Source organism: Nocardia sp. NBC_01377 (genome assembly GCF_045040005.1).
Lineage (GTDB): Bacteria > Actinomycetota > Actinomycetes > Mycobacteriales > Mycobacteriaceae > Nocardia > Nocardia noduli.
The window spans coordinates 6,841,949-7,303,321 of sequence record NZ_CP109566.1 but is presented as its reverse complement, the minus strand read 5'-3'; the positions used below and the strand labels follow the sequence as shown (position 1 = coordinate 7,303,321).

The 461,373-nt window shown below is 67.2% G+C and carries 426 protein-coding genes, 1 tRNA gene, 2 pseudogenes and 2 riboswitches (2 of these 431 only partly in view); of the genes and pseudogenes, 212 read left to right on the top strand and 217 right to left on the bottom strand.

The window, feature by feature from the left end; translation table 11 throughout:
• The 4 genes from OG225_RS33685 to OG225_RS33670 form a co-directional block, all read right to left on the bottom strand.
• On the bottom strand, positions 1–2,969 hold the 5' portion of the coding sequence (locus OG225_RS33685; RefSeq protein WP_405178849.1) for an SDR family NAD(P)-dependent oxidoreductase. Its footprint begins 2,656 nt before the window's first position; the window shows 2,969 of its 5,625 coding nt (coding positions 1–2,969); its start codon is at positions 2,967–2,969; its stop codon lies beyond the left edge, outside the window.
• Positions 2,966–3,250, bottom strand: coding sequence for an acyl carrier protein (locus OG225_RS33680; RefSeq protein WP_405178848.1), 285 nt, complete (start codon positions 3,248–3,250; stop codon positions 2,966–2,968). The genes OG225_RS33685 and OG225_RS33680 overlap by 4 nt, the downstream gene beginning before the upstream one ends.
• Before the next feature lie 135 nt (positions 3,251–3,385).
• On the bottom strand, positions 3,386–4,477 hold the full coding sequence (locus OG225_RS33675) for an RNA ligase (ATP) (protein ID WP_405178847.1): 1,092 nt from the start codon (positions 4,475–4,477) through the stop codon (positions 3,386–3,388).
• Positions 4,478–4,548: 71 nt separating this feature from the next.
• On the bottom strand, positions 4,549–4,764 hold the full coding sequence (locus OG225_RS33670; RefSeq protein ID WP_405178846.1) for a hypothetical protein: 216 nt from the start codon (positions 4,762–4,764) through the stop codon (positions 4,549–4,551).
• A gap of 118 nt (positions 4,765–4,882) precedes the next feature.
• On the opposite strand from OG225_RS33670, the gene OG225_RS33665 reads away from it, so the two are divergent.
• Complete coding sequence (locus OG225_RS33665; protein WP_405178845.1) at positions 4,883–5,500, top strand: TetR/AcrR family transcriptional regulator; 618 nt, start codon at positions 4,883–4,885, stop codon at positions 5,498–5,500.
• A 103-nt stretch (positions 5,501–5,603) separates the two neighbouring features.
• Here the strand turns inward: OG225_RS33665 and fadD5 are convergent, their stop codons facing one another.
• Positions 5,604–7,175: a fatty-acid--CoA ligase FadD5 gene (gene fadD5, locus OG225_RS33660; RefSeq protein ID WP_405178844.1), complete on the bottom strand. Its 1,572-nt coding sequence runs from the start codon at positions 7,173–7,175 to the stop codon at positions 5,604–5,606.
• 372 nt (positions 7,176–7,547) lie between these two features.
• Here fadD5 and OG225_RS33655 point away from each other — a divergent pair, with 372 nt between their 5' ends.
• Positions 7,548–8,522, top strand: a complete 975-nt coding sequence (locus tag OG225_RS33655; protein ID WP_405178843.1) for an NAD(P)H-dependent flavin oxidoreductase — start codon at positions 7,548–7,550, stop codon at positions 8,520–8,522.
• 46 nt (positions 8,523–8,568) lie between these two features.
• Here OG225_RS33655 and OG225_RS33650 read toward each other — a convergent pair whose 3' ends face one another.
• Positions 8,569–10,941 carry a flippase-like domain-containing protein gene (locus OG225_RS33650; protein WP_405178842.1) on the bottom strand — a complete coding sequence of 791 codons (2,373 nt, stop codon included), beginning with the start codon at positions 10,939–10,941 and terminating at the stop codon, positions 8,569–8,571.
• 139 nt (positions 10,942–11,080) lie between these two features.
• Here OG225_RS33650 and OG225_RS33645 point away from each other — a divergent pair, with 139 nt between their 5' ends.
• Positions 11,081–12,073, top strand: a complete 993-nt coding sequence (locus OG225_RS33645; RefSeq protein ID WP_405178841.1) for an SDR family NAD(P)-dependent oxidoreductase — start codon at positions 11,081–11,083, stop codon at positions 12,071–12,073.
• Positions 12,074–12,103: 30 nt separating this feature from the next.
• On the opposite strand, the gene OG225_RS33640 is transcribed toward OG225_RS33645, so the two are convergent.
• Positions 12,104–12,862: a 2OG-Fe(II) oxygenase gene (locus OG225_RS33640; RefSeq protein ID WP_405178840.1), complete on the bottom strand. Its 759-nt coding sequence runs from the start codon at positions 12,860–12,862 to the stop codon at positions 12,104–12,106.
• A gap of 104 nt (positions 12,863–12,966) precedes the next feature.
• On the opposite strand from OG225_RS33640, the gene OG225_RS33635 reads away from it, so the two are divergent.
• Entirely contained in the window at positions 12,967–13,596 is a 630-nt protein-coding gene (locus tag OG225_RS33635; RefSeq protein WP_405178839.1) for a GDSL-type esterase/lipase family protein, read from the top strand.
• Here the strand turns inward: OG225_RS33635 and OG225_RS33630 are convergent.
• On the bottom strand, positions 13,593–15,065 hold the full coding sequence (locus tag OG225_RS33630) for an ABC1 kinase family protein (protein ID WP_405178838.1): 1,473 nt from the start codon (positions 15,063–15,065) through the stop codon (positions 13,593–13,595). The two genes, OG225_RS33635 and OG225_RS33630, sit on opposite strands and share 4 nt — an antisense overlap.
• 104 nt (positions 15,066–15,169) lie before the next feature.
• Here OG225_RS33630 and OG225_RS33625 point away from each other — a divergent pair, with 104 nt between their 5' ends.
• Together OG225_RS33625 and OG225_RS33620 are read left to right on the top strand one after the other, a co-directional pair.
• A complete protein-coding gene (locus OG225_RS33625) occupies positions 15,170–15,940 on the top strand; it encodes a FadR/GntR family transcriptional regulator (RefSeq protein WP_405178837.1) in 771 nt (256 codons plus the stop codon).
• Between the two features lie 98 nt (positions 15,941–16,038).
• The gene (locus OG225_RS33620) at positions 16,039–17,022 is read left to right on the top strand and encodes a DUF5996 family protein (protein WP_405178836.1); all 984 of its coding nucleotides are present in this window, start codon (positions 16,039–16,041) and stop codon (positions 17,020–17,022) included.
• Here OG225_RS33620 and OG225_RS33615 read toward each other — a convergent pair.
• The 4 genes from OG225_RS33615 to OG225_RS33600 form a co-directional block, all read right to left on the bottom strand.
• Positions 17,009–18,130 (bottom strand): nitronate monooxygenase, encoded by a 1,122-nt coding sequence (locus OG225_RS33615; RefSeq protein WP_216913117.1) that lies wholly within the window; start codon positions 18,128–18,130, stop codon positions 17,009–17,011. The two genes, OG225_RS33620 and OG225_RS33615, sit on opposite strands and share 14 nt — an antisense overlap.
• A 286-nt stretch (positions 18,131–18,416) precedes the next feature.
• Positions 18,417–19,772, bottom strand: coding sequence for a WS/DGAT/MGAT family O-acyltransferase (locus tag OG225_RS33610; protein ID WP_405178835.1), 1,356 nt, complete (start codon positions 19,770–19,772; stop codon positions 18,417–18,419).
• Positions 19,773–19,904: 132 nt separating this feature from the next.
• Positions 19,905–20,537, bottom strand: a complete 633-nt coding sequence (locus OG225_RS33605) for a class I SAM-dependent DNA methyltransferase (protein WP_405178834.1) — start codon at positions 20,535–20,537, stop codon at positions 19,905–19,907.
• 144 nt (positions 20,538–20,681) lie between these two features.
• On the bottom strand, positions 20,682–22,535 hold the full coding sequence (locus OG225_RS33600) for a cutinase family protein (protein WP_405178833.1): 1,854 nt from the start codon (positions 22,533–22,535) through the stop codon (positions 20,682–20,684).
• Between the two features lie 297 nt (positions 22,536–22,832).
• Between OG225_RS33600 and OG225_RS33595 the strand changes: the two genes are divergently transcribed.
• On the top strand, positions 22,833–24,086 hold the full coding sequence (locus tag OG225_RS33595; protein ID WP_405178832.1) for a hypothetical protein: 1,254 nt from the start codon (positions 22,833–22,835) through the stop codon (positions 24,084–24,086).
• Positions 24,087–25,170: 1,084 nt separating this feature from the next.
• Positions 25,171–25,413, top strand: coding sequence for an SDR family NAD(P)-dependent oxidoreductase (locus tag OG225_RS33590; protein WP_405183457.1), 243 nt, complete (start codon positions 25,171–25,173; stop codon positions 25,411–25,413).
• Between the two features lie 631 nt (positions 25,414–26,044).
• Here the strand turns inward: OG225_RS33590 and OG225_RS33585 are convergent.
• The 7 genes from OG225_RS33585 to rpsF all read right to left on the bottom strand — a co-directional run bounded on the left by OG225_RS33585 (position 26,045) and on the right by rpsF (position 33,544).
• Positions 26,045–26,518 carry a hypothetical protein gene (locus tag OG225_RS33585; RefSeq protein WP_405178831.1) on the bottom strand — a complete coding sequence of 158 codons (474 nt, stop codon included), beginning with the start codon at positions 26,516–26,518 and terminating at the stop codon, positions 26,045–26,047.
• Positions 26,519–26,959: 441 nt separating this feature from the next.
• The gene (locus OG225_RS33580) at positions 26,960–27,496 is read right to left on the bottom strand and encodes a hypothetical protein (protein ID WP_405178830.1); all 537 of its coding nucleotides are present in this window, start codon (positions 27,494–27,496) and stop codon (positions 26,960–26,962) included.
• Between the two features lie 548 nt (positions 27,497–28,044).
• Positions 28,045–31,143, bottom strand: a complete 3,099-nt coding sequence (locus OG225_RS33575) for a replicative DNA helicase (RefSeq protein WP_405178829.1) — start codon at positions 31,141–31,143, stop codon at positions 28,045–28,047.
• 658 nt (positions 31,144–31,801) lie between these two features.
• Positions 31,802–32,254: a 50S ribosomal protein L9 gene (rplI, locus tag OG225_RS33570; RefSeq protein WP_405178828.1), complete on the bottom strand. Its 453-nt coding sequence runs from the start codon at positions 32,252–32,254 to the stop codon at positions 31,802–31,804.
• Between the two features lie 17 nt (positions 32,255–32,271).
• A complete protein-coding gene (rpsR, locus tag OG225_RS33565; protein ID WP_067786801.1) occupies positions 32,272–32,523 on the bottom strand; it encodes a 30S ribosomal protein S18 in 252 nt (83 codons plus the stop codon).
• 91 nt (positions 32,524–32,614) lie between these two features.
• Positions 32,615–33,163, bottom strand: coding sequence for a single-stranded DNA-binding protein (locus OG225_RS33560; protein WP_405178827.1), 549 nt, complete (start codon positions 33,161–33,163; stop codon positions 32,615–32,617).
• 93 nt (positions 33,164–33,256) lie between these two features.
• On the bottom strand, positions 33,257–33,544 hold the full coding sequence (gene rpsF / locus OG225_RS33555; RefSeq protein ID WP_109523030.1) for a 30S ribosomal protein S6: 288 nt from the start codon (positions 33,542–33,544) through the stop codon (positions 33,257–33,259).
• A 134-nt stretch (positions 33,545–33,678) separates the two neighbouring features.
• Here rpsF and OG225_RS33550 point away from each other — a divergent pair, with 134 nt between their 5' ends.
• The gene (locus OG225_RS33550; protein ID WP_405178826.1) at positions 33,679–35,061 is read left to right on the top strand and encodes a glycosyltransferase family 87 protein; all 1,383 of its coding nucleotides are present in this window, start codon (positions 33,679–33,681) and stop codon (positions 35,059–35,061) included.
• 65 nt (positions 35,062–35,126) lie between these two features.
• Here OG225_RS33550 and OG225_RS33545 read toward each other — a convergent pair whose 3' ends face one another.
• The 3 genes from OG225_RS33545 to OG225_RS33535 all read right to left on the bottom strand — a co-directional run bounded on the left by OG225_RS33545 (position 35,127) and on the right by OG225_RS33535 (position 37,706).
• Positions 35,127–35,753: a Tellurium resistance gene (locus OG225_RS33545; protein WP_405178825.1), complete on the bottom strand. Its 627-nt coding sequence runs from the start codon at positions 35,751–35,753 to the stop codon at positions 35,127–35,129.
• Positions 35,754–35,857: 104 nt separating this feature from the next.
• Positions 35,858–36,967 (bottom strand): DUF475 domain-containing protein, encoded by a 1,110-nt coding sequence (locus OG225_RS33540; RefSeq protein WP_405178824.1) that lies wholly within the window; start codon positions 36,965–36,967, stop codon positions 35,858–35,860.
• A 163-nt stretch (positions 36,968–37,130) separates the two neighbouring features.
• A complete protein-coding gene (locus OG225_RS33535) occupies positions 37,131–37,706 on the bottom strand; it encodes a TerD family protein (protein WP_109523033.1) in 576 nt (191 codons plus the stop codon).
• 204 nt (positions 37,707–37,910) lie between these two features.
• On the opposite strand from OG225_RS33535, the gene OG225_RS33530 reads away from it, so the two are divergent.
• The 5 genes from OG225_RS33530 (at position 37,911) to OG225_RS33510 (ending at position 43,867) form a co-directional block, all read left to right on the top strand.
• Positions 37,911–39,128, top strand: coding sequence for a hypothetical protein (locus tag OG225_RS33530; protein WP_405178823.1), 1,218 nt, complete (start codon positions 37,911–37,913; stop codon positions 39,126–39,128).
• Positions 39,129–39,141: 13 nt separating this feature from the next.
• Positions 39,142–40,356, top strand: coding sequence for an HpcH/HpaI aldolase/citrate lyase family protein (locus OG225_RS33525; RefSeq protein ID WP_405178822.1), 1,215 nt, complete (start codon positions 39,142–39,144; stop codon positions 40,354–40,356).
• A 65-nt stretch (positions 40,357–40,421) separates the two neighbouring features.
• The gene (locus OG225_RS33520) at positions 40,422–41,852 is read left to right on the top strand and encodes a phosphoribosyltransferase family protein (protein WP_405183456.1); all 1,431 of its coding nucleotides are present in this window, start codon (positions 40,422–40,424) and stop codon (positions 41,850–41,852) included.
• Complete coding sequence (locus OG225_RS33515; RefSeq protein WP_405178821.1) at positions 41,849–43,015, top strand: cysteine protease StiP family protein; 1,167 nt, start codon at positions 41,849–41,851, stop codon at positions 43,013–43,015. The genes OG225_RS33520 and OG225_RS33515 overlap by 4 nt, the downstream gene beginning before the upstream one ends.
• Before the next feature lie 3 nt (positions 43,016–43,018).
• Positions 43,019–43,867: an HAD family hydrolase gene (locus OG225_RS33510; protein ID WP_405178820.1), complete on the top strand. Its 849-nt coding sequence runs from the start codon at positions 43,019–43,021 to the stop codon at positions 43,865–43,867.
• 82 nt (positions 43,868–43,949) lie between these two features.
• Here the strand turns inward: OG225_RS33510 and OG225_RS33505 are convergent, their stop codons facing one another.
• From OG225_RS33505 to OG225_RS33485, 5 genes are all read right to left on the bottom strand, one after another.
• Complete coding sequence (locus OG225_RS33505) at positions 43,950–45,002, bottom strand: alpha/beta hydrolase (protein ID WP_405178819.1); 1,053 nt, start codon at positions 45,000–45,002, stop codon at positions 43,950–43,952.
• A gap of 154 nt (positions 45,003–45,156) precedes the next feature.
• The gene (locus OG225_RS33500; RefSeq protein WP_405178818.1) at positions 45,157–46,662 is read right to left on the bottom strand and encodes a hypothetical protein; all 1,506 of its coding nucleotides are present in this window, start codon (positions 46,660–46,662) and stop codon (positions 45,157–45,159) included.
• A 58-nt stretch (positions 46,663–46,720) separates the two neighbouring features.
• Entirely contained in the window at positions 46,721–47,482 is a 762-nt protein-coding gene (locus OG225_RS33495) for an AIM24 family protein (protein WP_405178817.1), read from the bottom strand.
• A 47-nt stretch (positions 47,483–47,529) separates the two neighbouring features.
• Positions 47,530–48,228 (bottom strand): AIM24 family protein, encoded by a 699-nt coding sequence (locus OG225_RS33490; protein ID WP_405178816.1) that lies wholly within the window; start codon positions 48,226–48,228, stop codon positions 47,530–47,532.
• A 10-nt stretch (positions 48,229–48,238) separates the two neighbouring features.
• Positions 48,239–48,862 carry an AIM24 family protein gene (locus OG225_RS33485; RefSeq protein WP_109523043.1) on the bottom strand — a complete coding sequence of 208 codons (624 nt, stop codon included), beginning with the start codon at positions 48,860–48,862 and terminating at the stop codon, positions 48,239–48,241.
• Positions 48,863–49,114: 252 nt separating this feature from the next.
• Between OG225_RS33485 and OG225_RS33480 the strand changes: the two genes are divergently transcribed.
• Together OG225_RS33480 and OG225_RS33475 are read left to right on the top strand one after the other, a co-directional pair.
• Complete coding sequence (locus tag OG225_RS33480) at positions 49,115–50,443, top strand: TerD family protein (protein WP_405178815.1); 1,329 nt, start codon at positions 49,115–49,117, stop codon at positions 50,441–50,443.
• 27 nt (positions 50,444–50,470) lie between these two features.
• On the top strand, positions 50,471–52,027 hold the full coding sequence (locus tag OG225_RS33475; RefSeq protein ID WP_405183455.1) for a TerD family protein: 1,557 nt from the start codon (positions 50,471–50,473) through the stop codon (positions 52,025–52,027).
• Positions 52,028–52,038: 11 nt separating this feature from the next.
• On the opposite strand, the gene OG225_RS33470 is transcribed toward OG225_RS33475, so the two are convergent.
• From OG225_RS33470 to OG225_RS33460, 3 genes are all read right to left on the bottom strand, one after another.
• Positions 52,039–53,796: a glycosyltransferase family 87 protein gene (locus OG225_RS33470; protein WP_405178814.1), complete on the bottom strand. Its 1,758-nt coding sequence runs from the start codon at positions 53,794–53,796 to the stop codon at positions 52,039–52,041.
• 82 nt (positions 53,797–53,878) lie between these two features.
• Positions 53,879–56,029 (bottom strand): transglycosylase domain-containing protein, encoded by a 2,151-nt coding sequence (locus tag OG225_RS33465; RefSeq protein ID WP_405183454.1) that lies wholly within the window; start codon positions 56,027–56,029, stop codon positions 53,879–53,881.
• An 876-nt stretch (positions 56,030–56,905) separates the two neighbouring features.
• The gene (locus OG225_RS33460) at positions 56,906–57,325 is read right to left on the bottom strand and encodes a DUF5318 domain-containing protein (protein ID WP_109523047.1); all 420 of its coding nucleotides are present in this window, start codon (positions 57,323–57,325) and stop codon (positions 56,906–56,908) included.
• Between the two features lie 158 nt (positions 57,326–57,483).
• On the opposite strand from OG225_RS33460, the gene OG225_RS33455 reads away from it, so the two are divergent.
• The 4 genes from OG225_RS33455 to OG225_RS33440 all read left to right on the top strand — a co-directional run bounded on the left by OG225_RS33455 (position 57,484) and on the right by OG225_RS33440 (position 61,191).
• A complete protein-coding gene (locus OG225_RS33455) occupies positions 57,484–58,599 on the top strand; it encodes a DUF1707 domain-containing protein (protein ID WP_405178813.1) in 1,116 nt (371 codons plus the stop codon).
• A complete protein-coding gene (locus OG225_RS33450) occupies positions 58,586–59,419 on the top strand; it encodes a DUF1707 domain-containing protein (protein ID WP_405178812.1) in 834 nt (277 codons plus the stop codon). Before OG225_RS33455 ends, OG225_RS33450 begins: the two co-directional genes overlap by 14 nt.
• Before the next feature lie 124 nt (positions 59,420–59,543).
• On the top strand, positions 59,544–60,101 hold the full coding sequence (locus tag OG225_RS33445; RefSeq protein ID WP_109523049.1) for a PadR family transcriptional regulator: 558 nt from the start codon (positions 59,544–59,546) through the stop codon (positions 60,099–60,101).
• A complete protein-coding gene (locus tag OG225_RS33440) occupies positions 60,094–61,191 on the top strand; it encodes an inositol-3-phosphate synthase (RefSeq protein ID WP_405178811.1) in 1,098 nt (365 codons plus the stop codon). Before OG225_RS33445 ends, OG225_RS33440 begins: the two co-directional genes overlap by 8 nt.
• Before the next feature lie 305 nt (positions 61,192–61,496).
• On the opposite strand, the gene OG225_RS33435 is transcribed toward OG225_RS33440, so the two are convergent.
• The 6 genes from OG225_RS33435 to OG225_RS33410 all read right to left on the bottom strand — a co-directional run bounded on the left by OG225_RS33435 (position 61,497) and on the right by OG225_RS33410 (position 68,572).
• Positions 61,497–61,922, bottom strand: coding sequence for a GyrI-like domain-containing protein (locus OG225_RS33435; protein WP_216918110.1), 426 nt, complete (start codon positions 61,920–61,922; stop codon positions 61,497–61,499).
• Between the two features lie 9 nt (positions 61,923–61,931).
• The gene (locus tag OG225_RS33430; RefSeq protein ID WP_405178810.1) at positions 61,932–62,390 is read right to left on the bottom strand and encodes a GyrI-like domain-containing protein; all 459 of its coding nucleotides are present in this window, start codon (positions 62,388–62,390) and stop codon (positions 61,932–61,934) included.
• A 338-nt stretch (positions 62,391–62,728) separates the two neighbouring features.
• Positions 62,729–64,984: a transglycosylase domain-containing protein gene (locus OG225_RS33425; RefSeq protein ID WP_405178809.1), complete on the bottom strand. Its 2,256-nt coding sequence runs from the start codon at positions 64,982–64,984 to the stop codon at positions 62,729–62,731.
• Positions 64,985–65,329: 345 nt separating this feature from the next.
• The gene (locus tag OG225_RS33420) at positions 65,330–66,199 is read right to left on the bottom strand and encodes a carbohydrate ABC transporter permease (protein WP_405178808.1); all 870 of its coding nucleotides are present in this window, start codon (positions 66,197–66,199) and stop codon (positions 65,330–65,332) included.
• Positions 66,199–67,221 (bottom strand): carbohydrate ABC transporter permease, encoded by a 1,023-nt coding sequence (locus tag OG225_RS33415; protein WP_405178807.1) that lies wholly within the window; start codon positions 67,219–67,221, stop codon positions 66,199–66,201. Before OG225_RS33415 ends, OG225_RS33420 begins: the two co-directional genes overlap by 1 nt.
• Positions 67,222–67,270: 49 nt before the next feature.
• Positions 67,271–68,572, bottom strand: coding sequence for an ABC transporter substrate-binding protein (locus OG225_RS33410; RefSeq protein WP_216918279.1), 1,302 nt, complete (start codon positions 68,570–68,572; stop codon positions 67,271–67,273).
• 183 nt (positions 68,573–68,755) lie between these two features.
• On the opposite strand from OG225_RS33410, the gene OG225_RS33405 reads away from it, so the two are divergent.
• Positions 68,756–69,598 (top strand): DUF2786 domain-containing protein, encoded by an 843-nt coding sequence (locus OG225_RS33405; RefSeq protein WP_405178806.1) that lies wholly within the window; start codon positions 68,756–68,758, stop codon positions 69,596–69,598.
• A gap of 43 nt (positions 69,599–69,641) precedes the next feature.
• On the top strand, positions 69,642–70,154 hold the full coding sequence (locus OG225_RS33400; RefSeq protein WP_405178805.1) for a TIGR04338 family metallohydrolase: 513 nt from the start codon (positions 69,642–69,644) through the stop codon (positions 70,152–70,154).
• A 102-nt stretch (positions 70,155–70,256) separates the two neighbouring features.
• Here the strand turns inward: OG225_RS33400 and OG225_RS33395 are convergent, their stop codons facing one another.
• The gene (locus tag OG225_RS33395) at positions 70,257–71,225 is read right to left on the bottom strand and encodes an o-succinylbenzoate synthase (RefSeq protein ID WP_405178804.1); all 969 of its coding nucleotides are present in this window, start codon (positions 71,223–71,225) and stop codon (positions 70,257–70,259) included.
• Between the two features lie 73 nt (positions 71,226–71,298).
• Here OG225_RS33395 and OG225_RS33390 point away from each other — a divergent pair, with 73 nt between their 5' ends.
• Positions 71,299–71,631: a hypothetical protein gene (locus OG225_RS33390; protein ID WP_405178803.1), complete on the top strand. Its 333-nt coding sequence runs from the start codon at positions 71,299–71,301 to the stop codon at positions 71,629–71,631.
• A gap of 39 nt (positions 71,632–71,670) precedes the next feature.
• Here OG225_RS33390 and OG225_RS33385 read toward each other — a convergent pair whose 3' ends face one another.
• A complete protein-coding gene (locus OG225_RS33385; RefSeq protein ID WP_109523059.1) occupies positions 71,671–72,840 on the bottom strand; it encodes an acetyl-CoA C-acyltransferase in 1,170 nt (389 codons plus the stop codon).
• A 266-nt stretch (positions 72,841–73,106) separates the two neighbouring features.
• Here OG225_RS33385 and OG225_RS33380 point away from each other — a divergent pair, with 266 nt between their 5' ends.
• Together OG225_RS33380 and OG225_RS33375 are read left to right on the top strand one after the other, a co-directional pair.
• Positions 73,107–74,324, top strand: coding sequence for an IS110 family transposase (locus tag OG225_RS33380; RefSeq protein ID WP_405183453.1), 1,218 nt, complete (start codon positions 73,107–73,109; stop codon positions 74,322–74,324).
• 114 nt (positions 74,325–74,438) lie between these two features.
• Positions 74,439–74,960, top strand: coding sequence for a winged helix-turn-helix transcriptional regulator (locus tag OG225_RS33375; protein WP_405178802.1), 522 nt, complete (start codon positions 74,439–74,441; stop codon positions 74,958–74,960).
• Between the two features lie 48 nt (positions 74,961–75,008).
• Here the strand turns inward: OG225_RS33375 and OG225_RS33370 are convergent, their stop codons facing one another.
• From OG225_RS33370 to OG225_RS33360, 3 genes are all read right to left on the bottom strand, one after another.
• A complete protein-coding gene (locus tag OG225_RS33370) occupies positions 75,009–76,100 on the bottom strand; it encodes an ABC transporter ATP-binding protein (protein WP_405178801.1) in 1,092 nt (363 codons plus the stop codon).
• A 154-nt stretch (positions 76,101–76,254) separates the two neighbouring features.
• Positions 76,255–77,379 (bottom strand): TIGR03364 family FAD-dependent oxidoreductase, encoded by a 1,125-nt coding sequence (locus OG225_RS33365; protein ID WP_405178800.1) that lies wholly within the window; start codon positions 77,377–77,379, stop codon positions 76,255–76,257.
• A 127-nt stretch (positions 77,380–77,506) separates the two neighbouring features.
• Complete coding sequence (locus tag OG225_RS33360; RefSeq protein ID WP_405178799.1) at positions 77,507–78,220, bottom strand: GntR family transcriptional regulator; 714 nt, start codon at positions 78,218–78,220, stop codon at positions 77,507–77,509.
• Between the two features lie 108 nt (positions 78,221–78,328).
• On the opposite strand from OG225_RS33360, the gene OG225_RS33355 reads away from it, so the two are divergent.
• Complete coding sequence (locus tag OG225_RS33355) at positions 78,329–79,021, top strand: phosphonatase-like hydrolase (RefSeq protein WP_405178798.1); 693 nt, start codon at positions 78,329–78,331, stop codon at positions 79,019–79,021.
• A 44-nt stretch (positions 79,022–79,065) separates the two neighbouring features.
• The gene (locus OG225_RS33350) at positions 79,066–80,031 is read left to right on the top strand and encodes a phosphate/phosphite/phosphonate ABC transporter substrate-binding protein (RefSeq protein ID WP_405178797.1); all 966 of its coding nucleotides are present in this window, start codon (positions 79,066–79,068) and stop codon (positions 80,029–80,031) included.
• An 86-nt stretch (positions 80,032–80,117) separates the two neighbouring features.
• Here the strand turns inward: OG225_RS33350 and OG225_RS33345 are convergent, their stop codons facing one another.
• The 6 genes and pseudogenes from OG225_RS33345 to OG225_RS33320 all read right to left on the bottom strand — a co-directional run bounded on the left by OG225_RS33345 (position 80,118) and on the right by OG225_RS33320 (position 85,968).
• A complete protein-coding gene (locus OG225_RS33345) occupies positions 80,118–80,516 on the bottom strand; it encodes a hypothetical protein (protein WP_405178796.1) in 399 nt (132 codons plus the stop codon).
• Positions 80,517–80,763: 247 nt separating this feature from the next.
• Positions 80,764–81,786 (bottom strand): zinc-binding dehydrogenase, encoded by a 1,023-nt coding sequence (locus OG225_RS33340; RefSeq protein WP_405178795.1) that lies wholly within the window; start codon positions 81,784–81,786, stop codon positions 80,764–80,766.
• Positions 81,762–83,285 carry a phosphonate ABC transporter, permease protein PhnE gene (gene phnE / locus OG225_RS33335; protein WP_405183452.1) on the bottom strand — a complete coding sequence of 508 codons (1,524 nt, stop codon included), beginning with the start codon at positions 83,283–83,285 and terminating at the stop codon, positions 81,762–81,764. The genes OG225_RS33340 and phnE overlap by 25 nt, the downstream gene beginning before the upstream one ends.
• A 56-nt stretch (positions 83,286–83,341) precedes the next feature.
• A pseudogene (gene phnC / locus OG225_RS33330) lies at positions 83,342–84,165 on the bottom strand (phosphonate ABC transporter ATP-binding protein).
• A gap of 316 nt (positions 84,166–84,481) precedes the next feature.
• The gene (locus OG225_RS33325) at positions 84,482–85,738 is read right to left on the bottom strand and encodes a serine hydrolase (RefSeq protein WP_405178794.1); all 1,257 of its coding nucleotides are present in this window, start codon (positions 85,736–85,738) and stop codon (positions 84,482–84,484) included.
• A gap of 47 nt (positions 85,739–85,785) precedes the next feature.
• Positions 85,786–85,968 (bottom strand): universal stress protein, encoded by a 183-nt coding sequence (locus OG225_RS33320; protein WP_405178793.1) that lies wholly within the window; start codon positions 85,966–85,968, stop codon positions 85,786–85,788.
• Positions 85,969–86,294: 326 nt separating this feature from the next.
• Here OG225_RS33320 and OG225_RS33315 point away from each other — a divergent pair, with 326 nt between their 5' ends.
• The 7 genes from OG225_RS33315 to OG225_RS33285 all read left to right on the top strand — a co-directional run bounded on the left by OG225_RS33315 (position 86,295) and on the right by OG225_RS33285 (position 91,848).
• A complete protein-coding gene (locus OG225_RS33315) occupies positions 86,295–87,089 on the top strand; it encodes an LLM class F420-dependent oxidoreductase (RefSeq protein ID WP_405178792.1) in 795 nt (264 codons plus the stop codon).
• 149 nt (positions 87,090–87,238) lie between these two features.
• Complete coding sequence (locus OG225_RS33310) at positions 87,239–89,029, top strand: ABC transporter substrate-binding protein/permease (protein ID WP_405178791.1); 1,791 nt, start codon at positions 87,239–87,241, stop codon at positions 89,027–89,029.
• Positions 89,030–89,032: 3 nt separating this feature from the next.
• Positions 89,033–89,773: an amino acid ABC transporter ATP-binding protein gene (locus OG225_RS33305; protein ID WP_405178790.1), complete on the top strand. Its 741-nt coding sequence runs from the start codon at positions 89,033–89,035 to the stop codon at positions 89,771–89,773.
• A gap of 101 nt (positions 89,774–89,874) precedes the next feature.
• Positions 89,875–90,171, top strand: a complete 297-nt coding sequence (locus OG225_RS33300) for a hypothetical protein (protein WP_405178789.1) — start codon at positions 89,875–89,877, stop codon at positions 90,169–90,171.
• A gap of 197 nt (positions 90,172–90,368) precedes the next feature.
• On the top strand, positions 90,369–91,208 hold the full coding sequence (locus OG225_RS33295; protein ID WP_405178788.1) for an alpha/beta fold hydrolase: 840 nt from the start codon (positions 90,369–90,371) through the stop codon (positions 91,206–91,208).
• Between the two features lie 122 nt (positions 91,209–91,330).
• Positions 91,331–91,603 carry a type II toxin-antitoxin system Phd/YefM family antitoxin gene (locus OG225_RS33290; protein ID WP_405178787.1) on the top strand — a complete coding sequence of 91 codons (273 nt, stop codon included), beginning with the start codon at positions 91,331–91,333 and terminating at the stop codon, positions 91,601–91,603.
• Complete coding sequence (locus OG225_RS33285; protein WP_405178786.1) at positions 91,600–91,848, top strand: type II toxin-antitoxin system RelE/ParE family toxin; 249 nt, start codon at positions 91,600–91,602, stop codon at positions 91,846–91,848. The genes OG225_RS33290 and OG225_RS33285 overlap by 4 nt, the downstream gene beginning before the upstream one ends.
• Before the next feature lies 1 nt (position 91,849).
• Here the strand turns inward: OG225_RS33285 and OG225_RS33280 are convergent, their stop codons facing one another.
• From OG225_RS33280 to OG225_RS33265, 4 genes are read right to left on the bottom strand one after another with little or no spacing between them, the layout of a single operon-like run.
• Positions 91,850–93,091, bottom strand: a complete 1,242-nt coding sequence (locus OG225_RS33280) for a CHAT domain-containing protein (RefSeq protein ID WP_405183451.1) — start codon at positions 93,089–93,091, stop codon at positions 91,850–91,852.
• Between the two features lie 29 nt (positions 93,092–93,120).
• Positions 93,121–94,782, bottom strand: a complete 1,662-nt coding sequence (locus tag OG225_RS33275; protein ID WP_405178785.1) for a tetratricopeptide repeat protein — start codon at positions 94,780–94,782, stop codon at positions 93,121–93,123.
• On the bottom strand, positions 94,782–95,837 hold the full coding sequence (locus OG225_RS33270) for a hypothetical protein (protein ID WP_405178784.1): 1,056 nt from the start codon (positions 95,835–95,837) through the stop codon (positions 94,782–94,784). The genes OG225_RS33275 and OG225_RS33270 overlap by 1 nt, the downstream gene beginning before the upstream one ends.
• Entirely contained in the window at positions 95,837–97,369 is a 1,533-nt protein-coding gene (locus OG225_RS33265; protein WP_405183450.1) for a hypothetical protein, read from the bottom strand. The genes OG225_RS33270 and OG225_RS33265 overlap by 1 nt, the downstream gene beginning before the upstream one ends.
• Before the next feature lie 150 nt (positions 97,370–97,519).
• On the opposite strand from OG225_RS33265, the gene OG225_RS33260 reads away from it, so the two are divergent.
• From OG225_RS33260 to OG225_RS33250, 3 genes are all read left to right on the top strand, one after another.
• Positions 97,520–98,059 (top strand): lipoprotein LpqH, encoded by a 540-nt coding sequence (locus OG225_RS33260; RefSeq protein ID WP_405178783.1) that lies wholly within the window; start codon positions 97,520–97,522, stop codon positions 98,057–98,059.
• Positions 98,060–98,163: 104 nt separating this feature from the next.
• A complete protein-coding gene (locus OG225_RS33255) occupies positions 98,164–98,958 on the top strand; it encodes a hypothetical protein (RefSeq protein WP_405178782.1) in 795 nt (264 codons plus the stop codon).
• Positions 98,959–99,165: 207 nt separating this feature from the next.
• A complete protein-coding gene (locus tag OG225_RS33250) occupies positions 99,166–101,241 on the top strand; it encodes a PhoX family protein (RefSeq protein WP_405178781.1) in 2,076 nt (691 codons plus the stop codon).
• Between the two features lie 51 nt (positions 101,242–101,292).
• Here the strand turns inward: OG225_RS33250 and OG225_RS33245 are convergent, their stop codons facing one another.
• Positions 101,293–102,036, bottom strand: coding sequence for a glycoside hydrolase family 25 protein (locus OG225_RS33245; protein WP_405178780.1), 744 nt, complete (start codon positions 102,034–102,036; stop codon positions 101,293–101,295).
• Positions 102,037–102,115: 79 nt separating this feature from the next.
• Positions 102,116–103,453, bottom strand: coding sequence for an amylo-alpha-1,6-glucosidase (locus tag OG225_RS33240; RefSeq protein WP_405178779.1), 1,338 nt, complete (start codon positions 103,451–103,453; stop codon positions 102,116–102,118).
• 164 nt (positions 103,454–103,617) lie between these two features.
• Between OG225_RS33240 and OG225_RS33235 the strand changes: the two genes are divergently transcribed.
• The 3 genes from OG225_RS33235 (at position 103,618) to OG225_RS33225 (ending at position 106,353) form a co-directional block, all read left to right on the top strand.
• Positions 103,618–104,310 (top strand): SDR family oxidoreductase, encoded by a 693-nt coding sequence (locus OG225_RS33235; RefSeq protein WP_216917646.1) that lies wholly within the window; start codon positions 103,618–103,620, stop codon positions 104,308–104,310.
• 186 nt (positions 104,311–104,496) lie between these two features.
• On the top strand, positions 104,497–105,300 hold the full coding sequence (locus OG225_RS33230) for a polysaccharide deacetylase family protein (RefSeq protein WP_405178778.1): 804 nt from the start codon (positions 104,497–104,499) through the stop codon (positions 105,298–105,300).
• 483 nt (positions 105,301–105,783) lie between these two features.
• Entirely contained in the window at positions 105,784–106,353 is a 570-nt protein-coding gene (locus tag OG225_RS33225) for a hypothetical protein (RefSeq protein ID WP_405178777.1), read from the top strand.
• Between the two features lie 151 nt (positions 106,354–106,504).
• On the opposite strand, the gene OG225_RS33220 is transcribed toward OG225_RS33225, so the two are convergent.
• Complete coding sequence (locus OG225_RS33220; RefSeq protein ID WP_405178776.1) at positions 106,505–106,957, bottom strand: hypothetical protein; 453 nt, start codon at positions 106,955–106,957, stop codon at positions 106,505–106,507.
• Between the two features lie 71 nt (positions 106,958–107,028).
• Between OG225_RS33220 and OG225_RS33215 the strand changes: the two genes are divergently transcribed.
• Positions 107,029–107,157: a hypothetical protein gene (locus tag OG225_RS33215; protein WP_405178775.1), complete on the top strand. Its 129-nt coding sequence runs from the start codon at positions 107,029–107,031 to the stop codon at positions 107,155–107,157.
• A 52-nt stretch (positions 107,158–107,209) separates the two neighbouring features.
• Here the strand turns inward: OG225_RS33215 and leuS are convergent, their stop codons facing one another.
• Complete coding sequence (gene leuS / locus OG225_RS33210) at positions 107,210–110,056, bottom strand: leucine--tRNA ligase (RefSeq protein WP_405178774.1); 2,847 nt, start codon at positions 110,054–110,056, stop codon at positions 107,210–107,212.
• 155 nt (positions 110,057–110,211) lie between these two features.
• Between leuS and OG225_RS33205 the strand changes: the two genes are divergently transcribed.
• Entirely contained in the window at positions 110,212–110,619 is a 408-nt protein-coding gene (locus OG225_RS33205; protein WP_216917650.1) for an SdpI family protein, read from the top strand.
• 682 nt (positions 110,620–111,301) lie between these two features.
• Positions 111,302–111,628: a hypothetical protein gene (locus tag OG225_RS33200; RefSeq protein ID WP_405178773.1), complete on the top strand. Its 327-nt coding sequence runs from the start codon at positions 111,302–111,304 to the stop codon at positions 111,626–111,628.
• 65 nt (positions 111,629–111,693) lie between these two features.
• Here OG225_RS33200 and OG225_RS33195 read toward each other — a convergent pair whose 3' ends face one another.
• From OG225_RS33195 to OG225_RS33180, 4 genes are read right to left on the bottom strand one after another with little or no spacing between them, the layout of a single operon-like run.
• Positions 111,694–112,728, bottom strand: a complete 1,035-nt coding sequence (locus OG225_RS33195; protein ID WP_405178772.1) for an aminotransferase class I/II-fold pyridoxal phosphate-dependent enzyme — start codon at positions 112,726–112,728, stop codon at positions 111,694–111,696.
• Between the two features lie 9 nt (positions 112,729–112,737).
• Positions 112,738–113,784: a 3-oxoacyl-ACP synthase III family protein gene (locus OG225_RS33190; RefSeq protein ID WP_109523082.1), complete on the bottom strand. Its 1,047-nt coding sequence runs from the start codon at positions 113,782–113,784 to the stop codon at positions 112,738–112,740.
• Between the two features lie 2 nt (positions 113,785–113,786).
• On the bottom strand, positions 113,787–114,446 hold the full coding sequence (locus OG225_RS33185; protein WP_405178771.1) for an SRPBCC family protein: 660 nt from the start codon (positions 114,444–114,446) through the stop codon (positions 113,787–113,789).
• Positions 114,443–116,125: a thiamine pyrophosphate-binding protein gene (locus OG225_RS33180; RefSeq protein WP_405178770.1), complete on the bottom strand. Its 1,683-nt coding sequence runs from the start codon at positions 116,123–116,125 to the stop codon at positions 114,443–114,445. The genes OG225_RS33185 and OG225_RS33180 overlap by 4 nt, the downstream gene beginning before the upstream one ends.
• A 199-nt stretch (positions 116,126–116,324) precedes the next feature.
• On the opposite strand from OG225_RS33180, the gene OG225_RS33175 reads away from it, so the two are divergent.
• The 3 genes from OG225_RS33175 to OG225_RS33165 all read left to right on the top strand — a co-directional run bounded on the left by OG225_RS33175 (position 116,325) and on the right by OG225_RS33165 (position 118,711).
• Positions 116,325–116,843 carry an EXLDI protein gene (locus OG225_RS33175; RefSeq protein WP_405178769.1) on the top strand — a complete coding sequence of 173 codons (519 nt, stop codon included), beginning with the start codon at positions 116,325–116,327 and terminating at the stop codon, positions 116,841–116,843.
• 129 nt (positions 116,844–116,972) lie between these two features.
• Positions 116,973–117,941: an ATP-binding cassette domain-containing protein gene (locus tag OG225_RS33170; RefSeq protein WP_405178768.1), complete on the top strand. Its 969-nt coding sequence runs from the start codon at positions 116,973–116,975 to the stop codon at positions 117,939–117,941.
• Positions 117,938–118,711: an ABC transporter permease gene (locus OG225_RS33165; protein ID WP_405178767.1), complete on the top strand. Its 774-nt coding sequence runs from the start codon at positions 117,938–117,940 to the stop codon at positions 118,709–118,711. Before OG225_RS33170 ends, OG225_RS33165 begins: the two co-directional genes overlap by 4 nt.
• A 59-nt stretch (positions 118,712–118,770) precedes the next feature.
• On the opposite strand, the gene OG225_RS33160 is transcribed toward OG225_RS33165, so the two are convergent.
• From OG225_RS33160 to OG225_RS33150, 3 genes are all read right to left on the bottom strand, one after another.
• A complete protein-coding gene (locus OG225_RS33160; RefSeq protein WP_405178766.1) occupies positions 118,771–119,517 on the bottom strand; it encodes an anti-sigma factor family protein in 747 nt (248 codons plus the stop codon).
• Positions 119,514–120,125 (bottom strand): sigma-70 family RNA polymerase sigma factor, encoded by a 612-nt coding sequence (locus tag OG225_RS33155; protein WP_216917881.1) that lies wholly within the window; start codon positions 120,123–120,125, stop codon positions 119,514–119,516. The genes OG225_RS33160 and OG225_RS33155 overlap by 4 nt, the downstream gene beginning before the upstream one ends.
• A gap of 90 nt (positions 120,126–120,215) precedes the next feature.
• Positions 120,216–120,860, bottom strand: coding sequence for a YqgE/AlgH family protein (locus OG225_RS33150; RefSeq protein ID WP_216917880.1), 645 nt, complete (start codon positions 120,858–120,860; stop codon positions 120,216–120,218).
• A gap of 86 nt (positions 120,861–120,946) precedes the next feature.
• On the opposite strand from OG225_RS33150, the gene OG225_RS33145 reads away from it, so the two are divergent.
• Positions 120,947–121,708 (top strand): lysophospholipid acyltransferase family protein, encoded by a 762-nt coding sequence (locus tag OG225_RS33145; protein ID WP_405178765.1) that lies wholly within the window; start codon positions 120,947–120,949, stop codon positions 121,706–121,708.
• Here the strand turns inward: OG225_RS33145 and OG225_RS33140 are convergent.
• A complete protein-coding gene (locus tag OG225_RS33140) occupies positions 121,702–122,013 on the bottom strand; it encodes a GNAT family N-acetyltransferase (RefSeq protein WP_405178764.1) in 312 nt (103 codons plus the stop codon). The two genes, OG225_RS33145 and OG225_RS33140, sit on opposite strands and share 7 nt — an antisense overlap.
• A 157-nt stretch (positions 122,014–122,170) precedes the next feature.
• Here OG225_RS33140 and OG225_RS33135 point away from each other — a divergent pair, with 157 nt between their 5' ends.
• Together OG225_RS33135 and OG225_RS33130 are read left to right on the top strand one after the other, a co-directional pair.
• Positions 122,171–123,763: an alpha/beta hydrolase gene (locus OG225_RS33135; RefSeq protein ID WP_405178763.1), complete on the top strand. Its 1,593-nt coding sequence runs from the start codon at positions 122,171–122,173 to the stop codon at positions 123,761–123,763.
• A gap of 226 nt (positions 123,764–123,989) precedes the next feature.
• Positions 123,990–125,111: a glycerate kinase gene (locus tag OG225_RS33130; protein ID WP_405178762.1), complete on the top strand. Its 1,122-nt coding sequence runs from the start codon at positions 123,990–123,992 to the stop codon at positions 125,109–125,111.
• Positions 125,112–125,175: 64 nt separating this feature from the next.
• Here the strand turns inward: OG225_RS33130 and OG225_RS33125 are convergent, their stop codons facing one another.
• Complete coding sequence (locus OG225_RS33125; protein ID WP_109523091.1) at positions 125,176–125,523, bottom strand: helix-turn-helix domain-containing protein; 348 nt, start codon at positions 125,521–125,523, stop codon at positions 125,176–125,178.
• Positions 125,524–125,667: 144 nt separating this feature from the next.
• Between OG225_RS33125 and OG225_RS33120 the strand changes: the two genes are divergently transcribed.
• Entirely contained in the window at positions 125,668–126,558 is an 891-nt protein-coding gene (locus OG225_RS33120) for an NAD(P)-dependent oxidoreductase (RefSeq protein WP_405178761.1), read from the top strand.
• A 117-nt stretch (positions 126,559–126,675) separates the two neighbouring features.
• Positions 126,676–127,122 (top strand): nitroreductase/quinone reductase family protein, encoded by a 447-nt coding sequence (locus tag OG225_RS33115; RefSeq protein ID WP_405178760.1) that lies wholly within the window; start codon positions 126,676–126,678, stop codon positions 127,120–127,122.
• Positions 127,123–127,126: 4 nt separating this feature from the next.
• On the opposite strand, the gene aroQ is transcribed toward OG225_RS33115, so the two are convergent.
• Positions 127,127–127,564, bottom strand: a complete 438-nt coding sequence (gene aroQ / locus OG225_RS33110) for a type II 3-dehydroquinate dehydratase (RefSeq protein ID WP_405178759.1) — start codon at positions 127,562–127,564, stop codon at positions 127,127–127,129.
• Between the two features lie 102 nt (positions 127,565–127,666).
• A complete protein-coding gene (locus OG225_RS33105; RefSeq protein ID WP_405178758.1) occupies positions 127,667–128,272 on the bottom strand; it encodes a hypothetical protein in 606 nt (201 codons plus the stop codon).
• A 420-nt stretch (positions 128,273–128,692) separates the two neighbouring features.
• Here OG225_RS33105 and OG225_RS33100 point away from each other — a divergent pair, with 420 nt between their 5' ends.
• The gene (locus OG225_RS33100) at positions 128,693–130,372 is read left to right on the top strand and encodes an NTF2-like N-terminal transpeptidase domain-containing protein (RefSeq protein WP_405178757.1); all 1,680 of its coding nucleotides are present in this window, start codon (positions 128,693–128,695) and stop codon (positions 130,370–130,372) included.
• A 54-nt stretch (positions 130,373–130,426) separates the two neighbouring features.
• Here OG225_RS33100 and OG225_RS33095 read toward each other — a convergent pair whose 3' ends face one another.
• Together OG225_RS33095 and OG225_RS33090 are read right to left on the bottom strand one after the other, a co-directional pair.
• The gene (locus tag OG225_RS33095) at positions 130,427–131,023 is read right to left on the bottom strand and encodes a Uma2 family endonuclease (RefSeq protein ID WP_355087787.1); all 597 of its coding nucleotides are present in this window, start codon (positions 131,021–131,023) and stop codon (positions 130,427–130,429) included.
• 49 nt (positions 131,024–131,072) lie between these two features.
• The gene (locus tag OG225_RS33090) at positions 131,073–131,729 is read right to left on the bottom strand and encodes a DUF1707 domain-containing protein (RefSeq protein WP_405183449.1); all 657 of its coding nucleotides are present in this window, start codon (positions 131,727–131,729) and stop codon (positions 131,073–131,075) included.
• Positions 131,730–131,794: 65 nt separating this feature from the next.
• On the opposite strand from OG225_RS33090, the gene OG225_RS33085 reads away from it, so the two are divergent.
• Positions 131,795–132,295, top strand: coding sequence for a TetR/AcrR family transcriptional regulator (locus OG225_RS33085; protein WP_405178756.1), 501 nt, complete (start codon positions 131,795–131,797; stop codon positions 132,293–132,295).
• Between the two features lies 1 nt (position 132,296).
• Here the strand turns inward: OG225_RS33085 and OG225_RS33080 are convergent, their stop codons facing one another.
• The 3 genes from OG225_RS33080 to OG225_RS33070 form a co-directional block, all read right to left on the bottom strand.
• Complete coding sequence (locus OG225_RS33080) at positions 132,297–132,965, bottom strand: response regulator (RefSeq protein WP_405178755.1); 669 nt, start codon at positions 132,963–132,965, stop codon at positions 132,297–132,299.
• Positions 132,966–133,121: 156 nt separating this feature from the next.
• Positions 133,122–134,342: a MacS family sensor histidine kinase gene (gene macS / locus OG225_RS33075; RefSeq protein WP_405178754.1), complete on the bottom strand. Its 1,221-nt coding sequence runs from the start codon at positions 134,340–134,342 to the stop codon at positions 133,122–133,124.
• Positions 134,329–135,579 (bottom strand): AI-2E family transporter, encoded by a 1,251-nt coding sequence (locus tag OG225_RS33070; RefSeq protein WP_405178753.1) that lies wholly within the window; start codon positions 135,577–135,579, stop codon positions 134,329–134,331. Before OG225_RS33070 ends, macS begins: the two co-directional genes overlap by 14 nt.
• Positions 135,580–135,748: 169 nt before the next feature.
• Between OG225_RS33070 and OG225_RS33065 the strand changes: the two genes are divergently transcribed.
• From OG225_RS33065 to OG225_RS33055, 3 genes are all read left to right on the top strand, one after another.
• The gene (locus OG225_RS33065) at positions 135,749–137,263 is read left to right on the top strand and encodes an adenylate/guanylate cyclase domain-containing protein (RefSeq protein ID WP_405183448.1); all 1,515 of its coding nucleotides are present in this window, start codon (positions 135,749–135,751) and stop codon (positions 137,261–137,263) included.
• A 9-nt stretch (positions 137,264–137,272) separates the two neighbouring features.
• On the top strand, positions 137,273–138,379 hold the full coding sequence (locus OG225_RS33060) for a YbhN family protein (protein ID WP_405178752.1): 1,107 nt from the start codon (positions 137,273–137,275) through the stop codon (positions 138,377–138,379).
• Between the two features lie 83 nt (positions 138,380–138,462).
• Complete coding sequence (locus OG225_RS33055) at positions 138,463–138,831, top strand: DUF3054 domain-containing protein (RefSeq protein ID WP_405178751.1); 369 nt, start codon at positions 138,463–138,465, stop codon at positions 138,829–138,831.
• A 23-nt stretch (positions 138,832–138,854) separates the two neighbouring features.
• On the opposite strand, the gene OG225_RS33050 is transcribed toward OG225_RS33055, so the two are convergent.
• Positions 138,855–140,045: a helix-turn-helix domain-containing protein gene (locus OG225_RS33050; RefSeq protein WP_405178750.1), complete on the bottom strand. Its 1,191-nt coding sequence runs from the start codon at positions 140,043–140,045 to the stop codon at positions 138,855–138,857.
• 331 nt (positions 140,046–140,376) lie between these two features.
• On the opposite strand from OG225_RS33050, the gene OG225_RS33045 reads away from it, so the two are divergent.
• Together OG225_RS33045 and OG225_RS33040 are read left to right on the top strand one after the other, a co-directional pair.
• Positions 140,377–140,835: a hypothetical protein gene (locus OG225_RS33045; RefSeq protein WP_216913843.1), complete on the top strand. Its 459-nt coding sequence runs from the start codon at positions 140,377–140,379 to the stop codon at positions 140,833–140,835.
• A gap of 123 nt (positions 140,836–140,958) precedes the next feature.
• The gene (locus OG225_RS33040) at positions 140,959–143,370 is read left to right on the top strand and encodes a DUF2339 domain-containing protein (RefSeq protein ID WP_405178749.1); all 2,412 of its coding nucleotides are present in this window, start codon (positions 140,959–140,961) and stop codon (positions 143,368–143,370) included.
• Here the strand turns inward: OG225_RS33040 and OG225_RS33035 are convergent.
• The 4 genes from OG225_RS33035 to OG225_RS33020 form a co-directional block, all read right to left on the bottom strand.
• Entirely contained in the window at positions 143,336–146,425 is a 3,090-nt protein-coding gene (locus OG225_RS33035) for an MMPL family transporter (RefSeq protein ID WP_405178748.1), read from the bottom strand. The two genes, OG225_RS33040 and OG225_RS33035, sit on opposite strands and share 35 nt — an antisense overlap.
• A complete protein-coding gene (locus OG225_RS33030; RefSeq protein ID WP_405178747.1) occupies positions 146,425–147,165 on the bottom strand; it encodes an NYN domain-containing protein in 741 nt (246 codons plus the stop codon). Before OG225_RS33030 ends, OG225_RS33035 begins: the two co-directional genes overlap by 1 nt.
• 79 nt (positions 147,166–147,244) lie before the next feature.
• The gene (gene trmB, locus OG225_RS33025; RefSeq protein ID WP_405178746.1) at positions 147,245–148,054 is read right to left on the bottom strand and encodes a tRNA (guanosine(46)-N7)-methyltransferase TrmB; all 810 of its coding nucleotides are present in this window, start codon (positions 148,052–148,054) and stop codon (positions 147,245–147,247) included.
• A gap of 94 nt (positions 148,055–148,148) precedes the next feature.
• Positions 148,149–149,507: a lipase family protein gene (locus OG225_RS33020; protein WP_405178745.1), complete on the bottom strand. Its 1,359-nt coding sequence runs from the start codon at positions 149,505–149,507 to the stop codon at positions 148,149–148,151.
• Positions 149,508–149,685: 178 nt separating this feature from the next.
• Here OG225_RS33020 and OG225_RS33015 point away from each other — a divergent pair, with 178 nt between their 5' ends.
• The 4 genes from OG225_RS33015 to OG225_RS33000 all read left to right on the top strand — a co-directional run bounded on the left by OG225_RS33015 (position 149,686) and on the right by OG225_RS33000 (position 155,517).
• Positions 149,686–150,474 carry an SDR family oxidoreductase gene (locus OG225_RS33015; protein WP_405178744.1) on the top strand — a complete coding sequence of 263 codons (789 nt, stop codon included), beginning with the start codon at positions 149,686–149,688 and terminating at the stop codon, positions 150,472–150,474.
• A gap of 94 nt (positions 150,475–150,568) precedes the next feature.
• A complete protein-coding gene (locus tag OG225_RS33010; RefSeq protein ID WP_405178743.1) occupies positions 150,569–151,708 on the top strand; it encodes a hypothetical protein in 1,140 nt (379 codons plus the stop codon).
• 241 nt (positions 151,709–151,949) lie between these two features.
• Complete coding sequence (locus OG225_RS33005) at positions 151,950–153,446, top strand: hypothetical protein (protein WP_405178742.1); 1,497 nt, start codon at positions 151,950–151,952, stop codon at positions 153,444–153,446.
• 238 nt (positions 153,447–153,684) lie between these two features.
• A complete protein-coding gene (locus OG225_RS33000) occupies positions 153,685–155,517 on the top strand; it encodes a phosphoenolpyruvate carboxykinase (GTP) (RefSeq protein WP_405178741.1) in 1,833 nt (610 codons plus the stop codon).
• 54 nt (positions 155,518–155,571) lie between these two features.
• Here the strand turns inward: OG225_RS33000 and OG225_RS32995 are convergent, their stop codons facing one another.
• Positions 155,572–156,324 (bottom strand): HD domain-containing protein, encoded by a 753-nt coding sequence (locus tag OG225_RS32995; protein ID WP_405178740.1) that lies wholly within the window; start codon positions 156,322–156,324, stop codon positions 155,572–155,574.
• Positions 156,325–156,512: 188 nt separating this feature from the next.
• On the bottom strand, positions 156,513–157,859 hold the full coding sequence (locus tag OG225_RS32990) for a lipase family protein (protein WP_405178739.1): 1,347 nt from the start codon (positions 157,857–157,859) through the stop codon (positions 156,513–156,515).
• Between the two features lie 399 nt (positions 157,860–158,258).
• Here OG225_RS32990 and OG225_RS32985 point away from each other — a divergent pair, with 399 nt between their 5' ends.
• Positions 158,259–159,209, top strand: a complete 951-nt coding sequence (locus OG225_RS32985; RefSeq protein WP_405178738.1) for a GlxA family transcriptional regulator — start codon at positions 158,259–158,261, stop codon at positions 159,207–159,209.
• A 209-nt stretch (positions 159,210–159,418) separates the two neighbouring features.
• On the top strand, positions 159,419–159,619 hold the full coding sequence (locus tag OG225_RS32980) for a hypothetical protein (RefSeq protein WP_405178737.1): 201 nt from the start codon (positions 159,419–159,421) through the stop codon (positions 159,617–159,619).
• 57 nt (positions 159,620–159,676) lie between these two features.
• Here OG225_RS32980 and OG225_RS32975 read toward each other — a convergent pair whose 3' ends face one another.
• Positions 159,677–161,122: an aldehyde dehydrogenase gene (locus OG225_RS32975; RefSeq protein WP_405178736.1), complete on the bottom strand. Its 1,446-nt coding sequence runs from the start codon at positions 161,120–161,122 to the stop codon at positions 159,677–159,679.
• 294 nt (positions 161,123–161,416) lie between these two features.
• Here OG225_RS32975 and OG225_RS32970 point away from each other — a divergent pair, with 294 nt between their 5' ends.
• Complete coding sequence (locus tag OG225_RS32970) at positions 161,417–161,719, top strand: hypothetical protein (protein ID WP_405178735.1); 303 nt, start codon at positions 161,417–161,419, stop codon at positions 161,717–161,719.
• A gap of 22 nt (positions 161,720–161,741) precedes the next feature.
• On the opposite strand, the gene OG225_RS32965 is transcribed toward OG225_RS32970, so the two are convergent.
• Positions 161,742–162,500: a class I SAM-dependent methyltransferase gene (locus OG225_RS32965; protein ID WP_405183447.1), complete on the bottom strand. Its 759-nt coding sequence runs from the start codon at positions 162,498–162,500 to the stop codon at positions 161,742–161,744.
• A 176-nt stretch (positions 162,501–162,676) separates the two neighbouring features.
• The gene (locus OG225_RS32960) at positions 162,677–162,820 is read right to left on the bottom strand and encodes a hypothetical protein (protein ID WP_157978252.1); all 144 of its coding nucleotides are present in this window, start codon (positions 162,818–162,820) and stop codon (positions 162,677–162,679) included.
• Positions 162,821–163,010: 190 nt separating this feature from the next.
• Between OG225_RS32960 and OG225_RS32955 the strand changes: the two genes are divergently transcribed.
• Positions 163,011–164,186: a glycosyltransferase family 4 protein gene (locus tag OG225_RS32955; RefSeq protein ID WP_405178734.1), complete on the top strand. Its 1,176-nt coding sequence runs from the start codon at positions 163,011–163,013 to the stop codon at positions 164,184–164,186.
• 111 nt (positions 164,187–164,297) lie between these two features.
• Here the strand turns inward: OG225_RS32955 and OG225_RS32950 are convergent, their stop codons facing one another.
• Together OG225_RS32950 and OG225_RS32945 are read right to left on the bottom strand one after the other, a co-directional pair.
• Entirely contained in the window at positions 164,298–166,256 is a 1,959-nt protein-coding gene (locus OG225_RS32950; RefSeq protein WP_405178733.1) for a hypothetical protein, read from the bottom strand.
• A 174-nt stretch (positions 166,257–166,430) separates the two neighbouring features.
• Positions 166,431–166,583 (bottom strand): hypothetical protein, encoded by a 153-nt coding sequence (locus OG225_RS32945; RefSeq protein WP_405178732.1) that lies wholly within the window; start codon positions 166,581–166,583, stop codon positions 166,431–166,433.
• Positions 166,584–166,647: 64 nt separating this feature from the next.
• Between OG225_RS32945 and OG225_RS32940 the strand changes: the two genes are divergently transcribed.
• Positions 166,648–167,085, top strand: a complete 438-nt coding sequence (locus OG225_RS32940; RefSeq protein ID WP_405178731.1) for a winged helix-turn-helix transcriptional regulator — start codon at positions 166,648–166,650, stop codon at positions 167,083–167,085.
• 242 nt (positions 167,086–167,327) lie between these two features.
• Positions 167,328–168,482, top strand: a complete 1,155-nt coding sequence (locus OG225_RS32935) for a polysaccharide biosynthesis protein (RefSeq protein WP_405178730.1) — start codon at positions 167,328–167,330, stop codon at positions 168,480–168,482.
• Positions 168,483–168,834: 352 nt separating this feature from the next.
• Here OG225_RS32935 and OG225_RS32930 read toward each other — a convergent pair whose 3' ends face one another.
• The gene (locus OG225_RS32930) at positions 168,835–169,998 is read right to left on the bottom strand and encodes a DUF3068 domain-containing protein (protein WP_405178729.1); all 1,164 of its coding nucleotides are present in this window, start codon (positions 169,996–169,998) and stop codon (positions 168,835–168,837) included.
• A 231-nt stretch (positions 169,999–170,229) separates the two neighbouring features.
• On the opposite strand from OG225_RS32930, the gene OG225_RS32925 reads away from it, so the two are divergent.
• Positions 170,230–171,405, top strand: coding sequence for an acyltransferase family protein (locus OG225_RS32925; protein WP_405178728.1), 1,176 nt, complete (start codon positions 170,230–170,232; stop codon positions 171,403–171,405).
• A 153-nt stretch (positions 171,406–171,558) separates the two neighbouring features.
• On the opposite strand, the gene OG225_RS32920 is transcribed toward OG225_RS32925, so the two are convergent.
• From OG225_RS32920 to OG225_RS32905, 4 genes are all read right to left on the bottom strand, one after another.
• Positions 171,559–175,746, bottom strand: coding sequence for an alpha-(1->3)-arabinofuranosyltransferase family protein (locus OG225_RS32920; protein ID WP_405178727.1), 4,188 nt, complete (start codon positions 175,744–175,746; stop codon positions 171,559–171,561).
• Between the two features lie 124 nt (positions 175,747–175,870).
• Entirely contained in the window at positions 175,871–176,038 is a 168-nt protein-coding gene (locus OG225_RS32915; protein ID WP_109523124.1) for a DUF2613 domain-containing protein, read from the bottom strand.
• A 136-nt stretch (positions 176,039–176,174) separates the two neighbouring features.
• Positions 176,175–177,269 carry an isochorismate synthase MenF gene (locus tag OG225_RS32910; RefSeq protein ID WP_405178726.1) on the bottom strand — a complete coding sequence of 365 codons (1,095 nt, stop codon included), beginning with the start codon at positions 177,267–177,269 and terminating at the stop codon, positions 176,175–176,177.
• 69 nt (positions 177,270–177,338) lie between these two features.
• Positions 177,339–177,818: a universal stress protein gene (locus OG225_RS32905; RefSeq protein ID WP_216911654.1), complete on the bottom strand. Its 480-nt coding sequence runs from the start codon at positions 177,816–177,818 to the stop codon at positions 177,339–177,341.
• Between the two features lie 148 nt (positions 177,819–177,966).
• On the opposite strand from OG225_RS32905, the gene OG225_RS32900 reads away from it, so the two are divergent.
• The 4 genes from OG225_RS32900 (at position 177,967) to OG225_RS32885 (ending at position 182,536) form a co-directional block, all read left to right on the top strand.
• Positions 177,967–179,133, top strand: coding sequence for a glycoside hydrolase family 3 N-terminal domain-containing protein (locus tag OG225_RS32900; RefSeq protein WP_405178725.1), 1,167 nt, complete (start codon positions 177,967–177,969; stop codon positions 179,131–179,133).
• A gap of 254 nt (positions 179,134–179,387) precedes the next feature.
• Positions 179,388–179,987, top strand: a complete 600-nt coding sequence (locus OG225_RS32895; protein WP_216911652.1) for a TetR/AcrR family transcriptional regulator — start codon at positions 179,388–179,390, stop codon at positions 179,985–179,987.
• Positions 179,988–180,097: 110 nt separating this feature from the next.
• Positions 180,098–181,210, top strand: coding sequence for a DUF5685 family protein (locus tag OG225_RS32890; protein WP_405178724.1), 1,113 nt, complete (start codon positions 180,098–180,100; stop codon positions 181,208–181,210).
• Positions 181,211–181,288: 78 nt separating this feature from the next.
• The gene (locus OG225_RS32885) at positions 181,289–182,536 is read left to right on the top strand and encodes a DUF5685 family protein (protein ID WP_405178723.1); all 1,248 of its coding nucleotides are present in this window, start codon (positions 181,289–181,291) and stop codon (positions 182,534–182,536) included.
• A gap of 74 nt (positions 182,537–182,610) precedes the next feature.
• Here OG225_RS32885 and OG225_RS32880 read toward each other — a convergent pair whose 3' ends face one another.
• The gene (locus OG225_RS32880) at positions 182,611–183,474 is read right to left on the bottom strand and encodes a MaoC family dehydratase (protein ID WP_405178722.1); all 864 of its coding nucleotides are present in this window, start codon (positions 183,472–183,474) and stop codon (positions 182,611–182,613) included.
• Positions 183,471–184,829 (bottom strand): 3-oxoacyl-ACP reductase, encoded by a 1,359-nt coding sequence (locus OG225_RS32875; RefSeq protein WP_405178721.1) that lies wholly within the window; start codon positions 184,827–184,829, stop codon positions 183,471–183,473. Before OG225_RS32875 ends, OG225_RS32880 begins: the two co-directional genes overlap by 4 nt.
• Before the next feature lie 235 nt (positions 184,830–185,064).
• Between OG225_RS32875 and OG225_RS32870 the strand changes: the two genes are divergently transcribed.
• On the top strand, positions 185,065–186,375 hold the full coding sequence (locus tag OG225_RS32870; protein ID WP_355089452.1) for an acetyl-CoA C-acetyltransferase: 1,311 nt from the start codon (positions 185,065–185,067) through the stop codon (positions 186,373–186,375).
• Between the two features lie 285 nt (positions 186,376–186,660).
• Here OG225_RS32870 and gnd read toward each other — a convergent pair whose 3' ends face one another.
• A complete protein-coding gene (gene gnd / locus OG225_RS32865; RefSeq protein WP_405178720.1) occupies positions 186,661–187,689 on the bottom strand; it encodes a phosphogluconate dehydrogenase (NAD(+)-dependent, decarboxylating) in 1,029 nt (342 codons plus the stop codon).
• Between the two features lie 309 nt (positions 187,690–187,998).
• Between gnd and OG225_RS32860 the strand changes: the two genes are divergently transcribed.
• Positions 187,999–189,942 (top strand): VanW family protein, encoded by a 1,944-nt coding sequence (locus OG225_RS32860; RefSeq protein ID WP_405178719.1) that lies wholly within the window; start codon positions 187,999–188,001, stop codon positions 189,940–189,942.
• Between the two features lie 908 nt (positions 189,943–190,850).
• Entirely contained in the window at positions 190,851–191,054 is a 204-nt protein-coding gene (locus OG225_RS32855; RefSeq protein WP_405178718.1) for a hypothetical protein, read from the top strand.
• Positions 191,055–191,198: 144 nt separating this feature from the next.
• Here the strand turns inward: OG225_RS32855 and OG225_RS32850 are convergent, their stop codons facing one another.
• Positions 191,199–192,284, bottom strand: a complete 1,086-nt coding sequence (locus tag OG225_RS32850) for a DUF4185 domain-containing protein (RefSeq protein ID WP_405178717.1) — start codon at positions 192,282–192,284, stop codon at positions 191,199–191,201.
• Between the two features lie 288 nt (positions 192,285–192,572).
• On the opposite strand from OG225_RS32850, the gene OG225_RS32845 reads away from it, so the two are divergent.
• Positions 192,573–193,691: a GGDEF domain-containing protein gene (locus tag OG225_RS32845; protein ID WP_405178716.1), complete on the top strand. Its 1,119-nt coding sequence runs from the start codon at positions 192,573–192,575 to the stop codon at positions 193,689–193,691.
• A 129-nt stretch (positions 193,692–193,820) separates the two neighbouring features.
• Here the strand turns inward: OG225_RS32845 and OG225_RS32840 are convergent, their stop codons facing one another.
• The gene (locus OG225_RS32840) at positions 193,821–195,656 is read right to left on the bottom strand and encodes an acyl-CoA dehydrogenase (RefSeq protein WP_405183446.1); all 1,836 of its coding nucleotides are present in this window, start codon (positions 195,654–195,656) and stop codon (positions 193,821–193,823) included.
• A gap of 296 nt (positions 195,657–195,952) precedes the next feature.
• Here OG225_RS32840 and OG225_RS32835 point away from each other — a divergent pair, with 296 nt between their 5' ends.
• Positions 195,953–196,546 carry an alpha/beta family hydrolase gene (locus OG225_RS32835; protein ID WP_405178715.1) on the top strand — a complete coding sequence of 198 codons (594 nt, stop codon included), beginning with the start codon at positions 195,953–195,955 and terminating at the stop codon, positions 196,544–196,546.
• A 113-nt stretch (positions 196,547–196,659) separates the two neighbouring features.
• On the opposite strand, the gene OG225_RS32830 is transcribed toward OG225_RS32835, so the two are convergent.
• From OG225_RS32830 to OG225_RS32815, 4 genes are all read right to left on the bottom strand, one after another.
• Positions 196,660–197,352 carry a class I SAM-dependent methyltransferase gene (locus tag OG225_RS32830; RefSeq protein WP_405178714.1) on the bottom strand — a complete coding sequence of 231 codons (693 nt, stop codon included), beginning with the start codon at positions 197,350–197,352 and terminating at the stop codon, positions 196,660–196,662.
• Positions 197,353–197,513: 161 nt separating this feature from the next.
• Positions 197,514–198,734, bottom strand: a complete 1,221-nt coding sequence (locus OG225_RS32825) for an erythromycin esterase family protein (RefSeq protein ID WP_405178713.1) — start codon at positions 198,732–198,734, stop codon at positions 197,514–197,516.
• A 135-nt stretch (positions 198,735–198,869) separates the two neighbouring features.
• Positions 198,870–199,979, bottom strand: coding sequence for a DUF4185 domain-containing protein (locus tag OG225_RS32820; protein WP_405183445.1), 1,110 nt, complete (start codon positions 199,977–199,979; stop codon positions 198,870–198,872).
• A 167-nt stretch (positions 199,980–200,146) separates the two neighbouring features.
• Positions 200,147–200,899 (bottom strand): crotonase/enoyl-CoA hydratase family protein, encoded by a 753-nt coding sequence (locus OG225_RS32815; RefSeq protein ID WP_405178712.1) that lies wholly within the window; start codon positions 200,897–200,899, stop codon positions 200,147–200,149.
• A 121-nt stretch (positions 200,900–201,020) separates the two neighbouring features.
• On the opposite strand from OG225_RS32815, the gene OG225_RS32810 reads away from it, so the two are divergent.
• From OG225_RS32810 to OG225_RS32800, 3 genes are read left to right on the top strand one after another with little or no spacing between them, the layout of a single operon-like run.
• Positions 201,021–202,532: an acetyl-CoA acetyltransferase gene (locus OG225_RS32810; protein ID WP_405178711.1), complete on the top strand. Its 1,512-nt coding sequence runs from the start codon at positions 201,021–201,023 to the stop codon at positions 202,530–202,532.
• A gap of 13 nt (positions 202,533–202,545) precedes the next feature.
• Entirely contained in the window at positions 202,546–203,310 is a 765-nt protein-coding gene (locus tag OG225_RS32805) for a crotonase/enoyl-CoA hydratase family protein (RefSeq protein ID WP_216911638.1), read from the top strand.
• Positions 203,311–203,314: 4 nt separating this feature from the next.
• Positions 203,315–203,950 carry a TetR/AcrR family transcriptional regulator gene (locus OG225_RS32800; RefSeq protein ID WP_405178710.1) on the top strand — a complete coding sequence of 212 codons (636 nt, stop codon included), beginning with the start codon at positions 203,315–203,317 and terminating at the stop codon, positions 203,948–203,950.
• Positions 203,951–204,011: 61 nt separating this feature from the next.
• On the opposite strand, the gene OG225_RS32795 is transcribed toward OG225_RS32800, so the two are convergent.
• Positions 204,012–204,815: an alpha/beta fold hydrolase gene (locus OG225_RS32795; RefSeq protein ID WP_405178709.1), complete on the bottom strand. Its 804-nt coding sequence runs from the start codon at positions 204,813–204,815 to the stop codon at positions 204,012–204,014.
• Positions 204,816–204,924: 109 nt separating this feature from the next.
• Here OG225_RS32795 and OG225_RS32790 point away from each other — a divergent pair, with 109 nt between their 5' ends.
• The 4 genes from OG225_RS32790 (at position 204,925) to OG225_RS32775 (ending at position 208,172) form a co-directional block, all read left to right on the top strand.
• Entirely contained in the window at positions 204,925–205,812 is an 888-nt protein-coding gene (locus OG225_RS32790) for an oxygenase MpaB family protein (RefSeq protein ID WP_405178708.1), read from the top strand.
• Positions 205,813–205,853: 41 nt separating this feature from the next.
• Positions 205,854–206,477 carry a TetR/AcrR family transcriptional regulator gene (locus tag OG225_RS32785; RefSeq protein WP_405178707.1) on the top strand — a complete coding sequence of 208 codons (624 nt, stop codon included), beginning with the start codon at positions 205,854–205,856 and terminating at the stop codon, positions 206,475–206,477.
• Between the two features lie 76 nt (positions 206,478–206,553).
• Entirely contained in the window at positions 206,554–206,883 is a 330-nt protein-coding gene (locus OG225_RS32780) for a hypothetical protein (RefSeq protein ID WP_405178706.1), read from the top strand.
• Positions 206,884–206,954: 71 nt separating this feature from the next.
• A complete protein-coding gene (locus OG225_RS32775; protein WP_405178705.1) occupies positions 206,955–208,172 on the top strand; it encodes an acyl-CoA dehydrogenase family protein in 1,218 nt (405 codons plus the stop codon).
• Between the two features lie 75 nt (positions 208,173–208,247).
• Here OG225_RS32775 and OG225_RS32770 read toward each other — a convergent pair whose 3' ends face one another.
• On the bottom strand, positions 208,248–208,730 hold the full coding sequence (locus OG225_RS32770) for a GAF domain-containing protein (RefSeq protein WP_405178704.1): 483 nt from the start codon (positions 208,728–208,730) through the stop codon (positions 208,248–208,250).
• Positions 208,731–208,826: 96 nt separating this feature from the next.
• On the opposite strand from OG225_RS32770, the gene OG225_RS32765 reads away from it, so the two are divergent.
• The 6 genes from OG225_RS32765 to OG225_RS32740 all read left to right on the top strand — a co-directional run bounded on the left by OG225_RS32765 (position 208,827) and on the right by OG225_RS32740 (position 214,518).
• Positions 208,827–210,212, top strand: coding sequence for a styrene monooxygenase/indole monooxygenase family protein (locus tag OG225_RS32765; RefSeq protein WP_405178703.1), 1,386 nt, complete (start codon positions 208,827–208,829; stop codon positions 210,210–210,212).
• Positions 210,213–210,320: 108 nt separating this feature from the next.
• Complete coding sequence (gene sfnG, locus OG225_RS32760; protein ID WP_109523148.1) at positions 210,321–211,436, top strand: dimethylsulfone monooxygenase SfnG; 1,116 nt, start codon at positions 210,321–210,323, stop codon at positions 211,434–211,436.
• Positions 211,436–212,959, top strand: coding sequence for an acyl-CoA dehydrogenase family protein (locus tag OG225_RS32755; RefSeq protein WP_405178702.1), 1,524 nt, complete (start codon positions 211,436–211,438; stop codon positions 212,957–212,959). Before sfnG ends, OG225_RS32755 begins: the two co-directional genes overlap by 1 nt.
• Positions 212,960–212,985: 26 nt before the next feature.
• The gene (locus OG225_RS32750) at positions 212,986–213,519 is read left to right on the top strand and encodes an NADPH-dependent FMN reductase (RefSeq protein WP_405178701.1); all 534 of its coding nucleotides are present in this window, start codon (positions 212,986–212,988) and stop codon (positions 213,517–213,519) included.
• Positions 213,512–214,009: a flavin reductase family protein gene (locus tag OG225_RS32745; protein WP_109523151.1), complete on the top strand. Its 498-nt coding sequence runs from the start codon at positions 213,512–213,514 to the stop codon at positions 214,007–214,009. Before OG225_RS32750 ends, OG225_RS32745 begins: the two co-directional genes overlap by 8 nt.
• 281 nt (positions 214,010–214,290) lie before the next feature.
• The gene (locus OG225_RS32740; protein ID WP_405178700.1) at positions 214,291–214,518 is read left to right on the top strand and encodes a hypothetical protein; all 228 of its coding nucleotides are present in this window, start codon (positions 214,291–214,293) and stop codon (positions 214,516–214,518) included.
• Positions 214,519–214,713: 195 nt separating this feature from the next.
• Here the strand turns inward: OG225_RS32740 and OG225_RS32735 are convergent.
• The 6 genes from OG225_RS32735 to OG225_RS32710 form a co-directional block, all read right to left on the bottom strand.
• Positions 214,714–214,784, bottom strand: a tRNA-Gly gene (locus OG225_RS32735).
• 116 nt (positions 214,785–214,900) lie between these two features.
• Positions 214,901–215,944: a tyrosine-type recombinase/integrase gene (locus OG225_RS32730; protein WP_405178699.1), complete on the bottom strand. Its 1,044-nt coding sequence runs from the start codon at positions 215,942–215,944 to the stop codon at positions 214,901–214,903.
• A gap of 291 nt (positions 215,945–216,235) precedes the next feature.
• On the bottom strand, positions 216,236–216,640 hold the full coding sequence (locus OG225_RS32725) for a hypothetical protein (protein WP_405178698.1): 405 nt from the start codon (positions 216,638–216,640) through the stop codon (positions 216,236–216,238).
• 173 nt (positions 216,641–216,813) lie between these two features.
• Positions 216,814–217,119, bottom strand: a complete 306-nt coding sequence (locus OG225_RS32720) for a hypothetical protein (protein ID WP_405178697.1) — start codon at positions 217,117–217,119, stop codon at positions 216,814–216,816.
• Positions 217,120–217,479, bottom strand: a complete 360-nt coding sequence (locus OG225_RS32715; RefSeq protein ID WP_405178696.1) for a hypothetical protein — start codon at positions 217,477–217,479, stop codon at positions 217,120–217,122.
• Between the two features lie 199 nt (positions 217,480–217,678).
• Complete coding sequence (locus OG225_RS32710; protein ID WP_405178695.1) at positions 217,679–218,068, bottom strand: helix-turn-helix domain-containing protein; 390 nt, start codon at positions 218,066–218,068, stop codon at positions 217,679–217,681.
• A gap of 245 nt (positions 218,069–218,313) precedes the next feature.
• On the opposite strand from OG225_RS32710, the gene OG225_RS32705 reads away from it, so the two are divergent.
• The 4 genes from OG225_RS32705 (at position 218,314) to OG225_RS32690 (ending at position 220,251) form a co-directional block, all read left to right on the top strand.
• The gene (locus OG225_RS32705; RefSeq protein WP_405178694.1) at positions 218,314–218,487 is read left to right on the top strand and encodes a hypothetical protein; all 174 of its coding nucleotides are present in this window, start codon (positions 218,314–218,316) and stop codon (positions 218,485–218,487) included.
• 181 nt (positions 218,488–218,668) lie between these two features.
• Positions 218,669–219,610, top strand: coding sequence for an AAA family ATPase (locus OG225_RS32700; protein ID WP_405178693.1), 942 nt, complete (start codon positions 218,669–218,671; stop codon positions 219,608–219,610).
• Positions 219,611–219,616: 6 nt separating this feature from the next.
• Complete coding sequence (locus tag OG225_RS32695; RefSeq protein WP_405178692.1) at positions 219,617–219,850, top strand: hypothetical protein; 234 nt, start codon at positions 219,617–219,619, stop codon at positions 219,848–219,850.
• Between the two features lie 32 nt (positions 219,851–219,882).
• The gene (locus tag OG225_RS32690) at positions 219,883–220,251 is read left to right on the top strand and encodes a hypothetical protein (RefSeq protein ID WP_405178691.1); all 369 of its coding nucleotides are present in this window, start codon (positions 219,883–219,885) and stop codon (positions 220,249–220,251) included.
• Positions 220,252–220,805: 554 nt separating this feature from the next.
• Here OG225_RS32690 and OG225_RS32685 read toward each other — a convergent pair.
• A complete protein-coding gene (locus OG225_RS32685) occupies positions 220,806–221,879 on the bottom strand; it encodes an NAD(P)H-dependent flavin oxidoreductase (RefSeq protein ID WP_405178690.1) in 1,074 nt (357 codons plus the stop codon).
• Positions 221,876–222,475: a flavodoxin family protein gene (locus OG225_RS32680; RefSeq protein ID WP_405178689.1), complete on the bottom strand. Its 600-nt coding sequence runs from the start codon at positions 222,473–222,475 to the stop codon at positions 221,876–221,878. The genes OG225_RS32685 and OG225_RS32680 overlap by 4 nt, the downstream gene beginning before the upstream one ends.
• A 69-nt stretch (positions 222,476–222,544) precedes the next feature.
• On the opposite strand from OG225_RS32680, the gene OG225_RS32675 reads away from it, so the two are divergent.
• Together OG225_RS32675 and OG225_RS32670 are read left to right on the top strand one after the other, a co-directional pair.
• Positions 222,545–223,144, top strand: coding sequence for a TetR/AcrR family transcriptional regulator (locus OG225_RS32675; RefSeq protein WP_405178688.1), 600 nt, complete (start codon positions 222,545–222,547; stop codon positions 223,142–223,144).
• 460 nt (positions 223,145–223,604) lie between these two features.
• The gene (locus OG225_RS32670; RefSeq protein ID WP_405178687.1) at positions 223,605–223,964 is read left to right on the top strand and encodes a YciI family protein; all 360 of its coding nucleotides are present in this window, start codon (positions 223,605–223,607) and stop codon (positions 223,962–223,964) included.
• A gap of 52 nt (positions 223,965–224,016) precedes the next feature.
• Here OG225_RS32670 and OG225_RS32665 read toward each other — a convergent pair whose 3' ends face one another.
• The 4 genes from OG225_RS32665 to OG225_RS32650 form a co-directional block, all read right to left on the bottom strand.
• Complete coding sequence (locus tag OG225_RS32665; RefSeq protein ID WP_405178686.1) at positions 224,017–224,907, bottom strand: sigma-70 family RNA polymerase sigma factor; 891 nt, start codon at positions 224,905–224,907, stop codon at positions 224,017–224,019.
• Between the two features lie 162 nt (positions 224,908–225,069).
• The gene (locus tag OG225_RS32660; protein ID WP_405178685.1) at positions 225,070–225,615 is read right to left on the bottom strand and encodes a recombinase family protein; all 546 of its coding nucleotides are present in this window, start codon (positions 225,613–225,615) and stop codon (positions 225,070–225,072) included.
• A 200-nt stretch (positions 225,616–225,815) separates the two neighbouring features.
• On the bottom strand, positions 225,816–226,355 hold the full coding sequence (locus OG225_RS32655) for an LppA family lipoprotein (RefSeq protein WP_405178684.1): 540 nt from the start codon (positions 226,353–226,355) through the stop codon (positions 225,816–225,818).
• A 35-nt stretch (positions 226,356–226,390) separates the two neighbouring features.
• The gene (locus OG225_RS32650) at positions 226,391–228,112 is read right to left on the bottom strand and encodes an alpha/beta hydrolase (RefSeq protein ID WP_405178683.1); all 1,722 of its coding nucleotides are present in this window, start codon (positions 228,110–228,112) and stop codon (positions 226,391–226,393) included.
• A 699-nt stretch (positions 228,113–228,811) separates the two neighbouring features.
• Between OG225_RS32650 and OG225_RS32645 the strand changes: the two genes are divergently transcribed.
• The 7 genes and pseudogenes from OG225_RS32645 (at position 228,812) to OG225_RS32615 (ending at position 235,257) form a co-directional block, all read left to right on the top strand.
• Positions 228,812–230,293, top strand: a complete 1,482-nt coding sequence (locus OG225_RS32645; protein ID WP_405183444.1) for an FAD-dependent monooxygenase — start codon at positions 228,812–228,814, stop codon at positions 230,291–230,293.
• 188 nt (positions 230,294–230,481) lie between these two features.
• Positions 230,482–231,072, top strand: coding sequence for a recombinase family protein (locus OG225_RS32640; protein WP_405178682.1), 591 nt, complete (start codon positions 230,482–230,484; stop codon positions 231,070–231,072).
• Positions 231,069–231,560: a DUF5946 family protein gene (locus OG225_RS32635; protein WP_405178681.1), complete on the top strand. Its 492-nt coding sequence runs from the start codon at positions 231,069–231,071 to the stop codon at positions 231,558–231,560. Before OG225_RS32640 ends, OG225_RS32635 begins: the two co-directional genes overlap by 4 nt.
• Before the next feature lie 20 nt (positions 231,561–231,580).
• Positions 231,581–231,784, top strand: a pseudogene (locus tag OG225_RS32630) (ATP-binding protein); the annotation flags it as partial.
• An 88-nt stretch (positions 231,785–231,872) separates the two neighbouring features.
• Positions 231,873–232,685 (top strand): G1 family glutamic endopeptidase, encoded by an 813-nt coding sequence (locus OG225_RS32625; RefSeq protein ID WP_405178680.1) that lies wholly within the window; start codon positions 231,873–231,875, stop codon positions 232,683–232,685.
• 1,433 nt (positions 232,686–234,118) lie between these two features.
• Entirely contained in the window at positions 234,119–234,472 is a 354-nt protein-coding gene (locus OG225_RS32620) for a MerR family transcriptional regulator (RefSeq protein WP_405178679.1), read from the top strand.
• 299 nt (positions 234,473–234,771) lie between these two features.
• The gene (locus tag OG225_RS32615; RefSeq protein WP_405178678.1) at positions 234,772–235,257 is read left to right on the top strand and encodes a hypothetical protein; all 486 of its coding nucleotides are present in this window, start codon (positions 234,772–234,774) and stop codon (positions 235,255–235,257) included.
• A gap of 21 nt (positions 235,258–235,278) precedes the next feature.
• Here the strand turns inward: OG225_RS32615 and OG225_RS32610 are convergent, their stop codons facing one another.
• The gene (locus OG225_RS32610) at positions 235,279–235,434 is read right to left on the bottom strand and encodes a hypothetical protein (protein ID WP_405178677.1); all 156 of its coding nucleotides are present in this window, start codon (positions 235,432–235,434) and stop codon (positions 235,279–235,281) included.
• A gap of 447 nt (positions 235,435–235,881) precedes the next feature.
• Positions 235,882–236,832: a MerR family transcriptional regulator gene (locus OG225_RS32605; RefSeq protein ID WP_405178676.1), complete on the bottom strand. Its 951-nt coding sequence runs from the start codon at positions 236,830–236,832 to the stop codon at positions 235,882–235,884.
• Between the two features lie 140 nt (positions 236,833–236,972).
• On the opposite strand from OG225_RS32605, the gene acpM reads away from it, so the two are divergent.
• Together acpM and OG225_RS32595 are read left to right on the top strand one after the other, a co-directional pair.
• A complete protein-coding gene (acpM, locus tag OG225_RS32600) occupies positions 236,973–237,278 on the top strand; it encodes a meromycolate extension acyl carrier protein AcpM (RefSeq protein WP_405178675.1) in 306 nt (101 codons plus the stop codon).
• 42 nt (positions 237,279–237,320) lie between these two features.
• Positions 237,321–237,764, top strand: coding sequence for an SRPBCC domain-containing protein (locus OG225_RS32595; RefSeq protein WP_405178674.1), 444 nt, complete (start codon positions 237,321–237,323; stop codon positions 237,762–237,764).
• A gap of 136 nt (positions 237,765–237,900) precedes the next feature.
• Here the strand turns inward: OG225_RS32595 and OG225_RS32590 are convergent, their stop codons facing one another.
• Positions 237,901–238,041 (bottom strand): hypothetical protein, encoded by a 141-nt coding sequence (locus tag OG225_RS32590; protein ID WP_405178673.1) that lies wholly within the window; start codon positions 238,039–238,041, stop codon positions 237,901–237,903.
• A 146-nt stretch (positions 238,042–238,187) separates the two neighbouring features.
• Here OG225_RS32590 and OG225_RS32585 point away from each other — a divergent pair, with 146 nt between their 5' ends.
• Both OG225_RS32585 and OG225_RS32580 read left to right on the top strand, forming a co-directional pair.
• The gene (locus OG225_RS32585) at positions 238,188–238,415 is read left to right on the top strand and encodes a hypothetical protein (protein ID WP_405178672.1); all 228 of its coding nucleotides are present in this window, start codon (positions 238,188–238,190) and stop codon (positions 238,413–238,415) included.
• A gap of 70 nt (positions 238,416–238,485) precedes the next feature.
• Positions 238,486–239,630, top strand: a protein-coding gene (locus OG225_RS32580) for an IS3 family transposase (protein ID WP_405178671.1) whose coding sequence is annotated in 2 segments (ribosomal slippage) — positions 238,486–238,765 and positions 238,765–239,630 — 1,146 coding nt in all. Because the reading frame shifts where the segments join, the coding sequence is not laid out codon by codon here.
• 138 nt (positions 239,631–239,768) lie between these two features.
• Here OG225_RS32580 and OG225_RS32575 read toward each other — a convergent pair.
• Both OG225_RS32575 and OG225_RS32570 read right to left on the bottom strand, forming a co-directional pair.
• On the bottom strand, positions 239,769–240,170 hold the full coding sequence (locus tag OG225_RS32575) for a hypothetical protein (RefSeq protein WP_405178670.1): 402 nt from the start codon (positions 240,168–240,170) through the stop codon (positions 239,769–239,771).
• 143 nt (positions 240,171–240,313) lie between these two features.
• The gene (locus OG225_RS32570; RefSeq protein WP_405178669.1) at positions 240,314–240,844 is read right to left on the bottom strand and encodes a hypothetical protein; all 531 of its coding nucleotides are present in this window, start codon (positions 240,842–240,844) and stop codon (positions 240,314–240,316) included.
• A gap of 527 nt (positions 240,845–241,371) precedes the next feature.
• Here OG225_RS32570 and OG225_RS32565 point away from each other — a divergent pair.
• Positions 241,372–241,767: a hypothetical protein gene (locus OG225_RS32565; RefSeq protein WP_405178668.1), complete on the top strand. Its 396-nt coding sequence runs from the start codon at positions 241,372–241,374 to the stop codon at positions 241,765–241,767.
• Here OG225_RS32565 and OG225_RS32560 read toward each other — a convergent pair.
• On the bottom strand, positions 241,744–241,932 hold the full coding sequence (locus OG225_RS32560; protein ID WP_405178667.1) for a hypothetical protein: 189 nt from the start codon (positions 241,930–241,932) through the stop codon (positions 241,744–241,746). The genes OG225_RS32565 and OG225_RS32560 overlap by 24 nt on opposite strands.
• 59 nt (positions 241,933–241,991) lie before the next feature.
• Between OG225_RS32560 and OG225_RS32555 the strand changes: the two genes are divergently transcribed.
• A complete protein-coding gene (locus OG225_RS32555; protein ID WP_405178666.1) occupies positions 241,992–242,342 on the top strand; it encodes an alpha/beta hydrolase in 351 nt (116 codons plus the stop codon).
• Between the two features lie 317 nt (positions 242,343–242,659).
• The gene (locus OG225_RS32550) at positions 242,660–242,815 is read left to right on the top strand and encodes a hypothetical protein (protein ID WP_157978255.1); all 156 of its coding nucleotides are present in this window, start codon (positions 242,660–242,662) and stop codon (positions 242,813–242,815) included.
• A gap of 59 nt (positions 242,816–242,874) precedes the next feature.
• On the opposite strand, the gene OG225_RS32545 is transcribed toward OG225_RS32550, so the two are convergent.
• On the bottom strand, positions 242,875–243,627 hold the full coding sequence (locus OG225_RS32545; protein WP_405178664.1) for a phosphatase PAP2 family protein: 753 nt from the start codon (positions 243,625–243,627) through the stop codon (positions 242,875–242,877).
• A 96-nt stretch (positions 243,628–243,723) separates the two neighbouring features.
• Here OG225_RS32545 and dcd point away from each other — a divergent pair, with 96 nt between their 5' ends.
• Positions 243,724–244,323, top strand: a complete 600-nt coding sequence (dcd, locus tag OG225_RS32540; RefSeq protein ID WP_109523158.1) for a dCTP deaminase — start codon at positions 243,724–243,726, stop codon at positions 244,321–244,323.
• A 234-nt stretch (positions 244,324–244,557) separates the two neighbouring features.
• Here dcd and OG225_RS32535 read toward each other — a convergent pair whose 3' ends face one another.
• Entirely contained in the window at positions 244,558–245,001 is a 444-nt protein-coding gene (locus OG225_RS32535; protein WP_232839502.1) for a hypothetical protein, read from the bottom strand.
• A gap of 284 nt (positions 245,002–245,285) precedes the next feature.
• On the opposite strand from OG225_RS32535, the gene OG225_RS32530 reads away from it, so the two are divergent.
• The 3 genes from OG225_RS32530 to OG225_RS32520 all read left to right on the top strand — a co-directional run bounded on the left by OG225_RS32530 (position 245,286) and on the right by OG225_RS32520 (position 249,616).
• Entirely contained in the window at positions 245,286–246,626 is a 1,341-nt protein-coding gene (locus OG225_RS32530) for a helix-turn-helix domain-containing protein (protein WP_405178663.1), read from the top strand.
• 52 nt (positions 246,627–246,678) lie between these two features.
• Positions 246,679–247,932, top strand: coding sequence for a pyridoxal phosphate-dependent aminotransferase (locus tag OG225_RS32525; protein WP_405178662.1), 1,254 nt, complete (start codon positions 246,679–246,681; stop codon positions 247,930–247,932).
• A gap of 382 nt (positions 247,933–248,314) precedes the next feature.
• On the top strand, positions 248,315–249,616 hold the full coding sequence (locus OG225_RS32520) for a YibE/F family protein (RefSeq protein WP_405178661.1): 1,302 nt from the start codon (positions 248,315–248,317) through the stop codon (positions 249,614–249,616).
• Positions 249,617–249,649: 33 nt separating this feature from the next.
• On the opposite strand, the gene OG225_RS32515 is transcribed toward OG225_RS32520, so the two are convergent.
• Entirely contained in the window at positions 249,650–251,080 is a 1,431-nt protein-coding gene (locus tag OG225_RS32515) for an Hsp70 family protein (protein ID WP_405178660.1), read from the bottom strand.
• A 188-nt stretch (positions 251,081–251,268) separates the two neighbouring features.
• Positions 251,269–252,591, bottom strand: a complete 1,323-nt coding sequence (locus OG225_RS32510) for a UDP-glucose dehydrogenase family protein (protein WP_405178659.1) — start codon at positions 252,589–252,591, stop codon at positions 251,269–251,271.
• 138 nt (positions 252,592–252,729) lie between these two features.
• Here OG225_RS32510 and OG225_RS32505 point away from each other — a divergent pair, with 138 nt between their 5' ends.
• From OG225_RS32505 to OG225_RS32495, 3 genes are all read left to right on the top strand, one after another.
• Positions 252,730–253,266, top strand: a complete 537-nt coding sequence (locus OG225_RS32505; RefSeq protein WP_405178658.1) for a YdcF family protein — start codon at positions 252,730–252,732, stop codon at positions 253,264–253,266.
• Between the two features lie 281 nt (positions 253,267–253,547).
• Positions 253,548–254,102: a PASTA domain-containing protein gene (locus tag OG225_RS32500; RefSeq protein ID WP_405178657.1), complete on the top strand. Its 555-nt coding sequence runs from the start codon at positions 253,548–253,550 to the stop codon at positions 254,100–254,102.
• Positions 254,103–254,258: 156 nt separating this feature from the next.
• A complete protein-coding gene (locus OG225_RS32495; RefSeq protein ID WP_405178656.1) occupies positions 254,259–255,488 on the top strand; it encodes an acyl-CoA dehydrogenase family protein in 1,230 nt (409 codons plus the stop codon).
• Positions 255,489–255,609: 121 nt separating this feature from the next.
• Here OG225_RS32495 and OG225_RS32490 read toward each other — a convergent pair whose 3' ends face one another.
• The gene (locus OG225_RS32490) at positions 255,610–258,927 is read right to left on the bottom strand and encodes a (Fe-S)-binding protein (RefSeq protein ID WP_405178655.1); all 3,318 of its coding nucleotides are present in this window, start codon (positions 258,925–258,927) and stop codon (positions 255,610–255,612) included.
• Between the two features lie 398 nt (positions 258,928–259,325).
• Here OG225_RS32490 and OG225_RS32485 point away from each other — a divergent pair, with 398 nt between their 5' ends.
• Positions 259,326–260,147, top strand: coding sequence for a hypothetical protein (locus tag OG225_RS32485; RefSeq protein WP_254189981.1), 822 nt, complete (start codon positions 259,326–259,328; stop codon positions 260,145–260,147).
• 64 nt (positions 260,148–260,211) lie between these two features.
• Here the strand turns inward: OG225_RS32485 and OG225_RS32480 are convergent, their stop codons facing one another.
• The 6 genes from OG225_RS32480 to OG225_RS32455 form a co-directional block, all read right to left on the bottom strand.
• On the bottom strand, positions 260,212–261,102 hold the full coding sequence (locus OG225_RS32480) for an NRDE family protein (protein ID WP_405178654.1): 891 nt from the start codon (positions 261,100–261,102) through the stop codon (positions 260,212–260,214).
• 142 nt (positions 261,103–261,244) lie between these two features.
• Positions 261,245–262,537, bottom strand: a complete 1,293-nt coding sequence (locus OG225_RS32475) for a S1 family peptidase (protein WP_405178653.1) — start codon at positions 262,535–262,537, stop codon at positions 261,245–261,247.
• Between the two features lie 147 nt (positions 262,538–262,684).
• Complete coding sequence (locus OG225_RS32470; protein ID WP_405178652.1) at positions 262,685–264,043, bottom strand: S1 family peptidase; 1,359 nt, start codon at positions 264,041–264,043, stop codon at positions 262,685–262,687.
• Positions 264,044–264,219: 176 nt separating this feature from the next.
• Positions 264,220–265,365, bottom strand: a complete 1,146-nt coding sequence (locus OG225_RS32465) for a hypothetical protein (protein WP_405178651.1) — start codon at positions 265,363–265,365, stop codon at positions 264,220–264,222.
• Positions 265,366–265,405: 40 nt separating this feature from the next.
• Positions 265,406–267,994: a LuxR C-terminal-related transcriptional regulator gene (locus OG225_RS32460; protein ID WP_405178650.1), complete on the bottom strand. Its 2,589-nt coding sequence runs from the start codon at positions 267,992–267,994 to the stop codon at positions 265,406–265,408.
• Complete coding sequence (locus tag OG225_RS32455) at positions 267,987–269,873, bottom strand: Hsp70 family protein (protein WP_405178649.1); 1,887 nt, start codon at positions 269,871–269,873, stop codon at positions 267,987–267,989. Before OG225_RS32455 ends, OG225_RS32460 begins: the two co-directional genes overlap by 8 nt.
• 295 nt (positions 269,874–270,168) lie before the next feature.
• Between OG225_RS32455 and OG225_RS32450 the strand changes: the two genes are divergently transcribed.
• The 4 genes from OG225_RS32450 to OG225_RS32435 all read left to right on the top strand — a co-directional run bounded on the left by OG225_RS32450 (position 270,169) and on the right by OG225_RS32435 (position 276,792).
• Positions 270,169–272,442, top strand: a complete 2,274-nt coding sequence (locus tag OG225_RS32450; protein WP_405178648.1) for an IniB N-terminal domain-containing protein — start codon at positions 270,169–270,171, stop codon at positions 272,440–272,442.
• 17 nt (positions 272,443–272,459) lie between these two features.
• Complete coding sequence (locus tag OG225_RS32445; RefSeq protein ID WP_405178647.1) at positions 272,460–274,358, top strand: dynamin family protein; 1,899 nt, start codon at positions 272,460–272,462, stop codon at positions 274,356–274,358.
• A gap of 14 nt (positions 274,359–274,372) precedes the next feature.
• Complete coding sequence (locus OG225_RS32440) at positions 274,373–275,887, top strand: dynamin family protein (protein ID WP_405183443.1); 1,515 nt, start codon at positions 274,373–274,375, stop codon at positions 275,885–275,887.
• A 263-nt stretch (positions 275,888–276,150) separates the two neighbouring features.
• Positions 276,151–276,792, top strand: coding sequence for an endonuclease (locus OG225_RS32435; RefSeq protein WP_405178646.1), 642 nt, complete (start codon positions 276,151–276,153; stop codon positions 276,790–276,792).
• A gap of 326 nt (positions 276,793–277,118) precedes the next feature.
• Here the strand turns inward: OG225_RS32435 and OG225_RS32430 are convergent, their stop codons facing one another.
• Together OG225_RS32430 and OG225_RS32425 are read right to left on the bottom strand one after the other, a co-directional pair.
• A complete protein-coding gene (locus OG225_RS32430; RefSeq protein WP_405178645.1) occupies positions 277,119–277,421 on the bottom strand; it encodes a hypothetical protein in 303 nt (100 codons plus the stop codon).
• Positions 277,418–279,124 (bottom strand): MFS transporter, encoded by a 1,707-nt coding sequence (locus OG225_RS32425; RefSeq protein WP_405178644.1) that lies wholly within the window; start codon positions 279,122–279,124, stop codon positions 277,418–277,420. The genes OG225_RS32430 and OG225_RS32425 overlap by 4 nt, the downstream gene beginning before the upstream one ends.
• A 114-nt stretch (positions 279,125–279,238) precedes the next feature.
• On the opposite strand from OG225_RS32425, the gene OG225_RS32420 reads away from it, so the two are divergent.
• From OG225_RS32420 to OG225_RS32395, 6 genes are all read left to right on the top strand, one after another.
• Entirely contained in the window at positions 279,239–279,742 is a 504-nt protein-coding gene (locus OG225_RS32420) for a MarR family winged helix-turn-helix transcriptional regulator (RefSeq protein WP_216917726.1), read from the top strand.
• A 405-nt stretch (positions 279,743–280,147) separates the two neighbouring features.
• Complete coding sequence (gene dnaK, locus OG225_RS32415; RefSeq protein WP_216917727.1) at positions 280,148–281,995, top strand: molecular chaperone DnaK; 1,848 nt, start codon at positions 280,148–280,150, stop codon at positions 281,993–281,995.
• On the top strand, positions 281,992–282,594 hold the full coding sequence (grpE, locus tag OG225_RS32410) for a nucleotide exchange factor GrpE (RefSeq protein WP_405178643.1): 603 nt from the start codon (positions 281,992–281,994) through the stop codon (positions 282,592–282,594). The genes dnaK and grpE overlap by 4 nt, the downstream gene beginning before the upstream one ends.
• A gap of 57 nt (positions 282,595–282,651) precedes the next feature.
• Positions 282,652–283,809: a molecular chaperone DnaJ gene (gene dnaJ, locus OG225_RS32405; RefSeq protein ID WP_109523182.1), complete on the top strand. Its 1,158-nt coding sequence runs from the start codon at positions 282,652–282,654 to the stop codon at positions 283,807–283,809.
• A complete protein-coding gene (locus OG225_RS32400) occupies positions 283,809–284,210 on the top strand; it encodes a heat shock protein transcriptional repressor HspR (protein WP_405178642.1) in 402 nt (133 codons plus the stop codon). Before dnaJ ends, OG225_RS32400 begins: the two co-directional genes overlap by 1 nt.
• Positions 284,211–284,959: 749 nt before the next feature.
• Positions 284,960–286,129, top strand: a complete 1,170-nt coding sequence (locus tag OG225_RS32395) for a globin domain-containing protein (RefSeq protein WP_405178641.1) — start codon at positions 284,960–284,962, stop codon at positions 286,127–286,129.
• Between the two features lie 126 nt (positions 286,130–286,255).
• Here OG225_RS32395 and OG225_RS32390 read toward each other — a convergent pair whose 3' ends face one another.
• From OG225_RS32390 to OG225_RS32375, 4 genes are all read right to left on the bottom strand, one after another.
• Positions 286,256–287,044, bottom strand: a complete 789-nt coding sequence (locus tag OG225_RS32390; protein ID WP_405178640.1) for an FAD-binding oxidoreductase — start codon at positions 287,042–287,044, stop codon at positions 286,256–286,258.
• Between the two features lie 166 nt (positions 287,045–287,210).
• The gene (locus OG225_RS32385; RefSeq protein WP_109523185.1) at positions 287,211–288,368 is read right to left on the bottom strand and encodes an FAD-binding oxidoreductase; all 1,158 of its coding nucleotides are present in this window, start codon (positions 288,366–288,368) and stop codon (positions 287,211–287,213) included.
• 248 nt (positions 288,369–288,616) lie between these two features.
• Complete coding sequence (locus OG225_RS32380) at positions 288,617–289,528, bottom strand: LLM class flavin-dependent oxidoreductase (RefSeq protein ID WP_405178639.1); 912 nt, start codon at positions 289,526–289,528, stop codon at positions 288,617–288,619.
• Positions 289,529–289,539: 11 nt separating this feature from the next.
• Entirely contained in the window at positions 289,540–290,475 is a 936-nt protein-coding gene (locus OG225_RS32375; protein ID WP_405178638.1) for an NADP-dependent oxidoreductase, read from the bottom strand.
• A gap of 373 nt (positions 290,476–290,848) precedes the next feature.
• Between OG225_RS32375 and clpB the strand changes: the two genes are divergently transcribed.
• From clpB to OG225_RS32340, 7 genes are all read left to right on the top strand, one after another.
• Positions 290,849–293,404, top strand: a complete 2,556-nt coding sequence (gene clpB, locus OG225_RS32370; RefSeq protein WP_405178637.1) for an ATP-dependent chaperone ClpB — start codon at positions 290,849–290,851, stop codon at positions 293,402–293,404.
• 112 nt (positions 293,405–293,516) lie between these two features.
• Positions 293,517–294,416: a DUF5666 domain-containing protein gene (locus OG225_RS32365; RefSeq protein ID WP_405178636.1), complete on the top strand. Its 900-nt coding sequence runs from the start codon at positions 293,517–293,519 to the stop codon at positions 294,414–294,416.
• Positions 294,417–294,490: 74 nt separating this feature from the next.
• The gene (locus OG225_RS32360; protein ID WP_405178635.1) at positions 294,491–295,543 is read left to right on the top strand and encodes a hypothetical protein; all 1,053 of its coding nucleotides are present in this window, start codon (positions 294,491–294,493) and stop codon (positions 295,541–295,543) included.
• 43 nt (positions 295,544–295,586) lie between these two features.
• Positions 295,587–296,399: an SDR family NAD(P)-dependent oxidoreductase gene (locus OG225_RS32355; protein ID WP_405178634.1), complete on the top strand. Its 813-nt coding sequence runs from the start codon at positions 295,587–295,589 to the stop codon at positions 296,397–296,399.
• A 2-nt stretch (positions 296,400–296,401) separates the two neighbouring features.
• Complete coding sequence (pyrE, locus tag OG225_RS32350) at positions 296,402–296,995, top strand: orotate phosphoribosyltransferase (protein WP_405178633.1); 594 nt, start codon at positions 296,402–296,404, stop codon at positions 296,993–296,995.
• 50 nt (positions 296,996–297,045) lie between these two features.
• Complete coding sequence (locus OG225_RS32345; protein WP_405178632.1) at positions 297,046–298,110, top strand: beta-ketoacyl-ACP synthase 3; 1,065 nt, start codon at positions 297,046–297,048, stop codon at positions 298,108–298,110.
• Positions 298,103–298,810, top strand: coding sequence for a lysoplasmalogenase (locus tag OG225_RS32340; RefSeq protein WP_405178631.1), 708 nt, complete (start codon positions 298,103–298,105; stop codon positions 298,808–298,810). Before OG225_RS32345 ends, OG225_RS32340 begins: the two co-directional genes overlap by 8 nt.
• Positions 298,811–298,818: 8 nt before the next feature.
• On the opposite strand, the gene OG225_RS32335 is transcribed toward OG225_RS32340, so the two are convergent.
• Complete coding sequence (locus tag OG225_RS32335) at positions 298,819–299,265, bottom strand: hypothetical protein (protein ID WP_405178630.1); 447 nt, start codon at positions 299,263–299,265, stop codon at positions 298,819–298,821.
• A 138-nt stretch (positions 299,266–299,403) separates the two neighbouring features.
• Between OG225_RS32335 and OG225_RS32330 the strand changes: the two genes are divergently transcribed.
• The 3 genes from OG225_RS32330 to OG225_RS32320 all read left to right on the top strand — a co-directional run bounded on the left by OG225_RS32330 (position 299,404) and on the right by OG225_RS32320 (position 302,027).
• The gene (locus OG225_RS32330; RefSeq protein WP_405178629.1) at positions 299,404–299,886 is read left to right on the top strand and encodes a hypothetical protein; all 483 of its coding nucleotides are present in this window, start codon (positions 299,404–299,406) and stop codon (positions 299,884–299,886) included.
• Between the two features lie 254 nt (positions 299,887–300,140).
• Positions 300,141–300,821, top strand: coding sequence for a TrmH family RNA methyltransferase (locus OG225_RS32325; RefSeq protein ID WP_405183442.1), 681 nt, complete (start codon positions 300,141–300,143; stop codon positions 300,819–300,821).
• Between the two features lie 117 nt (positions 300,822–300,938).
• Positions 300,939–302,027 carry a glycoside hydrolase family 76 protein gene (locus OG225_RS32320; protein ID WP_405183441.1) on the top strand — a complete coding sequence of 363 codons (1,089 nt, stop codon included), beginning with the start codon at positions 300,939–300,941 and terminating at the stop codon, positions 302,025–302,027.
• A 30-nt stretch (positions 302,028–302,057) separates the two neighbouring features.
• Here the strand turns inward: OG225_RS32320 and OG225_RS32315 are convergent, their stop codons facing one another.
• Positions 302,058–302,735, bottom strand: coding sequence for a DedA family protein (locus tag OG225_RS32315; RefSeq protein ID WP_405183440.1), 678 nt, complete (start codon positions 302,733–302,735; stop codon positions 302,058–302,060).
• A 19-nt stretch (positions 302,736–302,754) separates the two neighbouring features.
• On the bottom strand, positions 302,755–303,414 hold the full coding sequence (locus OG225_RS32310; protein ID WP_405183439.1) for a DedA family protein: 660 nt from the start codon (positions 303,412–303,414) through the stop codon (positions 302,755–302,757).
• A gap of 339 nt (positions 303,415–303,753) precedes the next feature.
• Between OG225_RS32310 and fbaA the strand changes: the two genes are divergently transcribed.
• Both fbaA and OG225_RS32300 read left to right on the top strand, forming a co-directional pair.
• A complete protein-coding gene (gene fbaA / locus OG225_RS32305) occupies positions 303,754–304,788 on the top strand; it encodes a class II fructose-bisphosphate aldolase (RefSeq protein WP_216916418.1) in 1,035 nt (344 codons plus the stop codon).
• Between the two features lie 31 nt (positions 304,789–304,819).
• Positions 304,820–305,938, top strand: coding sequence for a BTAD domain-containing putative transcriptional regulator (locus tag OG225_RS32300; RefSeq protein ID WP_405178628.1), 1,119 nt, complete (start codon positions 304,820–304,822; stop codon positions 305,936–305,938).
• Positions 305,939–305,947: 9 nt separating this feature from the next.
• Here the strand turns inward: OG225_RS32300 and OG225_RS32295 are convergent, their stop codons facing one another.
• On the bottom strand, positions 305,948–306,274 hold the full coding sequence (locus tag OG225_RS32295; RefSeq protein WP_405178627.1) for an excalibur calcium-binding domain-containing protein: 327 nt from the start codon (positions 306,272–306,274) through the stop codon (positions 305,948–305,950).
• A gap of 39 nt (positions 306,275–306,313) precedes the next feature.
• A complete protein-coding gene (locus OG225_RS32290) occupies positions 306,314–306,448 on the bottom strand; it encodes an excalibur calcium-binding domain-containing protein (RefSeq protein WP_216916414.1) in 135 nt (44 codons plus the stop codon).
• Positions 306,449–306,767: 319 nt separating this feature from the next.
• Between OG225_RS32290 and OG225_RS32285 the strand changes: the two genes are divergently transcribed.
• On the top strand, positions 306,768–308,234 hold the full coding sequence (locus tag OG225_RS32285) for a DUF4185 domain-containing protein (protein WP_405178626.1): 1,467 nt from the start codon (positions 306,768–306,770) through the stop codon (positions 308,232–308,234).
• A 25-nt stretch (positions 308,235–308,259) separates the two neighbouring features.
• Here OG225_RS32285 and OG225_RS32280 read toward each other — a convergent pair whose 3' ends face one another.
• On the bottom strand, positions 308,260–309,321 hold the full coding sequence (locus OG225_RS32280) for a fused (3R)-hydroxyacyl-ACP dehydratase subunits HadA/HadB (RefSeq protein WP_405178625.1): 1,062 nt from the start codon (positions 309,319–309,321) through the stop codon (positions 308,260–308,262).
• Between the two features lie 447 nt (positions 309,322–309,768).
• On the bottom strand, positions 309,769–311,064 hold the full coding sequence (locus OG225_RS32275; protein WP_405178624.1) for a hypothetical protein: 1,296 nt from the start codon (positions 311,062–311,064) through the stop codon (positions 309,769–309,771).
• Position 311,065: 1 nt separating this feature from the next.
• On the opposite strand from OG225_RS32275, the gene OG225_RS32270 reads away from it, so the two are divergent.
• The 5 genes from OG225_RS32270 to OG225_RS32250 all read left to right on the top strand — a co-directional run bounded on the left by OG225_RS32270 (position 311,066) and on the right by OG225_RS32250 (position 315,131).
• Positions 311,066–311,797: a hypothetical protein gene (locus OG225_RS32270; protein WP_405178623.1), complete on the top strand. Its 732-nt coding sequence runs from the start codon at positions 311,066–311,068 to the stop codon at positions 311,795–311,797.
• A gap of 708 nt (positions 311,798–312,505) precedes the next feature.
• Positions 312,506–312,940, top strand: a complete 435-nt coding sequence (locus OG225_RS32265; protein WP_405178622.1) for a hypothetical protein — start codon at positions 312,506–312,508, stop codon at positions 312,938–312,940.
• Between the two features lie 72 nt (positions 312,941–313,012).
• Complete coding sequence (locus OG225_RS32260; protein ID WP_405178621.1) at positions 313,013–313,324, top strand: hypothetical protein; 312 nt, start codon at positions 313,013–313,015, stop codon at positions 313,322–313,324.
• Positions 313,325–313,488: 164 nt separating this feature from the next.
• Positions 313,489–313,938, top strand: coding sequence for a DUF3151 domain-containing protein (locus OG225_RS32255; RefSeq protein ID WP_405178620.1), 450 nt, complete (start codon positions 313,489–313,491; stop codon positions 313,936–313,938).
• A gap of 23 nt (positions 313,939–313,961) precedes the next feature.
• Complete coding sequence (locus tag OG225_RS32250; protein ID WP_405178619.1) at positions 313,962–315,131, top strand: FUSC family protein; 1,170 nt, start codon at positions 313,962–313,964, stop codon at positions 315,129–315,131.
• Positions 315,132–315,383: 252 nt separating this feature from the next.
• On the opposite strand, the gene OG225_RS32245 is transcribed toward OG225_RS32250, so the two are convergent.
• Together OG225_RS32245 and OG225_RS32240 are read right to left on the bottom strand one after the other, a co-directional pair.
• Positions 315,384–316,169: a site-2 protease family protein gene (locus tag OG225_RS32245; RefSeq protein WP_405178618.1), complete on the bottom strand. Its 786-nt coding sequence runs from the start codon at positions 316,167–316,169 to the stop codon at positions 315,384–315,386.
• Positions 316,166–316,825 (bottom strand): hypothetical protein, encoded by a 660-nt coding sequence (locus tag OG225_RS32240; RefSeq protein WP_254190621.1) that lies wholly within the window; start codon positions 316,823–316,825, stop codon positions 316,166–316,168. Before OG225_RS32240 ends, OG225_RS32245 begins: the two co-directional genes overlap by 4 nt.
• A 253-nt stretch (positions 316,826–317,078) precedes the next feature.
• Between OG225_RS32240 and OG225_RS32235 the strand changes: the two genes are divergently transcribed.
• From OG225_RS32235 to OG225_RS32225, 3 genes are all read left to right on the top strand, one after another.
• The gene (locus OG225_RS32235) at positions 317,079–318,368 is read left to right on the top strand and encodes an adenylosuccinate synthase (protein ID WP_405178617.1); all 1,290 of its coding nucleotides are present in this window, start codon (positions 317,079–317,081) and stop codon (positions 318,366–318,368) included.
• A 210-nt stretch (positions 318,369–318,578) separates the two neighbouring features.
• On the top strand, positions 318,579–321,188 hold the full coding sequence (locus OG225_RS32230) for a LuxR C-terminal-related transcriptional regulator (protein ID WP_405178616.1): 2,610 nt from the start codon (positions 318,579–318,581) through the stop codon (positions 321,186–321,188).
• A gap of 98 nt (positions 321,189–321,286) precedes the next feature.
• Complete coding sequence (locus OG225_RS32225; protein WP_216916396.1) at positions 321,287–321,571, top strand: hypothetical protein; 285 nt, start codon at positions 321,287–321,289, stop codon at positions 321,569–321,571.
• 23 nt (positions 321,572–321,594) lie between these two features.
• Here the strand turns inward: OG225_RS32225 and OG225_RS32220 are convergent, their stop codons facing one another.
• Together OG225_RS32220 and OG225_RS32215 are read right to left on the bottom strand one after the other, a co-directional pair.
• Positions 321,595–322,155: a methylated-DNA--[protein]-cysteine S-methyltransferase gene (locus tag OG225_RS32220; protein WP_405178615.1), complete on the bottom strand. Its 561-nt coding sequence runs from the start codon at positions 322,153–322,155 to the stop codon at positions 321,595–321,597.
• A gap of 172 nt (positions 322,156–322,327) precedes the next feature.
• On the bottom strand, positions 322,328–322,627 hold the full coding sequence (locus OG225_RS32215) for a hypothetical protein (RefSeq protein ID WP_405178614.1): 300 nt from the start codon (positions 322,625–322,627) through the stop codon (positions 322,328–322,330).
• Positions 322,628–322,688: 61 nt separating this feature from the next.
• On the opposite strand from OG225_RS32215, the gene OG225_RS32210 reads away from it, so the two are divergent.
• The gene (locus OG225_RS32210) at positions 322,689–324,200 is read left to right on the top strand and encodes a PLP-dependent aminotransferase family protein (RefSeq protein WP_405178613.1); all 1,512 of its coding nucleotides are present in this window, start codon (positions 322,689–322,691) and stop codon (positions 324,198–324,200) included.
• An 86-nt stretch (positions 324,201–324,286) separates the two neighbouring features.
• Positions 324,287–324,991, top strand: a complete 705-nt coding sequence (locus tag OG225_RS32205; RefSeq protein ID WP_405178612.1) for an NUDIX hydrolase — start codon at positions 324,287–324,289, stop codon at positions 324,989–324,991.
• Positions 324,992–325,066: 75 nt separating this feature from the next.
• Here the strand turns inward: OG225_RS32205 and OG225_RS32200 are convergent, their stop codons facing one another.
• Together OG225_RS32200 and OG225_RS32195 are read right to left on the bottom strand one after the other, a co-directional pair.
• Positions 325,067–326,473, bottom strand: coding sequence for an ABC transporter substrate-binding protein (locus OG225_RS32200; RefSeq protein WP_405178611.1), 1,407 nt, complete (start codon positions 326,471–326,473; stop codon positions 325,067–325,069).
• A complete protein-coding gene (locus OG225_RS32195) occupies positions 326,470–327,189 on the bottom strand; it encodes an alpha/beta hydrolase (RefSeq protein ID WP_405178610.1) in 720 nt (239 codons plus the stop codon). Before OG225_RS32195 ends, OG225_RS32200 begins: the two co-directional genes overlap by 4 nt.
• A gap of 139 nt (positions 327,190–327,328) precedes the next feature.
• On the opposite strand from OG225_RS32195, the gene OG225_RS32190 reads away from it, so the two are divergent.
• Positions 327,329–327,892: a TetR family transcriptional regulator gene (locus OG225_RS32190; RefSeq protein WP_405178609.1), complete on the top strand. Its 564-nt coding sequence runs from the start codon at positions 327,329–327,331 to the stop codon at positions 327,890–327,892.
• Between the two features lie 53 nt (positions 327,893–327,945).
• On the opposite strand, the gene OG225_RS32185 is transcribed toward OG225_RS32190, so the two are convergent.
• On the bottom strand, positions 327,946–329,079 hold the full coding sequence (locus OG225_RS32185; protein ID WP_405178608.1) for a CaiB/BaiF CoA transferase family protein: 1,134 nt from the start codon (positions 329,077–329,079) through the stop codon (positions 327,946–327,948).
• 214 nt (positions 329,080–329,293) lie between these two features.
• Between OG225_RS32185 and OG225_RS32180 the strand changes: the two genes are divergently transcribed.
• On the top strand, positions 329,294–331,645 hold the full coding sequence (locus OG225_RS32180; protein ID WP_405178607.1) for an arylsulfatase: 2,352 nt from the start codon (positions 329,294–329,296) through the stop codon (positions 331,643–331,645).
• Positions 331,646–331,768: 123 nt separating this feature from the next.
• Positions 331,769–332,458: a hypothetical protein gene (locus tag OG225_RS32175; RefSeq protein ID WP_405178606.1), complete on the top strand. Its 690-nt coding sequence runs from the start codon at positions 331,769–331,771 to the stop codon at positions 332,456–332,458.
• Between the two features lie 5 nt (positions 332,459–332,463).
• Here OG225_RS32175 and OG225_RS32170 read toward each other — a convergent pair whose 3' ends face one another.
• Both OG225_RS32170 and OG225_RS32165 read right to left on the bottom strand, forming a co-directional pair.
• Positions 332,464–333,495: a cupin domain-containing protein gene (locus tag OG225_RS32170; protein ID WP_405178605.1), complete on the bottom strand. Its 1,032-nt coding sequence runs from the start codon at positions 333,493–333,495 to the stop codon at positions 332,464–332,466.
• 235 nt (positions 333,496–333,730) lie between these two features.
• Positions 333,731–334,387, bottom strand: a complete 657-nt coding sequence (locus OG225_RS32165; RefSeq protein ID WP_405178604.1) for a hypothetical protein — start codon at positions 334,385–334,387, stop codon at positions 333,731–333,733.
• A 2,426-nt stretch (positions 334,388–336,813) separates the two neighbouring features.
• On the opposite strand from OG225_RS32165, the gene OG225_RS32160 reads away from it, so the two are divergent.
• Both OG225_RS32160 and OG225_RS32155 read left to right on the top strand, forming a co-directional pair.
• Positions 336,814–337,437: a hypothetical protein gene (locus OG225_RS32160; RefSeq protein WP_405178603.1), complete on the top strand. Its 624-nt coding sequence runs from the start codon at positions 336,814–336,816 to the stop codon at positions 337,435–337,437.
• 123 nt (positions 337,438–337,560) lie between these two features.
• Entirely contained in the window at positions 337,561–338,043 is a 483-nt protein-coding gene (locus tag OG225_RS32155) for a DUF456 domain-containing protein (RefSeq protein WP_216917980.1), read from the top strand.
• 10 nt (positions 338,044–338,053) lie between these two features.
• Here OG225_RS32155 and OG225_RS32150 read toward each other — a convergent pair whose 3' ends face one another.
• A complete protein-coding gene (locus OG225_RS32150) occupies positions 338,054–338,917 on the bottom strand; it encodes an amidohydrolase family protein (protein ID WP_405178602.1) in 864 nt (287 codons plus the stop codon).
• 80 nt (positions 338,918–338,997) lie between these two features.
• Positions 338,998–340,410 (bottom strand): FAD-dependent oxidoreductase, encoded by a 1,413-nt coding sequence (locus tag OG225_RS32145; RefSeq protein WP_216917506.1) that lies wholly within the window; start codon positions 340,408–340,410, stop codon positions 338,998–339,000.
• A gap of 374 nt (positions 340,411–340,784) precedes the next feature.
• On the opposite strand from OG225_RS32145, the gene OG225_RS32140 reads away from it, so the two are divergent.
• The 3 genes from OG225_RS32140 (at position 340,785) to OG225_RS32130 (ending at position 343,081) form a co-directional block, all read left to right on the top strand.
• Complete coding sequence (locus OG225_RS32140) at positions 340,785–341,246, top strand: hypothetical protein (RefSeq protein ID WP_405178601.1); 462 nt, start codon at positions 340,785–340,787, stop codon at positions 341,244–341,246.
• A 76-nt stretch (positions 341,247–341,322) separates the two neighbouring features.
• Positions 341,323–341,438, top strand: a riboswitch (SAM riboswitch).
• A 15-nt stretch (positions 341,439–341,453) separates the two neighbouring features.
• Positions 341,454–341,870, top strand: coding sequence for a rhodanese-like domain-containing protein (locus tag OG225_RS32135; protein WP_405178600.1), 417 nt, complete (start codon positions 341,454–341,456; stop codon positions 341,868–341,870).
• Positions 341,867–343,081 carry an O-succinylhomoserine sulfhydrylase gene (locus OG225_RS32130; RefSeq protein ID WP_216917503.1) on the top strand — a complete coding sequence of 405 codons (1,215 nt, stop codon included), beginning with the start codon at positions 341,867–341,869 and terminating at the stop codon, positions 343,079–343,081. Before OG225_RS32135 ends, OG225_RS32130 begins: the two co-directional genes overlap by 4 nt.
• 67 nt (positions 343,082–343,148) lie before the next feature.
• Here OG225_RS32130 and fgd read toward each other — a convergent pair whose 3' ends face one another.
• Positions 343,149–344,159, bottom strand: a complete 1,011-nt coding sequence (gene fgd, locus OG225_RS32125; protein WP_405178599.1) for a glucose-6-phosphate dehydrogenase (coenzyme-F420) — start codon at positions 344,157–344,159, stop codon at positions 343,149–343,151.
• A 256-nt stretch (positions 344,160–344,415) separates the two neighbouring features.
• Here fgd and OG225_RS32120 point away from each other — a divergent pair, with 256 nt between their 5' ends.
• Positions 344,416–345,174: an HAD-IIA family hydrolase gene (locus OG225_RS32120; RefSeq protein WP_109529173.1), complete on the top strand. Its 759-nt coding sequence runs from the start codon at positions 344,416–344,418 to the stop codon at positions 345,172–345,174.
• An 80-nt stretch (positions 345,175–345,254) separates the two neighbouring features.
• Positions 345,255–345,941, top strand: coding sequence for a hypothetical protein (locus OG225_RS32115; RefSeq protein ID WP_405178598.1), 687 nt, complete (start codon positions 345,255–345,257; stop codon positions 345,939–345,941).
• Positions 345,942–346,042: 101 nt separating this feature from the next.
• Here the strand turns inward: OG225_RS32115 and OG225_RS32110 are convergent, their stop codons facing one another.
• The 4 genes from OG225_RS32110 to OG225_RS32095 all read right to left on the bottom strand — a co-directional run bounded on the left by OG225_RS32110 (position 346,043) and on the right by OG225_RS32095 (position 348,376).
• Entirely contained in the window at positions 346,043–346,489 is a 447-nt protein-coding gene (locus tag OG225_RS32110; protein ID WP_405178597.1) for an RpiB/LacA/LacB family sugar-phosphate isomerase, read from the bottom strand.
• Positions 346,490–346,678: 189 nt separating this feature from the next.
• Positions 346,679–347,131, bottom strand: a complete 453-nt coding sequence (locus OG225_RS32105; protein ID WP_405178596.1) for a MarR family winged helix-turn-helix transcriptional regulator — start codon at positions 347,129–347,131, stop codon at positions 346,679–346,681.
• A gap of 33 nt (positions 347,132–347,164) precedes the next feature.
• Positions 347,165–347,806, bottom strand: a complete 642-nt coding sequence (locus OG225_RS32100; RefSeq protein WP_405178595.1) for a type 1 glutamine amidotransferase family protein — start codon at positions 347,804–347,806, stop codon at positions 347,165–347,167.
• A gap of 57 nt (positions 347,807–347,863) precedes the next feature.
• Positions 347,864–348,376: a nitroreductase family deazaflavin-dependent oxidoreductase gene (locus tag OG225_RS32095; RefSeq protein WP_216917497.1), complete on the bottom strand. Its 513-nt coding sequence runs from the start codon at positions 348,374–348,376 to the stop codon at positions 347,864–347,866.
• A 141-nt stretch (positions 348,377–348,517) separates the two neighbouring features.
• On the opposite strand from OG225_RS32095, the gene pta reads away from it, so the two are divergent.
• Positions 348,518–350,590, top strand: a complete 2,073-nt coding sequence (gene pta / locus OG225_RS32090) for a phosphate acetyltransferase (RefSeq protein ID WP_405178594.1) — start codon at positions 348,518–348,520, stop codon at positions 350,588–350,590.
• 94 nt (positions 350,591–350,684) lie between these two features.
• Positions 350,685–351,929, top strand: a complete 1,245-nt coding sequence (locus OG225_RS32085) for an acetate kinase (RefSeq protein ID WP_405183438.1) — start codon at positions 350,685–350,687, stop codon at positions 351,927–351,929.
• A 26-nt stretch (positions 351,930–351,955) separates the two neighbouring features.
• On the opposite strand, the gene OG225_RS32080 is transcribed toward OG225_RS32085, so the two are convergent.
• From OG225_RS32080 to thiO, 3 genes are read right to left on the bottom strand one after another with little or no spacing between them, the layout of a single operon-like run.
• Positions 351,956–352,726 carry a thiazole synthase gene (locus OG225_RS32080; protein WP_405178593.1) on the bottom strand — a complete coding sequence of 257 codons (771 nt, stop codon included), beginning with the start codon at positions 352,724–352,726 and terminating at the stop codon, positions 351,956–351,958.
• Complete coding sequence (gene thiS / locus OG225_RS32075; protein WP_109529031.1) at positions 352,719–352,937, bottom strand: sulfur carrier protein ThiS; 219 nt, start codon at positions 352,935–352,937, stop codon at positions 352,719–352,721. Before thiS ends, OG225_RS32080 begins: the two co-directional genes overlap by 8 nt.
• The gene (thiO, locus tag OG225_RS32070; RefSeq protein ID WP_405183437.1) at positions 352,934–354,031 is read right to left on the bottom strand and encodes a glycine oxidase ThiO; all 1,098 of its coding nucleotides are present in this window, start codon (positions 354,029–354,031) and stop codon (positions 352,934–352,936) included. The genes thiS and thiO overlap by 4 nt, the downstream gene beginning before the upstream one ends.
• 62 nt (positions 354,032–354,093) lie before the next feature.
• Here thiO and thiE point away from each other — a divergent pair, with 62 nt between their 5' ends.
• Complete coding sequence (gene thiE / locus OG225_RS32065; protein ID WP_405178592.1) at positions 354,094–354,792, top strand: thiamine phosphate synthase; 699 nt, start codon at positions 354,094–354,096, stop codon at positions 354,790–354,792.
• A gap of 80 nt (positions 354,793–354,872) precedes the next feature.
• Here the strand turns inward: thiE and OG225_RS32060 are convergent, their stop codons facing one another.
• Positions 354,873–355,574 carry an NUDIX domain-containing protein gene (locus OG225_RS32060; RefSeq protein WP_405178591.1) on the bottom strand — a complete coding sequence of 234 codons (702 nt, stop codon included), beginning with the start codon at positions 355,572–355,574 and terminating at the stop codon, positions 354,873–354,875.
• 138 nt (positions 355,575–355,712) lie between these two features.
• Here OG225_RS32060 and OG225_RS32055 point away from each other — a divergent pair, with 138 nt between their 5' ends.
• From OG225_RS32055 to OG225_RS32045, 3 genes are read left to right on the top strand one after another with little or no spacing between them, the layout of a single operon-like run.
• Positions 355,713–357,092: a hypothetical protein gene (locus tag OG225_RS32055; RefSeq protein ID WP_405178590.1), complete on the top strand. Its 1,380-nt coding sequence runs from the start codon at positions 355,713–355,715 to the stop codon at positions 357,090–357,092.
• Positions 357,089–358,054, top strand: a complete 966-nt coding sequence (locus OG225_RS32050) for a glutamate ABC transporter substrate-binding protein (protein ID WP_405178589.1) — start codon at positions 357,089–357,091, stop codon at positions 358,052–358,054. Before OG225_RS32055 ends, OG225_RS32050 begins: the two co-directional genes overlap by 4 nt.
• Positions 358,055–358,060: 6 nt before the next feature.
• A complete protein-coding gene (locus OG225_RS32045; protein WP_405178588.1) occupies positions 358,061–360,784 on the top strand; it encodes a tetratricopeptide repeat protein in 2,724 nt (907 codons plus the stop codon).
• A gap of 25 nt (positions 360,785–360,809) precedes the next feature.
• Here the strand turns inward: OG225_RS32045 and OG225_RS32040 are convergent, their stop codons facing one another.
• The 3 genes from OG225_RS32040 to OG225_RS32030 form a co-directional block, all read right to left on the bottom strand.
• Positions 360,810–361,247, bottom strand: coding sequence for a PIN domain nuclease (locus tag OG225_RS32040; RefSeq protein WP_405178587.1), 438 nt, complete (start codon positions 361,245–361,247; stop codon positions 360,810–360,812).
• Positions 361,238–361,438, bottom strand: a complete 201-nt coding sequence (locus OG225_RS32035) for a type II toxin-antitoxin system VapB family antitoxin (RefSeq protein WP_405178586.1) — start codon at positions 361,436–361,438, stop codon at positions 361,238–361,240. Before OG225_RS32035 ends, OG225_RS32040 begins: the two co-directional genes overlap by 10 nt.
• A gap of 287 nt (positions 361,439–361,725) precedes the next feature.
• A complete protein-coding gene (locus tag OG225_RS32030) occupies positions 361,726–362,658 on the bottom strand; it encodes a helix-turn-helix domain-containing protein (RefSeq protein ID WP_405178585.1) in 933 nt (310 codons plus the stop codon).
• Between the two features lie 82 nt (positions 362,659–362,740).
• Here OG225_RS32030 and OG225_RS32025 point away from each other — a divergent pair, with 82 nt between their 5' ends.
• From OG225_RS32025 to OG225_RS32005, 5 genes are all read left to right on the top strand, one after another.
• Positions 362,741–363,148: a hypothetical protein gene (locus OG225_RS32025; protein WP_405178584.1), complete on the top strand. Its 408-nt coding sequence runs from the start codon at positions 362,741–362,743 to the stop codon at positions 363,146–363,148.
• Positions 363,145–363,321: a hypothetical protein gene (locus OG225_RS32020; protein ID WP_405178583.1), complete on the top strand. Its 177-nt coding sequence runs from the start codon at positions 363,145–363,147 to the stop codon at positions 363,319–363,321. Before OG225_RS32025 ends, OG225_RS32020 begins: the two co-directional genes overlap by 4 nt.
• Positions 363,322–363,588: 267 nt before the next feature.
• On the top strand, positions 363,589–364,533 hold the full coding sequence (locus tag OG225_RS32015) for an ATP-binding cassette domain-containing protein (RefSeq protein ID WP_405178582.1): 945 nt from the start codon (positions 363,589–363,591) through the stop codon (positions 364,531–364,533).
• The gene (locus tag OG225_RS32010) at positions 364,533–365,348 is read left to right on the top strand and encodes an ABC transporter permease (RefSeq protein WP_405178581.1); all 816 of its coding nucleotides are present in this window, start codon (positions 364,533–364,535) and stop codon (positions 365,346–365,348) included. Before OG225_RS32015 ends, OG225_RS32010 begins: the two co-directional genes overlap by 1 nt.
• A gap of 528 nt (positions 365,349–365,876) precedes the next feature.
• Entirely contained in the window at positions 365,877–366,644 is a 768-nt protein-coding gene (locus tag OG225_RS32005; RefSeq protein ID WP_405183436.1) for an adenylate/guanylate cyclase domain-containing protein, read from the top strand.
• A gap of 3 nt (positions 366,645–366,647) precedes the next feature.
• Here OG225_RS32005 and OG225_RS32000 read toward each other — a convergent pair whose 3' ends face one another.
• Positions 366,648–366,803, bottom strand: a complete 156-nt coding sequence (locus OG225_RS32000) for a hypothetical protein (RefSeq protein ID WP_405178580.1) — start codon at positions 366,801–366,803, stop codon at positions 366,648–366,650.
• 201 nt (positions 366,804–367,004) lie between these two features.
• On the opposite strand from OG225_RS32000, the gene OG225_RS31995 reads away from it, so the two are divergent.
• The 7 genes from OG225_RS31995 to OG225_RS31965 all read left to right on the top strand — a co-directional run bounded on the left by OG225_RS31995 (position 367,005) and on the right by OG225_RS31965 (position 376,260).
• Positions 367,005–368,720 (top strand): acyclic terpene utilization AtuA family protein, encoded by a 1,716-nt coding sequence (locus OG225_RS31995; protein ID WP_405178579.1) that lies wholly within the window; start codon positions 367,005–367,007, stop codon positions 368,718–368,720.
• Positions 368,721–368,772: 52 nt separating this feature from the next.
• The gene (locus OG225_RS31990; RefSeq protein WP_405183435.1) at positions 368,773–369,921 is read left to right on the top strand and encodes an acyl-CoA dehydrogenase family protein; all 1,149 of its coding nucleotides are present in this window, start codon (positions 368,773–368,775) and stop codon (positions 369,919–369,921) included.
• The gene (locus OG225_RS31985) at positions 369,918–371,516 is read left to right on the top strand and encodes an acyl-CoA carboxylase subunit beta (RefSeq protein WP_405178578.1); all 1,599 of its coding nucleotides are present in this window, start codon (positions 369,918–369,920) and stop codon (positions 371,514–371,516) included. The genes OG225_RS31990 and OG225_RS31985 overlap by 4 nt, the downstream gene beginning before the upstream one ends.
• An 8-nt stretch (positions 371,517–371,524) precedes the next feature.
• Positions 371,525–373,591, top strand: coding sequence for an acetyl/propionyl/methylcrotonyl-CoA carboxylase subunit alpha (locus tag OG225_RS31980; RefSeq protein WP_405178577.1), 2,067 nt, complete (start codon positions 371,525–371,527; stop codon positions 373,589–373,591).
• A gap of 3 nt (positions 373,592–373,594) precedes the next feature.
• Complete coding sequence (locus OG225_RS31975) at positions 373,595–374,755, top strand: acyl-CoA dehydrogenase family protein (protein WP_405178576.1); 1,161 nt, start codon at positions 373,595–373,597, stop codon at positions 374,753–374,755.
• 103 nt (positions 374,756–374,858) lie between these two features.
• Positions 374,859–375,641, top strand: a complete 783-nt coding sequence (locus tag OG225_RS31970) for an enoyl-CoA hydratase family protein (RefSeq protein ID WP_405178575.1) — start codon at positions 374,859–374,861, stop codon at positions 375,639–375,641.
• A gap of 4 nt (positions 375,642–375,645) precedes the next feature.
• Positions 375,646–376,260 (top strand): TetR/AcrR family transcriptional regulator, encoded by a 615-nt coding sequence (locus OG225_RS31965; RefSeq protein WP_405178574.1) that lies wholly within the window; start codon positions 375,646–375,648, stop codon positions 376,258–376,260.
• A gap of 3 nt (positions 376,261–376,263) precedes the next feature.
• Here the strand turns inward: OG225_RS31965 and OG225_RS31960 are convergent, their stop codons facing one another.
• The 4 genes from OG225_RS31960 to OG225_RS31945 all read right to left on the bottom strand — a co-directional run bounded on the left by OG225_RS31960 (position 376,264) and on the right by OG225_RS31945 (position 381,674).
• Complete coding sequence (locus tag OG225_RS31960) at positions 376,264–377,289, bottom strand: hypothetical protein (protein ID WP_405178573.1); 1,026 nt, start codon at positions 377,287–377,289, stop codon at positions 376,264–376,266.
• A gap of 162 nt (positions 377,290–377,451) precedes the next feature.
• The gene (locus OG225_RS31955) at positions 377,452–379,668 is read right to left on the bottom strand and encodes a glycosyltransferase family 39 protein (RefSeq protein ID WP_405178572.1); all 2,217 of its coding nucleotides are present in this window, start codon (positions 379,666–379,668) and stop codon (positions 377,452–377,454) included.
• Positions 379,665–380,951, bottom strand: a complete 1,287-nt coding sequence (locus tag OG225_RS31950; RefSeq protein ID WP_405178571.1) for a glycosyltransferase — start codon at positions 380,949–380,951, stop codon at positions 379,665–379,667. The genes OG225_RS31955 and OG225_RS31950 overlap by 4 nt, the downstream gene beginning before the upstream one ends.
• 78 nt (positions 380,952–381,029) lie before the next feature.
• Positions 381,030–381,674, bottom strand: a complete 645-nt coding sequence (locus OG225_RS31945) for an SAM-dependent methyltransferase (protein WP_405178570.1) — start codon at positions 381,672–381,674, stop codon at positions 381,030–381,032.
• Positions 381,675–381,829: 155 nt separating this feature from the next.
• Here OG225_RS31945 and OG225_RS31940 point away from each other — a divergent pair, with 155 nt between their 5' ends.
• Positions 381,830–382,549 (top strand): TetR/AcrR family transcriptional regulator, encoded by a 720-nt coding sequence (locus OG225_RS31940; protein ID WP_405178569.1) that lies wholly within the window; start codon positions 381,830–381,832, stop codon positions 382,547–382,549.
• Positions 382,550–382,579: 30 nt separating this feature from the next.
• Here OG225_RS31940 and thiD read toward each other — a convergent pair whose 3' ends face one another.
• On the bottom strand, positions 382,580–383,425 hold the full coding sequence (gene thiD / locus OG225_RS31935) for a bifunctional hydroxymethylpyrimidine kinase/phosphomethylpyrimidine kinase (protein ID WP_405178568.1): 846 nt from the start codon (positions 383,423–383,425) through the stop codon (positions 382,580–382,582).
• A gap of 98 nt (positions 383,426–383,523) precedes the next feature.
• Between thiD and OG225_RS31930 the strand changes: the two genes are divergently transcribed.
• Positions 383,524–384,672, top strand: coding sequence for a GTP-binding protein (locus OG225_RS31930; protein WP_405178567.1), 1,149 nt, complete (start codon positions 383,524–383,526; stop codon positions 384,670–384,672).
• A gap of 69 nt (positions 384,673–384,741) precedes the next feature.
• Here OG225_RS31930 and OG225_RS31925 read toward each other — a convergent pair whose 3' ends face one another.
• The 4 genes from OG225_RS31925 to OG225_RS31910 all read right to left on the bottom strand — a co-directional run bounded on the left by OG225_RS31925 (position 384,742) and on the right by OG225_RS31910 (position 387,995).
• Positions 384,742–385,005 carry a hypothetical protein gene (locus OG225_RS31925; RefSeq protein WP_405178566.1) on the bottom strand — a complete coding sequence of 88 codons (264 nt, stop codon included), beginning with the start codon at positions 385,003–385,005 and terminating at the stop codon, positions 384,742–384,744.
• A 33-nt stretch (positions 385,006–385,038) separates the two neighbouring features.
• Positions 385,039–385,953: a hypothetical protein gene (locus OG225_RS31920; RefSeq protein WP_405178565.1), complete on the bottom strand. Its 915-nt coding sequence runs from the start codon at positions 385,951–385,953 to the stop codon at positions 385,039–385,041.
• An 85-nt stretch (positions 385,954–386,038) separates the two neighbouring features.
• Positions 386,039–386,662, bottom strand: coding sequence for an NAD(P)-dependent oxidoreductase (locus tag OG225_RS31915; protein ID WP_216917039.1), 624 nt, complete (start codon positions 386,660–386,662; stop codon positions 386,039–386,041).
• A gap of 130 nt (positions 386,663–386,792) precedes the next feature.
• Positions 386,793–387,995, bottom strand: coding sequence for an epoxide hydrolase family protein (locus OG225_RS31910; RefSeq protein WP_405178564.1), 1,203 nt, complete (start codon positions 387,993–387,995; stop codon positions 386,793–386,795).
• A gap of 88 nt (positions 387,996–388,083) precedes the next feature.
• Between OG225_RS31910 and OG225_RS31905 the strand changes: the two genes are divergently transcribed.
• The gene (locus OG225_RS31905; protein ID WP_405178563.1) at positions 388,084–388,740 is read left to right on the top strand and encodes a TetR/AcrR family transcriptional regulator; all 657 of its coding nucleotides are present in this window, start codon (positions 388,084–388,086) and stop codon (positions 388,738–388,740) included.
• A 215-nt stretch (positions 388,741–388,955) separates the two neighbouring features.
• A complete protein-coding gene (locus OG225_RS31900; protein WP_216917036.1) occupies positions 388,956–389,363 on the top strand; it encodes a VOC family protein in 408 nt (135 codons plus the stop codon).
• Positions 389,364–389,371: 8 nt separating this feature from the next.
• Here OG225_RS31900 and OG225_RS31895 read toward each other — a convergent pair whose 3' ends face one another.
• Entirely contained in the window at positions 389,372–390,175 is an 804-nt protein-coding gene (locus tag OG225_RS31895) for a thioesterase family protein (protein ID WP_405178562.1), read from the bottom strand.
• Between the two features lie 278 nt (positions 390,176–390,453).
• Positions 390,454–391,698, bottom strand: coding sequence for a KasA/KasB family beta-ketoacyl-ACP synthase (locus OG225_RS31890; protein ID WP_405178561.1), 1,245 nt, complete (start codon positions 391,696–391,698; stop codon positions 390,454–390,456).
• Between the two features lie 39 nt (positions 391,699–391,737).
• Between OG225_RS31890 and OG225_RS31885 the strand changes: the two genes are divergently transcribed.
• Positions 391,738–392,295 carry a TetR family transcriptional regulator gene (locus tag OG225_RS31885; protein ID WP_405178560.1) on the top strand — a complete coding sequence of 186 codons (558 nt, stop codon included), beginning with the start codon at positions 391,738–391,740 and terminating at the stop codon, positions 392,293–392,295.
• A 221-nt stretch (positions 392,296–392,516) separates the two neighbouring features.
• Here OG225_RS31885 and thiC read toward each other — a convergent pair whose 3' ends face one another.
• Positions 392,517–394,145, bottom strand: coding sequence for a phosphomethylpyrimidine synthase ThiC (gene thiC / locus OG225_RS31880; protein ID WP_405178559.1), 1,629 nt, complete (start codon positions 394,143–394,145; stop codon positions 392,517–392,519).
• Positions 394,133–394,258: riboswitch (TPP riboswitch) on the bottom strand. Its footprint overlaps the gene before it by 13 nt.
• A gap of 127 nt (positions 394,259–394,385) precedes the next feature.
• On the opposite strand from thiC, the gene OG225_RS31875 reads away from it, so the two are divergent.
• Complete coding sequence (locus OG225_RS31875) at positions 394,386–395,498, top strand: hypothetical protein (RefSeq protein ID WP_405178558.1); 1,113 nt, start codon at positions 394,386–394,388, stop codon at positions 395,496–395,498.
• A 27-nt stretch (positions 395,499–395,525) separates the two neighbouring features.
• Here the strand turns inward: OG225_RS31875 and OG225_RS31870 are convergent, their stop codons facing one another.
• The 3 genes from OG225_RS31870 to OG225_RS31860 form a co-directional block, all read right to left on the bottom strand.
• Positions 395,526–396,341 carry an exodeoxyribonuclease III gene (locus OG225_RS31870; protein ID WP_405178557.1) on the bottom strand — a complete coding sequence of 272 codons (816 nt, stop codon included), beginning with the start codon at positions 396,339–396,341 and terminating at the stop codon, positions 395,526–395,528.
• A gap of 76 nt (positions 396,342–396,417) precedes the next feature.
• The gene (locus tag OG225_RS31865) at positions 396,418–397,338 is read right to left on the bottom strand and encodes a GNAT family N-acetyltransferase (protein WP_405183434.1); all 921 of its coding nucleotides are present in this window, start codon (positions 397,336–397,338) and stop codon (positions 396,418–396,420) included.
• 64 nt (positions 397,339–397,402) lie between these two features.
• Positions 397,403–397,993, bottom strand: coding sequence for a peptide deformylase (locus OG225_RS31860; protein WP_405178556.1), 591 nt, complete (start codon positions 397,991–397,993; stop codon positions 397,403–397,405).
• 183 nt (positions 397,994–398,176) lie between these two features.
• Between OG225_RS31860 and OG225_RS31855 the strand changes: the two genes are divergently transcribed.
• The 5 genes from OG225_RS31855 (at position 398,177) to OG225_RS31835 (ending at position 402,629) form a co-directional block, all read left to right on the top strand.
• Entirely contained in the window at positions 398,177–398,533 is a 357-nt protein-coding gene (locus OG225_RS31855; RefSeq protein WP_216917338.1) for a DUF3263 domain-containing protein, read from the top strand.
• Between the two features lie 58 nt (positions 398,534–398,591).
• Entirely contained in the window at positions 398,592–399,221 is a 630-nt protein-coding gene (locus OG225_RS31850; protein WP_405178555.1) for a LytR C-terminal domain-containing protein, read from the top strand.
• 130 nt (positions 399,222–399,351) lie between these two features.
• Complete coding sequence (gene sodC, locus OG225_RS31845; protein ID WP_405178554.1) at positions 399,352–400,038, top strand: superoxide dismutase[Cu-Zn]; 687 nt, start codon at positions 399,352–399,354, stop codon at positions 400,036–400,038.
• Positions 400,039–400,050: 12 nt separating this feature from the next.
• Positions 400,051–401,196, top strand: a complete 1,146-nt coding sequence (locus OG225_RS31840; RefSeq protein WP_405178553.1) for a glutamate--cysteine ligase — start codon at positions 400,051–400,053, stop codon at positions 401,194–401,196.
• A 146-nt stretch (positions 401,197–401,342) separates the two neighbouring features.
• A complete protein-coding gene (locus OG225_RS31835; protein ID WP_405183433.1) occupies positions 401,343–402,629 on the top strand; it encodes a DUF5933 domain-containing protein in 1,287 nt (428 codons plus the stop codon).
• An 87-nt stretch (positions 402,630–402,716) separates the two neighbouring features.
• On the opposite strand, the gene mnhG is transcribed toward OG225_RS31835, so the two are convergent.
• The 13 genes from mnhG to OG225_RS31770 all read right to left on the bottom strand — a co-directional run bounded on the left by mnhG (position 402,717) and on the right by OG225_RS31770 (position 416,814).
• Positions 402,717–403,049 carry a monovalent cation/H(+) antiporter subunit G gene (mnhG, locus tag OG225_RS31830; protein WP_405178552.1) on the bottom strand — a complete coding sequence of 111 codons (333 nt, stop codon included), beginning with the start codon at positions 403,047–403,049 and terminating at the stop codon, positions 402,717–402,719.
• Positions 403,046–403,306 (bottom strand): monovalent cation/H+ antiporter complex subunit F, encoded by a 261-nt coding sequence (locus OG225_RS31825; protein WP_216917344.1) that lies wholly within the window; start codon positions 403,304–403,306, stop codon positions 403,046–403,048. The genes mnhG and OG225_RS31825 overlap by 4 nt, the downstream gene beginning before the upstream one ends.
• Positions 403,303–403,860: a Na+/H+ antiporter subunit E gene (locus OG225_RS31820; protein ID WP_405178551.1), complete on the bottom strand. Its 558-nt coding sequence runs from the start codon at positions 403,858–403,860 to the stop codon at positions 403,303–403,305. The genes OG225_RS31825 and OG225_RS31820 overlap by 4 nt, the downstream gene beginning before the upstream one ends.
• On the bottom strand, positions 403,857–405,458 hold the full coding sequence (locus tag OG225_RS31815) for a Na+/H+ antiporter subunit D (RefSeq protein ID WP_405178550.1): 1,602 nt from the start codon (positions 405,456–405,458) through the stop codon (positions 403,857–403,859). Before OG225_RS31815 ends, OG225_RS31820 begins: the two co-directional genes overlap by 4 nt.
• The gene (locus tag OG225_RS31810; RefSeq protein WP_216917347.1) at positions 405,455–405,838 is read right to left on the bottom strand and encodes a Na(+)/H(+) antiporter subunit C; all 384 of its coding nucleotides are present in this window, start codon (positions 405,836–405,838) and stop codon (positions 405,455–405,457) included. Before OG225_RS31810 ends, OG225_RS31815 begins: the two co-directional genes overlap by 4 nt.
• A complete protein-coding gene (locus OG225_RS31805) occupies positions 405,835–408,693 on the bottom strand; it encodes a Na+/H+ antiporter subunit A (RefSeq protein ID WP_405178549.1) in 2,859 nt (952 codons plus the stop codon). The genes OG225_RS31810 and OG225_RS31805 overlap by 4 nt, the downstream gene beginning before the upstream one ends.
• A gap of 111 nt (positions 408,694–408,804) precedes the next feature.
• A complete protein-coding gene (locus OG225_RS31800; protein WP_405178548.1) occupies positions 408,805–410,103 on the bottom strand; it encodes a hypothetical protein in 1,299 nt (432 codons plus the stop codon).
• A 129-nt stretch (positions 410,104–410,232) separates the two neighbouring features.
• Positions 410,233–412,419, bottom strand: a complete 2,187-nt coding sequence (locus OG225_RS31795; RefSeq protein ID WP_405178547.1) for an AAA family ATPase — start codon at positions 412,417–412,419, stop codon at positions 410,233–410,235.
• 31 nt (positions 412,420–412,450) lie between these two features.
• Entirely contained in the window at positions 412,451–412,909 is a 459-nt protein-coding gene (locus OG225_RS31790; protein WP_405178546.1) for a hypothetical protein, read from the bottom strand.
• Positions 412,910–413,002: 93 nt separating this feature from the next.
• Positions 413,003–413,359, bottom strand: a complete 357-nt coding sequence (locus OG225_RS31785; protein WP_405178545.1) for a UBP-type zinc finger domain-containing protein — start codon at positions 413,357–413,359, stop codon at positions 413,003–413,005.
• A gap of 20 nt (positions 413,360–413,379) precedes the next feature.
• Complete coding sequence (locus OG225_RS31780) at positions 413,380–414,858, bottom strand: ATP-binding protein (protein ID WP_405178544.1); 1,479 nt, start codon at positions 414,856–414,858, stop codon at positions 413,380–413,382.
• A gap of 15 nt (positions 414,859–414,873) precedes the next feature.
• Positions 414,874–416,544: an FAD-dependent oxidoreductase gene (locus OG225_RS31775; protein WP_405178543.1), complete on the bottom strand. Its 1,671-nt coding sequence runs from the start codon at positions 416,542–416,544 to the stop codon at positions 414,874–414,876.
• 78 nt (positions 416,545–416,622) lie between these two features.
• Entirely contained in the window at positions 416,623–416,814 is a 192-nt protein-coding gene (locus tag OG225_RS31770; protein WP_216914433.1) for a hypothetical protein, read from the bottom strand.
• 193 nt (positions 416,815–417,007) lie between these two features.
• On the opposite strand from OG225_RS31770, the gene OG225_RS31765 reads away from it, so the two are divergent.
• A complete protein-coding gene (locus tag OG225_RS31765; protein ID WP_405178542.1) occupies positions 417,008–417,463 on the top strand; it encodes an SRPBCC family protein in 456 nt (151 codons plus the stop codon).
• 34 nt (positions 417,464–417,497) lie between these two features.
• On the opposite strand, the gene OG225_RS31760 is transcribed toward OG225_RS31765, so the two are convergent.
• On the bottom strand, positions 417,498–418,526 hold the full coding sequence (locus OG225_RS31760) for a beta-ketoacyl-ACP synthase III (protein ID WP_405178541.1): 1,029 nt from the start codon (positions 418,524–418,526) through the stop codon (positions 417,498–417,500).
• Between the two features lie 257 nt (positions 418,527–418,783).
• Here OG225_RS31760 and OG225_RS31755 point away from each other — a divergent pair, with 257 nt between their 5' ends.
• The 6 genes from OG225_RS31755 to OG225_RS31730 all read left to right on the top strand — a co-directional run bounded on the left by OG225_RS31755 (position 418,784) and on the right by OG225_RS31730 (position 423,897).
• Positions 418,784–419,053, top strand: a complete 270-nt coding sequence (locus tag OG225_RS31755; protein ID WP_109528987.1) for a GlsB/YeaQ/YmgE family stress response membrane protein — start codon at positions 418,784–418,786, stop codon at positions 419,051–419,053.
• A gap of 104 nt (positions 419,054–419,157) precedes the next feature.
• A complete protein-coding gene (locus OG225_RS31750) occupies positions 419,158–419,898 on the top strand; it encodes a phosphatidylserine decarboxylase (protein WP_109528986.1) in 741 nt (246 codons plus the stop codon).
• A complete protein-coding gene (locus OG225_RS31745) occupies positions 419,895–420,833 on the top strand; it encodes a CDP-alcohol phosphatidyltransferase family protein (RefSeq protein WP_405178540.1) in 939 nt (312 codons plus the stop codon). Before OG225_RS31750 ends, OG225_RS31745 begins: the two co-directional genes overlap by 4 nt.
• Before the next feature lie 108 nt (positions 420,834–420,941).
• Positions 420,942–421,865 (top strand): RNA polymerase sigma-70 factor, encoded by a 924-nt coding sequence (locus tag OG225_RS31740; protein WP_405178539.1) that lies wholly within the window; start codon positions 420,942–420,944, stop codon positions 421,863–421,865.
• Positions 421,866–421,957: 92 nt separating this feature from the next.
• A complete protein-coding gene (locus OG225_RS31735; protein WP_405178538.1) occupies positions 421,958–423,070 on the top strand; it encodes an NAD(P)/FAD-dependent oxidoreductase in 1,113 nt (370 codons plus the stop codon).
• 110 nt (positions 423,071–423,180) lie between these two features.
• Positions 423,181–423,897 (top strand): Clp protease N-terminal domain-containing protein, encoded by a 717-nt coding sequence (locus OG225_RS31730; protein ID WP_405178537.1) that lies wholly within the window; start codon positions 423,181–423,183, stop codon positions 423,895–423,897.
• 37 nt (positions 423,898–423,934) lie between these two features.
• Here OG225_RS31730 and OG225_RS31725 read toward each other — a convergent pair whose 3' ends face one another.
• Together OG225_RS31725 and OG225_RS31720 are read right to left on the bottom strand one after the other, a co-directional pair.
• The gene (locus tag OG225_RS31725; RefSeq protein ID WP_405178536.1) at positions 423,935–425,992 is read right to left on the bottom strand and encodes an NAD(+) synthase; all 2,058 of its coding nucleotides are present in this window, start codon (positions 425,990–425,992) and stop codon (positions 423,935–423,937) included.
• Positions 425,993–426,038: 46 nt separating this feature from the next.
• On the bottom strand, positions 426,039–426,713 hold the full coding sequence (locus OG225_RS31720; RefSeq protein WP_405178535.1) for a suppressor of fused domain protein: 675 nt from the start codon (positions 426,711–426,713) through the stop codon (positions 426,039–426,041).
• A gap of 144 nt (positions 426,714–426,857) precedes the next feature.
• Between OG225_RS31720 and OG225_RS31715 the strand changes: the two genes are divergently transcribed.
• Together OG225_RS31715 and groL are read left to right on the top strand one after the other, a co-directional pair.
• Positions 426,858–427,160 (top strand): hypothetical protein, encoded by a 303-nt coding sequence (locus tag OG225_RS31715; protein WP_109528980.1) that lies wholly within the window; start codon positions 426,858–426,860, stop codon positions 427,158–427,160.
• A gap of 217 nt (positions 427,161–427,377) precedes the next feature.
• Positions 427,378–429,003, top strand: coding sequence for a chaperonin GroEL (gene groL, locus OG225_RS31710; RefSeq protein ID WP_405178534.1), 1,626 nt, complete (start codon positions 427,378–427,380; stop codon positions 429,001–429,003).
• A gap of 101 nt (positions 429,004–429,104) precedes the next feature.
• Here the strand turns inward: groL and OG225_RS31705 are convergent, their stop codons facing one another.
• The 7 genes from OG225_RS31705 to OG225_RS31675 form a co-directional block, all read right to left on the bottom strand.
• Complete coding sequence (locus OG225_RS31705; RefSeq protein ID WP_405178533.1) at positions 429,105–429,890, bottom strand: ESX secretion-associated protein EspG; 786 nt, start codon at positions 429,888–429,890, stop codon at positions 429,105–429,107.
• Between the two features lie 42 nt (positions 429,891–429,932).
• Positions 429,933–431,084: a hypothetical protein gene (locus OG225_RS31700; protein WP_405178532.1), complete on the bottom strand. Its 1,152-nt coding sequence runs from the start codon at positions 431,082–431,084 to the stop codon at positions 429,933–429,935.
• Complete coding sequence (locus tag OG225_RS31695; protein ID WP_405178531.1) at positions 431,081–431,521, bottom strand: hypothetical protein; 441 nt, start codon at positions 431,519–431,521, stop codon at positions 431,081–431,083. The genes OG225_RS31700 and OG225_RS31695 overlap by 4 nt, the downstream gene beginning before the upstream one ends.
• Positions 431,522–431,560: 39 nt before the next feature.
• Positions 431,561–432,148, bottom strand: a complete 588-nt coding sequence (locus OG225_RS31690) for a DUF3558 domain-containing protein (RefSeq protein WP_405178530.1) — start codon at positions 432,146–432,148, stop codon at positions 431,561–431,563.
• Between the two features lie 123 nt (positions 432,149–432,271).
• The gene (locus tag OG225_RS31685; protein WP_405178529.1) at positions 432,272–432,868 is read right to left on the bottom strand and encodes a GrpB family protein; all 597 of its coding nucleotides are present in this window, start codon (positions 432,866–432,868) and stop codon (positions 432,272–432,274) included.
• Positions 432,869–432,900: 32 nt separating this feature from the next.
• Positions 432,901–433,590 carry a ZIP family metal transporter gene (locus OG225_RS31680; RefSeq protein WP_405178528.1) on the bottom strand — a complete coding sequence of 230 codons (690 nt, stop codon included), beginning with the start codon at positions 433,588–433,590 and terminating at the stop codon, positions 432,901–432,903.
• Between the two features lie 62 nt (positions 433,591–433,652).
• Complete coding sequence (locus OG225_RS31675) at positions 433,653–434,435, bottom strand: DUF6585 family protein (protein WP_405178527.1); 783 nt, start codon at positions 434,433–434,435, stop codon at positions 433,653–433,655.
• A gap of 374 nt (positions 434,436–434,809) precedes the next feature.
• On the opposite strand from OG225_RS31675, the gene OG225_RS31670 reads away from it, so the two are divergent.
• The 5 genes from OG225_RS31670 to OG225_RS31650 all read left to right on the top strand — a co-directional run bounded on the left by OG225_RS31670 (position 434,810) and on the right by OG225_RS31650 (position 439,031).
• Positions 434,810–435,124 (top strand): hypothetical protein, encoded by a 315-nt coding sequence (locus tag OG225_RS31670; protein ID WP_405178526.1) that lies wholly within the window; start codon positions 434,810–434,812, stop codon positions 435,122–435,124.
• Positions 435,125–435,223: 99 nt separating this feature from the next.
• Positions 435,224–436,060, top strand: coding sequence for a hypothetical protein (locus OG225_RS31665; protein WP_405178525.1), 837 nt, complete (start codon positions 435,224–435,226; stop codon positions 436,058–436,060).
• Positions 436,061–436,255: 195 nt separating this feature from the next.
• Positions 436,256–437,134: a DMT family transporter gene (locus tag OG225_RS31660; RefSeq protein ID WP_405178524.1), complete on the top strand. Its 879-nt coding sequence runs from the start codon at positions 436,256–436,258 to the stop codon at positions 437,132–437,134.
• A 373-nt stretch (positions 437,135–437,507) separates the two neighbouring features.
• A complete protein-coding gene (locus tag OG225_RS31655; protein ID WP_232840166.1) occupies positions 437,508–438,140 on the top strand; it encodes a TetR/AcrR family transcriptional regulator in 633 nt (210 codons plus the stop codon).
• A 30-nt stretch (positions 438,141–438,170) separates the two neighbouring features.
• On the top strand, positions 438,171–439,031 hold the full coding sequence (locus tag OG225_RS31650) for an alpha/beta fold hydrolase (RefSeq protein WP_216914397.1): 861 nt from the start codon (positions 438,171–438,173) through the stop codon (positions 439,029–439,031).
• Positions 439,032–439,053: 22 nt separating this feature from the next.
• On the opposite strand, the gene OG225_RS31645 is transcribed toward OG225_RS31650, so the two are convergent.
• On the bottom strand, positions 439,054–441,102 hold the full coding sequence (locus OG225_RS31645; RefSeq protein ID WP_405178523.1) for a prolyl oligopeptidase family protein: 2,049 nt from the start codon (positions 441,100–441,102) through the stop codon (positions 439,054–439,056).
• 87 nt (positions 441,103–441,189) lie between these two features.
• Here OG225_RS31645 and OG225_RS31640 point away from each other — a divergent pair, with 87 nt between their 5' ends.
• The 4 genes from OG225_RS31640 (at position 441,190) to OG225_RS31625 (ending at position 446,642) form a co-directional block, all read left to right on the top strand.
• The gene (locus OG225_RS31640) at positions 441,190–442,167 is read left to right on the top strand and encodes a dipeptidase (protein WP_405178522.1); all 978 of its coding nucleotides are present in this window, start codon (positions 441,190–441,192) and stop codon (positions 442,165–442,167) included.
• 77 nt (positions 442,168–442,244) lie between these two features.
• Positions 442,245–443,648 (top strand): dihydrolipoyl dehydrogenase, encoded by a 1,404-nt coding sequence (gene lpdA, locus OG225_RS31635; RefSeq protein ID WP_216914393.1) that lies wholly within the window; start codon positions 442,245–442,247, stop codon positions 443,646–443,648.
• 100 nt (positions 443,649–443,748) lie between these two features.
• Complete coding sequence (locus OG225_RS31630; RefSeq protein ID WP_405178521.1) at positions 443,749–444,066, top strand: hypothetical protein; 318 nt, start codon at positions 443,749–443,751, stop codon at positions 444,064–444,066.
• An 854-nt stretch (positions 444,067–444,920) separates the two neighbouring features.
• Positions 444,921–446,642: a cutinase family protein gene (locus OG225_RS31625; protein WP_405178520.1), complete on the top strand. Its 1,722-nt coding sequence runs from the start codon at positions 444,921–444,923 to the stop codon at positions 446,640–446,642.
• 3 nt (positions 446,643–446,645) lie between these two features.
• Here OG225_RS31625 and OG225_RS31620 read toward each other — a convergent pair whose 3' ends face one another.
• A complete protein-coding gene (locus OG225_RS31620) occupies positions 446,646–447,062 on the bottom strand; it encodes a PPOX class F420-dependent oxidoreductase (protein WP_405178519.1) in 417 nt (138 codons plus the stop codon).
• Positions 447,063–447,116: 54 nt separating this feature from the next.
• Entirely contained in the window at positions 447,117–447,515 is a 399-nt protein-coding gene (locus OG225_RS31615) for a winged helix-turn-helix transcriptional regulator (protein ID WP_405178518.1), read from the bottom strand.
• A 96-nt stretch (positions 447,516–447,611) separates the two neighbouring features.
• Between OG225_RS31615 and OG225_RS31610 the strand changes: the two genes are divergently transcribed.
• On the top strand, positions 447,612–448,460 hold the full coding sequence (locus OG225_RS31610; protein ID WP_405178517.1) for an SDR family oxidoreductase: 849 nt from the start codon (positions 447,612–447,614) through the stop codon (positions 448,458–448,460).
• Positions 448,461–448,485: 25 nt separating this feature from the next.
• On the opposite strand, the gene OG225_RS31605 is transcribed toward OG225_RS31610, so the two are convergent.
• Positions 448,486–449,031: a carboxymuconolactone decarboxylase family protein gene (locus OG225_RS31605; protein ID WP_405178516.1), complete on the bottom strand. Its 546-nt coding sequence runs from the start codon at positions 449,029–449,031 to the stop codon at positions 448,486–448,488.
• Positions 449,032–449,253: 222 nt separating this feature from the next.
• On the opposite strand from OG225_RS31605, the gene OG225_RS31600 reads away from it, so the two are divergent.
• A complete protein-coding gene (locus OG225_RS31600) occupies positions 449,254–450,135 on the top strand; it encodes a nuclease-related domain-containing protein (RefSeq protein WP_405178515.1) in 882 nt (293 codons plus the stop codon).
• Positions 450,136–450,201: 66 nt separating this feature from the next.
• Here the strand turns inward: OG225_RS31600 and OG225_RS31595 are convergent, their stop codons facing one another.
• The 8 genes from OG225_RS31595 to OG225_RS31560 form a co-directional block, all read right to left on the bottom strand.
• Complete coding sequence (locus tag OG225_RS31595; RefSeq protein ID WP_405178514.1) at positions 450,202–450,939, bottom strand: GntR family transcriptional regulator; 738 nt, start codon at positions 450,937–450,939, stop codon at positions 450,202–450,204.
• 11 nt (positions 450,940–450,950) lie between these two features.
• A complete protein-coding gene (gene urtE, locus OG225_RS31590) occupies positions 450,951–451,643 on the bottom strand; it encodes an urea ABC transporter ATP-binding subunit UrtE (protein WP_109528959.1) in 693 nt (230 codons plus the stop codon).
• The gene (urtD, locus tag OG225_RS31585; protein ID WP_405178513.1) at positions 451,636–452,475 is read right to left on the bottom strand and encodes an urea ABC transporter ATP-binding protein UrtD; all 840 of its coding nucleotides are present in this window, start codon (positions 452,473–452,475) and stop codon (positions 451,636–451,638) included. The genes urtE and urtD overlap by 8 nt, the downstream gene beginning before the upstream one ends.
• Entirely contained in the window at positions 452,472–453,674 is a 1,203-nt protein-coding gene (gene urtC, locus OG225_RS31580; protein WP_405178512.1) for an urea ABC transporter permease subunit UrtC, read from the bottom strand. The genes urtD and urtC overlap by 4 nt, the downstream gene beginning before the upstream one ends.
• A complete protein-coding gene (gene urtB, locus OG225_RS31575) occupies positions 453,671–454,555 on the bottom strand; it encodes an urea ABC transporter permease subunit UrtB (RefSeq protein ID WP_109528957.1) in 885 nt (294 codons plus the stop codon). The genes urtC and urtB overlap by 4 nt, the downstream gene beginning before the upstream one ends.
• Positions 454,556–454,871: 316 nt before the next feature.
• Entirely contained in the window at positions 454,872–456,110 is a 1,239-nt protein-coding gene (urtA, locus tag OG225_RS31570) for an urea ABC transporter substrate-binding protein (protein WP_405178511.1), read from the bottom strand.
• Between the two features lie 405 nt (positions 456,111–456,515).
• Positions 456,516–457,241, bottom strand: a complete 726-nt coding sequence (locus tag OG225_RS31565) for a hypothetical protein (RefSeq protein WP_405178510.1) — start codon at positions 457,239–457,241, stop codon at positions 456,516–456,518.
• A gap of 9 nt (positions 457,242–457,250) precedes the next feature.
• Positions 457,251–457,622 (bottom strand): helix-turn-helix domain-containing protein, encoded by a 372-nt coding sequence (locus OG225_RS31560; RefSeq protein ID WP_405178509.1) that lies wholly within the window; start codon positions 457,620–457,622, stop codon positions 457,251–457,253.
• A 247-nt stretch (positions 457,623–457,869) separates the two neighbouring features.
• Here OG225_RS31560 and OG225_RS31555 point away from each other — a divergent pair, with 247 nt between their 5' ends.
• Entirely contained in the window at positions 457,870–459,699 is a 1,830-nt protein-coding gene (locus tag OG225_RS31555; protein WP_405178508.1) for an acyl-CoA dehydrogenase, read from the top strand.
• A gap of 15 nt (positions 459,700–459,714) precedes the next feature.
• Here the strand turns inward: OG225_RS31555 and OG225_RS31550 are convergent, their stop codons facing one another.
• Together OG225_RS31550 and OG225_RS31545 are read right to left on the bottom strand one after the other, a co-directional pair.
• Positions 459,715–460,446 carry an HNH endonuclease gene (locus tag OG225_RS31550; protein ID WP_405178507.1) on the bottom strand — a complete coding sequence of 244 codons (732 nt, stop codon included), beginning with the start codon at positions 460,444–460,446 and terminating at the stop codon, positions 459,715–459,717.
• Positions 460,447–460,454: 8 nt separating this feature from the next.
• Positions 460,455–461,373, bottom strand: partial view of an AAA family ATPase gene (locus tag OG225_RS31545; RefSeq protein WP_405178506.1) — the 3' portion only. Its footprint extends 356 nt past the window's final position; 919 of the gene's 1,275 nt are visible here — the last part of the coding sequence; its start codon lies beyond the right edge, outside the window; its stop codon occupies positions 460,455–460,457.

The following is a 461,373-nucleotide window of genomic DNA, read 5'->3' as shown; positions in this document are numbered from 1 at the left end:
AGGACCGGATGGGGCGAGATCTCCACCACGCTCGTGAACCCGTCGGCCGCCGCCCGTTCCAGTGCCGAGCCGAGTTCAACTGTCCCGCTGACATTGTCGGCCCAGTAGTCGGCGGTCAGCGTCGCTGAGTCGACCACCGTGCCGCGCCGCGCGGTCGAATAGAGCCTGGTGTGCGGTGCGCGCGACGCGAGTCCGGCGAGCGCCTCGACGAATTCGGCCAGTACCGGCGCGACCTGGGGACTGTGCGCGGCGAAATCGACGGCGATGCGCTGGGCGAAAATATCGCGACGTTTGGCCCGGCGCACCACGGTGTCGACGTAGCGCGGCACCCCGGAGATCACCACCGAACGTGGACCGTTGATCGCGGCGATACCCACCGACGCCCGCACGGGTTCCACCAACTGCGCAGCCTCCTCCGGCGCGGCTTCGAGCAGGGCCATCGCGCCCTGACCGTCGAGCGCACCGAGGGCCCTGCTGCGTCGCACCGCGAGATACGCGCCGTCCGTCAGCGATAACGCGCCACCGCTGACCGCACCGGCGATCTCACCGAGACTGTGCCCGACCACCCCGTCCGGCCGGACACCCCAGGAGGCGAACAGTTCCGCCAACGCGACCTGGTAGGCGAAGAGCGTGGGCTGAACGAATTCCGTCGCCTCGTCACCGAGCGCGAATCCGTGCCGCGGGGTCCACACCCGAGGCCCGCCCGCCGCCACAACCGCATCCGTCGCCGCCGTCACCGCCCGCGCGAAAACCGGCCAGCGCGCCGCCAGCGACCTACCCATCCTCGGATGCTGCCCACCCTGACCGGAGAACAGGAACAGCACACCACCGCGCCGCCGCGCCGAACTCGGCCCGATGACGCCTGGACTCGAATCGCCTGCCGCCAAGGCGCGCAGCCGCTCACGCGCCTGGTCGATATCGTGTGCCGTGACCACAGCCCGGGTGGTCTCCGGCAGTGCCCGCGCCGCGGACACGGCGACCCGGTGCAGGGTCGACCACGTGCCGGTGACGGCGTCGGGGCCACCATCGGAACCGCCCCCGCCCCCACCGATGCTGCCTGTTCCCCCGGTACCGCCAGCTTCGCTGGAACGGCCCGCGTCGTCGGAGCCGACTGTGCGACCGGCGCTGCCTCTGCCCGAGCCGCCTGCTCTATGGGTACCATCCGTGCGGCCTGTTCCGCTGGAACGGTCTGTGCCATCGGTGCTGTCTGCGCGACTCGAGCTGTCTGGGGGACCGGCACCGCCACTGCGACCGGCACTGCCATCGGCGGTGCGACTGCCTTCGTCGCTGTCACCGCCCGCGTAGGCGGCGCTGTTCGTACCTCGCGCGCTATCGGCACCACCCGTTCCACTGGCACCGGCGGATGGACCGGCACCAGCGGAGGCAACGGCACCGACGTGGGCACCCGCCGCAGCGGAGGAAGCGGCGATGCTGTTCGCGGCGTTCGTGTCGGTGGCAGCGGTAGCGGCGGCGCGGGTAGTCCTGGTGGTGCCGATGGATTTTGCGGCGACGTTGGAGGCGTTGGTAGCGGTCAATGCGGCGGCAGCAGCCTTGATGACGTCGGCACCGTCGACGGTCGATCCGTCCTGACCCACCTCGAGACGAGCGATCAGATCCTCCGCCCGCGAACGAATTTCGGCGATATCCCGTCCGGTCACCGGAATGACCAACGGCCCGCCGCTGTCCCGGCGGCCGGGAGTCTGCGCGACCCCGCGCAGGACCACGTGCGCGTTCGTTCCGCCGAATCCGAACGAACTCACGCCGGCGTGACGTTCGGCGCGTGGCGTCGCACTCCAGTCGACCGGTTCGGTCGGCACCTCCAGCCCGCGTTCGCCCAGTTTCAACAGCGCGTTCTCGTTGGTGAAGTGGACGGTCGGCGCGATCGTCGCGTGGTGGATGGACAGCGCGGTCTTGATCAGGCCGGTCACCCCGGCGGCGGCCTCCAGGTGGCCGAGATTCGATTTCAGCGAGCCGATGCGGATCGGTGCCGGGTCGGGCTCGTCGGTGGCGAGGACCGCGGCGAGCGCTCCGACCTCCACCGCGTCGCCGAGCGCGGTGCCGGTGCCGTGGCATTCGATGTAGCCCGCGGAGCGCGGATCGAGTCCGGCCCGCGACCACGCGGTGCGGATGGTGTCCTGCTGTGCCCGGCCGTTGGGTGCGTACAGACCGTTGGAGCGACCGTCGGAACCGACGGCGGCACCGGCGATCTCGGCGTAGATCCGATCGCCCGCGCGCCGCGCGTCGGCGGTGCGCCGCAGCACGATCACCCCGCAGCCGTCGCTGCGGGTGTAGCCGTCGGCCGCCGCGTCGAACGGTTTGCACCGGCCGTCCTCGGCCAGGAATCCGCTCTCGGCGAGGTAGTCCGAGGTGTAGGGCAGCAATGTCAGATTGACCCCGCCGACGATCGCGAACGGCACCGACTCGTCGGCGAGCAGTCGCAGCGCGATATCCACCGCGGCCAGCGAGGACGAACAGGCGCTGTCCACCACCAGGCTCGGTCCGCGCAGGTCGAGCACGTAGGACAGCCGGTTGGCGATGATGCTGAGCGCCGAGCCGGTGACCGCGTACGGCGCGTCGTGTCCGGCGGAGCCGAGCACCGTGACGCCGTGGTCGAATCCGCAGGCGCCGAACACCACCGCGGCACCGCGACCGCGCGTGCGATAGCCGATGCCCGCGTCGTCGATCGCCTCGATCGCGACTTCCAGCGCCAGCCGCTGCTGCGGATCCATCACCGCGGCTTCCCTGGCCGATATCGCGAACCAGTCGTTGTCGAACCGGTCGATATCGCTGAGATAGCCGGCGTGCCGGGTGACCGATCGGCCCCCGGGCGGTTCGCCGGTGGCGTCGCGTCCGGTGCGCAACAGTTCCCAGAACTCGTCGAGACCGTCCGCGCCGGGCACTCGGCATCCCATCCCGACGATGGAGACCGGAGGGTGCGGCGGCGGGAGGGGAGTGTCGGCGGCCGTCATGGCGTCGCGAGATGCTCGACAAGCTGCTCGATGTCTGGGTGGTCGTAGAGGGCGGTCAGCGACACCTCGACACCCATGGCGTCCTCCAGCGCGGCCGTCAGCCGGGCGAGCTGGGTGGAACTCAGCCCGAGGTCGCTGAACGGCATACCGGTGGCGACCGCCTCGGGAGCGACCCCGAGTAGGTCGGCCACGGCGGCGACGGCGGCCGATAGCAGAGTCGTGTGCCGACCCTGCTCTCGACCGTTGCCACCATCGCGCCCATCCGGCAGACCGGACCCCATCGTGTCCTCCCTCTCCGCCTCGCTCGGGCCGAGAAGCCCGGGAGCGGTACCCCCGCGATTATGCCGTAATCGCGGGGTGGAAGAGGAATGCGTTTCAGGCTGTCCGCCTGCCCCTTTCGCGGCGGCGCGGGCGGTTCACTCGTATTCGGTGCCCCCGTCGCGCAGCAGGTAGCCGTCGGAGACGATCTTGCCGATGGCACGACCGCCGAGGACGTCCGAGCGTCGTTCGGTCGCCGGGCGTACCACCAGCCCCTCGCGGATACCGGTTTCCGATCCGGAGACCGTCTCCCTGCCCTCCGCCAGTTCCATGAGCCGCGCGGCGTCGTAGGGGCCTTCGTACAGCACCGGCACCCGTGGCACCGACAGACCGAGATCGGTCCAGACCGTGCCGATTTCGGCGTGACCGAGCCAGCGCACCGGTTCCGGCTCGGGATCGACCGCCACGTCGAACAGCGCGTAGCCCAGGGTCTCGTCGCGGTCGGCGGCCGCGCCGTAGTGCAGGTCCTGAACGCCCGCGCCGTACACCTCACCGAAGAATCCGACCCGTGCCAGGCTGAACTCGTCGGCGATCGCGCGCGCCGCCTCGACGAGTCCGTAGCGGTGGACCGCGCGCCAGTACAGGTTGCCCTCGGCCGGTGTCAGCGCCAACGACTGCCCGCCGATACCCTTGGACGACACGTAGGTCCGCTCGCCGTCACGCACGTAGGTGAACAGGCACGCGGTGCCGTGGATCTTCTCGGTCGCGACGACGGGTTCGCCCGCCTCGAAGATATCCGGGTACCGCTTGATGTTCTCGACATCGATCCACCGCAGTAGATCCGGCGCGGCCTCGACCTGCCCCGACATCGAGACCGGCACCGTCGGGACCCATTTGGTGATGCCGAGTGTCTCGGCGAATTCGGTCCCGGCCAGCGCGGCCGACGCGAGGTCGACCTCGCCCAGGGCCGCCGGTACGCAGACGATGCCCTGCGAGACCTCCCCGCGCAGGCGCACGGTCTTCACCCGGTTGCGTTGCGCGCCCGCCAGCTTCCCGCTCAACCCGATCTCCTCGATCAGCGGATCGGGTAGCACCGCTTGTTCGGGAATGTAGAGCGCGTGGTCGCCGGAGACGAACGCTCCCTTGGCGACGACGGCGCGGTACAGACCGACCTGCGCCAACTCGAGTCGATCCGCGTTCGGATGCGGATGGACGACCAATTCTTCGACGGTGACTCGTAATGTCGACATGTTGACGACCCCCTCCTGCTGATCCGGTCAGCGTAGAAGGGCGGACCTGTGCCGGTCGACCGAATTTCGGTCTACTTGGTGGCCAGCAACATCGCGGTGGACGAGCCGACCGTGGTGAACTCGGCCGTGCGAAAACCCGTGTCCCGCAGATCTTCTCGGTACCGGCGTATGTCGATGGCGGCCACCGGATCCTCGGCGTGGTCGTGGGCGCGCGCGGCGGCGAGGCGGCCGATTTCGTTCGCTGTCCGCGAAGTCACGCTGTCGAACTGTTGTCTGTTTCCGGTCATGTGTTCATGATCGGGGGTGTATCAGCGGCTCGACCAGGAGCAAAGTGGCGGGAACCGTGCCGTTCGGGACGGTTTCGCGTGCTTTGTCCGGAGGACTCATGTACTCGGAATCAGCGCGATGAACAAAGGTAACGACCGCCGTGTCCGGCGGACCAGAAACGCTCTGCACCAGGCCCTGATCGAGCTCATGATCGAGCGCGGCTACGAGCGGATCTCGGTCAGCGACATCCTGGACCGCGCCGATGTCGGCCGCTCCACCTTCTACACACATTTCCGCGACAAGGACGATCTGCTGCTGGTCAGCAGTACCGAATATCTGCGCGCGACCATCATGGCGGCGCGCCCCGACCCGGATGACCCTTTCGCGCCACCGCTTTCGGCTCCGCTCGCTCCCGTCTACACGCTGTTCCAGCTGGCCGCCGAGAACCCCGAGGTGTACCGGGCCCTGCTCGGCCGCAAGGCCAACGCGGTTCTGCTGCGCGCCACTCGCGGCATGGTCGCCAAGATTCTCATCGAGCGTTTGACCGACACCTTCGATGTCGAGGAGCAGGCCCTGTCCGCGCCGGTCAACTTCCTGTCCTGGGGCATCGTCGGGCTACTCGGGATGATCGCCGATTCGGACCCGCCGCTGGCGGCCCCCGACGCCTATCGCCAGGTGGAGGCTCTCGTCGCGCCCGGCCTGGAGGATCTGGTCCGCGGGGGCGCCACGGCCGGGGCCGATCGCTCGACCGGCTGAGCACGACGGCGCGGACGCCTCGGTCCACCTTCCGGTGATACCGACGCGTCCGCGCCGTCCGCGTGCCCGATCCCGTGTCCCAGTCACGGAATCGGGCGTGTGGTCAGGACGAATAGTCCTTGCGCAGCTGAACTTTCAGGACCTTGCCGCTGGCATTGCGGGGCAGTTCGGCGACCACGACGAGTTCTTTGGGGTGCTTGTAGCGCGCCAGGTTCTCGTTGAGGAACGGTTCGAGGTCGGCGATGGTCAGTTCGGCGTCCGGATCGACGAGCGCGACCACCGCGACCGGCACCTCGCCCCATTTCTCGTGCGCCCGGCCGACCACGGCCGCCTCGCGGATCAGCGGGTGGGCGAAGAGCACGTTCTCCACCTCGGCGCAGTAGATGTTCTCGCCGCCGGAGATGATCATGTCCTTCTTGCGGTCGACGACGTAGATGAACCCTTCCTCGTCCTGGCGCACCAGGTCGCCGGAATGGAACCAGCCGCCCGCGAACGCCTCCGCCGTGGCTTCGGGCTTGTTCCAATAGCCCTGCATGAGAGTCGGTCCGCGGTAGACGATCTCGCCGATCTCACCGGGGGCGACATCGTTCATCTCGTCGTCGACGATGCGGGCCTGGATGGTCGGGATGGGTTTGCCGACCGAGCCGAGTTTGCGGATCGCGTCCTTGCCCTCGAGGACACAGGTGATCGGCGACATCTCGGTCTGGCCGAAGACCGCGACATTGAACGCGGTCGGGAAGGCTTCGGCCATGGCACGCAGCACCGTGTCGGAGGCGGGCGCGGCGCCCCAGCTCAGCGCCTCCAGGGCCAGTTTGCGATCCTTGACGGTCGGATCGGCGCAGATCAGCTGCCATTGCGCGGGCACGCAGAAGGCCGTCGTCGCCTGCTCGGCTTCCAGCGCGTCCAGGAATTCGGTGGCGTCGAACGCGCCGAGCGGGTGCAGGACGGTTTTCGCGCCGAGCATGAAATACGGTGCGAGACTGCCGAGTCCGGCGATGTGGAACAGCGGGGAGGTGCAGAACCCCACCGATTCCGGTTCGATGGCGAGTGCGCGGATACAGGTGAGCGCCTGGGCGTTCATATTCGCGTACGAGAGCACCGCGCCCTTGGGGCTGCCCGTGGTGCCCGAGGTGTACATGATCAGGCTCGGGGTGTCCTCGGGGATGTCGAGCGGGGTGTGCGGCTCGCCCTCCTCGGCCAGCGCGTCGTCGAATCCGACGACACCGTCACCGGATGTGCCACCGATGACCACGCGGGTCTCCAACGCGGGGGACTGCGCCGCGACGGCGGCGGCCAGTGGCGCCAACACCGTATCGGTGACGATCGCCTTCGCCCCGCTGTCGCTGACGATATAGGCCACCTCGGGCGGGGTGAGCCGGAAGTTGACCGGCACCGCGATGGCGCCGAGCGCGTTGATGCCGAAGACGGTTTCCAGGTATTCCGGGTAGTTCAGCGCCAGGATCAGCACCCGGTCGCCGAAGCCGACACCGCGCCGGGCGAGGGCGTCGGCGAATTCGAGCGAGCGCTCGTGCAGCTGTTTCCAGGTGGTGTCCACACCGCGGAACCGCACGGCGACCTCTTCGGGACGCATCTGCGCGTGCGCCGCGAGCTGGTTGTTCCAGTGGTTGCGCCGCGAACGGATCGGTTCGTCGAGTGCTTGTGCACCAGTGGTCATGCCGCGAACTCCTTGGCTGTGCGGTGTCGCGAACTGCGAGCAGTCGCGGAGGGGACCGTGACCCACGCCGGTGGGACCGACGGCATCGACGGGCTGAACTGAGACGAGAATAGTAACTAACTTACAGCAGCGGCAAGCGATCGAGAGAAGAATGATCGTTAATCGTCTCGCGATCCCATCGAGCTCGATAAATATGCTTCGATCTGCTGATTTACATATCTCCGAACCCGATATACATGGAGGAGAACCCTGCACCGGGAGATCATGTGTGCGAATCCCGGCTCACTTGTGGGTTGTCTGCCGGTCGACCCCGTGTCACGATCGACCCGGCAGGGCGGGAACGACGCCCACCCGGAATAGAGGAGTAGCGCGATGCTGCGGACCAGGTTCACCGAGACCTTCGGGGTGGAGCACCCCATCGTGCAGGGCGGCATGATGTGGGTCGGCCGGGCCGAACTCGTCGCGGCCGTCGCGAACGCGGGCGGACTCGGCTTCATCACCGCTCTCACCCAGCCCACCCCCGACGAACTGCGCAACGAGATCGCCAGGACCAGGGAGCTGACCGACAAACCGTTCGGCGTCAACATCACCATCCTGCCGTCGATCAATCCGCCGCCGTACGCCGAATACGTTCAGGCGATCATCGACAGCGGCGTGAAGATCGTGGAGACCGCCGGTTCCAACCCCGAGCCGTACCTGCCGTACTACCACGACGCCGGTATCAAGGTGCTGCACAAATGCACCAGCGTGCGGCACGCGCTCAAGGCCCAGCACGTCGGCGTCGACGGTGTCAGCATCGACGGATTCGAATGCGCGGGTCACCCGGGTGAGGACGATATCCCCGGCCTGATCCTCATCCCCGCCGCCGCGCGCGTCCTCGACATCCCGATGATCGCCTCGGGCGGTATCGCCGACGCCCGCGGGCTGGTCGCGGCGCTCGCGCTCGGCGCGGACGGGGTCAATATGGGCACCCGTTTCCTGTGCACCCGCGAATCGGCCATCGACCAGAAGGTCAAGGAACAGATCGTCGCCAACAGCGAACTCGACACCCAGCTGATCTTCCGCACCATGCGCAATACCGCTCGCGTCGCGGATAACGAGATCAGCCGCAAGGTCGTCGAAATCGAGAAGGCCGGAGGGAAATTCGAGGACGTCCGCGAACTCGTCGCCGGTGCGCGCGGCCGCCGCGTCTTCGAGGAAGGCGATCTCGACGCGGGAATCTGGTCGGCGGGCTTGGCCCAGGGCCTGATCCACGACATCCCCAGCTGCGCCGAACTCATCGAACGCATGGTGTCGGAGGCCGAGGAGTTGATCACCGCCCGGCTCGCCGACATCGTCACCGCCTGACCGAGTTCGGGACGCGTCGCGGTCCGGGGTCGTTCGTATATCCGGCTCAGATCATGTTCTTCGAGGTCATCCACCGCATGGTGAACCACCCGCAGAACACCGGGAGCCAGCAGGTCAGCACCCGGTAGAGCAGGACCGAGGGGACCGCGATCGTCGCGGGCACCCCGAAGGCGGCCAGCCCGCCGATGAGGGCGGCCTCCACCGCGCCGACACCGCCCGGTGTCGGCGCGGCCGAAGCCAGCGTGCCGCCGATCATGGTGACGATAGTGACCGTCACGAAATTCGTGCCGCCGCCGAAGGCTTCGATACTGGCCCACAGCGCACCCGCCTGACCGAGGGTGATCGCGGCGCAGCCGAGCACGATGATGAAGAAGCGTTGGGGATCCCGGGCCAGGTGACCGAGTTCGCCGAGTACCTCCTGCAATTGCGGCCGCACCGAATTGTTGAGCCAGTGCCGCAGTTTCGGCACGAACATGAACGTGCCGATGATGCCGACCGCGACACCCGCCGCCAGGTAGATCACCATCACGTCCGGCACGAAATGCGACAGGTTCGCCGAAGTTCCCGCCACGACGCTGAACAGCACGAGCAGGCTCAGGTGGGTGATGATCTGCACCGCCTGCTGCAACGCCACCGCGGCCGTCGCCCGCACCGCCCCGAGGCCGCCCTTCTGTAGGAAACGCACGCTCAGCGCGAGACCGCCCACCCTGGCCGGTGTGGTGGTCGCGGCGAAAGTGTTGGCGATCTGCATGATCACCAGATTCGTGAATTTGACCAGTCCGGAGGCGCACGCCCACAGCGCCGCCGCCGCGCCGATATAGGTCAGCGCGGACACGCCGAGCCCGAGCAGCGCCCACCACCAGTTCGCGGTCTTGAGCTGGGTGAAGAAGGTGGGCACCGCGCTGATGAACGGGTAGGCGACGTAGACCAGGCCGATCAACAGCACCAGCTGGATGATCTGGTTACGGGAGAACCGGGTGATCTGATCGGCCTCGATCTTGTCCTGCCCGGTCTGCTTGCGGACCTCCTCGCGGGCCTTGGCGACCACCGAGCCGCCGCCGGAGACCGATTTGCGGATACCCGACGGCATGGCGTTCTTGGTCAGCCGACGCGAGGCCAGCAGGATGGTCTGTTCGCCGAGCGCCTCGATCGCGGCCCGCACGGCCGGTTCCTTACCGTAGATCGCGGTCGTCGAGACCAGCAGTTGCGCGATATCGGACTGCATCTGGGTGTCGGAGGCGCCGAATTCGGCACTGCCGAATCCGCTGAACAGCGTGGCGCCGTCATCGATCCTGACCTCGGCCGGACGCAGATCGCCGTGTGAGATCTGGCCCTTGTGCAGCAGATCCAACGACGTCCACACCCCTGGCAGCACCGATTCGGGCAGTTCGGCGATGGTCGTGCCGCGCGGGGTCGTGTGCGCGTACAGCATCCAGCCTCGGTCGAGCGCGGCGACGCCGACGGCGGTCTGACTCGACAGGCCCAGGTCGTCGGCGGCGATGGTCATCAGGGCGCGGTGTTCGACCGCCCGGTGCATCGATCCGTGCAGCGCCGCGGTCTCGCTGCTGCGGAACGTCAGCCAGCGCCACAGCATGCGCAGCGCGCTCCAGCTGCGCTGGTTCTTGCCGTACAACTCGATCATCAGTTCCCGCTCGGGCCCCGTCACGGCGGCGGCCAGCGTCAACGGGCCCGGGCCCGCCGGGCGCACCACGGTGAAACCGTTCACCGTGTGCCCGCGCCGGGCCAGCACCCGCACGGCCGCGTCGAGCGGAACCTCCAGCGCGGGCGTGCCGACCACCCAGACGATGAGCGCGCCGACCAGCCAGCCGACCGAGAGCCCGAGCATCGCGCGCGCGGGAACCACGGTGCTGACCACCAGGTGCATCGGCGCGAACGCGAGCAGCAGGAACCACAGCCAGCGCCGCGGTTTGGTCGGCAGCCAGGGGCTGGAGACGGTGAGCACGGCCGCGAGCATCGCGATCCAGCGCGGATCATCGAGGAATTGGGAGAGGAAGGTGTCGAGGCGGTCCGGCACCTGGAGATGCCATTTCGGCGCGGACAGACCGGTTCCGGTGATGGAGAGCAGCAGACCCGCGGTCAATCCGGCCGCCGCGTATCCGGCGAGGAGTTTCCACTGCCTGCCGATGACGAGTTCGATCAGGATCGCGAAGGGCAGGATCAGGATCAGGACGCCGTAGACCAGGTAGACGAGGTTGGACTGGTCGGGGGTGAGGAAGCCGACGATATCGGAGACCGAGCGCTCCAGTGCCAGCCATTCCGGCCGGGTGATGACGGACGCGGCGATGACGACGGCCAGCCACAGCGCCGCGATGACGACACGGACGATGTCAGTGGTCCGCCGGATCAGCGGTTGTAGCAGGCTGCCCGTGACCGGGATGTCCCGCCCGTCGACTCGCATGTCGTATCGGCACTTTCGGATCGAGTTGGAGCTTCACCGGCCACCCGCGTCGCGCGTTCGGTGAGTATGCAGCAGGTCACCGTGCCCGATCGGCCCAACACGCCGCCGTGGTGCGACGCCGCGAGTGCCGTTTCGGGCGGTGATCAGCCTGCCAGAGACAACGGCGGCGGGGCAGGGCGGGCCGGTCGGCAACTATCCGGCGACCCACGGCCTTGCCGAAATCGTCGGCGCCGATAACGATCTATGGCAGACCGGACGAGCGAGGGAGACCATGGCAGAGCACGAGCGGGATCTGGCAGGCAGCACCATCGTGGTGACCGGCGCGAGTTCCGGTATCGGCGCCGAGGCCGCCGCGAAACTGGCGGCGCGCGGTGCGGCGGTCGCGGTGGTCGGCCGCTCGCCCGAACGCACTCGGGAGGTGGCCGCGGCGGTGGGCGCGGAGGCCTTTCTCGCCGATTTCGGCCGACTCGACGACGTACGTTCCCTCGCCGAGCGGTTGCTGAGCCGATACCCGCGCATCGACGTCCTCGCCAACAACGCGGGCGGCTCGTGGCCGAAACGCACCGCGACCGCCGACGGCAACGAACTGACCTTCCAGGTCAACCATCTCGCCCCGTTCCTGCTGACCGGTCTGCTGTTCGAGCGACTGTCTCTGGCGCCGAAGCCGCGGGTGATCAACACCTCGAGCATGACCTACCGCTCGGCGAAACTGGATCCGGAAACCGCCAACGCCACGACCGGATCGTTCGGCATGCTCGGCGCCTACAGCGCGTCCAAACTCGCGAACATCCTGTTCACCCGCGAATTGGCGCGTCGCACGGAGGGCACCGGACTGGTCACCGCCGCGTTCCATCCTGGCGCCGTCGCCACCAATGTGTACGACAACATCCCGTTCGGTGTCGGCGCGTTCGTGCGTTCGCCGCTGGCCCGCCCGTTCTTCATCCGCCCGGAGAAGGGCGCGGGCCCGCTGGTGCACCTGGTGACAACGACGGACACCGACGCCATCAACGGCCGCTATTTCCACCGTTTCAAGGAGGAGGCCCCGCGCAACGAACAGGCCCTCGACACCGATCTCGCGCGACGTCTCTGGGCGATGTCGGAGCGGCTCACCGGTGTCGCGATACCGGGCTGAACCGCGACCGACGGAACACCTCGCCGGTCGTCAGCGTTGACCCACGCGCGCCGCTCCCCATCGCGACTCCGCCTCGTGTCTCGGTCGGTGTAACCACATCACCACGCTGCCGCGATCCGCGGTGTTACCGCCCGCGTACTCGTGCCACGAGCGCGGCGTGCATTCGAAGATCACCATCGAATTGTCCAGCGGCGGAATCGTGAGCGCGGATGCGGCGGAATCGCCGCCGCTATCGGCCCGGAGCGTGATCTCGCCGCCGTCACCGGTGCGCCAGTCCGGATTACCCAGGTGGAACAGCACCGCCACGGCCCGCACGGTCTCCCGCGTGCCCGTGCCCGTCTCGCCGGGCAGGCGGACCTCGGCGGGGCCGGGCGCGGGTTCGGCGAACAGCGCGGGAGCGAGTCCGTTGTCCGGTGTCCCGGCCGGACTGCCCGGCGCGTGGTGGCGTACCGAACCGTCGATATCGCCGGTCGCCGCCACCCCGGTCACCCCGGCGATCAGGTCGTGCCATTCCCTCGTGGCGAAAAGGGCGAGCGGGCCGTCCCGCAATTCGGATAGTCCGAGCGCGGTGGGGTCACCGTGGCCGATCACGCGATGGAATCGGTCGATTCGCTCGGCCCGCACGCGCGCGTAATCGTCGACGAGCCGCTGGTAGAAGTCGGCGACGAAGATATCGCGGGCGTAGATATGCGGAAAGGGCCCGGTTCGGCGGATCCAACGCCGGTGCGCGAACAAGTCCGTGAACCACGCGGGCGGCGTCTGCACCCGGCTCGTCAATACCCCTGTCACAGCAAACTCCCTCCCGGACGAACACGGTGATCCTATTGAATTCGGTTGTCCGGTATCGACCCCGTCGACCGTTCGTCGCCGGCGCGGACTGACAGGATCACGGTGTGCTTCGTGATCTTCGTATCTGCTGTGTCGGTGATTCCTTCGTCGCCGGGGTGGGCGACCCCCGCTGCCTCGGTTGGGTCGGCCGCCTCGGCGCCTCGGCCCATGCCGACGGTTTCGCGCCGACGCTCTACAACCTCGGCGTCCGCCGCCAGACCTCGGTCGAGATCGCCGAACGCTGGCTGGGGGAGTGCGAACAGCGTCTGCCGTCGGGGACCGACGCCGGAGTCGTGCTGTCGTTCGGGGTCAACGACACCTCGTGGGAAGGCGGTGGCCCGCGCGTTGATCCCGCGAGGTCCGCGGAGTCGTTGGCGCGGATGCTGCGCCAGGCCGCGGCACGTGGCTGGCGGGTACTCGCCGTCGCGCCGCCGCCGATCGCCGACCAGGACCACAACGCGCGCAGTGCCGCACTCGACGAGCGTTTCGCCGAGATCTGCGCGTCGGCCGCCGTGCCCTACGTGCGGATTCGTCACGCTCTGCGCGAAAACCCGGTGTGGATGCGCGAGGTGCGCGCGGGAGATGGCGCACATCCGGGGGCGGGCGGATACGACGTGCTCGCCGAACTGGTCGAGCCGCGGTGGCGCGAGTGGCTGTCCGGCTGGAATTCGCCCGAATCTGTCTCAGACGTTTAGCTCGCCGTGATCCGTCGCGCCCGTCGTTCACGGGCCGCGGCGAGATCGACGGGCCGGGGATCCTGCTGGTCCAGCCGGTCGAAGACCTCGGCCAGCACGGGAAGCGACCGCACGATCTCCTCGCGGTAGGCGCCTTCGGTGCCGAGTTGTGCCAGCGCGCCGATGATCGTCAGCGAGGATCGCGCGAACGGGGTGAAAGGCACCGGGATCGTGCACTGTCTGGCCACATTCGACAGCCGGGGCCGGGTCGCGCGCACCACCTGCCTGCGCAACCAGGGTGAAGTCAGCTGAAAGGTCTTGTGCCGCAGCGGTTCACTGCACGGCAGGACCGCCGCGAACAGCGCGTCCACATCGAAACTGCGATCGTCGGTGACGAATCCGTGCCGCCTACTCGCCGCCTCCAGATCCGTCGGCCCGCCTTCGAACACGGCGCGGCAGTAGTCCAGCGCCAGACCGTCGAAACCGGCGGGTGGCCATCGGCAGCACGCGCCGAAATCCACGACGCCGAGTCTGCCGTCGGGCAGCACCCGGAAATTGCCGGGATGCGGGTCGCAGTAGAGCAGATCGGTGCGCGTGCAACCGTCGAGCACGAATCGCACCATCGCCATGCCGACTCGATCGCGTTCGGCCTGCGAACCCGAGGCGATGATGTGCGGCACCGGGGTGCCGTCGAGCCATTCGGAGATGACGACGTCGCCCTGCTGGGCCACCACGTCCGGGACCCGGAATTCCGGATCGTCACGGTAGGCGTCCGCGAACGCGCGCTGACTGGCGGCTTCGGCGGCGTAGTCGAGTTCGCGGAGAATGCCCGCGCGCACCGAATCGGTGAGCGCCGCGACATCGGCGCCGGGTACGAACACCCCGAGCAGAGCCGACATGCGGCGCAACTGGTCGAGATCGCCGAGCACCGATTCGCGGGCGCCGGGATACATGATCTTGACCGCGACTTCCCTGCCGTCGTGCCACACGGCCCGGTGCACCTGCCCGATGGACGCGGCGGCGGCCCGACGCTCGTCGAACTCGAGGAAATTCGTTCGCCAGTCCCGGCCCAACTGTTCGGCCAGCACCTCGCGCACCGTCGACGGCAGCATCGCCGGTGCGGAGTCCTGGAGCCTGCCCAGCGCGATCCGGTACGGCTCGGCCAGCTCCGACGGCAGCGCGAGTTCGTAGATGGCGAGGAGCTGACCGAATTTCGTCGCGCAGCCTTTGAGTTCGCCGAGAACTTCGAAGATATGCTGCGCGGTCCGCGACCTGATGTCGCGATTCACTTCCGCGGCCGAACGGCCGAGCGCGCGCTTTCCGTAGCCGATCGCCCTTCTACCTGCCAAGGCCACCGGAATCGATGCGATTCTGGCATTGCGGACCACCCGGCCGACCGGGAGCGCGGCGGCCGTTTCCGTCGTGGAAACGCGGGTGTCGGTACCGGTCGATATCTCGCCCGGTCGATCGATTCCCCGTCCAATGGTCATGAATCACCTCACATCGTGCGCGGATCAGTGTTACATAGATGCGGTCCGACCTCGCGCGTCCTAGACTGTCTGGGACGTGCAGCCAGAGCCGAAAGGTGGCATTGATGGGTTCCCGAACGGTAGTCGCCGACGTTGCCGATGAATTGGCACGCCGGGTTACCGCGGGGGAATACCAACCCGGTGAACTGATGCCGTCGGTCCGTCAGGTGGCCGAGGAATTCGATATGAACCGGGCAACCGCGCAACTGACGCTCGGCAGACTGGAATCGTACGGTTTCGTCGAAGCCCGCCGTGGCAAGGGTTTCACCATTCGTGACGTCCGCGAAGCGGGCGGAATCGACGTGTACCGGCATCTGTTCCGCTTCTCGGTCCCGATGCCCGACGTCGCCATCGATATGTTCCGCGACATCGTCGAGGTCGAGCGCGGCATCGTGATGGACGCCCTGCTCGCCTACACCGCGAGCGCGCAGGACATAGATCCGGCCGAGTTGAAATCCGCCATCGATCAACTGGAATCGCTGGCCCGGCGCGAGGTCCCCGATTACCAGCAGATTCTGGCCATCGAGGTGGTGCTGGTCCGTACATTGCTGACCTCGCTCGGCATGAGCATGCAACGGGCCATCCTCAACTCCATCGGCGAGATGGTGCTCGAGGTGCCGGAGGCGGTCCAGGCATTCTTCGCGGGCGCCGCCGATCTGCACGTGCTGGTCTGGCGCGCGCTGGTCGCCGTGTGGGAATCCGGTTCGGGCCCGTCGGACGCGCAATTGGCGCTGTTCGAGGATCTGTTCGGGATGTACCACGAGAAGGTCGTCGCGAAATTCGAGGATCTGCTCGTGGCGGAACCGGTCGAGCAAACGCACGCGGCGACGGCCTGAGGCCCCTTCGAGGCCACTGTCAGAGCCCCGCATTCCGCGTGCGCGACACATCCGGCTAACCCCTGGCACACCCGCTCGGCCGAACGTACCGTTGCGGTATGACCGACTCCGCCGAGCTGCTGCCCGCCCTGCCCTACGAGTCGTGGCGCCCCGCCAAGGAGACGCTGCACCGGTTCACGCAGATCGTCGGCAAGGTCGCTCTCGCGACGGGTATCCGCCGCAACCACTGGTGGCATATCACCTACCGGCTGACCGCACGCGGGTTGAGCACCGTCCCGCTCGGTGACGCCCGCGGCGGTCCCGTGTTCACCTGCGCGTTCGATTTCTTCGATCATGTGCTGCGGATCGCCGACGACAGGGGCACCGAGGTGGAGATCGAACTCCCCGACCGGTCCGTCGCGAGTCTCTACACCGCCGTCATGGACGGCCTCGCCGAACTGGGCGTGGAAGTGGTTCTGCCCCATCCGCATCCGTTCGACCTCCCCGATGTCGGGCGGCCCTTCGCCGAGGACACCGAGCACGCCCACTACGACCCCGACCAGGTGCGACGCGCGCATACGGTCCTGGTCCGGGTCGGGCGGATACTGGAGGAGTTCAGCGCCACCTATTCCGGCAAGATCAGCCCGGTCCAATTCTTCTGGCACAGTTTCGATCTCGCGGTCCAGCGGTTCTCGGACCGGCATATCGACCTGCCCGAGACCCTGGATTCGGTGACCCGCGAGGCCTATTCGCGCGAGGAGATCAGCGCGGGATTCTGGTTCGGCGACGCGAAAGTGCGCGCCCCGACGCTGTATTCGTATGTCGCGCCGGAACCCGAAGGGCTGGCCGATCGTCCGCTGCCGCCCGGGGCGCGCTGGGTCGCCGCCGGGTCGAGCCATTCGGCCTACTTCGACTACGACGACCTCCGCCGCGCCGACGATCCGGTCGGCGCGGCGCTGGAGTTCCTCCAGTCGGTCTACGTGTCGGGCTCGGAGTTGGCGGGCTGGGATACCGCGCGACTGGCCTGCTGGGGCGGTATCACCGATCCGATCCTCGAACGCGAGCATCCGAGGTGGCCGGAATGGCCGCTCAAGCCCCGTTGAGTTTGTTCAGACGCTCGCAGGATTCGACGTATTCCTCGATCAGCCGCGCGACGACGTCGGCGGAACGTTCGACCTTGTTCAGCATGCCGACCACCTGACCGACCGGATTGAAGTTCACATCCTTGGCGGCCTCGGGGTAGCGGTGTCCGCGCTTGACGCCGTCGAGGGCCACCATCATCTGTAAGGGCATCGGCAGCGGGCTCGGGTTCTCCGGCTGTTCCCAGGCCTCGGTCCAGTCGTTCTTGAGCATGCGGGCCGGTTTGCCGGTCCACGCGCGTGAGCGCACGGTGTCGTTGCTGGTGGCGTCGATGTAGCTCTGCATCTGCGCGGGCGGCACATTGGCCTCCTCCACGGTCAGCCACACCGAGCCGGTCCACGCGCCCGCCGCGCCCATCGCCAGGGCCGCGGCGATCTGGCGGCCGTTGCCGATACCGCCCGCCGCGAGTACCGGCAGGTCGCCGACGGCGTCGATCACCTGGGGCCAGAGCACCAGCGAGGAGACCTCACCGGTGTGTCCGCCGCCCTCGGTGCCCTGGCAGACGACGAAGTCCAGACCCGCGTTCTTGTGGTTGAGCGCGTGTTTCACCGATCCGCACAGTGCGCCGATGAGTCGGCCGGAGTCCTGGATCTGCGAGATCACCTCGGTCGGCGGGGTGCCGAGGGCGTTGGCGACCAGTTTGGCCTTCGGGTGGCGAAGGATCACCTCGATCTGCGGGGCGACCGTGGTGGCGGTCCAGCCGAGCAGTTGGTTGTGGTGTTCTTCGGCGGGCAGTTTCGGCACACCGTGATCGGCGAGAATCTTCTCGGCGAAATCGCGGTGGCCCTGCGGAACCAGTTCGGCCAGTTTGGCTTCCAGCTCCTCGGGGTTGAGCCCGTCGATGCCCTTGCCCTCGTACTTCGACGGGATGACCAGGTCGACGCCGTAGACGCCGTGCACGTGCTCATCGAGCCAGCTCAGCTCGACTTCCAGCTGCTCGGCGGTGAATCCGACCGCGCCGAGTACGCCGATTCCGCCGGCATTGCTGACCGCGGCCGCGACGTCGCGGCAGTGGGTGAAGGCGAAGATGGGGAACTCGATCCCCAGCCGGTCGCAGATTTCGGTACGCATGGGTGCTGGCTCCCTTACTGGCTCCGCAGCCGCTGGCCGCGGACCGATGACGCTATAGAACGAGTTACATAGATGCCCCGCCGTGTTCCGGCACGACGACACACGTGGTCGACCGGCACAGTCGAATGGCCCGGGTGCCGCGGGTATCGCCATGGCGCGGCAGCGGTCCATTCGACTGGGTGGTGCACCATAAATTGACAGTAACACGTTCTAGTTTTACCGGAAAAGAACTTCTTCCCCACGGGGCGAGTCGGCTCGTTCCGGTAGCGTCCGCGTGTCGTCGCGGCTAGTGCGACTCCTCCAGTTCGGTCAGCGCGTTGTCCAGGTGGAGCAGGATCCGGTCCAGATGCGGCACGCTGCGACGGCAACCGACGATGCCGAAGTCCAGATTCGCGCCGTTGGTGGTGAGCGTGATGTTGGCGGCCTGTCCGTCCAGCGGAATCGACATCGGGTAGCCAGCGTCGAGTCGGGCGCCGTTCCAATAGAGGGGTTCGCGCGCGCCGGACACATTGGAGATGACGATATTGAACGCGGGGTTGGCCACCGAGTTGAGCGCGGGCAGCAGTGACATCGCGAACGGACTCAACGTCAACGCCGACAGGGCCATCGCCTGGGTGTTCGACAAGGCCCGATACACCTCCTTGTTGCGGTGCATCGAATCCTTGATCGCCTCCAGTCGGGCGAACGGATCGGCGAGATCGGTGGCCAGATTGCACAGAATGGCGCAGATCTTGTTACCGCCGGGTTCGTTGTCGGCCTCGTCGCGCAGCGATACCGGGACCATCGCGATCATCGGTTTGTCCGGCAACGCCTCTCGTTCCCTGAGGAATCCGCGCAGCGCGCCCGCCGACATCGCGAGCACGACATCGTTGACGGTCGAGCCGGTGGATTTGGCCACCTGCTTGACCCGTTCCAGCGGCCACGACCTGACCACGACCCGCCGCGCCCCGCCGATGGGGACGTTGAACATGGTGCGCGGCGCCGAGAACGGCATGGTCAGCTGCTGACGCAGCAGCGCGTCCCGCGCGGTGCGGGCCAGCGCCGGAACCGCTCCCGCCGCGGACAGGAGATTGCGCGCGGCCGAGCCGAACGCCGAACCGGAAGGCTCGTCGGCGTTCCTCGGATGGGTGCGCGGCAGATTCCACGGGACCAAGAGGTCACGGGCGGTCGCGTCCTCGGTCATGATGCGCCGCATCAGACGCTGCCCGGAGACGCCGTCGATCAGGGCGTGATGCATCTTCGTGTAGAGGGCGAAACGGCCGTCGCCGAAACCCTCGATCACGTGCATCTCCCAGAGCGGGCGATGACGGTCGAGCAATGTGCTGTGCAACCGTGACGCCAGGTCGAGCAACTGTTGTTGCCCACCCGGCCGGGGTAGCGCGGCGCGGCGCACGTGATAGCCCAGCTCGATGTCGGATTCCTGCGTCCATCCGATCTGGGGCGCGCCGAGCCAGGTGGCGGGGCGTTTGCGGAAGGTCGGATGGAACGAGGTCTCCCGCAGGATCCGCTCGTGGGTTCGCCGGACGTAATCGGGTCCGGCGTCCTCCGGTGGCTCGAACAACATGAGCCCGCCCACGTGCATGGGGTGCTCGCGAGACTCGGCGAGAAGGAACAATGCATCGATCGGCGAAACGAACTCCATATGTGGACGCCCCCTGACGACAGCGGTGAGCTTCGAATGATGGATCGACCACATTGTCGGGTGGGTACGCACAACCCCGAATCGGTGTGACAGACCAAACGTACCCGCAGTTGGGTGCGGGTGCCGGTCGAATCAGTGATCCCTCGTGACCAGCAGGTATCCCTGCGCGCCACGTTCGTCCGGTTCCGGTTGTCGCACCATTCGGCACACCTCGGTGAATCCGATGTCGCGCAACACCTCGGCAAGTCGCGAAGGCGACCAGCGATAGGAGAGCGCCACCCGGTGGTCGAAGGCCTCCACCGCGACCGAGGTCTCGATCGTCTGGAAGGCCAGCAGCGCGTGCCCTTTCGGACGGAGTACCCGATAGAACTCCGATAACACGTCGGGCACCCGATCCGGCGGCAGGTGGATGATCGAATACCAGGCGACCAGGCCCGCGAGCGCCCCGTCGCCGAAGTCGAGCCGTTCCATGGAACCCTCGTCGAATCGCAGGCCCGGGTAGCGACTTCTGGCATAGGCGATCATCCGGGCGGACACGTCGATTCCGCTGATGTCCAGCCCGCGCCCCGACAGATAGTCGGTGATCCGTCCCGGCCCGCAACCGACTTCGAGCACGGGCCCGGATTCGTTGGCGCGCAACAACTCCGAGAAGGTGTCGAGCATCGCCCGATCGAGGGGTTGTGCCGCGAGCTGACCTTCGACCACTTCGACGTACAGGTCGGCGATGTCGTCGTAGGCGGCGCCGATCTCGACGCTGTTGCTCATGGGCACTCCGTTGCGCGCTCGGTGGTTCCGTTGTCGTTGTCGTCATCGAATTCTATGCGTGGCAACGGTATCGGAACCCCGCCGACATGCGGATGGCCCGGAAACCTCTGGCGGGAGGTATCCGGGGCACCCGGGTCGAACTCGCTACCGCGAACCCGTGGTGGTCGGAGTCGTGGATTCGGTTGTCGTGCTGGTCGTGCTGGTCGTGCTGGTGCCGGTTCCGGTCGCGGACGGCTCCGTCGCGGCGGGTGCGGCGCGCGCGGGCGCCGGTGCGGGAGTCTCGACCGGAGCCATCGCCGCGGGCGGTGCCGCGACGGAATTCCTGGCCTGCGGTGCGGCCTCCTGCTGGGTCGTCGTCGACGTCTCCGCCGGCGCGGCGGGCGGGTCGGTGGTCGTCTGCGGATTCGTGGTCGTCGGCGCGGTGGTTGTGGTCGTGGTGGTCGACGGCGACGTGGTCGACGGCGTCGTCGTGCTGGGCGACGTGGTGGTCGTCGACGTGGTGGTCTTCGACTCACCGCCGGTCTTCGACTTCGCCGCCTCGGCGCCCGTTGTCTTGGTAGTGGTCGTCGGCTTGGACGTGGTGGTACTCGTCGGCTTCGCCTTCGTCTCCTCCACCGCCTTGTACACGGCGGCCACATCGGCTTCCTGCGGCTTGGCCTTCGTATCGACCGGCTCGCCCGCCTGCGCCTGCTTGGCCAGATGCGTCAGCCAGGCTGCCGCGTACTCGGCGGAGGTCAGCGGCTTGCCCGCGGCGGCGTCGGCGTCGTCCCAGTAGTCGAAGTGATGGCCGGTGTGATTCGGTCCGAGCGTCAGCTGATACGGGTCGCTCATGATGACCGGAATGGTGTTCTGGTTCGTCACGATGAGACCGATGATCTCGTTGAGCACCTTCTGCGGCAGGTAGGCCAGCGGCGACATCTGATCGGAGGCGATCGTGTCCGCCTTCGCCGGGGTCTTCGGCGCCGTACCGGGCTTGTACTCCGGATCCGACACCCGCAGCAGGACGTCGAGGAAGGTCTCGTCGCTCTGCATCCAGTTCTTCTGCGACTGGATATCGGCGAACGCGGCCAGGGCGATCTTGCCCAGCGTCACCGCGACGTCCTGTCCGGTCGCCGGGGTCAGCCCCTCGCGCTCGAGTGCGTCGACATTGATCTGGCGGCCCACATTGACCACCAATTGCAGCAGGGAGATGTTCTCCGGCGCGGCGCAGGTGAGGTCGCCTTCGGAGCAGAAGGACGCGATCTTGCCGTTCAGGGCACCGAAGTCACCGCTCGTCCCCGGCAGCGCCCCCTTTCCGGGAGCCGTGTTCTTGCCGTTCTGGTACTTCTGGTCGAAGCCGTCGGGGTTGGCGTACGGGTCCTCGGCGCCGGGGAACGGTCCGTCTCCGGCCGAACGACCCGCGTCGGCCAGGATGACGACACCGACCACATCGGCCGGATCGACGATTCCGTACTCGCCGTCCGCGCCGGGGTCCTGATGCCCGATCTCCATCGCCACCCGGCGCACGACATCGGCGCCCTCGCTGTAGCCGACGATGGAGAACCGCGTGTCGGGGCAGGCCTGCGCGATCTCCCGCATGACCTGCTGGGTATTGGCGACACCGGTGTTCACGGCGTCCTCGTAGCTGTCCATATTCGCCGGATACGCGATGTAGACGGCGGCGTAGGCGTCGGGATCGACGTCGTCGGCGGGCGCGTTGACCACCGGATCGACCCACTCGCTGTTGTGGTCACCGGCCATCGCGGCGGGCAGCGCGTTCCCGTTCGCGTCGACCAGCATCCGCGTCGTCCCCTCGACGGGAGTGTCGTTGCGTCCGGCCACCGAGATGGTCACCATGTCGCGACATTCGGTGACCGATGTGGTGAGCCGGGTATCCGCCGTGCGCGGCGGTGACGTCAGCGCCAACGACCCCGCGACGAGCGCCGCGATGCCGAGGACGGCGGGCGCGGCTACCGCCGAAGCGATCCGGTGCCGCGCGAAGAATTCACGAAGAGACATGCCCTCATCCCCATTCCACGATGATCGACAGGTGAACGGACAGGCCCCCCCGAAGGGCCATGTGTCACCAGGGACGTCGTGGTGGGAGCCGCGAGCGTTACTGAAGCGGAATCCGGGTCACAGCAAAATGTCACCGCCCGCCGCCCGCCGGATCCCGGAACGCCACTTCGTGATCTCACGCCGCACCACCCCGGGGCAGCTAACTCCTGGTGACATATGGCTCGATCCGCCTCCCGCCCGAGCCGGTCGGATGTATGGTCCGGACGCTGCCGATACACGGGGGAAGGTTCACGTCGAATGACCAGTGCCGTAGAAAGTTCCGGTGCGGACGAGAGCGCCGCTCCCGACATCGCGGTGATCGCCGACGAGTTCGGTGCCGTGGTGGTCGGCGACGAGGCATTGATCGCCGAGTTCGTCGACCAGTGGTCGAGCGACGATCCGGATACCGCCATCTCGATACCCGACGCCCCGGTGTCGAACGTCGCGGGCAAGGTCGCCTCCTCCGTGATGAAGACCACAGCCCCCGCCACCCGTTACATCCAGGGATCCAGGATCTGGGAGAACGCGTCGCGTCCGAAGCCGGGCACCGTGGTCACGTTCCACAAGACGACCAGGGCGGCGACGACGGGGAAAATCCTGTCGAATCCGCAGGTGGCGCTCGCTCCCGTCCCGGGGATCGGGCAGGCCGTGCTGGCGCATATGGCCGTGACGGCCGCGCTCGAACAGTTGGCGGACCGGATCGAAGCGCACCTGGACCGAATCGAGGACAAGGTCGACGACGTGTTACGTCTGGCGTCGGCGCAGCGCCTCGGCGATGTATACGGGCATCGACGGATTCTGCGGCGGCGCGTGGCCGAGATCAGTGCGGGCGCGGTCCTCACCGAGACCGATTGGTCCAGTGTCGCCGCACTCGGGGCCGACCTGGAAGTCGGCGTGGAACGACTCCGTCAGCACGCGGCCGACCTCATCGCCCAGTTGCGTCCCGACGACTCCGCCGACAAACGAGCCGAACAACTCAGGTCCGCGGTCGATAAGGGCATGCTCGGGGAAACGCTGAACCTGCTGCTGGTCGCCCAGCAGTCGTTGTATCTGTGGCAGCGCCTGCGGCTGGAGCGCACCCGGCTCGAGGAACCCGACTACCTGGAGCAGACGGTCGGCAGCGCCAGGGCCACCCTGCGCGAGCACATCGAGGCCGACGCGGAACTGGCGGGTCACCTGCGAACGGTGCTCGACCGGCACGCCGCGCTGCGCGTTTCCGAAGTACATCGGCCACTGGCGGGCCGAACACTGGCCAGATACCGCGTCCCCTTGGCACGGACCCTCGACGCGTTCATCGAGGCCCGCGCGTTGCAGGTCGAATCATGGAACGGAGTCGAGAACGCCTCGATCCGCGACGCCCTCTGGGTCGCGCGCGGCCGAACGATCGATGCGGCCAACACTGGTCGACGGCAGATATCCGCGGGAGCGAGCGCGGTGGCGCGGTGGGTGGAACCGAAGGCCGACGGTTCCGAGTCCGGCGAGACCGAGCAGGCGGATACGCCCCCGTCCTAGGGTGCGACGCGGTGATAGCCGCACCCGAATCGGCCGTGACAATTGTCCGGAAAGTCGGCCGTATACCCGAATATCGGAATACTGTCCTGTAGTTCGTCGAGATAGTGCCCTATGCGGCCGCTCCTCGGAACGGCTCGGGTGATTTGTCCTGTCCGAAATTCCGACGGGTCGATGCCGAATTTTTATCTGAAGTGCCGCACATTCGGATTGCGATTACGGACTGTCGTCTATTTCGGCGGGTTGAAGGGGTGAAACCCCGTTGACCGCCATTCGAACGATAAGGCCACGGCGCGTATACGTCGCCGCGTGATCGTATCGATCGTGCGCGTCGACGAGAAGTGTCGGAATCGACGGTACGGATCGGCGGAAAGTGCCAATTGCCTTCTGGCCATACATGATTAGGTTCTATTCGCCCGATCTCACTCTCGTCCGATCAGCCACCGAATACTGGGGATTCGCGTTGTGATCCACGGGTTACATGGGACGTGTGGCACCGATCCGCAGCGGTGAAACAGCCCTTGACGCTACCGATTCGGAGTGTAAGCGTAGGGACGTGGACATGCCCGAAAAAGGGCGTCCAAGCTGGGCGACAGTAACCTCGGACTCGGTCGGTGATTCGCCGATCGATGACAGAGGGGTCGTCGTACTTTCGGGTTCTCAGACCCACGAACTATTTCAACTTTTCATCGAAGTACGAGGAGGAAGCCATGAGTGCAATTATCGGACTCGGCTCCGCGGCCGCGGGCGCTGCAGTCAGTCTGGTGTGGGCGCTGCTGGGCCTGATCATCATCTGAGTACGGCCGCCGGATCTCGATCGAAAGGATCACCGAGATCACGGCGGCAGTTCAGCTTTCGCCCATAGGGCGAAGCAAGGAGTGCACACGCGGCCGATGCCACAGGCGACCCGGCTGTCTCGTCTCGTGGATAGAAGTTCGTGAGATATGAGGCAGCGCAGGAGCCGTCATCGCTGAGCAGGCCGTGTACCAAGAGTTCGCCCTGGTCACCGGGGCCGACAAGCGGATCGGTAGATGAACGGCGAGGCGCGAGACAGCGGCGATATCGCAGGCTGCGGGAGTGACATGCGCTGCCCCTGAACATCACTGATCCGGCGACCCTGTCGGCGGCCGCCGAGCCGATCGAGGAGCGTTTCGGCCACCTCGACCTCTTGATCAACAACGCGGGCATCACCGATTCCGGACAGGTCTCGCCCGCCTGCGCTCACGATCAGGTGCCGAGCACCGTCGATGTGAATATGGTCAGGGCGGTTTGCGAGGCCGATGTCTTCGGGGCGATCGCGAGGACCAATGCCATGCTGGCGCTGCTGTGACGCGCACGGGCGGCGCGCATCGTCACCGTGCGCAGTCATGCGCCTCGCTGGCTCTCACCAGCCACCCGGACCGGCCCTTCACCGCGTTGCCCTCCCCGTACTCACCGTCCGAGTCCGCGCTGACGTGTAATACGCCAACGAGTTACGCAGGGACGGCATCGTCGTCAACGCGGTCGCCCCGGTTCCGTCGACCTCGGCGGGCCGATCGGGACGGCGCGTTCGTCGAACTGGTCACTCGACATCCTCGACGGCCGCACACTGACGATCCGCTCGGTGAACAACACCGACAAACTCGAGCACCTGGGCTGGGCCCGGTAGCTGATGCGTGGGCATCCCACGCGAAGGGAACATCCCCCATCTGTTCTGCCGGATGATGGCCGCAGTCGTCTCCGGAGTTGGAGCGGCCAAGAATGATGCCCGTAATTCACGGGGCACGACGAGGCGTAACGGACCCACCGCGCCGTACCCGGTGCACAGGGTGACAACCGTCCGTCGTTCGCGAGGAACCACCATGGTCGATTTCATCGCCATACCGAGCAACCCGATCGAGACGGTGCTGCGCCTGCTGGCTCAGGTGTCGTGCGGCCTCTCCTCGACGCAGGGCTGCGCGGTCATCCAGTAGGGCGCCGACTCAGCCGCTCGGGCTCGGCAGGAAGTTCTGCGGACCGGTCCCACCGTTCGGCGGGAACTGGTTGTCCAGGTTGTTCGGGTTGGCCGGATTTTCCGGATTGTTGAGGTTTTCCGGACTGTTCGGATTCTCCGGGTTGTTCGGGTTGTTCGGGTTCGACGGATTATCGGGGTTCTCCGGGTTCGCCGGATTTTCCGGACTCAGTGGGTTCTCGGGATTTTCCGGGTTCTCCGGACTCAGTGGGTTTCCCGGATTCATCGGGCTGAGCGGCTGTTGCGGGATCTCGGGTTCCATGATCGACGGAGGTGCGCCGGGCACCGCTATCGGCGCCGGTACGGCCGCACCGGGCTGCGATGAAGCCGGGGTGCCGATGTCGGCATTCGCAGAGGCGATTGCCGAGGGCGCGACGGCGAGTGCTCCGGAGAATACGGTCGCGGCGATCAGGCGACGGGTCCCGGATGAGGTGGCTCTCGACACGGCGGTCCTCCTGCAACATAGGGCCACCACCCATCGAGCCCGACGGCGTCGAGCGGCAGGACTTCACGTGGAAAGCGTTGTGGGTCAACGCCTGCCGCACCTGCCACTCGACGCGGATCCGGCCCTGCCGCCGCCCACCGGCATATGCCGATGGCCGGATTTCCGATCGAGATCCCGGCACGGGATCCCGACGGCGGTGGGGTGAGGTGACCACAATCGGTAGCTGAGAGTTTACTCCGGGGCGATGACGCAGCACGCTGAATCTCGAAATCGTGGCCGACCGGCAGAACACGCATCGGCAACCGCCAACCGCCAATCGGCTCGGCGTCCTGGCCGAACGCGGGACCACGCGGCAACCGCCGCTGTCCGCGAGGAGTTCGAAGTCCAGTCATCCGAAGTTTTCGCCGCCGCCGACCGGCGTGGCCTCGGGTTGGTGCCGGTTCACGACCCGTCGGTCGTCTCCAGCTCTCCCGAGTAGGGGCGGTTCCCTGTCGCGCGCTCGAACTTCCACAACTGTGTTTCGAACGCCGGGTGACCCGGATCAGCAGCAGTTCGCACACCGGCCGCGGCCGAGTTGTCGCCGCCGCGATAGGTGAGGACGTCGGCGGGCGGACCGTCGAGGTCGAGTACCCGGATCAGGAAGACATCCTCGCCGAATCCGCCGACCGCGACGACTTCCCATTCCGCGAGGAGTTCGGTCCAGCCGGTGCGACCGTCGCGGTGGTAGCCGAGGTATTCGTCGGTGCGCTGGTTGAGCAGGTTGTACATGCCGCGCACCGGGCGGACCCGGATCGTCTGTTCCGGATCGTCGTCGTCGCCCTCACAGACCGCTTCTTTCGAGACCGGGTCCGCGGTCAGGACCTGATCGAGGTGGGCGAGCGGGCGGATCGTGAAGAGACCGGGTCCGGGTCCGGGGGGAGCGGGCTGGGCATTGGTCGGCGCGGACAGACCGACACCGATCAGCAACGCCGCGGCCACCACCGAGATCCACGGACCACGTCGCCGAGCGACCCGCGCCCGTAGCGCCCCCGGACAGCGCGTCCCCCGATCCGGGTTCGCTGGTCCAGGCGGGTGAACTCGCAGCGCGCCAGCTCGCACGACCATGCCTTTCTCGAGTCGAAGGGGACATCGAGTCTTCGGCGTCGGGAGCTTCGCGGATGGGTGCGGACTCGCGACAGCCCGATCGACGTCGATCCGACAGCGCCGGTGCGGTGCGACGCACCGGGAAAACTCGGCTACCAGGCGATTTCGTTTCCCGAGGCGGCGACCTGTCGGCTATATTCCTGCGCGCCGCCCGATGCGGTGAGATCTCGGTGAACCCCATGACTACGAGAGGATGGAGCTGAACTCCGCTGTTCTGGATATCGGACGACAATCGCTTGGTCGTTGTTGACCGGCCAACGTGTCGGCATGCCGTTCCCCGGCCCTTTCAGCTGATCTCGCCCGCCGACCGGTCCGTACTCGCGACGATGCCCGATGCCGACGTCCTCCAGTGCCGACCGGCTCGGAAAGAAGAAGAACAACGCCTATCCGCGCGCCATGTCGACGAAGCGCGACAAATGCAATTGGTGGGCGACGGTGATCGTGGCGGTCGGACCGTTACGGTGTTTGCCGACAATGAGATCCGCCTCGCCGCCGCGGGGGTCGTCGCGCTCGAACGCGTCGGGCCGGTGCAGCAGGATGACCATATCGGCATCCTGTTCCAGCGAATTGTGGACCGCGACGCCCTGCGCGATGAAGTTGTGCGTTCCCGGAACCGTTCCGTCGTAGACGTCCTGTTCGCCCAGACCGGTGATCTCCACGATCCGATCCCAGAAGACGTCGTTGGTGGCCAACATCTCGATATCGGCGTCATCGAGGACTGTCGCGACCCGCGCCAGTCGGGCGCGGCTGGGAGAGTGCTTCCACATGGTGGAGCCGCAGAAACGCGAGCCCATAGCGGCCGAGAATTGACGATGCGTCATATTCTTGTCGGCGAGCAAACTGCGAACACTCGACCAGACCTCTTTGGGGACGGTGTCGACATTGGTGTTGGACGCCATCGATTCCAACTCGGCGAGTGCCACCGCGGCCGACTTGCCTCGCGCGCCGTTCACCCCGATATCGCGGAGGAAGACGGTCTGATTCTCGGTGCCGTCGATGGTGAGATGCCAGCAATCACGGTAACCGGCCTTCGGAACCCGCTTGATACGGCTGTGCACACCGAGTCGTAAGAGCAATTGGGCGACGTCATCGATGAGTCGGCGGCTGGTCGACGCGTAGTAGATCCGGGCCTGATTACCCTTCGTATCCCATCGGACAGAACCATCGGTCGCCCAGAGATGTTTCAGGAACAACGCGACCTGAGTATTCGGAAGTGCGAATACCGCCTGCGGAACGAACTTCTCGTAACTGCGGAGCCCGAACAGCCCGAGCCCGTCCAGCCATTCGGCAATGCGATTGCGTCTACCGCGAGCGAGTCGATACGGCGCGGGCAACCGCAATGTGGTGACACGCGCGGCCGCGTACTCATCTCGTATCGCCGTGATACCGAAATGCTGTGCCGCCGTGGTTACCACCGCGAGATTCTCTTCATCGATGCTGGCGTAGCGTACGGGTTGGCGCTCGACGCACGAACCGTCGCCGATCATATGCGCCAACATGATGATCTCCGAGGACGCCATGCGTTTCGTCTGTGACGGTTCCGGTACGTGACGAGGTATGGCGAGCCGGTCGTCGACAGCCAGTTTCGCCAGCGGAATCCAGCCGTCGACGGTCAGGAACGGATGGTTGCCGGTGGCTTCGACTACCCGGCCCGAAGCCAGTCTCAGCCGGAACACTTCCTTACGGCCACTGGGGAAAACCTTCACCATCGGACGCGCGACCATGCGCATGCGTTCGTCCAGCGACCACACCAGTGGTTGCTCGCCGCTGCTCATCAGTTCGCCGAGCGTCGTCTCGCCCCCGTTATCGGCGCGCAGAATCCGCGTCGACGCCGGAAGGCAACCCGACTCACGCAGGTCGGAGACCATGGGCCGCTTGTCGGTGCGCTGTTCGGGACCACGATTCAGCTGACTGATCGCGATGACGGGAACCTCGAGTTCCTTGGCGAGCAGTTTCAGATTTCGCGAGAAGTCCGAGACTTCCTGCTGACGTGATTCGACTTTCTTACCCGAGGTCATCAGCTGGAGGTAGTCCACCACGACGAGTTTCAGGTCGTGGCGCTGTTTGAGCCGCCGCGCCTTGGCGCGAATCTCCATCATGGTGAGGTTCGGTGAGTCGTCGACGAACAGCGGCGCCTCGCTGATCTCGCTCATCCGCCGCGCCAGCTTCGTCCAGTCGTCGTCGCTCATCCGCCCCGAACGCATATCGCCGAGTTTGATCTTCGCCTCCGCCGACAGCAGTCGCATGACGATTTCGGTGCGACTCATCTCCAGCGAGAAGATGACACTCGGCAAACCGTGTTTTATCGAGCAACTCCGCATGAAATCCATGCCGAGCGTGGAGTTGTGGGTGGGGATCATGGACGATCCGGCGAGATACAGGTGGTCGGCGTTGTCGACTTCCACACAGCGGACCGGCACGCTCTCGATCTTGCGAACGTCCATGATGTGGCGTGGTCCCGAGTGCGGCGTCGCTCCGATGACATGGTTGGGGGCATCGTCGAGATCACGCAGCGTGTGGGCGATTTCGCCGGTCGTGCGTATCCCGACCTGTGCGGGCTTGTCGAGTGTGGTCTCGGTCAGCCACTGGTGCTGTTCGTCGGCGACGAGGATCGTGCCGTCGGAGAATTCGACTTCGTAGCACGGGCGGCCGGTCATCACCTCGGTGACGGCTACCACGCGGGTGGGGTTTCCGTCGGCGTCGATCAGTTCGTCGCCGACCTGTACCTCGCCCATCGTCGTCCAGCCGGTCGGGGTGGGGAGTGCGGTGTCGAGGGCAAGGGCCTTTCCGACTCCGGGGCGGGCGGCGACGATGATCATCTGGCCGGGGTGCAGGCCATTGGTGAGTTCGTCGAGCTCGGTGAAGCCGGTGGGGACGCCGAGGGAGATGCCGCCGCGGGAGGCGATGGAATCGATCTCGTCCATCGTCGGCTGGAGAAGATCTTCCAGTGGCATGAAATCTTCGGTGGTGCGGCGTTCGGTGACCTCGTAGACCTCGGCCTGGGCGCGGTCGACGACTTCGGCGATGTCCTGGCCGTCGGCGCCCGCGTAGCCGTATTGGACGATGCGGGTGCCCGCTTCGACGAGGCGGCGCAGGATGGCCTTCTCGGCGACGATCTCGGCGTAGTAGCCGGCGTTGGCGGCGGTGGGGACGGTCTGGGTCAGGGTGACCAGGTAGGACGGGCCGCCGATGCGTTTGAGTTCGCCTTTGCGGTCCAGGCCCGCGGAGACGGTGACGGGGTCGGCGGGTTCGCCGCGTCCGTACAGATCGAGGATCGTGTCGTAGACGGCCTGGTGCGCGGGGCGGTAGAAATCGCCGGGGCGCAGCACTTCGATGACGTCGGCGATGGCGTCCTTGCTGAGCAGCATTCCGCCGAGTACCGACTGTTCGGCGGCCATGTCGTGAGGTGGCTGCCGCCCGAAGTCCTCGCCGGGAGGTTCGGGCGGGTAATTCGTGTGCCCTCGATCGTCGGTGGCTGTCACGAGACTCGACCGTCCTCTCTGCCCCACGATCGGGTGCCACGCTATCGGTACTCGTTCTACTCCCGGGTACCGACAAGTTCGTCGTCGGGGGTCGCCGTATCGGTGCCGACAGCGGTTCTACCTGCGGTCCAGCAAACTGATCCGATGGTGGCCTCGCGGCGACTCGTTCACGACGATGCGATGAACCTAGGCCACGCGCGAGCGCCTGCCAAGCGGGGTTGTGTACACATCTGTGGATAACTTGGGGACTGTTAACCCAGCGTTGTGCACCTCCTGTGGACAACGTGGGGAAAACCCAGGCCACCCCGCCTAAAGGTGCTGATAGGTATTGGTTTCGCAGTTCATCCGGGTGTGGATCAATGACGCTGCGGCGTGTCGGTGAAGTTGAACAGCCGGGCGTGTTGAGTTAACGGCTTGTGTACAAGTTATGAGCTGTATCACATTACGATCGGTTGGTTTCTCCAGTAATCCACAGGCTGAATAACCGGTGGTAGAGCCGGTCCCGAAATCGATGCCCTGTGGTACAGCGCACAGCGGGTCGCGAATGGCAAATATCCCGCTAATAATTCGATGCGCAGACCGAAGACCACCCCCGTGCGAACACGGGAGTGGTCTTTCACCGAATATGGTGCGAATCACCCGAAGGTGACACCGGAGATCAGTTGGCCGCGACCTGAAGGTCGAACTTGGCCGCGACATCGGGGTGCAGGTGCACCACGATGCCGTGCTTGCCGGTGCTCTTGATATGCGACTTCGGCAGCTCGATGCTGCGCTTGTCGACGACCGGACCACCGGCGGACTTGATGGCCGCGGCCACGTCGGCCTGGGTCACCGAGCCGAACAGCTTGCCGGTGCCCGCGGTCTTCACGTTCAGCGAGACCGACTCCAGGCCCTCGATGGCCTGCTTCAGCTCGTTGGCGTGATCCAGGTCGCGCACCTTGCGCGCGTCCTGGGCACGGCGGATGCCCTCGACCTGCTTCTGGGCGCCACGGCTGGCGACGATGGCCAGACCGCGGGGCAGCAGGAAGTTACGGCCGTAGCCGTCCTTCACCTCGACGCTGTCGCCGGGTGCGCCGAGGTTGTCGACATCAGCAGTCAGAATCAGCTTCATTTTGCGTGTCTCCCTTCTCAGCGAGCCGTCGACACGTAAGGCAGCAGGGCCACCTCACGGGAGTTCTTCACGGCAACGGCGATATCGCGCTGGTGCTGAACGCAATTGCCGGTGACACGGCGGGCGCGGATCTTGCCCCGGTCGCTGACGTACTTGCGCAGCAGCGTCGTGTCCTTGTAATCGATCGAAACGGTACCGGACTTGGCTTCCTTGCAGAAAGCGCAGGCCTTCTTCTTCAGTACCTTTTCGCGCGCGGGCGCTTTAGGCATGGTCTATTACTCCGTAATCATTGATGGCCCGTCTCGGTCGCGCGTACCTTCGCAGGTCGTCGCGGCCGAGCCGGTCCGATGAGAGCCGTTGTCAGAACGGCGGTTCGTCGTCTACGCGGCCGCCCCCGAAGGAGGAGCCTGCTGTGGGCGCGTTGCTCCACGGGTCGTCCTCGGCACCGCCGGAACGACCGCCACCACCGCCGGAGGAGGAGGCGTTGAAATTACCGCCGCCACCGCCGCCGCTGCCGGAACCGAATCCACCGCCGCCGCCACCGCGATTGGCCTTGTTGACCTTCGCGGTCGCGTAGCGCAGCGAGGGACCGACCTCGTCGACCTCGAGTTCCACGACCGTGCGCTTCTCACCCTCGCGGGTTTCGTAGGAGCGCTGCTTGAGCCGTCCGCTCACGATGACGCGAGCGCCTCGGGTCAAGCTCTCGGCGACATTTTCCGCAGCTTCGCGCCAGATGTTGCAGCGCAAGAAGAGCGCTTCGCCGTCTTTCCATTCATTCGAATTACGGTCGAACACACGGGGAGTCGATGCGACGGTGAAATTCGCCACCGCCGCGCCCGCGGGCGTGAATCGAAGCTCGGGGTCAGCCGTCAGATTTCCGATGACGGTGATGACCGTGTCGCCTGCCATGTGGTTCCTCCTGCTCGGTGTGCAGTTCGCCCTACACTCGCTTGTCGCGCTAGAGCCTAGAGATAGGCACCGACGCTGACGAGTGCTGGAGAACTACTTGTCGTGGCGCAGGACCTTGGTACGCAGCACCGACTCGTTCAGACCCAGCTGGCGGTCGAGTTCGTTCACCGTGGCGGGGGTCGCTGTCAGATCGACCACCGCGTAGATGCCCTCGGCCTGCTTGCGGATCTCGTAGGCGAGCCGGCGGCGGCCCCAGATGTCGACCTTGTCGACTTTGCCGCCTTCGGTCTTGACGACGCTCAGCATGTTGTCCAGCGACGGACCAACAGTGCGCTCGTCCAGGCTCGGGTCGAGGATAACCATCACTTCGTAATGACGCACGGACCAATCACCTCCTGTGGACTAGGAAACGGCCACGGACGGTCCGTGGCAGGAGGGTCGTTGCGTCAGCAACCCGACAAGGCTACATGACCAGGCCGTGACCTCTGAAATTCGCCCTCATCTAGGGTGGATTCATGTCGACCGGACCCGCCGCCAGCGATCTGTTCGCCGGCCGGGTGGCACGCCGCACCGCCTTGGCGATCGCGGTCCTGCTGCTGTGCGGGCTCACTCTGGCGCTGGGTTACGCGAACAAGGCGCGCTGCGCAACGGGGCCGATCGACGAATCCGGACGCAGCACGATCTTCGACACGATCAAGGATTCGGATGTCTGCTATTCCGATATCCAGTTGCTGTGGCTCGGCCGCGATATCGACCTGCACGTCTTCCCGTATATCGACGGCGGGATCACCGACGACGGCACCCTGGTCGGCGGCGCGGTCGAATATCCGGTGCTCAGCGGCACGATGATGTGGCTCGGCGCGCTCGGGGCCGATGACGACGCGGAATTCCTGCGGTACACGGCGCTGATCCTCGTGCCGTTCGCCCTGCTCACCGCGTGGCTGCTGTTCCGGCTGGCAGGCCGGGCCGCGCTGCTGTGGGCGGCCGGTCCGCCGCTGGTGCTCTACGCCTTCCACAACTGGGAACTGCCCGTGGTGTGCACCGCGGTCGGCGCGGTCTACGTGATGATCTGCCTCCAGCGGATATCGCTGCGGACCAGGGCGGTGCTGGCGGCGGTGCTGCTCGGGCTCGGTTTCTGCCTCAAGCTGTATCCGGGCATCTTCGTGCTGCCGCTGATGGCCTACGTCATGACCCACGGTGACGAGCGGTACGAGGGACGCGGTCTCGACGTGCGCGGCGCTCTGCTGACCGCGGCCGCGGCCGTCGGCACCGTGGTCGCGGTCAATCTGCCGTTCGCGCTGGCGGGATACGAGGGCTGGCGCGCCTCGATCACCTTCCAGCAGATGCGTCAGGCCGATATCACCACCAACTCGCTCTGGTACTGGGGACTGCGCCGGTTGTACGGCGACAACGCCGACAGCGAATCCTCGTTCCAGCACACGGTGTCGATCGCCTCGCCCGCCCTGGTGGTCGGATCGTTCGCGCTGGCCATGTGGCTCGGCAAGCGGCGGTACGCGGCGATCGGGGTGTTCCCGTGGGTGGGGGTCAGCGGCGCGATGCTGTGCGGATTCCTGCTCTTCCACAAGGTGCACTCACCGCAGTACACGCTGTGGCTGATCCCGTTCCTGGTGCTGCTCGAAGTGCCGTGGTCGTTGATCGGCTGCTATCTGGTCGCCGACGCGGCGATCGGCGTCGGCGTGTTCCGGTACTTCTACGCGATCACCTCGGGCGGTTCGGTCGAGATGACCGAGAACGTCGTGCAGTTCGGGGTGTGGGGTCGCGCGGTCCTGCTGGTGCCGTTGTATTTCCTGTTCGTCCGGGCGGGTATGCGCGGTATCCGGCCCGCGCCGAGCGCGTTGCCGCGCAGCGCGTCCGGTGAACTGGTGCCGGCCGGGTAGTCGAACCCCACGCCGCGCGTCGGCGTGGGATCGATTGTGGCGGAGGTGATCCGGGTGCGCGACGCCTACTTGGTCGTGCTGTGCCAGCGCATACCCCAGCCGTACACCTCGTCGATATGACGCTGGGTCCCGTTGATGTAGTTCACTTCCCGATTCACGACGATTCCCGATCCCCGGTTCTCCAGCAGCGCGACGGCACAGCAGCGCGCTCCCCTCGACGGCGAATCGAGTGACATCTCCACCCGCGGTCCCTCGGTCGGGAACAGCGTCACCACCGCGTCGGCGGCGGCCCAGTTCGGCACGCCGTCGTAGATGAAGGCGAAGATCAGGATGCGCCGGAACAATTCGGGCCGGGTGAGATCGATGTGCAGGGTTTCGCCGCCACCATTGCCGACGCCGTCGCCGCCGGTGCGATCGTCGCCGTCGAGCCGGATATACGGTGCGTCGTCGATGGATCCGAAGTTGTTCCCGACTGCCTGCACGACACCTTTGTCACCGTCGGACAACTCGTAGAGGCACCCTAGGTCGAGATCGACCGGCTTGGCGCGGCGTAACAACCCGCGCGGGCGACTCGACCATCTCAGATGCGCTCGCATCACGCCTTGTCGCGCACCGGGTTCGGTGAGATTGACACTCGGTGTCGCCTTGGACAGTGTCACAGTCGCCATGTCGACGTCGCCGGGATGGGTCATCGGCGGGTGTGCCCCCTCGTGAATGCGGCAGAAAGAAAAGTGGCAGCGGATCCGTCGTGAGACGGGCCGCTGCCACCGGAAATTCGTCGGCTGCTTGCCGGGGGTCAGCCTACCGGCGTCACCGAACGTTCTTTCTCGACTTCGTCCGGATCGCCTGCACGACGGTTGCGGATGATGCTGGTGATGAACGCCGCGCCGATGAACGCGACACCGACCAGGCCGGTGATGATCTCGTCGATGTGCACGCCGATCGAGACCAACAGGATCACCGCGAGCGCGCCGATCGCCCAGTGCGCGCCGTGCTCGAGGTAGACGTACTCCGAGAGCGTGCCCTTGCGGACCAGGTACACCGTGATCGATCGGACGAACATCGCACCGATCAGACCCAGGCCCAACGCGATGATGATCGGGTCGGAGGTGATGGCGAAGGCGCCGATCACGCCGTCGAAGGAGAACGACGCGTCCAGGACTTCCAAGTAGAGGAACAGGAAGAAGCCCGCTTTACCGGTGGCCTTGACCAATTCGGAAGGACCGCCGCTGGGGTTCTCCAGATCTTCGGTGTGGAACATCGAGCCCAGTCCGTCCACCGCGATGTAGGTGATCATGCCGAGCAGGCCCGACAGCAGGACGGTGGCTCGATCCTCGTCGTGGGCGACGAGTTCCGCGATCAGCACCAGGCCGATGCCCGCGACGACGACGGAGGCCATATCCAGCTTGCCCGCCTTGGCCAGTGGCTTCTCGAGCCAGCTCAGCCAGGTGATGTCGCGCTCCTCGAAGATGAAGTTGAGGAACAGCAGGGCCAGGAACATGCCGCCGAACGCCGCGATCTGCGGATGCGCGTCGGTCAGCAGGGTTTCGTAGCTGGGGCTGCCGTCGGCGAAGGTGGCAGCGTCATCGGGCGGCGGGTTGAGTGCCAGGTCGAAGGCCTCGACCGGGTTGAGTCCGGCGGTGATCCACACGATCGCCAGCGGAAACACCAGGCGCATACCGAAAACGGCGATGATGACGCCGATGGTGAGGAAGATCTTCTGCCAGAACTCGCTCATCCGTTCCAGGACGGTGGCGTTGATGACAGCGTTGTCGAACGATAGCGACACTTCGAGGATGCCGAGGATCGCACAGAGCACCAGGGCCTCTGGGCCGCCGTACAGCAGCGCCACGACGAGCGACACCACCGTGACGACGCCGGAGAGGCCGAAAATACGCAGGACCACGCGGGGACCTTTCATTGCTTCGGGAACAGATTCGGCGAGATTGATACCAGCGTGGCCGTTGAACCGCCGTATGTCCAACGATGCGTCCAGGCAGTTCACGGGGGCTGGACGCGCACGGAGGGGGCTCGTCACCGAGCCCCCTCCGCACAGAGATGCGTGTTACTTAGACGTTGACGCCGTAATCCTTGGCGATACCCGACAGGCCGGAGGCGTAGCCCTGGCCGATGGCGCGGAATTTCCACTCGGCGCCGTTGCGGTACAGCTCACCGAAGACCATGGCGGTTTCGGTGGAGGCGTCCTCGGACAGGTCGTAGCGGGCGAGCTCGGTGCCGTTGGAGCGATCGACCACGCGAATGTAGGCGTTGCGCACCTGGCCGAACGACTGCTGCCGGGTCTCCGCGTCGTAGATCGAGACGGGGAAGAAGATGCTCTCGATCGTGGGCGGGGTGCCCGCGAGGTTGACATTGATCACCTCGTCGTCGCCCTCGCCCTCGCCGGTGGTGTTGTCACCCGCGTGCTCGATGGCGCCCTCGGGCGACTTCAGGTTGTTGAAGAACACGAAGTGCTGATCCGACACCACCTTCTTGTCCGCTCCGGTCGCGATGGCGCTGGCGTCCAGATCGAAGTCGGTTCCGGTGGTGGTCCGAACGTCCCACCCCAGCCCGACGGCAACAGCAGTAAGGTTAGGCGCCGCCTTGGTCAGCGAGACATTGCCGCCCTTGGACAAACTGACACCCATGCGGGATTCCCTTTCAATAGTCCGTCTGTGGTTCCCAGCATGTCCGAATCGCCGGGTACGAGTTACGACAGTAGTAGGTTTCGGCGAACTTGCGTAGGAACTGGGGGAACCCTCGGCGAACAGGACCATCTCCTATGGTGCTGCGCCGGACATCGGCGCGACATTGTCCGCTCGATAGTCACCTTCAGCACCTACCATCGGGGCGTGGCAGGCCGTAGGCGTGGCTGGTTCCGGTCATCCGGTAACAGCGAATGGATTCAGCAGGCCCGGTCGCAGCTCGCGGACGCGTTCCTCGACATGGACCGGCGACAGAGTGCGGCCGACGCGGCGGTACTCGCCTCCGACGAGGTGTTCCCCGAACGTCGATTCGGCGCGGCGTGGGAGCCGGTGCGCAGCCGTTGCTACGACGCCTCCGGCGCGTACTTGGCGCTGGCAGACGAGCTGGAAACCGCGGAGCGGGACAACTCCCCGCTACCGCAGGGACAGGAGCGCACGGCGACCGTCACGCGGCGTCTCGCCGATGCCGCGCGCGCGGTGGACGAGTTCTATCAGGCCAACCGGTCGCGACTGGAAGAGGCGGTCGCGATACATCGAACGGTGCCGCAACTGGCCCATCAGGTGAAGGTGACGGCGGCGGGAGTGCGGGCGCAGGCGGCGAATTCCGAGTACGCCGACTATCCGTCGGTGCGTTCGTGGTCACGCACGGTCGATGAGGCTCTCGTCACATTGGAGGCCGCGGGTGGTCCCGGCGCCGCGGGCGCGGTGCGCGAGGCCGCGAACCGCTTGGAGTACGCGACGCGGGAACTGGCGGACGCGCTGGCGCAAGCGCCATCTCGCAACGCCGCAGCGAATACCGCGATATCCTCGGTGAATACCAGGTTGGCCGCGGTTCGCAACCGCTCGGCGGGGTTGGCGCCCGCCTATTCGGCACTGCTGCGTGAGTTCAACGCTGCGAGTTCGGCCGATCTGGCGAACAATGAGCGAGAAAGCCAGCGAGCCATCGGTGCCGCCGCCGAAGCCCTCGACGGGGCACGGGCGGCATCGGCGCAGAACAACCCGGAGTCCGCACTTGAATTGACCACTACCGCGCGCGGGAATCTCGCCGAGGCCGAACGACAGGTCGACGCCGTCACCAAACGGCTCGCTCTGCTGCGTGAAGTCCGGGCAAATCCGCGAGAACGGGCCGAGGCCGTACGATTCCGGCTGCGGGATGCGCAGATGCTCGCGGTGAGCCGCGGGCTCGTCGGCGAATGGGGATCTGTGCTCGACGCACAGGTCGACCGCATCGATCGAATTTCCGAACCACTGTCGGGGCGACACCCCGACTACTTGGCCTATGTGACGGAACTGGATGCCGTCACCGAGTTCATAGCCGGGGTAGTGGATCGCATGAGGAAACACACAGGACCACGACGAGAATGAGGATGGGCCCTCGATGACCGCAGGCATCGCCGTCCAGCAGGAGATTTCCCTGCGGAAGCGACTGCCGCTGCGCCATTTTCGGCAGCTGCAAGGGCCGGATATCCGGCATCTGTTCCATCGGCAACCGGAACCGTTCGGCGATCACGCCGACCGGGAGCTACTGGCGTACGCGCTCGGCGCGACGCTCTACGCGCCCGCGACCAGAGCGGATCTGGCCGAGACGATTCGCCGACGCGCCGCGCACGGCGTGTGCTCGATGGTGATCGATCTGGAGGACGCCGTCGCCGACCACGAGGTCGAGATGGCGAAACTCCAGGCCGTGGAAACCCTCGACCTGTTGGCGACCAGTCACGATCCCAATCCGCTGCTGTTCATCCGGGTGCGCGACGCGGACACGATCGGCGAGATCGTCGAACGGCTCGGGCCGGGCGCGGCCGCGCTCACAGGTTTCGTCTTCCCCAAATTCGACTGCGCCACCGGGCAGAAGTATCTGGACGCGCTCGATTATGCGGCGACCAGGATGGGGCGGCCGGTGTACGGGATGCCGGTGCTGGAATCGGCGTCGCTGGTGCATCGCCAAACCCGTGACCAGGAGTTGAGCGGGATCGCGGCGATGCTGGCCGAACATCGGGAGCGGGTGCTCGCGGTGCGGATCGGGGCGACGGATATGTGCTCGACCTTCGGTATCCGCCGTGACCGTGATCTCACCATCTACGACGTGCGGGTGGTCGCCGATGTGATCGCCGACATCGTGAACTACCTCGGGCGCATGGACGGCACCGGTTACGTCATCACCGGGCCGGTGTGGGAGTACTTCGCCGACCACGAACGTATGTTCCGGCCGCTGCTGCGCACCGCGCCGTTCGAGGAGTCCGACGCGGTGCCGTTCCGCAGGTATCTGGTGTCGAGGGATCTGGACGGGCTGCTGCGCGAGATCAGCCTGGACCGGGCCAACGGTATCCAGGGCAAGACGGTGATCCATCCCTCGCACGTGGCCGCCGTGCACGCGCTGTCGGTGGTCACCCACGAGGAGTACTCCGACGCCCTCGACATCCTTCAGGTCGATGTCGGTGGCGTGGCGGCCTCGGAGTACCGGAACAAGATGAACGAGATGCGACCTCACCGCAGTTGGGCCAGCCAGACGCTGCTGCGCTCGCGGGTGTTCGGGGTCGCCAACAAGGGAGTGTCCTTCGTGGATCTGCTGTCGGCGTTGGTGCAGGTCCGGTGAGCGAACGCGGTAACAGCGGTACGCACGTCGAGTCCGGCTCGCCGTGGGTGACCCACACGCCGATCATCGGCGAAGGCGGCCATCCTTCAGTTGAATTACCTTGGGCTACAAGAGAATTAGGTATCGAATTACGTCACCACGCGTCCTACGGCGCCGGTGACGGCAGTACGTTGCCCGGCGAATTGCGGATCGGCGAACTGGTTCGGCCGGGGTTGCGGCGCAATCCGCGCCGGGCGCATCTGCTGGTGTCGACCGTGCTCGGCAAGCATCTGCCGACCGATCCCCGCGTCGTGCTCGACGCGGGAAACCGGCTCGGTGATCTGGTGACCGCCGCGCTGACCGCGCGTCACGAGGTCGACCGGCTTCCCGTCGCGTCGTCGGGCGTCGCCGCCGTCGTCCTCGGGTTCGCCGAGACCGCGACCGGGCTCGGACATACGGTCGCCGCGCGCATCGGCGCGCGGTGCTATCTGCATTCCACCCGTCGCCATGTCCCCGAGGCGCACACCCTCACCGGGTTCGAGGAGGGGCATTCGCACGCCACCTCGCATCTGCTGCAACCCGCGCCGGCGGAGATCTTCGTCAACGATCTGCCGTTGGTGCTGGTCGACGACGAGATCTCGACCGGTGCCACGGCCATCGACGCGGTGCGCGCGCTGCACGCGTTCGCACCGAGGTCGCATTACGTGCTCGCCTCGCTGGTCGATATGCGCACCGGCGAGGATCGCGCCCGCTTCGACGACGCCGCCGCCGAACTCGGGGCCGTCATCGACACGGTGTGCCTGGCGTCGGGGCACACCCTGCTGCCGGAAGGGCTGGTCGACGCCGTGACCGCGCTGCCGGAGGCCGAACTCAATCCGGCCGCGTCGCATCGCGGCACCTGCATTCGGGTGCGTCTGCCGTGGCCGGATCACGTGCCGGAGGGCGGCAGGCACGGAATTCTCCAGGCCGACGCCGACACGTTCGAGGCGGCGCTCGCCGAGGCGACCGCGGTGCTGCGGACGAATCTGGATCCAGCACGTCCGGCCATCGTGATCGGGCACGAAGAACTCATGTACCTGCCGCTGCGATTGGCGGCCGAACTCGCCGAATCCGGCGTGCCGACCCGGTTCCAGACGACCACCCGCTCACCCGCCTACGTACTCGACGCGCCGGGGTATCCGCTGCGGCGCGGATTCCGTTTCGCCGCACCGGAATCGGACGTGGACGCACCGCGCTATCTGTACAACGCGCAGTGGGAAGACGATGTCGACGCACCCGCCGCCCCGGTTCTGGTCGTGGTGATCGACGCGCCCGCCGACACCGCCGAACTCGTGGCCGAGGGCGGGCTGCTCGACGTGCTCACCGCATCGGGCAGCGACATCGTCGTCGCGGTGCTGTCGGGAGCCGACCCGCGCAAATTACATGCCGAGCGCAGCGAAACGTCGCACGGCGCCGTACTCGATCCCGTCGGCGTCGCCGGGGCCCCGATATCGAAAATCCCGGTGGAGTCCACGTGAACGCAGCATCGAACAGTTCGCCGGGTTCGGCGCTCGACCTTCCCGATCCGCTCTACGGCCCGGAATTCGGATCGTACGCGGCGCACGAGGTGTCCTGGCTGTTGAAGGATCTCTCCGGCGCCGACCTCGAAGCCGATGTGGCCGAACGGGAGCGCCGTATCCAGGCCGGTGACGCGCACTACGCGGAATCGCTTCCCATCGAATTCCAGCCCGACGCCGCCTATCGCGAACTGTTCGACCGGGTGCTGACCGAGAGCGCGCACCGGCTCGCGCTCGCGGTCGCGACCGTGTCGGAACTGGTCGTCGCCGAGCGCGGCGAGAACATCGTGCTGGTCTCGCTGGCCAGGGCGGGCACCCCGATCGGCATCCTGATGAAGCGCTGGCTGGGCTCGGATCGCGGTGTGGGCAAGGCCGCCCTCGACGTGCCGCATTACGCGGTCTCCATCGTGCGTGATCGCGGCATCGACACCGTCGCGCTGGATTATATTGCGCGCCACCATGATCCGGCCTCGGCGGTCTTCGTAGACGGATGGACCGGCAAGGGCGCGATCACCAGGGAACTCACCGAAGCGCTCGACGCCTACCACGCGGCGGGCGGCGCGCGATTCGACGGCGAACTCGCCGTTCTCGCCGATCCCGGCCACTGCGTGCGCACCTACGGCACCCGTGACGACTTCCTGATCGCCTCGGCCTGCCTGAATTCGACCGTGTCGGGCCTGATCTCACGCACGGTCCTCAACGACACGCTCATCGGCCCCGGTGAATTCCACGGTGCCAAGTTCTATCGCGACCTCGCCGACGCCGATGTGTCGGGCGGACTCCTCGACACCGTGAGCGCGGCGTTCGACACCGTCCGTGACCGCGCGCCCGCCGAACTCGCCGCCATCCTGGCGAGTGACCGGACTCCCACCTGGTCGGGCTGGGCCTCGGTCGAGAAGGTGCGCGAGGAATACGGCATCGCCAGCGTGAATTTCGTGAAACCCGGTGTCGGCGAGACGACCAGGGTGCTGTTGCGCCGGGTGCCGTGGCGAGTGCTGGTCCGCGAGGCGGACGCGCCCGAGCACGCGCACCTGCGGCTGCTCGCGGCGGCGCGCGGAGTTCCGGTGGAAGTCGTTCCCGACCTGGCCTATTCGTGCATGGGATTGATCAAGGAAGTGCAGTAGCGAATGCTCCTACGTAATACACGAAGACAGGCCCTGATCGCGACGGACCTGGACCGGACGATGATCTACTCGCGCAACGCCTTCAGCACGACCTCGGAAGTGCCGATGGTCTGCGTGGAACATCTGGAAGGCGCGCCGCTGTCGTTCATGACGACCGCCGCGGCGTTACGGATGCAGTCGCTCACCGAACCCGCCGCGGTCATCCCGACCACCACCCGCACCATCAAACAGTTCAACAGGATCAAGCTGCCGGGCGCGCCCTGGCGCTACGCCATCACAAGCAACGGCGGGAATATCCTGGTCGACGGCGTACCGGATATGCGCTGGCGCATCGACATCGACGACCAGGTGCGCGCGGGCGGTACTACGCTGTCGGAGGTGAGCGCCGAACTGCGCTCCCGTATCGATGATTCGTGGGTTTCCAAATTCCGCATCGCCGACCACCTGTTCTGCTACCTGGTCGTCAAACCCAAGGAAGTTCCCGAAGGTTTTCTCGCCGAATGGGATTCGTGGTGCGGTGCGCGCGGGTGGTCCGCCTCGCAACAGGGGCGCAAGATCTACACGATGCCGAACGCGGTATGCAAGAGTCTCGCCGTCGCCGAGGTGCGCAAGCGACTACTCGAGTCGGGTGAACTCGCCTCCGCGGCGAAGACTTTCGCGGCGGGCGACGGTGCACTCGACGCAGAGATGTTGCGCGCCGCCGATTCGGCCATCCGCCCGCGGCACGGAGAACTCGAACAACTCAACTGGACCAGCCCGAACCTGACGATCACCGAGGCGACCGGGATCATGGCCGGGGAAGAGATCGTGAACTGGTTCATCGACGCGGCCCCAGCGGCCCCTGCCGCGTAGGGCACAGCGGCGCCCGCCGCGTAGGGCACAGCGGCGCCCGCCGCGTAGGCCGCCGACGTGCGACGGCCTACGGTCGATCCGACTACGGTGTGCTGAACAGACCTTCGGCCAGCACCGGCCACGACGACTTCAGATCGTCCTGCCAGTAGCCCCACGAATGGGTGCCGCTGTCGCGGTAGACGAATTTGGCCGGAATGCCCAGCTGGTTCAACCGGGTGTTCATGTTGTGGTTCGACCAGTTGACGCCACTTTCGATGACCGAACCGATCGCCACCACCTGCGGGGTCTCCGCGGGGGATTCCATCCGGAATTTGCCGCCCGCCTGGTCGAATTCACCAGGAATGCCGTTGCCGGTGGAGAAGAACAGGTTGGTGCCGCGCAGCTTCTCGGCGTTCACCATCGGGTCGTTGGCCCGCCACAGCGGGCTGTCGGTCGGACCCCACATGTTGCGGGTATCGCCGCCGCCCCACGTCTCCACGGTCAGCTTGACCATCTGCTGCCCGATCGGGTCGCTGACCTGGGCGATACCGCTATAGGTCGCGACACTGCGGAACAGGCCCGGCTTCGCGATCGCGAAGTTGAGCACCGAGGTGCCCGTCATCGAGAGCGCGGCCACGGCATTGACGCCGTTGGTGCCGAGCGCCGCGTCGACCAGCGGCGGCAATTCCTCGGTGGTGAAGGTCTGCCATTTGTTCACACCGAGCACCGGATCGGGATTGATCCAGTCGGTGTAGAAACTCCACGCGCCGCCGACGACCTGCACCACATTGATGTTCTTGCCGCCGAGGAATTCCAGCGCGTCGGTATTGCGCTTCCACGACGCGTCATCGAGACCGCCGCCCGCACCGTTGAACAGGTACAGCGAAGGCCGGGCCTCGGAGGTGTCGCTCGGACGCAGTACGTCGACGGCGACCGTATTGTTCATGGCCGCGGAGAACACGTGCAGCCGCACGTTGCGACTGTCCTTGACCTCGATCTTCTGGATATACGAACCATCCGGGGATTTCACCGATGTCTCGACGACACCGGGACTGTTCACCGGTTCGGCAGTCGCGGGAGACATTCCGATCCCGAGCGCGACCGCGCTCGCGACCGCCGCGAGTGCGACGCGTCTCCTGGTGCGGTGGTGCGACATCCGCTTCCCCTCTGTCTTCTTCTCGTGCGATCGACACACTTGTCCACGAGGCTGATCGGAATTCCTCCCGCCCGTGTTACTCGCCGATATTTCGGACCGAGTATCAGGGCGTCGGGAGGGTGTCCTGCGGTGGCTCGGACTCGTCCGCGCGAGTTCAGCGTCCGTCGCGCAGGGAGATCAAGCCGCCGAGGGTGCCGACGTACACGGTGCCGTCGGGGCCCAGGGCGATGCCCGCGTAGTTGTTGTTGAAGCCGAAACCCACTCCGGACAGGCGTTTCCACACGACTTCGCCGGTGCGGTAGTCCAAGGCGGTCCAGTACCACGGGTCGGTCGGCTGGGTGCCTTTGGTGTAGGTGTAGACGAGGCCGGTGGCGAGGGAGAGTTTCGGGACGACGCTCGGGGCGGCTTCGGTGTCGTTGGTCCAGGCCAGGGTGCAACCGTTGCCGTCCGGGTCGATGTCGACGCGGGCGAAGCCGGGGGTCGTCGTGGCGCCGAGCATGGTCGAGCGCGGATTCGCGTAGCCGTGGTTGTTCTCGACGATGAGGGTGCGGCCCGCGCCGATGAGGGAATTCTCGGTGGCGCTCGCGCCGGGTGCGAAAACCGGGACGGCGCAGACCTCGCGGTCGGCGGCGGTGGCCGCGGTGCGGTAGACGACGACGTTCATCGGGTCGGCGTTGTCGGTGATGGCGACGTAGCCGTCGGGCAGCACGGTCGGCGTGGTGCCGGTGCCGTCGTCGACCTGGCCGGGTTTGCGCTGACCGCTGTTGGTGTAGGTGACGCGCCAGGTGATCCGGGGGGAATCGTCGAGGCCCGCGTCGAAACGCAGCAGCTCGCGATTGGTCGCGATGTAGACCTCGCCCGCATCGCCGACCGCGAACGAATTCTCGATCTGGCCGTCCTCACCGGAACCGAGTCGGATCGCCCGCACCGCACCGGTGTCCGGGTCGACGGTGCCGACGACGCCATTGGTCTTCGCGACGAACCAGATCAGTCCGTTCGAATCGGGTAGCGCCGAGTTGAGGGTTTCCCCGGGTTGCAGGACGGCGGTCAGGTCGTAGTCGCGGACCAGCGAGAAGCCGTCGGCGGCCGGGGTTTGCTGGAATACCTGGAGGTGGCCGGTTCCGGTGCCGATGACAGCGCGGTCCCCGTTGTCCAGGTAGAAGTAGCCGCCGCCACCGAAGTTGCTGAAAGCGCCCGGTTTCAACAGATCGAGCGGGCCGCGGCCGGGCAGCGGATGTTTGCCGAGCACCGCGAGAGTGTTCGGATCGATGAGGTAGAGGCCGGGGGCGACGCCGAGACAGGTGGTGACGATCCGACCGGCCCGATCGAAGGCGACCGAGCCGCATTCGCTGGCCAGCAGCATCGAATTCACCCGGGTGTCGTGGCCGAGCGGGCCGGGGCGGGTGTAGCTGTCGCTCATCCAGCCGTCGTTGTGGATACCGGAGTCGCCGTTGGGCGCGAGGTAGGGGTGTCGCGGGATCGGCGCAATCCCGGGGATCGGCGCGGCGACGGCGGGCGCGCCGAGGAATTCGGGGATGCCGGGGCCGGCGGGCACCGACGGTATGGGTACGGCGCTCAGCGGTCCCGCACCACCGATCAAGGCGGCGGTGCAGGTGAGGGCGGTGATCCACATCAACCGTGCGGCTCTGGAGCCGAGCATGCGCGACACGGTGCACACGGTAGCCGAGTACACCGTGTCGCCGTGCTCGGTGCGGCGGTCAGTACTGCTGTTGCCCCGCGAGCTGCTGGGCGATCACGGACTGGATCCGCTGGAGACCGCCGACGGTCATCCCGCTCTGCAACTGGCCCTCGATCGTGCGGACCAGCACGGAATCGCTCATCACCTTCTCGCTGGACTGGATGAGCACCGTGCCCGCGCCGGTGAAATCGAATTGCCGTTCCTCACCGGAGTTGACGCCCATGCGCGCCGCGCCCGCCGCGAGGAAATCGGTGACCCAGCGCTGGTCGTAGTGATGACTCGGAGACGGGCAGTCGGCCCAGCCGACCAGTGATTCCGGGTCGACTCGCAGCGGCGGTTCGGCGAACATCACCGGGCCGTTGGAGGAGGCGAGGAATTTTCCGGTGCCGATCAGGGTGAGGAAGCCGGGCACGATCGACTGGTTGAGCGACAGACCCGGTTCGAACGCCAACAGATTGGACGCGCGAATCGTGAGGTTGCCTTCTTCGAGATCGTAGGAATTGATGTTGTAGCCGCGGTCGCCGATGATCAGCTTCCCGTGGCCCTCGGCCACGACGTAGTCACCGGTGAACAGCGGCGCGGAGAATTGCTGCGACACCATCTGCAGCAGTCCGCCGTGCAGGCCGTGGGTGAGCATCTGGAAATTGATCTGCCCGTAGTAGGCGATCATCGCGCCCTTGCGCATGAACCACGGCCGGGTCAGGTCGATGCAGTAGGCGTAGTCGTTGCCAGGGACGTTGTCGCTCTCACCGAGATTCGCCGGGCTGAAAACCTGTGCCATCACCGCACCTCGCCGATTCGCCGGATCCTGATTCGCTCAGACATATCTCACAACTTCTCTTCGGAGGCCTGCACGTAGACGACGCCCTGTCCGACGCAATGCAACTGCATCGCCTCGCCGGAGCCCTTGCCGACCGCGTCGCGCCAGCTGAGTGCCGATTTCAGTTCGGTCTGCACATTGCCGTACGCGGCGACGAACGCCTGCGGATCGACCACGATCGGATGCGGGCCGCCCACCTGCAATTCCAGGAAACCGCCGTGGGCGAGCAGGACCGCCGACCCCTGGCCCGCGAGCTGGGTGGTGAACATGCCCTGACCGGTCAGGGTGCCAGCCGCGGCGCCGCGCAGCGCGCCCATGATGCCGCCGCCACCTCCGCCACCACCGCCGGAACTCATCACCGAGACGATCGAACTCTGCAATTGCGCGCTGTTGGCGAGCAGTCGCGACGCCTCGACCCGCAGGGTCGCGCCGGGCTGCATCTGCACCACGTGCACCTCGAGTCCGGCCAGGCCGTAATGCACTTCGCCGTTGCCCTGGGCGAGCATGGTGCGCTCGTGCTCACCGGCCATCATCCGGCCCGCCATCCCCATGATGCCGCCGCCGCCCATCCCCTGCGCGCCCGGAATCTGGTGCGGTGAGAAGGAGATATCGCCGGTGTAGAACAGCATCGCGCCGTTGCGCGCGACGACGCCGCCCGCCATGCCGACGTTGACCTTGACGACTTTTCCGTTGACTTTCTCGAACATGGACCTGCCCCTACCGTTCCGCCGGCTGGATCAACACGACGCCCTGGCCATCCCAGCGCAGCGAGAAAGCCTCGCCCGCGTCCTGGCCGACCACCGTCCGCCACGACACATCGGTGACGAAGGACTGCTGCAGGTTGCCCTGCGCCGCCACGAACGCGTCCGGGTCGACGATCAGCGGGTACTGCGGCGACACTTCGAGGTGGATCAGCGGACCGCCCGCCGACAGCAGCGCGACCTGGCCCTGACCCGACACCGTCGTGGTGAACAGGCCCGCTCCGGTCGACGCGCCGCGCACACCGGCGAAACGCACATCCGTGCGCAGGTTTCCGGCGAAGGCGAGCAGCTGCTGCGATTCGACCTGGAGGGTGTCGCCGTTGATGTTGATCACGGTGACGTCCTGGCCGTTGACGGCGAAGAAGACACGGCCGTTACCGCCGCATTCCATCAGCGACAGTTTCTCGCCGGTCGCGCGCCGCTTCATGCCCGCGAGTACACCGTCGCCGCCGCCGAATCCGGCGCTCTTGAACTGGACGTTTCCTTCATAGGCGATCATCGAGCCGGAGATCGCGCGGATACTTGTTCCGGCGAGGTGCGCCTCGATCACCTTTTTCGACTGTTCGAACAGTTGCGCCATGGGGGAGTCTGCCTGCTGTCTTGTCCGGGAATGTGGGAGTTCTCGCCACTTCCAACTGTTTTCCGCGGGAGGTTCCCGCACCCCGTAGATCGCGCGGGACCGCGCAAATGTGTCCCATCGATCTCTCGTGTGCCGACACACTAACCGATCTCGGCCCGGGAGTCGGGGTCGTGTACGACGCTTACCCGGGTCGCACCGAGTCCGTTTCTCGTAGAGTGGCTACCGAACGCACCGACAAGCGAAGGGTCGACCTTGTCCGCAACACTCGCCAAGGGCCAGAACGGGCCGCTGGCCTCCAATGATGTGGTGATCTCCATCCAGCTGACGGCTCCGGCGGATCTGTCCGCGCTCCTGGTGACCGAGCGGGGCAAGGTCAGAACCGACGCGGATTTCGTGTTCTTCAACCAGCCGAGCGGCCCGGGCGTGGACCTGCAACCCGCACCCGCCGGGCAGTCCGCCTCGCTGGCGGTGTCGCTGAACGCCGTGCCGCAGGACATCGACCAGATCCGCGCGGTGATCACCCTCGACGACCCGTCGAGCAGTTTCGGGCAGTTCGCGCCGCCCACCGCCATCGTCTCCGACGCGGCGGGCAACCGGTTGTACGAGTACCAGATCGGCGGACTCGCGACCGAGTCGATCGTCATCGCGCTCGAGCTGTACCGCCGTCAGGGCACCTGGAAGGTGCGCGCGGTCGGTCAGGGTTACGCGGGGGGATTCGCGGCCCTGGTCACCGACCACGGTGTGAGCGTCGAGGACTCGCCCCAGCCCGCGCAACAACCCGCCGCCCAGCAACCGGTCGCGCCACCGCCCGTCCCGCCGCAGCCGATGGCGCCGCCCACCCAGCAGGCCCCGCAGTACGCGGCGACCGGCGCGTACCCGCCTCCCACCCAGGGCTTCCCGCCGCCGACCCAGGGTTACCCGCCCCCGCCCACTCAGGGTTACCCGCCCCCGCAGCAGGCGGCGCCGCAGCCGACCGGCGAGGTGAGCCTGAGCAAGGACCGGCCGGTCAGCTTGCAGAAGGGGCAGAAGGTCACCCTCCGCAAGGAGGGCGGCACCGCGCTCACCTTCGTCAAGATGGGTCTCGGCTGGGATCCGGTGCAGACCCGCGGCATGTTCGGCAACCGCACCGTCGATATCGATCTCGACGCCTCGGTCATCATGTTCGCCGATATGAACCCCGCCGATTACGCCTACTACGGCCAACTCTCGTCCAAGGACGGGTCGGTCCGGCACCAGGGCGACAATCTCACCGGTGAGGGCGAGGGCGACGACGAGGTGATCCTGGTCGACCTCACCAGGATCCCGGCTCACATCACCACCCTGATATTCATCGTCACCTCCTACAAGGGACATACCTTCGAACAGGTGCAGAACGCGTTCTGCCGCTTGGTCGACGGCGCCAACAACGCCGAGCTGGCCCGATACACCCTCGCGGGCGGTATGCGGTTCACCGCGATGGCGATGGCGAAGGTCTACCGGTCCGGGGGCGACTGGAAGATGCAGGCGCTCGGCGAGGGGTTCCAGGCAAAACATCCCGGCGAGGCGATTCCGCAATTGGGCCGGTTCCTTTCGGCGAACTGAGGCGCGCACGGCAGGGTAGAACAGGTGATGCAGCTCAAGGCGGGCCAGAATTTCGCGCTGTCCGGCGATACCGTTCGATTCAGCGCGGAAGCCGAGGTGGCCCTCGATATCTCGGCGCTGGTGGTGGCGGACAACCTGCGGGTCATCGAGCCCGAGGACTTCGTCTTCTACAACCAGCCGGGCACCTCCGGCGTGAGCCTGTCCGAGGGCGGGGTCACGATCAGCCTCGCCCAGGTGCGTCCGGAGGCCAAGGCGGTGCTGCTCGTGGTCAGCGCCGACCCGGCCGCGCCCGCCGCGCCGGGGCTCGGTCCCGTGGTCGCCACGCTGGCCGAGAACAGCACGGTGACGGCGGAATTCGCGATCACGCCGACGGCGGGGGAGACCGCGCTGATCTGCCTCGAGGTGTATCGGCGCGGCGCGGACTGGAAGGCGCGCGCGGTCGGACAGGGCTATGCGGGCGGGCTGGAGGTCCTGCTCCCCGCGCACGGAGTCGACGTGGACGCCCCCGCCGACGCCCCGCCGACGCCCGCCCGCGACACGCTCTCCGCTCCGCAGGCGGGCGCGCATCCCACCGGGCCCGCGCCGGTCGAAGTGGCGCACGGTTTGGAACGGCTGTGGATGATCTTCGAGGACGCCGCCCGCTCGGCCGCCGCCTTGATCTCGGCCCGCGATTACGCCGCGACCAGGCTCGACAGCGAATTATCCGCCGCGGTGGCCGATCCCGCGACGCGCAACGGACCGGACGCGGTCACCGCCCGCCGGGAGGCGCAGCGCCGCGCCGACGAACTGATCGCGACGGCCGAGAGCAATCATCGGCGCGACGCCGAACATCTCATCCGTGAACTGGCCGAGGCCGACCGCAAACTGCCGCCCGCCCTGGCCTCGTGGACCTCGCCCGCTTGGGACGGTCTACCCGCCCCGAGCGACGGTATCCGTCTCGGCGAGTTGTACGCGATCGAACGCGGACCGTTGCGTGTGCCCTACTGCGTTCCGGTGCCGCTCACCCGGCCGCTGTGGATCGATACCGAGAGTTCGGCGGCGGTCGTTCCCGTCGTCGGCGCACTGCTGGCCCGGCTACTCGTCGCCGATCCCGGCAGGCGAACCAGTATGGATGTCATCGATCTGACCGGCGCTTTCGCGGGACTGCTCACCCCGCTGTCTTCGGTGCTCAACGGGCCGGTCGTCACCGACCACACCGATATCTCACCGCGGCTACAGGCCCTCGCGGATGCCGCAGAACTCGCCGAGATGGCGTACACCAGCGGCAATTTCGTGCCGCCGCAGGTGCATCGGGTGCTGCTCGCCGCCGACTTCCCGCACGGTTACCAGGCCTCCGACGCGGTACGTATCGGTTCCCTGATCACCAGGGGCGATCTGATCGGGCTGTCCATCGTGATCGTCGGCAGCGACGAATCCGAATCCGGCGAGAGCGCGGTCTCCCTCCTGTCGCAATCCTGTCGGCACCTGCCGACGATCGACGACACGCCCCTGTTCGATCCGTGGACGTCGAGCGCCTGGCAACTCGAACTCGACCTGCTGCCACGCGATCCCGCGCACCGGGCCCGCCTGCTGCGCGCCGACTGACCGGAACGAGTTCAGCGGCGGACGCGCGAATCCTCGTATCGGTCACCGATCCGGCTCGGCCGCAGCAGCGCCGGAAGCCACGGGCGCGGCGGATCGGGCAGCCGATCCAGGATTCCGCCCACCGGGTCGTCGACACCGTCGCGGCGGACGAGATCCTCGTCGGGCCGGTAGATCTGGCGGACGATGACCGCGCACACGGCGATGACGGCCAGGTCGCGCAGGATCACCGTGCCGGTGAACCACTGCTCCGGCACGCCTTTCCGGTCCAGGCCCAGGTAGTAGAACATGCGCGGAACCCAGACCAGCGCGTCGATCGTCATCCAGGCCAGCAGGATGCGCCGGTGCGGCAGGGCGAGCACGGCCACCGGGACCAGCCACAGCGAATACTGCGGGCTCCACACCTTGTTCGTCAGCAGGAACGCGGCGATCACCAGGAAGCACAGTTGGGCCAGGCGGGGACGTCGCGGCGCGGTGAGCGCGATATAGCCGATGATCAGGCAGGCCACCACGAACAGCAGCAGTGAGACCAGATTGAGGATCGTCGGCGCGACACCGTGGGGCAGATAGCCGTCGAAACCCTGCCACCCCGTGAACGAGGTGATGACGTTGTAGATCGAATCCGGATCGGCGTGCCTGGTGGTGTTGAGCCGGAAGAATTCGCGCCAGCCGTCCGGGAAGAGCACGGCGATGGGCAGATTCACCGCGATCCAGGTGCCCGCCGCGGCCGCGATCGTCGTCGCCGCCGCGCCGAGCGGACGCAGGGCGAGCAGTTCGATGCGCGTCGGGATCCGGCGTATCCAGTCCATCAGCGCCGAGGGGCTGTCGATATCGCGGATCCGCGGCAGACCCGAACCGTAGCCGGGCACCCGGTACATCGGGTCCGTGCGCAGGGCCAGCACGAGGATCGGGCCGAGCAGCAGCAGCGGATAGAGTTTCGCGGCGCCCCCGAGGCCGAGCAGTACCCCGGCCAGCACCGGCCGTCTGCGCGCCCAGGCCAGCAGGCCGGTCGCGGCGAGCGCCGTCGCGATCGCGTCGAAATTGGTGAAGGCGTGCACGAGGACCAGCGGTGAACAGGCGATGAGCGCGGCGTCCCAGATCCGGCGTCCGGCGAGCATGGCCGAGGCCCACACCGTGACCAGCCACGCCAGCGCCAGCCCGACGGCGATCACGTTGAAGTAGATGACCACCTGGAGCGCGCCGGGCAGCGGCGTGCTGTCCCACGCCTTGGCGATCTGCATGCCGACATACTGGTAGAGCCCCGAAAGCACCGGATACTCCATGTATCTGGTCTCGGTGCCGCCGTCGGGGGTGTCCTCGGTCCACTGTTTCTTGTAGGGGAAGGCGCCCTCGTCCAGGCGCTCCGCGCCGTAGAGCGGGACGGTGTCGGAGTAGCACATGGCGACGTACTGTCTGCCGTTGTGCCAGTCCAGGGTGGGTTTACCGTCGGGACCGTCGGTCTGCTGGATACAGCCCGCCTTACTCGCCCAGCCGAGCGCGAGGAAGATCAGCGTGAACACGAACAGCACCCGCAACGGCGTCCAGATCCTGACCCGCCCGATGAGCGCGTGGTCACCGACCGGACCGCCGACCACCGTCGACAGTTGCGAGGTCAGGGAATCGTTGCGGCTCGGTTTGTCCCTGTCATCCGCCGAGCGCAGGTCCGGCGCGAGCGGCGCGGGTGAAACCGAACGTGTCCCGCCGCCGGGCCCCCCGCTGGACAGCGGCGCGATCGCGCTGCTCCGCTCATCCACCACTTGCTGATCGGTCACGGTATTCGAGGGTAGTTGGCCCTGTGCGAAAGGGCCGAAGCCGACTCGTTCGTCGGCTCCGGCCCTTTCCGTGATTCGGAGGCTAGCGGCTCCTGGTCGGCACGGGTTTCGGGGACTCGTCCTCGTTGTCGCTGTTACCGGGTCTGGATCCCGTGGTGGGTTGGGCTCCACTGCTCGGTGCGACCGGCTGGCCCGGCAGCGGGCCGGGATCATCCTGTTTCGGCTGTTGCTGCTGGCTCTGCGGATTCGGCTGGACGCCCGGTACCGGAATCGTGATGCCGGGCAGGATCTCGACCTGGGTCGGCGCGACCACTACCGGCGGCACGAAGGAGGGCACCGTCGTCGACGGCGGCGTGTAGGCCGCACTCCACTCCGGCACACCGGACTGGCCCTTGATCGGAGCGGGTTTGGGAAAGGACTCGTTCGCGGTGCCAGCGAGCGCCCCGTCCATGGTGGCCTTCCAGATATCCGACGGAAGGCTCGAACCGTAGATCATCGCGCCGCCGTAGTTGCGCAACGGTGAGTTGTCGACGCTGCCGACCCAGACGGCGGTGGACAGCGACGGGGTGTACCCGACCATCCAGGCGTCCTTGTTCTCGCCGGTGTCGAGCAGCTGCGCGGTACCGGTCTTGGAGGCCGACTCGCGTCCGCCCGCGAGCCCGTGATTGCGCGAATAGCCCGCGATGGGCTTCATCGCGGCGGTCGCGTTGTCCGCGACGGCCGCGGCGACCCGCTGCTCACCGGCCACGTCGCCGCGGTCGAAGAGAACCTGGCCGTCGGCGGTCACCACCTTCTGCACGAAATGGGGTGCGTGGTACATGCCGGACGCCGCCAGAGTGGCGTACGCCGAGGCCATGTCGAGCGGCCTGGCCTGGTACTGACCGAGCACGATGCCGTTGTTCGGTCCGGAACCGTCGGGTTCGGTGAGGGTCTTGCCGACGCCGGGAAGAGTCTCCGGGATCCCGAGCTTGTGGCCCATGTCGGCGATTTTCTGCGGACCGTTGCCCATATCGAGCTGCATCCGGTAGAAGCTGGTGTTCAGCGACCGCTTCAGCGCCTCGGCGATGGTGCAGGTGCCGCACTGTTCGCCCTCGACATTGGTGATCTTGATGCCGTTGACCGTGACCGGCGAGCTGTCGTACATCTGCGACAACGGAACGCCCTGTTCCAGATTCGCCGCGAGACCGATCACCTTGAACGACGATCCGGTCTGCAATGCGGCATTGGCGAAGTCGTAGCCCTGGCCGTCGTTGCCCCCGTAGTAGGCGCGCACGGCGCCCGTCTTCGGATCGATCGACACCGCCGCGGCGCGCAGCTGCTCCGGCTCGCCCTCCATGGTCGAGGTCGCCGCCTCGACGGCGGCCTGCTGGGCCTTGGGGTCGATGGTGGTGGTGATCTGCAAGCCCTCGGTATTGAGCGCCTTCTCGCTGATACCCGCCGCGGCGAGTTCCTCGAGCACCTGGTTCTTGATCAGGCCCTCGGGGCCGGAGTCGAGGGTTTTGTCCTGGGTGGCGGCGACCGGAAGCACAGCCGGGTACTGCATGCTCTGCCGTTCGGCGGCCGCCAGATTGCCGCCGTCGACCATGCCGTCGAGCACATAGCTCCAGCGCGTCTTGGCGCCTTCCGGGTTCTTCTCCGGATCCAGCAGCGACGGCAGCTGAATGGTCGCGGCGAGGACGGCGCCCTCGGCCGGGTTCAATTCCTGCACCGGCTTACCGAAGTAGGCCTTGGCCGCCGCATCGATGCCGTAGGCGCCGCGACCGAAATAGATGGTGTTGAGATAGGCCGTGAGGATCTCGTCCTTACTCCACTGCCTGGCCATCTTCGCCGAGACGACCAACTCGTGCAGTTTTCGGCTGAGCGAGCGCTCGTCGCCGACCAGAGCGTTCTTCACGTACTGCTGGGTGATGGTCGAACCACCGCCCGCGCTCTCCTTGCCGAGCAGGTTGTCGCGCGCGGCGCGGGCGAAGCCGGTGGCCGAGAAGCCGGGGTTGGTGTAGAAATCACGGTCCTCGGCGGCGATCACCGCGTTGCGCACATGCGGCGGGATCTGCTCGATGGTGACGTCGGTGCGGTTGCCCTGCGGCGGCACCACCTTGCTGAGCACGGTCGAGCCGTCGCTGGCGTAGATCAGCGCGACCTGGTTGGTCTTCAGATCGCCGGGTTTCGGTACCGAGACCGTGGTGTAGGCGACGATCGCGACCGTGCTCACCGACAGGATGACGACCGCCATCAGCGCGTAGATGGTGCGGCGAATCGTCTTCCACGGGATCTTGCGCTTCTGTCCGGGGGCACGGCCGTCGGTGTCGTCACCGCCGCCGCGCCGAGGCGGCGGACCCGAAGGCGGTCCGCCCGCGGTAGCGCGCCGTTCTCCGGTGGTGCCGCCGGTGCCGTTGGGCCGCCTCGCGCCGGGACGGCCGTCGACGGCGGGCCTGGAGCCGGTGGCGGGACGAGCGCCGGGGGCGGGGCGCTCGGCGGAGGTCGGCCGGGGACCGGTGACCGGTCCGCCGCGCCGCTCGCGTTCGGCGACCGCTTCGCTCAGCGACGCGGGCCGAGGACCACCCTGACGGGGGCTCGCGGGGTCGCCGGGGTGCTGGGCGCGTCCCGGCGCGGGCTGACCGGGCCGGACGATCTTCTGGGTCGCCTGCGGATTGCCCTGACCGGGTTGCGGCCGGGGCTGGGGCCGCTGGTTCGGCGGGGGAACCGGCCGCTGCGGGGGCTGCTGACCACGGGGTGGCGGCGTGCCGTGCGGCGGCGGTGAGCCCCGGGGCGGGGGTGGCGGTGCGCCGTTGGGGCCGCCACGGGGCGCGCCACCGGGGCGCGGACCGCCGGGAGGCGGCGGCGGGCGGTACCCGGGCGGCGGCGTCGCACGCTGCGGGTCGGGACGCTGCGGGTCGGGGGATCCGGGATGTGAACTTCGCTGAGCACGGCCGCCGTGCGGTTCATCGCCGTAGGGGGAAGTCTCGTAGGGCGAATTCACTGACAAGATCTCCATAACTCGTATCGGACTGCGGGACAGGGCGCGGTCGTTGACATCGCGGGGACGGAGACACGGGGGCTCCGCATGTCATCCAGGTGGCAGATGACCATGCACACTATTCGGCGCACACTATTCGGCGACAGTACGCCGGTTGGTCCGGGTACCGGTACGCCGCCGTGTCGGCGTCGGGGCTGTTCCGAGTACATAGGACTGCACGAGATGATTCCAGCTGCAGCTCCGGCACACCTCGACGACGTGCACGGAGAACTCCTCGCGGCTCTCGGCCAGGCGAACCAGTTCCTCGGGCGTACGGGCCGAGCCCGCCATCTGACCGAGGCCGTCGCCGTAGACCCAGGAAACCAGCGTGAGCTGTTCTTTCCTGCAGATTGGGCACGTGACCTCGCTCCCCCGACCGTGGAACTTCGCCGCACGCAACAGGTAGGGATTCGCATCACATACCTCGGCGACGTCGACCCGGCCCGCATAGACGTCAGCCAGCAGCGACCGACGCCGAAGCGCGTAGTCGACGACCTGCCGCTGAATTCGCACGAGAACCAGAGTAGCCGTGTCTGATTGGCGGCGCTGGCGCGCGGCGGTTCCCGAGCGCCGCTCGCGAGGACCGCCGGTGATACCGCGCGCGGGCGATGCTCCGACGAGAACATACTCATCGCCGCGCTGACCGGGCCACCGCCGTTTACGATGCACCCGTGTCCACCACCGCTTCAGGGCGCATGCGAGCGCGTGACCTCGACCGCTCCACGGTGTCCAGCGTGCTGGACGCCGCCTACGCGGAAGGGCAACTCGGCGCGGGCGAGTATCACGACCGCACGGCGCGCGCCGCGTCGGCCAAGACACTCGGTGAACTCGACGCCCTGGTCGCCGACCTGCAATCGCCAACGGCGGTAACCGATCTCACGTCGCGGCGGGCGGGCGCCTCGCGTGACACCCGAACGACGAGTTGGCGCAACGCGCTGATCGGCAGACGGTCGTCCAGTGGTTACCCCGGCCACACCCGGGCCCGTGAGATCGATCGCGCCGCGACGGTGCGCGCCCTTGACGACGCGCGCGCCGAAGGACAGCTCACCGCGGACGAACACTCGGCGCTCACCGAACTCGCCGCCGAGGCGAGAACGCTCGGTGATCTGGCCGAACTGGTAGACGATCTCCAGCGCCGCGCCGACGCCCCGCTCCCGCCGAGTCCGCCGCGCTCATATCGGAGCACCGTGTTGAACGCCACCCTCGGGGTACTCGCGGTGTTGGCCGCGATAGCGGGTTTCGCGGTCACCGGAGGCGAGGATCGCCCGCCCGTCGCGCAGGCGAGCGTGCCTCTCGACCTGTCGGCGGTGGAACCGCTGGTCATAGCCACGCCCAAGCTCACGACCGCCGAGGGGATGACGCTGTTCCGTGAGCGCTATCGCGCCAAGTTCGGCGACACGATCGTCGATGAGGTGTGGTTCCACGAGGATTACGCCTCGGTGAAGCGCGTGGCTCCCGACGGCGCGCAGTGGGCGGTCGGCTACGACTATCGCGGCGGATTCCAACCGGCGCCGGGGCCCGTCCTTTCCACCCGCGAACGCGACAGGGTGCCCGTCGATCTGGCCACCGTCGATTTCGAGGCCATCGGCAAGGTGGCGGCCACCGCGCCGGTGACGACGAAAGTCCCACAGGGCGTCGTCTCGACTGTTTCCATCGATGTCCCCGACTCGGGTTCGTTCGGCGGCAGGCCGGTCGCGGAGGTCAATGTGCGCAACGAGCGCTCGCAATACGGCGACGTGCAGGTTTCGATTACCGGTGAAGTACTGAAGGTGCGTGAGGTCCGATGAATTCGCCGGTGACGAACGAAGCGGTGCGGTGATGGCGTCGACGACCTCCCGGGTGCGGGCGCGCGACGACGACCGCGCCGATGTCTGCGGCCTGATCGACGCCGCCCTGGCCGACGGCCAGTTGAGTTCGGACGAACACGCCGCGCGCACCGCGGCCGCGATGAAGGCCGAATATTTCGGTGAACTGGACAAACTCACCTGGGATCTCCAGATTCCCGGCGCGTTCGCCGACACACCGGTGGTGCGCGGCGGTGTGCGCAGGCGCGCGCGCTGGTGGATTCCGGTCGGGGTCCTGCTCGTCGCCGCGCTGCTCGGTATGGCCGCGGGCTGTGTCGGCTCCGCGGCCGACAAGGTCTCCGGGCCGCCGCTGCCGGATCTGACGACCGGGGCGGGCCAGGCCTATTTCCTCGATCGATATCGGGCGGAATTCGGCGACACCGTCGCCGACGACTTCACGATCTACCCCGGCTACGCGCTGTTCCACAGAAGTACCGACAACCCGCTGAAATCGCAGTACTACCATTTCGACGGCGATTTCGACGAGTTCGGTTCCGAATCCGCGCGCAAGCCGACCACCCCGACCGTCGACTTCGGCACCGTGAACCTGCCCGTTCTGGCTCGGCTGCTGGCCGGTGCCGTCGACACGCTGAAGGTCCCGAATGGGCGTATCAGCCATATGAGTCTCCAGTTGCCATCCGGCTCGGAACCGGACGCGGCGCCCCTGGTGTCGATCTACGTCCGGAACGAGGCGCAGGACTCCGGTTCCATGGAGATCACCTTCGACGGCGAAGTGCTCGAAGTCAGCCCACTCCGCAAATAGACGGCCGTAACCAGCGGAAACGCTACTTATATCGGACACGACTGTGCATAGATGTATCGGCGCGATATAGTTTGTCATCGCATCCATTGGTTAGGTCTGGACACACGTCAGGGGGTGAAGCCCGATGCTCGAGTTGGCAATCCTCGGGCTGCTCCTCGAATCGCCCATGCACGGATACGAGCTGCGCAAGCGGCTGACCGGTCTGCTCGGGGCATTTCGGGCCTTCTCGTACGGTTCGCTCTATCCCACCCTGCGTCGCATGCAGGCGGACGGGCTCATCGCCGAGGAACTTCCCGCGGGCGCGGTCACCCGCCGCGCCAGGCGGGTGTACGACCTGACCCCGGTTGGCCGGGAGCGGTTCCAGGAACTGCTCGCCGACACCGGACCGCAGAACTACACCGACGACGGCTTCGGCGTTCATCTCGCCTTCTTCGGCCGCACCCCCGCCGAGGCGCGGATGCGGATTCTCGAAGGCAGACGCAGGCAGGTCGAGGAACGCCGAGAGGGATTGCGTGAGGCGATCAAGCGGGCCAGCGGCTCGCTCGACCGCTACACACGCCAGCTCCACCAGCTCGGTCTGGAATCAAGCGAGCGCGAAGTGCGCTGGCTCAACGAGTTGATTGCGGCGGAGCAGTCAACGAAGGCGGCACCACAGAAAGAGGGAAACATCGGCCATGACTGACACCAATACGGCTGGTAACGCCACCGAAGTACGCGTGGCCATCGTAGGCGTTGGCAACTGCGCCTCCTCCCTGGTCCAGGGCGTGAAGTACTACCACGACGCGGACGAGACCGCGGCCGTGCCCGGTCTGATGCACGTGAAATTCGGCCGGTACCACGTCCGCGACGTCAAATTCGTCGCCGCGTTCGACGTGGACGCCAAGAAGGTCGGCTTCGACCTCGCCGAAGCGATCTTCGCGAGCGAGAACAACACCATCAAGATCTCCGACGTGCCGCCCACCGACGTCGTCGTGCAGCGCGGTCCGACCCTCGACGGCATCGGCAAGTACTACGCCGAGACCATCGAACTGTCCGAGGCCGAGCCGGTCGACGTCGTCAAGATCCTGAAGGACGCGAAGGTCGACGTCCTGGTCTCCTACCTGCCGGTGGGTTCGGAAGAAGCCGACAAGTTCTACGCGCAGTGCGCCATCGACGCGGGCGTCGCCTTCGTCAACGCGCTGCCCGTCTTCATCGCCTCCGACCCGGTCTGGGCGCAGAAATTCGTCGACGCGGGCATCCCGATCGTCGGCGACGACATCAAGAGCCAGGTCGGCGCTACCATCACCCACCGCGTGATGGCCAAACTGTTCGAAGACCGCGGCGTGCAGCTCGACCGCACCATGCAGCTCAACGTCGGCGGCAACATGGACTTCAAGAACATGCTCGAGCGCGAGCGCCTGGAGTCGAAGAAGATCTCCAAGACCCAGGCCGTCACCAGCAACCTGAAGAAGGAACTGGGCGCCAACGACGTGCACATCGGCCCGTCCGACCACGTGGGCTGGCTCGACGACCGCAAATGGGCCTACGTGCGCCTGGAAGGCCGCGCCTTCGGCGACGTGCCGCTGAGCCTGGAATACAAGCTCGAGGTGTGGGACTCGCCGAACTCTGCGGGCATCATCATCGACGCCGTGCGCGCGGCGAAGATCGCCCTCGACCGCGGCATCGGCGGACCGGTCATCCCGGCATCGGCGTACCTGATGAAGTCCCCGCCGAAGCAGCTGGCCGACGACGTGGCCCGCGAACAGCTCGAGGCCTTCATAATCGGCGCTTGATTTTTGGCGGCCCGGGGGCCGCGGGAGCTGTGATTTTGGCGGCCCGGGGGCCGCGGGTTCGCGGCCCTTCTTGTCTCGCGTCCGAGCGGTCGATACTCGCGACTTCGTCGCATTGTCTCGACCGCTCGGACGCGAGACGGCCGCGAACGGGGCGCTCGTAGGGCTCGCGCCGTGGGGGTGGGGTGGGTGTGAATGGGTTCTTGTGGGTTGGGCCTCGCGTCGGGGTCTGCTCGCTTGCGAATACGGAAACGGCCGGAGGATATGTCCTCCGGCCGTTTCCGTATTCTTTTGTGTCGTGGGGCTTTTCAGTCCAGGGAGACGTATACCTCGACCGAGGTGGGGCCGGTGTAGCGCTCCAACTCGGCGGTGTGGGAGCGGGTGATGATGCCCGCGCTCTCGGCTTTCGCGACCTGGGCCCAGGCGGTGCGGAGCAGGTCGTAGGGCTTGTCGGAGACAACGAATTTCGCGTAGCGGCCCTGGGGGATGCGGGTCATGACGTCGCCGGCGTCCATTTCGTCGATATCGGCGATCTCGTAGCCGAGTACGGCGACGGCGTGGTCGTTCTGGGCGATGTAGGCGGCCACCCGTGAGACGTCTTTCTCCCTGGCCAGGTAGCGATCCCAGGTGAAGTTCACCAGGTCCAGATCGCGCGCGGCCACCTCGCGGCCGGACAGCGGGATGGTGAGTCCGGCGACCAGGCTCTCGTCCAACGTGACGATCTCGAAATCCACAGTCCGTTCCTACCCGTCACTCGGTTCGACTGCCACCGCGACGAAAACCTCCGCGGTGCGGGCATCGGGATAATGTTCCCAATCGCCGGTATAGGTGCGGACGATGCGGCCTGCCGCTTCCGCGTCCCACACCGCCCGCCAGATGCTGACGATGGTGTCGCCGAGATTGTCGCCGCTGGCGACGAAACGGGCGAAACGTCCCGCGGGCACCCGCGCGAGAACGTCACCGGGCAGCAGGTCGGCCACGCTGTGACAGCGGTAGCCGACGATATGCGTCAGATACGAATTGATCTCCGGCGCATGGTCGACGTACGCGCTGGTCGGTGGTCCCGGTAGGCGACCCGCCAGAACGCGCTTCCATGCTTCCTCGACCTTCGCGCGGCGCGGGCCTTCGACCGCGAGCGCCGGGCTGCGCAGCACCACGCCCGCCACCAGCGTCTCGGGTTGGTCAACGACATTGAAATCCACCGGCGTAGCCCCTATTTCTAGTCTGTCTTCACTATGCGGCGCTGCCGGGCCCATCGTGGCCGCGCAGGCAGATCGCCTCCGGCCCGTCGCTCGCGCCTGATATTCAATTCGCGGCAGTCGGCGGGCCGAATCGCGTTCGCCGCGTTGTCGTCGCTCGAGCGCATATCTTCCCGCATCGGTCTCTCGGTCTCGCCATCGGGCCGAATTCCGTTCGGCGCCGATACGCCCACTCTGACAAACGATGCTGCCATGTCCCGCGTTCCCGGTGGGCGTCGTAGGTCACAAGATCGACACTAGATGGCACGGTCGAGTGATTATCGCGCCGGGGCGGCGTGTATTTATCGCCCTCCGGGCACGTTCAGCCCGGGGAAGATCTCCGTTGGGCGGGGTTGCTCGGCGCCGGGCGGGATGATCACCGGCGGTGCGGGCTTAGTGGTCTGCGGCGGATTCAGGATGTCGTACGGGCCGCCCGAGGGTTTGCCGGGATCGATGAGTCCGGGCGTCGCACCGCCTGGGACATCGAGTGTCGGAAATTGTTCTATCGGTGTTCCCTCCAATGCCGCGTCCATCATCTGTTTCCAGATATCGGCGGGTAATCCGGAACCGTAGATATCACCGCCACGAACCGTGCGAATTGCTTGTGATTGTTCCGAACCGACCCAGACGGCGGTGGACAACGACGGCGTGAAACCGATCATCCACGCGTCCTTGTTCGAATCGGATTCACCGAGTTGTGTGGTACCGGTCTTGGCGCCGGACGGGCGTCCCGCGGCCAGTCCGTGGCCGTTGGAGTAGGTGGCGATCGGGAGCATGGCCTGCGCGGTGTTGTCGGCGACCGCGCGGGGGATGCGCTGTTCACCCGGCGGCATCTGCTCGCCCACCCTGGTCTCCTCGGCGCCGCGATCGAGCAGCACGCGACCGTCCCCGGTGACGACGCGCTGGACGAAATAGGGCCGGTGATAGATGCCCGACGCCGCGATGGTGGCGTAGGCCGATGCCATGTCGATCGGACGAACCAGGTACTGCCCCAGCACTATTCCGTTGAGCGGGCGACCGCCGTCCTCGGTGAGGGTCTTACCGGCGACGCCGGGTATCTCCTCGGGGATGCCCGCTTGGTGCGCGGCGTCGGCGATCGCCTTCGGCCCGTCGAACATCATCATGGTCAGCCGGTAGAAACTGGTGTTGAGCGACCGTTTCAGTGCCTCCGCCACGGTGCATTTACCGCAGTACTCACCGTCGACGTTGGTGATCTGGGTGCCGCGGTCGGTGACCGGCGCGCTGTCGATGACCCGGCTCAACGGAATGCTCTGCTGCTGGGCCGCGATGGCCGCGAAAACCTTGAAGGCGGAACCGGTTTGCAGCGGAGCCTGCGCGAAGTCGTAGCCGAAGCCGTCCGGCCCACCGTAGTACGCGCGCACCGCGCCCGAACGCGGATCGATCGAGACCACCGCCCCGCGCAGGTGCGGCGGCTGGTTGTCGAGCCGATCGCTGATCGCGCCGAGCGCGGCCTGCTGGGCCTTGGGGTCGATGGTGGTGGTGATCTGGAGCGCGCCGGTGTTCAGTTCGCGCTCACTGATCCCGGACTCACGCAATTCGCGCACGACCTGGGTGCGGATCAGGCCTTCCGGACCGCGCGATTCGGTGTCGTTCGGCAGATCGGCGATCGGCACGATAGCCGGGAAGACCGTCGCGTCGCGATCACCCGGCGCGAGCACCCCCATCTCCACCATGCCGTCGACGACGTAGTGCCACCGCGTCTTCAGTTCCGGCAGATGGGTTTCCGGATCGAGTATCGACGGGGTACGCAGCACCGCGGCGAGCACCGCGCCCTCGGCCAGAGTCAGTTCCGCGGGCGGCTTGGCGAAATACGCCTGCGACGCGGCGGCGATCCCATAGGAGCCGCGACCGTAGTAGACGGTGTCGAGGTACGCGGCGAGGATGTCGTCCTTACTCCACTGCCGCGCCATCTTGGCCGCGATGATCAGTTCCCGCATCTTGCGGGTGAGCGTGCGTTCCGACCCGAGGAACGCGTTCTTCACATACTGCTGGGTGATGGTCGAACCGCCGCCCGCGTTGTCGTGCCCCGCGATGTTGTCGCGAACCGCCCGCAGGAATCCCGAGGTCGAGTATCCGGGATTGGTATAGAAATCCCTGTCCTCGGCCGACAGCACCGCGTCCCGCACCGGCTGCGGTACCTGCGCCAGCGGCACCGGAGTCCGATTCCCTTCCGGCGGAACCACCTTCGCGATCACCGTGGTCCCGTCCGCCGCGAGAACGGTGGCGATCTGGTTACTCTGCACCGCCTCCGGATCGGGAATCTCCGCACTCCAGTACACGAGGACGAACAGCAACGAAGGCGCCGCGACGAAGAGAATGAACAACGCCAGGCATAGTCGCCGAAACCGTTCCCCCCGCGTCCGCCGCTTCGGCGGAACATCCTCGGTCGCGACCCCACCCCCGGGCGACTCCGCCACGCCCCCAGCGTTTTCCGCCCGCCTCTCCCGAGTCCCCCTGAACCCCGCTATCGAGGTATAGGGAACCTCCCCGGGCTCCTCCGCATCACCACGTCCGCGCTTCTTCCCGAACGAGCTCACGATCCTCTCCTCCCGGAGCGCAGCAGAACCCACCTGCGGTCGATACGGACATCATCGATCGTCCACACAGAGCCTGCCCCGGACTCTACCCGCGCCACCCTCCCCCGCGAAGAACACGCCCCCACCGGTGTCCCCTACCGGATTCCTCCCCCCAGGCGGTCACAATCACAGCAAACTCCCCACTCCCACTCCCCACACCCCCCGCACGGCGCGAGCCTTACGAGCGCCCGTTCGCGGCCGTCTCGCGTCCGAGCGGTCGAGACAATGCGACGAAGTCGCGAGTATCGACCGCTCGGACGCGAGACAAAAAGGGCCGCGAACCCCGCGGCCCCGGCCGCCAATATCTCAGCTCTTGACGCCGCCCGCCGTCAGGCCGGAGATGATGCGGCGCTGGAAGATGAGGACCATGACGACCAGCGGGATGGTGACGATGGTGCCCGCGGCCATGATGGCGGCGTAGGGCTGAACCAGCGGGTTGTTTCCGGAGAATCGCGCGATGGCGACGGTGACCGGTTCGGTGCTGCCGCTGGAGAGGAGCCTGGCCAGCAGGTATTCGTTGACGGCGGCGATGAAGGCGAGGATCGCGGTGGTGAAGACGGCGGGGGCGGCCAGCGGCAGCATGACCAGGCGGAAGGCCTGTGCTTTGGTCGCGCCGTCGATGCGGGCGGCTTCTTCGAGTTCCCAGGGCAGTTCGGCGAAGAAGGAGGCGAGGATGTAGACCGTCATCGGCAGCACGAACGAGATGTTCGGGATGATCATGGCCTGGTACTGCCCGATCCAGCCGAGGTTGGTGAACAGCTGGAACAGGGGGGTGACCAGGACGACGACGGGGAACATCGAGGCGCTGAGGATCAGGCCCGAGACCACGTAGCGGCCTTTGAAGGTGAGTCGTGCCAGCGCGTAGGCGGCGAAGATGCCGATCACCAGTGCGATGGCGGTGGTGATGGAGCCGATGATCAGGCTGTTGATCAGGGCGCTGCCGAAGTCGTTGCCGCGGCTGGTGTCGAAGGCGTTGCGGAAGTTCTCCAGCGTGACGTGGGTGGGCCACGGCGTGTTGTCGAAGGTGTAGTCGGGGTCGCGGAACGCGGTGACGGCCATCCAGTAGAACGGGGCGAGGCCCCACACCAGCACGATCAGCACGCCGAGGTACAGGCGGACGGTGCCGAGTTTCTTGGTGAACGGCACCGGTCGAGCCGCGGGTTTCGTCGTTGTCATCAGTGTGCCTCCCGCTGGTCTTCCTGCGTGCGCACGGCGTTGGCGCCGAGCACTTTCACGAGCACGAAAGCGATCGCGAAGATGAGCAGGAAGGTGAGTGTCGACAGGGCGGCGGCGCTGTTGGGTCCTTGGCGTACCTGGTCGACGACCAGGATCGATACCGTGCGGGTGGAGGGGTTGCCGAGCGTCATGATCGCGGGCAGGTCGTACATGCGCAGCGCGTCCATGGTGCGGAACAGCACCGCGACCAGCAGCGCGGGTTTGAGCAGCGGCAGCGTGATCTGGGTGAATCGCTGCCACGCGGTGGCGCCGTCGACCTTGGCGGCTTCGTAGACGTCGGCGGGGATCACCTGGAGGCCCGCGAGCAGCAGCAGCGCCATGAACGGCGTCGTCTTCCACACATCGGCGGCGATGACGGCGAATCGGGACGGCCATTCGTCGGAGGTCCACAGGATGTGGGTGCCGAACACCCGGTTGACCACGCCGTCGTACTGGAACATGAATTCCCACAGCCGCGCGGTGACGGCGGTCGGAATGGCCCAGGGAATGAGCACGGCCGCGCGCAGCAGCGCCCGCCCGCGGAAGGTCTTGCCCATCACCATGGCCATGCTCAGCCCGATGCCTGCTTCCAGCGCGACGGTGACCACGGTGAAGAACAGGGTGACCCCGATGGCCGTCCAGAACTGCGAGCCGAGGTTGCCGGTCGGGCACGAGACCGTCTCGCCACCGGCTTGGCACTGCTGCAACAGCCAGTGCGTGTAGTTCGAGAAGCCGGCGTTGCCGCCTTCGACGAACATTCCGGTGGACGGGTCGAGGCCCTGATCCTTCTGGAAGGACATCCACAGCGCTCTGGCCACCGGATAGCCGATGACGACGACGAGCGCGATCAGTACCGGGGTCACCAAGAGCCAGGCTCTACCGGATTTGCGTAATTCCAGCGCCATGCTCTCGCCGAATCCGCGTTTACGCGGCAGGAATTCGTCGTTCGGCACGCGCGTGGCCGTTCCCGAAGGATCCGACACCGTTATCTCACTCCTACGGGCTGGTCGGGTCCGCTGCTCCGCGCACCGTTTACGATCCGGCCGTCTCGATACCCTGTTGCATTCCGGTGATCGCCTCGTCGACCGACTTGGATCCCTTCAGCGCAGCATAGGCGTTGTCCTGGATGGCCTTCGACACCGCGGGATAGAACGGCGTCACCGGGCGCGGCACCGCGCTGGCGATGGAATCCTTGAGCGCGGGCAGGTACGGCATCTTCGCGATCAGCGCCGGATCGTCGTACATGGAGGCGCGCACCGAGGGCAGCGCGCCCGAGGCGATGATGTGCTGGGCGTCCTCGCTGATCAGGAAGCGCAGAAAGTCGAGCGCGGTGGCCTTGTTCTTGGAGAACGCGCTGATGGCGGCGTTGTAACCGCCGAGGGTCGAGGCGCCGACGCCGTTCTCACCCGGCAGCGGCGCGACCCCGAATTTGTCCTTCACCTCGGAGGATTCCGCGCCGACGTCACCGAAGGTGGACGGCCACGAGCGCAGGAACATCAGCTTGCCGGTCGCGAAGGCGTTACTGGATTCGGGTTCCTTGAAGGTGATGGCCTCCGGCGGGATGTCGCCGTTCTTGAAGGCGTTCACCAGCGTGCTCAGACCGGCCTTGGCCTGCGGGGTGTTCACCGTCGCGGTCTTGCCGTCGGGGCCTACGAAGGTGCCGCCGAAGGCGTTGATGACCTCGGAGGTGTTCACCGTCAGGCCCTCGTAGGGCGCGAACTGGCCCGCGTAGCAGCCGATGTTGTTGTCGCGCGCGATCTGGCACTGGCCGAGCATTTCCGCCCAGGTCTTCGGCGGGTTCGGGACCAGATCCTTGCGGTAGAACAGCAGTCCGCCGTTGGTGTTGCGCGGCGCGGCGTAGAGGGTGTTGTTGTAGGTGGCGCTGGCGACCGGGGGCGACAGCAGCGTCGAGGTGTCGATCGCGAAGGAATCCTTCAGCGGCTGGATCCAGCCCTTGGCCGCGAATTCGGCGGTCCACGGCACGTCGAGTGCGACCACGTCGTAGCCGGACTGCTTGGAACGCATGTGCTCGACGAGGTCGTCGTACTGCTGCGAGGCGTCGTTCGACTGTTCCTTGAACGTCACCTGCTCGTCGGGATGCGAGGCGTTCCAGCGCTCGATGAGCTGCTTGACCACGCCGGTCTCGGTGGTGTCCTTACCTTCGACGTAGGTGATCGGGCCGCGCCCGGTGAGGTTCTGGCCGGTGTTGCTGCCGCCGCTGTCGCTGGAGCATGAACTGGTGAACGTCGCCGTCAGCAGCGCCACCGACACGGCCGCGAGCGCGGCCCTCGGAACGAGCGACGAACGTAGGGACGACACCTTCTTCAAAGCCATCTAGGACACACTCCATTGTCTACGACGTGAGCAGCGGCACACCGTCCGGTGCACAACGCAAGATACATCGTGTTCATCTCGGCTGCCCGACTCTCCTTCGTTTCTGTGGTCAGACATACCCGCACCCGGCCCGGGGTTGTGGGCGGTCGCGACGATTACGCCGTCACAATTACCCTGGGGGCGATGACTTCGCCGAATACGGGTGCCGACCGGATGCTCACGCGGATCGGCGGCCTGCTGCGCAAGGCCGAATCGACCGATAACGAACACGAGGCCGAGGCTTTCCTGGCCGCGGCGCAACGGCTGGCCACCCGTTCCTCCATCGATCTGACGGTGGCCCGCGCGCACGTGGCGGGGCGTGAGCGCAGGTCGACGCCCACCCAGCGGGTGATTCCGATCGGCGCGACGGGCAAGAAGGGACTGCGCACCTACGTGCAGTTGTTCGTGGCCATAGCGTCGGCCAATGATGTGCGCTGCGATGTCGCGCGCACCTCGACCCAGGTCTACGCCTTCGGTTTCGATTCCGATATCGACACCTGCGAGGCGCTGTACACGAGTCTGCTGGTGCAGATGGTGCGCGCGTCGGATCACTACATCAAATCCGGGCAGTACCGCACCGCGACGGTGGACAAGATCGTCGTGGAGAAGAAATGGGGACGGCAGGTCCAGCGGCGCGTGCAGGCCCCTGTCGCACCGGTGACAGCGCGCCTGAATTTCCAGATGGCCTTCGCCGCGAGGATCGGGCGCCGGTTGGCCGAGGTGCGATCGGAGGTCGAATCCGAGGCCGTCGCGCCGTCGGAGACGGCGGCGGGGACCGCGCTCGCGTTACGCGACAAGGAACTCGAACTCACCGATTTCTACGCTCGCTCTTCCGAGGCGCGCGGAACCTGGCGCGGGCCGCAGGTCTCGGCCGGACATTCGGTGGCGGCGCGGCAGGCCGGGGATCGGGCGGGACGGGCCGCGCGGCTCGGGACCTCCCCCGAATTGGGTGCCGCCCGTGGGCAATTGACCGAGGGCCAGGGGTGATCGCACCGGTTCCCCGTTCGCGTCGGCCCGCCGGACGCGGTCGGTGAGCGTGCGAGACACCCAGCGCGCCAAGGTCTACGACGCCGAGCGGTTGGTGCGCGCAATGTTCGACCGTGCCGACGAATCGGGCAGTCGCACCGTGGAGATCCACGGCTCCGGGATCACGCTTCCGATCGAGCGCCGTTTCGCGTCGGTGGAATCGGTTCAGGTCTATGCTGACAAGGTGCTCGCGCTCAATTGGATACGGGCGCAATGGGATAGAGCCTCGTTTCCCATTCGGGTGCGGTCGCGTGCCGGAGCGGCCGCCGCCCATTACGAGGCTGCCGGCGCGGTCCTGGCGGTGCCCCTGCACACCGGCGGGACCGCGTGGGCGTTGCGTGAACTGGTCGTGCTGCACGAACTCGCGCATCACCTGGAACCCGCCGCTGTTGCCCTCGCATCGCACGGTCCCGAATTCTGTACGCGCTACGTGGAGTTGGTCGACGGTGTGATCGGTCCGGAGGCCGCGCTCGTGCTGCGTACCGCGCTGCTCGGCTGCGGAGTCCGTTTCGGCTGACTGTCAGGGCCGACCGTTCGACCGCGACGCGATACACCCGCTTGTTCGAATCGTGGTGACGGCGACCGATCCCGACCGAGGTGAACGGTGTCGCGGATCGGATCAGGTGGTACCGAGCAGCGCGCTGACCCGCTCGAGTCTGTCGCGCCACCACACGACCCGTTCCGGATCGGGGTGCCGGAACCGCAGCAGCAGTTCGGGATCGGGCACCGCGGGTGTCCTCGGCACGGTCAGGAATCCGTCGACCGGTCGCAGCGATTCGGTGACGAGATCCCCCTCGAACAGCGAGGTCGTGCCGAGCCCGCACGCGTAGTCGAGTTCGGGCAGCGTGCCGGCCAGCGCCAATTGGGCACCGAGCCCGACGCTGGTCTCCAACGCCGAGGAGACCACGCAGGGCAGGCCCGCCGCCTCGGCGACCCGCAGCGCGCGCCGCACCCCGCCGAGCGGAGTGCATTTGAGCACCGCGATATCGGCCGCGCCCGCCACCGCGACCCGCAACGGATCCTCCGCGCGGCGGATCGATTCGTCGGCGGCGATACGCACGTCGACCTTGCGGCGCACCTCGGCCAATTCCTCGATGGTCCGGCACGGCTGCTCGACATATTCCAGGCCGCCCGCCGCCCGGTCGATCCGGGTGATGTGCGCGATCGCCGTCGCGACATCCCAGACCGCGTTGGCGTCGACACGCACCGCGCCACCGGGGCCGAGCGCGTCGCGGACCGCTTCCACCCTGGCCAGATCCTCCGACAGGGAATCCGGATGGTCGGCGATCTTCACCTTGGCGGTGCGGCAGCCGGAATTCGTGACGATCGCGTGGGCCCGCGCCGCGTCGACGGCGGGCACCGTGCAGTTGATCGCGATCCGCTCCCGGACCGGTTCCGGCCAGCCGGTTCCCGACTGCTCGAGCGCTGTCGCCAGCCAGCCCGCCGCCTCGCGGTCGTCGTATTCGGGGAAGGGGCAGAACTCGCCCCAGCCGAGCGGGCCGGGGATCAGCATCCCCTCCCGGACGGTGATGCCACGGAATCGGGTGCGCATCGGCATCGCGTACACGACGGGTTCGGTATCGCTCATCGTGGTCAGCCTACGTCGGCCGGAATATCCGGATCGGTGGTGCCGGAGCGCCCCGGCTTGTCATCCTTGGGTAATGCGGTCGGATCGTCGGGGTGGACTGAGCGATATCGCCAGGGTGGCAGCGGCTTCGGTACTCGTGTTCGTCGTCGGGGGACTCGTGCTGGTTGCCGTCTCGGTGTACGAGGTGGTCGAGCGCGAGAGCGGCGGCGGCGCACGCTATCTACCGCTGGCCTATGTCGTCGCGTGGGCGGGCATCGTGTTCTCGGCGGTGGTGGCCGTCGAGCGGGTGGTGGCCAGGATCAGGGCGCGCAGGCCGATCGGGTGGGCGCCGATCGTCGCGGTGCCGCTGCTGGTCGAATCCTGGCTGGCCGGATTGCTGGTCGCGATGGTCGTGGTCTCGATATGACGGTGGCACCCGCCACGGAGGACGGGTGCCACCGGGTTCTCACAAACGCTCGATGATGGTGGCGTTGGCGAGACCGCCTGCCTCACACATGGTTTGCAGGCCGTAGCGCGCGCCGCGTTCCTGCATGGCGTGGACCAGTGTCGTCATCAGCCGTGCGCCGGACGCGCCGAGCGGGTGGCCGATGGCGATCGCGCCGCCGTTCACATTGACCCGCGAGAGGTCGGCCCCGGTGTCCTGCGCCCAGGACAGCACGACGGGGGAGAACGCCTCGTTGATCTCGACCAGGTCGATATCGGAGATCTGGAGTCCGGCGCGCTGCAACACCTTCCTGGTCGCCGGGATGACGGCGGTCAGCATCAGCAGCGGGTCGTCGCCCGCGACCGCGAAGCTGTGCAGTCGGGCCAGCGGCTTCAGGCCGAGTTCACGGGCGCGTTCGCTCGTCATGATCAGCAGGGCGGCGCTACCGTCGCTCACCTGGCTCGCGCTGGCCGCGGTGATCGCCCAGCCGATTTCGGGGAAGCGGGCGGCCATGGCCTCGTCGTAGTAGGCGGGGCGTAACTTGCCGAGCGTTTCCAGGGTGCTGCCGACCCGGATGCCCTCGTCGGTCTCCAGGCCCGCGATCGGCGCGAGTTCGCGGGCGAAGGAACCGTTCTTCGTCGCGAGCGCGGCCTTCTCGTGGCTGCCGAGGGCGAATTCGTCGAGTTGCGTGCGGGTCAGACCCCAACGGGCCGCGATCAATTCGGCGCTGATGCCCTGCGACACCAGCCCTTCCGGGTACCGCTCGGCGAAACCGACGCCGGAGAAGTCGCCGCCGCCGATCATGCTCGCGCCCATGGGAATCCGGCCCATCGACTCCACACCCGCCGCGACCACGATGTCGTAGGCGCCGGAGATGACGCCCTGCGCCGCGAAGTGTATGGCCTGCTGGGAACTGCCGCACTGCCGGTCGACCGTGGTTGCGGGCACCGACTCGGGATAGCCCGCGGCCAATGCCGCGCGCCTGGTCATATTGGCGCCCTGTTCGCCGACCTGGGTGACGATGCCGCCGATCACGTCATCGATGAGTGCGGGATCGATGCCGCTGCGGTCGACCACTTCGCGCAGGCTGTGCGCGAGCAGGTCGACGGCGTGCACATCGTGCAGCGCGCCGTTCGGCTTGCCCCGTCCGATCGGGGTGCGTACCGCCTCGACGATTACCGCGTCTCTCATGGTGCTTCCTAATCAGTTCTGGGAGTAAGCCGTCCGGCAAACTCCTTGGTGGTAGCCGGCTGGTAGGTGAGCACTCGTGGTTCCTGGACATCGAGTCCTGATGAAAGACAGTGCCCCTGCCGGTGGGTCGGGAGAGTTGATCGCTGCTGGGATGTCGTGCCTGCCGCTTCGGCGGCGTGAGCATTGCTTGATTAGGTCGCTGATAGTTCTCCTGCGGGCTGCCGAAGAGGTGGTGATCGATATCGAGTACGGGAGAATCGTTGAGGTTGTTCGTTGGTGATGACTGGGCCGAGGCGCATCACGATGTGGAGGTGATGGACAATTCGGGCCGCCGCCTGGCCAAGGCCCGGCTGCCCGAGGGCGTGGCCGGGATGGCGAAGCTGCACGCGATCATCGGCGACCTGGTAGGCGAGGATGCCGATGAGGTCGAGGTGCTGATCGGGATCGAGACCGATCGCGGCCCGTGGGTGAGTGCCTTGGTCGCCGCCGGATACACGGTGCTGGCGGTGAATCCGTTGCAAGCGGCGAGGTTTCGTGACCGGCTCGGGGTGTCGAGGGCGAAAAGCGACGCCGCCGACGCGCACGTGCTGGCGGACATGGTCCGCACCCACGCCCACGAGCTGCGCCCGGTCGCCGGTGACTCCGACCGCGCCGAGGCGGTCGAAGTCGTGGCCCGAACCCACAAGAGCATGATCTGGGAACGAACCCGCCACACCCAGCGGCTGCGACACACCCTGCGCGACTACTTCCCCGCAGCGCTGGATGCGTTCGACGACCTCGACGCCGCCGACACCCTGGAACTGCTGGGCAAAGCACCCACCCCGGCCCGGGCCGCCCGGCTGACGATCGCCCAGATCAGTGCCGCGATGAAACGAGCACGCCGCAAGAACATCGCCGACAAGGCCCCGATCATCCAGGCCGCGCTGCGCGCCGATCACCTCGGACAACCCGAGATCGTCACACAAGCCTATGCCGCCTCTGTTCATTCGCTGCTGGCTGTCCCGGGCGTGCTGAACACCCAGATCAAGACCCTCGCCGAGCAGGTCGATGCCCATTTTGGGCAGCACCCGGCCGCTGAGATCATCCTGTCCCAGCCGGGACTGGGGACAATCCTCGGCGCCCGGGTGCTCGCAGAATTCGGTGACGACCCGACCCGCTACGCCAGCGCCAAGGCCCGCAAGAACTACGCGGGCACCTCCCCGATCACCCGCGCGTCGGGCAAGAAGAAAGTCGCCCTGGCGCGGTTCGTGCACAACGACCGCCTGATCGACGCCCTCACCGCCCAGGCCCAGACCGCGATGATGCGTTCCCCGGACGCCCGCGCCTACTACGACAAGCAGCGAGCCCGCGGCGTCAACCACTACCCCGCCCTGCGTCAACTCGCCAACCGACTCGTGGGAATCCTGCACGGCTGCCTCAAAACCGGAACCCCCTACGACGAGGCCACAGCCTGGCCGCTGTCGGCTCAGAAGGCTGCTGCTTGACATTCAACCCTCCTGGGATGTCTTTCGGAGCGGGAGTCCGGCCGCTTTACCTGACTCTACTGCCCTATAGTTAAGATAACATCTGGATATACTCAACTCAAGTCAGATTTCGCTATGATGTGCGTCATGGCAGCCGTGATGGAAGGGCCGTTGGCCGATTTGAGTTCGTGGAAACCCGATGGGTGCTCCATCGCGAAGGCGATGGATCTGATCGGCACCCGCTCCGCGATCCTGATCCTGCGCGAGGCCTACTACGGCACGCGCCGCTTCGAGGGCTTCGCGTCCCGCGTCGGGATCACCGATGCCGCGGCGGCCGCGCAACTGCGCAAACTCACCGACGCCGGACTGTTCGTCAAACGGCCGTATCGGGAAGAGGGCAAGCGCACCAGGCACGAATACGTGCTCACCCACATGGGCCGCGACCTGCTACCCGCGCTGCTCGCGCTGATGCAATGGGGCGACGCCTACCTGCAACCGGGTCCGGCTCCGCTGCTGCTTGTGGAGGAGGCGACCGGCGCGGCGGTGCGGGTGGAGGTGCGCAGCTCGACGGGTAAGGAGGTCGAGTTGGAGAAGTTGGGGGTGCGCCTCAACGAGGATTACGTGCGTGCGCTGCGGAGTGCTCGCGACCGGGCGTGAGCTCCGGAGCCGGGGAAGGCGGCACGCGGCCTCCCCCGGCGATCCGCCTCAGTTCAGGCGGCTGCCGTCGGTGGCGGAGAAGAAATAGATGTGCTCGGGAGTCGTCGCCAGGTGTATCCGCGCGCCCTTCGTCGGCGGGTTACGCCAATCCGCCCGCGCCACGATGGTTTCCCCCGCGCCGTTGAGCTGCCCGGAAGTGACGGTCCGGCCGTAGACGTAGGCGTCGGAGCCGAGTTCCTCGACCACGTCGACCTCCATCTCGATGCCTTCGGCGTCCGCGCCGCCGAATTCGAAATGTTCCGGCCTGATACCGGCGACCACCGAACCCTCGCAGATATCGGCGACCGAGCGGGGCACCGGCAGCGCGTATCCGCCCAGTGTCACCGTGCCGTCCTCGACGGCGAGGGTGAACATGTTCATGGCGGGCGAACCCATGAATCCGGCGACGAAAGCGTTGGCCGGATCGCGGTAGAGGTCACGGGGGCTCGCGCACTGCTGTAACAGCCCGTCCTTGAGCACCGCGACGCGATCACCCATGGTCATCGCCTCGACCTGGTCGTGGGTGACGTAGACGGTGGTCGTCCCGAGGCGACGCTGCAACTGCGCGATCTGGGTGCGGGTCTGCACGCGCAGTTTGGCGTCCAGATTCGACAGCGGCTCGTCCATGAGGAACACCTGCGGTGAGCGCACGATCGCCCGGCCCATCGCCACCCGCTGACGCTGTCCGCCGGACAACGCCTTGGGTTTGCGATCCAGATACGGCTCCAGATCCAGCAGTTTCGCCGCCTCCAGTACCCGCTGTTGCTTCTCCGCCTTGGCGACCTTGGCGAGTTTGAGCGCGAAACCCATATTCTCCGCGACCGTCATATGCGGGTAGAGCGCGTAGTTCTGGAACACCATCGCGATATCGCGATCCTTGGGTTCGGCGTCGGTCACGTCGTTCGCGCCGATCAGAATGCGTCCGCCGTTGACCTCCTCCAATCCCGCGAGCATCCGCAGCGAGGTCGACTTGCCGCATCCCGAAGGCCCGACGAGTACGAGGAATTCACCGTCGTCGATCTCCAGATCCAACTGGTCGACGGCCGGTGTGGTCGCACCGGGGTAGAGCCGGGTCGCCTTGTCGAAGGTCACCGTTGCCATGACGAATACACATCCCATCACCGGCAGGAACGTGCCGGACGATCCGAGTACAGGGTTGATCGCGAATGGTAACGGATGCGCGCCCGATCCGACCGCCGCACTTCGCGGATCGGACGGACTCGGCGCACGCGCGGCCCTCGCGCCCGGTCGGACGTCATCGGAGCAGATCGTCGACCACGGTGTTCGCGAGTCCGAAGGCGGTGGTCATGCCGATGCCGGAGGTCACCGAGACCACCCGCAGGCCGGGCGCGGGCTCGGCGACGAGGAATTCGGTGCGCGGTGACGTGGCGTAGATCCCGCGCCAGCGCCGCAGCACCCGCAGTGGGCGTCCGAACAATCGCGCGCCCTCACGCAGCAGGAGTTCGGCATCGTATTCGTCGTCGAACGGCGGGTGCGTCCGGGCGTAGTGGTGGGTGTCGCCGAGAACCAGTGCGCCGTCGGGCCGCTGGGTCGACATGAGATTCATGACGACGTCGAGCAGTTCCGGAGATTCGCGCGCGATGCGTTCGCGCACGCGCGCGGCCGACGGCATGGCCGACAGTCCGCCGTAGCGCAGCATCGACGTACCGGTGAGCAGCGCGGGCTCCAGGCGCAGGTCACCGGCGTCGACTTCGAGCATCTGGAGTCTGCATCGGTGGACCGACCATACCTCGGCCAGTTCGGGGAACAACCGGTCGATATCGTGTCCGGCGGCGTGCACGGCGCGGCGTCCACGCAGGTCGGCGCGTGAGGTGCGCACGACCACCTCGTCCGCGGTCGATTCGATCCGGCCGACGTGGGTGCCTCGATGGAACCGCACGCCGTTGTCCGCGAGCCAGGCGGCCAGCGCGGGCACGGCTTCGCGAGGGTCGACGCGCAGATCGAGGGGTAGCAGCGCCGCGCCGGTGACGGTCCCGGCGGCCACGGGGAGGGCGGCGATCGCGTCGTCGTCGAGCAGTGTCACCTGGTCACCGCCGCGTTCGTCGCGGAACTCCTCGAGCAGGGCGCGTTCGTCGTCGCCGCGTGCGAGGGCGACGGTGCCGCATTCGCGCACCGTGAATCCGGCCCGGCGTCCGAGCGTCAGCCAGCGCTCCCGTGCCGCGAGTGCGAAGGTCAGCGCCCGCCCGGTCTGCGCGGTGGCGCAGATATGACCGAAGTTGCGGACCGACGCGCCGATCGCGTGGTCGTCACGGTCGACGACGGCGACCGAGGCGCCCCGCTCGAGGGCCGCCGCGGCGTGTGCGAGACCGACGATGCCCGCCCCGACGATCACGAGATCGTATTGCGCGGTGGTGATCATGGCTCATGACGGTGGGTGGGGCACCCCGTCGCGGTCAAGGTCGGCGACCGAGTTGTTCGGACATGTTCACCCGGGATTTGCTCGATGCGGCGCGGTGGTCGACGGGAAACCCAGTCGAGTCGCGGTGTCACGCTTCCATGACCGCCGTGAAGGTCATCCGGTCCCCCCGGTAGAGCGAGCGGCGCTGCTCGATCGGCACGCCGTCGGCGTCGTAGGACACGCGATTGAGCAAGAACATCGGAGTGCGCGCGTCGACGGCGAGCAACGACGCCTCCCGCGCGTCGGGCAGCACCGTCTCGATACTGTCGATCACCCGGCCGAATCGTATGCCCCGCCTGTCCAATTCGGTGTACAGCGAGGCCCGGTGATCGAAGGTCTCGACCAGCCCCGGCACCCGGTAGCCGGGTATGCGTGTCCGTTCGAGACCGACGCGCACGCCATCGGTGGTGAACACACGTTCCAATTGCACTATCGGCGAGCCGGTTTCGATGTGCAGCAGGGTCGCGAGCTCGTCGTCGGCCGCGTCGAGTGTCCAACCGACCAGGATGCGGGTGGCGGTCATGCCCTTCTCGCGGGCGGCCTCGGTATAGGAGCCGATCGCCAGTGGCAGCACGACTTTGGGTTCCGCCACCACGGTGGCCCGGCCGCGCCGCTCGATCCGTCCCGCGACGAGTAGTTCCCGGATGGCCTGGCGCAGGGTCTCGCGGGCGACGTCGTATTTTCCGGCCAGATCCCGCTCGGAAGGGAACGGATCGCCGGGCGACATCTCGTCGAGCAGGGCATCGAGGTTCTTGCGCACGATCTGGTGCTTGAGCACCCGTGGTTCCGCGTCGGCGACCATGACCACAAGATACCATCCAGTGGTATAGACCAAATGCTCGTCCAGCGTTCACTGCCTGTTCATCGGGGCAATCCTTATTGGTCTATACCAAACGGCATCGTTCGGGCCATGCCGAACAGCACCGCCTCGCACACCGCCGTCGAACTCGTCGTCATGGATATGGCCGGGACGACCGTCACCGACGACGGACTCGTCATCGCCGCCTTCGACACGGCGGCGACCACCGTCGGCCTGGCCGAGACCGGGACGGAACGCGACGAAGCCCGGCGATACGTCCTCGACACGATGGGGCAGTCGAAGATCGAGGTCTTCCGCGCCCTGTTCGAGTCCGAAGACCGCGCGCAGCAGGCGAATCGCGCATTCGAGGCGGCCTACGGCGCGCTCATCGACGGCGGGGTCGCACCCGTGCCCGGCGCGGTCGACACCGTCACGCGACTGCGCGGCGCCGGGCTCAAAGTCGTACTGACGACTGGTTTCTCGCCGGCGACCCAGCAGCGCGTCATCGAATCGCTCGGGTGGCATGGCCTCGCCGACGCCTGGCTCGCGCCGGGTGCGGCGGGACGTGGTCGCCCGCATCCCGATCTCGTGCTCACCGCCGCGTTGCGCAGCGAGGTCAGCGATGTCGCCGCCGTCGCCGTCGTCGGTGACACGGCCAGCGACATGCTCTCGGGCCTGCGCGCGGGCGCTTCGCTGCGCGCGGGCGTGCTCACCGGCGCCCACCGCGCGCCCGCGCTGCGCGAGGCGGGCGCGACCCACGTCATCGACAGCGTCGCCGATCTGCCCGCCCTGCTTCTCCCCTGAACCGCGAATCCACTCCACTACTCGATCGAACGGACAGCGAAACAATGATCAATGTCAATCGGCGGGTCGGCGCGGCCGCCGCCCTCCTCTGTGCCACGGCCCTCGTCGCCGCCGGATGTTCCGGTTCGGACACCGGCGCGACCACCGCGCAGGGCTTCCCCGAAACCCTCACCCTCGCCGCCATTCCGGCCGAGAACTCGACCGACCTGAAGTCGAGTTACGGCCCGGTCATCGAGCGCCTGGAGCGCGAGACCGGTGCGAAGGTCGAATTCGTGCAGGCCTCCGACTACGCGGGCGTGGTCGAAGGACTCATCGCGGGCAATGTCGACCTGGCCTTCTTCGGCCCGTTCGCCTACGTCGTCGCGGGTATCAACGGCGCGAAGATGACCCCGCTCGGCGCGGTCGTCAAGAACGAGGGCACCCCGCCCGGCTACCAGTCCTACGGCATCGCGCGCGCCGACAACGCCGCCGTCAACGGACTCGCCGACTACAAGGGCAAGAAGGTCTGCTTCGTCGATCCGGGCTCGACCTCCGGATTCCTCTACCCCACAGCGGGACTCATCGAGAAGGGCGTCATCGCCTCGGGCAGCGAAGCCGATATCTCCGCCGCCATGACCCCCATCTACGCGGGCGGCCACGACGCGTCGGCACTCGCGGTCAAGAGCGGATCCTGCGACGCGGGTTTCGCCTTCGACACCATGGTCGACAAGACCATGGTCGACAAAGGCGATCTGAAGCCGGGCGAACTCAAGACGGTGTGGAAATCCGAAACCATCGCGGGCTCGGTCTTCGTCGCGAACAATAAACTCGGCACCGCCGCCATCGATACACTGCGGACGGTATTCACCGAAGGTATGAACGCCAAGGCTTTTCAGGCCGACGGCATCTGTTCGGACGAATGCCGGATCACCGACGAGCGGGCCTGGGGCGTGGTCCCCGCGCAGGATTCCGACTACAACGGCGTCCGCCATGTCTGCGAGGTCACCGGCTCGAAGAAGTGCAAGGGCTGAATCACCCGAACGCCACACGAGCGTGGTGACGGTGCGCTGCGGCGAACCGTCACCACGCTGTGGTCGTTGTTCGAGACTTCCGCACACTACGGGCCGTGATATCCGATCTCCGCCAGCTCCCACACGGCGAGGGGGACCAGCAACCACGCCGCCGTGCCGACGACGAGTCCCCAGCTCGGGGCGAGCCGACGACCGAAGGGACGCACGATCGCGAGCAGTCCGGCGCTGAGCAGCGAGCAGCCCAGTGCCGCAGCGAAACCGACTGCGGGGAGTATCGCGAACAGGGGATCGCCGCCGTGACAGAGATAGCCGGTCGAGCCCTGATGACAGCCGTCACTCGCCATACCGAACGGAAGTAGCAGGACATAGGTGCACGCGGCGCCGCCGACGAGCAGGATCGACCACCCGATCCAGAACATTCCCCAGCCGCGTGCGAAACCCGGCCGCCCGCTCACAGTGGGCTGTTGTCGGCGAGTTCGACCCATACCGCCATTATCGGCGTGCGGTGAGTCTGTCGCCGGGCCGAATCGGTGTGAGCGGCCCGGATCCGCACCGGTCCAGCGTCATCCGCACCGGGCAGAACACGTTTCGTGGAAACCATGGCCCACGAACTCGGGCGCGGGGAATCGCGAACTCATGGCGCGGGCGTGGCCGGGTTCGCAGGGCGGGACCTACGACGAGTGACTTTTCGTGCGCCGACCGCTCACACGGAAGAGGTTGAGCGGCAGTCGTTCACGGCGCGATGGATGCGCGCAGCACGCCCGGCGCTGTCGGGGCGAGGACCTCGTGCGCGGCGTCGAGGGCGACCGGTGCGGCGACAACGGATTCCCACGGGTACCTGGTGACGGTCCCGCTGAGGAATTCGACGGCTTCGCGCAGGTGGCGAGGTTCGTAGTTGTGCACGCCGGTCAGGGTGAGCCAACCGCGCACGACCGCTTCGGGATCAACGGCGACGGTGGGTCCGGGGGAGACCGAGCCCGCCAGGACCAGGGTGCCGCCGAGGTCCAGCCGTGACAGCGCGCCGGTGAGAGCGGTTGGGGCGCCGGAGAAGTCGAAGGCCACATCGATGAGACCGCCGACACCGGTGGAATCGGGCGTGCCGCCGAAAGCGGTGGCGAGGGATCGGCGGACCGGGTCCGGGTCGGCCACGGAAACGACGGCCCCGCGTTCCGCGCAGGCGGCGCTCGCGGTGAGCCCGAGCATGCCCGCGCCGAGTACGAGCACGCGCCGTCCGGTCAGCGGCCCCGTCGCCTCCAGTGCCGCCATGACGGTGGCGGTGGCGCAGGCGGCGGGGGCGGCGACCGCGTCGGGGATCCGATCGGGCACTTCGACCAGGGTGACGCCCGCGGGAAGCAGGATGTGCCGGGCGTAACCGCCCGACAGCGGCCAGTCGCTGTCGAAGGATTCGTGCCCGACCTTGCGCACCCGCGCGCATTTGGCGGTGAATCCGGCCAGGCAGCGCGCGCACTGTCCGCAGGCGGCGGTGACCGACCAGACGACGCGGGTGCCGACGGCGAGCGGTGCGCCCGGCCCGGCGGCCACGATATGGCCGACGGCCTCGTGTCCGAGCACCGAAGGACAGGCGGCGGGGCGATTGCCCAGCACCGTGTGCAGGTCGCTGCCGCAGACGGTGGCGAGGTCCACCCGCACCAGCGTCTGTCCACGATCGGGTCGGGGCAGCGGGATCTCGCGCACAGTGACGCCGTCGGCCGACCACACCGCGGCGCGGGTCAGACCAGGAGCGAGCGTATCCATCCGGACACCCTTTCGACGAGGTAGACGAGTACGAAAACCACGAGCACGATCGCTCCGGCGACCTCGAAATTCAGCGTGCGAATCGATTCGAAGAGCAGGAATCCGATGCCGCCCGCACCGACGATGCCGAGCACGGTCGAGGTGCGGATATTGACGTCGAGCAGATACAGGCCCGATCCGACGATGGACGGCATCGCCTGCGGAATCACCGCGGCGAACAACGTCTTCCACCATCCGCCGCCGACCGCGCGCACGGCCTCGACGGGGCCCGGATCGATCTCCTCGACGGCGTCGGCGACGAGTTTGCCGAGGAATCCGACCGACCCGATGGCCAGTGCGCAGGTGCCTGCGACCGGCCCGAGGCCGAGCGCCGCGACGAAGATCACCGCGACGATGAGTTCGGGGACCGCGCGTACGACCAGGATCCAGGCGCGGGCCGCCCAGAACACCGTCGGATGCGGCGCGATGTTGTTCGCCGCGAGAATTCCGACGGGTAGCGAGAGCACCACGCCGATCGCGGTGGCGACCAGCCCGATGGCGACGGTCTGCACCACCGCGTCGACGAGTTCACCGCCCAGCGCGCCGAAATCCGGTGGCAGCATTCGGCCGCACACCTCGGCGGCGGGTCCGACCCAGGTGATCAGCGACCACGGGTCGATCTCGAGCACGACCAGCGCCGCGATCGTGGCCGCCGCGACGACGGTGCCGAGGGTGACGCGCGCGACCCGCTCGCGGCGCGGATGCGGTGTCGTCGGGGCGAGCAGCAGTCCGCGGACCAGGATCGCCAGCAGTTCCATCGCGGCGATGACCAGCAGGATCACCCCGACGATGCCGAGCGCGCGCGGATAGGTGAGTCCACGCAGCGCGTCCTGCAACGCGAATCCGATACCGCCCGCGCCGACGAAACCGAGGACCACCGAGGTGCGCAGATTGATATCGACGCGATACACGAAGACGCCGATCCATGCCGGAACGACCTGCGGCACAACCGCGTTGATCATCTCCCTGAAGTATCCGACACCGGTGGCGCGCACCGCTTCGCGTGGTCCCGGATCGGTCTGTTCGATCGCGTCGGCGAAGAGTTTGCCGAGCATTCCGATGGAGTGCAGCGCCAACGCGAGCACGCCGGGCAGCACTCCGATGCCGAGACCGCGGACAAGCAGCGCCGCGATCAGCAGATCCGGCATCGCGCGGCAGAACGTGATCAGCGCGCGTGCCGCCGCGTGCACGACGGGGTGCGGTGTGGTGTTGCGCGCGGCGAGGAACGCCAGCGGCACCGACGCGATGGTGGCGAGCACCGTGCCGAGTACCGCCATCAGCAATGTCTCGATCGCCAGGACGCCGATACGACCCGGATCGTCCAGACGCGGCGGCAGCATGCGTTCCAGCAGCGCGGCGATCTCGTCGAGCCCGTCGACGAGGGTGGCGGGCGCGAATTCGAGATAGTCGGCGGCGGCGAAGACCGCGACCAGGCCCGCGATCGAAAGGATGCGCAGCATCCAGGGCCGGGGCGAACCTCGGCCGTCGACGCGGTCGCGCCGTCGGGTGAGTGTGCTCATCGTCGGTCGGTCCGCAGTCCGGCATCGGCCTGTTCGCCCGGGTCGACGCGCCGGTATATCTCCATCACCGATTCGCGTGACAATCCACGGCGGCCCGGTCGAGCACCTTCTGCCCGCCGCGCAGCCCGATCAACCGATGCGCCCAACCCAGCGCCAGATCGACCTGGTGCAGCGTGCACACGACGGTGAGCTGTTCCTCGATACAGACCCGGAACAGCAGATCCATCACCACGCCCGCGTTCTCCGGGTCGAGCGAGGCGACCGGTTCGTCGGCGAGTACCAGTCGCGGGCGCTGCATCAGCATCCGCGCGATGGCGACCCGCTGCTGCTGGCCGCCGGACAGACTGTCCGCGCGTCGATCGGCCAGATCGGCGAGGCCGACCCGATCGAGGTGCGCCAGCGCGTCGCGGCGCATCCGGGTCGGATAGGTCAGCGCGCCGTAGCGGGGCAGGCGCAAGCGGCCGAGGCCGCCGATGAGCACGTTCTCCAGGCAGCTGAGCCGTCCGACGAGATTGAACTGCTGGAACACGAATCCGACGTCGCGGCGCAGGGTGCGCAATCGCGCGGAGGAGGCCGTGTCGACGCCGGTGCCGCCGACCTCGACGGTTCCCGAGGTAATCGGATGCAATCCGTTGAGGCAGCGCAGCAGCGTGGACTTTCCTGATCCGGACAGGCCGAGCAGCACCACCAATTCGCTGCGGTGCACGTCGAAGGAGATATCCCGCAGCGCCGTCACCGACCCGAAGGTCTTGGTGACCGAACGGGCCGCGATGACGACGTCGTCGCCCGCGACCGGCGGCGGAAGCACGGGGGTGGACATCGGCCTCAGCCCTCGCGTCCGACGGTCGGCGTGATTGCGGACGCGACGAGCGCGGCGCGAGCTGTAATGGTCATCAGAGTCCCGGGGTCGAACCGACAGGGGCGCCGCGCCCGGACGAGATGCGAGGCGGTACGAGGACACTGTCACGATTGGTATAGACCAATCGACGTACGGTCGGCCAACGCCCGGTGAACTCTTGGTATAGACCAGCTGCGGAGGCGGGATGACGTGCGGAGCGGCGCGAAACGCTACGGCGTCGAAGTGCGGCTGCGGCGAGCGCGCACCGATAGCGGGGAACGGTCCATGTACCGCCCGATTACGCGGTGAACAGCCGCTCGGAGGCGGCCAGCGGCGGAAACATCTCGGAGATCTCGGCCACCAGATGCCACGGGCGGGTGGTGTCGGTGGTGGCTTTGCCGCTGGTGAGGACGGCGCCCGCGAGACCGCGTGCCGGGTCGGCCCAGCCGTACTGGGTGGTCAGGCCGCTGCGGCCGAAGTGGGGCGCGGTGTCGCGGCCGAATTTCGATCTGCGGCCGCCCAATTCGAATCCGGCTCGGCTGACCCGGCCCGCGAGGCCGGGCAGCCACGGGGCCGGGGCGACGGCGGTGCGCAGGGTGTCCGGCTCGAGAATTCGGACGCCGTCGAGTTCGCCGCCACGCGTGAGGATTTCATAGAAGCGGGACAGTTCGTAGGCGGTGGTGACGAGATTTCCCGAGGGAAGTTCGGCGGTGAGGAAGGACGCGGTCGCGGCGTCGGATCGGGAGGGTCCGCCCATGCCGCCGCCGAGTGCTTTGCGCGCCACGAACCGGGACAGTCGCGACGGGTCGGGTCCGGTCTTGACACTGGGCACCACGCGGTCGACATCGGCGGGATCGACGCCGAAGTTGTTCCAGCGGAAGCCCAACGGAGTCAGCACGCGCTCGCCGAGGTGTTCGCGCATCCGCTTGCCGGTAGCTCGTTGGACCAGTAGCCGCTGGATCAGTCCGCTGGTCAGCGCGTGGTAGATGCGGAAACGACCCGGTGGCCAGCTGGGAACCAGATCCGCGAGCCCGCGTACCGCCAATTCCTCGTCGACGATCAGCTGGAAACCCCGGTAGGGTTTGGTGACGAACGGCACGCCCGCCGAATGCGCGAGCACGTGGCCGATGGTGATCGCCGACTTGCCGTTGGCCGCGAATTCCGGAATGTATTCGGCCACCGCATCTTCCAGACGGAACGCGCCCTGTTCGACGAGCATGGACATCACCGTCGCCGCGACACCCTTGGCGGTGGAGAAACCGCAGAAGGGGGTTTCCGTGGTCACGAGCACCTTGTCCGCGTCGGGGGCGTCGCGTGGGCCGTTGCCCCAGCCGTGCCCGATCGCGCGGTTCAGCACGATCTGCCCCCGGTGACGCAGGCAGATCTGGATGGCGGGGGTGGTGCCGAGCCGGTACCACGACTGCACCGAGGACCACAGCGCTTCGATATCGGCGCGGGTCGGCCCGGTGTCGGTCGGGTCGTCTTCGTGGCCGACGGTCGTCACCGAGTTCAGGTCGGTGGGCACGGTCACCAGGGTGTCGGGAGCTGGCTTCACCCCGGTGAGCCTATCGACCGGACCTGATCGGCGGGCTGAGTGCCGCGCTAGCCGGGATGGACGACCATGACGGGGCACCGCGCCCGCTGGACCAGTGTCGCACTGGTCGAACCGAGCATGAACCGCGCGAATCGCCCGCGTCCCCGGCTGCCGACCACGAGCAGGCGGGGGAACCGGCCCGCGTACGGGTCGGCCCAGCTGTACACCGCGATCAGTGGAACCGAGGCCACGGCGGCTTCCCGGAAGGCCACACCGGTCGCGGCATCGCTGACCGGAATCGGAGCGGGTCACGAGCGGACCCGGAGGGGGAGATCGGTCACCGCGGCCTCCGTTCGGATGGGCTTCGATACGGCGAGTCCGGGCGCGGCCCACCGCGCGAGCGTCACGCACGGACCCCGCCGCCGCACTCCGAATACGCCAGAAGGTGATGTTGCCACGATATTGCCGATGGTGGGTCGTGTCGACCGTATCGGTATCGGGAACGATCACCGGGCCGGAAGACGATCACGGCGGTAGCCTCGACCGGGGAACCCACCCGAGTGACGAGGAGCGCCCGATGAGCCGTCCTGTTCGTATCGGAGTTCAGCTGCAACCACAGCACGCGCCCACCTACGGACTCATCCGCGACGCCGTGTTGCGCAGCGAGGACGCCGGTGTCGACATCGTGTTCAACTGGGACCATTTCTTCCCGCTGACCGGCGATCCGGCCGGTGCGCATTTCGAATGCTGGACCATGCTCGGCGCGTTCGCCGAACAGACCGAACGGGTGGAGATCGGCGCGCTGGTCACCGGCGGCGGCTACCGCAACCCCGATCTGCTCGCCGATATGGCCCGCACCGTCGACCACATCAGCGGCGGCCGCCTGATCCTCGGCCTCGGCGCGGGCTGGTTCGAACGCGACTACGACGAATACGGTTACGACTTCGGCACGCCGGGCACCCGCCTGGCCCTGTTGAAGGAGAGCCTGGAACGACTCACCGCCCGGTTGGCGAAGCTGAACCCGGCACCGACGCGCGAGATTCCGATCCTCATCGGCGGTGGCGGCGAGAAGAAGACCCTGCGGCTGGTCGCCCAGTACGCGCATATGTGGCACACCTTCGCCGATCTGGATGTCCTCGCGCACAAGAACAAGGTGCTCGCCGAACATTGCGAGGCCGTCGGCACCGATCAGTCGCGCATCGAGCGTTCGGTGCAGTGGCCGGGGGCCGAGCGGGCCGCCGAATTCGTCGCCGCGGGTGTCACGACGTTCACCGTCGGCGTCAGTGGACCGTCCTACGACCTGAGCGAAGTGATCGGCGCTATTCGTTGGCGCGACGAGGTGAACCCGGAGCCGGTCACCGGGATCGCCTGAGAACGACCCGGGCCCGCTCGGGGTCGCCCGGCCGGCCGTATGCCGGGTGACTTCCGCTCACCGTGAGCGAAAGTGGATCGGCAGGAAACGGGCGCGATCACGGTGGATTGCCACGGGGTAACCGGGACCCTGAGGCTAGGGTTTTTCACATGGCTGGTCTGCCCGCTGTGCGGTCTCGTGCGTTGATCGCCGTGCTGTTGCTCGCTGTCGCGTTCCTGGCGGCGGGCTGTGGTTCCGGTGACGATTCGACGACGGGACGTGATCTGTGTTCGCCGCCGGGGATGAGCGCGGCCTCCGCCGCCCCCACGAATCTGGCGTCCTCGGCGTCGGCGGGGCCGGACCGGTTCACCACCGCGAACTCGGTGCCGCCGCGGTCCATCGACATCGGCAAACTCGGCCTCATCACGCCGGGCACGCTCAGTGTCGGCACGCTGTCGGATGCCCCGCCGAGTATCTGCGTGAACGCGCAGGGTTCGTTCACCGGTTTCGACAATCAACTGCTCGAGGCGGTGGCCGCGAAAATCGGTCTGCGGGTGGAGTTCTCCGGCACCGAGTTCGCCGGGTTGCTGGCGCAGGTGGCGGGCAGGCGTTTCGACGTCGGCTCCTCCAACATCACCACCACCGACGCGCGCCGTCAGCTGGTCGGATTCACCAACGGTTACGACTTCGGCTATTTCGCGCTCGTCGTCCCCGCGGGCAGTCCGGTCAAGGGATTCGCCGACCTGAATTCCGGCAGCAGGATCGCGGTGGTGCAGGGCACGGTGCAGGACGATTACGTCGTCAACACCCTGAAGCTGGATCCGGTGAAATTCCCGGATTACAACACCGCCTACGCGAATCTGAAATCAGGTCAGGTCGACGCCTGGGTCGCGCCGTCGGCGCAGGCGGAGGGTGCGATCAAACCGGGCGACGGCACGTCGGTCGTCCAGAATGCCTTCAGTCTGGACAATTTCGCGGCCTGGGCGGTCGGCAAAGGTAATCAGCCGCTCATCGACGCGCTCAACAGCGGACTCGACGCGGTGATCGCCGACGGCACCTACGCGCGCCTCTACACCGACTGGGTGCCCCGCCAACTCCCGCCGGGCTGGAAACCCGGCTCCAAGGCCGCCCCGGTGCCGCAACTGCCGGATTTCGCGGCCGTCGCCGCCGAACAGCAATCCGACGACACCGCGCCGAACGCCCCGAAATCGACATTCCAGCAGTTGCGCGAGACCTTCTTCGACTGGTCGCTCTACCGCGAGGCCTTTCCGGATCTGTTGCGGACCGGCCTGCCCAATACCCTGATTCTCGCGGTGGTTTCGGGATTCCTCGGCACCGTCATCGGCATGCTCCTCGCGGTGGCCGGTATTTCGAGAACTCGCTGGTTGCGCTGGCCCGCACGGGTGTACACCGATATCTTCCGCGGCCTGCCCGCCGTGGTGATAATCCTGTTGATCGGCCTCGGCGTCGGGCCTGTGGTCAAGAATCTCACCGGCAACAATCCGTACTGGCTCGGCGCCGTCGCCCTCGCGCTGCTGGCCTCCGCCTATATCGGTGAGATATTCCGTTCCGGCATCCAGTCCGTCGAGCCGGGGCAATTGGAAGCGGCCCGTGCCATCGGATTCGGGTACACCCAGTCGATGGTGCTGGTGGTGATTCCGCAGGGCGTGCGGCGGGTGCTGCCCGCGTTGATGAATCAATTCATCGCGCTCATCAAGGATTCCTCGCTGATCTACTTCCTCGGTCTGCTCGCCAGTCAGCGTGAACTGTTCGCGGTCGGACGTGATCTCAACGCGCAGACCGGAAATCTGTCGCCGCTGGTCGCCGCCGGTCTGGTGTATCTGGCACTGACCATTCCGCTGACGCACCTGGTCAACTACATCGATCGGCGCATGCGCACCGGCAGGCCCGACCGGCCCATCGATGAACTCGAACAGGCAACCATCACGGAAGGACGCTGACCGATGAGCGAGACGACCACCGGCGCCGCCCTGACCGGGACCGACCTGCATCTGACCCTCGGCAACAATCATGTGCTGCGCGGTATCGACATCCAGGTCGAGGCGGGCCGCACGGCCACCGTCATCGGTCCGTCGGGTTCGGGCAAATCGACATTGCTGCGGGTGCTGAACCGCCTGTACGAACCCGATCGCGGCGATGTGCTGCTGGACGGGAAATCGGTGCTCACCGAAGATCCGGACCGGCTGCGTCAGCGCATCGGCATGGTCTTCCAGCAGTTCAATCTCTTCCCGCACATGACCGTCGTGCAGAACGTGGCACTCGGGCCGCGCAAATTACGCGGATTGTCCAAGGAGGCCGCGCGGGCCGCGGCCATCGAGCAGCTCGAGATCGTCGGGCTGGCTGGAAAGGCGAACGCGCGGCCCGCGAATCTGTCCGGTGGTCAGCAGCAGCGGGTGGCCATCGCGCGAGCGCTGGCCATGCGCCCGCAGATCATGTTCTTCGACGAGGCCACCTCGGCGCTCGACCCGGAATTGGTCAAGGGGGTACTCGCGCTCATGGCCGAGCTCGCCTCCGGCGGTATGTCCATGGTCGTGGTGACCCACGAGATGGGTTTCGCGCGCAGCGTCTCCGACAGCGTCGTCTTCATGGACGCCGGACAGGTCGTCGAGACGGGTACGCCTGACGCGCTCTTCGAGGACGCGCAGACCGACCGACTGCGCAGATTCCTGTCCCAGGTGCTCTGATCACGATCCGGCATACCAATGGTTACCTGCAATGATGCGCACCTGATAATGTGTTCACGTTCACAGATTCACCTGTCCGTCGGTATGGAGGAGGCATTCTGATGACCACAGCACATGTCGAGCACACCGAACACGCGCACGTCCACGGGCCCGACTGCGGGCACGTCGCGGTCCCGCACGGTGACCACGTCGACTACGTTCACGACGGACATCTGCACCGCGCCCACAACGGACATTTCGACGAGTGCGAGCCGGCGGGTCACACCGAACACACGACCCACGACCACGTGCACGGCGAGGGCTGCGGGCATGTCGCGGTCCCGCACGGTGACCACGTCGACTACGTCCACGACGGACATCGCCACGCCCCGCACAACGGGCATTACGACGAGCACTGACGGACAGCTCGGACGCTGATCAGGTAAACCGCGACACCGGGGGACAGGGAAGACTCCGGTAGCGCGCTTACCTGGTCGCGACATCGAGGAGAACGAACGCGGCCCGGTCCCGCTCGGGGGCGGGCCGCCACCCGCGACCCGGTGGTGTCACTCCCGCCGGGCCGATCGCGTCGGTGGGCAGGACTAGAGTCGGCACCGTGATCGAGGCGATCAAGATTCCGACCGAGGCAGGTACCTTCGACGCGCTGGCCTGCGGTGCTTCCGGCGGCAGGGAAGTGATGCTGCTGCACGGGTTTCCGGAGGCGGCGATCGAATGGGAATTCCAGCTCGGCGCGCTCGGTAACGGCGGCTGCCAGGTCGTCGCCCCCGATCTGCGCGGCTACTCGCCCGGGGTCCGGCCGGAGCGGGTCGATGCCTATCGCCTGGAGGAATTCGTCGGCGATGTGATCGCGATCGCCGACGAACTCGGTTGGCAGCGTTTCGATCTCGTCGGCCACGACTCAGGCGGCTACATCGGTTGGTCCGCCGCGGCGGCGTTTCCGCAGCGCGTCCGCACCCTCGCCGCCATCTCCACGCCGCATCCGGCCGCTTTCCTGCGCGCACTCACCGAGGACGAGGACCAAGCCCAGCGTTCCCAGTACTTCGAACTGCTACGCAGGCCGCGCGTCGCCGAACGGATTCTGCTCGCCGACGACGCCACCGCACTGCGCAAGATCTTCGACTGGAAGATCCCCGAGGAGCGCGTCGAGGACTACGTCCACCGGCTGACCCGGCCCGAGGCGCTCACCGCGGCACTGAACTGGTACCGCGCGATGCACCTCGCAGGCCCCACCCCACCCGTCGACATCCCCACCCTCTACGTCTGGAGCGCCGAGGACACCGCCATCGGCTCCACCGCCGCCCAGGCCACCGCCGACCACGTCACCGGCCCCTACCGCTTCGAAATGCTCGAAGACATCTCCCACTGGATCCCCGAACAGGCCCCCGAAGCCCTCACCATGCTCCTGATGGAACACCTTCTGGCCCATCGCGGCTGACGGTATCGGCAGCCACATCGCGGTGCACCCCGTGTTTTCGAGCAGGCCGCTCGGATCTCGAGAGGACTCGACTCGATAACCATCCGCGTCATCCCGCGCACCGAATGGCTAATATGTTGAACATGAGTACACACAGCCTGCGAGATCTTCGAGGGCAGCTCGGTGCCATCGTGCGTGGGGTGGCCGCCAGTGGTGAGGAGGCGATCATCACCGACAGCGGCAGTGAGGTGGCTGTCATCATCTCGATGGCGGATTACGAGCGACTGCACGAACACGCCGACCTCCTCGATGCGCTGCGATTGCGGCGGATGCGCGAAGACGGCTACGAGGTGATGTCGATGTCGGAGATGCTCGATGCGCTGGGTGTCGACCCCGCCTCGGTCCTGGCTTCGTGAAAGCTCGATTTCACTCCGATGTTCTGAAGCAACTCCAGAACCTGCCTCGAGAGGTGTTCGAGAGCGCGCTGCACGCGATTATCGAGTTGATCGAGAACCCGCGCCCGCGCGGCGCGAAGAAGCTGGTAGGGCGGACGGATTGGCGTATTCGTCTCGGACAGTACCGAATCGTGTACGAAATCGATGATGATGAGCAGGTGGTCACGATCATGACCGTGGCCAAGAGATCAGACGCCTATCGCTGAACTACGGGGTCGGGTCTGTGCTGACGGTGGCGAAGGCGGACCAGAGGATGGGGGAGTACTCGATCGCGCCCTTGTCGCGCCAGTGCGCGGATCGGGCGCGTTGCCAGTCGGCGAGGGCGGTGATCGGGGTGGGGAGTTCGTGGGCGGCGTCGATCGCGCAGATGGTGTCCTGGAGGGGGCGGGAATCGGGGGGCGCGCCCGCGATGCGCTGGAAGGCGAGGTCGGTCGGTAGCGGCCAGCGGCTCGCGGTGACGAGTTCGGCGCCGCCGTTGATCATGGCCGCGGTGAGGCCGAGTGCCTCGGAGAAACGGAGATCGCCGCCGCTCTCGCAGGCGATGAGTGCGACCCGGCTCGGCATCGGCCAGAGTTCGCTGCCCGCGCGCGGTGGCACGCCGAGGGTGTGGGTGCCCAACAGCAGGTCCTTGGCCGACAGTGGTCGGTGGGTTCGGGTGGGTTCGGCGAAACCGACGGTGTCGGCGGTGCACGCCAGGTGGAGTTCGGCGTTCTCGCTGCGCCCGGATTCGGGGGCGGCGGCGGTGACGTGGCCGACGTAGATCAGCCGCGCCGCCCCTTGGCGCAGGGTTTCGCCGAGCCACTCGCGGTCCACATCGGTGCGGCGGAAGATCTCCGAGGGCACCGTGACCGGTGGGACTATCCTGCCGCGTGCGGCGTACTCGGCGACACGTTCGGTCAGCGGGGTCGATTCGCTCATACGGCCGAGCACCGAGCCGAGTGCGGAATCGGCGCGGAATCCCGGAATGCGCGGATCGAGCACGGCCACGACGGGCAGATCGCGGTCGTGTTCCCACGACCGGGCGAGACGACCGGGCGCGTGCACGATGCCCGCGGGCGCGAGCAGGCTGATATCGGCGATATCGATCAGGCGCAGGGTCGGCGCGGGAGCGATGATCTCCCACGGCACCTGGGCCACCCGGGGCGACGGTTGCAATCGGATATGCGGACGCACGCCGTCGTGGTGCAGCACCGCGAGCTGTTCGGCGAGCCCCGACGGCAACAGGGCCCGGGAGAGCCGCTGGGCCAGTGTGTATTCGGCGTCCAGTGTGGCGAACGCGCCTCGGGTGAGGGCGTATTCGAGTCCGCCCGGATCGTTCGGATTCGGCAGTGCGGCGGCGAGCAGTCGCACTGCCTCGTCGATCGGCGCGGCGGGCAGCATGCTCGCGCCTCGCGGCGCGATACCGCCGACCCACCGCCACGACATGTACAGATCGCCCGCATCGGCCATCCGCACCAGAACGGTCGGCTGCGCGGTGTTCACGCGGTGACCACCCGTTCGTCGCGGACGCTGAGTCCGTACCGCCGCTCGGCCGCCGCGACGTACGCCGCGAGCGCGATATGCCCGTCCGGTCCGACGGAAACGCGCGGGGGTGGTGCGACCGGAAGTCCCGCGCTCGCGGCGACTTCGGCCAACGCGGCCCCGAGCTGAAGCGCGCTCTTCCCGGCTCGGCGATCGGCGGTGAACGGTGTGGTACCGGCCATCAGGGTCGGCGTCTCGGTGCCGTATTCGAGATCCTGGCCGACGACCTGGCTCGATGGTGCCGGGTCGTTTCCCGCCTCGCTGGTTTCGCTGACATCGTTGTGCTCGCCGAGGAGAGCGGTCGGCGGATCGAACAGTTCGAAAGGGAGTTGTGCGGGCTCGGGTACCCCCGACGCCGTGATATTCAGTGCCGTACCGGCGCAATGGGCTTCGATCAGATCGGTGAGCAGCGGTCCGTCGCCGGACAGGTAGGCGAAGCGGAACGCCATGCGCATGGCCGGGTCGGCGATCTGACGATTCCACTGTTCGCGCTGGTTACCGTTGCCGAACGTGTGGCGGACGGCGTCGATGGCGACGGCCGAGGTCACCGCGAGATTCGTGGCCGCGGTGAGGATTTCGGGTTCCGGGTCATCCATGGTGTCGAGAACGGCCTCGAGCAGTGTCGCGTGCCAGAAGTCGATCTGGGCGCAATGCAGGCCGAGGTCGCGTTCGGCGTAGGCGTGAAAGGCGGCGGCGATCAGTTGTTGCCCGTCCCGCGTGTGCCCGGTCTGGAACGCGACGGTCGCCAGCCGCACCTGCACGTCGGCGGCGTCGAGTACCGCGCCCGAGGCGTGGAAATACTCGTAACCGCGCAGGTAGCGGTCGTGGGCGCGGTCGAGATCGCCGCGGTTCTCGGCGAGGAATCCCATCGTCTTGAGCCCGATCCCGGCGCGGTGACCGAGTCCGGCGCGTTCGAAATACTCCTGGCTCGCCAGCAGCAGCGGCTCGGCTTCGTCGAGCCGATTCAGCCGCAGCAGCATGGTCGCGGTGTTCTGCTGGGTCTCGGCGACGCCGTTGCGGTCCTGCGCCGATTCGAACGCGGCGAGCGCCTGCGCGGCGAAATCGACGGCGAGCTCACGGTGACCGGTCTCGAAATACGCGCCCGCCAAGTTCATCAGCGGATGTCCCGCCAATTGCGGAGCGAAACGTACTGCGGCGTCGAGAGACTCGGTGGCGATCTCGATGGTGTCGTGCCACCTTCCGCGATGGAAGGCCACCGCGCACAGTGACAGCAGACAGGCCACACGAAGTGTGCCGAACTCGTCGTTGCCGGCCAGCAGGGCACGAGCCTGTTCCAACGCGGACTGGGCACCGTCCAATTCGCCGACATGCTGGAGCGCTTGGGAATAGTTGACCAGCGCCGACGCGCGTTTCTCGATCGCGTCCGCCGGAATCTCCGACAGCGCTTCGTGATACCAGCCGATGGCGGTCGCGTGGTCGCCGAGTTCGTCGGCCATACTTGCGGCGTTGATCAGCGCGCTCGCCCGCAACCCGCCCGTTGTGGTGCGGGCGGCCCGTTCGAAGATCCGCAATGCCTCGGCGACGTCGCCGCGCTGATAGGCGGCCGCGCCCTCGAAGAGCACTTCGCGACCGTCGTCGTGGGGTGGATCCTGGCTCATCAGAAATCGGAATCGCTTGCCGCGGCCGCGATCTCGGCCAGTAATGGCGCGTCGAAGGCGGCGTTGTCCGCGTCGGCCGCTCGGGCGAGTCTGGCGGTCGCCAGATCCCGTACGCGCCGCCGGATCTCCGTCTCGTCGGGCGCGGCGAATCCGGGCGGGCCGAAACCCGCGACGGAGATGCCGACGTCGGTGACCGGATCCGCGACGGTCGGCGAAGGTCCCACCGGGCCTCGCCCGACCCAGGTGTCGCCCACCAGCGACAATGCGATCTCGGCGAGTATCGCGTCGGCGTCGCCCGCCGTGCCGACGATCGCCCGTGGCCGCAGATGGTCCGGTACGCCGGGAACGAGGTCGGGTGCGGCGACCGCGCGCACCAGCACCCGCGTTGTTCCCGAATCCCGTGTCACCTCCCAGGACACGGCGCGTTCGGAGGCGTCGACCAGGCCGGGCGGGCAGCCCCGCCAGTCCCAGCCGCCGACACCGCGCGTCAGTGTGAGGCCGCCGTCCTCGCCGTCACCACCGGCGGCCAGCGCGTAATCATCCTGGCGCGCAGGGGCATCGGCGGTCCGTCCCGCGACGTCGGGCACCTCGGCGTCCGCGCCGTCGACGAGTGCGTCACAGGCCTCGGTCAGGGTCGCGATCTCTTCCTCCAGTAGCCGACGGTCCAGTGCGGCGATGCCGTCGATGGTCGACGCGGGCCACCAGCGGATCGCCCAGTGCGCGTACGCGAGCCGCCACGCCTTCGCCACCAGATCCGGCCGGGCGGGCAGCGCGGGCAGTTCGACCGCGCGTCGATCGGCTGCGCGTCGATCGGCGGCGGCCAGCGCGACCGCTTCGCCGTAGACGGCCCACAGCCATTCCTGCGCGTCGTCGGGATGGTCGATGACCGCCGCCGGTGTCGGTTGTCCGGCCAGTAGACTCCAGGTGAGGTGCCCGCCCACGACTTCGAGAGCGAGAGTGTCGGGATCCGGGGTTCCGTCGAGCACTGTGGGCGCGTCGGCGGGCGCGATGACCTGGAGTCCGTCATCGGTGCGGCGGATGCGCACGTCCGTCATCAGCTCGCCCTCGATTCGGTCTCGTCGGGATCCATAGCCAGGGTGAGGGCGCTGAGCGCGTTCTTCACCCTGGTCCGATGATCGAGGATCACCGATCGGGCCACGCCGTCGAGCAGATCCCACAGTTCGTCCGGCTCGAACACGCCCGCCTCGCGGACATCGCGACCGTGCAGACGGACCCACAGTCTGCGCAGGTACGGACGCCACGGCGTGCGCAGTTCGGCCGCGATCACGGCGAGGGGGTTGTCCGAGGCGAGCGTCGCCGTGGTGTCGAGCGTGAGTCTGCGTGCCTGTAACACATACGCCTCGCGTTGCCAGCGACTGTTTATGGCGCGCTGCGCGGCCGTCTCGTTGTGCTCGGAGCCGAAACCACCACCGCTGGAGCGACTTCCGTGCATGGTGCGGTCCTGTGGAGACTCGCGTCCCGCCGACTCGGCGTCCGGTGGGCTGCTGCCGGGGAGCGCGCCGGGTCCCGATGGCACGACCGCTTCGGTGCGCGACCGACGCGCTATCCGCCCCGAGGGATGGTCGGCGATATCGGAGACCACCGCCACCCGCCTCGGTCCCAGTGGCTGCGCGCTGTCGATCGGCGCGAGTCCTGTCGCCAGTACCCCCCCGGCGGCGGCTGTCACCCGAAGCGATTCGTCCAGCAGTGCCCACGGTGCGCAGCTGCGGGCGATCTCGTTGGTGACCAGTTCGGGAATGGGTGGTAGTTCGGCTCTTTCGCTGGATGCCTGGAGCACGGTGAACACCCGCTCGTAAACGGTCCGATCGAAGGGCAGGGCGAGTTTCGAGGTCGACGCGGACGCGCCGAGCGCGGGCCGAGGTGGCAGCGGGTGTTCGGTGAGGCCGAATTCCCGCGCGCTCGATCCGGATTCGCGCTGCCACAGGGACAACCCGGAATGGGTGCCCGCGTGCGCGTCGACGAGCCGGTCGAGCGACCGCTGCCCCGCGTCGCCGTCACCCTCCCAGCGTGCCTGGGCCGCGGCGTCGAGCAATTCGGAGAGTTCGGCGTCGTGGTCGGCCGGTGACGCGGTCGCCGGTCGGCGCCGCCACGCGAGTTCGATGAGTCCCACCAGTTCACGGGCTTTCGATTCCTCGGTGACGTGCTGTTTCAGCGCCTGGGTTGTCCGCCCCGCCGAGAATTCGTGGATATCGCGCAGCGTCTCCTCGGCGGCGGCGCGATCCCGCGCGGCGTCCGGCATCGCCTTCGTGGTCGCGAGTTCGAAACAGCGTTGGAAGTACAGATCCTGGGGATGGCCCTCGGTGATGCGCAGGGTCCGGCGCACCTGTTTGAGCAGCGTGAACCAGGCCGCTGTCGCCCGCAGGACATCCGCGCTCGCGTGAATCCTGGTGGCGAGCAGCGTCGCACCGTCCTCGCTGAGGATCGGTCCGGCGCAGTCGGGATTCTGCACGGGCCGGATCACGAGTGGATCCAGCACGAGTTTCACCGTGCGGCGCAGCGGCCCGCCGGAGGGACCGCTGAGCGGTTCGACGCCGTCGAGCCTGCGCCATACCTCGTCGAGCACCATGGCGCGCGGTCGTCGCATTCGACCAGGTTAACGGAGTTTCGGCGAATGCGGACCGCCCAAACCTGGGATCGGTAGGGCGCGCGGCCTTCATACCTTTTTGTCAACGGCGCCACCGAGGAGCCGAAGAAACAGACAGAGAAGGACAAAGAAATGAACACCAAGATCCGCTTCGCCGCCACCGCGATCGCCGCCTCCGCCACCCTGGCCCTGTTCGTCACCGGATGCAGCGACGACGCCTCCACCTCCACCCCGACCTCGAAGGCCCAGACCGCCACCTCGGCGGCCCCGGTCGCACCGGCGGGCGGCAAGTCGGCCGCGACGGTCGACGGCAAGGCGCTCGAGGCCAAGTTCGACACCACCTGCGCCAAGCAGGGCAGCACCCTGGCGCTGGCCCTCACCGATACCAACAGCTCGACCTACGGTCAGCTCAGCGTCAGTGCCAGCATCGAGGGTGACACGGTGCAGGCGGTCGGTATCGCGGGCAGCAAGGGCGGCTCCAACGGCCTGCCCTACGCGGTCGGCTACGGCAACGGCCAGCCGGGCGGTTCGGCCAAGCTGGTCAAGGATGGCAACACCTACAAGGTCACCGGCGAGGGCGTCGGCGTCCCGGATCTCACCAACCCGCTGGCCGGCCCCACCACCTCGAAATTCGAGATCACCTTCGCGTGCACGACCATCGTCGGCGCCTGATCCCCACCACGCCTCGAACTCCGCGCTCCCGCTGTGCATCGCGGGAGCGCGGATTCGAGTGCGATCCCGACCCATCCGAAATCCGACGCAGTAAAGGAAAACTCATGAAGAACAAGGCCCGCGCCCTGGCTCTCGCCCTCGGCGTTCTCGCGATCGGCTACTACCTCTGGCACGGAATCACCTTCGACAGCGACGATCCCTACGTACTCGCCTGGGTGGGTTGGCAGATGTCGCTGCCGATCATCGCCCTGACCATCGTCCCGGTCGTCTTCGCCTTCACCGCCGACGGCATCCTGCCCGCGCTGACCGGCCTCAACAGTTCCGAATTCCAGGGCGGACAGATGGGCCTGGGCACCGTGCGGTCGTTCCGCCACACCGGCGTGACCCTCAACGACCAGCCGCAGGTGCGCATCGAGTTCAGCGTCGAGGGCGTGGACGGCAAGGTCTTCCCGTCCACGGCGCGGATGATCGTGCCGCTGACCGAACTCGCGCTGCTTCGCCCCGGCGTGGTGCTGCCGGTGCGGTACCTGCCGGGCCGCACCGACAAGGTCGAGGTCGACATGTCGGGTAACGGCGCCGAGGCGCAGCGCGCGATGAACGCCTCGATGATGCGGAAGGGTTTCACGACCGAGGCCAAACTCGATATCGCCGAACGCGGTATCCGGGCGCAGGCTGTGGTGCAGTCGCTCTCGGTGCCCGGCGAGATCCGCGACGGACATTCCAAGATCGAGCTCGCGCTGCGCGTCACCCGGCCCGACGGTTCCACCTTCGGCACCCGCGTGGAGAAGTTCCTGCCGCCGACCGCCGTCGGATACGTCCAGGTCGGGCGGATCGTGCAGGTGTCCTACCTGCCCGAGAACGAGCTGGAGGTCGTGCTGACGCTGCCGGTCAATGCCTGATCCCCACCGCCCCGGGTCCGATGTCCACCACGACAGATCTCCGCCGATCCCGGCGTTCGCGACACACGCGGACGCCGGGATTTTCGCGTCGGCACCCTCTCGGCTAACTGAGGGTTACCTAATTGGTCAGGCGTTCACCTTTCGGTTTCCTCCGGATAGTCTGAGGCGTTTAGCGTGCGGCGCGTCGGATCAATCCAGGGAGTCATCGTGATCTCGAAACCCCTCGCCCTCTTCGTGAAGCATGACGGCCAGTCCGCGCGTGCGTCCGTGACGTGCGAATACAAATGCGCCAACGCCTGTTTCCACGAGGCGCCCAACACCTCGGCGGGGGCGTACTTCGGCGATATCGTCAGCTCCTTGAACCGGCGCGGCCTGATCAAGGGCGGTGCCGCCGCGGTCCTCGCGGTCGGGGCGGGCAGCGCGCTCGCCGCCTGTGGTGACGACGACGCCTCGGCGAATTCGGTCACCCCCACCTACACTCCCGCGGGATCCGCCGGTACCGGCACGAGTTTCACCGCTGTCGCGCCCAACAAGGAAGACGCGCTGGTGATCCCTGACGGCTATCAGCAGTCCGTCGTGATCCGCTGGGGTGATCCCCTTTTCGTCGACGCGCCCGCTTTCGATTTCGACAAGCAGACCCCGGCGGCCCAGGCCAAGCAGTTCGGCTACAACAACGATTTCGCGGCGCTGCTGCCGATCGAGGGCCAGCCGAATTCCTATCTGCTTGTGGTCAATCACGAATACACCACCGGTCCGCAGATGTTCCGCGGTTACAACAAGGACGCCCCGACCGACGAGCAGATCGCGATCACCAAAGCCGCGCACGGGCTCACCGTCGTCGAGGTGAAGGGTGAATCCGCCACCGGCAAACTGACGCCGGTCTTCGGCAAATACAACCGCCGGATCACCGCCGACACCGAATTCACGCTGACCGGCCCCGCCGCGGGCACCATCTTCACCAAGACCTCCGCCGACCCGAGCGGCACCAAGGTGCTCGGCACCTTCGCCAACTGCGCGGGTGGCGTCACCCCGTGGGGCACGGTGCTTTCCGGCGAGGAGAATTTCCACGGATACTTCGCCAACGGCGACAAGATCAGCGATCCGCTCGACAAGCCGCGCGCCAAGCGGTACGGATACCCGAAGGGCGCCACCACGCCGAACCAGTGGGAGCGCACCGACAAGCGTTTCGACCTGGCGCAGGAACCCAACGAAGGCAACCGATTCGGATATGTCATCGAGGTCGACCCGTGGGATCCCGCCTCGACGCCGGTGAAACATTCGGCGATGGGCAGGCTCAAGCACGAGGGCGCCAATATCTACGTGACCAAGGCGGGCGATGTCGTCTCCTACACCGGTGACGACGAACGCTTCGACTACATGTACAAATTCGTCTCCTCCCGCAAGATCCAGTCGGGCAGCGGAGCGGCCAGCACGCGGCACAACATGACGATCCTCGACGCGGGCACCCTCTATGTCGCCAAACTGAGCGGCGATCACCCGGACAAGGTCGACGGCTCCGGCACGGTGCCCTCGGACAAGGGTTTCACCGGAAAGGGTCAGTGGATTCCGCTGCTGGAGACCGGAACCGACGGTAAGGGCAAGTCGCTGGTCGATGGCCTGTCCGCCGCCGAGGTCGCGGTGTTCACCCGGCTCGCCGCCGACAAGGTCGGCGCGACCAAGATGGACCGCCCCGAGGATTTCGAAGCCAATCCCTACACCGGCAAGGTGTACGTCGCCCTGACCAACAACGACAATCGCGGCAAGGACGGCACCGTCGCGGGCCCCGACGAGGCCAATCCCCGCAAACTGAACAAGAACGGTCAGGTCCTCGAAATCGACGACGACCACACCGGAACCGAATTCACCTGGTCGCTGCTGCTGGTCTGCGGCGACCCGGCCGCCGCCGACACCTATTTCGCCGGATTCGACAAGACCAAGGTCAGCCCGATCTCCTGCCCGGACAATCTGGCCTTCGACGCCTACGGCAATCTGTGGATCTCCACCGACGGCAACGCCCTCAAAACCAATGACGGCCTGTTCTCGGTGGTCCTGGACGGACCTAATCGCGGTGAGACCAAACAGTTCCTGACGGTCCCGAAGGGTGCGGAGACCTGCGGCCCGATCGTCACCGAATCCCGGGTGATCGTCTGCGTGCAGCACCCGGGCGAAGCCGACGACGCCACCCCGGAGAACCCGCTGTCGCACTGGCCCGACGGCGGCACCGCCCAGCCGCGTCCCGCGGTCGCGGTGGTGTGGAAGAACAACGGCCGCATCGGCGTGTAACTGTTCGCGAGGCCGCTGCCCCGACGCATTCGGGTAGCGGCCCCGGTGGGATCAGCCGCTGCCGGTCAGACCGCCCATATGCGCGAAGCGGGCGAAATCGCCTTGGGCGCCGCTGTATACGTTGATGTCGGTGCGGCCCGAGATGCCGGGGATGCTGCCGCTGTCGGTGGTCTGCCAGAACGTCCAAGCGGGCCAGCCGCCGGGGACCTCGGGCTGGTCGTTGCCCCGGTAGTCGGCGATCCAGAGCGGGTAGGCGGTGAACACGTTCGTATTCGCCATCGCCGACTTCCAGAAATTCGGATACGTGTAGATGATCGGCATGCGGCCGGTCAGCGTGCGCACCGTGTTCAGGTAGCGGTGGGTCCAGTCGATGAGACCGGCCGGGTCGAGGCCGCCGGAATGTTCCATGTCGAGGACCGGCGGCAGGTCGAGCGGACCGTTCTGGCCGAGCACCACCGCCGCGTACAGCGCCGCCTGCGGTTCGGGCGGCAGGCCGGGCTGGGCGTAGTGGTAGGTCCCGCGAGCGACGCCCGCGGCGCGCATCAGCAGACTGTCGGGCACGAAATAGGGGTTCACGTAGCTGAGCCCCTCGGTCGCCTTCACCATGGCGAACTGATGCCCGGACCGCCGCACGGCGAACCAGTCGATCATCCTGCCGTCGATGTGTTGCCACGACGACACATCGGGACCGGTCGGCGTCGCCTGCGCGGTCTGCGTGGTCGCTGTAAGGATGCTGCCCAGTGCGATGCCGGACAATGCGATCACGCGAATCGATCTCCAACGAGTTCTGTGCATGACGTTCGACGATAGCCAATAGCTTTGACTGTCACCAGTGGGGTGGGTGATGTATTCGCCGACTGTTCGCCAGGGTCGATTATCCGAGCCAGTCCAGCACCGACGCCGCGGTCCACGACTGCTGCATGCTGCCGAGCGGTTCGCCGGTGAACGGTTCGTAGTACTCGGCGAAACTGCCGTCGCTGGCCTGGCGCAATCCCTCGGCGCGCAAGGTGTAGGAGCGCTCGGCCCAGCCGCGGCGGGCGAAAACCCACGAGAACAGCCAGCTCATGACCGGCCAGACCGGACCGCGCCAGTACTCGCGGGACCGGAAGTCCTTGGACACCGGGGAAGTCGACGGCGGCAGGTGGTAGCGCAGATCGGGATGACCGCAGTAGCGCGGCCCCTCGAACAGGCGCAGCAGGCTGCGCTCGGTATCGCGTGGCAGGCCGCCGCACAGCAGCGGGGCGAAGACGGACAGGGTTTCGGTATTGATCCACCGTTGCAGCCGGACATCGAAATCACGTGCCGCGCCGGTCCTGGCGTCGGCGGTGGCGACGACACCCGCGCGGAAGCGATCGGCCCAGGCGTAGAGGTCGCGCACGTCGGCGTTGGGCTGTTTGTACTCCTCGCCGATATTGGCGAGCACCTCGCAGGCCAGCGCGAAGATCGCGGTGACGAAAACGTCCTCCACGGCGAAACTCATACTCGACGCGAGCAGGTAGTCGTCGTATCCGGCGCGGCGCATCTGCTCGACCAGCCACAGGTAGCGGTCGTACTCGCGATCACTCGGGCGCTGCGTGGGATCGGAGACGATCACGGTGTCCTCGCGCCGGTACGGCGGCAGCGCGCCCGGGACCACATTCTCGTAGGCCCGGTCCCAGCGCGGTGAGTTGTCCATGCCGGATTCCCAGCCGTGGTACAGCGTGATGCGCCCGTTCTCCTTCGGATCGCGGGCGTGCGCGAGCCAGCGGTGCCAGCGCACCAGATCCGGCCACCGTCGATTGAGGAATTCCTCCGCGACCGCCCTGGTACTGCGGCCGTGCCTGCGCGAATGGTCCAGGATGCGCTGCACCGCGATGGCGTGCACGGGCGGCTGGGTGATGCCGGAGGTGTCGGGACCGTCCGGCGCGTTGGCGGCGAGTTTCCTGCACTCCCAGCGCGCGGGGCCGGGGAAGTATCCGTCGACGCCGTTGGCGAAGACGATGTGCGGGATCATCCCGTTCTTCCACTGCGCGGACAGCAGCGTGTCCAGTTCCATCACCGCGCGTTCGACGCTCAGCGGTGCCAGCCCGACCGACACGAATGCCGCGTCCCAGCTCCACATGTGCGGATAGAGCCGGGGCGCGGCACTGGTCATGGTGCCCAGATCATTTCCCCGCAGCAGATAGGCGGCGCGGGCCGCGAGCTGTGTTGGGGTGAACCCCGGATGTGCCATCCACCTATTCTCCGACGGCACCCGGGAATATGCCTGCTCAGTGGTGTGTTTCCGGACACCGCGTCGTCGCCGGCCGATTCACTCCTGTCCATCCTGCCGTCGACCGGCAGATGTACGGCGACACGCGGCGGCGGCCTTCGCGCGCTGCCACTACGGTGGGGCGCATGACCGCCGTGACCAGCCTGCCGAAGCCGACCGCCTTGATCACCGGTGCCAGCCGGGGATTGGGCGCCGCCATCGCCCGTGAACTGGCGCCGACACACGAATTACTGCTCGGTGCCCGATCCGGTGATTCGTTGCGCGGAATACTCGAGGATCTGCCGGAGGCGACCGGCTGGCCCGTCTCGCTCACCGACTACGACGCCGTCGCCGAGGCCGTCGCCCCGATCACACGGCTGGACGTGCTTGTGCACAACGCGGGTATCGCCGATCTCGGCACCATCGCCGAATCCTCGGTCGAGCAGTGGCGTAACACGTTGGAGGCCAACCTCATCGCGGTCGTCGAGTTGACGCGGCTGCTGCTGCCCGCCCTGCGCGTCGCGAGCGGTCACGTGGTGCTGGTCAATTCGGGCGCGGGCCTGCGCGCCCATCCGGGCTGGGCGTCCTACGCCGCGAGCAAATTCGGATTGCGCGCCTTCGGGGACGCGCTGCGCCAGGAGGAACCGCGGCTGCGGGTCACCTCGATCCACCCGGGGCGTATCGATACCGATATGCAGCGCGCGATCGTCGCGGGTGAGGGGCGCGAGTACAAGCCGGAGGAATTTCTCACCCCGGAGACCGTCGCGAGCGCGGTGCGCAATGCCGTCGAGACGCCGCGCGACGGTCATCCCACCGAGATCGTGCTGCGCCCGTACTGATCGGGGCTCTCGTGACATACCTCCCGACCGCTTGGACTCTTTAGTCCTAATTGTCTCGGTTTGCTTACAGCTGCGTGGTGTTCACCCGGCGGACAGATCGGGTGGATACAGTCCGGGCTGTTCGCCCCGGCCAGGGTCCGCCGACGGGTGCGTGCACCAGTCCGAGCAGACCCGAAGGTATGGATCATGGAACGTCGTCGTTTGTTGTCGATGCTCGCCGCCGGTACCGCCATGGCGTTGACCGGTTGTGCCGTGGCCGAAGGCGACCCGATCAACAGCGGATCGGCCGACGGCATGCCCGTCCTACCGCCCGCCACACCGGTGCCGCGCCCGCAGCTGCCGCCCCCGCCCGGTGGTCCCAAGACGCCCATCGCCGCGCAGACCATCACCGCGCTGCCCGGCCGTGGCTCCAGCATGGCGCTGACCGTCGACGACGGCGCGAGCCCCGAGGTGGTCGGCGCCTACATCCGCTTCGCCAAGGACACCGGCGCCCGCTTCACCTTCTTCGTCACCGCGTACTACGACTCGTGGACGATCCACCGCGACGAACTGCGCCCCCTGGTGGATTCGGGCCAGATCCAGCTGGCCAACCACACCTGGGACCACGCCGACCTCACCGCCATCTCCGCGAGCGCCGTCTCCTCACAGCTCTCGCGCGCGAAAACCTACTTGCACAACACCTTCGGCGTGGACGGCACCCCGTACTACCGCCCGCCCTTCGGTAGGCACAACGCCACCGTCGACCGGGTCGCCGCCGACCTCGGCTACACCGTCCCGGTGATGTGGTACGGCTCCCTCTCCGATTCCGGCGTGATCACCGAGGAATACCTCATCGAATGCGCCCACAAATACTTCAACCCGCAGACCATCGTCATCGGCCACGCCAACGCCCCCGCCGTCACCCACTGCTACGGCCAACTCGTCGACATCATCCGGGAACGCAACCTGTCCATGGTCACCCTCGACGACGTCCTCCTACCCCCGACGTGACCGCTCATAGCTTATATATGCGGTAAATATCAAACAACTGAAATCGAATTTCGCGGTATAGAGTTGTAGGACACTCGTCGCCCACCTGCGGAGCGGTCATGGACGTGCGACAGCACATAGTGAGGTTGTTACGGCGCGCCGGTGTCCGTGTATCCGGGGGCAACAACGAAGAGTTGGTGATCTTCGGGCCGCAGGGGCCGGTGACGCTGGAAGTGAAAGTGTCGCAGCGGCGACTGACCGTCAGCAGACTGGGGATTTCGGAACCCGCCGCGCCACGGACGTTGTACGTGGCGCCGAGTGCCGCGGCAGGTGTCGAAAAGGCCGCTCGGACGGGCGCTATCGACCTGCTCACCAGTGACCCCCCCGCTGGTGATCCTCGACGGAGAGGTTCTGCTCGGACCCGCGGATGCCGGACGAAGTCTCGGCCGGACCGCATGGGGTCGATGGGCAGTGCAGCGGATATTGGCGGTTGCACGTGATCCGATGACCCAGTCGGAGTTGGCGACGATCGTCGGGATCAGCCAGCAGGCGGTGTCGAACGCTCTGAGGCGGATTCCGGAGGCGGTACACGGTGTCGACGGGTGGTCGGCCCCGACCGATCTCCTGGATACATGGTTGCGCGCGTATCCGGGTCCGGGCGGTGCGGTCGCCGCGTGGTACGGGCTCGACGACCCGGCGAGTCAGGCCGAGGCCGCCCTCGGTTTGCTATCGGAACTCGCTCTGCCGTCGGCACTTTCGGGAGATCTTGCCGCCGATATGCTGTCACCCTGGCGAATCCCGTCCACGGTGCGGTTGTACGTCCCGGAGCATGTCGACTTCACGCCGATCGGTATGAGTCCCGCCGAGGAGTCGGACGCGACGATGGTCATCGTGGTTCCCGAGGATCCGACGGTCTTCCACGCCGCGTCACGTCGCGGTCCGCGTGCGGGAAAACTGCTTGCCGATCCGGCGATCGTGCTGTGGGATCTGCTCAACACCAGCACCGGGCCTGCCGTGGAGGAGGCTGCGGCGACATTGCGTTCGGCAATAGGCGAGGGGGCGGTGCATGTCTGACACGAAAAGGTTCGCGGTACAGATACTTTCGACATCGAATGCGTCCGACCTGGGATTTCGGGCTCTCGCGGATCTCGCGCGCGCCGCCGAGGGAATCGATGCCGACAGCGAGGATGGTGGATACCGGGTCATCGGCGGACACATGGTGCAATTACTGATCCACGCGTATCCGACGCCGACGCTGCGGATCCGGGGTACTGCCGATGCCGACGCCGGCGTGAGCCTGCCGATAGCGGCGGGCAAGTATCTCCACCACCGACTGGAGACTCTCGGATACGAGACGGTGAAAGGGAACCGGTACGGCAAGGATGCCGATTTCGGCCGGTTGGCAGTCGATCTGTTGGTCCCGTTCGGACGTGTCGGGGTGCCCAATGATGTCGGCGGTCGCGGATTCGACAGCGCGCCCGGACTCAGTATGGCGATCAGCGCGAAACCTGTCGCGATCGATGTACAGGTGACACTTCGCGATGGGAACCGGATCGAATTCACCGTGCTGACACCCGATGTCGAGGCCGCCGTGGTGCTGAAAGCTCTCGCGTGGAGCCATCGCTACGCGGACAAGGACATCGCCGACCTGAATTCGCTGTTCGAGATCGTAAATCACCACCGCACCGCGATCGGAGCCTGGAAACTCGACCGGGAGGGTCTCACCGCACCGCACCGCACCGTGATGCGGTGGTGGCGCTCGACCGGCTGGTGTCGGCAATCGAGCGACGCCGAGTCGATCAGGGGCTGTTCGGTTCGAGCCCGGCTCGTTTCACCGCGCTGGTTCGCCGCTACACCCGTTCGATGGACCGGGTGTAGCGGCTTTCGAGCTGATGCAGCCGGAGTGGGAGTGATTCTCCGGCGGACGGGATCAGGCGACGATGTTGATCAGGCGGCCGGGGACGACGATCAGTTTGCGTGGTGTGGCGCCGTTCAGGATGGCGGCGATCTTCTCCTCCGCCAGGGCGGCGGCTTCGATGGTGGCGGTGTCGGCGTCGGCGGGGACACGGATTCGGCCGCGCACCTTGCCGTTGACCTGGATCGGGTATTCCACCGATTCGTCCACCAGCAGGGCCGGGTCGGCGACCGGGAAGGGGCCGTGGGCCAGGGATTCGGGGTGGCCGAGGCGCTCCCACAGCTCCTCGGCGATATGCGGTGAGAGCGGGGCGAGCATCAGGACCAGGGATTCCACGACCAGACGCGGTGCGCCGCCGGGATAGGTCTTGGTGAGGTGGTTGGTGAGCTCGATGAGTTTCGCGCCCGCGGTGTTGTCGCGCAGCGCGGCCAGATCCTCGTCCACGCCCGCGATGGTCTTGTGCAGCAGACGCTGGGTCTCGTCGGAGGCGACGTCTTCGGTGACGCGCACCGCGCCGGTCTCCTCGTCGACGACCAGGCGCCAGATGCGCTGAAGGAAGCGGTGCGCGCCGACGACATCCTTGGTCGCCCACGGCCGCGAGGTGTCGAGCGGACCCATCGACATCTCGTAGAAGCGGAAGGTGTCGGCGCCGTAGAGATCGCACATCTCGTCGGGCGAGATGGCGTTCTTGAGCGATTTGCCGATCTTGCCGTACTCCTGGAAGACCCGGATCTCGGTGCCGGTCGCGTCGGTCCAGTAGAACGTGCCGTCACGTTCGACGACCTCGGCGGCGGGCACGTACGCGCCGCGCTCGTCGGTGTAGGCGTGGGCCTGGATGTAGCCCTGGTTGAACAGTCGCCGGTACGGTTCGCACCCGCTGACCTCGCCCAGGTCGAACAGCACCTTCTGCCAGAACCGCGCGTACAGCAGATGCAGCACCGCGTGCTCGACGCCGCCGACGTAGAGGTCGACGCCGCCGGGATCGGTGGGACCGTGTTCGGCCGTGCGCGGGCCGAGCCAGTACGTCTCGTTCTCCTTCGCGCAGAACTCGTCGGTATTGGTCGGATCCGCGTAACGCAGCTGGTACCAGGAACTTCCGGCCCAGTTCGGCATGACGTTGGTATCGCGCCGGTACTTCTTCGGCCCGTCGCCCAGGTCGAGTTCGACACTGACCCAGTCGGTGGCCTTGGCCAGCGGCGGCGAGGGTTCGGAATCCGCGTCGTTCGGGTCGAAGGTCACCGGCGCGAAATCGTCCAGCTCCGGAAGCAGTACCGGCAGCATGGATTCCGGCAGCGCGTGCGGTGCGCCGTCCTCGTCGTAGACGATCGGGAAGGGTTCACCCCAGTAGCGCTGACGGGCGAACAGCCAGTCGCGCAGTTTGTACTGGATGGTGCCCTTGCCGTGGCCGTCCTGTTCGAGCCTGGCGGTGATGGTCGCCTTGGCTTCCTCGACCGAGAGTCCGTCCAGGTAATCGGAATCGACCAGTGCGCCGTCGCCGTTGTACGCGGCTTCGGTGATGTCGCCGCCGGAGATGACCTGCCGGATGGGCAATCCCAGCGCGCTGGCGAAATCCCAGTCGCGCTGATCGTGACCGGGCACCGCCATGATCGCGCCGGTGCCGTAACCGCTGAGCACGTAATCGGCGATGAACACCGGGACCGCCGCGCCGCTCGCCGGGTTGACGGCGTGAACACCGAGGAAGACGCCGGTCTTCTCCTTGTTCTCCTGGCGTTCCAGATCGGTTTTCGCCGCGATCGACGCCCGGTAGGCGGCGACGGCTTCGACGGGGGTGGCCGCGCCGTCGTTGGTCCAGCGCGGATCGGTGCCTTCCGGCCATGCCGACGCGGTCAGTTCGTCGACCAGATCGTGTTCGGGTGCGAGCACCACGTAGGTCGCGCCGAACAGGGTGTCGGGGCGGGTGGTGAAGACCTCGATCCGCGCACCGTCGACGTCGAATTCCACCTGCGCGCCGCGCGAACGCCCGATCCAGTTGCGCTGCATGGACTTCACGTTGTCCGGCCAGTTCAGCAGTTCGAGATCGTCGACCAGGCGGTCGGAGTAGGCGGTGATGCGCATCATCCACTGCCACAGCCGCTTACGGAAGACCGGGAAGTTGCCGCGTTCGCTGCGCCCGTCGGCGGTGACCTCTTCGTTCGACAGCACGGTGCCCAGACCCGGACACCAGTTGACCACCGAATCGGTCTGGTACACCAGACGATAGGAGTCGATCACGGCCCGACGCTCGGACGGCTGCAACGTCGCCCAGTCCCGGTCCTCGGGCGCGGGCCTGGCGCCGGAGGCGAACTGATCCTCCAGTTCCGCGATCGGACGGGCCCGTCCCAGTTCCAGGTCGTACCACGCGTTGTAGATGCGCAGGAAGATCCACTGCGTCCAGCGGTAGTACTCCGGATCGGTGGTCGCGAAGGACCGGCGGCGGTCGTGGCCGAGTCCGAGCCGGTCCAGCTGACGCTGCATGGTGGCGATATTGGCTTCGGTGGTGTCACGCGGATGCGCGCCGGTCTGCACCGCGTACTGCTCGGCGGGCAGCCCGAAGGCGTCGTAGCCGAGCGCGTGCAGCACATTGCGGCCGTTCATCCGGTGGTACCGGGCGAAGACGTCGGTGGCGATATATCCGAGCGGATGTCCGACGTGCAGGCCCGCGCCCGACGGGTACGGGAACATGTCCTGCACGAACAGCTTGTCCGGCGGGGTGTCACCGGCCAGCGGACCGGTCGGGTTGGGCGCGTGGAAGGTGCCGCGCTCCTCCCATAGCCGCTGCCACCGGCTCTCGAGGCGGCCCGCGAGGTCGGCGTTGTACCTGTGCTCGGGTACATCGCTTTCGGTTGCACGAGTGTCCTGCACGGTCCTGCCTTCTTGTTCTCGCGAATTTCCGGACAAAGTATCCGGGACATTTTTCCTGGGACGAACTACGTGATACAGGGTAGAACGTCCGGGTCGTCGGACCGAAAACCGGAGCGCCCCGCGATCCGCGCGCGTCGGTGCGATACCCTGCCTGGGTGTTCGTCGTCGCTCTCGCCCTGTTCGTACTGGCCTTGGTCGCCATCGCGACCGGTGTGCTCGGACTGACCGGCAAACTTCCGCGCAACAGGTTCGTCGGAGTTCACACCGAGGACGCGCTGTCCACCGAGGAGACCTTCCGCATCGCGAACCACGTCGCGGCGCCGACCTCGGTCGCGGCGGGCCTGCTGCTCTTCGCGGGCGGTCTGATCGCCTCCGCCGCGAGCTGGGGCATCGCCCTCGGTGTCGCCGCCGCCACCATGGTCGTCGCGCTGTTCACCCTCGGCGCGGGCGTCAACGCGGCGGGCCGCGCCATCGCCGGGCTCGTACCCGTGCGCGAGGAGGGCGGCTGCGGCCAGTCCTGCGGTGCGTGCTCGTTGCGCGACACCTGCGCTCCCGCGAACTGAATCGCTCCCACCGAATCCCCCGCTCCCGACCGGAGCTTCTCCGAACGATCGATCCTCCCGTCCCGTAATTGTGCTGGCGGCCGGTCGGCGATCGGACGTACCCTTGTGACACGGCTTCTCGGGGGAGGGCTGTCGGGGGGAGATTCTCATGGGGGTACGTATCGTATCCGTGTCGTTGTTCGTGTTCGGTCTTCTGGTGCTCTGGCCGAATCTCTGGCTGGGCCTCGGCCTCATCGTGGTGTCCGTGATGCTCGGCTACATGGTCTTCTCGGACCGCCGGGAACGGGATTCGCGACGTGAACGCGACCGCTGGGCCGCCGCGAGCCATCGGTCGCGCACCCGGTACAGCGGCGCTTCCGGCTGTGGAGGTGGAAGCGGCGGCGGTGGCGGATATTACGGCGGGGGCGACAGCGGTAGTAGCAGTAGCAGCAGCAGTAGTTGCGGTGGCGGCGGCTGCGGAGGCGGAGGAGGCTGCGGTGGTGGAGGCGGTGGCGGGGGTGGCTGAATCGGCCGATCCTCGGACCGACCCATCGATTCCGTTGCGTAGTGTGCCTCGGACGCGATATCCGGGGTGCGGCGGCTCGAGCGGTCGCTACGGGAGATGTCGCGGCCGCGGCCGAACACCACTCGGTGACGAAATCCGCGCGGACCGAGATCCGCGTGAGCGAACGGGGAGGAACCGATGATCGCATTCGGAGTGGCGGCGATATTGTTCGTCGGCCTGCTGGTGGTCTGGTCGAACACCTGGCTCGGTATCGGGCTGATCGTCCTGGCGATCGGCATCGTTTACGTGGCCTCGGTCCGCGAGAACCGGAATCCACGGCGCAATCGCAGGCGCTGGGCCGCCGCGAGCGGTGGCGCCGAGGCCGGGAGCTGGGACAGCGGCAGCAGCTGTGGCGGCGGCACTAGCTGTAGCGGCGGGAGCAGCAGCGGGAGCAGTTGTAGCGGCGGTAGCAGTTGTGGCGGCGGCAGTAGCTGTGGCGGTGGTGGATGTGGCGGCGGTAGCTGACCTCGGCAGAGGTAAACCCGTAGGCCCCACCCGGTGTGGCGGTGGAGAACCACCGCCACATTCGCTCACCTCAGCGTCGCCAACGCGGAGAGCACCGCCAGATCCGCCGTGGGATCACCGACGGCGACGCGCGCACTGCCGTCCGGATAGCATTTCGCGCTGATCCCGGCCCGGCGCAGCGCGGTGGCCACACCGGGGCCCGGCAGGTACAGGAAATTCGCGTGGCTGCGCGGCACGTCGATACCGCAGGACCGCAACGAGTTCCGTAGGTTCTCGCGCGCGGTGGTGATGCGATGGATCCGCAGCCGCAGCTCCGGCGCCGCCGCATAGGACGCCGCGACGGCGGCAGTCGCGCACGCGCTCATCCCGAACGGCAGTTGCAGCCTGCGCACCCGCCCGATCAGCTCGCGTCCGCCGTACACGTACCCGATCCGCATTCCCGCCAGCCCGTAGGCCTTCGAGAAGGTACGCAGGATCAACAGGTTCGGGTGTCTGCGCAACAGCGCCGCGTTGTCGAGCCGGTCGGCCTCGGCGAGGAATTCGACATAGGCCTCGTCCAGGACCACGGGCACCCGGCTCGGCACCGAGGCGAGGAAGGTTTTCAGCTCCCCCGCCGGGATCACCGTGCCGGTCGGATTGTGCGGGCGGCAGACGACGATCAGCGAGGTCCGCTTCTCGATCGCCCGCCGCATCGCCCGCAGATCCTGTTCGCCGGTCCGGTCCAGCGGCACCGGGACCAGATTCAGCCCGGCCATATCGGCCATGATCGGATATCCGTCGAAGGTCGGCGAACCGACGACGAGTTCCGATCCGGGTGTGGTCAGCGACTGGATGATCTGCAAGGCCACCCCGGTGGCGCCCGACCCGACGACCACCTGATCCGGATCGACGCCGAGGTGACGCGCGATCAGCGTCGGTAGCCGCTGCGGATAGAACTCCGGATACCGATTCGACCGCGCCAGTTCCAGATTCACCGCGTGCAGCACCGATGGCAGCGGCGGGAACGGATTCTCGCTCAGGCTCAGGTCGAATTCCGCTGACGCGCGCTTGGCGGGGTGCCGCCGTGACGAGGGGGCCTCATCGATCAGGCGCATACTCATCGTCGCACCTCATCCATTGGCCGCACCCCAACGCACCGCCGCCGCCGCCGCGAAATCGCCCGCGTGCGCGAAGGCCGACAACAGCACCACCGATCCGTTGCGCAGCCCGCCCGCCCTGTTCGTGACATCGAGGGTGACGGGAATGCCCGCGGCGAAAAGGTTTCCGCAGGTGTCGAAGGTGTCGGGATGACGTTCGGCGGGCAGTTCGAGCGCGTCGTGCCAGTTGCGCAGGAACAGCCGGTTGGGCTGGTTGGTGACGAAGGTATCGATATCGCGGCCCTTCACCCCGATCCGATCGCACACCGCGAGCGCCACCTCCGGGACCAGCCGGTTGCCGCGCGCGAACACCTTGGTGACCTTGGATTCGGTGAAGCTGACGCAGCCCTGTCCTTCGCCGGGCTCCCAGTATTTGCGGTCGCTGTTGGTCGAGAAATCCATATCGCCCGCGAATTCGGGATAGGTGCGGGATTCGATATCGAGAATGGGCGCGCTGTCGTCCTTGACGAGCAGTCCGACCCCGCACCCGTCGCCCGGCACCGGGGCCTGGGCGAGTTTGCGTATATCGCTCTGCGTGAACACCGGTCCCGCGCAGTTCTGGGTCGCCACGATCAGCGCGGTGCGCGCGTCGGTGGTCTGCAACACCATGCGCGCGATCGACATCATGTGTACGAAGGCCGCGCACCCGCCGTTGTGCACGTCGTAGACGAAACTCGGTCGGGCACCGAGCCGCCGGGCGATCTCCGGCCCGGCGCCGAGTACCGGATTGTCCGGCAGCTGGGTGTGGGTGATCAGCACATCGATATTCGACGCGAAATCGGACCCGTGCCGGTCGATCAGCGGTGCTACGGCGCGTTCGGCCATATCCACCGCGGTCTCGTCGCGCGCCACGTGGTGGCGTCCCGACGGCGATCGGAACATGACGTTCTTCGCCATCCGGTCCGAACGCGAGAACTGGGTGAAGTATTCGGTGCCGACCGGTTCGCCGGGCAGATAGCTCGACACGTCGACGAGACTGACGGTGGGCAGCCCGAAGGTGTCGGGATTGCGGGGATCCATGGTCACTTCATCCAATCGGGTGTGAGCGGCAGGCCGTGGGCGGCGCGGTACTCGCAGATCGCCTTGAGGTTGTCCATCTCGAGTTGGTGTCCGGCGGAGAACATGTCCCAGAAGTCGCCGACCCAGACCGGCCGTTTCGGCGGGGCGGTTTCCGGATAGGGGTTCTCGTCGTAGAAGGGGTGCTTGCAGTTGTTCCAGAGCACCACCGACCCGGGCTTGTTGAACACCACCTGTGCGTCGATGACGCGCATCAGGTAGATCATCCACAGGTGTTTGCCCTGGTCCCAGGCACAGTGGTAGTCCACGGTCATGGCGTCGGGATTGGCGACGGTCCTGGTGTAGATCTCGGTGGCGTCGCCGAGCCGGTCGTAGGCCAGCCAGAGATCGGGTTCGTCGGTCTCGACGAATCCGCGCAGGCTGTAGGTCCATTCCTCGAGCGACCTGGTGTCGGAGAGATATTCGTAGACCTCACGCGGCGGCGCCGCGATATACGCCTGGACCGGGCAGTACTCGCCGAAGACCTGGTCGTGCGGATACACCGACCGGAGCATGTCCACGATGATCGGCGTGGTCGCGTCCTTGTCGGAGTTCTCGATACGTAGCACCCCGGGCACCACGTCTTCGGGGATGTCGCTGAGGGCGGGCAGCGCGCTGATGGTCACGGGTTCCTCCTGAGGGATTCGAGGGATGTCAGGAACGGGACGAAAGGCGGGATCTCGTCGGGATCGCAATCGATCGAGAGGAACGAGGGTCCCTGGGTGTCGAGGCAGCGGCCGAGCGCTTCGGTGAGTTCGGCGGAATCGCGGACGGAATAGGCGGGCAGTTCCGGGAACATCGCGCCGACCCCTTCACCCAACTGCGATGGGCGAAAACGGTTGAAGCTGTAGCGATCCCGGTAGTAGAGCTGTTCTCGGGTGAGACACATGGCGTGCGCGTTGTTGTTGAGCACGACGAAGGTGACGGGCAGTTGGTGTTCGACGGCGGTGTGCACTTCCATGCCGTGCATGAAGAACGCGCCGTCGCCCGCGATGACCACGGTGCGTCGCGGGCCGTTCGGGCCGCGTCCGCGCGCGAACGCCGACCCGATCCCCGCGCCGAAGGCGTAACCCATCCCGCCCATGCCGAGCGCGACCACGAACCGGCCGCCGCGTGGCACCCGCAGGTGGTGCACCACGGCCGAACCGGTATTGCCCGCGTCGGCGAAGACATCGGTGCCCGCGGGCAGCGCGGCGTCGATGGCTTCGACCACTTCCCGATAGCGCAGCCCCGGCCCCTGTGCGGCCGGCACGTCCAGAACTGTCAGCGGGGCGGCCGGTCGATCGTCGACAGGTGTTGCCGCACTGGCGAATTCGGTGGCGATGGCCTCGAGTGTGGCGGCGAGGTCGGTGCTGTAGGCGTGGGTCGCGGGTAGGTGCGGCGGCTGAATCCCGATGCTGGCCACCGGGGTGTCCGCGAGCAGTCCGGCCAGGCCCGCACCCGCCATCATCGGCATGGGGGTGCCGACGAGCAGGCACAGCGCCGCCGAGCGCAGCGCCGCGGCGAGTTCGGGATGTCCCATACTGCCCGCGACGCCGCAGAAACCGGGGTCGGTGTTGTCGTAGGCATCCTTGGCATCGGGAGTCACACCGACCGGTGCGTCCAATATCGCTGCCAGCGTCGCCAATTCGGCTCGCGCGTCATCGCGGGCCACCTGGTCTCCCGCGATGATGACGACTTTGCCGGTGCGTTTGGCTTCGGCGAGTGCCGCGCGTACCCGGGCGGACCCGGGTCGGTCCTCGCGGTGGGTGCGCGGCGGCATCCGGAAGGCTGGGCTCGCGATCTCGGACTGCTGTACGTCTTTGGGCAGCAGGAGCACGGCGGGTCCACCGCGCTCGGCCGCGTCGACCGCCTTGGTCAACAGGTCGGGCAGTTCGGTGGCGTGCTCGACGCGCGCGCAGAATCGGGTGATCTCGCCGAAGAGCCGGGTGGCGTCGATGGTGCCCGCGAGTCCGCTGGAGTCCTGGAAGGCTCCTTTGCCTTCCAGTGTGGTCGGCGGCTGTCCGATCAGGGCCAAGACCGGTACTCGCGAAGCATACGATTCGGCGAGTCCGGCAACGAGATTCATCGCACCGCCGCCCGATGTCGCGGCCACGACGCCGAGTCGTGCTGTGCTGCGGGCATATCCGTCGGCCATGGTGGCCGCCGAGAACTCGTGTTTGGCGATCACCCCGGTCACGGCGTCGGGCGCGTCGAAGACGGCGTCGTACAGATCCTCGATGTTGGCTCCGTCGACACCGAAGATATGACGCGCTCCCGCGGTCGATACTGCCTGAACCAGGTAATCCACGACTCTGCTCGGCATGGGCGCTCCTTCCAGCAGCGACACTCCTGACGGCGTTGTGCGCTCGTCGGACCAATTGCCTTGTACACGAGGGATACGGTGCAGCTCGGCGAGTGGTTCAACGTTGACGGAACTTTTCATCGAAGACTTCTCGGTGGGTTGCCGACGGCCGGAAAAATCCCTCTTGCAATGTACGTATACATCTACGTATAGTGAGTTCATGCCGAACAAGACGATCTACGTTTCCGACGACGATCTCCCTCTGTTCCAGCGGGCGCAGGAGCTGGTTGGCGGCAACCTCTCCGGCGCGGTGACCACGGCGCTGCGCCGTCTCATCGAAGTCGAGGAGGGGCGCCAGGAGGGTTTCGAGGAGACCATCCTTCGGGTCGGGCACAACGGGGTCAGGCAGGTGCGGTTCTCCGGCGCGCTGCTCGGCGAGTGGAGTGATCAGAACGAGACCCGGATGGAACATGTCCGGGTGTACCGCACCCGCAAGGGCAAGATCGCGATGCACGCCCAATACTCGAACTGGGTGGACTACCCGACCGATGCCAAGAACTGGCTCAACGATCTCAAGAACTGGCGTCGCATGCTCGGCGTGGGTGAACAGGACTGGGGCGACTTCTTTTTCGAGGTGGTCGACACGGTGGCGGATCTGAAAGGCAAGATCCCGGACAAGCTCTACGAACGGGTCGTGAGCATCGCCGACCGGCCTCCGGTGGAGGATCTCGACATCTGACCCGTCAGGCCGAAAGGGCCACTCGGGCAACGTAACAACGCGTATTCGACCTCACCGCGACGCCCCCCGGGGGCGTTGTCGATCAAACATGTCCTTATATGCATCAATTTATGTATTGGAAGGAAGGCCATGGTCAACGGGCATCAAGCACCCGCGATCTCGGCGCTCGGCCTGCGCAAGGCCTACGGCGACCACACGGTGCTCGACGGCATCGATCTCACGGTTCCGCAGGGCAGCATCTTCTCGCTGCTCGGCCCCAACGGCGCGGGCAAGACCACCACCGTGCAGATTCTGTCCACCCTGATCAGGGCGGACGGCGGCGAAATCCGCGTCGGCGGACACGATCTCGCCTCCGATCCGCGTTCGGTGCGCGGCGTCATCGGGGTGACGGGGCAGTTCGCCGCGGTCGACGAACTGCTGACCGGACGGGAGAACCTGCTCCTGATGGGCGATCTGCACCACCTGCCGCGCCGCGAGAGCAAGCGGCTGGCCGCCGATCTGCTTGCCCGCTTCGACCTGGTCGATGCCGGGGACAAGGCGGCGAGCACCTACTCCGGCGGTATGACCAGGCGGCTCGACCTGGCGATGACCCTGGTCGGCGATCCGCGGATCATCTTCCTCGACGAGCCGACCACCGGGCTCGATCCGCGCAGCAGGCGCACCATGTGGGAGATCATCCGGGGCCTGGTCGACGACTACGGCGTCACCGTCTTCCTCACCACCCAGTACCTCGAGGAAGCCGACCAACTCGCCGACCGGATCGCGGTGCTCGACAACGGCCGCCTCGTCGCCGAGGGCACGGCCGCCGAGCTGAAACGGCTGGTCCCCGGCGGCCATATCCGCCTGCGATTCGCCGATCGCGCCGGACTCGAGGCCGCCGCGCGGTCCCTGGGCGACGGCGCCCGGGAGGACGGGAGCGAGGAGTTCACCCTGGCTGTCCCGAGCGACGGCGGGGTCGCGGCCCTGCGTGCCGTACTCGACCGTCTCGACGCCGATCAGATCGCCGTCGAAGGGTTGGCCGTGCACACCCCGAATCTCGACGACGTATTCCTCACCCTCACCGGACATTCCACGACCGACAAGGAGACCGCGGCATGAGCGCCTCGACCTACGTACTGGCCGATTCGGTCACCATGCTGCGGCGGAATCTGCTGCACGCCAAGCGTTATCCGAGTATGACCTTCAGCGTCGTGTTGATGCCGGTCGTCCTGCTGCTGATCTTCAACTACGTCTTCGGCGGCGCGCTGGAGAAATCCTCCGGCGGCAACTACATCGACTATCTCGCCCCCGGCATGCTGCTGATGATTCCGGCGTATCTGACGGTGTCGGTGGCGGTCTCGATCGCCACCGACACCAGCAAGGGCATCGTCAACAGGTTCCGGACGATGGATATCGCGCCGTCGTCCATGCTGACCGGACATGTCATCGGCACCCTGATCCAGGGCATCCTCGGCAGCGCGATCATGCTGCTCGTCGCACTGGCGATCGGGTTCAGGCCGGACGCGAACCCGATGGAATGGGTCGCTGTGCTCGGACTCATCGCACTGGTCGTACTGTCGTTCAGCTGGTTGTCGGTGGCCCTCGGCCTGCTGTCGCCGAATCCCGAGGGCGCGAGCAATATGTTGTTCCCCGTCGTCCTGTTGCCTTTCCTCGGCAGCGGACTCGTCGCCACCGAGACCATGCCGGTCGGCCTGCGCCAGTTCGCCGAATATCAGCCGTTCACCCCGTTCACCGAGACGATTCGGGGACTGCTGATGGGAACCGAGATCGGCAACAACGGCTACCTCTCGATCGCGTGGGGCGTCGTCATCGGAGTCGGCGGTTACCTGTGGTCGAGATCCGTCTTCGCCGAGCAGACCTCGCGCTGATCACGTGACGAAACGATCCCCGGCGAATAATCGCCGGGGATCGTCGTCGTGCACCGGGATCAGACCGCCGCGGAGAGAACGACCCGGCCCGAACTCAGCGACTTGATCTGCACACTGCTGATCTGGTCCGCAGGCAGGTCGATCGTGCTGTCCACGGTCAGGACGGTGTCCGGCCCGGCGGGCCACTGGCTCACGTCGAACGCCCGGCCGTCCTTGCTGTTGACGATCAGACCGAAATTCCAGCTGTAGTTGTAGCCGCCCGGCGCGTAAGTGCAGGTCATCACGACGCGGGTGCGTCCGGCGTCGGTCACGATCTTCACATCCGCCGATACCGGGGTCGGTTCGAGCGGTTCCATCGCGCGTTCGGCGAACACCACCTGATCGGTGGTCGCGGGCTCGTCGGTCGACACCAGCGAGGTCGCGAGGGGAATGCTGATGACCGCCGCCGCGGCAGCCGCGAGGAGCGCGCCGCCCGCCGCCGTCCACCGTCCGCGTCTGCGCCTGCGTTCGGCCGCGTCGGCCAGACGCGGCAGCAGTTCGGGAACCGGCGGGATATCCGATTCGATCGACGGCTGTTCGGGCGAATCCAGCATCGCCATCGCCGTCTCGGTGTCGACGAGGGAGAGCATTCCCGGCAAGCCCGCCAATTCGGCCACGGCCGCCTGGCATTCGGGGCAGTGCGCGAGGTGCTCCTCGTATTCCTGGCGCTCGGTTCGGCTGAGGGAGCCGAGCACGTACGGCGCATCCCACGTGGCGTAGCCGTCGGTCTTCGATCCCGACATACTCCCGCCTGCGATCTCCGTCATTTGTTCGTCACCCCCATCTCCTGTAGAGCCAGTCGTAGCGCCCGCATGCCGTAGTGCATGCGGGATTTCACCGTTCCCGGTGGAATATCGAGTTCTTCGGCGATCTGATGCGTGGAAAGTCCTCGATAGTAGGCCCGCACGATCACCTCGCGGTGATCGGCGCTCAGTTTGCCGAGCGCGTCCGCGACGAGCCAGCCGTCGAGGGCGCGGTCGGACTGGTCCGGCGTCGCCTGCTCGGGCGGGCTGTCGGTGCGGAACTCGCGCCTGCTGCGGGCGCTGCGATGCTCATCCACGGCGAGATTGCGCGCCACCGTGAACAGCCACGCCCTGGCCGATGTCGTGGACTGGTCGAGTACGTTCGGCCGTTGCCACGCGCGCAGCAATGTTTCCTGCACGATGTCCTCGGCCCGTCCCGGATCCCGTACCAGCCCGACCGTGTACCGCCAGAGCACCGCCGCGTGTTCGCGATACAGCGCCTGCATCAGCTCGGAGTTGTCGTCCGGGCGCGGCGTGCGCTGTCCGCGTTGTGTCAGTGCCCGCAGGCGTCCGGTCCGCGCCGGTGGTTCCGCGCCGGGCCGGTTCTCCAGCGGTCCCGATCTGTTCCCCATCGAACCGCCTGATCAGTCGTCGCGTTTCATACTGTGTCTCCTTGTTCGTGGAGTACACGAGGCCGGGCCCGGGCCGGTTCAACGGGGATGTCAATTGCGTTCGAGTTCGATCGGGTGGGTGGCGAGCAGCGAGAGCGGCAGCGGCTGCCTGCGCAACACATCGGCCCACAGATCCGCGCGATCGGCGCTGATCGGGTCCGAAGGCAGCGCGGACACCACGATCCAGTCGTTGTTCTGCAACTCGCCTTCCAGCTGCCCGAAGGTCCAGCCCGCGTAGCCCGCGAAAACACGAAGGCCCTCCAGCAGCGGGGCGATCCGCTCGGGATCGGCGTCGAGATCGACCAGCACCACCCGGCCGTCGATCCGGCGCAGACCGGGCACGCCCTGGATCGACACGCCGACGCGCAGCGTCCCGAGGCACAGTGCCGCCTCGCGTTTGACCGGACCGCCGATGAACAGCGTGGCGGGCGTCGCGGCGAGTTCGGACCAGCGGGGCAGCACATCTTCGACGGTGGCCTCGCTCGGCCGGTTCAGCACCACACCGAGACTTCCGCCCTCGTTGTGTTCGATGATGTACACGACGGTCCGCCGGAAAGTGGCTTCGACCAGTTCGGTCGAGGAGACCAGCAGAGATCCCGCACGGACAACCTGTTCGCCCTGCCTGGCGTCTCGGCGGCGACGATCACCGTGCCCGCCGTGAGTTTGCCGTTCATCCGGTTCATCTCCGCGTGCCACTCCGACATCATCGCAGCTGGATCGGCATTCCGCACCGGTGGCTGTCCTGATCGTCCCGATAGAGCGGGCATCGTAGGCTCGGCGTTATGCAACCCCCCGAGGTGATCCTCGACAACGCCGACGCCGTGTACGACTTCTACCTGGACCATCGGCAGAACCGGTGGAAGGCCCTCGCGGCGTATGCCATGCTCGGCCGTCGTTACCACCCCCGGGTCAGTTACGCCGACGGTGCGCCGGAGCAGCTCCGGGCCCTGGTGCGATCCGGGCGGCCGACGATCTACTCGATCAACCACCTGTCCCAGAGCGACCCGTACACCGTCGCCGCGACGGCCTGGCGCAGCCCGCTGCGCTCGATCATCGGCAGGGTGCGCGTGCTCGCCAAGGACGAACTCTTCATCGAAGCGGGTCAGCGGCGCAACGTCGACATGATGGGCGGCATCCCGGTCTTCCGCGGCAAGGACCACGGCATCAGGGCGGTGAACGCGGCCGGTCAGCGCATGATGGACATCTGCGCGCAGCGGCTCGCGCGCGGCGACCACCTGGCGATATTCCCGGAGGGCACCTGTAACGAGGTCGATCCGACCCAGGTGCAGGCGGTGGGCAGCGGAATTGGGCATATCGCGTTCCGCGCGATGAAACTCGGCGTGAGTCCGGCACTGGTGAGCATCGGGCTCAGTTACGGGCCGAGGGCCGATCCGGCGATCGCGCCGACCAAGGAGGAGGCGAAATCCGCCAGTTTCTATTTCCGCCCGCCGATCGCCGAACTCCCCGCCAAACCCGGTGATATCGCCCGCTCGGCCCGCGACGATCTGCAACTGGCGTTGGACGGCGCGATCGCGAACTACTGAGGAAGGCCGAGCCGTTCACGCGCCCAGTGCGGTACCGACGCCACGTACTCACCGTGGGTTTCCACAAAGTGCTTGACCCTCGGGCACAGGGGCAGGATGCCGTACCCCTCGGCGCGGGAGCTGTCGAGCGCGGACCGCACCAGGTCGCGTCCGATGCCCTTGCCCTCGTACATCGAGTAGACCTCGGTGTGCACGAAACCCCGCTCGGAGGCGGTGTCCTGATACTCGGCGTAGCCGGCGATGTCACCGTCGACGTAGATCTCGAAGCGTTCAAGCGCGGTGTTGTTACGGACCTCGGTCGACATGGCTCGACGCTACTCCGCCGGGTGGGTTCGTCGCGCAGCGCAACGCAGCCTCGATTGTGAATTCATTGATTCGACTTGTCCCATGGTGCGCGGCCCACGCAGAATGCTCTTGGTCGTGTCGTATGCCGCACGGTACCGGCCCGGCGGAGGTGCGAGCATGATGAGGACATTCGGACGCGGGTCGCCGCGCCTGTCGCGCACGATCGGCGCGTTGGCGGTCACCGGCGCGCTCGGCGCCTCGCTGATCTCGGGATCGGCCGCCGCGGAGCCTTCCGTGGTGGCGTTCGGCGCCTGTCCGGAAGGTTCGGTGAGCGCGGACCGCGAGGTGCGATGCGCCGTCGTCAGCGTGCCGATGGACTACACGCGACCCGACGGCCCCCGCATCGACCTGACCGTCAGCCGGATCGCGGCCACCGGCGAACGCCGCGGCACGATCTTCGCGAATCCGGGCGGACCGGGCGCGGACGCACTCGACTACTGGGCCCGCCGCACCGACGCGCTGCCCGCCGAACTGGGCGCCGAATTCGACAGGGTCGCGGTACAGCCGCGCGGATTGCGTTGGGCAACATCGCTGACCTGCGCCACCGGCGCCGAAGGCGACGAGGTCTCGCTCGGCGGCGGCGATCGTGACGCGATCAAGAAGGCGTGCGACGCCAGCCAACCCGGCTACCTCGACACCATCACCACCGAGAACACCGCCCGCGATATGGACGCCGTCCGCGCGGCGCTCGGCCTGGAACGCATCGACTTCCTCGGCACCTCCTACGGCACCTACCTGGGGGCGGTGTACGCGTCGCTGTTCCCGGAGCGGGTCGACCGGATGGTGCTCGACTCCAATGTGCATCCGGGCTGGGTGTGGAACGAGGAATTCGCCCAGCAGCAGGTCGCGGGTAAACGTCGTCTCGACGATCTGTTCGCCTGGATCGCCGACCACGACGCCGAATACCACCTCGGCGACACCGCCTTGCAGGTGTATCGCAACTGGGTGCGACTGGTTTCCGATCAGGGCGGCGGCTGGTACGCCAACCTGACACCGCCGCCCGCGAAAGTCTCCGACCTGCCGGGGCAGTTGCCGGAACCGCTCGCGGAGATAGCGCGCGACGGCGTCAACGGGACCGTGGAGCAAGCGGGCAAGGTCCAGAATCTGGTGCGCACACTGCTGTCGGGCGGCGGGTCGGCCCGGGTGCCGCTGGTCGGCGCGACCGCCGTCGCCACCTACACCCGCTCGTACTGGCCGACCTTCGCCAAGGCGATGGCCGAGGCCAATACCGACCCGGCCAACGTGGCGCGACTGCTCGCCATCGAAGGCGCGACCGCGGGCGACCCCACCGGCCGTTTCGTCTTCTCGGCCATCACCTGCAACGAGAACGCGGTGGAGCCGCGCCCGGAACTGCTCGCCTCCGCCGTCGCCACCATCGCCTCCGGCGGCAACGCCATGGACGCCCGCGCCGACCTGGTCCGCTCGGGCATGAGTTGCGGATCCTGGCGTCCGGTCACCGAACCTGTCCCGATCTCGGGCGCGGGTCTGCGCACCCGACCACTCCTACTCCAGAGCCGCTACGACGCCCTGACCAAATACGAGGGCGGCCCCGCCCTGGCGCAGGCCGTCAACGGCTCCCTGATCACCGTCGACGGCGGTGATCACGGCACCTTCGGCCGCGCCAACCCCGCCGTCGACAATGCCGTCCTCACCTACCTGCGGACCGGTGAGGTCACCATCGATCGTGCGGATCAGGCACCCCTCGGCTGAGGGTGCTTCGTGCGGCGAGCCGTCGAATGGCCCCATTTGCGCGTCGGTGCGGCACCATCGATCGTGCGGACCAGGCCCTCTCGGCCGAAGTCGCTTCGCGCGGCAACCACCATCGGCGGATTCGTCGTCCTTCCGAAAGCGGGCAGCCGAGCCGGGGATGTTCGGCACGCGGCAACGCGGCGCGCCAGCGGTGGCGGCGGTGGGGGTGGCGGCACAGAATGTCGGGATGAACTCCGTGCGCCGGGTGGTGCTCGCCCCCGACAAATTCAAGGGTTCGTCGAGTGCGCCCGAAGTGGCCGGGGCAATCGCTTCGGGAATCGCGCGGGTTCGCCCGGATACGGAGTTGGTGCTGATGCCGGTCGCCGACGGCGGTGACGGGACGGTGGACGCGTTCGTCGCGGCGGGGTGGCAGCGGATCGAGGTGGACGCGCCGGGGCCGACCGGGGTGGTGGGTGTGGCGACCTACGCGATGCGCGGGGAGACGGCCGTCGTCGAGTTGGCGGCGGCGGTGGGGTTGGTGAAATTGCCTCGGGGTGTGCCCGATCCGCTCGGCGCGAGCACCTTCGGGTTGGGGGTGGTGGTCGCGGACGCACTCGACAGGGGGGCCGTCGAGATCGTGATCGGCCTTGGCGGCAGCGCGTCCAGCGACGGCGGGGCCGGAATGCTGCGGGCGCTCGGCGTGCGGGCACTGGACGGGCAGGGAGATGAAGTGCCGGGTGGGGGCGCGGCGCTGGCCGATGCGGTCGCGCTGGATCGCTCGGGAATCCATCCGGGGGTCGACTCGGCGCGGTTCGTCCTCGCCTGCGATGTGGACAACCCGTTGCTCGGGCCGCGCGGTGCGGTCGCGGTCTACGCCCCGCAGAAGGGGGCAGACACCGCGCAGCTGGCGATATTGGAAGCGGCACTGACGAATTGGGCCGCCGTCGCGGGTATCGGGTTCGCCGATCGGCCGGGCGCGGGTGCGGCGGGCGGCACCGGATTCGGCGCGATGGCGCTGCTCGGCGCCGAGGTGCGCAGCGGTATCGCGGTGATACTCGAACTGCTCGATTTCGCCGCCCTGCTCGACGGCGCCGACCTCGTCGTCACGGGCGAGGGTTCCCTCGACGAACAGAGCCTGCACGGCAAGGCGCCGATCGGTGTGTGCGAGGCGGCCCGCGCGGCCGGCGTGCCCGTCGTCGCGGCCGTCGGCCGTAATCTTCTGGCCCCGGACCGAATTCGCTCGGCCGGTTTCACCGCCTGCTACGCCCTCACGGACCTGGAATCCGATCCTCGACGGTGCATGGCGCAGGCGCGGTCGCTGCTCGAGGCCGTCGGCGTGACGATCGCCCGCGAGCACCTGGGGGCCTGAACGCCCGCTTCACGGCGGAGAGTCGACACCACCACTCGCCCCGCGCCGCGCGGAAACGTCGCGCTCAGCCCGCAGAGGCCAGATTGTCGAGCAGTCGGCGGCGGTGCCTGTCACCCCATTGTTCGAGCGGGCGCAGCGCGAGGCGTAATTCCTCGCCGAGTGGGGTGAGCGAATATTCGACCCGCGGCGGTATCTCCGCGAAAACCTCGCGGTGCACGACACCGCCCGCCTCCAACTGACGCAGATTCTCCGCGAGCACCTTCTCGCTCACGCCGGTCAGGAGTTTGCGCAACCTGCCGAAACGTTGCGGTCCGGCTTCGAGCGCCCACATCAGGTGCAGTTTCCATTTCCCTCCGACGACGTCGATCGCCACCGACATACCGCAGACCTCGTGATCTGTCTCACTACTCATGCGGGGCGCACCCTTTCCGACGGTATTTCGAACCTCACGGTAAGCAACCCGACCCCGACGTGCGGTCTTCCCGCTTTCGGCCGCGCGGACAACGATGAATTCGGCGCCGATCAGTTTCCGAATCGAGAATCGAAGGGACACAACATGTCCGAGCAGAGTATCCCCCGATCCGTCTCCGTGCTCGGCCTCGGTCCGATGGGGCAGGCCATGGTGCGGGCCTTCCTCGCCGCCGGTGTCGAGGTGACGGTGTGGAATCGCAGCGGGGCCAGAGCCGACGCGATGGCCGAACTCGGCGCGAAGCGGGCCGACACCGTCTCCGACGCGCTCGCGGCCAACGCGGTGATCGTCGTGAGCCTGACCCACTACGCCGCGATGTACGACGTCCTCGGCCAAGGGGTCGAGCGGTTGCCGGGCAAGGTGATCGTCAACCTCTCCTCCGATTCACCGCGTCGGGCCCGCGCGGGAGCGGCCTGGGTGCGTGAGCGCGGCGCCGAATTCCTTTCCGGCGGAGTGATGTCGGCGGGTGACGATATCTCGCACCCGGCCTCCTACATCTTCTACAGCGGACCGAGGGAGGTCTTCGACGCGCATTCGGCACTGTTGCGGCCATTGAGCCCCCAGGAATACCTCGGCGTCGACGACGGGCTCGCACAGATCTTCTACCAGGGCCTGCTCACCATCTTCCATCCGTGGCTGCTCGCTTTCGATCAGGCGACCGCGATGATCGAGCGTTCCGGTCACGACATCGCCCGGTTCCTGCCCTTCGCCATCCGGTCCAGCGCGGCCTTCCCCCATTTCATGACCGAGTTCTCGGCGGCGAACGCGGCGGGCGGATGGGCCGATATCGCCGGGCTGCGAATGATGGACGCGGGCGCGGAGCACATCATCGACGCGAGTGCGGACGTCGGCGTGGACGCGACGTTCTCCCGGACCGCGCGGACCTTCTGGCGCGCGGCGATCGTCGCGAGCGAAGGAGCGGGCCGCGCGGTGTCGACCTACGAGCTCATGCGCGGTGCGGCGGAACCGGTTTCGTGACCGGCGGGCCCGCGGCGTGCGAATTCCCTCGAAAAGAGAGCACTGCTCTTGACAGTGGCGGGCAAAACGTGGAACATTGATCTCAACAGAGAGCAGTGCTCACAATAAGGAGTTGAGATGAACGCCAGCACCCGCTACATCGCCCCCGCCGGATTCGAGCCCGTGATGAATCGCTTCTTCAACCTGCTGCCCAAACTCGGCATCAGCGTGATGGGGTCGCGACTGCTCGCGGTGAAGGGGCGCAAGAGCGGTGAATGGCGCACGACGATGGTCAATCTGATGATCGACGACGACGGCGCCCGCTACCTGGTCGCCCCGCGCGGCCGCACCCAGTGGGTGCGAAATCTGCGGGTGGCGGGCGGCGGCGAACTGCGCCTGGGCCGCAAGGCCGAGAACTTCACGGCCACCGAGGTCGCCGATGCCGACAAGGTCCCGCTGCTGCGTCTCTACCTGCGCAAATGGGGTTGGGAAGTCGGCAAATTCTTCGAAGGGGTCACCAAGGACGCCACCGACGAGCAGTTGGCCGAGATCGCACCCGGGTTCCCGGTCTTCCGGATCGCGTGAGACGTCACGACGTGCGCGTCGCCAGGAATTCCACGGCCGCCGCGTACCCCGCGACGCCCATCCCGGCGATCACCGCCGTCGCGATCCCGGAGATATAGGAGTGGTGCCGGAATCCCTCCCTGGCGTGCACATTGCTGATGTGCACCTCCACGATCGGCACCTCGGGGATGACCAGCGCGTCACGCAGGGCCACCGATGTATGGGTCAACCCGCCGGGATTGATGACGATCCCCGATTCCGCCCCCCGTGCCCGATGAATGCGATCGATCAGCGCGCCTTCGGAATTCGATTGGAACGCGACGATCTCCCGGCCGAACCGAGCCGCGGTCACTCGGCACAGTTCGACCACGTCGTCGAGGGTTTCCGAACCGTATACCTCCGGCTGTCGGATGCCGAGCGTGTTCAGGTTCGGGCCATTGAGGATCAGGATCGGGGCGGCCATGGGAGAGACTTTAGTGGCGTTCCGGCCTGATCGGACAAACTCTCACGAGCGATCGAGGATCCCGCGCGTGGAGCCCGGGATCGTCCGTTCAGGCCGGATCATCTAGAGCCCCTTCGGCCCCTCCGAGCGCAGATCGTCCACCTTGCTCATGGCGGTGCGCAGTTCCTCCAGCCACTCCTCCGCGTGCTTGCCCGCGAGTTTGACCGTCCAGGCCAACGCGTCGGAGCGGGAGCGGGCGACCCCGGAATCGACCAGGGTGTCGAGAACCTTGCGTTCGGGTTGACGCAGCCGGGTCATGACGGGCACCGCCTGGTGCGTGAACATGATCCGCTCGCCGTCGACCGTCACACCCCAGGCGACGCTGCGCCCATATCGGTGCTGGGCCTCGCCCGCGATCTGCATGCGCGCCGGGCGCGTGGATTCGCGGAAACGCGAGATCACCCCTTCCTTGGTGGCGCGGGGCAATTCATCGGTGGGGGCTTGCTCGTCGCTGTCGGTAGGGCCGGCCGGTCGCTCGGGTTTCGGTAGCGGCAGTTCGCCGATGACGACGATCTCGTCGCGGTCGATCTCGATCACCGGCGCTCCGACGAACCACTCGCTCGGCAATCTTCCGGCGAACCAGTCGGGCACATCGGCGGGGTCGGGCAGATCCGCCTGCTGCCAGCCGCCTGGCCTGCCGAAATTCCGTCCCCGGTGGTCATGTCTCATGGGGAGTCACCTTCTTCTCTGTTCCGCGCTTCGTGCAGAGTTTGCGCTGACGGCGGAGTGTTGATTACAAGATTACGTCGCAAAACCCCAGGGTGGTTCCGCTCTGCGTGAAACCGCTCTCATTGGGGTAGTCCACTATGGAAGGCGCCGATGACGGCGGTGGATGCGAGACGGGGGAGGTTCGAAATGGCGACGTTCACGGTAATTCCCCAAACGTGCCTTCCGCCCGGTACGGTAGCGGCGCCGGTTATCGCCTTGTGACTGGACAGCGTTCATGATCCGCCTTCTCGGTGACGGGATTTCGGGCACAATCGATACCGCTGAGCATGGGTAACGGCCCGGCTACAGGGCACCAACGAGCAGGTAATTTCAGGTACGGTGGTCTTGTTACTGGAGTGACAAGAGTGAAGAGTGGGCGATATGGATGGTCGGGGATCCCGCCGCTTCAGCGTCCGGGGCGCATTGGCACTCGCGGGGGTAGCGGCTGTAGCGATCGCACTGGGTTCGTGTGGATTCCAGGCGGAACCCAATGAGGCGGAAGGCATCGTCGAGCGGTTCACCGAATTGCTCGACAAACAGGATTACAAAGAGGCCGCGGAGCTGACTTCCTACCCCAACGGGGCTCAGGCAACCCTGAAGCAAATGTTCGAGGGTTTGCAGCCGGGGAAGGCCGACTACCAGAAGACCCAATTCATCGGCTTGGACTCGCAATCGGCGATCTTCAGCATGGACGTCGACTGGAATTTCGGCGAGAACAAGACCTGGGATTACAGCATCCAGGGCACCGTCCGCAAACTCGCGATCGGCTGGCGGATCTCCTGGGAGCCCGGCATCGTCATGCCGCAGCTGTCGAACAACCGCACGGCCAAACTGGTCCGCACCCTGCCCGCGCCCGCGCCACGGGTCGTCGACATCACCGGCGCACCGCTCATGCACGAGCAGGTCATCAATGTCATCAAGATCGATCCGACCAGGACGTCGGATCCGGTCGCCTCCACCGACGCGCTGGCCAAGGCCATCGAGCCGGTCGCGCCGCTGATCACCGGCCCTTCGCTGATGCAGCAGCTGGCGACATCGCAGGGTAAGCCGGTGATCGCGGTCAACCTGCGCGAAGGCGATTTCGGGATCCTCGAGCCCGCGATGGCGCCCATCCCCGGTGTGGTGATGGAAAAGCAGCCGCGCCTGATCTCCTCGGATCGCCGGGTCTGGTCCCCGCAGCTGGACGCGTTGCGCAAGGTCTGGCAGGACAGCCAGGAACAGCATTCCGGTTGGGGTGTGCAGATCTACGAGGCCGACGGCAAATTCGTCGGACAGGTCGCCGGATATCAGGGGCCGCCGGGAGCCGATATCGCCGGTGCGATGGATCAACGGCTGCAACGCGCGGCCGAGGACGCGGTGGTCAGTGTCGGCACCCCGGCCTCGATCGTCGCGATCCAGCCGTCCAGCGGCGCGGTCGTGGCAGTCGCACAGAACAGCCAGGCCAGCGCGCACGGTTCGGTGGCCTTCACCGGGCTGTACCCGGTCGGGCGCAATATCGAACTGTTCCGCAATATCGCCGCGGTCACCGAAGGTAAACAGCCGCAGGACATCTCGGTGCAGGAAGCGGCCGAAGCCGCGAGCAGACTCGGTGTCGGCGTCGACTTCCGGGTGCCCGGCCTCGACGAGGTCACCGGACGTCTCGCGATCGCCGGACGCAGCGCCGAACAGGTCCGTCAGGGCGGCGGTTCGGACGCGGTGCTGGCCAGCCCCTTCGGTATGGCCATCGCGGCGGCCGCGATCGCGCGCGGCGAGGTGCCGGCCCCGGCGATCGAGGTCGGTCGCCCCGGCGGCACCGACGCGAAACTCGAACCGCTGCCGGGCGATGTCGCCGACCGTCTGCGCACCATGCTGCGCGACGGCGCGGGCAGTCCGGAGTTCGCGGGCCTGCGCTCCTACCGCGACATCACCGGTTTCGCCGCGACGGCGGGCGCGGACGGCTGGCTGCTCGCCACGATGGGCGACCTCGCCTTCGCCATCCACATCAACGACATCGACAGCGGCGACGCCGCCACCCGAATGGCCGCCCGCATGCTCCAATCCCTGGCCAGCCCGGAACCCTGATCCAGGAGTGTCGCTGATCGCGACGGGCGGTGTACGCCGTAGCGCGCGGTCACGTCACCAAGTCACGTCGGGCAATTCGATGTCGATCGGGAATGGGCGGTCGACCTTCACTCGATTGCGGAAGATCCCGGTCGGCGCGTAGCCGCCCTCGGGAAGCAGTTCGAAGGTGTAGACGACGATGGCATCGGCTTCGTTCTCCACTCGCCAGAAACACTTGATCCCCGCTTCCGCGTACTGGGCGGGTCGGAGCACGCGATCCTTGGTCTTGGTCCTGGGTGACATCACCTCGATGACCAGGTGGACGACTTCCGGTGGGAAGGACAGGGATTCGGCGCTCACCGCGGTGCGCGTGACCGCGAGAATATCCGGTTCTGGAACCGTCGGACCGAGGTCGACTCCTTGCTCGGTGGCGATCACCGCCCATGAGGGTGCGATCCGGCGCAGGGCGAACTTCAGGATATCGATGACTTCGTTGTGCCAATGCGTCGACGGCGCCATCATCACAACGTCACCGTCCAGCAACTCGAATCGCGCATCGACGACCTCCATCAGGCGGGGCAGATCACGAGCTGTGAACCCGCCCTCCGGGGGCGTCGGCATCAGCACCATGTGGCCTTTGATGGGCTCTTCACGACGCTGAGCGGCGGTCATATCAGGAGGCTACCTGTCGGTGGCTTCCGCTGCTATATCCAGATTCGGTTCAGTGGCCGAGGAGTTTGCGCCAGTGGGCGCGTAGGGGGTGTTTGGCGGTGACCGAGCCGAATCGGATGCTGCCCTGGACGACGAGGTGGAGGGGGCCGAGTGGGGGGCCGGTGCGGACCTTGTTGTTGACGCTGGAACCGATGAGGTCGACGCCGTCGAGGTCGACGGTGGCCTCGGCGGGGACGAGGAGATTGAGCGAACTGCAATAGTCGTCGACGTGCAGTTCGACCACCTGGGTCGACATGATCGCCTCGGTGAAATCCAGGGTGACGCCGGAAAGCCAGCTGTTCAGCACCAGTGTCGGCGGTACCTGCCACGGGCCGCGGCGGTTGACGCCCGACATGCGCGATCGGATGACATTGCCCGGCGCGGCGACCGGTGGGCGTCGGTAGGACGGCATCGGGCGCGGCCGCTGGAACGAGGGCGCGGCGTTGACGAAATGTGTCTGCGGTGCGGCGGGTCTGCCGACGAGTTGGACGCCGGGCAGGTCTATCAGCACCGAGTTGAGTTCACCTCGGGTTTTGGCGGCGAGGGCGGTGTCCATCCGCTCGGTGAACTCACCGAGCGAGAGCATCCCCAGGCCGACCGCGCGCTGCAACAACTGACCGACATGCTCGCGCTCGGCGTCGGATACGCGCAGTTCACGATCGCCCACAGCGCCGCCGCCATTCGATACCGATTCGGGGCCGCCCATGGAATCGAGGTTACCGACGATCGCGGGTGCGCGGCATCAGGGCAATCCCGGATTCTCGGAATCCGGGGCGGGGAGCGCCGATCGGCATTCCACGACGGTCGCGACCCGCGTCTTCGACCGATCGAAGAGCTGTTTGGCGACGGCCGGGACAACCGACCAGGACCGAGACGCGACAACTCGTCGAGCGGCTGCGCGAAGCGGCGGTCGAGACCTTCCTCGCGTGCGGTTACGACGGCACGACCATGAAGGCGATCGCGCGGGCGGCGGGCATCACCAAACAGACGCTGTACGCCCGCTACCCGGACAAGCGGGCGGTTTTCGCCGAGGTGATCCCCTGGGCGATGTCGCGGCGTGACTCGCGGGCGGTGTCCGTGCCGCCCGAGGGCGGCGACCTGCGCGAATCACTCACGGTGATCGGCCGTGAGGCCCTGGCCAGGGTCGCCGATCCGCACCTGGTGAAACTGCAACGGATCGCCATCACGTTGTTCCTGCGGGGCGTCGGGCCGCGAACCAGCGAGTCCGGGTGAGCTATTCGAGGCCCTGCTCGATCGCGTACCTGGTCAGCTCGACCCGGTTGGCGAGCTGGAGTTTTCGCAGCGTGGCCTGCACGTGGTTCTCCACGGTCCGATGGCTCAGTCCCAGGCGCGTGGCTATCTGTTTCGCGGACAGACCTTTCGCCACCATCCGCAGCACCTCGGTCTCCCGGTCGGTCAGGGCGGGGCGGTGCGGTTCGTCCGGTTCGGCGGGCGCGGTCGCCATGCGGCGGTATTCGCCGAGGACCAGCCCCGCGAGCCCGGGCGTGAAAACCGGCTGGCCCGCCGCGGTCGCCCGGACCGCTTCGATCAATTCGGTGGCCGACGCGCTCTTGACCAGATAACCCGACGCGCCGGCCTTGATCGCGTCGAGCACATCGTCGCGTTCGGCGGAGGCGGAAAGGACCAGCACCCGGCTCTGCGGCGAAACCCGCAGGACCTCGGCGGTCGCCTGCGCGCCGTTGCCGTCGGGCAGCTGCATATCCATCAGCACGACCGCGGGTTGCACCGCCGCTGCCCGCCTGGTCGCCGCGCCGACCCCGTCCGCGGTGGCGGCCACCGCGAATCCCGCCTCGGTGAGGTCGCGGGAGACGCCGTCGCGCCACATCGGGTGATCGTCGACGACCATCACCGAAATGGCGCCGACGGTGGCGTCGTCGGTCATCGCGTACCTCCCGTGTCGTGTTCGACCCGATCGCTCGGCCGTGTCGCCGAGCCGATTCCGATCAATCGTGCCAGATCGAGTGGTACCGGGCGCAGACTCGAGCGGGCAGCGTCGGGGAGTGCGCGAGGCCGAACGACCGCAGGGGGAGCGAGCACCTCATCCACGCGGAACGCGGAACTCCCATTCGACGCCCTCGCCCGAACCCTCGGTGAGTAATTCCGCCGTCCCGCCGAGACTCGCGATACGCCCGACGATCGACCGCGACACCCCCATCCGGCCTTCGGCCTCGGCCTGTTCCAAACGCCCCGACTCGATGCCGACACCGTCGTCGCGCACGCTGACGATGAGTTCGTCGCCGGTATCCTCCAGCAGCACATAGGTTTTCGCGTCGGGTCCGGCGTGCAGTCCGACATTGGACAGCGCCGTGGACACCGCGGCAACGATCTCGGTCGCGGCCCAACGGCCGATCCGCACGGGTTCGCCCGGTGTCGAGACGGAAACGGTCGGCGTCGCGTGCGCGGTCAGCAGCGGGCGCAGATCCACCTCGGTGCCGCCCTCGTCGGCGCGTACGCCCTGTTCGGAGATCAGGACCCGGAGCGCGACCTCCTGCTCACCGGCCCGCTGCGCCAATTCCTCGGTCGGCCCGCCGATTTCGCCGCCACGGCGTTTGATGTAGCTGAGCACCTGGAGCACCCCGTCGTGCACCTCGCGTGCCAGACGTTCGCGTTCCTCGGCGGCGGCGGTGAGCCGGACGGCGCGCTGGAGTTGTTCCTGGGCTCTGCGGGCGGTGTTCGCGGCCAGGCCGAGCGCCAGCCCGACCGATACCAGCACCGGCATGGTGGCATCCGCCCACACGTCCTGGCCCCACTGGTCGCGAACGGTGATGATGACGATGGAGATCAGTACGCCCGAGGCGATTCCGAGGATCGGCCCGCGCAGGATCGCGGCCGAGATCACCGCGTTCGCGGCCCACATGGTGGTCGGCAGGGTCTGATGTCCGTGGTACCAGTCGTAATCGGCCACCAACCGGGTGGCGCAGATCAGGCCGATCACCACGATGTGGTCGCCGATCACCACCCACATGCGGACCCGCGCCACATTCGTCACGTGCCAATGCGAGAGCAGCAGCGCCGACGCACCGGACCACACCGCCATCAGGGCGATGAAAACCCAGCTCAGGCGCTGATTCTGGTAGTACTGCACCGAAGCGACCTGCTGACCGATCGCGTACAGCAGGGTGACCAGCCGGAATGCCTGCACCGCCCGCCACAGCGGCGCGGTAGCGGCATCGGACGGGCTGAGGTCTGCGGTCCGGCGGTCTGCCGTCCGGCGGTCAGCCGTCACGCGCTCGCCCGTCCAGCGATCACCCGTCCGCATCGCCGCGCTCGTTCCCGTCGTCGGGTTTTCGCAGCAGGACGGTCTCGTGACGCAATGTCGCGGCCACGTCGAACCGATCCGGGTCGGGATCTCGGTCCGGTTCGGCCGAGAACATTCGGCCCGGTTCCCCGGTCTGTAAATCCTCGAACGCCTCTTCCGGACTGTCGGCGAACAGCGACCGGATGGCCGTGTTCATCACCGCCACGAACGGCACCGCGAGCAGACCGCCCGCGATACCGCCGAGCACAACGCCCGCCGTGATCGCGAGCACGACCGCCAGCGGGTGGATGCTCACCGCCCGGCCGAGCAGCAAGGGTTGCAGCACATGACTTTCCAGCTGCATCACCGCGATGATGATGCCGAGCACGATCAGCGCGGTGACCGGTCCCTTGGTCACCAGGGCGATGAAGACCGCGATGAAACCGGCCAGGAACGCGCCGATGATCGGGATGAACGCGCTGATGAAGACCAGCGAGGCCAGCGGCAGCGCCAGCGGGACACCGAGTATCGCCAGACCGGCGCCGATGCCGATGGCGTCGACCGCCGCCACCGCGACGGTCGCGCGCACGAATCCGACCAGCGTTCCGAAGCCGAGTTGTCCGGCCAGGCGCACCCGCTCGCGATGGGGCGTCGGCACGATCCGGGTGACGAACGCCCAGATCTGATCGCCGCCGTAGAGGAAGAAGATCAGGATGAACAGGGTGAGGAAGGTGCCGGTGAGTATGTGGCCGATCGCCGTCGCGGTGGTCAGCGCGCCACTGGTCACGCTGTCCTGATTGGACTGGATCATCTTGACGATCGTGTCGCCGATATTGCGGATCTGCTCGTTGCTCATATGCGGCGGACCGTTGATCAGCCAGTCCTGGATCTTGTGGATGCTGTGGGTGATCTCGTCCGACAGTTGCGGAACACCGGCGACGAACTGTTCCACGACGAAGGTCATGATGCCCGCGACGATGCCGAGCGATCCGACCAGCGCGACGAAAACCCCCACCCAGCGCGGCACGCCGAGACGTTGCATCCAATCCACAAGCGGCGCCAGCAGTCCGGCGGCGAGCAGCGCGATGGCGAGCGGGATCACCACGGTCGCGAGTCGCTGCACCACCATGGCGAGTACGTACACCGCCGCGAAGATGACCAGCAGCCGCCACGACCACTCCGCCGACTGCCGGACCAGCGGGTGCACCGCGTCCGCTGCCCCGGCTCTGCGTGCGGGACTCTGCTTCTGGTCGCTCACCTCCGCGAGCCTAACCGGCGCGCGTGGGTGAGGTCGGTCCCCCCGTGATCGGGCGGGCGGGTGGCCGAGCCGTCGACGGGTCCGGCGCGCAACCACCACGACATGCCCGGATGATCGAAACGCTAGATTGGTGCACGTGTCGGCGCCCCTGGAAGCGGTCAAACAGACCATGCGAACGCGCTGGCCGCTGTACCTGACGTCGATGCTGTTGGCCAACGCCTTCGGCGCGGTGCTGGTGTGGGCGTTCATCCAATATGGACTCCCGGTTCCGGAAGGGGAGGCGGCCGGCGCGCGGCGCGTCGGGCTCCTCGTTCCCGCCCTCGTGTTCATCACCGGGGGCCTGTTGAGTCTGGCGGCGTCGGCGTTGATGCTGCGCCCGGTGATGCGCTGGCAGATGCGCGGCGGGCCGCCGAGCCGCCAGGAGCAGATGGCCGCCCTGCACGCGCCGCTGCGCCAGGCGTTCGTGCACCTGGTGCTGTGGCTGGTCGGCGGCGCGGTACTGGCCGCGCTGATCATCTCCGCCACGCCCGAACTCGCCGGGGCCGTCATCGTCACCGAATGCATGGCGGCGACGATCGTGTTCGGCTTCACCTACATGCTCGGCGAACGCATTCTGCGTCCGGTCGCCGCCGAGGCGCTGACCGCGGGCACCTTCGACCACACGCTGACCCCCGGCGTCGGCACGCGCATGGGCATGACCTGGGGGATGGGCACCTTCGCCCCGACCATCGCGATCGTGCTGCTGTGCGTCACCCAGATCACCTCGGACGTGAAATTCTCCGCCCAGTCGCTGGCGATCTCGATCCTGCTGCTCTCGGGGGTGGTGATCATGCAGGCGCTCGCGCTGTCGATGCTGACCGGTTCCAGCATCTCCGATCCGGTCCGCCAGCTCAGCCAGGCCATCGACCGGGTGCAGGAGGGTGCCCGCGACGTCCAGGTCGAAGTCTTCGACGGCAGCGAGATCGGTCTGCTCCAGGTCGGGTTCAACCGGATGATGGAGGAAGCGGCCAAACGTCGTCAGCTCCAGGAACTCTTCGGTCAGCACGTCGGCGAGGAGGTCGCCCAGCGAGCCCTCGACTACGGCACCGAACTCGGCGGCGAGACCAGATTCGTCGCGGTGCTGTTCGTCGACATGGTCGGGTCGACCGCGGCCGCCGCCGAACGTCCGCCGACCGAGGTCGTCGGTCTGCTCAACGAATTCTTCCGGATCGTCGTCGACGTCATCGACCGCCATCACGGATTCGTCAACAAATTCGTCGGCGACGCCGCGCTCGCGATCTTCGGCGCGCCGCTGGACCGGCCGGACGCGCCGACCGCCGCGCTGGCCGCCGGTCGCGACCTGCGCGAGGCATTGCGCGAGGTACCCGGACTCGATATCGGTATCGGCGTGTCGGCGGGCCTGGCCGTCGCGGGGAATATCGGTGCGGCGAACCGATTCGAGTACACGGTCATCGGCGACCCCGTCAACGAAGCCTCTCGTCTGACGGAACTGGCCAAGGACCAGCCGGGCCGGGTGCTCGCCTCCGGCAGCGCGCTGTATTTCGCCGACGAGAGCGAGCAGCAGTTGTGGATATCCGGCGAAGAGGTGCAGTTGCGCGGACGGCGGCGCAAGACCCGACTCGCGTGGCCGAAGGACAACGGTGGGCCGACCGCGGATGCAGACAGCGAAACGACGGGTCGTTAGGCTGACCGCGTGAGCGCCAACGGGGAGACAGTGGGTAAGCCCCCGCCCCCGCCCCCGCCCGGGCCGCCGTCGGCGACACGGCGTCGCGGCAGATTCTGGTGGGTCAAGTGGGTTCTCGGTGTCGCGCTCGCCGCACTGCTGATCGCCGAGGGTTTCTATCTCTGGCCGCGCCTGCACGAATCGTGGCAGAGCCTCACCGAGATCCACTGGGGTTGGCTCGCGGCCGGTGTCTGGTTCCAGGCGCTGTCCATGAGCGGATTCGGGCGGGTGCAGAAACAGCTGCTGCGGGCGGGCGGCGTCGACGTCAGCCAGCGGAAATCGGTCGCGGTGGTCTACGGCGCGACCGCGATGTCGGTGACCCTCCCCGCCGGGCAGGTCTTCTCCACCGCGTTCACCTACCGCCAGACCCGTCGCTGGGGCGCCAGCCCGATCGTCGCCTCCTGGCAGTTGGTGATCTCCGGGGTGATCGCCACCGTCGGGCTCGCACTGCTCGGGGTCGGCGGCGCGCTGCTGGTCGGCAATCGGGTCGGCCCGCTCAAACTCATCCTGTCGCTGGCCGGTGTCGTCGCGCTGGTGTGGGTCGGCAATTACATCTCGACCAATCCCGGTTCGCTGGAATCGGTGCTGCGGCGCGTTCTCTCCTGGGTCAACCGCCTGCGCAAACGCGAGGCCGACCGCGGCATGGACAAGGTCGAGGAAATCCTCGGCCAGCTCGAATCGGTCGATCTGGGCACCCGCGACGGCGTGCTCGTCGGATTCTGGGCCATCGTGCACCGCTTCGCCGATGTCGCCTGTCTGGGCGCCGCGTGTTACGCGGTCGGCGCCGACCCGAGACTCGCCGGACTGCTGCTCGCCTTCGCCGCCGGTAAGGCCGTCGGATCCATCCCCTTCGCGCCGGGCGGCATCGTCTACGTGGACGCGACCCTGATCTACGGTCTCACCGTGGGGGCGGGCCTGCCCGCCGCGCAGGCCGTCGCGGGCGCTTTCGTCTACCGGCTGATCAGTTTCATCCTCGTCGCGATCACCGGCTGGATCGTCTTCGCCTTCCTGTTCCGCACTCCGCAGGCCGACGACGCCGAATTCGAGAAGGAATTCGAGCAGCGCAGGACCGTGTAGTTCCCGGCCCCGCCCGATTCATGACTCGACAGTGCGAAGTGTCCGGGCCGGTGCCCGTTGGCCCTGGAACTACGCTGGCGGCCGTGAAAAAAGTTGCGCCGTGGCTGGTCGATCTGTTGCTGGTGATCCTGTTCTGCGTCATCGGGCGGCGCAGCCACGACGAGGCGATTCTCACCGGTCTGCTGAAGACCCTGTGGCCGTTCGCGATCGGCCTCGCCCTCGGCTGGATCGCGGCGCGCGTGCTGGCGAGCCGCAAGGCGGGCGACCGTCCGATCGACGGGATCGCGCTCTGGCCGACCGGCGTGCTGGTCTGGCTCGCCACGCTGTGCGGCGGCATGGTGCTGCGCGCGATCAGCGGCCAGGGCACCGCCGCGAGTTTCATCGCGGTCGCGGCGACGGTGCTCGCGCTGTTCCTGCTCGGCTGGCGCGCGGCGGTGACCGCCCTGCGATGAGCCCCGGGATCGGGCCCGATCGGTCAGTCGTTGACGCCGATGCGGCGGGCGAACGCGCGCAGCGGGACTCGACGGTCGTGGTCGAGCAGTTCGGACACGATATGGCGGGGCAGGGTCTGGTACTTCATCCAGTCGACGCCGCCGACGCGTTCGGCGTTGAGGAGCGCGTCCAGGGCGCGCTGGTATTGGCCGGTGCGGGTCCACGCCACGGCGGTGTCGGCGATGTGGCGGGCCCGCGAGGCCTGGGGGAGACCGCCGTTGCTCGGCATCCCCTTGGCGGCGGCCAATGCCTCGGCGTAACGCTCGCAGGAGACGTTCACGTCGACGGTCTGCATGACGACCTGGGAGGGACCGAAATAGGTTTCGTAGTCCTGCCGGTCGCCGCCGATGCGCAGCGCGACTTCACCCGCGGCCTCGACCAGCGACAATGCCTCGTGGATGTCCTGCCCCCGGCCCGCGGCCGTCGCGCCTTGCAGGACAAGCGATCCGTAAGCGGACAGGTGCGCGGGGCATTCGTCGCCGCTGGGTTCGAGTTCGGACGCGGCGCGTAAGGCGACCTTGCGCGATTCCTCGTAGCGGCCCTGCACGAGCAGCTGCCAGGCGATCGAGCCTCGAATCGTGGCGAGCAGCAGGGGATCGCCGCCGTGTTCGGCCGCGCCGAGCGCCTGCCGGACGGCGAGGAAGGCCGGATCGGTCTGGCCGAGGTGGACCAGGGTGCAGCCGGTGACCCAGTACATCCGCGCCAGCAGTTCGTTCGCGGGCGCGACCGTGCCGTTGCGCGCGGCGTGCACGGTGGCGCGCAGCTGGGTGAGCCCGGACGGCAGCAGGGTGGTCAGCAGTTCGTAGCGACCGGCCCAGTAGGCGCCCCACGCGTAATCGACCGAACGGCTGCCCTCTTCGAGGCTGACGGCCTGTTCGTCGGGAAATTCTCCGACGAGATCGTCAACGGGGGTTAACGCATGGCGGATCGCCACGATGCCCGCGTCGGGGTTGCTGGAAGGTATCCCGTGCCGCTTGCCGACGAGATCGGAGATATCGACATCCAGTGCGCGCGCGAGCTTTTGCAGGCTCGCGATGGACGCGGTCTGCCGTCCGCCCTGCTCGAGCTTGCGTACGAGATCGACACTCACCCCGGCTTGATCGGCAAGTTGACGTTGCGTCAGCGCTTTGCCGCGAAAGCGCCTGATCCGCACGCCGATCGACGAATCGTCCATGTACCCATGTCCTTTGTTACATCCGGGTTTCAGAGTACGACGCTAAGCGATCGCGGTCGAGCACAGTGGGACATTACGTACGACTCGTCGCCGCACGGTTGGAATACCGTTGCCTTTCTGCAACTTTGAGAACGCAAAGGGCGGCGGCAATGATCACGATGCCGAACACCACCGTGCGGGCTCCTCGCGCCGATCGCGCGACCGAGCCGGGTGCACATTCAGACCGAACGGCGCGCGACACCCAGCGCACCATCAGACTGCGCGATTTGCTCCTACCGACGCAGAACTCGTTACTCGTATTGTCCGGCGATCGCGGTGAGGGGTAAACGTCATGTTCGAACGCTGTCAGACACCACACGATATCGCGCGCCTGCTGCGACATCGATACGGACTTCCGGTGCAACTGCTCGCCGGTCGTCCGATGATCGTCACCGGCTCCGTACTCGGCGCGGTGGTCATGCCGCCGGAACTGGGCCGCTCGGTACTCGCCACGCTGGACCGGAATTTCACCGCACCGGTGGTGGCCGATCCCGGCGAACGCACCTGGACCTTCCTGGTCGCGCCGCCGAGTCCGGCGCCGCCGCTGGAGGTCGCGATCCGGCGATTCCTGTCCGGACATCAGGTCGTCGTGGTCCCGGGCGGACGTCAAGTCCTGCTGCCGACCACGGATACAGCACTGGGCTGGCACTGGGCGGGCGAACCGGCCCCCGGTGTGCTGCGCATGCCACCCCGCTCGGCCGTGTTGAACGCCGTGCACCAGGTGACGGGCATGCGGGCGCCGACCCCGTAGGCCAACCGGCGTCCCCGGCCTCCATCCGATCTCGGTCGGGTGGAGGCCGGTCGGGTACTTATCGGCCCACGCTCGGGTGTTTCTACTCATCCCGGTAACCCGTACGGGACCGACCATGAGTACATGACGACCTCTATCGACCCGGCGCTGATCACACGGCTCTCGGGTGAGTTCACCGCGCTGGGCACGCAGATGGGCGTACTCGGCCGCGATCTCGACCTCCTGCACGCCCAACTGCTGGGCGAAACCCACCGCGCCGCATCCGGCGTCTCACCGGTGCCCGCACCGCTCGCCGGTCCCGGTACTCGGCCGGAGCGGGGGCCGCGGTCTGCGGGTAGTCCGGGTGCCGCCGCTGACGTGCCCAATTCGACGGTCGGGTCGGCTGATTCCGGCACGTCGGCGGCATCCGGTACATCCGGCGTATCCGCCGAACGCGGTGCTTCTACGGGAACCGGTGGGATCGCGGCATCCGGCGCGCCGACCGGCCACGATGCGACCAGTGCACCCGGAGCGTCAGGGGACACCGCTCTGCCCGGCGGGGCGACGCGGCCCGGCCGTGATTCGACCACCACACCGGTTTCTCCCGTTGTGCCCGGAACCCCGAATGAACCTGGTGCTGCCGGTTCAGCCACTGTGCCCGGTGCCGCCTCTGTGCCCGCGGCGGCCGCTGCTCGAAACGTCGCGGCCGGCGCCTCCGTGGCGGCATCGTCGCAGACTCCACCGGCACCGGCACCGTGGCCGGGGCAGGGTGCCCAGGTGCAGGGTTACGGCGCGGTGCCTCCCGGCACTGCGGTCCCCACTCCGCACGGTGGAATGGCGACGCCCCCTTACGGTCCCGGTCAGTCGCCGCGTTGGGGTGCGCCGGTCGGGCCGCCGCCGGGGTGGCGTCCGCCGGTGCCGCCGGTGCGGAAGGCTGCCGTCGCGCGGACTCCGTGGTGGCAGCGGGAGGGGGTGATCAGTCGGGTGCTCGCGATCGCGGGTGTCGGCGTGACCCTGATCGGTGTGGTGATGCTGCTGGTGCTCGCAGCACAGGCGGGATACTTCGGGCCGGTGCTCAGAGTCGGTGCCGGAGCGGTGTTCTCGGCCGTGCTGGTCGGGGCGGGTATGCGGGTTTTCGGGCGCGCCGGTGGCCGGGTCGGTGGAATCGCGTTGGCGGCCACCGGTATCGCGGGCGCCTATCTCGACGTCGTCGCGGTGACGGCGATCTACGACTGGTTGCATCCGGTGCTCGGACTCGCGGTGGCGCTGGCCGTCGCTGCGGGCGGCGTGGCGTTGGCGATGGAATGGAAATCGCAGCCGTTGGCGGTGCTGGTCGTCGCCGGCGCGGCGGCGCTGTCGCCGGTGGTGACCTCGGAACTGATGTTGCTCGGATTTCTGATCGTGCTCCAATTGGCCTGCGCACCTGTGCAACTGGTTCGCAACTGGCCCGTCCTGCACGTGGTGCGCACACTGCCCGCCGTCCTCGCGACGCTGGGTTGTGTCGCGATCGCCACCTTCGATGATCCCGCACCCGATCGCGTGAACTGGTTGCTCACCGCGGCGATCGCGATCGCGGTGATCGGGCTGGTCACCTCGGTTCTCGTGGTGCGCGGACGCCCCTCCGACGTGATCGCGTCACTGGCCTTCGCGATGGCGACGACACCGCTGCTCGCGATGCCGGTCCTGTTCGAACGTCGCGCGGCGGCCCTCGTCGCCGCGATCTACGCGGCGGTGCTGCTCGCCCTCGCGGCGGCGTACCTGTCCCCGAAACTGCGTGCGGTGCTGCGCATTCCGGGCCACACCGCGACGGTGGCGGCGATCGCGGGGGCGTTCGCGCTACTCGAGGTGTGCTTCCGCGTGACCGATGTGCGGACAGCGCCGATCGCGCTGTTGCTGGTGGCGATCGGCTTCCTCGGCGTCGCGGGACAGGTGCGCTCGCGGGTGGCCGCGGCTATCGGCGGCGCGTTCGCGGCACTCGGCGCGTTCGGACTCCTGGTCGCCGCCTCGCCGAATATCCTCGCGACGCAACGACTCGCGCAGGAGAACCTGGATATCTCGACGGTGCTCGCCGCCGTTCTCGCACTGGCGGTCGTCGCGGTCGCGGTGTGGGGGATCAGGAAACTGCCGACGATGTCCTCGGGCGACACCGAGGAATCGATGCTGTGGATCGTGGCCGCCGCCGTCGCCCTCTACGCGGTGACGGTCACGACGGTGTCGATCGGGGTGGCGTCGGGTGCCGCCGACGGATTCGTCATCGGACACTGTGCCGCCACCATCCTGTGGATGGTCGGCGCGACGGCGGCGCTGCTGTACGGCCTGCGCAATCTGTCGCGCTCGGCGGCGGTGGCCAAGGTGGCGCTCGGCTCGGGACTGCTCGTCACCGCCGCCGCGCTCGTCAAACTGTTCCTGTTCGATCTGGCGACGCTCGACGGACTGTTCCGAGTCGCCGTGTTCCTGGTGGTCGGTGTGCTCCTGCTGGTCGTCGGCACCAGGTACGCCCGCGCCTTCGCGGAGGCGGGGGCTACTCGGGATCGCGACGGCGAAGAAGTTCGTTGACGCTGACGGTGCGGCCGTCACTCCCGTGGTGGCGGCCCTCGTCGGCGTTGCTCGCGACGCGACGACGTGACGACCGGAGTTCGGCCATCCAGTTCTCGATACTGCTGCGATTCTCCTCGGGAGTCTCAGCGGTATCGGCGTTCTCGGCCGACTCCGCATCGGGTCCGTGCGATTCGTGATGCGGACGGCCCGTCGTCTCCGCCTCGCCGACCGGTCGCGGCGCCGACACCTCGGGTACCTGCGGTGCCGACACCTCGGGCAGGTCGCCGCCCGATCGCGCGCCCCGGACCATATCCGAGGAGATGGCGCTGCGCGCCGAATCACCGGTTCGGAAAACGGCGGGTGCGGGTTCGGTGGGCGGCAGATCCGGCTCCGAGGACGAAGTCCTCGCGGACTCGATGAAGGACGGAGTCCTCGTGGACTCGACGGACGGCGTCCTCGCGGAGTCGGCAGCGGACGGCGTCCTCGTGGACTCGACCGGTGACGGTGGCCGCACCCCATCGGCCGAGGGGGAAGCCCAGCTGGGCTCGCCCGCCGGTCGCGCGGGTTCCCCTCCGTGCCGGCCCGGCTCCGGCGCGGATACCGCGGGCGGCACCGCACGCGGACGCGTGGGATCGGCCTGCGCGGGTGCGGAGCGGGGCCTGTTCGGATCGGGTCCCGTCGGACGCGGCGGCGTGGCTTCGCCCGGCTTGCGGACCTGCGCGCGCGGACCAGCGGCCCTCGGCACCGCCCCGATACGCGCGGTCGGCGCTTCGGCTTCGATCTCGGCGACGGTGCGCGGCCTGCGCGGCGAGCGGCGCAGCTTGCCACCCTCCACCGCGGGGATCTGCATGGTGACCGGATCGGTGATCGGGGTGGTCTTGACCAGGTCGACCACCTCGCCGCCACCGGGACGCTCGTCGTCGAGGATGGGTTCGCCCAGGCCGATCTTCTCCTGGATGCGTTTCATCCAGGCGGGAGCCCACCAGCAGTCGTCGCCGAGCAGTTTCATGGTGGCGGGCACGAGCAGCATGCGCAGAATGGTGGCGTCGATGAACAGCGCCGCGATCAGGCCGTAGGCGATGTATTGCATCATCACCAGATCGGAGAACGCGAACGCGCCGACGACCACGAGCAGGATAAGTGCCGCCGCGGTGATGATCCGGCCGGTCTGGGCGGTGCCGATACGCACCGCCTCGGTGGTAGACGCGCCCTGGGAGCGTGCCTCGACCATGCGTGAGAGCAGGAAGACCTCGTAGTCGGTCGACAACCCGTAGATCACCGCGATGATCAGCACCAGCACCGGCGACATGATCGGTTGCGGCGTGAAATTCAGCAGACCTGCCCCGTGCCCGTCGACGAAGATCCAGGTCAGGATGCCCAGGGTGGATCCGAGACCCAACGCGCTCATGAGCGCGGCCTTGATGGGCAGTACCAGCGACCCGAAGGTCAGGAACATCAGCAGCGTGGTCACGAACAGCACGAGCGCGATCATCAGCGGCATGCGATCGAGCAGCGCGTCGATGCTGTCCTTCTGGATCGTCGGCTGTCCGCCGACGTACATGGTGACGTCGTCGGGCAGTTCCAGCGAGCGCAGATAGTCGATCGTCGGGTCGGAGTTCTCCGAATCCTGGAGTGTGGCGCTGGTCCGATAGACATCGGTCTGGGTGGTCGACCGCTGCGGCACCTCGAAATTGCCGGTGAGGCCGGGCGCCTGGTTGGCTTCTTTCCAGACCTTGCCGACATCGGTGCTGTTGTCGGACACGAAGACCAGCTGGATCGGGTCGGTCTTCTTCAGCGGGAAGATCTGATAGAACTCCTGCAACGCCACGCGGGTCGGATTGTCCGGCGGCAGGTACCGCTCGTTGATACCGCCGAAGGCCAGATTCTTGACCGGAATGATCAACAGCAGCAGCAGGACGCAGATCGGCACCGCGATCTTGAGCGGATGCTTCATCACCCACTGGGTGGTCCTGCCCCAGAAGCCGTTCTCGATATCGTCCGCGGTCTTGGCCTTGCGGAAGCGTTTGAGGCCGAACGAGTCCACGCGCTGCCCGAGGACGGCGAGCATCGCGGGCAGGATGGTGATCGCCGACACCGCGGCCAGCGACACCGTGGCGATCGTGCCGTAGGCCACCGATTTCAGGAAGCCCTGGGGGAACAGGAGCATGCCGCCGAGACTCGCGATGATCATGGTTGCGGAGAACACGACGGTCCGACCGGCGGTCATCACGGTGCGGCGCACGGCCGCCCGTGTGTCGTAGCCCTCGGCCAGTTCTTCGCGGAACCGGCTGACCATGAACAGGCCGTAGTCGATCGCAAGGCCGAGACCGATCATGGAGACGACACCGGAGACGAACGAGTTCACCTCGGTGAATCGCGTCAGGAACATGATGATGCCGTTGGCGCCGATGACGGTCAGGCCGCCGATGATCAACGGAAGTCCAGCGGCGATCAGGCCGCCGAAGATGAAGAACAGCAGGATCGCCACGGCCGGGATGGCCAGCATCTCCATGCGCAACTGGTCGGCGGCCATCGTGTCGTTCAACGTGCCCGCGACCGCTTGCAGGCCGGTGACCTGCACGTCGACGCCCGGAATGTAGAAGACGTCCTTCACTTTCCGGTAATTGCGCACCATATCGGTGTCGTTGTCACCGACGATGGCGACCGAGGCGAAGGTGTACTTCTTGTCCTTGGACCCGAAGGTCAGCGGAACGCCCGGCCCGGTTTCGGTCTGCCAGTACGCGCCGTTGATCTTGGCGATCTCGTTCGGGTAGGTCTTGGGCAGCGAATTCAGGTTGTCGACGACCTGCTGACGGAACTGCGGGTCATCGATCGTCCTGCCCTCGGGCGCGGTGTACAGCACGATCACGTCGCTGGTGTGATCACGCCCGAACGCCTCGTCCGCGACCCGTGCCGCCTGCGCGGATTCCGAGGTGGGATCGTCCCACCCGCTGGAACTGAGATGGTCTTCGAGGCCGAAGCCGTAGCCGCCCAGGCCGAGCAGGGCGGCCACCACCACGCCGATGACGGCGTAGCGCAGCCGGTAGACCAGATCGCCCCAGCGTGTGAACACTAAGCGACTCCTTGAGCAGGGCGAGAGGTGAGCAGTGCCGTCAGCGGCCGGAACGGCTGCAGCCAGGCACCCTCGTCGGGCAGCGAGTCGAGGCTCACCCGGGGCAGTGGTTCACGGAACACACCCGGGATGTCCTCGAGGTCGATGAACTCGAGGGTATCGGATGTGACGGCCCAACTCGCATGCTCGCGGAAGCCCAATACCTGAACGGGGATTCCTTGCGCGGCGAGTTCTTCGAGAGGTTCGCGAAACGCCTGGCCGTCGGCCGAGGCAACCACGATTCCGGCCAGACCCGCGCCGCGCCTTCGTAGCTCGATATGTCCGAGCATGTCGGCGTCGACGTCGGAATCCTCGTCGATCTTCGGTTTGGCGAAGACCGCGTAGCCGACATTGCGCAGCGCCTCGACCCACGGCCGCACCACGTCCGCGGTGCCGGGGGCGATATTGGTGAAAACCGTCGCTTCCGGTTCGACGCGGCCCGCGCCGCCGACCGACAGTTCCGCGGTCCTGGCGAGCAGCCAGCGGCCGAGCGCGTCGAAACGCGGGCGGTAGGCGGCGGTCGGTCGGCCGCCGAGGATGGCGCCCAGACCCATGTCGAGGTTCGGGGCGTCCCACACCAGGAGCACCCTTCGCACGTCGGGACCCGCGGCGCCGACGACTTCCGCCGCCGGGCCCGCGACCTCCACCTCGACGTCGACGCCCCCGGTGGCCGTCTCGTGGGCAATCTGACCGACGCTCATAAATCCGCCTCGGCGGCGCTCGACACCCTCATGACCGTCATGACGGCTGAGCTAATTGATCGCTCGCTGCGCTCGCACATCATTCGATCTTGCCCCATATGAACTCGGTGACCGTGCTTCCGGCGCGTTGCGCCTTGCCCTCGAATTTCGTGACGGGTCGATCGAAGCCGATCGGGGCGGTGTCGCGCGGGTCGGCTCCCGCCCCGCCCGTGGTCTCGTTCAGGCCGGTGAACAGGGGTTCGGCGGCGCCCACTTCGGCGATGTGTTCGGCGTAACCCGCGTGGTCGGTCGCGACATGCAACACACCGCCGGTGCGCAGCCGCGAGGCGATCAGCGACAGCGTGGCGGGTTGCAGCAGCCTGCGCTTGTGGTGGCGGGCCTTGGGCCACGGATCGGGGAAGAAAACGCGGACACCGGTCAGCGACTTCTCGGCAATCATGTGCTCCAGCACGTCGACGGCGTCGCCGCGCAGAAGGCGGACGTTCTCGATCCGCTCCCGCTCGACCCGCTGCACCAGTTGGGCGAGGCCGGGCTGGTACACCTCGATGCCGATCAGGTTCACCTCGGGTTCGGCCTGGGCCATCACCGCCGTCGCGGTGCCGGTGCCACAGCCGATCTCGATGACGAGCGGAGCGTCGCGCCCGAACCAGGCCGCCGCGTCGAGCTGTTCGTCGCCGACGTCGCGGCCGATGGCGGGCCACATGCGGTCCCAGGAGGCCTGCTGATTCGGGGTCAGCGCGGCCCGGCGGGACCGGAAGCTGGTGACCCGGGGGTACAGGCGGGAGCCGGTGGTCGAGCGTCGTCCGGCTTCGAGGGGCGCCGAGGCTGTGGACGGCGGGCCCTGAACCGACTCGGCAGTGTGGTTGGCGGCGTCGTTCACGACATCCATTGTCCAGTATCGATTTCTCGGCCCGGCAATCGAACCCCGCGAGCGCGATCCGCGCATGGTCAGCGGGACCGAATATCTGTGACTGACGGTGACATCAAGCCGCGCGTTCCTCGGCCATCCGCGGCGCCGACGCGCTCTCCTGGCGCAACGGTCGCCCGAGCACCACTTTGGCGGTGGTCGTCGCCATCTCCAGCAGACCGCGCAGGCCGGACGCGGACGCGAGCACCGACCACACGGTGCTGTCGCGATCGGGTGTCACCGGCGCGCCCGCGAGACGGTCGCCGAGCCAGTCCAGGCTGATCGGGGTGGCCATCACCAGCATCGAGAAATGCTCGGAGAGCCGGTCGCGGACATAGGTGACGTGCGCACCGCCCTCGCGGTAACGCCGCACCTGACCGTCGACGCCGTCCATGTGGATGACCTGGTCGTGGATCGGCTGCACCACCAGCAGCGGGCAGGTCGGGATCGAGTTGCCCAGACGCAGGTCGTCGAACATCGCGGTGAATTCCGGCGCGGCCAGAATCTCTTCCAGCCTGCGTCCTGTCGTGTAATCGCCCATCTTCTGGTTGGCCAGCGACAGGATCGCCCACAGCGGGGTCGCGCGTTCGGCCCTGGCGACGAACCGGTGCCCGTCCATGGTGAGTTCGTCGCGGACCACCGCGCCCAGCACCGGGTACAGCTTGCGCAGCGCCGCGATGACGATGGCGGGCAGACCGGCGAACGGCGTGCCGTTCAGGCGGGTGAACACCTCGCCGGGATCGCCGACCGGCGAACCGAGTACCGCGCCGACGATGCGGAGTTCGGGCGCGTAGGTCGGCGCCATCTCGGCCACCCAGGAACTGGCCATCCCGCCGCCCGAGTAGCCCCAGACGCCCACCGGGGTGTCCGCGTGCAGGTCGAGCGGAGTGAAGGCGAGGGCGGCGCGAATACCGTCGAGCACCCGGTATCCGGGTTCGCGCGGAGCCCCGAAGTTGCCGTGCGGTCCTTCGTGATCGGCGATGGAGACCGCCCAGCCGCGCCGCAGCGCGTTCGCCACCAGCAGCCATTCGAACTGGGTTACCGCGCCGATGGCCTTGGCGCCGCGTTGCAGCGCGTAGGAGGGCGAACATTTCTCGGCGACGGCGTCCATCGCGCTCTGGAACGCGAGCAGCGGCCGGTCGACCTCGGGATCGGCGCCTTCGGGCAGCAGCACGGTGGTGACCGCCGCTTCCGGCGCGCCGTGCAGATCGGAGCTGCGGTAGAGCAGTTGCCACGCCGATACCCGCTGCGGTACCAGGCCGAACAGGGCGAGTTCGATCGCGCGGCTGCGCAGGATGGTGCCGGGGGATTTGGCCGCGAACCCGCGCGGGGGCCGGTAGAACGGGTCGGCGCTCGGTAGTGGCGGAATTCCCCGGTGACCCGATGCGGGCACGTCGCGGACAACGCCGATGGCGCCGATGGCGTCGATGCTCATCGCAACCTCCTCATCGAGGACCGGGCCGTGGCCTGGCTCGTCTCCGCCCGGTCGGCTCTGCACTGCGAAAAGCGAAGCTGCGTACCGACGCTCGCCGCGATGACGCCGGTGCGAGCGAAGGCGGATCTGTCTGTGAACCCCGGTTATAGGGCTGGACCTCCACATTAGACTCCCCCGCATGAATTCACCGACGGTGTTCATCACCGGCGCGGCAGCAGGAATCGGCCGCGCGACGGCAATGCTCTTCGCCGAGCGGGGGTATCACGTCGGTGCCTATGACGTCGATGAGCTGGGGCTGAGCAGACTGGCCGCCGATATCACGGCCGCGGGCGGCACATTGCGAACAGGTGTCCTCGATGTGACCAACAACACCGAGTGGGCGGAAAGTCTGGCAGATTTCCATACCGCGACCGGACGGTTGGACATCCTCGTCAACAACGCCGGAATCCTGCGGGCCGGTCCGTTCGAGGAACTCGAACTCGACGCCCAGCGCGCGATCATCGACGTCAATCTGACCGGAGTCGTCACCGGGACGCACGCCGCGTTCCGGTACCTGCGCGACACACCGGGAGCCCAGGTGGTGAATCTGTGCTCGGCCTCGGCGATCTACGGCCAGCCCGAACTCGCGACCTACGGCGCCACCAAATCGGCGGTGAAGAGTCTGACCGAGGCGCTCGACCTGGAATGGGAACGCCACGACATCCGCGTCATCGCGATCTGGCCGCTTTTCGTCGCCACCGCGATGGTGGCGGGCGTCGAGACGGCGTCGACCAGATCGCTCGGTGTGCGTCTCACCGCCGACGATGTCGCGGCCGGGATCTGGGACGCGACCCACAAACGCGCGCGCCTGCCGAAGGTGCACTACGAGATCGGTGTTCAGGCCAAGGCGCTCGCCGTGGCGGCCAAGTACGCGCCGGGCTGGGCGGTGCGCACCGCCAACAAATTCTTCAGCGGCCCGGCGAACTGAGCCGCTGTCGTCGATGCGCCCGTCCGGTCGTCGCGGACGGCGCGTGCGCCGGGGATGTCTGACAGAATCGCACAGCGACAAGGGGGTGTGAGCCATGCCGACGGCTACCGAGAACACCGGTCGGATGCGGGAACGCGGGGTGCCGACACGGGAACAGGATCAGCTCGACCGGCTGCTGGCCGATCTGCGCGGGGCGGCGGGCGCCGATACGCAGATCGGCTATCACGCCAGCGGGGCCGTCAACGCGTGGCGCAGGCCGCCGCGCATCCTGGTCACCGGGCGCGCGCACGTCGGCCGGACGACGGTGCTGCACGCGTTGGCGCTGATGTCGGCCGCGGAGACGGGGCCGGTGGACGAGCCGGACGCGCTCGATCCCGAACTCGACGCCGATATCGTCGTCTACGTGCTGTCCGGCGCGCCGCTGCCCGCCGACCGCAGGGTGCTCGCGAGCCTTCCGCCCGAACGCACGGTCGTCGTGCTCAACAAGGCCGACGCGATCGGCTCGCGCTGGGCCGACGCCGTGGCCGCCGCCGATCAGTACACCAGGGAACTCGGTGTGCTCACGCTGCCCGTCGTCGCCTCGCTCGCCCAGCGCACCCGCGCGGGCGCGCTGACCGACGACGATATGGGGACCCTGCGCAGACTGGCCGCCACCGCCGACCCAGCGCTGACGCTCTCACCCGATCTGTTCGTCTCCCCGGCGGCGGGCCCCGACGTCGCCGAACGCGAGGCGCTGCTACGCCGCTGGGACCTCTACGGCGTCTCCTGCGCGTTGAGCGCCCTGCGCGCCGATCCCGATCTCGCGCCGCACGCCGTGCTCCAACTACTGCACGCCGCGAGCGGTATCGATCCGCTGCACGGACTGCTGCACCGCCGCTACGAGCAGGTCTCGGCGCTGCGCGGTGGCACCCTGCTCGACGATCTGGCCCGGCTGGCGGCACGGTCGCTGCCCGGCGTCGCGGGTCACGCGCGCGACGTCATCGAGGACTACCTCTACGGCGACGACGCCATGTGGCTCGGACTGTGCGCCGGACTCGCCGACCCCTCGGTCGCGCACCTGGCCGCGGGCTATAGATCCCCCGCGCCCGCCGACGCCGACGACGCGCTCCAGCGCGCCGCGCGGTGGCGGGCGGTCGTATCCGGCGACATGCCCCCCACCGCCCGACGTGCCGCGCTGCGCGTGCACAACGGCTATATCCGACTGTGGGAGCGAATGAGCAGTGCCGGACTCTGATCCACCCGCACGGGATCCCGCCGCGCCCGGTGCGGCAGGCGGGGCACCGAGCCCCGACGCTCCCGCCGATTCGGCAACTCCGCCGTACTCGGCGGACCAGGGAAGCCCAACCGCGCAGGTCGGTGCGGTAACTCGGGCGGACCCGCCGGCGTCGGCGACCGCGGCGGACTCGCCGACTGGCACGGCAGCCCCGGAAACCGCCGTCGCGCCGACCCGAGCGGATTCGGAACTGCCCCCCGACGTGCTGGCGGTCGTCGCGCGATGGAATCCGCAGGGTGCGGCCCTGCTGAGGGCGGCGCGCGGTGCGGGTGCGGGGTCGGCGGTGGCGCTGATCGGTCCGGACGACGCGAACACCACCCTGTTGCGTACCGAACTCGCGCGTTTCGAGCCGAGGATCGATCTCACCGAACCGATGGGTGAGGTGGGGTCCTCGGTCGAATCGACACTGCCCGGCGCGACACCGGCGGCGGTCGCGCTGGTCCTGCTCGACGCGGGCAGTGTCGTGGGCGCGGACAGTCTCGGTCTGATCCGGCGGTTGCGCGCCGATGACACCAGGATCCTGCTCGCGATGAACGGCATCCACGCCTACGGGGACTGGCGGTCGGTCCGCGGCCGCGATCTCGAACTGCTGGCGGCGCAGGATCTCGCGGATCTCGACATCATCCCCGTGTCGGCGCGGCTCGCGGCGGCGGCGCGGGCGGGCGGTGACGCGGCGCTGATGGACCGGTCGGGACTCGGCGCACTGCACACGGAACTGACCGAAGCGTCCGCGAGCGCGTCCGCGCCCGGCGACGGCAGACTGGCCGCGCTCGACGAGCGGGTGCTCGCGGAGACCAGGGTGCGGGTGGAAGCCCAGCTGGAAACCCTGCGTTCCGGGGGCGAACCCACCCGGTGGCGGGCCGAGCGGGCGACGCTGATCGCGAGCCGCGACAGCGGGCGCGCCACGGCGATGTCGACATTGCGCGGGCAGTTGCATCTGGCCCGCGTCGATCTGATGACGGAGGTCGGAGGCCAGGTCAGGGCGCTGCACGTGGCCGCGCGCGCCGAACTCGACCGTCAGCGCCAGGCCGATCTCGCGCACTACCCCGACCGGTTGCAGCTGGTGGTCACCGAGTTGACCGGTGCCATCGATTTCGGCATCGATCGCAGGCTCGCCGAACTCGCCGCCAAGGTGGACGCGGAAGGCGTGTCCTCCGGGAACACGCCGTCGGGGAACGTGGCACCGCCACACCGAAGGCGCGATGCCGCGCCCCGGGTCGGACCCGATCCCGAGCCGAGACATCGGGGTGTCGAAGATCACCTCATGATCGCTCTCGGCGCGTCCGCCGGGGTCGGTCTCGGCAGGCTGCTCGTCTCGCCGCTGGCTCTGGTTTCCGCGCTGGACGTCGCCAGCATCCCGGTCACGCTGGCTCTGGGAGCGCTCGTTGCCTGGTGGGTGGTGCGGACTCGCAGGCAGGTCGCCGATCGGGCGCATGTGCGTCAGTGGGTCGCCGACGCGCTCGTGAACGTCAAGGCTGCGCTGGAACAGCGGGCGGCGACGGCTCTGGTCGAGGCCGAGACCGAGTTGGCCGACCGGGTGGTGCGCGCGAGCGCGGCCCGCATCATCGACACCGATCGGCGTGTCGCGGAATTGGAGACGCGGATCCGGCGAGCAGCGGCCGAGCAACCCGCCCAGCTAGCGGCCTGCGAACGTGATATCGCGACCTTGGATCGGCGGATCCGACTGTTGGATTGGTAACTAATCGGGTATTTCACCTGTACCCGATTCCGTACCGGTCGTCATATCGCGTTAACCTTTAAGGCAGGAACCTGGGCGTCCGCTTCGTCCTTGTACGCCGTCCAGCCGGGGCGAGCTTTCGACTGGTCGTAGCGGGTGCCTTCCCGCCAACGGTGGCGCTTGGTGTGTTCGCGCTGGTCATGGGCCTTGGGCCAGGCGGCGAAGCATCGTAGAGCCCGCCCATCTCAGGAGAGTTTTCATGACCTCAGCGACCATTCCTGGTCTTCGTGGATCCGACGGCACAGCGCCGACCGAGCACAGCGAACTACTCGCCTGGGTACAGGAAGTCGCAGAACTCACTCAGCCTGAGCGAGTCGTGTGGGCGGACGGTTCCGACGCGGAATGGGAGCGGCTTACAGACCAGTTGGTCGAGGCGGGCACCTTCAAGCGCCTCGATCCGAAGAAGAAGCCGAACTCATTCCTAGCCTTATCCGATCCGTCGGACGTGGCGCGCGTCGAGTCGCGCACCTACATCTGTTCCAAGTCCGAGGCGGACGCGGGCCCGACCAACAACTGGGTCGACCCGGCCGAGATGCGCGCCACCATGACCGAGCTGTACCGCGGCTCGATGAAGGGCCGCACCCTCTACGTGGTGCCCTTCTGTATGGGTCCGCTGGGCGCCGAGGATCCGAAACTGGGCGTCGAGATCACCGACTCGGAATACGTCGTGGTGTCGATGCGCGTGATGACCCGCATGGGCACCGCCGCGCTGGAGAAGCTGGGCACCGACCGCCCCTTCGTGAAGGCGCTGCATTCGGTCGGCGCGCCGCTGGCCGAGGGCGAGGCCGACGTGCCGTGGCCCTGCAACGACTCCAAGTACATCACCCACTTCCCCGAGGACCGCGAGATCTGGTCCTACGGTTCGGGCTACGGCGGTAACGCGCTGCTCGGCAAGAAGTGCTACTCGCTGCGTATCGCCTCGGCGATGGCCCACGACGAGGGCTGGCTGGCCGAGCACATGCTGATCCTCAAACTGATCTCCCCCGAGAACAAGGCCTACTACATCGCCGCCGCGTTCCCGAGCGCCTGCGGTAAGACCAACCTCGCGATGATCCAGCCGACCGTTCCCGGCTGGCGCGCCGAAACCCTCGGCGACGACATCGCCTGGATGCGTTTCGGCAAGGACGGCCAGCTGTACGCGGTCAACCCGGAATACGGTTTCTTCGGCGTCGCGCCCGGCACCAACAACAGCTCCAACCCGAACGCCATGGCGACCATGAACGCGGGCAATACCGTCTACACCAACGTCGCGCTGACCGATAACAACGACGTGTGGTGGGAGGGGCTGGAAGGCGAGCCCGATCACCTGACCGACTGGAAGGGCAACGATTGGTACCTGCGGGAGACCGAGACGCTGGCCGCCCACCCGAACTCGCGCTACTGCACCCCGATGTCGCAGTGCCCGATCCTGGCCCCCGAGTGGGACGACCCGCAGGGTGTGCCGATCTCGGCGATCCTGTTCGGCGGTCGCCGCAAGACCACCGTCCCGCTGGTGACGGAATCCTTCGACTGGCAGCACGGCGTGTTCATGGGCGCGACGCTGTCCTCGGAGCAGACCGCCGCCGCCGAGGGCAAGGTCGGCACCGTGCGTCGCGACCCGATGGCGATGATCCCGTTCATGGGCTACCACGTCGGTGACTACCTGAACCACTGGATCAATATCGGCAAGAACGCCGACGCGAACAAACTGCCGAAGATCTTCTACGTCAACTGGTTCCGTCGCGGCGACGACGGCCGCTTCCTGTGGCCCGGATTCGGCGAGAACTCCCGCGTGCTGGAGTGGATCGTCGGCCGGATCGAGGGCAAGGCCGAGGCCGTGTCGACAGCGATCGGTCACGTGCCCACCGCGTCGCAGATGGATCTCGACGGCCTCGACGTCGAAGCGAACGATGTCGACGAGGCGCTCGCGGTCGATGTCGACGAGTGGCGCAAGGAGATTCCGCTCATCGAGGAGTGGTTCGAATTCGTCGGCGACAAACTGCCTTCGGGCGTTCGCGACGAATTCGAGGCGCTCAAGCAGCGGCTCGCCTGATCCACGGCTCGCCCGACCGCCCCGCACCGTCTTCGGTGCGGGGCGGTCGGCGTCTCATTCGGTGAAGGGCGCGAACCGGATCATCTGGTTGAATCCGGCCGTGACCAGCAATTTCGACCGGCCTTCCGGCACGGCTTTCGCCTCGGCGTCGAACGCGGCGACCAGGTGACGTTTGAGTCCGCGGCGCGGGTGACGGGTCAGCAGGTCCGCGATCCACTCGCGGTCGCATTCGCCGATGCGGGCGCCGATCACGTCCACCGACGCGCCCGCGGAGACGAAACCACCCGGGTCGCTCAGGTCGGCGGCGACGCCGGGGGTGATGTGGGAGGCGATGGCGGCGCCGATCGCCTCGGCCCGGTCCGGTGCGGCGCCTTCGCGTAGCGCGAATTCGACCGCGGCCTCCGCGCCGGTCACCGCGAAACAGCGCCCCGGCGTCGGCTGTTCCAAGCGCAGATCGTGCAGCAGGCACGCGACGTAGACCAGTTCGTCGTCGAAACGCGCGCCATCGAGATCGGCGAGTACCCGGCCGAAGAAATAGGTCCGGTACGAATGTTCGAGCATGTGCGCCGAGAGCGATTCGCGCGCTTGCTGTTCCGTTGCCACGGCCAGCCCGGAATCCGGGACCCGCAATCCTTCGAATTCCAGCCGTCCGCTGCCGCGCCCGCCCAGCGCGCTCGCCGCCTTGGCCGCGAGTAGTCCCGGCACGGTTCGGGCCAGCGCGGCGGCCAGCTGTCTGCGTTGCGCGCCCGACAGCGCGCCCCCGGTCCGAGTCGCCCATTCCCAATCGAGTTCCGCTGGGGCTCCCACGCTGTTCTCCTCTGTTCGGCGTACCGATTCGAGTGAAACCCGCGCGCTCGTCCGGGGCGAGTGGCGTGAACGCCAGTAATACTCGGATTCTCGCCAGAGGGTGCGCGATGCTCCGCGAACCTATCTCGGACACGAACGAGCCCCGATCGGAGAACCGGATCGGGGCTCGTTCGGTATTGCGGGGAGTATCAGTCGATGGTGCAGCCGGAGATGGGCTTGTCGCCCAGGCGATCCAGCAGGTAGGTGACCGCGTTGTTCGGGCCGAAGCCGTCGATCAACTCCGGTCCGAAATGGCCGGGCAGCGTGGTGCCGGGCAGGATCGGCGGCAGGTCGTTGGTGCGGAAGGTGACCGTCGCGCCCTGCGCGCACCAGTCCTCGGCCAGCTGACGCGCCTGGCCGTAGGGGACGGTGTCGTCGTTGAGGCCGCTGGTGATCAGCACCGGTGTGGCGGGAGCCGAATTGCCCAGGCGCATCTCGGCCAGGGCGGGGATCGCTTCGGGGAGCTCGGCCAGGTGCTCGCTGAGCGATCTGCCGTCGACGGTCAGCGTATTGGTCCGCAGGAAGGGCTGATTGAAGATGACGTCGCCGACGCATTCGTTACTCAGCGTCGCCAGCATCGCGCGCCCCGCAGGCGTGGTCACCCGGTCGACGGCTTTGTTCAGCTCCGGGTAGCGCGCCAGCAGGCCGTTGATAGCGAATCCGATGGCGCCGCCGATCAGCGCGCCGTCGATGCGGGCGAGGATCGCGGCCAGATCGGCGGTCGGGCCGCCCGCCCAGGTGCCCTTGAGATTCAGTTCCGGCGCGTAGTCCGGCTGCATTTCCGCCGCGCCGCCGGTCGCGCCGCCGCCCTGGGAGTACCCCCAGAACACCACGGGGGTCTCGGGTCCGACACCGGCCAGATTATTCGCCGCGCGCGCGCCGTCGAGGATGGCGTGCGCGCCCTCGATCCGATTGGCGAAAGTGTGGATGCCAGGCGTTCCCAGGCCGATGTAGTCGGTGACGAGGACGCGGGCGCCGAGGGCGCTCCACACCGCGGAGGACGGCAGTTCCTGATTCGCCGAGGTCGAGAAGGCGGGCGAGAAGTTGAACGACAGTCCGGTCGAGAACGCCACCGACATGGCGCACTGATCGCCCTGCCCGGCGGTGCCGGGGCCGATCACCACGGTCGGGCGTTCACCAGGGCCCTGCCACGGGCCGGTGGCCTCGATGTAGGTGCCGGTCACCGCGACGGGGGAGCCGTCCTGCAACTGGGTGGTGTACATGACGTGCTGCGCGGAACCCGGCCAGCCGTTGATGGTGGGCGGGGCGACGAACAGCGGCATCGGCTGGGTTCTGATGATCGAGCCGGGCTCGGTCGGAATCTGCGCGGGTGGAATGTAGAAGGAGCTCACCGGCGGCGCGGCCTGCGCCGCTCCGGTATCGATCCCCGCTCCCGCGACCGCGGTGGCACAGGCCACGGCCGCCGCCGCGAGTATCCGTCCGGTCCGGGGTAGTGAACCCGACCGTGTGCGCCGCCGCCCAAATCTCTTCTGCATCGATATCTCTCCATATGCACCACTCGGGCACCGTCGCCCTAATGTCTCCCGAACCACATATAGCTGTATGACATGACGCTCGTCACACCTGCGATCTACTAGAGGGTAACATGGGTCGCAGAGTCTGTAGGCGGGTGCCTTCACTATGGATCGGGTCATGAAAGTTGTTGTGCACGGGGAATATTCGGCACAAGGGTGCGATAGGGTCGATCGCCATGGCTCGCTCGCGGCATTTCGCGATGGCGGGCTGGATTCGCACGCGGGAGAGGGGGAGGCCCTCGCTGAGTAACGATGTTACTTGATTCGGCGGCAAATGGGCGAGGAAGTCGGTAACCGACTTCCGGCCCGACGATTCGGCGCGGATCCGGGCAACCGATGGATTCGTGCCACACTCGTTCTGTGAAACGGGTAGTGGCGTTGGCGCTGGACGGCGTCATGACCTACGACCTGGCCTGTGTGGTCCAGGCGTTTCGGCACGGACCGGGGAGAACCGGCGAGCCGGTGGGATTCGACATGATCACCTGCGGGATTCGGCCAGGGCCGCTGTGGACGCCGAACGGTTTCGATCTGCGGGTCGAGCACGGGCTGGAGGCGCTGGAATCGGCCGATATCGTCGTCGTGCCAGGCATCGGGCTGCCGACGCTGCCGACCCCGCCGGAGGTACTCGACGCGCTGCGGGCGGCGTCCGGGCGCGGGGCGACGGTGATGAGCGTCTGCGTCGGCGCTTTCGTGCTGGCCAGGGCCGGATTGCTGGACGGTCGACCGGCGACAACCCACTGGGCCTACTGTGACGAATTCGCCGCCCTCTTCCCCGCGGTGAAACTGGATCCGGGCGCGCTGTACATCGATGACGGGGACGTGCTCACCTCGGCGGGACTGTCGGCGGCGCTCGATCTGTGCCTGCACGTGGTGCGACGCGAACTGGGCGTCGGCGCGGCGGCGGAACTCGCCCGATGGAATGTCACTTCCCCGCATCGCGAGGGCGGTCAGGCGCAATACATTCCGGATGCGCTGGGCGACAACAACTTTCCCGGAGCGCTCGCCGCCGCGCTGGCTCGGGTGGCCGCGGATCCCACTGCGGTGAGCGATATTTCGGCGCTGGCCGGTATGGCATTGATGAGCGAACGCACGCTGATCCGTCGTTTCAAGGCCGAGATGGGCACCACGCCTCGGCGCTGGCTGGAGGCGCAGCGGACCGCGCGGGCGCGAGAGTTGTTGGAAACCACCGAACTTCCGGTCGAGGTGGTCGCGACGCAGGCGGGATTCGGCAGCGTCACGGCCTTGCGATCGCACCTGCGCGCCGCGACCGGAACGACGCCAGCCGGATATCGACGTTCGCTGCGCCGCTAGTCCGCCCGTCCCGATCGGTGTCACGGCCCGATCCGCGGTGCCGCCTCGCGCGGGTTTCGGCCGAAGCCGCGCGAAGACGGACAGAGCGGTCCACTAAGCTTGTGCCGCGTTCAACGCTTCACGATCGTCCAGGCATGTTGCACCGGCTGAACTGCTCTGCTCTCCCTATTCGCACCGCGGCGGATCGACACGTGAGAGGTGGTTGAGGCATGACCGATCTTGGATTCGGCACCGTGGGGGAACCGCTACTGACCGGGCCGGAGTCGACGGCGAGTACGCCGCTCGCCCGGGCCGCGGGTCGGTTGCAGGCGGTGTTGCCGCCTGGCTGGCGAGTCGAGATCGCCGTCGCGCCCGACGAGCCCGGTGGACGTCCACGTCCGCTGTTGCGGGTGGTCATGCCGCAGGATTGACCGAGATCGGGGCGAGGATCGCGGTGGACCCGGTGGACCCTCACCCCCGATCCGGTGCTATCCGGTCCAGCCGAGCGGCATCAGCAGCGATTTCTGCTCGCAGTACGCGTCGAGACCTTCCGGGCCGTTCTCCCGTCCGAGTCCGGAGTTCTTGTAGCCGCCGAAGGGCGCCGTCGGGTCGAAGGCGTACCAGTTGATCGCGTAGGTGCCGGTACGGACCCTGGACGCGATCTCGGCGCCGTGTTCGATATCGGTCGTCCAGACCGAGCCCGCGAGTCCGTAGACCGAATCGTTGGCGATGGCGACGGCCTCGTCCTCGGTCTCGTAGGGGATCACCGACAGCACCGGGCCGAAGATCTCCTCCTGCGCGATGGTCGACTTGTTGTCGACATCGGCGAAGATCGTCGGTTCGATGAACCAGCCGCGGTCGAGCCCTTCGGGCCGCCCGCCGCCGAGTACCAGCCGCGCGCCCTCGGCCTTGCCGGTGGCGATATAGCCCTCGACGCGTTCGCGCTGACGTTCGGAGATCAGCGGGCCGAGTTGGACGGACGGATCGTCCGGAAGTCCGACCTTCATCGTCTTCACATGTTCGACCAGCGCGTCGAGGATCTCGTCGTAGCGACCGCGGTGGGCGAGGATGCGGGTCTGCGCGACGCAGCCCTGCCCGCTGTTCATCAGACCGGAGAAGGCGAGGACGGGAATGCTCGCCGCCAGATCCATATCCGGCAGCAGGATCGCCGCCGATTTGCCGCCCAGTTCCAGGGAGACGCTCTTGAGCTGTTCGGTGGCGATCGCGCCGATCCGGCGCCCGACCGCCGTGCTCCCGGTGAAGGTCACCTTGTCGACGCCCGGATGCGAGATCAGGTATTCGGAGGCCTCGGCCTCGGCGGGCAGTACCGACAGCACGCCCTCCGGCAGGCCCGCCTCGGTGAAGATGTCGGCGACGATATTCGCGGTGATCGGGGTCAGCGGAGCGGGTTTGAGCACCACCGTGCAACCGGCGAGCAGGGCGGGGGCGAGTTTGTTGCAGGCCAGGAACAGCGGCACATTCCACGCCGTCACCGCCGCGACGACGCCGCGCGGTTCCCGGGTGACCCGCGAGGTGCCGAAGGAGCCGGTGCGAGTCTCCTTCCAGGGGAAGGTCTTCGCGAGTTCGGCGAAGGCGTCGATGGTGGCCGTCGCCGGGATCAGGTTCAGCGTCATGCTGAACATCTGCGGCGCGCCCACTTCGGCGGTCAGCGCGGCGAGCAGTTCGGCCGAACGCTGCTCGAGCAGTCGGGCGGCGCGGGTGAGTACGGCGGCGCGCTCCAGCGGCGGGGTCGACGGCCAAGGCCCGTGGTCGAAGGCGTGACGCGCGGCGGCGACCGCGGCGTCGACATCGGCACGGACGACCACCGGGACGCTGCCGACCGGTTCGACCGTGGTGGGGGAGATGACCTGGAGGCGCTCGGATGAGGCAGGTTCGGTCCATCGGCCGCCGATGAACAAGCTGTCGTAGTGCATGAGAACACGTTACAGTTTTGCGGTCCCGTTGTCTGTAACCTGTTCCAGTTCTGATCTTCGCCGATCCTCTGACCTGGCCGAATTCCAACCTGTCGGTTCGCTTTTCCGCAAACGCACTATTGCGTTCCGGAGGTTGACAGTGGATGCTGTAGCTACCGATCAGCTGCTTGACTGAAGTGCGACTGTTCCGGGGCTCGACCAGTTCGAATTCGGCCGTCGTGACGTTCGTGTGCTGTGAAGTTCGGTTGTTCGATCCGTTCTGCATTGATCTGATACCGCAGGGGTGAACGAGTCATGGCGGTGCAAGTGATCGGTCGGTCGCTGATGACCAGTGATCAGACCGAGCATCAGGCGAAGAGTGTCGGCAGCGGCGGGTGGGTCGTGTCGTTCCTACCGGGGCGGACGCTGACGATCGAGCAGGCGACAGCCGCGATGCAGGCCGCGGAAGCGGTCGCGGTCGTGGGTGTGCTCGCCGATCAGGTCGGGCTGACCACCTTGGAAACCGTCGGTCTGGCCATGCAGGAATCTTCCTGGTACGAACCGGTTTCCGGTGCGTGCGGGCCGCGCGGCTGGCGTCGCGGCTGGCTGGAGAAATAGCTGGCCGGGGTAAGGCGGGCCGCTATTTGGTCGCGACCACGACCAGATTGCTGACCAGCAGTTCCCTGATCGCGGGCACGCGCACCAGCCACCAGGCCCATTTCGGGTGGTAGCGCGGGAAGATCGTCCGCACATTCGCGGGAGTCGTTGCCGCCCAACGCAGTCCGTCGGTGGCACGCACCGCGAACAGTGACTGCCCGAATCGGTTCTTGGGTTCCCTGCCGTTCTTGCGCCGGTAGCGCCGCGCCGCGTATTCGCCGCCGAGGTAATGCCACGGACCGGTCTCGTGCCCGCCGAAGGGGCCGTGCCACACCGTGTACGAGAGCACGACCAAGCCGCCGGGCCGGGTCACCCGCACCATCTCGTCGGCCATGAGCCACGGATCCGAGACATGTTCGGCGACATTGGAAGAGAAGCAGATGTCGACGGCGTCGTCGCGGAACGGCAGCGCCATACCGGATCCGCGGACCGCGCCCGCCGCGGGCAGACCTGCCGCGTGCAGTTCCGAGGGGTCGGGCTCGACGGGGATGTATCGCGCGCCGACGCGGGCGAACTCGTCGGCGAAGTAGCCGGGGCCGCCGCCGACGTCGAGCACGGTCGCGCCGTCGAGGTCGCGGCCGGTGAGATCGAGGTAGAAATCGCCGAGCATGGCCGCGCTGTCGGCGGCGATACCGCCGTAGAAGGTGGCGGGATCGGTCTGCTCGAAACGGAAGCTGCCGAGTAGTCGCAAGGACCGGCGCAGAGTCGCCCGGTGTGCGAACCGGGATTCCGCGCGGTGCACCCGGGGCGCGAGCGGGCGGTCGGCCGTCTCGGTGGTGGGCGGCAATGTCTTGGCACTTGGCACGGCGGAGAGTTTTCCACAGGCGGCCCGCGGTGGTGCCGCCCGCGTCGGACTAACCGACCGGACTCCGGACCGGCCCGGCTCCGTACCCGCCGGGCCGGTGGGAGTCCGGCGCGCTAGCCGATGCCGCTGCTCGCGCCGCTGCCGGTGGACAGCGACGAGGTGATCAGCGCCAGAAGTACGGCGAGCGCGCCGCCCAGGTCGCCGGTCGCGCCGCCACCCGTGCCGCCGCCGGTCCGAGTCCTCGGTGTCGCCTTCATGTATTTCTCCTCATCGTTCCGGTTGATCGAGTGGCGGCAGGCTATCCAAAGTGGGCTGTGAAATGTGAGCGTTTCAACATTTTCGTCAGATCGTTGCCGGTGAAGCGCTTGCCGCGGGGACGCGCGCGCTATGGTGTACCCCGATATCCACGTCCCCGGCCGGGGCCCGACGAGGCGAGAGAGCTCCACTGTGCGCGAAGTCCTGCTGCTCTGCTGGCGTGACACCGGGCACCCGCAGGGTGGCGGCAGCGAACGCTACCTGGAGCGGGTCGGCGCGCAGCTGGCCGCACGCGGGGTCAAGGTCACGTTGCGAACCGCCCGCTACCGCGGCGCGGCGCGGCGGGAACACGTCGACGGCATCTACATCAGCCGCGGCGGCGGGCGATACACCGTGTACCCGCGCGCCCTCGCCGCCCTCGCGCTCGGCAGGCTCGGATTCGGATCGCTGCGCGGCGTGCGTCCCGACGCCGTCATCGACACCCAGAACGGCATCCCCTTCTTCGCGGGCGTCGCCTGTGACGCGCCGTCTGTGGTGCTGGTGCACCACGGGCATCGCGAACAATGGCCGGTCGCGGGCAAGCTGGTCGGCCGCATCGGCTGGTGGATCGAATCGGTGCTCTCCCCGCGTGTGCACCGCGACAACCAGTACCTGACCGTCTCGCTACCCTCGGCCGAAGAACTCGCGACCCTCGGCGTCGACCGTTCCCGCATCGCCGTGGTGCGCAACGGCGCGGAACCGGTCCCCGCCGACATCCTCACCGGAGCCGCGCAGACCCGCACCGACGAACCGCGGATCGTGGTGCTCTCCCGGCTGGTGCCGCACAAGCAGATCGAGGACGCGCTCGCCGCGGTCGCCCGGCTGCGCGCGCGGATTCCCGGTCTGCGACTCGACGTCATCGGCGGCGGCTGGTGGGCCGACAACCTGCGCGAATACGCCGGGAACCTCGACATCGCCGACGCGGTCACCTTCCACGGCCACGTCGACGAACACCGCAAACACGAATTGCTCTCCCGCGCCTGGGTGCACGTGCTGCCCTCCCGCAAAGAGGGTTGGGGCCTCGCGGTCATCGAGGCGGCCCAGCACGGTGTGCCGACCATCGGATACCGCAGCTCCCGCGGCCTCACCGATTCCATCGTCGACGGCGTCACCGGCATGCTGGTCGACGACGTCGACCACCTCACCGAATCCGTCGGCGAACTGCTCGACGACCACGCCGCCCGCTCGGTCATGGGGGAGAAGGCCCGCGCCCGCGCCCGCGAATTCTCCTGGGAGCAAACCGGAAACGGAGTGTACGAGGTGCTCGCCGCCATCACGCGCGGTGCGCACACGAGCGGGCTGGTAGCCGCGCCCGACGTCAACACCTGATCGGCTGTCCGTGGCCGCCCGGAAGCGGCGACGTGCGTTCGCCGGTCGGCCGTGTCGGAAGGTTGACGCTGGATACGCTTTTCGCGCCGGATCGGCTGCCGCGTTCGCGATTCAGCGTCGGATCGGGCGGTAGATCGCCGCGATCAGTAGTCCACCGATCAGGAGTGTCGCCCACAGTAGGTGTGCCGTGATCGCGGTGATTCGGTGCGCGCCAGGGGTTTCGGTGGCTCGGGCCACGTCGCCGGGAACCCGGTAGAGCGCGAAATTCTCGTCCTCGTAACGCTTTTCGAGCTGTGGCAGGGTTTTCGCGGAATCGCCGAGTGGGCCGGGTGTCGACCGTTCCACCAGGACCCATCCGACTCCGAGGTCGGCCAGTCGCTGTGCCGAATCACCTTGCAGTAGAGCACTTTCCGCATCGACGGCGCGGGTGCCCTCGCCCGAGACGGTCAGGCCGCGCACCGGAAGTCTGCCGGTCTGGAGTACATCGCTGGGCAGCATGCGCGGTGCGGGATCGAGAACGGCGACCTTTCCGCTGTAGGGGAAACGTCGGAACATCCCCCCGGGCAGCACGGCGACGTCGCCCGGGGCATCGATTGTCTCGGCGACGCGCTGCCACCCGAGCGGGTAGTGCACCGGGCGTACGGAACCGCCGACGCCGAAGGCGAGGTCGAGCAGCGGGGCGACGAGCAGGGCGACGAACAAGACCGCGACCGGTATCGCCGCCGAACCGCCCCTCGATACCGCCTGGTGCTCAGCGGCATTCGTGGTGCGCGCCGCAATCCGCGCGGCGAGTGCTCGGCATCCGGCAGCCGCGCACAGAGCGAAGGCGGGCACGGCGAGCGCGACGTATTTCTGGGTGTCGCGAAGCAGACCGGTACCTGGGATCTCGACGACCAGCCACCGCATGACTTCCATCCCCCACCCGGTGCTCGCCAGCGCGGGAACGACGACGGCGGCGACGGCGAGGGCGAACAGCGTGCGGCGCACGCGAAGGCCGGCGCGATCTTCGGGAACGGAGGTGAGCACGGCTCGAATTCCGCTCGCCACCAACACCAGTAGCAGAGTCGTCGCGACCAGGGCGATCGGCGTGGTGCGCGAGTCCGGTACCGCGTCGGCATTCCAGATACCGCCGAGGCCCGCGAGGCTGCCCAACGTGCCGAGACCGGGTTCGGCACGCGCGGCGAACGCGGCGACCCCCGTGGGGTCGGAGGGTTCCGCCCCCGCCCCCGACAGCGCCGTCGCCGCAAGCCACGGGGCGGACGCGGCCACCAGCAGTACCAGCGTGCCCGGCAGATTGCGCCGCCCGACCGTCGACAGCGCGACGCACCCCGCGAGCAGCGAGCCGGTCGGCGTGAGTCCGGCCGCCGCGAGACATCCGGCGAGCGCACCCCACGCGGCGATCGCGGTGGACCGCTGCCCTGTCGATATCGCGCGGCGCCATCGCGGACCGCGACCCGTTGACCTCGTATGTCGCTCTCGCCAACCGTGCTGCGTGGAGGGCGCGGTCGGCGATCGCAGGCTGTCGTCCGTGGAGGTCGTACGCGCGTCCGCTTCCACAGCCCTGGGATTCGGGGAGGGACGAGATCCGGCGTCGGCCCCGGCGGATCGGAGGTGGTAGGCCGCGAGTGCGGTCCACGGGAGTGCGGCGTATCCGGCGAGCAGGCTCCAATGTCCTTGCAGCAGTCGCTCGGCCACGAACGGGTTCCAGAGGGTGAGTGTCGTCGCGACCAACTGCGGGCCGAGCGACACTCCGAGCAGTGTGCGGGCCAGCACGGCGGCGCCGTATCCGGCAGCCCACAGCGCGACGATCAGAATCGCCTTGACCAGCAGTCCGCCGTCCACGATCGGTGACAGCGCGGCGAGCAGCGCGTCCTGCGGGACGGCTCGGGGAGCGGCATCGCCGAGTCCGAGCGCCGAATCGGTGAGATAGGACCGGGGTGTGCTCACCGCGTCGCGTAGCAGCAGATAGCCGGAACCGAGCAGCGGTCCCGTGATGAGCGCCGTCAGCACGGCGCCGTACCCGGCCGGAATCAGCCCGGCCCACCGTGTACTCCGACCGCTCTCGCCCACGCCCCAGAACCCTACGGACCGTCGCATCCGTTCCGCACCGCCCACCCGGTGGTGCGCGCCCGAACTGCTCCCCGAAGTAGGTGGCGCTCGCTCGAGCGGTTGTGGACCGACGCGAGCACCCGACAAGCCGAGGGTGTGGCTCCCGGGGCAGCATGAGGACCGCGCCGGGTCATCTCAGCCGAGCACGCGCGTCCGCAGGTCCGCCGTCCATTCGACGTATTCGATCTCGTTCCCGTCGGGGTGGCGCGCGTAGAGGAATCGGCCGGTCGCGGACGACAGCGGCTCGCCGATCACGACGCCTCCGGTCGCGGCGAGGAAATCCGGCACCGCCCGGACGCTACGGCTCGGGCCCAACCTCGGTAGGTACGCGCTTTCAGGTGAGAGGTGGTCGATGACCGACAGCGCGGCCGAGCGGGAACTGGCGAGCGCCGTGGCCCGCCGGGTCTTCGCGACCCTGTCGACCAAATGGGCGCTGCCGATCATCGAGGCCATAGGTTCCGGCCGGCCGCGCTTCGCCGAGATCCACCGCGCGGTCGACGGGATCAGCTACAAGATGCTGACCGCCACCCTGCGCGCACTCGAAGCCGACGGCATCGTCGCCCGACACGACTACCGCACCCCCGGTCCACGCGTCGAATACACCCTGACCACCGCCGGAGCGGATCTCCTGCGCACCGTCCACGGATTGTGCGCGTGGTCGCGCGCGCATCTGGAGGAGTTGGTCGGGCAGATCGCTACGGCACCGTCGCCGGTGCCGCCGAGTCTGGGTCGACGGGAGCATGACGGGTTGGTCGAGCGCCCGGACGTATCGCCGTCGTCCCGACGCTGAGTAGCGGTCGCCGCCGAAAACCTGCGGATCCGGCCATCGCCGCGTGCGGTACGGAGCCGTCTACCGCTCACACCGCGTGGCTGTACGGTCCGGCCGGTACCGGCGGACATGTCGCGTCGAATCCGGCGGCACGCCGATGTGGGTCTGCGCGGGGCCGGATCGGGGAGGTGGGACGATGGGGTGTGCTCGCGGTCCGTCGTCTCCCTGTGGTCGCGGATTTGACGTTGGTGACAGCCGGGGCGATGACCGCGAATGTGGCCGGTTACCTGCTGCAACTGCTGGCCGGGCGTTGGCTCGGGGTGACCGGATACAGCGAATTCGCCAGCCTGCTCGCGGTGCAGTTGCTGTGCGCGGTGCCCGCGCTCGCGTTGCAGAACGTCGTCGCGCGGGAGTCCGTGCGCGGGGCGGGGATCGCGCGGTTGCGCGCGCTCCAGTGGCGGTGCGCGGTGATCGTCGCCGTGGTCGCCGCGGCGTTGATTCCCGCGGTGACGTTCGCGCTCGACGTGGGGGTCGCGGCCTGCGCGGCGGCGCTGGGAGCGGCGCCAGCGCTGGTGCTGCTGTCGGGTGAACAGGGGATTCTGCAAGGGGCCAACCGTTTCCGCGGTCTGGCCGTCGTACTCGGCGTCGCCGGGATCGCCAGGGTGACGCCCGCGCTTGTGGTACTCGCGGTCGGCGGCGGTGCGGCGGCGGCCCTGTGCGCGGCGGCGGGAGGACTGGTCGCCGCGGCGATCTTCGCCCGCTACGTCGCCGGTTCGGCGCGGACGGCCGAGGCCGGAACCGGCGAGCACATCGTCGGCGTGCTCCCGGTCTTGCGGGCCGCGCAGGTGCAGGCCGCGTTGATGGCGCTGTCCTCGGCGGATCTGATCGTGGTGCGCATCGTGCTCGACGAGGTCGACGCGAGCCGCTACGCCCTCGGCACCATCGCGACGAAGATCGCGTTCTGGCTGCCGCAGGCGGTCGGGGTGGTGCTGTATCCGAGGATGGCCGCGCAGACGCATTCGGCCCGCGCGATCAGGGACGCGCTGGGCGTGCTGTCCGCGATCGGCGTGGTCGCGGTCGCCTGCGCCGCGCTCGCGGCTCCGGTGGCACCCCTGTTCGCGGGTGAGGACTACGCGCCGATCCAGGGCCTGCTGTGGTTGTTCGCGCTGCACGGCGCGATCCTCGCGGTGTTGCAGGGCGCGGTCCTGTCGGCGATCGCGGTCGACCGAACGGCCCTTGCCGCCGTCACCTGGATCGGTCTGGCCGTCGAGGTCACGCTGATGGTGTCGTTCGCCCGCACGGTGCCCGCGCTGATCGCCACGGCGGTTTCGGTCGCGGCGGTCACGACCGCGGTCGTCGCGGTGATCGTCCTGCATACCGCCGAGCGTCCGGTAGCCGCCGCGACGCCACGGATCTGAGGCGGTCGGTCGTCTGCGGGCGTCGAATTCGGCGGGCCGGAATTTCAAGATCATCGAGTCGGCGACAATGTGGCTTACCGCCGAAGCGAACGCCGTGCTCGACACCGTATACCGGTGCGCGGACATCGGCCGTACGTCGAGTCCCGGTGCGCTGTCGATGAATTGAATGTTTTGGATATCCGAGGTTTGCCCCTCGCGTGAATTCCGGTACCGGGGCAGGTCCTTCGGTGGCACTCCGTCTCGGTCGGACAATTCCCGCACCGCTATTCCGCCCGGTGCGCAAACGAATTCGGCCCCCCGGCGAGGAGGCCGGGGGGCCGAATTCGAAGGTTGCTCGGAGTGAGCGGGTGGATCAGAGATTCTTACGGATATCGATCTGCTCGGTCGGAGCGTCATCGCCGCCGCGCGGACGACCTGCGGTCGGCGCCGGGCCCGTCGCGGCGGGTCCGCTCGGCCGTCCGTACGGGCCCGCTGAGCGCCCGGCCGGAGCCGAGGTGGAACCGCCGGTGAGGCCGAGGACGATGCCGCCGATGATCGCGAGCACGCCGAGAATGCCGAAGATGATCGGCATGGTGCGCCCGAACAGCGACAGCTTGTCGATGTTCTCCTCGGCCACCGAGATCTGCGATTCGATGGTGTTCTCGTCGAAGACCAGGTTCGACTTCAGCGCGGTGACATCCGGCTTGTTGGCGTTCTGGGCGTAGTAGAGGTGGATCTGCTCGCCGCCCTTGATCACGGTGCCGGTGTCCGGCTCCACCCACACGTCGCGGACGTTGGTGTAGTACCGGGTCATGGTGACGGGAGCGTCGCCCTCCATGCCCCACTTCGCGGCGGGCAGCGTCAGCTTGTTTGTCGGGGTCTGCACGACATCCCACATGCTGGTGGCGGGGATGGTCTGCTGGAAGTGGTAGACCTTCATGCTGTTGATCTCGGTCTCTTCGACGAAGTTGATGTCGAAGGTCGCGCGGGCGTTGATGTCGAAGTACGGGTAGGTCTTCTTCTCGGAACCGATCGGGAAGCGGTACTGGAGACCGGTGTGCTGGACCGGGTCGGCGATGCTCTCGCCTTCCTTGTTGGTCGTGACCGCGATGGAGCCGTTGGGCTCCTTGTCGACGGGCATGCCGTCGACGCGGTCGATGGTGACCCGGTCGACGGTCGCGGTGAGCAGGCCGGTGTCGCCCTGCTTGTCGATGCGGCGCAGGGTCTGGCCGGCCTGGATGGTCATCTCGTCGGCGTCGGACGGATCCTCGACCGTGAGGAAGCGCTGCGAGACGATCGGCACGTTGGTGTCGACCTTGGCCGCGCCTTCGGGAGCGGTGAGCGACTTCGAGTCGAGCACCAGACTGTCTTGACCCGGCTGGTTGACCGCGACCGTGGTGATCTCGAGGTCGAGAGGAGTCTTCGACAGTTTGCCGACGGTATAGGTCGGGATCAGCAACGCCATCACGACGAGCAACGCGCCCAGGCCCACGAGTAGGCAGGCCACCGTCCTTCTGGTACCGGCACTCAGTGCCATGCAAACTCTCCTCGTCTAGAACACAGGCGGATCCGGCAAAGTGCCGCGTAGCCCGCAGGGCTTATACCTCTGCGGGCGCACCACAGCACTCGTGAGCCCCGACACTAACAGTCCGATGTCGTACTATGCGGTGCCGAGGCCGAATCCGCCGAGAAATCGTCCGAGTTTAGCGTGAAATGTGAAACGTATTGTTCTCAACCCGGAAAACCGGTGAGAGAAGACCGGAGGACGATGACCGCGACCATCCCCGTGCCGTCGGAGACCACCGACGTGGCGCCGCCGCGCTCGCGCGGTTTCGTGCCCGCGCTGGAAGGTATGCGCGCGATGGCGGCGCTCGGGGTGATCGTCACCCACGTCGCCTTCCAGACCGGTGCGTCCTCGGTGTCGTTCGGCCGGATCCTGGAACGTTTCGACATGGCGGTCGCGGTGTTCTTCGCGCTGTCCGGATTCCTGCTGTGGCGACCGCACGCCAGTGCCGCGCGCGGATTCGGGCCGAAACCGTCCACCCTCCGCTATCTGCTCCACCGTGGCGCGCGCATCCTGCCCGCGTACTGGGCGGTGGTCGTCGCGGTCCTGATCCTGCTGCCCAACGCGGCCCACACGGCGGGGATTCGCGTGTGGCTGTCCAATCTCGGGCTGCTCCAGGTCTTCGTGCCGCTCACCCTGACCGACGGGCTCACCCAGATGTGGAGTCTCTCGGTGGAGGTGGCGTTCTATCTCGTGCTGCCGCTGTTCGCCTTCGCCCTCGTCCGCTTGCGCGGTGACGCGGCGCGGTACCGGGTGCCCGTCATCGCGGGTTTCGGGTTGCTGTTCCTCGGCTGGAATTTCCTGCCCGTCCCCACCCAGGACGCGATCCACGCCGACAACTGGCTGCCCGCCTACCTGCCGTGGTTCGCGGTGGGCATGCTGCTCGCCGAACTCGTCGACGATCCTGCCGCGCTGTCGAAGTGGCGTCGTTTCCTGGGAAACCAGCGGATCATGTGGTCCATCGCGTTGGTCGCGCTGATCTTCTCCGCGACCGATCTCGGCGGTCCCGCCGGACTCACCCACGCCGCACCCTGGCAGTACGTGGCGAAGATGGTACTCGGCACCGTCATCGGATTCGGACTGATCGCCCCGCTGGTCCTCGGCGACGGCAAACATCGCTGGCTGCAATCGCGTACGGCGGCGACCCTCGGCCGATGGTCCTATGGGATCTTCCTCTGGCACCTGGCCGTGCTGTCGATCATCTTCCCGGTCTTCGGCATACTGCCGTTCCAGCGCAACTTCGTCTTCGTCCTGCTGCTGACCGTCGCCCTCACGCTCCCGCTGGCCGCCGCCAGTTTCGCCCTCATCGAGGATCCGGCCCGCCGCTTGGCGCACCGGTTCGACGAGGCGAAACTGGCAGGGGAGAAGAACGCGGCGTAGTAGCGCGAGGCTGCAACGCTGACATCCTCGGGCTGTTCGGTCGGCGTATCCGGCGTGTTCGCCCCGTTCGTCGCGGGGGCGGCGATCGGAATCCGGACTCGTCGCGCGGTGAGCACGCGCTCCCGCTGGACGAGAAGGACCTCACCGACAGTGCTAGCCGTCTCGTGGGTCGCCGTCGTCGGCATCTGCCCCGCCCGGTCGGGTGCGGGCGCGCGGGAGCGCGGCGATACCGACCGCGATCACCGCGATGAGCGCGGGCACCTGCACCCAGACCGAGCCGCCCACGTATCCGCCAGGTGAGCGCCACGGCCCGGTGGACAGCGCCGCGAGCGACAGCGCGGTTCCCACCCCGGCGACGATCGCGAGGTGGTTCGCGGTGACACGGGCGTAGAAGCGAGCCGCCGCCACCCCGGCGACGGTGAGCGCGGCACCGACCGGACCGGCGATGATCGTCGCGGCGGCGGTCACCCCGACGATGCCGACGGTGCGCGTCCCCCAGGTACGCGGCACCGCGATCGCCTCGATGACCGGGGAACGCCGCCGCGGTATCGCCAGCGCGATCAAGGGGATCAAGAGCAGGAGGCCGCCGAAGATCCCGAGTCGATACCAGCGGTCGGCGGGAAAGGAGACGGTAATCGGTTCGTCGCGCGCCGACCAGTTGTCGGGCAGCCGCCAGCCCTGTTGCCAGCCGTCGATCACCACCGGCGCGAGTTCGGTGCCGTCGGCGGTGCGAGCCTGCCAGCCCACATTGGTGCTGAGCGGCAGGACGAGCAGTTGCTGCCCGTCCGGGGCGGGTGCCGGTGGGGTATCGGTGCGCGTCAGCCGCAGCCGATCGACGAAGAACAGTTCGGTCGGCCCGACACTGACGTCGGCGGGTCCCGGTCCGACCACGAGCGCCGGTGGACTGTCCGTGGACGCGGGTTCGTCGCCGTCGCAGGGCTGAGCGGAAACCGGTGCGCTGGAACGCAACTCGTCGGCGGTCGCGGTGACGCTGGTCCGCGCGGCGATTCCGTCGACGCTCACCGTCGGGCCGAGCGCGCACGGGATGGTCAGCGGTCGATCGGCGGGAGCGGGCGGCGGGTAGTCCGGGCCGAGGACCGAGATCTCGGCCAGGCCCGGCGGCTGTTCGGCGGCGAAGCCGAGCGCGGTCCGGTCCAGTACCGGCGTCCAGCTCTGGATGCTGAGCTCGATCCGGTCGGTGACGGTCGGGAACAGCGATATCCGCGCGGGTTCCCCGTCTGCCCGGTCCTTGTCGAGTTCACGGACCTGCGGACCGTTGCCGAGATTCACCGAGACCGAGGTGGGTGCGGCGGGCAGTCCGCCGAGCGAGGTAGTGAGATCGAGGCCCGTGACCAGCGCCGGTTCCGGCAGTTCGATCGTCAGTGTCGGTTTGGCGCCGGTCTTGGATCGCACCGAATCCTCGGGCGCGGTCCAACTGGTACGCGGGTCGCCGTCGGTCGCGGCGAAGGCGGCGCCGCGCAGGTCGCCGACATCGGCTTTGCCGCGGGCCACCGGACGGTCGGGGTCGGTGAGCATGGCTTCCAGCGCGGGCCCCTGCCTGGTGCGCAGGGTCAGTCGCGGGGTGACCGGCATCGGTTCCGGCGAGGTGAGGGTGCGCTGGAAAGTACCGGGTTCTTCCGGTGCCAGGGCGAGCCCTTTACTGCATCTGATGCGTTCGGGGGTATCGAAACACGCACTGCGCCCGGGGAATTCCTGTCCCAGGTCCCAGGTTTCGACCCGCGCGCCCGCCGGTGTCGGCGGCAGGACGGTGCGATGCCTGATATCGACGCGCACCGGTGCGTCGCGCACGGAGTAGTCGTCGAGGGTCAGTTCGCTGATGCCGAATTGTCCACCGCGACGGCCACCTTCGGTGCGGATCGCGGTGATGCTCACCCAGTCGGTCGAACCGACGGGCAGTGGGATCGACACCGGCGTACCGGGTTCGGTGATCCGTGCGGACACACTGCCGTTGACGGTGCGCACCTCGACCCATTTCACCGGATCGCCGATAGCGGCCGGGCTGGTGGTCAGGCGCAGCAATCCGGAGCGAAGTGGACGGTCGAGATCGAGCCGAAGCCACTGTCCCACCGAACTTTCCAGTCCGCTGCTGATCCAGGAGGTGGCCGGGTCGCCGTCGATCACGGCGGTCGTCGAACTGCCGGGGGCCGAACCGCCGATCTGGGTGGCGTCGGAGGCCGAACTCGACGCGGTGATCGTCGCGCCCGACCATTGCCCGCGCACCGGCTCCGCGCCTGCCACCGGATAGTCGGGCACCAGATTGTGGGTGCGCCGCGGATCGTCCGGGGCGCGCAGGGCCGAATTGTGGTTGTCGACGCGGCCGAAATCCGATTCCCGGTCCATCGGCGTATCGGTGACGGTCAGCGGTCCGATCGGCAGTCCGGCGGCGGCCGCGTCGCCCGCGAGCAGGACCGGCGCGTCCGGGTGCTCCGGATCGCGGCGCAGTCGTTCGAGTACTTCGGGACCGCCCTGCACGACCGGCACCGAGGCCAGCGGGACGGTGTACGCGCCGGGGAACGAATCCGGCGCGCCGACTCCCGGGGCGACCGCGTCCGGTATGCCGGGGGCGCGCGCGTCGACGCGATAGATCTCGACCGCAGGGTAGGCGGGACGCAGATCGCCGTCGGCCACCAGGTTGTCGGCGATGACGACCGGTTCGATCGGATTGCCGAATTCGGCGACCCTGGTCAGCCCCGGCGACCCCTCGATCGCCCGGTGCGCGAGCAGCGGTCGAGTCGAGCGCGAGGTCTCCGGATCGAGGTCGTTGCGCAGCACCAGATAGCCGATGCCCTGGTCGGTCAGGGTCGCCGCGAGTCCTTCCGAGGGGCGGCCGTCGGCGATCAGCCGCTGCACCGAATCCATCGCGCGGATGGTGCCGGGCGGGTTGAGCGGGACGGCGTCGCGGATCGCCCACGGGGTATCGGCCAGCGCCTGGAGCGGCTCGTCCCTGGTCAAGCCCCATACCTGGCTGCCGAAGGGCGCGCCGGGCACCACGAGCGCGCGGGTGTCGGCGGCATTGTCGGACAGCCACCGCGCGGTCTGTTCCCAGTAGGCGGGGACCTCGTCGTAAGCCCCGCGCGGGGCTAGTTTCCCGGTCCAGGCCAGCGACGTGGACAGTGTCAGCGCGGCGAGCACGAGGGCCGCGATCGCGACCATGCGGTCACGTTCGGGGTGCGCGAAGGCGCTGCGCCACACCGGCAGCGGTGACGAGACAGGTAGCGGCACCCGCGAGAGTAGATGTGCGAGACCGATGACGAGCGGAAGCCGGATCAGCGGTTCGAGTTTGTGGACATTGCGCAGCGGCGCACCACCGGAATCGAGGAAGACGCGTACCGATTCGGCGAACGGACCGCTGAGTTCCCCGACGTAACCGGCGCAGATCCCGACCAGGCCGACCAACAGGATCAACGCGAACCGGCCGCGGAACGGCATGGTCCGCATGGCGAGTCCGGCCAGTCCCGCCGCCGCGAGCAGGCCGGTCGCCAGTACCGCCGCGGGCTGGGTGACCAGCACCGCGCCCGCGATACGTTCCGGGGAGACGAACGGCGTCCAGCTGTCGGTGCCGCGCAGCACCTCGGCCAGGGAGGCCCACTGGGTGGTGACGCCGGAGGATTCGATGTAGTCGAGGAACGGCGGGCTGACCTTGCCGAGCAGCAACAGCGGCACCGCCCACCACAGGGTGGCCAGCACGAGCAGCGGAATCCACGACCTGGTGAAACGCCACCAGTCGCGATTGGGCCGATACGAGGCCCACCAGAGCAGGGCGGGCAGGAAGGCCGCGACGGTGGCGACCGCGTTGACCGAACCCATCAGCGCGAGAGCGAGCGCGCTGCCCGCGGGCGATACCGCGCCGCCGCGCGCGCGTCGGCGATAGGCGGTGCCGAGCGCGGCGGGAGCGAGCAGCACCCACGGCGCGAGCATCATCGGCAGCGTCTCCGAGGAGATCGAGCCGAGTGTCGTCAGCACCCGGGGGGAGAGGGCGAACGCGATCGCCGCGATGATCCTGGATCCGCGACTGCCGATGCCGAGCACTTCGCAGAGCCGGACGATGCCCCAGAACCCGGCGAGCAGCAGTAGCGCCCACCAGATCCGCTGGGTCACCCAGGCGGGCAGGCCGAGGATGTGCCCGGCCGAGAAGAACGCTCCGTGCGGGAAGAAATAGCCGTAGGCCTGGTTCTGCACCTGCCCCATCGGGGCCTGGCTGCTCCACAGGTGGGCGGCGCGTTCGAGGAATCCGAGCGGATTCTGCGCCAGGTCGTATTTCGTGTCGGCGACCGTGAGACCGGGCGCCTGGAGAAAGGTGAGCAGGAATGCCGCGACCACGGTCCCGGCAAACCAGCGTCTACCCAGCGGTGCGACTTCCGGACGAGCCTGAGCTTGTGCCCCTTCTCGAACCTCTGCCGCGCCGGAGCCGAGTGAGTCGGCGGATGAAGCGGAGGTCAGAGGCTCAGCGTGCGCCGTATTCAACGTTGTTGAGCAACGAGGAATCCGGGTCTCCCCGGTCGAGGTCGGGGCGCGAGTTCTGCTGCACAGCGGCTGTGATCACGAATACCGCGACCGCGCCGAGGACGGCACCGGCGACCGCACTCGCAATGCCAGGGACAGCAAACTTCATCGCGGGACTCCAATGCATCGACGCAGGCACATTCCGGGTCAACCTAGCAGGCCGATCGGTCTGCCGGTGTCAACAGTCCGTGTTTTCGCGTGCCGAATCCGGAAACTGCTGGTCGGTTGTCCGATTCTGCGCGGACTCAGTGCGCGGGGACGACGCAATCCAGTCCGCGCAACAGTGTGCGCAGTTTGGCCGTGGTCTCATCGAGTTCGACCTCGGGATTCGACGCGGCGACGATGCCGCCGCCGGCGCTCGCCCGCACCGCGCGGCCGTCGGCCGACAATTCGGCGCAGCGGATCGCGACGACCCATTCGCCGTCACCGGCCGCGTCGCACCAGCCGACCGCGCCACCGTAGAAACCTCGATCCTGCTCGCCCGCCGTGATGATCTCCAGGGCGAGCGCGGTCGGGGTGCCGCAGACCGCGGGGGTCGGATGCAACATGATCGCCAGATCGAGCGCGGTCGTCGCCCGGTCACGCAGGATGCCGGTGATCGGGGTGGCCAGGTGCCAGACTTCCGGCGTGCTGACCAGTTCCGGACCGTCGGGAATGGACAGTTCGGCGCAGACGGGTGCGAGGATCTCGCGGATCCAGTCGATCACGAACGCGTGCTCGTCGCGATTCTTGGTGCTGGACAACAGTTCCGCGGCCTGCGCGGCATCGGCCGCCGGATCCGAAGGCCTCGGCATCGTGCCCGCGAGCGGTCGCAGGGTCACGGTGTCGCCGTGGCGGGCGACGAGGACTTCGGGTGTCGCGCCGATCAGGGTCGCGCCGTCGCGGCCGGAGGGTGTCAGGTCGACGGCGAAGACATTCGCGTGCGGATGCCTGGTCAGCAGGTGCGCGGCGACGAGTTCGGCATCGAGCGGGCTGTCGGCCTCGGCCAGCACGGATCTGGCCGCGACGATCTTGCGCAGCGGCTGGCCGGGATCGTTGAGCAGTTCGACCAGCGCCCGCACCCGTTCCACATGTGCCGCGGGAGAGGGGATCTCGTCGACCACCCGGACCGGGGGCAGCGGGGGGAGCGCGGCGGGGCGCCACGGTCCCGCCGTGTGCAGTACCTCGCGTGGCGCGTTCAACGCGGCGGGCCCGCTCGGATCGAAGGGCAGCGCGCCGACGATCAGGTCCGCCGACCCGTCCCGCAGCGCGCGCCCCGCCGCCGCCGGTTCGGCGAAGACGCGATGACTACCGTGCGCGCGCAGCACACTGCCGGGTTGGGCGAGCAGGAATTCGTTCATGATCCTTCGACACTAACGCCGCAGGCCGCCGAGTCCGGATGCTGCGAGTGATGTCTCAGCGAGGATGTCTCAGCGTGCCGGTTCGCGGCCGGGCGGAACCATGAGCACCGGGCGATGGCAGTGTTTCAATACCGCGTCCGCGACACTGCTGTGCAGGAGCGCGCGGATCCCGGTGGCGCCGCGAGTGCCCGCGACGATGATGTCGACGTCGAGTTCGTCGGCGCAGTCGACGATGGCGTTCCATATGGTCGACGAGCATTCGGCGGTCCGCGCCTCGGCGTTGAGCCCGGCCAGTTTCGCCAGCCGCACACCCTCGATATTGACATTCCTGGCGTCGACGTAGGCGATGTCCTCGATCTCCTCGTCGGGCACCCATTCCGGCTGCATCACCCCGGAGAGTCCCGACAGTCTGGCCGCCTGGCGCACCATGGGCTCCCAGGCGGTGAGCACGACGGCCCGGTTCGCGGACAGGAACCGTCCGGCGTATTCGACAGCGCGCTTGGCGTTCTCGGAACCGTCGTAGGCGATGAGCATCAAGTCGCAGGGCATGATGACCTCCCGGTGAGGGCGCACGGCCATTTTACCGGATCGGGCCGTGTCGTTCCGGGTGTGACGGCGGCCGTCCGCGCGCCGCCGCCGACGCGCCGGAGCGCCCCGGGGACGGACTCGGGCCTGTCGCGCAGTAGCGTGGATGCCCATGCGGAAGACGCCTCTCGTTCTGCTCGCGATCATCACCGCGGTCGCCACCGCCTGCTCCGGCGGTGACAGCGACACCGAAACCGCCGCGACCTCGACCACGCCACCGTCGACGGGGCCGACCACCACCGGCGAATCGTCGATCACCCCGGCCCAGCGCGATTGCGGAGCGGCCTACCTGGCGCAGTTCACGCCGCGCCAGAAACTGGCCCAGCTGCTGACCGTCGGCGTCACCGGCGGCGCGGACGCGATGGAGACGGTGACATCCGAGCAGGTCGGCGGTGTTTTCGTGGGTGGGTGGACGGATAAGTCGCTGCTGACCAACGGCCAGTTGCCGCAGATCCAGCAGACCGCGATCGTGCCGCTCATGGTCACCATCGATGAGGAGGGTGGCCGGGTCTCGCGCGTCGCGGATCTGATCGGCTCGGCGCCCTCGGCCCGGGAGACCGCCCAGACAATGACCCCCGAGGAGTTCTACCAGGCGAGTCTGGTCCGCGGCCGGGCGCTGAAGAATCTGGGTGTGACGGTCGATTTCGCCCCCGATGTCGACGTCAGCAGTCAGCCCGACGATTCCGTCATCGGCGACCGCTCGTTTTCCGATGATCCCGATGTGGTCACCCGCTACGCCGACGCCTATATCCGCGCCATGAACGAGGTCGGCGTCGGGTCGGTCATGAAGCATTTCCCCGGCCACGGTTCCGGCTCGGGCGATTCGCATACCGGCGCGGTGCGGACACCGCCGCTGGATCAGTTGCAGACCAGTGATCTGGTGCCCTTCCGCAATCTCATCGGTTCCGGCGCCGCCGTCATGGTCGGTCATCTCGACGTGCCCGGCCTGACCGCACCGAATATCCCCGCCAGTATCAGCCCGGCGGCGATGTCGTTGTTGCGCAACGGTTCCGGTTACGGCGCCGCGCCGTTCGACGGCCCCATCTTCACCGACGATCTGAGCGGTATGGCCGCCATCACCAGCAGGCTGGGGATCGAGGCGGCGGTGGAGGCCGCGCTGGTGGCCGGTGCGGACAATGCCCTGTGGATCAGTACCGACGCGGTGTCGAGTGTGCTCGACCAGTTGGAGAACGCGGTGGCGAGCGGCAGGCTGCCCGCCGCGCAGGTCGACGCCTCGGTGCTGCGCAACGGCAAATACAAGGGCGCGGCTCGCTGCTGATCCCGTTTCCGGTCACATCCCCTCGGCCCGCGCCTCTGTGCGCGGGCCGTCGCGTCACCCCGTCATGTCGGTCGCGGAAGGTCTGGTCGTAACGTAGGCGGGCCGACCCGCCGCCGGATCGCACGTCTAGCCTCATCGAGTCCGGTCGGTGGTGACCGCGCACAGTCCGGGATGACGGCGACTGGTGAGCAAATCCAACCCGCCGAACTTACCTTGGAGTAATATAGGGACTTCACCCTGTGGTAGGAGAGTGGATGGCGGGCGGAACGAAGCGACTTCCTCGGGCGGTTCGTGAGCAGCAGATGCTCGATGCCGCCGTCGAGGTTTTCTCGCGCAACGGGTTCCACGACACATCGATGGACGCGATCGCCGCCGAGGCGAAGATCTCCAAACCGATGCTTTACCTGTACTACGGCTCGAAAGACGAACTGTTCCGCGCGTGCATCCAGCGTGAGGGCCTGCGTTTCATCGAATCCGTGACACCGGCGGGCAACCCGCTGCTGACCCCGCACGAACAGGTGCGCACCGCGCTGGAGGGTTTTCTCGGCTTCGTCGACCGCAACCGCAGGTCATGGCAGGTCCTCTACCGGCAGGCCATCGGCCAGCAGGCCTTCGCCTCGGAAATCGAGAACGCCCGTGAGCGCGTCATCGAACTGACCGCCAAACTACTCGAGTCCAGCGCCAAATATCCCGAACCCGGCACCAACTTCGATGTGGTGGCGGTGGCCGTCATCGGTGCGGGCGAGGCCATCGCCGATCGGGTCGCCAGCGGTCGCATCGAAGTCTCCGAAGCGGTCGACCTACTCGACGACCTGGCCTGGCGCGGTCTGGCCGGGCGCAAGAAGGCCGAGTAGCCCCGAACCTTCGCTCGCCTTGCCGTGCGCGGTGCGGGGTGTCAGAGTTTCCTATCCCGCGGCGAATCGATCCGCGGTGAACGAATCCGGATCGAAAGAATCGGGGCCGCATGTTCGGGCTGCTCACCCCCTGTGCGCACGGCGCGTACAAATACGGCATCGACCCGTCGCAGTGGCGCGCCCACATGTGCGGGCTGTGCGTCGGTCTGCGTGACGGACACGGTCAGCTCGCGCGCACCGCGACCAATACCGACGCGATGGTGCTCAGCATGCTCACCGAGACCCAGCTCGGCGGTCCGGTCGCTCGCACCGAGGCCGGGCCGTGCGCCTTGCGCGGGATGCGTCGCGCGAGTGTCGCCGCCGCCGATTCGCCCGGTGTCCGGTTGGCCTCGACCGCGTCATTGCTGTTGGGTGCGGCCAAGATTCGCGATCACGTCGACGATTGTGACGGTTCGCCGCTGTTGCGCCGTCCGATGGCGATGGTGTCGGGACGCTGGGCAGACGGCGCGCGGGCCCAGGCCGCGCTGATCGACCTCGACGTGGAACCGCTTGTCGCCGCGATCGATTCCCAGGGTTCGCTGGAAACACGCGCGGGTGCGTCGGATTCGCGCGTATCCCTCGATGAACTGACCGCCCCGACCCAGCTGTGCGCGGCCGAATTCTTCGCCCACACCGCCGTGCTCGCCGACCGCACCGAGAATGTCGAGTCGTTGCGCGAGGCAGGCCGCAATTTCGGGCGCATCGCCCACCTCGCGGATGCCGTCGAGGATCTGGAGGACGATCTCGCCCACGATCGGTTCAACCCGCTCGCCGCGACGGCGACCGCCGTCGATGACGCTTACGACCTGCTGCGCCGATCCGATACGGCCCTGCGGGAAGCCGTCACCGAAGTCGGACTCGATCGCGAGCCGACGGTGCGGTGGATGCTGCTCGATCCGCTCTCCAGCCTGCTCACCGGAATGGGTCGTGACCTCGGCATTCTCGCCCCCGCCGCGCACTATCCGCAGTACCCGGACCAGTATCCGCCGCAGTATCCCGACGATCCGAATCGGCGCAGACGCAAACCGAACCTGCTCGAGGGCATCGGCAAATTCCTCGTGCAGTATCCGACCGGTTACGCCTGCGTCGCCGACCACGACCGGCCGTGCAGCGGGCGCAGGAAGAAGGCCTGGATCAAGCGCATGGACTGCTGCGACTGCGGCGATTGCTGTTGCGACTGCTGAGTTACCGCTCGCCTCCGGTTCGCCTCGCGGGCGAACGGCTGCCAGGATGCTGTGGATCGACATGAAGGATCGGCCGTCGTGCGTCGGCCGGGGGAGGAATGGGGCGGAGTGTTCGGAATGCTGCGGCCGTGTTCGCACGGTGCGGAGAAATACGGAATCGACGCGTCGCAGTGGCGCGCGCACATGTGCGGGCTGTGCCTGGGTCTGCGTGACGGGCACGGTCAACTGGCGCGTACCGCGACCAATACCGACGCGATCGTGCTGAGCGTGCTGACCGAGGCCCAGCTCGCGGGTCCGATGGCGCGCACCACGGCGGGCCCCTGCGCGCTGCGCGGCATGCAGCGCGCGGAAGTGGCCCCCGCCGACGCGCCGGGCGTGCTGCTGGCCGCCACCGCCTCACTGCTGCTGGGTTCGGCCAAGATCCGCGATCACGTCGAGGACCGTGACGGTTCGGTGCTCACCCGTCGTCCGATGGCGAAGGTGTCGCACCGCTGGGCCGATCGCGCGCGCGGTCAGGCCGAGCGGATCGGGCTCGATATCGAACCGCTCGTCGGCGCGATCGCTGGGCAGACCGATCTCGAACACCGGGCGGCCGGTACCCACCGCGCGGTCGACGCGAGCCTGTCCGAGGCCGGGCGCGCAACGTCGATCTCGCTCGACGAACTCACCGGCCCGACCCAACTGTGCGCGGCCGAATTCTTCGCTCACACCGCCGTTCTCGCGGGTCGCACGGAGAATGTCGGCCCATTGCGCGAGGCGGGCAGGCATTTCGGGCGCATCGCCCACCTCGCCGACGCCGTCGAGGATTTCGACGACGATCGGGCACGCGGCCGGTTCAACCCGCTCGCCGCCACCGGCATGACGATGCCGCAGGCCTACGACCTGCTGCGTGAATCCGAATCGGCGCTGCGCGCGGCCGTCGCGGAGGCGCAATTGGCGGATCTGCCGACGGTGCGCTGGATCTTGCTCGATCCATTGCACTCGCTGCTGCGCCGATTGCGTCGCGGGATCGGGGAGCCGATCGCCCACGCGTGCAATGCTTCTTCGCGGCATGTGGCAGGCCGTGGGGACGCACCGCACGCGCATCGTGGAGGGACCGGCCATCGTCCCCCGACGCGCCCGAACATCGGCACCGGAATCGCGATAGTCCTCGGCGTCTATTGCACCGGCTGGGCATGCTGTGCCGAGCACACCGCCCCGTGCAGCGGCGAACGCAAAGACCCCCTGTGCAACGGCAGTGACTGCCCCGACTGTGGCTGCGGTGACTGCTGCGACTGTGGCAACTGCTGCGATTGCGGCGATTGCGGTTGCTGCTGCGACTGCTGATTCGGTCGGCGCGGTATAAGACGAGAAGCCCTCGAACCATTCAGGATTCGAGGGCTTCTCGGGGATACGGGCGATCAGCGCAGGGTCGCCGTCAGATGCGGGTACCCCTTCTTCGGATGTTTCAGTGCGAGATCCCAGCCGCCCGAGACCTGGTCCGCGTACATGTTCACCGTCGACGGCAGCAGGATCGGCTTCCCGAATTTCACCGTGTAGGTGGACTTCTCGGGGATCCTGCCCTCGATCGAGCCGAGTATCGCGGCGGCCGACCACATTCCGTGCGCGATCGGCTTCGGGAACCCGAAAGCCTTGGCGCCCAACGCCGAGGTGTGGATCGGATTGTGGTCACCGGAGGCCGCGGCGTACCGGTTGATCATCTTCTGATCCACCCGCAGCGCGCGCAGCGGTGGCGGTGGCACCTCGTCCGGTTTCGGTGCGGGTTTGGGTCCGCCCGACAGCGAGGTCTTCTGCTGGTGCAGGAACGTGGTCACCTGGCGCCACACCTGTTCCCGACCGACCTTCACCTCGGTGACGGCGTCGACCAGCAGGCCTTTGGGATGTTCGCGCAGGTTCTCGATATGGGTTTCGAAATCCAGCGGTTCGGCCACCGAGATCTCGCGTGCGCGCTCGATCGTGTTCTCCGCGTGCACCGCGCCCACCGCGACGAACGGGAAATCGCGGGCGACCACCAGTTGCATCGCCAGCGGGAAGCTCAGCACGAACGGGTAGGTCAGCGGCAGCGAATCACCGAAACGCAGCCCGGTGGCCCGGCAGTAGGCGGCCAGATGGTCCGGGGCGACCCGGAAACCTTCCAGTCGCACCACGCGATCCGGCAGCGACGCGCGGCGCTGGGACAGCAGCGGCACCGCGCCGAGTGCGGCCTTGACGAAGAGTTTGCTGTTCTTCGGCGGCTCGGTGAGCGAGATCCTCTGCGTCATCATGCCCCGATCAGGCTCTGCCCGCAGACCCGAACGACATTGCCGCTCACCGCGTTCGACGCCGGTCCGGCGAAGTAGGCGATGGTCTCGGCGACGTCGACGGTCTGGCCGCCCTGTAACAGCGAGCTCATCAGCCGTCCGGCCTCGCGGGTGGCGAGCGGGATGGCGGCGGTCATCGCGGTCTCGATGAAACCGGGCGCGACGGCGTTGATGGTGATGCCCTTCTCCGCCAGCTTCGGCGCCTCGGCGTCGACCATGCCGATGACGCCCGCCTTGGACGCGCCGTAGTTGGTCTGGCCGCGGTTGCCCGCGATACCCGCGATGGAGGACACGTCGATCACGCGCCCGCCTTCCTTGAGCACGCCGCGGGCGACCAGGCCTTCGGTGATGCGGTGCGGCGCGGCCAGATTCACGTTGATGACCGAATTCCAGCGGCCCTCGTCCATATTGGCCAGCAGTTTGTCGCGGGTGATGCCCGCATTATGCACGATGATGTCGATGCCGCCGAACCGCTCGGTGGCGAAATCGGCCAGTTTCTCGGCGGCGTCGGGGGCGGTGACGTCGAGCGCGAGCGCGGTGCCGCCGACCTTGTTCGCCGTCTGCGACAGCGCCTCGCCCGCGGCCGGGATATCGGCGACGATGACGGTGGCGCCGTCACGGGCGAAAACCTCGGCGATGGTCGCGCCGATACCGCGCGCCGCGCCGGTGACGACGGCGACCTTGCCCGCCAGCGGCTTGTCCCAGTCGGCGGGGGCGGTGGAATCGGCCGAGCCGACCCGGATCACCTGTCCGTCGACGAACGCCGATTTGGCCGAGAGCAGGAAGCGCAGTGTGGATTCCAGACCGCTGGCGTTCGGCGCGGCCTCCGGCGAGAGGTAGACCAGCTGCGTGGTGGAGCCGCGCAGCAGTTCCTTGCCGAGTGAACGGGTGAAACCCTCGAGCGCGCGCTGGGCGATCTGCTCGTCGACGCCGCCGGTCAGTTCCGGCGTGGTGCCGATGACGAGGACGCGGCCCGACGCGGTCAGGCTGCGCAGGGCGGGCTGGAAGAATTCGAAGAGCTGCGAGAGTTCTTCGATCGAGCCGATTCCGGTGGCGTCGAAGACGAGCGCGCCGTGCTTGGCGCCCTGCTCCAGCGAGTCGGCGAAGGTGTAGTCCGACAGGAGTGCGCGCGCCGGTTCGGCCACGCGGCCCTTGCCGCCGATCAGTACCGGGCCGGGCAGCGGCGCTTCACCTTTGGCGTAGCGGCGCAGGTTCTCCGGCTTCGGCAAGCCCAGTTTGCTCGCCAGGAACTGGCCGGGGGCGGAGTGTACGAACGATCCGTAGAGGTTGGGAGCACCCTTACTCTTGCTGGCTGCCACAGTTCCTACCTTTTCTGTGTCGTGGTGGTCTCGTGCACTGCATGCCCCAGGCGAACGTGTCGACACGTGCGGGGTACGGTGTCGACAATTAACTTACTCCAGAGTAAGTTTAATGTAAACCGATACCGCCGCCTGTCGGGTACGCGCGAGGAATTTCCGCGTCCCGCCCCCGGCGACGGTGTGCAGGCAGCTGTTCCCAGTGCATATGCCCACCCCACGAGACCTGGAGACTCGAGTGACAAGCAAAGCCCGTTCGGCCAAGACCCCGCGGCAGCCGCGCCCGATCGCGATCGTGGGCGGTAACCGGATTCCGTTCGCCCGCTCCGACAAGGCCTACGCGCACGCCTCCAACCAGGACATGTTCACCGCCGCGCTGGACGGCCTCGTCAGCCGCTTCAATTTGCAGGGTGAGCGCCTCGGAATGGTCGTCGGCGGCGCGGTGCTCAAGCGGGTCGGCGAGCACAGCCTGATCCGCGAGAGCGTCCTCGGCTCCACGCTGAGCCCCTACACCCCGGCCCACGATCTTCAGCTGGCCTGCGGCACCGGTCTGCAGTCCATCGTCACCGTGGGCGACGCCATCGCCGCGGGCCGTATCGACGCCGGAATCGGTGGCGGCACCGACACCACCTCCGACGCGCCGATCGGCGTCAGCGAGGGTATGCGCGAGTGGATGCTCGACGCCAACCGCGCCAAGTCCAACAAGGACCGGCTCAAGCTCGTCGGCCAGTTGCGGCCCGGCATGCTCGGTATCGAGATCCCGCGTAACGCCGAACCGCGCACCGGCCTGTCGATGGGCGAGCACGCCGCCATCACCGCCAAGGAATTCGGCATCGCCCGCGAGGCCCAGGACGAACTGGCCTACCTGTCGCACAAGAACATGGCCGCCGCCTACGACCGCGGTTTCTTCGACGACCAGATCACCCCGTTCCTCGGCCTCACCCGCGACGACAACCTGCGTCCCGGATCGACCGTCGAGAAGTTGTCCACGCTCAAACCGGTCTTCGGCGTCAAGGCGGGCGGCGCGACCATGACCGCGGGCAACTCGACCCCGCTGACCGACGGCGCGTCCGCGGTGCTGCTGTCCAGCGACGAATGGGCCGCCGAGCGCAAACTGCCGACCCTGGCCTACCTGGTCGATTCCGAGGTCGCCGCCGTCGACTACATCCACGGCCCCGACGGCCTGCTGATGGCACCGACCTACGCGGTACCGCGCATGCTGGCCCGCAACGGCCTGACCCTGCAGGATTTCGACTACTACGAGATCCACGAGGCCTTCGCCTCCGTCGTCCTCGCCACCCTCCAGGCCTGGGAATCCGACCAGTACTGCAAGGAACGCCTCGGCCTCGACGGCGCCCTCGGTGCGATCGACCGCGGCAAACTCAACGTCAACGGCTCCTCCCTCGCCGCGGGCCACCCCTTCGCCGCGACCGGCGGCCGCATCGTCGCCTCCACCGCGAAACTGCTCGCCGAAAAGGGTTCGGGCCGCGCCCTCATCTCCATCTGCGCCGCGGGCGGCCAGGGCGTCGTCGCCATCCTGGAGCGCTGAGACACGGAAAGGGGGGCATCCGATCCTTCCCCGGGATCGGATGCCACCCATCGCTGGATCCCGGTTCCGGCCGGATCGGATGACCGCGGCGGAAGCCGTGGTCGCCGAGGCGGATCGGAGCCGGGGCCAGCCGGTGAAAAACGTACTTCAGTCGGGCTTCCGTGGTGACCGGAACGGGCGGTTTGTTCCGCTGACCGGGGCGGACAGGGACGGGCGTACCGACCGAGGTGCGGTAGCGCCCGGCGCGTGGGGGGATTCGGTCAGGGGGCGTTTCGGTTGCGGTGCTTACTTTTTCGGCAGTTCGTGGTGTCCGCCGAACGCTTCGCGCATGGCGGAGAGCATCTTGTCCGCGTAGAGCGAATCGCCGCGCGAGGAGAAACGCTGGAACAGCGCGGCCGCGAGGATCGGCGCGGGGACACCGACGTCGATCGCGGCGTCCAGGGTCCAGCGTCCCTCGCCGGAATCGGAGACCCTTCCGTCGAAGGAGTCCAGGTTCGGGTCGGCGTAGAGCGCGCCCGCGGTGAGGTCGAGCAACCACGAGGCCACCACCGAGCCGCGTCGCCACACTTCGGTCACCTCGGGGATGTCGAGGTCGTAGCGGTAGAACTCCGGATGCTCGAGCGGGGTCTCCTCGGCGGAGAACTCCCCGGCGTGCTCCGCGCCGTAATCCGCCTTGTGCAGGATGTTGAGGCCTTCGGCATAGGCGGCCATGGCCCCGTACTCGATGCCGTTGTGCACCATCTTGACGAAATGTCCGGCCCCGGCGGGACCGCAGTGCAGATATCCCTGTTCGGCGGTCGACGGCTCCCCGTCGCGTCCAGGCGTCCGCTCGGCGGCCCCCACGCCCGGCGCGATGGATTTCAACAGCGGATCGAGGTGTTCGACGGGTCCGCTCTCGCCGCCGATCATCAGGCAGAAGCCGCGCTCCAGTCCGAAAACGCCACCCGAGGTGCCGATATCCACGTAGTGGATGCCCTTCGGGGAAAGTCGCGCCGCCCGGTGTATGTCCTCGTGATACCGGCTGTTGCCACCGTCGATGACGATATCGCCCGATTCGAGTAGTTCGCCGAGTTGGTCGATCACCGCGCCGGTGGCACCCGCGGGGATCATCACCCACACCACCCGGGGAGTTTCCAGCCTGCCGACGAAATCGGCCAGGTCCGCGGTGCCGTCGAAACTGTCGCCGAGTTCAGAGGTCAACTCGTCGATATTCTCGGTTCTGCGGTCACAGCCGACGGCCGTATGCCCGTCCCGGACGATCCTCCGCACGATATTGGCGCCCATTCGGCCGAGGCCGACCATTCCCAGCTGCATATCCGACCATCTCCCTGGTGTGTGCCGAGCGGATGTGGCGAGAGTCATGCTCATTGTCACGCTCAGATCGCCGCGCCGCCGTCCACGGTGTGTAACGCACCGTGCGCTGCGCCGATAAACAGATCGGCTCCGCGTAGTTGCCAGACCCCCGACCCGGCAACTGCGCGGGGCTTCTCCACGTTCCCAGACCGCTATTTGCTAGAGATTAGCTGAGGGTTCGTGCCGTGCGGACGACCACGATAGGGCTCTATCGTTGGAGAGACCCGCACGGTGCGGGTACCTGTTTACCTTCAGCGGGGAGGACGGTTCGTGACGAGCGAGTCGAGCACCGGAAGCCACGACCGAGGCCGACGCGACGGCGGCGAAGTCGGGCTACGCGAGCTCCTCGAATCGCATCGGACGGCGGATGGACAGGCCCCGGAGTGGACCTCGGCACCGACCCAGCCTCTACGTACCCAGCGCCCCACACCGCGAAACCACCCCCGCGACGCTCGGCGAGATCCCGCGAGATCCGGCCCTCCCGGCCCGCCGCGGCCGCGGCGGCCCGGTTCCGGCGGCAGACCCGCGGCGAGTCCGTGGTGGCAATCGCCGACGACCAAACGCGTCGGCATCGCGATCGGCGCTGTCCTCGGGCTCGCCGTCATCGGCTATATCGCCGACCTGGTGACGACCTCGGGTGAGGTTCCCCGCGGCGTCGTGGTCGCCGGTGTCGACATCGCGGGGATGGATCCCGCCGCGGCCGACGCCAAACTCCGTGCCGCACTGGGCAATCGGTCCAGCGAGGAACTGCCGCTGCGCATCGGTGACGCGGAGTCGCGGATCGTCCCCGCCGCGGCGGGCCTGCAAGTCGACTGGGACACGACCTGGGATCGCATCGGCGGCCAGCCGTATAACCCGTTCACCCGCCTCGGCTCGATGTTCGGCACCCGCCACGTGCCCGTCGCCAGCGACGTGGACGACGCCGCGTTGACCGCGCAGCTCACGTCGTTGCACGAACACGATCGCGCGACGGTCGACGGCACCATCCGATTCGAGAACGCCAAACCCGTCGCGATCCCGCCCGTGCCGGGACAGGTACTCGACACCACCGCCGCGCGCACCCTGATCATCGACAAGTGGATCCTCGGCGCCGCCATCGACCTGCCGGAGGTACCGGCGCCGCTGACCGTGCGCCCCGAGGCCGTCGACCAGGCGCTGCGCGATATCGCGGAACCCGCCGTGCGCGCCGAGGTGAGCTTCGCGGGTAAGGCGGGCGCGGCGAAACTCGATCCGGCGCAGATCGCGAGCGTCATCTCCTTCGCGCCGGACGGGCAGGGCGGTCTCGCGCTCAACGTCGACCAGAACGCCGCGACAGGTTTGCTCGCACCGCAGCTGGCGGCCACCGAAGTCGAACCGAAGGACGCGAGTTTCGCGGTGGGCGGCGGTTCGGCCAGGGTGGTGCCCGCCGTGACCGGTGACAAGATCAACTGGGCCAAGACCCTCGAACAGCTGCCCGTCCTCCTGGTGGCGCGGGAGCGCACCGCGCAGGCAGTCTACGAGAAGGTGGACCCCGCGCTGACCACCGCCGCCGCGGAAGCGCTCGGCATCGTCGAACCCATGGGCGTCTTCACCACCGGCGGCTTCAGCGGTCCGTCCGGGGTCAATATCCGCACCGTCGCGCAGAAGGTCAACGGGGCGGTCGTCAAACCGGGAGACACGTTCTCTCTCAACGACTTCACCGGTACACGCGGCGTCGCCGAGGGGTATGTCGAATCCGGCATCATCGATCACGGCCGCCCCAGCACCGCCGTCGGCGGCGGCATCAGCCAGTTCGCCACCACCCTCTACAACGCCGCCTATTTCGCGGGTATGGAGGACGCTGGGCACACCGAACACAGCTACTACATCTCGCGCTACCCCGCCGCCCGCGAAGCCACCGTCTTCGACGGCGCCATCGACCTCAGATTCCGCAACAACACCCAGTCGGGCGTCTACATCGAGACGACCACGTCGGCCTCGGAGATCACCGTCCGCCTGTGGGGCACCAAGACGGTGAATGTCGAATCCGTCACCGGCGACAAGTCCAAACCCACGGAGCCGAATACCGTCACCCTGCCGAAGGGCAAGGACTGCATCGCCTCCGAAGGCGCTCCTGGATTCACCATCTCCGACACCCGCATCATCACCGACCGCAAAACCGGTCGCGAGGTGTCCCGCCATACCCGGACGGTGAAGTACGACCCGATTCCGGTGGTGAAATGCGAGGAGAAGTGACCCCGAGGCTGTTCTGAGGGCGCGGCGCGCCTTCGGGTGCGAGCGTGATTTCTGGCGCCTCGTTCGGCGCGTAGTACGTCCCCTGCCGTTCGATCGAGGTCTGTTCCGGCCTCTCCTCAGCTCGTAGAGGGCCGGGGACCCGCCGTGTGAGAGTTCGGGTATCCGGCTGCCGTGGTCGCTGCTCGCGAGCCGGTGGCCGTATGCATGCCCGAGGCGTGAATCCGCTCAGTCCCTGAGGATGACGGCGGCGTCGATCGGTACCGCCGTCGCGTTCCTTCGCACCGACCCCGCTCGGTAGGGATCCGGCCGCCGCCGAGTTCGCGCGTCGGTCGTACAAGTACTCCGTTCGAGCCTGGGTGTATCTGTGTGCCGATGAAACCGGCGTAGGACTGCTATCCGATACTCACGGTATCGTTAATATGTTCCGCAAAATCGGTTCGAATCGGAATGCTTGCGGCTGTGTTACAGATAGTTTCCGGTGAGGTTCGTCTCGTATTTGCTATTGAATTGCTAACCTTTATTTCGGTGACCATAGAATTAAGGGCACGGGTTCATGGTTGCTTGTCTTGATGACGTGAATAATGCGGTCCGCAACCCGATATTTCTGGGGTTATGCCCTGAGAATTATGGGCATGTACGACCCGTGTCGGATCGATTGAATTCCGTGAAATCCCTGGTAGTCCGGGTGTCTATCGTCCTTACGTCGGAGCCGAGATGCGCGGTCGCATTCGTGAATCCTCGACCCCTCCGACTGCATATCGAAATATTCGTTGATCATCGGCAATGCGGGCCTGTGGGCGGCCGGTGCGGAAACTCTCTGAGGTCGCCGACATCGTAATAGGACTGGATCCGGCCATTAGCCGGTTCGCTGATGGCGTCAGAATTACTCGACAGGAATGAATCAAGCAATGAAGAAGCTTTCGATGTTCGTGCTCACCGGTGCCGCGGCTGCGGGAATCGTGCTGTCCGGCGCGGGTATGGCCGCCGCCGACGAGGGAACGACCCCGCCGCCCGCCGCGGGCACCGGCTCCTCGGAGCAACTGGTTAAGGTTCTGCAGGGCCTCTCGTCGGGTTCGTCGAAGCCGGGTCAGAACCCCGCCCCGACCGAGTAACAACGGTGCACCCCACCGCGGCGGGCGCCGTCGCGGTGGGGTCATTCGACCGGCCCCGGATCCGCGACCACGTGGCCGTTGCCGACATCGTGGCGAAAATGGAAACGGCCCGGATCGCTCCGGGCCGTTTCGTTGTATTCGCCACTACCCCAACGGTGTTCGCATGAGGATGACGTTGTACTGGCTGTGCACGGTGAGCAGGAAGTACAGGTCGCGCCCGGTCTGATACGGGAAGATCATCGGGGCGTAGGCGGTGGGCAGTGACGGTGCGTCGATGAGAACGCGCGGCGGCCCCCACGGACCTTCGGGTGCGGGGGCGGTGCGCATGACCACCGAATTCGCGGGATCGGTTGTCATCATGACGTATTGGCCGAGGTACTCGTTCCACATCACAGACAGTTCGGCGACATCACCGACGATGGGCGCGGCGACCTTGACGTCCGGTTTCCACTCCTTGCCGTCCCAATACTCGTAGGTGTCGAGATTGGCGATATCGGCTTCCTTCGTGCGGGAGACGAATCCGGGATTCGCGCGCCCGGCGGGTGTGCCGTACCGGTAGATGTAGCCGCCGGTTTTCAGGAACGCGCTCTGCTGGAAATTCTGCCAGCCGTCGACATTCGCGCGGCGGGTGTTGGGCAACTGTGCCCAGGTCTGACCGCCGTCACCGGAGACGGCCAGGGTGGAGAAGTTGGTGATCCATTTGCCGTGATCACCCCAGCCCTGCACCGACATCATGCTCATGTACTGCACGCCGCCGACCGAGATGCCCGCGGTGGGAATGAAACTGATCTCGATGCCGGGAATCTTGGGGCTCGGCAGCGGATTCGTCACGGCGCTGTCGAAGTAGATGCCGTTCGACGGATCCTTGGTGCTGCTGCGGAACAGCACATTCGACGACCAGGCCCAGACACTGCCCGCGAGCAGATTCGGGACGCCGAGTCCGGCGCTGTCGCCGAAGGCGGTCATCATGGTGCCGCGGCCGTCGTCCCACATGATGCCGAGGTCGGTGCCGAGCATATTGACGTTCTGGGTCCGGTTCGGACTGTCCATCCCGGTGACCTGGAAGACCGCCTGGGTCGGCCCCGGCAGCTGCGGTAGTCCGCGCCAGCCGTTCAGGCCGGGAATCGGATTCACGTTGTTCGGGTCGGCGGCGGCGGGGCCCGCGACCCCGACCACGAGTACCACGCCGATGGCACAGGCCCTGGCGAGTGCCGACAGCGATCGTTTCATTCGGACGAATCCCTCCTGTGGCGTGGTTGCCCGCAATATTGTGCCCGTTGATCGTCGATCGGTGTGGTGTACGGCACTGTGGGGCGGGACACGTTCACCGGATCGAGTCCGTCGGGGAATCAGCAAGATCGTTCCTGGGTACTGCCTATAGTGGGCTGGAGCACATATGCGCGTGTCGGGTGCGGGTCCGCCGGTCCTGGACTGCTCCGATGACCAGGTGAGATCCGGCATCCGTGATCTCGTGCTCGGCGACGATCGGCGCGCACGGTCACGATCACGGGTGAGCGGATGGATGACGACAAGACACTACGTGCCTGGTGGCACGATCCGGTCGACTACTACTGGCTGATCCGCACCCTCGCGGCGCGGTCGGCGCTGCTGCCGCTGAAATGGGCGATCGGTTTACCGGGTATCAGCCTGGTCGTCTTGTCCGTGGTGATCGCCGGTACCCCCTTCGGCCCCACCGGCGATCCGAGTCCGGCGACCGTCGTCGGCGTGGTCACCGGGGGGTTGTGGACCCTGCGTTGGTTGTTGTTCCCCTGGCCGGGCAAAACGGAGTCGCTGCTGCTGATGGCGTTCGTCGATGTGCTGTTCACGGTCGAGTTCCTACAGGTGACGGACCGTTTGTTCGGGGCGATGGGCGCGATTCTGTTCGTGGTTTCCGGCAGTTATCTGGCCTTCTTCCACAGCGCCAAGGTGTTGGCGGTGCACGCGGTGTGGGCGTTGTTCTCGGTGATCCTGCTGTCGACGCTGGTCGCGACCGACGGCGGCGATGTCGGATTGGCCGTGGCGACGGCTCTGCTCATGGTGGGCGCGGTCGCGGGCGCGCTGCCCGCGCTCCAGTTCATGTACTGGATTCTGCGCACCGAATCGCTGTCTGACCCGCTGACCGAACTGCTCAACAGGCGCGGTCTGGAGAATCGGCTGCCGAGGTTGATCGACGGCCACAGCTCGGTCTGCGTCATGACCTTCGATCTCGACCGGTTCAAGAGCGTCAACGACAACTTCGGGCACCGGGTCGGCGATACCGTGCTGATCCGGACGGCCAAGCGGTTGTACGCCGCCGCGGAGGCGGGTTCGGTGGTGGCGCGCACCGGCGGCGAGGAATTCGTCGTCGCCGCGCCGATCGCGACGGCCGATGTCAGGGCCGAGGCGGAGCGACTACGTCGCGCCGTCGCCGCGACCGCCGAATCAGAGGTCGAGGTGACGGCGAGCGTCGGCGTCGCGGTATTCGACGCGGGCGCCCACGCGGACAGTCCACGGCCCGCGCCGGAGATGCTGCTGCACCGCGCGGACGCCGCGATGTACCGGGCCAAGGAATCCGGGGGGAATCTGGTCGTGATCGATGAATTGACGCCACCGCTCGGCGACGAGTACCTGCCGCCGTTGTTCCCGGACGCGCGCTAGAAGTCCGTCGACCCCGCGCAGGCAACAGCCCCTCGCCCGCCGGTCACGCATTGCGGGCGGCCGCACCCGCAGGTGAAACGACCCGGAGGCAGCTGCCTCCGGGTCTTTTCGTTCGTACTCGGCGATTCATCAGAACGCGGCTTCGTCGAGCTCCATGATGTCGTTGTCCAGGTTCGCCAGGATGGCGCGGGTCGCGGTCAGCTCCGGCAGGATGTTGCGGGCGAAGAACTGCGCCACGCCGACCTTGCCGGTGTAGAACGCCACGTCCGAACCGGTCGCGCCGTTGTCGAGCGCCTTGATGGCGACGTCGGCCTGACGCAGCAGCTGCCAGCCGATGAACAGGTCACCGACCGCCATCAGGAAGCGCACCGAACCGAGTCCGACCTTGTACAGCTCGGACTGATCCTGCTGGGCGCCCATCAGGTGCCCGGTCAGGGTCGCGGTCATGGCCTGGACATCCTCGAGCGCGGTCGCGAGCAGCTTGCGCTCGGCCTTGAGGCGGCCGTTGCCCGCTTCGGACTCGATGAACTTCTGGATCTGCCCGGCCACGTGGGCCAGGGCGACACCGCGGTCGCGGCCGATCTTGCGGAAGAAGAAATCCTGCGCCTGGATCGCGGTGGTGCCCTCGTAGAGGGAGTCGATCTTGGCGTCGCGGATGTACTGCTCGATCGGGTAGTCCTGCAGGAAGCCCGAGCCGCCGAAGGTCTGCAACGATTCGGTCAGGTACTGGTAGGCCCGCTCGGAACCGACACCCTTGACGATCGGCAGCAGCAGATCGTTGACGCGGAAGGCGACATCCTCGTCGGCGCCGGATACCAGCTGCGCCACGTCGGCGTTCTGGTGGGCGGCGGTGTAGAGGTAGATGGCGCGCAGGCCCTCGGCGTAGGCCTTCTGGGTGGCCAGCGAACGACGCACGTCCGGGTGGTGGGTGATGGTGACGCGCGGCGCGGTCTTGTCGGTCATCTGGGTGAGGTCGGCGCCCTGCACGCGGATCTTGGCGTACTCCAGCGCGTTCAGGTAACCGGTCGACAGGGTCGCGATGGCCTTGGTGCCGACCATCATGCGCGCGTTCTCGATGACGTCGAACATCTGCGCGATGCCGTTGTGCACCTCGCCGACCAGCCAGCCCTTGGCGGGCACGCCGTGGCCGCCGAAGGTGACCTCACAGGTGGCCGAGACCTTGATGCCCATCTTGTGCTCGACATTGGTGACGAAGACGCCGTTGCGGTCGCCCTTGGTGTTGGTGTCGAAGTCGTAGTGCCACTTCGGTACGTAGAACAGCGACAGGCCCTTGGTGCCCGGTCCCGCGCCCTCGGGGCGAGCCAGCACCAGGTGCATGATGTTCTCGAACAGGTCGTCGGAATCGCCCGAGGTGATGAAGCGCTTGACGCCCTCGATATGCCAGGAGCCGTCTTCCTGCTTGACCGCCTTGGTGCGGCCCGCGCCGACGTCGGAGCCGGCGTCCGGCTCGGTCAGCACCATGGTGGCGCCCCAGTTGCGGTCGGCGATGACCTCGGCCCACTTCTTCTGCTCGTCGGTGCCGTTGTTGTAGAAGACCTGGGCGAAGCCCGCGCCCGCCGCGTACATCTGGGCGGGCGGGTTGGCGCCGAGGATCATCTCGCCGAGCGCCCAGCCGATGACGCTGGGGGCGCCGAGGCCGCCGAGCTCCTCGCGGACGGGAACCTTGGACCAGCCGCCGTCCTCGAGGGCGCGGTAGGACTTCTTGAAGGATTCCGGCAGAGTGACCGTGTGGGTCTCGGGGTCGAAGGTCGGCGGGTTGCGGTCGCCGTCGACGAACGAGTCGGCCAGCGGGCCCTCGGCCAGACGCCGGACCTCGCTGAGCATCTCCTTCACCGTTTCGGTGTCCAGGTCGCCGTAGGCGCCCGCGTCCAGCAGCGATCCCAGGCCCAGAACCTCGAAGAGGTTGAACTCGAGGTCGCGGACGTTGCTCTTGTAGTGACCCATTTCGGTACTCACTCTCCGTTGAGTTGGTGCGGTCGGTTGTCTGCCGTTCCCGCCCGTTCTTCGCTCCACCGGGTAGCCGGTTTTCCGCATGCTACTCGCGGGTAACTTACCGACCATATTACCGGCCGGTAATCGACTCGGCAAAGGCTGGAGCGGGGAATGTGACGTGGAAAACACCGCCACGCCGTTGCCGCGCCGAGTCTCACCTAGTAGGCCGAAGCCGTGTGAGCGCCCCGCGAACCCCCGACATCGGGATTGTGGCCGGTCACAAGACCCCGCTGGCGATACGGTGACGTATGCAGATCGAGACGAGTGCCGGGCCCGCCGAGATCGAACTCGTCAAGCCCCGTGGCGCGCGCTTCCTGTTACTGCTGACCCACGGATCCGGCGGCGGGGTCGACGCCGCGGACCTGCTCGCGGTACGCGATACCGCGCTGGAACTGGGCGGCGCCGTGGCGCTGATCATGCAGCCCTACCGGGTGGCCGGCCGTCGCGCGCCCGGTTCCGTGGTCGTCCAGGACGCGGCCTGGCTGGAGATCGTCGCCGCCCTGCGGAAAAAGGTGCGCAAACCGCTGATCCAGGGCGGTCGCAGCAACGGCGCGCGGGTCGCCTGCCGCACCGCCGTCGCCGCGAAGGCGCGCGGTGTGCTCGCCCTGTCGTTCCCGCTGCATCCGCCGGGTAAGCCGGAGAAGACCCGGCGCGAGGAATTGCTCGCGGCGGGCGATATCGAGGTGGTCGTGGTGAACGGCGCGAACGATCCCTTCGGCATCCCCGATCCCGCCGACGCGGCCGAAGTCCGCGTCGTACCCGGTCAGCCGCATTCCTTCCGCGGCGGTCTCGATGTCATCACCGCCGCGGTGAGCCCGTGGCTGGAGCGTTGGTCGCGCTAGCGAGTGCCCGATCCTCACCGGTCGCTGACCGGGAACCCGGGGCGTGGGTCTGCGATGCGGCGTGCCCCGGGTGGTCGGCGCGGTGGAGGCCCGCAGTGCGGCACTCGCCGGGGCTACGGTCGACCCGATTCCGTTGACGCCGAAGGGGTTCGGGGCCGGGTGGCGATCACCATGGCATCGATCGCGTCGCGGTGTTCGGTGGGCCGGTGGATCCGGTCGGCCAGGCGGATTTCGAGACGGGCGGGAGCGAGGTCGGTGGTGACGTCGTCGGGGGTGAAGTGGATGGCGGGGTCCTGGGGGCCGCCGTAGCCCTCGGTGAGGTTGAGGGTGTCGTGGCCCAGCACCAGCAGGGTGCCGCCGGGGGAGAGGCGGTCGGCCGCCGCGCGCAGTACGGTGCGGCGCCGGTCGGCGGGCAGGTGCAGGAACACCATCAGGATCAGTTCGAAGGGGCCGGTGATCTCGGCCGCGTCCAGGTCGGTGACATCGGCGCACTGCCAGGTGATGCGGCTGCGCACCGAACGGGACAACCGAGTCGCCACGGTCCTGCCCTTGTCCACCCCGACCTGGGAGTAGTCGACCGCGTGTACCTGCCAGCCGTGGGTCGCCAGCCAGAGGGAGTTGCGCCCTTCGCCGCACGCGAGGTCGAGGGCGCGCGGCAATTCGGGGGGCGCGCCGCCGGGGGTGTCCGGCAGTAGCGGGATAGTCCGTTCCAACCCGTACACGTGCTCGACCACGGTCGCGTTCGCGGGCGCGCCCCACACCAGATCGCCCTGCGCGTACCTTGCGTCCCAATCAGCGGCCTCCATGCTCGGAAGTCTATTGAGCGCCGGGTACGAACCAAGCGCGCGGTGCGCGCCGCGAACCCCGCGCGGTGCGCCGCCGCGCGAACCGGTGCGCGGTGCGCCACCGCGCGGGCGCCTCGCACGCACCGATCCGGGCGGGCCGGTTCACATCCGAGGAGGCGAACTCATTCGGGCAACCACGCGACCGGTGAGGTCTCCCGTATGTGAACGAGCACGTCGAAGGCGTCGAGCAGCGCGTCCACCGTCATATTGGCCTCGGAATCCTTCGACTCGTCGTAGATCCCGCTGATGACACGCATGGTGGCCGGTTCACGCCATCGACGTGCCACCTCGTCCGGCGCTTCGGCGTGCGGGTCGATGAAATACGCGTCCAGGTCGACCTGTCCGAGTTCGGCGTCGAGCAGGTCGGGCGCGGGGCCGGGAGCCCGCCCCGTCCCCAGATCGCCATGATGGAATCCCAGTGCGACCGCGACGTATTCGGCGCGGAGCCGAGTGCGCAGATGGCTGCCGGTGCTGACGAAGGCGTCCGGATCGGTGCGGCCGACGCCGACCGGGATCGCCGAGATATGCGCGATGCCGTCCCAGTAGACGATCCGGGACGCGGCGGCCCGCTCCAGAATCCTTCGTGCCGAACGGAGTTCGTCTCCGGCGAATCCGCCACGGCCCGCCACGCTGTTCTCGTGGAATTCCACGATCACCCGCGCGTGGTCGAGCGCCGCGTCCCGCGCTGGTGACGCGGGCAATCCGTCCAGCAGCGCGTACGCGTCACGGGCGTGTTCGGCGAACGGCCGTCCCGGATGGACGCGCCGGTGCCGCTGGACGTGTTCGTCCATTCGGTGGGCGGTGCGGATCGGCGTGAGATGGGCTTCGACGGCGGGTGCGAGTTCGGGCGCAGCGACGCGCAGGTGGTCGAGAACCGCGTCGTAGTCGGCGGATTCCGCGTCCGGTGGTCGCACACCGAAGATCGTGACCGGATCGTGCGGGTGCTCGATGTTGTAGGCGCGCAGCCATGCCATCGTCGCGATCGTCTCCGCGGTGCGCAGCGGACGCCAGGCCTGGGCGAGCACATCCTCCGGCGTTCCGGTCCCGCCGCGCACGTAGGCGTCGAACCGGTCGCCCGAACGCGCGCTGTCCTGGATCGCGAGCGCGCGGAATCCGTGCCGGAGCACCAGTGCTCGCAGGATCCGCTCGCGCACCCCGTAGGTCTGACGGGAGAAACGGGTGGATTCGCCGAGGCCGACGACGGTGGCGGCGGCGAGTCGGTCGATCAGCGGGTCGAGATCGGGGCCGGTGTGATCGGCCTCGGTCGCGGTGATCGCGGATGCGTTGGCGCGCAACCAGTGACGAACGGCCGCGGTGGTCTCGGGGGCGGACAGGGCGGTCACGGGTACCTCCGGGGGGCGACGAGTGGGTCTGCGTACCCAGTCGAATACATCAACCAACCTCGAGGTCAAGCCGTGCCGGAAAACAAAAGGACCGGCGCTCGCCCGTGGCGAACACCGGTCCGGTCTCTCGTCGTCTCAGAGCGTGCTGCGCATGAGCACCACGTTGTACTGGCTGTGCACGGTGGTCAGGAAGTACAGGTCGCGTCCGGTCTGGTACGGGAAGATCGACGGCGCGTACGCGGTCGGGAGCTCGCGGGTGTCGATGAGCACCTCGGGCGGGCCCCACGGGCCGACCGGGGAGGAAGCGCGGCGCATCACGACCGAATTGAACGCGTCGGTGGTGAGCGAGATGAACTGTCCGAGATAGGCGTTGTACATCACCGAGAGTTCGCCGACGCCGCCCATGATCGGCGCCGCGGCATTCACGTCACCCTTGCGCGACCATTTCTCGCCGTCCCAGTACTCGTATTCGCCCAGGTTCTGGATATCGTTCTCCGCGACCCTCCCGACGAACGCCGCGTTGTTCCGGCCGGAAGGGGTTCCGTATTCGTAGACGTATCCGCCGTCCTTCAGGAAAGCGTTCATCTGGAAGTTGGCGTTGCCGCCTTCGTCAGGGCGTCGGGTGTTGCCGAGATCGGCCCAGGTCTCACCGTTGTCCGCCGACGCGGCGAGCCCGGAGAAGTTGGTGGTCCACTCGCCGACGTTGTCCCAGGTCTTCACCGACATCAGGCTCATGTACTGGACGCCGTTCACGGCGATCCCCGCGGTCGGGATCCGGCTGATCTCGATGAACGGGATCTTGGGGCTGGGGATGAGATCGCGTGCCTGTCCGACGATGTCGCGGACGACGCTGTCGAAGTAGATGCCGCCGGAGGGGTCCTGGGTATGGCTGCGGACGAGGATATTGCTGCGCCACGCCCAGGTACTGCCCGCGAGCAGGTTCGGGACGCCGATGCCCGCGGTATCGCCGAAGGCGGTCAGCATCTCGCCCTGGCCGTTGTCCCACATGATGCCGAGGTCGGTGCCGAGGACGTTGTAGGACTGGGTGTTGTTCGGGCTCGCCATGCCGGTCACCTGGAACACGGCCTTCGTCCGTCCGCCGAGGTTCGGCAGGCCGGTCGTGCCGTTGAGCACCGGGATGGGGTTGATCGCGTTGGGGTTTGCCGCGGCAGGGGTAGTCGCCGTGAGGAGCAAAACCGTGGCACCCGCCAGAGTCGATAGCAGGATGGATGCGGTCTTGTTCAAGGTGTGCGGCCCTCCGGGGGTCTCGCCGAAGGTGGCACGATCCACAACCCCCGTTATGTGTTTCGAGCCACATTTCAGCTGGCTGGCAAATCGAGCAAATGCTAGCAGTAGAACCGACCGAATTGGTGACATGTATCCCGAATCAAACCAAAATGGCGGCTAATTCATCAACGATCGCCGCGTCTACCGGCAAGCCTCACAATCAACGGCAGTTGCGTGGCGCGCTCTATCGCGAGTGTCCGGCGAGTCGATGCCTGCCAGGACCGCTCGAACAGTCGCTTGGCGCCCGCGACGGCGTGCGGTGAGCGGGTCGCGATGCGGTCGGCGAGTTCTTCCGCCGCCGCGATCGGATCGTCGCTCACCTCGGTGACGAGCCCGATGCGCGCGGCGTAGGCGGCGTCGACCGTATCGGCGGTCATCGTCAGCAGTAACGCCTTGTCCATGCCGACGAGCCGGGAAAGCGTGGCGGCGCCGGTCATATCGGGCACGAGTCCGTGCCTGGCCTCCATCATCGAGAATTCGGCGTCGGGGGTGGCGAAACGGATGTCGGCGGCGAGGGCGATCTGGAGACCGCCGCCGAAGCAGCGGCCGTGCACCGCCGCGATCACCGGTACCGGAAGTCGGCGCCAGGCCCAGCAGGCTTCCTGGAAGGTGTTGGTGCCGCGCCAGGGCAGCGGGATGAAATTCCGCGCCATCGCGAGCGGATCGCCGGTGGCCTTCGCGACGTCGAGACCACTGCTGAAACTCGGCCCGTTGCCGGAGAGGATGACCGCGCGCACACCGTCGCGGCGTCCGACGGTGTGTGCCGCGTCGACGAGGCCTTCGAGCATGCCGATCGTCAGGCCGTTGTGTTTATCCGGCCGATCGAGGGTGACGTAGGCGCGGTCGTCGTCGAATCGCACGGCGATATGGGAACCCATTCCCGGATATTACCCGTGGGTCAGTTTTATCGACCGTGACTATTGCCTGTTCCCGACCCGCTCTGCTGTACTCGAACCCGAGTTACCGTCAATATTGACGGTAACTGAGCGAAGCGGAGGAATGATGCTGCCAGCCGGAATGGATCCGCGGACGCCGGTGATCGTCGGCGTCGGCCAGGTGGTCCACCGAAGCGGCGAACCCGGTCTGCCGGGACCGGTCGAACTCGCGGCCGAATCACTGCGCCGCGCTGGCGCGGACAGCGGCGCGGGTGCGCGCCTGTTGCGCGACGCGGATCTGATCGCCGCCGTCGCCCCGGTCAGCAGGCCCTACTCCGATCTGGGCGCGCTGGTCGCGGCCGAACTCGGTGCGGATCCGAAACGCACGCTGCAATCGGTGCGTTTCGGCGGTGACGCGCCCCAGCGGCTGCTGAACCTCGTCGCGCGATCCATCGCCGAAGGGCGGTCGGAGATCGCGCTGATCACCGGCGCGGAGGCCGTCGCGTCCTGGAATGCGGCGAGCCGGGGCGGTATCGCGGTCGATTGGCCGGAACAGCCGGAGACGGTGCTGCCGACCGAGATCATCGGCTCGGAACGCGCCCCCAATTCGGAGATGGAGACCGCGGCCGGGCTGTGGGGGCCGGTGTACTTCTACGCGCTGATGGAAACCGCGCTGCGCGCTCGGCTCGGACTGAGCGAGGCCGAACACCTGGACCGTATCGGCGGGTTGTGGTCGCGTCTGTCGGAGCTGGCGGTCGGCAATCCCTATGCCTGGATGCCGACGGAGCGCTCGGCCGCGGATCTGGTGACGCCGACGCCCGCCAACCGCGCGGTGTCGAGCCCCTACACCAAACTGCTGGTCGCCAATCTCACGGTGGATCAGGGCGCGGGACTGATCGTGTGCGGCGCCGCCGCCGCCGACGCGGCCGGGGTGCCGAAGGACCGCTGGATCTTCCCGCACGGCGGGGCCACCGCCACCGACGAATGGTTCGTCACCGAGCGGGCCGACATGGGCGCCTCGCCTGCCATCGCCGCCGCCGGAAGCGCCGCGCTCGCCGAGGCCGGTATCGGCATCGACGACGTCGCGCATCTCGATCTCTACTCCTGCTTCCCGATCGCGGTGCAGGTGGCGGCGGAGGCCTTCGGTCTGCCGATCGACGATCCCGGCAGGCCGCTGTCGGTCACGGGCGGACTCACCTTCGCCGGTGGACCGGGCAACAACTACGCCCTGCATTCGATCGCGACGATGGCGCGGCTGTTGCGCGCCGAACCCGAGACCTACGGTCTCACCACGGCTCTCGGCTGGTACATCACCAAACACGGTGTCGGGGTCTTCGGGGCCCGCCCGCCGCGCTCGCTGTTCCGCGCGGTCGAGGCCGAACCCGTCGCCGCCCGCCGCGAGATCGCCCCCGGTTACATCGGTCCGGCGACCGTCGAGGCGTACACCGTCCCCTACCGCAAGGCCCGCGACGGCGGCGACGAACCGGAGGCGGTGGTGATCAGCGCACTGAACGCCGACGGCGCCCGCATACTGGTCAGGGCCTCGGACGCCGACACGATCGCGGCGTTCACCGGCGGTGACCCACTCGGCGCCCCCGTCGAGATCGCCGCTGCCGATAAGCTCACTCTGCTCTGAGGAGAGGACACCGATGACCGACCTGATTCTGGTCGAACGGCGCGATGCCATCACCGTGCTGACCGTGAACCGTCCCGAGGCGCGTAACGCCATCAATCTGGCCACCGCCCAGGCCATCGAGGCTGCGGTGGACGATTTCGAGGCCGACGATTCCGCGCGCGTGCTCGTACTCACCGGTGCGGGCGGAACCTTCAGCGCCGGAATGGATCTCGTCGCCGCGTCGAAGGGCGAGATGCCCATCACGCAGCGTCGCGGGCCGCTCGGCATCAGCGCGCGTCCGCCGGTCAAGCCGATGATCTCGGCGGTGGAGGGTTTCGCGCTGGCGGGCGGTTTCGAACTCGCGCTGTCCGGCGACCTGATCGTGGCGGCGGACAACGCGCAGTTCGGCATACCGGAGGCGAAACGCGGACTCGTCGCCGCGGGCGGTGGTGTGCTGCGCCTGACCCAGCGGCTGCCGCGTCCGATCGTCGCGGAATTGGCGTTGACCGGCGGACGTATCAGCGCCGCGCGGCTCTACGATCTCGGTCTGGTCAACCGGGTCACCGAACCGGGCGGCGCGCTCGCCGTCGCGCTGGAACTCGCGGCGGAAATCGTCTCGGCGGCACCGCTTTCGGTCGCGGCCAGTAAGCGGATCATCGATGAGTCCCCGGATTGGTCGGTGGAGGAGGGTTTCGCGAAACAGGGCGAGATCGCGCTGCCGGTGCTGTTCTCAAAGGATGCCACCGAGGGCGCGCTCGCCTTCGCGCAGAAACGCGAACCCCGTTGGCAGGGGCAGTGATTCGATGACCGAACGCGTCCGGGAGACGCAGGAGCTGCGCCGGGCGCGCATGCGGACGCGGCTCCTGGACGCGGCGGTGCGATCGCTGGTGGAGGACGGTTACGCGGGCACCACCACCTTGGCCGTGCAGAAGCGGGCCGGGGTGGCGCGCGGCACGCTGCAACATCATTTCCCGACCAGGGCCGCGCTGCTCGCCGGTGCGGTCGAATATGTCGCCGCGCAGCGATTCGACCAGCTCGGCAGGGAATTCGAGGCGATTCCCGGCGGCACGGACCGCTTGGAATATGCCGTCGAGCTGACCATGCGGATGCTCGACGGACCGTCGTTCCTGGCGGCGCTGGAGATGTGGGTGGGCGCGCGGACCGATCCCGAACTGCTCGCGGCCTTCGTGCCGCTGGAGCATCGGCTGTTCGACCTGATGCACACCAGTATTCGCGATCTCTTCCGGGCGGAGTTCCCGGATGATCCACGGGTGCCGACCATTACGGAATTCACCCTGGAGATCATGACCGGCCGCGCCCTGCGCGTGCTGCTGACCGGCGACACGGACAGCAACCGGATCATCCAGCAGCGCTGGGGCAATGCCGTGCGCATCCTGCTCGGCACCGCGGATCCGGCGACGCTGACCGGTCGCGGCTGAATCGCCGTGTTCGCTTTTCCGGCCGGTCGACGCGTCCGCCCGTAGCGTGGGGTCGAATCGCTCAGGCGGTGCCCGCGGTGTCGAGCAGAACCTTCGCGCACGCGTCCGGATCGTCGTAGAAGGGCGTGTGCCCACTGCCGCGCAGGGTGATGTGCCCCGCGTCGGGTAGCGCCGACTTGGCACGCCGACTCTGGGTGGCGTAGGTGAGCAGGACGTCGCGGCTGCCCCAGGCGACAGTGACCGGAATGTCGGCCAGCGCGCCGATATCGCGCAGGCGCGCGGTGTCGAACGAGGCGAGTGCCTCGGTGAACCCGGGGGCGTCACCGGCTCCGTTGGCGGTGTCGACGGCGACCGCCGTATCCACCGACCACGGCTTTCCGAAGACCAGGTAGAGGAACGCGGTGCGGCCCACGGCGGTGCCGAGAAGTTTCGGCAGCACCGACCGCAACGGCCGGACCAAACCCCTTGCCCCGCCCAGTGATCGCTGGCACCAGACGCGACCCGCCCGGTCCCAGAACCCGATCGGGGAGTAGGCGGTGACCGAACGGGCGAGTCCGCGCGCGCCGAGTTCGAGACAGATGAGCCCGCCCATCGAATTGCCCGCGAGGTGCGGGCGTTCGATGCCCTGTGCGGTGAGGAATTCCGCGAGTGCGTCGGTGAGGGTGGCGACGGTGGTGTGTTCCAGCGGCGCGGACTCCCCGAATCCCGGGAGGTCGACCGCGATCACATCGAAATGCTCGGCGAGGGTGTCGATGATCGGTTCCCACACTTGCCGGCGACTGCCGATGCCGTGTACCAGGACCAGCGGTTCCCCGCTGCCCACCCGGTGATGGTTCAACGTCGTCATCTTCATCCGATCATTCATTGGCGCTATGCCAACAGTAGCAGCGCGCCCGAACCCGAAGGGCTGGACCATTGCATAGCGACAAAGAGTGATTTATTGTCGCTTTATTCTCCGAGTGAACGAGAGTGTGATGTCGATCGACGATGACACCGCCTATGAAGACACCGCGGCCGAGGAAGTGACGACGCTCGGCCCGGATTCCCTGCTGTGGAAATACTTCGGCGACTGGCGGGTCATGCTGATGGCGCCCGCCGCGGGCATCATGCAACTCATGCTGCCCGCGCTCGGCGCGGGCGTCACCCAGCATTCGGATTTCTTCAACGAGCCGTGGGAGCGCATCTTCCGGTCGATTCCGCAGATCGCCGGAACCGTCTACGACGGCCCGGAAGCCGTGGCCACCGCCGCGGCGGTCCGCGACTACCACCGCGGAATCAAGGGTTTCGACGCCGACGGACAGCGGTATCACGCGCTCGATCCGGAAACCTATTTCTGGGCGCACGCCACCTTCGTCTGGTCGGCGATCATGATGGCCGACATCTTCGATCACCGGCTCACCGACGCCGAGAAACAGCGCCTCTACCGCGAGAGCGCACAGTGGTACCGGCTCTACGGCATCAGTGAACGGCCGATGCCGCAGGACTGGTACGCCTTCCGCGCCTACTACGAGCGCATGTGCGCCGAGCGACTGGTCGTCACCGAATCGGCCGCCTGGGTGGTTCGCCAACTGGATCGCCCCGACGAGATGCGCCTGCCGTACGTGCCGGACGCGGTGTGGCGGCTGTTCGGTACCGCGTTCATGCATCAATACCGCCTGGTCGCGGCGGGCACCATGCCCGCGGTGCTGCGTGACCGTCTCGGACTGGCGTGGGGGCCGTGGCAGCGCAGGCAATTCCGGCTCCGCGTCGCGCTGATCCGCCGGGTCTGGCCGCTGCTGCCCGAACAGTTGCGCTACCAGCCGCGGGCGCTCGCGGGTATCGCGCGCGAACGTGCGGCGCGCGAACATGTCACTGCCGCATGAAGTCCCGGCCCGGGTCGGCGGCGGCATGGCAGCATGAACCCATGGCCGATGCCGAATTCCCTTCGCTCGCCACGCTGCTCGATATGCCCGGCGGCGAACCGGATCCGATCACCGAGCGAATCCTGGACGCGGCAGTGGCCGAATTCACCGAATTCGGGTTGCGGCGCGCCTCCGTCGACGACATCCGGCGTCGGGCAGGCGTCAACCGCGCGACCGTCTACCGTCGGTTCGCCACCAAGAACGACCTGGTAGCGGCCACTTTCCAGCGATGGATCCTCGGTCTGCTCGCCGAGACGGCCGCCGCGGTCTCCGATCGGGCGACCGTGCGCGAACGGCTGGTCGAGGGTTTCGTGCGCTCGGTGCTCATCGTGCGCACCGACGCCCTGGTCGCGCGATTGCTGACCAGCGAACCGGAGATGTTCGTGCCGTACCTGACCACCGACGGCGGTCCGGTCCTGCTGGCCTGCCGGGAATTCCTTGCCGCGCAATGCCGGGAGCTGCTCGCCGACGGCCAGACGATGACGGTCGACGCCGACGCGGCGGCGGAGATCGCCCTGCGCCTCGCCCAATCGGTGGTGCTCACCCCCGAGGGATACTTCGACCTGCACGACGAGACCGCCCTGCGCGCGTTCGCCGACCGGTTCGTGGGACCGCTGGCCGGATGATTCCTCCGCACTCGCTCGCCGCCTGACTACCCGGTGCGGCATTATCGGGGTCATCGAAGCGAGAAAGAGGACTCAGGTGCGGATCTTCCTGGTCACCGCGGCCGTCGTCGCGCTGCCGATCCTGTCGGCGTGCGGCTCGGACAGCGCGACCGAACCCCCGGCGTTGACAGCGGCCGACCTGTCACGGTCACTGCAGGACAAAGGTTTGCGCGACAAGGATCTCGCAGACTGCGCCGCCGCCCTCTATGTGTCCGAGGGCATCTCCCAGCAGGGGCTGCGCACCATGACCGGCGACGAATACGACAACAAGACGGCCGATCCGGCCACGCTCGGTATGAGCAAGGAGGACGGGGACCGCGCCCGCGCCGCCAACGCGAAGATCGCCACCGAATGCCTCGGTAAGTAGGGTCCGCCCGCATTCCGATCCCGCTGCGCGCAACCCGTGAACGCGCGCCGACGCGGGTCCATCGTGGGGTGATGACATCGATCGAGGCGACAACCACCGCGGACTCCGATCTGGATGAGATCTTCCGGCCGATCTTCGACCGGATCGCCGAAGGCGCGGTCGAGCGCGAGGTGGACAGACGGCTGGCCCACGAGGAAATCGGCTGGCTGCGCGCCGCCCGCTTCGGCGCCCTGCGGGTCCCCGTCGAATTCGGCGGGTACGGCGCGACGGTCCGTCAACTGTTCCGCCTGCTCATCGACCTGGCCGCCGCCGAATCCAACCTGCCGCAGGCACTGCGCGTGCACTACTCCTTCGTGGAAGATCAGCTGCTCGCCGAGCCCGGCCCCGCGCGCGAACACTGGCTGCGGGCGGTGAGCGAGGGCACGCTGGTCGGCAACGCCATCACCGAACCCGGCGTCGGCGCGGTCGACCGCTACCGCACCCGGCTGACCCGCGACGGCGCGACCTGGCTGCTGAACGGCACCAAGTACTACAGCACCGGATCGCTGTACGCCGACCACATCCTGGCCGCCGCCGACCGCGACGGCGAGCGGGTCGGCGTGCTGGTCGCCGCCGATGCAGAGGGGGTGCGTCAGCACGACGACTGGGATGGATTCGGGCAGCGGATCACCGCGAGCGGCACCACCGAATTCAGCGACGTCGCCGTCACTTCGGAACAGATCCTCGGACCGGGATATGGCGTGCCCGGTCCCACCTACGCCACCGCCTACCTGCAACTGGTGCAACTCGCGGTGCTCGCCGGTATCGCCGCGCGCGCCGAACTCGACGCCAGAACCTGGGTCGGCGCGCGCACCCGCGGCTACACCCATTCCGCCGCCGACCTCCCGCGCGAGGATCCGCTGGTGCAGCAGGTGATCGGACGGCTGTCCGCCGCCGCGTTCACCGCCCGTGCCGCGGTGCTCGCCGTCGCGGATCTGCTCGACGAGGTACTCGCGAACGGCGCGAAGGACGAAAGCGCGCTGGTCGCGGTCGAACTCGCGGCGGCCCAGGCACAACTCGGGGTGATCGACACGGTGCTCCCCGCGACCAGCCTGCTGTTCGAAGTGGGCGGCGCGTCCATCGTCGCGGAGAAGTTGAGGTTGGACCGGCACTGGCGCAACGCCAGAACCATCTCGGTGCACAACCCCGCGATCCAGAAGGCCAGGGCCATCGGTGATCACCTGCTCAACGGCACCGATCTGCCCTTCGGTTGGAGTGCGGGCGAAAGGGTGAGCGCGGCGCGATCGTGACGAATCGACGATCGTCGCGATAGGCCGATCGACTCTCCCGCAACGGAATCGCCGGGGGAGTCGATCGACCGCGTGCTACAGCGTTTCGAGGAATACCCGCGCGACTGCCTCCAGCCCGAGCCGATCGGTGTCGTCGAATCGGCCGGGATCGGGGCTGTCGAGATCGAGCACGCCGATCAGTTCGTCCCCCCGTACCAGCGGCACCACGATTTCCGATCGGGAATCCGCGTCGCAGGCGATATGGCCCGGAAACGCGTGCACATCCGGGATGACCTGGGTCTGTCGCGTCCGCGCCGCGGTACCGCAGACCCCGCGTCCGATGGCGATCCGCACACACGCGGGTTTGCCCTGGAAAGGCCCGACGACGAGTTCGCGCCCGTCGAAGAAATAGAAACCCGCCCAATTCAGCCGGGGCAGGGCGTGGAAGATCAGCGCGGACAGATTCGCGGCATTCGCGATGCGGTCGGATTCCCCGGCGATCAGTGCCGTGGCCTGCGCATTCAACTCACGGTACTGCTCGGTGCGATCCCCGGACAATGCGGCAACGGTGAACGACATGCGTGCATCGTAGGCCCGCGAGCCATTGCGGATGGCCATCTGTTCCCACTGATCGCAACCCTCCACGAGAAGTGCTCGCGGACGCACCATGCAAATATGACATCGCAGAATTCCGTTTCACGTTCCACGCGTTCGGCCGCGATCGTCGGCGCCGGACAGACCGGCGTCACCGCGGCCATCGGACTGCTCGACGCCGGGTTCACCGTCATCCTCTACAGCGATCGCGATCAACGCGCGTTGCGCGACGAGGTGCCCGCCACCGGCACCGCGCTCGAATTCGGTGTGACCCAGCAGGCCGAACTCGCCCTCGGACTCGATACCTATACCGCGAGAGCGCCCAGGCATACCGGACTCAGTGTCCGCATCGCGGGCCCGGACAATGCCGAATTGATCGCCTTCGACGGTGAATTCGACGGATACGTCGGCGTCGCCGTCGATACCAGGCTCAAAGCCGACGAACGGCTGACCGCGTTCCAGGAACGCGGCGGACGGTTCGTCATCGAACCGGTGAGCCTCGACCGGCTCGACACCATCGCCGCCGAGAACGACCTCACGCTGGTCGCGACCGGCCGCGGCGGGCTGTCGGAACTATTCCCCGTCGACGACACCCGCACCGTCTACGACGCGCCCCAGCGGTCCCTGCTCACCGTCACGGTCACCGGACTCGGCCACGACCGCGACGTCTTCGCCCATCGCAGCCCCGCGGGCGGCGGGCACAGCGGATTCTCCATCCTCGCCGCACAGGGCGAGGCCTGGTGGGGTCCCTACCTGCACAAGGACGCCGGTCCGAGCTGGGCATTCCTCGGCTGGGCGCGCCCGGGCAGCGAGTGGGAGAAGCGTTTCGCCGCCGCCGATTCGGCCGAATCCGCGCACCGGATCGTGACCGAGCTGTACCGCGACTACATCGACTGGGATCTGCCCGAGGTGCTGGCCACGAAGGTGATCTCCGACGATCCGCATTCCTGGCTCAAGGGCGCGGTGCGTCCCGTCGTGCGCGCCGGGGTCGGCCGCACCGCGAGCGGTCACGTCGTCGGCTCGCTCGGCGACACCTCCGTCGCCTACGACCCGATCGCGGGGCAGGGCGCGCAGAGCGGATTGATCCAGGCCCAGCGCCTGGTCGTCGCGGCCGCCGTGCACGAGGGCGCGTTCGACGAACAGTGGTTGGCCGCCCGCTACGCCGAATTCCTCGCTGCCCGCAGCGACGCCGCCGCCAAGGTCACCCGGCTGTTCCTCAGCGATCCCGAACTGGGCGATATCGCCAACCAGTTCTTCGCCGCCGCCGCGGTCGAACCGCGATTCGCGAGCGCGCTGGTCGGATTGCTGCACCACCCCCAGCCTTTCCTCGGCATCGAGACCCCCGAGGACGCGAGCGCCTATATCGAGCAGTTCACCGGGCAGCCCGCCGCCGATATCCTCGCCCGATTCCAGCCCGCCGGGCGCTTCGCCCGATCCGAGTACGCGGGCGGATTCGCTCGCACCTGATCGGGACACGCCGGTGATCGGATCGCGGGGATTCAAACCCTCCTGTCGATCCGGTCCCGGTGTTGAAGTGGACAGACCGGCAGATATTTCCGGATCTTTGGAGTAACTATGACCACCGAGCAGATCGCGGACCAGATCCGGTTCGCCTACTGGGTGCCCAATGTCAGCGGTGGACTGGTCACCAGTGAGATCGAACAGCGCACCGGCTGGGATTTCGAATACAACAAGAAACTCGCGCAGACCGCCGAGCGCAACGGCTTCGACTACGCGCTGTCACAGGTGCGCTACACCGCCTCCTACGGCGCCGAATTCCAGCACGAGTCGACCTCGTTCAGCCTCGCGTTGCTCGGCGCAACCGAGCGGCTCAAAGTCATCGCCGCGGTGCATCCCGGCCTGTGGCATCCGGCCGTGCTCGCCAAATTCGGCGCGACCGCCGATCACCTGTCCAACGGCCGCTTCGCCATCAACGTCGTCTCCGGATGGTTCGCGGGCGAATTCCAGGCGCTGGGCGAACCGTGGCTCGAACACGACGAGCGCTACCGGCGCAGCGCCGAATTCCTCGAAGTGATCCGCAAGATCTGGACCGAGGACAATGTGAACTACGGCGGCGATTTCTATCGCATCCGCGATTTCACCCTCAAACCCAAACCGCTCAACACCCCCGAACGGCCGAATCCCGAACTGTTCCAGGGTGGCAACTCGACCGCCGCCCGGCGCAACGGCGGCCGTCACGCCGACTGGTACTTCTCCAACGGCAAGGATTTCGACGGCGTCACCGAACAGTTGGACGACCTGCGCGCCATCGCCCGCGCCAACGATCGCGAGGTGAAATTCGGTCTCAACGGCTTCATCATCGCCCGCGACACCGAGCGCGAGGCCCGCGATACGCTGCGCGAGATCATCGAGAAGGCGAACAAACCGGCCGTCGAAGGTTTCAGGGACGCGGTGCAGCAGGCCGGCGCTTCGACCGGTGATCGCAAGGGGATGTGGGCGGATTCGACCTTCGAGGATCTCGTCCAATACAACGACGGTTTCCGCACCCAGCTGATCGGCACCCCCGAACAGGTGGCCGAACGTATCGTCGCCTACAAGAAATTGGGCGTCGACCTGATTCTCGGCGGCTTCCTGCACTTCCAGGAGGAAATCGAGTACTTCGGCGAGAAAGTACTCCCGCTGGTGCGTGAACTGGAGGCTGCCGAGCAGCCCGTCGCGGCGGTTCGCTGATGACCGCGGTCATCGCCGACCGCATCGAATCGGCAGCTCGGGCGATCGATGTCGCAAGAAATCTCGCGGCGGAATTCGCGGTGGGAGCCGCCGCGCGGGACCGCGACAGGGAGCTGCCGTACGCGCAGGTGGACCGCTTGGCCGCGAGCGGTCTGCTGGCGATCACCGTGCCCGCCGCGTTCGGAGGGGCGGACCTCCCGCCCACCGTGGTCGCGGAGGCCGTGCGGATCATCGCGACCGCCGATCCGAATATCGCCCAGATTCCGCACAGCCATTTCGTCTACCTGAATCTGCTGCGATTGGCCGGTACCCCGGCCCAGCAGACCCGATATTTCGGCGCGGTTCTCGACGGTGCGCGCATCGCCAACGCGCAATCCGAGCGCGGCGGCGCGACGGTCGCCGACATCGCCACCACCGTGCGGCCCGACGGTGAGCGTCTCCGTATCGACGGCGCCAAGTACTACTGCACCGGTTCGCTTTTCGCGGATCTGCTCGCCGTACTCACCCGGCTCGACGACCCGAATTCCGAAAGCGGTCTCGCGCCCGGCGAATACGTCGTCTACCTGCCCGCCGACACCCCCGGCGTGCGGATCGTCGACGACTGGAACGGCATCGGCCAACGCACCACCGGCAGTGGGACCATCGTGTTCGACGGCGTGCTCGTCGACCGGGATCAGCTGGTCGCCCGCGCCTCGGCGGTGCACGCGCCGACCGGGTACGGCGCGTTCGCGCAACTCCTGCACGCCGCGATCGACGCGGGTATCGCCCGTGGCGCGCTCACCGCGGCAACGGATTTCGTTCGACAGTTCAGTCGTCCGTGGTTCGAGGCGGGTGTGGAGCGGGCGGTCGATGATCCATTGCTGATCCAGCGGTTCGGTGAGTTGGCCGTGGGTGTGACCGCTGCCGAAGCGACGTTGAGCGCCGCGGGATTCGCCGTCGACGCCGCTGTCGGTGAGGTGGCCGTCGGTGTGACCGCTGCCGAGGCGACGTTGAGCGCCGCTGTCGAACGCGGTGATGCGGTGATCGGGAACCACGGAACCAACGACGCGAGTGGGGGAGTGTCGACCATAGATCCGGGTGCCCGGGAGACATCGCGCGCGCGACCGGACCCGGTGGTCTCCGCGCCGCCGCAGTTCGGCGCGAAGTCCGCTGTCCCCGTGGCATTTCGACCGGCTCCCCCCGCCGGTTCGTCTCTAGACACGACTCCGGATGGTCGCGATGACTCCGCACGGTCGGCGGTCGCACTGCCCGTCGATGTGACCATCGATCGGACCGACGCCGTCGCCCACGCGTCACTGGCGGTCGCCACCGCGAAGATCCTGGCCGACCGGGCCGCCAACGAGGTTTCGGCCGCACTGTTCGAGGTGGCCGGAACCCGCAGCGTGGCAGCGGATCTGAACCTGCACCATTTCTGGCGCAACGCCCGCACCCACACCCTGCACGACCCGGTCCGCTGGAAGTACCAGCACATCGGCCGCGCCCTGTTGCACGACACCGCGCCGCCGCAGCATGGTGTCTTCTGAGCCGTGAGCGAGAGAAGGATACGAATATGTCAGTGACGGTCGTCATCGGAAACCCCAAACCCGCCTCGCGCACCCTGACCGCGGCGACGCTGGTCGCGCGAGCGCTCCGCCCCGATTCGGCGCCCGCTGTCATCGATCTGGTCACGCTCGGCCCCGGCCTGCTGTCCTGGGGCGATCCTGCCGTGGGCGAGGCCGCTCGCACGGTCGCCGAATCCGAACTCGTCGTCTTCGCCAGCCCCACCTTCAAGGCCACCTACACCGGCCTGCTGAAACTGTTCCTCGAACAGTTCGACGGCGGCACCGGACTCGCCGGAGTCGTCGCCGTGCCGCTCATGCTCGGCGCGGGTCCCGCCCATGCCCTCGCACCGGATCTGCTGCTCAAGCCGGTCCTCGTCGAGATCGGCGCGACCGCCGCACTGCCCGGCCTCTACCTCACCGACCGCACCTTCCACGAGGACGGCGCGATCGCCGCCTACGCCGAGCGCTGGCGTCCAGTAGTCGACGCACTGACCACGAAATCCCTACAGTCGAACACCGAGAAGGCGACGAATCATGCATGACCTCTTCGAATTCCCCGCCGACGGCGACGGCCTGCGCCGCGCCTTCTCCAACTTCCCCAGCGGCGTCGTCGCCGTCTGCGCCGAAGTGGACGGCGTCCCCCACGGACTCGCCGTCAGCACCTTCGTCCCCGTCTCCCTCGACCCACCCCTCGTCTCATTCTGCGTCCAGAACTCCTCCGCCACCTGGCCCCTCCTCGAACGCGCCGACCACCTCGGCCTGAGCCTGCTCGGCACCGACCAGCAGGCCGCCGCCAAAGCCCTCGGCGCCCGCAACGGCGACCGCTTCCGCGACTCCGAACTGCACCGCGGCACCGGCGACGCGGTCTTCATCGACGGCGCCTCGGCCTGGATCGAAGGCGTCCCCGAAGCCCAGGTCCCCGCGGGCGACCACACCGTCGTCATCCTCCGCATCCACCGCCTGGCCACCCGATCGGATATCGAACCCCTGGTCTTCCACGGCAGCAAGTTCCGCCGCCTGCTGGCGAGCTGAGGGGGATCGTCTCGGCCGCCTTGACCGAGCACGCAATGCGCCCCGAACCCGATCCAGTTCAGGTCGCTGGGCAGCCACCTGAACCAGTGCCACGGTAATCATGTTCTGCTCGAGGCGGTTTCGGTCTGGAACCATGCGCGAAACGTCGCCCGGTGCACGTGAACGACACATCGTTCCGCGCATCGTCCGGCGACGGACAGGTTCCCCGAAAAGGATCATGATGCGTCTCGCAATCCGCAGCATCTGTCGCGACGGCCGCGCTCAGTGCCGCTCTTACCACCGTGACTCCGGCATTCGCCGCGGAGTACACCCCGCTCCCCGTTGCCCAGCACACCGATGTCACTGACGCCCGGCCCATCGCGGAAGGCGGCACCGGCAGCGGTCAGTACGGCATCATCTCCACGCTGATCAGCCTGCTCGTGGCAGGAACACCTGGGTACTGTCCCCATCGTGGCCGGGTCATCAGTCTGGCCCCGCTGATCGGCGTGGGTGGGAAACGTGAACGGTAGCGATGGGTTCTAGCAGGTGCTGCCAGACCTTCGCTCGGACCCGAGCGTCGGACAGAAGGCTGATGATGCCTGAGTCGGCCGTCGACGCTAGTGGTGCTCGCTGTGTTCGGCGGATTGGCGGCACTTCCGGCACCATCGACAAGAAGTCCAGAGCCTTATTTACAGACGAAAACCCCTGGAATAAAGGAAAATGAGAGCCGATGACGGGAATCGAACCCGCGCTGTCTGCTTGGGAAGCAGAAGTTCTACCATTGAACTACATCGGCATGCGTCGTGACGCGAACGACAGCCTAGCAGACCAGGCACTATACGACGCAAGTGCCGAGGTGTCAGGGCCTGGTACCAGGCCCTGACGGGCCTGGTACTCATTTACTCCTTATTTTCAATCGGGGACCGCGAAGTCATCCAGGTATTCACGGGTGTCGGGCCCCTGTTGAGTCGGCATGACGTAGTGGCGTCGGGTGGTCTCGCTGGAAGCGTGCCCGAGCTGGGATGCGGCTTTCTCGATGTCCTCGCGGCCGATCTTGGTGCCTACGGTCTTGCGGTAGGTGTGCGGGTTCATCGGCAGGTCCAACAGGCCCACACGTGCGCGTGCCTCGCTGATCTGAGTTCGGACGTTGTTCGGGTGCCGGATGGTCTTCGCCCGTGAGTAGAACACCAAGTCCATCGGTTCGTGCGGCACCAGCTCGCGCCGTGCCCGCAGGGTGCTCACGGCCCAGCTGGGTAGCACCAACTGGCGGCGCGCCCGGTCACCTCCCTTCGGATACGGCTGGGCGTGCAGACCGACTCCAGTCGGCCATATCGCGGTGGCCTCGATCAGGATCGTGGGTACCGCAGCGTCGAGGTCGAGGTGCTTCCATTCGAGTACGACGATTTCGCCGATGCGGGCACCGGTGGCGAGCATCAGGTCGACCATGTCGGCGATGCCGTTGCCGCCCGCGAGATGGTCCGATCGCATCAGCTTGCGGACGAGCTGGACCTGTTCGCGGTCCAAGGCAATGACCGGTTTGCGTTCGTGATCGACCGGGGTGGTGAGTTTGACGATGTTGCCCCACCGTGCGGCGCCGAGTCGACTGGCCAGGGCGTACATCCCAGACAGGCAGACGCGGGCCAGTTGCGCTGTCGGCCTTCCGACCTCGGACTTCATCTTGTCGAAGAAGTCTTCCATCTTCGCGACGACCAGCTCATCGATGGTCAATCCGCCGAGCTTCGCGATGATGTGGCCTTCGGTGACAGACTTGTAACGCTGAGCTGTGTTTCGCGCACGTTTGCTGTCATCGATCTGCTTCAGCCACTTCCGGGCGAGTTTTTCGATTGTGGTGTCGTGGGTGATCTCACCACCGGAGCCGGGGGGTTTGTAGCGATTGGACAGCTTGCCCAGCAGTTTGCTTTCGGCCTTCGGTCCGGTCGAAGCGGTAGCTGTCACCTGGCTACGGCGTCCGCTCAATTCTCGGTAATAGGTGCTGGCTTCCCACTTTTCGGGTTTTGCACCTTCGGGCGTCAGCCGCTTCCTGCTGACCTTCCCCCAGGTGCCTGGCTTCGTTCTTTCGCGCGTCATCGGCAGTCTCTGTCCGACTTGCACGGCGAAGCGTCATCGCTATTCATTTGAACTCCCGTAGAGATGTATTTCCGGGGGCTAGCCGGTCTGATACACCTCAATTCTAGGGGGCACAAATAGGCTCAAATATTTCGGGCAGGGTCGAATGGTCGCGTCTGACTACAGATTTGGGGTATCCCGAGTACCGAACACGCCGAATTCATCGCCTGAAAGATAAGCATTGTGCTGTATGTCGGCGCGAGCCGCGATTTCAGCGGCGGCATCGGCTTGTTCGCGTCGCCGCCACCGCAAGAGCAGAAAGCCGCAACCGGCCGCGATCGCCAAGCCGAACGCTGTAGCTCCCAGATCCTCGGTGATGTTTCCGATTCCGCCGATCAGCCCGAAAGCGACTCCGCCACAAGCGCACGGTTTCGGATGTCGATGGGCGAAGTCCACGGTCGCCTGCACCCAGTGGGGGCGACTATTGGGACTGGCCCAGGCATGAGCGCCGGGACGCGATCGGCTTTCCTCGATGCTGTTCCGGCTGCCCGACGCCGCGCAGGTGATCGATCCGCTCTGCGACATCTCGGGCTGGACGCTGGTGTCCGCACCTGGCGACCGACGCCGAGAACGTCGATTACCGGCCTGGTCCTCACCTATGCGAGTGACTGCGGCGGGCGAGTTCGATACACACGTTCATCGATGACGTCGCTCGCACCGGCGCGAACGAGGGTAGCTACCGAGCGTGGTGTCCGGTGTCATGGGCCTGACAGAGTGGCTGGGCGCACGACTTCCTGAGCCGCGGGTGCCGGATCCCTTACGAGTGCTCTGCCGGGAATATCGACGCGCTCGTCTGCGGCGGGAGGGTCATCGGCGCGGATGTTGTCAACCTCGACGAGCCTGTCGAACTGGCGGATCAGCTGTTCGGAAGGTCCCGGCTCGTATTCGTCGGCTCCCTCATCTGTCCAAATAGTTTCGGAGGCAAGGATTTCTCCGGTCGACGCATCGAATATGCGCCAGTGGGTTTCGGTGTAGCTCGGCGAGGAGAGGTTCGATGTCATCATTCACTCCCAGTAATAGACCATGCCCTCGGCCTTCGCCCAGGCTAAGCGCACCTTGAATGCGAAAGTGATGTCAACGGCGCGCTGCACCCGAGCGTGGGACTCCCAGTTGTCGAGAGTTCGGGTTTCGATCTGCCCACGATCATTGACGAACGTGTATGACTTGACCCCTGCCGCCGCTACGCCCAGTGCGGTCACCGCACCACCGCTGAATTTGGCGCCGGAGGCAAATATGGTCAGCCAGATTTGTGCGTCGATGTTGGGGCGGTGCGCGAAGCGCATCGTGAAGTAGTGCGGGTGTTCGGCAGTGTCGTTGTACTGAACATCGGGAAACCAGAACTTTCGGAGTTGCGTGATCTTCACCGCCGTAGCTCCTTCGCGCCAGACTGGCTGTATCTCCGCTATCTGAGAGAGTACGGCAACACCGCTGTCGTCAAGAGTTGAATCGCAGGTAGTCGGGCATTGCTACTTCGGAACCTGCCGGAGAACGAGAACACTTGTTCATGTGCCTCGGTCCACGCCCGCTGATCCATCGTGGGTGCCCAGTTGTTGACTTGGTCGCCTATTCGTCGGTGACGACCATGATGCCGGTGGTCTGGATTCGCAGGGGCGGGCGCGAGTGTCGGTTGGTGGCGGCCAGTGCTCGGATGAGTTCGTTGACGAGTCGGCGTTGTTCGCGGCCGAGGATTCCCGCTTCGGGAGCGGGGACGAACGGTTCGACCATCTCGAGATAGAGGCCCGACCAATGGGCGACGTCACGAACGTCGAGTTGGAGTGCGTCGGCGACGGCGCGCAGGGTCTCGAGTGAGGTTTGGTGTTCGGGGTCGTCGATGAGTCGGGCGACGGTGGTGGCGTGTATTCCGGCGGCTTCGGCGAGTTCGTTGCGGCTGGTGAGGCCGACTGCGGCCATCGCCGAGGCCCAGGGTTCGGGGACAGCGCGCTTGCGTGGCATGTCCACACTGTAGGGCATTTGTGGACACTCACATAAGCCGTGATGCGGATGTATTCGTTCGCGGTGCAGATCTGATCGATCGAATCTGTTGCTGTACAGGCGAATACCTATTGCAGAATCTACCGACCCGATAGACACGTAGTTGGTGTGGTGGTAGTTTTCTGGGTGGGGAGTATCCAGGAGGGAGGGTCATACCGATGGCCTATCGGGCAAGGCTGAGATCGCGGACCGCTCTGCGAGATGTGATGTCGGACAGGCGGATTCCGGTGCGCGTGTTGGCTCGGCGCGCGGGGTGCGGGAAGTCCATCGTCGGCCTGCTGCGGTCGGGCGCGCGGATGACCTGCACTCCCGCTATCGCCGCGAAACTGGCTGCGGGCCTGGATATCCCCGCTGAGACCTTGTTCAGGATCGAGGAGTGAGGAGCAGCGCCGGACAGGCGAGAGACTTGTCTACGGGAGAAATTAGTTGACCCGGCGGGCTTAGCCCCCCGCCGGGTCGGTGCACATCTACGGGAGTAGTCATGCAATCCAAGTCTAACCCGGTCACTACATCATTTGTGGCCGGGTACGCCCGACATCACCGAATCGGCTGGTGGTGGTGATGGCGATCGAGTTCAAGCCCGCGGTCCGCCGTAAGAGCCCCGCTCGCCTCGCTTTGGCCGGTCCGTCCGGGTCGGGCAAGACCTACACCGCCCTGAGCCTGGCGTGGGAATGGGCGCGGCGCGAAGGCGGCGGTATCGGGATGGTCGATACCGAACGCGGCTCCGCGAGCAAGTATCAGGGCACCAACGGCTGGCAGTGGCGAACCCTCGACCCCGACCGGTTCTCACCGACCAGCCTGGTCGAAATCTTGGGAGCCGCTGCCGGTCAAGGCTTCTCGGTGTTCATCATCGACACCTGGTCGCATTATTGGATGGGCCAGGACGGGATGCTCGAACAGGTCGACCGCCGCAAGGCCGCGAACAACTCGTTCTCCGGGTGGAAGGAAGTCAACCCCGACGAGCGTCGCATGATCGACGCGATGCTCACCTTTCCTGGGCATCTGATCGTCACCCTGCGCACGAAGACCGAATACCTGGTCGTCGACGACGACAAGGGCAAGTCGGTTCCGCGCAAGGTCGGCACCAAGCCGGTGCAGCGTGACGGGCTGGAGTACGAGTTCGATATCGTGGCCGACCTGGATCTGTCCAACAACCTGCACATCTCGAAAACGCGCCTGCCGTTCCTGAACGGCCAGGTCATCGCTCAACCGGGCGCGGAGCTGGCTATCCAGATCGCTGATTGGCTCGACGGCGGCGCGGAGGTGCCGACCGTCGCGGAGTTCCGTGAACGCATCCTCGATGTGGAATCGAACGACGAACTACGCGATATCTACCTCGAGATCTCCTCCTACCGGCTGCTCGGCGCACCGACCGTCGACCACGAAGGCACACCGACCACACTGCGCGAGCTGGTAGTGGCGATCAAGGAAGCCCTCGAGGCCGTGGAAGCCAAGCTCGCCGCCCAGCGCGGCGCGCAGGATCACGACGCGGAGAGGGGGTGAAACAGAATGGCGAGACGATGTGACGTTCCGGGCTGCGGGCACGGGCTGCTCAATACCGACGAGATCGCGGATCGGTTGCGGGTGAGTCGGCAGTTGTTGTTGCAATGGCGAACCCAGCCCAAACCCCACCGGTTGGCGAACAAAGGGTTCCGGCTCAACGGTGAGTCGGGACCGCTGCGGTGGCTCGAATGCGACTGGCACGCCTACCTCGAGGCCATCGACGCACAGAGGTCGGCGTGAGTACGGTGCGCGGGCGTTCTGGGCCTCATGCCATGAGCATCGAGGCCGAGGATGCCCGCCGCATCTTCATCGAGGAATACCGGTTCCTGCGCGAAGGCTGGATGTCACACGAGTCGATCGCGCGCAAGTTCGGTATCAGCGTCGCGACGTTGCAGACCCGCGTGATGCGCTACGGCTGCATGGTCTTGACCGCGGCCGAACAACGCGCCTCCGACCACCTCGACCACCTCATCGAACGCGGCGAACCGTTCACCGCCGACGAACTGTCCGGTGTCGAGGACACGGTGGTGTTCTGGTTGATCGGCACCGCACTCAAACGCGGCCGTATCCGTTCCTCGCAGGCCGAGACCGGACGCAAGCACCGCGCCTCTGTGTACACACCGGTCGGAGGTCACCGCTGATGAGCGCACCCGGGACCGCCCCGCGCACCCCGCCGTGGTGGTGCCGGTGACTCGGCCCGATGACCCGTTCGGCGACGGTCAGTCCTGGTACGCCGTCGACCGAACCCGCGATGACACAGGCCAGCTCACGCGGGTGCTCTACGAGTGCCGCTACCTCATCGAGAGCGGCGAGTCCGAAGCGTGGGTGACCGAAGCTGGCGAACCTGCCCGACCAGAAGTTGTGGCGCATCGACCCCGCCGCCGACTACGGCCCCCTCGACCGCGCCGCCCGCGGACGTATCGACGTCGAGCGGATCACCCGCACTGGGAGGACATGTGCCGGATCGTGGTCTCGGTCCACACCGGCGAAGTCTCCGCGGACGAGGTCACCCGGATATCGGTATCGACCGCCATTACAGCTTCCATCTGCCCGACCTCATGGGAGCCCACCGGCCGCTCCGCGATCCCGAATCCGCCGACGAGTACTGAGCTGCCGGTGATGGCGCCTGTTTTCGTATTTCAGTGGGTCTCATCCGGAACCTGCCGCCCGACCTACCCATCACCAGCCCTGACAGCTACTGGGCAAACCTCGTTGGATTCTGCGCTGACTCCCGGTCGTGTGGGAAGCCGGCTGTCAATTCCGTGAGGTATTCGCCCGCGTCGGTGCTGCCGGCGAGTGCCGCGGATTGTCCTGACCACAGGTTGAGCAGTTCCGCGTCGCCTCGTTGCGCGGCGGTGGCCCGGATCGGTGTCATGAGGGCGTTCTGCGCGGGATAGGCGGGGACGTCGGCCTCGAACTCGGCCATCTCACGCGTGAAGCGGTTGACGATCCCCCGGGCGGTGCGTCCGGAGAACAAGCGGGTGAGCACGGTCGTTCGAGCCGCGGGCGAGCGCAGCGTGGCCCGGTGCACCGCGCTCGCGCCCGACTGTTCGGTGGCGAGGAATCCGGTTCCGATCTGCACCGCGTCCGCGCCGAGTAGCATCGCGGCGGCGATACCGCGACCGTCCGCGATGCCGCCCGCCGCCACGACAGGTATGGAAATAGCCTGCGCCACTTGGGGAATCAGCGAGAACGTGCCGACAAGGGATTCGCGCACCGGGCGCAGGAAAGCGCCGCGATGGCCGCCGGCGTCGGACCCCGACGCGACCACCGCGTCCATGCCCGCGGCTTCCACGGCGACGGCTTCGTCGACGGTGGTGGCGGTGCCCACGGTCACGATCCCGCGCTCGCGGGCCGAGGCGAGGAAATCCGTGTCAGGGATGCCCATCACGAAACTCGCTACCGCTGGCGCGGCTTCGAGTACGGCGGCGAGTTGTTCGGCGTAGTCCGGGGCAGCGATATCGTGTGGCGGTTCGGTGCCGAGTTCGGTGTAGAAGGGGCGGAGCCGGTTCTTGTCCGCGGCGCTGAGGGTGGTCGGTTCGCCGGGTTGGGGCACCCACAGATTGATGTTGAACGGCGCGCGGGTGCGCGCCCTGCATGCGGCCACCAGTTCGATGATCCCTTGTCCGTCGAGTATGTGTGCTCCATAGGAGCCGAGCCCGCCACCCTCGGAAACCGTTGCCAGTAGTTCGACCGTCGACAGTCCGCCGCCGAACGGGCCCTGCACGATGGGGTGTTCGATTCCGGTCAGTTCGGTGAAGGCGTTCACTGGGCAACCACCTGTCGGCCGCGAACCAGCATCAGTGTGTGTTCGGCGACGCGGCGACCGAGATGGGCTGCGGTGTCCAGATCGGCTTGCACGGGCGCCTGCTCCGGTCCCAGATCCGAGGGTGACTGCGCCATCGCGCCCAGGAAACTCCCCAGCGCGTTGAGTGAATCGCGTTGCCCGGCGGCGGTGTAGGCCCAGCCCGGCGGCAGACCGAGACCGACCCAGGTCATCGAATGTTGCGCGGCGAACAGCGACAGCCCCACCAGGGTGTTGAGCTTGTCGCCGTTGACACCGGCGGAATTGGTGAACCCGGCGGCGACCTTGTCCTTCCAGCCCTGTTCGGCCCACACCACGGAGCTGGCCTCGGCGAAGGTCTGGAACACCGCGCTGTGGCCTGCCATGTAGGTGGGCGTGCCGAACACGATGGCATCGGCGCGCGCGAGTGTGTTCCACAGATCCTCGCCGAGTTGCTCGACGTCGACCAGCACGGCATCGACGCCGTCGATGCTCTCCGCTGCCGACGCTACGGCCTTGGCCTGCCGTTCGGTGTGTTTGTATCCGCTGTGATAAGCCACGGCGACAGTGATTTCGGGCATGTTCATCCTCCGGTCTAGACGACCGGTCAACTATAAACAGGAAGTTGACCGGTCGTCTAGAGTGAGGTGATGGGAAGGACCAGCGATGCCCGGCAGCGCCTGCTCGACGCCGCGGGAGATCTCCTGCATCGGCGCGGCTACGCCGCGATCGGTGTCGCGGAGATCTGCGCGCGCGCCGATGTGCGCAAGGGCAGCTTCTACCATTTCTTCCCCTCCAAGGAGGCGCTGTCGATCGCCGCGATCGACGCCTATTGGGCGGTGCAGCGGCCCGCGTGGCTGGCCGCGCGGGCTGGCGCGGGTGATCCCGAGTCCCGCCTCGAATCACTGATAGGTGCCCAGATCGCGGCTCAACGCGTATACCGGCAGGCCACCGGCAATCTCGGCGGTTGTATGCTGGCGAACCTCGGGATCGAACTGACCGACCGGGAACCACTGGTACGCAAGAGGATTCAAGAGATCTTCGACGAGCAGACGGCGATCGTCGCTGATATAGTGGCCGAGATCAACGCCGAGACCTCCATCGCCACCGCTCGGGCGGTACTCGCCCAACTCGAGGGCGCACTGCTGTTCGCCAAGCTGCACAACGATCCGTCCCTGCTCGACCGCGTGTGGGAGCAGACTCGACGCCTGCTCGGCCCCGACATCACGGACCGTAGTCCGCGATCGTGAGGGATCCGAACGCGTAGGCCAGGTCTCCCGGGTTGATCAGCGCGGCATCGGCCGCGGCGAGAGTCGCCGCCCCGACAGCTGCCTGGTCGGAGGGCGGATCCCGCAGGTGCGGCGCATGTCTTTTGGGCGCCCCCCATCACCGGCGGCGGCGTGCGGAAGGGTCACTGCCTGCCTGGTAGCGGCGCAACCCTTCATCGGAGACCTTCGCGTACCTCACGAGGCCGCGCACCGAGGAATGTCCGGACAGTTTCATCGGCACGGTGTCGAGGCACCGCGGTGTATGCCACATTTCGGCAGCTAGTGTCCTGGTCCTGAAATGGGACGATGGCTTTGTGGCGAACACATGACAGGGCAGCCGTTTCCAGGGTGCGCTTCTCCTGTGGGGATTCCGGTCACATCGGTGTCGTGTTCGGGCTCATTGGTGTGTGCGGGTGACGCACTCGCCTATGAGGAGGACAGGATGCAGTTTGTGTTGGTGATCTATCACGGTACGTACCCGTTGCCGGGTACGCCGGAAGCGGAGCGAGTGTCAGAGGAAGTCCGCACAGCGGCCTACACCGATTTCGCTGCCCTGTCGAAGATGGAGAACTGGAGTGGTGCGCCGCCGATGGGGCTGCCCCAGGATGCCACGACGGTCACGGTGAAGGACGGTTCGCCCGTTCTCACCGAGGGCCCGTGGCTCGGAACAGGCCACGCGGTCGGCGGTTTCGCGGTGGTCGAGGCCGAGGACCTCGCCGCTGCCGTCGCGATCGCCGCGCGCGTCCCTCAGGCACGGATGGGTGGAGCGGTCGAAGTACGGCCGTCGGTCAAGTACTACTGACCGGGCCGGGCCCGGCGCGTCGTTCGCGCGCCGGGCCCGGATCACCGGCCGATCACACCGGCAGCCCGGCCACAGTGGCTGCGACACGGTGGACACGGTCGGTGTCGCGGATGACGTCGACCCTGACGATCCTGTCGTCGGCGACGGAGAAGACCATCACCGAATACGGCTGCTCATCGCGGGTGATCAGGGCGCCGATCGCCCCGTTGACCAGCAGGCGACGCAACCTGCCGCCGCGCGGCACACGCACCTGTTCGGCCACTGCCGCCGCCCCGTGGACAACGCTCGCGGATCGGTTGCCGCAGCTCCCGTAATCGGTCCGCAGCACGATGTCGGGATCGAGAATCTGGAGCAAGGCATCGAAGTCGGCCTTTCGGGCTGCTGCGTAGAAAGCCTCGACCACCTTCCGTTGCCGTGCCAGGTCCGGGCCGGGGTCGGGGACCGCGGCTCCGTGCACACGGCGCCGCGCGCGGCTGGCCAGTTGTCGTGCGGCGACAGGAGTGCGCCCGAGGATTTCGGCGATCTCGGCGAAAGGGAGGTCGAACATGTCGTGGAGCACGAACGCCACCCGCTCGGCCGGAGCGAGCCGTCCCAGCACCACCAGCAGGGCCAGCCCGACCGCGTCGGCGAGCAGCATCTCCTGCTCAGGGCCGAGATCTGGATCGGAGATCACCAACTCCGGCAGTTGCGCGTCGAGCGGGACTTCCCGACGATGTCGACGGGAACGCAACTGATGCAAACACTCCCGCGCGACAACGGTGGTCAACCATCCGCCGAGGTTGTCGATCTGCGCCGCGCCGGTGCGGCTCAACCGCAGCCAGGCATCCTGGACCGCGTCCTCTGCTTCGGCTTCGGCTACCGACCCCAGCATCCGATACGCCACAGCGTGTAACCGGGGGCGCTCCTTCTCGAAGCGCTCGGCCAGCCACCCGGACTCGTCCATCGGAAACACCATCCCATCGTCACGACTCACACAACTGAGCCGCCACGACCCACGGGTGTGACAGCAACACCGTCCGGCACATCTATGCTGCGTCGGTCGGTCACGTTCGGTGCCGCGTGTGATCCTGTCCCCGTGCAGGGGACAGTTGTCCCGACGGACAGCTCAGGCGCGCAGGTAGGCGTAGACGGTTTCGCGGCTGATCCCGAATTCCCTGGCCAGCAGCGACTTCGGTTCACCATCACCCGCACGGGTGCGGAGCTGCTGGGCCTGTTCGGCAGTGAGAGCTGGTTTGCGCCCCGTGTAGGCGCCGCGGGTTTTGGCGGCGGCGATGCCTTCGCGTTGGCGTTCGAGGATGAGGGAGCGTTCGAATTCGGCGAAGGCGCCCATCACGTTCAGTAGCAGGTTTGCCATCGGTGAGTCCTCCCCGGTGAAGGTCAGTGACTCCTTCACGAACTCGACCCGCACCCCCTTGCCGGTGAGCAGTCGCACGAGCCTCCTCAGGTCGTCGAGGTTGCGGGCGAGCCGGTCCATGGAGTGGACGAGGACGATGTCGCCGGCGCGGACGAAGGCGAGGAGTTCGTCGAGTTGTGGTCGTGCGGTGTCTTTCCCGGAGGCTTTGTCGGTGAAGGTGCGTTCGACCTCGATGCCGTCGAGTTGTCGGACGGTGTTCTGGTCGACGGTCGAGACCCTGATGTAGCCGACGCGCATCCCTGAAAGTCCTTCCCGCACCTGAAATGTCAGGTTGGACTCTGTGAATCCAGCAGACAAGTGTCAAGAAATAGGAAATCTGATCCTATTCTGACGTAGTTCGCATCCGGTCAGTGGTGTCAGGTTGGGCTCTACTCAAATCTGACATTCGGATGGCCACTGTCCGACGGATGCTCTGTCGTGCCGTGGCCAAGCCATTTCTATTCGTGGGGTTTGTCGAGGTCGGCTTGTTTGTAGCGGCAGCCGGTGGTGGCATCCAGCACCGCGGTCTTGAATGTGGCGAACCGTAGGGTGTTTCCATCGGGGCTGCCGAAGGACACGTCGTGGTGGCCTGGGCGGTCGATGAGAACCCCGACCTGGTCCATTCCGAAGGATCTGGCGATCTGGGTGGCCGACTGAAGGATCTGGGGCCAGTCGGTATCGGGGATCGGTGTGTCGGAGACGAGGAGTTGGGTGGTGACGTACCAGCCGTCGGTGTCTTCGTAGGCGCCGGAGCAGGTTCCGCTGCTGTTACGGTCACGCCGCCATTGCCATTGCAGTGTGGGGTTGATGGCGCTGGCACTGTCGGCGATTTGTTGGATCGCGGTGGTGACTTGCTGTTCGGTGGTTTCCAGCGAGGGCCAGGTACGCATGTTCTCGGCGGCCTGTCGTACTTCTGCTGGGCTGTAGGTCTGGGGGCCGTCGAGCATGGTTTCTCCGCATCCGGTCAGCAGCAACATCGGCAGTAGGGCCGCGGTCATCAGGTGGGCTGTGGCGGTTCCGATTCGAGGGCGTGTCATCGGTAGAGTTGTTCTGCGGGTAGGCCACCGATGACGACGGCCATGTTGTAGCCGGAGGTACGCAGTTTCCCGTTCCACGGTCCTTCACCGCTGGGGCGCGGGTATTCGCTGTGGCCTGCCGCGCCTTCCCGCGAGACCCCGTCGGGTGTGGTCCCGGCGCCGACGGAGAGTTGTTCGAGGTTGGTGGTGACCGGGTCGGGGCCGAAGGTGTGGGTGGTGTCGCCGATGGTGATCGGATCGTCGGCCGAGCGCATCACATAGCCGTGGCCCTGTCTCAGTCCGAGGTCGGGTTCGTCACTGGCGTTGATTCCGGGCGAGCCGTAGAACACGGCGTCATCGACCGGTTGTCCGGTTCCTGGATCCTGTAGCGCTCGGGCCAGGGTGTAGGAGCCGTAGGAGTGTCCGAGTCCGGTCAGGTGCGGATCGTCCTTGTTCGACGCGACGTCGAGGCCGTCGAAGAATTGTGCGAGTTGTGGGGCGGCGGCGTTGGCGCGGTCGGTTTGGGCCGCGTCGCTCCAGCCACCGACGTAGTCGTCGAGACCGCCCTTGGTGACCGGTGGTTCGTAGCCCAGCCAGGAGATTGTCGCCACTTTCTCCCCTCCTTTCCCAGCGATTTCCAACTGCCGCGCTGTTTCGGTTTGCAGTGCTTTGCCTTCGGAGACCATGCCACCGAGCGAGTCGATCGTGGTGTTGACTCCTGGGACGGCGACCGAGATGTGGTCGGCGTTGTCCGGATCGCCCGTGGCGATGGCGGCCTTGCCCTGCGCCCCGGATTCCATGTCCAGCAGCAGCAGGCGTGCGCCCTGGTCGTTGGCGGCGTCGGGGTTGATCGGGTTCTCCTTCAAAATCTGTTCGATCTTGTCCAGTTCGTGAAGTTTGTTCTCTACGAGCTCGAGTTCGGCGTCCTCGTTGGTGAAGGCACCGTTGAAGGGATGGTTGTCGATATCGACCTTCAGCTTGTCCCTGCGGTCTTCCAGGCGTTGACGTTCGGAGTCGATGCGATTGACATTGGCCTCGTGCCGGACCGCCGACGGGATCCCGTCCCGGTTGCCGACCCACTCGGGGTGCTGGGTGATGACTTCGCGGCGTTGCGACTCCGGCAGTGCCTCCCAATATGCCTTTGCCGCGGCGGGACTGGTGTCTGTCGGCGGTGCCGGTGCGGTGAGGTGCCCGTCGTTGGCTCCCTGCGCCGCGGCGGTTCGGGTATCGGTCGCACCGCGATCATCGATCTTTCCTTCGGCGGCCCTCGTCAGCACCGCGGCGGCATCGTTGGCGATGTCTTCGGCTTGTGCGATCAGAGCCTTGGCGCGGGCTTGCAACTCGACCCGGCGCTGCTCACGCAACGCAGCTTCCTCAGGCGTGCGTGTGGTGGTGTCGACGCTGACCACGGTGGCGTCATCACGCACCTGCAGACCGTCGCTCGCGGCGTCTGTCTCGATATCGGTCAGCTGATTCTTGATATGCAGCACAGCGACCCGCGACTCACCGGTGACCGTGCGCACGGCCCCCAAGGCGGCGGCCTCATCGGTCAACTCGTCGGCGGTCACCACGAACCGCTGACGTGCCGCATCAGCGGCTTGACCTTCCCACCCTGGCAGCTCGCCGATGTCGGAGATCTGCCCGTGCACATCATCGATTGTCTGAATATGTTGCGACAGCGCGTTTTCCAACTGTTCGAGCGCGCCTGTATCCCACTGTCGGATATTCCGCAGATCCATCCTGCCCCCTGAGAACGATCACCGGACCAGTACATTAGCTTGATCCAGAAAGAGGGGATCCGGATGAGTGACCCATGCGTCTGAACTTGGGGTGTGAGTCGGCGGAGGGCGGTCTTCCGCCGACTCGGGGTCCTGGACCGTGCGAAAACAACGACAATGGCTTGACCAGCGGTTACGTCGGGGCCCGGTTCGGGCTGCGGGACAGCGTGATTGGTGGCTGGGTTGGCTGCCGATGAGGTTGGTCGGTGTGCTGGAGGTCGAGTTTCGTGCTCGGGTCGACCGGTTACCGCCCGCTCCGTGTCCGTGACACCCTCTTCTGACCTCGACCCGGTGCTCTTGGCGTCGCTCCTCAACGGCCTGTAACCAGCCGAGCAGTGCGCGTTCGGGGCGATTTCATTCTCTGCAAAAACCTGTTGGCGAACCACGGCGACCACTGTTACCTTCTCGGAGACCGTGCAAGAGACCGAGGAGGTGGTACCCGTGAACGCAGTATCGACATGGGTGCTCCCCTCGTGGGTCATGGTCGGGCGATAGGTCGTCGTCCGGGAGCGCCGTTCACCAGCACTCCCGAAAGGCACTATCGTGCAATTCGTTTCCGAAAACCGCACCGGTGACCACAGCGTTCCCGAGCGCGATGTCATCGCCGGTGACATCTCCGACCTCCGGTCGCCGGCCTCCGACACCATTCGCACGCCCCTCATGTTCGAGGTGATCATCGCCGGATGCGGACCAACTGGTGCGATGCTGGCGTCCGAACTGCGTCTGCACGATGTGCGGGTACTCGTTCTGGAGAAGGAAACCGAGCCCGCGTCGTTTGTGCGCATAGTCAGCCTGCACACGCGCAGTCTCGAGCTGCTGGCGATGCGTGGACTGCTGGATCGCGTTCTCGAACACGGAAGGCGGCGTCCGGTCGGCGGTATCTTCGCCGCCATTCCCACACCCGCGCCCGAGGGCTTGGATTCCGCGTACGCCTATCTGCTGGGCATCCAGCAGCCGGTCATCGTTCGCCTGCTCGAAGAACATGCGATCACGCTGGGCGCGCAGGTCCGGCGCGGTTGTGCGGTGGCCGGCTTCGAGCAGGACGACGACGGGGTGACCGTCGAGCTGTCCGACGGCGAGCAGCTGCGTGCGCGTTACCTCGTCGGCTGTGACGGCGCGCGCAGCGCGGTGCGCAAACTGCTCGGCGTCGGCTTCCCCGGCGAGCCCTCACGCAACGACACGCTGATGGGCGAGATGGAAGTGGATGCGCCGCAGGCGGAGATCGCCGCCAAAGCGGCCGAGATCTACAGAACTAATAAGCGATTCAATCTTCGGCCCGTGAGCGAAAGAACCTACAGCGTTGTCGTCCCCGCTGCGGGAGTCAGTGATCGCGCGGAACCACCCACCTTCGAGGACTTCAAACTACAGTTGCGCGCCATCGCCGGAACCGACTTCGGCGTGCACTCCCCACGCGGGTTGTCCCGCTTCGGCGATGCCACTCGGCTGGCCGAGCACTATCAGGTCGGGCGTGTGCTGCTGGCCGGCGATGCGGCGCACATCCATCCGCCCGCCGGCGGTCAGGGCCTGAACCTGGGCATTCAGGATGCGTTCAACCTCGGCTGGAAACTGGCCGCACAGATCCACGGCTGGGCGCCGGAAACGCTGCTGGACACCTACCATGCTGAACGTCATCCGGTCGCCGAGGACGTACTGAACAACACTCGCGCCCAGATGGAACTGCACGCCACCGAACCAGGCCCACAGGCGGTACGCAGACTGCTCACCGAATTGATGGACTTCGACGAGGTGAACCGCTATCTGATCGAGAAGATCACCGCGACCGGCATACGCTACGACTTCGGCGACGGCCCCGACCTGCTCGGCCGTCGCCTGCCCGACATCGACCTGAAACAGGGCCGCCTCTACGGTCTGCTGCACCGCGGCCGCGGCCTGCTGCTGGACCGCACCGAACGCCTGACCGTCGGTGGTTGGTCAGACCGGGTCGACTACCTCGCGGATCCCGCTGCGGCACTGGATGTTCCGTGTGTCCTGCTACGCGCCGACGGCCATGTCGCCTGGTTCGGCGACGATCAGCAGGACCTAGACGACTGTCTGTCGCGCTGGTTCGGCGAGCCTGCCACCGATTTCACGTCCGAGCAACTGAAAGCCTGTGAAGAGGATCGAACGGCCGGCAGGGGCTGACCATCGGCAAGCATGTGAGGCGGCCAGGCCGCCTCACATGCTGCGACACAGATCGGTGATCACTCGAGTCGAAAACGATCGTTCGCGAGACACGTTCGGCGGCAGAGTGTTTCCGCAGGCGGGGTTTGTAACGCCTGCCGTGTACGCGCCAAAGTAAACCTGTCGGGGGTTTCCGATACATTCCCGGCGTGAGAATCGGCTACGGACGCGTATCGACCACCGACCAGAACTCCGACGGGCAACATGACGCGCTCACCGCGGCCGGGTGCGAGCAGATCTTCCTCGACAAGGCCTCGGGCAAGTTGGCTGCGCGCCCGGAGTTGGACAAGGCGCTGCTGGTGGCGACCCGGCCCGGTGACCAGCTGGTGGTCACCAAACTCGACCGCCTCGGACGCACTCTCGAGCACTTGATCGACCTTGCCGCCGATCTCGCCGAGCGGAAGGTGGATCTGGTGGTGCTGGATCAGGGCATCGACACCTCGACCGCGGTCGGGCGGATGTTCTTCCAGATCCTCGGTGCGATCGCCGAGTTCGAGCACGCGCTGATGTCGGAGCGCACCCGCGACGGTCTGGCTGCCGCCCGTGCCCGTGGGCGCACCGGCGGGCAGAAACCGAAACTCGGACCCCGTCATGTGACCCTGGCTCGGCAGATGTATGCCGAACTCGACGAGACCGGGCGCCGTCGTTACACCGTGGCCCAGATCGCCGCCGAGTTCGGGGTAACCCGTCCCACCATCTACCGGCACCTCACCGCGGCCGCCGAGAAAACAAGCGCGTGAGCCCGACGTTCGTGGCTGGAATTGAGGTACCGGCGTGCGAATGTGGTGCTGCGATGCCATGCATCGACTCCTGGCACGCCGCGTTGGCGGTTGAGCAATCAGACCCCATGATGTACGCATGGCACGCGCCTTTGGTGTGCGCATTCGTGCTCCAACATCGCTCGCGTCTCTTACCGCGCCACGCCGATGGGCAGTTTCGAATCCTCCAGTTCTATGTCGATCAGGGCATCGAAGCGACGAACCGCCTCGCTCAGCATCAGATCAGCCGCAACAGGCGATCCGCGAGCGGCTACGATATGGAGCCGTTGGCTCCATATACCGCTTTGCCGAAATCCGTCCCCCCAGCAGACTTTCCACTCGGCGTAAACGACCTCAGAGATTCGGCTGGCGGGTTCGTCAGCGACGGTCATCGGGCCTACGGCGACCGGATGTACCGTTTGGCCCAGACCACAATCCGCGCCTGGCTTCGACCACGTGAACAAAGTTGAACACCGCCCAGGCCGCGCACAAACTCGGCCTACAACTCGACCCCGACGACTTCACCGACACCCAAGCCATCGCCGCGGTCGCCCGCATCACCAGCGGCAACTTCCGCCTCCTGCAACGCCTGTTCACCCCGATCCAACGCATCATGAAAATCAACGAACTCCACACCATCACCACCGACGTCGTCGAAACCGCCCGCAGCACCCTCGTCATCGGTAGTACCTGACAACCCGTGTCCTACCCCAGGCAAGCGCGGCAGGACACGAGAGCTCAACTCCGCGGCCACGCCCCGCATCCGATCTAGGCTTTTCGACGTGAAACGAATTGCGGCCCTTGGCCTTGCGTTGACGACCCTCTCGCTGTGCGGGCCCGCATCCGCCGCGCCACCACCGCAACTGACACCCGGCCCCGCGGTCTACAGCGGCTACGGGGCCCTCGCATCATCGTTCACCACCCTCACCGCGCACTGGACACAACCGGAGGTGACCTGCCCGCCCACCATCTCCGGCGTCCTGGGCGGGGTCACCAACACCCTCGTGACCGGCTCGTCCATGCTGAAAATCCCCGGCCTGCTCGCGATACCGGAAGCAGCGATAGGAACATTGTTCGTCCCCCACATGGGTGCCTGGATCGGGATGGTCGGCACGAACGAGACGAACAACCGCAGCCTCGTCCAGACCGGAACCGGCGCACTGTGTCTGGACGGAGTAGCCCACAACACCGCCTTCTTCGCCGCCCCCTCCTTCGGTGACCAATCAGGACTGCCCGTCCCCGACCCCGACGCCCCCGGAACCACCTGGGACAACCCGCCCATCCGATCCGGAGACGACATCACCGCCACCATCACCTGGGACGGGCAATCCACCTATCGCCTGACTCTCGCGAACACCACCCGAGGCTGGCACTACGGCGCGACCTACCACGGCAGCGTCATCCCCACCGGCGCACTGACCGTCGTCGAGGCGATCCCCTACAACGTGCCCGGATTCAGCCCTGTCACCTTCACCGACGTCACCGCCGACGGAAAACCCCTCAGCACCTACGACGTTCGAACGCTGGCCATCGACGGACCACACATCACCCCTACCCCGCTCACCGGAACAACATTCACCATCCCATCACCCTGACCACCACCACTCACCCGAACACGTACCGACCGCCAGGCGGCCGCACCACCGCCACCTGACACCGCGAGAACACCGCCATTTATCTCTGCGAGTCACAGGTCCCGCTCCGGAGCACAGGTGTAGGTGAACCGAACGATTTTTGTACGGTGGTCAGTCCAGGTATGAGGTCGGTGTGTTCGCGCGTCAGTTGTGTCGCGGGTCGGGGGTGGTGGTGTAGGTGACTGGCCAGACATGCCCCCGGGGGAGTGCTCGGAACCGGGGTCTCGTCGGATGGTCGCGGGCCATTCGCCGGTGCGGGCCAGGGTCGCCTGGACGTGGTGGCGGATCACCATATCGAGAACGGCCGGGTTCAGGGCTCGGGGAAGAAGAACTTCGGTTCGGCCGGTGCGTGCTCGGGTCATGTTCATGGTCGGTGGTCTGGGTCGGGATCGATTCGTTGGTCGAGTCTGTAGTCGCGGATCGGTGGCCAGGACGCCCGCCCGCCCCTGCTCCACAGATACCTCCGGGGCCTCGGCGCACTGTGCGCCGAGGCCCCGGAAACTTGCGTCTGATCGGTCGAAATTCTAGTTCTGTTCGCCGACCGGCTGGGTCGGCGTCGAGCGAGGTGCCCGATCCTTACCGGGCACCGGAAAGTCCGGCAACTGGTGCAGTGGCCACCTCCTGGTCGAGCGAACTTCGTGTCTGCGGTATTTCTCGTTCCCCGCGGCGGTCCGGCCTGGTGCACCGGATCTTCTTCTCCGCTCGCGGGGAACGGTCGAGCCATTTCCTACTCCGGGCAGTTCACCTGCCCGGCCACTCGGTCTTTCCTAGCAACGGCAGTGACTTTAACCCCGGATTCACACAATGTCTACCCCCGTCCCTACAGATTTCTTCCGCCCGTCGACTCGGTTCATCTCCGGGCGTACGGGCAGGCGGAGACGAACCGGGCCGGTGCAATCGCCCCTCGCCGACCTCGAGAACCTGGCAGGGGCGGCCCGGTGGGCGATCGACCTGCCGGGATGTGACCGTGTCGATGGAGCCAGAAATTCTGTAGCGGTGGTGGTAGACATCCGCGTTCGGATGTTGTACCTTCGCCTGCATCACCAAAGTAAGAAGTCCAGAGGCCGGGTAGAGAACGAACTTCCCGGAGCAGATGCAGGCAGTACCAGAACACCCCTTCCCGGCGAGTGAGTTCCCTCGTCGGGCAGGGCGCACGATGAGTAGGAAGCGGTACCCGAGACCTGTCCTCGTTTCGGGCAGTGGGGCATCGCGTAGTCGGCAAGAATTCACAGGAGGTGATCGGCAGTCACGCGCACGTATTCCTCGCGTCTTTTCTTCCTGAGGCGTGAAAGCACGAAGTCGGTCATCAGGTACGGCTTGTGAAGTGAAAACCCCCTCGGGCCCCCGGCGCACCACGCGCCGGGGGCCGTGCCCCGTTTACCGGACAGGTGTACATGGAACAAGCCGCGCCCGAACCCACCGACAAGCCCCCGGGCAACCTCGATGACGAGGACTACCCCGCCTACAGCATGGGCGCCGCCGCCGCGGCGCTCGGGGTCACCCAAGCCTTCCTGCGTGCCCTGGACGCCGCGAAACTGTTGACCCCGCAACGCTCCGAGGGCGGGCACCGCCGCTACACCCGCTACCAACTACGCATCGCCACCCGCGTCCGCGAACTCGTCGACGCTGGAAACCCGCTCGACTCGGCGTGCCGCATCGTCATCCTCGAAGACCAACTCGCCGAAGCCCAACGCATCAACACCACACTGCAACAACAACTCCCCAACCCCGACAACGGCCCGCACTGATCCTCCACTCGCCTGCCTCGTATTCCGCAGCGGGCCGCTGCGTTCGGAACCTGCGGCCGGGGCAGGCACGTCGGTAGGCGTAGGCGGTTTCACGGACTCATCGGTCGATGAAATCGCCTATGAGGTGCTGGCGGCCGAGCCGTGTCAGCGGTTGACCTACAGCCGGGTGTATACCCGAACGGAGTACCCGGCGCGGTGGACCGGGGACTGGACAATCCGACTATAGGGCTGCGGCACACGACTTCTGCTGACGCAAACCGGTTTCGATATCGGCAACCGTCGACAAGAAATGGTCCGCAATGCTGTGGAACGAAGCTGGAAGCGCCGCGTTCTGCCACGGCTCGGCGAGGTGTTCCACCACTGACCCGACGCTTGACGGGATCGCCTCTGAACGCGGGACTTCGATGTGCACATCGCGAGGCGATCGCGTGAGACGGCTCTCGGGCGATGGGTCGCTGGGGGGATGTGATGCCGTCCGGGCGCCGATATCGCCGATTCGTTCTCGGGAGCGAAGCTTCGACCAACTCGCCGCCATCGCCGCCGACCGCGGCTTCGGGACGGACGGGCAGATGGTGGTCGACTGGCTCGGCAAATCACGCCACCCCGACGCCGCGGAAGTCGCGGTCGCTCAACTTGACGACGACACCGTGGCGGGCCACGCATTGGATGCGTTGTCGAAGTTGCGGGCCCAGGGCGTGAGCAAACAGGTCGCGCCGTTCCTGACGTCGAAATACCCGTGGTATCGACGTAACGCGGAAAGGATCATCCGCTACGACCAGAGCTGACCCCACCGCGCGTTGGGTGACTCACCAGATCACATGCTGTGCGGTGTGTCCCTCCAACGACCCGGCCCGGACCTCACCGCCGGAGATCGTGTAAGGCTCGAGCACACTGATCGCCGGGCCGTCGGCGTGCTCGAGATGCACTTCGATCCCACTGGATCCGGTCTCCGGCAACGCCACATCGACAACGACCGCAGCAGCACGGATCTCGGCCCGCAGTGCTTGAGCGACCTGAAACTCAGCTCCTTGGCCCGCTGTGCGTCCCCGGTTGCCGATTCGAGAAGCTTCCTGCCGCCCGAGGTGTCCACGGCCATGCTGAACGGATAGAAACCGCCGTGCTGAGCCAACCGCTCTTCGGCCAAGTTCAACGCCGCATCGAGCAAGTCGTCCATGTCGTCCTGGACCGGCTGAGGGTTGGCATCCCGCCAAGACATCGATGAACTCCCTCAATGATCAGTCACACCGCCCAGCTGAGGACGTTTCCCGGAAGCGATCGTACGCATCGGAGGCCGAGGTGCGAGAGAAAGGTCAGCGGATCGTTCCGGGAATCAGTGATCCGAAGACACAGCGGTATCGGTGGAGTTGTCCACCATCAATGGATTTGTACTCCATTGATCGCGAGTCCGGTCACGACGGCGATTCCCGGCCGCTATCGCCGCCGTCGGTGGAGTTGGTGAGTGCGTCGTAGAGCCAGTGGTGGGCTTGTCCCACGGTGACGCGTGTTCCGAGGAATCGAGCTGTCAGTGCCCAGTAGCGGTGGATCCGCTGATCGGTGTCGGTCGCGCCGATCATCATATGCTCGCGAAAGCGTAGGGAATCGCGTTGCCCGCGCACACCGGCGTGGGCACGGACGAATCGGTCGAGTTCGTGGCCGCAGTGTGGTCGCACGCCCTCCGATATGTGTACCACTACGTCCTCGAGTACGTCTCCTACCTCGGTGTACAGTCTCGAACGGTCGGCGATGAGCTCTGGGTTGTGCCGTAGGAGTTGCTGTTGCACAGATCGTTTCATGTCAGGATCTGTGACGAGGGCGACCAACTCGGCGTAGGCGACGATCTCGTCGACAGACGGATCCACGGGCGGCTCGGGGACATTCCAGTACACCCAGCCGTCGACGTCCCGTCGAGGTATCTGCGTAAGAATGCGCCGCCAGAACTGTTCGAGGAGACTGTGTGCTGCGGTTGCGTCCTGGGTCGCGGCCAGTAGTGCGAGCCTGTGAGTCCGCTGCCCGGGAGTGGCCGCCTCGAGGGCCCGCAGCGACGCTCGCCGCCATGCCAGCGATTTGAATTCGATATCGAGTCGGGCGCTTTCGGCGGCTACGACTTCGGCGATTGTTCTCTCCTCGCGCACGACGTCGGTGATCGAGTCGAGTCCGAGACCGAGCGACCGCAACCGCCGGATCAGCAGCAGTCGTTCGGTGGCGGTGTCGGTGTCGAAGATTCGGTGCCCACCTCCACTGCGTCGGGATTCCAGAAGGCCCTCGTCGCAGTAGAACCGGATTGTTCGCACGGCGAGCCCGGTGCTGCGCGCCAATTCGCCGATACTCACCGACGTGCTCGCCTTTGTGTTATCCGTCACAGTCTGTTGCACCTCCACCTCGGTGGAGGTTCTAGCGTACCGGTACCGCTGCTCGACCTCGTCCGACGAACCGGACCCGTCGAGGACGGGGCGAGCGGTGTTCCGCAGAAACGTGACTACTACATCGAGGAGAATGATTCATGGGCGCCACGCAGGAGGAAATCGTCGCCGGTATCGCGGAGATCGTCGAGGAGGTGACCGGTATCGACGCCGCCGACGTGGTCTCCGAGAAGTCTTTCATCGATGATCTGGAGATCGATTCGCTGTCGCTGGTGGAGATCGCCGTGCAACTCGAGGACAGATATGAGGTCAAGATCCCTGATGAGGATCTGTCGAGCTTGCGAACAGTCGGCGATGCGGTCGCCTATGTCCAGAAGATGGAGGCTGAGCAACCGCAACTGGCCGCCGAGATGGAAGCGAAATTCAAGGAAGGGCAAGGAAATTGAACCCCGCGGTCGGTACCCGGTCAGCGTCTGGATCGTTCGCCGATGATCGCTGATCCACGGTTGAATCCCGCCGCGGTCGAACTCGGCAGCTTCTTCGCGCAGTCACCGGAGGTCGTGTGGCGGGCGTTGACCGAGCCGGATCTGTTGGAGAGGTGGCTTCTTCGACCGGCCGGATTCGCTGTCATCGTCGGCACCCGCTTCCGCTTCGCCGTCCCGGACTCATCGGTCGATGAAATCGCCTGCGAGGTTCTGGCGGCCGAGCCGTGTCGGCGGTTGACCTACAGCTGGGTGTACAGCCGAGCCGAGTACCCGGCGCGGTGGGTCGTGGACTGGACCATCCGGCCGCAGGGCCGCGGCACGCGACTTCTACTGACGCAAACCGGTTTCGATATCGGCAACCGTCGACAAAGAATGGTCCGCAATGCCGTGGAACGAAGCTGGAAGCGCCGCGTCCTGCCACGGCTCGGCGAAGCATTCCAGCACTGACCAGATTCGATGCTCTGGCGTGATCGCCTGCGAAGGCGCTGCTGAAGGAGAGGTGACTGTTGTGGTGCGGTCTGATCTGTCGTCAACGACAGCGATGGTTTTCGAACTCGATCAGATCAACCTGCCAGACTGTGCTCTACTTCAGCTCGATCCGACTGGGCTGCGGCAATGCGAGCGGGCGTTCGTCGGTATACCAGGCGTATTCGATTCCGCTGAGCCAGCCGTTTTCAACCCACAGGATGACTTCGCCGATCGGTGATCCGTTGTGATCGGTCACCGCTGCGTTGGCGAAGATTCCGTCCAGTGTGCCCGATACTTGTACCGCGCCGGGCCGGACCGTCAGATCGACGCTGGGTGAACCGATACCCCATGTTTGCGACGACCTGTGTGTACGGCACCTGCGCCAGGTACTGGGAGGCAACGGTGGTGCCCGACGACAGCAGTGTGGTGATGACGCCGGTTTCGAGGTCGGTCAACGTCGGCGGCTCGATCGGTGAACTACTCATCGGTCTTGTCGGTTCTGGACGCTACCGCCACGGAATGTATGCCGGTGCCGATCTTGAATACGCCGACTATCATCGCGCCGCGAATATGGACGGTTCGGCTGTCGATACTGTGTACCAAAGGATTCGATCCATGCAGACCCAGTAGTTTGGGACTGCCCCCGGTTCGGTTGACTCCTGACCTGTGAGGACCTGGTCCTCGCTGGAAGGATGTCACCATGCCCAAGCCCTATCCCGTGGAGTTCCGTCGCGACGTGGTCGCGCTCGCCCGCAAGGGCGAGATCCCGTTGCCGAAAATCGCCAAGGATTTCGGGATCTCGGTGAGTTGCCTGCAGAACTGGCTGCGCAAGGCCGATATCGAAGAGGGTCACCGGCCCGGTGTGACCGGCCAGGAGTCAGCAGAGCTGCGCGAGGCCAAGAAGAGGATTCGCGAACTCGAACAAGAAGCCGAGGTCATGCGCCGCGCGGTGGCCTATTTCTCCCGGGGCGTCAACCCAAAATGATGTACCCGCTGGTCCTTGACCTCGCCACCGACGGCATCCCCGTCGCGGTGACCTGCCGGGTACTGGAATTCTCTCGACAAGGGTTCTACAAGTGGAAGAAACACCCTGTCTCACAACGTGACTGGGATGACGCGCACCTGATCAACGCAGCCCTGGGGATCCATGCCGAGGATCCCGCGTTCGGGTACCGTTTCATCGCTGACGAGCTGCCGGCACGCGGGATCACCGCCGGGGAGAACCGGGTCGCCCGGTTGTGCTCGCAGCAGCGGATCTGGAGTGTGTTCGCCAAGAAGCGGGGCCTGACCCGCAAGTCCGGACCCCCGGCCCATGACGATCTGGTACAGCGCAAGTTCACCGCGGACACACCGAATGCGTTGTGGCTCACCGACATTACCGAACATTGGACCGATGAGGGCAAGCTCTATCTGTGCGCGATCAAGGACGTGCACTCCAACCGGATCGTCGGCTATTCGATCGATTCGCGGATGAAGGCGTCCCTGGCGGTGGCGGCGCTGGTGAACGCGATCGCGCTGCGGGGTCCGCAAGACACGATCGTTCATTCCGATCGTGGTAGCCAGTTCCGGTCTCGGAGGTTTGTTAAAGTGTTGGCGGACAACAGTTTACGAGGGTCTATGGGCAAGGTCGGGGCATGTGGCGACAATGCTGCGATGGAATCGTTCTTCGCGTTGCTGCAACGCAATGTGCTGGACCGCCAACGCTGGTCGACTCGGCAGGAACTGCGCCTGGCCATCGTGGTCTGGATCGAGAAGACCTACCACCGAAAGCGTCGACAACGCCGACTCGGGCGACTGACCCCGATCGAGTTTGAGACAATCAATCAGCCCGCACTCGCGGCCTGAAACACCACACCCCGCGAGTCAACCAAAGCCGGGGCAGTCCCTTTGAAGCTGCTCGGGAGTTCGGACCGGGCTTGTGGACATGTTCAGGTCCAGCCCGGTCCGGCACCCCGGCTGGTCAGTCGTGCCGTGAATTCGCGGTCACATGGCCTGCGCTGATGCATGGCCGAAGTCTGAGCGGTCCTCTTCGCGAGCCGCCATTTTTCCGTTCACGTAGATCGCGGTGTAGGCGTAGTGGGCGTCTTCGTTGGCAATCGCCGACCATGTGAAGGATCTGCTCTTGAACTGCACATCGACGTTTCGACACCACAGACCGCCGTCGGTGTGTTCGGCGAGTGTGACGACTTCATCTCTTTTTCCGAGTTCGTCGTAGTAGATGATCTCGTTGCCGACTTTTTCATCTGAGCAGAACACGTAGCGGACGTTTGCCCGTGAGGGGACGTCGACGGCGGCCGCGACACCGGTGCCCGCGACAACGGCTCCTGTCAGAGCTGCTGCCGTTCCGATGGTGGCGAAAACGTTGCGGATGATTGTCCGTGTCATGTCAGGTGGTCCTTTCGGAAAAGATGTAGCGACGACTGCTCCCGTCGGCAGTGGTCGCGGAAGGTGAAGTCGGCGAATTCGACGGTGAATTACTCTGTGAGACTTCAGAATTCATATCCGGTCAGCGATGGTTCCGCAGGGTGTCACCCGCCATAAGGACTCGTCCCCTGCTGGCATCGGAAGAACTTCGTCACGAGGTCGTCGGTGGGCGACATGCCCGGCATCGGAGCGGTCAACGCGACACTCATGCCGACGAGACCTCCGATGATGGCCACGACGAGCAGTCCTGGCATCAGCAGCGGGAACCCGACGATCGCGCCGATGGCGATTCCGATCGCCGTGCCCATCGTGGCGTTCCAGCAGTACGCGCGCTGATCGGCGGTCAACGGTTCCTGGGCGATGTCGGCGTTCGTTGCGGTGGGAGCGGTGGAGGCTATTGTGACGGCGCGATTCGAATCGGCCATCCGCGCCGTGAACGACACGACCCGATCGGCGACGCGGAATGTCAACGGGACCTGCCCGATCAGTGTGCCGGACTGGTTGCTGATATCGAGATGGCTGCCGTTGAGGGTGAAGGTCCCGCCGTTCACCGCGACGTGGATCGCGGGTTCTCCCTCGGGCGAAGTCGACACGGTGTAGTCGACTCCGGAATCGACTCCGTGTGTCGGTTCCATTGCCGCCGCACTGTATTCACTACCCGGTCGCGGATCGGCCGGTGCGCCGTTGGCGGTAGCTGTCACGAGCGATGTGCTCGCTATCGCGATCATCGCTGTGACGGCAAAACGCTTGAATCTCACTGCAATATCCCCTGTCGTGTGTTCGGAGAACGAGAAAGGACCGGCCGTGCCGTGAGGCTGAGTGGCCGGTGCTGTGTGAAGTGATGGCCATGTCCCGCATGGCATATGAGAAGACGGTCGACAGAATGGGCGAACCGCCGAGACCGTCGGATGTGCTCTGATTTTCCTCCCCCGCGCGGCAGTCCCCGCTGCCCGCGCAGAACGGTATCACGCCGAAACACGCATTTGCTCGGTCTTCGCTCACCGCGTCACCTCGCGTGCATGTGGACAGGATCGCTGACTGTTCCGCGTCCGCGTCGAACCGTGGCTCTCGACCCCGAAGTCCTCCGAACCCCGGTACTTTCGATGGTCAGCGCATCTCGAAACACGCTCACCCGCAACACGTCGCACGGAGAAGAAACGACATGCGGACAACGGTGATGGCGGCGCTTGTCGCCGTCATGTCGGTGACGATGATTCCGGCGGTGTCGGTGGCGGCACCACTGGACACGGTGGAGTGGGGGGCGTGTCCGGGGGATGTTTCCGTGCCGGGAGTGGAGTGTTCGGTGCTGGAAGTGCCGCTGGATTACCGGGATCCGGACGGCGAGCGGATCGAGGTCGCGATCTCGCGTCTGGCGAGTGGGAATCCGGCGCGGCGCCGAGGTGTGCTGCTGACCAATACCGGTGGTCCGGGTGGGGAGGGGTTGAGTTTTCCCGCGGATCTGGTGGGGCTGGGGCTGCCGCGGAGTGTGCTCGACAGCTATGACGTGATCGGGTTCGATCCGCGCGGGGGTCGGTCACAGCACGCCGGTGACCTGTGATCTGTCGGCGGCGCAGCAGACGAGCAATATTCCGCCCCACGCGCGCGGGCCGATCGATGTGGCGCAGCGCGCGACGTTGGTGGGAGATATCGCGCGCCGGTGCGGCACGTCCGCGACGGCGTCGATGCTGCCGTATGTCACGACGGCGAACACCGCGCGCGACATGGACCGGATCCGGGCGGCGCTGGGGGAGCAGACGGTGTCCTCTGTCGAGTCAGTTGCACGTGATCTGCAACGATTCCGCGTGGCCGAGATCGGAAGTGGTCTATCAGGGCGACGTGGCGGTCGATCAGATCCGCTTTCCGATGTTCGGCGCGGCCGGAGCCGATATCTGGCCGTGCGCGTTCTGGCCTTCCGAACCGATCGAGCCCGCGGTGCGGATCGATAGCCAGGGTCCGTCGAACGTGCTGATAGCGCAGAATCTCCGCGATCCGGCGACACCCCTGTCCGGCACCCGACAACTGCGGCAGGCGTTCGGTGACCGCGCCCGGATGGTGACGGCGGATCAGGGCGGGCACCTGGCCTATCTGTTCAAGGCGAACACCTGCCTGAACGGCACGGTCACGCGTTCCTGACGACGGGGCAGCGGCCCGAAAACGACGCGGCCTGTGCCGCGGAGCCCGCCCCGTCCGAGCGGTGATCATCGGTGCCGGAAGTCTTCCAGCGGGTACTCGGGAGTATCCGAGAGACGGTCGTGACGGAAAGAGTATTCACGCTGGGGCTCTAGCTGGGAGAATGGGGTGTATGGTTCGCCCTGGGGGCAGAGTGATCCACACTCGTGTCACTCGGTGGACGTACCATGCGAAGGAAGCATCGGCCTTGGGCATATCCCGGCCGGTCAGGTGCGGACGCCACGTTCGGCTATTCGCCGCAGATCAAAGGAGGCTCGAGTATGAGTCAAGAAGATGGGCATGTGCCCGGACTGTTCAGTCACGAGAACGTCGCCGAAGAGGTGTACACCCCGGCCGACACCGTTATGCACTACCCCGTGTTCAGCGGGGCCGAGGATGGGTCTTTCCGGGCGCAGGCCGCTGACGGCGACGCCTAGGCAATCTCGAGTTCGACGGCGGGCGGTGGAACACCGCGGTCGCCGTCGGAGATCGGGTATCAGGAGGATTCGGCATCGCGCGCACCCGGTTCGCGCGGTCCCGCATTGGTGAGCGCCCCATCGCGAGGCGCTGGAGTATTCATCGAATGGGTTTTCCATCGGTGATTCGGGTACGTGTACGCGCCGAGGCAGATGATCACCCAGAGCGCGCCGATCGCCCATCCCGCGAGGACGTCGGTCGGCCAGTGCACGCCGAGGTACACCCGGGAACTCCCCACCGCGACAACGAGAATCATGGCGGCGACGATCGCCGCCAGGCGTGTCACGGTGCGGTGTAACCGGGGGACGAGCGCCACGGCGATGATCCCGATCACGGCCATCGAGCCGAGGCTGTGCCCGGACGGGTAGGACAGACTCGATTCGAAGGCGAGCCGGTCGGCGGTCGGTGGACGTGATCTGCCGACCAGTCGCTTGCCCACGAAGGTGAGCACCGCCGCGCCGATTCCGGTCGCGGCGACCAGCGTGGCGTCGCGACGATGCCCGCGCCAGATCAGGGCCGCGCACACCAGCGCGGTGATGATGGTCAGGGTGAGGGTGTCGCCGAGCGTGGTCGCCACGCGGGCGATGGCGGTCAGGGTGTCGGTGCGATGCTCGGCGGCCCAGCCCGAGATCTCGGGATCGATGGCGGTCAGGCCGTCCTCGCGCAGGATGTTGCCGGTCAGCACGGTGATGAACGCTGTCAGCAGTACCGCGACGGCCGCGAGCGCCGGGAACGCGCGCCCGTACCTGTCATTGTTCGGAGTCGACGACATCGATTCCAGCGTCCCTCCCGATGCTGAGAAATTGCTGTGGAGTCGGTGGGCGGGTGTGGCCGAACGACCGACCCGCGCGACCGCTACTCTCGTCGCGTGCTGCTTTCCGATCGTGACATCCGTGCGGAGATCGCCGCTGGGCGTCTCGGCGTCGAACCGCTGCTGGAGAATTTGATCCAGCCGTCGAGTATCGATGTGCGCCTCGATCGGCTTTTCCGGGTCTTCGACAATTCCCGATACACCCATATCGATCCGGCGCAGCGCCAGGACGAGCTGACCAGTCTGGTCGAACCCTCCGAGGGTGAGCCGTTCGTGCTGCATCCGGGCGAGTTCGTGCTCGGCTCGACCTTGGAGATCTGTTCTCTGCCCGACGATCTGGCCGGACGGCTGGAGGGGAAGTCGAGTCTGGGCAGGCTGGGTCTGCTCACGCATTCGACCGCGGGATTCATCGATCCCGGGTTCAGCGGTCACATCACGCTGGAACTGTCGAATGTGGCGAATCTGCCGATCACGCTGTGGCCAGGCATGAAGATCGGGCAGCTGTGCCTGATCCGGCTGACCAGTCCGGCCGAGCATCCCTACGGCAGCGCGGCAGCGGGCTCGAAGTACCAGGGACAGCGTGGACCGACGCCGTCGCGTTCCTATATGAACTTTCCGCTGTCCGACGAGGTCGTGCAGACGGTCGAATCCCGCTGAGGGTCGTTCGCGTCACTTCTCGTGCAATCGAGAGTTCGGCGCGACGGCATGTGCTGCGGTCCGAGGTGATCGAGGCGTGAGGGCATCGGATCGTGCGGTGATCGGTCTGCGGTGATCGACTGCGCGCACGAGTCGACTCGCCGCGCAGGATCACCCGACCGATCGCGCCCCGTCGACCCGGAGAGGCGCAATCGGCCGTGTGACGTGCCGGACATTGCGGGGACCGATGACGCGTCAGTCCCCGCTGCCCGCTCCCACCGCCATCGCCGCCGTGAGTACGGCGGAGAGCGGCGGGAGCGTGCCGCCGCGGCCGGGCGGACTGACCCAGGAGCACCCTTCCCGGGTCAGCCGGCCGAGGCCGGTCGGCAACATCACGGCACTGCCTATGGCGGGTATCCCGATATCCAGCCGGTCCAGTACCTCCAATACCTGCGCACCCGGCCGCGAATCCGGATGCGCCAGGAAGCTCCATCGGATCTGCCTGGCCAGCACAGGGCCCCTCGTCCCCTGCTGTTCCAGTGCCGCCCTGACCTTTTCGGCTCGCGCGGTCGGCAGATGAACGGCGCAGACTCGGCCGCTGACGGGTAGCATCACGAAACCTCCACGTTCGGTCACCGGTAGCCCGAATTCGTCTCGGTAGAAGGCCACCCAATCATCGACTGTCATGAGTCTGTCCATGTTCACGGCCAACTCCTTGCCTCCTGCCTCACAAGGGTCGCGCGTGAGAGCGTGACACGGTGTCGCCCGCACGCCCGCTTTCTGCTGCCATTCCACTGCCTCTCGCGCGAGCGGGTACGACCCAGCGCGCACTGCACAGGCCAGTGCATATAGCAACACCGAATTATCTGTGGCCGTAACCACAATCGGCTCGTACCCTGGGATGAGGAGATCGTCGGAAGGGGTGACACGTGGTCCGGCAATGGTCAGGAAGAGAGACCCGTGCCCTTCGCGATGCCAAGCGGATGAGTATCAGGGAGTTCGCGGCGCACCTGGGGGTTCACGAACGTCTGGTGTCGAAATGGGAGGCGGGTGGCGTCCGGGTACACCCGCGCCCGATCAACCAGGCCGCGTTGGACACCTCCCTGGCCAGGTCCGACGATGTTGTGCGTGCACGTTTCGCGGCGCTGATCGAACAGCAGTCGACCGATCGGACGGCCGCCCCCGGAGCCGATACGCGTCCCGCTTCCGGGACGCGCGCCAATTATTCGAGCGAAGCGGATCTCTTGGCTCTCATCGACGCCGGTGCGATGAGAGGCGATGCGTTAGCCGCGATTTCGGAGAGGGATCTGATCATGGCCGCTGCCCACGAGGCAAGCGATCACGCCGGGCGGGCCGAGAGCACCAACGTGGGTGCCACCACATTGGACCAACTCGACGCCGACGTCATGCGCATCGCGAACGATTACGTGAGCATTCCCCCCGTTCCGATGATGGTGGAGATGCTGCGGGTGCGCCGCCGGGTGTACCGGCTGCTGGAGGGGCATCAGCGGCCCGCCGACACCGGTCATCTGTATCTGCTCGCGGGCACGCTGTCCGGGTTGCTCGCCAACGCGAGCACCGACCTCGGCTATTACGACGCCGCCGGGGAGCAGGCGCGCGCCGCCTGGGCGTATGCCGAACTCTGCGGTCACAACGGGTTGCGGGCGTGGACCAGGGGTATGCACGCGCTCATCGAGTACTGGTCCGAGCGGCCGCGGCGGGCGGTGCTGCTCGCGCAGAGCGGGCAGGAGTTCGCCGAATCGGCGACGGCGAAGGTCCGGCTGCACAATATCGAGGCCAGGATCTGGTCCAAGATCGGCAGCGCGAGCGATACCGAGCGCTGTGTCAGGGCCGCCGACGACGCGCGCGAGATCGGTGAGATCGACGACCTGCACGACGCGATCGGCGGGGTCTTCGGTTTCAACGACGCGAAGGCCCAGTACTACGCGGGGGCGACCTATATCCATCTCGGCCTGGCCGAACCCGCGCTGGCCGCGACCGGTCGTGCGATCGATCTCTACGCGAACGGGCCGTCCGAGCAGCGCTCCTACGGCGCGGAATCGCTGGCCCGGGTCGACTGCGCCGCCGCCCACCTGATCAACGGCAGTCTCGACGGGGCTTCGGCGGCGTTGCATCCGGTGCTCGGTCTCGACGAGGACAAACGCATCGCCCAACTGGAGGAACGGCTCATCGGCGTGCGCCGCCGGATCGCCGCCCCCGCTTTCCGCGATGCGAGCGAGGCGCGCTTCCTCGACGAGCGCATCGAGGAATTCTGCGGGTCGACCGCTGCCAAGGGCATTCCACCGGGTAATTCCCCGGCGTGAACCCGCCACACCCCCGTGTGCGTGCGAAAACACAGTTGCGGGGGATGGCACCATGGGACGGGTGAGCCCGAGTCATCAACCGCAGCGTCCGCGTGTTCTGGAGCAGTCCACGAAGCTCCAGAACGTCGTCTACGAGATCCGTGGACCGGTACACGCACACGCGGCACGGCTCGAGGCCGAGGGGCATCGCATCCTGAAGCTGAATATCGGCAACCCCGCCCCGTTCGGCTTCGACGCCCCCGACGTGATCATGCGCGACATCATCGCCGCGCTCCCGGTCGCCCAGGGATATTCCGAATCCAAGGGCATCCTGTCGGCGCGGCGCGCGATCGTGACCCGCTACGAACTGGTGCCCGGCTTCCCCGTTCTCGACGTGGACAGCGTCTACCTGGGCAACGGCGTGTCCGAGTTGATCACCATCACCATGCAGGCCCTGCTCGACAACGGTGACGAGGTGCTCATCCCGGCGCCGGACTATCCGCTGTGGACGGCGATGACCAGTCTGGCCGGCGGCACGGCGGTGCACTACCTGTGCGACGAGTCCAGTGGCTGGCAGCCCGATATCGCCGATATCGAATCGAAGATCACCGACAAGACCAAGGCCCTGCTGGTCATCAATCCGAACAATCCCACGGGCGCGGTCTACTCCGCCGAGATCTTGCAGCAGCTCGTCGACGTGGCGCGCAAACATCAGCTGTTGCTGCTCGCCGACGAGATCTACGACAAGATCCTCTACGACGACGCGAAACATATCTCGCTGGCGACCATGGCCCCGGATCTGCTGTGCCTGACCTTCAACGGCCTGTCCAAGGCCTACCGGGTGGCGGGGTACCGGTCGGGATGGCTGGCGATCACCGGTCCGAAGGAACACGCGGCCGGATTCCTGGAGGGCATCGACCTGCTCGCCTCCTCCCGCTTGTGTCCGAATGTGCCCGCGCAGCACGCGATTCAGGTCGCGCTCGGTGGACATCAGAGCATCGAGGATCTGATCCTGCCCGGTGGCCGTCTGCTCGAGCAGCGCGATGTGGCGTGGGAGCGGCTGAACATGATCCCCGGCGTCTCCTGTGTGAAGCCCAAGGGCGCGCTCTACGCGTTCCCCAGGCTGGATCCGAATGTGTATGAGATCCACGACGATTCGAAGCTGATCCTGGATCTGCTGTTGCAGGAGAAGATCCTGATGGTGCAGGGCACCGGGTTCAACTGGCCCGATCACGATCATCTGCGCATCGTCACGTTGCCGTGGGCGCGGGATCTCGCGGTCGCCATCGAGCGCTTCGGCAACTTCCTCGCCAGCTATCGGCAATAGCCGATAACGCCCCCAGACAGGTAGATCGCCCCGCTTCCAGGGCTGAAACAGACCTAATGTTGGGATAGTGGCGAGTTTTGAAGATGGACTAGCGCAAAACTTCAGCTTTTGTGTACAGTAGCTCTTGGCACTTAGGTGCCCGGCCAAGTTGTCTACCCCCCCTGGACAACCTGGCCTCGGGTTCGGCCGCCTACCCCCCTGGGCCGCCGGCCTGCGGGCGGCGGAGACATCCCCCTGCTCTCCGCCGCCCCCTCCCGAATCTCCGGTCACCGCACCGATTCGTGCGCTCTCCCCGTTCGTAGCGCGATCTTGAAAATGAAATCCTTTAAGCTCGGCACCGGGCGGATGCGCCCAGGGCATACGACGGACAGCTAGGAGCCCGGTGACCGACCATCATCACCACCACCATCACGATAATTCCGAACCGCTCGCGATCGGCGCCACCGCCGCACGGGTGGTGATCGGTCTGCTCACCGTGATCGGGATCGCCGTCGTCCTCGGCGCGATCGCGTTGTGGCCGAGCACCCAGCACGTCGACATCCCGCTGCCGATGCAGAGCGCGGGCGGCGGAGCGGTGGAGACCGAAGCGGGCACGGTCGTGGTGCAGGATGTCGGAGCGTGCGGCAGCTCCTCGATCGGCAAGGTGTTCGCCGACAAGCCCGAGCCGCCGCGCAACAACGCCTACACCTGTCAGCGCAGCCTCATCACCATCGACTCCGGTCCGCACGCGGGTAACAAGACGCTGTTCGAAATCGCCCCCGGCCCAGGACAACCCGATCTGCGGGCGGGCGATCACATCCGGCTGGTGCGCCAGACCGACCCCGCCGGAACCCCGCTGTACTCCTTCGAGGACTACTCGCGCGGATTGCCGCTGACCCTGATCGTGGTCGCGTTCATCGTGGTGGTCATCGCGGTGGCCCGCTGGCGCGGTCTGCGCGCGCTGCTCGGACTGGTCTTCGCCTTCGCGGTGCTCGTGGTCTTCCTGCTGCCCGCACTGCTGGACGGGAAACCGGCGATACCGGTGGCGCTGGTCTCGGGCGCGGTGATCCTCTACGTGGTGCTGTATCTGGCGCACGGGGTGAATCTGCGGACCAGTTCGGCACTGCTCGGGACGCTCACCTCGATGCTGCTCGCGGCAGTACTGTCCTGGCTGGCAATCGAAGTCACGCACCTGACCGGCCTGTCCGAGGAACAGAACACCAACGTCGCGACCTATATCCAGCACGTCAGCATTACCGGGCTGCTGCTGGCGGGATTCATCATCGGCACCCTCGGCGTCCTCAACGACGTCACCATCACCCAGGCGTCGGCCGCGTTCGAACTGGCCGCCGTCGACGAATCGACGTCGCGGCGCGAGGTTTTCACCGCGGCCATGCGCGTCGGACGCGACCATATCGCCAGTACGGTCTACACCCTCGTACTCGCCTACGCCGGTGGTGCGCTGCCGTTGCTGCTGCTGTTCAGCGTCGCGGGACGGTCCATCCGCGACGTGCTCACCGGTGACGCCGTCGCCATCGAGATCACCCGATCCGCCGTCGGCGGTATCGCCCTCGCGCTCTCGGTGCCGTTGACCACGGCGATCGCGGTCATGCTCGCGCGACCGTTCGGCGCCAAGCCCGTGCGCAAGGCCCCGCCGCCGCGTCGGCAGCCGCCGTCGCGGCATGCGAGGCACGCCAGGAACTGAGTCGAGTCCCCGGTCCGGCCGGTGACGGTCGGATCAGGGGATCCTCGGGAACATTTCGGGGGGAATGGTCGGGACCACGATCGGCGGAAGGCCAGGAACCACAAAGGTATTCGGTCCCTGCGTCGGCGGCTCGGGGGCGGCCGAGGTCTGTGCGCGAGTCGGCGCGGCGACGGTCGCCTCGGTCTCGGTGGTCGTGGCGGGCGCGACCGCGATCTGCGGTTCGAGAGTGGTGGTGCGCGGTACGCCCGATGTCGATACCGAGGTGGAACCCTCGCTGCCCTGCGAACCCCGCTCGAGTACCTGGGGGCCGTAGCCGAGGCCGAGTCCGATCGCCGCGACCACCGCGAGCGCGCTGACCGTCAACACCGCGCCGCTGACTTCGCGCTTGCCGCGCATGGGGCGCACCGCCGACCAGCCGGACGGCAGATCGGCGCGGCCGCGCTGGGCTCGCGGCCAGTCCTGCGACTGATTCGGGTTGCCCCAGTCGTCCGCGGCGAGGTCGTCCTCGACGACGTTCTTGCCCTTTTTGCCCTTCTTCGGCGGCGCGGAAAGCCAGGCGGGAGAAAGCGCGTCGGCGTTCATCGCCGTCGTCGCGGGAGCTGCCACGTCGACCGGCCGCGCCAACAGGGCCGCGCCGCGCGCGGTGACCGTCTCCGGACTCGCCGGGACGATCACCGGAACGCCCATCCAGCGCTCGAGCACCTTGGCGATCAACGGGATCCTGGCGCAACCGCCGATGGCGAGCACGCCGTGGACGGGGCGATCCGAGCGCACGATCACATCGCGCGCCATCCGCGCCGACGATTCGATCGCGAGCATGATCAGCGCTTCGAAGTTCTCCTGCGCCAGCAGAACCAGGCCCTGCTCACTCGGCAGCGCCACGGCGGTATTGCTGGACAGCTGCTCCTTGGCCTCGCGGCACAGCGCGTCGAGCGCGGCGAGACCGGCCTGATCCGGCGGATGCGCGATACGGCCGGAGGCGATCTGCTGTTCGCGGATCAGCGAATCGAGGTAGTCGCCGCTGATATCGCTGGTGCGCTCGGTGTGACGCACCTCACGTGTCTGGGTGTCGACGACGCTCACCGAGAGACCCGAGCTGCCGAGGTCGTAGACGACCAGCGAGGAGATGCCGCGGATATCGCCGGTGGACTGGGCGAATTCGAGCGCGGCGAAGATCTCTGGGATGAGTTCGTAATTGGTGATCTGCTGGCTCGCCATGGCGGCGCGGACCGCTCGGGCCTGCTGCTCGCTACGGTAGGCGACCGCCGTCGCGGTGATGTCGCGTGAGGATTCCAGCGTGACGCCGACGGCTTCGGCGACCAGTTCCTCGGCCCGGTTGTCGACCACCGGCACGGTCTGGAGATCGAAGGCGTGCGGCTCGACGTGCCCATGGGGCAACCCGGTGTGCGGTCGCGCCATACGGATGGCGCCGGCCCCCACCGAAATCCCCAGTACCGAACTCATCAGTTGCCCATCCCGTTTCACGCTTCACGACAAGCGAACCGCCGCCACTCAGGGCGGATGGCCCATATCGGACAATACCCGGTCCGCCGCGCCACCCCCGCCTCGCTGTGCCCGTTCACAATGTATCCGGGGCCCGACTGGGTGGACGTCGACGGTCTCGGAAAAGGTCGCTCTCGTCGCCCGCAACTCTACGGCGTACCGAGTCCCGCGTACACCCATCCGGCATCTCGCCAGGTGGCACGATCGAGACAGTTGCGGCCGTCGATGATGGACCGCGCGCGGACAACTCGTTCGAGGTTCTCGGGCCGCAACGCCGTGAACTCGTCCCATTCGGTGAGCACGAGCACCACATCGGCCCGCTCGCACGCCTCGGCGACCGATGTCGCGTAGTTCAGCGTCGGGAAGACGCGGCGCGAATTCTCCAGTGCCTTGGGGTCGTACACCGTGACGACCGCGCCGTGCAGCTGGATCATGCCCGCCACATTCAGCGCGGGGGAATCGCGGACGTCGTCGGATTCCGGTTTGAAGGCCGCGCCGAGTACCGCGACATTCGCGCCGAGCAGCGATCCACCGCACGCCCTGGTCGCCATGTCGACCACCTTGGTACGCCGCCGCATATTGATGTTGTCGACCTCGCGCAGGAACGCGACAGCGTGGTTCGCACCGAGTTCGCCGGACCTGGCCATGAACGCGCGGATGTCCTTGGGTAGGCAGCCGCCGCCGAAACCGAGCCCGGCGTTGAGGAAGCGGCGACCGATGCGGGCGTCGTAACCGAGTGCGTCGGCGAGCATGGTGACATCGGCGCCGGTCGCTTCGCAGACCTCCGACACCGCGTTGATGAAGGAGATCTTGGTCGCGAGAAAGGCATTCGCCGACACCTTGACCAATTCCGCGGTCGCCAGATCGGTCAGCAGGAACGGCACCTCGGCGGCGATCAGTTCCGCGTAGATCTCGCGCACCAGTTCTTCGACGCGATCCGCGCCCGCGCGCGCCCTGTCCACCCCGAGCACCAGGCGATCCGGGTGCAGCGTGTCCTTGACTGCGAAACCCTCGCGCAGGAATTCCGGATTCCACGCGACTTCGACATCGGTCGACGTCAGCGCGCGCGCCCTGGCACCGAGGGCGGTGGCCGTGCCGACCGGCACGGTGGATTTGCCGATGATCACCGACGGGCGTTCCAGCAGCGGGGCGAGTGTATCCACCACGGCGTGCACGTATTTGAGATCGGCGGCGTATTCGCCCTTCTTCTGCGGGGTGCCGACGCCGAGGAAATGCACATCGGCGTGCGCGGCGGCCTCGGCGTAGGAGGTGGTGAAGCGCAGGCGGCCCGCGTCCAGGTTGCGCCGCAGCACGCTCTCCAGGCCCGGTTCGTAGAACGGCACCACGCCGTCGGACAGTTTCGCCACTTTGCCGGGGTCGATATCCACCCCGATGACATCGTGTCCGAGTTCGGCCATGCACGCAGCGTGCGTGGCCCCGAGGTACCCGGTCCCGAAGACTGTGCATCGCATGATTGATTGGTAGGCCCCGCCGATGGCCGCGCCGCGTCAGCGAGGCAAGTGTCAACGCAACAGCAGGTGTACAGGCGGCGACGTGCCCACCGGAATCGCTGTGACCTGCGGTGATGTGTCGTCGCTAGCATCGAGGGCATGCGTGGACGCAAATACGCGGTGACACTGCTCGGTGGCGCGGCCGCCGCCGTTGTCGTCGCCGTCGGGCTGTGGCCGGTGTACGTCCGTCCCCTCGTCGACCGGCCCGCACCGGCCGACGCCATCCTGGTTCTCGGCGGCGCCCACGACGGCCGCGAACAACTCGGCCTGCGCCTGGCCCGCGACGGCTACGCGCCGCGCGTGCTCTTCTCCGATCCCTACGAATACAGCGCGCGGATGAACCGGATCTGCCACGGCGGCTACAGCTTCGAGGTGATCTGTTTCGATCCGTCACCGCGCACCACCCGCGGCGAGGGGCGGGAGCTGGTTCGGCGTGCCGAGGTGGGGAACTGGCGACGCGTCATCGTGGTCACCTTCACCCCGCATATCTCGCGCGCCCGCTACATCCTCGGAAAGTGCTGGTCGGGGGAGATTCTGTTCGCGGACGCCGCACCCGGGTTGTCGGTCGCCCGCTGGGCCTACGACTACGTGTACCAGTCCGCGGGTTACGCGAAGGCATTCGTCGAGGACTGCTAGTCGCTATGTGATTGCCAGCTAACGGAATCAGGCGAGAGCAATTCGTGAAAAAGTCTAGCTTTTCGGCTGATCTCCAGGCAGCATGTCGTTTCGATGCCACTTTTCATTGGGGAACGAGTGCGCGCCAATCATTAGCTCAGTCATAACATGTGGGGAGTTCGTGCATGAGACATCAACAGCGTCCGCGACAGTCGAACTACTACCGTCCGCCGCGCGGTGGGGTACAGCGCAGTGGCGTGCCTCGGGGTGGCGTGCCTCGCGGCCGTGCGTCCAGGGGTGGCGTGCCGACCCCGCACCGGAAGCAGACGACGGCACCCTCGTGGGCGTGGTTCGCCGCGGCGCTGGGCGCACTGCTCCTCGCGGTCTTCGTCGGGTCGGTGGTGGGTGGTGGAGATGACGCGGAGTCGTCCGCCGCGGCCGTCGGCACCCTCGCGCCGGTGAGTTCCTTCGGCGGTGCGCCGATGGAGGTGGTCGAAGCCGGGAATCCGGTGACCCCGGCGACGACGGAGCTACCGGAGACGCCGGTGACACCCAGGGCTCCGGCCACGTCGGTGGCCGCCCATCCCTGGACGCGGATGTCGGCGGCCGAGGAGGTGACCGAAGATGTCGCGGTGCCGAATGTCGTGTGCATGAATCTGCGCGACGCGCAGTACGAGATCCAGGCGGTGGGAGCGCGGTACTCGGGCTCGGTCGACGCGACCGGTCAGGGGCGGATGCAGGTTCTCGAACGCAATTGGATCGTGGTTTCCCAGACGCCCGCGCCCGGCGCGATCGCCGGTGGGGAGGCTGTGGTCCTGTCCGTGGTCCAGCTCGGCGAACTCAGCGTGTGCGGCTGAGCGGCACCGGTGTGGCGGTCGACTCCCGGACCGTCGATCACTGAACTGCTGGCATGCGGCTTCAGTTTGATTTCGGTGCGCACCGGACATAGATTGTGTCATGTTGGCGGGTAGCCAACAGTGGTGCGACGCGGCATATCCCCTTCGGGAGGGCAGATGGATTACGACTGGTCAGCGGCTGATCTTGCCTTTCGGGACGAGGTTCGGGCGTTTCTCGACGAGAAGCTGACCCCGGAACTGCGCCGCGCCGGTCGGCTGGCGACGAGCGTCTACCCGGATCACGGCGCGAGTATGGAATGGCAGCGACTGCTGCACGAGCGTGGCTGGGCCGCGCCCGCGTGGCCGGTCGAACACGGCGGCTGCGACTGGAGCCTGACCCAGCACTACATCTTCGGCAGGGAAGCGACCCTCGCCGGCGCGCCGACACTGTCGCCCATGGGCATCAAAATGGTGGCCCCGGCCATCATCGCCTTCGGCACGCCGGAACAGAAGAATTACTACCTGTCCCGAATCCTGACCGGCGAGATCTTCTTCTGCCAGGGATATTCCGAGCCCGAGGCCGGTTCCGACCTGGCCGCGCTCACCATGTCCGCGGTCGATGACGGCGACGATCTCGTCTGCACCGGCAGTAAGATCTGGACCACCCACGCCACCGAGGCGAATTGGATCTTCTGCCTGGTACGCACCTCGCGCACGGGTAAGAAACAGCAGGGCATCACCTTCGTGCTCATCGATATGACTTCGCCCGGTATCGAGGTCAGGCCGCTGGTGATGACCTCCGGCGAAGAAGTACAGAACCAGGTCTTCTTCGACAATGTGCGGGTGCCCAAGAGCAATGTGCTCGGAGAGATCGACCAGGGCTGGACGGTCGCTAAATACCTGCTCGTCCACGAGCGCGGCGGCGCGGTCGCGCCCATGCTCCAGGTGATGGCCCAGGCTCTGGCCACCGCGGCGTCCGAGCAGACCGGTCCCGACGGCAACCCGCTGATCGAAGATCCCGCGTTCGCGGCGCGACTGGCCGAGGCCAGGATTCGCACCGAAGTGCTCGAAATCCTCGAATACCGCACCGTTTCCGCGATGGCGTCGGGTAAGGATCCCGGGCCCGCGTCCTCGATGCTGAAGATCATCTCGACCGAATTGAGTCAGCAACTCACCGAACTCGCCCTGATCGCGGCCGGACCGCGCGGACGGGTCTACCAGCCGCACACCACCGCGCCGGGCGGCCCTGTCACCGAATTCACCCCGCCCGCCGACGGATATCGCAGTGGCCGCGAATGGGAAGCGGTCGCGCCACTGCGTTACTTCAACGATCGCGCGGGTTCGATCTACGCGGGCAGCAACGAAATTCAGCGAAATATCCTCGCCAAGGCAGCATTGGGGCTCTGATGGACTTCACACTCACCAAGGAGCAGGAACTCCTGCGCGACGCGCTCGCGGGATTCCTCGGTGCGCGCTACGACCTGGAGAAGAGCCGCACCGCAGCCGATCGGCGTGGCTGACTACTTACTCAGTTCTTACGCCCCGGCGCCTTGGCTCCGGACTTGAAGCCGAGTCCGCCCGGTTTGGCGGTCGGCGGAGCGACGGGCGGGGTGCCGTTGCTCGAGGCGGGCTTCTCCTCGCCGGGTTCCGTCGATGCCTCGGCGGTCGCCGGTTCGGGATCGGCAGGGGCGGCCGGTTCGGCGGGGGCCGCCGGTGCCGCTGTGGATTCGGCGGGAGCCGCTGCCGCCGTCGCGGATTCGGCGGGTTCCGCTACCGTCGCTGTGGATTCGGCGGATGCAGTCGCCGGTTCGGCCGGTGCCGCCGCGGACTCGGCCGGAGCCGCTGCCGCCGCGCCCGGTGCCTTGGGACCGGGCCGCTTGAACCCGGACTTCATGGCGAGACCCTTGGCGGCGACCGTCGGCTTGATTTCCTCGGCCTCCGAGACCGATCGGTTCGCGGTCGATTCCGTAGCGGTCGATTCGGGGGCCGGTTCTGGTGCCGTGGTTTCGGCAGGGGCGGCCGGAGCCTTCGCGCCGGGTGCCTTGGCCGCACCCTTCATACCCAGGCCGCCACCCGGTGCTTTGGCACCGCCCTTCATGCCCAGGCCCTTGACCGGCGGAGTCACGGGAGCCTCGGCCGCGGGTGCGGCTTCGGCGGGCGCGGATTCGGCCGCGGGGGCCTTGGCCCCCGGCGCCTTCGCCGCGCCTTTCATGCCGAGTCCGCCACCGGGTGCTTTGGCCGCGCCCTTCATGCCGAGTCCCTTGACCGGCGTCGCTGCCGGTGCTTCGGCGGCGCTCTCCGGTGCGGCTTTCGCCCCGGGCGCTTTTGCCGCGCCTTTCATGCCGAGTCCGCCACCGGGTGCTTTGGCCGCGCCCTTCATGCCAAGACCCTTGGCCGGTACCGGTGCCGGTGCCGGTGCTTCTGCGGGTGCTTCCTCGGCTTTCGCGCCCGGCGCTTTCGCCGCGCCCTTCATGCCGAGTCCGCCGGGCGCCTTGCCGCCCTTCATCGCGAGACCGTTGGTCGCGGGCGCCGCCTTGGTTGCGGCGGGCGCTTCGGCCTGCTCGGCGACGGGTTCGGGCTCCGCCTCCGGTTCGGGTTCGGGTTCGGCCTTGGGCTCCTGGATGACGACCAGGTTCTCGCTGAGCACCGACGCTTCGACGCGGTCGATCGAGTCGAGCATCAGCTGCGCGACGTCGACGACCTCGACGCCTTCGCCTTCGCCCTGCTCCTGACGCGCGGTCACACCGTCGGTGAGCATCACGCGGCAGAACGGGCAGCCGGTGGCGATCTTCTTGGGCGAGGTGGACAGCGCCTCGTCGACGCGGTCGATATTGATGCGCTTGCCGAGCTGCTCTTCCATCCACATGCGAGCGCCACCGGCGCCACAGCACATGGAACGTTCGCCGTGGCGCGGCATCTCGATGAGGGTGGAACCGGACGCCGCCATCAGCTCACGCGGTGCGTTGTAGACCTTGTTGTGACGGCCCAGGTAGCAGGGATCGTGGTAGGTCACGTTCTGCGAGACCGTGGCGACCGGGATCAGCTTCTTCTGCCGTACCAGGCGATTGAGCAACTGCGTGTGGTGCACCACTTCGTAGTTGCCGCCGACCTGCGGATATTCGTTGTTGAGCGCGTTGAAGCAGTGCGCGCAGGTGACGACGATCTTCTTCTTGCTCTGTTCGACGCCGTCGAAGACCGAATTCAGCACCTCGATGTTCTGCGCGGCGAGCTGCTGGAACAGGAATTCGTTGCCTGCGCGGCGCGCGGAGTCACCGGTGCAGGTCTCCTCCGCGCCGAGCACCATGAATTTGGTGCCCGCGGTGGCGAGGAGTTCGGCGACGGCCTTGGTGGTCTTCTTGGCGCGGTCCTCGTAGGCGCCCGCGCAGCCGACCCAGAACAGATATTCGTATCCGTCGAAGGAATCCGCATCCTTGCCGAAGACCGGGATCTGGAAATCCATCTCGTTGATCCAGTTGAGCCGGTCCTTGGAGTTCTGGCCCCAGGGATTGCCCTTGTTCTCGAGATTCTTGAACAGGCCCGCCAGCTCGGACGGGAATTCCGATTCGATCAGCACTTGGTAGCGGCGCATATCGATGATGTGGTCGACATGTTCGATATCGACCGGGCACTGCTCGACGCACGCGCCACAGGTGGTGCACGACCACAGGACCTCGGGGTCGATGATGCCGCCGATATCCTCGCCGCCGACCAGGGGGCGCTCGGCCTCGGCGCGCGCCGCCTCGGAGATCTCGGCCAGTTTCGCCTCGTCGGGTTTGCCTTCGGCGTCGACCAGGCCGATCTCGTCGCCGCCCGTATCCTTGCGCCCGCCTGCCAGCAGGTAAGGGGCCTTCGCGTAGCCGTGGTCGCGCAGCGACATGATCAGCAGTTTCGGCGAGAGCGGCTTACCGGTGTTCCACGCGGGGCACTGCGACTGGCAGCGACCGCATTCGGTGCAGGTGGTGAAGTCGAGAACGCCCTTCCAGGAGAAATCCTCGAACTTTCCGGCGCCGAGGGTATCGGTGTCGGCGTCGACGTTCTCCATGTCGAGGGCCTTGCCGTTCGACATCATCGGCTTGACCGCGCCGAGCGCGACACCGCCGTCGGCCTCACGCTTGAAGTAGATGTTCGGGAACGCGGCGAACCGGTGCCAGGCCACACCCCACGTGAGGTTGCGGCCGACCAGCAGCAGGAACAGGCTGCCCGACATCAGTTTGACGAACGCGAAGACCGAGATCAGCACCGCGCTCTCGGGCAGGATCTTGGCGACCTGCATCGTGAAGAAGTCGGTGGCGGCGTTGGAGTGGTGGTAGGTGGCGATCTTGCCCGCCTTCACCAGAATCATGCCGAGGCCCTCGACCAGGACGATCGATTCGATCACATACGCCGGGCCGAATTTGGAACCGCTGAAGCGCGAGAGCCGGTCGGGCACTCGCGGGTGGTTCAACTGGCGGATGACGATCAGCGTCACGATGCCGACCACGGTGCCGATGCCGAGGATCTCGTCCAGCAGGTGGTAGGCCGCCCAGTCACCGAAGATCGGCCAGTGGAATTCGGGATCGAAAGTCTGGCCGTATGCCTCGAAGAAGAGGATGAAGCCCGCGAGGAAGCCGATCATCACGAGCCAGTGCGCCCAGCCGACGGTCCGGAATTTGTTCATCCGGGTGTGGGCGAGGAATTCGATCAGCATCTGCTTGATGCGCGGGAAGAACGGCCGCCAGCGATCGGGAGCGGACTGGCCGACCATGATGGTCCGCGTGATTCCGCGGACGCCGCCGAAGAACGACGCCCAACACAGGAGGCTGAGCGCCGCCCCAATCGTGCCCAGCGTCAGTGTCAGGGCATTCATGTCGCGACCTTTCTCTAGAGGCAACACGAGTGGTCGAGGTCGGCTGTGCCGCCGACTCGGTTGGCTCGTATCGTAACCGCCGGTAAGTTACTCACCAGTAACTATATGCCCCATCGTACGATCGGGATTTGGTTGTTATCCCCGTATGCTGGGGCTTGACCCGGAATTTACCTGTGTGGAACATCACAGGAAGTCATTCGGAAGCCGTAAGTGCGCGGAGGTTTCTCACCGTAAAGTGCGAGGACATGTGTCCAATCGGTAAGGACACGCTTACTCTCATTGGCGGGTAATGGATCTCGCATCTCGGGACCGATTCGACTAGGCTCAGCTCGTTCTGTTTGCTGTGCTCGTATTCGCACCGCTCGGGGAGAATCCGGAAGGGCCGACCACCTCTCGGATTGAATGAGCTCTCGCGTGAGAAAACGAGCTGCCACAACTCTGATGATGGATTGGAAAACCGAATGAACCTCCGCAGGACCACCGCGGCGGCCACGCTGGTCATCGGCGCGATGACCGTGGGCATCGGCACCTCGCACGCCGATCCCGCACCGGCGCCCGCCGCTGAAGAAGGCATCAACTACTCCGTCAAGCTGGTGGACAAGGTCGTCGTCGCGACGCTTCGTGGGGGAACCTTCGCGCTGACGCAGAAGGACGGCGCGACGCCGGACGCTCCGAAGGTGAATGTCGTCGACGTCAAGGACGACAAGGGCAACGTCGTCATCAGCCTGCCGATGGAATTCGATGCCGCCGGCACCGAAATCCCGGTGAAGCCCGAGGTCAAGAAGGACGGCACCGTCCTCGAGGTCACCCCGCAGAAGCCCGCGAATCTGCGCCTGGACGCGCCGGTCGCGCCCAAGGCGGTTTCCGCGCAGCCGATCGCCTCGGCCAACGAGAACCAGCGGGCCCAGAACGACTTCGCCAGCAAGTTCGGCATCGGCACCGCCATCGGCGGCTTCGTCGGTACCGCTGTCGGCGCGATCATCGGCTGTGTCGTCACCCTGGTCGCCGGCTGCGTGCCGGGCCTGGTGACCGGCGCGGGCGTCGGCGGCATCCTGGGCACCATCGCCATCGGTGGACCGACCCTGGTCGCCGCGGGCGTCGAGCTCATCAACGTGATGCAGGCCGAGGCCGACACCACCCAGTGGTCGGACAAGAAGCCGGCCGATGCCCCCAAGGTCGCCTCGGGCGAGGCCCCCAAGGTGGCCGACGCCCCGAAGTAGTCTTTCGGACGCAATTCATCGCACCGATCGGCCCGTTCCCGCTGGGAACGGGCCGATCGGCGTTCTAGGACGTCGCCCGCGCCCCGCCCATCGGCACGGTGCCGCGGAAGGCCGCCTCGCCCTGCGGGTTGCCGAGTCTGCCGAACGAGCGCTCGGCCATATCGAATGTCCCGTCCTCGCGTACGAGCAGGACCGTGCTCGCCCGTGTCCCGTGTACCGGGTGGGCGATGAATCCGGCCGATAGCGCGCGTTCGTCGTCCAGCGGAACCCCGGTGTGCGGCAGCGCTTCGTCGGGCGCCTGGACCGGATCGGCCAGCACCTCGAAATAGTCGTCGAGGGAACCGGGTTCGGATTCGACGACCTTGCGCAGTCCGGCGAGGCCGTTGCGTACCTTCGGCCAGATCGGGCGCGCCGCTTCCGGTTCGGCCGACGGGCCGAGCGTCGCGGAGGTGACGAAGGTGCCGTTGGACAGGCCGTGGAATCCGGGAGTCAGCTCGCGGGGCGGTGCGGCGCTGCGGTTGGAATGCCACCACAGCCGCTCGAGATCGGAAACCACCACGTTGTACCCGTTGTAGTCGTCCGGTGCCGCAGCGACGCCTTCGAGGTACTGCCGTGGGCCGGGGAATGCACCGTGCGCGCCGCGATCGGAGAGTCCGCGCAGGAAATCCATCAGTAGCGCGCCACGGGAGCGGGCGTCGGCGCGCTGGTCGTCCGGATTGCGGACATTGGTGACCGCGGTGAATCGGGCGTGCCGCTCGTTCAGGCCCAGCCAGGTGCCGGGCGGATCCGCGTCGGATACACCCTGTGCGCCGATGTCACGGCCTGCGAGTACCCCCGGCACCTCGGTCCAGCGCCGCATCGACTCGGTCGGCCGGGTGTAGTACTCGTCCCGATTGGCCGCGACGATCAGCCGATAGCCCGGGTGCGCGCGCCAACCGATCAACACCAAACACATACGGTCCAGAATGCCGCACCGGGGCGGTCGACGGCACCGGATCGCAGCGCGTTCAGGCTGCGTAAGGGCAGTGGAAACCTGCCGTGGAGCAGCGAAAAGGCCGGTAGCGACGCGCGCTACCGGCCTTGATCGTCTGTACCGATTACTCGGTCCGGACCCGCAGTCCCGGATTGTCCGAGAGGACGACGCTGACCGGCTGCGCGAACAGCTGCGGCACATCGCCGGTGAGGGCGCCGATCAGGTTGGGGATCGCGCAGATCGGATAGTCGGCCACCGACGAGGCACTGGAGATGCCCAGCGCCAGCCGACCGGTCACGACCGCGCCGCCGCTGTCACCGGGCAGGGCGCAGATGTTGGCGGAGAAGCTCTGGGTGAGTTCCCGGTCGCCGACCAGGACCGTCTGGTCGACGGCGTTGATCACACCGCAGCTGAAACCGGTGCGCGTGCCCGACTTGCAGACCGGCGCGCCGACGACGGGGGTGCCGACGCCCTCGATCAGGATCGGAGCGGCACCGGGCACCCGGACACCGTTATTGGTGAAACGGTCCTTGACCTGGTCGTTGATGCGCACGATCGAGTAGTCCTGCGAACCGAGCACCGACTTCTGGAACACACCGAGTTGTGCGCCGATCCGCTCGCCGTTCACCAGTTCGTGCACGGCCGCGGCGCGGTCGGTTCCCGCGGACGGCAGATCCGGGTTGCAATGGCCCGCGGTGATGTTGACGACGTTGCCCGAGCGGTCGGTGCCGTTGAAGCCGAAGGAGCAGCGCAGCGAGCTGCGACCGGCCACCGAGGCGAAGCCGTCGCCGCCGATGAGCGAACCGCGGTCGGCCGCGCTCGCGATCTCGTCCGCGGCGGGAAGCGCCTCACCCGCGATCGGCGGGGCCATCACGATGATCCGGGCGGGATCGATGAAACCGGGCAGCGGCAGTCCAGCCTGATCGACCCTGACCGCGATGCTGTTGTTGACGGTGTCGATCACGGCGCCGCGCACCAGGTTCGAGATCGCCTCGGGCTGGCCGTCGAGCCAACGCTCGAACGCGGTCTTCTCACCGCGCAGGGTGGCCTCGCTCTTGGCGACATTGCGGACCTCGAAACCGGCCGTCTGCGCCGACTTGCGCGCCTCGTCGGCCCCGGGGCCCTGGGCGACGGCGACGACCGCCTTACCCGAGTCGTCCAGCCACGATCCCGCGAAGACCTGGGGGTACTGCCGCTGCGCCGTGGTCGCGAAGGCCGCGATCTGCTGCGCCAGATCGGCGCGACGCAGGTATTCGTCGGGGGAGATCTTCAGATCGCGGGTGACGGCGGCGACCAATTCGGCGGGCAGCCCCGGCGCCTCGGCGGGTTCCGCGTTCGCCACGGCGGCGGTCGGTCCGAACAGCAGAATCGCGACCGAGGCCGCGATCACTGTCTTCTTGACTCTGGTCCGTCGCACAGCTGATCGGAACTGACCTCTACGTGGCAGCAAGAGCATGCCCAGACTATATGGGTTCGCGACCGGTATCACTACTCATCCCAAGGTGCGGTAATGCCGGACTCGGACTCGATCGGCCCGCGTCCGGCGATGGTCATAGGTTCGGTGTCACTGGTTGGCGGGCTGGGTGCGGACCGAGATGCCGCTCCCGACGCCGCCGCCGGAATTGGCGTCGATATCGGCCAGGATGGCGCGGATCGGAATGCCGAGCGAGGCGGTACCGCCGTAGGGGGCGAGCTGGGTGTTCGCCTCGGTGCAGTTGGGGGCGTCGGCGGCGTTGGAACCGCTGGTGATGCCGAGCGCGAGCGTTCCGGTGACGATCGAGCCGCCGCTGTCGCCGCCGAGGGTGCACGCCGAGCTGGCGAATCCGCGCACCGTCTTGCTCTCGCCGTCGGCCGTGTACAGCTGGGTCTCGACCCGGTCCGCCACCACGAAACCACAGGTGAAGGTGGACGACTGCCCGGATTTGCAGACGGGAGCTCCGGTGACGGGTTCCGCGGTGCCGGTGATGTTGAGCGTCGTGCCGTTGGCGCCGCGCACCGACGGCTGATCCATACCCGCTTCGACGGCGCGCGAGTTCAGGCGGATCACCGAGTAGTCGAGTCCGGACTGTCCGCCCAGCTCCGCGGTGAAGAAGGTGCCCACCTCGGGACTGTTGGTGATGTCCCTGATGTTGGGCAGGTAGACGCTGGCCTGCTGGTTGGCCTTGCTCAGGTTCGGATCGCAGTGCCCCGCACTGATGTTCAGCGCGTTACCGGACGCGTCGACGCTGTTGAAGCCGAAGGAGCAGACGTCGACGCCCCGCAGCGAGGTGTCGTGCAGGGAGGTCGGCGCGCTGATGTAGGTGTCGCCGCCCATCGGCCGCCGCTCGACCGGTCCGCCGCCACCGGGCGACAGGATGACCTTCACGTTGGCGATCAGGGTCGGCAGATTCAGCACGTGGCCCGCCGGGGTGTTGGCGATGCTGAGCACGAGCTGGCTGTTGAGGATGTCGATGGCCACCGAGTTGATGGCCTCGGACAGATCGCGCGGCAGCGTCGCGATCCACTGATTCACCTGGGTCAGCGAATGTTCCAGGTTGTTCGCCGACACCGCGGAGATCCGGGTCTGGTAGCCGTCCGCGCTGGCGATCCGCGCGGCGTCGGCCGAGGTGACCGCGACGACCGGTTTGCCGTCGGTGCCGATCCACGCCCCCGCGAAGGTGTCCGGGCGCTGGGAACGGAAATCGCGCGCGTAGCGCCCGAGTTCCTGGGCCTGGGCGGCCCGGTCGAGATATTCCGACGGGGTGAGGTTCAGGTCGCGTGAGATGGCCTGCACGAGTTCGGCGGGCAGGTTTTCGGCGGACAGTTGTTCGGGAGCTTCCGCCGAGGCGGACCCGATGCCGAGCAAGGGTGCGAGGAGAACGGTCGTGGCCACTCCGATCGAGGCAGCCTTGACCGCGGCGCGACGCGCCACCAACTTGCGCATGAAGTCCCTTCGTCGGCACTGATGTGCCAGCTAAATCCATGGGCCAGGGCAGAATCCGTTGGCGCACAGTCATCGTCCAGCATCGCACCGGCGTCCGCGAACATTGCGTCGAACGTTGCGACAACACCGGTCAGCGCACCACTTTAGGGCACAAACCGTTGTCCGGCGTCACTAAATCATCGGATCGGCGGGACTTCCACGGTGAACGTGGGTGGCGTCCAATCGGAGTCCGTCGGCATCCACCCGGGCGGCGTCGGAAACCACGGGCGTGTCGTCGACCGACGGGCGGTCGTCCGACTGGTGGTACTCGGCGCCGTCGTCGTCGGTTCGGCCGTGGTCGTCGTCGGTTCGGGAGGCGGTGGTTCCGGCGCGGTGGTCGTCGATTCGGGTTCGGTGGTGCCGGTGATGACGATCGTCGGCTCGGCGGTCGGCAGCGCGATCGACAGCGGCGGGGGCGGCGCGGCGGGTGTCGACTGGTCGGATTGCGCGTCGCGCACCGGCGGCGGTTCGGGCGCGCTCTCCCCGTGCAACACGACAGCGACTCCGAGACCGCCCAGTGCCAGTCCGAAGAGCGCGGCCACCGCGATGAGCAGGGGGGTGCGTCGTTGATTCGCCGTGGCGGCGGGGGCGACGACCGCGGCGGGGGGCACGGTATCGACCCGCGCGGTATCGCTGAGCACCTCGGTGGGCAGCGGCGCGGCGGCCGGCATGGCCTGGGAGTAGGCCTGCGGAAGTGCCATGGCCGCGGCGACCGCGGGGATCACGTCCGTCTTGACCGTCGCGTTCTCGCTGTTGGCCGGATCGGGCGGCGTCGCGCCCGCGGGGGTGGCCAGCACGGCGGCCAGCGCCGCGCGGGCCGCGTCGTAGGCGAAGGACCTTCCGGGCTGGGCGGTATCGATCGCGGGGAGGTCGGCTTCGCTGACCAGGACCACCGAGCGCAGGCCGAGATAGTCCAGCGCCTCACGTGAGGACTGCACGAGGGCGGGCGACCATTCACCGGGGTGGGTCGCGTAGAACTCGGCGGGCCCGCTCAGGAATTCGGTGGTCTGGTTGATCAGACAGAACAGCGCGGTGGCGAAGAGATCCTCGGCCCGATACGCCTCGCCGTCATCGACGGACAGCCCGGCCGGATTGCCCACCGCGCCGACGAAACCGGTGATCGAATGCGAACCGGGCGGCGCGTCACCGCCGAGGACGGTGTCACCGTCCTCGGCCATGTGCAGGATCGAGTCGCGGACGAGGAAATCCAGCTGACCGGCGTCGGTGACGATCGCCGCCGTGCACTCGTCCTCGGCGATCCGCAGGCCCACCCCAGTGGCCATCCCAATTCCTCGCTTCGACATCGTCGGGCCCGTGCCGTGATCACACCAGCAGCGAGCCGTGTCCCATGGCGCGAAGCATCGACAATAGCTCCGAACGTGACCCGGCACCGATTCGGCGCCGTATGCGGGCGACGTGATGCTCCACCGTCTTCGCGGAAATGTACAGGCGAGCGCCGATTTCCCGATAGGTCAAACCGAGCAGGACCAGTTCGGCGACCTCCCGCTCCCGCTCGCTGAGAATGGGATTGCCGTCGGTGCTCCGCACGGCGGGATCGGGCGTCGCGCCGCGTCCGCGAGCGGGCTGCGCCGTCGCGGTCGGTGGCGGTGAGAATTCCTGCGGGCGGGATTCGGACCGGATCGCGCGGGCCAGTTTCAGCAGCGCGGTCGCCGTGGCCGAATCGTCGGCGGCCAGCGCGGCCTCGCTGGCGAGACGGGCGGCGTCCCAGGTCAGCCCGATATCGCGCAGACCGGTGACGGCCTGCTCCACATGCGCGGCCGAGACCTCGCCGCGCAGGACGAAAACCCAGGTGCGTCCGGCGTCGGCGAGGACGGCGGCGTGCCGATCGCCCGATTCGGCGGCGGATTTGAGCAGGTGGGCGTGTGGCAGCAGGTCGTCGGGGCTCTTGTGCGCGATGGCGGCCTGGACGCCGTACCAGTGGAACGCGTTGGCCCAGGTCGGTGGCTGGTTCAAGGATCGGAGCAGCGACAGCGACGCCTCGACCAGGGGCGTGATCCGGCGTTCGTCGCGCAATCGGATACCGGCCAGCCAGAGTTCGCCGACCGGCAGCAGCGTCAGCAGGTCCGCGTCGACGTCGTCGAAGAGCGGGTAGGCCGCCTGCCACGTCTTGGTGAGTGCCACGTGGTCGCCGCCGCGCCGGGCCAGACCCACCGCGACGCCGTGGGCGAGCAGGCGGTCACGGATGTCGAGCGCGTCCCAGTCCAGGGCGGCGACGGTGGCCGCCGCGCCCTGCTCGTCACCGCCGAGCATCGCCACCCAGGCGGCCAGCACCCGCAGTTGCCCGCTGCGCACGCCGTTATCCGTCGCGCGCAGCAGCGATTCGCCCGCCCGGCGGGGTTCGCCGGTGCTCAGGCACAGCAGTGTCGCGATCGACACCGGCGTGCACGGCAGGAACCGATCCGAATTCACGTCGATATGCGCGGCCTGGAGCAATGTCGACACCGCGACGGCGGACTCGCCACGGGTCAGGGATGCACCGAGTGCCGTCGCGATCAGCCGGGCCTGGGTGTTCGCCTCGGTCGGGGGCCACTGCGCCGCCGCGCCGGAGAGTTCCGCGGCGTCGCGGACATTGCCGGCCAGCGACAGCACGGTCGCGCCGACGGCCCAGTCGGGACCGATGCGGTGCGCGCCGAGCCAGGTGTAGAGCTGCGCGGCGCGGCCGACGAGCCCGCGCCGAGTCAGCACTCCGGCGCAGATCCGCACGGCGTCGGCGAGTTCGGCGCCGGTCACCTCCGAGCGGGCGAGTACCGGTTCGGCCAGGCGCATGGCGGTCTCACCGTCACCGGTGCGGGCCGCCGCCTCGGCCCAGCGCAGTGCGATCCGGTCCTGATCGGCGCCCGCGCCCGCGGCGGCGCTGTAGAAGCGGACGGCGGCGGGCCCCGCGTGTTCGGCGGCGGCGCAGAGGAAGTCGGCCAGGCGGTCGTCACGGACGCCGGATTCGGCCAGTGCCAGCGCCGTCTGGTCGCGTAGCAGTCCCGCGTCCAGTCTGGCGGCGAGAAGTCTGCGCTGGACGGCGAGATAGCGACGATCGCCGAGGATGGTGCGCAGCGCGGGAACGGCGGGAGCGAGCAGCAGATCGGCGTCGGTGACCAGGGCGGTCGCCCGTGCCCGATCGATGAGACGTTGGGCCGCTGGGGGATCGACGCCGAGTACTTCGGTGAGTTCGGTCGAATCGAGTCCGGTGCCGGTGGTGGCGACGGCGAGCGTCTCGAGTAGATCCGGTTCCAGATTGTCCAGAAGTGAACGCGCCCAGTGCGAGACGGCCTCGTCGACCGCGCGCACCCCCGCGTCCAGGCGGGCGGAACAGGCCGCCGTGAGCGCCGCGACGACGCCACCGCGGATACCGCCGGTCTGCTGGTGGATGTGCTGAGCCACCGCGCGCGGCACCGCCATCCCCAACTCCCTGGCGAACGGGGTGATATCCGAAACCCCGAGCGGGCGCAGGTCCACGACGCGGCCACGGCGCGCGACCGCGTCGGCCAACGCGCGCAGACGAGTGTCGTGTGGGCGCGGCTGGGCCGCGACGACGACCGTGTACTTGCCGGATTCGATACTCGCGCAGAGTGATTCGAGATCGCTTGGACTCAGGGTGTGGGCGTCGTCGATGATCAGCGCCGGGCGCGGGCCCGCTCCGCTGTGCCGACGCGCTCCGCTGCCGTCGGTGTCGATCGCGATGTGCTCGGGCATCGGCGCGTAGAGGTTCTCGCGGATGGTCTCGCGCAGTGGTACGCCCCTGGCTCGCAAACGGGTGCGGACCGCGGCGAGCAGGGTCGATTTACCGGTGCCGGAACGGCCTCGGATCAGCACCGTGGAGGTTTCGGGGTCCGTCGAATCCAGTTCGCGGAAGATCTCTCTGACATAGGGCATGGTGTCGAACGCGATGTCAGCCACCGTTGCCTCCGAGAATCTCGCCCGGCGCGTCCAGGATGGTGCCTACCGCGCCGCCCACCCCTTCGCCGACGCCGTCGATGGTGTTCTCCAGCACGCCCGTCGGCAGGCTCGGCACCTGCGGTTTGGGCACCGTGGGGGCGGGCAGGGGAATCTGCGTGGGTTGAGGCTGCGGCCGGGGCGCGGGCTGCGGCGCCGGTTGTGGCTGCGGCGCCGGTTGTTGTTGTGGCGCGGGCTGGGGCGCCTGTGCCTGCTGCGGCGTTCCGTTCTCGGGGGTCGCCGCGGTCGCCGGGCCGCCCGTGTTGGGGGCGGACTCGCCGGTTCCGGCCTGGGCGGGAGCGCTCTGACCGTTCACGACGCCGACCGTGCCGCTAACGGGGGACGCGCCCGTGGGGGATCCCGTTCCGCCTGCCGGATTGCCCGCCTGCGGCGCACCGGAAGTGGCCGGATTCGCCGCGGGCCGCGCGGGCGCGGTTCCGTCGGCGCTCGAGGTCGTGTTCGCGGACGCCTGTTCACCGGGCGTCACCTGTTGCCGCTCGGTGGACGCGGGCTGATTCGGGCTTCCGGGGAGACCGGTGCCGATCGCGAGCGTGCCGGCGCCGATCAGACCCATGACCAGCGCGGCGCCCGCGACGATCGCGACACGTCGCCGGGTGGTCATCCCCGTGGCCGGTGGCGCGACGGGCAGTGCGTCGGCCTGGAGATCGGTGGCGGGCCGGGCGGCCGTGACCGCGGCGGGCAATGCGTCGGTGGGGGTGTCGGCGACGAAGCCGTGCGGGGTGGTCGCCACCTCGGCGGTGAGCAGATCGGTCGCCAGGGCCGCCGCGCCGCGCGCGCTCGTCTGCGCGGGGTCGGGCGCGGCGACCACCGGGAGGCCGAACTCGGTGGAGATCAACTCGGCGACCAAGGGGATCGAACTGCCGCCGCCGGTGAGCAGCACCCGGCCGATATCGCCGATACCGAGTCCGGCGCGGAGGACCGCGTCGCGGATCAGATCGAGCGAGACCAGCAGCGGCGCCCGCAGTAGTTCCTCCAGTTCGTCGCGGACGAGACGGATCCGCTGGCCGCCGGGAACGGTGGGATCCAGCCCGACCGGAACAACGGTCGCGGTATTTATGGAAAGCGCTTCTTTCGCTTTCCGGCAGTCGGTGCGTAAACCCGACAATTCCTTTTCGATCACCGGGTCGAACGGGTCGAATTCATTTCCCTGCCGCGCATTAGCCAGAATGTAGCGCATCACCAGCAGGTCGAATTCGGCACCGGCGACATCGGTTGTTCGCAAGGGAGTAGCGAGCGGACCGGCGTGCGCTCCGGTGCGCATCACCGAGATCGTGAGCCCGGTCGCGCCGAGGTCGTAGACGACGACAGCGCCGTCGTCGAGCCGTCCGTGCGCGGCCTCCAGCCAACCCATCGCCGCGGTCGGCTCCGGGATCAGGGTCACCTCGGGCAGGTCGGCGGCGGCGAGCGCGCCGCGTTGCACGTCCACCGTGTGACGCGACCACCAGGCGGGATGGCAGACGATCACCGCTTCCGGCGCTTGTGCTGTCGCCGTGGCTGTTTCGTCGACCAGGCAGCGCACGGCGGTGGCGACCAGTGCGGCCGCGGAATGGGTGGAGCCGTCCTCGGCGAGCAGATCGACCGGATCGCCGACGCGATCGAGGAATCCTTCGAACACGATGTCGTTCGAATGTCGGCTGCTCGGACCCGCCGCCGTCCCGAAAACAGGGCCGGAATCGGCGCCGAGGCGCAGCACGCTGGGATGGGTCAGGACGGTGCCCCCGTAGGCGGGGCCGACGTCGACATCGTCGACGGTCCCCGATGTCGCCACGGCGACCGAATTCAACGCCCCGACAGTGATGCCGAGCGCCAGACGCTCTGTCATTCGTGAACCTCGCTCGAGAATTCAGTGGGTCCGATGGTCGCTGCTGTGTTGTCCCTGCACGAACGCCGAGTGTCGCGCCGACGCATCAGATCTGTCGGTTGCTGGTTGAGAACCGTTACCGACGGCCGGGGAAAGACGGGGAAATTCCCCTAATCCGGCGACGGCCCCTAATGGGTTGCCGAGGTGAGCCATAGGGGTGAACCCCGTTTCTCGTAACGAGTTCGGTCCCTAGCGTGAAATGTATTCCAACTGCCGCGGATGGAAGCGGTCCGCCGATCCCAGGAGACGATTCCAGATGACACCCAATGCGATTCTCGAGTTCATCCTCGGCCTTTTGCGCGACCGTGAAGCGGCGCTCGGCTACTGCGCCAACCCCGAGCAGGCCCTCGCCGCCGCCGGACTCGCGGCCGTGACACCGGAAGACATCGCCGCCGTCGCCCCGATGGTAGCCGAATCCGCGCTGGTCGCCGGCGGTTCCCAACTGTCCGCGATCGTCGCGGCGGGCGGGAACGCCGCCGCTGCCGCCGCGGTCACGGCCGGTGCAGTCGCCGCGGCCGACGCCGGAATCGGACTTGGCGCCGACGCGCAGACCGGTGCCGACATCAGCCTGAACGGAGACACCGGTCTCGACCTCGACCTCGATCTCGGTATCGGCCTCGACTCGGGCCTCGACGCGGGCCTGCAGGTGGGCGCGGGAATCGGCGGCGGGATCGACGCGGGTCTGAACGCGCTCGCCGACCTGACAACGACCATCGGCGGCGCACTCGGTCTCGGCGGATCGACCGGCGCCGACGTCGATCTGGACCTCGATTCCGGACTGGGCGGTGCGCTGGACGGCGCGGCGGGTCTCGGTGCGGGTCTCGGTGGCGCGCTCGACGGCACAGGTGGCGCGGTGGCCGACCTCGGCGCCGGTCTCGACGGCGCGCTGGGTGGTGCCATCGGTGCTGCCGCCGGTCTGGGTGCGGGGCTGAACGGTGCCATCGATGGTGTGGCAGGTGCTGCCGCCGGTCTGGGTGTGGGGCTGACAGGTACGGCCGACGCTGCGGCCGGTCTGGGTGTGGGACTCAATGGAGCGCTCGGTGGTGCGGCGGATGCTGCGGCCGGTCTCGGGGTAGGGCTGAACGGTGCGCTCGGTGGTGCGGCCGGTATCGGCACGGGGCTCGACGGAGCTCTGAACGGAGTCGTAGGCGCCGCAGGTGATTTGGGTGCCGACTTGAACGGTGCGCTCGGTGCGGGCGCCGGTCTGAACGGTGCTCTCGACAGTACCGTCGGCGCGGCAGCCGACCTGGATACCGGCCTCGGCGGTGCGGTCGGCGGTGTCGTTGACTCTGCTGCCGGTATCGGCGGCGAACTGTCGGGCGTCGTGGACGGCGCCCTCGGTGCTGGCCTGGACGGGACTCTCGGTGCCGCGACGGGGGTCGGTGGCGAGGTAGGTGCCGGTGTCGGTGGGGCAGTCGGGGCGGGTGCGCAGGGGGTTTCCGGGTTGGAGGCGAGTGTTGCGACGGGTGTGGGGGCGGCGCTCGGTGCGGGTGCGGAAATCGGTGGTGGGCTGGAGAGTGGGCTGGGCGGGAGCGGTTTGGAGACCGGGCTGTCCGGTGGACTCGACGCCGTCGGTGATGCGGGTGCGTCGGTGACGACCGGTCTCGGTGGTGCTGTCGGCGCGGTGGGACAGGTGGGTTCCGGGCTGGAGGCGGGACTTTCCGGAGCTCTCGGTGCGGCCGGACAACTCGGCTCCGACGTGGACTCCGGGCTGTCGATCGGGCTCGGTGGAGCAGGGCAGGCGGGGGCGGGACTCGGTGCGGCCGTGGATTCCGGCGTCGGACTCGGCGGAGGTCTCGCTGCCGGTCTGGGTGGTGCCCTCGGTACCGCAGGTCAGGCCGGTGCCGGTGTTGAAGGCGCGCTCGGTGCGGCCGGTCAGGTGGGTTCCGGGTTGGAGTCCGGACTGTCCGGTGCGCTCGGTGGTGCGAGCGCGGTCGGCGCGGGTGTCGGTGGTGCGCTCGGTGGCGCAGGCCACGTCGACGCTGATGGAGCCCTCGTCGGTGCGGGCCAGGTAGGCGCCGGTGGCGCATTCGGTGGCGCATTCGGTGGTGCGAGCCAGGTGGGTGCCGGACTGGAGACCGGCCTCGGCACCGCGGCGGACCTCGGCGCGGGTGCGGCAGGCGGATTGACGTCGGGGCTGGATTCGTCCGGCTATATCGGCTCGGGTCTGTCGACCGGTGGCGGTCTGACCGGCGGACTCGATTCGGGTCTCACGACCGGCGGTGAACTGGGCGCCAGCGCGGCCGCCGGACTCGGCGGTGCCGTGGATTACGGTGTCGGCGCGGGTGGTTCGGCCGCCGGCGCGGGGGCGTTCGACACCGGCGCGCAGGCCGATTACGGCCACGGTGTCGGTGCGATGGCGTCAAGCGCGCTGTCCTCGACCGCGAATACCTGGTCGTCGCTGGATGTTTCGAGCGCGTTCGGTTCGGGTCTCGACAGTTCGGTCACCGGTGAGTCCGGGTTGTTCGGCGCGGCCGACTCCGCTGTCGACGCAGGGGCCGATCCGTCCGCCGACGCGTTCCTGCACTGAAAGAGGTCGACACCGCGATGGGGACTCCCACAACCACTCCGCCCGCCGCGCCGGCGGTACCGCTGCTGGCGGTGCTCGCCGACACCATCGCGGCGGCGCGCGCGGCGGGGCGCGACGATCTGGTCGGCCGCCTGGAGGTGGCGGCGGGCCGGGTGCGCGATCCGCGCCGCCGCATCGTCGTCACCGGACAGTCGGACCAGGGTAAGAGCCGTTTCGTCAACGCCCTGCTCGATATCGACATCTGCCCGGTGGGCGACGACACCACGACGACGGCGCCGATGCTGCTCGCTCCCGGCCCGAAGGCGCGGGCCGTGCTGGTGCTCGCGGGTCCGCAGCAGGGAGCGCAGGAGACCCGCGTCGAAGTTCCGATCGAGGAACTCGGCTCGGTCACCGCGCGCTCACCGATCACGCAGGGCCGACGAATCCTGCGCTGGGAGGTGGAGTTGCCGAATCCGCTGCTGGCCGACGGTATCGTCCTGGTCGACACCCCGGGGGTCGGCGGGCACGGAAGTTCCGGTGCGGCAGGGGTTCTCGGCATGGCGCAGGGAGCGGACGCGGTGCTCGTGCTCTCCGACGCGTCCACCGAACTGACCGAACCGGAACTCGCGTTCCTGCGTCAGGTCCGGGAACTGTGCCCGAACGTCGCGCTGCTGCTCACCAAGACCGATATGTATCCGCACTGGCGGCGGGTGCACAAGGCCGATCTGCGCCATATCGGCGCGGCCCGACTCGAAGTGCCGATCATTCCGGTGTCGTCGCTGCTGCGTTCGCACGCGCTGCGGTTGCAGGACGCCCAACTCGGTGTCGAATCGGGATTCGGTGTGCTGTACCAGTTCCTGCGCGACCAGGTCGTCGCCCGCGATCAGGCCGCGACCAGGGATCTGGTTGCCCGCGACATCCATTCGGCCGCTGAACATCTGGCGTTGGCACTGGGCAGTGAGCTGGTCGCGCTGCGTGATCCGGGTCAGGGTGCCGCGGCGATCAGCGAATTGCAGTCCGCGCGCGCCTCGGCCGAACAGTTGCAGCGGCGGACCGCGGCGTGGCAGCAGACGCTCGCGGACGGCATCACCGATCTGGCGGGCGACGTCGATCACGATCTGCGAGATCGGCTGCGCGGCATCGCCCGCACAGGGGAGGAATGGATCGACGAGAACGATCCTGGCCGCAGCTGGGACAGCATCGCCGAATGGCTCACGGGCACCGTCGATACCGCGATCGGTGACAATCTGCTCTGGACCCATCGGCGCGCGGTCCTGCTGGCCGAACGGGTCGCCGAACATTTCACCGATGTGGGCGCGGTCGAACTGCCCGATGTGCGCACCGGTCACGACAACGACGAATCCCGTTCCGGTGCGGGCACTCTCGGCGAACTGGAACCGGATATCGGTTTCGCGAGCAAACTGCTCGTCGGTATGCGAGGTTCCTACGGCGGCGTCCTGATGGTCGGACTCGCCACCACGTTCGCGGGGCTCGCCATGCTCAATCCGATATCCATCGGGGCGGGTGTCATCGTGGGCGGCAAGGCATTCCGAGACGACAAGCAGGCCCGGCTGGCGCGCAGGCGCAACGAGGCCAAGACGGCGTTGCGCCGTTTCGTCGACGATGTCGCCTTCCAGGCGGGCAAGGATTCCAAGGACCGGCTGCACCGGATCCACCGCGCGCTGCGCGATCACTACGGCGGCGTGGCCGAACGCAGTCTGCGCTCGATCGACGATTCGCTGCGGGCCGCGCAGGAGGCGGCGTCGATGGAGGCGGCGAGGCGCACCGAACGTTGCCGGGTACTCGAACAACAACTGCGCGCCGTCGCGGAACTGCGCAGGCATGCCGACGCCGGGCAGCGGGCCATCGCCGCGACCGGCACCGCGACCCCCGTTGCCGCACCCGAGGAAAGGAGCGTCGGTACGGTAACCCCGTGAACAGCGAGACCGGGATCGCGCCCGGCATCGTGGCCGAGGCACATCGGCTGGTCGGTGCCGCACGGCAGGAATTCGCGCGCGAGCCGCGAGCGCGCGCGCTGCTGGTCGAATGCGCCCGACGCCTGGAGCAGCCGTTGCGGGTGGCGTTGGCGGGTTCGATCAAGGCCGGTAAGTCGACGCTGCTGAACGCGCTGGTCGGCCAGGACATCGCACCGACCGACGCCACCGAATGCACCCGCGTCGTCACCTGGTACCGCCACGGTTCGACCCCTGGCGTCACGGCATACGCCCCGGACGGTTCCACCGCCAATGTGGTGGTGCGCCGTGGCGGCGGCACCCACGGGCTGACCTTCGATCTGGAACGCCTGAACTGGAACGCGCCCGGGCCGCGCCCGGTGGATCACCTCGAAGTGGAATGGCCGTCGGCGACGCTCGCCGCCACCACCATCATCGATACGCCGGGCACCTCGTCGTTGTCGCGGGAAGTGTCGATGCGCACCGCGCGCCTGCTCACCCCGGAGGACGACCGGCCCGGTCGCGGGGCCGGGCCGGTCCTGCCCGGCGCCGACGCGGTCGTCTACCTGCTGCGCAGACTCGATGCCACCGACATCACCTTCCTCGAACGTATCGGCGCGCGCGCCGGTCGCGGCGGCCCGCTCGGTGTGGTCGGCGTGGTTTCCCGGGCCGACGAGATCGGCGCCGGTCGTATCGACGCCCTGCATTCGGCGCGTGACGTCGCGGTCCGGTTCGCGGGGGAGTTGGAGCGAACGGGCCTGTGCCAGGCCGTCATTCCGGTCGCGGGTCTGCTGGCTTTCGCCGCGGCGACCCTGCGCCAGCAGGAGTTCACGGCTTTCGAGGCGCTGGCGGGTGTCCCGGTCGACGAACTCGGCGCCGCGATGCTGTCGGTGGACCGTTTCGCCCGCCCCGATATCGCGCTCCCGGTCGTGCCGGAGTTGCGCGCGCAGCTGTCCGAACGATTCGGCATGTTCGGAATCCGTATGGCGGTCACCCTGATTCGACTCGGCGTCCGCGATTCGGCCACCCTCGCCGCCGAATTGACCGACCGCAGCGGTGTCGACGAATTACGTTCGGTTCTCGACGTGCAGTTCGGACAGCGCGCCGACCAGCTCAAAGCCCATTCGGCGCTGTCGGCGCTGGCGGGGGTGCTCGCCGCGTATCCGGGCACAGCGGCCGATCGCCTTCGTCCTCGGGTCGGCACCCTGCTCGCCGACGTGCACGGTTTCGCCGAACTCCGGCTGCTCGGTCGCCTGCGCACCGACGAATTGACCCTCCCCCCGGCCGACCTGGCCGAACTCCATCGCCTGATCGGCGGTTCGGGAATCGCCGCGCACCTGCGCCTGGGCATTCCCCCCGACACCTCCCCCGACCAGCAGCGCGTTGCCGCCGTCGCCGCCGTCCGCAAGTGGCGCGACCGCGCACGTCATCCCTTGGCCGACCAGTTCACCCGCTCGGCCTGTCTCACCGCCGCCCGCAGCGCGGAAGGGACCCTCGGCCTCTTACCCGGCTGAGCGATCACCGACGTTCCGGACATCCGCCGAGCTGTGCGGATCTGCCCCGGCGTGCGCATGCGGTCGATGATGCCGTGGCGTGGCGGCATCGTGGAATACCCGATCGACGCCTGGTTCGTGGCCGCGCCGCCGCTCGGCGTGTCCGGAATGCGCCGCGCACTTCCTCTGCGATGGTTCCCACGAAATCGTCGTTGCCACCGAAAACCGGTGTGAACAGCGCGGTACGGGGTAGGCGATCGGTATCCGAGCGTCTGGAGGTCGTGATGACTGAACGACAGATAGTCGAGGAACTTCTGGAACAGGCCGGGACCACCTTCGCGGAGGAGGCCGGAATCTCCCTCGCGGACAAACCCGCGCCGCTTTTCCAACTCTTGGTGCTGGCCGAATTGCTGAGCGCGAGAATTTCGGCCCGGGTCGCCGTCGCCACGGCGGAGGAACTCGTGAAAAGCGGCTATCGGACACCGCAGCGAGTCGCCGATGCCGGATGGCAGGAACTCATCGACGCGCTCGGCAGAGCCCACTACCGCCGTTACGACGAGAGCACCGCGACCCGTCTCGGCGAGGTCGCCACCGACGTGATCGACCGCTTCGACGGTGACCTGCGCAAACTCGCCGAGCAAGCCGACGGTGATCCGCGGCGTGCCGCACAGCTGCTCGAGGGGTTCAAGGGGATAGGCCCGACCGGCAGCGCGATATTCCTGCGCGAAGTGCAGCAGGTGTGGCCGTGGGTCCGCCCCTATTTCGATGACCGCGCCCTACAGGGCGCGCGACGCCTCGACCTCCCCGGCAAGCCCGCGGAGCTGGCCGATCTGGCCCCGCGCCGGTCGGCAGCCCTCGCCGCGGCACTGGTCCGCGTCACCCTCGACGACGACCTGGCCGAACGAGTCCACGCCACGGCGTCCTGATCGCAGTCGTCGGGAGTAGAACCTGCCGCGTCCGACCTCGGTCGGTGCCGATGGAACCCTGCGGCGTGCTGGCCTGGTCGCCGAGGGCGGGGTCGACGGCGTGTGGCCTGGTCGCCGGGCAGAGGGCTGACGGCGTGCCGCCCTGGGTCCCGGTACCGGGGTGGGCAGATCCTCGACCGTGAATTCGGTGTTCGTGACGACCGCGGCCCGCATGACGATCTCCTCGCGTCGATGATGTGCGGCCCACGTTACTGCGGTCCACCGGCTCGGATCTCCCGGCGCGGCCCTCGTGGGTGGGAGTCGCTTACGGACTCCCACCCACTGCGTCAATCCGGTTCGCGCAGCACCGGGACGACCTCCTCGCGCAGGTATACCTCCAGGTCCCGGCCGTCGCGTCGAACTTCGACAACGGTGAGGCCGTGGCGGCTCGCGCTGTCCTTCAACCAGTCACGTGAGGTCCGCTCGACGCCGCCGCCGATCACCAGGACGCGGAATCGCCTGGTGTCGAGCGCCGTCAGCGCCTCCTCGTCCGCGGTGACACCCCGGGCGGGGAATCCCCACGTCTCCAGCAGTCCGATGGCGGCATCCATCGTCGATCGGCTGCGGCCTACGACGAGTACGTCCATCACACCGGCGCCCCTTCCTGAACGCGATCGTCGAATTCGTGCGCTTCGAGTGTGGCTTCGCGCGGCAGGGCCAGGAATCCGAGGCAGACCAGAGCGAGCAGGCCGATCCCGAACCAGAGCGTGTAGCGGAAGGTGTGGGCGAAGTTCACCGCGTTGGCCTCGCTCCCGGCGTCGGTCAGTATCTGTCCGACGGTCTCGTCCTGCGGTCCCGCGGTGGAACGGCAGCTGTCCGGGATCGCGGTGGGATCGACCTGCGCGGACCGATCGCGCACGCAGGCGGCGAAATCGGCGAGTATCTCCCGCACGCCGGGTTCGGGCACCCCCGCCGCGCTCAGTTCGGCGCGCACCTGCGGGACCACCGCTTCCACGCCGCGCGCGGAATCGTGATCGAGTTGGGTGAAGAAGACGACGCCCACCAACGCGACGCCGAGCGCGGTGCCCAATTGCTGGCCGGTGTTGAGCAGGCCCGACGCCGACCCGGCCTCGCGCGCGGGCACCTGACCGAGCAGCAGATCGATGGTCGGCGCGACCACCATGCCGAAGCCCGCACCGGTCAGCAGCAGCGGGAAAACCATCTGCGGGGAGGTCATGTCCGCGCCGTAGTGGGCGGCGAGCCAGCCGTAGAGGCCGAATCCCGCGGCGTTCGCCAGTCCGCCCGCGATCAGCACCCGCCTGCCGAAACGTGGCGCGAGCACGCCGACCGACACCCCCGCCCCGATACCCGCGCCGACCGCGAAGAACACCGAGGTGAGCCCGGCCCGCATCGATGACCAGCCCAGACCCGCCTGCATGAACAGCGTCCACACCAGGAAGAAGCCGCCGAGCCCGATCCAGAACGCCAGCCAGCTGCCGAGTCCGAGGGCGAACGGGCGTGAGCGGAACAGGTCGAGGTCGACCAGCGGCGAGCCAACGGTCCGCGCCCGTCGCCGCTCGTAGGCGATGAAGGCCGCGAAGGTGGCCGCCGCCACCGCCATCATGACGAAAGTCCATGCGGGCCAATCGAGTCGGCGTCCTTCGGCGAGCGGGAAGACGAGCAGCAGCATCGCCCCGATCGCGAGCACCATGCCGATGACGTCGAGTCGCGGCGGGTTCGGCGAGCGGGAATCGTTCATGAACACGGCGGCCGCGACGAGCGCGACGATGCCCACCGGAATGTTGACCAGGAAGATCGGCCGCCACGCCAATCCGAACAGATCCCATTCCACGAGCACCCCGCCCAGCGCCAGACCGACCGCCGAGGCCGATCCGCCGACCCCGCTGTAGATCGCGATCGCCTTGGCCCGTTCCTCTTTCGGAAAGGTGGTGCGGATGATGGCGAGGATCTGCGGCACCATCAGCGCCGCCATCGCGCCCTGGGCGAAACGGGAGGCGATGAGCGCGGCGGGATCGGCGCTCAGTCCGCAGGCCGCCGAGGCGAGGGTGAAACCGGCCATGCCGACGAGGAAGACGCGTTTGCGCCCGTAGATGTCGCCGAGTCGGCCGCCGGTGATGAGCACCGCGGCGAAGGACAGTACGTAGGCGGCGATGATCCATTCTAGCTGCGAGTACTCGGCTCCCAGATCGTTCTGGATGCTGGGGATCGCGACATTGACGATCGTGACGTCGAGCAGGTCCATGAAGCCCGCCGCCAGGACGACGGCGAAGGCGATCCAGCGACGCGGATCCTGCGTGGGGGAGTCGGGCGGGTTTTCGAGGTCGGGTTCCACGGCGTTCTCTCTTCGATTCGATGGGATGTGCCGACTCCCAAACTATGCACCTTGAGTGACTATCAATCAAGATGGCAATCCTTAAGTGTGCATTAAGTGCGCTATGCTAGCGGGGTGACCGACGTCGATCCGTCCCCCGCGTCGCTGTTCGAGCGCCCGGCCTTCCTGCTCGGTCAGCTCGGTTCGCATACCGCGGGCCGCTTCTCCGACCTGCTCGAACCCGCCGGTATCGGGCCCCGTCATTTCGGCATGCTCCGGCTGTTGCGCGAACACGACGGGCAATCGCAGCAACAGCTGTGCGAGACCCTCGGCATCCATCGCAATGTCATGGTCGGATTGGTCGACGAGCTGGAGAAACGCGAACTGGTCGAGCGCCGCAAACATCCCACCGACCGGCGCGCCCACGCGGTCTATCTGCTGCCCGCGGCGCACGAGGTGCTGGCCCGCGCGTACGAGGCCGTCGACGCCCTGGAGTCGGAACTGTTCGCGAACTTCGGCGCGCAGGACAGGGCGACGCTGCTCGCACTGCTGCAACGGCTGTCGGTGGACAACGGGCTGCGTCGCGGCATCCATCCCGGACTCACCGGCGACCGGAGCGCGCCACCGCCCTGTAGCTGACCGCCCTGTGACCGACCGCCCTGTGGCACATCCCTCGGCGACACTCGGGATCGTCGGGTCACAACTGACGCACATTGTCGCGGCGCGGTGGCAGGTGCGTGTCCGTCTGACGAGAATGGCGGCGCGGGCGGACTTTCTTCGGCGTCCGGGAATCTTTTCGGCCGACCGCCCGTTGAGCCTTTCGACAAGGTTGAGTGATATCGACTCAAGTTCAAGTTGACTCCCGGACGGAATCGGGTGCAGGATTGAGCCGACCACACTCAGCATTGCTGGGACCGTGCTCCGTGAGGTGTCTGGGGCGAGGTCTCGCGGCAGCGGAAAAGCCCGACTCGGGCCCACCGCGTCGCAGGGCGGCCCCCGCCCGGCACCCACACAACAGGTTTTCGTCAACTAGGAGGAATCACCATGGCTCGTGCGGTCGGAATCGACCTCGGGACCACGAACTCGGTCGTCGCCGTTCTCGAAGGCGGCGAGCCTGTTGTGGTCGCCAACTCTGAAGGATCGCGCACCACCCCGTCCGTCGTCGCGTTCGCCAAGAACGGTGAGGTCCTCGTCGGCCAGCCGGCGAAGAACCAGGCGGTCACCAACGTCGACCGCACCATCCGCTCCGTGAAGCGCCATATCGGCACCGACTGGAACGTGGAGATCGACGGGAAGAGCTACACCCCGCAGGAGATCAGCGCGCGCACGCTGATGAAGCTCAAGCGCGACGCGGAGTCCTACCTGGGCGAGGAGATCACCGACGCGGTGATCACCGTTCCCGCCTACTTCGAGGACGCCCAGCGCCAGGCCACCAAGGAAGCCGGCCAGATCGCCGGTCTGAACGTGCTGCGCATCGTCAACGAGCCCACCGCCGCGGCCCTGGCCTACGGCCTGGACAAGGGCGACAAGGAACAGACCATCCTGGTCTTCGACCTCGGTGGCGGTACCTTCGACGTCTCGCTGCTGGAAATCGGTGAGGGCGTCGTCGAGGTCCGCGCGACCTCCGGTGACAACCACCTCGGTGGCGACGACTGGGACGAGCGCGTCGTCTCCTGGCTGGTCGACAAGTTCAAGGCCAGCGCGGGTATCGACCTGACCAAGGACAAGATGGCGCTGCAGCGGCTGCGCGAGGCCTCCGAGAAGGCCAAGATCGAGCTCAGCTCCTCGCAGAGCACCTCGATCAACCTGCCCTACATCACCGTCGACGCCGACAAGAACCCGCTGTTCCTCGACGAGCAGCTGACCCGCGCCGAATTCCAGAAGATCACCTCGGACCTGCTCGACCGCACCCGCGCGCCGTTCCAGTCCGTGATCAAGGACGCGGGCATCTCGGTCAAGGACATCGACCACGTCGTGCTCGTGGGTGGTTCCACCCGCATGCCCGCCGTCACCGAGCTCGTCAAGGAGCTCACCGGCGGCCAGGAGCCCAACAAGGGCGTGAACCCGGACGAGGTCGTCGCCGTCGGCGCGGCTCTCCAGGCCGGTGTGCTCAAGGGCGAGGTCAAGGACGTCCTGCTGCTCGATGTGACCCCGCTGTCGCTGGGCATCGAGACCAAGGGCGGGGTGATGACCAAGCTCATCGAGCGCAACACCACCATCCCGACCAAGCGCTCGGAGACCTTCACCACGGCCGACGACAACCAGCCGTCGGTGCAGATCCAGGTGTTCCAGGGCGAGCGCGAGATCGCCTCGCACAACAAGCTGCTCGGATCGTTCGAGCTGACCGGTATCCCGCCGGCTCCGCGCGGCGTGCCGCAGATCGAGGTCACCTTCGACATCGACGCCAACGGCATCGTCCACGTGACGGCCAAGGACAAGGGCACCGGCAAGGAGAACACGATCAAGATCCAGGACGGCTCCGGCCTGTCCAAGGAGGAGATCGACCGGATGGTCAAGGACGCCGAGGCGCATGCCGCCGAGGACAAGGCCCGCCGCGAGGAGGCCGAGACCCGCAACCAGGCCGAGTCGCTGGTGCACCAGACCGAGAAGTTCATCAAGGACAACGAGGACAAGGTGCCCGCGGACGTGAAGTCCAAGGTCGAGGCGGCCATCGCCGAGGCGAACGAGGCGCTGAAGGGCACCGATATCGCGGCGGTGAAGGCCGCGGTGGAGAAGCTCGCCACCGAATCGCAGGCGCTGGGCCAGGCGATCTACGAGGCCTCGGCCGCCGAGCAGTCAGCGAACGGCAACGGCACGCCGAACCCCGCCGACGATGACCAGGTCGTGGATGCCGAGGTCGTCGACGAGCCGGTCGACACGGAGAAGAAGTGACTCGGGGCAACTCCGAGCAGGAGCCGATCACCGTCGTCGACAACAGGAAGATCGATCCGGAGACCGGTGAGATCAGGGAGCAGGCGGCTGAGAACGGTTCCGCCGCCGCTGCCGAGCCTGCCGACACCAGCGGTGAGCTCGCCGAGCGCACCGCCGACCTGCAACGGTTGACGGCCGAATACGCCAACTACCGCCGTCGCGTCGATCGCGATCGCAAGACCGCGATCGACGCGGCGAAGGCCTCGGTGGTCACCGAATTGCTCGGAGTGCTCGACGATCTCGACCGGGCGAGGGCGCACGGCGATCTGGAGACCGGACCGCTGCGGTCGGTGGCCGACAAGCTCGCCGACGCGCTGCGCAAGCAGGGCCTGGAGGAGTTCGGGGCCGAGGGCGATCCCTTCGACCCGACCCTGCACGAGGCCGTGCAGCACGAGGGTTCCGGGCACGATCCGGTGATCGGCATCGTCATGCGCAAGGGTTATCGATTCGGCGACAGGGTGCTTCGGCACGCGCTCGTCGCAGTGACCGACGCGGCCGAACCGGTCGAGCCATCCGAGACAGAGGCTTCGGATGCTGATGCCGAAGCGAACAACCGGTAGACCCGCGGGAAGCCGCGAACGCCGAATATCCGACACCGTGAGAGGAGGAGAGACCGGGTGAGTCAACGGGAGTGGATCGAAAAGGACTTCTACAAGGAGCTGGGTGTCTCCTCCAGCGCCTCGCAGGACGAGATCAAGAAGGCGTATCGCAAGCTCGCCCGTGATCTGCATCCGGACGCCAATCCGGGTGACGCCAAGGCAGAAGAGCGGTTCAAGACCGTCAGCGAGGCGCACGCCGTGCTGTCGGATCCGGCCAAACGCAAGGAGTACGACGACACCCGCAAGTTGTTCGCGGGTGGCGGCTACGGCCGCGGCGGGTTCACTCCCGGTGCGGCGGGCGGATTCTCGCAGGATTTCAATATCGGCGACATCTTCGGCAACGCCAACGCGGGCGACGGTGGCCTCGGAGATCTGCTGGGCGGCCTGTTCAATCGGGGCGGCGCGCGGACGACGAACCGTCCGCGCCGCGGCGCCGATGTGGAGACCGAGACGACACTCGGATTCCGCGAGGCCGCACAGGGCGTCACCGTTCCGCTGCGGATGACCAGTCCCTCGCCGTGCACCACCTGTCACGGCAGCGGCGCGAAGCCGGGGACCAGCCCCCGGGTCTGCCCGCATTGCAACGGCGCGGGCGTCATCAGCCGCAATCAGGGCGCGTTCGGCTTCAGCGAGCCGTGCGACGACTGCCGAGGCACCGGATCGATCATCGACGATCCCTGTGTCGACTGCCGTGGCACCGGCATCCAGAACCGGACCCGCACCATCACGGTGCGGATTCCGCCGGGTGTCGGTGACGGGCAGCGGATCCGGCTGGCCGGACAGGGGGAAGCGGGATTACGCGGCGCGCCCTCGGGCGATCTGTACGTGAGCGTGCACGTGAGCCAGGACAAGGTATTCGGCCGCAACGGCGACGACCTGACCCTGGTGCTGCCGGTCAGTTACAGTGAGTTGGTCCTGGGGACAACGGTTTCCGTGCCGACGCTGGAGGGTCGGGTCGGTGTCAAGGTGCCTCCGGGCACGGCCGACGGCCGGATTCTGCGGGTGCGCGGGCGCGGTGTGCCCAAGCGCGGCGGCGGCGCCGGTGACCTGCTGGTCACCGTCAAGGTCGCGGTGCCGCAGAAGCTCGACGACAGTGCCGCCGAAGCGCTGCGACGCTACGCGGAGGCGGAACAGACCAGCGGGTTCGATCCCCGCGCCGGATGGGCAGGTGCGTAATGTCCACTGATCCGAAGAAGGCCTCCGGTGGGGCCTCGCGTGCCGAGTTCTTCATGATCTCGGTGGCGGCCCAGTTGGCGGGCATGCACGCGCAGACTCTGCGCACCTATGACCGCCTCGGACTGGTGACGCCGCAACGCACTTCGGGTGGCGGGCGGCGCTATTCGGCAAGGGATGTGGAGTTGCTGCGCGAAGTGCAGCGGCTGTCCCAGGACGAGGGCGTCAACCTGGCGGGTATCAAACGGATCATCGAATTGACCAACCAGGTGGAGGAGTTGCGGCAGGCCGTCGCCGAGATGGCGGCCGAGCTGGAACGACTGCGTGCGGGGTACCGGCCGGATTTCGCGCCGCCGCAACGCAGTACCGCACTGGTGGTGTGGAAACCACGCCACCAGCGCTGAGTTCACGAAAACTTCGGGCCCCGGCCCGGCGCACTTCGCGTGTGCCGGAATCCGGGGCCCGAAGTCGTTTCGCGGGAATACGCGCCCGGTATTCCACAGCTGTGCAAGCCCCCTGTTCACACCTGTGGACAAATACGCGTCGCCTCGGTTCGGGATCGTGTCGTGATGGGAGAGCGGGCGTCGCGGTGGTGCGCGCCGATCGGGGGAAACCATTCGGCAAACTTCCGATCGGGTCCCCGATTTCCGGACCGCATCGGAAATGGCCGGATGCCCCGGGATTTTCCCTCCCGCCGCGTGGATTCGTTAGCCGACGGTAAGCGGGTCCGGATCCGAATCCGGCCGTTCGGATTCGAGCATCGCACCGCCGGATCGTCGGTCGCCCGCAGCCCTCGCCCCGCTCGCGTTCCGCCTCCGCCCGACCCGTATCGGCGGCGGGTGACCGCGCTCGAGTTGCCGAAAAGTCGCTCCGGGGACAGGATTCGGACGAAGCTTGCAAAACGGATCGTGCGAATTCGGTGGATGGATGTCCGAATCGACCTGGTATTATCGGTCTTTCAGTCGGTTTCTCGCATGTTTCTCATTATCCATCCTCGTTTCGTAGAAATTACACGCTTGATGTTTAACAGTGACGTTCCGTAGCTGGCAAACCTCGCCTACACTCCTTGGCATCGGCTGCTGACGAGTGTCCCGCGGCATCTCACTCGCTGGCACGTTATGTGTTCCGAGTGCGAAATGGGGTTGTGACGCAAATGGATTCGCGCACCGTCGCTTTGATCAGAACCACGTTCAAGGCGGTTGCTGCGGAGGAGGGGGGTCCGGAGAAGCTGGCCAGTTCGTTCTATGCGACATTGTTCACGGACTACCCCCACGTCCGCGATTTCTTTCCCGCGGCGATGGACTCGCAGCGTGACCGGCTGGTCAAGGCCATTTCCTACACGCTCGATCGGCTCGAGGAGCCGAACAAGTTACTACCATTCCTCGCCCAACTGGGGCGCGACCATCGCAAATACGGCGTCAAGCCGGAACATTACGTCGCGGTGGCCACCTCGCTGAAAACCGCGATGCGTCGCTTCGCCGGTACCGAGATGTGGACCGACGAGGTCGAGCAGGCATGGGACGACGGATTGACCGTCATCGCCGAGACCATGATCGGCGCGGCAGACCAGGAGAAGACGCCCGCGGTCTGGTCGGGCACCGTCATCGAGTCCCGTTCGGTGCTGCGCAATCTCACCGTCGTGCGACTGCAACTGGACAAACCGATGAGCTATGCCGCGGGCCAGTACATGAGCGTGCAGGTGCCGTCCCGGCCGCGGATGTGGCGCTACCTCTCACCCGCCGTGCCCGCGAACGCCAACTGCGAGATCGAATTCCACATTCGCAGCGTGCTCGGCGGCTGGGTCAGTCCGGCCATCGTCGGCCAGACCCAACTGGGGGAGACGTGGCTGCTCGGTTCGCCGCTCGGCGGTCTCGGGGTGCCCCGCAACACCAAGCGCAAGATGTTGATGATCGGCTGCGGCACCGGAATCGCGCCGCTGCGCGCGCAGATCATGTCGATGGCGCAGCGGCGAACCAATCCCAAGGTGCACCTGTTCGTCGGTGGTCACTATCCGTGCGATCTGTACGACCTCGAGACGCTGAGCCGACTTGCCGTGGCGAATAAATGGCTCACCGTCACCCCGGTGGCGGAGAACGACCAGAACCCGTGGTGGTATGTCGATTCCGGTGAACCCACACCGGAATTACCCGGTCTGGAACCACGGATCACGGGACAGATCGGCAAGATCGTCGCGGGTTTCGGGTCGTGGGCCGATCGCGATGTGCAGATCGTCGGTTCGCCATCGATGGTGCAGACCACCAAATTCCGGCTGATGGCGGCCGGTACCGAGACGAAGAACATCCGGCACGATCCGCTGTTCTGACCGGATCCTGCCCGGCGGCGGCTCTTCGTCCGGGCGAAGGCCGGGATCCAGGCGGGTGACTACTATCCGCGAGTCTGCGAATGGATCCCGGCCTTCGCCTGGACGAAGATCACCGCACCGGGATGGTCAGAGTCCTTCGACCTGGATGCGCTCGGCGGGCGTCCCGGTTTCGAGCAGACGATCCACCGTCGATCGCGTCATCCCCGGCGACCCGCAGACCAGTACCTGATGCGAGGTGAAAGCCCCGTGCGAGCCGACCACATCGGCGAGGCTGCCCTGAAGCAATTCGTCCTGTGAGAAGCCGATATCGACCTGGGAACGCCGGTGCCACTCGTCGATCCAGGAAGGATCCTCGGTGTTGTCCACCACCGGAACCACGGTGAGCCAAGGGAGTTCGTCCGCCAGAATGCTCAGCATATCGGCGGCGTACAGGTCGCGCGGGTAGCGTCCGCCGACGAACAGGTAGGTGCGCGGCGGCTCGGTTCGCCTGGCCAACTCCAGGATCATCGCCCGCATCGGCGCGAGGCCGGTGCCGCCCGCGATCATCACCACGTCGTCGCCGTCCGGATCGACCCGGAAGGAACCCGCGGGAGCCGAGATCCGCCATTCGTCACCGGCTTCGGTATCGACCACCAGTTGACCGCTGAGCCATCCGCCCGGCACCGTCCGCACGTGGAATTCCAGTTTTCCGTCGAGCGAGGGCGGGAGGGCGGGCGTGAGCCGACGCCGCACCTCCGGCTGCTGCGGCACCCTGACCTCCACCGACTGCCCCGCGGCGAAGGGCACGAATTCACCGATCAGCCGGATCACGGCGACATCGTGGCGCAGCCGGTGGTGCCCGACGACCGTTGCGGTCCACTCGGGCGTCGCGTCGAACGGCGCGGCGCCGTTGCCGCGCGTGCTCGGATCCGTCATCAGTTCTCCTGTGTCCAGCGGGTGTGCCCGCGTGCCGTCGCCGTGGTCGGCATCGGGCGATCATGCCGCATCGGCGCGGGTGTGTCCGTGGGGCCCGGTGGCCGGCGCAGCCCGGATGAGCACCGTGCCGTCCGCGTCGATCGGTCGCCCGGAAGTGGATCGAGGCTCATACCGGATCGGCGCTGATGATGTGCTCCGGCGTGCCGACGGCGATCAAGGCCCTGCGGGTGTCCTCGATCATGCGCGCCGAACCGGCGATCTGGATCTGGCGATCGGCCCACGCGCCGAAGCTGGCGACCACCGCGCCCAGATTCCCGATCAGCCGCCGGTGCATGCCGTACGGGGCATCGGACGGCGGATGCGGGTACCACCACGGGTTGGTCTTCTGCTCGCATACCGGCACGATGGTGAGCCACGGATTGCTCTGCGAGAGCTGCCACATGTTCTCCACGTCGTACAGGTCGCACGGGTAGCGGCCGCCGATGAAGAAATGCACCCTCGGATTGATACCGCGCTGGCCCATCTCGATGAGCTGGGCGCGCAGCGGCGCGATACCGGTGCCCGCGCCGATCAACAGCACATCCCGGCCGCTCTCACGATCGATGTGCAAACCGCCTAGCGGACCTGCCACCTGCCAGCGGTCGCCGACCTTCGTCTCGTTGACGATCGCCGGGCTGACCCAGCCGCCCCGGATCTTGCGGACGTGGAATTCGATCTCACCGTACGGATTGGCCGGGATCGCGGGCGAGAAGTATCGCCACATCTTGGGCCGCTGCGGTATCGCGACCGGTACGTACTGGCCCGCCTGGAAGGGGATCACGCCGTCCGATTGCAGCCGGACGATCGCGAGATCCTCCAGCACCCGGCGATGGCCGACCACCGTCGCCTCCCAGAAGGGCTGCGATTTGTCGGAGTTGGCGCCGATGGCCATCGACGCCGAGATCAGGATCGTGATGTCGGTCCAGCCCTCTTCGAGGCCGCGATGCCAGCCCGCGCCGTTGAAAACCCGGAACGCGGTGAGTAGGGCGCGGCCCGCCGCGTCGTAATGTGCGGCCGTCACCCCGTATTTGCGGTGGTCACGTGCCAATTGTTCCAGGAACTTCTGCGCCCGCGACCAATCCTCCAGATTGTCGAGGACGAACTGGATCGCGGTCACCAAACGTTTCGCCTGCATGTCCATCGCGGGCGGGAAGAGCTCGCGTAACTGCGGGTTATCCGCGAACAGGTGACCGTAGAACGCGCTGATCAACCGCTCGGACCCGTGCGGTGATTCGATCACCGCACGGAAATTGGCGCGGACCAGCGCTGCCGAACGCGCATCCACGACGTGGAGCTTCCTTTCCCTCGTGTAGCTCAGGGACGTATCCGTAACCGGCGGTCCGCCGTCAAGTATCCCTGAAAAATCCCGTGGTCGTGTGGGTATGGGGCCGGGTGGGCCCGCTCGACGGTGAACCGTGGGCAAACCCGGCCGGATAACCCCACGACGAACGGTCGAGGGGGCGTCGGATCCACCCGATGGGAATTATGAGGCCAAGCAGCGCGAATCAGCACGCTGGGGTCGGCGCACCCCGGTCATCGAGCCGCGGTCTCGGCGCGAACGGCCGGGACCACCTGTTCAGCGTACCGGCGGAACTGATCGAAGGGTTCGCCCTCGATCGGCCAGAAGACGAATCCGTCGACGCGCTGGTCGCGGTGCAGGGCGACGAGGTCGTCGACCCAGCGCGCCACCGGGCCCTCCAGGAAACCATGATCGGTCCGGTCGTCGGTGATGGTGCCGGAGACGTTGTAGACGCGGCGTACCTCGGCCGGGTCGCGTCCGGCGGTCGCGGCGGCGTCGTCGATGCGTTTGTTGGCCTCGTCGAGGAATTCCGGCGGAGCCCAGCTGGAGGACGGCAACCAGCCGTCGGCGGCGTACCCGGTCAGGGCCAGCATCCTCGGCCCTTTCGAGCCCAGCCAGATGCCGGGCCGGTGCCGCGGCGTCGGCCCGGGGTGCGCGCCGTCGAGGGTGTGGAAATTGCCGACCACCCGCACCGCGCGTTCGTCACTCCACATGGCGCGCACCACCGCGATCGCCTCGCCGAGGGCCCGCACCGCGTCGCCGTCGCTGAGCCGGGGACCGCCCATGGCGGCGACGGCGTCCCTGAACGCCCCCGCGCCCAGTCCGAGATGCACGCGGCCTTCGGTCATGATGTCCAGCGACGCCACGGATTTGGCGAGAACCGCCGGATTGCGCAACGGCAGGTTCGCGACATCGGGGAAGTAGCTGATGCGCGAGGTGCGCACGGCCAGCGCCGTGATCAGCGTCCAGGTATCGAGGAATCGACGCTGGTACGGGTGATCCTGGATACCGATCAGATCCAGACCCGCGCCGTCGGCGTATTCGGCCACCGCGAGCAATTGCGCGTAGTCGTCGGCCTCGGGGATCAGGAAGAGGCCGAATTCGATATCCGCGTCATGCTTTTCGTGCCGGAATGGGAATCGCACCGATTCGCCGTTCAGATGGCCAGCACCGTCTTGCCGCGCGCGCCGGGCGCGCCGATCACCGACGCAGCCTCCGACAGCGGCACGGTGGCGGCGACCGGGATCACCACGTCACCCTGGTCCACCCGGTGCAGCAGCCGCGCCAGCTCGGGTGCGGCGCCACGGGATTCGATATTGCCGCCCCGGATCTCGCGTTCGCGCAGGCGCTGCTCGTCGGCCGATCCTATGGTCGAGTAGACCGCGCCGCCCGTCCGGACGAGTCGCGTCAGGTCGGCCAGCGCGTCCGGCGGACTGACCAGGTCGAACAGCACGTCCACGCCGTCGGGATGGGTGAAGCGCACCGAATCCTCGACGGGGGCCCGGTGGTAGTCGACGGTTTCGGCCGCGCCGAGCCTCGCCATCTGGTCGGCGTCGGCGGGTCCGGCGGTGGCGATGACGTGCGCGCCCGCGATATTGGACAGCTGAACGAGGAAGGACCCGACACCGCCGGTCGCCCCGACGATCAACACCTTCTGTCCCGGCCGGATGGCGGCCGCGTCGACCAGGTCCTGCGCGGTGACGCCCGCCGTCGGTAGCGCCGCGGCGGCCAGCGTGGTGATCTTGCCCGGAATATGGACCAGCGTGGCGTCCTCGGGTAGCACCGAGTATTCGGCGAAGCTGCCGTGACCTGCCGGTGGTACCAGGAATTTGCCCACCACGCGGTCGCCGACCTCGAATCGAGTGACGCCGGGACCGACGGCCGACACGGTGCCCGCGCCGTCGACCCCGAGGATCATCGGGAAGTCGTGCGGCAGCGCGTTCTTCAGGTAGCCGGTGGCCATGCGCAGGTCGAAGGGGTTGACGCCCGCCGCGGTCAGTTGCACTTGGACCGCCCCCGCGCCCGGTTCGGGTACCGGCATCTCCGCGGTCTCCATCGGCTCTCCGAATTTCCGTACCACGATCGCGCGCATCGACTGGCTCCTTGTCCGGGATCAATACTGAGACGTCAACTGACGGCGGTTACCTCGTTGTCGGCGGCCGTGCCTGCGTCCGGCCGAGCGCGTGGGCCGCGGTGCCCGCGTTCACTAAGCAATCCCTACACCACGCGCGCCCGGATTCATCGCATTCGGAAGTGAGCGGCGTAGCGTTCACCACCGGACGCGGCCGCGGACGACACCCGATCGGAACCCGGCGAAAATTATCGAACTTGAGCGGAACAGACTCAACCTTTTGGACGTTGGACGGTGTGAACGCGGCATCGGAAAACGGGCCGGGCTCGCCGCCCGATCCCGGGGCCGGGCCGTGTGAATGGACACCGTGAATCAACGACGTAGGAAGGTGCTCGTGGACTCGTTCAATCCCACCACCAAGACCCAGGCGGCGCTGACCGCCGCACTGCAGTCGGCCTCGGCCGCGGGTAATCCGGAGATTCGTCCGGCGCACTTGCTGGTGGCGTTGCTGGATCAAACCGACGGTATCGCCGCTCCTTTGCTGAAGGCTGTCGGAACCGATCCGGCGACGGTACGACGCGAGGCACAAGAGATCGTCGACCGGCTGCCGCGCGCCACCGGCGCGACCACGACCCCGCAGCTCGGACGCGAGGCGCTGGCGGCGATCACCGCCGCTCAGCGTTTGGCGACCGAACTCGGTGACGAATACGTCTCCACCGAACACGTCCTGGTCGGATTGGCGCAGGGCGATTCGGACGTGACCATGCTGTTGACGAAGTACGGCGCGACCCCCGACGGGCTGCGTGAGGCGTTCACCACCGTGCGCGGTAGCGCCAGGGTCACCAGCCCCGATCCCGAGGGCAGCTATCAGGCGCTGGAGAAGTACTCCACCGATCTGACCGAGGCGGCGCGGGCGGGCGAACTCGATCCGGTGATCGGGCGCGACACCGAGATCCGCCGCGTGGTGCAGGTGCTGAGCCGTCGGACCAAGAACAATCCGGTGTTGATCGGTGAACCCGGTGTCGGCAAGACCGCGATCGTGGAGGGTTTGGCCCAGCGCATCATCGCCGGTGACGTGCCGGAGTCGCTGCGCGGCAAATCCGTGGTCTCCCTCGACCTGGCCGCCATGGTGGCGGGCGCGAAATATCGCGGTGAGTTCGAGGAGCGGCTCAAGGCCGTGCTCGAGGACATCAAGAACAGCGCGGGACAGGTCATCACCTTCATCGATGAGCTGCACACCATCGTCGGCGCGGGCGCGACCGGTGAATCGGCGATGGACGCGGGCAACATGATCAAGCCGATGCTGGCCAGGGGTGAGTTGCGCCTGGTCGGCGCGACCACCCTCGAGGAATACCGCAAGTTCATCGAGAAGGACGCCGCCCTGGAACGCCGTTTCCAGCAGGTGCTCGTCGGTGAGCCCTCGGTGGCCGACACCATCGCCATCCTGCGCGGCATCAAGGAACGCTACGAGGTGCACCACGGTGTGCGCATCACCGATTCGGCGTTGGTCGCGGCGGCGGCGTTGTCGGATCGCTACATCACCTCCCGGTTCCTGCCGGACAAGGCGATCGACCTGGTCGACGAATCGGCGTCGCGGCTGCGCATGGAGATCGACTCCCGTCCCGTCGAGATCGACGAGGTCGAGCGCGCGGTGCGCAGGCTCGAGATCGAAGAGGTCGCGCTGAGCAAGGAGACCGACGAGGCGTCCAAGGCGCGGCTGGAGAAACTGCGCCAGGAACTCGCCGACGACAGGGAGAAACTGAACCAGCTCACGACCAGGTGGCAGAACGAGAAGAACGCCATCGACGGGGTCCGCGTCCTGAAGGAGGAACTGGAATCGCTGCGCGGGGAATCCGAGCGGGCCGAACGCGACGGTGATCTCGGCCGGGCCGCGGAATTGCGTTACGGCCGGATCCCGGCACTGGAGAAGAATCTGGCACAGGCCGAGCAGGTCTCCAAATCGGCCGCCGACGGTTCGGTCATGCTCAAGGAGGAGGTCGGCCCCGACGATATCGCCGAGGTGGTCTCCGCGTGGACCGGCGTCCCGGTCGGGCGGCTGCTCGAGGGCGAGACCCGGAAACTGCTGCGCATGGAGCAGGAACTGGGTCAGCGGGTCGTCGGTCAAATGGAGGCCGTCACAGCTGTCTCCGACGCGGTGCGCAGAGCGCGCGCCGGGGTCGCCGACCCGAACCGTCCGACCGGCTCGTTCATGTTCGTCGGCCCGACCGGCGTCGGTAAGACGGAACTGGCCAAGGCCCTGGCGGACTTCCTGTTCGACGACGAACGCGCCATGGTCCGCATCGATATGAGCGAGTACAGCGAGAAGCACGCGGTGGCCCGCCTGGTCGGCGCGCCCCCCGGGTATATCGGCTACGACCAGGGCGGTCAACTCACCGAAGCGGTGCGGCGGCGGCCGTACTCGGTGGTGCTCTTCGACGAGATCGAGAAGGCCCATCCCGATGTCTTCGACATCCTGCTCGCCGTCCTCGACGAAGGCCGCCTCACCGACGGTCAGGGGCGGACGGTCGATTTCCGCAACGCCATCCTCATCCTGACCTCGAACCTGGGTGCCGGCGGCGACCAGGAATTCGTCATGAACGCGGTGCGCTCGGCGTTCAAACCGGAATTCCTCAACCGGCTCGACGACGTGGTCATGTTCCACGCGCTCGACGAGGAACAACTCCAACACATCGTCGACATCCAACTCGCCCAACTCCAGAAACGGCTCGCCCAACGCAGGCTCACCCTCGACGTCGGCGATTCGGCCAGATCCTGGCTCGCGGTGCGGGGCTACGACCCGGCCTACGGCGCCAGACCGCTACGCAGACTGATCCAGCAGTCCATCGGCGACACCCTCGCCAAAGCACTACTGGCCGGAAAGATCATCGACGGCGACACCGTGAAGGTGAATGTCAGCAAGGACGGCGACACCCTGATCGTCGGTGAGTAACTCGCGCGCCGCGCGCGGATTTCGGGTCCGCGCGCGGCGCGTTGCCGTACACGCGCCCGCCATCGGCGCGACCTGATCGCCGGATGCGCGGACCCGGCATATCGTGGAGGCCATGACGAACCCGAAGGATCCCTGGGGACAACGGCCGGACGATGCGCCGACCGAACACCTCGGTTCGCCGGGGCAGTCCGGATTCGACAGGTCCGCCCACACCGACGACCCGACCGTCGCCTACGGCGGCAACGACCCGACCGTCGCCTACGGCGGCACGAGCGACCCCACGGTCGCCTACGGCGCCGGTGCGCCCGAGACGTCGAGGTATCCGCAGGCGGAGCAATTCGAACCATGGGCGCCGCCCCCGCCCAACGCCACCCAGCAGATGCCGACCCACGAAAGCCAGTGGGGCGGTTACGAGAGCGGCGGCGCACCCTACGACAGCGGGTACGGCAACCAGTGGGCGGGCCGCCATGGGCAGCCCGGCGCGATGCCCCCCAGCGGACCGCCGCCCGGCGGCTACGGCCCGGGCGAACCGCCGCCACCCAAGCGCAACACCGGACTGTGGATCGCGCTGGCGCTCGGTGTGATCGCGCTGATCGCCGTGGTCGGCGTCGCCGCGGGAGTTCTGCTCGGCAACAAGGAGTCCGAGCCGTCGTCGAACGCGGCGGGTACCAGTCGCGTCTTCCCCACGCTCGGTCCGTCCTCCACCGGCGTGCAGCCGTCGGATCCGGTTTCGCCGAGCGGTGTGCCGGGTCTGCCCGGCCTCGACGGCATCGGCGCGACGATGGGAACCATCAGCGCCAACGACGGCGCCACGCTGACCCTGAGCACTCTGTCGGGCGATACCGTCACCGTGCGGACCAGTGCGAAAACCCAGGTGATCTCGCTGTCGAGTACGAAGGTCAGCGAACTGCCCGTCGGCGATGTCGTGATGGTGCAGGGCGACGAGTCCGCGGACGGTTCCATCGACGCGAAACTCATCATCAGCGCCGCGCTGCCGGGGGGACCGCGATGAACCGCGCCGCCATCCGGCCCGGCGCGCGACCAAAGGCGGGCTCTGCCCGGCCAGGACCATTAGGGTAGAGCGCGATGACGGCAATGTGGTTCGGGTTGGCGGCGATCGCACTGGTTGGTGCGATCGTGTTGCTGTATTTCGATCGGGTCCAACGGCAGCGGACCGGTCACGCGCGGCAGGTCTGGGCGAAGGCGCAGGGGTACACGTACGTATCGGTGGAACCGGCGCTGCCCGCGACCTGGCGTCGCGGCGCGCTGGCCAAGTTGGGTTACCTGTCCGCGGTCGACGTGGTCTCCGGTATCCGCAAGGGCGAGAAATTCGTCCTGTTCGATCTGGAGGACGCGGCGACGCTGGTCGCGGTGCGCAGGCAGATCGGCTCGGATATCGACGTGGACATGCGGCTCAAATCCGCGTCGCCGCCCAAGGACGCCGATCTGGAACTGCTCGGCGCGATCGGTGACAGGGTCGTGTTCGCGACCAACCCGGAAATCGCCAGGCACGCCGTCGACCAGCGGATGGTCGCCTTCATCGAGGGCCTGCCCGATACCGTGCAGATGCTGTGGAGCGAGGGCAACTGGACCCTCGGAATGCTCTCGGTCGGCACCTCGGCCAAGGACTGGGAGACCGCGATCGACGCGGTGCTGCGGCTGTCCGGCCTGCTGCACGTGCTGCCCCCGGTCGCCGAACCGCGCGGAACCGATTCCGGCAGTCACGATCCCGGCAGGCCGCATCCCAAGCGTCGGCCCGCCGAGACCGATCACGACGATGAGGCCGAACCCGCGCGTGGGTCGGTATCCGACGTCGAGTCCGAACGCCCCCGCGAGGGCCGCGCCTACGCGGGCCGCCCCTACGACGGGCCGCTGGACGCCGAATCGTCGCGCAGGCCGTCGCTGGCGGTGGTCCCGGATTCACGGCCGCGCGTGCGCGAGGACAGCGGAGCACGGGTCGCCGATTCCGAGGACTCCGCCGACGACCGTCGCGGGGAGCAGCGCCCTCCCGAAGTACGTGACGAGGACGAGCGTTCCGACGAGGTGCCCGCCGCGCTGTCGCGCGAGGAGGCCCCCGAACAGCCCGGCGGGCCGTTCCACCCGGGATTCCGTCCGTACCAGGGCCCCGTACCGAAATAGAACCGCGTGTCCACGGTGACCCGCTCGATTGGATTGCGTCGCAATGACCGATAGTGCCGATTCCGCGCGTCTTCCCGGCGCGACCAGACCCGTCGCGTTGATCACCGGACCCACCTCCGGTATCGGCAACGGCTTCGCCCAGCGCCTCGCCTCGCTCGGTTACGACCTCGTGCTCGTCGCCCGCGACAAGGACCGACTGACGGCGCTGGCGGAGGAAATGGAGCGCAAATTCACCACCCGCTCGGAGGTGCTCGCGGCCGATCTCGCCGACGCCGACGATCGTGCGAAGGTCGCCGCCCGCGCCGCCGAGGGTGTCGAATTCCTCGTCAACAACGCGGGTTTCGCGCATTCGGGCGAATTCTGGACCCTCCCGTACGAGCAGTTGCAGGCCCAGCTCGATGTCAACGTGACCTCGGTGCTGCAATTGACCCACGCGGCGTTGCCCGCCATGATCGCCGCGGCCAAGGGTTCCATCGTCAATGTGGCCAGTGTGGCGGGTCTGGTGCCGGGACGGGGCTCGACCTATTCGGCCTCCAAGTCCTACGTCGTATCCTTCACGGAAGGGTTGGCGGATGGTCTGGCCGGAACAGGTGTCCGCATCCAGGCGCTGTGCCCCGGTTTCGTCCACACCGAATTCCACGAGCGTGCAGGTATCGAGATGACTTCGCTGCCGAAATCGCTGTGGCTGTCCGTCGAGCAGGTCGTCGCCGGTTCGCTGAGCGATCTGGACAAAGACCGGGTGATCAGCGTGCCCGGTGCGCAGTACAAGGCGCTCACCACGGTGGCCGGGCTGGTGCCGCGAACCCTGCAGGTCCGGATCAATCGCGGCCTGTTCAACTCACGCGGAAGGACTTAGACATGATCGACGAGGCGACATCGCATGATTCCGCTCTCGGCGCCGAGGTCGGCTCCCAGGCCGGTTCCGACCGTGATCGATTGGCCGCGCTGGTGCGCGAACTCGCGGTGGTGCACGGCAAGGTAACGCTGTCCTCCGGCAATGAGGCGGACTATTACGTCGACCTGCGTCGCGCCACCCTGCACCACCGGGCCGCGCCGTTGATCGGCCGGTTGCTGCGCGAGCTGGTTGCCGACTGGGATTTCGAATCGGTCGGTGGGCTCACCATGGGCGCGGACCCGGTGGCGTTGGCCGTGATGCACGCGCCGGGCAGACCCATCAACGCGTTCGTCGTCCGTAAGGCCGCCAAGACACACGGCATGCAGCGTCAGATCGAGGGCCCGGATATCGTCGGCAAGCGCGTGCTGGTCGTCGAGGACACCACGACCACCGGAAATTCCCCGCTCACGGCGGTGCGCGCGTTGCGTGCGGCCGGTGCCGAGGTGGTCGGTGTGGCGACGGTCGTCGACCGCGAAACGGGGGCGGATCAGGTCATCGCGGCCGAGGGACTGGAGTATCGCTCGATCCTCGGTCTCAAAGATCTTGCGCTGGGATAGCCTGGTCACAGGTTTAGTTGTCCGAACGGCAGAGGACGTGTGAGTCACCAGTGGTGAGCATTGCAGTCAATAAGAGTCGCGAGAATGTTGCGATGCTCGGAATCGGTGCGTACCGCCCCCAGCGCGTGGTGAGCAACGCCGAGGTGTGCGAGACCCTGGACTCGACACCCGAGTGGATCTTCGAGCGCACCGGAATCCGTACCAGGCGCTGGATCAGTGGTGACGAGACGCTGCGATCGATCTCCGCGGCCGCCGGTGAGCGCGCCCTGGTGAACACCGGAATCGACCGGACGAAAATCGGCGCGCTGATCCTATGTACGTCGAGCTGGCTCAAACTGACCCCGCACGGCGCCCCGACCGTGGCCTCGGACCTGGGCCTGAACGGTATCGCCGCGTTCGACCTCACCTCCGGCTGCGGCGGCTTCGGCTACGGGCTCGGTGTGGCCGCCGACCTCATTCGCGCCGGTTCGGTCGACTACGTCCTGGTGATCGGCGCCGAGACGATGACCGTCGGCCTGGACCCCAACGACCGCGGCACCGCCATGATCTTCGGTGACGGCGCGGGCGCGGTCGTGGTCGGTCCCAGCGAGGAGAACGGCATCTCGCCGACGGTCTGGGGCAGCGACGGCGAGAACGCCGAGGCCATCGCCCAGGACGTGAACTTCCTCGAGTACATGGACAGGGCCCAGGCGTTGCAGGGCACCGACCCGTCGGTCGAGGCCGTCGGCCGGATGGCGCTGCGGATGGAGGGCCCGCGCGTATTCCGTTGGGCCGCCGTCACTCTGCCGCGCGCGCTGTCGAACGCGCTCGAGGTGTCCGGTGTGTCCAAGGAGGACATCGAGGTCTTCGTGCCGCACCAGGCCAACGCACGTATCAACGAGTTGATGAAGAAGAATCTCGGCCTCGCCGACGATATCCCGATGGCCAACGATATCGAGAACACCGGCAACACCTCCGCCGCCTCCATTCCGCTGGCGATCGAGGAGATGCTGGTGACCGGTAAGGCCAAGGGCGGGCAGACCGCGCTGCTGCTCGGCTTCGGTGCCGGTCTGAGTTACGCGGGTCAGGTCGTCACGCTGCCGCCCGCCCCCAAGGAGCCGAGCTTCGGTGCCTGATTCGCCGCGTCCTTTCCGGATCGGTTTCCTCGCGGCCGCTGCCGTCACCGTCTACGGTGCCGTCACCGGCCGCGACTCGTTCCAGCGGGCGGCGAAACCGCTGCTGATGCCGCTGCTCGCGGCCGATGTGGTTACCTCGCCCGCGTCGCTGGACGGCACCGATCGCCGCGTGCTGCTCGGTTCGCTCGCCGCGGCCACCGTCGGCGACGTCCTGCTCATCGAACCGGACGATGATCGTCGCCTGGTGGTGGGCGCGTCGTTCTTCGCGGTGATGCAGACCGGCTATTCGACGCTGTGGCTGCGTCGCGGCGCCCGCCCGACCGCGGCCAACGCCGTCCCGCGCGTGGTCGCCTGGCTCGGCGCCGCCGCGCTGTTGCGCGACAGGGCGCCGTCCGTCGCTGCGCCGCTGACCGCCTACGGCGCGACACTCGGCACCGCCGCCGTGCTGGCCTCGGATCCGGCGCTCGCACCCGACGCGAGACAGATCGCCGGGCTGAACGTTCCCGGTCCCGATCCGCGCAGTCGTCTCGGCCTCGGCGCGCTGCTGTTCACGGTCTCCGACGGGCTGATCGTGGTGCGGCGGCTCTTCGCCCGCACCGAGCGATCTCGCCGGATCTCCGAAGGCGTGATCCTCGGCACCTACGCCGCCGCCCAGTATCTGCTCGCCGATCCGCGCGCCCATGCGAAAACATCGCGCTAGCAACCTTTTCAGAGCACCAGGATGATCCGGTCCCGGTTGGACGGATCGACGCGGATCGAGATGATCTCGCCGACAGCGAGTTTGGCCCGGTCGCCCGGCATGACGTCGAAAACTACTGAACCCCGGTATGTTTCGGATCCCGGAACGACGAGTTCGAGATCGAGTTCGGTGAGTTCGCTGTGGTGGTCGGTGCGCCGGAGCGGGTGCACGCGTTCGATGGTGGCCCAGCCCTCCAGGCCGTGGTGCAACAGCCTGCGGTCGGCTTTGGACGGCCGGACGGCCAGCAGCATGCCGAGGCCGACGCAGGAACCGAAGAGTCCGACCAGCGCCACGATCTGATACGGAACGGTGCCGGGTGGGGTGCGCCGCACCAGCCAACCCAGCCAGAGGCCGAGCAGGATCAGGTACCCGGCCGTGACGCCGAGCACCGTACGGAGAACGCGCGCGTGATCCATCTCTGTCTCCACCCCGACAGCCGTGCTTCTCCAGGATAGATCCGCCGCCACCCGCCGCACCGTTCGATTCGCCGAGGTGGTCGCCTCGTGCGACGTACACGGCTAACGGCCGGACGGTCCGGCCATTACCATCACCGCATGAGCTATCCGCCGCCGATGGACAAACAGCCCGAGGAGCCCTACGGGCAGCAACCCTATGGGCAGCCGTACGGCCAGTCGCAGCCTTACGACCAGCAGTCCTACGGTCAACAGCCCTATGGTCAACAGCCCTATGGTCAGCAGCCTTACGGCCAGCAGCCCTACGGGCAGCCACCGTACGCACAGCCCTACGGTTACGGTTTCGGCGGACCGCCGGACCATCCGCAGGCGACGACCGTGCTGATCCTCGGCATTCTCAGCCTCGTGCTGTGCCAGTTGTGCGGGCCGTTCGCCTGGGTGATGGGCGGCAAGGTTCTCAAGGAGATCGACCAGTCGGGCGGAACGATCGGCGGACGCGGCAACGCGAAGGCCGGTTACGTCTGCGGGATCATCGGAACGGTCATGCTGATCGCCTTCCTGGCCCTGCTGGTCGTGTACATCATCATCATCGCGGTCGCGGTCGGTTCGTCCAACTCCTACTGATCCGTTTCCGGTCATCGCGCGGGGGGCCGATACTCGGCGGCATCGGTGCGATGGCCGGAATTAGCATCATCGGGGTGAACCACCCAGAGTCGGACGTCCCGGTCGGCGGTAACGCTGTCTCGGACATCCCTACGTCGGATCATCCAGCCGCGGATCACTCGATCGCGGACGATCCCGTGCCGGACGACTGCACGGTGGGCGATCCCGCCGGGAACGAGCGCGCCGGGGTCGATCCCGGCGGGGATGGTCCCGGTGTGGATGATCGCGCCGGGGACGACTCCCCGCATCCGGGACCGACCGAATGGGGTGAGCATCCGCACGGAGTCGGCCCGTGGGACCGGGAGCACGGCACGCCCGTTCCCGAGGATTCGCGTCTAGACCCGGAACTGATCACCCGCGGCGATCGGCGCAACGTGGTTGACGCCTACCGGTACTGGACCCGCGAGGCGATCGTCGCCGATATCGATCGACGACGACATCCGTTCCACGTCGCCATCGAGAACTTCGGCCACGACGCCAATATCGGCACCGTCGTGCGGACCGCGAACGCCTTCGCCGCGGCGGCGGTGCATATCGTCGGGCGCAGGCGCTGGAATCGGCGCGGCGCCATGGTCACCGACCGCTACCAGCACATCGAACATCACGCAGATATCGGCGAACTGCTTGAATACGCCGCGCGCCACGATCTCACCGTCGTCGCGGTCGACAATGTGCCGGGTTCGGTGCCGTTGGAGACCGCTCGATTGCCGCTGCGTTGCCTGTTGCTGTTCGGCCAGGAGGGCCCCGGCGTCACCGACGACGCAAAACAAGCGGCCGCGATGACTGTTTCGATCGCCCAGTTCGGTTCGACGCGGAGTATCAACGCCGGTGTAGCTGCAGGTATCGCAATGCATGCATGGGTTCGTCAGTATGCCGATTTGACTACCTCTTGGTAACGGAATGGGGCGCAAAACCCGGCGGATAACTGGCACCATTGAGGCATGACCTCGCGGAGCCCTCAGGCAGGCCAGGATGCCGCATCGTCGCCCGCGATGTGGTCGGAGCGCGCGGATATGGCGGAATCCGCGATCGTCTCGCGCCATCTGCGCGCGCTGTGGGCGTTTCCGGCCACGGAACTCGGTGTCGTCGGCTGGCCCGCGACCAGACGCGAGCGCGCCTTCGGTTCGTGGCACTACTGGTGGCAGGCCCATCTGATCGACTGTGCCGTCGACGCCGCCGACCGGGTGCCGACGCCCGCGCGCCGTAAACGCGTGGTGGAGATCCTGCGCTCGCATCGCCTGCGCAATATCACCGGCTGGACCAACAACTATTACGACGACATGGCCTGGCTGGCCATCGCCGCGGAACGCGCCGGGCGCGCCCAGGGCGTCACCGTCGCGAACCGCGGTCTGGCCGCGCTCGAGCGCAAGCTGTACGAGGGGTGGAATCCGGAGGTCGGCGGCGGACTGCCGTGGCGGACCGGGTCGGACTACTACAACGCGCCAGCCAACGGCCCCGCCGGAATCGCGATGATGCGCCTCGGTCGTCATACCCGCGCGCAGGAGATCGCCGATTGGCTCGACGCCACCCTGCGCGACCCCGAGACGGGACTGATCCTGGACGGCATCCACCTGCCGTCCGGCACGATCGAGCGTCCGACCTTCACCTACTGCCAGGGTGTGGTACTCGGTCTGGAGGCCGAACTGGCGGCGCACACCGGCGCGCCGCGTCATCTGGAACGGGTGCATCGCCTGCTCGACGCGGTCCAGGGCCACATGACCGTCGGCGGTGTCGTCAAAGGCGGCGGTGGCGGTGACGGCGGTCTGTTCAACGGAATCCTGGCCCGCTACCTCGCGGTGGTGGCCGAGACGCTGCCGGGTTCGGACCGTCAGCAGGTCGAGGACCGCGCGACCGCTGCCGCGATCGTGCGCGCGTCGGCGTCGGCGGCGTGGGCCAACCGGCTCGACGTCGAGGGTGAACCGCTGTTCGGTGCGAACTGGGCCCAACGCGCGCAGATGCCGGGCGGCAGCGCCGGAGCGGGTTATTTCACGGCGGGCGGTTCGGTGACACCGTCGAAGATCCCCGAGCGCGATCTGTCCGTGCAGTTGTCGGGCTGGCTGTTGATGGAGGCCGCCTACCGGGTCAGCGCCGCCGGTCTGTGAACGGCCGCCGACTCAGGTCCGGCGCGGCGGTCAGCTCTCGGCTTCGGCCACGACGGCCGCGTCCACGTCGAAATCCTCGGCGGGCCGGGCCATCTCCTGCCGGTAGTGGCGCATCCCGATGGCGGTTCCCGCGATCAGGCCGATCACCAGCGCGACGATCACCGCGGGCATCAGCCACGGCACCCGCTCCAGGAAACCGCCCGCGTAATAGCCGATGAGCAGCAGCACCGGCGCCCAGATGACGGCGCCGATGGTGCTGGCGACGGTGTACTTGCGGTGGTCCATATGCGCCGCACCCGCGACCATCGGGCACAGCGTGCGCACCCACGGGATCCAGCGGGCGACCAGCACGGCCAGGAATCCGTGCCGCTCCAACAACCCCGAAACCCGTTGCAGATTCGCGGTGTTGATATAGCGCCCGTTCTTGCGCGCGACCAGACGATGCCCTGTCCGCTGCCCGATGACATAGCCCACCTGATTACCGCTGATCGCGGCGACCATGGTGCCGATCGACAGCGCCCACACCTGTGTCTCGCCGGTGGCGTGCGAGGCCATCACGATACCCGCGGTGATCAGCATCGAGTCGCCGGGCAGGAACAGCCCGACGATCAACGCGCATTCGAGGAAGACGAAAGTGAGAACCACCGCCCAGACGAGCGCGGGGCCCGCCGAGATCAATGGATCGAACGTGCCCACCGCCAGGGGCAATGACGCCGTCGACACCGGATCAGTGGCTCGACTCGCTGGTCGCGGCGACGGTCAGCTCGGACTCGGGCCGCGTCTCGGTGGCCGAGTTGCGCCCGAGGATCTTCTTCGCGACCGCGAAGATGCCCGGCAGGATCGAGACGAAGACGATGCCGAGGAAGATGGCCTCGACGTGGTCGCGGATGAAGGCGACGTTACCGAGGAAGTATCCGAGCACCGTGATGCCGCCCGCCCACAGGATCGCGCCGATGATGTCGAAGGCGACGAAGGTGCGGTAGTTCATCTTGGACACGCCCGCCAGCACGGGCATGAAGGTGCGCACGATGGGAACGAACCGCGCCAGGATGATCGTCTTGGGACCGTGTTTCTCGAAGAAGGCGTGCGTCTCGGTGACGTAGTGCTTCTTGAAGAAGCGGGTGTCTTCCTTGTGGAAGATCTTGGGACCTATCCCGCGTCCGATCCAATAGCCGGTCTGATCACCGGCGAAGGCGATGAAAGTGACCGCGGGAACCAGGATCCAGATATTGACCGGGTTGTTCACCTGCGCGGCGAGCAGACCTCCGGTGAACAGCAGCGAATCGCCGGGGAGGATCGGGAAGAGAAGACCGGTCTCGATGAAGACGATGATCAGGATCGCAGGCAGTACCGCGTTCTTCAGCCACGATTCGGTGAGCAGATACATCGGATCGAGCAACTGGGTCAACGCGACGTTACTCGTCACCGATTCGGTCGCTGCCAGCAGAATCACGCGGCCTCCTGTCCATGGTGCGGCTGGCCTAGGGGTTTGCTTGCCACCGCGTCGGAAGCTGCCAGCGCAATTACCTCGACCACAGTACCGGGTGGAAGCGGGAAACTTTCGGTCGAGGAGAAAAACTGTGCGTGCACTCGTGGCCAACTCACAGCCCGCTCTCAGGGTGCCGTCCGAGACGGGACGGCGGGTGCGTTGGGTCACGAAACACCACTGCCTTAGGGTAATACCTGACAGAATTATCTTTTGCCGCACAACACGGAGGTCTTCACTGTGCCCATCGCGACTCCGGAGGTCTACGCTGAGATGCTCGGTCGGGCCAAAGCGCACTCCTTCGCCTTCCCGGCCATCAACTGCACCTCGTCGGAGACGATCAACGCCGCGATCAAGGGCTTCGCCGACGCGGGCAGTGACGGCATCATCCAGTTCTCCACCGGCGGCGCGGAATTCGGTTCCGGCCTGGGCGTGAAGGATATGGTCACCGGGTCGGTCGCGCTGGCCGAGTTCGCGCACGTGATCGCGGCGAAATACGACGTCACCATCGCGCTGCACACCGACCACTGCCCCAAGGACAAGCTGGACAGCTTCGTGCGTCCGCTGATCGCGATCTCGCAGGAGCGCGTCAACGCCGGGCTGCCGCCGCTGTTCCAGTCGCATATGTGGGACGGTTCCGCGATCCCGATCGACGAGAACCTCGAGATCGCCAAGGAACTGCTCAAGGCCGCCACGGCCGCGAACATCATCCTCGAGGTCGAGATCGGCGTCGTCGGCGGCGAAGAGGACGGCGTCGAGGCCGAGATCAACGACAAGCTCTACACCTCGTCCGAGGATTTCCAGAAGACCATCGACGCGCTCGGCGCGGGCGAGAACGGCAAGTACCTGCTGGCCGCCACCTTCGGCAACGTGCACGGTGTGTACAAGCCGGGCAACGTGGTGCTCAAGCCGGAGGTGCTCGCCGAGGGGCAGCGCGTCGCGGCCGAGAAGCTGGGCCTGGGAGCCGACGCGCAGCCGTTCGATTTCGTCTTCCACGGCGGCTCGGGCTCGCTGAAGTCGGAGATCGAGGACTCCCTGCGCTACGGCGTGGTGAAGATGAACGTCGACACCGACACCCAGTACGCCTTCACCCGGCCCATCGCCGGACATATGCTCGCCAACTACGACGGCGTGCTGAAGATCGACGGCGAGGTCGGCAACAAGAAGGTCTACGACCCGCGTTCGTACCTGAAGAAGGCCGAGGCGGCCATGACGGCGCGCGTTCTCGAGGCGTGCAATGATCTGAAGTCCGCGGGACGGTCGATCAGCGCCTGACCCCTTCTCAACCTCTCGGGGGCCCGAGCTCATGAGTTTGGATGTGCGCGTGCTCGGGCCTGTCCGGTTGTTCGTCGGCGGTGAGCCGGTGGCGGTCGGCGGGCCCAAGCCACGGGCTTTGCTCGCCGCGCTGACCGTCAACCGACGGCGCGCGGTGTCCTCGTCCGCACTGGCCGACATGGTGTGGAACGAGGAACCGCCGGATTCCTACTCGGCCAGCCTTCAGGTGTTCGTCTCGAATATCCGTAAGGCGCTGCGTAATTCGGGGGTCGATCCGGCGCAGGTGTTGCGCACCGAATCCTCCGGCTACCGGCTCGAGATTCCCGAGTCCGCCTGCGATATAGGACGTTTCGAGGCCGCGTGTGATGCCGCCGCCAAATGCGCGGAGGCGGGCGACAACGCGGGCGCCTCGCAGCTTTTCGGCACCGCACTACGCGAGTGGAGCGGCCGGGCGCTGGCGGATCTGGCCGGCCTGCAATTCGCCGACGGTTTCGCCACCGCGATGGACGAGGAGCGGCTGCTCGCCGCCTCTGCCCGTATCGACGCCGAGATCGCCTGTGGGCGCGCGTCCTCGGTCATCGGGGAACTGGTCTCGATCACCGGTGAACATCCGCTGCGCGAGCCGCTGTGGGCGCAGCTGATCACCGCGCTGTACCTGTCGGGCAGGCAGGCAGACGCCCTCGACGCGTGCCGCCGCCTTCGCACCGTGCTCGCCGAGGAACTCGGCATCGATCCGAGCCCGCCGCTGGTGGAACTCGAACAGCGGGTCCTGCGCCAGGAACCGTTGAACACCGTGGAGCTCAAGCGGTCCGAGCGGCTGGCCGCGGCCATGACCGAAACCGTCACCGAGATGCCGCGTTCGGTGCGCGCGGGCCAGTTGCGTATGGCGGACGGCCGGGCGCTGGTGATCGGTCAGAACGGAATGCGCATCGGGCGCATGACCGACAACGATCTGGTCCTCGACGACCCCAAGGCCAGCCGGTACCACGCGCACATCATGCCGAGCCGGGCCGGTCTGCTCATCAAGGATCTGCATTCGGCCAACGGGGTGTACGTCAACGAGGAGGCGATCGAGAGCGGCGCGCTGCTCGCCGACGGTGACGTCATCCGGATCGGCGCGACCGTGCTCACCTTTCAGGCGATGTCCTGAGCCGTTCGCTCAGCAGGCGACGCCGTCCCCGTCCGGGTCGAGCAGGCGCGAATATCCCGGCTGGCCCGCGTACAGCGGCCATCTGCCGTCGTTGATCACCTGGGTGCAGTTGGTGTAGTACCGCGTCGTCGCGTCATCCTCCGTCCCGGGCGGGGGGACATTGGAACCTTTGGGCCCCGGACGGTAGCTCGGGGGTGGACTGTCCTCGTGCGGCCGCGATACCGCGGACTGGGGATCGGCGGCGGCCGCCACCGGCGCCGATCCCATTCCAAGGGCGATGAGCCCTAGTGTCCCGGCGGTGGTGAGTACGCGACGACGATTTCCTGAAGTGTTCACGTCATCCATCGTGCGCTTCGAACGCCGCCGTGGCACGTCCTATTCGCAGGCGATGCCGTCGCCGTCGCGATCGAGATGCGGTGCGCGGCCCGTTCCGAAACTCACGGCGACGTCCCTCGGCAGCAATGTGGCACCCGCTCCGAGACGTACTCGGGCTCGTGTCGCAATCCTCATCGTGACGCATCCTGAACATCGGTGGGTGCGCGAAAAACGCTGGCCCGCAATGAATATATGCCCCGAATCGGTCCTGTGCCGAATCGGGCGACGCTGCCTCCCGGTGACGGGAGTGGTCGCGAAAAAGAGGCTAGCAGCGCCCTCGGCATCCGATCAGCAAAATGCCGCAACCGATTCCGAATCATGTTCGAACAGTGATCCTGCGGGGTAACGGCTTCCGGCTCGGACGCCGTGCCGAAAGCGATTACCCGCTCGGTCGCCGGTGCTCCGGGTAGGGTTCGGGCGCGAAACGACATGTGACCGATTCGAGAGGACAGCTGTGGGCGGACGGATCGTGACGGCGCTCGGCGTGGTTGTATTCGGCGCCGGTGCCTTGACCTGCGTCGATCATCCGATATCGGCGGCGCGGCCCGAACCGGGCCTCGCGACCGGGAGCGGCCCGTGCGCGAGTGATCCGGTACCCGCGCACGAGGGCCTCGTTCCCGAGACGGTCGAGGTCCCGATTCCGATTCCGGTGATCACCGTACTGCCTCCGCAGCCTCCGGAATCCGTTCCGACGCGAGTGCGTACCGAACTGCCCGCCGACCCCTGCGTCGACCCGTGCCCGGATCTCACCAACGGGCCGACACCGCCGCCCGGCCTCGCCCAGCAACTCGGCATCCCCGAAATCCTGTTGTCGCCACAGCCTTTCCACTTCGCGGTCCCCGGACCCGGCCCCGATCCTGGAACGGTGCCACCACCGCCGCCACGGGTCGAACCCCCGACCGAATCCGCGCCCAGCTCCCCCGAGCCGCTCGCGCCGCGTTTCACCTCGGTCCGCGAGGTGGCCAAACTGACCGGCGCGAATTCGGTGAACCGCACCGACAAGCGCTGGCAGGTCGACGGCACCGATCTCGGGATCATGTGGGAGAGCGCGCCGGGACAGATCGCCACCGCCTTCGGTGACACCGTCGGCCGCGGCTTCCATCCGCCCGGCGGCATGGGCGGCGACTGGCGCAGCAACGTCCTCGCCTTCAGCACCGACCGCGATCTGTCCGACGGCATGACCTACGACAGCATGGTCACCGACGGTCGCTGTCACGCGGCCGAAGTCCTCCCCAGCCGAAAACTCGACAATGTGGAGATCACCACGATCCCGACGTCGGGTTTCGCCCTCGGCGAGCGGCAGTACCTGAGCTATATGTCGATGCGCACCTGGCACGGCGTCCCAGGCACGTTCTTCACCAACTACGGCGGTATCGCCTATTCCGACGATCAGGGTCAAACCTGGACCAAGGATCCGCACGCGCGGTGGGACAACATCTTCGGACTGGCGAATTTCCAAGTGAGCGCGATGGTTCCGCACGGCGACCACGTCTACATGTTCGGCACCCCGAACACCCGGCTCGGTTCGGTCGGACTGGCCAGGGTCGCGAAGGATCAGATTCTCAACACGACCGCGTATCAGTACTGGGTCGACGGGACATGGACCCCGGTCGGCGGATTCGCCGCCGCGACCCCGATCGTCGACGCGCCCGCGGGTGAGCTGTCGGCGCGCTACGACGCCGATCGCGGAGTCTGGCAGATGAGCTATCTCGACACCGCGAAAGCGGCCATCGTTGTGCGCGAGTCGAATTCGCCGCAGGGCGGATGGTCGCCGAGCACGCCGACGGTGACCATCGCCGATCACGCCGAGCTGTACGGCGGATTCATCCATCCGTGGTCGACGGGCCGGGATCTCTACTTCACCATTTCGACGTGGAGCGACTACAACGTCTACCTGATGCACGCGACGCGCGCCGAATGAGCGCGCGTCGCAGCGAGTTCCGTGGCTAGGAGAACCTGACCTCGGCCACCGCGCGTCCGAAGAGCTTGCGCCCCAGCGATGTTCCGCTCAACGAGATGACGCCGGTGCGCGTCGTCGGATCGAGGGATTTGATCTTGCCCTGGAATTCGACGGTCGTCGCCGCGTCCGCGCTGACCGGAACGAAACCCGCGAAACGCACGCTGAACTTCGTGATCGCGGTGGGATCGCCGAGCCAGGTCGACAGGTAGTCGGCGGCCAAGCCCATGGTGAGCAGACCGTGCGCGACCACCGTCGGCAGGCCGACCAGCTGGGCGGCGCGATCGCTGAAGTGGATGGGGTTCGGATCACCGGCGACGCCCGCGTAATTGGCCAGATCGCCTCGGGTCACCCGCGCGGAACCGGCGGGCAGCGCTTGGCCGGCGGTCAGCTTCTCGAAATCGGGAAGTGTGTGCACGCGAAGGGGTTCCGGCGCAATGACCGGCGGTGTGACCGCCGTCGCGTCGGGGGGTAGTTCGACCAGCGGGTCGTTCGCGGCCAGTCCCGAGGGGCGATCGTGCATGAACACGCTCTCCACGGCGTCGACCAGATTCGGGTCGACCTCGGCGCCGCGGCGGGCGACGATCGTGGTCGACCCGACCTGCGCGACCTCGCCGCGCTGATTGGTCATCACGAATTTGACGTGGATGAAATCGTTGTCGCTGAACTGACGCAGCGACTCGATCCTGATCTCGGTACTGATCCGGTCGCCCGCCAGGATCGGCCGGTGCAGTTCGAAGACCTGATCGGTCTGCAACACCTGCGACAGGTCGTAATCGGTCAGCACGGTGTCGAGCAGGGCGCGAGTACATGCCGTCCCGATCACCGAGACGAAGGTCGGCGGCGCGACGACATTGCCGTGACCGAGCGCACGCGCGTCGGACTCGTTCTGGTGCGCGCCGTGTAGATTCTGTACTGCCCGCGCGAACTCGCGCACCTTCTCGCGGCCGACCACATAGTGATCGCGTACTCGAAAACGTCGTCCCGCTATCGCTGCCGTCTGTCCGCACGTGGCGGTCCCCGGCTGCGCGATTGTTTGCTCCGTGCCCATGATCCGGGTGATGCTACTGCGCTCGACACGGCATTGACCAGGCATCTGTGACGATCACAACCCCGCATGCACCCGGACCGTGGGGTATCACCGTACGAGGCGAGGCACGCGTAAGGCCCGGGACCTGGGCGATTGTCCATCCGGTGTGGAACCTGCGGCGCGGCATCACGGTGTGCCGGAGTGTTCCGTCCACCACTCATATCCTCGGCAAACGGGACAGCCGCGATCCGCGCGCAGCCCACACCGCCGCTCATGAAACTGGGCAAACGTGAGCGTCGCTGTACGCGCCCAGCCGATGCCGCGCCGCCCGGTGTGCACCTCGGACGGTCGAGCTGTGCCGTCTTATCGAGCGACGGTCTGCGACGAATACGCCGTGCGGAGACTCGTACGGCAGGTCGGGCAGACACGGGAGGTGGTGTCGCGACTCGACACCACCGCCCCGTTTCGTCACGGTGTGCCGGTGCTCGGGTCGCACACCTTCCAGCCGGCGTCGGTGCGCTCCAGGTCGAACGTTCGCGCCGAACGGTTCGTCGGATCGGCGTCGGTATAGACGGTGGCCTGCGCGATCGCGGTGTCGCCGGTGATCGAGATCTTGTCCACGCTGTCGACCACGGGGATGTTCTTGCGCTCCATCGACAGCCGGTGCACGCCCGCGAACTGCTGTTCGGGGAGTCCGACGTAGAAATCGTGCAGGGGACCGCAGGTACTCGACCGCAGCGTCGCCAGATCGCCGTCGCGCAACGCGTCGGTGTATTCGCCGATGGCGGCGCGCACGGCCGATTCCGGCGAACTGTCCGACGAACCGACGAAGGAGAACGCGATCGCGACGAGTACCGCGATCAGCACCGCCGCCGCCGCGCCGACCGCCAACAGCCAGCGCGTCGACTTGCCGCCGCCCGCCCCCGGTTCCACCGGAGCGGGTTCGGCAGGCGGTTGGGCCGGGGGCGCGATCCGCTGCGGCGACGCCATCGGTCGCGGCTGCGGCGGATATGTTCCCCGCGCGGCGTTCGTCGACTGTACGGGCAAGGTCATCTGGACGTCGGCGGGCGACGGAGCCTTCGGCACCGAGGGGCGCTGTGTGGCGGGCGGTCGCGGCGGCGTCGGCCTGGTCTGCTCGACGTCGTCGTATCCGCCCGGACCCTGCGGACCCGACGGCCCCTGTGGTCCCTGCGGACCCGAGGGCCCCTGCTGACCCGGCTTCTTCGGGCCCGGCGCGGGCCGCGGCGTCGTGGGCGGCCTGGACAGCGGACCCTGCCGAGGCGGCACCACACGGTCGGTGCCCGGTCGCTGAATCCGCTGCGTCGCCTGCTGATCCGGCGGAACCTGGATCGGCATGGCCATGGTCGGCGGGTCGACCGGATTCGTCACGATCGGCATGGCGACGGTTTTGTCGTCGGAGCCGGGAACGGGTCCGCCCTGACGCCCATCCCCGGGCTGCCCCGTGGGTTTCGATCCCGCAGCTTCGGTCGCGGGAGCGCCCCGAGCGTCCGATTTCGCCTCGGTTCCGGCCCGACCCTCCCGATTATCCGTGGACTTCGCGTCACCCGGCCGAACCGCCGGATCGGTACCCGCGGGAACGATCCGCATCACCACGGTCTTGTCACCGGCTCCGTCGTCCACGAAATCCTGCGCCGCTTCGCCGGGTCCCGCGCCCTGGTTCTCCGTGGGCACGCGACCGTCACCGGGCCCGTCCCGGCGTTCGTCCGCACCGGGTGTCCCGAGGATCTCGCTACGCCGGAACACGGTGGTCTTCGCGCTGGCCGCCGCGTCATCGGACGGCCCGGCCGACACCGTCTCGGACCCGACGGTGTCGGCTTCGGCCGCGCCGCTTTTCGTACTGCCGCTCGCGGTATCCGCCGCCGACCCGACGGACTCACCACGCCGAATCACCGCCGTCTCGGCGTCGCTCGCCGCGGTTTCGGCCGGTTTCGAGCCAACGGAGGTTTCGGCCGGACGCGAGCCACCAACGGCCGCGCCCGACGCAGCCGCACTCGCCGCCGCGGAAACGCTCTTCCCCGAATCCGGCTTCGCGGTACCGATCTCCCCGCTCGTCTCCGCCGAAGCGGGACGATTTCCACTCGGAGTGGAAGGGGTCGCGGTGCCGCCCGTGCCCGAAGCGGTCGTGGCAGTCGGCGCTGTAGCGCCCGCCTTGATCGCCGCCTCCCGGGCCGGATCGCTTGTCCCGGGGGCGGCCGAAGGGGCTGGAATCCCCGACTCGGGGGCACCAGAGCGCGCGGGATCGTTCGGCCGGGGGGCATCCGAGGGCGCCGAGTTCCTCGCACCGGAGGTGTTCGAGGGTGCGGATGTGCTCGCCCCGGGGGCACCGGGCGCTGGATCGTTCGTACCGGAGGCATCCGCGGGCGCCGGAGTGCCCGACCCGGGAACGTTCGCGGGTGCCGGAGTGCCCGACCCGGGAACGTTCGAGGCTGCTGGTTGCGTCGTCCCGGTACCGGCCCCCGCCGGGGTGGCGGGCTGATCCTGGCTGCCGGTTCCGATCGAGTCGGGACCGTCGCTGCGCGAAGTGGTCGGTGTCGTGGCGCGGTCTGTGCCGGGAGCAGTGGCGCCGGTCGAGGCCGGTGCGCGCTTCTCGGGTGTATTCGACGGTGCCGGGGTGCCCGTCTCGGGGGAGTTCGACGACGCTTGTCGCGCTGTTCCGGCACCGGCGGTCACCGGGGTACCGGTCTGCTCCTCGCCGCTCGTGGTGGACGAGCCGGAACGGTTGCCATTCGGTGTGGACGTCGCGCTGCTTTCTGCACTCGACGTGGTTGCGGCCGGTTTCGTCGGACCATTCGCGCCCTTGGCGGGAGCGGGGAAAGGCTTCGTCGCGGTGCTGTCCGGGTCGGAAGCGGCGGCGGCTCGCGTTGCCGAACCACTCGCACCCGCACCCGGCGACGCCGCCGTCGAACCGGCCGCGCCAGAAGCGGCAGGCCCACTGCGGCCGACACTCTTCGCGTCCGGCGCGACTTCGCGTCCGGCCGCGGCCGTTCCGCGATCCGATTGCCCTGCCGCGCCAGCCACGTCGCGTGGACCTTCGGCGGCTTCCCGCCCGGTCCGAGCATCGCCGGACCCGGTACCAGCGGCCTCCTCGGACGCACCGCGCTGTCTCGCCGCCGCATTCGAGGAATTCGCGCTATCGGCCCGGTTGCCGATCCCGGGCCGGGCACCTATACCGGCAGCCCCACCGATGCTCGCCGCAGCACTGGCAGCCGCGGAACTCGCGCTGCCACCGCTCACACCGCCACCTGAGTCGCTGCCACCGGTCGCGCTCGCACCGCGCGCATTGGCACCTGCCGTACCGACATTGCTCGCGCGGCTACCGGTCGCACCGATACCGCTCGCGCTGCTACCGGAGGTGCCACCACCGGCTGCGCTCACACTGCTCACGTCAGCGCGCGCTGAAGCTGCCGACCGACTCGCCGACGACTCGCCCCCGGCGACCCCTGAAGCTCCGGAAGCCTTGTCCGACACGGTATTCCGCGCCTGCGAAGTCGCCCCCAGTGGTTGCCGCCGGAATACGGTCGGTTCGTCGTCGGCGGCGCCATCGGCCGCGCGACTCGCTGCCGTCGCGCCAGCCGCCGCCGACGAACTGGAATTCTTCGCGCCGCCGGTCGCGGCCTGACCACCCTTCGCGCTGCTCGCGGCGTTTTTCACCGGAGCGTCCGCGCTGGAGCCCCCGCTACCGGCCGAAGTCGTGGACGTGCCCGCGGTCGAAGTCGCCGATGACTTCGCGCCGTCGTCGGCCCGTGCCGATTCACCCGATCCGTTCGAGGAGTTCTTTCCCGCCGCCGCGCCCGCGCTCGCCGCGCTACCGCCGCCCGATGTCGCGGACGCGGCGGATGACGGCTCCGCCGAGGTGTCCTCGCGTGCCTTCTCGGCTCCCGCGCTACCGCGCGCCGCATTCTTCTCGTCGTTCGGGTCGGACACCTACTACCCCTCGGCTCGGGCGAATCAGTTGAACTCGACGGCCAGCCTAATGGCCGGGACCGACCGGGGTCCCCAATAGATCGCGACACCATGCGCAGGTTGTTATCGGACTGTTGGCGTTCGGCCCCCCGCGCTGTGACCGGAGGTTCGAACTCGGCTCGATGTGGCCCAGGATCGGGATCCGAGCGCCGCGCACAGGTCGGGGAAATCGCGGGCGCGCGGCCGGGTGCAAGAATGAAACCCATGACCTCGTTCGGTGATCTGCTCGGACCCCAGCCGGTGCTCCTGCCCGAAAATCTCGACGCGGAGGCGGCGCTGCTCGACAAGGTCGACCCGGTGCAAGTCGCGGCCGACCACCCCGCCGCGTCGATCGCGTGGGCCTATCTCGCGGAGGCCGCGCTGACCCGCGGCGGCGCCGTCGGGTCGGACCCGGTGGTCAACCACGACATCGTCGCCGCCTACGCGTTCGCGCGCACCGGCTACCACCGCGGACTCGACCTGCTGCGCCGCAACGGCTGGAAGGGTTTCGGCCCGGTGCCGTGGAGTCACGAGCCCAACCAGGGCTTCCTGCGCTGTGTCGGCGCGCTGGCCAGGGCGGCCCGTGCGATCGGCGAGTCCGAGGAGTACGCCCGCTGCCTGGATCTGCTCGAGGATTGCGATCCGCGCGCCGCGGCGGAACTCGGACTGGACTGAGCACGGCGGCACGCGATGACGCGATGACGGCGCGCCGCCCGACGACGCTAGGGTTCGACGCCGGTGCGCGCCTCGTACGCGAGAGCGGCAAGAAACGTTTGCGCGGCTCGTGGGCGCGACTGCGGCTCTCGGCCCTGCCGATCGTGCAGTGCTCGCTCGGCGCCGCGCTCGCGTGGTTCGTCGCGCATACCGTCATCGGCCATCCGCAGCCGTTCTTCGCCCCGACGGCGGCGGTCGTCTCGATCGGCATCTCGTTCGGCGCGCGGCTCAAGCGGTCGGTGGAACTGGTCGTCGGCGTGGCCGTCGGTATCGGGATCGGCGACCTGTTCATCAGCAACGCGGGCACCGGGGTGTGGCAGATCGCCCTGGTGGTCGCGGTGGCGATGGCGCTGGCCGTCTTCCTCGACGGCGGGTCGATCATCACCATCCAGGCCGCGGGTTCGGCGGTGCTGGTCGCGACCTTGCTGCCGCCCACGGCCGGTGTCGGATTCTCCCGCATGATCGACGCGCTGGTCGGCGGTCTGGTCGGGGTGGTGATGGTCGCGGCGATTCCGCTGCATCCGGTGCGTCGGGCCCGCGATCACGCCGCGGCCATCCTCACTGTGATGGGGACGGCGTTGTCCGAGGCCGCGGACGGTCTGCTGGAACAGGATCAGGACAAGATCCGCAAGAGCCTGAGCGAGATGCGCGCGACGCAACCGCAGATAGACGCGCTGCGTTCCTCGTTGGAGGGCGGGCGCGAGATCAGCAGGATCTCCCCGCTGTACTGGAATTCCCGTGCCCGCCTGGAACGTATCCGCTCGGCGGCGGACCCGCTCGACAACGCGGTCCGCAATACCCGCGTGCTACTGCGTCGCTCGCTGACGCTGGTGAACGACGACGAGATTCTCGACCCGAGGGTGATCGACGAGGTGGAGCGTCTCGCCGACGCGGTCGATGTGGTGCGCAGGATGATGCTCGCCGACCCGGGCGAACAACCGGACCGGGCCGAGGCGGCGCGGGTGCTGCGCTCGGTCGCGAAGGGCGCGCGGCCCGAACTCGTCGCGGGCGCCGGACTTTCGGCGCACGTGGTGTTCGCGCAGTTGCGGTCGATCGTGGTCGATCTCATGCAGGTCTGCGGCATGAAACGTATTTCGGCGATGGCGCTGCTGCCCCCGACCGTCCCGAATCCGCATGTGCGACCTGAGGAATGATCACCCGACTACTCGGTCGGATCCCGGCGCGGGCCGAGCGTGTCAGCGGGTGGGGCGATGATCTTCGCGTAGTCCGGTACTCGTGTCGGTGTCGGGCCCGGTCGATAATCTCGACTCGTGACCGGGAGCTACGAGGGGTTTCGCGGTCGGAAGGCTTCGCGCGAGCGGCGAAGGCGCACCGGATATCCGGTGGACGGAGGCGCTCGTGAGAAGGAGGTGGCCCGGTCCTGTGCCGGACCGGGCCACCGAAACTCACAGCCAGAATCGGGTCAGATAATTGCCGTAGTCCGACCAAATGCGTGGCACTCCGGATAATTCGAACAGCGCGTAGACCGCGTCGAAGAACACATTGTTGATGGCGGGGGTCCACAGCAGCGCGAAGACGATCAGCATTCCGAACGGTTTGAACTGATCGAGCGAGCGTCGGGTCTCGTAACTCAGCGACGGTTCCAGCACCCCGTACCCGTCGAGTCCCGGAATCGGCAGACTGTTCAGCAATGCCGCGGTGACCTGGAGGAACGCGAGGAAGCTCAGCCCGAACCAGAACGCGGGATGCGATGTCGCGCTGCCGAAGAGCTCCACGATCACCAGCAGGATGATCGCGCACACCGCGTTCACGGCCGGACCGGCTCCGCTGACGACGCGCTGGACGCGCGCGCTGAAATTATGGGTGTGCACGTAGACCGCGCCGCCGGGCAATCCGATTCCGCCGAGTGCGATGAAGACGATCGGCAGCACGACCGACAGCAGCGGATGCGAATACTTCAGCGGATTCAGTGTGAGATATCCGCGCAATTCCACTTCGTGATCGCCTGCGCGCCAGGCGATATAGGCGTGCGCGAATTCATGCAGGCACAGCGAGACGATCCAGCCCGCCACGACCATGACGAACACGCCGATCTTGGCGCGGGTCGAGTCGAGGTCGGCGCCCCACGCGAGTACCCCGCCGAGCACGGTGATCGCGACGACGAGCAGGAATACGGGGCTCGGGCGCACCGCGCCACGGCCGAGGCGCTGTCTCGCGTAAGGATTGTTCATCTCACCAGGTACCAGGATTCGTGATGTCGGTAGAAGGTCGAACGGGGGACCGGTCGCTCGGTCCGGATGCCGTCCCTCGTCACCACCGCGCCCGGAGTGCCGAGTTGCGCTGCCCTGCCCTCGACCCAGGTCCGTTTGCGGATCCCCCTGCGGACTGCCGCCCGGACCCCCGGAAGATACAGGGTGGGTGAGATCTGCATGGTCCTGACCTTGCCGGTGAACAGCAGGGTGTCGTCGACGTAGGCCTCGCCCTCCAGTTTGGCGTCATCGACGCCGGTGATGGTGGCGCGACCGACCAGGACGGTGCCGGTGTCGTCGCGGATCAGCGGGGTCTCGGTGGCGCGGCCCTCGATGGCGCGTTTCGCGGCCGCGTTCCCGGTTCCGGTCTGGTAAGCGCGGGAACCGTAGGTCTTGTCGATGGGGACGTAGCCGATCTCGACGTGCAGTCGTTCCGTTTTCATCAGATGGGTGAGAACCCCGGCGAGCGCGGCGTCCTCGCCCAGCACGATGAGCCGGGGCAGACTGTCGGCGGCGAGGACCGGCAGTAGCTCGTCGATCACGGAAGTCGCTGGGACGGCGGCTGTTTGGGTTGTCGGCACCGCGGCGAGGGCGATCGGAACGGGTACGCCGTCGCAGCGGAGAACGTGAGTACTCAAACCGCCGTGCACCCTCCTCGGTCCGGCCGACACACCCGTCGGCCTGCTCACCACTTCCGGGCGAACCCGGCGTCCTGGCTCGCTCCGTGCCCAACCATAGCCCTGTTGATGTGGAGGTGTCGGTGCCGCGGCACCCGATACGTTCCGGGGCGCTCGGAGGGTATCGGCTAAAATGAGCTACCGGCCACCTCCTCCAGACGGGTAGGTAGCTGCAACACGTCCGTGTTGCGCCCCCAAACGTAGGAGACAAACCATGCCGGCAATCGTCCTGATCGGCGCCCAATGGGGCGACGAGGGCAAGGGCAAAGCGACCGATCTGCTCGGTGGCCGCCTGCAATGGGTTGTCCGCTACCAGGGTGGCAACAACGCGGGTCACACCGTGGTCCTGCCCAACGGTGACAAATTCGCGCTGCACCTGATCCCGTCCGGAATCCTGACCCCCGGTGTCACCAATGTGATCGGCAACGGCGTCGTGGTCGATCCGGGCGTGCTGCTCGCCGAACTGGCCGGGCTGGAAGAGCGCGGGGTCGACACCTCCGGCCTGCTGCTCTCCGCCGACGCGCACCTGATCATGCCGTACCACGTGGCCATCGATAAGGTCACCGAACGCTTCCTCGGCAACAAGAAGATCGGCACCACCGGCCGCGGTATCGGCCCGTGCTACCAGGACAAGGTCGCCAGGGTCGGGGTCAGGGTCGCCGACGTGCTCGATGAGAAGATCCTCACCCAGAAGGTCGAGGCCGCGCTCGAGTTCAAGAACCAGGTGCTGGTCAAGATCTACAACCGGCGCGCGCTCGACCCGCAGCAGGTGGTCGATGAGGTACTGGAGCAGGCCGAAGGGTTCAAGCACCGCATCGCCGACACCCGCTTGCGGATCAACGAGGCACTCGAACGCGGCGAGACCGTGCTGCTGGAGGGTTCGCAGGGCACCCTGCTCGACGTCGACCACGGCACCTACCCGTATGTGACCTCGTCCAACCCGACCTCGGGCGGCGCGGCGGTCGGCTCGGGCATCGGACCCAACAAGATCAATACGGTGCTCGGCATCCTGAAGTGCTACACGACCCGCGTCGGCTCGGGACCGTTCCCGACCGAGCTGTTCGACAACTTCGGCGAATTCCTCGCCAAGAACGGCGGCGAGGTCGGCGTGACCACCGGGCGCGCACGGCGCTGCGGTTGGTTCGACGCCGTGATCGCCCGTTACGCGACCAGGGTCAACGGCATCACCGACTACTTCCTCACCAAACTGGACGTGCTGTCCGGCCTGGACACCGTCCCGATCTGCGTCGCCTACGAGATCGACGGCGAGCGCGTCGAGCAGATGCCGACCACGCAGACCGATTTCCATCACGCCGTCCCGATCTTCGAGGAGATGCCGGGCTGGTGGGAGGACATCTCCGCGGCCCGCACCTTCGAGGAGTTGCCCGCCAACGCCCGCGCCTACGTGGCCCGGCTGGAGGAGTTGTCGGGCGCTCGGATCTCCTGCATCGGCGTCGGCCCGGGCCGGGACCAGACCATCGTCCGCCACGACGTCCTGGGCTGACACGCTCCCGCGCACGCACCGGCCGAGGCGACAACACGCCTCGGGGGTCGGGCGAGCGAGGTTGCGCGCGTGGGAGAAACCGCGCGTTCGCTCGCGGGTAACCGGAGGCGTGCCCGTCGGTGTCGCTCGCGGCTTCGGCGAACCCGTTTGCGCGCGTTCGGAGTTCGCGGATGTGATCGATCGTGCACTGCGAAGACCTACGATTGACCCATGGCTCGGAACTGGCCGATGATCGAGCGCGAGACCGAGTTCGCCGCCCTTCGGTCCGCGCTGGACGGCCGCGTCCATGTCGGCGCCGTACTGACCGGCGATGCCGGAGTGGGGAAGACGACGCTGGCCAGGAAGGCCACCGCGGCGGTGGGCGGAAATATCCGGTGGGTGGCGGGCACCGAATCGGCCCGCGGCATCCCCCTCGGCGTTTTCGCGCACATGGTCGGCGTCTACACCGCGCACGATCCGGTGACCTTCATGTCCGCCGCCCGCGAGGCGCTGCTCGCCGAGGGGCACACCACCATCGGCGTCGACGACGCGCATCTGCTCGACCAACTCTCGGCCACCCTGTTGCTGCAACTGGCCATCGACAGGGCCGCGCATATCGTGGCGACGGTACGCAGCGGTGTGCAGGTTCCCGACGCGGTCACCTCGTTGTGGAAAGACGGTCACCTGCTGCGCATCGACCTGGGACCGTTCACCCAGCGGCAGAGCGTCGAATTGGTGGAATCCATGCTCGGCGGGCAGCTCGAGGGTTTCACCGCCAACCTGATGTGGGAGTCCTCGGCCGGAAACGCGCTGTTCCTGCGGCATTTGGTGGAGGGCGCGCTGGAAGCGGGCACCCTGCGCCAGGTGAACGGGGTCTGGCAGTTGCGCGGCCGGGCCGCGGTCACCTCCGAACTCGCCGCGCTGCTGGAGGACCGGGTCGAGCAGCTGCCCGATCCGGTGCTGAGAGTGCTGGAACTGCTCACCTTCTGCGAACCCATCGATATCGACATACTCGCCGAACTGGCGGGCGAGGAGGCCGTCGAATCGGCCGAAACCCGCGGTCTGATCAGGGTTGTGGAGCACTCACACCGATTGATCGTGCGCTACAACCATCCGCTGTTCGGCGAGGTGATCCGGCGCAGACTCGGCGTCGCCTCGGCCCGGCGGCTACGCGGGCGGTTGTATTCCTCGCTCAAGGAACGTCCGATCAAATCCGCCGCCGACCGGATCCGGCTGGCCGAATTGGCCTTGGACAGCGACAGATCCGCCGATCTCGAACTCTTCGAGGCGGCCGCCGCCGATGCCATCCACCTGGCGAATCTGCCGCTCGGCGAACGTTTCGCCCGCGCCGCCGTGGAGCGGCGCGGCGGCGTCGAGGCCGCGGATCTGCTCGCCCGCGCACTGCTGTGGCAGGGGCATCGGATCGAGGCCGAACGCACCCTGGCCGGTTTCGACCCCGACCGACTCGATGAGGTGCAACTGGTCCGCTGGGGCAGCACCCGGGTGTCGAACCTGTTCTGGGCGGTGGGCGACGCAGACCGCGCCGACGAGGTCCTCGCCCAGGTCCGGGCGAAAGTGCAGCATCCCAAGAGCGTGCTCATGTTGACCGCGCTCGCCTCCGCCTGCGAGGTCAACGAGAACCGGTTGGCGGACGCCTACGCCGACGCCGAATCGGTGATGACATCCCACGGAGCGCCGAGATGGGCGGTCTGGTGGGCCTCCTTCGGCGGCGGTCTGGCCCTGGCGCTGATGGGCAAGGCCGAGGCGGCGCGCACGTACGTGGCGCGCGGACACGAGGTGGAAGCGGAGATCGACGGGCTCAACCGGTTCATCTCCACCCACGCCGAGGTACTCGCGCTGACGCTGTCCGGTGAGCTGGAAGCCGCCAAACGTTGCGCGGCGGGATATTTCGACTATTCGGCGCCGGGCCAGTATCTGGCCTGGGGATTGTCGAAGATCTTGCAGGGCACGGCCGACGTCGCCCGAGGTCGGTTCCCGGACGGGATCGAACATCTGGAACAGGCACTGGCCGCCCTCGCGACCGAGGGTGCGGCGGCCTGGATGATTCCGGCGAGAATTCGCCTGGCCGAGGCGTATTCGGCGCTCGGCCGAGCGGATGACGCCGCCGAATCCATTCGCGAGGCCGCAGCCCACGGCGGCAGGCATTCCGCGGTGTACGAACCGCAACTCGATATCGCCCGTGCCGTCCACGCCGGTGCGGAGGGGAGTGTCAGCGCGGCCATCCGATCGGCGATGTTCGCCGCCGCCTCCGCGGGCCGCTCCCGGCAGTACGCCATCGAAGCGATGGCCCTGCACACCGTCGCCCGATTCGGTGACAGTTCCGTCGCGGGCCGACTCGCCGATCTCGCGGCCCGGGTGGACGGACGACTCGTGCGGGCCCAGGCCGAACACGCGATGGCACTCGCGGCCCAGGACGGCACCGGATTGGATACCGTCGCCGCCGAATTCGAGGCGATGGGCGCGCTGCTCTCGGCCGCCGACGCCGCGGCCCAGGCCGCGTCCGCGCACGAACGCGCCGGTGACCGTCGCCGACTGCTCGAATCCGCCGCGGTCGCCAACCGCCTCGCCGCGGCCTGCGGCGGTGCGAGCACGCCCGCCCTGCGCCGCGCCGCGCAACCCCTTCCCCTCACCGCCCGCGAGCGCGAGATCGCGAACCTCGTCGCGGCCGGTCTGTCCAACCGCCAGATCGCCGACCGCCTCACCGTCTCGGTCCGGACCGTCGAAGGCCACCTCTATCGCGCCTGCATGAAAATGGACGTCACCGACCGCGAATCCCTCGGCGCCTTCATGCGCGGCGAAGCCCCGGGCCGATCCGGGTGACGCCGCCGTCGAGGGCGTATACCGGGGGTTAGCTGGGCAGGCCGGGGCGGCGGCGGTTACGGTCGGCGGTAGCGAGCTGTGGAAAGGTGTGGACGCCTGTGCGTAAGTCGGCGATCGTCGGTGTGGTTCTGGTCGTGCTGGGGCTGGTAGGGGGATGTTCCGATACGTCGGGCACACCGCGACCGGTGGGTTCTCCCTCGGTCGTCGCGACCTCGGCGGCCCCGGCCGCACCGGATGCGGTGGAGCGCAATCTGCGGATCCGTCAGCGGTTGCTGGAACTCGGGTGCACCACCAACAGCTGTATCCAGGCGTACTTCGCGTGCATGGACGGCTACCTCAGCGGTGACGCGTGCGAGTTCTACCGTCAGCATCCGCCCGGCTGATCCGGCGCGAGGCCGCCGCGACCTCAGAAGAGTGTGGGTTCGCCGAACCCCGGCGTGCGCTCGATTTCGAGGAGCCGCTGTTTGGTGGTGATCCCGCCCGGTGCGGAGAAACCGTGCAGCGCGTTGTCGGCGGCGAGCACCCGGTGGCACGGAATGATCAGCGGGATCGGATTGCGACCGAGCGCCTGCCCGACGGCCTGTGCCGCGCCCGGTGCGCCGACCCGATCCGCCACCTGCCCGTAACTGAGGGTGTGGCCGGGATCTATCGCGCGGGTCACGTCGTAGACCCGGCGGTGGAAATCGGGAATCGCGCTGGTGTCCAACGGTATCCAGCGCAGGTCGTCGAGTTCGCCCGCGAGGTGGGCCCGAATGCCCCGGACCGCCTCGGCGATGGGGCCGGTCGGTTCGGCCCGGTCGATCGCGTCGTCGCCGATCGCGCGTGTGATGTGCGCGAGCAGTGCCGCCGAATCGGTGTCGGGCAGTGCGAACCGGAAAACGGCGTCCCCGCCCCACGCGATGGCGCAGTCGCCGATCGCGGTATCGAAGAGCGCTGCCCGCCCAGGCAGCCGAATGGAAACGCCCATGATCACAGTCTGCACGCGGGGTCCGACACATTCGACGGCTGGTGCGATCGGGCGGGCGAGGTTCCGCCGCCGAATTCCTGTCGCGGCCGAGTCGGCGCGCTTCATCCGGACGTCGGAACCCTCGAGTGGCTGGCCGATCGTGATGACAGCCGAGGAGACCAGTCCAGTCCAGTCAGGAGAAACTGGCCTTGAATGTCCCACAGCTCGGATTCGACGCGGACCGCACCACGGCGCGTTCGGCCTCGCGGATCGGCTCCGCGGCGACCTCCGCCGCTTCCGATCGGCTGCGGATCGCGGCGATATCGGCGTATTGCCGCTGTTCCTCGTAGTATGAAGCGGAATCGTCCAGGAGTGGCCACGGCGCGCGGAACCGGTCGATCCGGAAGGCGGTGGCACCCGAACGAGGGGCGAAACGGTGGACGGCGTAGGCGAAGGCGACGACGACGACGAGAAGGCTGAGCAGGGCGGTCATGTATTCAGAATGACCCCACTGGCCTTGCTTATAAATATCCAATCGGTGAATACTGGACCGTATGGCGACAAGAGTTATCGGTGCGACCAGTCTGGCGCGGGATCTGGGCCGCTGGCGCAGCGTGGACGAGGACGGCGGGGAAACCTCGGCGAGCAGCCGTCGTTCCGCGCGTCCGGCCTATCTCGCGCTCGCCGAAGGCATCCGGTTGCTCATCCACGACGGCAGGGCGCCGCTGGGTGTGGCGCTGCCCAGTGAACGCGATCTGGCAGCGACGCTCGGCGTCAGCCGGACCACCATCACTTCCACCTACACGCTGCTGCGCGAACACGGTTACCTGATCAGCCGCCAGGGTTCGCGCAGCACGGTGGCGCTGCCGCCCGCGGTGCCGCACGACGGAACCAAACCCGCCAGAAGTATTCTCGCGATGATGTCGCAGCCGGAGCTGACGACCATCGACCTGACCTATGCCGCGATGGCGGCGCCGAGGGAGATGCAGGCGGCGTATTCCGCCGCGCTGGAAGGTCTTCCGGCCTACCTGGGTACCCACGGCATGGATCCGGTCGGTGTGCTCGCACTGCGCGAGGCCCTCGCCCGCCGCTACACCGAACGCGGTCTGCCCACCGAACCGGACCAGATCCTGGTCACCCTCGGCGCCCAGCACGGTCTGCGCCTGCTGCTCAATGTGCTGACCGCGCCCGCCGCGCGGGTGCTGATCGAACATCCGACCTACCCGAACGCCATCGAGGCCATTCGCGATGTCGGCGCCCGCCCCATCCCGGTGCCGCTGCTGCTGGAGAATCAGGAACGCGGCTGGGATCTCGACGGAATACGCAGCGCCGCAAGGCAAACCGCCGCGACGCTGGCCTATCTCGTCCCCGATTTCAACAATCCGACCGGCCTGCTGCTCGATGCCGACGGCCGGGCCGAACTGGCCGCCATCGCCAGGGAGACCAGGATGACGATCGTCATCGACGAATCGATGGTCGACCTGCGGCTGGACTCGACCCCCGCGCCGCCGCCGGTCGCGGCCTTCGCCAAGGGCGCGGAGATCGTCACCATCGGGTCGGCGTCCAAATCCTTCTGGGGCGGTCTGCGCGTCGGCTGGATTCGCACCAACCAGTCGCTGATCACCAAACTGCTCGGCATCCGTTCCACCGTCGACCTGGGCACGCCCGTCATGGATCAGCTCGCCACCGTGTACCTGCTGGCGAACGCCGACGGAATCCTGGACCGCCGCCGCGATCAATTGCGGTCCCAACGTGCGGCGATGCTGGAGGCCCTGGCCGAAGAACTGCCGGATTGGCGGGTCGGCGAGGGCGCGGGCGGCATGTCGCTGTGGGCGCAACTGCCTGCCCCGGTCTCGACGGCGCTGGCGGCCACAGCGCCCAACTACGGCGTATTGCTCGCGGCCGGACCACGTTTCGGTGTGCAGGGTGCTTTCGAACGTTTCCTCCGCCTGCCCTATACGCATCAGGAGTCCGAACTTCGGCTCGCCGTCAAAGGGATCGCGGCGGCCTACGAGGCGCTCACACCCCGCGCCGTCGACCCGCTCCAACCGCTCACCTGCTACTGACCGGAGGCCCGTGCGAGCCGGTCGGTCGGTCTCGTAACGGGATCCCCTCGACGTGACCGAATTCGATCTCGGGCAGTATCGAGGTCATGGGCCCCACGACGGGACCGAGTGTCCCCGCAAGCGTCGAAGAGTTCCGAGCGTCGGCGAGTAGTCGCCTGCGCCGGTTCCCGCATCTGGAAGTTCCCGACGCGCCGGATATCCGCAGGGCCGCCGTGCTGCTGTGCGTGGTCGAGTCACCGGAGCGCACGCCCGCGGTGCTGGTCATCCGGCGCGCCTACCGGGGGCGCAACGCGGGCCAGTGGGGTCTGCCCGGCGGCCGTCTCGACAGCGGGGAAACCGCCGAGCAGGCGGCGATCAGGGAACTGCACGAGGAACTCGGGCTGACCGTGACCACCGCCGACCTGCTCGGCCGTCTCGACGACTTCCCTGCCAGCTCCGGATTCGTCATCACGCCGTTCGTGGCGGCGCTGAGCGACGCCGCGGCGCTGAACCCCAGCCAGGACGAGGTCCATTCGGTCCACTTCGTCGATCTCGGCAGACTCGCCGAGGACGACGTGCCCCACTGGGTGAGTCCCGGTGAGGCGGTACGTCAGGGCGAACTGCCAGGCGAAGCGTCGACGATCGCGCCGGAGGGGCCGGGCCTCCTACAGATGCGCCTGGGCGACGGCATGACCATCCACGCGCCGACCGGCGCGATGCTCTGGCAGTTCCGCGAAGTCGTGCTGCTCGGCCGCGACCCGGCCGACGCCAGGATCGCCGATTTCGCCCAGCCCGACTGGACCCGCCACTGAGGGGTGCGGCTTCGAAGTGTCCGTGACGGCGAAGACCCGGCCCCGCATGGGACCGGGTCTTCGTGACCGGTGGGACTACTTCAGGTCGTTCATGCTCTTACCCACGTCGGCGAGCGTCATCGGCTTGCCGAAATCCTGGGTGTACTTGTAAGAGGTGAATCCACAACGGAACTGACCGTTGTTCGGCTTGAAATCGGCGGCCTTCCAGCCGTCGGGGGTGGCCTGCTGCACGTTGAAGCAGCGCGGCTGCTCCGCGAGCGGCTTGGACAGATCGATCGGCGCCTGCAAGCCACCGGCGGTCCAGGCGGTCTCCTTGATCGCGGCGTTGTAGACACACGAACGCGTCAGATTGTCGCCGCAGCTGGCGGCCGACTTGGCGAACAGCAGCCAGGTCTGGAAGGCTCGCAGTCCCTGGAAGGTGATCGCCGCGCCGGGCGCGTACTTGCTGTAGAGCGTCTTCAGTTCCGCGATCGCGGGAGTCGTCGCGGCGGCGTCCAGTGGCGCGGTGCCGCTGATATCGGAGAAGTTGTTCTGGCTCGACAGTGAACTCTTCGCCGAGTCGAGGAAGGTCTGGTTGTAGGCGTTGGCGTTGGCGTCGATCCAGTCGAGTTTGTAGTTCATGCTCGTGAGGATGTCCTCGAGCTTGGCCAGGTAGCGGAAATCGCCGAGGAAGATCAGGCCCTTGACGTTGTTGGCCTTGATCGACTGCGCGTACGGGGTCCAGTCGGAGACCCCCGCGACCGGGTACAGGTCGTTGTAGACGATCTTCGCGCCGAATGCGTTGAAGAACTCGACCTGTTTATCACCCATCGCCTTCGTGATCGGCGAGTCGCCGTTGATCAAGCCGATACCGTTCTGCGAGCCGGGATAGGCCTCTTCGAGCAGCCACTCGTAATACCCGGTATAGGGATTGACGCTCTCCGAGGCGGACGCGCCGAACGAGGGAACCTGCAGATCGGAGCCGGTATTGGGCACCTGGGTGACCTGCACCGGGAAATCGGGAAGCAGGCAGTTCAGCCGGTCCTTGACGCCGAGTCCGTCCAGCGCGGCGCTACCGCCGACCAGGACGAAATCCTCACGGCAGGCTTCCAGCATCCGCTGGCGCACCTCCATCAGGTTGGTGTCGCGCAGGTTGACGTTGACCTTGCGGCCGTTGATACCACCCGCCGCGTTGCACCACGAGGTGAAGACCTTCGCGGCGTCGACGTAGTCGGGGTTCTTGGTGAACCCGACATCGGAGAACATGCCGACCTCGATGTCGGACGCCGTGACACCCTGCGCCGGAGCGCTTTTCGCGCTGCCGGGCTGACAGACGCCGTTGAGGCTGCCGAAGTTCGCCGTGGCGGCGGGCCCTGACGAGCCACCGCCTTCGGTGGGTTCGGTGCCGCCGTCGCGTCCGCAACCGGCTGCCACCAGCGCGATCGCGATCAGGGCAACGACTATCCGCTGTGTCTTCACTCGTCTTACTCCTGTGCGGTTCATGCTGCTGCCACCAGCAGCAGGACGTCGGTGACGGCTTCCGGTTCGGTGATCATCAGGTCGTGGCCGGTGTCGATATCCCACAGCCGTCCCGCTTTTCGTGCGCCGTCGACCAATTCGGGATCGCGCGTGGCGAGGGTCGAGGTGCAGACGATGTGGAATTGCGGCAGCGCGGCGACGGCCTGTTCGTCACGGAGATCGAGTTTCTCCTCGAAACACCGCCACGGATGGCTGGTCAGCCGCTCGGCCATCCACGTGAGGTCCGCGGGGTCGGTGACCCCGTAGAACATGCCCGCGTCGGGATGCGGGAGCAGGACCAGTTCGGTGCCGTCGATCGTCTCGCCGAACGGGCGGGTCGCCTCGATGATCGGACCGGCGACATCGACGAGTGACTGACCGTTGATCGGGTTCGCCGCGTCCAGGTAGACCAGCCGCCCGACCCGATCGATGGCCCGGTCGGCGGCGCCGGTGATGACCATGCCGCCGTAGCTGTGGCCGACCAGGATCACCTCGCGGAGGTCTTCGTAGTGCAGCAGGGAAGCGACGTCCTGGATATGGGTGTCCAGCCCGATATCGGACAGGGACAGATGGGAGCGGTCGGCCAGTCCGGACAGTGTCGGGGCGAACACCTCGTGGCCCGCGTCGCGTAGTAGTCGGGCCACCTTCCGGTAGCACCAACCGCCGTGCCCGCCGCCGTGGACCAGTACGTATGTCGCCATCTCGCTCCCGAAAACCTTGTTCTTCGACTCGGTAATCGGATATCGAGTAATCCGATTACTTGAGTAATGGGATTACTCTAGGGAGATGGCCCGGGGTGTGGGGAGTGAATCGGAAACTTCGTCGCGGATCCTTGCCGTCGTGCTGGACTCGCTGGAACGGGTCGGTTACGACGGCCTCTACCTCCAGGAGGTGGCGCGCGGCGCCCGGGTGTCACTGAGCACGATCTACAAACTGTTCGGGACCCGCGATCAGCTGATCGTCGCCGCGCTCGAACAGTGGATGGCCCGAACCAGTTACACCGACCTCGCCGCGGTCGACCCGGACGAGACATTGCGCGAGGGTTTGATGCGGCTGTTCCGACGGGTGTTCGAGCCGTGGGAAGACAGCCCGAAGATGTTGGAGGCCTATCACAAGGCGCGCACCGGCCCCGACGGTAGTCGCCTCGAGGCGCAGGGCATCACCGCGCTCGTCCCCGCGGCGGGTGCGGTCCTCGCGGGCACGGACCCCGATTATCTCGATGACATCGGCCGCGTGCTGACCGGACTCAGTTACGGACTCATCGGGCGCTACGTCGACGGCGCACTCGAGATCACCGATATTCTTCCGACCCTGGAAAAGGCGGTTTTCCGGCTCACCGCCGACAACGAGTCCGCGGCGCACAACGCCCATATCAGTCGCGCGCAATCGTCGACCGCCAGCTGAGAACGGCCGTACGGCACGCCCGCGTCACGCGCGACCGTGCCGTACGTGGGGAATCAGTCCGCCCAGATCTCCTCGAACGGAGTGCCCTCGGTCGGCGGCGGGGTCGGAATGGTGGTGGGGGTGCGGGAGAAGCGCGGAGCGGGCGCGTGCTGCACGATGCCGCCGATCTCGACCAGGCCGGTCCGCGCGACGATATGCGGGTTCGCCTCGGCCTCGGTGAAGGTGAGCACGGGGGTGGTGCAGGCGTCGGTGCCCTCGAAGATCGCGGCCCATTCGTCGCGGGTCTTGGATTTGAACTTCTCGGTGAACAGCTTCTTCAGCTGATCCTGGCCGTTGGGGTCGAGTTGCTGGGGCAGACCCTCCGGATCGATCTCCAGCCCCGCGAGCAGTTCCGCGTAGAACTGCGGCTCGATCGCGCCGACGGCCATGTACTTGCCGTCGGAGGTCTCGTAGGTGTCGTAGAAGGCCTGTCCGGTGTCGAGCAGGTTGGTGCCGCGCTCGTCGTTCCACAACCCGACGCCGCGCATACCCCAGATCATGTGCGACAGGGCGAGTGCGCCGTCGACCATCGCCGCGTCGATGACCTGGCCCTTGCCCGAGGTCTGCCGCTCGATGATCGCGGCGAGGATGCCGAACACCAGGAACATGGAGCCGCCGCCGAAGTCGCCGACCATATTGAGTGGCGGCACCGGCCGCTCACCCTTGCGGCCGATGGCGTTCAGCACGCCGGTCAGCGAGATGTAGTTGATGTCGTGGCCGGCGCGGTCGGCCAGCGGACCCTCCTGGCCCCATCCGGTCATACGTCCGTAGATCAGGCGCGGGTTGCGCTCGAGCGCCGCGTCGGGGCCCAGGCCCATCCGCTCGGTGACGCCCGGCCGGAAACCCTCGATCAGGACATCGGCCTTCCCGATCAGGGTGAGCACCTTCTCGATATCCGCCGGATCCTTCAGGTTGGCCTCGAGGATGGTGCGTCCGCGCCACTGCGCCCGGTCCATGAAGCCGGGGAACATGCCCGCGCGCTGTACCCGCACCACATCGGCGCCCAGGTCGGCCAGTAGCAGCGCCGCGTGCGGACCCGGGCCGATTCCGGCGAGTTCGACTACTTTGATGCCGGCCAGCGGCCCCTGCCTCCGGTTATCGTCACCGGCGGGGTGGGTTGATCCTGTGGTGGTGGATGGTGTGCTCACGCCCTACCTCGGTTCGTCGTCGATCCAGCGCACCGGCGCGTCCGGTGCCGCCCGGGAAAGCCGGCCCGGGTTTATTGACAGTATGACAATAACGTCGGCGCGCGCCCCCCGGCCTCGCTCCACGGTCACCCCTCACGGGTGACGTCGCCCGCCCCGGTTCACCCGTACTTTCGTGGCACACCGAGAACTCGTCGAGCGACGGAGGACCGAGCATATGCCACCGAAGGAATACCGGCCGGGCACCACGTTCCCCGGAATCATCGGTCGGACCACCGACGAATCGAGTCCAGCGTGGCCGCAGCCGGTGCGTGCCGTACCCGACGCGCCGAACGTGCTGTTCATCGTCTTCGACGACACCGGTTTCGGCCAGTTCGGGTGCTACGGCAGTCCGATCGAGACGCCGAATCTCGACCGGCTCGCCGAACACGGTCTGCTCTACAACAACATGCACACCACCGCGCTGTGCTCGCCCTCGCGTTCGTGCATGATGACCGGCCGCAACCACCACGCGAACGCGATGGCCGGAATCACCGAGATCGCCACCGGATTCCCGGGATACAACGGCAATATCCCGTTCGAGAACGGATTCCTGTCCGAGATCCTGTTGGAGCACGGTTACAACACCTATCAGGTGGGTAAATGGCATCTGGTGCCCTCGGAACAGGAATCGGCCGCGGGTCCCTACGAGCGCTGGCCACTCGGGCGCGGATTCGAGCGTTTCTACGGTTTCCTCGGCGGTGACACGAGCCAGTGGTATCCGGATCTGGTCCACGACAATCATCAGGTCGAACCGCCCGCGACCCCCGAGGACGGGTATCACCTGACCGCCGACCTGGTCGACAGGGCGATTTCCTTCATCGCCAGCGCGAAGCAGGTCGCCCCCGACAAACCGTTCTTCCTGAATTTCTGCACCGGCGCCACCCACGCGCCGCACCACGTGCCCAAGGAATGGGCCGACCGGTACCGAGGACGTTTCGACGACGGCTGGGAGGCCTATCGCGAATTCACCTTCGCCCAGCAGAAGGAACGCGGCGTCGTACCGGTGGACGCGCAGCTCTCCCGACACGATCCCGATGTGCCGGAATGGGATTCGCTGCCCGTCGACCAGCGCCGTCTGGCCGCGCGGATGATGGAGGTCTACGCCGGATTCCTGACCCATACCGACCACCACATCGGCCGAATGCTCGATTTCTTGAAGGAGATCGGCCAATTCGACAACACGCTGATCATGGTGGTGTCCGATAACGGGGCGAGCGCGGAAGGCGGCGTCACCGGGACGACGAACGAACTGCAATTCTTCAACAACGCCCCGGAGCCGATCGAGGACAGTCTGCGGGCGATCGACGAACTCGGCGGCCCGAGCACGTTCAACCACTATCCGTGGGGCTGGACCTGGGCGGGCAACACCCCCTTCCGGCGCTGGAAGCGTGAGACCTACCGCGGCGGCGCGAGCGACCCGTTCCTGGTCCACTGGCCGCGAGGAATCACCGCGAACGGCGAGATCCGCACCCAGTACGCGCATCTGGTGGATATGGTCCCCACCGTTCTCGACGTACTCGGCATCGAGCCGCCCGCCACCATCAAGGGCGTCGCGCAGTCGCCGATGCACGGCGTCAGCTTCGCGCACACCTTCGACAACGGGGACGCGGTCACCGGCCATCACACCCAGTACTTCGAGATGCTCGGCCACCGCGCCATCGATCACGATGGCTGGCGCGCGGTATGTCCCTGGCCCGGAACGTCTTTCGCGGAGGCGGACAACGCCTTCGGCACCCCCATCACCGCCGATGCGCTCGGCGAATTGGACGCGCACGGCTGGGAGTTGTACTACATCGAGGAGGATTTCGCGGAAACCCACGACCTCGCCGCCGAACATCCCGACAAACTCCTCGAGATGATCTCGCTGTGGTACGTCGAGGCGGGTAAGTACAACGTGCTGCCCATCGACAGCAGCACCCTGCAACGCCTCATCCAGGAACGTCCGCAGATCACCCCCGCGCAGACCAGTTACACCCTGCGCGCGGATACCGACACGCTGCCCGCCGCCGTCGCGCCGCGCGTACTCAACCGGCCGCACAGCGTCACCGTCGACGTGGAGATCCCGGCGGGCGGCGCCGACGGCGTTCTGGTGTGCCAGGGCACCAATGTCGGCGGCTGGACCTTCTTCGTCAAGGACGGCCGACTGCATTACGCGCACAACTACGTTCGGCGTGCCGTGTACCGGGTCGCCTCCACCGAGACGATCCCGGAGGGGCGTCACGAACTCCGCTTCGAATTCGAGCCGACCGGTGTCCCCGACATCACCCAGGGTAAGGGCGCGCCGGGTAACGCCACGCTCTACATCGACCGTCGCCCGGTCGGTCGGGAGGAATTCCCGGTCACCACACCGGTCGCCTTCAACCCCGGCGGCATGACCTGCGGGGCCAACCCCGGCTCCGCGATCGTCTCCGACTACCGGCCGCCGTTCCGGTTCAGCGGCACCCTGCACACCGCCGTCGTCGACCTGTCCGGGGACCTGATCACCGATATCCCCAGTGAGATGCGCATGCATATGGCCCGGCAGTAGGCGACGACCCGGCCGCCGCACCGGGAGTCCGGCACCGAACGACGCGAAAGGTCGGGTGCCGGACTCCCGCATCATCGCACTCGACGAAATTCCGTCGCGGTCGAACAGGGAGGCGATCGACGCATGGCCGAGGTGTATCGCGAGAGGCAATTCCGCAGGCTGACGACGCCGCGTTCGGCCGCCGTCGCGGGCATCCTGTTCGCCGTGCTGTTCACGATCGGTCTCGTACTGTTGCGCACGACCCTGTCCGGCGACCCCCTCAGCGACGCCGCCTGGTCCGGTCCGCATCAAAGAAGAATCAAGATCGCCCTGGTGCTGGAACCTTTCGCGGGGATCGCGTTCCTGTGGTTCATCGGCGTGATCAGAGATCGCATCGGCGCACTGGAGGACCGGTTCTTCTCGACGGTCATGTTGGGCAGCGGATTGCTCTTCCTCGCCATGATGTTCGCGTCGATGGGAATCGCGGGTGGCGTTCTCGCCCTCGCCCGCCATTCGGACGTTTCACACAGCGACATCCTGATCTTCGGCCGCGAGGTGATGCTCCAGATGAACAGTGTCTACGCGGTACGCATGGCTGGAGTGTTCATGATCTCGTTGGGAACGATCTGGTTGCGCACCGGACTCATGCCACGTCCGCTGGTCGTGATCACCTACGTTTTCGCGCTGTTCCTGCTGATCGTGGTCAGTTTCAGTGTGTGGGTCGGCCTCGTTTTCCCGGCCTGGGTTCTGTTGATCAGCGTGTATCTGCTGGCGACCCTGCCGCCGGGCACGACATTGGCCGACCAGGCCGCGACCGAGGAGAACGATTCGTAGCGCGGCTACGGCGCGAGTGGATTGTTCCTGGTCACGATGAGCGGATCGGCGGAGGTGAACGGCAGTTCGGGGAGCGCGTCGATGGCGACGCCGAATGTCGCGGCGAGAACGCTGCGGGAATAGGCGCTCATCGAGGCGCGGTAACCGATATCGGCCGGTGTCGGCTGATCGAAGAAGATCAGCAGATGCACGCGCGGCGCATCGATGACCTCGATATGGTGCGGGTAGGCGCGTGGCACGAAATACACCTCGCCCTCGTTCACGACGTAGGTGTCCAGCGTCCCGTCCGGATCCATGATCGTCATCCGCGCCGAACCCCGGTGCACATACCCCATCTCCGCGGTGACCGGATGCCAATGCGGCTCGCGCATACCGTCTTCCCTGATGCGCAGCGAATACATCGAGATATCGTGCAGCGCGGGCCAGAATTGCTCGCGCGCCGTTCGCGCCGACCCGACCGGTGAATCCACCGGGGCCGCCATCGCCTCGATCGCGAAATGATGCGGGTCGCCGAAATGGGCGGACGACGGTATCTCCGGCTCACCCCCGCGACGGACGAGCAGTTTCGCCGTCGTACTGCGCCGGATCTTCGCGAAATCCGAGGCGGCCAGGTCGTAGGTGTTACCGAGCACCGAATCGGTCATCGCGCCCAGCGAGGCGCTCAACCCGAAATCCTCCGGGCGCTCGTGGCGAAACGCCAGAATGAATTCCGCGTCCATATCGCCGATGTTCTCCACGTGATGCAACGCGCCGGAGTCGATATGGAACATCTCCCCGGGACGCACCAGGAACGACGAGAATCTCCCCCCGCTGTCGAGCACCGAAACCAACGCCTGCCCCGCGGTGCAGTAGGTGAGTTCGGTGCAGTTCGCGTGCCAGTGCGGTTCGCGGATCGCGCCCGGGGCCAGCGTGAGACGTTTGATCGACAGGCCGCTCAGAATGGGAAAACTGTCGGCGGTCAGCCTGGTCAACGAGCCGAGTTCACTGCGGTGGATCTCTTCGCCTGCCAACAGCGAAGCGGTATGGATCGAGGGCACGCGTCGTCCTCCTTGATCGCCGGGCGAGATCGTTCCGGGTCGATCATCACCCGAGTCCACGAGGAACCGGTGTGTACACGCGGACCCGATGTGGGCCGGATTCGGCGAGGGCATGTCTTCGGTCCGGTCTTCGCCGGAAGCGCAGCGATCAGCCCTGGTCCACACGTGCCGCGACCACCACGTATCCCTTCGGGGCACGCCATTTCCGATGATACGAAGGTCCTCCTCGGGGCCGTCAGCAGTCGGGCTGGAAGGGGAAACAGCCGCGCGGTGTCGTGCGTGGTGGTGTGGTCGGCCGTTCGCTGGGCGGCGGTGGCGGCGGCTGCACCGTGGACGGTGGGGGCGCCGGCTGTTCGACGGTTGTCGACGGGGCGACCTGGTCGCCGGTCGGCTGCGGGTCGGTGGAATCCGAACCGCCCTGCGCGAACGCCCATATGACGCCGCCGAGTACCGCGATCGCGGCGGCCGCGCCGAGTACCGCGATACCCCGGCGTCGGCTGGACCGCGTCGCGGTATTGCGCGGCGGGGCAACGGTATTGCGTGGCGGTGCGGCGGGGCGCTCTTTTCTCGGTCCCGCGTCGGAGAGGCGGTCGATGGTCGCCGGTGAGACCAGGGGACGCGACTTCAGCAGTCCACGTGGGGGATTCGCTGGTGCGTCGGGCTGTGTGTGCTGCGCCGGTTCGGTAGGTGAGTGCGTGGGCGGTTCGCCCGGCGAGCCCGCAGATGTCGGCTTCTCGGACGGGGTTTCGTTCTCCGGAGCGCGGGACGTCCGCGGCGGTGCTGTGCCCGAGAGTGTGGGTGATGGTGATGCGGTAGGTAGTCCCGCTCGCTCAGGACCGTCGGGCGGGGTTCCGTACTCCGGGCGGTCGGGTATCCGGTGCGGTGACGCCATCGACGGCGTCGGCGATGCCGTAGATGAGCCTGCCTTTTCCGGGTTGTTCGGCAGGCTTCCGTGTTCCGGGGCTGGGCTGTTGCCGTGCGCCGGCGGGGTCGGTAATTGCGCCACGGTGGATGGTTCGCCTTGTCTCGATCCGGCTGGCACGTTCTCGTTTTCCTGAGCGGCGGTATCCGGGGGATACGGCGGTGGAATCGACGCTGGGGCAACAGGCGGCGTCGAAGTCGGCGCTACCTGTGCCGCCGAGGTGTGCGGCGGGGATGACGAAGTCGCGGGAGCCGGATGCTCGGCAGCCGAACCTGTCGATATCGGTCCATCGGGCGAGTTCTGCTGTGCCGAGGTCGGTGGCGGACCCGATTGTTCCGATGGTGCCGAAGTTGTCGGCGGACCGACGAATATCCTTCCGGTGGGCCGATTCTCACGTACGCGATCGGGGGGAATTGCCGGCGACGACGCCGCAGCCGAAGCATCGGCAGGCTGTGCCGTAGCCGGATCACTCGACCTCGATCCGGCGGGCAGATTCTCATATCCCGGTGCGGTGGTGCCGCGCGGTGGTGCCTGGGGATTGGTCGGCTGTTGTTGTGCGGCCGGCGCCCCGGCGGATATCGGGCCCGACGGCGGGCTTCCGTGCATCGGCGCCGGCTGTGGGCTCGCCGACGGTGTAGCCGGTGGTTGTGGTGCGGCAGGAGGTTTCGCGAACACCGGTGGCGTCGAAGGATGGGTCGGCCGTGTCGGAAGAGGACTCTGGTTCGGCATGGAGGAGGGCTCGTGCGGAGGCGTGTTCGGGTTGCCTGACAGCGGCGTCGAAGGGCGGGTCGGCCGTGTGGGAAGGGGACTCGGGTTCGGGGGCTGATGCGAAGGCGCGGTAGGGCTGCCCGATAGAGGAGCCGAAGGATCACCTTGCGATGTGTCGGGGTTGCCCGGCGGCGGCCCGGAAGGGCGGGCAGTCGGCGGAGCGGAGTAGCCGCCCGGAGCGGGGGCGGCTGCGGGACTATGCCCCCGCCCCGGATGCCGCTGCGGGAGTGGTGGAGCGGCAGGTGGACTCGACGGTACCGGCGGGCCGAAAGCACGCGCGGGAATCGATGGGACAGACCGATTCGGTGCGGGCCGGCGAGGGTCGGCCCTCGGGTCACCGGGATGCCGCGCGGGTGACGGTCCACCCGCCGGGGGTGTCGGACGGCCGGGGTCGCCCCCGGGTGGCCGCGCCGGACCGCCCGATCCCGGACCGCCCGATCCCGGACCGCCCGATCCCGGACCGCCCGATCCCGGACCGCCCGATCCCGGACCGCCCGATCCCGGACCGCCCGATCCCGGACCGCCCGATCCCGGACCGCCGCTTCCCGGCGGCGGTGCGGTGGCCGGGTTCCGAGGTGTCACCGGAGGACGCCCGGGTTCGAGTCGGCCTGCGGGCGCGTGTCCCGCAGGTGGTTCGGCGGTGCCCGCGGCCCTCGATGTGCTGGAAGGTCGAACATCCGACGGCGCACTCGCGCCCGATGAGGGGCCGCCCGTCGACCGTGGCAGTCCGGTGGGAAACCCTTCGGCGACCAGTTGCGCCACGGTCACCCGGTCCGCGTGGCCGAGCGCGCCGAGGAACGCGCGCACCCGTTCGGCGTCCCACGACACCTCTCGGTGCACGGCGGACTTGCGGAAGTACCGCCGCAGCGCGGAGAGCCCCGCCGCTTCGACATCGCACCCGTGCGGTGGGGGCCCGTGCCATTCGACGGTGATCGGGAACCGCGCGTGTCCCGCTACCAGCACCAGTCCCGCGACGAACGCGTCGAACCCGACCCTGTCCGCACACGCTTTCAGGTCGAAGAAGGCATCGCTGACCTCGTTGATCGGATTCACGTCGCCGGGGCGTACCCGCACCGGCTCGTCGGGGACGCCGGACAGACTCCAGCGCCCGTCGGCCGAACACGACAGTTCACCGCCCGCTCGGGGCAGGATGTTCACGACATCGACGGCGACGCAGACGTGCGGTGTGATCACCACGAGGTCGATTTCGCGCCCCGCGCGCGGGTTGCCGCGCTCGGGGACGTAGCACCCGGCGATCACGATTCCCGCGACCCGATATTCGTCGGTCCACTTCCCCAGCCACCCGGCGATCCGCTTCTCGGTGGGCCGGACGCCGTTTCGTGCGGCGTTGATGACGAGCATCTCCTACACCCTCCTCGCGCGGAGCGCCGAAAAAGACGCCCCTACAACGTTATCGCCGGGCAACGACACCCGCATCAGTGCTGGTGATACCCGTTCGGCGCGGCAATTCCCGGGCGTTTTGCTCACAGCGGATTCGTCCTGCGGACTTCGCGGCCGAAACTGGACAGATCATCGAACCCCGGACACAATCGCCCCATGTGGAAACGACGTTTCATTCAACGAAACACCCGCCTCGGTGATCGCGATTCACGGACACCGCGCGACCGATGAGCGCGCCCGCGGACTATCCACTCGCCCTGGCCGTCGAGGATTTCGCACCCGTACTGCTGACCACCTGCGGAGTCCTGTTGTTGCGCCGCCTCACCGGAAGCGGATGGGTCGTACTCGCCGCGGCCCTGATCGGTGCGGGCGGATTCGCCAAGGCCACAGCGAAACTCGTCGTCGCGGCCGGTGGCCCCGACCTACCGTTGTTGCACGGCATGCTGTTTCCGCTCCTGACGCTCGGATTCGCCCTGCTGTACGCGGAATTGACGCGCGCCGCGACCGGTCGGCTGTCACGCGGGTTCATCATCCCGGCCGTCGCGCTCATCGCCGCCTGCGCCGTCACCTCGATACTCGCCGCCGATACCCTCCCGATGCTGGTGAGCACCACCGTCTTCGCCACCCTCACCGGTCTCCACCTCATCCGCCTGGCCCGCCGCCGCGGCGACACCGTATCCGCCGCCCTGATCGTCACCGAACTCCTGACGTTCTTCGTCCTCGGCCCCCTCGGTGCCCGCCCCGACCAGACCGTCGCCCTCCAGTGGACGGAACAACTGTGCAACACCGCCGCCCAAACCGCCTTCCTCATCGCCGCCTACCGCTTGGCTGGAGCATCGCGACCTCGATGAGCCGCAAGCCGGACGAGCTCGAGCACGACTGCCCACCTGCTGGAACCTCCGCTGTGCAGACCGCATGCGCGTAGGCGAGAATCCTGGCAGCGTGACTGGGCGCTGGAGTTGGAGGGATGAGCGGTGAGCGTGTGGGGAGAGGTCGTTGTCGGCCTGGTCATTCTGGTCGGACTGGTCGGGATCATCGTCCCGATCCTGCCTGGGGCGATTCTGATCTTCGGCGCGATCGGGGTGTGGGCGTTCCTGACGGGCGGGGCGACCGCGTGGTCGATCTTCGCTGTCAGCGCGGTTTTCCTGGTGGTGTCCGCGATCGTCAAATACACGTGGCCCGGTCGCAAGATGAAGGACGCGGGTGTCTCCAACCGCGCCCTGTTCCTCGGCGCCGTCCTCGGCATCGTCGGCTTCTTCGTCATCCCCTTCGTCGGCCTGATCGTGGGATTCGTTCTCGGCGTCTACCTTTCGGAATTGCAACGCCTCGGCGACAACCGACCGGCCTGGCAGTCGACCAAACACGCGCTCAAGGGCGTCGGCCTGTCCATGCTGATCGAACTTCTCGGCGCCCTGCTCGCCACCGCCACCTGGGTCCTCGGCGCCTTCATCGCGTAGCCGGTCCGATTTATCTTTCGATGGCGGGGAAGGGGATGGTGTCGTCGGACGGTTTGGGGAGGTCGTCGCGGCGGATGGGGAGGGTGGGGTTTTCGGGTTTGTGGAAGGGGGCGGTGGGGGTGGGGTCGGCCTGGCGATGCAGTGGCAGGCGGTAGAAGTGGCGGGCGTTGTCCTCGAGGACGGCGAACATGTCGGTGCCGACGACGTCGCAGATGAGATCGACGTCGGAATCCCGGAAGGGGCGGCCCGCGCGGGTGCCCGGCAGGTCGGTGCCGAACATGAGCGCTTCGGGGTTGACGGCGTGGATGCGGCGCAGCGTGTTGGCGACGTTCATGGAGACGCGGCCGAAACCGGTCGCCTTGACGCGGGCCCCACGATCGACGAGGTCGAGCAGGTAGGGCAGGCCCTCGTCGGACATGCCGAGGTGGTCGATGGAGAAGGCGGGAAGTTTGGAGATCACCGGTTGCAGCGAGGTGAGCATCTTGCCGTCGATGTAGACCTCGACGTGCCAGCCGACCAGGTCGTGGGCGCGTAACGCCTGCAGGGTCATGGCGGTGATGTCGGCGGCGGCGCGTTTGACGTTGAAGCGCAGCGCCCGCACCCCGGCGCGATCCAGGGCGACGATCTCCTCGTCGGTCGCTTCGAGGTCGAGCGCGGTCACGCCGACCCAGCCTTCGCCCAACTCCGATAGTGCCGCCTTCAGGTAGCTCTGATCGGTGCCTTGGAACGAACCGCTGACTACCGCGCCTCCGCGTATGTCGAAGCGCGACATACGCTTTCGGTAGTCGGCGATGGTGAAGGGGCCGGGCAGGTAGCCGTCGTTCTCGGCCAGCGGGAACCGCGGGTCGAAGATGTGGACATGGGCATCGAACACTTGTACAGAATGCCTCAGTCGTCGAGTTTCCGCTGTGGCGACGGTCGCCCGAAGAGTCGACCGTCGCTGTCTCGCGGTTTCTAGACCTTGTGCGGTTCGCTCGCGCGCAGCATGTCCTCGCGCTCGACGACCTTGACCCGCTCGCGGCCTTCGGGCTCGCCGAGTGCGCGTTCGTGGGCGTCGAGGCGGTACCAGCCCTGCCAGGTGGTGAACGGCACGCCCTTGGCCTCGAGGAAGTCGGTCACGGCGTCGAGTTCGGGTTCGGGGGCCGAGACGAAGCCTTCGGCGTCGTCGAGCAGGCAGGCCACGGTCTCGTTGGCGTCGCCCTTGGTGTGACCGATGAGGCCGACCGGGCCGCGCTTGATCCAGCCGGTGACGTAGGTCGCGGGCACGAAACGGGCCTTGCCGTCGGCGTCCTCGTCGGCCAGTACGCGTCCGGCCTCGTTGGGCACGGTGCCTGCCTGGTCGTCGAAGGGCAGGTTGGTGATGTTCTGCGACAGGTAGCCGACCGCGCGGTACACGGCCTGGATGTCCCAGTCCTTGATGACCCCGGTGCCCTTGACGTTGCCGGTGCCGTCGAGTTCGGTGCGTTCGGTGCGAAGACCGATCACCTTGCCGTCGGCGTCGCCGACGATTTCGGCGGGAGATTCGAAGAAGTGCAGGAACAGCTTGTGCGGACGGTTGCCCTGGTCGCGGATGGCCCACTGCTCGAGGGTGTTGGCGACCATGTCGACCTGCTTGGAATGGCGGCGGGCCGCTTCCGAGCCTTCGTCGTAGTCGATGTCCTCGGGGGCGACGATGACCTCGATGGTCGGCGAGTGGTCGAGTTCACGCAGTTCCAGCGGGGTGAACTTGGCCTGGGCCGGGCCGCGGCGACCGAAGACGTGCACCTCGAGCGCCTTGTTGCCCTTCAGGCCCTCGTAGACGTTCGGCGGGATCTCGGTGGGCAGCAGTTCGTCACCGGTCTTGGCCAGCACGCGCGCCACGTCGAGCGCGACGTTGCCGACGCCGAGGACCGCGACCTTCTCCGCGTCCAGCGGCCAGGTGCGCGGCACGTCGGGGTGCCCGTCGTACCAGGAGACGAAGTCGGCGGCGCCGAAGGAGCCGTCGAGATCGATGCCGGGGATGTCGAGGGCGCGGTCGGCGTTCGCGCCGGTGGAGAAGATGACCGCGTCGTAGAAACGGCGTAGGTCGTCGAGGGTGATGTCGGTGCCGTAGTCGATATTGCCGAGCAGGCGGACCTGCTCTTTGTCGAGCACCTTGTGCAGGGCGGTGATGATGCCTTTGATGCGCGGGTGGTCGGGCGCGACGCCGTAGCGGATCAGCCCGAACGGCGCGGGCATGCGCTCGTACAGGTCGATGCTGACGTCGGCGTCGGACTTCATCAACGCGTCGGCGGCATAGATGCCCGCCGGTCCCGCGCCGACAATGGCGATGCGGAGCGGACGGGCCGCCTGAGCATCACCGCTCGCTGCTGCACTCTGTTCGGTCATCTCTTCCGCGCACCCTTATGTTCGAAATTAATGGCGTTGGTCTTAGCTTAGGCTAAGTTCACGCGTCGTTCGGTCGCACCTCACGATGCGTGACGCTGGCGCTGCCGGCACGTGCCCGCACGTTGCCCAGGTCGCTACGACGGTGAGCTGTCATATGGCTATGACAGCAGGCCGCAGTCCCGCGATTCTATCGGTGGCATGTCATACGACCTATCAGGGTGTCGTGAACTGGATGGATGCCGTACCTCACGGCGATCACGAACGACCCGTGATACCAGCCTACCGACGCCGCTTCGCCACGGCACACGGCCGGACCGGACGGGCGCGGCGGGGGTGGACGTCGGATTCCCGCGCCGACCAGGGATCATCGAGGGATGACCGAGCAGCGCCCCGCCCCCGAGGACGACGAAGCGATCGTGGTCGATCAGACCGACAAACGCACGATGGCCCCGTTCATCGCGGCCGCCGTCTTCGCGGCGATCGTGCTGGTCGCGATCGTGGCGGGCGGGGTGTTCTCGCCCGCTGAGAAAAATGTCACAGAGGCCGACCGGATCGCGGCGGCCGCGCAGAACTACGCGAGCGCCCGCAACTCGACCGATGCGGTGCCGCCGCCAGGTGTCGCGTGCGACGGATTCGACGAGGGCAAGTCGCCGTTGGCAGGACAGTTCGCCGGGGGCGGATCGTCCGGAAGTTCGATCGAGATACCGAAAGTCGCGGAGCAGCGGGTCAACGGTGACCGGGGCAAGGCCGCCGTCACCGTGCGGGTCGACGGCCGCGTGAGCACCGAGACCTGGAACTTTCTCCGGGCGGGCGACAGGTGGGTGGTCTGTGGTTGACCGGCGCCGACGAACTGACCGCGTGTCGCATATGAATGTTTGACATGTCGGCCGTCGGACGGGCAATCTCAGTTCAGGTCATGAGAACCAGCGTCAAGCCCCGGCTTGCTGGTCGGCAACCCTCCTCCGCGGTGGGGTGCTCCGGGTGACGACCCGGCCGCGCACCGAAAACGGGTGTGGCAAGTGCGGATTCACAGGAGGATCGACATGAGTTATGCCGGAGACATCACCCCGCAGCAGGCGTGGGAAATACTCCAGGAGCATCCCAAGGCCGTCCTGGTCGATGTGCGCACCGACGCGGAATGGCGTTTCGTCGGCGTGCCCGACACCAGCTCGATCGATCGGCCGACGGTGCTGATCGAATGGGTCGACAGCAACGGCGCCCGCAACACCGAATTCGCCGACCAGCTCGGCAAGGCCCTCGAGACGCGCGATCCGGAAGCACCCGTGGTCTTCCTGTGTCGCTCCGGTCAGCGTTCGGCGCATGCCGCGAATCTGGCGACCCAGCTCGGCATCGGCCCGTCCTACAACGTGCTGGACGGATTCGAGGGCGGCCTCGACAACTCCGGCCACCGCGGCGGCCAGGGCTGGCGTGCCACGGGTCTGCCCTGGCGGCAGTCGTGATCACCGGCGGCGCGTTCGACAAGCCGCTGCCCGACGATGTCGGTCCGGCGACCCTCGGTGTGCGCGGCGGGCTGCGCCGCTCCGGTTTCGAGGAGACCTCCGAGGCGCTGTACCTGACCTCCGGTTTCGTCTACGAGAGCGCCGAGGCGGCCGAGGCCGCGTTCACCGGCGACGTCGAACATTTCGTCTACTCCCGCTACGGCAACCCGACGGTCGCCATGTTCGAGGAGCGGATGCGTCTGCTCGACGGCGCGGAAGCCTGTTTCGCCACGGCGAGTGGAATGTCGGCCGTATTCACCTCGCTCGGAGCGCTTTTGAGCGCGGGCGATCGACTGGTGGCGGCGCGCAGCCTCTTCGGCTCCTGTTTCGTGGTGTGCAACGAGATCCTGCCGCGCTGGGGCATCGAAACCGTCTTCGTCGACGGCGAGGATCTGGACCAGTGGGAACAGGCGCTTTCGGTGCCGACGCAGGCTGTGTTCTTCGAGACCCCGGCCAATCCCATGCAGACCCTGGTCGATGTGCGCAAGGTCAGTGAACTCGCCCACGCGGCGGGCGCGAAGGTGGTGCTGGACAACGTCTTCGCCACCCCGCTGCTCCAGCGCGGATTCGACCTCGGCGCCGACGTCCTCGTCTATTCGGGCACCAAACATATCGACGGTCAGGGCCGGGTGCTCGGCGGCGCGATCCTCGGCCCGCAGGACTACATCGACGGTCCGGTGAAGAACCTGATGCGTCACACCGGTCCGGCGCTGAGCCCGTTCAACGCGTGGACGCTGCTCAAGGGGCTCGAGACGATGCCGCTGCGGGTGCGGCATTCCACCGAATCGGCGCTGAGGATCGCGCGCTTCCTCGAGGGCAACGATTCGGTGAGCTGGGTGCGCTACCCCTATCTGGAATCGCATCCGCAGCACGCGCTGGCGACCAGCCAGATGAGCGGCGGCGGCACCGTGGTCACCTTCGAACTCGACGCGCCCGCGAACGAGGCGAAGAAACGGGCCTTCGAAGTGCTGAACCGGCTGCGGATCGTCGATATCTCGAACAACCTCGGCGATTCCAAGTCGCTCATCACCCATCCGGCCACCACGACGCACCGCGCCATGGGGCCCGAGGGACGCGCCACCATCGGCCTGTCCGATGGGGTCGTCCGCATCTCGGTCGGCCTGGAGGATGTGGACGACCTGCTCGGAGACCTCGAGCGCGCGCTGCGCTGAGATTCGACGCGACAGACGAAAGAACCCCGTCCCGACGACCCGGGACGGGGTTCTTCGCGTTCATCGATCAGGCGAGTGCGCGCAGGCGGGGGCCGAGATCGCGTTCGAACAGTTCGAGGAACCGGCGCTGATCGTGGCCGGGGGCGTGGAAGACCAGGTGGTTGAGCCCGGCGTCCAGGTACGGCTTGATCTGGGCGACGGCCTCGTCGGGGTCGCTGGCGACGATCCAGCGCTTGGCGATCTGTTCGATCGGCAGCGCGTCGGCGGCGGTTTCCATCTCGATCGGGTCGGTGATGCTGTGCTTCTGTTCGGCGGTCAGCGACAGCGGCGCCCAGAAACGGGTGTTCTCCAGCGCCAGTTCGGGATCGGTGTCGTAGGAGATCTTGATCTCGATCATCCGGTCGATATCGTCGACCGAGCGCCCGGCCTTGCCCGCGCCCTCGGCGACGGCGGGCATCAGCTTCTCGGTGTAGAGGTCCATACCCTTGCCCGAGGTGCAGATGAAACCGTCGCCCGCGCGACCGGCGTACCGGGCGACCAGCGGGCCGCCCGCGGCGATGTAGACGGGGATACCGCCCTTGGGCACGTCGTAGATGGAAGCGCCGACGGTCTTGTAGTACTGGCCCTCGAAATCGGTGCGCTCCCCGGTCCACAGGGCGCGCATCAGGTCGACGGATTCGCGTAGCCGGGCGAACCGCTCCTTGAACTCCGGCCATTCGCCGGTGTAGCCGGTCGCGATCTCGTTGAGCGCCTCACCGGTGCCGACGCCGAGCATCACGCGGTCCGGGTACAGGCAGCCCATGGTCGCGAAGGCCTGGGCGATCACCGCGGGGTTGTAGCGGAAGGTCGGGGTCAGCACCGAGGTGCCCAGCTGGATGCGCCGGGTGCGCTCACCCACCGCGGCCATCCATGCCAGCGAGAACGGGGCATGTCCGCCCTTGTGCCGCCACGGCTGGAAATGATCGCTCACCGTCGCGCTGTCGAGTCCGTGTTCCTCGGCGAGCACCGCGATCTCGACCAGTTCACGCGGTCCGAATTGTTCCGCCGACGCCTTGTATCCGAGTTTGAGACCACTCATGTGCGTCACTCCTTCGCTTCGCTGCCACGCATCCGGTGCGGGTATTTCCGACACCGGTCGGCCGCACGCGGGTGTTTCCCGCACCAGCGCCGCGTGCGGCGTACGGCTGATTCGACCATAGCCAGCCCGATTCGCGACGTTGTGCAGGGGCGCGTCCGACGGCCCGCCGCGCCGTGTCCGGGCGCTCCCGGCGCGGGTAGCCGATAATTGACTCGTGACTCCAGACGACGAGCCGATCCTGTCCTACCTCACCGATATGGACGGGGTGCTGGTCCACGAGGATCACCTCGTCCCCGGCGCCGACGATTTCCTCGCCGAACTGCGTGACAAACAGATCCCGTTCCTGGTCCTGACCAACAATTCGATTCGCACCCCGCGTGATCTGCAGGCCAGGCTGCGTCACAGCGGTCTCGACATCCCCGAGGACGCGATTTGGACCTCGGCGCTGGCGACCGCGACATTCCTCGACGACCAGCGCCCGAACGGCACCGCGTACGTGGTCGGGGAATCCGGTCTCACCACGGCACTGCACGAGATCGGCTATGTGCTGACCGATAGCGACCCGGATTACGTGGTGCTCGGTGAGACCCGCACCTATTCGTTCGAAGCGATCACCACCGCCATTCGGCTGGTCGAACGCGGCGCTCGATTCATCGCCACCAATCCGGACGCGACCGGACCCTCACGCGACGGATTGCTTCCCGCGACCGGTTCGGTCGCCGCGCTCATCACCCGCGCCACCGGCAAGGACCCCTACTACGTCGGTAAACCGAATCCGCTCATGATGCGCTCGGCATTGCGGCGCATCGGCGCGCATTCGCAATCCACCGTGATGATCGGGGACAGGATGGATACCGATGTCGTCTCCGGTCTCGAGGCGGGTATGCGCACGATCCTGGTGACCACCGGTATCTCGACGCGGAATTCGGTCGAGCAATATCCGTACCGGCCGACGGCGGTCATCGATTCGGTCGCCGATCTCGTCGGACGCACCTCGCGACCTTTCGGCGACTGAACCCGGGGTCCCGGCGAACCGCACGCGCGGAAGGTGAAGTGCCCGTTGCGGTGTCGGGGGCGGCGTGTAGCTTCTCCGCCATGATTGCCGATGCACGAAGTTTCAAGGCGGACCAGGTGTCACGCGAGGAAATCCTGGCCGCGATCGAGGGGTTCCGGGAGGAATACAAAGCCGAGCAGATCACCGGGGCGCTCGACGATATCGAGAGCTATACCCTCGACATTCTGTTCGTGGCAGGGGATCTGCACATCCGAGGCGATCTGGACCTGTTCACCGAAGGGGCGTTCCTGCTGATCGTCCTCGGGGATCTCCGTGTCGACGGCGCGTACACCGACCAGGACGACCCGGAGACGTATCTGCTGGTCACCGGCGATATGCACGCCAGGGACGTGGTCACCGCCGGGTGGCTGGAAGTGCACGGCGATCTGCGTGTCGGCAGGCTCATCGGCGACTACAACGATTGCAGCGCCTATATCGGGGGAGATATCAGCGCCGGCCTCTTCTACGGCGAGGAGCATTTCTTCACCATCGAGGGCGAATTGGACGCCGACGTCGTGGTCGGGAGCCCGCGCCTGATGATCGACCACGAACCGGAGGGGATCGAACTCGACGATCCGAAACTGCTCGAGTATTTCGATCGGGAGCTGCTGCGAATTCTCGAGGACACCGCCGAGGACGGCACCCCGATCATCGACGTGGACGGCATCGACGATTTCCGCGAGGTGAAACACCGCGTCATCAAGGGCGTTCCGCTCAAGACTTCATAGTCGCGTCGGTACCTGCCCGCAGCGCGGTCGGCGCCGCGGGATCACCGTTTCCCCTTCGGCCTGCGGTAGCAACGGCTTTCGCGGGTCGGCTGCCCTTCGATTCAGCGGCCGCGCTCGATTTCCGCGAGATGTTCGATATTGGCCCGATCATCGGATTCCGCGCTCGGCCGACCGGCGAACCACGCGTCGAGTATTTCGGTGAGTTCGGCGCCCGAGGTCGTGCGCAGGCTGAGCGCGAGCACGTTCGCGTCGTTCCAGGTGCGCGCCCCGGCGGCCGTCGCGGCATCCGCGCACAACGCCGCCCTGATCCCGGCGACCTTGTTCGCCGCGATCGACGCACCGGTTCCGGTCCAGCAGCACACGATGCCCTGATCGGCGCGGCCCTCGGCGACGTCACGCGCGACGGCTTCGCTCGCCCACGCCCAATCGTCGCGTTCGGTCTCCGACAGCGCGCCGTGCACCGTGGTCTCGAAACCACGCCGCGCGAGTTCGCGAACCACCTCGTCGGCGACCCCGGTCCGCTCGTCGGCCGAAACAGATATCCGCATGGGCCAAGGGTAGTGAGCGGCGGGCCCGCGCGGAACACGGATCTCGTTCGGTACCGAGCGAATTCTTTCGCGCGGCGACCGGGTCACGCGTTGTCGACGCCGTCGCGTGATTCGTGAACTCGCGAGACACGGTGTCGACGGCCAGTGCGCCACGGCGACACCCAGGCGAACGGCGGGAGCCCGATCCGGTCAGGTCCGGTCGGCGATGGCATCCAGCGCCGCCGACAGTTCGGTCAGCATCGCGACGGCCTCGGCGAATCGTTCCTGCCCGAGCTCGGCGACGAGCCGGTCGGCGATCACCGCGTGCGCGGGTGTGATCCGCTCGACGGCGGCGCGCCCATCCTCGGTCAAGGCGACGAGTTTGGCGCGCCGATGCGCGGGATTCGGCTGGTATTCGGCCAAACCCCGGTCCGCCACGATGTCGGCGATCCGCTGCACGCTCTGGCGGGTGATGCCCATGGCGCGGGCGATACCGGCCACCGGCAGCGGTTCTTGCAGGATCGCGCCGAGTACCTGCCACCATGCCGCCGTCAGCCCGGCGGGGACGGCCAATTCCTCCGCGATGGCGAGGAATTGGCCGTTGAGCCGGAACGAGGTGATCGCGGCCGTGCTGAAGAGTTGTTGATCGCCGGTTTCAGCCATGTCGGCTCTCGATGACTTCCGGGCATTCGTTCGTCACCGCGCGTCCGCCGTTCGCGCGTGTTCGTACTCGTCCAAGATCGCGTATGCCGCCGCGTCGTTGTCCGCGTAGAGCCGGTACCACGCCCGCAGGATATGCGCCTCGTAGACGCCGAGGCGGCCGAGGACCTCCCTGGCGAAGGCGAACGGCGCGGTGCCGGAGGCGGTGATGACATCACCGTCGGTGACCGCGAGTTCCTCGACGTAATGCCCCGCGCCCGCGTACCCGCTGTACTCGAGAAATACGGCCGCATTACTGGTGTGGCGCTTGCTGTCGAGCAGTCCGGCGCGCGCGAGCCCGAACGTGGCGCCGCAGATACCCGCCACCGGCACACCCGCCGCGACGAATTCGGTCGCCTTCTGCTCGAAGTCCGCCAGTTGACCGCTGATCCACTGATCCGCGCCGGGCAGGATCAACATCGCGCTCTGCTCGGGTGTCAGGTCGTCCAGCGTCATATCGGGAACGATCCGGACCCCGCCCATGGTGACGATCGGATCGCCGGTGCGCCCCACCGTTCTCACCTCGTAGGAACCGGGGGCCGTCTGCCATTCCGGTTTGTTGATATGCGCGATGGCGGCGCCGACCTCCCAATCGGCGAGGGTGTCGAAAACCGCCGTGTGTACCGTCTTCGAAGTCATGACAGTATGCTGTCATATTTGACAGCATACTGTCAATATCGACGGGCTCGATCCGGATCAGTCGCGGGTCAGGGCGAAGATGCGCAGGTCGCGGTCGGTGCGATCGCGATAGGCGGAATAGGCGCCGGTGATCTCCACGAATCGGGCGAAGATCGCGTCCTTGTCGGCCTCGGGAACGGCGGTGGCCTCGACGCGAATGCGTTCGCCCGCGATGGCGACGATGGCGGTCGGGTTCACCAGCAGATTGGCCGACCAGGCCGGGTGTCGTTGCTGTCCGAAGTTGCTGCCGATGACGTACAGGGTGTCGCCGTCGTGCACGTACAGCAGCGGCTGGGTGCGCGGCTGCCCGGATTTGCGGCCGATGGTGGTGAGCAGGATGACGGGTGCGCCGATCGGACCGAGCACGGTGTATCTGGCATCGGTGCGCTCGAGCAGGGCACGGTCCAGCGGAGTGAGCTGCCTGATGAACCAGGAACCGGGTTTCGTCGCCGCGAACCTGTTGGCCGCGCGGGCCACGACGTTCGTACTCGACCCCCACTGTCGGTCGGGGAATTGCTGCGCCGTACCCATACCGGGACTATAGGCCGCGACGGCACGTAGGTCCGCCGGTTATAGCGGATCACCATCATCGCCTCGGTCGGTACGTGATTCTCCGGATAGTTGCCGAGTTCCGGCGGCCACCGGAGGTTACCGCTCATTAAGCTCGGCGATATGGCCGACTCACCTCCGTCAACCGTGTTCATCGCCTCGCCGGAAGGCGACACCGGCAAATCGACGGTCGCGCTCGGCGTACTCCAGATGCTGTGCGCCAGCACCGCCAGGGTCGGCGTGTTCCGGCCCATCACCCGGTCGACCGACGAGCCCGATTATATTCTGGAGCTGCTGCTCGAACACAGCACGGCCGATATCGACTACGCGCAGGCCGTCGGCGTCACCTACGAACAGGTGCACGCCGATCCCGATGCCGCGATCAGTGAGATCGTGATGCGGTTCCACGAGGTCGCGCGGGTCTGCGACGCGGTGGTCGTGATCGGTAGCGATTACACCGATGTCGCCAGCCCGAGCGAATTGCGGTTCAACGCCAGGATCGCGGTGAATCTCGGCGCGCCGGTGCTGCTGGTGGTGCGCGGTTCCGATCGCACCCCCGAGGACGTGCGTCACCTCGTCGACCTGTGCGTCTCCGAACTCGACCAGGAACACGCGCAATTGGTCGCGATCATCGCCAACCGCTGCGAACCCGGTGAACTCACCGAGATCTGTTCGGCCCTGGGAAGTTTCGAGGTGCCGTCGTGGGCGTTACCCGAGGTCCCGCTGCTCATCGCGCCGACCATGGCCGAACTGTGCACGGCCGTCGACGGCGAGATGTACAGCGGCGACCCGGAACTGCTACACCGCGAAGCGCTGAAGATCATGGTGGGCGGCATGACGGCCGAACACATCCTGGAACGGCTGACCGACGGCGTCGTGGTGATCGCGCCCGGTGACCGTTCCGATGTCCTGCTCGCCGTCGTCAACGCGCACGAGGCGGCCGGATTCCCGTCGCTGTCGGGCATCATCATGAACGGCGGCATGCTGCCGCATCCGGCGGTCGCGCGGCTGATGGAGGGCCTCAAACCCCGACTACCCATTCTCCGAACGGAATTGGGCACCTACGACACCGCGAGCGCCGCCTATCGCACGCGCGGCCGCATGTCGGTAGGCAATCCGCGCAAGGTCAATACCGCGCTCGCGCTGATGGAACAGCACGTGGACGCGTTGCAACTGCTGCGCCGCATCGCGGTGCCGCGCACGAATATCGTCACCCCGCAGATGTTCGAATACCAGCTGATCGAGCGGGCGCGCGCCGACCGCAAACGCATCGTGCTGCCCGAAGGCGACGACGATCGCGTGCTGCGCGCGGCGGGCCGGGTACTGCAACGCAAGATCGCCGACCTGGTGATCCTCGGCGAGGAGTCCGGTGTGCGGGCCAGGGCCGCCGAACTCGGCGTCGACATCTCCGACGCCGAGGTGCTCAGCCCCCGGAACTCCGGCTATCTGGACGAATTCGCCGCCGAATACACCGAATTGCGCAAGCACAAGGGCATGACCATCGAGCGCGCCCGCGAAATCGTGGTCGACATCTCGTATTTCGGCACCATGATGGTGCACAAGGGCATCGCCGACGGCATGGTCTCCGGCGCCGCGCACACCACCGCGCACACCATCCGTCCGTCCTTCGAGATCATCAAAACCGTTCCCGGTGTCTCCACGGTGTCCAGCGTCTTCCTGATGTGTCTGGCCGATCGGGTACTCGCCTACGGTGACTGCGCCGTCGTCCCCGATCCGAGTTCGGAACAACTCGCCGATATCGCGATCTCCTCGGCGCACACCGCCGCGCGTTTCGGCATCGACCCGCGTATTGCCATGCTGTCGTATTCGACCGGTGAATCCGGTAGCGGCGCCGACGTCGACAAGGTCAGGGTGGCGACCAAGCTGGTGCGCGAACGTGCCTCGGAACTGTTGGTGGAGGGGCCGATCCAGTACGACGCGGCGATCGAACCGACGGTCGCCACCACCAAACTCCCCGACTCCGCGGTCGCCGGACGCGCGACGGTGTTCATCTTCCCGGACCTCAATACCGGCAACAACACCTACAAAGCCGTGCAGCGCAGCGCGGGCGCGATCGCCATCGGTCCGGTGTTGCAGGGACTGAACAAGCCGGTCAACGACCTGTCGCGGGGTGCGTTGGTCGCCGATATCGTCAATACGGTGGCGATCACCGCGATCCAGGCGCAGGGCGAGTGAGCGGTGGGCGGGTAGGTCGATGGGCGGACAGGGACCGAGTCGGTGATGGCGCGGCCCGTGGCAGCCTGGTGATCAGCGGTACGAGGAAGGCATGATGAGCGAACGCGCGGACGATCTGGTGCTGGTGATCAATTCCGGCTCCTCGTCCATCAAATACCAACTGCTCGACCCGGAATCGGGCGAGGTCGCGGCATCCGGGCTGGTGGAGCGGATCGGTGAGGAGCGCGGCTCGATCGAGCAACGGGCCGACGGCAGGCGCATCGAACACGAGGGCCCGATCCCCGACCACAAGGCGGGATTGCGCCTGGTCTTCGAGATGTTCGCCGACACCGGCCACGATTTGGCCGCCGCCGGGGTGCGCGCGGTCGGCCACCGGGTGGTGCACGGCGGTGAGATCTTCTACGAGCCGACGCTGATCACCGATGACGTGGTGGCGTCGATCTCCGAATTATCCACTCTCGCACCGCTGCACAATCCGGCCAACGTCACCGGAATCGAGAGCACGCGCGACCTGCTGCCCGGTGTGCCGCAGGTCGCCGTCTTCGACACCGCGTTCTTCCACGGACTGCCCGAAGCCGCGAAAACCTACGCGATCGACGCGAAAGTAGCGGCGGCACACGGCATCCGCAAGTACGGGTTTCACGGAACCTCGCACGAATACGTGGCTGGACAGGTCGCGGAATTCCTGGATCGAGCGCCGGAGCAGACGAATCAGATCATCTTCCACCTCGGCAACGGGGCCTCCGCCTCGGCCGTCCGAGGCGGAGATCCGGCCGACACCACCATGGGGCTCACCCCGTTGGAAGGGCTGGTGATGGGCACCCGCGGCGGCGATCTCGATCCCGGAATCCTGCTGCACCTGATGCGCTCGGCCGGTCTCGACGTCGACGCCATAGATCAACTGCTCAACCGGAATTCCGGTATCAAGGGTCTGTCCGGCGTCAACGATTTCCGCGAATTGCAGCGACTCATCGACGCGGGCGACGAATCCGCCCGCCTCGCCTACGACGTCTACATCCACCGGCTGCGCCGCTACCTCGGCGCGTACCTGGTGGAATTGGGCCGCGTCGACGCCATCACCTTCACCGCGGGCGTCGGAGAGAACAGCCCGGCTGTCCGCGCCGACGCGCTGGCGGGATTGGAGAATTTCGGCATCACCGTCGACCCGGCCCGCAACACCGCGAAAGAGCGTGGTGCCAGGTATATCTCACCCGCGGGCGCGAAGGTCCCGGTCCTGGTCGTGCCGACCAACGAGGAGTTGGCCATCGCCCGTGCCGCGAGCCGGGTGGTCTCCGAACGCGGCGGGCGATCGAATTCCGTCGAGAACGGGGGCCGCTGACCGGCTGTTTCTCGCGCTCGCCGAGTTCACAGCGCCGGTGAGGATGCCTGCGCCCAGAAGCGTTTGGGGATCCGTCCCGCGTGGCGGGCCAGGTAACCCGCTCGGACCGCCGACGCCATGGCCGCGGCCATCATCGCGGGCTCTTTGGCCCGGGTGACGGCGGTGGCGAGCAGGACGGCGGAGCAGCCGAGTTCCATGGCGAGGGCGGCGTCGCTGGCGGTGCCGATCCCCGCGTCGAGGATGACGGGCACGCCCGCGGCGGCGACGATCATCTCGATATTGTGCGGATTGCCGATGCCGAGGCCGGTGCCGATGGGGGAGCCGAGCGGCATGACCGCGACGCAACCCGCGTCTTCGAGGCGGCGGGCGAGGACCGGATCGTCGGTGGTGTAGGGCAGGACCTTGAACTCGTCGTCGACGAGTTGTTCGGCGGCGTCGAGCAATTCGACGGGATCGGGCAGCAGGGTGCGCTCGTCGGCGATCACCTCGAGTTTGACCCATTCGGTGTCGAGCGCTTCGCGTGCCAGGCGCGCGGTCAGCACCGCCTCCGCCGCGGTGCGACAGCCCGCGGTATTGGGCAGCGGCATGATGTCGAGCCGTTTGAGCAGGTCGAGCACACCCGTGCCGCCCGCCGCGTCGACCCGACGCATGGCGACGGTGGTCAGTTCGGTGCCGGAGGCGAGCAGCGCCTCCTCCAGCACGCTCAGCGATTCAGCGCCGCCGGTGCCCATGATGAGCCGGGAATCGAAATCCCGGTCGGCGATCCGCAGGGGCGGTAGCCGGAGGGATTCAGCCACCCTGCACCGCCGTCAGCACCTCGATGGTCCAGCCGCGCCCGACCGGTTCGTCCCAACGAGACTTGGGGAAGACCACTCCGTCGACCGCGAGTGCCACGCCTTTGCTCGGCAGGTTCAGTCGCGTCAGCAGTTCGCGGACACTGAGTGGTTCGCCGAATTCGTGATCCTCACCGTTCACGGTGACACCTATCGGGATTGATGTCGCGGTCATGGAACTCCTCCTACCGATGCGACGGGTGGCGTGGTCGCCGTGGTGAAACGTCCTGGGTCGGCCGCGAGCGCCTCGGTGACCGGTGCGCCTTCGAGCCAACCGAGGGTGGCGTCGACGGTGAGCGGGACCGCGAGCATGCCGTTGCGGCCGTGGCCGGTCGCGGCGACGATCCGGTCGGTGAGCCTGCCGATCAGCGGCAGATTGTCCGGGGTGCCCGGACGCGAGCCCGCGATGGCCTCGGCCAGTTCGTATTCGCCGATGCCTGGCACGACGGCTTCGGCGTCGGCGATGAGATCGCGCACACCGGCCACGGTGACGGTCGTGTCGAAACCCGCTTCGTACTGTGTCGCCCCGACGACGATGCCGTCGCCGCGCGGCACCAGATAGACCGACCTGCCGTGCACCCGCGCCCGGATGACACGGGTCGGCGCGGGCGCGGTTCCCGGCCGATGACGCAGGCGCAGGATCTCGCCCTTGACCGGACGCACCGGTAGTTCGGGCCGCAGTCGCGCCGATCGCGCGCCCGCGGCGAGCACGATCTGGTCGAAGGGCAGGTCGTCGAGGTCGTCGACGGTCTCGGCGCGCGTGTGGACCCCGGCGTCCGCGCACGCGCGGCGCAGGCCGTCGAGCAGTCGCCTGTTGTCGATGGCGGGTTCGGCGGGGGCGAGCAGTCCGGCGCGCACGGTGCGGGCGAGCGCGGGTTCGGCGGCGCGGACCTGCCGACGGTCGAGTACGCGCATATCGTGACCGTGCCCGCCGACCCATTCGGCGACGGTGCGCAGATCGGCGACGTCGGCGGTGTCGAGTGCGACGGTCAGCGTCTCGTCGGCCACGAAAACCCGTACCCCGGTCGCGGTCTCCAGACGCGCGGCGAAATCCGGCCAGCGGATAAGGGACGCGGCCCCGAACGCCAGCACCCGATCCTCGCCGGGCCAGCCCTCCGACAGCGGGGCGAGCATCCCACCGGCCACCCAGGAGGCTCCGGAACCGACGGCGGGATCGAACAGGGTGACCGACCAGCCCGACTCGGCCGCGCGCCACGCGATGGCGAGACCGATGGCGCCACCACCGACTACGGCCAGCGTCCGCACTATTCCCACCTGCCTTCTGACCTCCGTGTTCGCATCCCCACGGTAGCGCGGCTACGGTCGAGGGCGTGCAACCCTCCCACCCCAACCGACCCTTGCCGCCGAGGGAACGTCTGGCGTCCGCGCGGCTCTATCTCTGCACGGACGCGCGGCGGGACCGGGGTGATCTGGCCAAGTTCGCCGAAGCGGCGTTCGCGGGCGGCGTCGACATCATCCAGTTGCGCGACAAGGGTTCGCCCGGTGAGGCGAAATTCGGGCCGCTGGAGGCCAAGGCCGAACTCGGCGCGCTGGCGGAATTGAAATCGGCCGCGCGCAGGCACGGCGGACTGGTCGCGGTGAACGATCGCGCCGATATCGCGCTGGCCGCGGGCGCGGACGTACTGCATCTCGGTCAGGGGGATCTGCCGCCCTACTACGCCCGCCGCATCGTGGGGCCGGATGTGGTGATCGGGCGCTCGACCCACAACAGGAACCAGGCCGGACTGGCCGCCATCGACGACCACATCGACTACTTCTGCACAGGGCCGGTCTGGGCGACGCCCACCAAGCCCGGCCGTCAGCCCGCGAGTCTCGACCTGATCCGCTCCACGGCCGACGCGCATCCGACCCGGCCCTGGTTCGCCATCGGCGGGATCGACGCCGGACGACTGCCCGAACTACTGGAAGCGGGCGCGGACCGGATCGTGGTCGTGCGGGCCATCACCGAGGCACGTGATCCGGAGGCCGCGGCCCGTGAACTGAAGATCGCGCTGCTGGAGAACGCCTGAATCCCTCGGTGTCCCCGTTCGATGTCGCCGGAGGCAGAGGCACCGCCGTGTCGACGCGGACACGGCCGACACGGCGTCGCTCAGGACAGCACTTGTTCGCGTGTCAGCGACAGCGCAGATCCCGCACTCTCGGACGAATCGGGCGCCGCACCGCCGATCACGGACACCTCGGCAGCAACCCCGTCCACGATCTCGGCGTGGGCGCCGGGTCCGTCCGGATCCGAATGCAGCCAGACGAAGCCCTGTTCGGCCAGATCCACGACGCGCGGGAGGGCGCTCGCGAGGGTGACGGCGTCCGCGTAACCGTCCAGGCATACGCGGGCGGGCGCGGCACGCAGCGTGGGCCAGGCGGTCGCGAAACCGGGGTGCAGCGGCCGGTCGGCGACCTCGTCCTCCGGCACCCAGGCCAACGCCGTGCTCTCCCGGTTGAGGCTGGTGGACAGGGTTGTCGTGGTGTCGGCGACGACCGTGGTGTAGATCCAGCCGCCCGGCGCCATCGCCGTCACGCGCTCGCCGCGCACCCTGACCACATCCGGCTCGATGCCCGCCTCTTCCCATGCCTCGCGGACGGCGGCCTTCATCGGCGTCTCGTGACTGTCGAGCGCGCCGCCGGGCAGTGCCCAGGTGCCGCCCTGATGGCTCCACGGGGCGCGGTGCTGGAGCAGTACCGCCACACCGCCGCCGTCGAGCGGGGCCCGCAGCAACAATCCGGCAGCGCCGTATCGGCCCCAGTACCGTTTGCCGTCCGGGTCCCGCGACCATCCGTCACCGTCACCACGCATCGCTATCCATCCTCATCCAGCCGCTGCCGTGTTCCACCGCACTGCCTACCCGGGGGTGTCTCACACGCCGCGGCACCGGTAGAACAACAATAAACTGCGACGCAGGCGTCCACATGGGGCGCGGACCCGGAGGTGCACATGGCTCGGACCGAGCAACCGGCGGCCTCGCGGCCACCGTCGGTCGGTGCCGAACCGGCGCGCAAGCACTTCGGTGGGCCGCAGGCGGTGGCGCTGCGCCGACAGCTGGACACCGTCGACCTACGATCCTTCGCGCGGTCCTCACCCGCTCGCCTGATTGCCCTGGGATTGCTCCTGATCGGATTGTGCCTCGCCGCGGGGGTCCTCACGGCGGGGGCGGTCGGTGAGCGCCAGCAGTCGCTCGCGGTGCTGCTCGACGACACCGAACCCGACGCCCATTCCGCCCATCGCCTCTACACGACCCTGTCGATCGCCGACGCCGCCGCGAGCACGGCCTTCATCGCGGGCGGGGTCGAGCCGGAAGTGGTGCGCGACAGGTACTCACAGGCCGTCGGCGAGGCCGCCGCGGAACTGATCACCCAGTCCGGCCACGCCGCGGGCGCGATCTCCGACACCTCCGCCGACGTCCGGCTGCGGACCGGAATCGCGACCGGCCTGCCCGTCTACACCGGCCTCATCGAGACCGCCCGCACCAACAACCGCATCGGAAACCCGGTCGGCGCGGCATATCTGAGCGAAGCGTCCAATCAGATGCAGACGACGCTGCTGCCGATGGCCGAGGAACTCCACGACCATCGCTCCGACGCGGTCGACGCCGCCCAGCGTCATCACGTGCGCCCGCCGTGGACGGCGATCGTGTTCCTCGTCCTCGCCTCGGGCGTATTGGTATGGGCGCAGGTCGATGTGGCTACGCGGTGGCATCGGACGTTCAACGCCGGACTGCTGCTCTCCTCCGGGGCGATGCTGATCCTGTTGGCGTGGACCGTGATCGCCGGTTCGGTCTCGGCGGCGGCGATGATCCACGGCCGAGACGACGGCGCGGTGCCCTCCTCCCGGCTGGCCGAGAGTCGCATCCTGACCCAGCAGGCCCGTTCGGCCGAAACCCTGAAATTGGTGCGCCGCGACGCGACCGGCGACTACGACCGCGTCTACGACATCGGCACGGCCCGGCTGGAGGAACTCCTCGTCGGATATCCGGGTGACGCGCCCGCCGCCGACGACGTACGCGACGCCCGCGCCGCACTCGATCGCTGGCGCGCGGCCCATCAGCGCATGAACGAGACGTTGGCACGCGGTGATTTCCAGGGTGCGGCCGCGGTCGCGACCGGTCCCGGCGCCGCCGACGCCGCCGCGCAGGTCGCCGCACTCGATCGCGCACTCGACGACGGAATCACCGAGACGAGGAATACGTTGCGCGCCAACATCTCCCGTGCCACCGGAATTCTGGGTTTCCTCGCGCCCGGCGCGCAGGTGCTCGGCATAGCCGCCGCGGGCTACGTGCTGATCGGCCTGTGGCCGCGACTGCGGGAGTACCGGTGAAGCGGGTGCGCGGCCTGCTGGCCGCCCTCGCCGTGGCCGCGCTGGTGAGCGGCTGCGCGGGCAACGCGCCCGACTCGCCCGGCCGCTCCGGCGACTACACCGAACCCCCGCTGCCCGCCGACGCCGTTCCGGTGCTGACGGATATGCCGCTGCCGCCCACGCCCGATATCCCGTGCACCGACCCGACCGCGAGTCTGCGTCCCAACGGTTCGGAGCGCGGCGCGACCCTGGACGCCATTCGCGCCCGCGGTCGCCTCGTCGTCGGATTGGACGCGGGCAGTAACCTTTTCAGCTTCCGCGATCCGCTCACCGGCGCCATCGTCGGCTTCGACGCCGATATCGCGCGCGAGGTCGCCCGCGACCTGCTCGGCAGCCCGGATCTGATCGAGTACCGCAGTCTCGGATCGGCCGAACGCGAAGGCGCCCTCCAGAACCACAGCGTGGATATCGTCGCCAAGACCATGACCATCACCTGCGAGCGGCGTCAGCGCGTGGAATTCTCCACCGTGTACCTGAAGGCCGGTCAGCGGGTGCTCGCGATGAAGAATTCCGGAATCGGCGGCCTCGCCGACCTCGCGGGCAAACGGGTGTGCGTCGTGCGCGGCACCACCTCGCTCGACCGGATCCGCCGCGAACAGCCCGCCGCCACCATCCTCACCGTGCCGACCTGGGCCGACTGCCTGGTCGTCCTCCAGCAGCGCCAGGTCGACGCGGTCAGCACCGACGACGCGATCCTGGCGGGCCTCGCCGCCCAGGACCCCTACACCGAACTGGTCGGCGCGAGTTTCAGCGCAGAACCCTACGGCATCGGAATTCCCAAGGGCGCCGACGATCTGGTGCGTTTCGTGAACGGCACACTGGAACGGATCCGCAACGACGGCACCTGGGATCGGCTCTACCGGCGCTGGCTCTCGGTCCTCGGCGACGTCCCCGGCCCACCCGCCCCCGCGTATCAGGACTGAACGGTGATGAGCGAACAGCGACCCGACCTGCCTGACCCCGGCGAGAGCCGCGACGAGTCCGAACACGCCGTCCCGACCATCCGCTGGTCCGACGTCGTCGCCGGACACATGGATTCGACTCCGGAGCCGGAAACCGCCGCCGAGCAGGAATTCCCGGATCCGGCGGAAGCGACGCAACCGCTCTACCTCGGATTCTGGGCCGAGCCGGGTGATCCGAACGCCACCGTGGCGGTCCAGAGGTCGGCTGCGGAACCGGCCGGTGCGGAGGAGCGGGGCACCGTGGCGTTCTCCGATGTCGCCGGGCAGGGCACCGTGTCCTCGGACGATCGTCGGCGGGGCACCGTGGCGTCCGGTGCCACCGGGTTCGGATCTGTGGCTTCCGGGGAGGAACAGCAGCACACGGTCGCCGCGGCCCGAGAGCCGGAAGCCGCGTCATCGAATGACCCCGCACAGCCCACCGTCGCGGTCTTCGGGGCCGCTGTCGCACCGCAGGGTCGGGAGGGATCGGCGGAGACCGACCCGGGTGCCGTCCCTCCGTCCGTTCCCACCGAGGGGGTCCCCACCGCCGATTCCGGTGCGGCCCTGCGTACCTCGGGCCGCAGCGTCCGCACCGCCAGATCGCGCCCGACGGTCCGCAGGCTCGGTGCGGGCCTGGTGACGATTCCCGCCGTCGCACCCGCCGACCCCTTGACCGCGGTCCTCGCCGATCCCGTGGTCGCGGAGGGCAAACGTTTCTGCTGGCGTTGCGGCAATCCGGTGGGACGGACTACCGCCGCCCATCCCGCAAGTACCGTCGGCATCTGCGAGAACTGCCAGGCCCCTTATGATTTCCGTCCTTCGCTGCGGCCGGGCGATATGGTGTCGGGACAGTACGAGATCCAGGGCTGTATCGCCCACGGCGGTCTCGGCTGGATCTATCTGGCGATCGACCACAATGTGAGCGACCGCTGGGTCGTCCTCAAAGGCTTGTTGCACGCGGGGGACGCCGAGGCGCAGGCCGTCGCGGTCGCCGAACGTCAGTTTCTCGCCGAGGTGGCCCATCCCAGCATCGTCAAGATCCACAATTTCGTCGAACACGCGACACCGGACGGCACGCCCGTCGGGTTCATCGTCATGGAATACGTCGGCGGACGCTCGCTGCGGACGATCCTCGACACCTATCGCAAACCGGATCGGATGCCGGTGGCCGAGGCCATCGCCTACGTGCTGGAAATCCTTCCCGCGCTGGAATATCTGCATTCCATCGGCCTCACCTACAACGATCTCAAGCCCGATAACGTGATGGTGACCGAGGATCAGGTGAAACTGATCGACCTGGGCGCGGTCGCGACCATCGAGGCCTACGGAAATCTGTACGGCACCAAAGGTTTCCAGGCTCCCGAGATCGGGAAGACCGGCCCGACGGTCGCCTCCGATATCTACACGGTCGGACGAATGCTCGCCGTGCTCAGCCTGAACATGCCGATGGAGCACGGCCGCTACGCCGACCGTATTCCCGACCCGTCCGGGCATCCGGCCCTGCTGCGCTACGAGTTCTTCCACCGATTGCTGTTGACCGCGACCGATCCGGACCCCGGTCGCCGCTTCTCCTCCGCCCGGGCCATGGCCGCGCAGTTGGCGGGCGTGCTGCGCGAAGTCCTCGCGATGGACACCGGCGCCGAACATCCACAGTTGTCCACAGTCTTCAGTCCACAGCGTGGAAGTTTCGGCACCGACGAACTCATCGCCCAGACCGACGCCTACGCCGACGGCCTCGGCCGCAGCGCGCTGATGAACGCGAGCGATATCGTCGCCGCGCTGCCCGTTCCGCTGCTCGACCCGTCCGACCCGTCCGCCCTGTTGCTCGCCGCCGCGGTGCAGCCCGATCCGAGGCAGGCGCTGTCCGCCCTGGACGAAGTCCGCGAGCGCGCCGCCGCTGATCCCGACAACGCCCCCGAGACACTGGATCTGGAATTGTCACTGGCCGAGGCGAAGGCGCGGCTGGAACTGGGCGACACCGCAGAGGCCCGATACCTGCTGCGCGGACTGACCGAAACCGATTGGCGCATCGACTGGTACGTCGGCCAGGCCGAGTTGCGAGAACAGAACTACGAACACGCCTTCGCGGCCTTCGACGAGGTGCTGCGCGTGCTCCCCGGTGAGATAGCCCCCAAACTCGCGCTCGCGGCCACCGCTGAACTGGTTCTGCAACAATGGGATTCGGAAGATCCGGAACAGTGGCGCGCCTACGCCGAGAAGTTCTACGACACCGTATGGCGTACCGACCGCGCCGTGGTGAGCGCCGCCTTCGGTCTGGCCCGCCAACTCGCGGGCAACGCCGACGTTCCCGAGGCGGTCGCGGCACTCGACGAGGTCCCCGCCTCCTCCCGCCACTACACCTCTGCCCGCCTGACCGCGGTCTGGCTGATGTTGACCGCGGGCCCGATCGCCGATCTCGACGAATCCACCCTGCGTATCGCAGCCGCCCGCGTCGAATCCCTGCCCGCCGGAGAACACCGCGCGACCCAACTCGAAGTTCTGGTCCTCGGCGCCGCCCTGGCCTGGCTGGAAGCGGGCAACATCCCGAAATCCGATACCCCCGGCCTCTTCGGCGCCCCCTTCACCGAACGCGACCTGCGCGAGGGCACCGAATCCGGCCTGCGCGCCCTCGCCCGCGGCGCCCCCGCCCGCGCCCACCGCTACGCCCTCGTCGACCTCGCCAACAGCATCCGAGCCCAATCCTGGTTCTGAACAAGGTTTGGGCTGAACCTCAGGGTCAGGGGGTGCTCGGTGTGCCGCTGGATGCGAGTCTGCGATGTGATTGCCCGGTCACGCGTGCGATCCGTTCGTAGTCGCTGTCGACATGAAGCACCGTGGCGCCGTGGACCTCTGCCGTCGCCGCGATGATCAGATCCGGTATAGGCAGTCGGTGTGCTCCACCGCGTGCCAGAATTTCCTGTACTGAGAGAGCTCGGTCCATGACCTGCTCATCGACGGGGAGCCAGACCAAGGATCTCTGGCCGACCATCTTGGCCACATAGTCGGAGTGCGACCGTGCGGAGTATCCGACTTCCAGCGCGGTCAGATGGCACGCAGCGACCAGAGCGCCCGGCGCTCTGGTCGTTTCATTGAAATCGGCAGCGGTCACCGGATCACGCAGCACCCATTCCAGTGCCGACTTGTCAGCCAGCATGAACAGCGTTCTCAGTGCCACGCCCCCTTCATCCCCTCCGACGACAAGTCGGTGTCGCTCTCGCGAAGCTGTTCCAGCATCTTCGTCACCGCTCGTCGATTGGCCACCTCGCGCAGGGCGGCGTTGATGGTCGCCACCTTCGTCGCGGTACCCAATTCCTCGGCAGCCAAGGCGAGGGCCTCGTCATCGACGTCTATCAGTGTGCGAGACATCTATCCACCTCCTAGCGATATACAAAAATCTTCTTTGATGATATCCGATTCGGGTGGACCGGGCGAGAGCCACGCTCCGATCTCCTGGAGCGATCATCGCGGGCTACGGAATCGAGCTCGCCGCGGTGCTCGCTTCCGCCGGCGTCGCTCACGTTTCGGACCTCGGTACTGGCAACCCCGGGCACGGCTTACCTCGTGGCGACCGGCGGCGCTGGCGTCATCGCCTTCGAGCGCCCGCTCACCACCGAGACCATCCCCGACCGCGAGCATCGCGAGGGGGCGGGGCCTCACACCGATGGGGTCATGTCCGGGTCGACACGGCGCAGCGCGGATGCGAGCCACTCGGTTTCGAGGTGTTCTGTAGGCATGGCCGCAAGTCCGTGCGTGGCCTCCGCGACAGCTTCGTTCGGCCGACCGAGCAGAGACAGCACCCCGCCGCGCTGCACGGCACCGAATCCTTTGCTCCACCAGTACATCGACGCTGGCGACTCGAGCCCGTCCGCTGATTCCGCTGCGGCATCGGCCAGCGCGAGTGCGCGCTCGGCGTCCTGCTTCTCTCCGTGCGCGGCCAGCAACTCGGCGCGTCGCATCGCCCCGTACGCGGTGACGATCGGGTGTGCGTCGCGCACGGCCAGCGCGGCGTCCGACAGAGCGAGCACTCCGGCATAATCGCCCTCGCTCACCGTGACGTAGCCGAGGAACCCGAGACTGTGCGCCAGGCGGTCAGGGTCACGGGCCTCCTGCGCCAGGCTCACCGCGGTTCCGAGAGTTCGTCGAGCGGCTACGTCGGCACCGATCGCGTGCTCGAGCCAACCGCGGTACTGCGTGACCTCCGAGGCAATGGACGCCGCCGTAGGCCGCGCCGCTATCCGCGCCTCTTTGGCGAATGCTTCGGTCATGGCGGACATACCGCGGGCGGCCTGTAGGACGGCTACGGCCCCCGCTGCGTCCTCGATTCGACGGGTAGCCGCGAGCATCACGGCGACGTCGGATAGCGCGGTCACGTCGACGCTGGCGGGTGTGCGTGCGACCACTGTCAACCGTTCGAGGTCTGCGCCGAGCACCCGCTCATAGGCCGCGGTCACCCCTGCGGGCGCCGGGCGATGGCCGGTCTCGATCAGCGATAGGTACGCCTTGCTGTAGAAGGTCCGTTCGGCCATCGCGCGCAGCGAGATTCCTGCCGCCTCACGGGCGGCGCGGAGCAAGGCACCCGGTCCCATATGGGCAGCCTAGCGCTGGTTCGTGAACGGCTGTGAACGCTTGTGGACGCGAATTTGTCTCGCCCGCTGTCCGATTCGATGAATGCTCGAGTTGGCCGCTGCCGAGCCGAATTCCCGGTCGGCACTGAGCCGCCCGGCCGGACGCATGTCCTCGTCGGCGGGTGCCTACCAACGGCAGGGGATGAAGGGCAGGGGAATGGACGCGCTCGGATGGATAGCCCCGTGCTCACCGACGCCGGAATGGGATGCGGCACAAGTGCGCCGATTGGCGCGCAAGCTCGGCTACCCGCTGCGCTGGGCTGACCCCGAGTCCGTGCTGGGTCTGGTCGAACAGGTCGAGTCGTCCGGCCTCGAAGTAGTGCTGTTGTCCTCCTCGGCTCATGTGGACGTCGTGACGCTGGACCGGTTGATGTCGTACGCCGATGTCGAATGCGCCGCGCCGCGGGCATCGTTCGGGCGCTGGTCGCCGGTCGGCGGGGCTCGCCGGTGAGTTGGGTGGACGTCGGACTCGCGGCCGTGATCGGCCTGCCCGTCGCGGTCATCGTCGCCATGATCTTCTGGCCGTCGCAGTACGACGACCCGCCCTCGGCCGACGACCCACAACCGACCGAACCCCTACCGCGGCCACCCGCGCGACGGCGAGAACCGAGGCGCTACTACTGAGACGCCAGAAGGCCCGTAACCGAAGTGGTTACGGGCCTTCTCGTCGTCGCGGGCGGGACTCGCTCACAGCCGAGCGTGTAACAAAATGTCACAATTCCGTTCGTACACAGCTGTTCACAGGTGTGTGCAGAAGTGCAAAGCCGCAGTTCATGGACACTCTTGTACGGGTATGCACCCCCCTGGATACCTATTTATCATCCCTGAGGATGACCCAAGAGAACACCTTCTGGTGACGCTCGGGCGGGTGTGATGCGCAATGCTGGGGGCATGATCGAGCTGAGGGGCCTGACCAAGCATTACGGGCAGACCGTCGCGGTTCAGGATCTCTCCTTCACCGTCCGTCCTGGACAGGTGACGGGGTTTCTGGGACCGAACGGCGCCGGTAAATCGACGACCATGCGGATGATCCTCGGGCTGGACAAGCCCACCTCGGGGGTCGCGCTCATCAATGGCAAGGCGTATCGGGAGCTGGACCACCCGTTGAACGAGGTCGGTGCGCTACTGGACGCGAAATGGGTGCATCCGAATCGCTCGGCGCGCGCGCATCTACAGTGGCTGGCGGCGTCGAACGGGATCGCGAAATCCCGGGTCGAGGAAGTGCTGCGGCTGGTCGGCCTTTCGGAGGTGGCGGGGAAGAGCGCTGGCGGATTCTCGCTCGGCATGTCGCAGCGGCTCGGTTTGGCCGGCGCGCTGCTGGGTGATCCGAAGGTGCTGCTGTTCGACGAGCCGGTGAACGGCCTCGATCCGGAGGGGATCCTGTGGATCCGCCGGTTCATGCAGCGCCTGGCCGCCGAGGGGCGCACGGTACTGGTGTCGAGCCACCTGCTCTCGGAGATGGCGCAGACCGCCGCACATCTGGTCGTCATCGGGCGCGGTCAGTTGATGGCCGACACCACGACCAAGGAATTCATCGAGCGGTCGTCGGAAATGGCCGTGCGCGTGCGTAGTCCGCAACTCGACCAATTGCGCAGCCTGCTGACCTCGAACGGGATGACCGTCAAGGAGGACGGCCAGGGCCAGGAAGGTCCCGCGCTGATCGTGGCGAATGTCAGCAGCGACGACGTGGGCAAACTGGCGGGGGCGAACGACATCACGCTGTTCGAACTGTCGCCGCAGCGGGCCTCGCTGGAGGAGGCGTTCATGCGGATGACCGGCGGTGCGGTGCAGTACCACGGTGAGGGTGTCGACCAGGTGATGGGAGGTGCGCTCTGATGGGCGTATTGGCGGCGGAGCGGATCAAACTCACCTCGACGCGGTCGCCGTGGTGGTGCTCGGCGCTGTTCGTGGTCGCGACGCTCGGGATCGCGGTGCTTTTCAGTCTGGTGCTGAAACTCGGTGTCGAGCAGTTCAATCAGGATATCGCCGAGGGTAAACAGCCCGCGACGACCAATCCGTATCCGGACAACGCGATCGCGGGACTCGGCATCACCGGTGTCGCCGACGGATTCCCCGGATTCGGGTACATCCTGGTGATGATTCTCGCGGCACTGGCTGTGACCAGCGAGTACCGTTTCGGCACCATCAAGGCCACCTTCCTCGCGTTGCCCAACCGGGCGTCGGTGCTGTTCGCCAAAGCGGGACTGATCGGTGTGGTCGCGGCATTGCTTTCCGCGGTTCTCACCTTCGTCAGCTTCTTCATCTTCAAGGCGCTGATCGGCAACGACGCGGGCCGTTTCCTCAGTCTGTCCGACGGTGACAACAAGGTGTTCTACGCGGTCCCGATCTTCGTGGTGCTCGTGGTCTTCCTGTCGGTGGGGGTAGGAGCGCTGATCCGGCAGTCGGCGGGCGCGCTGTCGCTGTTGATCGTGTGGCCCGTGCTGGTGGAGCCGATCGTCGGCGCGTTCGGCGAGACCGGCCGGAATATCAAAGTGTTCCTTCCTTTTCAGAACGCGGGACGTTTCATCGGTACCGCCGACAACACCCTGCCCTGGCACTGGGGACCGTTGGGTGGCCTGCTCTATTTCGCGGCCGTCGTCGCGCTGATCTTCGGCGCGGCCGTCTACTTCGTGAATCAGCGCGACGCCTGATTCCTGGAACTACCCGAGTCGCACTCCCTCGCCACTCGGGTGCCGGGGTCCGGACCTTGTCGGGAGGTCTCTGGACTCCGATCGCAGCGCCCACCACTGCCCGGTGGTCGATGCGCGACCGGCCCGGTGCGAACTCTCCTTCGCACCGGGCCGGTCTTTTTCGCTTCGTACGGTCGTCGGCGCGTGAATTCCGTGATAACCGTGACTGGCGGTACTGTTAAGTGAGTCGGGTGGCCTGTAGCATCGTGTCAGCAACCTTCACGTTATCCATCGGCGGACCCAACGATGTGCTCGCTCCGTGCGATAGAGAGGTGTCCGGTGGCGATGATCGGTAATCGGCCGACCGACGGTCGGCTGGGCTACGCTCGCTCCGTGAGCGAGACACCTTCCGGCGGTGCGGAGTCCGTGCCGGAGACGGGGGAGCGCGACGAGATCGCGCCCGAGGTAGTGATTCCCTTGACACCTGCCGACGAGATTCCGAATTCCCGCAGGTCGACGCAGAGTTTTCGACGCGCGCAGTTCTCCACGCTGGTGAACGCGGCGAATCAGCGTCCCGATCTGATCGACGCGTTGCGCAAGGCGCGCGAACAACTTCCCGGCGACCCCGCTTTCGGTGACCCGCTGTCGGTTTCGGGTCCGGGCGGGGCGCGCGCGGTGGCCCGTGCGGCGGACCGGATCGTCGGCGATACGCCGAGTGCTGCCCGGGAGATCGGCTTCGGCGCGTTGCAGATCTGGCAGGCGGTACTGGAGAAGGTCGGTCGCGGAAAAGGTAGCGAAGAAATAACTATCATGTTCACCGACCTGGTCGCTTTCTCCAAATGGTCGCTGTCCGCCGGTGACGGGGCGACGCTGGAACTGCTGCGCGGGGTCGCCAAGGCCATCGAGCCGCCGATCGCCGACCGCGGCGGTCACGTCGTGAAGCGGATGGGCGACGGCGTGATGGCGGTATTCGACTCGCCCGACCGCGCGGTCGGTGCGGCGATCCAGGCCAAGCGCAATCTGGAGAAGGTCGAGGTCGGCGGCTACACCCCGAGGATGCGAGTCGGCCTGCACACCGGCTCGCCGCGCGAGATCGGCGGCGATTGGCTCGGGGTGGACGTCACCATCGCGGCCCGGGTGATGGAGGCGGGCGGCAACGGTCACACCATGCTGTCGGAGGCGACCCTGGACGCGCTGCGGCCGGAAACCCTGGCCCAGCTCGGGATGGGGGTCAAACCGTATCGCCGCAGCTTCTTCGCGGCCCCGATGAGCGGGGTGCCGGAGGATCTGCGGATATTCCGGCTGTCGCGCGGCTGAGGCTCAGAGCCACCAGACGATCGCACCGCCCGCCGCGAGTACTCCGCAGACGGCGAGTGCGATGGCGAGCGGGCGCGTGGTCTTCCACAGCGAGTACGCGCCGCTGAGCAGAAAGCCGGACAGTGCGAGCAACAGGATCACGGTGACTTCGCCCGACATGGCGCCCATCTTGCCCGTGCGGGCGCGCGGGCCCGGCACCGGCCTGGAAAAACTGCCGCTGAACTGCGCACCGATTTAACAAGCACGCAAGCTTGATTTTTTCTGTGCCGGATGTGATGCTGGTCATCGGAACGCGAACACCTCCGGCGCGGTAATGCGGCCGCGTGCGGGCGGTTCGCCGCACAGGGAGGCCTCCAGCTCATGAGTATGCTGGCCGCCGATCCGGATGTGATCCGAATCGGCAACTGTTCCGGTTTCTACGGTGATCGGCTCGGTGCGATGCGGGAGATGCTCGAAGGTGGGCAGCTCGATGTGCTCACCGGCGACTACCTCGCCGAACTCACCATGCTCATCCTGGGCCGGGACCGGATGAAGGATCCCGGCCTCGGCTATGCCAAGACCTTCGTCACCCAGATCAAGGATTGCCTCGGTCTCGCGCTGGAACGCGGGGTGCGCATCGTCACCAACGCGGGCGGTCTGAATCCGGCCGGGCTGGCGGAGAAACTGCGCAAGGTGGTCGCCGATCTCGGACTCGACGCGCGGATCGCCTACGTCGAAGGTGACGATCTGCTCGGGCGCACCGACGAACTCGGCCTCGGCGCACCGCTGACGGCCAACGCCTATCTCGGCGCGTGGGGTATCGCGACCTGCCTGGAGTCGGGCGCGGATATCGTGGTCACCGGCCGGGTCACCGACGCCTCCGTCGTCGTCGGACCCGCCGCGGCGCATTTCGGCTGGGGCCGAACCGATTACGACGCGCTCGCGGGCGCGGTGGTGGCGGGACACGTCATCGAATGCGGCACCCAGGCCACCGGCGGCAATTTCGCCTTCTTCACCGAACTCGCCGATCTCGGTCGCCCGGGTTTCCCGATCGCCGAGATCCGCGGGGACGGCAGCAGTGTCGTCACCAAACACGACGGCACCGGCGGCGCGGTCACCGTCGACACCGTCGCGGCGCAGTTGATGTACGAGATCCAGGGCGCGCGCTACGCGGGCCCCGATGTCACCGCGCGGCTCGATACCGTCGCACTCGCCCCGGCGGGGACGGACCGGGTACTGATCAGCGGTGTCACCGGCGAGGCGCCGCCGCCGCGACTGAAGGTCTCGCTCAATACCCTCGGCGGTTTCCGCAATGAGATGGAATTCATCCTGACCGGCCTCGATATCGAGGCGAAAGCGGCACTGGCGCGACGACAGCTGGAATCCTGGCTGCCGGAGCGGCCCGCCGAACTGGAGTGGACCCTCGCCAGGCTGGACCGTCCCGACGCCGAGACCGAGGAACAGGCCAGCGCGCTGTTGCGCTGCGTGGTCCGCGATCCCGACCCGAACAAGGTCGGCCGCGCCTTCTCCGGCGTCGCGGTGGAACTCGCGCTCGCCAGCTATCCGGGATGCAGTTTCACGAGCGTGCCGGGAAACGGCGCGCCGTACGGCGTGTACCGGCCCGGCTATGTGGACGCCGCCGAGGTGCCCCATATCGCGGTGCTGCCCGATGGCAGTCGCGTGGACATCGCGGCGTCCGAGCAGACCCGTGCGCTCCAGGACGTCGAGACCCCGGAGTTGCCGGAACCTTTGCCCGCGAAGGAGTTCCGTCGCGTTCCGCTCGGCACGATCGCGTTGGCGCGCAGCGGCGACAAGGGCGGTGACGCGAATGTCGGCGTCTGGGTGCGCACCGACGAACAGTGGCGCTGGCTGGTACACGCGCTGACCGTCGAGCGGCTGAAAGAGCTTCTGCCCGAGACGCGTTCGCTCACCGTCACCCGGCACGCGCTGCCCAATCTGCGCGCCGTCAATTTCATCATCTCCGGTCTGCTCGGTGCGGGCGTGGCCTATCAGGCCCGTTTCGACCCGCAGGCCAAGGGGCTCGGCGAATGGCTGCGCTCCCGGCATATCGATATCCCTTGGGAGTTACTGCCATGAATCCGATATCGCGAGGCGTTTCGACGCGGACCCGGCGATCGGCCGGCCTGTGGTGAGCCCGTGGAACACCCCCGAACGGCGCGAATTGCGCGCCACGGTCAGGGGTTTCGCGGAGCGGGAAGTGCTGCCCTACCTCGACGACTGGGAGCGCGACGGCGAAATCCCCCGTGACCTGCACAAGAAGGCGGGCGCGCTCGGACTGCTCGGCATCCAGTTCCCCGAGGCGGTCGGAGGTTCCGGCGGCGACGGCATCGACGCCATGATCGTCTGCGAGGAACTGCACCAGGCGGGCGGTTCGGGCGGACTGTTCGCCTCGCTGTTCACCTGCGGTATCGCGGTGCCGCACATCATCGCCACCGGTGACGAGGACCTGATCGAGCGTTTCGCCCGGCCCACGCTCGCCGGGGAGAAGATCGGCTCGCTCGCCATCACCGAACCCGGCGGCGGCTCCGATGTGGGCCACCTGACCACCACGGCGCGCCGCGACGGGGACCACTACATCGTCAACGGCGCGAAGACCTACATCACCTCGGGATGCCGCGCCGATTTCGTCGTCACCGCGGTACGCACCGGCGGGCCGGGTTCGGGCGGGATCTCACTGCTCGTGGTGGAGAAGGGCACGCCCGGATTCACGGTCAGCCGCAAGCTGGACAAAATGGGCTGGCGCGCCTCCGATACCGCCGAATTGTCCTACGTGGACGCGCGGGTGCCGGTGGAGAATCTGGTCGGGCCGGAGAATTCCGGGTTCTTCCAGATCGCGGGCGCTTTCGTCAGCGAACGTGTCGGCCTCGCCGTGCAGGCGTATTCGCAGGCGCAGCGCTGCCTCGATCTGACCCTGGAATGGGTGCGTGCTCGCGAGACCTTCGGCAGGCCGCTGATCAGCAGGCAGTCCGTGCAGAACACGGTCACCGAGATGGCGCGGCGCGTCGATGTGGCCCGGGTGTACACCAGGGATGTGGCCGAGCGCAGCGCCGACGGCGAGACCGATCTGATCGCTGAGGTGTGCTTCGCCAAGAACACGGCGGTCGAAGCGGCGGAATGGGTCGGTAACCAGGCCGTCCAACTCTTCGGCGGACTCGGCTACATGCGCGAATCCGAGGTGGAGCGGCAGTACCGCGATATCCGCATCCTCGGAATCGGCGGGGGCACCACCGAAATCCTCACCGGATTGGCGGCAAAGCGATTGGGGTACCAGTCTTGAGCGCATTGCGTAGCACCCTCGACAGCGCCTCGCCCGAATACGGCGCGGCGGCCGAGGCGATGACGGCCAAACTCACCGAGATCGAGGCGGAATTCGCCAAGGCGATCGCCGGTGGCGGCGCCGACAAACTCGCCAGGCACCGCAAGCGCGGCAAACTCACCGCACGCGAACGCATCGAACTGCTCATCGATGAGGATTCCCCGTTCCTGGAACTGTGCCCGCTCGCGGCTTGGGGCAGTGAATTCCACGTCGGCGCGAGCGTCATCGCGGGAATCGGCATCGTCGAAGGCGTCGAATGCGTCATCGTCGCTCCCGATCCGACCGTGCGCGGCGGCACGTCCAATCCGTGGACGCTGCGAAAGAACCTGCGTATCAACGATATCGCGATGGAGAACCGGCTCCCGGTCATCGGGCTCGTCGAATCCGGCGGCGCGGACCTGCCGACCCAGAAAGAGGTTTTCGTCCCCGGTGGACGGATGTTCCGCGATCTGACCAGGCTGTCGGCGGCGGGTATTCCGACGATCGCGCTGGTCTTCGGCAATTCCACCGCGGGTGGGGCCTACATTCCCGGCATGTCCGATTACACGGTCATGATCAAGGAGCGGTCCAAGGTCTTCCTCGGTGGACCGCCGCTGGTCAAGATGGCGACCGGTGAGGAATCCGACGACGAATCCCTCGGCGGTGCGGAGATGCACGCGCGCGTTTCGGGACTGGCCGATTACCTGGCCGCCGACGAACAGGACGCGATTCGCATCGGCCGTTCGATCGTACGGCGGTTGAACTGGACCAAGAAGGGGCCGAGCCCGCGCGCCGAGGTCATCGAGCCGCTGTTCGACCAGGAAGAACTGCTCGGCATCGTGCCGTCGGATCTGAAGATCCCCTTCGATCCGCGCGAGGTGATCGCCCGCGTTGTCGACGGGTCGGATTTCGACGAGTTCAAACCTCTCTACGGCAGCAGCCTGGTCACCGGATGGGCCGAATTGCACGGCTACCCGGTGGGTATCCTCGCCAACGCGCGCGGCGTGCTGTTCTCCGAGGAGGCGCAGAAGGCCGCGCAATTCATCCAGTTGGCGAATCAGAAGGACACGCCACTGCTGTTCCTGCACAACACCACCGGCTACATGGTCGGCAAGGAATTCGAGCAGAAGGGCATCATCAAACACGGCGCGATGATGATCAACGCGGTCTCCAATTCCACGGTGCCGCATATCTCGCTGCTGATGGGCGCCTCCTACGGCGCGGGGCATTACGGCATGTGCGGTCGGGCCTACGATCCGCGTTTCGTCTTCGCCTGGCCCAGTGCGAAATCCGCCGTGATGGGCGCCGCGCAGCTCGCGGGCGTCGTCTCCATCGTCGGCAGGGCGGCGACCGAGGCCAGGGGTATGCCCTTCGACGAGGAGGCCGACGCCGGGATGCGCGCCATGATCGAGGCGCAGATCGAGGCCGAATCTCTGCCGATGTTCATGTCGGGACGGCTCTACGACGACGGCGTGATCGACCCGCGCGACACCCGAACGGTATTGGGTATGGCCCTGTCGGCCATCCACAATGCCCCGATCGAAGGCGCCGACGGTTTCGGCGTCTTCCGGATGTGAGGCCGACGATGACCGCAGCACACAGCGATTCGGGTGAGATCACCTGCGTCCTGGTCGCCAACCGGGGCGAGATCGCGCGCCGGGTCTTCGCCACCTGTCGTCGCATGGGTCTTGGCGCCGTCGCGGTGTATTCCGACGCCGACGCCGACGCGCCCCATGTCGCCGAGGCCGACGCCGCCGTGCGCCTGCCCGGCAACACCCCCGGTGAGACCTACCTGCGCGGTGACCTGATCATCGAGGCGGCCTTCGCCGCCGGTGCCGACGCCATCCATCCCGGCTACGGATTCCTCTCGGAGAACGCCGAATTCGCCCGTGCCGTGCTGGCGGCGGGGTTGACCTGGATCGGCCCGCCGGTGGAGGCCATCGAGCAGATGGGTTCCAAGGTCGCGTCCAAGAAGATGATGGACGCGGCGGGCGTGCCGGTGCTGTCCGAACTGGATCCGTCCGAGGTCACCGAGGCGCAGTTGCCGGTACTGATCAAAGCGTCGGCGGGCGGCGGCGGACGCGGTATGCGCGTGGTACGTGCCCTCGCCGATCTGGCACCGCAGATCGGGGCGGCGCGGCGCGAGGCCGAATCGGCCTTCGGTGATCCGACGGTGTTCTGCGAGCGGTACCTGGAGACCGGCAGGCATATCGAAGTCCAGGTCGTGGCCGATACGCACGGTGTCATCCTGGCGGTGGGCGAGCGGGAATGCTCGATCCAGCGCCGTCATCAGAAGGTCGTCGAGGAAGCGCCGTCGCCGCTGGTCGAACGGGTCGACGGGATGCGGGAGCGACTGTTCGAGGCGGCGCGGCTGGCCGCGAGAGCCATCGGCTACACCGGCGCGGGCACCGTGGAATTCCTGGCAGACGAGGCGGGAGATTTCTTCTTCCTCGAGATGAACACCCGGCTACAGGTGGAACACCCGGTCACCGAATGCACCACCGGCACCGATCTGGTGCGCTGGCAGCTCGAGGTAGCCGCCGGTGGCGCGCTGCCCGTCGAAGCGCCTGCGCCTCGCGGACATTCGATAGAGGTCCGGCTCTACGCCGAGGATCCGGCGACGGAGTGGCAGCCGCAGAGCGGGACCCTGCGTCGCATCGAAATCCCACAGGTCGACACCGAATTCGGGCTGCTGGAGAAGCCGGGCGTCCGGCTGGACAGCGGTGTCGTCGACGGTTCGGTGGTCGGTGTGCACTACGACCCGATGCTGGCCAAGGTCATCTCCTACGGCGAAACCCGTTCCGAGGCAGCGCGACTGCTCGCGACCGCGCTGCGAGGCGCCCAGATCCACGGCCTGGTGACCAACCGCGATCTGCTCGTCCGGGTACTGCGGCACCCGGCCTTCCTCGCCGGAGATACCGACACCGCGTTCTTCACCACCCACGGACTGGACGCGCTCGCGGCCCCGCTGGTGTCGGAGACCGACGAGGCACTGTCGATCGTGGCGGCCGCGCTCGCCGAGGCCGCCGCCAATCGCAGCACCGCACGGGCGGTCGGCGGTCTGCCCAGCGGTTGGCGCAATCTGCCCGCGCAGTCGCAGCGCAAGTCCTACGAGACGCGCGGCGGTGCGATCCACGAGGTGGGCTACCGCTTCGATCGTGGCGGTGCCGTCACGGTGGGCGGCCACGACGGCCTGGTACTGATCGAGGCGACACCGGAGCGGGTGGTGCTGTCGGTTCCGGGCGAACGCGGCCCGGTACGCAGGCAATTCACCATCGCGCGTTACGACGATCTGGTGTGCGTCGATTCCGCGCTGGGACCGGTCGCCGTGCGCAGGCTGCCGCGCTTCAGCGATCCGTCGGACCAGGTGGCCACCGGCTCGCTGCTCGCTCCGATGCCGGGCAGTGTCATCAGGATCGGCGCGGAGGTCGGCAGCACGGTCACGCGGGGGCAGCCGATCCTGTGGCTGGAGGCGATGAAGATGGAGCACACCATCGCCGCGCCCGCCGCGGGTGTGCTGAGCGCACTCAATGTCAGCGTCGGCCAGCAGGTCGACATCGGGACCGTCCTCGCGGTCGTCGACCCCGAAGCGGCGTCCGCGAACGCCGAATCGATCACCGCGGTATCGACCACCGCGATTCAGGAGAACTGAGCAATGAGTTTCATCGAATCCGAAGAGCGCACAGCACTGCGGTCGGCGGTGGCCGCCCTCGCCGCGAAATACAACTACCGCGATTACGTGCTGCCGAAAGCGCGCAAGAACGAACCGCTGGACGAATTGTGGTACGAGGCGGGCAAACTCGGCTTCCTCGGGGTCAACCTCCCGGAGGAATTCGGCGGCGGCGGCGCGGGCATGTACGAACTCGCGCTGGTGATGGAGGAATTGGCGGCCCAGGGCGCGGGTCTGCTGCTGATGGTCGTCTCCCCGGCCATCTGCGGCACCATCATCACCAAGTACGGCACCGACGAGCAGAAACAGCAGTGGCTGCCCAAACTCGCCGACGGCACCGGCAAAATGGTCTTCGGCATCACCGAACCCGACGCCGGATCGAATTCGCACCAGATCACCACCACCGCGCGCCGCGACGGCGCCGACTGGATCCTCAACGGGCGCAAGATCTTCATCTCCGGTGTCGACCAGGCCGAGGCCGTACTCATCGTCTCGCGCACCGAGGATCACAAGACCGGCAAACTCGAGCCGGCGCTGTTCATCGTCCCGACCGACGCCCCCGGATTCACCAAGGTGGCGCAGGAGATGGACATCATCGAACCCGACCACCAGTACAACCTCTTCCTCGACGACGTCCGGCTGCCGTCCACCGCGCTGGTCGGCAAGGAGGACGCCGCGCTGATGCAACTGTTCGCCGGACTCAACCCGGAGCGCATCATGGGCGCGGCCATGGCCGTCGGCATGGGCCGCTACGCGATCGAGCGCGCCGTGGAATACGCCAAGGAGCGCACGGTCTGGAAATCCCCGATCGGGGCGCACCAGGGCATCTCGCATCCGCTGGCACAGGTGAAGATCGAATTGGAACTGGCCAAACTGATGATGCAGAAGGCCGCGGGCCTCTACGACGCGGGCGACGAGATGGGTGCCGCCGAAGCCGCCAACATGGCGAAATACGCGGCGGCCGAGGCGAGTATCAAGGCTCTCGACCAGGCCATCCAGACCCACGGCGGCGCGGGCTTGACCAGGGATTACGGCTTGGCCGCCATGTTGGCCGCCGCCCGCATCGGCAGGATCGCGCCGGTGAGCAGGGAGATGATCCTCAACTTCGTCGCCCAGCATTCGCTCGGTCTGCCCAGGTCGTACTGATGCCGACCGGTCCAGGCGGACAGAACCGCCCCGATCACGCGGGTTCCCGGCGTTCGGTGGCGAGAATGTCCGCGTGGACCGGGCCCCAAGGACGGAGAAATCCATGAGCGACACCACAACGGCCCCGTACGTTCGCTACGAGGTGGGCGACGGCATCGCGACACTCACCCTCGACTCGCCGCACAACCGCAACGCGCTGTCCTCACGCTTGGTCGCCGAGCTGCTCGGCGGTCTCGATGACGCGGCGGCCGACCCGGCGGTGCGCGCCATCGTGCTGGCGCATACCGGCAACACCTTCTGCGCGGGGGCCGATCTGAGCGAGGCGGGCGACGCCGATCCGGCGGTGGCCGCCGACGAACGCACCAGGGCGATGATGGGGGTGCTGCGGCGATTGGTGGAGATCCCGAAACCGGTCGTCGCCCGGATCGACGGCAATGTGCGGGCGGGCGGAATGGGGATCGTCGCGGGCTGCGATCTGGTGGTGGCCGGGCCGGGAAGTTCGTTCGCCCTGACCGAGGTGCGGATCGGGCTGGCGCCTTTCATGATCTCGCTGACCCTGTTGCCGCGACTCGACCAGCGCGCCGCGAGCCGGTACTACCTGACCGGCGAGAAGTTCGACGCGGCCACCGCCCAGAAGATCGGACTCGTCACGGTGACGGCCGCCGATCCGGCCGCCGAGGTGGCCCGGCTGTGCGGTGAGCTGCGAAAAGGCGCGCCGCAGGGGCTCGCCGAGGCCAAGCGGTTGGTGAACGCCGAACTGCTTGCGGGTTTCGACAGTTCGGCCGACGAACTCGCGCGCCGCTCGGCGAGTTTCTTCGGCACCCCCGAGGTGCAGGAGGGCATGATGGCCTTCCTCCAGCGTCGTCCGCCGAACTGGGCAGAATAATCCCATGGCGACACCTCACGAACCCAAGCAGGACCGCAGCCGCGCCACCCGGCAGCGCCTGCTCGAGGCGACGATCGACTGCCTGGCCGAGACCGGCTGGGCGGCGGCCACCGTCGCCGTGGTCGCCGAACGGGCAGGGGTGTCGCGCGGCGCGGCCCAGCACCATTTCCCGACCAGGGAAGAATTGATCACCGCCGCGCTCGAGTACATGTTCGACAGCCGTAACGAACAGGCCAGGGACGAGGCCGCGACGCTGTCGGAACTCGTCGACGGTGTCGCGCGCACCGAAGCGGTGGTGGCCGGGCTGGTCGAGTCCTACACCAGTTCACTGTTCAAGGCGGCCCTCCAGGTGTGGACCCACGCGGCCGCCGATCCGGTCCTGCGGGAGCGGATCGTGCCGCTGGAGGCCAAATTCGGCCGCGCCTCGCATCGGCGCGCGGTGGAGGCGCTCGGCGTCGACGACACCGACCCGGTCGCCCATCACCTGGTGCAGGCCACCCTCGATCTGGCCCGCGGGCTCGGTCTCGCCGATGTGCTCACCGATGACTCGGCGCGCCGCAAGGAGATCGTGCAGCAGTGGTCGGTCACCCTGCACGCGGCACTGAACGCCGCTCGCTGAGCCCTACGCGTCCGGGTCTTTCGAGGGTTCGACGTGGGCGAACCAGCGCGCGGCTTCGGCGTTCGGCAGGACGCGCTCCAGCACGAGTTCGCCCGCCATGGCGGGAAAGTACCGGCCCGCCTGCCAATCGCGCAGGTAGGGTGGAGGATCGAGGACGAGCATCCGGGTGCCGTCGACGACCGGGATATCCGAGGGCGTGCCCTCGTTCCACAACCAGGTTCCGTCGGGGGCGACGAGATTCAGCGAACCCCTGGTGATCACCCGTCCCTCGACGGTGCGGCAGACCGCCGCCGCGGCCGCGGACGGCGCGTCGCCGGGCAGATATCCGCCGCCGATGAGGACATCCGCGAGCAGGGTGTGCAGCTGGAAATTGTCGCCGATACCGGTCATGCGCACCAGGTATCCCGAGCCGGTCTCCCGGTGCAGCACCACCACCGGTTCGTCGTCGAGGACGAGCAGCGCGTAGGCGAGATCTTTGCGCCAGTCGCCGCACAGTTTGGCGTACGCCTCGTGCCTGCGCGTCAGCGATTCCCTGGTGGTCCGAGTCAGGCCGCGCCGCACGGCCTCTCGCTGCATCAACGTCAGTGACGCGCGGATCCAGTGGTCGAGTGTCCACCACGACAGCGTCGCCTGGACACCGGCGCCGTCGTAGAAATCCGTCGGCTCGACACTCGCCGGGTCCGGCAGTTCGCCGCCCTCCGCGGCGGCCCAGTACTCGGCGAATTCTCGTGCCTCGTCCAGGGCTTCGGCGAGATTGGCCAGCACCGGCGGCGCGCAGGCGACCGCGTCCGCACCGCGTTCCACGCACGCGCCGACCATCACCGCGATATGCGCGCGCAGATCGTGCGGCACCGCGCCGAGCAGCGCGGCCAGCTGTGGCCCGGCCGCTCGGGCCTCGGCCTGGGACACGGTCCGGAAGGCGTCGAGCAGCTCTCGGTGCGCCGATCGCACGGCGTCCTCGTCGACGGCACGAACCGCGCGTTCGAACGCCACGACAGCGTTCGGGAATCCGCCAATGCCCAGGTTCATGCGGAGCACCGTAACGATCACCGTGACCCTTGTCGAGCCCCCCGCGCCGGGGTGACCCGAACGTGTCGCAGCCCGATGACGTGCGCATTCGCTCCGGAACAGGGTGCCGCGCACGCGCACGCCGACGCGCACCGGCCGAGAGTGCCGGTGCGCGTCGATGTTTCAGTGCGCGGTCAGGTCGTAGAGGGTGACGCCGTCCACCACCGTCGCGGTGAAATTCTGCTCGACCCAGGCGGTGATCGCCGCGCTACCGGATTCCGAACCGCCGGGACCTCCCCGGCCGCCGCCGATGAAATAGTGGATCTTGCCCTCGGCGACGTACCGCTGGAATTGTTCGAGCGTCGGCGAGGGATCGCTACCGTTGAACCCGCCGACCGGCATCACCGGCAATTCGGTCGCCAACTGATATCCGGCGGCACTGTTGGAACCGATCGCCGCGGCCACCCAGGTGTACTTGTCACCGTCGCTCTCCAACAGCGCGACCACCTGCGCGCCGGGGGTACTCGAGCCGAGCAGTCCGCCCATACCGCCCGGTCCGCCCTGGTTCGTCTCGCTGGATTGCGCCGCGCCCAAAGTGCCGTCAGTAGCGGGAGCGTTGTTGCTGCCGGACGCGCCGTCACCACCCGGCACTGTCCCCGTTCCGCCGTTCGCGCCCGGACCGGTGCCTGCACCTGGATCGTTCGTGCCGGGACCGATGCCTGCACCTGGATCGTTCGTGCCGGGACCGGTGCCCGCACCTGGACCATTTGTGCCGGGAACAGTGCCCGCATCCGAACGGCTCGTCCCCGGAACCGATCCGTTGCGCCCACCCGCCCGGTTCTGACCGTCGGCACCCGGCCGCGTCTCACCCATCGCCCCGTTCATTCTGGAACGACCTTCACCACCCATCGGCCCACGACCGTGCATCCCTGCGACATTCGGACCGGCGGTCGGCATCGACCCCTGATGCGCGGTCGCGATGGTATCGACGCTGTAGGCGACCGGCCCGGCCAGCCCGACCAGGACCGCGGCCAGCGCCGTGACCAGTCCGACCTTCCTCGGCGTCGGCAACAGCATCGCGACGGTGGTCACGATTCCGCCGACGAGCACCGTCCAGCGCAACCACGGAACGAAATTCGTACTGCGCGACAACAGCATCCACGCCGTCGCCGTCGTCACCGCGACCATCGCGGCCGGCGCGACGCGCACCAAACGGCGGTCGCGTTCACGCCACAGCGCAACGGCGCTCGCCCCGACCAGCGCGGCGACCGCCGGTGCGAGAGCGACGGTGTAGTACGCGTGGAAGATGCCGGCCATGAAGCTGAACACCAGTCCGGTGACCAGCAGCCAGCCACCCCACAGGATCAGGGCCGCGCGTCGCGGATCGGTGCGCGAGGCCCTACCGCGCAACAGGATTCCCGCGACGAGACCGATCAGCGCGGCCGGGATCAACCAGGCGATCTGACCGCCCTGCGCGGGTTCGAACAATCGGGTGATGCCGGTACTTCCCCACATCCCGTTACCGCCGAACGGCAGTTCGCCGCCGGGGCCGACGCTGCCGGTCTCCTCGCCGTTGAGCCGTCCGAGCCCGTTGTATCCGAGGGTGAGTTCCAGGATCGAATTATGCTGCGAGCCACCGATCCACGGCCGTGAGTCGGCGGGCCACAGCTCGACCGCGAGCAGCCACCAGCCCGCCGCGACGATCATCGCCGCGCCCGCGGCGAACAGTTGCGCGACGCGCTTTCCGAGCGCGGGCGGTCCGGCGACGAGGTAGGTCAGCGCCAGCGCGGGGACGACGAGCAGGACCTGCAATTGTTTGGTGAGGAAGCCGAAACCGATGAAAGCGCCGGTGAGTACCAGCCAACGGGTCCGGCCGTCCTCGACGGCGCGTGTCATTGCCCAGGCCGCGGCCACCATGAGGAATACCAGCAGCGCGTCCGGATTGTTGAACCGGAACATCAGCGCCGCGACCGGTGTCGCGGCCAGCGCCGACCCGGCCAGCAGACCGGCGGCGGACCCGAACGGCCTGCGTACGGTCGCCCACACGAGTGCGACCGAGCCGACCCCGAGCAGTACCTCGGGGACGAGAATGCTCCAGCTGTTGAGCCCGAAGACTCGCACGGACAGTTCCATCAACCACAGCGACGCCGGCGGTTTGTCGACGGTGATGGAGTTGGCGGCATCGGAGGAGCCGAAGAAGAACGCCTCCCATGATTTCGAACCCGCCTGTACCGCAGCGGAATAGAAGGAGTTGGCCCAGCCATTGGCGCTCAGGTCGATGAGATAGGCGATCGCGGTGCCCAGCAGAAGTGCGGCCAATGCCGGGTATTCCCAGCGGATCACCCGGCGTGCGGGAGGGGTCGGGGTGGCGAGGGGTTTCGCGGCTGTCAGCGTGGTCATCGGCTGCTCACCCCCTTCTGGAATTCAGGTCCGGCGAATGCGGGTGAGGGTTCGGGTGCGTCGGTCGGTCCGCTGTCGCGAAAAACCCACCGCAGCCCGAGGAATCGCGACAGTGTGGCGACGAGATTCGCCAGCACCAGCACGCACAGTTCGAGATGCACGGAGGCATCCGGCGCCCAGTGGTGCAGCGAGAACAGCGAGCCGCTTGTGACCGCGAGCCCGAAGGCGAAGATGAGCAGGCCCTGGAACTGTTGTGCCACAGCGCCGTTCGTGTCACGCACACCGAAGGTGAAGGCGCGGTTGGCGGCGGTATTGCCGATCGCGGTCACCAGCAGCGCGAGGAAATTCGCGACCTGAGGGCCCGTGAAGGGCTGGGCCGCCAGATACAGCAGGGCGTAGGCGAGCGTGGAGACGACGCCGACGATGGCGAAGCGCACCACCTGTCCGACCATGCCGAGCGGCACACCCGGCACCAGTGGCTCCCGGCCGACCGACCGGCGCAATTCCTCCAGCGGCAGTGCGCCGGTGGTGAGTCCGCGCCCCAACCGCCACACTCCGAGCAGATCCTTGCGCGCGGTGTCGACGATGTCGACGGTGCTGTCGGGATCATCGATCCAGTCGACGGGCACTTCGTGGATGCGCAGCCCGGACCGTTCGGCGAGCACGAGCAGTTCGGTGTCGAAGAACCATTCCCCGTCCTGCACCAGAGGCAGCAGTCGTCGCGCGATATCGGTGCGCATCGCCTTGAATCCGCACTGCGCGTCGGAGAATCGCGCGCGCAGCGAGGCACGAAGGATCAGGTTGTAGCAGCGCGAGATGAATTCGCGTTTCGGTCCGCGCACCACCCGCGAGTTCGCGGCGAGCCTGGTGCCTATCGCCACATCCGAATGGCCGGAGATCAGCGGGGCCACCAGCGGGAGCAACGCGTTCAGGTCGGTGGACAGATCCACGTCCATGTAGGCGACGACCATGGCGTCGGACTGCTCCCAGACCGTCCGCAGCGCCCGGCCGCGGCCCTTGGCGTCCAGATGCACCACCCGCACGCCGTCGAGTTCGTCTTCGAGCAGCCGCGCCACCTGCATGGTGTCGTCGGTACTCGCGTTATCGGCGATGGTGATCCTGGCGGGGAAGGGGAATCCGCTGTTCAGGTAGGCGTGCAGTCGGCGCACGCAGACGCCGAGATCGGTTCCTTCGTTGTAGACGGGGATCACGACGTCGAGCACGGGCGTGATCACCGCTCCGGTTGGTTCCGCCCGGTGCGCGGCGGTCGCGGTTTCGGTCATGAGACCACCTTCGACAGCCGCGCTGCCGTCACGCTGGGGCCCGGCTGTGAGGTTGCTGGGACACCGAATTCGTGGGCTTCAGGCTGTGCGGCGTACCCGCAGCACGGTGTCGGTGCGCACGCCCGCCTGGCCCTCCGGGCCGATCATCTCCCGTTCGACCTCGTCGGAGGTCTCGACCTGCCATTGGCCCGGGGCGAGTGCGAGTCCGTCGAGGATCTCGTCGCGGGTGGGGAAATGCACGTCGACGTGGGCGTGTTCGACGAAACTCGCCCAACCGGCATGGCTGCCGATCACCAGCGACCCGCCGGGAGCCACCGCCTCGGTCGCCCGGCGCAACGTCCGCGTCCGCTCGTCGTGCTGCTCGACGGGGGAATGGAAGAACTGGGCGCTCACCAGGTCGAATTGTCCTTCGGGAAAGGTATCCGACAGGTCGTGCTCGGCGAATTCGACGTGGTTCCGCACGCCCGCGCTCTCCGCGTGCGCCGCGGCCCGGCCGAGGGCGGTCGCTGAGATGTCGACGGCGGTCACGTGCCAGCCGCGCTCGGCCAGCCAGATCGCGTCGCCGCCTTCTCCGCAGCCGAGATCGAGTGCGGTCCCCGGTGTGAGTTCGGCGGCCTCGCGGACCAGAAGGGGGTTGGGTTGCCCGGTCCAGACCTGGTCGCGCTCCTGGTAGAAGCTTTCCCAGAATTCCTGCGGGTTGGCGTGCGCGGTGGTGTCGGTCATGACGCCATGGTGGGGTAGAGGCCGGAAACCGGGCCACTTTTCTTGCCGTTTCGGCAAAAGATATCCCGGCACGGCATCAGAGTAACCGCTACGGCGAACCGTTCGCGCGGACCGAATCGATCGAGGTCGACACGCAGGTTGGTACGGTCGCGGGTGTGAGGCAACGCGGCCGGAAATCAGACGAGAAGCCGCGCGTCGACGCGCGTACCGAGCGGTGGCGCGAGCATCGGCTGAAGGTGCGAGACGAATTCGTCGACGCCGCGTTCCGCGCACTCGACACCTTCGGTCCCGAAGTCAGCATGGGCGATATCGCGAAGGAGGCCGGTGCGGCGAAACCCAAGCTGTACCGGCATTTCGAGGACAAGACCGACCTCTACAACGCCATCGCCGACCGGGTCCGCGACATCCTCTGGGAACGCATCACCGCGAGTATCGACCTGACCAACGACACGGCGGGCGACCTGGTCCGCCGCGGGGCCACCGAGTACATGCTCGTTGTCACCGAACATCCCAACGTCTTCCGGTTCATGCTGCACGGCCATTTCGCCCAGCACGCGGACGAATCCGGCCGGGCGCTGCAATCCGCGCGCAGGTCCGCGCGCCGCGCCGCCGAAATGATCGCCGGGCTGGTCGAGGACGGCTCGATCGACGTCGACAGTGTGGAACTCGTCAATTACTCGATATTCGGGGCGGTCGCCTCGGCCACCGACTGGTGGCTCGGCGCCAACCGGCTGCGCGCCGACACCATGCCCATCGAGAAGTTCGTCGCCTACCTGGCGGAGATGATCTCCGCGCTCGCGCAATCCAACGCCCGCCTCAACGGCATCTCCATCGACGCCGATCGACCGCTGCACCTCGCGTTCGAGAACGATTGAGTCCCGTCCCGAGCTGAACACCCCGCACGATCAGCTGTGCGTCAGCCGCCACAGCGGGGAGACCGGGCCGTGTCCCGATCCCAGGTCGTAGGAGGCTTCCAGGCAGCGGCGGGTCCACTCCTTGGCGAATTCGACGGCGTCCGGGACCGTGTACCCGTTCGCGAGCGCGCAGGCGATGGCGGCCGCGAGGGTGTCGCCGCCGCCGTGATCGTTGCCGGTGGCGAGACGTGGTGCGGTGTATTCGAGGAAGGTGTCGCCGTCGAAGAGCAGGTCGGTGCTGACATCCGAGGAACGCAGATGCCCGCCTTTGACGATCGACCACTGCGCGCCGAGCGTATGCAGTGATTCGGCGGCGCGGCGGGCGCTCGCGTCGTCGGTGACGTCGATCCCCGTGATGAGCCGGACCTCGTCGAGATTGGGAGTCACCACGGTCGCGAGCGGAATCAGCGTGTGGCGCACCGCGTCCAGCGCTTCCTCGTGCAACAGCGGATCACCGTGCATCGACGCGGCCACCGGGTCGACGACCAGCGGGATCGACCCGGTGCGCCCGATGCCGACCTCGCGGCAGACCTCGGCGACCGCCTCGATGATGGCCGTCGAGGCCAGCATGCCGGTCTTGGCCGCGCCGACACCGATATCGCCTGCCACCGAGCGCACCTGGTCGGCCACGATCCGGGGCGGGATCTCGTGGAATCCGCTGACACCGACGGAGTTCTGCACCGTCACCGCCGCGACCGCGACCAGCGCGTGCACCCCGCACAGGGCCATGGTGCGGGTGTCGGCCTGAATTCCGGCGCCACCGCCGGAGTCGGTGCCCGCGATCGTCAGGACTCGAACGGGGGTCTGTCCGGCGGCGGGAATCGGCAACAGCTTCACGGCTCGACCCTACGATGCCCGACGCGCGCCCGGGATGCCCGGTTCGCCATTCGATGCCCCGCCGAACAGTTGTTAATGACAATCGTTATCATTAAATCGTGACCGTAACCCCGCGAACCGAACCGCTGCCCGTGACCGTGCTCTCCGGATTCCTCGGCGCGGGCAAGACGACACTGCTCGGGCACATCCTCGCCAACCGCGACGGCCGCCGGATCGCGGTCATCGTGAACGATATGAGCGAGGTCAATATCGATGCCGCTCTCATCGCGGGGCACGGGCATCTCGACCGGACCGAGGAGAAATTGCTCGAACTCAGCAACGGATGTATCTGCTGCACGCTGCGCGAGGACCTGATCGAGGCGGTGGGAAGGCTGGCAGGTGAGGGGCGGTTCGACCACCTGGTCATCGAATCCACCGGAATCTCCGAACCCATGCCGGTGGCGGCCACCTTCGAATGGGAATTCGAGGGCGGCTCCCGACTCGGCGACATCGCCCGGCTCGACACCATGGTGACCGTGGTCGACGCCTCGACTTTCCTCGTCGAAGTAGCGCGCGGACAAGCTCTCGCCGACCGGAATCTCGAAGCGGCACAGGGCGATACCCGCACCATCGCCGACCTGCTGATCGATCAGGTGGAATTCGCCGACGTGCTCGTGCTCAACAAAACCGATCTGGTGAGCGTCACCGCCGCGGGCACCGTCGAGGCCACCCTGCGCCGTCTCAACCCGCGTGCGCGAATCCTGCGCGCGGTCGGCAGCGTGGTGGATCTGGATCAGGTGCTCGACACCGGCCGCTACAACCCGGTCGTCGCCGCGGAATCCGACGGGTGGGCAGAGGAATTGGCGGGCGGCCACCTCCCCGAGACCGAGGAATTCGGCATCGGCGGCCTCACCTACACCGCGGTGCGCCCCTTCCATCCGCAGCGTCTCGCCGACGCGCTGCACCAGCTGCGGGGAATGTTGCGCAGCAAGGGTTTCTGCTGGCTCGCCAGCCGCCCCGGTTTCGCCGCCGTCTGGTCCCAGGCCGGCCCCAACCTCACCTTCGAACCGGCCGCGTGGTGGTCGTCACTGGAAGTACCCGCCGGACAGGAGATTGTCTTCATCGGCGTACGTATCGACCGTGACGAGGTCCGCGCCCTACTGGACGGAGCCCTGCTCACCGACCAGGAATTCGCGCGCGGCACCACGGAGTGGATCACCTACGCCGACCCCTTCCCCGTGTGGGTCGACCTTCACGAACAAGGCTGACTGGCATCACCGCGTCGAAGCGGTGTTCGTCCGCGATCCGCTCGACGTCGTTCGTCCGGTCCCGGACACTCAGACGAACAGTTCGCTCGCATCGGTCGCGGTCAGCGCGTGGACCAGCCACACTTCAAGTTGTTCGAGGTCTGTGCTCTCGGAGAGCCGAGAGTGCTGAGTGGTGGAAAGCTCGACGCCACGTTCGGTGAGCACTATCAGTACTGAACGCACTGCCTGCTCGGTCCGCCCCCGTTCGAGGCCTTGTGCGAGGCCTTCAGCCAGAGCTTGGGCGCGCAGCCGTTGTGCGGATTCTGAACGAAAGAACGACAGATCGGTGGCCATTTCGTCCCTCGATGATTTGTGCGCGTCCGGGGCTCAGTCGAACAGTTCGTTCGCGCGGGCCGCGGTGAGCGCTTGGACGAGCCATTTGTCGAGCTGGTCGAGGTCGGTGGTCTCGGTGAGGCGAGTGCGCTGCGCGGTGGAGAGTTCGATGCCACGGCCGGTGAGTACGGTCAGCACCGCGTGGGCGGCCTGTTCGGCCCGGCCTTGTTCGAGCCCTTGTTCGAGCCCTTGTTCGAGCCCTTGTTCGCGGCCTTGGGCGCGCAGCCGTTGTGCGGATTCCGAACGGAAGAACGACAGATCGGTGGCCATTTTGTCCCTCCACAGCTGGGCGGCGTCGGTGTGCGATATTCCCTGTTCGATGAGTTCGGCGTAGAACCCGGTTTCGTCGTCGTGGCCCCGACGGTGGAAGGCCGCGATGATCGCCTCTAGTATCGCACCGATCTCGGGTTCCCTGGCATGGGTTATCGCCGACAGTGTAGCGAGCGGCAAGTCATCGATTATCTCCGCCGGATCGGTGACGGCGGGAACGTTGTGTGGGCCGAGGACCAGTGGTTGAAGGGTGAAGCTTGTCCAGTCTCGGTATGTGACGCGCAGCGGTCTACTCGCCCAGGTTGCGGTCTGTTTGTCGTGGCAGACCACTACCAATACGACCGGCAGTTCATATTTGTTGTGCAGGAAGGTCACGTAGTAGGACCATGCGGCGACTCGGGTGGAATCGGTACGCGATTGCGCCTCGACCACGAGCAGGAATGTGTCGTGCTCGGTCGTGATCCGCAGAACCGTGTCGGCCCGCCGTTCGACCGGGGAGGTCTCGGTCAGGTCGACCGAGACCTGTTGCACGGCAATGGGGTCGGGGAAGGGGAGATCCAGGATGTGGAAGGCGTGGGCGAACGCGGCCGGGTTATGGGTGAAGATCCCGTGCATCGCTTCGTGCGACGAACTGATCATGCACGAAGACTATCAATGATCGAACCTTTGTTCGAGTCGGACAAATACCCTGTCTCGGACGAAATGACCTGAATCGGAAGCGATTTCAGTTCGAGATGCCCGGTGTCCGGTGGACGTAGGCCGTATCGGTCAGTTGTTCGAGCAGGAAATCCGCGATGTCGGCGCGGGAGATCTTCAGCGCCAGACCTTTCGCGTCGGCGCGGACGTCGCGGTGGAAGGCGGCGGTGCGGGGGCCGTCGGTGAAGGCGCTGGGGCGGACGATGGTCCACTCCAGGTCGCTGGCGCGTACGTAATCCTCTTGTGCGCCATGGTCGTTGTAGGCCTTGCGCAGCAGAATTCCGAAGAAGACGTACTTCCAGAGGAAGTCGAGATTCTCCCTGCTGTCGCCGACGCCGAGACTGCTCTGGCAGATCAGCCGTTTCACCCCGGTCCGCCGCATCGCCTCGACGACGGCCTTCGTGCCGCCGAACCGGACCAGCCCTTTCCTGCCGTCGCCGAGTGCGACGATCACCGCGTCCTGACCCTGCACCGCCCGCTGCGCCGCCACGCTGTCGAAGACGTCGCCCTCCACCACGTGCAGCCGATCGTGGCGCCGGGTGATCCGCGCGGCGTCGCGGGTGAAAGCCGTCACCTCGTGGCCCTGTTCCAGTGCTTGCTCCACCACGAGCCGACCGACGCTACCGGTGGCTCCGAAGACCGCGATTCTCATGATTTCTCCCGATATCTCGAAACTGTTGTGCTGTAGGTGAATCCAGTACAACAGCGGCCGGGGGCGGGAACCATGGTCCGGCGTCTCGCGCGCATACGCGAGTGTCCAGGCCCCGCCGCGGCCCTGCGCGCTACCGGTTGTCGACGGTGTGGAGGCGGGCGCTGTCCGTGGTCGGCGCCGGGGAGAACTCCTGGATGACCTGCGCGAAGAACCCGCGGATATCACCGACGAGCACGTCGGGCGCCTCGTGCGCGGCGTAGTGTCCCCCCGCGTCGTTGGCCCCACCGGTGGCGTGGCCGAGGTCGTAGGAGTTCCAGCTGACGATATTGTGGTGATCGCGTTCGGCGAATCTGCGGATGGACTGGAAATCGCCCGTGAACATGGCGAGGCCGATGGGGGTCGTGGTCGGTTCGACGGGGGACTCGGCGGTGTGGGCGTCCTCGTAGTAGAACCGGATCGAGGAACCCGCGGTGCCTGTCAGCCAGTAGATCGCCACATTCCCGATGACGAAATCCGAGTCGAGACTGGTTCCGAGCAGCTGCGCGTTCCAGCCGAGCAGGCCGACGGGGGAGTCCGCCAGCGCGAAGGCCAGGGTCTGTGGCTGCTGGCTGTGCAGGGTATTGAAGGCCATCTTGTTCTCGTGGAACCACTGGAGGTGGGCGAGCGCCGCCATATCGTCGGCGGACAGGCCCTCGAATTCGGCCGGATCGCCCGAGGGGAACGAATACAGCTGCGTCACATGGACTCCCAGCAGACGTTCCGGTGCGAGACGGGCCATTTCGGGAGCGATCATCGAGCCCGCGTCGTTGCCGATCGCGCCGAACTCCTCGTATCCGAGCCGCGACATCAACTCCAGCCACGCGCGCGCCGTCCTGCCCCGGTTCCAACCGGTGCCGCGGGTGGGACCGGAGAATCCGAATCCGGGCAGGGAGGGAACGACCACGTGGAACGCGGGCGCGTCGGCCGACTCGGGTTCGGTCAGCGGCGTGATGACGTCCAGGAATTCGAGGATGCTGCCGGGCCACCCGTGGGTCAGGATCGCGGGCACCGCGTCCGATCTGGACGACCTGATGTGCAGGAAGTGGATGTCCTCGCCGTCGATCTCGGTCGTGAACTGCGGCAGCGCGTTCAATCGCGCCTCCAGCGCCCGCCAATCGAACCGCTCGAGCCAGTACTCGGCGAGCGTGCGCACCCGCTCGTTCGGTACGCCGTAGGCATCGCCGACGCCGGGCAGTTCGTCGGGCCACAGTGCCCGGCGCAGGCGATCGGCGAGGTCGTCGAGCCGGGACTGCGGGATGTCGATGACGAAGGGTCGCACGGCGTTCGAGGACATCTGCTTCTCCTGTTTGGAACGGAATGTTTTGTTCTGTTCAAATCCTATCAGAACGGATCATTCCGTTTCAAGTGGTAATCTGGAACCCATGGCGAAGACCACCGATTCCCCGGTTCGACCAGCCCTTTCCGGGCGCAAGGCACAGGCGGCCCGCAACGACGGGATCATCCTCGCGGCCGCCCGCGAAGTCTTCCTGTCCGATGCGGGCGCCCCTATCGCCGCCGTCGCCGAACGCGCGGGTGTCGGGATCAGCGCGCTGTACCGGCGCTATCCGAGCAAGGAGGTGCTGTTGCGCACGCTCTGCGAAGACGGGCTGCGCCGCTACAACGCCGAGGGGGACGCCGCGCTGGAGGAGTCGGACGGCTGGAAGGCGCTGGTCGGCTTCCTCGAACGAGTGGTCGACGCCGACGTCCACTCGCTGGCCGTACATCTGGCGGGCACCTTCACCCCCGACGAATCCCTGCTGCCCGAGGTCGTGCACTCCGGCGAGGTGAACGACGAGTTGGTGCGACGCGCGCACGCCACGGGGAAATTGCGGCCCGAGGTGAACTCCCTCGATCTCGGCCTGGTCCTCGACGCCTGCGCCGCGATCACCGTCCCCGACCCGGTGCGCACAGCCCAGCTGCGCAGACGAACCCTGGCGATACTCGTCGCCGGGCTCGCGGCGGACGGTGTCGAACTGCCCGGTCCGGCTCCGGTCGCGGGCGAATTCGCGTGGCGCTGGGAGCGTCGCGCCGATATCTGAGCGCCGAATGGCGAGGTTGTCGCGGTAGGGCAGGCACCACCGCCGAGCCGGACGTGCGGATTCACAGGGCGCGGATCGGCATCAGCGGACGGGAATTGATCGGGCGCAAAGGGGGCCGTGACAACCCGTCCCGCGATAACCTTTGCCGCGTTCCTCGGCGTGCCCGAGATGATCGCGACGCACGCTCACCGTCCCGGTAACGCAAAGGGCTGACTATGAACTGGACACTCGAGGTCGTCATCGTGCCCGTGTCGGATATCGACCGCGCCAAACGGTTCTACGCCGAGAAACTCGGCTTCGCGGTCGACCACGACACCGTCATCGGCGACGACATCCGCATCGTGCAACTGACCCCGCCGGGTTCGGGCTGTTCCGTCGTCATCGGCAAGGGCGCGGTTCCGGCGATGGAACCGGGGTCGGTCCAGGGGCTGCAACTCGTCGTTCCCGATATCCGGCAGGCACGCGAGGAACTCCTCGCGCGCGGTCTCGACGTCGGCGAGGTGCAGGTGGTCGGTGAGAACCCGAGGCCGATGCCGCACCCGCTCGACAATGTCGGGTTCCTGTTCTTCACCGACCCCGACGGCAACGGCTGGGCCATCCAGCAGATTTCCGACCGCGCCTGAGATTCGGGTCAGCGCGGCCCGATCAGCAGGGTCTGGGTGCCACGCCCCAGCGGTCCCTTCTCGTCGAACAGCACCGATTCGGCGAGGCCGATGCCGTGCGGCTGCGGGTAGGTGACCGCGTCGAGGCAGACCCATTCGCCGACCGGCTGACGGTGCAGGGTCACCGTCAGATCGGTGTTGATGAACAGGAACCGATCCCAGTCGAGTACCGCGCTCACACCGTTCCCCGAATCGGCGGCCGCGAGCGTGCGCTCCAGCGGACTCGGCGTGGTCCCGGCGACGATCGGGTATTTCAGCCGGATCCAGCAGATCGCCGGACCGGCTTCGGCGAATGAGCCTGTTACGAAACGGTATTCGATTCCGGCGTGGAATCCGATCGCCTGCGTCGACGGGAACGGCGCGGGCTCCGGTGCGTGATCGGGACCGGGACGCGCGCCGGTGGGCAGGATGGTCTCGGGTAGATCGAGTTCGGGATCGGCGAGTTTGAATCGCCAGGCGTTCGCGGTCATCACCGGACCACGCTCGCTGGACAGCGTCGCCTGGATCAATTCGACGCTGCGTCCGGCCCTGGCCACCCGGGTCTCGACGGTGAGCGGCTCGAGCGGCACCGGACCGAGAATCTCCACCGCGACCCGGCCGACCTGGAACCCCGCACGCGGTTCGCAGCGTTCGATGGCGTGTCCGAGCAGCGCCGAGGGCGGACCCGCGTGCTGGGCGTCGGGGGACCACGGCCCGCGCGTCAGTTCGGTGGAGAGAAATCGTCGCGGATCCTCGGGATCGGGCAGGTAGAAGGCATCGCTCACGGTCGTCATCCGTCCCTCGGACCGGTGGGGCCGGTCGGCGGATTTGTCGGTCGATTCTCGATTCTGCTACGACGCGGCAATGCCGTTTCTGCGGCCCCACCGCCCCGTCCCGTCGTGCGCGACTTGCCCGTCGCCCGGGGTATGCCCCCGCGCCCTGCGCCGCCGCGCCCTGCACTGCGCCGCTCCGCCACACAGTGGGGGGCGCTGCGCGACACGGGCGCGCGCACCGCTCCGCCCCGCCCCGCTTCGCACCGCCGCAAGGCCGGACGCTGCCTGCTTTCTGCCGCCTATGCCGCCCCGAACGCGAGGGCGACATTGTGTCCACCGAAGCCGAAGGAATTGTTCAGCGCGTAGTCGATTCGTTGGGTGCGCGCCGCTCCCGTGACGATATCCAACTCGATCGCAGGGTCGAGATTGTCCAGATTCAGTGTGGGCGGGACGATTCCATCGCGCACCGTCAGCAGGGTGAGTACCGATTCCAGGGCGCCGACGGCCCCGATCGAATGTCCCAGTGCGGATTTGGGGGCGTAGACCGAGGCGTCCGGTGTCACCGAGGTGATCGCCTCGGCCTCCGACGCGTCGCCGATCGAGGTCGACGTGGCGTGCGCGTTCACATGCTGGATATCCGAATCCTGCAGTCCAGCAGTCTGTATCGCCTTGCGCATGGCCCGTGCCGCGCCGAGGCCGCCCGGTTCGGAGGCGACGATGTGATAGGCATCGGAGGTGATGCCCGCGCCCAAGATCCGGCCGTGGGTCCGCGCGCCCCTGGCCGTGGCGTGGGTTTCGGATTCCAGGACCAGCAACGCGCCCGCCTCGCCGAAGACGAAACCGTCGCGGTCGCGGTCGAACGGTCGCGAGGCGCGTTCCGGCTCGTCGTTGCGGGTGCTCATGGCGCGCATCATGGCGAAACTCGCGATCGGCACGGCGTGGATATGGCCTTCCACACCGCCCGCCACCACCACGTCCGCCTCCCCGGTGCTGATGAGCCGCCAGCCGTGCGCGATGGCCTCAGAACCGGAGGAACATGCCGAGACCGGTGCGAAAACCCCTGCCTTCGCGCCGATTTCGAGTCCCACCGTGGCGGCAGGGCCGTTGGGCATCACCATCGGCACCGACATCGGCGACACCTTGCGGTACCCGCCTCGGCGCATCGCGTCCACCGCGTCGATCAACGCGTCGGCTCCGCCGAGTCCGGTGCCGATCGCCACCGCGAGGCGCTCGCCCGCGACCTCGGGGGTGTCGGCCCGCTGCCAGACCTCGCGGCCGAGGACCAGCGCCAACTGCTCCACATAGGACAGCCGCCGCTGCTCGATTCTGGTCAACCGGTCGCCCGGACGTGACCGCAGCTTCGCGCCGATCCGCACCGGCAGGTCGTATTCGGTGACGAAGTCGTCGTCGAGCCGTCGGATGCCGGTGCGGCCCCGCAGCAGTTCCGACCAGGTCGTATCGGCGTCCTCGGCCAGCGAGGTGGTCGCGGCGTATCCGGTGACGACCACCGAAGGGCGAGTTTCTGAAGCGATCGTTACAGTCACGCTGATATGAATACCTGTAGCACTCGCTACAGTCAACCCATGGCCCGCCCACTCGACCACGCCAAACGCGCCGAACTGCTGCACGGCGTCGTCGAATACATCGCAGCCAACGGACTCGCCGAACTGTCGCTGCGCCCGCTGGCGGCCGCGCTCGGGACCAGTTCGCGCATGCTGATCTACTACTTCGACACCAAGGAAGAACTGCTGGTCCAGGCTCTGGCCACCCAGCGTCCCGATATCGGCGCGCTATTCGCCGACGTCGACGACGCGACGGCACTGCGCGCCAGGCTGACCGCCTTCTTCGATTCGAGCACATCCGGCGACGGGTCGACCAGCGTGCGAGTACTGCTCCAAGTGCTGGGCGCGGCGTGCGCGCCGGACAGCCCGTACGCGCACTACGCCGTGGAGGCGATCGGCGCCTTCGTCACGTCGCTGTCGGCGGCTCTGCGGCGCATCGGGACCATCGATGATCCGGAAGCTGTTGCGACCCTGTTGATTTCCGGGTTGCGCGGGGTGATTCAGGATCGGCTGATCACCGGCGACGTCGAGCGCACCACGCGCGCGGCGCGGCGTTCGATCGAACAGAACATCCGCTGATGTGCGCGGGACGTCCGGCGCGTGAGGTCACCGCATCGGCAGATCCGTCGCGGACACCGCAACTCCCCGCTGTCCTGCCCCCTGCGCAGGGCGGCGATGCGATGTCCGCGACGGTCGCCGCCGGGTAATCCCGCTGCCGGGGGCGAGACGGAGTACCCGGCATCCGTATTTCCGGGTAACGAGCGACACCCGGAAATACGAAACCGTGGACAGCCGTGGTATCAGGAGACCACGGGCAGATACACCTTCTTGCCCGCATCGGCGAATTCCGCCGATTTTTCGGCCATTCCCGCCTCGATGGCCTGCACATCGGTCAGACCCTCGCGTGCGGCGTACTCCCTGACATCGGCCGAGATGCGCATCGAGCAGAACTTGGGCCCGCACATGGAACAGAAATGCGCGGTCTTGGCCGGTTCGGCGGGCATCGTCTCGTCGTGGTACTCGCGTGCGGTGTCCGGGTCCAGCGATAACGCGAACTGGTCACGCCAGCGGAATTCGAAACGCGCCTTGGACAATTCGTTGTCCCGGTCCTGGGCGTGCGGGTGACCCTTGGCGAGATCGGCGGCGTGAGCGGCGATCTTGTAGGTGATCACGCCGACCTTCACATCGTCGCGGTTGGGCAGACCGAGATGTTCCTTCGGGGTCACGTAGCAGAGCATGGCGGTGCCCGCCTGGGCGATGATCGCGGCGCCGATGGCCGAGGTGATGTGGTCGTAGGCGGGCGCGATATCGGTGGCGAGCGGCCCGAGGGTGTAGAACGGGGCCTCCTCGCACAGTTCCTCCTCCAGCCGCACGTTCTCCACGATTTTGTGCATCGGCACGTGGCCGGGACCTTCGATCATCACCTGGACACCGAAGGATTTCGCGATCTTGGTAAGTTCGCCGAGGGTGCGCAGTTCGGCGAACTGGGCCTCGTCGTTGGCGTCGGCGATCGAGCCGGGACGCAGCCCGTCACCGAGGGAGAAGGTGACGTCGTATTTCGCCAGGATTTCGCACAGTTCGGCGAAGTTGGTGTAAAGGAACGATTCCCGGTGATGGGCCAGGCACCACGCGGCCATGATCGACCCGCCGCGCGAGACGATGCCGGTGACCCGTTTGGCCGTGAGCGGGACGTAGCGCAACAGCACACCGGCGTGCACGGTCATGTAGTCCACGCCCTGCTCGCACTGTTCGATGACGGTATCGCGGTAGATCTCCCAAGTGAGCGCGGTCGGATCGCCGTTCACCTTCTCCAGCGCCTGGTAGATCGGCACGGTGCCGACCGGGACCGGGGAATTGCGCAGAATCCACTCCCGGGTCTCGTGGATGTTCTTGCCCGTGGACAGATCCATGATGGTGTCGGCGCCCCAGCGCGTGGCCCACACCATCTTCTCGACCTCCTCGGCGATCGAGGAGGAGACGGCGGAATTGCCGATATTGGCGTTGATCTTGACCAGGAATTTCTTGCCGATGATCGTCGGCTCGAGTTCGGGGTGCTTGTGATTGGCCGGGATGACCGCCCGTCCGGCGGCGACCTCCTCGCGCACCAGCTCCGGCGTCACGCCCTCGCGCTCGGCGATGAAAAGCATCTCGGGGGTGACGATTCCTCGGCGAGCCCAGGCCAGCTGGGTCGGCGGACCGTCGACCCGCGGTTTCTCCCAGCCGTCGCGCAGCGCGGGTAGACCTGCTTCCAGATCGATGGTGGCCGCGGTGTCGGTGTACGGGCCGGAGGTGTCGTAGACGTCGAAGGTCTCACCATTGGTGAGGTTGATCCGGCGAACCGGAATGCGCAGGTCATCGACCTGGCGATAGTGTTTGACGCTGCCTTCGACAGGACCGGTGGTCACGGTGTCGACAGGTGTGCTCGTCATGTTTCTCCCTACGCCGGCATTACCCGGTCAGGTTCATACGGTCGACGGCCCTGACGCTCCGTGGAGCTAGCCGTCCTCTCAGCCCGCTGGTGCGAGCCCCCGTTGGCGATATGCGATTTTCCCCGGCCAACCATACCCGCCCGCCCGACGCCGCTCCCGGTGATCCGCATACCGGAGGTGATGGTCGCGATACGGTCGCGGGCACTGACGACCGGCGTCGCGGGGATTAGGTTGTGGGGCATGCAATCCGAGTTGCCGACGCTGGATGTTCTGTGGGGTCGCACCCTTGTGGTCCAAGTGGTGCAGGATCCGGAGGGTTCGGGGCAGCTAGGTGAGTTGGTCGGCGGTCGGGTCACCTTCGACATGGGGCTGGCGGAGAACTGGTTCACGCTGGTGCGATACGTGGACGGGACCGCCGTGCTGTTCGGGCAGGGACGTGACGACCACTACGTCGCGCCCGCCGAACCGCAGGATCTGCTCGCGGGCGCGCCGCCGTGGGTGCCGATCGCCGATCTCACGCCGCTGATGCTCGACGAGGTGATCGATTTCGTGCGCTGGTGGGACGGCACGGCGTGGCGGCACTCCGCACAGCTGGAATTGTTGCGCGTGGAGTACGAGACGGCGGTGGCGCTCTATCCGCTGCTCGAATTACAGCAACTGATAGGACTTTTCGCGGAATCGCTGCACGGCGTGACCCGTGCCGAGATTGCCGCGCTGTTCGCGGCGGCGGAGACGAGATCGGTGACGCCGGAACTTGTTTCGGTGCTCGAACCCGAATTATGCGATCCGGTATACGATTTCCTCGCGCGCGGCGGTGTCGTCGCCGGGTCGGCTCCGGTGGCGGAGGAACTTCCCGTCGCGGGAACCGGACCGCGGTGGCGTCGCAGGCTCAGTCCGGTCGACCATCGCAGGCAACTCGTCGCCGCGATGGTCGAGGCGCCCGAGAAGCCGCGCCCCGTTCCGCCAGAGAGTCCGGAACTCATCGATATGGTCGCCCGTATCCGGGTGCTGTACGAGGAGTACGGGCATATCGACTTCGCGTTCCGGGTCGGTCGCGGCATCGGGGTCGGCGTGCCGCGCAACGCGCGCAAGATTCCGACCGGGTTGCGGCGGCTGCGCGATACCGAGACCGGTGAGCACGGCCGATGGCTGTTCATCCGCTTCGCCATCGACGGCGCCGAGGTCCGGGTGGAACGCGCCTACGACCACTGGCCGGACTGGTTCCCGCGCAGCCCCTACGACAACGATCCGGACCGAGGCGATCTCGTGGAGGAACTCGCCAACCGCGGCGTCGACGCGCAACCGACCTGGGCCGCGCTGGCCGCCGACGAATTCGCCTACGTCACGGTGTGAGCCGGGGCGGGTGCCACGCGCTCCCGGTCAGTCGCGGAATTCGGCGATGACCGGGGCGTGGTCGCTCGCGCCCTTGCCCTTGCGCTCGTCCCGGTCGACCAGCGCGTCCTCGGCCCTGCCCGCCAGTTCGGGTGAGGCAAGGACGAAATCGATGCGCATACCTTCCTTACGGGGGAAACGCAGCTGGGTGTAGTCCCAGTAGGTGTAGACGCCGGGGCCGGGTGCGAAGGGCCGCATGACATCGGCGAAACCGGTGTCGACGACGGCCTCGAAGGCCTCGCGTTCGGGCGGGGAGGTGTGGGTCTTGCCCTGGAAGAAATCGGTCGACCACACATCGTCGTCGGTCGGCGCGATATTCCAGTCGCCGACGAGTGCGATCCTGGCCTTCGGGTCCTCGGTCAGCCACGCCTGTCCGCTCGCGCGCAACGCGGCGAGCCATTCCAGTTTGTAGGTGTAATGCGGGTCTTCCAGTGCCCGGCCGTTCGGTACGTACAGGCTCCACACGCGCACGCCACCGCAGGTTGCGCCGAGTGCGCGGGATTCGACGACGGGCGTGCTGATCAGGGATTCGCCCGCGTCCTTGTCGAAACCGGGCTGACCGGGAAAGGCGTATTCGACATCGTCGAGCCCGATCCGGGAGGCGATGGCCACGCCGTTCCACTGGTTGACGCCGAGGTGGGCGACCTCGTACCCGAGTTCGTCGAACCGCTCGAACGGGAACTGGTCGTCGCGGCATTTGGTTTCCTGCATCGCGAGCACGTCGATGTCCTGGCGGTCGAGGAATTGCACCACCCGATCGATACGGGAACGGATCGAGTTGACGTTCCAAGTCGCGAGACGCACGAAATGCCTTCCTTCACAATGGGCCCACAGGACCGCACGGCCTACAGGTTCTTTTCTACGCTCTTTCGCGCGGCTGTCACGACGGGGGAGCGGCGTAACGGTAGCTGTGATGGTCGAGGAAACCCATGTCGCGGTAGAGCGCCATCGCGCCGACATTGTCCGCGGTGACCTGGAGATAGGCGTGGGTCGCGCCACGGCCGTGCCCCCAGCGGATCAATTCCGCGCAGATCAGGGAACCGAGCCCGTGCCTGCGGTGCTCGGCCGCGACCGTGAGACAGCTCAGCCCGATCCAGCGGCGTCCGTCGGGGGCGGCGGTCAACGCGCCGCGTCCGATCGCGATCGGTGCGGGGACGCCGAGCGAGGCGAAGCCGAGTTCACCGTCGTGCACGGAGGTCAGCACCTCGCGGATCGACGCCGAATCCGGCTGATCCGTGGGGGTTTCACCCTGAGACCGGTACATCGACAGCCACGCGTCATCGGGCGCGGACGCGAACCGCACCATCGGCGGACCCTGCGGCAGCACGAAATTCTCGATATCGAGGCCGAGGACCACCGTCTCGCGTTCGATCGGCCAGCCGGGTGGGGCCGTGGCGAGACGATCGGGCAGCGCGAGGCGCAACGGCAGGTTGCGCAGGGTGTACCAGTCGTCGATGCGCAGCAGGGTCTCGGTGGTGAGATCGGCGGGTACGCCGTGCTGCCCCAGCGGCACAGCGGAATTCGCGCGGTAGGTGTACTCGTTCCCGGCGCGCGCCAGCCAGCCGTCGATCCACTCGTACTCCATGCCCGGCCAGCCGAACGCGGCCGCGGCTTCGAGCGCGCGGATCTCGCCGATGCGAATGGGTCTCGGACCCAGGGCTTTGAGCGCGACGACCCGGTCGTCGGTGACCGACACCAGTCGGCCGTCGGCGGCGCGGACCGTCGGCGGGTCGAGCCCGACCAGTTCGCCGATCACATCGGTGAGCGATTGCGGTTGACCCGAGGGCAGCCGGTACCGCATGACCACCCGCCGTCCGATCGCTACTTCCCGTTCGGGGGCCACGGAGTGCTCCGTGTGCGCGGGCTCAGTGGTCATGCCCGAACGGGTCGGGCACGGTGCCCGGAATCCAGCTCAGCCCGGGGACGCCCCAGCCGTTGCGTTTGATCGCCTTCTTCGCCGCGCGGGCGTTGCGCCCGATCAGCACGTCCACGTACAGGAATCCGTCGAGATGGCCGACCTCGTGCTGCAACATCCGCGCGAAGAAGCCCTTGCCCTCGAGTTCCACCGGATCGCCGTGCTCGTCGGTGCCGGTGACCCTGGCCCATTCGGCGCGCCCGGTCGGGAACTGCTCGCCGGGAACCGACAGGCAGCCTTCCTCGTCGTCGTCGGGGTCGGGCATGGTCTCGGGGATCTCGGAAGTCTCCAGCACCGGATTGACCACGGCGCCCTTACGCCGTGCCGGTGTGCCGTCCTCGCCGATGTCGGGACAGTCGTAGACGAACACGCGCAGCGGTACACCGACCTGGTTGGCCGCGAGCCCGACGCCGTTGGAAGCCTCCAGCGTCTCGTACATATCCGCGACCAGTTCGGCCAGTTCCTCCGGGGTTTGGGTGACTCGCGCCGTGGGGTTGTGCAGCACGGGGTCACCGACGATCACGATGGGGAGGATTGCCATGGGCGATAAGCCTACTGGGTGCCCATCCGGCCGTTACCGCGTGTCGACCGGCCGCGACACACCGCTACTCCCGGGTAAACAACACGCCGGGAACTGGGCTGAGACGCCCCTCGGTCCCGTGGTTCAATGTTTCGCGACGTACAGCACCATTTTCCTCTGGTGGTCACTCGGCGAGGGAGCAGGATGGACGGCGCAGCGGCACGGGATCTTCCCGGGAGCCAGGACGGCCCTTCCGTGAGCGGGGATGCGCAGGCCGCGGCGGCAGGCGCTCCGGCGGCGGAGGAGGAAGGCGGCCTCAGCCGCCGTGAACACGACATCTTGGCCTTCGAACGGCAGTGGTGGAAGTACGCGGGCGCGAAGGAAGAGGCCATCAGGGAGCTGTTCGGCATGTCGCCGACCCGCTACTACCAGGTTCTCAACGCCGTCGTCGATCGGCCCGAGGCGCTCGCCGTGGACCCGATGCTGGTGAAGCGGTTGCGCCGCCTGCGGGCGAGCAGGCAGAAGGCCAGGGCCGCCCGGCGTCTCGGTTTCCAGGTATGACCCGACTCGGCGGCGCGATGCCGACCTCGGAACCCGATGTGGGACTAGGGTCGACACCGTGAGCTACCCCAATCCCACCTCCGGCGGGCCACCGTTGCGCGCGCTGGCGATGGTGTTGATCGCTTTGGCCATCGTCTTCGCGGGTCTCGGCGCGATGTCGCTGTCGAGTTCGGAGGCCGACGACTCGACCGTCGCCGAGTCGACCGACGCCACCGGCGCGGCGCCGACCACGACGGCGGCACGCGTCACCACCACCGCCGCGACCGCGGCGTCCACGACGACGACGGAGACGACCACCGCAACCACGACCACCGCAACCACGACCACCGCAACCACGACCACCGCAACCACGACCACCGCAACCACGACCACCCAGGCCACGACCTCCGCGCCGCCGCCCGCCGCGACGGTGGATCGCGCGGTGCCGGTGCGTGTGCTGAACAACAGCGTGGTCGCGGGGCTGGCCTCGCGGACCGCGAGTCAGTTGCAGGCCGACGGCTGGACCAATGTGTCCTCCGGTAACTACGCCAACGGCAATATCGCGAAAACCACCGTGTACTACGGGGATTCACCCGGGGAACGGGAAGCCGCGCTGGCGATCGCGCAGCAGTTGGGCGCGCCCGCCGAACCGAAGTCCGCCGGTGTCGATCAGGGTGTCGGTGTGGTCGTCATTCTGGCGGGTAACTGACGTTCGAGTGCTGCGAGCCACACGGCCCTGTCACGGTGTGACACGGCGGGCGTGGCATCATCTTGTCCGGTAACGAACGTTGTCCACCCAGCTTTACTCGTAAACTCGGTACTCGTAAAGGAGTTCCCCGATGGCCCCGTCCACAACTCGTCGCCCGTCCTGGCGGACTGTGACCCCGGTGCTTGCGGTCGCGGTCTTCGGCCTCGCTGCCTGTTCTAACAGCCAGGAGTCGAGTGATGTCAAGGGAACGACCCCGCCCGTGTGGACGGGAGCGGCCGCTCCGCCGTCCGCCGATTTCGGCGAGCAGCACGGCAGTGATTCGACGAATCCGGGCGCCAAGGTGGATCTGAAGGATCCTTCGGGTAAATCGGTCGCCACCGCCACGATCACCGCCTCCGGCGACCACCTCCAGGTGCAGGTCGAGGCGAACGGACTGCGGCCGGGCTTCCACGGTCTGCATATCCACAGTGTCGGCAAATGCGAGGCGAATTCGGTCGCCCCGACCGGCGGCGGTGCGGGCGATTTCCTCTCCGCGGGCGGTCACCTCCAGGTCGGCAGCGCGAACTCGCATCCGGCCAGCGGCGACCTCACCTCCCTCGAGGTGCGTTCGGACGGTATGGGCACCCTGGTGACCACGACCGACTCGGTGACCCTCGCCGACATCAAGGGCAAGGCGCTGATAGTCCACGCCGACGCCGACAACTTCGGCAATATCCCCAACCGCTATGTCCGTGCCGACGGTATCGCGGGCCCGGACGACACCACGCTCGCGACAGGGGACGCGGGCGGCCGCGTCGCTTGCGGCGTCATCGCTTAGACAAGGTGCGAGATGGCCAGGGCAAGAGTTGAACAGGTTCCCTTCACCGGCTCGCCCCGGCCGACCATCGGCATCGAATGGGAGATCGCGCTCGTCGACAAGGTGACGCGCGATCTGTCCAACACCGCCTCCGCCGTATTCGACGAGGTCGGCGATCTGCGGTCCTGGGACGGAAAACCGCAGGTCACCAAGGAATTGCTACGCAACACCGTCGAACTCGTCACCGGTGTGCACGACACCGTCGGCGCGGCGGTGGAGGATCTGCACGGCACGATGGACGCCGTGCGCCGCGCCGCCGACCCGCTCGGCGTCGACCTGTTCTGCGCGGGTACCCACCCCTTCGCGCAGTGGTCCGCGCAGCAGCTGACCCGCTCCGAGCACTACGACGAACTGATCGAGCGCACCCAGTGGTGGGGTCGCCAGATGATGATCTGGGGCGTCCACGTGCACGTCGGCGTCTCGCACCGGGACAAGGTCCTGCCGATCCTGAACTCGCTGCTGCTCGCCTATCCGCATCTGCTCGCGCTGTCGGCGTCCTCGCCCATGTGGGCGGGCGCGGACACCGGATACGCCAGCAATCGCACGCTGATGTTCCAGCAGTTGCCGACCGCGGGCCTGCCGTTCCAGTTCGAGAACTGGACCCAGTTCGAGCATTTCGTGCACGACCAGTTCAAGACCGGCGTCTTCGAACAGCTCGGCGGCATGCACTGGGATATCCGGCCGGCGCCCAAATGGGGCACCATCGAGGTGCGTATCTGCGACGGCACCTCGACCAGGGCCGAACTGGCGGCTCTGGCCTCGTTCATCCACTGCCTGATCGTCGATCTCGACCAGCGGGTGGAGAACGGCGAGGAGTTGCCGACGCTGCCGCCGTGGCATGTGCAGGAGAACAAATGGCGAGCCGCGCGATACGGGCTCGACGCGATCGTCATCGTGGATTCCGACAGTAATGAGCGTTTGGTCACAGACGACCTCACCGAAATCCTGAACAGGCTCGAACCGACCGCGAAGCGGCTCGGTTGCGCCGACGAATTGGCGCTGGTGGCCGAGATCCCGGTGCACGGGGCCTCGTACCAGCGTCAGCGCAAGGTGGCCGCGGCGGCGCAAGGTGACCTGGTCGCGGTGGTCGACGCCCTGGTGCGAGAGCTCGATCAGTAGCTCGCCGGACCGCGTCGGTCGGCTTCTGTTCAGATCGGGAGGGGGATTGCGTTCATCCCCCGTTTACGATGGTCGACGTGCTTGTCGAGGACCCGGGTTCCAGCGTAGGAAATTCGGCGCGGCGGATATCCGCACCCGCGGCCCGGATCTGGGCCGTGGCGGCGGTATCCGGCGTCGTCGTGCTGCTGATCGCGTTGCAGATCGCCGCGGCCGGGCAGGGGTTCGAGGGACCGCTGGCCAGCCTGTGGAAGGACTACGCGGGCACCCCCAAGTCCATGTCGGTGCCGTGGGCCGGACTGGTACTGGCCCTGGTCGGCCTCTCGACCAAGCGCCGGGTCGTCGCGTTGAGCGTCGCCGTCGCCATCGACCTGATCGGTGCGGGTGCGCGGCTGCTCGCGGGTGATCCGCCGACGGTCGGCAATGGTGCCGTCATCGTGCTCACCGCGATCGCGGTGACCGCGTTCGTGCGCTGGAGCGGGGTCGAACGGCGCAACGCGCTCGGCGCCGCCGCGCTGGGCGCGCTGCTGATCCTGGCCACCAAGGTCGGCGATGTCTGGTTGCACGTCACCGTGGTGACGCGACCGGAGGTGTTCGATCACTACGTGATGCTGGCCGATCACGCCCTCGGCGATCCGTCGTGGCTGATGGGCAGGGTCGTCGACGCGCTCGGCCCCGGCGTGTACGTGGTCTTGCACTGGGTCTACATCGAATTGCCCGTCGCGGCCATCGTGGTCGCGGTGTGGCAGCTGCGCCGGGTCGTGCCGACCGGACAGTGGCCGACCCACTATCTGGTGCGGACCTTCCTCGTCCTCGGACTGCTCGGTCCGATCGTCTACCTGCTGTTCCCCGTCGTCGGTCCGATGTTCGCCTTCGGCGCCGACGGCCACGGCCTGCAACTGGGCAACTACTGGCCGAATGTGGTGCCGCCCATCGACAGGAACCCGTCGGCGATGCCCTTCGACACCGTGACGCCGCGCAATTGCATGCCGTCCATGCACACCGCGTGGGCGCTGTCGGTCTTCCTGCACACCCGCCGCGATATCGACGGCGGTCGCGCCCCCGCGTGGCTGCGCTGGGGCGGCGCGTTCTGGCTGGTCGCCACCCTCACCGCGACGCTCGGTTTCGGCTACCACTACGGCGTCGACCTGGTCGCGGGCGCGATCCTGTGCCTGACCGTCGAATCGGTACTGCGGGAACCCGAACGCGGCTGGGGCTGGTTCCGCGTCCGCCTGGTCGCCGCCGGTGTCGGCGTCCTCGCGACCCTGCTGCTGTCCTACCGCTACCTGGCCGTCCCCATGGCCGAATATCCGGCGCTGGCGGGCACCATCATCCTCGCCCTGCTCGCCGGTTTCGCCGCCGCTTTCCACGCCACCTGGTTCGCCACCCACCGCGACGGGATCTCCGCGCGAATCAGCCCCGAACCCGTCGGCTGAGCCGTTCGCCCGGCGTCCGTTCGATGGGTGCGTGGAACTCGACATCGCCGCGAAGGTGCCGGATGAACCGCTCGAGTACCGGGCGGATCAATCGAGTTCGTCGCCGAGTTCGTTGACGCGCAGCATGCCGTCGCGGTGACGTTGTTCGCGGTACGCGGTGCGGCCGAGGAGGTGGGCGATGACGGGGGCGGTCAGGATGGTGAACAGGGCGGTCAGGCCGAGCATCCAGACGTTGGCGTCGTCGCGCAGTTCGATGCCGGTGCCGAGGAGGATGAGGATGAGGCCGACGACCTGGGGTTTGGTCGCGGCGTGCATGCGGGTGAGGGTGTCGGGGAAACGCAGGATGCCCAGTGCCGCGGTGAAGGCGAGGAACGCGCCGAGCACGATGAGCACGGCCGAGATCCATTCCAGCGCGGTCAACTGTCGTCCCTGACGCGGAAGCGGGAGACGGCGGCGGAGCCGAGGAATCCGACCAGGGCCAGCGCCACGATCGCCGGGATGACATCGGTGTCGCCGCTGTAGGCGGCCCACACCGCGAGCCCGGACGCGGCGATCGCGATCAGCGAATCGATGCCGACGACGCGGTCGAGCGTATTCGGGCCCGCCAGTATTCGAAAGGCGGTGAGCAGGGCTGCGGCGGCCAGGAATACGGCCGCGATGACAGCGGCGACGGTCATCGGTTCACCTCCGGCGGCGGGGTTCTGCGGACCGGCCGTTCGAAGGCGTCGACCAGGAGTCGTTCGAGCCTCCGTGTGGTCCGGTAGAACTTGTCGACGGCGTGGTCACTGCTCACGTCGAGGACGTGCACGTAGACCACGCAGCGCTGCCGGTCGATCTCGAGCACCATGGTGCCGGGAATCAGATTCAGCAGGTCGGTGCACAGCACGAGCACCAGATCGGAGCGGGTGCTCAGGTTCACCCGCAGCACGCCCGACACCGGTGTGGGGGCGGGACGCACGGCGAGCCAGGCCACCTGGAAACTGGATTCGAGCGCGTAATACGAACTCACCACCACCAATTCGACCAGCGGCAGCGGATTGAAATGCCCGGAGCCGGGCAGTGTCGGCAAGGGCAGCGCGACCATGACGACCGTCGCGATGACGAGTCCGGCCAGCAGATTGCCGACGCTGAGATCGCCCCACAGCGCCATGTAGACCAGCGTCAGCCAGATCAGCAGCCCCGCCCTGATCACATTGCCCCGGTTGAGGAGGCGCGACGGTGAGCCGTTCATCGCGTCGCCCCCTGGTCGCCGAGTACCGAGCCGATGTAGACGCCGGGATCGGACAGGTCCGCGGCAGCGCGGTCGGCGATGCCGAGGATCGGGCCCGCCAGCACCGTCAGGGCGAGGCCGACCGCGGCCAGTGCGGCGGTCGCGGCGAGCATCAGCGGCGGGATGCGTCCGGGATCGGCGCGCTCGTCGTAGAGGACGTCTTCGGAATCCTCTATCAGGGTGGGCGGATTCGCGGCTGTGAGATGACCTTCCGGGGCTTCCACGCGCGGTCGCCAGAACGCCTTGGCCCACGTTCGCGCCGCGACGTACAGGGTGAGCAGGCTGGTGAAGACGGCCCCGGCCACCAGCGTCCACGCCAGCACACTGCCGTCGGCCGCACCGGCCTGCAACAGCTCCACCTTGCCGATGAAACCGGAGAACGGCGGGATGCCACCGAGATTGAGCGCCGGTATCAGGAACAGCACACCGAGGATCGGGCTCGCCGCGGCCAGTCCGCCGAGTCGGCGCAGCGACGTCGAACCGGCTTGGCGTTCGATGAGGCCGACCACGAGGAACAGGGTGGTCTGCACCAGAATGTGGTGCGCCACATAGTAGATCGCGCCCGCGAGCCCGGCGGCGCTGCCGAGTCCGACGCCGAAGATCATGTAGCCGATATGGCTGACGAGGGTGAACGACAGCAGCCTGCGGATATCGCTCTGCGCGATCGCGCCGAAGATGCCGATCACCATGGTGAGCAGTCCGCAGACCAGCAGGACCGTGTCGAAACTGCCGTCGGGGAACATCAGCGAGTGGGTCCGGATGATCGCGTACACGCCGACCTTGGTGAGCAGGCCCGCGAAGACCGCGGTCACCGGCGCGGGCGCGGTGGGGTAGGAGTCGGGCAGCCAGTTCGACAGCGGGAAGACCGCGGCCTTGATGCCGAACGCCACCAGCAGCACGGCGTAGACGGCGGTCCGCACGCCCTGCGGCGCGCCTTCCATCCGGACCGCGATTTGCGCGAGATTGAGGGTGCCGCTGGTCGCGTACGCGAGTCCGATGCCGACGAGGAAGATCAGCGACGACAGCATGGAGACCATGACGTAGGCCACGCCCGCCCGGATCCGCTGCGCGGTCGCGCCGACGGTCAGCAGCACGAAGGACGCGGCGAGCAGCATCTCGAAGCCGACGAACAGGTTGAACAGGTCACCGGCGAGGAAGGCCGCGCACACGCCCGCGGTCAGTACGAGATAGGTGGGTCGATAGATGGACGTCGGTTGCCGGGCGCCGCCGTCGCGGATGTTCTGGCCGGAACCGTAGAGCGATACCGCGAGCAGCACGATCGACGACACCAGCAGCATGCCCGCCGACAGCCGATCGACCACCAGTGTGATGCCGATCGGGGTTTCCCAGCCGCCGACCTGGACGGCGGTGGTGCCGTCGCGATCGGCGAGGTAGAACAGCAGCGCGCTGATCACGACGCCCGCGCTCAGCGCCAGCAGTACCACCGTGCCCTGGATGCGCGGTTTCCTGCCGAAGACCAGGGTCGCCGCGGCGGCGAGCAGCGGCACGAGCACCGGTAGCGGCGCCAGCGCCGGTAGCAGGCCGGGGGAGAGGCTCAATCTTCCGGATCCTCTCGGTCGCGGCGCGTCGCCACTTCGACGTCGTCGGGATCGTTCTCCAGTGACTCGGTGGTGGTGAGGATGTAGGACCGATAGGCGAGGGCGAGCACGAACGCCGCCAGGCCCATGGTGATGACGATGGCCGTGAGCACCATGGCCTGCGCGAGCGGATCGGCCATCGTCCGCTCGTCGTCCTGCGCGGTGCCGAGAATCGGCGAACTGCCGTCCGGCCCGCCGACCGTCAGGATCAGCAGATTCACCGCGTTGCCGAACAGGATCATCCCGAGCAGCATCTTCGACACGGTGCGTTCCAGGATCAGGTACACCCCGCACGCGACGAGCACGCCGATCAGGATCAGCAGCGTCAGATTCGAGGTCACGTCCCGGAACCTCCCCGTCGCGAAGCGGTTTCGGTGGTCTCGCCCAATTCGCTGTCCAAGCGCGCGCCCAGGCTGCGCAGAACGTCGAGGACGAGACCGACCACGATCAGGTACACGCCGAGGTCGAAGAACATGGCGGTGACCAGTTTGACGTGTCCGATCAGCGGCAGGGTGATCTCGACGATGGCCGAGGACAGCGGCGGCGCGCCGAGCAGCAGCGAGGTCGTCGCGGTGCCCGCGGCCAGCGCCAGCCCCGCGCCGAGGAGATGCCCGGCGTCGACGGGAAGCGCCTCGCCCAATTCGTATCGGCCGCCCGCGAGGTAGCGCAGCGTCAGCGCGAGACCTGCCATGAGCCCACCGGCGAATCCGCCGCCGGGGGCGTTGTGGCCGGAGAAGAAGAAGTAGATCGAGAGCACCATGATGGTGGGGAAGAGCAGTCGGGTGGTGATCTGGAGAACCATCGAACGGTCCTCGCGCGCCATGAGTCTGGACGCGGGCAGCCAGCTCACCAGATCGGGGTCGTAGCGGGGCGAGTCGACCGCGCGCGGCGCGGTGCCGAAGCGCCTGGTGCGGAACACCAGCGACGCGACGCCGGTGGCGGCGACGATGAGCACCGAGATCTCGCCGAGGGTGTCCCAGGCGCGGATATCGACGAGAAGGACGTTGACCGCGTTCTTCCCGCCGCCGAGTTCGTAGGCGGCCCGTGGAATCCGATGCCAGATCGGTTCGGTGGAACGGGCGGCGGTCGCGAAGGCGGCGAGCACCGCGACGACGACGCCGGTGGCGGCGGCGAGCAGCGCCCTTCGCACCTTGAAGCGGGTGGCGCGGGCCGCGCCGATCTCGGCCGGGAACGCGCGCAGCACCAGCACGAAGATCACCAGAGTGAGTGTCTCGACCAGGAATTGGGTCAGCGCGAGATCGGGGGCGCCCTGCAGGGCGAAGATCACGCCGCAGCCGTATCCGGTGACGCCGACGACGAGCACGCTGGCCAGCCGGTTGCGCAGGACGGTCGCGCCGAGCGCCATCGCCGCCATGATCGCGCCGATCGCCACCTGTAGCGGGGAATCCCACAGCCGCAGCCGCACACCGGTGCGGGTGCCGAGCGCCAGCGCGACCGTCGGCAGGATGATCAGCGTCCCGAGGATGGTGGCCTGGGTAAGCGGCAGCGAACCGCGCTGCACCGAACCGGTCATCCGCAGCGAGATCCGGTCCATCGCGCGCAGCGTGGCGTCGTAGACGCGGTCGGCGTTGCCGAGCACGTGGTGGGTGGTCTCGACGATCCGTCCGCGTTGCAGGAACAGCACGGTGCCCGCGACGACGATCACCGCCGTCAGCGCGAGCGGCGCGGTGAATCCGTGCCAGAGCGCGAGGTGGGTGTCCAGCGTGCCGGGCAGGGTTTCGGCGTAGGGGCCGAGCACGCCGTCCAGCCAGGCGGCGGCGGGACCGGCGATCAGACCGGCCACCGCGAGGATCGCGGGCGGGGCGATGAACAGCGCTCCCGGCCCGTGCCAGCCGAGTTCGGGGGTGCCGAATTCCTCGGTCCGGGTGTGTTCCTGGCCCGGTTTGTCGGCGAACGCGCCCCAGACGAACCGTGCGCTGTAACCGAGGGTCAGCGCCGAGCCGACGGTCACCCCGACGAGGAGCGCGACCCGCGCGGGCCAGGCGAGCACGTCCGCGTCGAGGACCGCGCCGAGGGCGCTCTCCTTGCCGACGAAGCCGATCAGCGGCGGGATACCGGCCATGCTCAGCGCCGCCAGCGACGCCACCGCGAGCAGGATCGGTTCGCGACGGCCGAGCCCGGACAGCAGACGCAGATCGCGGGTGCCAGCGCCGTGATCGATGATGCCGACCACCATGAACAGACTCGCCTTGAACAGGGCGTGCGCGACGACCATCGCCACACCGGCCAGCGCGGCGTCGGGTGTGCCGATACCGACGAGCACGACCAGGAAACCGAGCTGGCTGACCGTGCCGAAGGCGAGCACCAGTTTGAGATCGGTGACCTGGAGCGCGCGCCAGCCCGCCAGCAGCATCGAGGCGAGACCGAGCGTCAGCACGAGCGGATGCCAGGGCGGACTGTGCGCGAAGACCGGTGCGAGCCGGGCGATCAGGTAGACGCCCGCCTTCACCATCGCCGCGGCGTGCAGGTAGGCACTGACCGGCGTCGGCGCCGCCATCGCGCCTGGCAGCCAGAAATGCAGCGGGACGATCGCGGATTTGCTCAGCGCGCCGACCAGGATCAGCACCACGGCGACACTCACCGCGACGCCGGTCGGCGGCTGCTCGCGCGCCAGCAGATCCGAGAGCAGATAGCTGCCGCTGGACTGGCCGAGGATGATGATGCCGACGAGCATGGACAGCCCGCCCGCCGCGGTCACGAACAGGGCCTGCAATGCCGCCCTGCGGCTGGACGCGCGTTCGGCGTAGTGCCCGACCAGCAGGAACGACAGCACGGTCGTCGTTTCCCAGAAGACGTAGAGCAACAACATGTTGTCACTGGTGACCAGCCCGAACATGGCGAAGGCGAATCCGACGAGTTCGGCGGCGAAGACGCCCAGTTTCGGTTCGTCGTCCTCGAAATACCTGGCGCAGTAACAGAGGATCAGCGCGCCGATGCCGAGGACGAGGGCGGCCATGACGGCGCTGAGCGAATCGAAGCGCAGATCGATGTTCATCTCGATCGCGGGCGCCCAGCTGATCCGAACCTGCTGTGTACTACCCCAATTCGCGATGACCCAGCTCAATCCGCCCAGTGGGACCAGCGCGAGCGGATAGAACGCGTTGCGTCCCAACGCCCGCACGCACAGCGGTGCCGCTATCGCGGCGAACGCGTGCGCGAGCAGGATTGCGAGCAAACTGCACTCCGTCGGGTTGTAGCGGCGGGGTACTGCCAGTAAACCCTACGTGGCGACTGGATCTTTCGCGGCATCGCCGCATATGGCGTAGGCCATTCATTCGCGTTCGGGCTATATATCCGCAACCGCACCGGTCGGGGCTGGCGCCAGCGGTCGGGGCAGGCTCGGCGGCCGCAGTCGGTACAGCCCGGCCAGGGCGAGTCCGCATCCGATGGTGATCGCCAGCGCGGTCTTACCCGCGGTGCCGACGCCCGCCATCGCGTCCCTGACCGGAAGATCCCCCTCTTCCGGCATGGCGGCGACGATCGATGGCAGCAGCAGCGCCGAGATCGCGAGCACGCCGCTCGGCACGTAACACGGCCGGACGCATCCGCAGCAATAGCCCGCGATGAACGCCAGCGCGATACTTCCTGTCGCGTACATCGCGGTGTTGTCGTAGGGCGCGACCACGATCGCGAAAATCGAGAGCGCGCCGACCATGAAGAGTCCGAACCCGGGCACGGGCGCCTTGAAACCCGCGACGATGCCGAGGCCGGTCGCCACGAGTATCGCGGCGAGCATCCAGTCCGGCCGTGGTGTCGGGCCGAGGGCGTCGGCGGCGGGCGCGATGGCGGCGGCGAGCAGTATCGCCACACCGTCGCGACGCGGAAGCAGCATGGCCGCCACGGTGGCCGCGATCACGGTGGCGATGACGGCGAGGGCGATATCGATCGTGTGCCCGCCCGCGCGGTCGTACTGCCGCGACAGCCATTCGGTGCCGACGAGCACCGGCAGCGCGAAGACCAGGGCGGCGAGGATCGGGGTGATCGGCAGTTCCACCCGTTCGTCCGGATCGTGGACTTGCCCGCGCCGTACGCCGTTGCCCATCGCGCTCAGCAAGACGAGTACAACCGCGACGCTGATGAGCCACGTCGGGGGTGTCTCCATCACGGCGTAGGGGTCCATGGCCTGGATATCGAGGAATTCGGCGAGATCGCCGAAGACGAAGAAACCCACACTGCCGAGTGCGAATCCGAACGAGGGCAGCGGCCTGCGCAACGCGGCCGCGCCGAGCGCGCCGAGCAGGATTCCGCCGCAGATCGCGTCGACGTAGTCCTGGGTGGTGAGCACCTCGGGTGCGGCGGTGTGACGGCTCGCGAGGTGATTGACGAACAACCCGAGCGAACCGGCGAGCGCTACCGCCCACGCCGTCGCGGGACGGGTGAAGGTCGTGACGAGCACGGCCACCGTCGCGGCGACGATCACCCCGATCGCCGCGCCGCGCGGCACGCTGTTGTAGAGCGCGGCGAGCCGGTACGACGTGCTCTCGCCCGACCACGCGTAGGTGATGGGCAGCGCCAGCGCGACCGCGCCGACCGCGGCCCCGCAGCAGGCCGTGATCGCGTCGAAGGTGTCGCCGATGCGTCGCACGCCGCCGAATTTACCCGGGCCGCGGTGCCGAACAGGTGATTGCCTGGATATCGCCGGGTCATGTCGCACGGCGGAAAATGACTGAGAGAGGCCGATTATGAGGATTAGCCACCCGGGGCGGTGGAATCCCTATCCGCGCTTGTCGGCGTACCGCCGCAACGACTCCACCTGATCCGGATCCAGGGAAGGTCGGACCGCCGCGCGCGCCGCGGCGACGTCGGCGGAGGTCACGTCGGCGGCGTCCACGTCGCGGCGCATGGCGGCCAGCGCGGCCTCGCGCAACAGCGCCGCGCAGTCGGCGGCGGAATACCCGTCCAGATCGGTCGCCAGCGCGGCCAGGTCGACGTCATCGGCCAGCGGCACCGACCGCCCGGCGGTGCGCAGGATCTCGCGGCGGGCGTCCGCGTCCGGCGGCGGCACGAAGACCAGGCGTTCGAGCCTGCCCGGACGCAGGAGCGCCGGATCGATCAACTCCGGACGATTCGTCGCGCCGAGCACCACCACATCGCGCAGCGGCTCGACCCCGTCCAATTCGGTGAGCAAGGCGGCTACCACCCGATCGCCGACACCGGAATCGCCGCTCTGCCCGCGACGCGGCGCGAGCGCGTCCACCTCGTCCAGGAAGATCAGCGCGGGCGCGGAATCGCGTGCGCGCTGGAACAACTCGCGCACCGCGCGCTCCGACGAACCCACCCATTTGTCCATGAGTTCGGCGCCCTTCACCGCGTGCACGCTCAACTGGCCGGTACTCGCCAGCGCACGCACCAGGAACGTCTTGCCGCATCCGGGCGGACCGTAGAGCAGGACGCCCCTGGGCGGATCGATGCCGAGACGGGCGAAGGAATCGGGATGCCGCAACGGCCAGAGCACGGCTTCGGTCAGCGCCTGTTTGGTCTCGACCATATCGCCGACATCCTCGAGCGCGAGGCTGCCGATCGCGAGTTCCTCTGTGCCCGAACGCGACAGCGGCCGGATCACCTCGAGCGCGCCCGTCAGATCGTCCTGGGTCAGCTGCGGTTCGGACTGCTGCCTGCTGGCCCGCGACGCCGCCCGCAGCGCCGCCTCCCGGCACAGCGCCGCCAGATCCGAGACGACGAAACCCGGTGTGCGCGCGGCGATATCGTCCAATTCCAGGATGCCGGTCGGGACTTTGCGCAACAACTGCTCCAACAGTGCCTTGCGCACCGGGGCGGTCGGAAGCGCCAATGTCAGCTCGCGGTCGCACAGATCCGGTGCGCGCAACCTCGGATCGAGTGCCGTCGGATGCGAGGTCGTCGCCACGAACGCGACGCAGGGTCCGGCCACCGCCGCGCGCAACTGATCCAGGATCAGCGTCGCGACCGGTTCGGCCTGGGCCGGCAGCAGCGCGTCGATATCGGTGACCAGCAGAATGCCGCCTCTGCCCGAAGCGATCTCGGCCACCGCTGACGCCACCTCGCGCAATCTCGCCCCGCCCTCCGCCGCGCCGACGGTCGGACCGTCGATCTCGACGAGGCGGCGCGGCGCGACCACCGACCGCGCCAGCGTCGCCTTGCCGACACCGGCGGGACCGCTGATCAGCACACCGAGATCGGGGGCCGCGCCCAGCGTCTTGAGCAGTTCGGGTTCGTCGAGCGCGAGACTGAGCCATTCGGCGAGTTTGGCGGCCTGGCTGTGCGCGCCCACCAGATCCTCCACCGCGACCACCGCGGCGTCACCGGTGACCGCGCGGAGTTGCGGCGTCACCTCCTCGGACCTGCCCGCCGCGTCGAGCGCGGCCAGCACACCCTGCCCCCACGTCACCGCGGTATTCGGCTGCACGCTGACCGGGCCGGACGGATCGGTGGCGGTGACGGTCAGCAGTTCGGTCGTCCACGCGATACCGAAAGTGCGCGAAAGCGCTTGGCTGGCAGCGGAAGACGGGATATCGGGGCCGAGTTCGCGGGGCAGCAGCGAAACCGTGTCGCCGACCGTGACGATCTTGCCGAGCAACGCCTGCCGCAGCGTCGCGGCCGGAATACTGCTCGTGGCGTGCACGGACCCGCTCACCGAGATCTGCCGCGCGCCGAAAACCGTCGCCGGAGACACCACAACGGTCGCGTCCTCGCGCAGACCCGCGTTGGACAACGTCACGTCATCGAGTAACGCCACCCCGGCGGGCGTCCCCGCCGGTGCGACCCCGACGACCGCCGCCGTGCGCCGCGAACCGACCAGCGTCACACCGTCCCACTCGCGCAGGCCGAGCGCCGTCAACGCTTCCGGATGCAACCGGACCACCCCGCGCCTCGCGTCGGCGGCGGAGGAATTCAAGCGAGCGGTGAGCGCCAGTTCTGCCACCGTGCCATTCTGCCCGCCCGCGCGGCGCGGGTCAGTTCCTGACGGCGATTCCCGCCGCGGCGGCGACCGTCCGGCCCGCGTTGCTCGACGCCAAGCACACCAATTTGGCCGTGCCCAGCGCGACATTCGGGCTGCCGGTGAACTGACTGTCCGGATTCTCGGCCAGGATCCGCTCGATCACGGCCTTCTCCTCGGTGCTGTCCAGGCCTTTGAACTGCGCGCACGTCGTATCCGACGCCCGCGCGGGAAGGCCGGTTGGCTCGGGCGGCGTCGTCGCGGCGGGCGCGGACGACGTCGTCGCCGACGGCGCGCGATCCGCCGAGGTCGGCAACGCGCCGGTCGAGGTCGGACGCGAGGTGATCGTCGCGCTGGAATCGGCATTTCCCTTGCGCAGGCCGCTCGCGTCGGAGGTCTCCTCCGACCCGCCGCAACCTGTCAGCATCAGAGCCACCGCTCCGGCGGCCACGACGATGACGGAAATTCTCTTCATCTTCTGCAATCCCGGGTGGCTCGAGGCGCCGGGGGCCTCCGGCGCGTTCGGTGCAGCGTACCGGGTGCGTGCGCGCCGATCGGGTCGGGATCGTCAATGAATGTGCTGCTGCCAATCCGCGGGCACCCGGTCGCGCGGACCGGGCGTGCCCTGATCGGCCGGATGACTGTGCGGCGGTGCCAACTCCGGACCGCCGCCGAACATCTCCTCGGATCCGAAATTCCAGAACCAGTCCTCACCGGGCTCGAAACTCTGGATGAAAGGATGACCGGTCTCGGCGGCGTGCTTGGACGCGTGCTGTGAGGGCGAGGTGTCGCAGCAACCGACGTGACCGCACTGGGCGCAGCGGCGCAGATGGACCCACCAGCCCCGGGCCGCTTCACATTCCACGCAGCCGGGGCCGCTCGGGGGAATGGTGGGGTCGATGCCATCGATGTGTTCTGTGGCCATGGGTCCTCCGCTCGGTCAGCTCATGGCTGGGGGGTGAGTGTTTCCGCGTCGGCGGGGGTGGGGCGGGTGAGGGGGAGGCGGACGATGAAGCGGGTGTCTCCCGGCTCGGATTCGACTCGTATGTCGCCGTCGTGTTTGTTCACCACGATTCGGAAGGAGATGTCGAGGCCCAGGCCGGTGCCGTCGCCGACCGGTTTGGTGGTGAAGAACGGTTCGAAGACGCGGCGGCGGACGTCTTCGGGGATGCCGGGACCGGTATCCCCGATCTCCACGACGGCACAGTCGCTTTCGCGGTAGGTGCGCACGGTGAGGGTTCCGCTGCGTTGCATCGCGTAGCAGGCGTTGTCGATCAGGTTGGTCCACACCTGGTTGAGTTCGGCGGCGTAGCAGGGGACCGGCGGCAGGGTGCGGTCGTATTCCTTGACCACGGTGATGCCGTCGCCGAGTTTGCGGCTCATCATCACCAGGGTGCTGTCGAGCAACTCGTGGATGTCGACGACCTGGAAGGGCGCGCGGTCCATCTGCGAGTACTGCTTGGCGGCGTTGACGAGGGTGGAGATGCGGGCGGTGGAATCGCCGATCTCGTTCATCAGCAGCTCGGTCTCGATGGTGTAGTTGAGCCAGCGGATCGCGCCTTCGAACACCTTGCCGGGACAGGCCTCGAGGGTGCCGTGGACGCGTTCGAGCCAGTCGACGTCGAATCCGGCCTGCACGAAATTCGGGGCCAGATTCCAGCCGTCGGCGATCTCGTGGTCTTCGAGCCACTCGCCGAGCACGTCCTCACGGTCGGCGGCCTCCATCGGCGTCAACTCGGGGGCCTTGGCGACCTGGGCGGCCGCCTCCTCCTGCAATCGCACCAGGGTCACGAGTACCTCCGGCTGGAATTTGCCCTCGGCCATCATGGCCAGTTTGTGGCGCATCCCGGCGACGCGTTCCCGCAGACCGGAGGTGGCGCGCACGGCCGCGGCGGCGGGATTGTTCAGCTCGTGGGTCAGCCCGGCCGACAGCGAACCGAGCGCGAGCAGCCGTTCCCGTTCGGCCACGCGCTGATTACCGGCGCGATTACCGGTGAACGCGCCCTCCAACAGGTGCACGGCCATCGGGAACCACTCGTGCATCATCCGCGAGAAGATCTCGGCTTCGAGGACGAAGAACCGCGACCGCTTCGTCGCGTAGACCGACGCGGTGTAGGTCTGATCGACCTTGTCACCGAGGTAGGCGGTCCACGCGCCGACGTAGACGCCGCGGTAGTCGGTCTGGTTCAACTCGATCTCGGTGCCGCCGGAGAGTTTGGTCAGGCGGATCTCGCCGTCGAGCATCACGTAGAAGCAGGTGGCCGGATCGCCTTCACGGCAGACCGGGCCCGGCTCCAGATATTCGATCTTGCCGTCGGCGCACAGCCAGTGCAGCTGCTCGTCGTTCAGGTGCTCGAAAAGGAACAGGGTGCGCAATTCCTCGGGATCGCACACCACCGCCCGGGTCATCGTTTCCTCGCCCATGGTCCTCGCCTCCGATTACGCCAGATACCTGTGCACGAGCATGACGGCCATGGCTCCTTCGCCGACCGCGGAGGCCACCCGCTTGGCGGAGTCGGCGTGCACGTCGCCCGCGACGAACACGCCGGGCACACTTGTTTCCAAGTGGTGCGGTGGCCTCGGCAATTCCCAGCCGCGCGGACGCGCGCCGTCGACCAGAAGATCCGGACCGGCCAGCACATAGCCCGCCTCGTCGCGGATGACGATCCCGTCGAGCCATTCGGTCTGCGGCGCGGCCCCGATGAACAGGAACAGTCGCTCGGCCTCGGCCTTTTCCTCCGCGCCGGTCACCCGGTTGCGCAGCACGATCCGCTGGAGGTGATCGGCGCCGTCGGCGGCGGTCACCTCGGTGTCGGTGTGCACGACGATATTCGGGATCTGCGCGATCTGCTCGATCAGATAGTGCGACATGGATTTGGTCAGCGAATCGGCGCGGACGACCAGGTGCACGGTGCGGGCGTTGCGGGACAGGAACACCGCGGCCTGTCCGGCCGAATTCGCCCCACCGACGATGTAGACGTCGTGATCGGCGCATTCGGCGGCCTCGGTCATCGCCGACCCGTAGTAGACGCCGCGGCCGGTGAAATCGTCCACCCCCGGCGCCGGATGACGCCGGTAGTCGACGCCGGTCGCGATGATCACGGTGTGCCCGCACAACCGTCCGCCGTCGGCGAAATTCACGGTGCGCGCCGACCCGTTGACCTCCAGGCCGGTCACCTCGCGCGTGGTGATGACCTCGGCGCCGAATTTCGCGGCCTGCCTGCGCGCGCGATCGGCGAGCTGGGAACCGGAGACGCCGTCGGGGAATCCGAGGTAGTTCTCGATGCGTGAACTCTGCCCGGCCTGCCCGCCGGTGGCGGTGCGCTCGACCAGCACGGTGCGCAGTCCCTCCGAGGCGCCGTAGACCGCGGCGCCGAGTCCGGCCGGTCCGCCGCCGACCACGATGAGGTCGTAGAAATCGCCGGTGGGAGTGACATTGAGGCCGACGCTCTCGGCCAGTTCGCTGTCGGTGGGCTGGATCAGGGCGGTGCCGGTCGAGGTGATCACCACCGGACATCGTTCGGGGTCGGCGCCCGCCGCGTCGAGTAGTCGGGCGCCTTCGGGTTCCTCGGCCAGGTACCAGCGGTAGGGCAGCTGGTTGCGGGCCAGGAATTCACGTACCTGCGAGGAGCGCGGCGACCAGCGGTTGCCGATCACCTTGGTCTCGGTCACCGGTTTGTGATCGCTGGAACGCCACGCCTCCAGCAGTCCGTCGAGCACCGGATACAGCTTCTCCTCCGGCGGATCCCACGGCTTGAGCAGGTAGTGGTCCAGATCGACGACATTGATCGCGTCGATGGCCGCGCTGGTGTCGGCGTAGGCGGTCAGCAGCACGCGACGGGCATAGGGGTGCAGGTCCATGGCCTGCTCCAGGAATTCGATGCCGTCCATCCCCGGCATCCGGTAGTCGGCGATCAGCACCGCGACGGCTTGACCGCGCAATTTCATCTCGCGCAGCGCGTCGAGGGCGTCGGGCCCCGATTCCGCGCGCAGGATCCGGTAATCGGCCCCGTACCGGCGGCGGAGGTCGCGTACGACGGCGCGGGAGACGCCCGGATCGTCGTCGACACTGAGAATGGCCGGTTTGGCGGCGGCGGCAGGTGCGGTCACCAGAGAATTATGTCGCGTCACGTCGCCTCGCGCAGGCGCCGATCGGAGCCCCGCCCCCGACCCCCGAACCGGGGGAGGTCACACGCGGTGTCGCTGAACCAAGTCGAGTTCGCCGGGAGTAAGCAATCGTTCGAGGCCTTCCTCCCGTGCCTGTCGTTTCGCCCGGCGCGGCGTCGAACCGCCGCCGGAGATGGTCTGATCGACATCGAGGGAGGGCAGCAGCGGAACCTGGTCCGCATGCCGACGGTGGAGGAATGAGCGCAGTTTCACGGCCGGATCACCTCACGCTGGACGGAAATGTTGAGTGGCTGTGTCTGATGCTTCGTCTATCAACTATTGTGCGCGCATCATTACAACGGAGGGCAACCAAAAGACCGAAATGTGACCTGGCTGTCTTCCACCCGGCACGATGAGGTTCACCACCCCGTTCATATCGCCTCGAGCGCACGACCAGGAGACACCGTTGCCGAACACACTCGAAGCCGTCATCGACATCGCCGCACCGCCCGAACAGGTATGGAAGGTCGTTTCCGATCTGAAGCGGATGCCCGAGTTCAGTCCGCACACGGTGCGCATGGTCGCCATCGGAGCCCCGAAGACGGGTACCTGGACGGTGAACTGGAACCGCGACGGCAAGAAGTTCTACCCCACCACCTCGCGCATCGTGCGCTATGAACCCGGCCGCTCCTTCGCGTTCCGGATGAACGAGAACTTCACCACCTGGAGTTACACGCTGGAGCCGACCGAGACGGGCACCAGGGTGACCCAGCGTCGCGATATCCCGCAGGGCGTCTCGTGGCCGGTGCGCAAGATGGTCGACGCCGTGCTCGGCGGCGAGGCGGCGTTCGAGGCGAAATTGGTCGCCGGGATGAACGAGACCCTCGGCCGGATCAAGACGGCGATCGAAACGGGCGGGTGAGAGATTCGCACCCGCCCGTCGGCCGAATCGGTGGCTACCGCCAGTCGGGCAGCGTGACGACCTGCGCGGCGTAGGACAGGCCAGCGCCGAACGCGATCAGCAGCGCGGTATCGCCGGGCTTGGAGCGTCCCTGGCGTAACAGCGCCTCCATGGCCAGCGGAATCGAGGCGGCCGAAGTGTTGCCGGTCTCCTCGATATCGTCGGCGAGCACGCAGTTCTCCGGGAGTTTGAGCACCCGCGCCATGATGTCGATGATCCGGCCGTTGGCCTGGTGCGGGATCATGGCGTCGAGATCGTCGGTGGACAGCCCGGCCCGATCGATGGCGTCGCGGCACACCTTCTCCAGCGAATGGGCCGCCCAGCGGAATACCGCCGTGCCCTCCATCGCGAGGTAGGGGCGGACGGCGTCGAGGCCCTTCTCGTCGATCTCGCGGAAGAACTCGATCCAGTTCTTGTCCTGGCGGATCGCGTGGTGCTGGGTGCCGTCCGAACCCCAGACGGTCGGCCCGATCCCCGGTTCCTCGGACGGTCCGACGATGACCGCGCCCGCGCCGTCGGCGAAGAGGAAGGCGGTGGAGCGATCCGCCGGATTGACGGTGTCGGTCAATTTCTCCACCCCGATGACGAGCACGTTCTTCGACGTGCCTGCCCTGACCAGATCCGAGGCGAGGGCCAAGCCGTGGCAGAAGCCCGCGCAGCCGGCCATGATGTCGAAGGCCGCCGCGCCGTTCATGCCCAGTTCGGTCGCGATCTGGGGCCCGGCGGCGGGGGTGAGCTGGAGGTGGGTCGACGTCGCGACGATGACGCAGTCGACCTGGTCGACGTCGACCCCGGCCGATTCGATCGCCCCGCGCGCTGCGGCCACGCTCATGGAGTGGATCGTCTCGTCGTCCGAGGCGAACCGGCGCGTCTTGATACCCGACCTGGTCCTGATCCACTCGTCGCTGGAGTTGATCGGACCCGCCACCTCGTCGTTGGTGACAACTCGGACCGGGCGATATACGCCGAGCCCGAGGATCGCGGTGTGCTCTGCCCCCGTGGTCTGGGCGATTCGAGCAGCCATGGTGCGTCTCCTATGTACCTGGGGCGCTGCCGCCGGGTGGTTTCCCGAAGCATCCGAACTCTCCGCACCGATCGGCCCTGGATCGGTGGGCCCTGTCCGCCTGTACCGCCGCAGACATGAGGCCCCCTCATATTAGACCGGGGTCGCGGTTTCCGAAGTGCGTATTCTCACAACCGGCCGGGTATACCCTCGAAGGGCAGATCGATAGCTGATCAATAGCTCATCGGGGTGCTCCCAACTAGTGATGCGAGGTCACCATGCTCGGTCTCGGGATTATCGGCTGGATCATCATCGGCGGACTGGCCGGTTGGATCGCCAGCAAGATCATGAAGACGGATGCGCAACAGGGCATCGTCCTCAATATCGTCGTCGGCGTCATCGGCGGTTTGCTGGGCGGTCTGGTGCTGGCGCTGTTCGGGGTCGACGTGGAGAGCGCGGGCTGGTTCTTCAGCTTCTTCACCTGCCTCGCGGGGGCGGTGATCCTGCTGTACCTGGTGAAACTGTTCATGGGTCGAAAGGTCCACTGACGGGCATATGTCACCGGCTCCTTCGGCGTAAGGTGTGAACGCTTGCGCCCGACCTATCGTGGAGTGGCGCGAAACGTTCTGCACCCCGCACGAAAGAGGAGCCTGTGGCACGCCGCCCCACCCCGCCCGGCACGCCCGAAACCACCGGAGTCGGCCATGTGGTCGATCTGGTTCGGGCCGCGATCCCCCCGCTGCACCCCGCCGGGCTACCGTTCGTCGCCGCGCCCCTCGCCCTGGCGGTGGTCGGCGGCAAGCGTAAGTGGGTCCGCAGGACGGGTCTGATCGCCGCCGCCGCGTGCGCGACGTTCTTCCGGCATCCGAACCGGGTGCCGCCGAACCGGGCGGGCGTCGTCGTCGCCCCGGCCGACGGCGAGATCGCGCTGGTCGACACCGCGGCGCCGCCCGCCGAACTCGGCCTCGGCGATCAACCGTTGCCGCGCGTCAGCATCTTCCTGTCGGTTCTGGACGTGCACGTGCAGCGCACGCCCGTCTCCGGAACCGTGCGCACCGTGATCCACGAGCCGGGCCAGTTCCGTTCCGCCGACCTGCCCGAGGCGAGCTCGGTCAACGAGCGCAATTCGATGGTGCTGGAGACCCCGGCGGGCCAGACCGTCGTCGTCGTGCAGATCGCCGGTCTGCTCGCCCGCCGCATCGTCTGCGACGCGCGCGTCGACGATGTGCTCACCATCGGTGACACCTACGGACTGATCCGTTTCGGCTCGCGAGTCGACACGTATTTCCCGATCGGTACCGAACTACTGGTCCAGCCGGGCCAGCGCACGATCGGGGCGGAGACGGTACTCGCCGTGCTGCCCGCGGTCGGTTCATCAGCCACCGACTCATGATGGAGGCGGCTCTGCCCACCCAACCCCAGCGCAGACGCCGGAGTATCCGGCTGCTTCCCAGCGTCGTGACCGTCCTCGCGCTCGCCGCGGGGCTGTCCGCGGTGAAATTCGCGCTGGACGGCAAACTCGACATCGCGCTGGCGATGGTCGGGGCCGCCGCGGTGCTCGACACGCTCGACGGCAGGCTCGCCCGCATGCTCGACGCGACCACCAAGATGGGCGCCGAACTGGACTCCCTGTCCGACGCCATCTCCTTCGGCGTCGGACCCGCGCTCGTGCTCTACATCGCGCTGTTGCGGGAGAACAGCGCGGGCTGGATCATCGCGCTGCTGTTCGCGGTGAGCATCGTGCTGCGCCTGGCCAGGTTCAACACCCTGCTCGACGACGACACCCGCCCGGAATGGTCGCGCGAGTATTTCGTCGGTGTGCCCGCTCCGGCGGCGGCGCTGATCGCGCTGGTGCCGATCGCGCTGCTGGTGCAGTTCGACGACGGCTGGTGGGTCGGCTTCTACGCGGTATCGGCCTGGACGGTGTTCGCCGCGGCACTCGCGGTCAGCACGGTGCCGACGCTGGCCATGAAATCGGTGTCGGTGGCCCCGCAAGCGGCGGCCGGACTGCTGGTCCTGGTGGCCGTGGCCGCGGCCCTGCTGGTGACGTACCCGATTGTGCTGCTGCTGATGCTGGTCGTGCTGTATCTGGCGCACATCCCCTTCGCGTGGCATTCGCAGCGCTGGGTGGCGGCCCGTCCCGAGACCTGGCAGCACAAACCGTCCGAGCGGCGGGCCCAACGCCGCGCGCAACGCCGTCTGCCCGCGATCCCGCGTCCGGCCATTCGCCGACCGGCGATCCGAGGTGCGGCGATCCGGGGTTCGGGCAGGTTGCGGCTGCGTAGGCCGGGTGCGAAGAAACCGACGGCGGACGACGTCACGCGCTGAGTTCCGTTCCGCCGCTGTAACGGCACCGCCCCCGTCCGCGACGTTGTCGAGTACGGGGGCGGTGCGTGCCGGAGATACTGTCGCATCCGTTGGGCGAGCGCGGAGGAAATGACGGTGGAACCCGAAGGATTGCGCCAATTCCAGGCGCATCGCCCTCGGCTGTTCGCGTTGGCCTACCGGATGCTCGGCTCGGCGAGCGAGGCCGAGGACGCTGTTCAGGAGACCTACCTGCGCTGGGATGGCACCGACCGCAGCGTCATTCGGTCCGCCGAGGCGTGGCTCACCACCGCCGTGGTGAATCTGTGCCGCACCTGGCTGGTTTCGGCGCGGGCCAGGCGCGAGGCGTACACCGGCCCGTGGCTGCCCGAACCGGTGCCGACCGCGCGCGGTGAACTCGGTCCGCTGGAGACGGTCGAAGAGCGCGAACAGGTTTCGCTCGCGCTGCTCACGGTGCTCGAGCGTCTGAGTCCGGTCGAACGCGCGGTGTTCGTGTTGCGCGAGGCTTTCGGATACGCGCACCGCGAGATCGCCGACATGCTCGGTGTCACCGAGGCCAATTCCCAGCAGATCTTCCGCCGGGCCGGTCAGCGGGTCCGCGCGGAGCGAACCCGGTTCGACATTTCCGCCAACCAGTCCGTCGCGCTGATCGAACGGTTTCTCAAAGCGGCGCGCAACGGCGATATCGAGGGACTCGAGCGCATGCTCGCCGCCGATGTGGTCGCGACGGCGGACGGCGGCGGTGTGGTCAACGCGGCGCGGCGGCCCGTGGTCGGCGCGAACCATGTCGCGCGCTACCTGGCCGGACTCTTCCGCTGGGAGGTTCCGGGGATGCTGGTCTCGCTCGAGGAGATCAACGGCGCGACCGCGTTGGTCGTGCGATCCGAGGGAAATGCCCTGCTCGTGGTGGGGTTCGACACCGAATCCGACCGTGTCACCGCGCTGCGCCTCATCGTCAATCCGGCGAAACTGGCCTACCTGTCACGGGTCGGCGCATCCGCCGATCGAGGTTCCAGAGAACTCGGCGACCTCTGACGACGCTGTGACGCGGGTCATGTTCTCGACCTGTCAGGGATCGCGGCCCTATCCGGTCTGAGTGGTATCGGCTGATCGGAAGGAGCCACATCATGACCGGAGAACATCGGATCGTCGTCCTCGGCGCCGGATACGCGGGACTCGCGGCGGCGGGCCGCCTGGCGAGCAGAGCGCGCGGCGCGCGAATCACCGTCGTGGACGCCCGCGCGAATTTCGTGGAGCGCGTGCGCCTGCACCAGCGCGCCGCCGGGCAGGAGATTCCGCGCTGGGATATCCGGGAGGCGCTCGAACGCAAGAAGATCCACTTCGTCCGGGCGCGCGTGCGGGATATCGACCCGGACGGCGGGCTGGTGCTGCTCGATGACGCGACCGAGTCGGACGCGCCCGCGCACCCTGACGCGCTGGAATACGACACCCTCGTGTACGCGCTCGGCAGCAGGCGCGACACCGGCGTGCCGGGCGCGGTGGAATACGCGCTGTCGGTGGCGACTCCGGAGGACGCCGCCGCGCTGGCGGTCGGGAGCGGCACGGTCGCGGTGGTCGGCGGCGGCGCGACGGGGATCGAGCTGGCCGCCGAACTCGCCGAATCGCACCCGGATTCGCGAGTGCTGCTGCTGAGTTCGGAGGAACCGGCCGGGTGGATGTCGGAGCGGGCGCGGCTGTACGTGCGCGGGGCTCTGGAACGCCTCGGGGTCGAGATCATATCCGGCGCGAAGGTCGCCGAGGTGTTGGCGACCGGCGTCCGATTGGTCGACGGCACGGTCATCGACGCCGAGACGACCATCTGGACAACGGGTTTCGGCGTTCCCGACCTGGCGCGGCGCGCGGGTCTTGCCGTCGACGGGCACGATCGGGTACGCACCGACGCGACGCTGCGTTCGCTGTCGCACCCGAATGTCTACGCCGCCGGTGACAGTGCCGTCGTCGCGGGTCCGGGCGACCGTGAATTGCGGATGGCCTGCGCCACCGCGCTGCCGACCGGCAAGTACACCGCCGACGCCATCGCCACCCGGCTGCGCGGTCGGGAACCGCGCGAATTCCACTTCAGGTACGTTGCGCAATGCCTGAGCCTTGGACGAGGTGACGGCCTGATCCAGTTCCTGAAGGCTGACGACACCCCGGCGCGGACGGTGCTGACCGGGCGCATGGGCGCGTGGGTGAAGGAACGGATCGTCCGTGGCGCCGGGTGGGCGGCCAAACCCTGAATCACGGTGACGCCGTGCGCCTTCGGTACTCGGCGGCGCGAAGGTACGCGCCGATCGGTCACCGTCAACCAAGTGTTGACGATGACCGATCGTCAACCTATGGTTGACGCATGACCTCTCTTCGACTCGATGACCTGATCAACGGCATCAAGAAGGCCCGTCCCGACAATGTGCTCGACCAACTCTCCGACGCGGTGGTGGCAGGGAACCACCTCGGCGAACTCGCCGATCACCTCATCGGCCATTTCGTCGACCAGGCCAGGCGTTCCGGCGCGTCCTGGACCGATATCGGCGTCAGCATGGGCGTCACCAAACAGGCGGCGCAGAAGCGTTTCGTCCCCAAATCGCCCGGTGACGCCGCCGCGATGGACCCCAACGCCGGTTTCGCCAAATTCACCTCGCGCGCCCGCCAGGTCGTCGTCGCGTCCCAGGAGATCGCGCGCGAGGCGGGTAATCCGCAGATCGCGCCCGCGCACCTGGTACTCGGCCTGCTGACCGAACCCGAGGCGCTGGCGGCCAAAGCGATCCTGTCGCGCGGCGTCGCACTCGACACGGTCGGCGCCGCCGCGACCGCGGCGCTGCCTGTGCCCGAGGGCGAGGTGCCCCCGATGGTGCCGTTCGACGCCGAGGCCAAGAAGGTGCTCGAACTGACCTTCCGCGAGGCACTTCGCCTCGGCCACAACTACATCGGCACCGAGCACATGCTGCTCGCCCTGTTGGAACAGGAGAACGGATCCGGACTGCTCACCGGTCTCGGCCTGGACAAGGAAGTCATCGAAGCCGATCTCGTCGCGGTGCTCGCCTCGATCGTCGCCGGTCAGCAGTGACGGTGCTATCGGAATAGCGGGGCGCGGATACGCCCCGCTATTCGTCGGGCACGTTGCGGGCGAGCTCGTCGAGCCACGCGGCGGCCGAGGCGTCGCTGGGGGCGCGCCAATCTCCGCGCGGCGACAGCGAGCCGCCGGAACCTACCTTGGGGGCGTTCGGCAGGGTCGAGCGTTTGAACTGGCTGGTCTGGATGAAACGGCGCAGGAATTCGCCCAGCCAATGCTTGATGACCGGCAGGTCGTAGGCATGGCGCTGGTCGGTGGGAATCAGATCCGGCCAGGAGCCGACGGACGGGTCGGACCAGGCGTGCCTGGCCAGATAGGCGATGCGGCTGGGCCGGTAGCCGAAACGCAACAGGTAGTACAGGTGGAAATCCTGCAATTCGTACGGGCCCACCGTCGCCTCGGAACTCTGGGCGGGGTCGGCGGGGTCCGCCCCGGGGATGAGTTCGGGCGAGATCTCAGTCAGCAGAATGGATTTCAGTACCTTCGCGGCCTCGGGCCCGAACTGCCCGGTCTCCGCGGCCCAGGCGATCAGATATTTGATCAGCGTCTTGGGCACCGACGCGTTGACGCTGTAGTGCGCCATGTGGTCACCGACGCCGAAAGTGCACCAGCCCAGCGCGAGTTCGCTCAGATCGCCGGTGCCGACCACGAGCGCGTGATGGTGGTTCGCCAACCGGAACAGGTGCGAGGTGCGCTCACCGGCCTGCACGTTCTCGTAGGTGATGTCGTATTGTTCGGCGCCGTCGGCCGCCGGATGCCCCAGATCGCGCAGCATCTGGGTCGCCGACGGCCGGATGTCGATCTCGTGCGCGCTCACCCCGAGCGCCGCCATCAATTCGTGCGCGTCGGTCCGCGTGCGGGTACTCGTGCCGAAGCCGGGCATCGTGTAGGCCAGGATATTCGTGCGCGGCAACCCGAGTCGGTCCATGGTCTTCGCGGCGACGATCAACGCCTGGGTGGAATCGAGGCCGCCGGAGACGCCGATGACCACGCGTTGCGATCCCGTCGCCCGCAATCGCGTGCTCAGCCCCTCGACCTGGATGTGGTGGACCTCGGCGCAGCGTTCGTTGCGCGCCGCCGTCGCCGCGGGAACGTAGGGGAAACGCGGCAATTCGCGTTCCAGCGCGATCGCGCCCGCCGGGATCGGCAACTCCACGGGGATGCGCCGCATCGTGGTCAGCCGCTCCCGGTGATCGTGCACGGTATCGGCGAAACTGGTGGTGCGCAGCCGATCCGAGGCGAGCCGTTGCAGATCCAGATCCGCGATCACCACCTGGGGATGGTCGGCGAAGCGCTCGCCCTCGGCGAGCAGATCACCGTTCTCGCAGACCAGCGCCTGTCCGTCCCAGGCCATATCCGTGGTCGACTCACCGTGTCCGGCAGCCGAATACAGGTACGCGGCGAGGTAGCGCGCGGAATGCGAGGTGCACAGGGCCCGGCGGTAGTCGGCCTTGCCGATGACGATATTGCTCGCCGACAGATTGACCAGGACCGTCGCGCCCGCCAGCGCCGCGTAACCGCTCGGCGGCAGCGGCACCCAGCCGTCCTCGCAGATCTCGAGATGGAAGACGAAACCGTCGAGATTCGTCGCGGTGAACAGTAGTTCGGCTCCGAACGGCACCCGCTGCCCGGCGACCTCGATACGGTCGTCCCAGGCCTCGCGCGCCGCGGCGAACTGCCGTTTCTCGTAGAACTCGCGATAATTCGGCAGGTAGCTCTTGGGCGCGACACCGAGAACGACGCCCTTGCACACCGCGATCGCGCAATTGAACAGCCGCCCCTGCGATCGCACGGGCGCGCCGACGATCAGGACCGTATCGATCTCCGCGCTCGCGGCGACTACCTGAACCAGCGCCTCGGAAACCGCCGCGTCCAGCGCGTCCTGGTGGAACAGGTCGTCGGCGGTGTAGCTGGACAGACCGAGTTCGGGGAAGACCGTCAGCACCGCCCCCCGTTCGGCCGCTTCTCGCGCCAGGTCGAGCGTGTGGGTCAGATTGAACGCGGGGTCGGCGACCCTGATGCGCGGCACCGCGACCGCCACCCGCGCGAATCCGTGCCGATACAGCGAGTCGAACGGCAGGTCCGCCATCGCGCCTCCTCGATTCCGAGACAAACGATCATGATCGCTTCGAAATCTACGCGCGTCCGCGTAATCCGCCGCCCCAGCTCGGCCAGGTCGCCTGCGGCTTCGGTTCGGGGACGAGGGTCGCGCGGTGCATATCGGTCACGTAGAGCGGTAGTCGATCGGCCAGCCCGGCCAACATCGCGAGGAGTTTCCCGCCGCGCGCGGTCCGGTATTCCGGCATGGTCAACCCGACGATCTGGAGGAACGAGACGCGCCCGAACGGCGTGTCGATCGGACCGAGTTCCGGGTCGACGACGAACCCCGCGGCCCGGATCGCGGAATCGGCGAGTTCGGGGGCGAGCGGCCCGTTGGTCTTGACCGTGTGGCCCGGCGTGAACCATTCCCCGGACTGATACACGTAGTGCGCCAGATTCTGCATGAGATCCACCGGCCAGCGCGGTGCGGCGGTGTCGCGCGCGGCGCGCGCGAGCCGGAAGGTGAATTCGAATCCCCAACCCGATTCCTCCGGGTCGTCCCATTCCTTCTCGTAGAGTTCGGTCATCCCGTAGCCGACGTAGTGCCAATGCGGCACCGGATCGGTGCGCGGATACGCGCTGACCCCGTCGAGCGCGTCCGGTCCGCCGAGCGACCACGGATGTTCGGCGCGCCACCGCGTCGGCTCGGTCTCGGGGTACAGCGGGGCGAGGGCGCGCTCGATCGCGTCCCAGCCGGGTCTATCACTCACCCGGTCACCATAGGTTCGGCGCGCGTCGGCGTGCCGAGCAGGAACCCGTCCTCTACCGGCCGAGAAGCATCGTCGCTGGTGACACCGACGCTTCTGAAACATCTGTGCACTGAACCCTGGGCTCCCTCCCGCTAAGCTATAGCGATGGCGGATGACATGGACGGAGCGGATTCCGACCTAGTCGCGGGGGAGCGGCGCGTCGACCTGATGCACGCGCTGTCGTTCGTCTCCACCGAGTCCGGTCCCGACGGCGAATACATCGTGAACGGCGATCTGCCGCCCGAGGTGGCGCCGCCGTTCATCCGCGCCATCATGCGGGTGGAGGCGGAGTTGCTGCTGCACGACGCCGAGCTGGTCACGGTCGGTAACGAGGAGCCGCGCACCCCCGACGAACGCCGCACCGACGCGTTCGTCGCACTTGTGCTGCGAATCGACGATCGCTCCTAGCCGAACCGGGCGGACCTTGCACTCGGCACCGTCGAGTGCTAGAAATGGCTTTGGCACTCTCGACATGTGAGTGCCAGGGTCGGGACGGTGAGACCGGGTTCCATCGACACCCTCGGTCGTCCGTCGCGGGCACCGAACCTGGCCAGCGTAAATGGGGCGATCCGACAAGCGGTCGTCCTGTGTGTCAGCCCCATTACATGTGGAGGATCTCAACGCAATGGCCAAGACAATTGCGTACGACGAAGAGGCCCGTCGCGGTCTCGAGCGGGGTCTGAACGCCCTCGCCGACGCTGTCAAGGTGACGCTGGGCCCCAAGGGTCGCAACGTTGTCCTGGAGAAGAAGTGGGGCGCCCCCACGATCACCAACGATGGTGTTTCCATCGCCAAGGAGATCGACCTGGAGGACCCGTACGAGAAGATCGGCGCCGAGCTGGTCAAGGAAGTCGCCAAGAAGACGGACGACGTCGCGGGCGACGGCACCACCACCGCCACCGTTCTCGCCCAGGCCCTGGTGCGTGAAGGTCTGCGCAACGTCGCGGCCGGCGCGAACCCGCTGGGTCTGAAGCGCGGCATCGAGAAGGCCGTCGAGGCCGTCACCGCCAAGCTGCTCGACACCGCCAAGGAGGTCGAGACCAAGGAGCAGATCGCCGCTACCGCCGGTATCTCGGCAGGCGACCCGTCCATCGGCGAGCTCATCGCCGAGGCCATGGACAAGGTCGGCAAAGAAGGCGTCATCACCGTCGAGGAGAGCAACACCTTCGGGCTGCAGCTCGAGCTCACCGAGGGCATGCGCTTCGACAAGGGCTACATCTCGGGTTACTTCGTGACCGACCCGGAGCGTCAGGAAGCGATCCTCGAGGATCCATACATCCTGCTCGTCGGCTCGAAGGTCTCGACCGTCAAGGACCTGCTGCCGCTGCTGGAGAAGGTCATCCAGGCCGGTAAGCCGCTGCTGATCATCGCCGAGGACGTCGAGGGCGAAGCCCTGTCGACCCTGGTCGTGAACAAGATCCGCGGCACCTTCAAGTCCGTCGCCGTCAAGGCGCCCGGCTTCGGTGACCGTCGCAAGGCCCAGCTCGCCGATATCGCCATCCTCACCGGTGGCGAGGTCATCAGCGAAGAGGTCGGCCTCTCCCTGGAGACCGCCGGCGTCGAGCTGCTCGGCCAGGCGCGCAAGGTCGTCGTGACCAAGGACGAGACCACCATCGTCGAGGGCGCGGGCGATCCCGAGGGCATCCAGGGCCGCGTGGCCCAGATCCGCACCGAGATCGAGAACTCGGATTCGGACTACGACCGTGAGAAGCTGCAGGAGCGTCTGGCCAAGCTGGCCGGCGGTGTCGCGGTGATCAAGGCCGGAGCCGCGACCGAGGTCGAGCTCAAGGAGCGCAAGCACCGCATCGAGGACGCCGTTCGCAACGCGAAGGCCGCCGTCGAAGAGGGCATCGTCGCCGGTGGCGGCGTGGCCCTGCTGCAGTCGGCTCCCGCGCTGGATGATCTGAAGCTCACCGGCGACGAGGCCACCGGTGCCAACATCGTGCGTGTCGCGCTGTCGGCCCCGCTGAAGCAGATCGCCTTCAACGCCGGTCTCGAGCCGGGCGTCGTCGCGGAGAAGGTCTCCAACCTTCCCGCGGGCCACGGCCTGAACGCCGACTCGGGCGTGTACGAGGATCTGCTGGCCGCCGGCGTCGCCGACCCGGTCAAGGTCACCCGTTCCGCGCTCCAGAACGCCGCGTCCATCGCCGCGCTGTTCCTCACCACCGAGGCCGTCGTGGCCGACAAGCCGGAGAAGGCCGCCGCTCCCGCGGGCGACCCGACCGGTGGCATGGGCGGCATGGACTTCTGAGTCCATAGGCGCTGCAACACTTTACGAAACCGGAAGCCGGTCCACCCCTCGGGTGGGCCGGCTTCCGGCGTTCTCGCGCCGATGTCGTGATCGGCCCTGATTCAGCGGTAGTTGTCTACTCGCTGTTCCCGCAGATGCTGGGTGGCCTGACCGATCCAGGTGGCGAAGATATCGGTGAAGAGTTGCGCGGTGGCGGGGCGTAGATCGAGGTGGGTCGGTGTGCGGAGTTCGAGGTAGCGTCCGTCGCCGGTGATGTCGTACCACTGTGCGGCCTGGTGGCGGTTGTGTCTGGCGTGGAAATCGCCGAGTCGGAGAATGGCTTGACCGCCGCCGTCGGTGGGACGTGCGGTGCGGCGGCGGAAGCGTTCGCGGGGACTGCTGTGCGAATTGTCGAGCAGATATCCCGGCGGGGGTTTGAGGTCGTCGTGATGGAAGGATTCGGGGCCTTGCGTTCCCGGGGCGCAGCCGGGCAGGGATCCGGTGAGGGCGGCGGGAAGTTGTTCCGGCCGTACCAGTTGGGCGGTGATGTCGCCGTATTCGTTGCGGATCGCCTCTTGGCGCAGGACAGCGGCGTAGTCGGCCGTGCGGGCGCCGACGACGCGGAATTGTCGCTGGGCCCCGCCGCCGACCTTGTGATCGGCTGTGCTGCCGATGATCTCGACACGCATCTCGCATTTGGCGACCGTTTGCATCAGCAGATCGATATGCCTGCGCTCGTCCGCGCTGTAGCTCGCGCGGACAGCCCATCGGTGGTTCTCGAGTTCTTCGATGGTGGGAAACCGGCTGCGATAACGCAGCGGTGCGGGCATACGGTCATTTCCTTCGTTGAACCAATTGGCGCCGAAGGTATCCGGATCCCAGGTCCAGGCCATGCGGGTGTAATCCATTCCAGTCGAGTCTGATCGCGTGTGTTCGCCGAGGAGACGGGCCTATCCGCCGATGACTCCGCCCGGCGGCAGCACGCGCGGCTGCACGCCGAGCAGTTCGGTCTCACGGTCCTGGATCAGATAGTCCGGGATCTTGTGCTCGTCGTCGTCATCGCCTTTGCCACCACGGTTACCCATGCCGCCCATACCCGGCGTGCCGTTGCGTCCGCTGCTGGTGCCGGTCGATTTGCCGCTGCTCCCACCACTTCCGCCGCTGGTCCCCTTGGATGTCGGGGTACCGGTAACCGATCTGCCCGCACCCGGGGAGGTGCCGGACGGGCTGCCCGAACCGGGGCTGCCCGAGCCCGGCGTGCCCGTTCTCGGGGTACCGGTGGGGCTGTTGGTCTTCGGGACGTTGGTGGTGGGGACGTTGGTGGCCGCGGGGTTCGTCCCGGCCGGGTTCGTTCCCGTCGGTGTGCCCGTCGTCGGGGTACCGGTCGTCGGATTGTTGGACGACGGGGTGTTACCGCTGGACTGCGGATTCGTCGACGGATCGTTGGAATTCGGGTTCGCGGCAGCGGGGGTTGTACCGGTCGGAGTACCGGTCGTGGGGCTACCGGTGGATGGGCTGCCGGTCGACGGGGTGCCGCTACCGGGGGTGCCGCCCGGATCGCCCGACGGGTTCGTCGGATCCTTGGGTATCGGCAGTACCGGAATGCTGTGATCGGTCTGGGCGATCGGATTTATGTATTTCTCTTGGACGACCTTGCGAGCGAGTTCCTCGGCGTCGGCTTCGGGGTTGCCGTCGAACCAGTCACCCGGGTTCCACCAGCTCTGTGGATCGTCGGAGTACGGGACGATATCCCGTTTGGTATTGATCACAGCGGTGAGCGCCTCGTCGACGCGGGTACTGAGTTCTCTCAGCGCGGGGGTGAGGTTCAACGCGTCGGTGGCGTAGTCGGAGATCGACTGCTGCGCGGTGGTGGCCGCCGTGCCGCTCCAGGCTGATTCGCTGGAGCGTTTGATACGGGCGGCGAAGATCTGCACGCTGTACTCCCAGCCCTCGGCGATCTTGGCGTAGTCCGCCTTCGACTCGGCGGCGGGGTCGGTGACCAAGGGATCGAACGTGTTCTTGAGCACGATGTGGGATTGGCTCGAAGCGTTGTCGGTGGCGCTTTGCGCGGCGATTTTCGACTTCTCGTATTCGAAGGTCATTTCTGCCCCTGGAAACCTTGCGGGAGGGTGGCCATCAGCTCGTTGTAGCGGGCGGCGAAGTCGGTATCGGCCTGCTGATATCGCTGCGCGATCTCTTTATGCAGTTGCTGGATGCTGTCGATGATTTCCCAGTGCTGCTGCAAGATGGCGTGGACGTCGTTACCGTCAGCGGAGCCTTTGGCTTTGGATCGGAATGTGCCGACCAGGATCTTGGCGGACCTGATCCATGCGGCGCCCTCGCCCAATCCCCAAGTCTCACGGTTCGAGATGCCCTCTGCCATACTCTGGAGGTCCTTGATTTGGTCTTTCATTGCCTGGCAGTCGCGGTCGATGTAGACGAACTCTTCGGCATTGACATAGACGTCGTTGTTGAACGATACCGACAACTGGCCTGACTTGGCCGTGTCGATCAAGGTCTGCATCGGCTTCTCCGCCATTCCTTGAATCCCTCCCCATATTTCACTACTTACGAAAACTTATGCCCCGACCGGTATGAGGGGGACCACCTTCCCCGCCAGGGTCTGACCAATGTCGCACGCGTTCAGATGTCGGGTCTTCGGCGATGTTCCGGACGGGTTGCCGATCGTGAGTTCGAGACTCCCGCCCTGCATCTGGGCATTCAGCACGCAGTTTTCTCGACCTGTGGTGTCGGCGGCCTGGTGAGTGATCAGGACTGAGCGATCGTTGATGGTGATCTCACGCTCCCCGGGGAAATGCTTATCGCGCACCATAGCGAGAGTCAGGTTCGTGGCACTGATCGTGGCTGTGTATCCGTCGGATACGACCCAACGACAGCCACGCCACTTGACCTTGCCTCGTGTTGTTTCATCTCTGCTGGTCGGACTGTCATTCCGGTGCAGCCCCTCAGAGTCCAGTACCGCCTGAGGAATGTCCGTGCATGGTTTGAACCCGCTGGGCACATCCTCGGCGATGGAATGTTCGGCTGCCGACGTACTCGCCGGCCCGGCCGTGCCATCACTCGTCGTTGAGCACCCCGCCACCGCCAGCACCGCCGCCAATAGCGTCGCGCCAGTCACCGCTCGCATGGCCACCCCCACCTTCATGTAGGCCTCGATCGTTTCAGCGACTATATCCGATCCACCCTTAGCGACCCGAACGGTTCTTCCTCCCCATGTCGGCGGCTACCCCCGCATCGGGGGCTGGAATCACACGACGGAAGCGAACGATCACGCGTCGTCCAGACCGAATGCGCGACCGTAGATTTCGTCGATGACGGTGTTCTTCGACAGGTTGTACTCGCCCGGCGATCCGGCCGTACTCACGGCGAGCGCCTGTTTGACGGCCCGGTACAAATCGCGATCCTCCGGATGGTTCCGCAGCCGGTCGCGAAAGATCATGTGACGGAGGTGTTCCGGGGCGTTCGGTCCGAAGACGTGCAGGTTGACGGCGGGGGCAGCGCGCGTGAGCACGCGGTATTCGTGCCAGTGCGGTTCCCGCAGGACGAGCCGGTAGCCTGCACGTTCGAGGTCGGGCACGTAGGCGGGTTCGTCGCCGGAATCGGTGACGATGAGGTCGATGTCGATGATGGGTTTGGCGGCGAGGCTGGGAACGGCGGTGCTGCCGACGTGTTCGATCGTGAGGGCTCGGCCTGCCAGGGCGCGGCGGATCGTTTCGGCTTGTTCGTCGAACAGTTCCGGCCAGCGCGGGTCGTAGGGCACGAGGACGATGGGTTGCGGCGGCGGCGGACTTCCGTCGACCCAGGCGGCTCGCATCTGCTCCGGGGTACTTCGCAGCCGTCGGGTGATCTCCGGCGGATAGCGCATCGCCTACCTCCCGCTCGAGGGAGACGGTCGGTTCAGCCTTGCAGGACGAAGGCGATGAGGAATCCGGCGGCGGTGGCCATGCCGACCCACCAGCCGCCCTCGCGGTAGGCCTCCGGCATGAGGGAGTCGGCGAGTACGGCGATGGTCGCGCCGCCGGCGAAGGCCTGCACGGTGCTGATCTGGGCGTCGGAGAGATTGTCGGACAGCGCGTTCCCGAGGACGGTCACGAATATCAGGATGAGTCCGGTCGTGGTCCAGAGGGCGAAGGAGCGGCGGTGGGACAAGCCGTGGTCGTCGCGCATCAGGGCGGCCCCGCCGATGGCCTCGGGAACATTGCCGACCGCGACGGCGACCACGAGCACGAGTCCGCCGCCGGTGCTGAGGGAGACGCCGAGCGCGGTGTTCTCGGGGATGCCGTCCAGGATCGTGCCGAGCATCAATGCCCAGCCGATGGCGGCGGGGCCGAGTCGGGTTTCGATGAGGTGGTTGGCGACGACGTAGACACCCGCGCCGAGGAACAGCGCCAGACCGGCGACGAGTGCTCCGGTGCGGTGGAACGCGGGTTCGAACAGTTCCGAGGAGACGGCGGCGATCATGGTGCCCGCGCCGAACGCCATCAATGTCGCGAGCAGCTGTTTCGGCAGTGTCCAGCGCAATCCGACGGCGGCTCCCACGATGAGCGGGGCGGCCGTCGCCGATCCGTAGAGCAGCGCTTTCAGCATGCGCCACACACTAGGTGCTCACCCGTGTCCGCGGACGGATGCCGGATGCGGTGGGAAGGAGATCAGTCGAACGGCGTGACCCGCAGACGTTCCGCGAGTTCGTTGAAGATGTAGAAATTCGGGATCGCCGCCACCGGGACCAGCGAATGCCAGCGACCGTCGACCTTGATCCTGACCAGTCCACTGCGCGCGTCGATCAGCTGGATCTGTTCCCAGGGGAAGGTCTGTCCCCGGAAGCTCAGGGCGTCCAGATGCAGTGCGATATCGCCGAAGTGGACCGTCTCGCCCGCATCGATGGCGGTGACCGAGGCGGGGAGTTGGGTGCCGGTGATGGCCGACTGGATCGTCCTGCCCCATTCCTGTCCGTCGGCGAACAGGACATCGTCGAAGACCGCGTGCTCGCCGCCCGGTCCGGTCATCTCCAGCGAATACTCCGTCGGGGTTCCGCTCTGGAAGGTGATCACCTTCTGACGCACTTCCGCACTGTCCCACCGGAATCCCTGGACCTGCTCACCGGTCCGATAAACGGTCATACCAAAATCGAATAGGTCCAGGCGGGCCGCCCGATTACGACGATTGTGGTTCCCGCGCCACAGTGCCAGCGCGCCGGGGATCAGCGCGACCAAGGCGGTGGCGATTCCGCCCGCGATCGCACCGACGGTGACGCAGATGACGCCGAGCACGCCGAATCCGCCTGCCACGATGCCGAATCCGCGCAGCACGGGATCGCTCGCGGCGGGCGCGGCCAGAAATGTCTGACGGTGCGCACCGAGTCTCAAATATTCCGACATCAGGTGGACCAGCTGTGTCGGCGGGACCGTGCGTCGTTCTCCGGTCTCGCCCACGTCGTGCTCCGTCAAGTTCGGAGTGGCCAATAGTCCCTCCACAAGGCGGCTTTCAATCCGCGCGAAGCGTATGCCACCGGACGGCTGGTCGCTACCGCAGCACCCGGATTTCCTCCCGCGCGGACTTCGCTCGATTCGACGACGGTGCGGGAGAACGTTCGTCGCCGAGGCCGGTTCGGCGTGGTGGGGAACGTATTGTCGCTGGTCCGTGCGGTGCGCGCGCTCTGGGGCGAGTCCGGACGACGTTGCGAACCGCCGTGATTCCGGCGAAAGGCCGGTTACCGCGCGCGCGGTAAATTCGTCTGCGAGTCGCCGCGTGGACGAACGGGGCGCGACGGAGCGGGAGGCGGCAACGCTCCCGCGATCGATCGCCCGTGAATTCTCTCGCCGACGCCGACGCCGACGCCGACGCCGACGCCGACGCCGACGCCGACGCCGACGCTCGCCGCGGTGCCGGTGTGCCGGTATGGGAAGGCTCCACGCGAGATCTGTCTCTGTCCTCGACTGTCGACTCGCCGGTGGTGGCGCCCGATCAGCGCGACGTTGCGGTCAGCGGGCCCGTCGTACCCGGAGCCGTCGTCTCGGCCTGTCGGCGGTATCGCTCGGGGACGACCTGCGCGTTCTCCTCGACGCGAGGATTATCTCCACGCTGGTCGAAAACCTTGTCCTATCGCGCTGCGCCGACATAACTTTCGGCCACGCGGCCGATCAGGTGTGGACGCGGCGGGGTTCGAGTCGGTGGTACGGAAGGGTTCGTGGGTGCGCAACGTCGAGCGGGTGGGTTTCGTATGGTGACGAAACGGTACGACCTCACGCCGACCACGCAGGCGCTGCCGTATCCGCCGAGCACGGTCTTCGACACGGACGGCAATTTCCTCGTCGTCGGCTGGATACCGGCCTCCGCGCCCGACGGTTCGGTGCGCAGCGACTGGGGGCGCGCCGTCGTCGGGGCCGACAGCCCGCTTCCCGAATTCGGGGAGATCTCGCCGTATCGGGTGGTGCGTGAACTGCCGGAGCGGCTTTCCGACGCCGACGGCGCGCTGGTGCTGCACACCCTGCCGGTTCCGCTGCCCGCCGACAACTATCCGGTGGTCCTCGCGCCCGACGCCGCACCCGTCCCACCGACGCGGCCGAGCTATCCGCTGCACAGCGTCCCGGTTCCGCATCTGCGCGCCCAGGACGGCTGGAAGATCACCGAGCCGATCACGCTCGCCGCGTGGCTCGCAGCCCGAGGCCGCCTCGACGTCTCGGTGTCCGACGACCAGCGGCGCGGCGAATTCCGTTTCGAATTCGACGGTTTGATCCCGAATTCGCTGTACACGGTGATGGTGTGGCGGGCCTGGGACCGCGATCCGGACGCGCCGAGCCGACCCGGACCGCTCGGTGTGCCGAACACCTTCGTCACCGATACCGACGGTGTCGCCGCCTATCGAGCCGACCTGCCGAATCCGTTCCCGGATCCGGCGCTGCCCGACTCGAACCGCGTGGTCGGCGTGGTCGTGCTCTGGCACAGCTATCAGCGCAGCTACGGCGGCGCGGTCGGCCGGCTCGGCTTCGGTGGCGATGTCCACGCCCAGCTCACCTTGCCGACACCGGTGTTCGACGAGTTCCGCACGCGCCCGTAGTCGGTCGGTGGCACGGTATCCGAACGGCGGTGCGGTGTCGACCGGTGGCGGGGTGTTCATCCGGCGGGCGTGATGTCCAGCTGATGGCGCGGTGTCGAACCGGCGGCGGGGTGGTCCACCGGCGGCGCGACTCGACCGCGAGCCATCCGGAGTCACCGGGCCGCCGACACGGTCGCTACTGGGTAGCCTGCCTGCATGATGCATCTACCTGCCATCGGTTTCGCGCTGGTAGCGGCGCTGTGCGTGGCGATGAGCGCGGTTTCCCGGCAGCGTGAGGCCGCGCGGCTGCCCGAGGGGCGGTTGGGTCGGTTCGGGGTGATCGGCAGTCTGGTGCGGCGGCCGAACTGGTGGCTGGGCACGGCGGTGGGTGCGGGCGGGTACGTCTTCCAGGCGCTGGCGCTCGGACGCGGTTCGGTGCTGCTCGTGCAATCGCTGCTGGTGACCTCGCTGCTGTTCGCGCTGCCGTTGGCCGCCGCGTTCGCCGGGCGCTCGGTGCGGCGCGCGGAGTGGGTATGGGCGGGGGCGCTCGTCTTCTCGATCGTGGTCTTCGTGGTGGTCGGCGATCCCAGGCAGGGCAAACAGCATGTCGCCCCGTCGCATTGGGCGGTCACCGCGGCGATCGGGGTACCGCTGCTGCTGATCTGTCTGTTCGCGGCGCGCGGCGGTTCCGGCCACCGCCGGGCGCTGTTGCTCGGATTGGCCTCGGGAACGATGTTCGCGGTGGCGGCGGTGCTGACCAAGAGCACGGTGGCGCTGATCGGTGACGGCGCGGCCGAACTGCTCACCTCGCCGGTTCCGTACGCGCTGGTGGTGGTGGGCCTGACGGCTGTCACCTTGCAGCAGAACGCCTATCACGCGGGCGACCTCCAGGCCTCGCTGCCCGCCGCGACGGTGGCCGAGCCGGTGCTCGCGGCGACCCTCGGGGTGCTGCTGCTCGACGAATACCTGGATATCGATCGCGACCACCTCGTCGCGTTGGTGATCGCGCTCGCGACCATGGTGGCGGCGACGCTCGCCCTGGCGCGCTCGGCCGCGGCGGACCCGGGCCCGGCCGAGGCACTGCCCGCCACGTGACCTGCCGGTACTCGTGAACCGGTCGCGCCGAGCGGGGCGCGCGCACCCGCGGTGACAGCGTGACGGGACGCGGTGGCGCGTCCGTCGGAGTCCGCCTGCGAACTTTCCGCGCCCAACCACCGTAGTGTGGGCAATGGTGCGATTTCGGCTACCAGTCGGTGAATTTCACAGGCGCAGCAATGATCCTGGCGATGATGCAGCACAAGGCCACTTTTATCAGTCGATTTCGGTCCCGATTCGGTCAGATTCCACCACGGGCGTCTGATCGGCAATCCAGTAGACAACTTTCGGCAAACATTGTGGCGGTTCGGCGTCGAAGCGAAGGCGCCGATACATGACGAGGGCATCGCGCGCTTCGGTATTGTCTGCCTCAATGTCACAGGATGCGAATACGGGACGAATGTATGCCGGGCAACCCGTAGAGGACCGGCAACGTCAGCGGCGTGCGCGTTTTCTGGAATCGGGCCTCACGGTCTTCGCACGCGACGGCTACGCCAACAGTTCGGTGGGCGCCATCTGTAAGGACGCCGGGCTCTCCTCGCGCCAGTTCTACGAGGAGTTCACCGGGCGCGAATCACTCCTACTCGAACTGTACGAACAGATCGACAAGGAATCGCGCGAGGCGGTCACCGTCGCGTTGGAGAAGAAGGCCGACGCGACGTCGCTCGAACTCATCGACGCCGCGGTGCGGGCCTATGTCACATCCATCGGAGCCGATCCGCGTAAAGCGCGGGTCGCACTCGTCGAAGTGGTCGGCGCCGGACCCAAGGTGGAGAAGTTCCGGCTGGAACTGCGAAGAGTCTGGGGTTCGCTGCTGGCCAGCGCCGCCGAGGACGCGGCGATGCACGGCGAGATCCCCACCGGCGATTACGAGATGCGGGTGCTCGCGGTGATCGGCGCGGTCAACTACGTCGTCGACTCGTGGAGCGGTTCGGATCCGCGCCCGCCGTTGGACGAGATGATCTCGGTGCTCAGCCGGGTGATCATGGGTGCGGTCGGCGCCTGATCGGATCGGCGCGCGGTAGCGTGGCGCCGCATGGAGACTGTTCCGATCCAGGTGCCGGACGGCAGCACCATCCCGGTGCGGTTACTGCCCGCGGGGGGTGCGCACCGTCATCCCGTGACGCCGGACGCGCCACGGCCGGTGGTCGTCGTCGTGCCCGGCCTCGGCGTCCCCGGCGCGTACTACGAGACCTTCGGCCGCCATCTCGCCAACCGTGGTTTCGACGTCGCGATCGGGGAATTGCGCGGTAACGGCGACAGCAGGCCGAAGCCGAATCCGTCCAGCGCCTACGGCTACCACGAACTGGTCTCGGTCGATTTCCCGGCGATATTCGAGGTGGTGCGCGGCCGGTTCCCGTCGAGCACCCCGTACCTGCTCGGACACAGCATGGGCGGTCAACTGGCCGTCATGTACGCCTCACGGATCCGAGGCAGACTCGGCGGGCTCGTGCTCATCGCCTCGGGGACACCGTATTACCGCGGCTACCCCGGTGTCTTCGGGCCGGGCATGCTCGTGGGCACCACGGCGGCCGCGCTGACGGCCAACCTCGCGGGTTTCTGGCCGGGTGACCGAATCACGGTGGGCGGCTTCGGTCCCCAGTCCAAGGTGCTGATCTCGGATTGGGCGCGGCTGGCCCGCACCGGCCGCTTCGTCCCGGTCGGCGCGGATATGGACTACGAGGAGCGGATCGCGCGCCTGAAACTGCCCGTCCTGTCCATCACCATGACCGGTGACGAACTGACACCGCCGCGCTCGGCCGAACACCTGCTGGCGAAACTGCCGAACGCGGAGATCAGCACCTGGCACCAGCCGCAGCGGCTCGGCCACAACGGCTGGATTCCCGACCCGGATTCCACCGTCGACCGGATCGAGAAGTGGTTGCGCGACCGCTGAGCACAGCGGCCGCGCAGCCCGTTCAGTCGCGTTCGGTCAGTTGCTGGGTGAAGAATTCGTAGATCAGGCCCGCCTGGAAAGCGGACTGCTTGTTGTCCGCCGCGCCTCCGTGGCCGCCCTCGATATTCTCGTGGTACCAGACGGTATGACCCAGCTCCTCCAGCAGCGCGGTCATCTTGCGGGCATGGCCGGGATGCACGCGATCGTCTCGGGTGGAAGTGGTGATCAGGATCGGCGGGTACTTCGCGTCGCCGCGAACGTTCTGGTACGGCGAGTATTCGGCGATGTACTTCCATTCCTCCGGCTTGTCGGGATCGCCGTATTCGGCCACCCACGACGCCCCCGCGAGCAGCAGGTGGTAGCGCTTCATGTCCAGCAGCGGCACCTGGCAGACGATCGCGCCGAACAGGTGTGGATAGCGGGTCAGCATGACACCCATGAGCAGTCCGCCGTTACTGCCGCCGACCGCGCCGAGTTGCTCGGGGGTGGTGATTCCTCGGGTGACCAGATCCGCGGCGATCGAGGAGAAATCCTCGTACACCTTGTGCCGGTTGGCCTTCTGCACGCAGGTGTGCCACTGCGGGCCGTATTCGCCGCCACCGCGGATATTGGTCGTCACCCAGGTGCCGCCGCGTTCGAGCCAGCCCATACCGGACGCGCCGCTGTAGGCGGGCGTGCGCGAGACTTCGAAGCCGCCGTAGCCGGACATGATCGTCGGGCCCGGCGTGCCGCGCAGATCCCGGTGCCGGATCACGAAGTACGGCACCATCGTTCCGTCGTCGGAGCGTGCGAAGAACTGTTCGGTCTCGATCCCGGACGCGTCGAAGAAACCTGGTTCCTGTTTGAGCAGCCGGGTGTCGCCACCGACGGCACTGGAGAGCAGGGTCGCCGGGTTGGTGAATCCGCTGGTGGTGAGCATGAATTCGTCGCCGCTCTCCAGCGGGTCGAGGTTCATCACGCTGGTGGTCGCCATCGGCGGGGTGTCGGCCAGCGGCTCGCGCAGCCAGCCGTCGGCGGACGGGGTGACGACATAGAGTTTGGTCTGCACATCCTCGAGGGTGATGAGCATCAGATGATTCTCGGTCCAGCCGTAGCCGTGCAGTGAGGTATGCGCGTCCGGGGTGAAGACGATGTCGAAATCCCTTTCACCGGAAAGGAATCGCTCGAAATCGGTGGCGAGCAGCGCGCCCGCGGGATAGGTTCGGTCGCCGATCTCCCACGGCGATTTCAGCCGGATCAGCAACCAGTCCTTGTACCAGGATTCGCTCGCGTCGGTCGGGATGTCGAGCAGGCGCAACGTGCCGTCCTCCTCGACGAGGTAAACCTCCTCGTTGAAGAAATCGGTGGCGCGCCCGACGTAGTGCCGCTCATAACCCGGCGTCCTGTCGTATCCGGCCGACACCGCGACGTCGCCCGGTTCGCCCTCGAAAATCGTTTCCGCTGAATCCAATTCGGTGCCGCGATGCCAGCGCTTGGCGATCCGGGGGTACCCGGAGTCGGTCAGCGATCCCGGTCCGAAATCGGTGCCGACGTACACCGAATCGATATCGATCCAGCGCAGTTCCGATTTGGCCTCCGGTAGTTCGAAACCGCCGTCGGCCTTGTCGATGAACGCGAGCCGTTCCATATCGAATTCCCGGACCACCTTGGCGTCGGCCCCGCCCCGCGACAGGCTGATGAGCGCGCGCGACTGCTCGGGCCGCAGCACCGCAGCGCCGCCCCACACCCAGTTCTCCGATTCGGCCTCCGCGAGCGCGTCCACGTCGATGAGAACACCCCACCGAGGTGACTGCTTCGCGTACTCCTCGAAGGAGGTGCGCCGCCACAGACCGCGCGGATGGTCGGCGTCGCGCCAGAAGTTGTAGAGCCAGCGGCCGCGCCGGGCCGGGTACGCGATCTTGGTATCGGTGTCGAGCATGTCAAGGATCCGGCGTTCCAGATCGCTGAACCGGTCCGATCCGGCGAACTGCGTCACCACCACCTCGTTGTGCGCGCGTGCCCAGTCGAGGGCGCGCTCGTCGGTCACCTGTTCCAGCCAGAGGTACGGGTCGGTCGCATTCGGCTCTGTCATGTCGACATTCTGGCCGAGAGTCGACAGGAACGCGGTGCCGGTGCTCCGTAGGATCGGATTTCCGATCCGATCGAACAGGAGCCGACCGTGCCTGTATTCCTGTGGGAACAGCATTGCTGCCTGCCGATGTCGCTCTCGGCACGGATCGCCGATCTCGCGCGTTATCCGGCGGGTTCGTATCTGTCGGTGAATGTGGGATACGCCCCGCAAACGACCGCCGACGCGTTGTCGATGGTGCGCCTTTTCCGCGCGGAAGCGCTCGTCGACGACCGTTTCCGGCTGGTGCGCCGCCATTCCGATATCGCCGAATCCACCAGCGCGTTGGCGCTGGCATTCGACCTGGAGGATTCCGGGCCGCTGGGCGGAAATCTCGACAATGTGGCGATGTTCTACGAACTCGGCGTGCGCTCGCTCGCCGCCACCTACAACCACGCCAACGCGGCGGGATGCGGCTGCCTCGACACCGACGACACCGGGCTGACCGGCTACGGCCGCGACCTGGTCCGCACCCTCAACGACATCGGCATGTTCGTCGACGGATCGCACTGTTCGCGGCACAGCGGCCTGGATATGGCCGAACTCACCACCGTGCCGATGATCTACAGCCATTCGAATTTCGCCGCGTTGTGGCCGCATCCCCGCAATATCACCGACGAACAGGCGCTGGCCTGCGCGCGGACCGGCGGTGTGATCGGGATCAACGGCGTCGGGATATTTCTCGGTCACAATGCCGAATCCGACCGGGCGGCCCGGGTCGCGGCGATGGCACGGCATATCGAATACGGCGCGGACCTGGTGGGAATCGACCATATCGGGGTCGGGTCGGACTACTCGTTCGACGCCGACGATTTCAATGCCGAGATCAGGGCGAATCCGCAGAATTTCTCCGAGGACTACACCCGGTTCGGCCCGCTGCAATGGGTGCCGCCGGAGGATCTGCTCGGCACCGGCGGCGTGCCCGGCCTGGACGAACTGCTGGTCGAACGCGGATTCGACGCGGCCGACCGGGCGAAGGTCTTCGGTGGGAATTTCTCCCGGGTGGCCGCGCGGGTGTGGCGCGACTGAGCGGTACGCGCCGCGCGTGCTCACCATTGCGGGGGCACGCTCGGTGAAGTTCACGTGGCGGAGTTAGGCTCGTTGTCGTGACTTCCCACTACGATGTCGTCGTTCTCGGTGCTGGTCCCGGCGGTTACGTCGCTGCGATCCGCGCCGCTCAACTCGGCCTGCGAACAGCGATTGTCGAGCAGAAATACTGGGGCGGTGTGTGCCTGAACGTGGGCTGCATCCCGTCGAAGGCGCTGCTCCGCAACGCCGAGCTGGCCCATATCTTCACCAAGGAGGCCAAGACCTTCGGTATCTCCGGTGAGGCGAGTTTCGACTTCGGCGTCGCGTTCGACCGCAGCCGCAAGGTCGCGGACGGCCGCGTCAAGGGCGTCCACTTCCTGATGAAGAAGAACAAGATCGAGGAGTTCGACGGGAAGGGCACCTTCACCGACGCGAACACGATCTCGGTCGAGCTCAGCAAGGGCGGCACCGAGACCCTCACGTTCGACAACGTGATCATCGCGACCGGCACCGTTACCAAACTGCTGCCGGGCACCTCGCTCAGCGCCAACGTGGTGACCTACGAGGAGCAGATCCTCACCCGCGACCTGCCCGGCTCGATCCTCATCGTCGGCGCGGGCGCGATCGGCATGGAATTCGCCTACGTCCTGAAGAACTACGGCGTCGACGTGCGCATCGTGGAATTCCTCGACCGGGCGCTGCCGAACGAGGACGTCGACGTCTCCAAGGAGATCACCAAGCAGTACAAGAAGCTCGGTGTCACCATCACCACCGGTGCGGCCGTGCAGTCGATCGACGACGACGGCTCGAAGGTCACCGTCGCGATCAAGGACAACAAGTCCGGCAATGTCGAGACCGTCACCGTCGACAAGGTGTTGCAGGCCGTCGGCTTCGCGCCGCGGGTCGAGGGCTACGGCCTGGAGAACACCGGTGTCGCGCTGACCGACCGCGGCGCCATCGCGATCGACGACAATATGCGCACCAATGTGGGCAATATCTACGCGATCGGTGACGTCACCGCGAAACTTCAGCTCGCGCACGTCGCGGAGGCCCAGGGTGTCGTCGCCGCCGAAACCATCGCGGGCGCTCCCACCGTCACCCTCGGCGACTACCGGATGATGCCGCGCGCCACGTTCTGTCAGCCGCAGGTCGCCAGTTTCGGACTCACCGAAGCGCAGGCCCGCGACGAGGGCTACGACGTGAACGTCGCGACGTTCCCGTTCACCGCCAACGGCAAGGCGCACGGCCTCGGCGACCCGACCGGTTTCGTCAAGCTGATCTCCGACAACAAGTACGGCGAACTGCTCGGCGGCCACCTCATCGGCCCGGACGTCTCCGAGCTGCTGCCCGAGCTGACCCTGGCCCAGAAATGGGATCTCACGGTCAACGAGCTGACCCGTAACGTGCACACCCACCCGACGCTGAGCGAAGCCCTCCAGGAGGCGATCCACGGCCTCGCCGGGCACATGATCAACTTCTGATCGCGGCTCCGCCCGAACGGCGGTATCCGGTCCATCGACCGGGTGCCGCCGTTCTTCTGTTCCCGTCGGCCGTCCGCCGTCGGACTGCTAGACACGAGGGATGTTTCGAAAGCGGGTGATGATCGGCGTCGGGCTCGCGCTCGTCGTCATGGTGGCGACGGCGTTCGGCGGCTATTCGCTGATGAATTCGCGCACCTGGCAACCACACCTACAACCACCGCCGGATTCCGGCAAGGAGGCGAGCGCCGAGGAGATCGTCGCCGAAACCGTCGTGAACGTCCGGCCCGGCTCGATCATCCTGTTGCACGTCATGTACGAATCCGGAACAGCCGCCCTGGCCGCTGTTCCCCGGATCGTCGCCGAACTCCGGTCGGAGGGCTATCGGTTCGTCACGGTGTCGGATCTGTTGACGCGCTGAGCGCGAGGGCCCGTCACCGAGAGTTGCGTGGCCGTAGTCGGATCCGCTCGGGCGCCGGTGATCTCCGGCGATCCGGTCAGCGCGACCACGGGCGGTTGCGGAATGTCCACTCGGCCGCCGGAATCGCGTTCGAGGTCGGTTCGTAGCGGGTAAAGCATGTCTGATCAGTGTCGTTGTCACGTCGCCGATGTTTCCTTCACTCCCTTCTCATCGCTGAAAAGCCGTGCGGCAGGGCGCTGTCCGGCCCTCTGAGCAGCGGAAACCGGACGCGCGAATATCGGGCCGCACGGATTTACGGACAGTAGCCATCCGTCTGCTCGACCGTGCCGAATACGGAGTGGTTGTGCCTTTCGGCACGAAATCCACTGCCCGCGGCGCGATCGGCCGTACGCGCCGCGCGGGCGCACTCAGGACGTCCGGACCGTCGTCCGGGCGACACATCGAATTCCAGGAAAGAGGACGAAGAATGGGTCTGCTCAGTGGTCTGCTGGATCTGGTCGGCAACGTCGTGTCCAGCCTCGCGGGTGTGATCACCGGCCTCGGCGGCGCGCTGTTCTGATCTTCGCGCTTCGCGGAGAACGTACCCGCGATCCGAACTGATGCGTGCCCGCCTCGATCCGTCCGCGTGATGGTGACCGAGGCGGGCATCGCGGTGAAAGGAATCGACAATGCTGTTGAGTGTGGTGGGTCAGATCGTCGGCACCGTATTGGATCTCGTGATCGGACTTCTCGTTCCGTAGCGCGCGTCCGTCCCGGCCGTCTGTCGGTCGACGGATCTCGCATCCGCGCCTCTCGTGAATGCCGCCTCTCGTGAATGCCGTCGCTCGTGCACGCCGTCGAACTCGGAGGTCCGGATGAAGTCCGCCCCTTGGCCGGTGACGCGGTCCGCGCGCGCCCTCGTTCTCGCGGTGACCGTGACGATCGCGGTCGGATATCCCGCGACAGCGGCCGGTGACGACGGCGTCGCGGCGGCGTCGGGGCCCGACTGTCCCGGACTCTTCGTACTCGGCGTGCAGGGGACCGGCCAGTCGTCGCCGGACTCGCCCATCGCCGTGGATTCCGGCCTGCTGGCCACGGTGCTGGCGCCGCTCGCGCGGTTGGGCGACGGCCGCGTGGCCGGACGGGCCTACGTTCCGTACTCGGCCGGATTCGGCGGCGCGTTCCCCGGTACTTCGGCGACCTATTCCGATTCGGCAAACGAAGGGCTGCGGCAGTTGCGGGTGATGGCCGAGTCCGTCGTCGACCGCTGCCCCAGGTCCCAGCTCGGCTTGATCGGCTATTCGCAAGGCGCGCATGTGGTTTCGATGTTCGCGAGCGAAGTCGGCCGAGGCGCGAGCGCGGTGCCCGCCGACCGTGTCGCCGCGGTCGCGCTGCTGGCCGACCCGACCCGGGCTCCCGGAGCCGCGATACTGCCCGGTCTTCCGGACGGCGGTCGCCCCGAGCCCGCGCCGGGAACGACAGGCGCGGAACTGAATACCCTTCCCGCCTTCTCCCAGCGGTCGGTGACCGGCGGCGGCATCGGACCCGTGCGCGATATCGCCGAGGATTTCGGCGGCCTCACCGGCCGGGTCGCATCCCTGTGCCTGCCGGGAGATCTCGCCTGCGACGCGCCTCCGGGCGCCCCGCTGCTGCACATGATCGTCGACATACTCGGACAGGCCGAACTCCTGCCGTCGGATCCGGTCGCCGCGCTGACCTCGATCTCGGACGCGCTCGCGGGCACCGTCGCCAGAACGGCGACCGCCGTCGTGAACCACGACCTGCGCGGCTATTCGCTCGGGACGCTGTCACTGACACCCGAAGCTCCGCTCAGCGTCCGGCTGGCCGAAGCCGCCGACCCCCGTGCCGACGACGATGCCCAAGCGCGGCAGGCATTGCTGAAACTGGGTACCAGCGCGCTCAACACCCTGGTCGCGATCATCGGCGTCGCCTTCACCCCGTCCGAGGTCGCCGGTATCGCCACGGCGCCCGATCCGCTCACCGGTCTGGAACGCGCCACCACCGCACTGGTCACCGCCGCCCGTCGTCCGTTGCCGCGCCGCACGGCCTTCAACCTGATCGCCAAAACCTTCAACGCGCTCGGCCACCTGAGCGTCGACAACGCCGAGTTGCTCGATCCCCTCACCTGGCTGCGGTACACGGACACGGTCCGTCGCCACGGGGAATACTCGATCGCGAGCTATGCCGCCGACGGGCAGTCGGCCACCGGACTCGTCCTGGACTGGTTCACCGCCGTCGCGGAGGATCTCGCCGTCAATCGCGTCCCGGAGATCTCGCCGTCCGAAACGCCCTCGCCCACCGCCGTTTCGCCCACCGCCGTTTCGTCCGCTCCGGCGATCGCGTCGGCATCGGGGGTTTCCCCGCCGCCGGTGGCCGAGACGGTGGCCGCCGCCGATCCGCGACTTCGTTCCTCGTTCGTCACCGCGCCGACCCGCACCACGACCACCGTCTCCCTGCTCGGACTCCTGCTGGTGCTGAGCGTTGCCGTGCTTGTCACACGCCGGATCCGGGTCGGAACCTCGCCGAACCGGCGGGAGGTTTCTCGGCGGCCCGGCGCTCGAGAACGCGAAGGGTGAGGCTCAGAACATGCCGTAGGCATTGGCCGGGGTGAGACGGGCCAGAACACGGCGGTCCTCGACCATGGCCCTGCGATAGTCGGGCCAGTCGGGATGTTCGCCGGAAGCCGCACGGTAGTAGGCGACCAGTTCGTCGACGGCAGGGTCGTCGGGTGATTCGGCGACCGGGGTGAGTTCCACGGTGCCCTCCACCACGGCGTAGGCGAAGAAATCCTCGCGGGTGACGTGAATCGCCGCCCACGGGTCGCGGCGCAGATTGTGGTACTTGGCGCGGTCGGCGGTGATGGATATGCGGATGATGCCGTCGTCGCCGACGATGTGCAGCACATTGGAGAGCTGTGGGCGACCGTTGCGGCGGATGGTGGTCAGCACCGAGCGGTTGGTGGCGCCTACGAAATCGAGGGCGGTCGAGAGTTCCATACTCTGTGCAACCGCGCACCGCCGAGCCGCCTTCCCGCGCCCGCGTACGCCCGGTCAGTCGCGGCGGTAGGACGCCTGAGCCTGGTGAATCGTGGGCATATTCGCCTCGATCAGGTGGATCAGCGTCTCCAAGTGTTCGGCGACCTGGGCGCCGAGTTCGGTCAGGGTGTACTCGACCTTCGGCGGAATGGTCTCGTGCACTTCGCGGTGCACCATGCCGTCGCGTTCCAGGGCCTGGAGGGTCTGGGAGAGCATGCGTTCGCTTACGCCGTCCACCCGTCGGCGCAGTGCGCTGAACCGGATGGGGCCCGCGCGCAGCGCGACAAGGGCGAGGGTGCCCCAGCGTCCGGCCACATTCTGCAATACCGGCCGTGACGTGCAGTTCTTGACGAAGACGTCGGCCTCCAGCGTGGGGTCGGCGCTCTCGGCCGCCGCACCGAACTGGGAGTCCATGCCTCGATGTTAACCGACTTGACCTACGGGATTACAGGATGCATAGTGCTTACTAATAGTTAGTACTTGTCAGTTTGACATCAGTGGGAGGTAACGATGACCATCGCCGTGACCGGAGCCAGTGGACACCTGGGACGACTCGTCGTCGAGGCGCTGCTGCGCGACGGTGTGACCCCCGTGGCGATCGTGCGCGATCCGGACAAGATCGCCGATCTCGCCGAGCGAGGCGTCGATGTGCGCCGTGCCGACTACGGCGATCCTCGAGCGCTGGACGACGCCCTGACCGGCGTCGACAGGCTGCTGCTGATCTCGGGCAACGAATTCGGCGCACGGGTCGACCAGCACACCAATGTCATTCGCGCCGCCGAACGCGCGGGCGTTCGATTGCTCGCCTACACCAGCATTCCGAAGGCCGACGACAATCCGCTGATCCTGGCGCAGGAGCATCGGGGGACCGAGGCGGTCCTGGCCGAATCGACCGTCCCGCACACACTTCTGCGCAACGGCTGGTACTGGGAGAACTACGTCGGCGGACTCGCGCACACGGTCGAGACCGGCGTGCTGCACGGTGCGGCGGGCACCGGACGAGTCGCCGCCGCTTCGCGCGCCGACTACGCGGAGGCGGCGGCCAGGGTACTCACCACCGACGGCCACGCGGGCGCGGTATACGAACTCGGTGGCGACGAACCGCTCACCTACGACGAACTGGCCCAGGTGATTTCACGGGTATCCGGTAAGCCGGTGCGCTACGAGAACCTGTCGACGGCCGACTACGCGACCGCCTCCAGCGCCGCGGGCCTGCCCGCCCAGTTCGCCGAGGTGCTCGCCGACGCCGACGCCGGAGTCGCCGCCGGACTGCTCGACGTCGACCCGGGTGACCTGCGCAAACTCATCGGCCGTTCCTCGACACCCGCCGCCGAGGTCTTCCGCGCGGCACTCGCCTGATTCGAACGGTCGAGGAACCCGCGCCCTACACCCCATCGCGCTGGATACGCAGCGCGGTGATGGTCGACGCCAGGCCCTCGTACTGATTGGCGAGCAACACGATTTCGATGAGTCGGCGCTCGTCGTAGTGGGCGGCGAGTTCGGACCACGCGGCGTCGTCGATATCGCGGGTGGCGACGATCCGGTCGACGGCGGTGAGCAGGGCGCGGTGCGCGGGTGACCATCCCGGTGCGTCGGGGCCGGTCCGCAACCGTTCCAGGATGTCGCGGGTGACCCCGGCGCGCCTGCCCAGGCGGATGTGATGATCGGTCTCGTAATCGCATTCGCGCAGGTGGGCCACCCGCAGGATGACGAGTTCGGATTCGTGTCGGGTCAACCGCCCGCCCGGCATGAGTTTGCCCGAGTAGTGCAGCCAGCCGCGGAAGAGGCCGCCGGTGCGGCCGAGGGTGCTGAACAGGTGTGCGTCGGCGGTGCCCGCGGCACGGGAAAGCACCTGCCAGACAACCCAGTTGATCGGTCCGAGTTCACGGAGCCGTCCGGGCGAGATACGTGGTTGCGACGTCGAAACCATGCGAGCGCCTTCCCGTCCTGCGCGGCCGATACCGCGCGAATAGAGATTCGGGTCCGGCGATACCGCCGGACCGGGCTGTCTGTGAGCGTAGCGAACCCGGCCTTTTCGATCTTCCGGTGGTTTTCGGGCGGCCGGGGATGCATCATCAGTAGCGGTTCGGTTCACCGCGCTCCCACAGACGGCTCCGTGCCGTGGTCCGGATCAGGTGGGCAGGGGAACGCGATGCTGGTTAAGGTCAGGCAGGGAGCCGAGCTCTCCGGCGCCGAAAAGGAATTCGTCGACTGCCTGAGGTCGTTCCCCATCACCTGCCTCGCGGCCATCGACCTGCACGTCGGTGAGAACGGCACCCGCAGGATCGATGCGGTGTTGTTCACACCGCGCGGCATCACGGTGGTCGCGGTCAAGGGCTTCCGGCGTCGCCAGGGCGGCATCTTCACCATCGTCGACGGTGCGTGGAAGATCAGCGAGGCACCGATCGAACTGGACGACCCGAGCAGCACCGGCCCGTCCGACCAGCTCGAACAGGCCGTCTACGCCGTACGTAAGAAACTGGAGCGCGCGCTGCTCGATCCGGGGCACGTGTGCGGTGTCGTGGCACTCGTTCCACCGCGCGGTGTGGTGGTCCGCCCCGCGCGCACGAACCTGCGCCCCGGACTCGACGTGGTCGTCGCGAATGTTCCCGACGCCACCGAACTGCGGATCTACATCGAAGGTTTCTCGGCGGCGGCGCGCGATTGGACCGCCGACCGGGTGGGCGCGGCGGTCCGTGCGCTCGGCATGGAGAACGGGCCGTCGCGCGCGGAACTCATCGCCGACGGTTTCGCCGCCAACGCGCCGTCCGTCCGCGCCGCCGCGCTGCCGCACACTCGGCCGCCCAAACCCAGGCCCGCGCCCAAACGGTCGAGCGCACCGCAGTCGGTGGGCGCCTGGGTCGCCGTCGCCGTCGCGGTGGCGGGCGTGCTCGCGGTATCGGGTGTGGTGGTGAGCGCGTGGCTACACGACACCGAGGGCCCGGAATCGGCGGTCGAGCAGACCTCGACGGTCGAGCCGAGCCCCCCGGCGCGCACCCCGAGGAATTGCATGCCGTTCCAGGCCGATTGCTGACCGGTTCCGGCCGGACGCGATCGGGCGGGTCAGCACGAGACGACGCCGGATGCGCCGCCCGTGCGTTCAGTCCCGCATGGCCTGACCGAGTTTGGTCAGGCGCATCGCCTGCTGGGCCCGCGCGAGCACGTGGGTCCGTGACGAATCGATATGCGCGATGAGTGTGCGCAACGCGGTGCTCGGATCGCCCGAGAGCAACTGCTCGGCGACGGAGATGTGCTCGGCCGCCATGATGGCGATGCGTTCGGGTGTCGGCAGATCGAGGGTGCGCAGCGGCCGCACCCGGACGTAGACCGCGGTGAGCGCCTCGGCGAGTGCGGTATTGCCCGCCGCGGACAGCAGGGTGAGATGGAACTGCTCGTCGGCGGCGACCAGCGCGGGCCCCGGTTCCGGTGGGTCGTCGCGCAATTCACGCCACCGCTCGAGTTCGGCGCGCACCGAGGTGAGATCGTGTGCCGGGGAATTCGGCTCGGCGGTCGTGGTCACCGAAGCGGAAGATCCGCTCACGGTATCGAGTACCCGTTGAATTCCCCGTTGCTCCAACACGATTCGCAACTCGTACAGATTGTCGAGTTCTTCCAGACGTGGACGGTACGGGTAGAGGCCGTCGGCGTGGCGCTCGACGAGCCCGTCGGCCTGCAACCTGGCCAGTGCCTCGCGCACCGGAGTGCGCGAGACACCGTAGGTTTCGGCCAGACGTTCTTCGCCGAGCCGTTCGGTCGCGACGATCGCTCCCACGGCGAGATCGTGACGTAGCGAGTGATACACCCGCTCGCTCAACGGAACCCGCCCCTTGCGAGGCATGGCGGCCCTGCTCAGATCGCCATCGCCGAGCGCACGTCGGTCTCCGCGCCCGCGCCGCCCGCACCGGTGGAGGTCACCCGTCCGGATTGCAGCACGTAATAGCTCTGCGCCGCCTGTAGGGCGAAGCCGATGTGCTGCTCGACGAGCAGCACGCTCAGACCGCCGCGCTGGGTGAGATCGATGATGGTGTGCTCGATCTCGGCCACCACCGAGGGCTGGATACCCTCGGTCGGCTCGTCGAGGATGAGCAGTTTCGGTTCGGTGATCAGCGCCCGCGCGATCGCCAACTGCTGGCGCTGACCACCGGAGAGCAACCCGGCCTTGCGGGTGAGCAGTTCGCGCAGCGCGGGGAACAGATCCAGCGATTCGGCGATCAATTCCTTGCCGCGTTTACGCCCGTCCGCCACCACCTGCAAATTCTCGGCTGTGGTCAGCTGTGGAAAACTCTGCTGTCCCTGCGGCACGTAGGCGATTCCGCGTTTGACCCGTTTCGACGGCGGCATCTTGGTGATGACCTCACCGTCGAATTTGATCTGCCCGGATTTTGTGCCGATCAGGCCGACGGCCGTCCGCAGCAACGTGGTCTTGCCCGCGCCGTTGTGGCCCATGACGGCGACCACGCTGTCGTCGGGGACTGTCACCGTGACACCGTGGATCACCTCGGTGCGGCCGTATCCGGAATGGATATCGATGAGTTCAAGCATCAGCTGCCTCCTTGCTCTGCACGGTCGACTCGTCTTCGAGGTCGGTGCCGATGGCCGCCGCGGTGCCGAGGTAGACCTCCTGCACCTTGGGATCGGCCTGCACCTGTTCGACGGTGCCCTCGCTGAGTACTTTGCCGCCCGCCAGCACCGTGACCGACGTCGCGAACGCGCGCATGAAATCCATATCGTGTTCGACCACGACGACCACCCGCTCACCGCCGATGCGGCGCAACAGATTCCCGGTCTCCTCGCGCTCCTCGGCGCTCATACCCGCCACCGGTTCGTCGAGCAGCAACACCGACGCGTTCTGCACCAGCAGCATGCCGATCTCCAGCCACTGCTTCTGCCCGTGCGCGAGTACGCCCGCGGGTTTGTCGCGCAACGCGCCGAGGCCGGTGATCTCGAGCGCCTCGTCGATACCCGGCAGCACCGATCGGCGGCGACGCAGCATGGTCAGCGCCGAACGCCTCGCGCCCGCGGCGATGTCGAGGTTCTGTAGCACCGAGAGCTGCTCGAAGACGCTCGCGGTCTGGAAGGTCCGCCCGACGCCGAGCCTGGCGATCTGGTGGACCTTCTTTCCGACCAGTTGCGAACCGGATTTCGTGGCCGAACCGGTCGCCGGGACCAGGCCGGTGATCGCGTCGATCAGCGTGGTCTTTCCCGCGCCGTTGGGTCCGATCAGGAATCGCAGATCGCCCTGCAACACCGTGATGTCGACATCGGTGACGGCCTTGAAACCGTCGAAACTGACCGAGAGACCGCGAATCTCGAGATATTCGCTGTCCATGCCCGCGTTTCCGCCGGGCTTGGGTTCGTGGGTTGTCGTTGTCATCGCGATTCCACTTTCTCCTCGGCGGCCTGCGCGTCGTCGGTGCCGGATTCCGGCTCCGGTTTCGCCGTTGGTTCCTCCGCTTTCGGTTCGGACTCTTCGGCTTTCGCGGACGTCTCCGGTTCGACCGCCTTGCCGAACCTGGCGTCGTAGGCGCCCTTGAGCATCGGCCATACTCCGGCCAGACCCGCCGGGATGAAGCCGACGACCACGATGAACAGCACACCCTGCAGGTAGGTCCAGCCCGAGGGGAACTGTTCGGAGAACGCGGTCTGCGCCCACGCCACGCCGATCGCGCCGAGCACCGGGCCGAGCAGCGTGGTCCGGCCGCCGATGGCGACGCCGATCAGGAAGGCGATCGACGGCACGACACCGATATCGGCGGGTGAGATGATGCCGACGATCGGGGTGAACAGCGCGCCCGCGATACCCGCGAAGAACGCGGCGACCACGTAGGCGACGATCTTGACATTGGCCGGGTCGTAACCGAGGAAACGTACCCGTTCCTCCTGGTCACGCACCGCGACGAGCAGTTCGCCGTAGCGGCTGCGCATCAGCTGACGCACCAGAGCCACCACCACGAGCAGCGTGGCCGCGGCGATGAAGAACAGCATCTTGCGGTTGGCCGGATCCGACAGCTTGAAGCCGAAGAACGCCCGGAAATCCGACAGCCCGGTGAAACCGCCGATGGCCTGCTGACCGGTGAGCAGAATCGCGAGCGCCGCCGCCAACGCCTGACTCAGGATGGCGAAATACGCGCCCTTGACCCTGCGCTTGAACACGCCGTATCCGAGCACCGCCGCGACCAGCGCGGGCAGCAACAGGATGCCGAGGATCGCGACCGGACCGGACGCGAAAGGCTGCCAGAACGTCGGCAATTCGCGGATACCGGAGATCTCCATGAACTCCGGCACATCGTTGCCGAGACGCGTGGCGTCCGCCATTTGCAGATGCATGGCCATGATGTAGGCGCCGATACCGAAGAACACACCCTGCCCGAGGGTGAGCATTCCGCCTCTGCCCCAAGCCAATCCGATACCGGCGGCCACGATCGCGAAACAGAGGAATTTGGCGAGCAGATTGAGTCGGAAATCGCTGAGCAGCGCGGGCGCCACCGCGAACAACAGGATCGCGGCGATCGCGAAACCACCCAGCGTGGTCAGCGTAGAGTGCTCACGCATCCGAGTGCCGAGTGTGGTCATACCAAGCTCCTGGTCCGAACGGTGAACAGGCCCTGCGGCCGGACCTGCAGGAAGATGACGATCACCACGAAGACGATGACCTTCGCGATCGATGCGGTCGTCGAGTACTCGATGAAGGAATTGAGCAGGCCGAGCGCGAACGCCGCGATCACGGTGCCCTTGATCTGTCCGAGGCCGCCGATGACGACCACGAGGAACGCGTCGATCAGGTAGCTCTGACCGATGGTCGGGCTCGTCGAACCGATCAACGTCAGCGCGACACCGGCGACGCCCGCCAGGCCCGAACCGATGAAGAAGGTGCTGATATCGGTGAAACGGCTGGAGACACCGCTGGTTTCGGCCAGCCCGCGGTTCTGCACGACCGCCCGGATGCGGCGACCCAGCGGCGTGGTCTTGAGAGCGATGGCCAAGACGATCACCGCCGCCACCGCGAGAACGAGGATGAAGATCCTGGTCTTCGGCACGACGGCGCCCAGGATCGTGACACCGCCACTGAGGAATTCGGGGACGAGCACGTTCTTGGCGGGAGCGCCGAAGATATCGCGCGCCGCCTGCTGCAACACCAGACCGACACCGAAGGTGACGAGCAAGGTGTCGAGCGGACGGTCGTACATCCAGCGGATCAGACCCATCTCCAGCGCCGCCCCCAACGCGCCACCGACCAGGAACCCGATCAGCAGGGAGACCAGCAGAGAAACACCCGCTGACGAGAACACCTTCTGCACGACGTAAGTCGTGTAGCAGCCGGCCATGATGAATTCGCCGTGCGCCATATTGATGACGCCCATCTGACCGAAGGTCAACGACAGGCCGAGCGCGGCGAGCAGAAGAATCGATCCGAGGCTCAAACCAGTGAAGAGCTGACCGATCACGACGTCCATGTGGACTCCTGTAATTTGGCGGCCCGGGGGCCGCGGGTTCGCGGCCCCCTTTGTCTCGCGTCCGAGCGGTCGAGACTCGCGACTTCGTCGCATTGCTTCGACCGCTCGGACGCGAGACGGGCCGCGAACGGCGCTCGTCGGGCTCGCGCGTCGTGGGTGCGAAAGTGGGGACGGGGCCGTTCTTGCTGGGAACCGTGTCCGTCGTGGGTACGCGTTCGTGGGTGCGTCGTGTGACGGGGTTTTGCGATGCGTGGAGGACGGGGAACGGTCTGGTCGTGGTGCAGACCAGACCGTTCGGGCCGTGAACTCCTATTTCCTACTTGAGGTTCTTGGCCCACTCGTAGGACTTCAGGTACGGGTCCGGCTGGATGGGCTTGCCGGAATCCCAGACCGTGTAGATGAGGCCGTCGGGGCGGATCTCACCGATGCGGGCGGTCTTGGTGATGTGGTGGTTGGCGCCGTCGATGGTGACTTTGCCCTCGGGGGCATCGAAACTGACACCGTCGGCGGCGGCCTGGATATCGGCGACGGCGAAGGAGTTCGCCTTCTCGACGGTGTTCTTCCACAGGTAGACCGAGGCGTAGGCGGCCTCCATCGGATCCGACGTGGGTTTGTCGGCGCCGAAAGCGGCCTTGTAGGCGTCGACGAATGCCTTGTTCTGCGGGGAGTCGACGGTCTGGTAGTAGTTCCACGCGGTCAGCTGGCCCGCGATGTTCTGGGCGCCGATGCCGGCGACCTCTTCTTCTGCGATGGACACCGAGACAACCGGCATGTCAGCGGCTTTGAGGCCCGCGTTGGTGTACTCGCGGAAGAACGCGACGTTGGAGTCGCCGTTCAGGGTGTTGAACACCGCGCCCGCCTTCGCGGTGCGCACCTTGTTCACGATGGTGGAGAAGTCGGTCGAACCGAGCGGGGTGTAGTCCTCGCCCTTGATCTCGATACCGTTGGCCGCGGCGTACGCCTTGATCTCGCGGTTGGCGGTCTGCGGGAAGACGTAGTCCGAACCCACCAGGTAGAGGGAGGTGATTCCCTTCTGCTTCAGGTAGTCCAGCGCCGGGATGATCTGCTGATTGGTGGTGGCGCCGGTGTAGAAGATGTTCTTGCTGTCTTCCAGGCCCTCGTACTGCACGGGGTAGTAGAGCAGCGAGTTCAGGCTCTCGAACTTGGGCTTCATGGCCTTACGGCTCGAGGAGGTCCAACCGCCGAAGACCGCCGCAACGCAGTCCGAGCTGATCAGTTTCTCGGCCTTCTCGGCGAAGGTCTTCGGGTCCGAGGCGCCGTCCTCCAGCACCACGTCGATCTTCTTGCCGAGAACCCCACCGGCGGCGTTGATCTGGTCGACCGCGAGTTTGGTCGAGTTGGCGACGGTCACCTCGGAGATCGCCATCGTGCCCGAAAGCGAGTGCAGCGAACCGACTTTGATCGTGGGCTTCGACGTGTCGACGCAGGATGCGGCGGTGGAACCTTCGGTCGAGGCGTCGTCCTTGGCGCCACAGGCGGTCAGCAACAGACCGGCGAGCGCGAGCGCCGTCGGCACGACCAAGACCTTGGTCATACGTGCCCGGCGCGGCGATGTGGCGCCGAACGGCGACCGCGTGGCCGACACGGAGCTGTGCCGATTATCGGCAGGGGAATCTGGCATGGGTCGGGACCCTTCTCCTCATCAGGTGTTCGGCGACGTCGGGGGTTACGTCGCACCGAATACGTCCGCCCTTCCGCATCGGCCCTAGCTGTAGACCGGTGTGTATACAACGTCTGTATTCGTGGTGGGAACGGTAGACGCGAGTTGTTGCGCCGGAATATCCCGCGGTGACGACTCGATTGCCGATGTTTCAACGACGTGAACGTTTTCGGTGACCAGCGAATGAACTCCTGTGAGACACCCGCTCATCCGGCGGTCGGAGGCTCCGGAAGCCGGTTCACGAGCGCGATATCTTCCGCTCGGCGGCGGAGAATCGGCTCAGGAACGGAGTCGCCGTCGTGCGCCGACGCGAGACCCCGTGGAAACCCCGGCAATCAACTGCAATGCCCTGTGCCCCCGACTGCGATGTTCGACAGGAATCCCGCTCCATGAGCGGTGATCGACGCTCTCCAATTGCTTCGCCAGGACCAGAACCCGTCCATGATCGCTGCCCTGCATCCGCTTTCGTTCGTCCATCGGATTGTCGACGGCACATGCGAGCACCGCGGCGTCGTCGAGATGGCGGGAGGGGTCTCGCGGATCCGCTTTGTAGGCGGCACCTTTGAGAACCAGGGCTCCGAGAACATCCGGCACGCTGAGTCGTATCGTGGTGTCGCCGATTTCCACATCGAAGCACGCTTTCGCAATGCCGAGAACCTTCGGCTGCCATTTCGGGGCGAGGTGATCGGCAACCATCACGTCGACCTGCTCGTCGGCTCGCTCGAAGCGGTGCACGGGTCCATCGCCGATAGGAAGGCGCAGCGTGTATCCGAGCTTCTCGAGCTGTTCGCGCACTCCGCCGAATGTGGTGTTACCGGTCTCGATATGCAGCACCATGTCGACGTCCACCATTGCCCGGCTCGCAGGCAGTCCCGCGCGGACGGCATGGAGCTGGACCATCAAACCGCCGATCAGGGTCCACTGCTCGGACGGATCTCCCTCGCGAGCTCGGCGGCTTGCGGCCAGGGATGTGCCCATCCTCCCGGCGGCGCCGACACCGTCCATGTCGGCCGACTATCGGCGGGCATCGATCAGCTCCTGGAGAACCCGTGCGCCCGCGCTTCGCTCTCTCGTGTCGAGCGACTCCATCAGATCCACCGCCACCGCTGCGATCGGCACTGTCTCGGCGGCATCCGTTGTCGCGACCACCGCTGTGGTCTCGTCGTCCGTCGCGATCGATGCGAAGTAGGGGTTCTTCCCTTCGCTCCACGGTCGCCCGCGAAGCCGACGCCTCTGTGCCCACCTGTGAACCGACGCGGAATCGAGGAGGAGTGCACCCCCGACCTCACGGGTCACGTCGAGGTCGCGTGCTCGTGCCAGCCTGGTTACCTGCCGCTTGCTCACGCCCAGCTCGGCGGCCGCTGCCGCCACCGAGACCTCGCCCATGCGTAGATGGTCTCAACTGCGACCTATTCAGGCAATATGAACAGATCAGAATGCATGAATCTGTGCGATGTGGCCGCTCGGACAGCGCTGCGATCCCCGATCTCAGTTGCGGTCGATCGACTGTTCGAGACGGCGCCCCTACGGTTGCGTAGCCGGATCGGGATGCGGCAGGCTGTGGACTCGTACAGCGCCAGGAGTCGGATGCGGGGTCGTGTGATCCCGCCTGTCGTGAGTCGAGGAGGCCGCGGTGGGGCATTACAGGGCGAATGTGCGAGATATCGAGTTCAACCTGTTCGAGGTATTGCAGCTGGACAAGCTCCTCGATACCGGCGCCTACGGCGATCTGGACTCCGATACCGTGCGCGAGATCCTGGCCGAGGTGCGGCGATTGTCGGAAGGGCCGATCGCCGAATCGTTCGCCACCGCCGACCGCGACCCCATCACCTACGATCCGGCTACCTTTTCGATCTCGGTACCCGAACCGTTGCGCAAGACCATCCTGACCGTCAACGAGGCGGATTGGAGCAGACTCGGACTGCCCGAGGGCATGGGCGGCACCCCTGCTCCCGCCGCGATCGTGTGGGCGGTTCAGGAGATGCTCACCTGCGCCAATCCCTCCGCCAGCTTCTTCAACCTCGGCCCGGTTCTGGGCTCGGTGCTCTACAACGTCGGCACCGAGGAGCAGCGGCACTGGGCGCGGACCGGCTACGAACGCGGCTGGCAGGGCACGATGGTGCTGACCGAACCCGACGCGGGCTCCGATGTGGGCGCGGGTCGCGCCAAGGCGATCGCCCAGGAGGACGGCTCCTGGCATATCGAGGGCGTCAAACGGTTCATCTCCGGAGCCGACGTGGGCGACGTCGCCGAGAACGTCTTCCATCTCGTGCTGGCCAGGCCCGAGGGCGCGGGCCCCGGCACCAAGGGATTGTCGCTGTTCTACGTGCCGAAGTATCTGTTCGATTTCGAGACACTCGAACTCGGCGAACGCAACGGCGTCTTCGTGACCGGGCTCGAACACAAGATGGGCCTGAAATCCTCGCCGACCTGCGAACTCACCTTCGGCGGCACCGAGGTCCCCGCGAAGGGCTGGCTGGTCGGCGGTGTGCACAACGGCATCGCGCAGATGTTCCAGGTGATCGAGAACGCGCGCATGGTCGTCGGCATCAAATCCACCGGAACGCTGTCCACCGGATATCTCAACGCGCTCGACTACGCCACGCAGCGGGTGCAGGGCGCCGACCTGACGCAGATGTCGGACAAGGCCGCGCCGCGCGTCACCATCACCCACCACCCCGATGTGCGGCGATCCCTCGCCATGCAGAAGGCGTACGCGGAAGGTCTGCGCGCGGTCTATCTCTACACCGCCGCCCACCAGAACATCGATGTGGCGCAATTGGTTTCGGGTGCCGACGCGGATCTGGCGCATCGCGTCGACGATCTGCTGCTTCCGATCGTCAAGGGCGTCGGTTCCGAGCGGGCCTACCAGTTCCTCACCGAATCCCTGCAAACCCTGGGTGGTTCGGGATATCTACAGGACTACCCGATCGAGCAGTACATCCGCGACGCCAAGATCGACTCCCTCTACGAGGGCACCACCGCAATCCAGGCCCAGGACTTCTTCTTCCGCAAGATCATTCGCGACCAGGGCGTCGCGCTGGCCCACGTCAGCGGCAGGATCACCGCGTTCCTCGAAGCCGCGACCGGACGTTTCGAGGTCGAACGCGCCCTGCTCGCCACCGCGCTCGCCGACGTCGGCGCCATGGCCGCCACCCTCACCGGCTACGCCATGGCGGGACAACAGGATCCGCCCGAGCTGTACAAGGTCGGTCTCGGTTCGGTGCGCTTCCTGATGGCAGTCGGCGACCTACTCATCGGCTGGCGCCTGCTCGAACAAGCCGAGATCGCCGCCTCCGCCCTCGCCGCCGACGCCACGGCGAAGGACCGCCCCTTCTACGAGGGAAAGGTGGCCGTCGCGAACTTCTTCGCCAAGAACGTCCTCCCCCAACTTACTGCCACCCGCGCAATCCTTGCCGCCATTGACAACGACATCATGGACCTGGACGAATCCGCCTTCTGAGCGATATCGCCGCGGTCAGATATGTTTTGCGGACAGTCGAAGAAAAGCGCGCCACTGCCGAGGAAGTCGCTTCTTGAATTCTAGGAACGGCTCCTCTTCCGCACCTTCGTGCAGTGCGAACCAAGCCGAGAGCCCGAAGTCGTCTTCGTTGATTTCTCTGGCTACGGCACGCATTGCCTGCTCGGCGCATTTACTCGAAAGCACATGATCTAAAGCTTCGTGATATCGGCGAATAACTCTTTTTCGACCTTCGGTGACAGCTTCGTAATTGATACATTCGAGTATTTCGAGAGTCGCTTCGCCGATCGCATCGAAATCTGATTCCAGGTAGCGGGGACCAATGAGTCCGTTCGCGGTATCGAGAATGAAATGGTTCCATGGATCCACAGCTTCAGGGTTGAGTACAAGCGGCTCTCCTGCTGCGTTTACGGGAAACTTCGCATTTTTCCTGCGATTGCATTCCGGGCAAACCCATAAAAGGTTGCTCCATGTAAATGTCAATCGGTAGTTCTTTGCTACTGGTATGAAATGATCCACGTCGGCTGATCTGGAATCACAGCAGTAGACGCATCGTTGCCTAGGTCCCACTGAATTCTGTAATGCCGCGATGATCGGGTTACTCTTGCTGGACCGTCGAAATTTCTTCCACTCGATTTCTGCTTCGGATTTTGTCGAAACTGCGCGTGATCGTCGCAGTAGCTCCACGCGGTCGACAAAATGGAGCTGATTCTTATGTATACGGCGCATGCCACTGCTCAATCAGCGAACAGCGCAAGCTGCTCGAGCTTTCGCTCCTCGGATTCGGTAATCTTGCCTGCCAGCTGCTTTGCGCGCAGTCGAGTGTGCATACGATTCGCCTGGACGGCGTTCTCCGAGCGTGTGTACGGCATTCCGAATGCAGGCGAGACCAAGATCTGATCAGGTTTCCCTGCGATGATCTTGTTGAAATCTTCCGCAGATAATTTGAAGGCGTTTATTCCCGTGCTTGGTTGCGGAAGGTGGTAAATTCTTCCTTGGTCGGCTGCCTGGCAGACCAACGGGCTATGAGTTGTGACGATGAACTGCACCAATGGGAAGTGCCGTTTCAGCCAAAATCCAATTTCTCTTTGCCAAGCGGGATGGAGATGTGAATCGACTTCATCAATGACCACCACTCCGGGCCGATTCACGAAGAAATGCCCCTCGTCGTCCTGTGAAATCAGATCAATGGCACCGTACACGTCCACCATATGGCGGAAGATATCTATCAGCATAGCTAACGCGGAACGGTATCCCTCGCTCATATCGGAAAGTGGCATATTTCGCCCTGCGGCATCTGTGAGCCAAATGCCTTCCGAGTTGACGCCCTTGACAGATATGCCGTGTCGAAGGAAGTCGTCATTAAGTATGTTGAGTAGACTCTCCAGAGCGATCCTTTCGGACTCCTGCTCCTCGAGCTTCTTGTAGTTCAGCTGCTTGACCCACATCTCGCATTCCCCTAAAGTCGCGTCTTCTTTGAAGAGAGTTGCCATGCGAGGCACGCGACCCGATATAACCATGAGTCGTTGTGCATCAGGTGAGCTGCCGTACAGGCGTCGAAACGGTCCATAGCCGAGAAGGAACCATCCCGGGGTGCCTACGGACCATGGACCGTTGAAGGCGCCTTTCCTTTTCTTTCTGTTTATATCCGCCGAC

Coding starts and splice junctions, on each gene's coding strand:
- OG225_RS33680 (WP_405178848.1), bottom strand. CDS start 3,250: ATGGGGTCCGGTCTGCCGGATGGGCGCGATGGTGGCAACGGTCGAGAG.
- OG225_RS33675 (WP_405178847.1), bottom strand. CDS start 4,477: ATGTCGACATTACGAGTCACCGTCGAAGAATTGGTCGTCCATCCGCAT.
- OG225_RS33670 (WP_405178846.1), bottom strand. CDS start 4,764: ATGACCGGAAACAGACAACAGTTCGACAGCGTGACTTCGCGGACAGCG.
- OG225_RS33665 (WP_405178845.1), top strand. CDS start 4,883: ATGAACAAAGGTAACGACCGCCGTGTCCGGCGGACCAGAAACGCTCTG.
- fadD5 (WP_405178844.1), bottom strand. CDS start 7,175: ATGACCACTGGTGCACAAGCACTCGACGAACCGATCCGTTCGCGGCGC.
- OG225_RS33655 (WP_405178843.1), top strand. CDS start 7,548: ATGCTGCGGACCAGGTTCACCGAGACCTTCGGGGTGGAGCACCCCATC.
- OG225_RS33650 (WP_405178842.1), bottom strand. CDS start 10,941: ATGCGAGTCGACGGGCGGGACATCCCGGTCACGGGCAGCCTGCTACAA.
- OG225_RS33630 (WP_405178838.1), bottom strand. CDS start 15,065: ATGACCATTGGACGGGGAATCGATCGACCGGGCGAGATATCGACCGGT.
- OG225_RS33625 (WP_405178837.1), top strand. CDS start 15,170: ATGGGTTCCCGAACGGTAGTCGCCGACGTTGCCGATGAATTGGCACGC.
- OG225_RS33620 (WP_405178836.1), top strand. CDS start 16,039: ATGACCGACTCCGCCGAGCTGCTGCCCGCCCTGCCCTACGAGTCGTGG.
- OG225_RS33615 (WP_216913117.1), bottom strand. CDS start 18,130: ATGCGTACCGAAATCTGCGACCGGCTGGGGATCGAGTTCCCCATCTTC.
- OG225_RS33610 (WP_405178835.1), bottom strand. CDS start 19,772: ATGGAGTTCGTTTCGCCGATCGATGCATTGTTCCTTCTCGCCGAGTCT.
- OG225_RS33605 (WP_405178834.1), bottom strand. CDS start 20,537: ATGAGCAACAGCGTCGAGATCGGCGCCGCCTACGACGACATCGCCGAC.
- OG225_RS33600 (WP_405178833.1), bottom strand. CDS start 22,535: ATGTCTCTTCGTGAATTCTTCGCGCGGCACCGGATCGCTTCGGCGGTA.
- OG225_RS33595 (WP_405178832.1), top strand. CDS start 22,833: ATGACCAGTGCCGTAGAAAGTTCCGGTGCGGACGAGAGCGCCGCTCCC.
- rplI (WP_405178828.1), bottom strand. CDS start 32,254: ATGAAGCTGATTCTGACTGCTGATGTCGACAACCTCGGCGCACCCGGC.
- rpsR (WP_067786801.1), bottom strand. CDS start 32,523: ATGCCTAAAGCGCCCGCGCGCGAAAAGGTACTGAAGAAGAAGGCCTGC.
- OG225_RS33560 (WP_405178827.1), bottom strand. CDS start 33,163: ATGGCAGGCGACACGGTCATCACCGTCATCGGAAATCTGACGGCTGAC.
- OG225_RS33550 (WP_405178826.1), top strand. CDS start 33,679: ATGTCGACCGGACCCGCCGCCAGCGATCTGTTCGCCGGCCGGGTGGCA.
- OG225_RS33545 (WP_405178825.1), bottom strand. CDS start 35,753: ATGACCCATCCCGGCGACGTCGACATGGCGACTGTGACACTGTCCAAG.
- OG225_RS33535 (WP_109523033.1), bottom strand. CDS start 37,706: ATGGGTGTCAGTTTGTCCAAGGGCGGCAATGTCTCGCTGACCAAGGCG.
- OG225_RS33525 (WP_405178822.1), top strand. CDS start 39,142: ATGACCGCAGGCATCGCCGTCCAGCAGGAGATTTCCCTGCGGAAGCGA.
- OG225_RS33510 (WP_405178820.1), top strand. CDS start 43,019: ATGCTCCTACGTAATACACGAAGACAGGCCCTGATCGCGACGGACCTG.
- OG225_RS33505 (WP_405178819.1), bottom strand. CDS start 45,002: ATGTCGCACCACCGCACCAGGAGACGCGTCGCACTCGCGGCGGTCGCG.
- OG225_RS33500 (WP_405178818.1), bottom strand. CDS start 46,662: ATGCTCGGCTCCAGAGCCGCACGGTTGATGTGGATCACCGCCCTCACC.
- OG225_RS33495 (WP_405178817.1), bottom strand. CDS start 47,482: ATGGCACAGGTTTTCAGCCCGGCGAATCTCGGTGAGAGCGACAACGTC.
- OG225_RS33490 (WP_405178816.1), bottom strand. CDS start 48,228: ATGTTCGAGAAAGTCAACGGAAAAGTCGTCAAGGTCAACGTCGGCATG.
- OG225_RS33485 (WP_109523043.1), bottom strand. CDS start 48,862: ATGGCGCAACTGTTCGAACAGTCGAAAAAGGTGATCGAGGCGCACCTC.
- OG225_RS33475 (WP_405183455.1), top strand. CDS start 50,471: ATGCAGCTCAAGGCGGGCCAGAATTTCGCGCTGTCCGGCGATACCGTT.
- OG225_RS33465 (WP_405183454.1), bottom strand. CDS start 56,029: ATGGCGGTCGTCATCCTGTCGGTGAGCACGGTCGCGATCGTCGCCTAC.
- OG225_RS33445 (WP_109523049.1), top strand. CDS start 59,544: ATGCTCGAGTTGGCAATCCTCGGGCTGCTCCTCGAATCGCCCATGCAC.
- OG225_RS33440 (WP_405178811.1), top strand. CDS start 60,094: ATGACTGACACCAATACGGCTGGTAACGCCACCGAAGTACGCGTGGCC.
- OG225_RS33420 (WP_405178808.1), bottom strand. CDS start 66,199: ATGACAACGACGAAACCCGCGGCTCGACCGGTGCCGTTCACCAAGAAA.
- OG225_RS33410 (WP_216918279.1), bottom strand. CDS start 68,572: ATGGCTTTGAAGAAGGTGTCGTCCCTACGTTCGTCGCTCGTTCCGAGG.
- OG225_RS33405 (WP_405178806.1), top strand. CDS start 68,756: ATGACTTCGCCGAATACGGGTGCCGACCGGATGCTCACGCGGATCGGC.
- OG225_RS33395 (WP_405178804.1), bottom strand. CDS start 71,225: ATGAGCGATACCGAACCCGTCGTGTACGCGATGCCGATGCGCACCCGA.
- OG225_RS33390 (WP_405178803.1), top strand. CDS start 71,299: ATGCGGTCGGATCGTCGGGGTGGACTGAGCGATATCGCCAGGGTGGCA.
- OG225_RS33385 (WP_109523059.1), bottom strand. CDS start 72,840: ATGAGAGACGCGGTAATCGTCGAGGCGGTACGCACCCCGATCGGACGG.
- OG225_RS33375 (WP_405178802.1), top strand. CDS start 74,439: ATGATGTGCGTCATGGCAGCCGTGATGGAAGGGCCGTTGGCCGATTTG.
- OG225_RS33370 (WP_405178801.1), bottom strand. CDS start 76,100: ATGGCAACGGTGACCTTCGACAAGGCGACCCGGCTCTACCCCGGTGCG.
- OG225_RS33365 (WP_405178800.1), bottom strand. CDS start 77,379: ATGATCACCACCGCGCAATACGATCTCGTGATCGTCGGGGCGGGCATC.
- OG225_RS33360 (WP_405178799.1), bottom strand. CDS start 78,220: ATGGTCGCCGACGCGGAACCACGGGTGCTCAAGCACCAGATCGTGCGC.
- OG225_RS33355 (WP_405178798.1), top strand. CDS start 78,329: ATGCCGAACAGCACCGCCTCGCACACCGCCGTCGAACTCGTCGTCATG.
- OG225_RS33350 (WP_405178797.1), top strand. CDS start 79,066: ATGATCAATGTCAATCGGCGGGTCGGCGCGGCCGCCGCCCTCCTCTGT.
- OG225_RS33345 (WP_405178796.1), bottom strand. CDS start 80,516: ATGGGTCGAACTCGCCGACAACAGCCCACTGTGAGCGGGCGGCCGGGT.
- OG225_RS33340 (WP_405178795.1), bottom strand. CDS start 81,786: ATGGATACGCTCGCTCCTGGTCTGACCCGCGCCGCGGTGTGGTCGGCC.
- phnE (WP_405183452.1), bottom strand. CDS start 83,285: ATGCTGCGCATCCTTTCGATCGCGGGCCTGGTCGCGGTCTTCGCCGCC.
- OG225_RS33315 (WP_405178792.1), top strand. CDS start 86,295: ATGAGCCGTCCTGTTCGTATCGGAGTTCAGCTGCAACCACAGCACGCG.
- OG225_RS33310 (WP_405178791.1), top strand. CDS start 87,239: ATGGCTGGTCTGCCCGCTGTGCGGTCTCGTGCGTTGATCGCCGTGCTG.
- OG225_RS33305 (WP_405178790.1), top strand. CDS start 89,033: ATGAGCGAGACGACCACCGGCGCCGCCCTGACCGGGACCGACCTGCAT.
- OG225_RS33300 (WP_405178789.1), top strand. CDS start 89,875: ATGACCACAGCACATGTCGAGCACACCGAACACGCGCACGTCCACGGG.
- OG225_RS33290 (WP_405178787.1), top strand. CDS start 91,331: ATGAGTACACACAGCCTGCGAGATCTTCGAGGGCAGCTCGGTGCCATC.
- OG225_RS33280 (WP_405183451.1), bottom strand. CDS start 93,091: ATGGCCGATGCGGGCGATCTGTACATGTCGTGGCGGTGGGTCGGCGGT.
- OG225_RS33275 (WP_405178785.1), bottom strand. CDS start 94,782: ATGAGCCAGGATCCACCCCACGACGACGGTCGCGAAGTGCTCTTCGAG.
- OG225_RS33270 (WP_405178784.1), bottom strand. CDS start 95,837: ATGACGGACGTGCGCATCCGCCGCACCGATGACGGACTCCAGGTCATC.
- OG225_RS33265 (WP_405183450.1), bottom strand. CDS start 97,369: ATGGTGCTCGACGAGGTATGGCGCAGGCTCGACGGCGTCGAACCGCTC.
- OG225_RS33260 (WP_405178783.1), top strand. CDS start 97,520: ATGAACACCAAGATCCGCTTCGCCGCCACCGCGATCGCCGCCTCCGCC.
- OG225_RS33255 (WP_405178782.1), top strand. CDS start 98,164: ATGAAGAACAAGGCCCGCGCCCTGGCTCTCGCCCTCGGCGTTCTCGCG.
- OG225_RS33245 (WP_405178780.1), bottom strand. CDS start 102,036: ATGCACAGAACTCGTTGGAGATCGATTCGCGTGATCGCATTGTCCGGC.
- OG225_RS33240 (WP_405178779.1), bottom strand. CDS start 103,453: ATGGCACATCCGGGGTTCACCCCAACACAGCTCGCGGCCCGCGCCGCC.
- OG225_RS33235 (WP_216917646.1), top strand. CDS start 103,618: ATGACCGCCGTGACCAGCCTGCCGAAGCCGACCGCCTTGATCACCGGT.
- OG225_RS33230 (WP_405178778.1), top strand. CDS start 104,497: ATGGAACGTCGTCGTTTGTTGTCGATGCTCGCCGCCGGTACCGCCATG.
- OG225_RS33225 (WP_405178777.1), top strand. CDS start 105,784: ATGACCCAGTCGGAGTTGGCGACGATCGTCGGGATCAGCCAGCAGGCG.
- OG225_RS33200 (WP_405178773.1), top strand. CDS start 111,302: ATGATCGCATTCGGAGTGGCGGCGATATTGTTCGTCGGCCTGCTGGTG.
- OG225_RS33195 (WP_405178772.1), bottom strand. CDS start 112,728: ATGAGTATGCGCCTGATCGATGAGGCCCCCTCGTCACGGCGGCACCCC.
- OG225_RS33190 (WP_109523082.1), bottom strand. CDS start 113,784: ATGGATCCCCGCAATCCCGACACCTTCGGGCTGCCCACCGTCAGTCTC.
- OG225_RS33180 (WP_405178770.1), bottom strand. CDS start 116,125: ATGCCGAGCAGAGTCGTGGATTACCTGGTTCAGGCAGTATCGACCGCG.
- OG225_RS33175 (WP_405178769.1), top strand. CDS start 116,325: ATGCCGAACAAGACGATCTACGTTTCCGACGACGATCTCCCTCTGTTC.
- OG225_RS33170 (WP_405178768.1), top strand. CDS start 116,973: ATGGTCAACGGGCATCAAGCACCCGCGATCTCGGCGCTCGGCCTGCGC.
- OG225_RS33165 (WP_405178767.1), top strand. CDS start 117,938: ATGAGCGCCTCGACCTACGTACTGGCCGATTCGGTCACCATGCTGCGG.
- OG225_RS33160 (WP_405178766.1), bottom strand. CDS start 119,517: ATGACGGAGATCGCAGGCGGGAGTATGTCGGGATCGAAGACCGACGGC.
- OG225_RS33155 (WP_216917881.1), bottom strand. CDS start 120,125: ATGGGGAACAGATCGGGACCGCTGGAGAACCGGCCCGGCGCGGAACCA.
- OG225_RS33145 (WP_405178765.1), top strand. CDS start 120,947: ATGCAACCCCCCGAGGTGATCCTCGACAACGCCGACGCCGTGTACGAC.
- OG225_RS33140 (WP_405178764.1), bottom strand. CDS start 122,013: ATGTCGACCGAGGTCCGTAACAACACCGCGCTTGAACGCTTCGAGATC.
- OG225_RS33135 (WP_405178763.1), top strand. CDS start 122,171: ATGATGAGGACATTCGGACGCGGGTCGCCGCGCCTGTCGCGCACGATC.
- OG225_RS33130 (WP_405178762.1), top strand. CDS start 123,990: ATGAACTCCGTGCGCCGGGTGGTGCTCGCCCCCGACAAATTCAAGGGT.
- OG225_RS33125 (WP_109523091.1), bottom strand. CDS start 125,523: ATGAGTAGTGAGACAGATCACGAGGTCTGCGGTATGTCGGTGGCGATC.
- OG225_RS33120 (WP_405178761.1), top strand. CDS start 125,668: ATGTCCGAGCAGAGTATCCCCCGATCCGTCTCCGTGCTCGGCCTCGGT.
- OG225_RS33115 (WP_405178760.1), top strand. CDS start 126,676: ATGAACGCCAGCACCCGCTACATCGCCCCCGCCGGATTCGAGCCCGTG.
- aroQ (WP_405178759.1), bottom strand. CDS start 127,564: ATGGCCGCCCCGATCCTGATCCTCAATGGCCCGAACCTGAACACGCTC.
- OG225_RS33105 (WP_405178758.1), bottom strand. CDS start 128,272: ATGAGACATGACCACCGGGGACGGAATTTCGGCAGGCCAGGCGGCTGG.
- OG225_RS33100 (WP_405178757.1), top strand. CDS start 128,693: ATGGATGGTCGGGGATCCCGCCGCTTCAGCGTCCGGGGCGCATTGGCA.
- OG225_RS33095 (WP_355087787.1), bottom strand. CDS start 131,023: ATGACCGCCGCTCAGCGTCGTGAAGAGCCCATCAAAGGCCACATGGTG.
- OG225_RS33080 (WP_405178755.1), bottom strand. CDS start 132,965: ATGACCGACGACGCCACCGTCGGCGCCATTTCGGTGATGGTCGTCGAC.
- macS (WP_405178754.1), bottom strand. CDS start 134,342: ATGCGGACGGGTGATCGCTGGACGGGCGAGCGCGTGACGGCTGACCGC.
- OG225_RS33065 (WP_405183448.1), top strand. CDS start 135,749: ATGCGAACGCGCTGGCCGCTGTACCTGACGTCGATGCTGTTGGCCAAC.
- OG225_RS33050 (WP_405178750.1), bottom strand. CDS start 140,045: ATGGACGATTCGTCGATCGGCGTGCGGATCAGGCGCTTTCGCGGCAAA.
- OG225_RS33045 (WP_216913843.1), top strand. CDS start 140,377: ATGTTCGAACGCTGTCAGACACCACACGATATCGCGCGCCTGCTGCGA.
- OG225_RS33040 (WP_405178749.1), top strand. CDS start 140,959: ATGACGACCTCTATCGACCCGGCGCTGATCACACGGCTCTCGGGTGAG.
- OG225_RS33030 (WP_405178747.1), bottom strand. CDS start 147,165: ATGAGCGTCGGTCAGATTGCCCACGAGACGGCCACCGGGGGCGTCGAC.
- trmB (WP_405178746.1), bottom strand. CDS start 148,054: ATGGATGTCGTGAACGACGCCGCCAACCACACTGCCGAGTCGGTTCAG.
- OG225_RS33020 (WP_405178745.1), bottom strand. CDS start 149,507: ATGAGCATCGACGCCATCGGCGCCATCGGCGTTGTCCGCGACGTGCCC.
- OG225_RS33015 (WP_405178744.1), top strand. CDS start 149,686: ATGAATTCACCGACGGTGTTCATCACCGGCGCGGCAGCAGGAATCGGC.
- OG225_RS33010 (WP_405178743.1), top strand. CDS start 150,569: ATGCCGACGGCTACCGAGAACACCGGTCGGATGCGGGAACGCGGGGTG.
- OG225_RS33000 (WP_405178741.1), top strand. CDS start 153,685: ATGACCTCAGCGACCATTCCTGGTCTTCGTGGATCCGACGGCACAGCG.
- OG225_RS32990 (WP_405178739.1), bottom strand. CDS start 157,859: ATGCAGAAGAGATTTGGGCGGCGGCGCACACGGTCGGGTTCACTACCC.
- OG225_RS32980 (WP_405178737.1), top strand. CDS start 159,419: ATGACCGATCTTGGATTCGGCACCGTGGGGGAACCGCTACTGACCGGG.
- OG225_RS32975 (WP_405178736.1), bottom strand. CDS start 161,122: ATGCACTACGACAGCTTGTTCATCGGCGGCCGATGGACCGAACCTGCC.
- OG225_RS32970 (WP_405178735.1), top strand. CDS start 161,417: ATGGCGGTGCAAGTGATCGGTCGGTCGCTGATGACCAGTGATCAGACC.
- OG225_RS32960 (WP_157978252.1), bottom strand. CDS start 162,820: ATGAAGGCGACACCGAGGACTCGGACCGGCGGCGGCACGGGTGGCGGC.
- OG225_RS32940 (WP_405178731.1), top strand. CDS start 166,648: ATGACCGACAGCGCGGCCGAGCGGGAACTGGCGAGCGCCGTGGCCCGC.
- OG225_RS32935 (WP_405178730.1), top strand. CDS start 167,328: ATGACCGCGAATGTGGCCGGTTACCTGCTGCAACTGCTGGCCGGGCGT.
- OG225_RS32930 (WP_405178729.1), bottom strand. CDS start 169,998: ATGGCACTGAGTGCCGGTACCAGAAGGACGGTGGCCTGCCTACTCGTG.
- OG225_RS32925 (WP_405178728.1), top strand. CDS start 170,230: ATGACCGCGACCATCCCCGTGCCGTCGGAGACCACCGACGTGGCGCCG.
- OG225_RS32915 (WP_109523124.1), bottom strand. CDS start 176,038: ATGAAGTTTGCTGTCCCTGGCATTGCGAGTGCGGTCGCCGGTGCCGTC.
- OG225_RS32910 (WP_405178726.1), bottom strand. CDS start 177,269: ATGAACGAATTCCTGCTCGCCCAACCCGGCAGTGTGCTGCGCGCGCAC.
- OG225_RS32905 (WP_216911654.1), bottom strand. CDS start 177,818: ATGCCCTGCGACTTGATGCTCATCGCCTACGACGGTTCCGAGAACGCC.
- OG225_RS32900 (WP_405178725.1), top strand. CDS start 177,967: ATGCGGAAGACGCCTCTCGTTCTGCTCGCGATCATCACCGCGGTCGCC.
- OG225_RS32895 (WP_216911652.1), top strand. CDS start 179,388: ATGGCGGGCGGAACGAAGCGACTTCCTCGGGCGGTTCGTGAGCAGCAG.
- OG225_RS32890 (WP_405178724.1), top strand. CDS start 180,098: ATGTTCGGGCTGCTCACCCCCTGTGCGCACGGCGCGTACAAATACGGC.
- OG225_RS32880 (WP_405178722.1), bottom strand. CDS start 183,474: ATGATGACGCAGAGGATCTCGCTCACCGAGCCGCCGAAGAACAGCAAA.
- gnd (WP_405178720.1), bottom strand. CDS start 187,689: ATGCAGCTGGGAATGGTCGGCCTCGGCCGAATGGGCGCCAATATCGTG.
- OG225_RS32855 (WP_405178718.1), top strand. CDS start 190,851: ATGAAGAAGCTTTCGATGTTCGTGCTCACCGGTGCCGCGGCTGCGGGA.
- OG225_RS32850 (WP_405178717.1), bottom strand. CDS start 192,284: ATGAAACGATCGCTGTCGGCACTCGCCAGGGCCTGTGCCATCGGCGTG.
- OG225_RS32845 (WP_405178716.1), top strand. CDS start 192,573: ATGGATGACGACAAGACACTACGTGCCTGGTGGCACGATCCGGTCGAC.
- OG225_RS32840 (WP_405183446.1), bottom strand. CDS start 195,656: ATGGGTCACTACAAGAGCAACGTCCGCGACCTCGAGTTCAACCTCTTC.
- OG225_RS32835 (WP_405178715.1), top strand. CDS start 195,953: ATGCAGATCGAGACGAGTGCCGGGCCCGCCGAGATCGAACTCGTCAAG.
- OG225_RS32830 (WP_405178714.1), bottom strand. CDS start 197,352: ATGGAGGCCGCTGATTGGGACGCAAGGTACGCGCAGGGCGATCTGGTG.
- OG225_RS32815 (WP_405178712.1), bottom strand. CDS start 200,899: ATGGGTTCCCATATCGCCGTGCGATTCGACGACGACCGCGCCTACGTC.
- OG225_RS32810 (WP_405178711.1), top strand. CDS start 201,021: ATGATGCTGCCAGCCGGAATGGATCCGCGGACGCCGGTGATCGTCGGC.
- OG225_RS32805 (WP_216911638.1), top strand. CDS start 202,546: ATGACCGACCTGATTCTGGTCGAACGGCGCGATGCCATCACCGTGCTG.
- OG225_RS32800 (WP_405178710.1), top strand. CDS start 203,315: ATGACCGAACGCGTCCGGGAGACGCAGGAGCTGCGCCGGGCGCGCATG.
- OG225_RS32795 (WP_405178709.1), bottom strand. CDS start 204,815: ATGAATGATCGGATGAAGATGACGACGTTGAACCATCACCGGGTGGGC.
- OG225_RS32790 (WP_405178708.1), top strand. CDS start 204,925: ATGTCGATCGACGATGACACCGCCTATGAAGACACCGCGGCCGAGGAA.
- OG225_RS32785 (WP_405178707.1), top strand. CDS start 205,854: ATGGCCGATGCCGAATTCCCTTCGCTCGCCACGCTGCTCGATATGCCC.
- OG225_RS32775 (WP_405178705.1), top strand. CDS start 206,955: ATGACATCGATCGAGGCGACAACCACCGCGGACTCCGATCTGGATGAG.
- OG225_RS32770 (WP_405178704.1), bottom strand. CDS start 208,730: ATGTCGTTCACCGTTGCCGCATTGTCCGGGGATCGCACCGAGCAGTAC.
- OG225_RS32765 (WP_405178703.1), top strand. CDS start 208,827: ATGACATCGCAGAATTCCGTTTCACGTTCCACGCGTTCGGCCGCGATC.
- sfnG (WP_109523148.1), top strand. CDS start 210,321: ATGACCACCGAGCAGATCGCGGACCAGATCCGGTTCGCCTACTGGGTG.
- OG225_RS32755 (WP_405178702.1), top strand. CDS start 211,436: ATGACCGCGGTCATCGCCGACCGCATCGAATCGGCAGCTCGGGCGATC.
- OG225_RS32750 (WP_405178701.1), top strand. CDS start 212,986: ATGTCAGTGACGGTCGTCATCGGAAACCCCAAACCCGCCTCGCGCACC.
- OG225_RS32745 (WP_109523151.1), top strand. CDS start 213,512: ATGCATGACCTCTTCGAATTCCCCGCCGACGGCGACGGCCTGCGCCGC.
- OG225_RS32725 (WP_405178698.1), bottom strand. CDS start 216,640: ATGTCGCAGAGCGGATCGATCACCTGCGCGGCGTCGGGCAGCCGGAAC.
- OG225_RS32720 (WP_405178697.1), bottom strand. CDS start 217,119: ATGATGACATCGAACCTCTCCTCGCCGAGCTACACCGAAACCCACTGG.
- OG225_RS32710 (WP_405178695.1), bottom strand. CDS start 218,068: ATGCCACGCAAGCGCGCTGTCCCCGAACCCTGGGCCTCGGCGATGGCC.
- OG225_RS32705 (WP_405178694.1), top strand. CDS start 218,314: ATGTCGGACAGGCGGATTCCGGTGCGCGTGTTGGCTCGGCGCGCGGGG.
- OG225_RS32700 (WP_405178693.1), top strand. CDS start 218,669: ATGGCGATCGAGTTCAAGCCCGCGGTCCGCCGTAAGAGCCCCGCTCGC.
- OG225_RS32695 (WP_405178692.1), top strand. CDS start 219,617: ATGGCGAGACGATGTGACGTTCCGGGCTGCGGGCACGGGCTGCTCAAT.
- OG225_RS32690 (WP_405178691.1), top strand. CDS start 219,883: ATGAGCATCGAGGCCGAGGATGCCCGCCGCATCTTCATCGAGGAATAC.
- OG225_RS32680 (WP_405178689.1), bottom strand. CDS start 222,475: ATGCCCGAAATCACTGTCGCCGTGGCTTATCACAGCGGATACAAACAC.
- OG225_RS32675 (WP_405178688.1), top strand. CDS start 222,545: ATGGGAAGGACCAGCGATGCCCGGCAGCGCCTGCTCGACGCCGCGGGA.
- OG225_RS32670 (WP_405178687.1), top strand. CDS start 223,605: ATGCAGTTTGTGTTGGTGATCTATCACGGTACGTACCCGTTGCCGGGT.
- OG225_RS32665 (WP_405178686.1), bottom strand. CDS start 224,907: ATGGACGAGTCCGGGTGGCTGGCCGAGCGCTTCGAGAAGGAGCGCCCC.
- OG225_RS32660 (WP_405178685.1), bottom strand. CDS start 225,615: ATGCGCGTCGGCTACATCAGGGTCTCGACCGTCGACCAGAACACCGTC.
- OG225_RS32655 (WP_405178684.1), bottom strand. CDS start 226,355: ATGACCGCGGCCCTACTGCCGATGTTGCTGCTGACCGGATGCGGAGAA.
- OG225_RS32650 (WP_405178683.1), bottom strand. CDS start 228,112: ATGGATCTGCGGAATATCCGACAGTGGGATACAGGCGCGCTCGAACAG.
- OG225_RS32645 (WP_405183444.1), top strand. CDS start 228,812: ATGTTCGAGGTGATCATCGCCGGATGCGGACCAACTGGTGCGATGCTG.
- OG225_RS32620 (WP_405178679.1), top strand. CDS start 234,119: ATGGAACAAGCCGCGCCCGAACCCACCGACAAGCCCCCGGGCAACCTC.
- OG225_RS32615 (WP_405178678.1), top strand. CDS start 234,772: ATGCTGTGGAACGAAGCTGGAAGCGCCGCGTTCTGCCACGGCTCGGCG.
- acpM (WP_405178675.1), top strand. CDS start 236,973: ATGGGCGCCACGCAGGAGGAAATCGTCGCCGGTATCGCGGAGATCGTC.
- OG225_RS32595 (WP_405178674.1), top strand. CDS start 237,321: ATGATCGCTGATCCACGGTTGAATCCCGCCGCGGTCGAACTCGGCAGC.
- OG225_RS32575 (WP_405178670.1), bottom strand. CDS start 240,170: ATGACACGGACAATCATCCGCAACGTTTTCGCCACCATCGGAACGGCA.
- OG225_RS32570 (WP_405178669.1), bottom strand. CDS start 240,844: ATGGAACCGACACACGGAGTCGATTCCGGAGTCGACTACACCGTGTCG.
- OG225_RS32565 (WP_405178668.1), top strand. CDS start 241,372: ATGCGGACAACGGTGATGGCGGCGCTTGTCGCCGTCATGTCGGTGACG.
- OG225_RS32560 (WP_405178667.1), bottom strand. CDS start 241,932: ATGTCGCGCGCGGTGTTCGCCGTCGTGACATACGGCAGCATCGACGCC.
- OG225_RS32550 (WP_157978255.1), top strand. CDS start 242,660: ATGAGTCAAGAAGATGGGCATGTGCCCGGACTGTTCAGTCACGAGAAC.
- OG225_RS32545 (WP_405178664.1), bottom strand. CDS start 243,627: ATGTCGTCGACTCCGAACAATGACAGGTACGGGCGCGCGTTCCCGGCG.
- OG225_RS32535 (WP_232839502.1), bottom strand. CDS start 245,001: ATGGACAGACTCATGACAGTCGATGATTGGGTGGCCTTCTACCGAGAC.
- OG225_RS32530 (WP_405178663.1), top strand. CDS start 245,286: ATGAGTATCAGGGAGTTCGCGGCGCACCTGGGGGTTCACGAACGTCTG.
- OG225_RS32525 (WP_405178662.1), top strand. CDS start 246,679: ATGGGACGGGTGAGCCCGAGTCATCAACCGCAGCGTCCGCGTGTTCTG.
- OG225_RS32515 (WP_405178660.1), bottom strand. CDS start 251,080: ATGAGTTCGGTACTGGGGATTTCGGTGGGGGCCGGCGCCATCCGTATG.
- OG225_RS32510 (WP_405178659.1), bottom strand. CDS start 252,591: ATGCGATGCACAGTCTTCGGGACCGGGTACCTCGGGGCCACGCACGCT.
- OG225_RS32505 (WP_405178658.1), top strand. CDS start 252,730: ATGCGTGGACGCAAATACGCGGTGACACTGCTCGGTGGCGCGGCCGCC.
- OG225_RS32495 (WP_405178656.1), top strand. CDS start 254,259: ATGGATTACGACTGGTCAGCGGCTGATCTTGCCTTTCGGGACGAGGTT.
- OG225_RS32490 (WP_405178655.1), bottom strand. CDS start 258,927: ATGAATGCCCTGACACTGACGCTGGGCACGATTGGGGCGGCGCTCAGC.
- OG225_RS32480 (WP_405178654.1), bottom strand. CDS start 261,102: ATGTGTTTGGTGTTGATCGGTTGGCGCGCGCACCCGGGCTATCGGCTG.
- OG225_RS32470 (WP_405178652.1), bottom strand. CDS start 264,043: ATGCGCAAGTTGGTGGCGCGTCGCGCCGCGGTCAAGGCTGCCTCGATC.
- OG225_RS32465 (WP_405178651.1), bottom strand. CDS start 265,365: ATGGCCACTGGGGTGGGCCTGCGGATCGCCGAGGACGAGTGCACGGCG.
- OG225_RS32455 (WP_405178649.1), bottom strand. CDS start 269,873: ATGACAGAGCGTCTGGCGCTCGGCATCACTGTCGGGGCGTTGAATTCG.
- OG225_RS32450 (WP_405178648.1), top strand. CDS start 270,169: ATGACACCCAATGCGATTCTCGAGTTCATCCTCGGCCTTTTGCGCGAC.
- OG225_RS32445 (WP_405178647.1), top strand. CDS start 272,460: ATGGGGACTCCCACAACCACTCCGCCCGCCGCGCCGGCGGTACCGCTG.
- OG225_RS32435 (WP_405178646.1), top strand. CDS start 276,151: ATGACTGAACGACAGATAGTCGAGGAACTTCTGGAACAGGCCGGGACC.
- dnaK (WP_216917727.1), top strand. CDS start 280,148: ATGGCTCGTGCGGTCGGAATCGACCTCGGGACCACGAACTCGGTCGTC.
- OG225_RS32400 (WP_405178642.1), top strand. CDS start 283,809: ATGTCCACTGATCCGAAGAAGGCCTCCGGTGGGGCCTCGCGTGCCGAG.
- OG225_RS32395 (WP_405178641.1), top strand. CDS start 284,960: ATGGATTCGCGCACCGTCGCTTTGATCAGAACCACGTTCAAGGCGGTT.
- OG225_RS32390 (WP_405178640.1), bottom strand. CDS start 287,044: ATGACGGATCCGAGCACGCGCGGCAACGGCGCCGCGCCGTTCGACGCG.
- OG225_RS32375 (WP_405178638.1), bottom strand. CDS start 290,475: ATGCGCGCGATCGTGGTACGGAAATTCGGAGAGCCGATGGAGACCGCG.
- OG225_RS32365 (WP_405178636.1), top strand. CDS start 293,517: ATGACGAACCCGAAGGATCCCTGGGGACAACGGCCGGACGATGCGCCG.
- OG225_RS32360 (WP_405178635.1), top strand. CDS start 294,491: ATGACGGCAATGTGGTTCGGGTTGGCGGCGATCGCACTGGTTGGTGCG.
- OG225_RS32355 (WP_405178634.1), top strand. CDS start 295,587: ATGACCGATAGTGCCGATTCCGCGCGTCTTCCCGGCGCGACCAGACCC.
- pyrE (WP_405178633.1), top strand. CDS start 296,402: ATGATCGACGAGGCGACATCGCATGATTCCGCTCTCGGCGCCGAGGTC.
- OG225_RS32335 (WP_405178630.1), bottom strand. CDS start 299,265: ATGGATCACGCGCGCGTTCTCCGTACGGTGCTCGGCGTCACGGCCGGG.
- OG225_RS32330 (WP_405178629.1), top strand. CDS start 299,404: ATGAGCTATCCGCCGCCGATGGACAAACAGCCCGAGGAGCCCTACGGG.
- OG225_RS32320 (WP_405183441.1), top strand. CDS start 300,939: ATGGCGGAATCCGCGATCGTCTCGCGCCATCTGCGCGCGCTGTGGGCG.
- OG225_RS32310 (WP_405183439.1), bottom strand. CDS start 303,414: ATGTATCTGCTCACCGAATCGTGGCTGAAGAACGCGGTACTGCCTGCG.
- OG225_RS32300 (WP_405178628.1), top strand. CDS start 304,820: ATGAGTTTGGATGTGCGCGTGCTCGGGCCTGTCCGGTTGTTCGTCGGC.
- OG225_RS32290 (WP_216916414.1), bottom strand. CDS start 306,448: ATGAGGATTGCGACACGAGCCCGAGTACGTCTCGGAGCGGGTGCCACA.
- OG225_RS32280 (WP_405178625.1), bottom strand. CDS start 309,321: ATGGGCACGGAGCAAACAATCGCGCAGCCGGGGACCGCCACGTGCGGA.
- OG225_RS32265 (WP_405178622.1), top strand. CDS start 312,506: ATGCTCGCCGCAGCACTGGCAGCCGCGGAACTCGCGCTGCCACCGCTC.
- OG225_RS32255 (WP_405178620.1), top strand. CDS start 313,489: ATGACCTCGTTCGGTGATCTGCTCGGACCCCAGCCGGTGCTCCTGCCC.
- OG225_RS32250 (WP_405178619.1), top strand. CDS start 313,962: ATGACGGCGCGCCGCCCGACGACGCTAGGGTTCGACGCCGGTGCGCGC.
- OG225_RS32245 (WP_405178618.1), bottom strand. CDS start 316,169: ATGAACAATCCTTACGCGAGACAGCGCCTCGGCCGTGGCGCGGTGCGC.
- OG225_RS32235 (WP_405178617.1), top strand. CDS start 317,079: ATGCCGGCAATCGTCCTGATCGGCGCCCAATGGGGCGACGAGGGCAAG.
- OG225_RS32230 (WP_405178616.1), top strand. CDS start 318,579: ATGGCTCGGAACTGGCCGATGATCGAGCGCGAGACCGAGTTCGCCGCC.
- OG225_RS32220 (WP_405178615.1), bottom strand. CDS start 322,155: ATGGGCGTTTCCATTCGGCTGCCTGGGCGGGCAGCGCTCTTCGATACC.
- OG225_RS32215 (WP_405178614.1), bottom strand. CDS start 322,627: ATGACCGCCCTGCTCAGCCTTCTCGTCGTCGTCGTCGCCTTCGCCTAC.
- OG225_RS32210 (WP_405178613.1), top strand. CDS start 322,689: ATGGCGACAAGAGTTATCGGTGCGACCAGTCTGGCGCGGGATCTGGGC.
- OG225_RS32205 (WP_405178612.1), top strand. CDS start 324,287: ATGGGCCCCACGACGGGACCGAGTGTCCCCGCAAGCGTCGAAGAGTTC.
- OG225_RS32200 (WP_405178611.1), bottom strand. CDS start 326,473: ATGAACCGCACAGGAGTAAGACGAGTGAAGACACAGCGGATAGTCGTT.
- OG225_RS32195 (WP_405178610.1), bottom strand. CDS start 327,189: ATGGCGACATACGTACTGGTCCACGGCGGCGGGCACGGCGGTTGGTGC.
- OG225_RS32180 (WP_405178607.1), top strand. CDS start 329,294: ATGCCACCGAAGGAATACCGGCCGGGCACCACGTTCCCCGGAATCATC.
- OG225_RS32175 (WP_405178606.1), top strand. CDS start 331,769: ATGGCCGAGGTGTATCGCGAGAGGCAATTCCGCAGGCTGACGACGCCG.
- OG225_RS32165 (WP_405178604.1), bottom strand. CDS start 334,387: ATGGCGTCACCGCACCGGATACCCGACCGCCCGGAGTACGGAACCCCG.
- OG225_RS32160 (WP_405178603.1), top strand. CDS start 336,814: ATGAGCGCGCCCGCGGACTATCCACTCGCCCTGGCCGTCGAGGATTTC.
- OG225_RS32145 (WP_216917506.1), bottom strand. CDS start 340,410: ATGACCGAACAGAGTGCAGCAGCGAGCGGTGATGCTCAGGCGGCCCGT.
- OG225_RS32140 (WP_405178601.1), top strand. CDS start 340,785: ATGACCGAGCAGCGCCCCGCCCCCGAGGACGACGAAGCGATCGTGGTC.
- OG225_RS32135 (WP_405178600.1), top strand. CDS start 341,454: ATGAGTTATGCCGGAGACATCACCCCGCAGCAGGCGTGGGAAATACTC.
- fgd (WP_405178599.1), bottom strand. CDS start 344,159: ATGAGTGGTCTCAAACTCGGATACAAGGCGTCGGCGGAACAATTCGGA.
- OG225_RS32120 (WP_109529173.1), top strand. CDS start 344,416: ATGGACGGGGTGCTGGTCCACGAGGATCACCTCGTCCCCGGCGCCGAC.
- OG225_RS32115 (WP_405178598.1), top strand. CDS start 345,255: ATGATTGCCGATGCACGAAGTTTCAAGGCGGACCAGGTGTCACGCGAG.
- OG225_RS32110 (WP_405178597.1), bottom strand. CDS start 346,489: ATGCGGATATCTGTTTCGGCCGACGAGCGGACCGGGGTCGCCGACGAG.
- OG225_RS32105 (WP_405178596.1), bottom strand. CDS start 347,131: ATGGCTGAAACCGGCGATCAACAACTCTTCAGCACGGCCGCGATCACC.
- OG225_RS32100 (WP_405178595.1), bottom strand. CDS start 347,806: ATGACTTCGAAGACGGTACACACGGCGGTTTTCGACACCCTCGCCGAT.
- OG225_RS32095 (WP_216917497.1), bottom strand. CDS start 348,376: ATGGGTACGGCGCAGCAATTCCCCGACCGACAGTGGGGGTCGAGTACG.
- pta (WP_405178594.1), top strand. CDS start 348,518: ATGGCCGACTCACCTCCGTCAACCGTGTTCATCGCCTCGCCGGAAGGC.
- OG225_RS32085 (WP_405183438.1), top strand. CDS start 350,685: ATGAGCGAACGCGCGGACGATCTGGTGCTGGTGATCAATTCCGGCTCC.
- thiS (WP_109529031.1), bottom strand. CDS start 352,937: ATGACCGCGACATCAATCCCGATAGGTGTCACCGTGAACGGTGAGGAT.
- OG225_RS32060 (WP_405178591.1), bottom strand. CDS start 355,574: ATGCGTGGTGACGGTGACGGATGGTCGCGGGACCCGGACGGCAAACGG.
- OG225_RS32055 (WP_405178590.1), top strand. CDS start 355,713: ATGGCTCGGACCGAGCAACCGGCGGCCTCGCGGCCACCGTCGGTCGGT.
- OG225_RS32045 (WP_405178588.1), top strand. CDS start 358,061: ATGAGCGAACAGCGACCCGACCTGCCTGACCCCGGCGAGAGCCGCGAC.
- OG225_RS32035 (WP_405178586.1), bottom strand. CDS start 361,438: ATGTCTCGCACACTGATAGACGTCGATGACGAGGCCCTCGCCTTGGCT.
- OG225_RS32030 (WP_405178585.1), bottom strand. CDS start 362,658: ATGGGACCGGGTGCCTTGCTCCGCGCCGCCCGTGAGGCGGCAGGAATC.
- OG225_RS32025 (WP_405178584.1), top strand. CDS start 362,741: ATGCTCGAGTTGGCCGCTGCCGAGCCGAATTCCCGGTCGGCACTGAGC.
- OG225_RS32015 (WP_405178582.1), top strand. CDS start 363,589: ATGATCGAGCTGAGGGGCCTGACCAAGCATTACGGGCAGACCGTCGCG.
- OG225_RS32010 (WP_405178581.1), top strand. CDS start 364,533: ATGGGCGTATTGGCGGCGGAGCGGATCAAACTCACCTCGACGCGGTCG.
- OG225_RS32000 (WP_405178580.1), bottom strand. CDS start 366,803: ATGTCGGGCGAAGTCACCGTGATCCTGTTGCTCGCACTGTCCGGCTTT.
- OG225_RS31995 (WP_405178579.1), top strand. CDS start 367,005: ATGAGTATGCTGGCCGCCGATCCGGATGTGATCCGAATCGGCAACTGT.
- OG225_RS31980 (WP_405178577.1), top strand. CDS start 371,525: ATGACCGCAGCACACAGCGATTCGGGTGAGATCACCTGCGTCCTGGTC.
- OG225_RS31975 (WP_405178576.1), top strand. CDS start 373,595: ATGAGTTTCATCGAATCCGAAGAGCGCACAGCACTGCGGTCGGCGGTG.
- OG225_RS31970 (WP_405178575.1), top strand. CDS start 374,859: ATGAGCGACACCACAACGGCCCCGTACGTTCGCTACGAGGTGGGCGAC.
- OG225_RS31965 (WP_405178574.1), top strand. CDS start 375,646: ATGGCGACACCTCACGAACCCAAGCAGGACCGCAGCCGCGCCACCCGG.
- OG225_RS31960 (WP_405178573.1), bottom strand. CDS start 377,289: ATGAACCTGGGCATTGGCGGATTCCCGAACGCTGTCGTGGCGTTCGAA.
- OG225_RS31955 (WP_405178572.1), bottom strand. CDS start 379,668: ATGACCACGCTGACAGCCGCGAAACCCCTCGCCACCCCGACCCCTCCC.
- OG225_RS31950 (WP_405178571.1), bottom strand. CDS start 380,951: ATGACCGAAACCGCGACCGCCGCGCACCGGGCGGAACCAACCGGAGCG.
- OG225_RS31945 (WP_405178570.1), bottom strand. CDS start 381,674: ATGACCGACACCACCGCGCACGCCAACCCGCAGGAATTCTGGGAAAGC.
- OG225_RS31925 (WP_405178566.1), bottom strand. CDS start 385,005: ATGGCCACCGATCTGTCGTTCTTTCGTTCAGAATCCGCACAACGGCTG.
- OG225_RS31920 (WP_405178565.1), bottom strand. CDS start 385,953: ATGATCAGTTCGTCGCACGAAGCGATGCACGGGATCTTCACCCATAAC.
- OG225_RS31915 (WP_216917039.1), bottom strand. CDS start 386,662: ATGAGAATCGCGGTCTTCGGAGCCACCGGTAGCGTCGGTCGGCTCGTG.
- OG225_RS31910 (WP_405178564.1), bottom strand. CDS start 387,995: ATGTCCTCGAACGCCGTGCGACCCTTCGTCATCGACATCCCGCAGTCC.
- OG225_RS31905 (WP_405178563.1), top strand. CDS start 388,084: ATGGCGAAGACCACCGATTCCCCGGTTCGACCAGCCCTTTCCGGGCGC.
- OG225_RS31900 (WP_216917036.1), top strand. CDS start 388,956: ATGAACTGGACACTCGAGGTCGTCATCGTGCCCGTGTCGGATATCGAC.
- OG225_RS31895 (WP_405178562.1), bottom strand. CDS start 390,175: ATGACGACCGTGAGCGATGCCTTCTACCTGCCCGATCCCGAGGATCCG.
- OG225_RS31885 (WP_405178560.1), top strand. CDS start 391,738: ATGGCCCGCCCACTCGACCACGCCAAACGCGCCGAACTGCTGCACGGC.
- thiC (WP_405178559.1), bottom strand. CDS start 394,145: ATGACGAGCACACCTGTCGACACCGTGACCACCGGTCCTGTCGAAGGC.
- OG225_RS31875 (WP_405178558.1), top strand. CDS start 394,386: ATGCAATCCGAGTTGCCGACGCTGGATGTTCTGTGGGGTCGCACCCTT.
- OG225_RS31865 (WP_405183434.1), bottom strand. CDS start 397,338: ATGCGGTACCGGCTGCCCTCGGGTCAACCGCAATCGCTCACCGATGTG.
- OG225_RS31860 (WP_405178556.1), bottom strand. CDS start 397,993: ATGGCAATCCTCCCCATCGTGATCGTCGGTGACCCCGTGCTGCACAAC.
- OG225_RS31855 (WP_216917338.1), top strand. CDS start 398,177: ATGGACGGCGCAGCGGCACGGGATCTTCCCGGGAGCCAGGACGGCCCT.
- sodC (WP_405178554.1), top strand. CDS start 399,352: ATGGCCCCGTCCACAACTCGTCGCCCGTCCTGGCGGACTGTGACCCCG.
- OG225_RS31840 (WP_405178553.1), top strand. CDS start 400,051: ATGGCCAGGGCAAGAGTTGAACAGGTTCCCTTCACCGGCTCGCCCCGG.
- OG225_RS31825 (WP_216917344.1), bottom strand. CDS start 403,306: ATGACCGTCGCCGCTGTCATCGCGGCCGTATTCCTGGCCGCCGCAGCC.
- OG225_RS31820 (WP_405178551.1), bottom strand. CDS start 403,860: ATGAACGGCTCACCGTCGCGCCTCCTCAACCGGGGCAATGTGATCAGG.
- OG225_RS31790 (WP_405178546.1), bottom strand. CDS start 412,909: ATGAAGAGAATTTCCGTCATCGTCGTGGCCGCCGGAGCGGTGGCTCTG.
- OG225_RS31785 (WP_405178545.1), bottom strand. CDS start 413,359: ATGGCCACAGAACACATCGATGGCATCGACCCCACCATTCCCCCGAGC.
- OG225_RS31780 (WP_405178544.1), bottom strand. CDS start 414,858: ATGGGCGAGGAAACGATGACCCGGGCGGTGGTGTGCGATCCCGAGGAA.
- OG225_RS31760 (WP_405178541.1), bottom strand. CDS start 418,526: ATGGCTGCTCGAATCGCCCAGACCACGGGGGCAGAGCACACCGCGATC.
- OG225_RS31755 (WP_109528987.1), top strand. CDS start 418,784: ATGCTCGGTCTCGGGATTATCGGCTGGATCATCATCGGCGGACTGGCC.
- OG225_RS31745 (WP_405178540.1), top strand. CDS start 419,895: ATGATGGAGGCGGCTCTGCCCACCCAACCCCAGCGCAGACGCCGGAGT.
- OG225_RS31740 (WP_405178539.1), top strand. CDS start 420,942: ATGACGGTGGAACCCGAAGGATTGCGCCAATTCCAGGCGCATCGCCCT.
- OG225_RS31735 (WP_405178538.1), top strand. CDS start 421,958: ATGACCGGAGAACATCGGATCGTCGTCCTCGGCGCCGGATACGCGGGA.
- OG225_RS31730 (WP_405178537.1), top strand. CDS start 423,181: ATGACCTCTCTTCGACTCGATGACCTGATCAACGGCATCAAGAAGGCC.
- OG225_RS31725 (WP_405178536.1), bottom strand. CDS start 425,992: ATGGCGGACCTGCCGTTCGACTCGCTGTATCGGCACGGATTCGCGCGG.
- OG225_RS31715 (WP_109528980.1), top strand. CDS start 426,858: ATGGCGGATGACATGGACGGAGCGGATTCCGACCTAGTCGCGGGGGAG.
- groL (WP_405178534.1), top strand. CDS start 427,378: ATGGCCAAGACAATTGCGTACGACGAAGAGGCCCGTCGCGGTCTCGAG.
- OG225_RS31705 (WP_405178533.1), bottom strand. CDS start 429,890: ATGGATTACACCCGCATGGCCTGGACCTGGGATCCGGATACCTTCGGC.
- OG225_RS31700 (WP_405178532.1), bottom strand. CDS start 431,084: ATGACCTTCGAATACGAGAAGTCGAAAATCGCCGCGCAAAGCGCCACC.
- OG225_RS31695 (WP_405178531.1), bottom strand. CDS start 431,521: ATGGCGGAGAAGCCGATGCAGACCTTGATCGACACGGCCAAGTCAGGC.
- OG225_RS31690 (WP_405178530.1), bottom strand. CDS start 432,148: ATGAAGGTGGGGGTGGCCATGCGAGCGGTGACTGGCGCGACGCTATTG.
- OG225_RS31685 (WP_405178529.1), bottom strand. CDS start 432,868: ATGCGCTATCCGCCGGAGATCACCCGACGGCTGCGAAGTACCCCGGAG.
- OG225_RS31680 (WP_405178528.1), bottom strand. CDS start 433,590: ATGCTGAAAGCGCTGCTCTACGGATCGGCGACGGCCGCCCCGCTCATC.
- OG225_RS31665 (WP_405178525.1), top strand. CDS start 435,224: ATGGTGACGAAACGGTACGACCTCACGCCGACCACGCAGGCGCTGCCG.
- OG225_RS31660 (WP_405178524.1), top strand. CDS start 436,256: ATGATGCATCTACCTGCCATCGGTTTCGCGCTGGTAGCGGCGCTGTGC.
- OG225_RS31655 (WP_232840166.1), top strand. CDS start 437,508: ATGTCACAGGATGCGAATACGGGACGAATGTATGCCGGGCAACCCGTA.
- OG225_RS31650 (WP_216914397.1), top strand. CDS start 438,171: ATGGAGACTGTTCCGATCCAGGTGCCGGACGGCAGCACCATCCCGGTG.
- OG225_RS31645 (WP_405178523.1), bottom strand. CDS start 441,102: ATGACAGAGCCGAATGCGACCGACCCGTACCTCTGGCTGGAACAGGTG.
- OG225_RS31630 (WP_405178521.1), top strand. CDS start 443,749: ATGTTTCGAAAGCGGGTGATGATCGGCGTCGGGCTCGCGCTCGTCGTC.
- OG225_RS31625 (WP_405178520.1), top strand. CDS start 444,921: ATGAAGTCCGCCCCTTGGCCGGTGACGCGGTCCGCGCGCGCCCTCGTT.
- OG225_RS31620 (WP_405178519.1), bottom strand. CDS start 447,062: ATGGAACTCTCGACCGCCCTCGATTTCGTAGGCGCCACCAACCGCTCG.
- OG225_RS31615 (WP_405178518.1), bottom strand. CDS start 447,515: ATGGACTCCCAGTTCGGTGCGGCGGCCGAGAGCGCCGACCCCACGCTG.
- OG225_RS31610 (WP_405178517.1), top strand. CDS start 447,612: ATGACCATCGCCGTGACCGGAGCCAGTGGACACCTGGGACGACTCGTC.
- OG225_RS31605 (WP_405178516.1), bottom strand. CDS start 449,031: ATGGTTTCGACGTCGCAACCACGTATCTCGCCCGGACGGCTCCGTGAA.
- OG225_RS31600 (WP_405178515.1), top strand. CDS start 449,254: ATGCTGGTTAAGGTCAGGCAGGGAGCCGAGCTCTCCGGCGCCGAAAAG.
- OG225_RS31595 (WP_405178514.1), bottom strand. CDS start 450,939: ATGCCTCGCAAGGGGCGGGTTCCGTTGAGCGAGCGGGTGTATCACTCG.
- urtE (WP_109528959.1), bottom strand. CDS start 451,643: ATGCTTGAACTCATCGATATCCATTCCGGATACGGCCGCACCGAGGTG.
- urtD (WP_405178513.1), bottom strand. CDS start 452,475: ATGACAACGACAACCCACGAACCCAAGCCCGGCGGAAACGCGGGCATG.
- urtC (WP_405178512.1), bottom strand. CDS start 453,674: ATGACCACACTCGGCACTCGGATGCGTGAGCACTCTACGCTGACCACG.
- urtB (WP_109528957.1), bottom strand. CDS start 454,555: ATGGACGTCGTGATCGGTCAGCTCTTCACTGGTTTGAGCCTCGGATCG.
- urtA (WP_405178511.1), bottom strand. CDS start 456,110: ATGACCAAGGTCTTGGTCGTGCCGACGGCGCTCGCGCTCGCCGGTCTG.
- OG225_RS31565 (WP_405178510.1), bottom strand. CDS start 457,241: ATGGACGGTGTCGGCGCCGCCGGGAGGATGGGCACATCCCTGGCCGCA.
- OG225_RS31560 (WP_405178509.1), bottom strand. CDS start 457,622: ATGGGCGAGGTCTCGGTGGCGGCAGCGGCCGCCGAGCTGGGCGTGAGC.
- OG225_RS31550 (WP_405178507.1), bottom strand. CDS start 460,446: ATGCGCCGTATACATAAGAATCAGCTCCATTTTGTCGACCGCGTGGAG.